We start from the raw sequence: 461,373 nt of genomic DNA on the forward strand, positions 1-461,373 counted from the left end.
CGTTTTGTGCCACCGCTTAATGTGAGCATTGAAGAAATTGATGATGCAGTGACGATGCTTGATGAAGTATTTGCATCGATGTGGAATGCTTGATCGAAAATTGATATAGGTAAGAAAACAGTGGCTTTAATTAAGAGTTTAAGATAAGTTTAAAGTTTTGGGTGGCTAACCCCAGGGAGGAATAGAGATGCAGGCAGCTTTGGTTCTTGAAACCGGACGAATCTTTCTCGGGGAGTCTTTTGGAGCAAAAGGGGAAGCCTGGGGAGAGGTTGTTTTTAATACGGGCATGACTGGATATCAGGAAGTGCTCACCGATCCCTCTTATGCGGGTCAAATGGTCTGTATGACTTACCCGCTTATTGGAAACTATGGAATCAACGATAGCGATTATCAATCGAAGAAAATTCAGGTTCAAGGATTTATTGTTAAAGAGGCGGCGTGTAACCCGAACCATTGGCAGGCAGAGGGAAATCTTGCTCAGGCTCTAGAACAAGAAGGAATTATAGGGATCAAAGGAATTGACACACGAGCCCTGACTCGCCTTATTCGGGAGCATGGGGTTCTGCGAGGCGTGATTACGACAGAGCTGGATCATCTGGAAGAATTGCCAGCACGTCTTCAAGATTGGGAAGTGCCTTCAGATGTTGTAGCACAGGTCAGTACAAAAGAAGTCTATACGCTTAGTTCTTCACTGGAAAAGGCTACTTTATCCAAGCAATCCATTCCTTCGAAACCGTTTAATGTCGTGGTTTTGGATTTCGGAATTAAGGCTAATATTCTTAGAGCGATGCAGGATAAGGGGTTTGCATTGACTGTTGTTCCCTATTCTACCTCGGCGGAGGACATTCTCTCCTATCAACCCGATGGAGTCTTTCTGTCAAATGGCCCAGGAGATCCGAAGGTCGTAACTGTAGGGATCGAGACTATAGGTAAGCTGGTAGGTCAGCTCCCCGTTTTTGGAATTTGCCTGGGGCATCAGCTTTTAACATTGGCTTTAGGTGGGGATACCTATAAGCTGAAATATGGGCATCGCGGGGGAAACCAGCCGGTGCAAGATTTGCAGACTGAGAAAGTGACGATTACATCCCAAAATCATGGTTATGCAGTGGCTGAAGTGAGTTTGTCAGGAACCGAGCTTGAGGTCACCCATCGGAATTTGAATGACCAGACAGTTGAGGGGATGAAGCATACGAGTCTGCCCGTCTTTTCCGTTCAATATCATCCAGAAGCGGGACCAGGTCCGAATGATTCTCTTTATTTATTTGATCAATTTGCAGAATTAATGGCAGAAAGAAGGTCTCAACATGCCTCTTAATCCGGCTTGGAAAAAAATATGTGTCATTGGCTCCGGGCCGATCGTGATCGGGCAAGCGGCAGAATTCGATTATGCCGGAACTCAGGCATGTAAAGCTCTACGCGAGGTCGGTCTAGAAGTCGTGCTGGTGAACAGCAATCCAGCCACGATTATGACAGATGTGCAGATGGCAGATAAGATTTATTTGGAGCCACTCCTTCCGGAACGCTTGGAAGTGATCCTCGCTAAGGAAAAACCCGATGCCCTTCTTCCAACCTTGGGCGGGCAGACGGGATTGAATCTAGCGATGGAACTGGAAAAGCAGGGGATTCTGGAACGTTATGGTGTTGCGCTGATTGGGTGCAATGCGGAAACCATTTATAAAGCTGAGGATAGAGAAGCTTTTAAAGAAACGATGTTAGAAATCGGGCAGCCCGTTGCTGAAAGTGCAATTGTGACAACACTTGAGGAAGGGTTAGCATTTACGGCACGCATTGGTTATCCAGTGATTATACGCCCCGCCTATACGCTTGGGGGTACGGGTGGAGGAATTGCCAAGAATGAACGCCAACTTCATGAAACCTTACAGCTTGGATTACAAGCGAGTCCCATCCATCAATGTCTTCTCGAACGGAGTGTGGCAGGATGGAAAGAGATTGAATATGAAGTGATGCGCGATGGAGCGGACAATTGTATCACAGTCTGTAATATGGAAAACGTTGACCCTGTTGGCATTCATACTGGGGATAGCATTGTTGTTGCACCTTCTCAGACACTCACTGATGTCGAGTATCAGATGCTCAGAGCTTCTTCTTTAAAAATAATTCGCACTTTAGGTGTAAACGGGGGCTGTAATGTTCAATATGCTCTCAATCCTGAGAGCCGAGAGTATGTTGTCATCGAAGTAAATCCTCGAGTGAGTCGTTCAAGTGCCCTTGCCTCTAAAGCAACGGGATATCCCATTGCTAAAATGGCAGCTTTGCTCGCCGTGGGTTACACGTTACCGGAATTGCAAAATCCAGTGACTGGGCATACGAGCGCCTGCTTTGAGCCTGCCCTGGATTATGTCGTCGTTAAATTTCCACGGTGGCCATTTGATAAATTCCCGGCAGCTGATAACCGCTTAGGAACCCAAATGAAAGCCACAGGTGAAGTTATGGCCCTGGAAAGAACGCTTGAAGGCGCTTGGCTTAAAGCCATCCGCTCTTTGGAGATTGGTGCAGTTGGACTCCGAATTCCGGATGCGGCTCGTTGGACAGAAATAGAAATTGAGGATAAGTTATCGGAGGCCGATCATGAGCGCTTTTTCGCTGTGGCCGAAGCCTTTCGTCGGGACTGGACGATTCTTGAAGTGCAAATGCTAACTAAGATTGATCCCTTTTTTCTTCATAAAATCAAGGATTTGGTCTCGTTAGAACAGCGTTTGAGCCAGGAACCTTTAACCCCTGAACTTCTACGCCTAGCTAAAATCCAAGGGTTTTCTGACCGGGAAATTGGACGTTTAACTCGGACAAAAGAAGACGCGATCCGCCAAGAACGTTACAAACTGGGAATTCGTCCTGTCTATAAAACGGTGGATACCTGTGCCGCAGAGTTTGCATCTTCCACTCCATACTACTATTCAAGTTATGAAGAGGAAGATGAAGTTACGGTTCATTCTGGACCAAAAGTTGTTGTTCTGGGTTCTGGCCCGATTCGGATTGGACAGGGCATTGAATTTGACTATTGCTCAGTGCAAGCCCTTTGGGCCTTGCAAGAGGCGAAAGTTGAATCGATCATGATCAACAATAATCCCGAGACCGTTTCTACCGATTTTGATACCGGTGACAAACTTTACTTTGAGCCTTTGACTTTGGAAGATGTTCTTCATGTTGTGGAGAAAGAAGAGGCGGATGGCGTTTTAGTCCAGTTTGGGGGACAGACGGCGATTAACCTTGCTGGACCGCTTAGCCAAGCTGGAGTCAAGATTTTAGGAACACCTGTAGATGCTATTGATGCGGCTGAGGACCGTGAACGTTTTGCCCAGCTTCTCATGGAACTGGGGATTCCTCAATCTGAAGGACGGGCAGCCACTTCTGTCGATCAAGCGAAAGAGATCGCAGAGGAACTGGGATTCCCGGTTCTTGTTCGTCCTTCCTATGTTATCGGGGGACGGGCTATGCAGGTCGTGGATAATCTTAAAGAATTGGAAGAATATTTGACCCGTGCTATCAACCTTTCGTCAGCGCATCCGATTCTTGTCGATAAGTATCTTGAAGGGAAAGAAGTCGAGGTCGATGCGGTCTGTGATGGTGAAATTACAGTGATTCCAGGAATTATGGAACACATTGAACGAGCTGGAGTTCACTCCGGAGATAGTTTTGCTGTATATCCTCCACAACGCTTAACACCTTCCGAGATTCAGCAGATTCAGGATTACACCTGCCGAATTGCTGAAGGATTAGGGGTAAGAGGACTTGTCAATATTCAATTCGTGGTGGTGAGTGGGAAGGTTTATATTATTGAGGTTAATCCACGGGCCAGCCGAACAGTACCGATCATCTCAAAAGTGACCGGAATACCGATGGTGAGTCTAGCAGTTCAAGTTTCTCTTGGTAAAAAACTCACTGATCTGGGCTATAGTCATGGGCTTGCCCCAGAAATTCCCTATGTTGTTGTTAAAGCTCCAGTCTTTTCTTTTGAAAAACTGACCAAAGTCGAAACATCCCTTAGTCCAGAAATGAAATCGACAGGTGAGGTCTTAGGGATGGATCTCAGCTTCGGTCATGCTTTGGCCAAAGCGTTTGCTGCTTCTCACGTACCCCTTCCTGAGCAAGGAAATATTTTAGTGAGTGTTGATGAAAAGGATCGTCCAGAGGCTATTACGTTATCCCGAGAACTCGCTCGCTTAGGCTTCGGGGTCAAGGCGACCGGTGATTCTGCCAAAGCGTTAGCTTTATGCGGAGTTGAAGTGGAAGAAGTAGGAGCAGGAAGTACTGAACTTCAAGAAGCTATTCGTCAACGTGAATTTGCATTTATCTTAAGTACTCCGATCAAAGGAAAGGGAAAAAGTGAAGAACGGATGGGGTATCTGCTTCGTCGTATAGCCGCTGAGCATCGTGTTCCCTGTCTCACGTCGATGGACACAGCTCGGGCTGTAGTGCACGCCCTTAAAGAGATTCGGGGGAATACACCATCTCAGACTTTAACATTGCAGGAATATCGGGCGATCGGAAAAAATTGAAGATGAAATGAGAGACAGTCTCACGAAAGAGAGCTCCTTCAGTCTGTAAACTGTTGGAGCTCTTTATTTATTTCGTGATAAAAGTGATTTAATAAAACTTCCTCAAATTCCCATATATGTGACAAACCCAATGGACTAAACATAAAATGTACTATCTCTAGAACAAAGGAGGGTACCCCGATGGCAGATGGTATAGGTCATGGCACTAATCTATTACAAGGTATTGCAATAGTAGTTGTTATCATTCTTCTGCTTATCGCAATGGGGATTGTTTTTTAATCAAAAAATATAACTTGGGAAGGAGGATATAATATGTACGGATATTGCCATTATCCACACATTTCACCTGTTGGTGCTCCACCACACGTTGGACCTGTGGGATGTTGTTATCCACCTGTAGGCGTTGGCGCTGGCGTAGGAATCATTGCTATTGCAATTTTAATCCTTCTTGCTTTAGGCGTAATCGTTTAGGGGTTTAAATAAAATGGGCTGTCGCAAAACAGCCCATTTTTCGGTGTTCAAAATAATTATCGACTATTGCAAACTACACGACCATAAGTTTTGCGACGGCCTTTTATTATTTTCCAAGATCATTCCAATGCTCATAAGCCTCATTGAGTTCCTGGAGGCCACCTGATTTATCTTGTGCCTGAATGGCACCCCTCAGCCTGGCTAAACTGATTGAGAAATCATTAATTTCATTGCGTTCAGAACTGTATTGAACTCTTTTGACGATTTTATCCCAGGCTTTACTTAGGTCTTCTGTATCTTTTTGGGCTGCTCCCCAATTCTCCTTATTGACATCCTGAATTACCGTATCAATTGAGAGAGTAATATTGTCATCGCTACCAAACGATTTTTTTAAGACATCACCGCTAAGCATGAGTAGAATAAAGACAATGAGCGTAACGATTGGGATCGCTCTAACCAGGAATGTTCTCATTTAATCATCTCCTTAGTACGGTCCTTTATAATCTCCGATGTCGGTAATCTTCTTCAGATGATCCTCATATCGGTCAACATACAAACTTCCTGCCGGGTTGAGCGTGACTAAAAAGACTTCAGATATATCGTTGATTCCCTGTTTCTTAAGCTCATCAAGGAGCCATTGCTTGTCTTTGTTGAGCGGCTTAAGATTTTCTTCGATAATAATTCCGTCATAGACTAATTCACTACTAATACCTGATGGGGAAGTTTTAACATTTAAATCCTTAGGAGTTAGAGGTAAGTATTCAGGTTTTAATAAGACGGAAATCTGCCCATTAGGTTCAATGATAGCAAAATCAACTTGGTTTAAGTCAAATACACCTTTGTTTCTGAGAAGCTCTAAAACTTCGGATGCTCTATACTTCATTTTCCTCAAAACATTCTCCATGATCTTGCCATTCATGATAACAATTGCGGGTTCTCCTTCTAAATATTTAGCAGCATATCTCCATTTCGAGGATATTAATTCCATTAAAAGTCCTAATACAACCCAGGTTAAAAGTCCGACCCAATGGGGCCACGCCCTGCTGGATAAATCGGTTGTTAAGGAAGCTGCGATTGACCCAATCGTAATACCTAGTACATAATCAAAAAAGTTAAGTTGACTGATTTGTTCTTTCCCAATGATCCTTGCAAAAATGAGTAAAGAAAAGAAGCCAACAAATGCGCGAACAATGACGACTAGCCCCTCATTCATTTCACAACACCTTCCAAATTGTTTGATGCTTCAGGATATTATTTACCAATAAGTACGTTTAATACTCCTTCAGCTGAATATTGAAAGTACATCAAGGCCCTTCTTCCTATTTTTGGGAGAAGGGCCTTGAAATAAGACGTATATATTTGATACTAAAAGCTTCCAGCATATGCTCCAGAATTGGAACCCTGAATCGTTTTGATAATCGCCTGGACTAACAGATCTTCTTTAGCTAACGCCTTAACCTTTTTTCGTGCATCTTTTCGTTCCTCTTTATCAAAAATAGTATTTGTGAGGCCGCAGGCATGCACGAGAGCAATGAGTCGAGCGGTTCGTGGACTAGGGGTTTCTTCACGCAGAATGACGAGGCGGACGCGGTCGCGAATTTCTCTTTTAAGCAAGGTATCGCGCAAGGGATAGGCAGTGGAGGGGAAAATCCAAAAGATCTGCCGCTCTTCTTCACGCAAAATGCCTTGGTTGACGAGTTGTTCGAGATATTCGTGGCGAAGATGTTTAAAGGTTCCTTTAGATTTTGTAATCCAATAACTCGGGGATCGAACCTTCTTCGAATGATCAATAAGATTGAGAAGCGTGTCGAGTCGAGAATTTCCTGTAGAGGTTCGATTGATGACCTGCAGGGTCTTTTTATCTGCTTTTACACGGTTCATCAGTTCGAGTTCGATGAGGAGAGCCCCAGCAAGGCAAAAATCAATTTTGTTGGAGGCATCAAAGGGAATGCTTCCTTTTTCTTCATGAACAGCAAGGAGTAATAACTCTTCGGAAAGATCTAACATGAATAATCACTCCCCAAGTTAAGCCCTAACGGCTTATTCATCATTTTTCAAAATCGGATTATGCTCTTCTTCTGCGGAGTCCTCAATCTTGAGACGACTTGCACGATGCACAGCTTCGCGGAGTAGAAACTCAATATGAGCATTAACACTTCGGAATTCGTCAGCTGACCATTTTTCGAGAGCATTATACAGTTTAGGATCGAGGCGAAGTGCAAATTGTTTCTTGACCATATTGTATCAACACCTGTCTAATCTAGTAAGTCTAGTAAGTCTAATAAAGAGAGCCAGTATTGATCACAGGCTGGGCCGAACGATCCGAGACGATCGCGACGAGCAAGTTGTTGATCATCGCAGCTTTGCGCTCTTCATCCAATTGGACGACATTCTCCTTTTCGAGACGTTCGATAGCCAATTGTACCATCCCATTGCACCTTCGACGATGATTTGGCGAGCTGCGAGAATAGCATTTGCCTGTTGTCGTTGAAGCATTGCACCGGCTATTTCAGTAGAATAAGCGAGGTGAGTTAAACGTGCTTCGCTGACTTCTACGCCAGCGAGTGTAAGGCGTTTTTGAAGCTCTTGTGTGAGTTCATGAGCGATTTCCTCGCCATTTCCACGCAAGGAATAGCCGGATCCGGTGTGTTCAAAGGTGTCATAGGGATAGCGACTGGCGACATGCCGAAGTACGGTTTCACTTTGAATTTCTACGAACTGCTCATATTTATCAACATCAAAAATAGCTTTAGCCGTATCGACGACTCGGAAAACAATAACAGCGGCAATTTCAATCGGGTTGCCTTCAGTATCATTGACTTTTAAAGTTTTACTATTAAAATTACGAACTCTAAGGGATACAGCCTTGCGAATCGAAAAAGGAAGGGTGAACCAGAACCCAGGTTCGCGAAGTGTTCCAATATAACTACCAAAAAACGTCACAGCAAAGGCACGGTTGGGTTGGACAACTTGAATCCCTGTTAGCAAAATGATCCCGACGATCAGAAGGATGATTCCAAATAAATGAAGATTGATGAGTAAGGCTGTTCCTGTCCCCAGCAAAGCAAGGATCAAGATTAGAACAAAATAACCGTTAAGAGTCCACGCATTTTTTTCTTTCATTTTATAAGCCTCCTTTTAGTATTGAGAAAAACTGAAACTATTTCGATATTATTATGATATCACTGTTAATAATATATGTAAACAGTTTGTCTAAAAGAACGCCTCCCGAATAATTAATTCAGGAGGCGGAGATTATGAATAAGAGTTTACAGTTGAGTACCACACTGGGCACAATAATTTGCCCCGGGGCGGGTTTTCTGTCCACAGGTAGGGCAATAGTTCACAGAATCAGAGAGAACTTGAGCAGCAGGGGGAATCTCTGATTCTTGGTTTGCTGGAGAAGCTGGGGTCATGGGTGCTTCGGAGGCCGAGGGAGAAACTGGAGCTGAAGGAGAAGATGCAGATGCATCTGAAGTAGATTCTTGCGGGAGAGTGAGTGTTGATTCTGAATCCGAGGGAGATGCCAAAGTAAGACGTTGCTGGTTCTCCTCTTCTTCTAGAGACAAAACCCAAACAATCGGGAGAATTGCTGTGAAAGGTCCGGCAAGCAGGGCCACTATGAATCCGAGCGATGTAGATGCTTGATTGATGAAAGATATAAGGATTTGAATTCCAATCATTGTGATAAAGTAAATCCAGAGGGATCCCATATTTCTTTGATAGAAATTCCAGCTCCCTTTGAGCGAATGCGTGAAGTTTAAGTCACGATGGTTAAGCATATAAAAAGCAGAGGTTGAAAACCAAGGCATTAAAAAGAGAGCAAGTGAAACCATCAGAAGAACATAGAGGCCTCCAAAGAGGGGAAGAGCATAGGACATTCCCCGAAGCGCAAAAGCACCGAAAATTCCAGCGAGAATCACGAGAAAACTGACTAGGGTCAGGATTCCATACCAACCAAGAACACGCGGGATTCCAGAAAAGCGAAAATCTCGAAAACGAACGGCTTCATGAAATGCTTTCTGAGTTAGATTAAACATCCCCGTCATGAAAGCAGAACTTCCAAGCCAAGAGAGTAGGAGAATGAAAAGGAAGAAAAGAAGAAAATAAGGAGCTTGTGCTAAATAAGGGGATGATAAGTAAGGAGCAAGCATATCGCCAAAAGGGGATAACCCACCGGAACTAACCCCTGGGGGCATTGGTGGATTGGGGTTAGGAAAGGGTCCAGAAAAGGAACGAGTTCCCCTGTTCAGCATGGGGAGTAAAAAGGGCAATAATCCGGTAATCAATATTCCCAATCCTGCGAAGGCGAAGATGAAATACCAACCGTATATTGGGAGAGCAACACGTTTAAAGGTTTCAAAGGCAAGCTTAATTCGCTCAGACCAGCGCAATTGAACCCCTCCATTTCTTTCAATTCGACTATTTTTGAGTGAATATGACTAATCTTATCTATATTCTTCGTGACTACAAATTTTTCCTTTAAAGTTTCAATTTCTAAGGTAAGCTTATGCTTCTCTTTGGGGCGATATACAAAGAAAATTTCGGAAACCTATTGAATTATTATGCATTAAAAAGTATAATAATTCATATCGAAGGAGGCTAACCATGATGATTCTACCTAATAAAAAGGAATTTCAAGGACGGGATTATATTTCCCTTAAAGATTTTACTCCAGATGAAATCTTATATATGTTACATGTGGCGAAGGGTTTAAAAGAGGAAACTAAAGCAGGAGTTTCCCATCCCATTCTTCAGGGCAAGAATTTAGCGATGATTTTTACAAAATCTTCGACTCGTACGCGTGTTTCCTTTGAAGTTGGAATGGAGCAACTGGGCGGGCATGCTTTGTTTTTAAGTGATCGGGATATTCAAATTGGTCGTGGTGAACCGATTAAAGATACAGCTCGGGTGCTGTCCCGAATGGTTGATGGGATAATGATTCGGACATATAGTCATCAGGATGTTATTGATCTGGCTGAGTACTCTGATGTCCCTGTTATTAATGGGTTAACCGATACGTTTCATCCTACGCAAGTTTTAGCCGATTTGCTCACGATCCAAGAGCATAAACATCAGATAGCAGGATTGAAACTCGGCTTTATTGGGGATGGGAATAACATGGCTCATTCTCTAATGAATATTGCTAAGCTGGGTATGCATATTGTTATTGCAAGCCCAAGCAGTTATCAGCCTGATCCTGGAATCATTGCCGACGCCCAAACTGCGGCTAAAAAAGGTGGAGGATTGATAGAGATCGTTGAGGATCCGATGTTGGCAGCTAAGGGCGCCGATGTTCTTTATACCGATGTTTGGGCCAGCATGGGACAGGAAGAAGAAGCAAAGATACGGGCGAAAGCCTTTGCAGGCTACCAAGTAAATGAACAGACCTTAAAAGCAGCTAATTCAAAGGCTATTGTATTGCATTGTTTACCCGCTCATCGGGGCGAGGAGATTACGGAAGATGTGCTTGAGGGTCCGCAATCAGTAGTCTTTGATGAAGCAGAAAATCGTCTCCATGCTCATAAAGCAATTCTAGCCCTGCTCTTGTAAAATAAATTCAAGATTGTAAAATCAAAATAAGACTTTATATTAAACTATAAAATTATGTTTAAGGAAGGAAGAGAGCTCAATGAAAAAGGTTGTTCTTGCATATTCCGGAGGACTTGACACCTCGATTATTATACCTTGGCTTAAAGAAAACTATGGTTATGAAGTTATTGCGATGGCTGCCGATCTAGGACAAGGGGAGGAACTTGAACCTCTCAATGAGAAAGCCATCAAAACAGGGGCAAGTAAACTCTATATTGAAGATCTGAAAAAGGAATTTGTTACGGATTTCATTTATCCCACGTTAAAAGCAGGTGCAGTGTACGAAGGAAAATATTTGTTAGGTACCTCGTTTGCTCGTCCACTCATTGCGCGTCGCCTTGTTGAAATTGCTGAAAAAGAAGGCGCAGTTGCTATAGCACATGGTGCGACTGGAAAAGGAAATGACCAAGTTCGTTTCGAACTCAGTGTTAAGGCTCTTAATCCAGATTTAGAAATCATTGCACCTTGGCGGTTGTGGGATATTAAGTCCCGTGATGACGCAATGGATTATGCTAAAGAACGGGGAATTCCGGTCCCGGTCACCAAGGATCGCCCGTATAGTATGGATCGTAACCTCTGGCACCTGAGTCATGAAGGTGGAGATTTAGAGGATCCGTGGAATGAGCCGAAGAGAGATCTCTATCTTCTTGGAGTTTCTCCAGAAGATGCTCCTGACAAGCCTGAATATCTTGAATTGGAGTTCGAGCAAGGAATCCCTGTTAGTTTAAATGGAGAAAAACTCGACCCCGTTAAGTTCCTGGAAACCTTAAATGAATTAGGCGGCAAACATGGTATTGGAATTGTCGATATGGTCGAAAATCGCTTGGTCGGAATGAAATCACGCGGCGTATACGAAACACCAGGTGGAACGATTCTCTATACAGCCCATCAAGCTTTAGAACATTTAACTTTGGATCGTTTAACCCTTCATTATAAAGAACAAATCGCTTTGAAATACGCTGAGCTGGTTTATGATGGAGTTTGGTATTCCCCCTTACGTGAAGCTTTAGATGCTTTCGTCGATGTGACCCAGAAAAATGTGACAGGAACCGTTCGCTTAAAGCTTTATAAAGGGAATTGTAGCTTAGCAGGAACGAAATCTCCGTATTCTCTATATAGTGAAGAGTTTGCAACGTTTGGTCGGGATGGGGTATACAATCAAAAGGATGCAGAAGGCTTTATTAACTTATTTGGGCTTCCGTTGAAAGTGAGAGCCTTAATGGAGAAGAAATCCGGACTGAAATAGGATAGTTTAAACAAATCGAGATTCTCAATAGATAAGCGCCCAAATGGGCGCTTTAATCTTATTCTTCAATTTTTTTTTGCAGAGTCTTCAAGAAAAGAGTAAAATAGGAACAAAGTTTTTCCAATATGAGAAAGGATGAAATTTCCATGAAATTATGGGGTGGGCGCTTTGAAAAAACAACTGATGCACTAGTTGAGGATTTTCATTCTTCAATTTCATTTGACCAGCGACTCTATAAGCAGGATGTTCAAGGAAGTATCGCGCATGCCCGGATGCTGGGACAAGTCGGGGTGATATCTCCAGCCGAAGCAGATCAAATCATTCAAGGATTACACGGAATTCTTGAAGATATTCAATCGGGAAAAGTTGAATTTGAGGTGGGTGCTGAAGATATCCATATGAACATTGAGAAACTCCTAACGGAGCGCATCGGTGTTGTTGGAAAAAAAGTACATACTGGAAGAAGCCGTAATGACCAAGTTGCCCTCGATCTTCGCTTGTTCTTAAGAGCAGAAATTGATAAGACGAAGGATCTCATGGCAACGTTGATTCGTACTCTCCTGGATATTGCTCAAGAACATAAGGAAACCTGGATGCCTGGATATACCCATCTGCAAAAGGCTCAGCCAATTACTTTCTCGCATCATGTGCTGGCTTACACCCAAATGTTTTTACGGGATATGGGGAGGTTCAATGATACTCGGAAACGCCTTAATTTCTCGCCTTTGGGTTCGGGTGCGATGGCGGGTACGACCTTTCATTTGGATCGCGAATCTGTGGCGAAAGAGCTGGGTTTTGATGGTGTGACCTTGAATAGTCTTGATGGAGTGAGTGATCGGGATTTTGCCTTAGAATTTTTAGGTGCAACCTCGATTGCGATGATGCATCTAAGCCGTCTGTGTGAGGAATTGGTACTCTGGTCAAGTGGAGAATTCCAGTTTATAACGATGGATGATGGGTATTCAACGGGATCAAGTATCATGCCTCAGAAAAAGAATCCGGATGTAGCGGAACTGGTTAGGGGAAAAACAGGGCGAGTGTATGGAGATCTCATCGCTCTGCTAACGGTGATGAAAGGGCTGCCGCTTGCTTATAATAAGGACATGCAGGAAGATAAAGAGCAGGTGTTTGATGCGATTGATACGATTCAGAAGTCGTTGTTAGTCGTCGAACCGATGTTGCGCACGATGAAAGTCAATCGGGAGGTAATGGCTCGGGGGGCTAAAGGCGGCTTCACAAATGCGACGGATTTGGCGGACTATTTAGCCAAAAAGAACGTCCCCTTCCGTGAAGCTCATGAGATTGTCGGAAGAATCGTTCTTTATTGTACAAAAAAAGGTTGCGGACTTGAAGACCTAAAACTTGAAGAGTTTAAAGAGTTTTCAGACGTATTTTCCGAAGACCTTTTTGAAAGAATTGGGATTGAGTATTGTGTTCGCGAACGAAAGCTCACGGGTGGACCTGCGCCAGAAACAGTATCGAGGGCCATTGAGCTATCAACTCAAGAGCTTGAGAAGTTAATTTAAGAGTAACTTGTTTACAGACAGAGACACAGGGTGGATTGAAAAGAATGTTGTCGAAATATGAGAAAATAAAGAATATGCATAAGATATCTACAGGGGGTACGGGTAATAGGTATATCAGGAGTGAAAAATCCCTGCTAAATTCATAGGTACAAGCAAGGTTATCCACAAAAATGATATTCAGCCTGTGTATAGTGTGGATAACTTTGTGGAAAACCTTCGAATAACTCTAATAATTCCGTGGATAAAGAGGGGATAACTCCTAAAAGCCTGTGCATAACTTAGAAATGAGATATACAGATTGCTACAGATTTCGACAATGGGAGGATGACATGAAAAATCTTGAGTTTTTGACAGATCTTTATCAATTGACAATGATGCAAGGGTATTTACAGCATGGATATGAGGAAAAAGATGCGGTCTTCGATCTTTACTTCCGTAATATCCCCAATGGAGGGGGATACGCGATTGCAGCAGGTCTTGAACAGGTTATCGAGTATATCGAAACTTTGCATTTTACAGATGAGGATATTGACTATTTAAGTGGACTAAACTTGTTTAACACAGAATTTCTTGTGGCTCTTAAGAATTTCCACTTTTCTGGAGATATTGATGCGGTTCCTGAAGGGACTCCTGTGTTTCCCTATGAGCCATTAGTGCGTGTTAAAGCACGAATTTTTGAGGCTCAGCTGGTTGAAACAACACTGCTAAATTTAGTCAATTTTGAAACCTTAATAGCGACGAAAGCCTTCCGAGTAGTTACTGCTGCAGGGGGAGGATCGGTTGCAGAGTTTGGTCTTCGTAGAGCACAGGGACCCGATGCGGGTGTTCTGGGGGCTAGAGCTGCCATTATTGGAGGATGCCAATCGACGTCGAATGTGTTAGCTGGTCAGAAATTCGGAGTACCTGTCTCAGGGACGCAGGCCCACAGCTGGGTCCAGTGTTTTCCGAGTGAGTTAGAATCCTTTAGGGCTTATGCAAAGTCATTTCCAGATCAATGTCTTTTACTAGTCGATACCTATAATGTCTTGAAATCTGGAGTTCCGAATGCGATAAAGGTAGGCCTTGAGCTGGAGGCAGCGGGGCATCACTTTTTAGGAATCCGGATTGATAGTGGCGACCTGACTTATCTTTCCCGTGAAGCTCGGTTAATGCTTGATGAAGCAGGGCTTTACGATGCGAAAATTGTGGGTTCAAACGATCTTGATGAACATACGATTTGGGCAATTCGAGCTCAGGGTGCCCCGATTGATTCTTGGGGAGTGGGGACACACTTAATTACCTCTAAGGATACGCCAGCGCTCGGTGGGGTCTATAAATTGTGTGCTGAAGGGCAAAATGGGGTCTTTGAACCGCGCTTGAAAGTATCTGAAAATACAACAAAGATTACGAATCCTGGGATTAAGAAGATTGTACGGTTCTATGACCGTGGGGGTAAGGCAATGGCTGACTTAATTGCCCTGGAAGATGAATATTTTAAAGAGCCTTTAACCATATTTGATCCTCTTCAGACCTGGAAAAAGAAAACGTTGACCAATTTTACGACCAAGGAAATCTTAAAGCCAATTTTCCGTAGTGGAAAATGCGTCTATAATCTCCCCTCCATACAAGAAATTCAGGCGTATACGCAAAGCGAAATGGCTACGATCTGGGATGAAGTCAAACGCTTAACCAACCCGCACCGCTATATTGTGGATTTATCTCCTAAACTCTATAACTTAAAGCAAGAACTTTTGCAACAGATTAGTGATCAAGTGAATGAAGTGGAAGAGAGTTGCAAGTAAAATAATAACGCTGAGGAGGTACAAGGTATGTGGTCAAACAGGGAACTGGAGAGTCGGATTCAAACAGCGGTTACTTGGATACGTGAGCAAGTCGGTAATGCAAGGGTGCAGGGAGTTGTCGTCGGATTATCCGGTGGGGTTGATTCTGCAGTTGTTGCCGGGCTTTGTAAGAGAGCTTTTCCTGAAAACTCAGTGGGCGTAATTATGCCTTCCCAATCATCTCCAGCGGATCGCGAAGATGCTTTGCTTATAGCTGAAACGTATGGCTTAAAAGTAGTGGAAGTTGATTTGGGAGAAGTCCATCAAGAAATTCTTGAAAAGGTTCAGCAAGGGTTGCAAGAGCAGGGCTTGAACTTTGAAGGACGGCTGAGTCAAGGGAACCTGAAGGCTCGCCTTCGTATGTCAACGCTCTACACTGTTGCGAATGCGCTAAATTATCTCGTGGTTGGCACTGATAATGCTCCTGAGAGTTATACGGGCTATTTCACGAAGTATGGGGATGGCGGTGTCGACATCTTACCTATTTCTTCGTTGACCAAGACAGAAGTTCGTGCCTGGGCAGCTCAACTCGGACTCCCAGATAAAATCGTAAACCGTGTACCGACTGCGGGTTTATGGCCAGGGCAAACCGATGAGAGTGAAATGGGAATCACCTATGATCACATTGATCGTTATCTTCTGGGGGAAGAAATTCCTGTGGAAGAGATAGAAAAGATTGAAAAGCTTCATCGTCAAAGCGAGCATAAGCGGCATCTTCCTCCTGCGTTAGATCTGCCGAAGCTTGAACGGTTATAAACAGATAGGTATAACATAGTTATAAGCACATAGATATAAAACAGATAAGATGTTATAGACAACGTAAACTTAAGGTATAAGGTAAGGAGAGGCTAGACTTTGCGGATTGGTGTTGACATTGACGGGGTGACTTCGGATAGTTATACGGTGTGGCTTAGGGAGCTTAATCAATATTTTAACAAGAATATTTCCATCCTCGAGGATTATGATATACACCTAGTGTATGATGTTTCTTGGGATGAGATGAATGACTTCTTTAAGCAGAATATGGAACACCTCTTTATGTTGCCTCAACCGATGAAAGGGGCAAAGCAAGGGATTGAATCCCTTATTGCACAAGGACATGAGATTATCTATGTTACTGCTCGCTCTGCAGACGAGGAAGAGGTAACATTGCGCTGGATGGATAAATACAAAATTCCGTATGATAATGTTGTGTTCTCTGATTTCAAAAGTAAAGTCGATTTGGCCCGACAATGGCAACTTGAACTCTTCATCGAAGACTATATGAAAAATGCTGAAGCAATTTCTGAATCAGGAATCCCGGTTTTACTGTTGAACGCGAGTTATAACCAAGGAGAGATGACAAAGGGGATCAAGCGGTGCAGAGATTGGATGGAGATTGTTAACGTCCTTAATAGGATATAAAGACAAAAAGGCACATCCTTTAGAAGATCTTATTTCTAAAGGATGTGCCTTTTCTCTATCTTATATTGTAAGTACTTAATTATTCTTCTTCGGGGGATGGGCTTTTTTATCAATAAGATGCTGAATTGCAACGATAGGGTGGTGAAAAAGAATGCGGGGACCGGAATAACGCATGATGCTGATGATCTTCTCCCGCATCTCTATTTTATAGCAATGGACTGTGCAATCTCCACAAACCGTCTTATCCTCTCCAAACTTGCAATGGTCCAGACGTTGCTGAGCGTAATCAAAAAGGATCTGACAATCCCGGCAGAGCTCTTCATGAGGGTGATGTTTATCATGACAGTAAAGCTTAATAAGAAGTCCTACCGTCTGCTTCTCACGTTCAATTCTGGACATTTTGTTCATAAACGTTTCCTCCGTTTTAGCCTGTTCTTCATGCTATTATCAATAGTATAACTTTTCAGATAATGGGTTAATTTGAGCAAGTAAGTAAGAGGAGCTCGCTAATGAGCTCCTCTATCAAAAGATGATTCTACCAACGATGCCAACGACGCCAATGACGTCTTTCCCATCGAACATGACGTCTCCATCTATGCTGCCATCCGGGTTGACCCCATCCTGTGCCCATACCCATACCCCACATAGGACAGACCTCCTCTATTTCCATTATCAATTAGATCTTTTTGAAATGACTTAATCTAATAGTAAAATATGGAAAGATGAGGAGGTCTGTGCTTGTATTAGCTTACGAGTCCTTGACCTACTTTATAGATATCTCCGGCTCCAAGGGTGAGCACTAAATCTTGAGGGGTTAGCGTTTGCTGAAGATAATCTTTGATTTCGTCCAAAGAATTGATAAAACGAACATTGATTCCTTGACTTCGTATCCGATCGGCAAGGACGGAGGAGGAAATCGTATTCAGATTTTTTTCGCGGGCTGAGGCAAATATTTCGGCAATGACCACTTCATCAGCAGCATTAAATGCATGCGAGAAATCATCCAGTAATTTCTCAGTGCGGCTAAAGGTATGAGGCTGGAAGATGGCCCGAATCCGGCGGTCTGGGAAGGAAAGCCGAGCTCCTTCTAAAGTAGAACGAATCTCGGTTGGATGATGGGCATAGTCGTCGACAATCAGGGCACCTTTGTTCATGCCGATATGTTCAAAACGGCGTTTGGTCCCGCTAAATTGACATAAGCTCTCGAGAATTTGAGTTGCGGAAATACCGAGTTCTAAGCATAAAGCGATTGTCGCTAAGGCATTTAAGATATTATGCTTTCCGGCAACATGAAGGTGCATCTCTCCAAGATATTCTCCGAAGGCATAAATCTTCATAGAGCTTCCCTCATCATGAAATTGAATTTCACGCGCTTGGATGTCTGCTTCCTCGGATAATCCGAAGGATGTAATAGGAGCTTGGCTTTTAATATATTTACGATTGGGATCCTCAGCCCAAACGAAGATTCTACCGCTTGCAGGTACTTTTTGAGCCAACTCAACAAAGGCCGAAATAACATCTTGTACATCCTTAAAATAATCTGGATGGTCAAATTCGATATTCGTGATAATTAAATATTCAGGAGAATAATTGAGAAAGTGACGCCGGTATTCACAAGACTCCGCTAGGAAAAACTCACCTTTGCCAGAATGGGCATTTCCGCCGATACTCGGTACATCGCTTCCAACAACGATACTGGGATCAATTCCAGCCTTCAGAAGAGTTAGACCAGCCATCGCTGTTGTTGTCGTCTTTCCATGTGTACCTGAGATTGCAATTCCTCGCTTCTTAGACATTAGCCGACCTAAGTATTGAGGGTAAGTTAAAACGGGGATATTTAATTTGCGGGCCTGTGCAATTTCCGGATGATCTTCACCATAGGCAGCAGAAGCTACGATGAGATCCGCGTTATCGACGTTATGTGCGTCGAAGTTTAAGACGGGGATATGAGCACGTTCTAAGACTGTATCCGTAAAAAAACGTTCGGATACATCTGAACCCGTTATTTCTGCTTTATCAACTTGAGCGCTCACTTGTGCCAAAGCGCTCATGCCTGTTCCTTTAACTCCTACAAAATGAATATGTAATGGCAAGATCCATCTTCCCTTCAAATTCGAAATCTACTCTTCATTATACCCAATATCAAGGTAAAAGGTATCACTTTTACATTAAAATTTTCTTCAAAAAATTTAAAAAATAACAAGAGACGAAGTTAAGCATACGCTCAACTTCGTCTCTTGTTTAGGGTAACGAAGTAGACTTAACGAATCCCTGCGTCCAGGAATTCATCACGCAATGTCAGGGTTTTGGTGCGACTTATCCTCCTGACTATGACAAAATACCATTTATTGTGTCGAACATCAAGAAGTAATTTTATGTTGCAAAGGAAAATATGACCTGATTAGGCGGGTTTTTTAGGGGTTTTGCCTTTTTTCCGCATTAATTTGAGGTTGTTCCGATAAAAAGTTAAGACCATTTTAGAAATTCGATATTCAGGAGTGGAATTCCTTTGGAACCCTCCCCAAGCTTCGCAAATATAATGCAGAGATATAAGATTGGGGGGGAGAGCTCTCTATGCATGTATTTCCGTTTCGTCCGAATTACCGTGAGCTATTTGTAGGACTTGAGGCTTTTGTTCCGCAGGCTAAAGGTGAATCTGCGCCTGCCATTAATTTTGATAATGCGGCAACAACACCTCCATTTAATAAGGTGATGCATGAAATTAACCAGTTTGCACCCTTTTATTCGTCAATTCACCGAGGAACAGGATATAAATCGATTCTTTCATCACAAGTTTACGAAAATGCACGCAAAGTGGTTCTCAGTTTTGTAGGAGGTTTATCGGATCAGAATACCGTAATCTTCGTTAAGAATACCACTGAAGCGATTAACAAACTCGCTTACCGTCTTTGGAACCCGCGAAAAAAGGAAGTTGTTTTAACAACCTGGATGGAGCATCATTCAAATCTTCTTCCCTGGAGGAATAAGTTTCAGGTGGATTATGTGGAACTTAATGAGCAGGGCGGTCTAAATCTGGAGGACCTTGAACGAAAACTCCAACATTATCAAGGAACGGTTAAACTTGTGACCGTTTCGGGTGCTTCCAATGTTACTGGAATCATGAACCCTATTCATCATATTGCCGAAATAGCTCATCGTTACCAGGCTAAGATACTTGTGGATGCAGCCCAGCTGGCTCCTCATGCCGCGATTGATATGCGCCCTAATTCTTCTCCAGAACATATCGATTTTCTCGCTTTTTCCGCGCATAAAATGTACGCTCCCTTTGGGATTGGCGCGTTAATTGGGCCCATGCAGGTTTTTGAACAGGGGAATCCTGAACATAGCGGGGGTGGAACGGTTCAATTTGTAACGAAGGATCGTGTGATCTGGGATGATCCGCCACATAAAGAGGAGGCGGGGACCCCCAATATTTTAGGAATTGTAGCACTTGTCGCAGCTATTGAAACCTTGAATAAAATAGGAATGAAAACGGTTTTTAAGCAGGAAGAACGTTTGCTTCATTATACTCAGAAAAAGTTAGAGAAGATGCCGGGCATTAAGTTATATACATCATTGACAGCGTCCCCGAGAATAGGGGTTATTCCTTTTAACATAGTGGGAATGCATCATGAACAGGTTGCGCAAGCCCTTTCCTGGAAGGGTAGAATTGCGGTCAGGAATGGTTGCTTTTGTGCTCAACCCTATGTTCAAAAGCTTTTACGCATATCCGATAGAGAGATGGAGAAGGTTATTAATAATCCTTTACTACCCCGCCCAGGGATAGTCAGAGTAAGCTTTGGATTATATAATACCATTGAAGAAGTCGATCAGATGCTGGCGGTTCTTCAAGAAATCGCGGGATCAGACCGAACTAGAATGAAATTTTTGTCCATTTCAGAAAAACAAGTGTATACGAGCAAAACATTCTCGTATTATAATAATAATTAATATCAACTGCAAAGGAAGTACAAGGATGCATGAAATAGCTCAGAAGTTAAATGAACAAATTCGTGAGATTAATCCATATATTTATGAACTCTTGTCTGATTTAGGTAAGGAACTTTATTATCCAAAAGGAATTTTGACTCAATCAGCGGAAGCAAGTCAAAAAGCCTTTCGGTTCAATGCTACGATTGGGATTGCAACTGAAGAAGGTCGCCCCATGTACTTACCTGTTATTCAAAAAAATCTGTCTGCATTTGAGCCTTCAGAGCTTTATACATATGCTCCACCTGCAGGGAAAAAAGAACTTAGACAACTTTGGCAGGATAAAATGCAGAAGGAGAATCCTTCTTTACAGGGAAAAAGGGCGAGTCTCCCGTTGGTGACGAATGCCTTGACCCACGGACTGAGTATAGTGGCTGATTTGTTTGTGAACCCAGGAGACCCGCTTGTTTTACCCGATAAAAATTGGGGTAACTATAATATGATTTTTGGGACACGTCGGGGAGCTCGTCAGGTAACTTATCCTTTTTATGCAGAGAATGGAGCACTTAATATTTCGGGTATGAAAGAAGCCTTACTTGCCCAAAAAGAGCATGGCAAGGCGATATTGCTCCTAAACTTCCCGAATAATCCGACGGGTTATACGCCCACTGAAAAAGAGGCTAATGCTATTGTTGAAGCGATTCGAGAGGTTGCTGAAGAAGGAATTAATCTCGTCGTTATTTCAGATGATGCCTATTTTGGTTTGTTTTTTGAGGATTCAATCACAGAATCTTTATTTGGCCGTTTCGCTAACCTACATCCCCGGGTTCTACCGGTGAAAGTGGATGGAGCGACGAAAGAAGAATTCGTTTGGGGATTCCGTGTTGGTTTTATTACGTTTGCTTCGGAATATCCAGAAGTTTTGAGCGCATTAGAAAGTAAGACGATGGGAATTCTTCGGGGGACAATTTCGAATGTTGCTCATCCGTCACAAACCTTTGTCCAGGAGGGATTAGAGTCTCCTGAATTTTGGACACAGAAGCACGAAAAAATTGATATTATCAAGAAGCGAGCCTTAAAGGTAAAAGCGGTCCTTAAAAATGAGCGGTATCATGAAGTATGGGAGGTATATCCTTTCAATTCGGGTTATTTCATGTGTTTAAAATTAAAGCGTGTGAGTGCTGAACCTCTGCGTCAACATCTTCTTGAAAAATATGGAGTTGGGGTTATTGCCTTAGGCCAAACGGATATCCGGATTGCTTTTTCCTGTGTTGAAGAAGATCAGATTGAAGAACTCTTTGAGCTTATATATCAAGGAGCGAAGGATTTAGAAGCTCAATAAACTTAAAGCTTTTTACTTTACAATATAATATCTTGCAGATAACGAAAATCCTCGGTTCGCCGGGGATTATTTTTTTAGATATTAGTGCAAAGTAATAAAAAAAAAGCTAACGTTAGGAGATGACGTATGGATAAAGAAGAACTTATAAACTCTTTAAATTGGTTCTATAGTCTAGAACTTAATCAAGTTGACTTGTATCTTGCTCAGAATAAAAAATTCAAGGATCAATACGGAGGCATAGTTTTAGAACGAGTGGCAGAAATAGAACAGGGTCATGCTGATTCAATTAGCTCTAAAATTCAGGAACTAGGGGGTACTCCCACATTATTAGGAGAAGTCATCTCACCCATCATTGGGACTTCTTTAGGAACCATTCTCTCAATGACCGGATTGGATATGGCCCTAAGGATCAATATTAAGCTAGAGGAAAAGGCAATGAGTGACTATAGCGAACTTATCAACCGCGTCGAAAAAGATGGCGATGGTCCAGAAAGTGAGCTCTGCAAGCTTCTTAAATATAACTATGTTGACGAAGATCTTCATGCAGCACTATTTGCAAAGATTATTGGAGCCCAAGGTGAGTAATATGCTTTTTTTGTACGTGCACAAGGAAATTTTGTCCTCTCATATAATGGAGTATGCTGGTATCAAAGGGAGGATAAACCAAAATGCATCATATAGTACGTCGAGGCGAATCGCTTCATAAAATTGCTAAACATCATCATACCCATATTCACCATTTGCTTCATTTAAATCCGCATATTCGTCATCGGCCTAATCTTATATATCCTGGCGAAAGAATTAGAGTCAGGTAAGAGAATGAAGGAAGCCCTCGGCACTATGAACTGCCGAGGGCTTTAATTCAACCAAGTTTCTCGATTGGGGCTACTTACTTGTCTCAGCCGGAACAACAATGGGAGCGAGGACACTATCTTTAAGAAGCTCAACACACTGTGCCATATATGCACCTACTTTCTCGGAGGGATCTTTTGTAGGAATCTCTAAGGCACGAGCAACTAATTCAGTTAAATCCATCTGTTGTACTTGAGTTCCCATTGCGTGGCAGGTTGAGTTAAACTGAGAACCACATCCTGCACAGTTTGTGACTAGATATTCGGCACCTGTTGTAACCGCTTCTTCCACGCGTTTCATACCACTATGAGCAACGGATGGCAAAGAATCAAAGGCTGAAACTAATCCGCAGCAAAGCCCCTGTTCTTTGATATGTTCCATTTCTCTAAGTTCCACTCCGGGAATTGAGCGAAGGACATTTCGGGGCTCATCATAGTGACCAAACCACCGTCCAACATGGCAAGAATCGTGATAAGTAACGGAATGATTAAAGGGTTCTGTGAATTTGATTTTACCTTCGGCAATCAATTCGCTGAGGTATACTACAATGTGTTTAAAGCGAATATTACATTCGATTCCCAATTCCAGAGCCATTTGCGGATAATTTTCATTGAAGGTTGCATAGCACCCTGGGCATGAAAAAATAATTGTCTCGACTCCAGCTTCATTGAACATTTCCAGATTACGTTTAACTAACGTCTGGAAATCTTTTTTATATCCCCCAAGAGATAGATAAAGGCCACAACATCTTTCTTTCTCTCCAAAGTGAACAAACGGGATATTGAGCTGATGGAGAATACGGGTCGCATTTTGAGCCATGTTGTCCATAATTGTTCCCGCCCAGCACCCAGACCAATAGGCGATTTTCCCATGAGTTTGAGCCGGCACATCTAACCATTTAAGTCGTTCTTCTGCGGGTACTCCCCAGAAGTTACCTGTTGTCAGTACGTTATTGCGGATGATTTCTAAACCTGTATTATGAAGCTTATGCTTATCAAATTCATAGCGGAGATTCATCCAATGATGAGCATTATGAGCTCGAATTTGACAAACGGCATCACATTTTTTACAGGTTGTACAGGGATATAGAGCCTTGCCGACTTCATCGTCTAACGGGAGCTTACCTTTGATATATTGATTCAGAATATAGTATTTTCCACGAGGTGAGTTACTCTCCCATGGAACAGCATCAAAAACTGTGCAGACATTACGACAATAGCCACACATGGCGCAGGAGAATGTGTCATCTGTAAGTTGTTCATCGAGCGGAGAGCTAAAGTTATTGGTTTGCCATTTACTTAAAAGGCGGCCAGCCAAACCGATTAACTCACATCCAGCATTGGCAAATTTCATCGTAGCAGACAACATTTTGGTTGGAGATTGTTTGTCTATCGAAGGGGGAATGATTTTTCCTGGATTCATTAAACCGTCTGGGTCAACAAATTGCTTATAATTCCAGATGGTTTTAAGGCGGTCTTCTCCAAAAAAGGTTTTCGCACGATCCGTAAAGTACATTCCTATTGAAAAAACTTTACCCCCGTGTTTTTCCCCAGCATCAATTACATCTAAGGAACAAGCATAGGCCATTGGGAAGCCTAATTTTCTTTCATCAGCCAGCATAAATCCCAAAATAGAGATTTGGTCATGACCAACCATAGTTCCCTCAAGAGCAAACTCACCTTTAAATTTTCTTTCGATTTCTCTGACAAATTGAGCAACTTCTTTAATGGGAATGACGACTTCACTGGCGACTAAAGTCGGTCCCAGTTTTTTAAAACGCATGGGATAGAACTTATCTGCCCATTCTTCGCTGGCTAACTTATCCCGCATGATTTTCCCATTATAACGGGTTACTAATTTGTTAATTTTATTTTCTACAATTGAACGACGGGGTTTGGGAAAAACCATAGTTATTAAATACTCATCTTCAGGTAAGACATAATGCTCAAGCGCTTTCTGTTTTAATGCGGTGTAGGATGGAGTTGTTAAGCTTACATTCCAAAGGAGTACATTTTCATTATTTAAAGCATTTAAAAAATCTGAGGCACTTGGTAAATCGGGGAAGGCAGCCAGGATGACACTCTCTTCATCTTTTGGGTGTACTTTGACAGTTACTTCAACGATCATCCCTGTAATTCCGCAAAGGCTATATACTTGCTGGAGATTACTCCCTTCAACCTTCTCTAAATGACCATCGGGGAAGACCATGAGAACGGATTCAATATTTTGGAGGCAGTTTCCGTATTCGTAACTTCCATATCCGCTTCCCCCCTGGGCTACCCAACCTGCAACGGTTGAGCTATTCGAACTGGATGGGTATGCCCGAAGTGTTAGCCCTTGTTCACTTAATTTTTTCTCGAGATTACTCCAAATGACACCAGGTTCGACTGTAGCCGTTTGATGACCTATGTTGATATCATTGATTTTGTTCATGCGGACAAAATCAACGACAATACCCCCTTTAGCCGGTACACTCCCACCGAAACCTGCACTTCCTGCGCCTCGAGGAACAAGAGGGATTTTCTCCTCATGGGCTGCTTTAGCCAACAAGGATACCTCCTCAGCCGATATAGGTTGAACGACTCCATCTGGTATGCACTGAATCATGGAGCGGATTTGATCAGGCATAATCCCTTGATCATGGGAATAGACAATTCGTTCGACTTTGTTAAAGCGGACACGATCACCAAAAATCATTTTAAGCTTTTCCATTTGTTGAGTCGTTAGATTATTTTTCATTAGTTTCTCCTTCTTTCTTTAACTTTGAATTTAGACGCTCAATTAGAAGTTGCCGTTTTAGAAATAGCTTGTAGGTCCCCTAACCCTAATGAACACATTCACGACCCCCTGGTTTATTAAATATGTACAAATACTTAAACTTGGTTTAAAAAAATTTGCATTTCAAGGATTGCTGATGTTTGAATTAGGGCACTTTCTGAACCATAGGTTCAAAAAAAGTGAACTGTAATTTAATACCAAATTATTCGACAAAATGATGAATGTTCCTGCATAAGATTTAAAAAAAAAGACGAGTCCAATGGACTCGCTTTTAGTCTGAGACAAACCGTTATTTATCAAGTAGACTTCTATTCCTTCTGAAGAATTGAATATAGTTTAATATGAATTTCAGATCTCCAGCTTCGAGATCTCGAACGGCTCGTAAAACAGCCTGTATGCGAGGATCCCCCAATAAACTCAAGACTTCAGAATTTAATGAAGACATAAGGTTTTCGACATCTTCTTGTTCCAATAAGAAGTAACATACGGAAACGCCGAGTGCTTGAGCTATATTTTCAAGTGTATCTAAGGAAGGTTCCGCCTGATCATTTTCGACTTGACTGACCATCGCTGGAGAAATTCCTGCTTTATCAGCCAATAGAACTCCAGTCAGTCCTTGCTTTTCCCGTTCATGTCGAACCCGGGTCCCGACTGAAAATGTGTCTGCAGACTTTTCTAAAAAATAACGAACGGTAACACTGAGTGCTTCTGCTAATCGATCCAATGTTTCTAAATCGGGTTCTTCTGTACTATTTTCATAAGCTTCAATCTTTTCCACGGGGATTCCGGAAAGTTCACTTAACTCTTCGATGCTTAAACTTCGTCCTCTGCGAATAAATTGAATTTTTTCTCCATAAACCTTTTCCGTTCCTATTCCGAATAAATAAGTTGGAGATATATTTAAAACATTGGATAAGCGTCGAACCATAGCGACTGAAGGCTTTTTTGTTTCACGCTCCACTGCGCTCAGAAATGAACTAGAAATTCCCAATTGATTGGAAAGTTCATTTAAGGTTAATCCTCTTTGCTTACGAAAATCTCGTATTGTCGTACCAATTCCCATTCTGGCTCTTCCTCCTAAATCTCTCTTTAAGTTTTACTATAGCATAAGTTTTAATTTGAGGATATTAATTATGAACAATGGTCTAGAATTATTGATTTAGTTTTGAGTGTAAAACGCATGCATTATATTAAACCCCTATACCCCTGGGGGACACTTCACAAAAAGTTCATGATTTGTTCATATGTTTTTCAAGGTTAGACTTTATACTGAGTGTAAGTTGATTATTTGAAGTAGAGAAGTACTCTAAAGGGGGATTTAAGAATAATGTTTATCGTTTTGCTTATCTTAATTATTGGCGCTGTGTATTTATTTCGTCAACAAGATCAACATACATCTGGAGGCCTTAATAATTCACTAGAAATTCTGCGTCAACGTTATGCTCGTGGAGAAATTGATGAGATGGAATTTAAAGCACGTAAGAACATTCTCGAACAGTAATGGGACAGCGAGAAATGGCACATCGTAAACAAAAAGGAGGAAATTGAAATGATGGGTTGGGGTCACTGGGGCAACATGATGGGTGGATATGGCCCAGGATATTATGGTAACTATGGGACAGGAAACTTCTGGTGGATGGGTTTAATTGGAATGGCTCTTCAAGCCGTTTTCTGGATAGCAGTAATTGTCATCGTTTGGCGTTTAGTTCGGAAAAATGGTTTTCATCATTCTGTAGGTCATTCTAATAGCGAAAATGACAATGCACTCAGTATTCTGCGCGAACGCTATGCAAAGGGCGATATTGATTCCGAAGAATATGCTCGACGGAAAGAAGAGTTATTGCGTTAATTGAATAGTTCCATTGGAATACATGAAGTGAGGTGTTGATCAAACACCTCACTTTTTTTAAATCTTCATAAGAAATTCATCTCCATTTCATCATATTTTATAGCTTAGTTGAGGTATAACTACAGCCTTATTTGTATTAGGCCTTCCAATACACCTATGCCCATGGGGGACATTCATATAAAGTTCACAACTTATTCATTGGTTTTTCAACACTGCCTTTTATACTGAAATTGTAGTTATATTACAAGTCTGTACGAGCTATGGTTAGACTCCATTATTATAATGATTCAATTGAAGTCCTTCGGCAGATATGCATGTGGAGAAATTGATGAACAGAAAATTTTAGGAGTGTAAAGCCATTCTCGAAAAACGCTAGTCATTAAATGTAAATAGTCTTATTAAGAAAGGAGTATAAACTTATGAAAAGAATAAAATGGGTTCTCGGACTCTCACTGGTTGGTGTATTAGCTGTCTCAGGTACTGCATATGCATTGGGTTCTGGGGCATCGGGTATGATGGGGCAAACTCCACAATTTATTAGAACTCAGAATCAAGTTGGTATTTCCAAAATGGGCTACGGCTACGGTATGATGGGTAATTACGCTAGCTCGAATGGAGCAGCAGGTTATGGCGGTAACGGTGGGGGTTGCGGTGGAGTCAATAATGGTGAAAGTTATAGCATGATGGGAGGGCCATATAATGCAGCAAGTCTGGGGATAAACCTAACCGATGGACAGGTGACCACTGATGATCAAGCATTGTCTCTCGCCAAAGCGTATGTTCAAGTGCTTAATCAAGATTTAAGCATCGACGAAATTCATGAATTTAATGATTCCTATGAAGTTGAGCTTAATGAGTCTAAAACAAGCAATAAAGCTTTTGAGTTCTTGATTTATAAAAATGGGGGTTACATCTCCTCGGAGATGGGTCCCAATGCGATGTGGAATACCCAATATGGGCATATGAACGGGAGAAACAGTGGTAATCCCGGTAAACCCACGGTTACAGCTGAACAGGCCAGCAAGACAGCTCAAGATTACGTGAATCAGCAAATGGGGACTGGATATTCTATTGAACAACCTGAAGTGGCACCTGGCTATTACGAATTCATGATTTTAAAAGATGGCAAAGACTTTGCAGAGTTGGATATTAACGGTTACGCAGGTCAAGTATGGTTTGAGAACTGGCATGGCCCGATGATTAAAACAATAAATAATGGAAGTACAACGAAATGATGGGTTGGGGCTTTTCAAAATTAAGATAGCTAGCAGAAAACGAGATCGGAAGAATAATACTTCTGATCTCGTTCTTGTTTTTCAGAGATTAGTTTTAAAGTATTAGGATTGTTTCCAACTTCATTAGAAATTCATAACATTTTCATAGGAAGATCTAATTAATCACTTAAGATTATCAAAGTAAGCTCTAAAAAGAGAAAAACATAAATTGGGGAGGCAAGTATGAACAAGACATTAAAGAAAGGCTTCATGGTTAGTGTGCTGAGTCTAAGCTTAGTTCTGAGTTTAGCGAGTATCTCTCTAGCTATGGAAGGAATGGCCTCTAATATGCCAGGTATGGAGAGTAATAGTCCAAGTGGAGAGGGGCACAGCGGCACTGAAGGAGCCACGGGTGTTAATTGGCCAGTCGTCGGAGGCTTCTCAGCCATCAATCTTCTCGTGATTGGAACTGCAGGTGTACTGAAATTTATTAAACGATCTAAGCTTGAGATGCTAGATTAAAGGGAGGAAAGTAAATGTCTTTAGCTAAAATGCCGGATCAACGTCCGCAAAGTCCGGAACCTCATAAGAAGAATCTTCTGAATAACAAAATTCTAAAATCGATTATGAAAAGCCGTTGGTATCCCGGGATTATTCAGGTCCCTGTTCTTTTCGTTTTTTCCCTAATCGTTTTTGAACTTATAGCGGGACCGAGCGCTGCTCATGATAACTTTGGTACAGCCGGAACTTGGGTTCTGTGGTGGCCAATAATCCCGATTGCTTTCTTATTTTTAGGGCGTTTCTGGTGCGCTATTTGTCCCTTCGGAACCATAAGTGATTGGGTACAAAGGTTTGTCGGGAATAATCGCACGGTGCCTAAATTCCTCAAGAAATATGGTATCTGGATTATTGATATCACCTTTATTTTAATTACATGGTCAGATCATACCTTTGGTGTCGTTGAAAATCCTCGAGGGTCAGGATTTCTACTCTTGCTGTTGACTACAGGGGTTATTGCAAGTGGGGCCTTTTTTGAACGGCGGACCTGGTGCCGCTATGTTTGCTTTTTAGGCGGGCTATCCGGTAACTATTCTCGTTCCGGCTGTCTTGAGCTCCATTCTACGCCTGAAAAGTGTGCTAAATGTACCACTCAATCTTGCTATAAGGGGACTGAAAAAGTCGCGGGTTGCCCGATGTTTGAATTTCCTCGGTCAATGGATAGTATGGCTCGTTGTAACCTCTGCGCCAACTGTATCAAGGCCTGCCCTAACGATTCTATTCAATTATCTCCTCGTATTCCTACGAAAGGATTATGGTTTATTAGAAGACCTAAGTTCGAAGAATCCTTCTTAGCCATTGTCATTATGGGGATCGTTTTTGTCCAAAACATTACTATGCTGGAAGTATGGGGAAACATCCTGACAAAGCTGGAGAATTTTGTAGGTACGACGAATTACTTCGTTACGTTTACGATTACGTTTCTGATTGCGATGGCTATCCCGGTATTCGCTTTATTTGGCAGTAGTTATGCCGCAAAATTAGCTAATAAGAGAAGTATTGTTGAAAATTTCGCTCGCTTTGGTTATGCTCTAATTCCCTTAGATTTAGCGGGGCACATTGCACACAATCTCTTTCACTTATTGGCAGAAGGAAAGTCAGTTATCTTCACTTTCATGGGCTTGTTTGGCATGAATGTGCATGATCAATCTACTGCTCTTGTCAGTGAATCAACAATTCAAATTTTACAATTTGCTCTTATTGCTCTGGGTACGTTTGGTTCGCTCTATACTGCGCATAGAATTGCTAAGGATAACTTCGAAGTTGAAGGCAAGACAAGGGGAAGCTTTCTGCCTTATGCTGTTCTGACTTTGATTTTTGGAGCTCTTAACATTTATTTCTTTACACTGCCAATGGCAATGCGAATGTAATTACAGAAAAAAGAATGAGTTTGAACCGGTGGCTGTTTAGTCACCGGTTCTACTTTCACACGGTTAATCGCGGGTGTAGAATTTCACTTGAATTCTACACAAAAAGAGTGTAAAAGCCTCAAAGTGGAAACCCTAAAATCAGGGTTTTCACTTTTTTGTATTAAGAGCAAAACCTTGTTCTTGTACTCACCGAGCTCCTGATTTTATACCTTTAAATGGTAATTGACAAATTTGAACGGTAAGCATATAATTTCGGTATACCCCATAGGGGTATAGATGCTATTTAATATGTTTACTAAGAAAGGATTTGAAAATATGTCAGTTGAAAAGGCTAGAAATAATTATATCGGTAAAGGCTGTACACGAAAGAACTGTGCTCAGTCTGTTTCAGATGCTTTTAAAGAAACATTTGATTTAGAAAATGAAATGATTGATTCAATGGAAAGCTGTGGTACCGGAAGAGCACCTGGAGGAGTATGCGGTGCATATTACGCGGGAAAACGTATTGCAGAAAGGCAAGATAAGCAAAATGCACTTGAGTTTGAGAAGTATTTTCGTGAACAGGCTGGAGCCCTTGAATGTAAGACGATCAGAGGACTAAGAAAGCTACCCTGTGTTGGCTGTGTTGAAAAAAGCTCGGAATTTCTAGAGAAGATTAGCAAGGACAGAATGGTGGTAGATAATAATCCAGCGAGAGTATTAGAACTTGCTCGAAAGTAAAGGGTACATGCGTATAATAAACTATAAAAATAGCTTAACTGATGGCCCTTCCTTTGTTGTTGCAACGAAGGAAGGGCTTATTTTTATTTACATAAAAACTATGCGCTAAATCACAGTTCTCCTTCAATACTTTTTGTATGATGACATTAGTTAGAAGGGATGATTACTATGAGTAAGATCATTGATTTATCTAAAACAGTTTACGAGATTTGTACCGAGGATTCTAAGGTCATAGATATTATGCGGGAATTAGGTTTTGAAGGAATTACGAATCCTGGAATGTTAAACACAGCAGGGCGTTTTATGACTCTTCCCAAGGGTGCGGCTATGAAAAAGATAAGTTTGGATAAACTTAAAGAAGGTTTTGAAAGTAAAGGGTATCAAGTTAAGGAATAGGCGAGAACCTATAAATTATAGAGGGAGGGAATATCATGAGTGAATTGATTAATAATCATGAGTATCGGCAAAAGATCTTAAAGGAACTGATTATGGAACTCCATCAGGGAAAAAGCGTGGAAGAAGTTAAAGCTCGCTTCGAAAAACTCATTGAAGGGATTTCAGCGCTTGAAATCACAGAGATGGAACAAGCCTTAATCTTGGAAGGAATGCCCGTGGAAGAAATTCAGAACCTCTGTGACGTGCATGCTGCAGTGTTTAAAGGGTCGATCGAAGAAATTCATAGCCCTCAAAAAGCAGAAGATACTCCAGGGCACCCCATCCATACGTTCAAACTTGAGAACCGTGAGCTTGAAAAGCTTATTAAAGACGTAATATTGCCGGTACTAGAAGATCAGAGTTCCTCAAATAACTCGGAAAATATGAATAGACTGATGAAAGAAGCTTTTTCATCTTTAGGGGAAATCGATAAGCATTATAGTCGTAAAGAGAATTTACTGTTCCCGCTGATGGAGAAACATGGAATTACGGCTCCTCCCAAAGTCATGTGGGGAGTTGATGATGAAATACGGGATGCCATCAAGGAAATACGAAAATTTTTAGAGAACGATGTAAGCAGTCTAGAATTAGTTGCAGAAAAGGGTAGGGCAGTGGCTGAGCGAGTTCCAGAAATGATATTTAAGGAGGAGAATATCCTATTTCCGATGATCCTTGAATCTTTCTCCGAGGAAGAATGGGTGGAGATCGCCGAAGCCAGTGATGAGATCGGTTACTGTTTGATAAAACCCCAAGGAATATGGAAACCCGTTCAGGTGAAATTGGAAAAACAGAAAGCCGAAAAGGAGAAGAATAAGGGAGAAGGGTTTATGAAAAGTGGGCAGGTTGAGTTTGATGCGGGTCAACTTTCAACGGAAGAAATCAATGCCTTGTTAAATACCTTGCCAATTGACATAACCTTTGTGGATAAGAATGACACTGTAAAATATTTTACTCAAGGAAAAGAGCGGATCTTCGCACGCGCTAAGACGATCCTCGGGAGGAAAGTCGAGAACTGCCATCCCCCCGCAAGTGTTCACATTGTGGAGAAGATCGTTGAAGATTTAAAATCGGGTAAAAAAGATAATGAAGATTTTTGGCTCAAACTCGGCGACAAGTTTGTCTATATCCGGTACTTTGCGGTGAGGAACGCGAAGGGTGAATTTTTGGGTGTTATGGAAGTGACCCAAGATATTAAGCCTATCCAAGAGATAACGGGTGAGAAGAGACTGATGTCAGACTGAATCCAATCTCTGAAGAGATAGATACAAACAAACAACTTAGGTCATATCGGGCCTAAGTTGTTTTGTTTTAATATTGTAACCCTCGTCGATATAGATTAAAATGGCGAAAGAATAAGCAATTATTTATGAAAAGAAATAAATAAGTAAGAGAGAATTGAGGAGTTCAATTTGTTTACATCACACCTTGGGGAAATAGCGGCATTGACGACTGCTTTCTGTTGGACTGTTTCTTCAACGTCTTTTGAAGTGGCAGGAAAAAAGGTAGGATCTTTATCCGTTAATCTCATCCGCTTAGTTTTCGCCTTTGTATTTATTTCAGGCTATAATTTCTTCACGAGGGGCATGATTTTACCCTTTGATGCATCAAGTTCAACCTGGTTTTGGTTGCTCTTTTCCGGATTGATTGGTTTTGTCCTTGGCGATTTATTCCTATTTCAAGCGTTTGTTGAAGTGGGTTCTCGCATATCCCAGTTGATTATGTCCATCGTTCCACCGATTACCGCTATTTTGGGCTTTTTCCTCCTAGGAGAAAAAATAACGCTGATGGCTGGGCTTGGGATGGTTGTTACTTTAGGCGGGATTGCTCTGGTTATTCTGATGAAAGATCCAGGTGAGAAAAAAGTAAAGGTATCTCATTCAATTAAGGGGTTAATTTTCGCTTTTTTAGGGGCTTGTGGACAAGCCTCTGGCCTAGTTCTGAGCAAGTTTGGCATGGGCACTTTTGACCCCTTTGCCGCGACGCAGATCCGCATTATTGCAGGTATCTTTGGCTTTATCATCGTGATTACGTTCTTGAAGGGTTGGGGGAATTTACATTTAGCGCTTAAGAATAGGCAGGCCATGAAGTGGATCTCGATCGGTTCCGTGTTTGGTCCGTTCCTCGGGGTTTCTCTTTCTTTATTTGCAGTTCAACTTGCACCGACTGGAGTTGTTTCAACCCTAACTTCAATTACCCCCATCTTGCTCATTCCTGTTGCTGTTTTTGGCTTTAAGGAAAAAATACGTCCTCAGGAAATTCTAGGTGCCTTTATCTCTCTGATCGGAGTTTCACTTTTATTTTTGTGAACCGGATGATGATTATTTAACTTCATAGGAAATTCATATTTTGTTCATCAGATATTCCAATTTAATGGATAAAATAGGATGTAGATAAGCACACAAATATATTGTGTGCTTTTTTATAAGCAGAATTAAATTTTGGGAGGCTGCTATGGGAAAAGTGCAAAATCAAAGCAAGCGGGACAAGTTTACACAACCCAGGAAAAAGAATAATACCCCTATTTACGTATTCACAGGGATTGCTGTCGTTGTCTTAGCAGTAGGTGGTTTCTATTTCTTCGGTAATAAAAATTCAGAGGTAGATTCTAAGGCAACGGCTAGCATAGGTCAATCGGTAAACTATAATGCAAATGACAAACTACAACAGACCAAAGTGGCAAACAAAGTTGAAAATGGAAAAGTGACATTGACGACACGGACTGATTTAAAAGAGAAAAAGTTTATCTGGACAGAGTATAAAGCCAATGGGAAAAGAGTTCCCTTAACAGCTATCGCCGAGCCAAGTGGCAAGATTGTTGTTGCGGTGAGCGTATGTGAGCCCTGTAAGGGTGAAAGTTTCCACATAAGTGGGAATACACTCGTCTGTAATGTCTGCGGGACAACTTGGAATCTGGAAAGCTTTAAGGGTCTAAGTGGAGGCTGTCAGGATTATCCGCCTGAAGTTCTCCAATATACGCAAAATGGCGATAACATAGAAGTTGATCAAGCCAAACTCGATGCCTGGAAACCGAGAGTTTAGCCATGAACTTAATTACGATTGAGAAGGTATCGAAAACGTATGTAAGTGGCGAGGGCCCGGTTGAGGTTTTAAAGAATATCGATCTGGAAATTGAGGAAGGTCAGTTTTTAGCGCTCTTAGGTCCCTCTGGGTCAGGAAAAAGCACTCTTCTAAGTATCCTTGGAGCGCTTAATCCTCCGACTTCAGGTCAGGTCTTGATTGATGGAATTTCGATTTATGATCTCGACAGTGAACGGAGAGCGGACTTTAGACATGAATACATAGGATTTGTATTTCAGCAATATCAACTTATCCCTTACTTAACCGCCTTAGAAAATGTGATGTTACCCTTGGCGATTAGTAAACGTTCAGATAAGGAACAACGAGAAATGGCTCAGAACGTATTGAAAAAAGTAGGGTTAGGTCAAAAATCCTCACGTTTACCGAATCAGTTATCCGGCGGGGAACAAAACCGAGTTGCGATTGCACGGGCGATTGTGAATGAACCGGCAATTATCTTCGCAGATGAGCCAACAGGTAGCCTGGATAGTAAGACAGCCCAAGAAATGCTGGACCTTTTTCAAGCTCTAAATAAAGAGGGCTTAACCATTATTATGGTCACTCATAACGTAGAAAATTTGGCTTGGGTATCTCGTTCCATTTCCATTCGGGACGGGCAACTCCGCGCGACCTCTTAAAGTCGAGGGAGGGTAAAATGAGGTTAGTACATATTAGCGTTCAGAACCTCCGACGACGTAAGTCACGGGCTCTTTTGATGATGCTCAGTATAGTTATTGGTATTGCGTCCAGCACTTTCCTCTTTACAACCACTCAGGCGATGGAAAAGGATGTTGCGGATAAACTCGATCAATATGGGTCGAACCTATTAATCTTGCCAGATTCAGGAGAAGCGTTGACCTTCGGCGGGATTACTGTTGGGGTTACAAGGAAACCGCAAGACTTGGATATGACCATTATTGAAAAAATGAAAACAATTGAAAACAAAGAAAGCTTGGCTACTATTTCCCCTAAGCTTTTAGCGGATGTGGAGATTCAAGATCAGAAGGTTTTACTTGTTGGGGTTGATTTCGCTCAAGAATTGAGGCTTAAGAAGTGGTGGAAAATTGAGGGCTTAAATTTTGGAGAGTTGCCTGAGAAGAATGAAATCATCGTGGGGAGTGAGGTAGCTCGGATTTTAGGGCTGAATTGCGGAGAGAACGTAGACATCAAAGGACAACCTTTTTTAATTAAGGGAGTTATCCAGCCGACAGGTTCAGTCGAGGACGATCAAGCGATTTTTATCAATCTTCAAACATTACAAGGAATGGTGAATAAGCCGAATTCTTTAAGCATGGTGGAAGCTGCAGCGCTTTGCTATACCTGCCCAATTGATCAAATCACGCAACAGCTCAGTGAAAAGCTTCCAGGAACACAGGTGACGGCTTTATGGGCGACGCTAGAATCGAGGGATCAGACCGTCAATAAATTCAGCATTTTTTCGATAGCTTCATCCCTCATATTATTGATTACGAGCGCTTTAGTCGTGGCCATCTCGATGATTTCTTCAGTTCGTGAACGGACTCGCGATATTGGAGTATTAGGGGCCATTGGTTTTAGAAAACGCCATATTCTCCAAATCATTTTTCTTGAAGCTGCTTTAGTCAGCTTAATCGGAGGACTAGCGGGTTATTTCCTTGGGATGGGTTTAGCAGAAGCCTATGGCCCGACGGTAGCGGAAATGGCCATTCTCATTCCCTGGCAACCTATTCTCGGAGTATATGCAACCTTTGGAGCAGTAATGATTAGTGTTTTAGCGAGTATATATCCGGCATGGAAGGCCGCAAAACTTGATCCAATTGAGGCTCTTCGGTATTTCTAGGAGGAAGATATGACGCTCACTCAGATTGCTTTACAAAACTTGCGACGACGTTTTGGGAAAACCATTTTTCTCATCTTAACGTTCCTATTGGTTGTTGGAACGATAACCACGTTAAACATCGTTTCTTCAAATATGAAGCAGGATTTACAACAAAGTCTAAGTCAATATGGAGCCAATATTATGATCACGCCAAAGTCGGAACATTTGTCCTTAAGCTATGGAGGACTGGCCGTTTCTGGAGTGGATTATGAAGTCAAAAATCTGGAAGCCGGGATGATCGAGAAGTTAGAACAAGTTGTTGCTCCTGGTGATGTTCTTGCTCCTAAAATTATTGGCAGTGCTAAGGGAAATGAGAAAACGTTTCTTATTGTAGGAGTTGACTTTGCTAAGGAGCTTCAGATGAAACCTTGGTGGAAAATCGAAGGTCAAGTTCCGAAGGCTCAAGAAGTTGTTGTGGGGTTCTCACTTGCAACCGAAAATAACTTCAAAATTGGTGATTCCTTAAACATAGGAAATCTGAAATTAAAAGTTTCCGGGGTGATGCAAGAGACTGGCGGATCTGAAGATAATGCAGTATTCACAGATTTTCAGTTAGCTAGGGATTTGACTGGAATCCAGAGCGAATGGTCCATGATTGAGTTAAATGTTGCAGAACTGCAAAAGATCCTTCCCTTAATTACGGAGAATCTACCTGAGGCTAATATAGCGTCAGTCTCGCAGCTTGTTCAGAGCGCACAAGAAAATGTGGACCGCTTTGCGGACTTCTCAGTGTCTATCTCCATTGCCTTAGTCGTTATCGGTGTATTTGTTATTGTTTCTGCGTTAGCAGGAAATGTCAATGACAGAGTACGGGAATTAGGGATACTTCGGGCGATTGGGTTTCGACAGTCCCATGTTTTGAGCTTACTAGGCCGGGAGGCTTTAATTCTAAGTTTTGTCGGTAGCCTGCTCGGTTATCTTTTAGGTATTTTATTACCTTTTGCCTTGGGACCTCTTCTTTTTCAGAAAACGATACCGTTAGAAGCGCATGTGCTACTGGGAGCCCTTTGTATTTTTGGGGCCATGATCAATGGCCTGATTGCTATGATTTATCCAGCCTGGAGAGTAACCAAGCTTGATCCTCAAGAGGCCTTACGTTTTATGTAAGAGCACCTCTCAAGTGAAATTATTAAAGCGGGCATTATTTGCCCGCTATTTGCGTTCATTAAAGGGTCTGGGTTTCCGTTTTTAAGGGAAGCGTGAGCTTAAATGTTGTACCCTTGCCAACACCACTTTGAACATCGATGGTACCTTTATGAAGAAGTAGAATTTGTTTGACTAAGGCAAGCCCTATGCCTGTGCCACCCGTCTCTCTTGCTCTCGATTTTTCAGCACGATAAAAACGTTCGAAAATGAAGGGCAGCTCGTTCTCAGAAATTCCAATGCCGGTATCACTGACGTTGATGTCCGCTGAATTCGGGCGGACGAAGAGTTCAATTTTAATCTTCCCCTTTTCGCCAGTGTATTTATAGGCATTGTGAATCAGATTATAAAATAAACGGGTAAGGAGCCTCTCATCTGCTATAAGTGTGACAGGCTCTGAGGGTAATTGGGTAGTGAGTTCGATGCCTTTTTTCTGGATGAGAGGGGAAAGATTGCGAATGACTTTTTCTAATACGGAGGTCAGATCAACCGACTGGGATTGAGCTTGAAGTTTCCCAATCTCCGCAATGTTTAAGTCTTTAAGATCACTGGATAAGGAGACGAGCCGATCAATCTCTTCACTTAAGGCGGCTAGGTTTTCCTGATCAGGGGGGAGGACTCCATCTTGAAAGGCTTCAATATAACTGCGTAATGAAGTTAGGGGTGTTCGTAATTCATGGGCAATATCGGCGGTGAATTGTTTACGTAGCATCTCCTGAGATTTGAGGTCGTTTGCCATGGAGTTAAATGCTTGGGCTAGTTCACCCACCTCATCTTGACTCGAAATCAAGACTTTCTCATCTAAGTGACCTTTTCCAACCCTTTTCACGGCTTGGGTCAGATTTCGTAGTGGCTTAACGAGCTGGTTACTTGTCCAAAGACTGAGTAAAAGACCAAGGACTAATGCAAGTGCTCCTGCTAAAAGCAAAGAGCGAAAGACAGCAGTTACGAAGGATAAATCCTTAGGATCAAGAATCTGAGCGTCTGAAGGATAACGAACGTCAGCAGTAGCTAGGATATTATCTTGAGGCCCCTTTATCGTTAGAGTTTGAGTTTTCCAATTGTTAACTGAATAGCTCATCCCCATGCCCATCATGCTCTTTTTCATCATTTCGTCCATTGGGTTGGTCAAGGCAGTAATGATTTTTCCTTGAGTGTCTTTAAGAGTAATTTCAGCCCCTACGGGGAGATCGTGACTTATCTCATAGAGGCTCAAGGTATCCCAATTCCCATGTTGGGTGTAGACAGAGCTTAAGCGATTGGGTAATTGCGCTAGGGAGTCTTCGGTTGTTTTGGCGACATAATCGGTGAACTGGTGTTTAAAGACAAAATTTACGGAGAGCAGGCTAAGAATCAAGGTGACCAATATGATTGCAAAAGTTGATAAAAATAGTTTCCGGCGCATACTAATCCTCCAAATTAGGATTGAATTTATACCCTACTCCATAGACAGTAAGTAAGATTTTAGGCTTATCGGGGGCTTTTTCGATCTTTTGACGTAACTTTTTGATATGGGCATCGATCACTCGGTCATCACCCATAAAATCGTGTCCTTGGACGATTTCAATAAGCTGGTTACGGCTATACACACGTTCTGGATATTGAGCAAGTGCTCCTAAAAGTTTGAATTCCGTGGCTGTAAGTGAGATAAGCCGCTCATTAAGATGAACTTCATGTTTCAGATTATCGATCGTCAAACCATTATTATAGGAAATTAGGTCAGCGAAGGGGAGAGTTTCAGAGCCTGTGCGACGTAATACTGCACGCACACGGGCGATGACCTCTCTCGGGCTAAAGGGCTTTGTGATATAATCATCTGCGCCAAGGGATAATCCTTGGATTTTTTGATCTTCCTCATCTCTAGCCGTTAACATGATAATTGGAGTTGGCGCGATTTTGCGAATTTCTTTACATATTTCTTGGCCAGAAAGGCCGGGTAGCATTAAATCTAAGATAACAAGATCAAATTTATTTTCTTTAAAAATAGTCAATGCTAAAAGTCCATTTGTTGCTGTTGTTACGCTATATCCTTCTTGCTGAAGATACGCCTTAAGAACTTTGAGAATATTTTTTTCATCATCGACTAAGAGAATGCGCATAGCCTGATACTCCTTTTAACGATTATAATCTAACTTAATAATTCTAGGTGTATTATACTTTATTTTTTAGTAACCTACTGTACAATAATTTTCATATATATTTCACATTACCTCAATATTTTCTTAATAATTATCGTCTACAATAATAACAGATCTTTTTTTCAAACTTCCCCTTACTATAAGAACACAACTTTGTGTTCCCCTGCCAGTGATGACAGGGTTTTTTTATTTCATTAAAGGTAAACATCGTATATAATATTCATTGAGGTATAGTTTTCGGAATATTTAAACTACTCTTAAAAAGAGGAGGATTGGAAATGGGATACTGTCAAGTTCATGGGGAGAAGATCTTTTATATTGAAAGCTCCTTGCCAAACTCAAACGATAATGTTGTGCTTTTTATTCATGGTGCTGGGGGTTCAAGCGAGGTTTGGTCCAATCAACTTTCCCCGATTGAGGGGTATCGACTATTCGCTTTGGACTTACCAGGACATGGTCATTCGGAAGGAAAAGCTGCAAGTGATATACAAGAGTATAGTCGTTTTATTGCAGATTTCATAGAAACACTCGATTTGCATTTTGTAATTCTTGTTGGGCATTCCATGGGCGGCGGAATTGTTTTAGAATCTGCTCTAGCTCAACCTCAACTTAGTTGGCTCAAGGGAATAGTTCTAGTAGACACGGGCTCGCGTCTTCGTGTCAATAAGAAAACACTTGAACAACTGGCACAGGGAAAATTGCCCTTCGATATTATTCCTTATCTTTATAGCCAGAATAGTACTCCTGAGATCCTCACACAGGCTTTAGAGGATATGAAGAAGGTCCAGGCAGAAGTTTACTTGGCAGATTTTCAAGCATGTGATGCTTTTGATCGAAGTAATGAGATTCAGACGCTTAAGCTGCCCACGTGTATTATTTGCGGCGAGAATGACCGCATGACTCCGCTGAAATATTCGAATGGACTTCACGAAGCGCTACCCCAGTCTAAACTTGAAATTATCTCTTCAGCAGGGCATATGAGTATGCAAGAAAGTCCTGAAGAGGTAAATAGAGCACTCAGGCAATTTCTAAAGGGTTTAGCATAAAATTTCAGGCAGTTATTGAGCGATTGAGCCCTCCTTTTTGGTTTATTGAACTATTGACTTTCAGAGCTAAATACAGTAAAATAAAGCTCGTCTCAAATGCCGATGTGGCTCAGAGGTAGAGCAGCTCACTCGTAATGAGCAGGTCGTCGGTTCGATTCCGACCATCGGCTCCAGTAGAACGTAAACCCCGCAAGCGATTGCGGGGTTTTTGCTTTTTCTAGGTAAATGCTAAAAAACACGAATCGTCGCCCAAATTAACCAGACACCACAAAACAGGGCAAAAAAAAGAAACCCTCAAGGGAGGATTCCTTTAGTAAATCATGCCAAATCTCGTTTTGGAAAAGCTATAACTTTGCGCTAGTTAGAGTAGGTGCACCAGGCCCCTTGGATGGTTCTGCGTGTTTTAGAGCGTTTTCTACGGCCTTAGTGGCTTCATCTTGCATATTGGCATAACATAGAATGGGCACAAATTATACTAATCTGGCAAATTCTATCCATGAAGAACTATTTTGTTAAGCTAGGACTTCTATGAAAACAAGAGTAAATCAAAGAAAATCATAAGATATTATAGGGAGGAATATTAATTAATTTCTTCAGTTTTATTAAATGAAGAAATTAATATATATCCGAAAATAGTACCACACAAAGAAATCATTGATTCATCCGTCATCATCATTTCTATGAATGGATTATAAGTCATAAAGTATTTAATTTTCCCAACTGGTGTATATGCTATCAAAATAAGACTTAAATTTAATAAAAGTGTTGGAGTACCTATTGCCAAAAGTTTGATCCAATCTAATGACCAATTTCCAGTTTTTTTTAGTCCGTAAAATAGCCTTGGTAATGCTAAAGCTATACCAAACAAAATAGAAAAAAGAGATGTGAATATATAATAATACATGGGATTATAAATCTTACTAGCTTGGAACCTTAATGTAACTTCATATCTAATTCCTAAATATAACAATATTAAGATCAAAACTATAAATATAAAGTATGAAAAAAATTGCTTCCATTTACTCATTCATGCCTCCACCTTTCATACCCAAATGTAACAGTATTGTATCGAAGCAGGGAGTCCTTCTAACAGTCAAATTGCTGTAGCTGATCATGCACTTGGAACTCTCTATGAAGGGAAAATTATTGGGAAGCTTGAAGATTGGTTATAGGGGGGTAATCCTCTGAAAAAAGGTATATAAGCTCCTTTTGCTTCTTTGTTTGAGAAAAAATAGTAATACATTTAGCTAACTCGCTTAATTTCGAGCAGCTTGGATTGAATTAAAGGGGGGGTATTGGTACCTTTAATTATGCTATGCGTTTGTCGATCAGTACGGTGAGAATTTGGCAGGTTTTCCATTCTCCAATGTCCTAAGTGTAAGAGTTGGTGGATCACGGACTGTTATGCTGCTTATTAAGGAGGGTGCTTATGCCGGTCATTGTTCGATGCGAATATCATTGTGAACTGTGTTGCTTTACCGATAAGAATGGGGATAACTGGGGGCTGTGTGATTTTGACGGAAAGTATTGTTGCCAGGATAAGTGTGAATCCTCTAAACGGCAAAAAAGCGAAACGTTAAGTAAGTGGAGGGATTGTTCTGTTTAGACTTGCTAACGATGGGTTTACTGAGGAATTATATAATTTTGCTGTTTTCTGTCTCACCGAAACGATAAAATCTCACTTAGAAGAATATTTTCGTGAGGACTATGAAAATGTAAACGAAGAAACGCTTTATACAAAAGTAAACTTAATTGAAACATATCCTTTTGGAGTTTTAATGAGGTCATCGCTTTATTTGCAGCTGGCCAGCTTAGTGGGTATGGCATACTCAATCCATCTTTACAGATGTGGGTGCAAAATTACCCTATATTCTTAATCGATAAATTACGGGAGGGGGGAGATGCCGTGCAAAGTATAGGAATTTAACCAAATTGTGGCTGCCAAGGCTTCCTTCCTGCGTTGAATTATTAGTGTAGTTCAAATAAAAAACCGGAAAAATACCAATGCGATATCAACCGGTTCATTTCAATACTGTATTCATTTATTGAGCAGCGAGTCTAACTTCTGTATTATCTCTTTATCTATCTCTTTTTTCTTCTTAATATACTTGAGTACAGAAACCATAAAAAAGAGAACAAAAATAAAGGCTAGTAATACAAAGACCTGAATAAATAATATATTTGTTTTCAATTCACTGCCCTCCTTGAAGATCTTTTAATAACTTATTCTATAACTTTTTTAATATACCTTCTAAAAGAAAATCCTATTAAAGGGTTCTTTTTTAGAAGGTTTTTTTAGAATTACGAGAGTGTTGAATAATATGTGTTGTTACCAACGAACAAATTTGTTGAATAAGTTGATCCACCGAGCCCGAGAATACTATATTCCCAACTTAAGTGAGCTCTTGCAGGAGATCCAGAGTAAATTCCTTCGGTGGGTCGGTCAACCGCTAACGTACTGATAGTATATGTCCCACCGACCGCCCAACAACGAGGGTTCCATACTTTAGATATAGAATCAGCGCCTCCCCAAACTATTACAAAATCCGCTGTGAATCCGCCACCAGTAGCATTACCATCTTCTTGAATCCAAATATCGTAATAATAACTTGCCGTATCTGTGTTAATTATCGATTGTGTTTTTAATGATTGTGTAGAAAATTTGCCGCTTGTTTGATTCTTAGTTTGTTTTTCTGCAACTTGAGCAAATAGATCATCGACATCATTTTCATTCCCAATTGCTTCAACCAACTGGGATCTATTTTCAGGAACTATAGCGATTTTTTTGTTTACAGTAAGAGTCCTTTCAAGATATGAACCATCAGGAAATACATATTTTTTATGGGGCGTTTGCTCAGAAATACTTAATTCTTTTGCTACCGCTTTTATTTTCTCTGGGTTTGAGGAATCTGGTAGTTCGCCTCTATTGATTTTATCCACCAGTTGGGGATTGCCATCTAAGAGTCCTTTAGCTTCTAAACTATTCAATAATTGCTTCTTTTGGTCTTGGGTTAAGACGATATTTTTAGTGGTTTTATCCTCTAGGGTAGAAGAAGCAGATGTGGGTGTTTGCTGGAAAAGAGATGTAGAGCTGATTTTAGAAGTAGCCCCTAACGCAGGGAGAACAGAAGTCATAAGCATCGCAGCTGTTAAACCTATTACAAGAATTTTCTTCATTAAAACCTCTCCTTTTTGAATTACTCTATTGGCAAAATTATATATTCATGAGGTATTTATGGGGCGATTTCTCATTACAACACCTCCTTTCAATGCATATAAAAAAACTTAAAAGGAAATATAATTTTACCCACAGTCAATCCCATCCATTAAGGGGGCTGGTGCAGAATTGTTAATACCCGCCGGTATAGCAGGCCCCGAAAGGAATAGTGAAAGAGCCAAGAAACTTACGATAAACAATCTAGACATATAAAACCTCCTCCTTTTAACTAATCATATATTTAACAAGAGCTTGCAAAGGAAGAGGTTTCTTAGCATATTTTGTCTTATTTACTGTAGAAGTTAAAAAGTGCAGAGACCACTGGCCCTGCACTTAAATCTATCTTATTTTACTTTTCATATATTTAATCTCATTGTCATAAAATTCCGCAAGGTAAGGTTCTTTAATAATCTGATAATACTTCTTTAGAAGTGAGCAGCAGGTTATTTGCTCATATGATGGAGGTAATTTACTTAGAATATCGTAGCATCGGGTTAATATTAGAAAACTTTTATTGAGCTCCTTAGTTTTTAAGTGGCGTTTAGCGATAATACAAAAGCTGCTTGCTAAAGCCAGTGAATCATTGTTCTCCGATAGTTCGTTATGGATACTGGCTAATAAGTTGTCTGCTTGACTTATATTATCCTCTAATAGATATACATTAACGAGTTCAGCTAAAGCAAATTGTTTTGTTCTTCTATTTTTAGTCTCTAAATTGATCCTCAAAGATTTCCCTAGCCAATATTTTGATCGTTTTGTTTTACCTAAAAGAGAAAAATAAAGTCCAATGTTACAATATAGAACGTCTTTATCTCGTGGTTTTATTTCTGACTTTGCAGTCCAATAACCTCTAAGTACACATTGCCTCGCCTTATGTAGATCATTTTTATCAAGTGCCACTTGTGCAAGGCTGGAGAAGGCGTTTATTTTTACGTGATTTGGACCGTATTCTATCGCTTTTTCGTACATTTCGCTTGCCCGTTTATATTGATGAGTTCGTCTGAATAGAGTACCCATATTAAGATATACGATAGCAACCTGTTTTCCTGAATCCCAAAGAAATAGGCTGGATCGGAATGATTTCATAGCTTCTTTGTAATTTCCTTTAGCAACTAAGGCTCCGCCAATACTCCCCATAACTTTTGCTTTAAAGCGTTTTTCAACAGACAGACTAGGCTGTAACTGCTTTGCCTGTTCGAAGAGTTTAAGGGCATCTTCAAATTGGTTCTCTAGGGCTAATTGCCATCCTTCATACCATTCCACATACCTCTTCGCAAGGAGAACTGAGCTACTTATTGTGTATAGTAGGTCCGTATAATAGCGAATCTCTCTCTTATTATCTACGTCCAGAGCATCCAAGAGGTTATTTAACCAAAGCAGTCCTTGTTTCTGAGCCTCCTGGCTTTCCGTTCTTTTAAGTCCGTGCGGAATTAGGAAAGTTTTAAAGTCATTGGGCTGGATATTTAAGTTTTCTGAGAGCAATCTTATTATTTCTTCATCAATATTGGTTCTGTGCCCATTAACTATAAGTGAAAGATAGCTGCTACTTATATTACAACTTTTGGCTAAGCTGCTTATTGTTAATGAATTATCTATAAGCTTTTGTTTTAACGGAGTAATTCTCACTAAAAAGCACCTCCTATTGTTTATCATTACTTTTTACACGAACATTCTCAACTCCTTCTATTTGGTATTTTAATCCTTTATTAATCCGGAAATTAATAATGAGCTACTAGAGGCTATCGGGGCGGCGGATCTGGATGTAGATCAAAAAGCCAAGGTTGAGCTTGAACTTCGCAACGATATCCATATTCTGACCAGCAACGAACGGCTCGAGATTATTGCGCAGGACTTCGTGGAACATTACTCCGAACTCTGGACAACAGGAAAAGCCATGTTTTCCCTCTCTTTTGTGTCCCCAAAATGTCCCCGAAAATTACTCTATAAACCTAAAACTCAATACTCAAAACCCGCTTAAAATAAGGAAATTATCAACATCGCCGAAGCTTATATTAAATCATTTTCCTCACACATAGATTGATTTAGTCCGACCTAATTTCGAAGAAATATATAATGATGATTGACAAGTACCCGTCCCTTTCCGAAAGTCCACTTTATACGTCTTTCAAAAATTGATTTGTCCTCCCCATTTTATAGGCAAGTTTAATCATCTCTTGTTCTTCTGCAGTTATTTTTCGGGCATATATTTTTTCGAATTGCTGAAGTAGCTTATCGATATCTATTATTCTTTTTTGATGTTTCTGTCTAATTGCTCTGTGGGATGGGTCATAGGGTTTTGGTTGAATCGAAGAATTATATACTTTTTTAAATATTTCAGCCGTATAAAAAGCATCATGAAGTGCATTGTGAAATGCATATGTTATTGGGATATGGAGTAACTCAACAGCATGTTGAAGACGTAATAAGTTTTTTTGAGAAAAATTGAAATGCGTGGAAACATAGGGTTGTAGGTTGATAACCCTTTTCGGTAAAAACCTGTGGCTTAATTGATGGTGTTCGGCATTTTTGAATAGTTCTGTTATATCAGACATGCCCCAAGCACAAAATATAGAATCGCTCTCATTGATAAACGTTGTATACGCCTCATAAATCTTAGGAAAGGGCTCTTCTGTTAGAAGCTGCTCTGTGGTTATACCGGTCAATTCTGTGACAAATGGATTAATTCTTGTGTAGAAGGTTGGCTTTACGTAACGGTTAAAAGTGTCTACGGTGTTAAATTCCAAATTTAATTTGATGGCACCCATTTGGATAATTTCGAAGGGATAGGGAGATCGTTTTCTATCAAAATTCTGCAAAGAAGAAACGTCTTGATTAAATTCTAAATCAAATATAATGAAAGGCATATTAGAACTCCTTAAACCACCTGATTTCTTTTATTTTTGGCTGGATATAAGGATGCTATCCGCACCCGATTAAAAGGTCTTGGTTTTTCACCAAAAGGACGAGTTCAGAATAGTATACATAAGGTTCGTCATTATATGAAAGGAGATTACAAATGGGATTGAACGTTATCAATAGAGAAAGTTCATCAACTGTTATTGAAGATGTTTTAGGTCCAATTCAAGCTGCAACAATCACGGTTACTAATACCAATGATAGCGGCCCAGGTTCACTTCGTGAAGCTATTGCAACAGCTGCGGCAGGTTCCGCCATTGTCTTTAGTAATGCAATCCTACCAGCTACTATTACTTTAACCAGTGGCCCAATTACGATTAATAAAACCTTAAACATCAACGGTCCTGGTTCGAATCAGTTAATAATCAGTGGTTCTAATAACCGTATTTTTGTTATTAGCGGTGCAACAACTGTAGTAACAATCACGGGTATAACGTTCGAAAATGGTTTTAATTCAGGTTCAGGCGGAGCCATCTTGAATCAAGGTGCAACATTAAATGTGATACGCTGTACGTTCTCCAACAACAGCTCAGATTCATTTGGGGGGGCTATAGCGAATATTGCATCAGGTAATGTCAATATTTCAAATAGTACGTTCTCCCAAAACAATTCAGGAAGTTATGGCGGGGCTATTGCAAATGGGGCTGTAGCAGGTGAAACGGGTACAGTCACGATTACAAGAACTACGTTCATAAATAACCACGGAAGTTTTAGCGGGGCTATAGGGAATGCTTTTGGTACCGTCAATCTTTCAAATAGTATGCTCGAATTAAATAGTGCTGATAATAACGGCGGAGCTTTTGCAAATGATGGTTTAGCTAACATTACGAATACGTTGTTTTCCAATAACAGTACTGGCAATAATGGCGGGGCCTTTGCAAATGATGGCACAGCTAACATTTCGAATACTACGTTCTCTAACAACAGTGCTGGTAATAATGGTGGAGCTATAGCAAATATTGATTCTGGTACAATTACTATTGATAGAAGTACGTTCTCTAACAACGATGCTACTAATAATGGCGGGGCAATAGCGAATATTGATTCTGGTACAGTTACGATTTCAAGAAGTACGTTCTCTAACAACAGTGCTGGTAATAGTGGGGGTGCAATAGCGAATATTGATGCTGGTACAATCACGATTTCAAGAAGTACGTTCACTGGTAACACCGCTCCGAATGGTGAAACTACTGCGAATCTCGATGGTGGTACAATCATTATTACAAGCAGTACCATTGCCTAACAACAACCTGTAGAATGTTAGGGAACAGATTAAAGGGGCCGCGGCTCAACGAACTTTAATTAGTTCGTTTTGCAACGGTCCTTTTTGCATATCTATTTTGCTGCAGCTTGACGATGAGACAGCTTGTTATCTCGGATACCTTCAATGACTTTTCGTAAAACGTCTGTAATATTGTTTGCGAATACCTTAGCCTACATTTTATTTGACTATAAACAATAAAGTTTGCTACTTTAATATAAGGAGCTAAGGAGGAACAATGCGATGAATAAAAACGACGTGGCAAGTATTCGTAAAGAATTTAAGTTAGAGAATACGAAATTAAAAATCAGAGATGTTGTAAGTATTTACGTTAAAGGGGAAACAAAACAAATCATCGGAACAGAAAAAGAGTATTTCGACATGATGGATACAGAGAAACAAGAACTTTATATTAAGAATTTTAAAAAGCTACTCACGGGACAACTTGATTCCAAAGTATTCGAACTTGAATTTTCGGATAATAAGCTAGGGCAAAACCCTACCCAAAGAGCATTGATTGATACCCTACAATCCAGTGATTTTATTGAACAAGCTGAAGAAATTGCTCATAAGATCACCGACAAGTGTGATTATAAAAGCGATTTTATGATTTCCTTTTTACGGGGTGAGGTTTATAAACCCATGAAGAAGGAAAAAGGGGAAGATGAGTCAGGAATGGATGACGAAGTGTTTTCCTTTGAATTTTTTATGGGAAGTGTTAATCCTGTAACGATCCCCAAAACCGAACTTAAATTTGATTTTGAAGGTAAGGCATTTATAGCTGATATTCCAATGGATGTCATTATTAACTTAACTGCTCCGTTAGATGGATTTATGTTTCCTTCATGGGATGATAATTCTGCAGATGTGAATAAAGTGGTTTATTATTCCAATAAAGCGAATACCCCAAACATGGAGTTTTTATCGAAAGTCTTAGAATGCGATATTCAAGCTACTGCTCAAACAGAAAAGGCTCAATTTCTTGAAATCGTACAAGAAGTTGCGGGTAAAGAGATTGAACCTGAGAAGATAGCCAGTATCTATGAGAGCGTGAATTACATTTTAACGAGGAATGAAGAAGAGGAAAGCAGTGAAATTGCCAGTATTGGAATGAAGGATATGGAAAAGATTCTTCAAGCCAGCGGGGTTGAAAATACCCAGGGTTTGGAGACAGCTTTCATGAAAATTACAGGGACCGATAAACATGAGTTTAAAGCAGCAAACATCGTCCCCAACTTTGCAGGGAAATCAATTAAAATCGAAAATAATACAGTGAGCATTTCCGTAAGTCCACAAGATCTGAAAAATATTAAGCAAGTTAAGAAAGATGGACGGCGGTACTTACTTATTGAGATTGAGGAAACAGCTAACCTAGAAGGTTTTGAATTAAGCACTGAAGCGATCTAATAAAGTCATTTTGACTGTTGTAATCCCCGTTATTTTGTTTCCCATAAATGCCCTATTAAGGTATTTGTTATAATTTTTGATGTCTATATTTGTTGAAAACATTGACTTTAGACATGCTACGTGTTACTTTTTTGTAAGAGTCAGGAAGAAAGCAATCTAGTCCAATACAATCTAGACGCTTGGATCTTTCAGACTTGCGCAAAGAATCCCCAGACGTGGGGATTCTTCTATTATATTCACTTCATATAAAGAGTTGAATTTGCGAGTCGATCGCGTCTTCCAAATATTGCTGGGCAGTAATGATTTCGACTTCAGGTAAGAGTTCTTCCTCTTTAAAGCCCATGACTTCGACAGAAAGTTTACATCCGTAGAACTTAACTCCCTTCTTACGTGCTCCGTTCAGGAAATCGGTTAAGGAGGGAGTTTTATCGTCTTCCATCATTTCTAAGAGCATTTTTTTACCTAATCCAGCGAGATTCATTTTGGATAAGGGTAAATCTTCTACGCCTTGAGGAGTGACAAGACCAAACATTTGCTCAAAAAGGGTCTTATCCTCTAAGGTAAGTTTATCGGGATCTCGAACAAGCATGAGCCCCCAGAAGGTAAAGAATAGGGTGACATCCATCCCCATTTCCCGCCCCGTATTGGCAAGAATTAAGGCGGCCAAAGCTTTATCATATTCTCCACTGAAAATCAGTAAATTCATTTTCTTGTTCATTTATTTCTCCTCATTTAATTCTTATTCTATTATTGTCTTCGAAGATTTTGAAAGTATACACAGGACATATTTTTCTTAAAATTAGAAAAACGGTCTTTTAGTCTTTAAAATCTACATAATCGAACACAATAGATTATAATTAGCGGAATTCACGATTTGACAAATTTCGATGAATTACAGATATTATTAGATTAGGAAAGAAATTTTTAGTTATTCGTAGCAAAGTTGAGCTTAAGGAGGTCTAAAGCATGAAAATCACAAAAACAGCACAGGCTGGAGCTGTAGAATCAAGTGATGTACTCGTTACTGTTGCACCGAATCCTGAGGGCGGGATTAAGGTCGAACTTGAGACCAAAAGAGTCATTGAGAAACAATTTGGTCAGCAGATCAAGAAAGTGATTCGAGAAACGGTTGAAGAAATGGATGTTGAAGATGTAATCGTGAAAGCTCAAGATAAAGGGGCTTTAGATTATACTTATCGGGCAAGAGTTAAAGCCGCTCTTGAGAGAGCGACGTTATAGACGCAAGATGAAGTGAAAGGGAGAATTGAAGATGAGTCATAACAGAAGTATGCTGATTATTTCAGGAAATAGTCCTAAGCGACTTCAAGATGCCTCTGTTTTTAATCCAGATTTACTTGTACTGGACATAGCAGATCAGGTGTCGAACGAAGAAAAGGATAGTGCACGCTTGCTGGTTAAAGAAGCGATTAGTTTTATGGACTATGAAAATGTGAAGATCGTTGTGAGGATAAATACGCTTGAATCGGGTTTTGGCGCAAAGGATATTGAAGTTATCGCCAAGGTAAAACCTACGGCCTTAATGGTTCCTCAGGCAAATGCAGACCTGCTTCAAGATGTCGAAAGACTCCTTGATCGGGTTGAAAAAGAAGCAGGGATTGAACAAGGAAAAATCCAACTCTTCCCTGTTGTTGAGACAGCCAAAGCACTTGAAGATGTTTCTTCCATTCTCAGTGCTTCAACGAGAGTAGCAGGTGTCTTCTTCAATGCAGATGGACTGGCTAAAGAACTAGGAATAACACGGACTAAAGAGGGCGAAGAGATCCTTTATGCACGGAGTAAAGTGGCTTTAGCTTGTCATATAGCGGGTTTAGATAGCTTCGATACCCCTTATAATGATGGGAATGATCTTGAGGGCTTGGAACAGGACGCGACTAAAGCTCACAACTTAGGCTTTAGCGGAAAAGCAGCCATCAATGGCCGTCAAATTGATATCATTCATCGCGTATTTGCTTAATTTTAGGGCTAATCATAAATTGAAACGAGGGGAATTGCATGAAGAATAGTGTAGGACGTGAAATTCCAGAATATCTTGAAGGCTATGGTCAAGTGAAGCCTTTTGAAGGGGCTTTTGCTAATTATGGAGATCGTTGTAAAACAACTGTGAAACTGCGTTCCAAAAAACCAGGGGAAAGCAAACTTGTGGATACAATTGATGAGGTTTTAGACAAAGTGGGGATTCGGGATGGCATGACGGTTTCGTTCCATCACCATCTCAGGAACGGTGACTTTGTGCTGAATCAGGTTATGGCAGCGATTGCCAAACGCGGAATTAAGGATATTACGGTTGCCGCGACAGGAATCTTCCCGATTCATGAACCGCTTGTGGCATTGATTAAGGACGGGACGGTTACAGGAATCAATGTCAACTACATTGCTCCAGGTCCGGTCGCTAAAGCGATATCGAAAGGACTATTGAAAAATCCAGCAGTACTGATGAGTCACGGTGGACGTCCTCGAGCTATTGAAAGCGGAGACATCCATATTGATGTGGCCTTTATTGCTGCTCCCACAGCGGACTCTTATGGAAACATGAATGGTGTCTATGGAAATGCAGCTTGCGGAACGTTAGCCTATGCAGTTCCAGATGCTCAGTATGCGGATTGTGTTGTTGCGGTTACAGATAATCTCGTCCCTTATCCGGCTTGCCCGATTGAGATTACTCAAGACTATGTGGATTACGTCGTGAAGGTTGATTCCATCGGTGATCCTAATGGTATCGTCTCAGGGACATTAACGGTGACCAAAGACCCTGTAGGTTTACGTATTGCAAAGCTCGCAGCAGAAGTGATCGAAGCAACGGACTATATCAAAGATGGGATGTCCTTCCAAACTGGTGCGGGGGGAACCTCTTTGGCTGTTGCCGCTGAAGTCCGAAAGTTTATGAAAGAAAAGAATGTGGTCGGGAGCTTCGCCGCTGGCGGAATCACGGGCTACATGGTGGATATGCTCAAAGAAGGGCTTTTCCGCACCCTCTTTGATGTGCAGTGTTTTGACTTTAAAGCGATTGCGTCCTTACGTGATAATGAGACACATCAATGGATGAGCGGTTCGCTTTATGGCAATCCACATAATAGAGGCGCAGTGGTTAATAATTTGGATGTTATGATTTTAGGGGCTACGGAAATTGACACAGACTTCAATGTCAATGTTGTGACGGGGTCTGATGGTGTGATTATTGGGGCTTCGGGCGGTCATAATGATACCGCAGCAGGTTCGAAAATCTCAATTGTTGTGACGAACTTGACCAAAGGGCGTTTACCTGTGGTCAAAGATAAGGTGACGACAGTCACTACTCCTGGAGAAACGGTTGACGTTCTAGTCACCGAACGAGGAATTGCAGTTAATCCACGGCGAACGGATCTTATCGAAAAACTGAAAGAAACCCATTTACCGGTTATGCTGATTGAGGAACTTAAAGACTTGGCAGAACGTTTAACGGGTAAACCTGAACCGATTCAAGTGGGAGATCAAGTTGTTGCCATCGTTGAGTATCGGGATGGGACGGTTATTGACGTTGTGAGAAAAGTGCTGGACTAAGTTAATAACGTGAAATAGTTATTTATTAAGGGGGCATCACTAAAGCAGTAATTTGCTTTGGTGATGCCCCCTTTTCCATTAGAACTGCCGCTGAAATATTGATGCTGATTCTCCTTCAAGTAAGCTGTCTACATCCTCAATTCCTAGTTGGTCAAGAAGTTCCATAACATAGGGGTTATTAACGGGTGTAAGGGCATTAGCGGTTAGACCGTAAGTATTAACATGGATTGTCCCAAGTTCAGGCTTTAGAAGGGCTTTAGGACCTCCTACGCATCCTCCTTTGCAGCCCATTCCCTCGTAAAAGTTAGCAGTAATCTCTCCGCTGCTAATCGCCTGTAAAAGTTCCTTACATTCCTTGGCCCCATTCGCATGAACTGCTTTGATCTTAATCGGCTTGTCGGGTCTTAACTGATCTAAGGTGTCAGAGATTGCTTTGCTTACTCCACCCGTCCGGGCATAAATGCGTCCACCCGTTGAAGAATGTTCACTCGGGATATCTTCCATTTCTGCAGGGTTGATGTCCGTTGCTTCGAAGATTTGCTGGACTTCTTCAAACGTGAGGACGGCGTCAACAGCATCGCGAATGTCGGGTTCTTTAGCCTCCGACTTTTTGGCGATACACGGTCCGATGAAAACGACTTTTGCTTCAGGATGAAGCCGTTTGATCCCTCGGCCACAGGCAACCATGGGGGAGACTGAAGGCAGGATATGAGGGATCAGGGTATGATAAATCCGTTTTACCATAGCCACCCAAACTGGGCAACAGCAACTGGTTAAGACGAAGTCTTCTTGATTATTGACGGCTCTATCAAATTCTAGCGCTTCTTTCAAACTGAGAATATCTGCAAACATGGCAACCTCGATCATGCCAAAAAAGCCAAGATGTTTAAAGGCAGAGCGGAGCTGCCCCATGGTCACGTGCTCACCGAATTGTCCAATGATGGCAGGAGCAACGATTGCGTAAACGGGGACCTCCTTTTTCTTGAGAATGTCAATGAGTGGAATGAATTCTTTTTTGTCAATTAAGTTACTAAAAGAGCACGTATCAATAAATTGACCACATTCAGAACAGTTTCGATCTTGAATTACAACCTTACCTTCCATGTCATACACAATGTCATCAAAGAGGCAAGGTGCTTCCGGATGATGATCTTCCTCTGCGTTAGTATTCTCGTCATCCACTTGAAAGACGACTTTATCCGGGTCGCCGTTTCCTAAGGCATAATAAACATATTTTTGGGTTGCAGCATCTCCGTTGGCCTGAATCTCCTCGATTTCTTGTTCGAGATTTCCGTTATAGGATGCTTTAACTAATCGATTGAAAATTTGTTCATAGGTTGTCTTTCTCATTCATAGTCCCCCTAGTATAATCCTCAATCTTTAGTATGTTCGTTTTTATATGGAAAAATAAGCGCATGATTTAGCATAAACAAGAATATATAAGGTAAGAAAGAAGCCTTAGTTTGAGGAGAAGGGCTAAGAGAATGAGTGACCAATTGAAGGTTAAAGAGATTCTTGGAGAAATAGCGGATAAGCATAGGGCAGAATTTGAGGAATTATATTATTTGCTTGAGCATCTCAATCCGCAAAGTGCAGAAATTTTATTTTTCTATGCTCATAAAATCCAGATTCGAAGTTATGGACGGGAGGTTTACTTAAGAGGACTTATTGAGTTTTCAAACGTTTGCAACCGCAATTGCAGCTATTGTGGAATTCGGAGGAGTAATAAAGAAGTTGAACGCTATCGGTTAACTGAAGAGGAAATTTTGGCGTGCTGTGATGAAGGATATCAGTTGGGGTACAGAACTTTTGTCTTGCAAAGTGGAGAAGATTCGTATTATGACGATTCTCGTTTAGTTTCACTGATTCATGGGATTAAAGAAAGCTACCCCGAGGTCGCTGTGACCTTATCGATTGGGGAGAGAAGTTATGAAAGTTACAAACACCTTTTCCAAGCAGGTGCAGATCGTTATCTTTTGAGGCATGAGACAGCCTCTGAGACGTTATATCAGCAGCTCCATCCAGGAATGAGCTTTCAAAAGCGACGCCAATGTTTGCAATATTTAAAAGAGATAGGATATCAGATCGGAGCCGGATTTATGGTCGGTTTACCCGGTCAGGAAAATGAGGACTTGGTTAAGGACTTGATTTATCTTCAAGAACTTCAGCCTCAGATGGTGGGAATCGGCCCTTTTTTGCCCCATCCTAAAACGCCTTTGGGCGGATTTTTGAGTGGAACAGTTGAAAAAACCTTAGTTCTTATCGCTTTAACCCGATTGCTGTTACCCGAATCCTTAATTCCGGCAACAACTGCCCTGGGTACGTTGGACCCTCGGGGCAGGGAAAAGGCACTTAGAGCGGGAGCTAATGTAGTGATGCCCAATCTTTCACCTACAGAAATAAGAGGAAAGTATGAGCTTTATCCTAATAAAATTTGCACAGGTGACGAGGCTGCCGAATGTAGATTGTGTATCGAACACCGGATCGAAGATTCAGGCTTTCAGGTTAACATGGGAAGAGGAGATCATCTTGAATGGAGGAGGTAAAGAAATATGTTAATTGACCATGAGTATATTTATAAGCTCTTAGAAGACGCCCAAAAAGCAAGTCCTGAGGAAATTCAAAGGATACTGGATAAGGCCAGAGAAGCAAAAGGATTGACCCACCTTGAGCTGGCTCAGCTGATACAGCTTGAAGATAAAACAGCTGCTCTTCGAGAAATATTTGAGATTGCAGGGGAGATAAAACGGAAGATATATGGTAATCGGATTGTGATGTTTGCTCCTCTTTATATTAGTAATTACTGTGTGAATAATTGCACCTATTGTGGCTACCGGCGGGATAATGAATACACTCGGCGGAGGCTTTCACAGGAGGAGATTCAGGAAGAAGTTAAACTCATAGAGAAGATGGGGCATAAACGGTTGGCTTTAGAAGCAGGTGAAGATCCAGTACATTGTGATATTGATTATGTGCTGGAGGCTATCGAGACCATTTATCACACGGAAAACGAGCACGGAAATATCCGGAGAGTGAATGTGAATATTGCCGCGACGACGATCGAGAATTACCGCAAGCTAAAAGAGAAGAATATTGGAACCTATATCCTTTTTCAAGAAACTTATCATGAGCCGACCTATACTCAAGTGCATCAGAAAAGCATCAAAAATGATTATGAATATCATCTGACCTCCTTCGATCGTGCAATGGAAGCGGGGATTAACGATGTGGGAGCAGGGATTCTCCTGGGACTCTATGATTACAAGTTCGAACTATTAAGTTTGATCCTTCATAATGATCATCTTGAAGAGAAATTTGGAGTTGGATTTCATACGGTGTCTGTCCCTCGTATCAGAAAAGCGGAAGGAATGACACTTAAAGATTTCCCACACCTAGTTGATGATGAAACGTTTAAAGAGATTGTTGCGTTGATTCGACTCGCAATTCCCTTTACCGGAATTATTCTCTCCACACGGGAGCCTTCAGAAATTCGTAATGAAGTTATCCATTATGGGGTATCTCAGATTAGTGCGGGCTCTAGTGTAGGTGTCGGGGGGTATAAGGCTCAAACGGAAGGAATCGCCAAGGATCAATTTCAACTGGAGGATCATCGAACGCCTCTGGAAATCCTTAAATCGTTGATGAAGGATGGATTTATTCCTAGTTACTGTACGGCTTGCTATCGGCAAGGACGAACCGGGGATCGATTCATGCCCTTAGCGAAGTCCGGCCAGATTCAAAATGTATGCGCTCCCAATGCATTGATGACGCTCCTCGAGTTTCTTCTAGATTATGGGGACGAAGAAATCCTGAAGCTAGGAGAAGAAGTGATTGCCCGTGAAGTCCACGAGATACCAAGGAAAGAGACAAAGCAACAGTTAATCCACAACCTCGAGCGTATCAGAGGTGGGGAAAGAGACTTGTATTTCTAAAGTAAAAGGAGATAGACATGAGTCAATCCTTAAGCTCTGAATCCAATGCTGAACCGATAACCCAGCGAGCTTTGCTGGCAACTCAGATCCCTACAGCGAACCAGCCCCATATTGCGCTGTTCGGAAAAAGAAATGCGGGAAAATCTTCTCTGCTGAATGCGATCATTGGACAGGACATTTCTTTGGTTTCCTCAATTCGTGGGACAACAACTGATCCGGTTAGTAAGACCATGGAACTTATTCCCTTAGGCCCCGTCGTCTTTATTGATACAGCGGGTTTGGATGATGAGGGAGAGCTTGGAGTTTTGCGTGTTCAGAGAACGCATAAGGTCTTGGAAAAGACGGATTTTGCACTTTATATTTTTGATATTCATGATTTAGACCCGGTTCCTTATCGCGCGATGGTTGATCAGTTTATGAAATTCAAAATACCCTTTCTTCCGGTGATCAATAAAATAGATGATGTACCTGAAGAAAGACTGAAGGAAGCGAGTAAACCTTACCCCGAGGCTTTATTTGTCTCAGCTAGCCAGGGAATAGGAGTCTTTGAGTTAAAGAACGAACTTGTGGAAAGGATTCAGGATAATCATGAAGAATCCCCAATCGTAGGGGACTTGATTCCTCAGAATGGGACCGTTGTTCTCGTTGTCCCGGTTGATTCAGAGGCACCCAAGGGGCGAATCATCCTACCCCAAGTTCAGATCATTCGAGATTGTCTAGATCATGGAATTAAGAGTTGTGTTGTGCGGGACATAGAACTGGAATCGGCTTTACAGGATTTAAAACAGGTGGATTTAGTGATCACCGATTCGCAAGCGTTCAAACGCGTCAATGAAAGAGTGCCTTCGGAGATTAAGATAACCTCCTTTTCTATCCTTTTTGCTCGTCATAAGGGTGATCTTAAGGAATTAGTACGAGGGGTTCATAGCATTCAGAATTTCCCCGATTCTGCTCGCATCCTGATTGCGGAAAGCTGTACCCATAATCATTCGCATGAGGATATTGGACGGTACAAGATTCCGAAGTTAATCGATCAAGTAACCGGTAAAAATTTTAGTTATGATTTTAAAATGGGACATGATTTTCCAACGAACTTAGAAGACTATGCTTTAGTGATTCATTGTGGGTCTTGCATGCTTAATAAGAAGACGATGGAGACTCGAATTCGCTTTTGTCAGGAACGAAACATTCCGATCACTAATTATGGAGTGGTTTTAGCCCATTTTAACGGTATACTGGATCGAACGTTGGAAATATTTTCGCCATAACCGATTTACATTACTTGAATAGAATGAACCCTGATACTGTCAATAAGATGACGATATCAGGGTTCTTGTTTGTGTCAGTAATGTTTATTTTGCTCCAGCGGCCATCCTGCTGTTGCGAAAATAAAGTAAAAGATCAGCACACACCATGACTAGGTTCAGAAGATACAGATAGATCACACCATCATAATGATAGAAAACTTTGTTTAGGATTCCTGCGATATAGCCGACCATGATGACAATCAGGAAAAAGGCACTTTTGCCTTTAATCGAACCCGAAGTATAGGATTTATAAATGGAAAAAGGCCAAGCTGCGCCGAAACAGATTAACATGATGATTTCAAATATGCTCATTTTAAATTACCTCGCTGACTTAAATTAGATGGAGTATTAGCGTGTATTGTAGACAATGCTTCTAGTATACAACTTTTAAAAATGAAAAGGAACAGCAAGAATATTAGCTTTGGTTGGAAGAGCGGCACAAATCTTGTTATAATAGTTATAGGTTATGGAGGCTAAGAAGATGAAAATAGCAGATTACCATTTACATTCTCAATTTTCTAGGGATGGAATGCAGACCATGGATGATGCCTGTAATAAAGCAATCCAACTCGGAATCTCGGAGCTTTGTTTCACAGACCATCTTGAATTTGCGGATAATTATTGGGTAGACTATCCTGAATATAGGCGCTCGATCGAAGTAGCTCAGATGAAATTTCAGAAGGAATTGACAATCAAAGTGGGCTTAGAGATTGGTTTTGATAAAAAAGCTCAACAGCAGATCAAGGAGTATCTCGAGGGAAAAGACTTTGACTTTTTAATTGGATCTCTGCATTGGATTGATGAAGTCGATCTATTTAATGGCGAGTTTTTTAGAGGGAAAAGAGTGCAGGATGCAATCAGAGAATACTTTCAAGCTCTGCAGGAGAGAATTTCACTCTTTGATTTTTCGGTATTAGGTCATATCACGCTGTTCAAACGCTTTTTTGAGCGATTGAAGGTGAGCCCTTCAGATTTCGACTGGAGCAATTATGATGGTCTTCTTCAAGCGATTCTCCAGGATTTAATCGATCAGGGCAAGGGAATTGAATTGAATACGCGTGTTCCACTGATTGATTTGGATTTCCGGATTCTCCGCCTTTATAAGAAATTGGGGGGAGAGATTGTTACGCTCGGGTCGGATGCTCATCATTTTCGATCCATGCATACCATGAAAGAAGGATTTCAAGCCCTTCAGGATGCCGGTTTTCGGTATTATTGTGTTTTTGAACATCGAAAACCTCAATTTATAGTTATCGATGATGAGAGTTAATGATTAAATGAGTATCCAAAGCAAAGGCTTATCCATACGGTTGAATCCGTTGGATAAGCCTTTTAAAATGTCTCTTTTCTCAAAAGCTGCTTTCGTTCAATTCATCTAGCTCCAAGTTAGTTTTTCCAAGGCGATATGGCTACGGTACCAGTCATCCTTTTGCAAAAGGTCCTCAGGAGAGCCTGTATTTTTAATTCTCCCTTTTTCGAGAATAACGACCGTGTCACAGGCAATCATCGAGGATAAACGATGAGATATCGATAAGATGGTGTGAGCTTCGCTGGCTTTTTGTAAGACAGATACGATTTTTTCTTCAGTGATAGAATCAAGGTTCGCGGTGATTTCATCAAGCAGGAGAATAGGCGGGTTGGCTACAATCGCTCTGGCAATGGAGAGCAGCTGCTTTTGCCCTTGGGAAAAAAGATTATCATGACTCACTGGGGTGTCAAGGCCGTTTTCAAGAGAGGCCACATACTCCGTTAGACCGACAAAGTTGAGTGCCTTTTCAACTTGCTCTCGGGTGATGCTCTCGTCCTGTAAACTGATTTGCTCTGCCACCGTGCCTTTGAACAGATGAAAATTTTGGCTTACATAACCGAATAACTTGCGCTTTTCAAGGTTAGGGATAGCATAAACATCAATTCCATTGAGGGTGATACTTCCTGTTGAAGGCTTAATTAAGCCCATTGTTAAATTGAACAAGGTGGATTTTCCAACACCTGTTCTACCGACAAAGGTGACTTTTTCCTGTGAATTAATACGTAGATTGATGTTTTCTAAAACTTCAGTTCCTTTTTCATAATGGAAGGTCACATTATTAAAGGATAATTCAACTTCTTCACGTCTGGGAATAATCGTTTGGGCTTTCAATTCCTTGTTCTTACCGTCATCTTCTGGTTCACGGTAAAATTCATCGACCCGCTGAATACCGGATAAAGATTGCTGAATATTTTGAAGCTCCATTCCAAGATTTTCAATGGGTCTAAATAAGTCAGAGATTAACTCGATCGAGGCGGCAACCATCCCTAACGATATGCCCAAATAATTCAGTTGTTTAGAGGAGAGGATGACGATTGTCGCGATGACAAGCGCACGAATAAGCAGGATAATGGGGGAATATACAGAGTCATAAAAATTGACTTTCTCCACTGTTTTATAATTATCCAGCAAAACCGTTGTATAATTCTTTTCCATATAGTCTTCTTTATTGAAGGATTTGATCATTTGAATGTTATTTAAGCTTTCGGAAATATGGTTGTTGACTTTGCCAACTAAGATGCGGTTCCTAATTTGAGCCTTGAGCATTCTTTTTTGAAAAGTTCGAGTAATCGCATAAATAAGGGGGAGTAACAGAAACGTAATTAGGCCAAGCTTAGTGCTGAACATCCCAATCGAGATGACGATACCCACAATTTTGAAGCAGTCAATGATCAGTCCAACGATACCGTTTGTGAACATGGAGTTAATGGTGTCGACGTCGTTAGTAAAACGCGAGACAACGATGCCCGATTCATTGGAGGAAAAGAAAAGAGAATTCACTTTTTCAAGCTTTTCCATCATTCCACTTCGGATTTCTTTGGTGATTTTTTGACCGACGATGGTCAGTCCAGCATCTCTAATCGAACCAAAGACACCCACAAGGAAGAGTACTCCCAGGTAAGCTAGGGCGGAAATAAGGAGTTTGTCACTGTTTTTCGGGACCAGGTTATAATCGATAATATGCTTTAGAATCTGAGGAGGAATTAAACTTACAATAACTACGCCACAAATTGTAAAAATCAATAGAATATCAATTTGTGGGCTTTTCTTGAGGACGTTAAGAATTGATTTTTTGACTAAACTAGGGCTCAACGTTCTCACCTCCTTCAGTACATTGTAAATTAAAGATGGTTGCGTAAAGTGAAGAGCATTCCATTAGTTCTTGATGAGTACCATAATCAACAGCTTTATCCTCATGAAGTAGCACAATCTGGTTGATTCTATTGAAAATAGCTAAGCGGTGTGAGATAAGGATGATTAAACTCTGCTGATAATGGGCTTTTAAATTCTCAATAATTTTTTCTTCGGTCTTCATATCAACTGCGGAAAAAGGATCATCTAAAATGATGATTTTGTTTTTATTCAACAGCGTCCGGGCGAGGGCAATTCGGGATTGCTGTCCTCCGCTTAATCGAATTCCACCGTTACCAACTAAGGTATTTTCTCCGTCAATCATTGTAGCTAAATCAGTATCAAAACAGACATCCTTTAAAACAGGCATGATGTCCTGGTCTTTGCCTAGAGTAATATTGTTATATACGGTATCCGAAAGTAATTGCGGCTTATGGCCGAGGTAGGAAATCATCTGACTGCGCTCGTATTCAGAGTAAGCCTTCAGCTCCTTATCATCAATTTTGATGCTGCCAAGATAGGGATATAAGCCCAGTAAAGAAAGCCCGAGGGTAGATTTGCCTGAAGCGATAGAACCGGTTACACCGATGATTTCATCTTGTTTCCCTTCAAAAGAGATGTTTTTAAGGAGGGTCTCTTTACTGCTGGGATAAGAAAAGCTGAGATTCTTGATGGAAAGGAGGGTGCTATTGTAATCAATGTTTGATGAGGTATCTTTACGCTTGTATTCTGTGAGATAGGGCGTAATCCGTTGCCAAGATATCTGTGACTTTTGCACAGAATTAAAGAGTTTAGCAGCTCTGCCTGTCTTTGTGGATAGGGCCGTGAACATCGTGAGGTAGGTCGAAAAAACGCCAACCGTCCAATCTCCATTAATTACTTTTGTTCCACCAAGGTAAATGACCATAACGATCCCCAACAGGCCGATTACTTTGTAGAGGGGCATCATCGAACTTTCCAAAAGATTGGCTTTAATGGCCTTGTTTTGTAGATCTTCTAAATCCGTGATATATTTTGCTCTGTTTTGCGCTTCCATGCCGGTGACGCGATAGACAAGGGCGTTTTCAAGGACATCATAGGTTATATCTGCAACTTGACTGCTTTTCCTACGAAATTCAATTGAATATTTATAAATCAGAGTTTTTAATTTCTCGGCCAGAAGCATAGCAACAGGAATAAAGAGGCTGGAGAGCAGCGTAATTTTTACATCGTAAAACATCATCGATATGAGATAGGCGGACATGAGTACACCGGTATCGAAGATCTCGGTGGTCAATTTCCGCATTCCCTCAACACATAGATCGACATCTGAAATGACTCGGGTCATTAAGTTACCGATGTTTTCATTGTTCAGCTCGGCAGTGCTTTTATTCATTATATTGTTATAGATCATGAGTCGCATGGTTGCACTTGTACTGTTAGCGAAGCGCCTTATGTAAAAACGCTTAAAGTAGCGCATAAGTTGAATCATGGCAATGATAGCAACAAAAGTGACGGCCAGCTTAATGACAGCGGATAAATTATCTCCACGGACCAGAGCATCAATCATCTTACCTTGATAAATAGGGCCTAGGATGGTGGCGCTATTAAAGGAAAGGCCAAAGATGATGATACAGGCGACAACGAACTTCTCCTTTTTCCAATAATTTATGATTCGATCCGGATGTTCCATGGGGTCAATTTTCAATTTAGCCATCAGCGCTCACCTTCTTTCTTCTGATTTCTAGCATAATAGATAAGTGGTGTCAATTTCCAGAGAAAAATTTTTAAATTAATGTTGAAAATCAATTTGTGTTATGATATTATATGCAAGTGTCACGGGACAACTGAGACATGCCGATGTAGCTCAATTGGTAGAGCAGCTGATTTGTAATCAGCAGGTTACAGGTTCGAGTCCTGCCATCGGCTCCATATGAATCTTACGCCCGCAAGCGATTGCGGGTTTTTATTTTTACAGGGTTGCATAAAAATGAAACAATTGTTAACCCGAACGCAAAGGACTTGAAGGATATGTAATCTTCGATTATTTCAACATTTAATCTGAACAGAGGACTTAAAGAGCCCTCTCCGGAAACGGAGAGGGCTCTTTGCGTTTAAGAAAATATCGCTTGGTACATTTTCGATTAGTAATTATAAGCTTTAAACCAAACTCCGCCAGTTCCGTCGTAGCTGCGTCCATATGCCAGCGTGGGTGACGTATCACCTACACGCACTTGAAAGGCTACCCACCCTTCACTAGTTGCGCCTTTATAGAGGTTTGCGTCAAGTGCTGGATCAGGGTCAACTACACTTGCGTAGTCATATTCTAATCCATCTGAAGATATAAGATTGAAGTTAAATCCACTAACACTAAGTGCTTTGTCGTTTGCAATGTCTACTAAATTGAAATTTATTTTGGCTAAAATATATTCATAGCCATCCTTGGGGGCATCATTGAACATATTGGCTTCCTTAATCATTGCCCAAGCATCAGCGCCTCTTATAATTTGCTTAACGGCAATTTGTGCAGTGTAATCATCAAAATAATCCTTTACGATTACCGTTTTAGTTGTATTTAGTGGAGCTGGATTAAGCCTGGAGTTTCCGAGTGAATTATCTGCAGGGACAGCGTTGTAAGCCACCCTAGCAAGCACATTCTCAGAGACTACTGTGTTACCGCCAAGAGCGGTTACAATAGCATTACTGGCTAGTTTTGCATAAACATCGGGAGCAGCCGCAGAATCAACAGCATCACACAGAACAATAGGAGCACCTGATTTAGCGGCAAGAGATGATGCAACGAGAGAGTCCACCAGGTGAGCATCAGTGCCATTGGCAACGTAGACTTTATCATAGTTATAACCAAAAGCATTAAGAACAGCCTTATTCGTTGCAAAACGATCTGCTCCGTAATAGCGAGTTGATCCTGCAATGTCGGCCACAAGGGTAGGCCCGCCAATTACGTTAACACTGGCTCCCAAGTAGGCAGCTTCAGAAGCAGGAAGGCTTCCGTCTGGATTAGCCACTAAAATCGAGTAGTTGTTGGCTGCAGCATAGGAAGCTACCGATAAGGCGTCGGCTAGTGCTCCGTAACCTACTACAAAGGATCCCGCAGGGTTGACAAGTTTGGACGCAATAACTGCTGCTGTAGCTGTACGATCTTCACCCTTGAGTGCTATAGCGGTTATGCCACTCATTTTCAGTTGATCTACGACTGTTTGATTGATTGCACCTACTACAAAAACTTTCGTCACGCCTAATCTTTGGAGCTCGGCTTTAGTAGTCGCATTCAGTGTGTCTTTTTCCGTCAATAAAATTGGCGATATCTTTCCAGCCAGTGGCGCTGCTGCCAATGCGTCAACCAAATTAGCGTCTGCCGATGGTGCCAAAATTGCAGTGTCTGTGGTTGTCCAACCTGTGCTTGAAACAGAAACGGCGGTTCCAACTCTGTCCGTACCGAAAAGTCGTGCAGTAGTTACCCCGTTATCCGCGAAGGCATTTAAGGGAACCATAGCCGAGACCATGCCAGCTATCATAAAACTAGCTAAGGCTTTTTTTAATGTGAAGATCTTCATAATTCGGCGCCTCTCTTTCTCAAATTAGTTAAATTGCTCCAGGGTAGTCCACCTTCTTTTTACTGTTGTTAATATACCTGATAAATTCAATCAATCCAATCTGAATTATATGGATGCTTATCCAACTCTTTTCTTAGTTACCGATGATTTACACTCTTTACGTATTTTCAGGTGTAGATTAGTTTACAGACTTTTTAAACGACTGCGAGTTACATCATTAACCCTGCCAATAACCCACTTATTATTCCGACGACCATGACAGAGCCGGTTACTAAGGTCAAGACTTTTAACGGGAAAACTCTTTTAACTATAACCAACGAAGGAATACTTACTGCGGGTAAAGTCATCATTAAGGCAACGCCCGGACCTACTCCGAGACCAAAGGACATCAGAGTTTGGACAATGGGAATTTCTGCGGCCGTTGGAATAATAAAAAGAGTTCCTGTTATCGCCAATCCGATAATTACCAAAAGACTATTTCCCCATTCAGGGCTAATGACCGGAAAGAGCCAAGCTCTAACAGCTCCCAGAACAAAGACAGCGACTAAATAAGCTGGAATAGTATCCAGAACTAGGGGCCATAAAGACTTGATCCAACGCACAAAGAAGTTTTCTGCATCGATTTCCTCTGATCCTCCTAGATCCAATGGACTGATATTTGAAAGTTCTTTTTCGTTTACCATTTTATTGGTCCAATAACTTACCCCTAATACGAGGATGAGCCCCGCAATAATCCGTATGAGGGCAAATTTCCAAGATAAGACAAAGCCCATGAAAATAATTGTGGCAGGATTTAATACTGGGTTACCAAGCCAATAGGCCATTGTGGACCCGGCTGAAGCAGAGCGTTTACGGAGCCCAACGGCAACTGGCGCAGCACAACACGTGCACATCATGGACGGAATAGCTGCCATGCCGGCTAAAGCTGTACTTTTGAAATTCTCTTGACCAAAGAAGCGATTGACCCAAGTGCGTGGGATAAGGACTTGAACTAAAGAACCCAGAAGGAGGCCTAAGATAACAGCTTTCCAAACTGATCTAAAATAGCTAGTCGTATACTCGACCGCTGCTCCCCAGGATGGGCTTGGTGCGACGGCCGCTTTTCCAGTAATAATTGATTCCCCAATCGAGTGTTTGTTAGCAGCTAAAAAAGCTTTAGCGTAATAGGGATTCCATTTAATGTAGAACAGTCCAATGATTGCGACTAATAAAAAAAACAATGCTCCAAAAATTACTTTGCGACGATTTAGATCTTTGCGTGCTCTTGAACTGTTTACTAAGTTTTCTTTTATGGATTGAATTGAATTTTCGTGTGACATAAATAAAATTTCACTCCTTCTATAAATAAATAGTAATATATTGTATAAGAATTTTATTATATATGTTGATATAAGTATATAGCAACAAAATATTTGAAGCCTATCTGTTTTTTAGGGAGTACAAAAGAAAATTAAAGGATTTATTATTAAATTGGAGAATTATACCTTAACAGAGTAATTATGGAGTGGGATGTTCTCGACTTTGAACGTCTGATCCACAAAAGTATAGAGGGACAGTTAATCATAGCTCTAAAACTCTCAAGACTTATTTAGGGCATATTCGTCGTTTCCTTATATACAACCAGAAAGAGATAAACGACCCAAGAAGGAACATAAGCTGCCAGAGGTACTCAGTCAGAAGGAAGCTAACTTAATACTTAATACTTAATACTTAATACTGTACAAAATACTAAGTACAGAACGATCTTGTAATTAACTTATTCATCGGGTCTAAGGGTAAGTGAGGTTGTTAATCTCAGGCATTTTTTTGCCACACATTTACTGGAGGCAGGAACAGATTTAAGATATATCCAAGAACTTTTAGGACATAGGAGTTCAAAAACAACGGAAATCTATAAGGTTTAGTGGTAACTTCAATGCAATTTTGCAAACCGAGGAAATCTATTATCGAGGCACGTTAGTTGGAACACAAGTATCTGCTGGCTATTTGAGAGTATAAGAACGTGCGAACGACATATAACAGAGGGTTCACGACATCGGGTAAGCGCTTCTCATGGGAAAGCCCGACGTCGTGAACCCTCAAAACGTTATATGCAATGCCACAAAATGGCCGCGCGTCCATGCGCGGATTATGGAGAAAAGATTGGTGGTATTTCGTATTCATAGGAAAACGTTCAGGAAAATTCTTCAAGATTTAGGAGGAATGGAATGAGAACCATAGTAATAAAAGAATGTGAAAAAATTATTACAAATTCAAATGTTTATACATTTGATTTAACGCAAACAGTTGTTAATAATTGCACGGGCTGCTGGTCTTGTTGGTGGAAAACACCGGGTAGATGCATCCAAAAAGATTTAGATGAATTTTATCATCAGTATATAACAGCAGATAAAGCTATCTACTTTTCAAAGGTTACAAAGGGATTTGTCAGTGGTAATTTAAAAACTCTTTTTGATAGAATGTTACCTCTCTATCTGCCATATACCACATATAAGACAGGTGAATCCATGCACGTCCCGAGATATGAAAAATATCCTGATATAGAATTTTACTATGATGGCGAATTTAAAACTGCTGTCGGTCGTCAGATTTTTGTAGATTATATTAACCGTGTATTTTATCAGTTTTATTCGAAGAACATCACCGTAAAGCCAATTGAGGAATTTTATGCTGACAGAGGTGACAACGCATGAACACAATAATTCTAATCGGCTCACCTAAAGGGAACTTTAAAAATAGTAATTCCCGAATTTTTGCGGATGAGTTTGTAAGAAACATGAAAAACCCCTGCGAGATAAAATGTATCGCCAGGGAAGATCATAAAGAGCTTGCGCGGTATGTTACAGGTTTTGATACGATAATTATGATATTACCACTTTATATTCATGCTATGCCGGGAATTGTCATGAAGTTCATTGAATGCTTGGAGCCAGCCGTTTCTGAAGGTAAATACATAGGTTTTATTGTTCAAGCAGGATTTATAGAAACTGCACAGCACAAGTTTGTTGAGCCGTATTTTGCAGATTTGGCAAAGCAACTGAATTATAGCTATTTGGGCACGGTTTCCAAAGGTGAGGCTGCAGGTATCTATATGTATCCAAGAATGTTTAAAAAAGTACTCCGATTGCTAAATGATTTAGGTTCAGCATATGAAAAGACTCATGCTTTTGATTCGGACATCGTCAAGAAGCTAGGCAAGCCATATGAACTATCAAATTTTCAGTTGAGTATCTTGAAATTAGTTAAAAAGGTAGGATTAGATAATTTGGGTTGGCATAAAGTATTGAGGTCAAATAACGCTTTTGAAAATAGATTAGACAAACCATTTTTATAATATTGAATGATACGATATTGTTAAAAAAACGAGCATACTATTTATTTTTTCGTTTCGTATCATTCTTATGATGCCTAATTTAACAAGCGGAGGGCTTAAGGGGCCGCGTGTTCATGCGCGGATTACGTTTATAGCGCACTCGTAGGATAATGTGCAATTAATAAAATGCGTAGGACAAAAGAGAGACAAAGAGGAGACTAAAATAGAAAGTATTATTTACTGGTTCCCTTTTTGGGTTGTATTTATTATCTACTATAAGGTTTTTAGAATAGCTGATGATGTTAGGGAGATTAAGAAGATATTAAAAGAACAGAATATAAACGAACGGAATGAATAGTTAACCGAGAATTCTTGCTAATTAATTAAAGGATTATTCTTGGATTCCACTATCAACACCCTAAACGTATTGCACATTCTACTTATACAATAATGAAAGATTAAAATTTTTTGTATAATGTTCAGATAAACAGAAGTTGATAAGTGAGGGATAAAAGATGAATTTTGGTGGATGGTCAACTGGAAGTGTTATAACTTTGGTTATTTGCATTACGATAGCCATTGGTTGCAGTGCTGTAAGCATTAAAAAGAAAAAGAGATAAATTTATTATACAATCTTCTTGTAATGTGAAACAAATCACAAGAATGGCTCAAGGGGCCGCCGTCCATGGCGGCCTCTGGATCTGGGGGCGTACGGCATCGGATAAACAGCGTATTACCGACATTGCCTTTGTCATGGCATTTGCAGTTTGGGGTAACAATTTAGAGTAGCAAATGCCGCGCTAATCCCTATCGGACCGGAAACATCGGTAATACACGGGACGTTATATGACATGTCCATATTGAGTAGTTCTTTTGAGAATTTGGATTATTGCATGCGATGATGCAAGCAGGGGGTATCGCCAATGAAAACAATCTATCTAAAAAACGGAGACACGGTGCAATTAAGAGAGGCTGTAAAAGAGGACGCTACCGAGCTAGTTGCCTACTTACAAAAGATTGGTGGAGAATCGGATTTCCTAACTTTCGGATCTGGTGAATTTTCAGTATCGGTAAGTGATGAGGAAGCTATACTCGTAGAAAGCAGCACTACCGGAAACAAGATTATGTTACTTTCCCTAGTTGAGAACAAGGTAATCGGTTGTTTACATTTCGAAGGTGGAGCTAGGCCTCGGGTACAGCATACGGGCGAGTTCGGAGTTTCAGTCCTCAAAGATTACTGGGATAAGGGAATTGGAACAGAAATGGTGCAGGAATTAATTCAATGGGCTAAAGCATCTAAAATTATTCGCAAACTTAACCTTCGAGTTAGAAGTGATAATGCTCGAGCTATTCGTATATACGAGAGACTTGGATTCATTCGAGAGGGGTTAATTACAAGAGAGTTCTTCATCTCAGGAGAGTTCTATGATTTTATCTACATGGGTCAAAACGTAGACTAAAGAATCATTGAAGAAGTAGGGGCGTAATGGGTTAGGGTGGTCCTTTGAGGTAATGGACACATCATATAACACAGAATTTCCATAACTTTGCCAAGATGAAGAGAACAGGACGCTACGGAAATTCCTAAACGTTATATGACATATGGTGCAAAGGCCGCGCCGTCCTTGGCGCGGGTGAAAATTCTAGGGTATTACTTCGTATAAGTTTCTCATGGTGAAGCAATCCTTTTGTATTCAATTCAATCTAAAGGGAGGATAATAAGAATGAATCAAAAAATCGTTCAATTGCAATCTCATTGGAGGGTAACTTTAGATAATAAATGGATTGAGCAAAATAGTAATATTTTATCTGTTATTCTTCCAGGAGAAAATTATACAAATGAAAAACCGCTAATGTATTACTCGCGCAAAATAGCATTAGAGCTTGGATTAGACGTACTTAGTGTTGATTATGGTTTTCAAATTTCACATGAAGATTTTGAAGCTAATACAGGAATTGACATTATAGTTAAGGAATCAGAACAAATACTAAAAGAATGTTTGAATAAAAACTATAAAAAGATAATTTTTATTGGTAAAAGTTTGGGAACTATTATTCAAAGTAAGTTATCCAAAGAATTCGTTGACTATAAACAAGTTCATGCTTATTTAACACCAGTAGATGAAACATTTAGAACTATGATGAATTATCCATGTTTGATAATAACAGGTACTGAAGACTCAAAAATGAATAATTTAACTATGAGTGCGTTAAAGAACAGCAAGAATATTGAATTAGTTAAAGTAGATGGCGGAAATCATCGCCTTGAATGTTCAGATTCATTGAAAAGTATTGAAATGCTGAGTACGGCAATGGGAATATTGAAGAAATTTATGATTAAACATTCAACGATTTAAAATTAAATATCTACCAAATGCTTGTATTTTATGGCTTAGTGGTTTGATGGGAGATTTAAGGCAGCGCCGTCCATGGCGCTGTCTGAGTCACGGGGCACGATACGTCGTATAACAACACGTTCCCGCCACTTAGAAGAGATGAATACGGTTAGGGCGCAGCGGGAACCTGCGGGACGTTGGACGACATCGTGTTATCAGAGAATGAACTTCGTAATGGTATAGGAAGGAGCGAGAATCATATGCAAATTCCAGTTGAGAGATGGTATGACGCTATTTTTCAGCGTCGATCTAGGCGTCAGTTTAACAATAAACCTGTAGCTCCTGAGGTCTTAACCCAGCTCATTGATATTTCAAAACTACTAAATAAGAAGATTTCCGGTGCTAAGGTGGAAATAGTTAATCACAGTCCAGACGACGTGTTTAAAGGTGCTATCGGTTCTTACGGAAAAATAAAAGATGCACCGGCATATGTTGCTTTCATTGGCAACATCCAAGATTCATATGTTCAAGAAAAGGTTGGCTACATTGGAGAGTGCTTCATTTTAGAGGCTACTTCAATGGGTTTAGCAACCTGTTGGGTTGGGGGCCTTTTTAGGCCTGATGAAGTAAAGCGGCAGATTACCATTACCCAGAATGAGCGAGTATTGGCTGTTTCTCCACTAGGTTATGCTCCAGAACAATACAGTTTACAAGAAAAGCTTATGTCCAGTTTTGCATCTGGACATAAGCGAAAAGATATGGAAGTAATATGTCCCCAAGGGTTCAAAACAGATTGGCCTGCCTGGGTAAAATCGGCTTTAGTGGTAGGTCGATTGGCACCTTCAGCAGTAAATAGACAACCATGGCGATTTTCGGTTGATACCGATGCTATTAAGATTTCTGTCGACAATCTTAAAGATTCGCACCACATTTCAAAACGCTTAGATTGTGGAATAGCGATGATACACATTGAGATAGGGGCTAGTCATGAAGGGATTAGAGGACAATGGGAATATCTCGATCAATCGGATGTTGCTATCTTCAAGGTCCAAAAGAAAATTTAGCAAGTCTCTGGGGAACACGACATCGTCTAACATGGTATTTGCAACACTAGCAGAGACGCAAGCGGTTGGGACGCGTCGCAAACACTCGAAACGTTAGGTGAAATCCGGCTGGGGGAGGATTTTAGGTGTTTGAGATATTACGAGAGGATATTAAGGATTTTCTAAGGCTACAGCTAATTATTGGAACAGTTCCTTTTCGTACCCATCAGGTGAGTTATGAGGACGGGTATACCAGGTATTTGATTTCTTACGAAGGATTAGAATCGGACGATATTTGGGCTTATCTTTTAGTCCCAAAAGGACAAGGGCCTTTTCCGGCAGTCTTGGTTCACCATCAGCATAACGGTGAAAGAAACATCGGTAAGAGCGAAGTTTGTGGTATTGTTGGAGATCCATTTCAAGCCTTTGGTCCAACTTTGGCTAGGGAAGGGATTATTGTTCTAGCTCCAGATTCTATATGCTTCGAGGACCGTCGAAAAAATAAAAATGGGATTCAGACTGATGAGGGAGATTGGTTACAGCATTATAATGAAATGAGCTATCGATTGGTACAAGGGGATACCTTAATGAGAAAGGTAATATCCGATGCAAGTTTAGCAGTATCTATCCTTTGTAATCACCCACTCGTAGAGGATAAGAAAATAGGGGTGCTTGGTCACTCTTATGGCGGTAACACAGTTCTTTTCCAAGCAGCTATGGACCCACGGATTCAGTTTGCTTGTTCAAATGGTGCAGCATGTACTTATAAGAATAAAATTAGGCATCAGACGGGGTTTGAAATGGCTCAAATAATACCTGGTTTTGCTGAACGGTTTGATATTGAGGATTTAGTGAAGTGTATTTTCCCAAGAAAGATTTTGTTGGTGTCTGCCACAGAAGACAAGTATTCAAAGAACGCAGATGCAATAGAAAAAACTATAATAGAAACATGCAATAAATTTAAAATTGGCAATTGGGTTGAACATTTTAGATATGTAGGTGGACATCCACTTACTCAAGAGAGATTTACAGACGTTGTTTCTTGGATTAAATCGTATGCAAAGGGGAACGCGGACTTCACCTAACACAGAATTCCCGCAACTTAGTGGATGATGCATGTGGTTGAGACGCTGTGGGAATTCTCTGAACGTTATGTGACATTGCTAGGTCTTATATTAAGGAGGATGATTTATGGTGGCATTAGGTGCTTTCCTGGGAATTATTCAGATGATTTGGGCCTTGTTATTAATTCCAACCCATCTTGCACTAACGGTAATTGTATATAGAGATGCAAAGAGATTATCACAAACAGCGTTAGGATTGTCACCTTTTCTATGGCTTGGAATTACATTTTCTTTACCTATAATTGGGATGCTTATTTACTGGATTATGAATTATTCATCACTGTCAAGGGACTCCCTTTATAAATTGTAGTAACTTAGCTTGGGGAAACTATTCTATCAAATTATTATTTGGACAATTTGTTACTTTACATTTTGAGAGCTGTCTACAAAACTATTCATTAGCGGTTGTCAAAGCTTTGTAATTCGCGACATCACATAACAAAACATTCCCGCAATTTAGCCATGAAGAATGTGGGAAGGCGCTGCGGGAATCCGAAACGTTAGATGACAGACCATGCGAAAAGCGCCATCCATGGCGTTGAAAAAGAGAAGAAAATGCATTCACGAGGAGAATGTGTATGTTGACTATTCGTGTTTCACAATTAAGTGATATTAAAGGGTGTTTAGAGTGTCTTAAGGATTCATTATTGGCAGATAATTATTTCCAAGATACAGGCAAAGTTGCAAATGGAATTATGAATGCAATAGAAAAAGGTGAGGTCTATGTTGCATCAAATGGAGAAGAAATCATTGGAGTAATGAGTATTGATTATAATGGCATGTTTGGAGAATTTCCGATTTTAAGATTGATTTCAGTTAAAAGGACACATAGGAGTAAAGGAATTGGAAGTTTAATGCTTGAGTATTTTGAAAAAGCAGGTTTTAGTAAGAGTATGAAAATATTTTTGTGTGTAAGTGATTTTAATACAAGAGCAAAATTATTTTATTTGAAAAAAGACTTTATGGAAATTGGTAAGATCCAGAATTTATATAAAGAAGGAATAACTGAATTTATAATGATGAAGGAGAAAAATCAAGAGTAATTTGACTACCATAATATTAAAAAGATAGGAATAGTTTTAGTGAATTTGAAGATGTTTGTTATAGGGCCTCCCATCCATGGTCGGCTCTGAGTTGCGGGGCATGGTCCGTCGTCTAACAGTGAATTCCCAAAATTTGAGAGGATATAAATGTAGTAACCAGACTTCGGGAATTCACGGGACGTTATACGAAACTACTAGGTCAATATTTTATAGGAGAGAGGGTGTATTTGGATGAAAAAGATTGGGATGATCGGTGGATTCGGTCCAGAGTCTACAATTGATTATTATCGCATTATGATTGAGCAGTATCGCTTATTGCAAGGTGATGAAAGTCTTCCCGAGATTTTCATTTATAGCATGGATATTTATAACCTACTTAATATGGTTGGAGAAGAACGATGGGATGACTTAATAGAGTACCTTTTAAAGGGCATTGATACTCTTTATAGAGCTGGTGCTGATTTCGGAATCATTTCAGCAAATACACCACATATTGTGTTTAATAAATTAAAATGCCTGTCACCTATACCTCTTGTAAGCATAATTGAAGAAACAAGTAAGAAAGCCAAAGAAATTGGATTACATAAGGTTGGGTTGCTGGGAACAAGTTTTACGATGAGATCAAGCTTCTATCAAGACGTATTTTCTAACGATAATATCTCCGTCGTTGTGCCTCGAGAGAAGGAACAAGACTATATCCAACATAAATTAATGACAGAGATAGAATTAGGAGAGTTTCATGAAGCAACACGTAAAGGGTTGCTTACGATTGTAAAGAGAATGATCGATGAGGAATCAATCCAGGGATTGGTTCTTGGATGTACAGAATTACCATTGATTTTAACTAAAGACGCGTTTGGCATTCCGTTTCTTAATACCACGAAGATACATGTAGATAGTGCCATTAGGTATTGTTTGTCGTAATCAAATGTAAAAATAATGTTTTGCCGTAGCTTCGTATTACAACACATTCCCGATACTTTGACAATATGCAAGTGGGTTGAGGCGCGTCGGGAATCCAAAACGTTATCCGAAACCGTACGCAAAGGCCGCGCGTCCATGCGCGGATTACGGAATTGGTTTAGTCTAGTGCGCGCTCGAAAGATAATGTGAAATAACCAAGATGTTTCGGTATAGAATTACATTTGCGAACCTATTTCGTAAATAATACCTATATCGGAATTATTATGCAGTCCGGTAATCCTGAGACTTTAGACGACATAGTTTTTTTCAGATAGGCGAGAGATCAAGGTGGAGGTGATAATCGGATGAGGCGTGTGCGATACCAGGTCGCATGTAGCCTGGATGGCTACATCGCGGGACCAAACGATGATTTTGATTGGATTATGCCAGAGCCCTCGTTCAACTTTGAGGCGCTGTATGCGCAATTCGACACGTTGCTGATGGGGCGACGCACGTACGAAATCGTACGCGCAATGGGCGAGAGCCTTCGCGGAAAGCAAGTGATTGTCGCCTCGCGGTCGCTTCGGCCAGTGGATTATCCTGATGTCGAGATCGTGAGCGAGGGCCTTGAAGCACGAGTTCGAGAGCTTCGTGCGCAATCTGGTCGAGATATATGGCTCTACGGCGGAGGGAATCTCTTCTCCCAGCTTCTCGCCTGGAATTTGGTTGATACGGTCGAACCGGCGATCATACCGATCCTTCTGGGAGGTGGGGTGCAGTTGCTCTCCCCGCACGGGGTACGTCGGCGTTTGGCGCTCGTCGGGCACCGCGCCTATCCCAGTGGGATGCTTCTCCTCGAATACGAGGTGCAACAGGCTGCGGAAGGCACGAATGAATTTCTTGGAGGTAAATCCAATGGAGCTGAGTAAGTCTACACTTCATGGAGACATATATGATGATACTTGGGAACTTAAATCATAGTAATGTTGTGACGGGTCAAAAGGACTTAATAGGAGAACAAATTAAGTCCTTTATGGATACAATAAATCCCAGATGGAATTGGGGCTGATTTTCAAAAGTAATTGCTACTACGCATTTTTCTTATGTAGCTTACTTAAATGATACGGAGGTCTCAAGGGGCCGCCGTCCATGGCGGCCTCTGAATTTGGGGGCGTACGACATATTTTCATACTTGTGGATATAACGAACAACAGATTAATTATGATCCACATTGGAGGATAGTTAGAATGAAATATACTTGCACGTTAATTGCAGTAAGAAATATAGAGAAAGCAATGCAGTTTTATCACGACGTTTTAGGGTTAGAGGTTGTAGCTGATTTTGGCGCAAATGTTACTTTAACAGGCGGTATCGCATTGCAGACTATTGATACTTGGAAAGATTTTATTCATAAACAGGATGAAGAAATTGTTTTCAAGAACAATGTATGTGAGTTGTATTTTGAAGAAGATGACATAGAGAGCTTTGCCGAAAAATTAAAAAATATAAAAAGTATCGAATATGTTCATCCACTCTTTGAACATTCGTGGGGCCAGCGGGTAGTTCGTTTCTATGATTTGGATAAGCACGTTATTGAAGTTGGTGAAAACACGATTATGGTTGTTAAGAGATTCATAAATACCGGACTTTCGATAGAAGAAACGGCCATCCGTATGGATGTATCAGTCGATTATGTGAGGTCGTGCTTAGCATAAAAAAGCATAATGCCTAGATGTGGAGGTCTCAAGGGGCCGCCGTCCTTGGCGGCCTCTGAACAAGAAGTGCGGCACTGCATATAACACGAGGATTCCCGCGACGGTGCGGTTAAGTAAACTTTTGGGGTATGCCGCACCACATGTCCTTTGTCACAAGACTTGCAATTGAGAGTTGAATAGAGAGTAGCAAGTCTTACGCCAGCCCTGGTGGGACGGACACGTCGGGAATCCCGGGGACGTTATGCAACATGCTTAACTTAGGGATTTGTTAGAAACGGAGGGACTGCCATGAAGGAATTATTCTTAGTTGAGCCGCAAGAACGGTATAGAGAAGGATTCGAGAAGATGGTTAATGAGTATAGAGTACATGGTGAAAAAGAATATTTTGAGATGTATGAGGAAGCTTTAAGCGATTTTAAAAGATATGTATTGAAATTGCATGATAATGCTAAGGAGATTGGCTTGATTGATGGGTGGGTACCCTCATACACATACTGGTTAAAAAATATAGAAGATAAAATATTAGGAGTTGTAAGAATACGTACATCATTAAATAACGAATTTGTTAGAAAATTTGCTGGACATATAGGCTATGATATTGCCCCCTTATCAAGGAGAAAAGGTTATGGAAATGCGCTATTAAAGCTTGCACTTCAAAAGGCGGCAATGCTTGATTTAGATAGAGTCTTAATAACGTGTGATGCTGACAATATAGGGTCCAAAAGAATTATCGAAAGTAGTGGAGGAATATTTGAATCGGAAGTATTTAAAGAAGAAAAAGACAAGCAACTAAGAAGGTATTGGATAACCTTATGATTTTAGCTTTTCGCGCAATATTAATGAATAAATTGCAGAAGTAGAAGTAGAAGTACATATTGGATGTTAGTACGTCGCATAACAGCGTTTTCCTGTAACTTTGTCAATATGCAAGTTGTAGGGACGCTACAGGAAAACGCAGGACGTTATCTGAAATGACTGGGTCGAAAAATTTTCAAAGGTTAGGTGGAGAGTGAATTACGATCCAGTTTTCTAAAAAGGTAGGTCTCTCAAATGAAAAAGTAAGATAAATGATCAGATGTAAGATGAATTCTTTTATTAAGATACCAGCATAAAGCTTAGGTGAGACTGCTGAAAGGAAAGCTAATAGAATAATATTTAATATAGTCGGAGTACATGGGAGGAGAAGAACGATGAAAGTGACATTGATTCACCCGCCTAGCGGTTCCAAACATATGGATACGATATATATGCATGAGCCTTTAGCGTTAGAGTATTTAGGAGCTGGACTAAAATTGGACAACCATAAGGTTTCAATTATAGATGCTCGTTTAGAACAAGATTATGAGGCAGTATTGAGGTCTGACAAGCCTCAAATTGTTGGCCTAACTGGGTTTACAAATCAACTTTCAATTGTTAAGGAAATGGCTACTAGGATTAAAGGCATTGATCCTAGTATATTTATCATAGTCGGGGGACATCACGCTACAGTAAAACCAGAAGATTTTAATGTTAAGGATATTGATTTAGTTGTTCGTGGAGAAGGGGTTACGGCTTTAAGTGAAATATTACAATGCATTGAGTCTAATAAACCGTTTGATAGTATATTGGGGTTGGGTATTCCTGGTTCCGACATGTATCTAACACCTTCGAGGCCACATCCAAATTTAGATAATTTACCTATACCCGACCGCTCATTGACAATTAAATACAGAAAGAATTATTTTGAGGAATGGATGAAGCCTCTAGCATCCATTCGAACTTCTCTAGGCTGTACTAATCGTTGTACCTACTGTGCCTTGTGGGCACTAACCGGTGGAAAATACTTGGTCCGTAAACCAGAATCAATAATAGAGGAACTACAATCTATCGAAGAGCCTAACGTTTTCTTCTGTGATGATGAATCAATGTGTGATTGGCAACGGATGGATAAACTGGCCGATCTAATTATCGAGAGTGGTATAAAAAAAATATTATCTTTATGCAAGAGTTGATACGATCTTAAAACATCCGAACCTTTTAGCTAAATGGAAAGATATCGGCCTCACGCAGGTATTTATTGGATTCGAAAGTTTTACCAATAAGCATTTAAACGAATTGAAGAAAAACATAACAATAGAGCAACAATATAAGGCAGCAAAAATCCTCCATGATCTTAAAATTGGCATTACGGGGTCTTTCATGGTTGATCCGTCATATACCAGAGAGGACTTCGATGGGCTTATATCTCATATTCGCAGTTTGAAAGTGGATGTAGTTATATGTTCGATCTTGACACCGTTACCAGGAACGCAATTATACGAGAGTAAAAAGGCTCAGCTAATAACCGATAAGCCGGAAACATATGATTTTCTTCACACAGTTTTGCCCACAACATTACCCCTTAAACAATTTTATTCAGAATTTGCCCGACTGTATATAAAAGCGACGCCGCTATTATCTTCCTTAAAGTATATACAAAAATACGAAAAAGGGAGCAAATTGCGGATAGGGTTAGATTCTATGAAAACTATTAAGATTATTAAAGATAATTATCGTTCATATTAAATTTTTATATTCTGATTTAATTTGGCAAAGCTTAATAATTTTCAGATAAAATTCATAAAGACTTTTGGGGTTGTGAATGCTTATATTTGCCGCCGCTTCAGATAACAAGGCATTCCCGACACTTAGAGGATGATGCATGCGGTTAAGACGCGTCGGGAATCCCAGAACGTTATATGAAACCGTACGCAATTTGAAGCTTTCTCACGGGGGAACTTCTGAGGAACAACTTCGTAGTATTAGTGGTGAAAGCTTTATGTAAGAATGCCTAGAATCTGGAGGAGGGAATAAATGATGAAAACCTTGGTAATCTACAAGTCGAAAACAGGTTTTACTAAGAAATACGCGGAATGGATTTCAGAGGAGTTGTCAGCCGATATTTTTCCTGCTTCGAAAGTTTCTGCTAATATGCTATCAGCCTATGACTGTGTGATTTATGGTGGCGGTTTGTATGTAGTGGGTATCAATGGAGTAAAGTTGGTAACGCAAAACATAGACAAACTAAAAGGGAAAAAAGTTATCGTTTTTGCAACGGGGATGTCACCCTCTAGAGAAGGGGGGTCAAGAGAAGTAATCAGCAAGAACTTTACTTTGGAACAGCAAGAAATTATACATTTTTATTATTTGCGGGGTGGGTTTGATTACCGTAAACTTAATCCTTTTGACAAGATGCTTATGACATTGTTAAGACTCTCCATCCAATGGAAGAAAGTAAGGAATAAGAAGCTTAACTCTGACGAAATAGGTATTCTCGAAATCTTTTATAAGCCAACAGATTATACAAAAAGGGCAAAAATAGATAAGTTGGTTGCGTATGCTACTTCATAAAATACCGAAATCAAAGATCGGGAGTCCAAGCGTGGCTTCGGGGGGCGTACGGCTTCATATAACATGGCATTCGCGAAACTGGCAAAGATGAATGTGGTTCGGACGCTTCGTGAATCCCGGGGACGTTATACGCCATGTTCGGTTATTTATTATTAGCAAGATACTATTTGAGGTCAAAGATGCTAGTAGCCATTTTCCATAAAATATGAGGGGTTACGTTGGAAGAAGTTGTCTCATATTTAATCTTACTGCTCATTTGAATGCTAAAACAACTTTGCCCTTATTATTGGACAAATTCGGCTGAAGGGGAAAGTATTTCACGTTGCTCTAGTTGGGATGGTAATGAAAGAATTAGTTTAGTTATTACAGCGTAGGATTACTAGCAGAACAATTTAGAATGTAGCTGCTTAGATTATCTCTGGAAAGCGAGTAATGAAAGATACGGTTGCGATGGTATTTCATTGACCAATAGGGGTGAGAAATATGTTATTTATATTGGCTGTAGTATCATCCATGCTTTTATTTATCAATTGTGTTTTCCTTATGAAAAGGATTAAGGACGATAGAGATATTGCTTTTTATACGGTTGGGGGAGCTGTTTTGTTAGGGATCTTTGTATATGCGGCATTGGGTGTTATTGTGGGATGATTTGTGCATGAGTTCATTTGCCATACGGCGTATAACAGCAGCTTCCCACCACTTAGAATAGATGAATGCGAATGAGGCGCGGCGGGAACCTGCGGGACGTTATCCGAAACCGTACGCAAAGGCCGCGCGTCCGTGCGCGGATTTTTGGCGGTGAATTTGCATATTAGATTCTGACTAATTGATTAGTGGAAGAGGGGGATAATTATGATTTTAATAGTGCTCTCGCTAATAATGGGGTTTATAGGATTGAACATTGGAGGAATTATTGGTGGGGCAGAAATTTATGCGTACTTATTCGGAGTTGTAGGAGTTTTAAGCCCCGGCCTCTTTATATTAGAACAGATATATAAGAGGTCAAAGTTTAATGAAGAGGATAAGTTATTCGCAAAGACAGATGAATTAGATTTGATAAAGTTAAGAGACATAGAAGTGTTGAGTAATGCTCAACTTGAAGATGTTATCGAAATGAATAAGAAGAAAGCTAATAAGAGTGAAAGCGATGAGAAGTTTCAGAAGTATAAGAAATTGTTAGATGAACTAAAGCAAAGTGGCTATTTTTCTGATAATCAATATTTTAGTAGTTTGGACAAACTCGAAAAATATTATGATGTTTATTAGAATTGGGCAGTCTTTTGGTTTTGAGCAATAGTTATAAAACTAAGGGGCCGCCGTCCATGGCGGCACTCTGAATCTGGGGGCGTACGGCATCGGATAACAGAGGGTTTGCGACATCGGGGTAGAACATTTTAGGTAATAACCCGACATCGCAAACCTCAAAACGTTATCCGAAACCTAACGCAGGGCCGCGCGTTCATGCGCGGATTACATTTATGGCGCACTCGTAGGGAAATGTGAAGAAACGGTTTTATGAGAGGTTACTATGAAAACACTTGATTTTGGTATGCCAACGCTTATCGAGACCAACCGCATTGAAGACTGTGTTAAGTTATGTAAAGAACTTGGTTTAGATTTCATCGAACTAAATATGAATTTACCGCAATATCAAATTGAAAATATAGATGTTCAACAACTCAAGACAATTTCTGAAAATGAGGATATTTATTTTACAATTCATCTTGACGAGAATCTTAACGTTTGCGATTTTAACAACGAGATTGCAAACGCATATACGAAAACTGTCTTGGTTATCATTGAGATTGCCAAACAATTGAAAATCCCTGTGCTTAATGTGCATATGTCAAACGGAGTTTACTTCACTTTGCCAACTGAAAAGGTTTTTTTGTTTGATCAATATAAAGATATTTATCTGATAAAGCTAAAAAAGTTTAGGGATACGTGTACAAAAGCCATAGGTGACAGTAATATTAAAATATGTATTGAAAATTGCAGTGGTTTTAAGGAATTTGCAATGGAAGGTATAGAGCTTTTGTTAGAAAGCAATGTGTTTGCATTAACCTTTGATATTGGTCATAGTCATGACGTGAATGGCATTGATGAACCATTTATAAATAAGCATATTGAAAGGCTTCATCACATGCACGCTCACGATGCAAAGGGCAGGGAAAATCATCTTCCTTTAGGAACAGGAGAAATTAATATAAGAGAAAGATTTTCTCTTGCGAGAGAACATAATTGTCGTGTAGTTCTTGAAACAAAGACTATCGAGGGGCTGAAACAGTCTGTAGAAAAGCTGAAAAACTACACATAGAATGAGCAATATCTTTTATAAAGTAATTCGCATCATTCTTATATAGCGTACTCAAATAATGCGGAAGCTTAAGGGGCCGCCGTCCGTGGCGGCCTCTAAATCTGGGGGCGTACGGCATCGGATAACAGAGGGTTTGCGACATCGGGGTAGAACATTTTAGGTAATAACCTGACATCGCAAACCCTCAAAACGTTATCTGAAATGCTGGGTCTTTCTTTAATAATCTGATGTGATCTCATACTGTATTGTTAAGATTTTGTAATGAGAGGTTTTGGGGTGAAGAGATTTTTACTAAACATGATTCCTCTTTTAATAGGAGTCACACTATCTGCAGTACTTGCAACAGTTGATTGGTTCGGTTTTTGGTTTATCTTTGCTCCTATAGGCGCTAGTGTATCGCTCGGCTTTTTTATTAGTGGAAGGATGGGAACTAGGGATAGGGATATAGGAAGAAAAATTAGTATTTCGCTAGTTGCGCTTATTTTATTGATTTTCCTAGGAATTATGCAACATGAGAATTTACAGCTAGAAGAAACTGTTTTTTATTTTACCTATTTTATTAATACAGGGGTATTTTCCAGGGTTTTAATTCATTATGCAATAGCTAAAGTTTTTGGCCCACTTATTTGGGGACGTGGTTATTGCGGATGGGGCTGTTGGACTGCAGCTGTGCTAGAATGGTAAAACAACAAAATTCCAAAGAAGTATACATATCTTAGAATTCTTTTCTTTATTATTTCAATTTTGATTCCATTTTTATTTATTCAAAGCGGTTATGACTATGTAAATAGACATATATACCGACCTTCATACGGATTTGATGATTTACCATTTCAACTTCATAAGTTTGATCAGTTTGTTTGGTTTCTTGTTGGTAACGCTTTATATTATCTAGTTGCCATAATAATGGCGTTTAAATTAAAAAAGAAACGTGCATTTTGCAAAATATGCTGTCCGGTATCACTGGTAATGAAAGCACAGACAAAAATAGCATTAATAAAAACGAAGCCAAGCGGTGTCGAGTGTATTAAATGCGGAAAATGCAATAAGGAGTGCCCAATGGACGTTGATGTAATGGGATATATTAGTGAGAAAAAACCGGTTTCATCATCAGAATGTATTTTATGTGGCAATTGCCAACGAGTTTGTCCTGTTCAAGCCATAAAACTTTAATTATTTCTCCGCACTTCAGATAACTGCGCTTTCCTGTAACTTTGTCAAAATGAATGTAATATGACGCTACAGAAATACGCGGACGTTATAGGAAATAGCCGGAGGGGGAGAGAATATGAGGGTAGTTTTTAAGAGGAGAACTCTAATTACAATCGTACTTCTTATTGCGTTGGGTATTTTGCTTTCATATTCAAGCGGGTATAGGTTTTCACCTTACGAAGCAGCAATGGCTCATTTTGATGTGGACAAATCTGCGACGGAGTTTGGGGATGTTAATTTTCAATTAAGTAGAGTTTATCTGTTTAACACACCAAATGGTCCCCGTACTGTAATTGCAATTAAAGAAGGATTATTGTGGCGAGCTCATGCGGCATCCCGTTTTCCTAAAAGTTCAGACAGATTAAGACAGTTGGGTGGATGAGTTATAACGGTCGACAAGGTCATGTGATGGCGTTTGCTGTAGAAACTGAAGACCCAACTGTAGCGTACATCCAGGCAGGTCCTACTACGGATAGGGTAAAAAAGGAGATAACTGTCAAAGAACCAGTTATCTTTTCATAGAATAAAGAAATAGATATAAATAATCTAAACCCCGTAGCACTATCAAAGGATAGTAAGATTTTATATGAATATAAATATCCTAAAAATACAACATCCGTAAGTAGTGAAGATTTGAAATGGTATCCAGTTGATGGACCTAAATAATTCGTCTTAATAAAATATTGAGAAGTATTATTGGATTCATTCGGGAATTTCTCTGAGTGCTTCATTTTAGAGGCTACTTCCATGGGTTTAGCAACCTGCTGGGTTGGGGGCTTTTTTAGGCCTGATGAAGTAAAGCGGCAGATTACCATTAGCTAGAATGAGCGAGTATTGGCTGTTTCTCCACTAGGTTATGCCCCGGAACAATACAGTTTAGAGGAAAAAATTATGTCCAGTTTTGCATCTGGACATAAGCGAAAAGATATGGAAGTAATATGTCCCCAAGGGTTCAAAACAGATTGGCCTGCCTGGGTAAAATCGGCTTTAGTGGTAGGTCGATTGGCACCTTCAGCAGTAAATAGACAACCATGGCGATTTTCGGTTGATACCGATGCTATTAAGATTTCTGTCGACAATCTTAAAGATTCGCACCACATTTCAAAACGCTTAGATTGTGGAATAGCGATGATACACATTGAGATAGGGGCTAGTCATGAAGGGATTAGAGGACAATGGGAATATCTCGATCAATCGGATGTTGCTATCTTCAAGGTCCAAAAGAAAATTTAGCAAGTCTCTGGGGAACACGACATCGTCTAACATGGTATTTGCAACACTAGCAGAGATGCAAGCGGTTGGGACGCGTCGCAAACACTCGAACAGTTATACGCCATGACTATTCAAGAATTCTAGTGAGAAGGGGAATAAATGAAAGTTCCATCTATAGAAGAGGCTAAGCGGTTATTGTCTGAAGCAGGCAAATTAAATCCTGGGCCTTGGGTGAATCACTCAATATATACGGCAGATGCAGCCCGTAATATAGCTAGCTATCATAGAGAACTTGATCCGGAAATTGCGTACGTTATGGGGTATCTTCACGATATCGGAAGGCGTTATGGGATATCACATCTGCGTCACATCATAGATGGTTATAATTTTATAAGCCAAATGGGTTATGAAGACTGTGCAAAAGTTAGTCTAACCCATTCCTTTCCATTGAAAAACCTTGATTCGTACTCAGGAAATAATGATTGCACTAATGAAGAATTCGATTTTATTAAAGAGTACATAGCTGGTGTCAATTACTCAGCGTATGATGAATTGATTCAACTTTGTGATGCATTGACGACGCCAAGGGGTTTTTGTTTACTCGAGAAACGTTTGGTAGATGTAGCATTAAGATATGGTATTAATGATTTAACGGTTTTGAAATGGAAGGCCACTTTCCGAATTAAAGATAAATTCGAATCTAAGATTGGAATGTCTGTATATGACCTATTGCCAGGAATAAAAGAAACAACTTTTATGGATTAGTTTAATCGGAACGGTCACAGCGTATTACCGACATTGCCCTTGTCATGGCATTTGCAGTTTGGGGTAACAATTTAGAGTAACAAATGCCGCGCCAATCCCTATCGGGCCGGCAACATCGGTAATACACGGGACGTTCTACAACATATCGTGCAAAGGCCGCGCCGTCCATGGCGCGGGTGAAAAACAGGGATACCTACGCAGTCGTAGGATTAAGCGAAGTAAAGGGGTCGGTGTGAAGGTGGAAACAATGGATGAAATTACGAAACATATCTTGCAACTAGAAAATATTTTATTGACATCTGAAATAAGAAGGTCACCCCAAAAAATAGCTGAACTATTAGTATCCGACTTTACAGAGATTACGGCTTCGGGGGTTGAATACCATTATAAAAATGGTGATGTATTTCAAGCTCAAGATGATAATTCTAATTTTGACTGGGAGATAGTTGATTTTATGGTTAGAGAGTTATCTACAGATTGCATATTAGTAATGTACAAGCTAGTTAAACATCGCGAATTAGATGAAAGCAAGAAGAATTCATTCCGAAGTTCCGTATGGAAACATTATGAAAGTAAATGGAAGATAGTTTTCCACCAAGGAACGCCCACATCCCAATGAACTTAAATAGAATTTCCAAAATCTAATCAAGGCTGATAGGCTAATTACTACACATTATTCTTATTTTTATGACGCAGAATTCTGAGGTGATGTTTAAGGTAGCGCCGTCCATGGTACGGTGGAAAGTCTGGGATGGCAGTTGTAGGATTTAGCAAATTGAAAAGAAGAGAATTTTTAATGGTTAAGGAGGAAGAAAGCATATGGAAATTCAAAATGTTCCTTTCGGTACAATTGATTGGAATACAATTGTACCAACAATACATAATGGTGTAACGGGAGAAGCTTATTGGCGTACTTTTGAAATGGGTAATATTCGGGTCCGTATGGTAGAGTATACGCCAGGATACATGGCAGACCATTGGTGTAGTCATGGGCATGTGCTTCTTGTTTTAGAAGGTGAATTAGTTACTGAGCTTGACGATGGAAGAAAATTTGTTCTAACACCTGGGACCAGTTATCAAGTAGCGGACGAAACTAATCCACACCGTTCATACACGGAAAAAGGTGCTAAATTATTTATAGTCGATTAAGTAATTTTATTCTTATTTTATGACCCAGATGTCTTAGGTTATGTTTAAGGCAGCGCCGTCCATGGCGCTGTCTGAATTGGATGCGGAATGGTGCGTCGGGAATACGCGAGACGTTATCTGCGACCCTAGACTTGGTTTTATGCTTAGATATATGAAAGTTTCGATTTGGTCAGGGAATAAATCTCTGGCTTTAGTATTATTTGTGATAATAAAGAGCGTTTTGATAATAAGGAGAAGGAGTTTATCCAACTTCCACGAATTAGGTGCATATATATAATTATACAATTCTGCACGTTATTGGAATGATTTGCATGAATCGGGTATCTCGGAAAAATGCTTCTCTATACTCACAGCCAGTCTGCATGCGTCGGTTTGTTAATGTATTCCCGACGGTCTGCAGATAACAGCAGGTTCCAGCCACTTAGAAAAGATGAATGTGGTTAGGGCGAAGCGGGAACCTGCGGGACGTTATCGGAAATGGCCTTGCATGTAATGTTTTGGGACAAGTAGAGATGCAAGAGATAATTCGGGTAGGGGGTTGCCGGATGGAAGTATTCTTTGATATTGACGGCACTCTGCTTGATTATGAATCAGCTGAAAGAGACGGAGCTCTTCAGTTTTTACATCTGCGGGCGGATATATTAAAGATGGGTGCAGAAGAATTCCTGAAGATATGGACTAATCTCGCTGATCTATATTATCAAAGGTATTTGAACAAAGAGCTTTCGTTTAAAGAGCAGCAAAGGGTAAGGATTCAAAAGTTATATAACTTAGTTGGGCGTAAGTTATCTAATGAGGAAGCCGATCTTGAATTTACTCATTATCTTACATACTACCGGAACTCATGGAAACCTTTCCAAGATGTGAAGCCTTGTTTACTACAACTATGGGAAATGGGTTTGTTTTTAGGTGTTATTAGTAATGGTGATTATCAACATCAAATAGAGAAGTTAGATTCAATTGGAGTTGTTGGTGATCGAATTGAAACGGATGTAGTAGGAAGTACCTTGGCAGGGATGAAGGGTGTCTGGTTAAATCGTAATGGAGAGAGAGACCAGGACCAAAATGAAATTCAAATTGGATCGTTATCCCAGCTCCCAAAGTTACTACAGGAATTTTAAAGGATGTTGATCTGGGGTGGGGGCCACATCCGATAACACGAGGATTCACGCGAGGGTGCGGTTAAGAAAGTTCTTGCGCCAGCCCTTGCGGGACGGACAAGTTTAAGGAGTTAATGACTATGGAAATTAAGTCCGCGTTAGTCATCTTTTTTTCGCCGACTGGCGCAACGAGAAAGGTAGTGTCCTCTTTTGTTCAAGGAATGAATATTGATAACATACAAATCGTAAATTTAAACTTAAGCAAAGAGAGGGCAAAACTAAAACTGACTATCAGCTCGGATATTCTTATCATTGGCTTACCTGTTTATGGAAAACGAATACCTAAATTCTTATATCCGTTCCTTACAAATATTGAAGGAAATAATAAGCCGGTGGTCTTAATTACTGTCTATGGCAATATCAGTCCAGGGTGGGCAATGGAAGAACTATATGTCATAACCAGAAGAAGAAATTTAAGGGCTATTGCTTTGGGGAAATTTATAGGTGAACATTCTTTCAGTGTTTCCGCGCTTCCAATAGCCAAAGGAAGGCCGGATCAGGCCGATTTAAGTGAGGCTAAGATGTTTGGAAAATTAACGGGCGAGAAGTTAATGGCAGCCCAAGGAATCGAAGATGCTGAACTAAAATTAGCCAAACCATTAATTGTTGGAAATATGATCACTTTTCTTCATGCGATTTTCCCTCAGAAAAGCGGAAATATTTTCACGAAGCTCCCGAGCATCAATGTGAATCTATGCCAAATGTGCGGTATTTGCGTTCAAAGCTGCCCGAAGCAAGCGATTGATCGGAATGATCTTAGTATCCGAAGAGATCTTTGTATTCGCTGTTTTAGCTGCGTAAAAAACTGTCCCAGTGGAGCAAGAGAAATAAAATTTAAAAAAAAGATTGTTGTAACCTGGTTTCTTAATAAGCAGGGTAGGTTTTCGAAAAAGCCAGAATATATTTTATGATTGCTTTAATGCTCTTGGTCACAAGCGCCATCCATCGTATAACAAGGCATTCACGAAACTAGCCAAGATGTAGGTGGTATGATGCTTCCTGAAAACGCGGGACGTTATGTGCAATGGCAATATTAGGGCTGTTTATTGGAGGTGAGCTTTTTCTTCGTTCAACTCTATAAGATTTAGAAGGAATAAGGACTTCAATGGCCGGAATAGATTCAATTGGGAGGTGTCTAAATGGAAACTATAATATTTCAAGTAATCGGGGTGTTCGTGTTTGTTATTACTACTTTTATGTCCGGAAAGCTAATTAGAAGGAACACGAATATGGATTTCGTTCAAAAACCTATTAGAGTGGTCCATTTCTGTTACTGGTTTTTCCTAGTTTTACCGGCATGGATAGAGTTCGTATATCCTGGATATACACGTTTGGACGAAGTATTAAATTTAGAAACCTTACCAGGTAAAATTCCTGTATTGGTCTTGGGAATCATACTTTTCTTAATTGGAATGTACTATGGTTTAGCTTCTAGCCAACTGTTGGCTAAAATAGGTCGGGGTGCAATGGCATTTAAGTTTTCTAAGAATGTAGTGGTTAGTGGAGTGTATGATCAGTTAAGAAATCCGATGGCATTGGGGTATTACCTAATGATACTTGGTGTTGGCTTAATGGCGCATTCTACTTATTTTTTCTTCCTTAATTTGTTTATTATAATTCCCTCACATATATTTTATATAAAATATTTCGAGGAGTTTGAAGTAGAGTTAAGGCTTGGAAAGTCGTATATAGAATATAAACAACAAACACCGTTCCTTATTCCAAAGGTATTTGTAAAGCTTACAAATCGGAATAAAACATTGTAGTGATAGGAAAGTTGCCACTGCACATAACATGGCATTCACGAAACTTGCTAAGATGGATGTGGTTAGGACGCTTCATGAACCTGCGAAACGTTATACGAAACCGTACGCAAAGACTGCGCGTCCATGCGCGGATTTTCTACAGAAAAGCATAGAGACTAGTTTGTAAATTAGAAGGGGGAATCTTGATGAAAGCAGAAATCAATCTAATTACAATTTGGACAAACAATATAGAGAAGATGAAGAATTTTTATAATCAAGTTCTTGGATTTAAGATTGAAAGTGACCTTGGAAGTTATGTTGAATTTGAAAATGATGGAGTCCGATTTGCTATTTGTATGAGAGAGGTTATGTATGATTATAGCAACGAATACGATAAAAAGGTAATTGGTCAGGCTTTTGAACTAGCGTTTCCATGTGAAAATCCGAATGATGTTGATGAATCATTTACACAGTTAGTTACAAAGGGAGCAACTCCTATCCACGAACCACAGAATATGCCTTGGAATCAAAGAACAGCATTATTTGCAGACCCAGACGGGAATATACATGAGATTTTTGCGAGATTAAGCAAATCATAATATTCTAATTTAGGTAAAGTATACAGAGGGCTCAAGGGACCGCCGTCCATGGCGGCCTCTGAATTTGGGGGCATACGGCTTAGTATAACAGCGAATTCCCAACACTTAGAGGATGATGAATGTGGTTGGGTCGCGTCGGGAATTCATACAACGTTATGCGATATATCTGATTTTGAGAAGGTGATACTGCTGAATTCTTCTGAATTGAAGGATAGGATTAATAGCCTAAGCATATGGAAAAGAGGAGAAGAAAGAGCTCCTCATAAACCCCTACTTATCTTATTGGCTCTTGGACAGCTACAAAGTAGGAATAAACAATCTTTATACTATGAAGAAGTTAGAGAATTGCTTAAAGAATTGCTAGTTGAATTTGGCCCTAGTAGAAAATCCTATCACCCTGAACAACCCTTTGTTAGATTAGCAAACGATGGAATATGGGAACTCAATACATCTGTTAAGAGAGATGATATTAAGGACAGCTGGTTAATGAAGCATCAAGTTGTCGGCGGCTTTAATGATGAGGTTTATTCTATTCTAAATGGTAACGATGGTTTAATTCGAGAAATAGCAGAAATTGTTTTGAACAATCATTTCCCTGATACAATTCACGAGGATATTTTAACATCAGTAGGTCTTGATTTCGATAAGAAAGTGAGCAAGTTTAGAGATCCGAAGTTCCGAGAAAGAATCCTTAATGCTTATGAATATAGCTGTGCGGTATGTGGTTTTAATGTTAGATTGGGAAATAACCTAATCGCTGTAGAAGCTGCTCATATTAAGTGGCATCAAGCAGGGGGGCCGGATTCGGAGGAAAATGGAATTGCATTATGTGCTATGCATCATAAACTTTTTGACAGGGGTGTCTTTACTATAACTCCATCAAGAATACTTTTAGTTGCGGAAAGGGCGCATGGAACAAGTGGTTTTAATGATTGGTTAATGCAGTTTCACGGAAAAGAATTACGCACACCAATTCGTCCTGAATATTATCCTAGGGATACATTTGTTGAATGGCATGTTCATGAAGTCTTTCATGGACCCGCAAGATATTGCTCGGGTTGATACATCGCATAACAGCACCTTCCCGAAACTTAGTAAAAGATGGATGCAGAATGACGCTTTGGAAGCTGCAAAACGTTATACGATATGCTCGTCCTAATATTCATTTTATGCAATTTACTTAGTGGGAGAGGTTAATTTGGAAAAGAATATTCAATTTAGAGAGGCTCGACCTGAAGAAATCCAAGCTATCACTGATTTGGTTCTTGGAGTGTTTAATAAGTATGTTGGACATGGTTACTCTGAAGAAGGCCAATCCGCTTTTTGTCTGTATTGCAATACAAATGCCATGTTAAAGAGACTAACGGAAGGAATTTCATTTTTCTTAGTAGCGATTTTTGAGCAAAAAATTATCGGAATGATTGAAGTTCGAAATCAGAATCACATTGCTTTATTGTTTGTAGATGATCGCTATCATAAAAAAGGTATAGCAAAGAAGTTAATCTCTTTGGCTATTGAAAGGGCACAGGTGACAGAAATTGATGTAAACTCATCACCATATGCGGTAAATATTTATGCAAGGATAGGATTTCAGCAGGTAGATCATGAACAAGAAAGAGATGGTATTCGATTTATTCCGATGAAAAAGATCGTAAACCAATCAAAGAATTAAATGCTTGGGTAGTAAAGCCGCACATCGTATAACAGCGTATGGCCGACACTTTGGAAAGATGCATGTGGTTGGGGCGCGTCGGCTATACGCGGAACGTTAGCTGAAATCTAGCTAACGGAGTTAAAGCAAGAAACTATATTGCCTTTTTCCATGAAGTATTCCTCTGATTTCTACTACTTCCTCCAAAACTACATAGAAGACAAGGTAGTTATCTATTATTAAAACCCGATAATTTAGATGCATTAACCGTATATCCTTCGGGATAGCTCCTAAATAAGGGAAATAAGCAAGTTTAGAAATGGTTTTATCTACTACATCAAGGAAGTCCATAGCGGCTAAAGGGTCATCCACCTGAATATATTCTACGATACTCGTTAAATCATCTTGAGCTACAGGTAAATATTCTACGCGATATTTCTTATCCATTGATCTTTTCCCTTAGATTTTTCATTAAATCTTTGTGAGAGATTCGCTCTGCACCTGAATTACTTTGAGCTTCAGCTTCTCCCAGCTTTTGATAGAGATCTAACAGTGCTTGTTGTCTTTCGTATAAGGCCATGCTCATCACTACAAGATCACCTTGACCATTCTTAGTTATAAAGACTGGTTCACCATCTTTATGACAGATTTCAGATATTTGATTAAAGTTATTTCTAAGATCGGAAATAGGTTTTATAGTAGGCATTAGCATTCTCCTTTATCATTGTATTTGCTATTATTATATCATAATTGTGATAGATAGATGCAAGCGCCAGACATCAGCTAACAAAATGTTCCCGTACTTTGCCAATATGCAAGCGGGTTAAGGCGCGTCGGGAATCCAAAACGTTATATGACATTTCCGGCAAGACCGCCCGCCGTCCATGGCGGGGATATAGACGCGATTTGGCTGGAAATCATATTTCTTACTTGTAGGATTGCGAGACAAGGAATAGTTTGAAGTTTATATTGACATTTAATTCGAGGATATTCTAACCATTTTTTATATCCTAACAGCACGACGGGAAATTCGAATTTAGAAAGGAGTCTCGGATGAAGAAAAAAGTAATTATTGTGGTAGTAATAATCCTAGCCATATTGATATTGGGAAATGGCTTTGGGAAAAGGCCATTCAAAGACTTAACTAGAGATAATATAGTTAATGTCAGTTTATCGGTAACTCCGCCTGGGAAAACAATCGAGATTCAGGATGAATTTAAAATTCAATCACTCGTAGACACCTTGAATTCTGTTGTTATCTATAAAGAGGATGATACGGGCCGAGAAGGCGATAGACAGTCAGTACAATTCACTCTATCAATAAATGATGGGAGTATAGTTAAAGTCGAGCCATCTGGGACGTTTATGTTTATAAATGATAAATGTTATAAGACGAAAATTGAACCGTGTTTAGAATTATATACATTAGGAAATCGACTAATTAATTATAGTTAAGAAGAATAGCAGTAATTGACCGATAGATAATTCTTAAAGAGTAAAATGCGTTGAATAGAAATTGCTAGGGGCATACCGCCCATGGACTCAGGCTTCGTGGGGCAGGAAACATCATATAACACAGAGTTCCCGTAACTTGTGAATGATGCATGTAGTTGGGACGCCTCGGGAACTCCTAAACGTTATCCGAAAGGGCATGCCGGAAAAGAATATTGAGGTTTTTGGGTTCGTTTGGCGAATTTTCGGGAGTTAGGGGGAGAATGAATGTATTTGGTTAGCGCTTGTTTGGCGGGCATAAATTGTAGATACGACGGACAGAACACAAGGGTCAGTGGTGTTGAAGAATTAGTTCGGAGTGGAAAGGCTATTGCGGTATGCCCCGAATTACTTGGGGGTTTAGCAATACCGAGAGATAGTTGCGAGATTGTTGAGGTTAGGGATGGAAATGTAAGAGTTGTGAGCAAAGAGGGCAAAGATCTCACTACATTTTTTGAAGACGGAGGACAAAAGACCTTAGAAATTACTAAGACGATCGGAATTACAGTAGCCATATTGAAATCAAAGAGTCCATCCTGTGGATATGGAAAAGTATATGACGGGACATTTACTAGAACCATAAGAGACGGGAATGGTTATACTGGAGGATTATTAGCGGCTAATGGTATAGTGGTTTACACTGAAGAAGAGTTTGACTCTCTATTTGAGTAAGATCATGGGTCAATGAAATTCATATCTTTAGGATGCATCTTGGGATGCCCCTTCACATTCATTTTGGGGATTTGCATTTGCTTTAATTGCAATGTTTAACTATTCATCAGTCGAAGCCTCATATCATTTACTGACACATTCATTGTTAATAGGATTAATATATACTGTAATACTTTGTACTTACATAATCCTTGATAGAATAGAGAAGTAGCTTGCACTTTCTTTATGATCCAAATGCATACGTAGGAAAATGTGTAACAAGAAATATTTAATAGGGGGTATTATTATGATGGGTCTTGGTTATCTAAATATCGTTTTAGGTTCTATGAAAGCTATATTAGAAGTTATGTTGTATATGTCGGTTATTTTTGTATCATTTAAGGCAACGCAAGCATTGAATATTTATATTAATAAGAACTCAAGATAAATATTGCACATTTTATGACGATGAAGTCTCAGGTTATGTTTAAGGCAGCACCGTCCATGGCGCTGTCTGAAACTGGGGGCACAATACGTTGTAGAACAGCAGGTTCTCGCTACTTAGAGGATGATGCGGGGACTTGCATTCGCATATCGGAGCAGGTTTTAGCTGCTTCATTATTTTTAGGGTATATCTTATTAGCTTTGATTGTTTGGGGGATTTTTTATGGTTACTAGGAAGCAGTTGTTTAGTCTTCTTATTTTAGGACGCACAGAGTGTTACGTTAAGAAAAATCCCACTTATAATCCATACGTTCCCGGTGACATTTACGATTGGCATTTTGAACTTGAGCAGGGAAAATATTTGTTTACTGATTCATACCGAGGTTTTAACCCATATAGCGGAGTTGAGTACATTTACACGAAGGATCTGCGGGAACCAATCTGGGCCTGTGATTATGTCGGAAATGTTCGGATGAATTCTTTTGTTTCAGAAAAGGATATTTACGAGTTCTTGAAGAAAGCAAGGGGTATACACTTATTAAATTGTGGTGGAGATTTAGCAACGGAATATTTTTATAAAGATGGCGAATTTGTCTATCAATTAAGATTTAGTGGTAACCTTAATGCAATTTTGCAAACCGAGGAAATTTATTATCGAGGCACGTTAGTTGGCACACAAGTATCTGCTGGCTATTTGAAAGTATAAGAACGTGTGAACGACATATAACAGAGGGTTCACGACATCGGGTAAGCGCTTCTCATGGGAAAGCCCGACGTCGTGAACCCTCAAAACGTTATGCGAAACCGTACGCAAAGGCACCGCGCCTTCATGCGCGGATTGGGGATTAGTTGTGGCCTATTGCGCACTTGTAGCATATTACGTAGTATGAATTCTTATAATTCAGGAGGATTGGGTTGTGGATGAAAAGCAATATAATAAATTAGTTAGAGATAATATTCCGGATATTATTAGAAATGATGGAAATATCCCCGTTACCCGAGTCTTGGGTAACGATGAATATATTGCTTGTTTGCATGAAAAATTACAGGAAGAGGTTGCTGAGTACCTAAAAGATAACAGCCTCGAAGAACTATGTGATGTGTGGGAAGTGCTTGAAGCAATCTCTTCAGTTATGGAGTTTTCAAAGGATGAAATAGAACGGACAAAGCTAGAAAAAGCAGAAAAGAATGGAGTTTTTAAAGACAGAATATTTTTGGAAAAAGTAATTGTGAGTAATTGAGTTTTGCAAAATGGTTTTATCTGCTACATCAAGGAAGTTCATAGCAGCTATAGGATCATCCACCTGAATATATCCTACGATATTCGTTAAATCATCTTGAGCTACAGGAAAATGCGAAACGTTATGCGCCATTTGGGTCATTAAAAGGGGGAGGGAAGAAGATTGAATGGACATGAAATTGGAAGTCTTGCATGTAAAGTTCTCGGAATATTCTTTATTGTGCAAGGGATCAATACATTAGCCAGTATAATATCGTTTATAGCTTCAACGCCAAGTCTGAATGGTAATGAAAGGTTATTAAACATTTGTTTCGCTCTAATTTACATTGTATTTGGAGTTTTGTTATGGTTTCTTTCGGATAAGATTTCAGAAATGATGAACACAGGTAAACGAAATGCTGATAATAAATCAGTTATAGAGATAGGAGATATTCAAAGAGTATCTTTTTCAGTTCTCGGACTCTACTTTATGGGAAGTTCATTACCAAAGTTAGTATCAAATTTAATAAATATGCATTATCTAATAAATGACCCTAATTCTACAACGAGATTAATACTTGGTCTAGGTGGGATGCTTACTCAATTTATTATAGGATTAGGGATTTTTCTCGGCTCACAAGGCTTAGTTAATTTCCTTAAAGTGATGAGAAGTGCGGGTATCAGAAAAGAAAATGATTCGGAGTAAAAGAGATAATAGGGTATTCCTCTGCCAACGGCGCATAACACAGGAGTCCCGTAACTGGAGTCCCGTAACTGGAGGATACGCATTTGTAAGATAATGTGCGGTAAGGGAGGGATAAAATGCCTGATTATTTCTATCTAACGATTCTATGTGTTGGAGTTATTATTCAAATCATTCTACTAATTTACTTGTTTGTTAAGGGAAAATATTATCCATACTTCGGCCGGGATGAGGAAGATAGTCTTAAAAAAAGAATCTTTGATATAGGATTGAATTTAGTAATCGTGGTTTCTGCTACAATACTATCTTTTTCCCGTGAGAATACGGAACTTCTAGTTTTAATTTTTTTCATTCTATTAATAGCAATCGTTCTTTGTGTAAACATATTAAATTATTTATCGTATAGAAAAATGAAAGACCCCAAGATTATTTGGCAAACGGTTACTCTAGATTTATCTATTATTGCTCTTTTTTTAATTATCAAATACATACTTCCATAAACAGTACAAGAAATGTTTAAGGCAGCGCCGTCCATGGCGCTGTCTGGAACCTGCAAAACGTTAATGCCATAGTCGTCCGTGTCAGGGCTTTCTTTGAATACATATAGCAACACGTCGAAGAAGTGAGAAAAGCGAAAATTTATTGGAGTGTATTATGAGCAATAAATATCCTGATGAGATCAAAGCTATAAAGGTTCTTGAACAGGCAGAAGAATTAAATCCTGGATTGAGGAGCCACTGTCTGTGGTGGCTTCTGAGTCAGGGGGGTTACGATAGTTGGGTTAGGGCAAAAGTAAATAGGAAGGGGAGAATGAATTATGAGCAAGGTACAAGAGGCAGTTGTTTGCTTTAACGAGAGTTTCAGTTGTTCCCAAGCAGTGTTTTCGACATACGCCACTCAATTTGGTTTGGATAAGGAAACAGCATTTCGAGTATCCGCCAGTTTTGGCGGTGGCATGGCCAGGATGGGTGATACCTGTGGCGCAGTAACCGGAGCGTTCATGGTAATTGGATTGAAATATGGAAAAACGAGAGCTGAGGATGAAGATTCAAAAGAGCGGACGTTTCAGGTTGTTCAGGAGTTTGTAAGTAGATTCAGAGAATGTAACGGATCAATTATATGTAGAGATTTACTCGGTTGTGACATAAGCACAAAAGATGGCGCGAAAAAGGCAAAAGAACACAATTTGTTCAATACTATTTGCCCGAACTTAGTTAAAAATTCGGCACAGCTACTTGAGGAAATTCTTAACCTTTAACACATTTTTTATTTCGTTGTCGGTTAGGGAGGAATTTGAGTGAAGAGAGTTTTAGTTGTGGTTTTAGCATTCGCACTACTATTAACCGGATGTGCGACGAACTTAAGGTTGACAAAGGGACCGGGTACAGTTCCGTCAATTAGTTCAAGTGAAAAGTCCCTATTCGATATGGATGGATCTCAGTCTGAAACTATCGCAGAGAACGGATTTATTTTCAAATACGGCATAGAAGGCAAAAACGTATTAAATACTTTTGAGGGTACTTTTACTAAGGATTTGATTAGTAAGGGAACAATCACCGTTCCTCTTAAATTGACAGATCAGGAACTATCAACAGTTTACTTTCAGCTAAAGGCAATGAATATTATGGATTATCCAGATACTTTCGATGAAGGCTATTCCATTCCTTACTTAACTTATGATTTAACAGTTAGAATGGATGGTAAAACCAAGAAAATCAAATGGGATGAAGGATTTGGAGGTCTCTCTAAATCCAAAGAAGCAGAGCGATTAAAAGAATTAGTTAACAGTACGAGTAAAATGGTGGAAAACAAAGAGGAGTACAAAAGGCTACCTCCAGCAGTCGGTGGTTATGACTAAAAGGTTAAATATGAAATAATGCATGATTGGTCTCTGCCGCATAACGTAATAACTGCAGGTTTCCGTCACTTGGAGGATGATGCATGAGGTTAGGGCGCGCGGGAACCTGCGAGACGTTATACAAAATCGCACGCATAGCCGCGCGTCCATGCGCGGATTTTCTGGGAGAAAACATCATGATAAAAAAATGAACTTGAAAATAGCAGGAATTATAAGTGTCATGGTAGCGCTTATTACAATTGCAATCCACACTCTTGTTATTTTAAAGATAATGCCCTTTTCATGGATAAACGGTGGAAGGTCTGAGACCTTTGAAATTGCAAAACAGACTTCAACGATAAGTATTATCATATTGATATTCAGCATCATTATTTCAATATATGTAATTTAAGCTATTACGAAGGCTCAAGTGGCTGCCCGTCCGTGGTGGTCTGAATTTGGGGGCGTATGGCTTCCTATAACAAGGAAATCAGAAAAGCAACGCTTTACGATGTAAAAGATATCTGTCGGATTCATGCTTTAGGTGGAAGTCGGCCTATAAGGGAATTATTCCACAAGCATATGAATACATTTGTGAAAATACAAGGAAAACAACATGCTGAGATACGGGATATTTATCCTTTTGACAACTTCAGTTGTAGAGATTACAAATATTGAGAACGGAAGGAAATGAAAATGAAAAAGATTGATAAAATGTGGAAATATGTTATTTATACATATCTTTTGTTTTGGTTTATGGTTTTAGGCATTGGCGGAATAGCGATTTTTATGCTGAATGCTTCAGATTTCTCAATGAGATGGGTTATCACTTTATGCAGTTGGTCGCCTACAATCGTGCTTTTACTAATGCTGAAAAAGCTCAACCCTGATACGAGTATTTGGGAATTTTATAAAAAGGCTTTCAAAGAGAAATTGAATTTCAGAGTATTCGCACTTGTCATGTTGGTAATTGTGGGCATATTTTTGCTATCGGTATGGACTTTGTCAGTATTTGAAAAACAAGAAATTTCGGCACAGCTTTCTTTTGTATCGGCTACATTATTTGGCAATATCCTGTTTACTGCCATTCAAGGTGCAAGCGGCGAAGAATCTGGATGGAGGGCATATCTGATGCCGGAAATGGAAAGCAGATACGGATTTGTCAGGGGCAACCTAATCTTAGGCCTGGTTTGGTCATTCTGGCATCTTCCTTTGTGGTTTGTTTCCACGAATTACAACGGACTTTTATTACTGATTTATATTTTTTCATTTATCATTGGTTTAACCTCATTTTCAATGATCATCGGAGTGTGTATGAAAAAATGCAACAACTTGTTTTTAGCTTTTTGGATGCACTTTTTATTTAATTTTGTATTAACATTTTTTACAGGACAGGACATATATTTGCTATCTTCATTAGCCATATTATACGTCCTTGTTGCCACGATCTTTGTGGCTGTTTATTTGAAAAAATCAAATTTATACCGATTAGAAGATAAAAACATTTCGAATATATGAGCATAGCAAACGGCCGATCTTCTAGGGATTTACTATCTACGCTGGAGTTGTAGTGGAAATAGAATTCTTAATATGTGAAACGAGATCATTCGAAGGGCATAAGGAGTGTGGCAGCTGTACATGTTCGGCTCTGGGGAGCGTACCGCATCATAGTAAGATAAGTCTATGGTCCTTAGGAACACTTTCCATATACGGGAAATAGGATAATTTCGATATGGTCTTATCAATTTCATCCAATAAACTTAGGGCTAATGTAACGTTAGGACCTTAATCATAGATGAACCTGCGGGACGTTATCTGAAACCACTAGGTCAAAGATATGAAGTCGTAGAGTAAGAGCCAGAAGGAGAAAAATATGAATGATATAAACATAATAGAATTAAATAGTGAAAACCTATCGCGATACGGTTGCTTTTGCCTTAAGAGCAAGCCTGGTTCAGAAGGCTATAGAAACAAAAATATCTGGATGAAAGAAAGATTAGCTGAAGGCCTTAAGTATTTAATCCTGTCTAAGGATAATGAGACCTCCTGTGGATTTATCGAATACATACCTTCTGAGTACGCTTGGAGAGGAATACAGGCAGAGAACTATCTGGTTATTCATTGTTTATGGACAACTGCTTCTGGACAAGGTTATGGGTCGCGGTTAATTCAAAAATCTATTGAAGATGCAAAAGCGCAGAATAAATATGGAGTGGCCGTTGTTACCAACTCCAAAGATACATGGATTGCAAACAAAGACATATTTATTAAAAACGGTTTTAAATTAGTGAGCGAAACATTAGGCTCCTTTGAATTACTTGTATATAAGTTTGGAGAGTACCTAGATCCATACTTCCCGGACGACTGGGAAGCAAGAGCTAGGAGGCTGGGAGAGGGTTTAACTATCCTACGTTCCTATCAGTGCCCTTATGTCGAGGTTGCAACTAATAACATATTGGAGGGAGCCGAAGGAGCCGGTATCAAGCCTGTAATAATAGATTTAAAGGATAGGAATGAAATGATAAATCTAGCTCCTTCGCCTTATGGAGTGTTCAATGTAGTATATAAAGGAAAACTAGTTGCCTTTCATAGAATAACAGTCCGTGCAGCTAAAAAACTGTTTCAGGATCAATGTTAATCCTTAGGAGCAGTTGCAAGCGGTTGGGACGTGTCGCAAACCTGCGAGACGTTATCTGTAATGCAGATGATGACAATGAGATTGATTAGGAAGGATATTTTACATGCGTAAGAAAGTCGTCATATTCGATTGGGGTGATACGGTAATGAGGGATTTTAGCGAGTTTTCTGGACCAATGGTGGATTGGCCTAGAGTAGAAATAATCGACGGTATTGAGGAATCTTTAGCGTTAATTAGTTCTCAATTTATAACTTGTCTCGCTTCAAATGCTGGGAATTCAAATGCTGAACTCATGGGATTGGCCTTAGAACGAGTCGGTATCAGAGGTTATTTTACTCATTTATTTACATCAAAGGAGCTTGGCTATAATAAGCCGGATTCCAATTTTTTTAAAGAGATTATCTCTAGAATAGGCGTGAATCCTTCGGAATGTATTATGATTGGGAACGATTATGAAAGAGACATCGTTTCGTCAAAGATGGCTGGAATGGAAACGATACTTTACACTGAGAAAAGGATTGAGGAACCAAAGCAATTAGCAGATTTCGTAATTCGATCGATGAATGATCTAATTCATCTACTAAATACCTGGGGAGACTAAAATATGGTTCGGATGGACTTGTCGAGGTGTGGCTCTGGGCTCCGCACTACAGATAACATTACATTCGCGCAAGGGCGCCAGAAGAAAAAATTTTCGGGGATTTGAAGGAGGTGTGATTTTGGGAGCTAAGCTCTTATCCCGTAGATCATTCATCCTGGGTGGGATTGCAACATTATCTTATCTATATTTCGATCTCCAATCGATTGCGGTAAAACGATATACCATTACGATTACTAAATTGCCAATTGAGTTTCAGGGATTCACTATTCTCCATTTGACTGATTTACATAGCAAGGAATACGGAGAAGGTCAAAGGAATTTAATTGAGTTGATTAACAGACAGCATTTTGATGCAGTTACAATAACAGGTGATTTAGTTGATAAGAGTAACCCTAGTATGGAACCGGCAATATCCTTATTGAAAGGGTTGAAATCTAAGCCTGTATTTTTTGTCCCTGGAAATCATGAGTGGTGGACAAATTACCAAATCAAATCTCCATTAGAAGACCAAGGAGTACATATACTGGAAAATAGGTGTTTTAAATATATCATAGGCGATTCTCACATTTGGATAATGGGTGTCGACGATCCCTATCTAGGAAGAGATCAGTTAGATAGGGCATTTGAAGGCGTCTCGGATTCTGAACCAAAGATTTTATTGGCACATGCTCCTAACATATTTTCTAAAGCCATTAAAGGAAATATCGATTTAATTTTAGCGGGACATACACATGGTGGACAAGTCAGGCTTCCATTGCTTGGTGCAGTGGTAGCACCAGGGCAAGGGCTTTTTCCCGAGTTTGATTACGGCAAATTTACTTCCAGTTCTACGAATATGATTATAAATGGTGGCTTAGGAGAAAGCGTATTACCAATAAGGTTTTATAATAGACCGGAAATTGTACTGGTTACATTAGAATCTTCTGGGTAGCATTTGGGGAGGCGCAGGTTGTCTTATGAATATGATTAAAAAACTATTTACCCCAATTAACATATTTAGATTATTAGCGGCTACTAACGTTATCGTTATCTCGTTCTACAGCATCATTATGAGAGATACTATGTCTGAGTTAACAAAAGACCGGTTAAACTCACTGACCCAGTTGTTACTTATTTTGTTTTTTTTAATGGGTGGTGTTGAAGGCTTTAAAGTTGAAGACAAGACAAAAAGGTATTTGTCATATTTCAACTTCTGTGTTGCAATTGTCATGATAATAATAAATATTTTCATTTTCTTAAAACTGTGATTTTAGAACCATAATACAACAAAAGATTTTTGACACTTTGCCAATATGTAAGCGATTTGAGGCGCGTCGGGAATCTGGAGCGTTATCTGCAATCCTAGAGTATATAAGTAGCATTATGTATAAATGAGATGGACTTATGAGAAGGTGAAATATTGAATAAGAAATTAATAAATTTAGGATTCTCAGAGAGATTTCTTCAGGAATCGAAACTTTATGAAGGACTTTTTTTAGGAAGAGTCGTTGCTCAATACAAGGATTTGTATAAGGTCGCAACGGAAAAATCCGAAGTGCTTTCAGAAATATCCGGAAAGCTGCGCTATTCTTCCGACGAGTTGTTGGATTATCCAGCAGTGGGTGATTTTGTTATGATCGATAGGGAGGATGAATTGCATGGTAATGCGATTATCCATAAAATACTGACAAGGAAAAGCATATTTGTTCGTAGAGCTGCAGGTACCTCGCACGATGTTCAAGTTGTGGCTGCAAACATTGATACCGTCTTTATCTGCATGTCGCTGAATAATGACTTCAACCTGCGAAGGTTAGAGCGTTATCTTTCGATTGCGTGGGACAGCGGAGCTACACCAGTAGTTGTACTTACAAAGTCAGATTTGTGCGAGGATCTGTCTGGGAGACTCGCGGAAATCGAAAAGGTTGCTGCAGGAGTTGATATCGTTGTAACCTCAAGCCTGATAGAGGATGGGTATAGCTCAATACTGAAGTATATTTTACCAGGTTGGACGGTTGCATTTATGGGCTCCTCTGGTGTCGGGAAATCAACTTTGATCAACCGGCTTCTTGGAGGAGATGTAGATGTAATTGAAACGAGAGAAATTAGAAAAGATGATAAAGGAAAACATACTACGACAAGACGCGAGCTAATCGTTATTCCTTCTGGTGGAGCAGTCATAGACACACCTGGAATGCGCGAAATCGGGGTGGAAAGCGTGAATCTCGTTAAGACGTTTGCGGATATCGATGAATTTACCGAACGATGCAGATTCAAGGACTGTCAGCATGAGAATGAACCGGGCTGCGCCGTCAAAAAAGCGATAGAAGAGGGCATGATCACCGAAGAACGCCTACAGAGCTATAAAAAACTCAAGAAAGAGGCAAAGTACGAAGGCTTGAATTCTAAGCAAATAGAAAAAGAGAAAATCACTGAAATGTTTGCAGACTTTGGGGGAATGAAAAACGCAAGAGATTATATAAAATCTAAAAGTAAAAAATAAGTCCTGTTATCTCCGCGCGTAAAGTCTTTCAAATGGTTGAACATATATATTGGAATGCGAAGACGTGGGAATTAGATACTATATTGCAGGAGCGAAGGAATTGTTATTTGTATGAAAAGTTAGGTTATAAGAAAACAGAGAAAACTGAAGTTATAAACGATAAAATGACCTTAGTATTTTATGAAAAGCTTGTTCTCAATTAGGCAAAGGGCTAATTAATTTTGTACATATATGTACTTAGATATACGGAGGATTCAAGGGGTCGCCGTCCGTGGCGGCTACAAACGTTAAGAAGGAATATATAAAGATATGGTAAAGAACATTATTTTTGATTTGGAAAACGTATTATTAAATTTCAATCCATTAGAGTATCTTTATGAGAAAATACCTGAAAACAAAGAAGCTCTTCAAATATACAACGAAATATTTAAAAGTACAGAGTGGCTTATGCTTGACAGGGGATTACTTACAGAAGATGAGGCTATAAATAGTATTTGTGCTAGAGACAGTGAAAATAGTCAACTTATCCGGAAGGTGATGGATAACTGGTATCAAATGCTTACACCTATAGAAGGTGTAGTAGACGTTTTAAAAGAATTAAAACTTAATGGATATAAAGTATATTTCTTATCTAATTTTCATTTATTAGCCTTTGAAGATGTTTTAAAGAGATACAATTTTTTAAAAGATTTCGATGGTGGCATTGTTTCTTATAAGAAAAAATTATTGAAGCCCGATAAAGATATTTATAATAAATTGATAACGACCTATGAAATCAGGCCTCATGAATCAATCTTTATAGATGATACAAGGGAAAATATCGAGGGCGCAAAAAAATTGGGGTTTGAAACGATACTTTTCACAACAGCTTTGGAACTGAGGGAAAAGTTGGTTGGATATAACGTTCTCAAAGAATGAAATTGATTCTAAAGCTGAATTGTTCGGGGGCGCGCCGTCCGTGGCGCGCTTCGGTTTCGTGGGGCAGGAAACGTCATATAACTAGGCTTTCCCGACACTTAGATGATGAATGTGGTTGAGACTGTCGGGAATCCCAAAACGTTATTGGACATACTTTTAGAAATGCTATCTAGCAAATTGGAGGGACTTCTTGTGAGAGTGGTTGTTGTTAATGACTATAATTACCAATGGCCAAGTATGTTTAAGGTTGAGGCAGATAAAATATGTGAAGTATTTGGCGAAGAGCTAATTGCAGTGCACCATATTGGGAGTACATCTGTACCTGGGATTAAGGCAAAACCGATCATAGATATTATGCCATTGGTTCGGGACATTGAAGTAGTTGATAAATTCAACGATAGAATGATAGCGCTAGGATATGAACCTATGGGAGAATTCGGAATCCCCAAACGTAGATTTTTTTATAAAGGTGGAGAAGATCGAACACATCACATCCACATTTTTGAGTACGGAAGTATAGGTGCAGAAAGACATCTTGCTTTTCGGGACTTTCTTCGCAAGCATGAAAATGATGCAAAAGAGTACAGCCTTTTAAAAGAATTGCTTGCGAAACGTTTTCCTAATGATATTGAAGGTTATATAGATGGAAAGAACGATTTTGTAAAGAGCCTTGAACAAAAGGCAATAAAGTGGTATAGGGACTAGGTTCTTATCGTTAATAGGAGGCAAGTGTTTAGGGTAAGGTGGAGGGATATATGAAATTCTTTAGGTTTAGTAAAGATACTGGTCAGTCGGTTGAGCGTTATGAATCGCGGTCTGTTATCTATTCGCGGATAGCACAGACTTTTACGCCTGCAAGGATAGGTTTCATGTATGTTGAACCTGAAGGAATAATTGGAATCCATGAGGCCCCAACCCCTCAACTATTTCTAGTCGTTCAAGGTGAAGGATGGATTCGGAGGCAGAGTAATGCAAAAGTTGTGATTACGACGGGTGAAGGTGTGTTCTTTGATAAAGGAGAATTGCATGAATCCGGGAGTGTACTTGGAATGACTTGTATCATAGTACAAAGTGATGAGTTTAACTCACAGATAATAGTTCTGTAAGTAGCACTTACCCGTACATCGCATGAATAGCACATTTTGCCACTTAGTAGAGATGAATGTAGAAGGACGCAGCAGGAATTCCGGGGACGTTATCTGCAATCCTAGAGTATATATAGAAATTGTAATATTTAAGGAAAAGAAGTTATTTTATGGTATAATGTAATTGCATGAGTTTTCCATTATCTTTAACGTGATAATGGATTTTTTATAAGTCGGATTTTGGGCTTCGGATTTATTGCGAAGATGAATGTTTTGGCTTTTGTTCAGGTATTCCCGGCGGCATTTTCCTGTACTTTGTTAATATGAAAGTAATTTGGCGCTATTGGAAAACGCGAGACGTTAGAGGTAATGGACTCGCCATATAAAACATTGCATAAAAGGAGCAACTGAATTGATTGACCTATACACTGATATTTTAGAAGTTTTTGAGAGGCATACGGATATTCTTTTTGGAATTTCTAATATAGATTTCAGTGTATTTAAGACAGATTATAAATGTGCATTGGTTGTTGCTGTTCCTCATAAGGAATTATTGAGTATAAATACTTATGAAGAAGAGAAATTTGAAAGTTTGATTTGTGAAGCACGTGATAATATCGATGTATTACTTGACGAGATTACCACCCTATTTAAGACATATAAAATTCAATATTATATACCACCTGCTACGCAAACAAGTGAAGAAACACTCATTGCACTATTCTCATTTAAATTTGCTTGTGTCAATGCGGGTTTAGGGTGGATAGGGAAGAATGATATTTTGGTTACAGAAGAGTATGGACCACGAGTAAGGCTATCTGCCATATTAATAAATTATGATTTGCCGATAGGATGTCCTATTGACAAGAGTAAATGTCCGCCCATCTGTAATGTATGCGTTAATGCTTGTCCACATAATGCATTAACTGGTCATCAGTGGAATATAAGTACAAAACGTGAAGAATTAATTGATTTTAAATTATGCAACCAGAAAAGAAGCCTTTTTTTAAAAACGCATCATAGAAAAAATTCTTGTGGATTGTGTATGATATCATGCCCTCTTGGTATTGCGAAATTATAGTAATGCCGGTGATTATCCAAGGCCGTGCGTCCATGCGCGGATTCTTGTGAGGCTTGGGTAGATATTATAGATTGTTTAATAAGATATTTACGAGAATATGGAGAGGAAGTGTTTAAATGAATATAAATAATCCTACCTTTTTCGCAGTCCTTGCTACACTGAGTACCGTAATACCATTATTAGCAGGTATCTTTGTAATTTACTTTTTGATAAGTGTAATGAAATTTATGAAGAAAAAGATAAAGTTAGATGAACAAAGAATCGAACAGACAAATCAGTTTCTTGAACTTTATAAAAGCACCAAAGATATAAACTAGTTACCCCTCTATTTCACGAGTAGTGACGCACAAGCAGGATTATAGAATATAGGGGAGGGATATCAGTGAAGAGACAATTACTTAATGTTCTAATATACTTTCTTTTATCGTTTATACTTTCATGTTTTTTGTCATTCGTGATTGTTAGATTATATGGTTTTGGATTTGTTGAAACTCTTTTTTGGATTGCTATAGCAATAGTTGCAGTAGGTGGTATGTCAAGTGTTACAGGTAATGCTACAGGAAGCCAGATGTTTGACGGAAGCCCCGATAGTCAATACCAATCCTTTGCTAATATTGAGTCTCTAATTCAAGAAAGAAAGTCAACTAACTTTTATACGAATTTTAAGAAACATGGAGTGTTTAATCCAAAGGTTAGTTCTCTGGGCATAATATTAGCGGGAATTGTACTAATTTTAATTGTTTACTTAATGGGGTGAAAACGCGTAGGGGGAAGATAGCAAGTGAAAACCTAAATGTTCCCATTGGTATAGTTGTAGATTATTCTTATTTACTAGCTACTGAGGCTGGACAGACCAGACGAAAAGAACGCTTAACAAACAAATAGGAAGCCCATAACTGGGCTTCCTATTTTGTTTGTTTGTATATTTATGTATATTAATTCTCATAGCTTTTCACATTAAATCTGTGAAGTTTTGAACTTGACAAAGAAAGTCGTTCCTTGAGGAGACGTTACAATATCCATTTTTGCATCGTGGCGTTTTATGATATTGTGGCAAATCGCTAGTCCTAAGCCAGTGCCACCTTCTTTAGTGGTGAAAAACGGAACGCCGAGTTTAGCAAGCACATCGGGATCAATGCCGGGACCTTCGTCATGTATGGCTAAGACGACTCGATCCGAATCCATCGAGGTCTTGATTTTTAGGGTTTTACCGGGTTCAGTCGCTTCAATACCATTCCGGACTAAGTTGAGGATGAGTTGACGAATTTCTTTCTCATCAAGTTGGATATCTTCAATTTCTCCTAACTCTTGAATTAGAGTGATGTCCGAGCGCATAGCATCTGCTTGGATTAAGGGGAAAAGGGTTTGGATAATCGTGTTAAGATTTTGAAGATGCATCTCTTGATTTTGAGTTTTGGTCAAAGAGAGAAATTCCGTAATGATTGAGTTGGCTCGCTCCAATTCGGCAATCATGATGTCATAATAATCCTGATATTGCTTTAACTCATTTTTCCATCCAAGCATCTGGAGAAATCCTTTGACGGTGGTAATGGGATTTCGAATCTCATGAGCAATTCCAGCAGCCATTTCGGCAATGAGATTTAAGCGGTCCATACGAGCATAATCATTTGTTACAATTTCTCCCTCAGTGATATCTTCACCGCTCTTACAAATATAAGGTATGCTGTTTTGCCCTACAAAAAGACGCTCGTGAACACGATACACGCGGGAATCAGGGATCTTCATTTCCCAATGAAGGGGATCTGAAGTAGCCCATGTTTTGAAAGAAGGACAGTCTAAACAGGGCTTGTTACTGTTTTTTATAAACTCGTAACACTTTTTTGGCCCGGGATCTCCGAAAACCTCCTGAAAGGCCTGGTTGTAATAAGGGATTGTGAAATCAGGGGCTAGGAGACAGACAAAGTATGGTAATTTGTCGAGTAAGGAGAAGAGGTTTTCTTTATTAAGTTCATATCCGGGATCTTTTAAATTTGATTGGTAACTTAGCAAGATTAGAACCTCCCAAAATACCCTTTTACTACCAACATATTCTATTCGACTTAAATTTATGAAATCCTTTTGAGTTTAGCTAATTAATTGAATATAGTCAGAAAATTTTAAAAATATGCCTAAAGACCTAAAACGTATAGGCTAAAAGTCCTATTATTCATAAACCTATGAAAAATATCCTTTTATAGCTTATTCTTGACAGATGTGAAATAGAATTCGCTAATTCGCTATTCAATATTTTGATTAAGCACAAGAGACAAACTTCTTGAATAAGCTATGTTGAGCTATTTATGGGCTCTTAGTTTCTAAAAGGAGAGGTGGCAGTGGATGCTTTAAGCTCAATCTTTATTTTAGCCGTTGTTGTCGAAAAATTAGTTGAACTTTTTAAGGCCCTAGTATATGCGTTACCTTTTCTTCCTGAGAAGTTCAAGCCAATGACATTGGAACTCATTAGTTTAGGATTGGGATTCCTTCTTGCCTACGAAACCAATATCAACTCGCTTACGCTTATGGGCGTTAAGACTCTTGATCCTCTTGTAGGGGTCGTTATTACAGGGTTAGTAATCGGAAAAGGTTCTAATTTTGCCCATGACTTCTTCCAATATGTGAGTCAAAATAAAAGAGCAGGTGGTTAATACGACTTATCCGGTTGTGCAGCAGATCATAAATAATAATCGTTCCCATGAAGTTTTGCGTCCTCAAGGCTTTGTTATTCATTCGACAGATACTCCAGGTGCAACGGCTCAAAATGAATTCAACTATTTTAATAGTGCTTACAGGGGGGCTTCGGCTCATTATTTTGTGGATTGGATCCAGATCCTTCAAACAATTCCTGAGAACGAAGTGGCTTGGCATGCGGGGTCTACCGCTAATCACAAATTTCTATCGGTTGAAATCTGTGAACCTTTAGGAAATAACGCGTCGCGGTTTGAGGAAGCCTGGAAACGTACAGTCGGGTTGGTAGCGGAGGGTTGCGTGCGTTATGGTTGGACTGTAGCTACCCAAGTTTTTTCACATCAAGAGATATCCAGTATGTATCAGGAGACGAATCATAGCGATCCCATTGATTATTTGGGACGTTACGGACGGACTTGGGATGATCTCTTAGTCGCTGTTGAGCAAGAAGTTCAAAATATTCAGGGACAAAACGGAGGGGATATCCAATTGAAAAATTTAATTCTCGTTGGGCATGGTCCAGATGAGCGAGCAGCAGGTTATCTGGCTGATTTTTTAAAAGCTCCTGTAGCTTATCTGGACGCAATTCAGGCTGATGATCTAAATTCTGCACAGAATATTTATGTCATTGGGGGAAGTGTTAAGCCACTTGAGAGAGCGACGTTGATTTCTGGAGCAACCCGTTACGATACCTGCCAGAAGGTAATTGACTTCATTCATACGGGAAAGCTATAGTTAACGAAGGGATTGATAGGCAGAAAGGGTTAACTCGCCAACTCTTGACCATGAATAATTTTTGCGAATATGCTCACTTAAAGGCTCTGGGGAAAAGTCCAGAGCTTTTTCTAAAGCTAATTTGAGGCTTTCTTCTTGGAAAGGATTCATATAAACAGCCATATCTTTGAAGTATTCCGTTGTCGATCCTTGATCTGTTGTTAAGATAGTAGCTCCACATGCTCCTGCTTCAAGGCTCGAAAGTCCTGGGGTTTCGAACCAACTGGGAAGGGCATGAATTTTTGCTGCAGCATAAGCTGAGGCAAGAAGCTGTCCTTGTAAGGTGCCCAGATAGATGACGTTGGGATACGATTGAACATGTTCGAAATAGGAGCGGTCATTGATCGGTCCAGCCAAAACGAGAGTAAGCCCTAGTTCATAACAGTTCCGAGCAAGTAGGACTTGGTTTTTGCGGGATGTAATACGGGCGATGGAAAGAACGAAGTGTTCAGGCAAGTTGGGGCATTTCTCACGGAAAAGGGTTTCATCAATACCTAGATATTCTTCGGGAAATCCATTGGGGATGACTTGATAAGGGGTTGTAACCTGAAAGTCATCTTGGATCATTTCCATTTCCAATTGACCATTGGGGAGAAGTAGATCACAATCTTGGAGCAATTGTCCTCGCCAAGGTTGATGAGCTTCCCACTGGGTTAGCGCCGTGGAATGAGCATCCTTTTCTAAAAATTTTTGCATATTCCAATAGATCGGAGAGAGGACGACCGGCTTTTTCTGGCGTTTGGCATTTTCAAAATACATAGAAGCATCCGAGACGCGGGTTGCGTTGAAAATATGAACTAAGTCATATTCCTCAAGTTGAATATTTGGATTCGCAGATAGGAAAACTTCGACACCGAGTTTTTGCAGAGCTTGGGCAGTACCTAAAAGTTGGACGGTATCCCCGGCCGGATTCTTACGATAATCAGACCGAACTTGAAAAAGGACTTTCACATTAAAAACCCCTTATTCAGCTAATTTATGGTGTGGATTTCGCATAGATTTTTAAAGCTTTAATTAATGTCTGAGGATTAACGTTGTACTGTTGAGCAACCTGCCCAACACTCATATAGAGTAAATAACGAGAGCTTCAACCCACGACCGGAATCCCATATTTGCGAAAGACGGACTTGAGTTCAGGATGATCTGTTAAGAGTTCTCCTAAATTCATTTTTTCATTGATGCTAGCCATCGTTCCCAAAATCCTTTCTTCCTTATAGGTTGTTGAGCGGCTATTAAGTTGTTTACTTTTTCCTCAAGAGAATGTAGGGCTTGTTGAGTCTCAAGGCTTTGCTGGGTGAAGGATGCGATAGCTTCCGAAACCCCTTGTACACTGAGCGTCAAGGCCTCAATAGCTTTGGGAAGTGGAGCTACTTGTTCCTCGATCAGTGCCTTATGGGATTCGGAAATTTCGCTTATTTTTTCATCGAGTGATTTAAGCAGGGAGACATATACTTTTTCGTTTTCTTGTTCTTCGGGAACAGGAGTATTTGGGTGTTGCGAGGATGTTGGGGGAGATTCTGGAGTTATTGAGGGTTGAGGTAGGGTGACTACCGAGGTTTTGAATACCGGGACCGAATTGGATGCTTCAATTGCAGGGACTTCAATGGCAGGCGCTTCAAGGGTTAAATTCTCGGGGAGGTTAAAAGAAAGCTGAATTTCACTGGAGAATAAAGGGGTAAATAATTCGTCCTGATTAAGTAGCCATTCCGTGTAATTGATGACCGACTCTGTTTTTTGGATAAGGTGGAGTGTTGAATGGTTAGACGATGAATTTGAGATGAAATTCCAGCGTTTTTGGATGAACTGAAAGAGTCTTTCTTGGTCCGTGTTAAGGAGGAGATTGAGTACCCCATCTGAATCGAATGCACCGAAGCTTTTCCAAGGGCCGCTAATATCATTAACGGGATTGGGTTCAATTCTCCAAGCGCTCATAAAGTCACACATATTGGATTGTGTCGCAAATCCGACTTCAAATTTGTCTGTACCCGGTTGTTTTGCACCCCAGAATAGGTATCCTGTATTGCTTGGAGTAATGAGAGCCGCCATATCAACGACTTCTCGTGGAATGCTCAAGGATTCTTGGCGTTTCGCCCATATATGATAACTTCCGTTGAAGAAATTAGATAACAGGACAGAACGATTACCCAGGAAGGTCATCATGAGTAGATGAAGATTCGATTTTGAATCAAGGAGGATGTGATAAAGAGGATGGCGTGGGTGGACGACTTCACCTAATTGGGCCGATTTCCACGTTTGACCATTCCAAAGAAGATGGGTGATGCGCCACACATCAGGAAGAGCTAAATGGGAGGTGGCATAAAAGATATGTATCACCTTATCCACGGGAAGAAGGATAAGCCGATCATAACGGTTGTTTCGGGTATCGAGTTTTCCCAGTGTCGTGTTCTGATGCTCCCCTGTTCTTGAGATGATTGAATAACAGAGTTCGCCTGTCTTTTTAAGATAAGCCAGATGAATTTGATTCGGATCTTCGGCAATTCCTTGGGCGAGTATAATCGGCTCTTTTAGCTGGAAAAGGATCTCCTTATTGGAGTTTGAATATAAAGAAAGTCCTTCATTATTTGTTTCTAGGAAAAAGGATGAGTCTTGATTAATCATTAACGTCGGAGAGGTTGGAGGAAAATGGGGCACCTTATACACCTCCTTGTTATAATCTAGGGCTGTCCTGAGACAGCCCTAGTACGATGACATGACTTTAAGGGGATTAGTTAGAAAGACTATTTAAGACTAGCAAGGACTTGTGGTAATTGAGGTGGGAAGAAATCGGTTGGGAACGGCGTGAGATTTGGATTTAAGAAATCAACGCATGGAGTTTCTGATGGGAATTCTTCGCAGAACGGAGGCTCTGGGCAATAGCCGAAAGCATCAATTGAAAGTTGGACAAAACCAGTGAGTTTAGAGATAACGAAGGAACCAACCGTGATGGTAAGAACGTCGCCTGAAACGAGCGCGGGAACTAAGAGTTCACTACGGGTCTCAACTCTAAGATTAAAGTCGAATTCTGAACGTGTCGGCGGATGGAAAATGACGATGTCTTTGTGGATATCCGGCAAGCAACCGGAAATCGGGATGATGGTGCCAGCAGCATTTCTGACGTTGACGGTGAAGCAGATCCGAACGGTAAATTGAGCGCGAGCAAAGTTCGGACGGCCTGGGATTGGAGTAATAACAATGCTATCGGGAAGAATTACCCCATTGTTGAAGACGATACTGACGAAAGTAAATGGGCCACCATGTTGCGGAAGTTCTACCTCGAAGTCAGGGAAACACTCTCTTTGCTGGCAACTAAAAAATACTTTTTCTACGATGATACAGACTCTTTCTTGATATGGATCGTATGGAAATACATCTGTCATGTGTTTGAATTCCCTCCTTTATCCTAGCTTCGGGGTATCTTATTCAGTATGCGATTTAAGTGTGATTAATTGGACTTGGCGATTAGAAGCAAAATTTTTGGAGGTGTTGTTTGACTTCCTCTGCTCGTTTCCACCAGTCGTTCTCGAAAGCAAATGATTTACGTGCCGTTTCATTGGCTTTTTCGAGATAGGCTTTGCTTAAGGCTTTAGAAAAGTGGTTCGAATCCGAAGCAAGATAAACACCTGAATAAGAAACGTGGCTAAGCTCGGGCAAGGGAGTAGCGACAACGGGTATGCCTGCAGCCGCATATTCGTATAGTTTTATAGGATTACATCCTTTGGTCATGTCGGTGAGTTGAAAAGGGATGAGGCCGATGTTAAATTGTTGTAAATAACCAGGAAGGTTATTGTAGGGTTTTAAGCCGAGATAGCTTAAATTATTGGCCTGTAAGGGAAAACGGGTTAACTTCACAAGGGCACCAAGAAAGATAAAATGGAAATCAGGATTATGGGTGATGACGTCTTGAAGTAAAGGCCAATCAAGCCAGGGAGCAATTGCGCCGCTATAACCGACGAGCGGTTTATCATCAGGAAGGTCAGAGGGCCTTGCTTGAGGAAGCGCGAAATGGCTGGAGTCAACTCCGTTAGGGATAAGTTTAACTAGGGGGTGCTGAAGAGAAAGTTTTTCAAAAAGGGAAGTTGAGGTGGCGAATACGAGGTTGGCTTGCGAAAGCATCTCTGGCCAGTATTCTTCCCAGGCAGAAAATTCATTTTTAGGTTCATCCGAACAGTCAAAAATGACGTAATCAGGCTGGTATCGGGGAATCAAACGGACATGTTGGGGAAAGGTTAACCATAGGATACGTGGACGAGGATGGGGAAGGGTTAAAGGTGAAAGCCCTTGACAGAGGAAAAGGGTATCCGAGAGCGGCTGAAAGTTTGGCTGAGGGAAAGTCCCGATATCTTCATAGAGGATGGTATAACCGAGGAGAGAAAGCTGTTTCAGAAGCTGCTGAGGGCGCTGAACCATCCAATTCCAAGGAAGGGTCGGGGGGTAGATGATCGTAGGCACTTCGATCCCTCCAATGAGCTGCAGTTAATGTTTTTCTTTGTATAGAATATGTTCGAATGTGGAGAGATAGAGTATAACCAAGCTTAATTTTGTTTTAAATATGAAAAAAGCGCAGACTAGCTGCGCTTAGATTAAGTGATTTATCGCTGATATTCTTCTATTGTATTACTTCTATTCTTGTGCAAATTCTTGAACATAGTAGCTTCCGGCACTGCTGTAAACGATACCGACACCGACGTGGGTATAGCCGGCATTAAGGATATTGGCTTTGTGGCCAGAACTACTCATGAACGCTGCCATGGCAGCATCAACCGAGATATTGCGAGCAATATTTTCCCCAGCTGAATAGTATTGGACTCCAGCCATTTTCATCATATCATAGGGGCTGCCATACGTCGGAGAGGTATGACTGAAATAGCCATTGGTTTTCATGTCATTAGCCTTGGTTTGAGCAACACCCACCAGGCGAAGATCCACTTTGAGCGGTGCTAGACCCACATTAGCACGTTCTTTGTTAATTTCGTCAATCATTTGCTGTTCTTGGGCACTGACTGAGGTTGCAGCAGAAATCGTTCCTGTACTTGGAGCTGGAGTTGTCGTTTGCGCAGGAGTTGTAGGAGTTGTTGTAGGTGTTGTTGCAGTTGTAGTTGTAGGTGTAGTCGACGGAGTCGGATAACTATACATATAATTTTTTAAGGAAATAACACTTGAGCCTGTGTTAGTTGGAGTACTTACAGGTGTGGTGACCGTTGAGGTCGGGGTAGTACTCGTAGCAGGAGCAGGTGGAGTTGATGGTGTACTTGTTGGGGTTGAAGTTGAGGCTGGTGCAGGCGCTGCGGAGACGTAGTTACGTAAAGGAATGCTATATCCTCCCGAATAGGAATAATTGTTCGCCGCATAGATAGCTGCTTGTGCGGGAGCTGTCATTCCAAATAAGAAAACTAAAGTTTGTAAGCTGAGAGCAATTTGTGTGAACTTCTTCATTGTTTTTACCTCCTAAAACTTTTTAAAAAAATGAAGTTGTCTGTTCGCGACGTCCTCAGTATAACATTTGCTTTTGGACAAACCTACCGGTACATTGTTCCAATTTTAATATCTTTGAATTTCAGATTTTTTTAGAGATGAAGTATAATATCCTTATATTTAAGGGTTGGAGGATTATATGCTGCCAAAAGTTGTTTTGAAGTATTGTCCGGAATATACAGCTGACGTTGAAGGGATTTTGCGTCAAGGGTTACAAGGGTTGGGCGGAATGTCCGCTTTTGTAAAGCCAGGGCAGAAAGTTCTGCTCAAAGTCAATCTCCTCATGAAAAAAAGACCTGAAGAAGCGGTTACAACGCATCCCAGTGTCGTTGAAGCGGTGGTCCATCTTGTTCAAGAAGCGGGGGGGATTCCGATTATTGGGGATAGCCCTGGTGGTCCTTATACGATTGGTGCTTTACAGGGAATTTACGCTCGTTCAGGATTGAAGGATGTCGCTGAACGCACAGGGGCTCTCCTTAATTTGGATGTGGGGCAAACGGGAGTGGCTCATCCGGAAGGTAAAATTGTAAAGAGTCTTACCGTCACGAAGAGCGTGACGGATGCTGACGTCGTGATTACTCTATCAAAACTCAAAACGCATGGGATGATGACTTTTACGGGTGCTGTCAAGATTTTGTTTGGGGTGATTCCTGGACTTTTAAAAGCGGAATATCATCTCAAGATGCCGGATGTACGGAACTTTGCCGATTTGTTAGTGGATATTGTGACTTGGGTTAAACCCTCTTTAAGTATTATGGATGGAATCGTTGGGATGGAGGGAGACGGCCCTTCGGCTGGAAAACCGCGTTCTGTTGGTGCACTTTTGCTGAGTCAAGATCCGTTCGCCTTAGATGTGGTTGCTTCGCACTTAATCGGACTTAAGCCAGAAAAGGTTCCTACGATTATGGCTGCTCGAGAACGGGGTCTGCCCAGTCGCTTAGAAGAGGTAGATTGGATAGGGGATGCGCGTTCCCTTTGGAAGATTCAGAATTTCGTTCTTCCGAAAACTTCATCCATTAACTTTATCGATAGTGTGCCGTTACCGAAGAAGGCTAAAAGCTTTCTGCTCAATCGGGTTCGTCCTCGGCCATACTTTCAACATGACCTATGTATTGGCTGTAAAGATTGTTTTAAAAATTGCCCTCCCAAGGCCTTAGTCATGAATGAACAGAACCGACCTGTTGTTGATCTTGATGCGTGTATTCGTTGCTTTTGTTGTCAGGAACTTTGTCCTCATCACGCTATAGAAATTCTGCGACCAAGGTTAGGTCGGACGATATTTAAGTGATTTTCCTTAAAATATAAAAAAGGGTATAATAAAGTAGATGTAAATTAAAGAGGAGATTGATCGACGTTGAGTAAAACAGACGATCAAAATGTTCTAGTCATTGATGTGGGTTCTGGTACACAGGATATACTCTTGTACCAACCGGGAAAGAATATAGAAAACTGCCCGAAGTTTATTGTGCCTAGTCGGACGCAAATTGTGGCTTTTCAGATTCGCCAAGCAACAGCGCAGGGTCGCGATCTGTTTTTGCACGGTCATTTAATGGGTGGGGGTGCGTGCGGACTCGCCTTAAGGCAACATTTAAAGGCAGGGTTTAAAGCTTATGCTACGTTAGAAACTGCCTTGACTTTTCATGATGATCTGACTCGAGTTAAAAAAATGGGGGTTATCATTACGCCAGAAGCACCCGCTGGAGCAGAGCGCATCTGGCTGGGTGACCTCGATATTCTAAGCTTACGACAGGCATTAGGAGCTTTCGGTCTTGAGTTGCCGAGCAAATATGCAATAGCCCTTCAAGATCACGGCTATAGTGAGCAGGAAAGCAATCGAACCGTAAGATTTCGTTTGTGGAAGGAATTTATTCTGAATGGTGGAAATCTCGATACGCTTATCTTTAAGGACAAGATCCCAGAAGTTTATACACGGATGCGTGCGCTTCGGGAGATTGAACCGCAGTGCGTGGTTACCGATACGGGTACAGCGGCAATTTTGGGCATATTAACAGATCCCAACGTTCAAGGATATTTGGAACGAGGAATTTTGGCCCTAAATATTGGAAACTCACATACAGTAGGCGCCGCTATTCGAGGTAATCGGGTTTATGGGATTTTCGAGCAACATACGAGTGCCTTTGATCTTGCATCATTACAAGCTCTGGTGCAACGTTTTCAAAATGCAAGTTTAACCCATGAGGAAGTCTTTGAAGCGGGTGGACATGGGGTAGCGATGCACCCTGAAATGAAGGCGGGTTGGGATTTTGTTGCTGTTGCCGGACCTCGTCGAGATATGGTAAAACCACTTCATTGGTATGAAGTGGCTCCCTATGGCGATATGATGTTAACAGGATGTTTTGGTCTGCTTAAGGGACTTCATATTATATAAGGGGCTCGGCGCTTGAAACGTCCTGTTTCTTCGTCCAGCGATTGGAATCGCGAAGGCGGTATTTTTCCATCATCCGTGTAAAAGCATCTTCTAGGTCAATATTTAAGGAATTGGCCATAGAAATAATAACAAACAGGACATCAGCCATTTCAAGTGCGAGATCTCCTTCAGGTTCAGTTGGCTTTTTGGGCTTTTGACCATAGGAGTGGTTGATTTCACGGGCGAGTTCTCCTACTTCTTCAGTGAGACGCAGCATCATCGAGGCAGGTTGCCAATATCCTTCTTCGAATTGTGAGATCCAGTCATCAACCAGTTTTTGCCAATCTTTAATTTCCATAGAGATCCTCCTAAATTCTTTAAAATTAATTTTCGAGACAGGCAAGGGATTTTATGTCTTAATGTAGAAAATGACTATAAGACAAATTTTGAGATTAAACGAAGGAGGTAGACCGTGGCTCAGTTTCTTTCGCAAATCCGAGTACCCCTGGATTGGCGCAGTATCGTAGATATACTTGTTGTCGCGGTCGTACTCTATCAGTTAATTATGCTGATTAAGGGGACGCGTGCCGTTCAACTCATCAAGGGAATTGCCGTCCTCCTCATTATATCGACTATTGCAAAGTTTTTAAATCTAAATACCATTAGCTGGCTTTTAGAAAAAGTCTGGACGATGCTTTTTGTAGCCTTGCCCGTTGTGTTTCAACCGGAGTTGCGAAGGGCACTAGAACAAATCGGACGGGGTCATTTTTTCGTGAGCCATTCTTTATCTTTAGGACCGGAAGCTCTAGATCAAATGATTGAGGAATTAGTGCGCTGCAGCCAAGTGTTATCGAAAAACCGGATCGGGGCACTTATGGCGATTGAACGAGAGACTGGAGTTCAAGAATTTATTGAAACTGGGATTAAAATCGATGGTGTTGTTTCCTCTGAGTTTTTGGTGAATGTCTTTATCCCTAATACACCGCTTCATGATGGCGCCGTGATTATTCGTGGGGATCGAGTGGCGGCGGCGGGTTGCTTCTTGCCCTTATCGGAGAATTCGAATATTCAAAAGGAACTTGGTACTCGGCATCGCGCTGCAATCGGGTTATCTGAGGTCTCAGATGCTTTAATTATTATCGTATCCGAGGAAACAGGTGCAGTTTCTGTCGCATTAGATGGAGTCATCACGCGTTTTCTAGATGAGAAGATGTTAAGAGAATTATTAAAGAGAGAACTGCAAGTGAAAACGAGCAAGAGCTATGTACCTTTTTGGAGGTCTAAAAATGAATGAGGTATGGAAAAGGAATCTAGGTTATAAGATAGTTTCCCTGCTCTTGGCCATTTTATTTTGGCTCTGGGTAACAAATTCACCCTCAACGCAAACCTTGATTGGGGATCAAACGTTGACGGTCCCCTTGGTGACCAAAAATCTCCCCGTAAATTCGATGGTGATGACGAAACTTCCCTCTGTTCGCGTACGGTTACAGGGGACAAATTCAAGCGTAAATGTTAAAGACCTTTATGCCTATGTTGATCTTACGGGAACGACTCCAGGTGAACATCAATACACGATCCAAATGGACGCTATCCCGGGAATCCAAATCGTAGAATTGACTCCACAAACCATTAATCTAACCATTGATACCGTGCAGGAAAAGATGCTTCCGGTTCAGACTAATATTTCAGGCACTCCTGCTGAGGGGATGCAAGTAGGAGAGCCTATTATCAAACCCTCTGTCGTCAATGTCCGAGGACCGGGCTCAGTTCTTGCAGGTCTTGATAAGGTCGTTGTTGAGATGAATGTTGCGGAAGCGACAGATTCAATCACGAAATCTCTTCCTATTTTGTTTAGAGATAAGCAGGGTCAAAGTATCTTTGGTCCGGATCCGAGTATTCAGACCTTGATTGCGAGTCCGAGTAGTGTTGAGGTAATCGTGCCCATTATGGCAAAGGAAACGGCCAGCAAGACAATTCCCTTAACCGTTACAAGTCAAGGGGAACCGGCAGTTGGAATGAGTTTGCGTTCGCTTCAGACTATACCTGATCGGGTTCAGGTCTGGGGAAAACCTGAGGCACTGAAAGATTTTGATGTACTTACCCTAGGAACGGTGAATATCACAGGCTTAGCTGAGGATAAAACCTTCCAAATCCCTTCGGATAAAGTGAGTCTACCTGCAGGTATTTCTTTGAGTCCTGGAACGACTTTCAATGTGCTTGCGAGTATAGGGAAGGCTCCTCAATCAAAAACTATGACGGGTATGACGGTAGACGTTAGAAATATTCCAAGTGCTCTCGTACTTGCGCAAGTTCCGAATAAAGTAGATATTACAATAGAAGCAATCCCTGAAGTGTTAGATACGTTAACGGCGAGCCAAATCTCGCTTTGGGTCGATGCAAGTGGACAAGCTGAAGGAAGCTATGAGAATGTAAAGGCATTTTGGCAACTCCCGTCGGGAGTTAAGATGACTTCTACTCCAAACGTTTCTTACAGTTTAAAAGCAAAGTAGCGAACTTGCTTTGGATGAAGGATTATCCTTCATCGATTCATATAGGAGGTAGTTATTTGGACCTCATTTGGACAAACATACGCGTACCCGTGGAAGAAGAGGAATCTCTTCTTATCTCACGGATGGCCCATAAATTAAGAGTTCCTCCCCAATCCATTTCAGGATTAAGGATTGTGCGTCGTTCGTTAGATGCACGGAAAAAGCCTCAGCTTTTCTTTTCATATACTCTTACTTTTAATCTTGAATTGCCGATAAAGGAAGTTCAACGGATTTTAAGCCGAAATCGAGATTTGAAACCAGAACCTATAGAAGAACCCATTCTGCTGTCTAAACCGGACAAAAGATTAACCCATCGCCCCATTGTGATCGGAGCTGGTCCTGCAGGTTATTTTGCGGCTTTAGCACTTGCCCAAAAAGGATATGCTCCGCTTGTTCTTGAACGGGGAGACGCGGTGATCGAGCGGACACGGAAAGTGAATGAATTCTGGGAATCAGGGAACTTAGATACGGAAAGCAATGTCCAATTTGGCGAGGGTGGCGCAGGTACGTTTTCTGATGGTAAATTAACGACTCGAATTTCCGATCGTCGGATCACAGAAGTGTTGCATGCTTTTGTGAAAGCGGGCGCGCCAACTGAGATTCAATATCTAGCGAAGGCGCATATTGGAACGGATATTCTCAAACAAGTGGTTCAAGGACTCCGCCAAGAAATTATCGCTTTAGGGGGAGAAGTACGCTTTCGAACGAAGCTTACCGGGCTCCAGAAAACAACTGAAAAAATGACGGGAGTCGGAGTCAATGGTAATGAAGAAATCCCAGCTGAAGCTGTGATTCTGGCCATCGGACATAGTGCTCGGGATACGTATGAAATGCTTTTAGACCATGAAATACAGATTGAACAAAAGGCTTTTGCTATAGGGTTAAGAATTGAACATCCCCAAGAATTGATTAACCGTTCTCAATATGGAGTTGAGGAGCACCCGAAGCTTGGCCCTGCAGATTATCAGTTAACCTATCAGGATCAGCTGACAGGAAGGGGAGCCTATGCTTTTTGTATGTGCCCTGGGGGAAAAGTAGTTGCCGCAGCATCGGAAGAAGAACGGTTGGTTACCAACGGCATGAGTGTATATCGACGGGATAGCGGGATTGCGAATAGCGCTTTGGTGGTCACAGTGGGTCAAAACGATTTTGGAAGCAGCCATCCTCTGGCAGGAATTGAGTTTCAACGGCATTGGGAGCATCAAGCCTTTTTGGCAGGTGGAAGAAATTATTATGCACCGGTTCAGTGCGTTCCCGATTTTCTTAAGGGTCAGGAGAGCGATGATTTTTCCTGCCCTTCAAGTTATATTCCCGGGGTGACCGCCGTTGATCTTCATCATGTTTTGCCCAAGCCGGTGAGCGAGGTGTTAGAACGCGCCCTGACTTCCTTCGATCATAAAATTAAAGGCTTTGCCGGGGAGACTGCGACATTGACAGGGGTTGAGACACGGACCAGTGCACCGATCCGGATTACTCGTGATGAAAACGGAGAGGCGTTAGGGATCAAAGGCCTTTTCCCGGCTGGAGAAGGAGCAGGCTATGCTGGAGGGATTATTAGCGCGGCAGTGGATGGAATACGAGCTGCAGAACGCCTAATGGCACAGTATGCCCCAGTTGGGCGCTCTTGAATTTGTAGCGAATGACGGATCGATTTAATGGATTGCGGAAATTTGCAGGTTAAAGTAGAATAGTGAACAGATAAGACATATAAGCATACGGTAGATACGAAATTTTAGATAGGGTACATATACTTAGGAAGGGGCATAACCTTGAGTAGATTATTTGGAACAGATGGAGTTCGTGGAATAGCAAATCAAGAATTGACACCTAACATCGCTTTCCGTTTAGGACAAGCAGGGGCCTATGTATTAAGTAAAGAACATCCTCATCCACGTATTATTATTGGAAAAGATACTCGGATTTCCGGAGATATGCTAGAGGCAGCATTGATTGCAGGAATTTGTTCTGTAGGCGCTGATGTTTTACGCGTAGGCATTTTACCGACACCGGGGATTGCCTTTTTAACCCGAACTTTGGATGTCAGCGCAGGGGTTGTTATCTCCGCTTCTCATAATCCGGTACAGGATAATGGAATCAAATTCTTCGCTTCGACAGGATTTAAGCTGCCGGATGCGATTGAGGATGAGATTGAAGCAATTTATCAAAGTGAGGAAAAACCCTGGGAAGTTCCGATCGGCGGTGAAGTGGGCAGGGTTATTGAGATTCGGGATGCTGAGCGGCGTTATATGGATTTCCTGAAGGCAACGGTGGGACGACTCGATGGACTTAAGGTTGTATTGGATTCGGCTAACGGTGCAGCTTCGCAGGTTGGTCCGAAGCTTTTGGAAGAGTTGGGTGTAGAAGTTATTCCCATTTGTAATCAGCCGGATGGAGTGAATATTAATGCAAGTTGTGGTTCTACTCATCCAGGAGCATTGCAGAAAGCGGTCCTCGAATATAAGGCTGATTTAGGTTTAGCCAATGATGGGGATGCTGATCGCTTAATTGCTGTGGATGAGAACGGTCAAGTTGTCGATGGCGACTTTATTATGCTTATCTGTGCGCTTGCTCAAAAGGCTAAAGGTAAACTCGAAAAAAATGCACTTGTGATTACAGTGATGAGCAACCTTGGCTTGAAGATTGCTCTTAAAAAAGCGGGTATTGAAGTGCTGGAGACCCAAGTTGGAGACCGATACGTTATGGAGGAACTTTTACGCACGGGTGCCAAACTCGGCGGCGAACAATCCGGACATATCATTTTTCTAGAACATAATACGACAGGGGACGGCTTGCTCACCGCGATTCAGCTTCTTACGGTGATTAAGGAAGAGAAGAAATCCTTAAGAACTTTGGCTGCGCAAATGCAACGCCTACCTCAAGTCTTGATTAATACCCGAGTTGAGGATAAAGAAAAATCGATGAATCATCCTGACGTTCTGAAGAAAGTGGAAGAGGTTAAGGCGGTTTTAGGGGATAGTGGGCGTATCCTTGTCCGACCTTCGGGAACGGAACCGCTCGTCCGTGTTATGGTGGAAGGACCGGATCAGGATCACCTTAAATTTTTGGCTCAATCTGTGATTGAGGTTATCCAAAAATTGGTGTAGCTATTTTTGGAAAATCGCGTATAATGGTTCGTGTACTGCTATATCTATAATAATGGCGAGATATATAGTACATGAACCTATTTTTTGAATGAGATTTTGAATGGGGTGATGCTGTTAGCAGAAATAGAAAGTAGAAGGTCAGATTGTGAATTAGAGAAAATTTTGGCAAGTATATGAAGCGCCTGGACCATAATCAAGACTCGAGGTCAAAACTTGGAGATCTTGATTACGGTTGACGAGGAAGAGGGTTATCGAAGATTTCGGCGGGTCCCTCTCGGTGTCTTGACATCGTAAGGCTTATGACAAAACCGCGAAGCAATTTGCGAAACAAAACGTAAGTCTCAAGACAAGGGGAAAGTGTATTTATTTCAGTTCCCTTGGTTAATTGTGGCCAAGATTTTTTCTAAGTCGCCTCGAAGGTGGCTTTTTTGTTTATTACAGATTAAGGTCTAATGTTGAGAGGAGAGAAAAAATTCATGTGTGGAATTGTTGGATATATTGGGAAACAACCGGCTGTACCCGTGTTGTTAGAAGGCTTAAAGAAGTTAGAATATCGAGGATATGACTCAGCTGGAGTGGCTGTTTTAGATGAAACAGGGATTTCAACCTGTAAGACGGTGGGTAAACTAGCAAATTTAGAAGAAAAACTGGGCCAGGATTATTCGAAAACCTGTATTGGGATTGGACATACACGTTGGGCTACCCATGGCCGTCCGTCAGATATCAATTCACATCCCCATCTGGATTCAGAAGAGAAGTTTGCGGTTGTTCATAATGGAATTATTGAGAATTACCTCGAATTGAAAGAGTGGTTAATTGAACAAGGCCATCAATTCATTTCGGAAACCGATACGGAAGTTCTACCTCATTTGGTCAGCTATTATTATGAAGGAGATCTGGTGGAAGCCGTTCGAAAGGTTCTGAAGAAGGTACGGGGTTCTTTTGCCATGGTCGTATTGAGCCGTCAAGATCCAGACAAACTTGTAGCTGCGCGTAAGGACAGTCCAATGGTGCTTGGGCTGGGTGAAGGGGAGTACTTTGTCGCCAGCGATATCCCAGCTATTTTGAACTATACCCGTAAAACGTATATCCTTGAGGACGGGGAAATGGTCGTTTTGACGAAGGATGGGGTTACGGTAACTGACTTTGAAGGTAATCCTAAATCGAAAGAAGTATATGAAGTAAAGTGGGACGCTGTAGCTGCAGAAAAAGGCGGCTATGATCACTTTATGCTTAAAGAAATCTACGAACAACCGAAAGCGCTGCGCGATACGATGGCTAGCCGCTTGGGCGAACAAGAAGTTATACTTCAAGAATTTAAGCTCAGTGCAGAAGAAGTAAAGGATCTCCATAAAGTCTTTATCGTGGCTTGCGGAACGGCCTGGCATGCAGGATTAGTGGGTAAAACCTTGATTGAACGTTGGGCACGAATTCCTGTGGAAGTCGATATCGCTTCCGAATTCCGTTATCGTTCTCCTTTGATCGATAAACACACGATGGTTGTCGTGATCAGTCAGTCTGGAGAAACAGCAGACACCTTGGCAGCGCTTCGTGAAGCTAAAAAACTCGGCGCGCGTGTCGTTGCGGTTACGAATGTAGTCGGAAGTTCCGTTTCTCGCGAAGCTCATGATGTCATCTATACTTGGGCAGGTCCTGAAATCGCAGTGGCTTCAACGAAAGCGTATACCACGCAGTTGGAAGGTATGGTTTTACTCGGTCTCTATTTGGCACAGGCTAGGGGAACAATGTCACCTGAGAAGATTGGGCAAGTCATTACCGCTTTGAAAGAAATTCCTACGCAAGCACAAGAAGTACTTGAGCAAGCGAAGGACATTGAGGATTTTGCGCAATCCTTTGTTGACGTGGAAGATACATTCTTCATTGGGCGGAGTCTCGACTGGAATGTGGCGATGGAAGGCGCTCTTAAGTTGAAAGAAATCTCGTACATTCATGCGGAAGCCTATGCCGCAGGGGAGCTTAAACACGGAACTCTCGCCTTGATTACTGAGCAAACCCCGGTTATTGCAATTGCTACACAAATGGATGTGTATGATAAGACGGTTTCAAATGTTAAAGAGGTTAAAGCTCGGGATGCAAAAGTGATCGGGATTACCTTCCAAGGAAATAAGGATCTGGCTAAATCGGTGGATCATGTGATCTATTTACCTAAAACCGTTGTAGAGCTTGCTCCCATCCTGACGGTTATTCCACTTCAGCTACTCTCTTATTATGTATCTGTAGCTAGAGGGTGTGACGTGGATAAACCGAGGAATTTGGCCAAAAGCGTTACTGTTGAATAAGGAAAAACAACTTAAAAATGCCCTCCTCATTGTTTTCCCCCAATAAACCCTTTCGCTCAATTGAAATCTTTACCGTGAAGAAGAGAAAAGGGAATAGAAAAATAGAACTGAAAAATGCCCGAAACCCTTGAAAACAAAGGGGTAGAGAAGGATTATCGAAAGTAAAATCCTGACTCTACCTCTTTTTGCTTATATTTAGCATTATTTGGACGGTAACACTTTCTAACATTCTCTTTTTTAATGTGAAAAGGTCACTTTTGACAGTTGTTGCATTTTGGTTTGGCTTAAGATAACAATTTAGAATAATAACGACTGATAAAATCTTCTCTATCACATTTGGCAAGTTTATATTTCATATAGAATTGAGTGAATATTACGGAGCAAAATGAGCCATGCTTCCGGACTGTGAGAGCCACAGCTCCGGATTTTTAGAGCCACCCTTCCGGATTGTGAGCCACTTGATGAAACTTCTTATTAGAATGTAGTTATACACCCGAGAGAGGAGTGTAAATACATTCATAGGAGGTCATCAAATGACCAATTATCGAGAGATTCTTCGGCTAATTAGCCAAGGAATCAGTCAACGCAGCATCGCAGTGAGCTGCGAATGCTCACGCAACACTGTTGCCAAGGTGGTGAAACGATCCAACGAGCTTAATATTACTTGGCCGTTAAACCCAGATCGGACGAATGGTGAATTGCACAAGCTTTTCTATCCTGAATCCACATTACCTCCTACCCGAAAGCGCCCGGATAATGAGTACATTCATAAAGAAATGGCGAAAAGCGGAGTAACGCTCAGTCTGCTTTGGAATGAATACTGCGAATCCTGCAGACTCAGCAATGAGATTCCCCTCATGTATACTCAGTTTTGCTACCATTATCAGCAGTATGTGGCGAAGACCAAAGCGACCATGCATATCGGACGAAAGCCTGGCGAACAAATGGAGGTCGACTGGGCAGGCCAAACGGCAAGCCTCGTGGATACGGATACAGGAGAGAGCATTGCTGCCTACATATTTGTAGCTGTTCTACCGTACAGTCAATATGCTTATGTGGAAGCTTTTCTGAATCAAGGCCAAGAATCCTGGATTACAGCTCATGTCAATGCCTACAAGTATTTTGGAGGCGTTACACGGATTCTTGTACCGGATAATCTGAAGACCGGTGTGGAACGCTCCTCATGGTATACGCCTATAATCAACAAGTCTTATCACGAAATGGCCGAGCACTATGGGACCGCTGTTATTCCTGCTCGGGTAAGAAAGCCCAAGGATAAACCCAGTGTTGAAGGGACGGTTGGCACCATTTCCACCTGGATCGTTGCGGCTCTCCGTCGTCAACAATTCTTTTCTCTTCCAGAACTTAACCTGGCGATACGAGAGAAACTGGAGGCCTTCAACAGTAAACCGTTTCAGAAGAAAACGGGAAGCCGTCAGAGCGTATTTCGAGAAGAAGAGAAAGCCCTGTTACTACCTCTTCCCGCAGTACCCTATGAATTAGCAGTTTGGAAGGTTGCCACCGTCCAATTTAACTATCATGTTACTGTAGAGAAAATGCATTACAGCGTCCCTTATGAATACATCAAACACAAAGTCGATGTCCGAATCACCCGTTATGTAGTTGAAGTGTTTTTTAATAATCACCGGATATGTTCCCATCCTCGCTTGCATGGTCGTCCCGGACAATACAGCACAGTTACGGAACATATGCCGGAAGACCATCAAAAGTATACAGCATGGAATGGCGAACGCTTCGTATTTTGGGCAGAAAACGTTGGTAAACATACCGCCGTGGTAGTGAAGGCAATCTTGTCTTCTCACCGTATAGAACAACAAGGCTACAAAAGCTGTATGGGTTTACTCAAACTAGCAGATAAATACTCGGTTAGTCGCTTAGAAGCAGCCTGTGAAAAAGCACTCTCCTACACACCCAACCCCAGCTACAAAAGCATTCAGACCATCATCAAAACGGGACAAGACAAAATCGTCAAGGAAGAGCCGGTTAACCCTGAGAAATCCTCTAACAGCTTTGGTTTTACCCGAGGCGCAGACTACTACAGGAGGAATTCATAATGGTTAACGAAACAACAATCGGCAAGCTTAATGAAATGCGACTCACTGCTATGGCAGAATCATTTCGCCAACAACTTCAAGATCCATCCTATACCGCATTAAATTTTGAAGAACGATTCGGGCTCATGGTGGACACGGAATGGGCAAGGCGTAAGAACAATAAACTCACTCGCCTCATCCGCAAAGCCGATCTTTACTTTAATCAAGCGTGCATTGAGGATATTGAATATCATGCGGATAGGAAATTGGACAAAGCACAAATCGCTCGGTTATCAACATGTACTTACATCCAAGAAAAACACAACATCATTATCCTTGGTGCTTCCGGCGCAGGAAAAACCTATCTCAGCTGTGCCTTCGGTATTGCCGCCTGCCGCAACTTCTATACAGTGAAGTATATTCGGCTTCCCGATTTACTGAATGAACTGGCAGTAGCACGAGGAGAAGGTATCTACAAAAAAGTAATGAAGCAATACAAGCAAGTCAGTCTGCTCATTCTAGATGAATGGTTACTCGTTCCACTGGGTAATAGTGAAGCACGTGATCTTTTAGAAATCGTGGAAGCGAGACACAAAAAGGGATCAACCATTTTCAGTTCTCAATTTTCACCCGCCGGATGGCATGGCAAAATTGGTGAGGATACTTTAGCTGATGCCATCTTGGACAGAATTGTTCATGATTCCTATACAATCTTGATCGATGGCCAAGATTCCATGCGTAAACGCAAAGGAATACAGGAATAACAAAACCTTACTCTAGTTTAGAGAGCTGTGGAGAGTGAGGACAAGCCCTTTTGGGTCTTTCTCAAAAGAACTTGCCCACACTCTCCACAAACTCAAGGAAATTCGGGTGGCTCTCTGTCCGGAGCAGTGGATCATTTTTTCCAGAGAGATGGCTCAGTGACATCTGGAATAGTGGCTCTCTAAAACCGTAATATTCATTGAGGATTGCTAAAATATATTTATAGAGGGAACTAATATCATTTGAACCGCTACCTGGGCGGTTTTTACTTTGTTCTAAAATTGTTGTTTTTCTTAATTTTTAGTTATCATCAAAAGTAAAGAAGGAAACAGAAAATATAAGGAGAAATATATATAAAAATGGTGAATTTAGCCAGAGAATAATATATTAGGAAACATCTACGGTAGGAACACGCGATCACATAATGAGGACAATAATTATAGCAAATCTATCGGATCTATTCCGAGATATTGAAGAAGATCGCAAGAAAGCCAGTTTTGGATGTACGAGTATATATAAAAGAATTATCTTGTCAGGACCTAGGTATAAATTGAGAAAATAAATAATGAAAGAATTCAGCGAAATACCATACAGTGATTTCTTTGGGGGGTGCCTAATTGTTGATACAACACTCTTGCTTAATTGAACATCTAAAAAGGTTAAAAGAATCATCTAAGGAAGCTGTTGAAAACGCTGATTATTTTAGTGCTTTTAATGAATATATGCACGTTAAGCGGCCAGTTGAAGATGAATTACTAGAATTGATCCAAAGAACTAGTCAATCAGATAAACCGCAACTAATATTAGTCTGTGGTGGGGTGGGTGACGGTAAGTCGCATTTAATTGCATATTTGAAAAATACTTATCCTGACTTATTTGATAAATTTGATATTCATAATGATGCTACAGAAAGTTTCGAACCAAACAAGACTTCACTTGATACTTTGAATGAATTTTTAGATGACTTTTCAGATGAAAGAATTAGTATTGAAGGCAATAATTCTAAGTTAATTGTAGCAATAAATCTCGGGTCCTTGAACAATTTTATTGACTCGGAATATCAAGGCCATTTTAAGAAATTGAAAGACTATGTTCTCCAAAAAAATATATTAGAACCTAAAATTATTAAAAGTGAAAGTAAAGAATTTAGCTTTTTTCATTCTATCAATTTTAGTGACTATAATATTTTTAGTTTAACTGATACGGGAGTCAGATCGGCGTATCTTAAGGGCTTGTTCGAAAGAATTACAAATGTAGATGAAAAAAACTATATTTATACCATATATAAGCATAATTGCATCGCATGTTCTTACGAAGGCCGTTGTCCCGTTAAAGTAAATTATGAACTTTTGTCACAATATTCAATGCAAATCCAATTAATCGAAGTTATTGTAGAAGCAATTCTAAAGTATAAATTGATCATTTCTACTCGCTCGTTCTTAAACTTTATCTATGAAATTTTAGTACCTAGTGACTTAGATGTTCTTGTAAAATCTGAGATCGAATCAAGTCTTAACCAAATCGAGCTAATAAAATATCTTAATAGTTTAATGCCAAACCTGATTTATGACCGTAAAGATCGATCGGATTTTTCGCGAGTTTTAGCAACTTTGGATCCCCTGGGTGTAAGAACTTCGGATTTGGACGATTTGCTGATTACTCTTAATACTACACGAGGGTTTGCGAAGCTATTTGCTGAACATGTTGATATTACAGGCTTGACTTGGTTGGAAGATGAGTTTCAAAAAGAAAAATTTTTGGCAGTGACAACTCCATCGGAATTTAAAAAAATTCTTATAAAAACGTTTGTAAGATTATTTAGATTTAAGCCAAAGAGTAATGTTCTATGTTTGGAAGATCCAGTATACAGACGGTTTTTGAAAGATCTGTATTTCTGGAATGCAGGAGATATGCAGGGAATTAAGACGGTATTCACTAATGTTAAAGAATCTGTATTTAAATGGAATGGGGAAGGACAGAATCGTGGGATTAACTTATTGATTGGTAAGAATCAAATCAAATATAAAGTTAGTCAGTTTCTTGAATTATCACCATGTTTGGATGGGCTGCCCTGTACAGCATCAGGGAAACTTGACAAATTTCTTCCTTTTATTACGTTGCTCTTTAAGAATAGGAAAAAGGGAACTCTACCGCTTGAGATTTCTATCGATTACTCACTCTATTATTTATTAGATCAAGTACGGAACGGGTATAGGCCTAATAAGAAAGATAAACAAGATTTCATTAGTTTCATGGAATTTATGAATAAAGTTGTACTATTGGGCGAACAAGACAAAGAACTGAAGTTTGAGCAGAAATTCGGAGGAGATATACTTAAATTCAAACTGTCGTATGACGAGGATTTTGAGGAATATAAGTTTGTGAGGGTTTGACATGAATATTCGTTTGGACTTTGATGGAATTAAGCGAGATTTTAAGTTTAACAATCAAATAGAGGTGGGTGAATTTGGTTTAAGACATAATACTGGGGAGAAAATTAAAATTCTTCCTTACAAAACAAAGGTACCTTCTGTCGATGACTTAACTCAGTTTTCTGGGATTTCGGGGGCCTTTTCGAGATTGTTACTTGATCTAAAGGGAATAAACGATTTTAATGTAAAACAGATCGCCGACAAGATTTTCTTGAAAGTTTATTTTGATCAAGAAGCGGATAAAAGTTGGTTTCTAGATATTTTAGAAGAATTATTTTTATATCGCTCTGAAGTAGAGATTTTTCACCCATTACTCTTTAATTACTTGCCACTCAGAAGCATTCATCAAAGCCAGATCGCAAAGTTTTTATATGATGTACTAGTTGACCCTAAGACAAAAGATAAGGTGAAAGCTGCCTATAGCGGTGAACCGGAAAATGTATTAATGAAACTCATGCTGGATAGTTTGCCAAATTTAGAATCCATGGAGAACACTGAAGTTCAGTATGTCTCGTTTCTTCCCTATATTTCGAACTTGTTTAATGAAGATTTACTGTTTATGATTTCTGACAACTCATTTTTTGTTAGAGATTTTGAGAAATTGCTAGATTATTATTATTTTTTCTATGTTTCACAGTTAGCACTGAGATTTGATAAGATGTTTGAAGTCGAGGTACCTGAGCCTGTGCCCATTTACTTTAATCTTGATTGGGAGAAGACTTCTAAAATTAGGACTAGTTATATCGGAGGTTGGGTTTACTTAAAACCCAAGATCTATTCCCTGTTTTCACATACGATCACTTTGGAATTTTTGAATCATGTTTTTGGATCTGAAAAGAGCTTGACTTATGCTAGTATATATGAAGTCATACATACAATGAGTGATTCAGAAAGAGATAATTTCGAACAGGATGTTAAGTGTTTGTTGGACCTTTATAAAGCACAAGTTCAAGATGTTAATTGGAAGGACTTCTCAGTCTCGAGAAAATATGATGAACCAATATTGAGTGAAATTTTTAACCTTCAGCGGGCAATTGAGTTCCAATTTACGGCCAGTGGTAGAAAAGGGGTTCCATTAAAATATGCCGACTGGTTTGAAAAATACGCGGAGGCTCATTTCCTAAAAAAACGGGGTCCGCTAGGCTATACACTAAATATAACTCAGGACTTCTTGATTTTTTTTATCCGATTGAGTATTAAGGATCAACCTAAAATCAAACTAAAGCAACTTTATGAAGAGTTTGAAAAGCGAGGCTTATTTCTTGATCGTGACTCGAAGGAACATATTATTAAACTATTAGAAAAATTAAATTTATTGGAGAAAAAGAGTGATAGTGGGGATGCACAATATGTTAAGTCCATTTTATAATTTTTTAGCGACAAGGGTTTTAAGATTCTTACAAACAACGGAAATAAAACCTGGAGATAAGTTTCATATTCAATTTGAAAAAAAAGAGCAAGTTACTAGTTTGTACAACGCATTAGCAACAACTCCAAGCGTACAAGCGTTTATATATAAAACGAAATCAAATGAAAACTATCAAACATTTTGCATTAAAACGAATCAAGTGACTGTCATTATAGCGGCTACAAATGAAGAAATTACTCCTGACTTTCTAACTCATTTGAGAAATAAAGTTGGAACCTCCCAAGAAGATTTTGAGAATACAGCCATCATCTTCATTCATGACACTAGTTTAGATAGCCTTATTAAAGGCTCCGTAGGATTTCACCAAGAGGGGATGCCTTTTCATGTAAAATCAATTACCAAAGATTTGAAAAAACAAATTAAGGAATCGAAGCTGTCTCTGGGCGATAGAGAAATACTATATTTAAACATAAAAAAGAAAGATCTAACAGACTTTGAAGATTCGACTTCAATTTTCGAGTATGAAGAAATATTAAGTGCTATTTATAGCCAGCACATCGATCCACTACATTACAGAGATTTTGGTCTTTTCCGCGATAGCCAGTTACCCTTAGAAAATGATCAGAATCAGATTCGACGTCGGTTAGAAGAAAACTTCGAGTTATACAATAAAGTTGATAAAGTGCATAAGTACGGTAACCCTGACCAGGATTTAGAAAAATACTTCGACGAAAAAGGAATTAGCAAGTTAAAAGAACAGACTTGGACAGGAGTAGAATATAAAGTAGTCAAGTTTTCGGCGGATAATCGAAAAGCTGTGAAACCCATTGCCTATATAGAAAGCTCGATCTATGAAACCTCTCAAGGGGTGGTGTATTGGGAAAGGCCTGACGGTACGAGCACTACAAAATCGAGAATTCGACATATCATGGTATTTAATAATAAGTACGCTGAAGAAATTAATCTAACTTTTAGCTTTGACGGTTTTCTGAAGGCAGAGTTCTTGAAGGTGGAACAACATTCTAATGCGTCAGGTACTATTTCTGGAAAGAAGATTAAGCTGAAAATTAAACCGATAAAAGGGCAAACTGATTTTAGTAAAGTTACATATAAAGATGAGTATGCGAAATTTGAATTCAGAGTGTGTATAGTAGCTGTGCAAAAGGAAATTTTTGACGCGATAAAAGGAAACTATACCATTATAAGAAAGCCTAGCTTAGAGGTCATTGCCGTTAACTCTGAAGAGGATCTCGTAATCAACCCTAGTGGCGATAACCAAATATTTGAAGAGATTGTGGTGGAAGGTCAAATAGTCGAACTTGAAAATCTAGAAGAGCAATTGATTCTAAAGATGAATGTTGCTCCTAATGATGAGGACATTTCATTAACGAAGTTTAGTTTGAAAGTGGATAATTCTCTTATTCCCTTGGGGTTTAGAGAAGGCGTTGAAAAACCTAAAATAATTACTGGAGCTAATGTTCGGAAATTGAAGTTTGAATTAAAAGAAAGTTTTCAGTTAAGGGGAGAAAATAAGCTGATTCAAGGAACTACTGAGTATTTCACTCGTGAAGAATTCAGGAGGGATTTGGAAAAAGAACGGACGATCATCGAGAGTGGTGCAGAATTTTTCAAGGATTCTCACTCAGGATTGGAGCCTATTATTCTAGAAATTGACCCAAGAATTAAGTTGAAGTACAACGCTTTGATCAAATACTATCAAATTAATAAACTTTTACCTAGCTTAGCCTACTTGGATAAGGAGTTAAGCCAACTTTGCTTGGAGTATGTTAATACCTATTACGACCTGCTTTGTGACTTGAAAAATGGCTCATCGTTATCTCAACAAGAGAAGAACTTGATTAAAATAGGTACAATTGAGAATATTGATGGAGACCAAGAAATTCTCTTCACGCCTCTTCACCCGATTAATGTCGCTTATCATCTTCTTTTAAACCAAAAGGTTCAAAGTGAAAGATTGACGGAAGACCTTATGAAACGTCTGAATTCCCTGCATCTTATACCTTATATTTATCATGATGACGGTAGTCTGTACAAACCCGTAGAGCAAAGCCATTCACCAGAGTGGGCATATTATGCCAATAACAAAATGCAGCGCTACAAAGGATCAAGGGATTTTGTAGCGAAGTTAGTGTCGGAAAAGATTGAAGAGTTTGTCGATCATTTTTCATATCTCTTTGAATTGGCTAAAAATGCTCCGATTAAAATTAACCTAATTAATCTAGGGGATTGTAAAGAGGTCTTGCAGGGGATATTCGGATATTATCGTAAAAAGATTTATAAATCAAAACGACTGGAGGAGTTATTGCCTATTGAATTACGGATCTACAGCAAGGTAAATATTAGCAATTCCTTCGAGGAATTCTCATTCTATGACGACCCCCATCTGATTAGGGAAACTTTCGGAGTAAATGTAGAGTTATCTGATTCTGATGACTTTGATGAGGTCGATCTACTTAGTATATTTCGTGAGAAGGTCCACTTTTACACAAATAATAGTGAGCAATCTCAATTTGAGTATTGCCATATTTGTTTTTATGAGATGGATCGGTTTATCGAAGTTACCAACAGTAAAATGGCGGATATTGCAACGGGTATTTCCAATGACGGATTGATCTCAGGGACGCCAACAGTGTACGTTGGTAATGCCTATAAAACAGGATTCGGGACTAAGTATATAAATACTGAAAGTAATTTGCTGATCGATCTTGCGGTTCAGATGAATGCGCTTGCGAGAGTGGCTAGATCCCTTGATCTCTATAATGATGAGGAGTGTATCGTTACAGCGATAGCTGAAGAGAATAAAAGTTTTTTAGATGGTGTTTATGATTCTTCGCATTGGGTAACGTTTATAGAGCCACATGTTAGTTTGGACTTCTTTAAGAATGAACTGATTGGAAAGGACTTGCTTATCATTCACTATAGTGATCAATATACATCATCGAGCGGTTATGACGCAATTACTGTGACGAGAAAATCAAAACAGTATCAACAGATTATTGAAGGTTTTCTACTAGAGAAATCAATAAGCAATTCAAAGCAATCTTTGTTTGATATTATTAATTTTTTCAATGCTGTCAATGGTGATTGGCTGCTACGGCTTATTTCCAATATGAGCCAATTCCCGAGAGAGAAAATTAGTATCTTGTCTGCAATAAAGGTTTCCCTTGCCTACTTAGATCACCCGGAGATTATTTGGGTACCAATCTCTTTGGAGGAAATTTTGAGGGTTTCCGGTGGAGCAGGTCTAAAACAAAAAGATGGGCTTTTCTCTGCGAAAAACTTAGGAGAGGAAGGTCAATTTAGCGATGATTTATTGCTGGTTGGCATAGAAGCAGTCAATGAAACGATTAAAGTCCACTACTATCCGATCGAAGTAAAAATTGGCGATAATCCTTCCGGAGTGATTGAGAAGGCTATTGAGCAAGCGAGAAAAACCAGAAAGTTGATACAAGATCATTTGACCAGGGATAATGAAAATGTAGACTTTACTAATACAGTCTATCGAAATTTTATTATGCAAATGGTTTTATTAAGTGCTGAAAAAATGCAATTATACCAGGTCTGGCCTGAACGAAATTGGAATAGGCTAACTGACGTTTTAAGAGAAAAACTTTTGAACGATCATTATGAAATTAGTACTACGCTCGATAAATATATTGGGCTAGGAGCTGTTATATCCTTTAAGAAGAATGTATATTTCAAAAGAACGTTCAAACAGAACGATATACTAATATTAGAACTAACAGAACAAGATGGGTATAATATGTTAACCCAAAATATTGAAGACCTCAAACAGAAGGTCGCCAAGGGTGAGAGCGATTTAGATCAAGATCTATTACTCTCGAAGAACTATATCCAACCTTCATCAAAATTTGAGTATGCTAACCAAGATCAAATAAAAAAGCTGAGCTCGCATCCTAAAATTGCAGAAGTTAAGATCAATAACTTTGAAACTCAAGGTACAATAGATCAGCCCATGGAAATACTATTTGGGCATTTAAAAGACAAAAAACCTGTGTATTGGTATCCAACATCGACGAATAAAGTGATGCACACCAACACGGGAATCATCGGGACAATGGGTACTGGAAAAACACAATTCACCAAAAGCTTAATTATGCAGCTCAATGGAAACTCAATGACAAATGTAAACAAAACCCCAATCGGCATCTTAATCTTTGATTATAAAGGAGATTATGTAAAAGAGGAATTTACAAAAGTAACGGGGGCTAAGGTATATAAACCTTATCATCTTCCATATAATCCATTGGCACTGTGTATGACGGATGCCATGAATCCGTTACTTCCACTTCATACTGCTAATAGCATTAAAGAGACGATTTCGACTGCTTTCGGCCTTGGTGTTAAACAGGAAACACTACTACGGGAAGTTATTATGGAAGCTTATGAGGCAAAGGGAATTCGCAAAGCGGATCCTAGCACATGGAATCTTCCGGCACCAACATTGAGCAATGTCTACAAGGTTTATGCGAATAGGGAGGATATTAAAGAAGATAGTCTTTATGCTGCACTCACTAATCTTTTTGAATTCGAAATATTTGAGCCTGACTCTAGAAATACCAAACCCCTCTTTGACATTATTGAAGGAATAACTGTAATAAATCTTTCTGGATATGATGAAGGTATTCAGAATTTAGTTGTTGCAATTACTCTGGATGTTTTTTATAACCAAATGCAAATACAAGGACATAGTATAATTAATGGTAACTATAGAGAAATCACACGGATGATCTTAGTCGATGAAGCTGATAATTTTTTAACCAAAGATTTTAAGTCTTTAAAGAAGATCCTTAAGGAAGGTCGCGAATTTGGGGTAGGTACAATTTTATCGACCCAATTATTAAGCCACTTTTCGACAGCCGGAAATGATTATGCAAATTATATCTTAACGTGGATCGTTCACAATACATCAGATATTTACTCTAAGGATGTGAAATATATCTTCAATACACAATCTAAGAATGAAGAAGAAAACATATTAACAAAGATAAAGAGTTTGGAGAAACATTATAGTATTCTTAAACAGGGGGGTAATTCTGAACCTATTTTGATGAGAGATATGGCATTTTGGGAACTAGTAAAAGAACTGTAGTGTGAAGCAAACACAATAGGAAAGGAATACTTTGAAGTCACTTATGACAGATGTGTTAGTCATGTAATTAACGGGGATATGAATGAGAATGATTTTGCTAGGAAAAGTAGGTGAGTACTAAATGGAAAATTATACTCTCAAATTTCCTGAGCAAATTATTAAAGAATGTGGAAGACCAATGACAACCTCTGAAATTTGGCAGTATGGTGTCGAACGTGGTTATGAAAAGACTGGGGGCTTTGTTGGAAAGTCTCCTTGGGTAAGTATTGGAAGAAAGCTCATAATTGATATCAAAGATAATCCTAAAAGTAAATTTACGGTCAATGAGCAAGTTCGGCCCAAAGAGTTTTCACTTAAAATTATAGTTGCTTCAAATCTTCAACCAATAAAAAATAAGGCCAAAAATGAACTGGAAAAGTTCGACGAAAAAGACTTTCATAGACATATAACGTATTTTTCCTATACATACCTAAGTAGGGTTTATACTAGAACCATTAATCATCTGAGCTCTGGGAAAAAAGACCGTTTCAGAGAATGGATACATCCAGACCTTGTCGGCGTATCTTTTCCTATTGGATTATGGGACAAAGAATTAATTGAGTTATCAAATGAAAACTAACCTTTAAAGCTTTACTCTTTTGAATTAAAAAGGAAACTTACTTCATCAAACCTCAGAGAATATTTCTTCCAAGCCGTTTCCAATTCATTATGGGCTTAAGAAGGGTATTTGCGACTGCTTTTTTAGAAAAAGATGATGATTTACTCCAAGAACTGAAACGGTTATCAAACTCTTTTGGAATTGGTATTATTAGATTTGACATTACTAATCTTGATGATTCTGAATCATTATTCCTGCAAAACAAAAAGAAACATTGGACTGGGAAACTATCAATAAGTTGTGTAATGTAAATCCAGATTTTAAAGAATTTATAAAAGTGTAAAAGAGTGTTAACTGCTTACAAGCGCAGAACCTGAAATAAGACAAACATACAAATCATCATTTGCAATTTTGTGAGAATAATTCTGGTTTTATGCTAAGAACCCCGTGAACAGATTTATGATTCAATTTAGTTTATTAGGGTGCGTAAATATTACGAGTCTAAACCATAGTCAGTAAAGATAAAGGCGAGATAATACGGCAAATATTTTTGAAACCATATAATATAATATGTAAAAAACATCAGAAGTCAAAAAAGTGACGATTAATGAGGTGTGCACTAACTATGCCAGAATTAGAATTACTTGGCATTATAGCTCCCTTAAGGAAGTTATTGTCGAATACGAATGAAACAATTAATGTTCATGTTGATGGATCTATGCAAGATATATTATCTTTACGGGAAAATCGTGAGTATATAATTCCCGATTTTCAGCGTGAAATTAGATGGGAAAAAGAGAACTTGTCACAGTTGGTTGACGATATAAAATCTGGACCCAAATATCTTGGTAACATTATTCTTACTCAAAAGTTAAATGAAAACAAGTTCCTAATCATAGACGGACAACAGCGAATAACAGTATTAACATTGATACTTTCTTGTTTGAATTATTTCCACAACGGACAAATAGATACAATTTCTCCCTGTAAACTGAGCATTGAGAGTTTTCTGGGGTTTGAGGCTATTCTAGAAGGAAACTTCCCTGACAAAGATAGCTTAGCTGCGGAAATAGTGCAGTCAGATAAATTACATCAAATTGATAAATACTACGAATTATGGAGTCAAATTAAAGTTTTAGATTGTATAGCTAATGGACATGCCGCAAAGGATTTTATACGCAATTTAGGAAAAAGTGACGTGAACATCATTCTAAACAGATCAGACGACGCGAGAGATGGCATTCGCTATTTCATTGATGTAAACTTAAAGGGCAAGCAATTAGATACTGAGGATATATTCAAAGGGTATCTTTTTCGAAATGATCACAATGAAGACATTAGAAATGAGTGGTATAAATTTAAAACTAATGTATGTCGGATTGAAGCCACGAAAAAAATGGACTACCCGTTGTTAAAATTATTAGAACACTATTTCTACTGTGATCTTTATACTAATTCAAAATTCAGAGGACTAGAATTCGGTGAAGATTTCTTATTAAAAAATGAATTTAAGACCCATGAAGATTTCCCTGTAAAGTTTAGAGGACAAACACATCTTATTGAAGTAATAAATGATAATGCCTATATGCTTAGTTCTTTACAAAAACTCAATAACGTCATTGAGATCATGTTGAATGTAGTTGAAAATGATTCAATTAACGCTACATTTACTGCTTTGTTCAGATGCATTTCACCGGACCGCATTGACACTAATGAGTTAAAAATCATACACAATTTTATGGGGAAAGTTCTTAAAGACAATAAAGTTCTTCCTAAAGCTTTAGTAATGAAGTATATCCTTACAGTTCTACATAATCATGAAAATAAAGCAAAAGAAGAATTCAGAAAAATATATGGCACGTATCTTCTGTCAGTATTATTTATAATTTTTGAGAACAAGAAAAGTAAAGATGTTTTTATAGGTGTTTTAAAAGCATCCAACGATAATTGGTATGCAGAAATCATTACCCAGATTAAATCTTATTTCGAACCCAATAAAATAACTGACAGTAAGATTTTGGCACAGTATAAACTCGGGACAAATGAAGATGTAGAAGATTACAAGTTTAGATGTAAATCGCTGGCCACTATTTATAATTTCTTCAAAATTGAAAATGAAAAAGTTATAATATCCGAAAGTTTAGAGAGTGTCAAACGTTTCCTTGGGGATCAATTTACAACTGAACATTTTATAATAAGTGATAATCAACAAAGAAGGATGAAGGTCATCTGTGGCGAGCATGAACATAGGTACGAACATTCAAAAGAGTTTTTCAGTAAATATGTAAATAATCTTTTCAATTTTATTTTTATAAGCAGAGAATTAAATGAATCTCTATCAAATTATTGGCTTCCTCAAAAAATGTATTTAATTAATAATCCGGATATCTTAGAATGCAATTATTCTAAAATGGTTTTAGGTGAACTATTGGAGATAAGCGATAGCATGCAAGACGATGTAGCTGCCGGTAATTTCAAGGATAAATTGGATCTGTTCTTTAGCAGAGATTTTAAAGAGAAATATATAACTTATGCTCGTAATGTGCTTAGTAAGGTCATAGAAAAAATTAAAAGTGAATAAAAGATAATAAAGTAAGTGCCAATAAGTCATATTAGGATTGCACTTAATATAAATATTCCCATGTGGGCTCGAAAGGGATTGGAGTTTATTCCAATCCCTTTCGTTAAACGAGTTCCTTTATTGTACCCATAATTTTTTGAAATGCGGATATGTCAAATCTGCCTTTACCCCAACTAATTCGTATTGCGCTTTCAATACACTCGTCTGAGAGTCCCATGGCGGTGAGAACGTGGCTATGACTATAGTCGTGAGAAGTGCAGGCAGAGCCGTTCGATATACTGCAATATTGTTTTGTAGCAAGCATAAGGGCCTCTGAATCAACGCCGAGGAAACTGATGTTTAGTGTATTAGGCATACTATGTTGAGGATCTCCATTGATCTCAAATTCCACACCCGAGGAAGTTATGGCATCCATAATCTGCTTTTTAGTTGTACGATAGACTTCCAAATTCATAGCCTTTTCCTGTTCGGCAATTTCACATGCTTTACCTAGCCCTAAGATCAGGGCTACAGGCAGCGTTCCTGGCCGGAGGCCACTTTCGTGGTCTCCACCAAACATGATTGGCTTAATTGGGGGTTTTTTGTACTTTTTTGTGCGCAAGACCAAAGCTCCAATACCCTGTGGTCCGTACATTTTATGAGCGGTTAGGGAAAGTAGGTCATATTTTAGAAGCTTGAGCTCATCTACTAATTTCCCACAACTTTGAGCAGCATCGATGTGAAAATAGGTTTCTGTATCACAAAGTGCTTGCCCAATCTCCTGAACCGGCTGGATAATTCCAGTTTCATTATTGGCATGCATCACACTTACAAGCAAAGTATCGGATCGGACTTTACTCAAAAGCTCTTGGGCATCTATCCTTCCACTTTCGTCCGGTGAGATAAAATCTACTTCAAATCCTTGCTCTTTAAGAATCTTGAACGGTTTTAAAATGGCTTTGTGCTCAATAGCTGTGGTAATAATATGTTTTTTGTTCGTATTAATCCCATGTTCAGCAAGACCGAGAACAGCAAGATTATCGCTTTCGGTGGCTCCGCTTGTGAATATCACTTCATTCTTAGCAATTCCCAGAAGCGAAGCAACTTGTTCGCGAGCTTTTTCTACTTGCTTGTGGGCATTAGTGCCGTAATCATGGGTGCGGCTATCTGGATTACCATAGAAGCATTTATAGGCATTGGTCATGGTATCTAATACACGAACATCTACTGGAGTTGAAGCATTATAGTCAAGGTATAGGCTCATTTCAAACCTCCTGGCTTTTCTTTAAAGCAAGGTTTACTAAGTCATCAATAGATTTTATAACATTGGTACCTGACAAATATGCAATCCCGCGGTTTAAATGCAATTTGAAGTACTTTGCTAATGTTTCTTCGTCAGTGGGCAGACCGTCTTTGATACACCAGGCTAAGATCAATGCATTGTATATCTCATGGTTTTCTCCGGCAAATGTATGCCAAGACATTTCCACATTACTATCGGCCGGAAAATCAAGATCAGTAGGTATGGTTTCTTCGCTTAGAGAAAAGCACAATGCCCAGCGACAAAGAACATTCCAGTTTTTTATGCCAGTTTTTCCTTTGAGGCGGGATAGTTTGTCCTTAGATTGATTAGACAACTTAATTTGCTTAACAATCACTTTACCGCACCTCCAAAGTAACCATTTTCTATCAAGGTCTGTTGTGTTTCATCATTGTATTTCAAAGTGAATTCTCGTCCAACATATGGGCGTAACATGTCATAATATTTCCCGCTGATTTCTGAATCTGTTGAAAGAAGAATCGTCTGGTCACTGGCTTCAGGAAGATAGTTTGTAATTAAGGACTCTCGATGAGCACTATCCAAACGAGCGAGTGGAGTATCAATAATAATAGGAAGTTGCTTTTTCGAACAGATGCCTAGAGCCCAAAGCATGGCAATCATCAAAAGTTGTTTTTCTCCAGCAGAAAAAGTAGACCTATTTATCTGTTCTCCATTTTGATTTAAGTAAATAAATTTAAGTGTCTTAGGTTCAATTTGAATATCGCTAATTAGGTTTTGTTTTGAAACAATTTTTTTGAAGCATTGTGTCATGGTTTCGGCTAAAAACCTTGTCTTTGATAGCTGTAAATGGATCTTATACTCCTCAAGTACCTTCAAGGCTCTTCCCGAATAGGTTATGATTCTTCTTGCTTCGTCGATACTTTCCAAATTGGCAACAGCCTTCTCGATAACCTTAAGCTGCTCACGTCTCATGTCATCGTATTGAGCATTTTTAGCATTGTAATCTTCCTGAGCAATGCGAAATTTTTCCTTAATAGTAGCCAATTTTGCTGTCAATTCCAAGATGGTTTTGTATTGAATACCGGTTGAAGTTTCATCGATATCGATTGACAAATAATTTTCCACTTCAGCTAATTGTTTAAGCAAATCCTGTCGTTGGTCCAAAACCTGCAAGACGTCATTTTTCTGACGCCTGGGCAAGGAATCACAAAGCATTTTTAATTGGATATGTCCTGCCTCTGATAAATTGTAAACCGTTTGTACATCCATCGATATGCTATTAATAAAGTGCATGAATTCATCAAAGTCAAGCCTTTTATCCTTTGTTTTATCGAACCTCTCAAAGAGAATTGGTAATTGGGCAATAGCAGCTTTGATTCCTCTTTGTTCACGCTCCTGATTAGAGACGTCAAGAATTTGGTTTAAGAGTGGAAGCATCATTAAAAGTGGGAGATCTTCAGAAACTATGTTAATAAGTTGCTCATTCAGCTTTTCTAGAGACACTTCTAAGGTGTTTTTCTTATTCATTAGATCATTTCGGTTGGAAACTAAATGGCCACCCATGGTCATAAAGTCGTTTTCTGCTTTTTCAAGTTTTTGCGCAAGATTGATTTCTTCAATTTTTAAGTGGCCTAGGGTTTCGGCAGCTGCTTTTGCAAGTAAATCTATATTCTTTATTTTTTCATCATAAAGACCAATTTCTTTTGCGTCATCATCTGACTTAATTGCCTTTTTCTTATTGGTAATGATACGTTGGATATCTGATATAGCTTGATCAATCACATCGATTCCAAGTAAGGTTTTAATTGATTTCAAGAGAAATGTATGGTCATCCGAAACCGCCAACTCAGATATTTTTTCGCCATCAAAGAAAAAAAGTGGGGCGATTGCACTTGGAAGCATTTCTTCGATAAACATATTCCAGTTTTCTGAAAGAACTTGATCGTATCTGTCATCTTTATATACGCTTGTTTTAAGAATGGTATTTGCAGAGTGCAGAGACCATTCCCTTTTAACATTATAATTGTTATTATCTTCACCCGAGGATAATTCAAACAGCAGTTCGATAGATGACGTGTTTGTCCCATCAGCTTTATTTACAAGTTTCTTTAAATAGTTGGGAAATGATGTCTTGCTTTCTGCAAAGGCAAAGGACCGCCTTCCATAAAGAGCTAGAAGGATTGCTTCCAAAATGGTAGTTTTGCCGCGCCCATTCATTCCACCAATAAGAATAATTTGTTTTTCGGTAACAAAATCAAATAGATTAGTGTTTGCATAGATTCCGAAATTGTGGAGGGTCAGGCGTTTAATCTTCATTATATTAATTATCCTCCACTTTGTAAAAATTTAATTGTTCTTCTTCAGATTCAGCATTTTTGTCATAGAAAGCGCCCATGTTTTTTTTGCGCTGAACTTTAGCCACTGTAAAGGCTTTAGCGTCTTCTTCATCGCGAAAAAATCCACGCTTGATTTGGGCTTCAATATCCCCTAAAATACCTTTTCGTTGCTTTATGTCGGAAGACTTTTGTTCGATATCAACGATGCGAGCTGTCATTTCAAAGAGAAGCTTTTCATCCGGATATAAAGCATGACAAACATCAGCAAGAATTTCCCACTCTGCTTTTCCATAAGAAGTTTCTAGGTGGTGGAGGAAAATTACAAAATCTCTTCCAGTAACCTCCTTATAGATATCAGGAAGGGAATCGTCAAACTCATGCTTCTCGTCAAGCCAAATCTGCCTTATAATATTTAGTTCTTCTAAGGTTATTAGCTCAAGATTTCTAAATTCTTCTGGTCCGTTCTGGTTGATTTCGGTTTGGATCGTGAGCAATTTTTTGAGCCAGCCTTCACGTACCGATTTTATATATGGACCGTGAACAAGGCGTCCTTTGAACATATGCGTATTACCTGTCATTCTTCTAAAGTCTCGCCTCGATCTATCGGCTTCAGCATCCCCGATTTCATTTCTGAATTCCAGTAAAGGTGTCATCCATTCTTTTTCGCTGTCATTCATGATCATGGCCGCCATTGACTTATCCTGTTCTACCAGAGTACAAACCCAGCATCCAAAACGACTTTTGCCACAACTGGGGGTATCTGAATTAATAATTAAAGGACACTCACCATCTTCTGTAGCACCTCGATACATTGTTAGTAAATCTTTATTGGAATGACCCCAAGGATTTTTATATTGCATTAAGAACGTCCAGACATCATCATTTGTCCAGTTTTCAAGTGGTGAAAAAACTAGCTCATTTTGCATTGTTTCATTAGGACTTAAAAAGTCACGGACTCGGAGATTTTCATAATGTTGCATTGTTCGAGCACGATTGGCACTCTCGGCCTTTCTTGTACCTAATAGAAGAATAACTTCTCCATATGAAGATACTATGTTTTGAACGAAAGTATTTGCCGGTTTAATTTTTAAGCGATCAGTGCACCATCTAAAGTTGGTGTGAGGGAAGGGGTACCCCCGTCCTAAAAGATTCACCCAAAAAGTGTCATTGTAATCAGGAATTAACCTATGGGGAATAATTGGCATATCCAATGCTTTAGCCCTATTTTTCATTCGTTCTAATGAAATTTCCACCCATTTAGCAACAACAGGAGACTCTACCAAGGTATCAGTGCAAATCACATGTACGGCTTTTCTTTTGCGCAATTCTAGTGGTAATTCCGATAAAGCTAACCATACCAATTGCAGGGTAGCGGTGCTATCCTTTCCTCCAGAATAACCAACTACCCATGGGATATCATCTTCTAGATACAAATTTTTGATGATTTCATACAACTCTTTAATATTTTGTTTTGTTATGCTCATATAGTTACCGTTCCTGACATATTTTCTAATCTAGCTTTTTCAATCAAGTATTCAGTAAAAGCTTTCTGGTTATTACGCGAACAAGATATGCGTCCATTCACCATCACAAGTCCTTGTAGTTCCTTACTATTTTTAGACCAGTTTATGTTCTGTAAAAAAGTTAGTTTGTCATTCCAGTTGTCAGAGGCGTTCCGTTCATTATTCAGAGCATTTCCTAAACCGCCAAGTGCTCGAAGAGTAATAGCGTGGGCACATATATAATCTCTTCGAAATTCAACCGGAGAGATGGTTTTGCTTTTTACACTGACCCAGGGAAGCATATTATGCGAAACTGCGTCCCAGAACGAGACAATGGTTTTCTTGGTTTCATCATCGTTTATCGGAGCTCCTTTAATGAGGTCTCTCGACGCGTGAAAAATAGCACTTAAGGTAAACAGAGCTTTGGAACGATTGGAAATAGTTGATTTTTCATTTTCTACATTACCAAAAAACATAGGTATTTCGTTAATGCATTCTTTGATCAAGACAGAAAATTCATCTCTGTTGTCATATAAAATGTTTAGGGACATTGTGGGGCGCGCTGCATATCGGTTTAGGTCGGTAAACATCTGTTGAGATCGCTTTAGCCCCAAATCGTAGTAAAGAACAATAGAAATATCCTCGTGTCTCAATTCTGGACACTCTTGTAGCGCTGCCTCAATGGCTGCTCTGCGATGCTGACCATCGTTTATAATGATACGTGAATTCATAGCTATTTTCAAATAACCAGAAGAGCTATTTTTATTGGCAACAAACTCTAAATCTCCGTCAATTGATGCGGTAAGTGCAGAAAAGACATAACAATTCTTATTACTCAGTATGTACTCTTTCATTTCTGGAATACGTTGTTTGTTCAAAATCCTTTGTGCCCTCATGTCGGGAGACAACGAACTATCATTATAGCTAAACAGTTTTGTAACTATGTCTAAGGGACACATCACAGAGTAATAAGGCATTCCAGCCTGAATACCTTTTACGGCCGGAAGCTCAAAAAAAGAGTCTTGTTTTCTCACAATGACCTCCAATTAGAAGTGTGCTTTATTTACTTTGGAAATATAATATTATACTATGGAAGTATTATAAATCAACTTCCAAACGTGTTCAATCTATTTCGGTAATTTTGATGCGGATGGGCTAAAAATGAATGAGTTTGCTAAGAGTTTCCTGATTTCCTTGTGCGAATAAAAGAATATTGCGGTTTACTAGAGGTTCATCTGCGTATTCGAGTATTAAGGAATAAAAGGTAATGGATGTTTTTAGCCCTGAGGAGGCTCCCGTTTTAAGTCGGTCTGAACTACGGACGGTTTGATCCTGTGAATATCAACCACTTTTATATTATTATTTACACTCCATGATGCCGGCTAAATCCTGAAACGTAATGTTTGTATTTGCGCTAGCCTTTTTTCTCTATAAGGTCCTTTACATGGATATATAATGGTTCAGCAGCTGTCAGGGACTTTTAACTCTTCACAAATTAAGGGAAAGGATTTTCTGGATTTTGATAGAGCTCAGTTAGAGATACTTTTTACTTATAAGAAAGCATCTGTTAACTCAATTTCATATCATATCTCGAAGAGGTTGGATTGCGGCATAGCCATGGCTCACCTAGAAATCGGTGCGGCCCATGAAGGAGCGACGTGTCAATGGGAACTTCTCACAGGATTAGAGGTGGCTCGGTTCAAACCGGTGTGATTGATTGTCTATCATCGGGTTATATATTTACATAAGCTTTGCAAGAAGTTAGGGGAGCTGAGCTAAAGTGGCTGAGAGGGAAATGAGTTTCCGACCCACTGACCTGAACTAGGTAATGCTAACGGAAGGAATAAATTGTGTGATTCGTAGGCAATTAAAAAAATAACGTGCTGTATTATTCAATTGTACTTAAGTGAATATGCAGCACGTTGTTTTCTATTTATAATATTTCTTTTCAAAGCTATTTGGGCTCAATTAAAATCAGGAATTAGGCAATTCAGAACTAAGGTAAAAAATAAGATAATGATATTTAACTATAAGTGGTGCTTTTGAATATCACCAAATTAACGGAATCAAATGATAACGTGTCTTTAAACAATAGTGTTTGTATCCTGGCAGGTCTCGTAAAAGAGTTTCCTCTTCGATTTTTATCCTAATTACAGTCCATGGTATAGTGAGAAGAAAAGGTATTATCGCCCAATACGAACCAAGGGCCAGAGGGGTAAACAGTGACATTATTAACATCCCTAGGTACATCGGATGGCGAACTATGGCGTAGAGGCCGGTTGTTATAACCTGCTGTTCTTTTTCAACCTGGATGACAGTTGAAGCATAACTATTTTGCTTAAAAACAAGGATAATAAAGATATAACCTAAGAAAACAACAGCATTCGCTGCAATTACAAGCAAAACAGGCACAGCTGACCAATGAAATCGAAAATCAAGACCGGGAATTAAGTAGCCTAGCATAAATAAGTTAAAAAAGGCGGGAGGTTTTCGCGTATTTTCCTGGTCTTTAACCTTCATTCGTCTCGATAAAAGGTCGGGATCCTTTTTCAAAAAGTAAGCCGTAATAAAAAGCGTAAGGGCAGAGATACCTATCCAAAAAATCCATGCCTGCCAAAACCTTAACGAACCTGCCGGAAAAAATAAAACGAGACCCATCACGATCATAATAATTGCGGGTATACGATAAGCTTTTGACGCAGACAGATTAGTCTTTCTTTCCATCGAAACCACTCCTTTCCTTGAGATATTGTTCAACAAGGCGCTTATGTTTCATTCGGGCTGGTGAGAGAACTCCTGCAACCATTCCATCATATAAGTTTTCCATAGCTTTGCTCAGTGACGGATTAACCCCCTCGAACAAAGGTATACTCTTCATGATTTCAGCAGAGTCCTTGGCCAGAGCTTCGACCTCCGGATCATCTGCAGACAGCTGATCCAGCTTGGTCAAACGCTTCGCACTATCCAAAGCCATTTGGTACTTTTCAGGATGATCTTTAAAGTATTCGGCCAATGACAGAAACGTTTCCCGATGATCCTGGCCCCACTGAAAATCATCTAAGATGCCAAATAATTTTTGCTGCTGAGCATATATTTCCGGGCTGGTTTGAATATATTTATCAATCTGCTCATGCCCAAGGATCTCTTTGACCCTTTGGAAAGAAGGAGATTCGAAGGTGTTTTCATCCAGAAATACCGCGTCTTCTGCATCTTCATCTAGCAATTTCTCAATCTTCGCCACTCGTTCTTCAAGAGTCGTTATCTCGTTTAGAAGCTCAGTTCTTAAAGACTGTAATACTTCCCGCATGGTTTTTAAATTGTGCATCTTTCCTAGTATTTCCTTGATGCGTTTTAAGTCCAGTCCCAGGGATTTTAATCGTTTGATTGACTGCATACGTGTTAGTTCAGCTGGTCCGTACAAACGGTATCCCCCCGAAGAACGCTCTGGCTCCTGTAGTAAACCGATCTTGTGGTAATACATAATTGTTTTTAATGTGCTTCCGGTTAATTTGGCAAAATCACTGATTCTTATCCTATTCTCCACCCTAACCCTCCTCCATGATCAGTATAAACCCTACCCCAAGGGTTGGGTCAAGTAAGCAAAGTACCACTTTATGTAAGGTATGGTCATTGCTTCATGAATGTCTTAGAATAAGGATAAAAGGGAACCCTTGGAACTGTGAGCGTGGTTAATAAAGGTTAGATATGAGTAATTGGAGGTTAAATTTTAATGAATATTAAAGGATACTTAAATGGAGTAAAGTGTTCATTTGCGTCCAAGTGCCAAAATTTAACATGACGACGATTGTTAATGCTGCTGAATGTTATCAAATTGCTGAGCAAAAAGCTATCGAATATTTTAAATCACTTTATCAGCAGCTTGCCTTCAAGACCTATTCCTCGACTCTGACAAAGGATATCCTGTCATGGAAACATAATCATATCCATCATCATTCATTTCTTTCTGGCCTTTTTGGCCGGAAGGATAAACCGAACTCTCAGGAGTATCACAAATATATCCATTGGCTGGATTACACCGGTAAATTGGACAATTACCTGGACAGAAGCATCGCCTATATTTTCTTGCGCGATCTGGGCAAAGCTTTGGATTCCCCCGCCACTCAGGCCCGTATCCAGCATGTAGTGGATAGTTTAAAAGAACAGCTGACCCGTTCGGTCACTTTAGATAGGGCAAACGGAACCGAGAAGATAAGCTTTGTCGGGTTGTACCGAAACGCTCAGAAGGAAGGTGTCGGATCCACCTTGCTTTGGGTGTTGGACAAATTAAAGACAATGTCGGATCATCTTCCGAAAGAGCTCGATGCTGTTCATGCCCAGCGAAAAGTGATTAAAATCATTGCCGGTGTGCTCATGCACGAGATCGAAGAAATGAGCAGCAATACCTCGCCAGAAGAACGCTCTCGGAAAATTGATGAAGCTATTCGACTGGGCTATTCTTATGGCCTCACCTATCCGCTCATCGACGATCTGCTTGATTCCAAGGTCTTGTCCCTCGAGGAGAAAAAACGATATTCCGAACTGATTCGTACTACACTCATCACTGGAAATGTACCGGAATTAGGTGAATGGATAGGAATGAACAGTGATCTGGTCAAATATGTTCATTCGGAACTGTCGGATAGCTTTGAGTATATTAAGGTGCATCAGCGACCTGGAGCCCAGAAATCCTTTTTCGAGCTAGCTTATGTATTTTTTAATGCTCAGGATGTTGACCGGGTGAAGGACCTGTCCAATCAAAACTACTCCAATGAAGACCTCTATATTCCAGTTATTTTGAAATCCTCTTTTTCTAGACTAATCGCCCGTTCGGTGATCAGTGCACCTGTGGATATTGGATTTGACAACCGAACTTTCTATTATGGCATCTACAACCAGTTGGCGGATGATTTTTCTGATATGTTTGAGGACTTGAAGGAAGAAAGGGTCACACCCTATACTTATTATATAAAATACCATGTTCAACGGCAGGACTTGATCAACCCCTTTGAATTATATTGGACAGTTATCTCTAATCTAATCCATAACGTGTATCACTCCGACACGAAGACCTGCGAAGTGATTTTGGATCGTGCAATCAACGGGCTGAAACGATTTAAAGAACGGATGGGAACTGAAAGATACGACGAAGTCATGGGGCTATTTGCTTCTGTAAATCCGAAATTTAATGATCTTGTTCAAAAAATGGTCCGAAAGGCGGATGATGTAGATTTCTTGGATAAACTCCTTCGCGATAGGATGATCACGATTCTGAAAAATGAAAAGGCGGAGCAGGAAGCCTTTGTCGATACGATACAAACCGTGGGTAAGCAGATCAGCGGTATCTTAAATATCGCGAAAACTCTGGATAATCCACTTCTGAACCAAACCATTATTGACTCCGCAAATTATAGTCTGGAAGCCGGGGGAAAGAAGGTGCGACCGCTGATGGCCTGGGCCATGGGCGTAAACGGGTACGGATTAGACCCGAAGGCAATTGCACCGCTTCTCCGATCCTTGGAGTATATGCATACTGCATCCTTGATCTACGATGACCTCCCCTCCCAGGATAATGCATATACTCGACGAGGCAGACAAACCCTACATGTGGTGTATAATATCGCTATAGCTGAATTGACGGGTCTCTTTCTAACCCAAAAGGCTATTGAGGAATTGACGTCTCTTGACCCGTTCGATCCCAAAATCGTGTTGAACTTGATTCAGTATGCAACCCGCCTGATAGAGGATATGTGCAAAGGTCAGGCGATGGATTTGGATTCTAAAGGTAAACGATTGACGCTGGAGCAATTGAATATGATGTATTTTTATAAAACAGGGCTAGCTTTCGAAGCTTCACTTGTTATGCCGGCTATTCTCGCACAGGAGAAAGAAGCGCAAATTGAAGCTTTGAAAGAATTCGCCCATCATGCAGGTATCGCCTTTCAGATCAAGGACGACCTGCTTGATGCTGAAGGTGATCCCGTCTTACTAGGAAAACTGACAGGCAAAGATGTTGAAAATAACAATTCAACCTTTGTGACACTCCTCGGATCGGAGGGTGCCAGAAAGGAGATGTGGGATCATTACTGTCAGGCAATGGAGGAGTTGGAATATGTACCGCGAAATACCACTTTTCTAAAGCAGTTACTGAATTACATTGTGAAAAGGGATCATTAACATACGGTTAAACGCAGAATAAGAAAAGGGTGAGGTGTGACTATGAAAATAAAGAAGATCATGAACATAGCAGTAATTTCTTTGTGTTTATGCCTTGCTACTGGTGTTGGAGCCTTTATATATAATGCTGAAGGTTCATATAAAATAAACAACGATTTTGTAAGTGTCCCACTTCAGTTTAACCCGGACGACTCTTCATCAACTTATCAAATGAATAAAGCAGAAGTCACCGTTTATGGAGGTTTTGTTAAGGGAATTCAAAAGGATAAAGATGGTACAGAAAGCCTTGTTATCAGGGCGTTGTCCCCCTTGCCTTCTTTGGAAATTAAAGGAAATACAACGGACAATATTTCGTTGAGACTTGAAAACATAAACCCTGATTTTTATGCAAAGAGTATTGTTACAAACAACTTGCCGAGTGCAAAGGTGACGGTCAACACCTTGCAGTTAAGTGTAGCATTAGATGTCGGGAAAATTATTAATATCGACCCCATACAGCCAGCCGGGACTGATAGTACGGGAAAATATAAATATGTAATACTAGGGGATAATCGGGATGGCTACGATACGTTTGCTCAGATCATTCAGCAGGCGAACGGATTAGATCCGGTATTTGTTATTGACAATGGGGACCTGGTATTCAGTGGAAAACCAAACCAATACAGATTGTTTGATAAGACGGTGGGAAACATCTCTACGACATTTTGCACGACTCTGGGCAATCACGATATTCGCGGGAATGGCCGGGACTCCTATACCACGTTATATGGCCCTGCTTATTATTCTTTTGATTTCGCAAACAGTCATTTTGTGTTTTTGGATTCATCTCCAGGCTGGGCAGAAAAACAAGCGATTTCAGACGAACAATATACCTGGCTAGAAAATGATTTAAAAAAGGCGCAGGGTAAACGTATTTTTGTTATTAGCCATATTCCGCCCCAAGACCCACGAAGTGGTGTAACAAAAAATGAAATTCCAAACTATGTAGACGAAGTTAAAGACAACGGAAATTGGCTGGAACAGAAATTAAACAACTACAGTGAAACCAAAAGCATGAATCATGGTTTCCAGGATTCAGAGGAAGCGGCAAAGTTTGAAAATCTCATGAGTACCTATCATGTAGATACGGTTTACTTATCTCATATCCACAGCTATCTGGAATACACAAAAGATGGTGTGCGTTATCTTATTACGGGTGGTGCAGGAGCAGAGCTTTTGACAGAAAATAGCTATTATCATTATATGATAGCAAAAATGGGTGATGTTAAAACCACCACAATAGTTGAATTGCCATCACCGGCAAATAACTATCTTGCGAGATATGGGGCAACTATACAATTATTTGCTAATGCGATGTATGAAGAAAATCCTGTTGCAGTTGTGTTTCTAATGGCAGGAATTGTTTTACTCTTGCTATTACTAATTATCAAGATTTATCTGTGGAAAAGCCAACCATTCAATAATTTGGGAAGATGGCTGCTTGATACCGGAAAATATGCAGTGAAACGTTTTAAGGAGTTATTTGGGAATAAAGGTTAACCTTCATCTTCTTACCCTTGATGTATACCGTGGCTTCGCCCCAATCGATGTGGATGGCTTCGCCGGGATCATAGGATAAGAGATGAAGGCTTTCGCTTGTTTGCTCTTTACAAATTTGCGTTTATAGCCGTGGAATATTCTGAATGGAACTTAGGGCAGCAGTAGGCAGCTGGCCTTCCTCTTGGACTTCAAGGTTGATTTGACGGGAAACTTCAGTGATATCTGGGTAGAGTGTAAATCTTGTCACGCCATAGCGCTCAAGTTGAGCCAAGATTAAAGGAATGCTTGCAGCATCAACACAGATCTCAAGGAGATAGTTTGAAGCGTCTGGCAAAAGATTTAGCGGGGTAATTTCTTTATCATGGGGGAATACAGTGAAAACACCTTTTTGAGCGACGATATGCGGGTTGTTTAAGGGACCGATGGCTGCGGCAGGTTTCTTGTTGGCAAGGATTTCAGCATTGGGTCCAAAGTAGAGATTGAAAGTTTCTTCATCAACATTGGGGATATAGCCAGGTTTAACAAAACTATGAAAGGAGAACGCTTCATTGAGCCGAACGGGATTAAGAATCCAAACAGCGGCATCGGGTCGACCATCGTTGGCTGTCCGACCGTCCAATGCGAAGAAAAGGCCAGTGAGCGCGTCGCGACTCCAATCCAATATTCGGGTTGGCACCCCATAGTGCTGCATTATAAAGAGCCAGTGCCAATAAGCAGCTGGACCATTCGGTATAGGGAAAGAGGGCAACCCCTGAACAAAAGGAATTGCATAGGACTTGAATTTAGATAGATAGATAACTTCCATGAGGGGATTGCGCGGTTTTCGAGCGATGTTGGGTATTAGATCCCATGGAACTGGTTTTGAGGGTTGGTTTAGTTCGTTTTGACCGCGGTACCATAATTCACATCTCCCCGTAGTGGTGCAGATTCTCTGGAACGCATTATTCACGGCATTTAGATACTCTTCAACACTCTTAATCCGAGCCACACATTGAGTAACCGGACTTGCAGGCTGTACTCCATTAAGCATTTCTCCACCTCCTCTATAAGATATGAAGGTGAATGTTAATGCGGAAGTGATGAAGGTCTAATCTTTAAACGGAATAACAGATATTAAAGAGCTGCCAAAGATGGCAGCTCTCTTTGCTTAACCTGAAATTATAGGATGCAGAAGGATATTTATTCCAATAAGGCGAAGACGAATATATTACCTAACAAAGAATTTTTTGGGTTGGAATGAAACCTTTTGATCTTCCCAATTGTGTTTTAAGTGTAAGGGGTGTTGGTGTGGAAAGTAATCATACGAACGATTCTATAACTAAAGTATTAGAAACATATGCCGATACGGTCTGGAGGTTATGCTTAGTATATATGAGAAATAACGCCGATGCTGAAGACGCATTTCAAAATGTTTTTATGAAGTTGAACCAGCAATGGCCTAAGTTCAATAGCGAGGATCATATAAAAGCTTGGCTGATAAGAGTTACAAAAAATGAATGTAAGAATCAACTTAAGAGCTTTTGGCGTAAACATGTTATTACGATTGATGAGGTTATTTCCCCCATTGAAAATGATCATAACAAAGAGGTAGTAAAGGTTGTGATGCAACTCCCTACAAAATATAGGGATATTTTGTATCTTCACTACTTCGAAGGTTACAAAGTAAACGAAATTGTTACAATTCTTGAATCTAATGAATCTACAATTAAGACACGATTGAAACGCGCACGAGAGCTTTTGAAAAAAGAGCTGGTTGAGGGAGGCTTCCAATATGAATAAAGACCTATTTGAAGGGTTCAATGATTTAGAACCCGATCGGTCTTTGATATTAAAAACTCAAATAAAAATGGAAGAAGAGGTTCATCAAACGTCTAAAAGAGCGGGAGGGAATTATTACATGAGGAAAATCTACATGATTGCAACATTAAGTTTCATACTTATAGCAGGAATGTTCATTTCTAATCAGCAGCAAAAGCCTTCCAGTTTGTTACCTACCGTAGCCTCTTCCAACGTTGAAGAGTTACCGGTTGTCGGTGATGATCAAAACTTAAAGAGATTGCTTTCAGAGGTTGAAAGCAATCAAGCAGGGACTAGACATAGTGTGGGTATGGTAGGCGGCGGTTTACCCGCAGCAGATAGCAGCTCTGCAATAAAATCAGCTGTATCAGCAAGCCAAAATCTTTCTGCAGAATCAGGCGGAGTAGCCTATTCGGGGACCAATCTGCAAGTGGAAGGTGTGGATGAGGCCGACATTGTTAAGACAGACGGGAATTACCTCTATCAAATTTCTAATGACTCGAAAAATGGAAATAATCCTCAAGTCATAATATCTAAAATTAATCCAGCGAGTGACTTGAAGGTAGTAAGCAGATTAGAATTTGATTCACAAGAATTTAAGCCTCTTGAGATGTATGTTGACTCGAAAACACTCGTTGTTATTGGGACGAGTTATGAACGCATGGATTCAGCTGTAGGAGCTATGGGTGGACCTGTCACAGAAATGTTGGTCTATGACCTCAAGGATAAAAATAATCCCCAAAAACTTAGAGAAGTGAAGCTTGATGGAGATTATGTTTCTTCCAGAAAGATTGGCTCAGCTGTATATTTTGTCGTTAATAAATATATCGATTACTACAGAATCCTTAAAGAAGATCAAGCCCCGATAAAGCCAAAATATTATGATTCCCTTTGTCAAGAGAGCTATAAAGAAGTCAATTTCTCTGAGATACACTATTTCCCAGGCACAATTGAGCCTAATTATCTAATGATCGCTGGAATGGATTTAGATCATCCTGACAAAGAAGCAAAAGTATCAACCTATCTTGGGTCAGGACGTAATATCTATGCTTCGACCTCTTCTTTGTATGTGGCAATGCCGCATTATGAATTTGAACAATCCGCATTGACACAGGAACCTGCTGTTGAGGACGCTATTTCCAGAATGCCAGCAAATATAACGACCCAAATCTATAAGTTTGGTTTTAATCAGGGGGAAATTACATATCAAGGAAAAGGGGAAGTTCCTGGTCAGATTCTTAATCAGTTCTCCATGGACGAATATCAAGGTTATTTCCGAATTGCAACCACGAAGGGAGAAATAGGGGCTACTTCGGGTAATGAATCGACTAATAATGTTTATACCCTTGATCAAAACATGCAGGAAAGTGGAAAATTAGAAGGATTAGCGCCCGGTGAAAGAATTTATTCGGTCCGTTTTATGGGAGATCGTGCCTATATGGTAACCTTTAAGCAGGTTGATCCATTGTTTGTAATCGATCTTAAAGATCCTAAGCAGCCAAAAGCATTAGGAGAGTTAAAAATCCCAGGGTATAGCGATTATTTACAACCTTATGATGAAAACCATTTAATTGGGATAGGTAAAGAGACTGTTGAAGCCGCCCTTCCTAGTGGTCCTAATGGGCAACAGCAAACTATGGCCTTCTATCTTGGCATGAAACTCGCTATGTTTGACGTGAGTGATGTGACTCATCCCAAAGAACTATTTAAAGAAACAATCGGAGATCGGGGAACTGACTCTGAGGTACTCAGAAATCATAAGGCTCTATTATTTGACAAAGAAAAGAATCTTCTAGCCTTCCCTGTGGTTGTTTTTGAGACTAAGGGGTCTCAGCAAAAAGAAGTATCCCTCAATACTCCGCCTCAGTACGGAGAAATAACCTTTCAAGGGGCATATGTGTATAACATTGATCTAGAGCAAGGGTTTACACTCAAAGGAAAAATTACTCATGTTAAGGAAACTTCGCAGAAATATCGAATCGACCAAGCCGCTATCCAAAGAATTCTTTTTGTTGGTGAAAACCTTTATACAGTCTCACCAGGGAAGATTAAAGTAAATGATTTAAAAACATTAGATGAGAAGGGTGCTTTAGATCTTCAATAACTATTTTAAGCAGGGTTGTTGCGTTAAATATCTAATCTCTCTTGGTCATTCATTGAATATCCAGCGACTTTAAGATCACTCATTGTCACTGTATCATCTTTTATTACGATGTTCTTAAGCTTTTTAACGGCCCCATAAGCTTCTTTTAAGGAAAGCTTATCACCTCTCGCCGATATAACCCATAACGTTTTATACCCTTTAGGTATTGTGAGAAGTTTTTCTTCACCTTGGCCATCCGTAAAATAGATTAACAAATTAACCTTATTTTGATTCGCATATTCAAAAACGGGGGTAAATTGAGTGCCGCCTCTCATATTGATTCGATCTTTTATGTCCTTTACCGATTTGACTTTATACACACGCCTAATTTCAGTATCACATTCGATAATCATAATTTCATGATTATAATTTTTTACGATAGCGAGGACTTCTTTAATGGCTTGATTAAACTCTTCATCACTAATGCTTCCGCTGATATCAAGTGCAACAAGAATTTTTGCTTTATGACTCCTCAGTTGACCTCTTAAATCGAATCGATCGGGCTGTCTTCTATTCCTTCTGGTTATCGTCTTCTTTTTTTGACTTTCAACAGTTCCCATTAACCTCTTAAGATATAAATTCCAAAGCAATTCACCCTTGTTGTTTTTAAGGGAGGATATCATGCTTTCTAAATAATTGGGGATGTAACCTTTTTGAGCATTATCAGCAAACTTCTCCGTAAATTCTTGAAGCGTTTTTTCATCGATATCACTGGAATCTTCCCAAAGGTCATGGGATTTTTCAGGATCATACTTTGTTTCTATTCTTTCATTTTTATCATTATTACCATCAGCTGCTTCATCCTCGTCTGCTCCATCTTGATCATTATCTTCTTCGGACTCATTATCGACTTCGAGTAAATCGATGGCAGTTTGAATTTCTCCCACATAATATTCAAAAGGTTTAAAGGGCAGGAGTTTTAAAGAATAATTTAAATTTACCCAATCTAAGGTAACAGCATAGGGGGGGAGATAATCTAAATAGGTATTAACGACGATATTCATGGCCATATTGATCGCTAATGGGCTGTAGCCATCCTTAAATTCTTTTGCTCTGATGAAATGCAGAGATACGATATGGAGTATTTCGTGTTTAATGGTGCTTTCCATTTGCTTGAGATTAAGAGTTAAAAAAATGAGGGGATTAAAATAGATAACATATTTAGCCCCTTTGAAATTTACAGCCGTAGGGCTACTGATATCGAATCGTATTTCTCTGGACATTTGGATTAAAAAATAGCCGTAGAAATTGTCTTTGTCTTCCATGAGACTTAGATTCACTTTATCGATAAGGGCGAAAAACTCGTCTCTGAATTCTTTAGGAATAGTTATCCTGAAAGGTTCATTTTTAGGCCTAGATTTGCTATGAGCTTTACTTTTTGCTTTGAAATAATCGACAATAATTATTTCTGCCTTATCACAAAGGTCTTTCACTTGGTGATCAAAAAAAGTTTCCATCAATTTCACCTGATTAAACGATAAGATTCAAAATATGATTCTACAAAGGCTTCATTTTCAATAGCCTGTTTGTATACTTCAGGATAACTGTTCTTAATATCTTTCATGATTCCTATCTTTAAATCGACAGGGTATAGTTTCAAAAACTCAATAAGCCTGTTGATAAAGAAAACCCGGCTTTCACTGAGCCTTAGCGAGGGACGAAAGTCGCTGGTTGCACTTAAGATGTTTGATTCTAGGCTTTTGAGAATATTCTTGGCGGATAGATAAAGTCTTGTATGACTTTCATTTTTTACGCTCTCTATAATCGATTCAGGAAGAGAATCTCCGGAAAAAACATATTCATAAGATATGAGTGGACGATAATCGGATTCAACAAAGCTTACAAACTCTTCTGCAATGACTCTTCCGACATTTCCTTTGATCACATTTAAAAACACGGATCTAGGAATAGAATCTTTTTTCTCTTTGTAGATTTTATAACTGCTGGAAATTCGCTCATAGCTTCTGGGCGTTGCTCGAAGATCATCTTCGTTGATCTTGTGCAAATAATCGGGGAAGGTTGAGATAAACTCGATAACCTTTGGCTCAATTCCTGCCGCTATGGCCCAATCTATCCACTGATTATAATCAGGCTCCATATATAACCAGACAAATCGATTTTCTTGCGCTGCATCCATATCGACAACTTGGTAATCAAAATCCGAACCATATTTACTGGAAGGATTCATAGCAGCACATATTTTTACACCTTCAGGTAACGTATAGCCATTGATTTCTCGATTTAAGATTAAATTCATAAGTTCTTGTTGTACGGTATGTTCACACCGATTGATCTCGTCGATAAATAAAAGAACGGTTTTTCCCTGAGATATTTCTTCATCAATTTCCTTAAGCTTATGATGGACGGCATAGACAGTAGCTTTCTTTTCAACCGGATTTCCTTCAGAATTAACTCTTGGATAAGATTCTATCGTGGGCAGACCGCCTATTTCACCTTCTTTAAGGAGATTCCCATTGATAACAATTAAACTCCAGTGATAATCTTCCGCAATTTTTTTGGCTAACGCTGTTTTTCCGATTCCGCTTTCACCGACGATTAAAGGGACTTCTCCCGTCGATAGGACTAAGTCAACACTTTTTAAGGTGTCTATAAAATTCATTTTCTTGCACTCCTATATCATTTTCAGCTTTTCATCGACTGCGATTTTTTTTGCCTTTTTGCTTCCATATTGATAAATAAACATGATCTTGTCGATTGGCATAATGGGGCTGTTTTTATCGATATTGCTGCAATTTAAAAAATCTCTGACATATTTTTCTTCAACATCTTCATTGGATAAGGATTCCTTTAACACGTTTTCTAATTCATCTTCAGATATTTCTTTGATAACGTATTTAATCACTAAGATATTGACTTTCAAAAATTCTAATATTTTATGTTTATCTAACTCATTGATAAAGGTAATAGCGTTCTCATTATTCTTGATCGCGATAAGCTCTGCATTATGCGTGGGAGATTTTATATATCTCAAGGCATCATAACTCAATTTTACAGCCTCTTCTTGTACACTTGAGTAAGGTTCTTTTATAAACCGTAGTGAATCATAATTTTTTCTTACCGCCAATAATTGCAATTCTTCACTTGGGTTTTTGACATATTGAATAGCCCATCCCGCTTGACTTATGGCTAATTTCATTAACTGATCATTTGGATTTTTAATGTACTCTAAGTTAATCCATCCATCATGGATCGCTTTTATCATCATATCTTCTGTAGGGTTATTTATAAATTGAATCGCTCGAGCATTATTGGCTATCGCTTGTTCTTGCATCTCTGGAGTTGGATTATCAATATATTCTAAGGTCAGGCCATTTTTTCGAATAGCCAATAACTTCATCTCATCGGTAGGTTCATTGATATGTGCAATAGTACTCGGATTATTCTTGATCATTTCAATAAGCTTTGCTTCTTCCATAGGTTCTTTCCTTCTGTCATTATTTTTAGTATTAGTTAGTATAATTAATCTGCTTTTTAAGTCAATCTAATGAGTATGATTATACCACTGTAAAAACGAAGGGGCTATAAATGCTGCTGAAACAAAAAACGAAGTGTATGTCATTGACCCAATTCTAAGCGTTCTGATTGCCTTATACCTAATGTTGACTTTAATTCCTTGTTATGTTAAATTTAAATTTTTACTCTTTAATAGAGTTGGAGGTTTATATGATGGATTTAAAAGTTAGAGCAAGAAAATTAAAGTCAGATATACCTGCTGTATTTATAGCTTTGAAGAAGAAAGAAACACCAGTAATCGCAAAGATTTTGGCTGGAATTACAATTGGATATGCGTTATCACCTATTGATTTTATACCAGATTTTATACCAGTTATAGGTTTTTTAGACGACCTTATTTTACTTCCAATACTTGTTGCAATAACAATAAAATTTATACCAGAAGAAATATTAACTCAATGCAGAATTGAAGCAGAAAACTTATGGAGTAGTGGTAAACCTAAAAGGTGGTATTTTGCAATACCAATAATATTAATTTGGGTGGTATTAATACTGCTAATTTTCAAACATCGTTTATAACGCCTTTCGAACAATATCATAATGGCTAAATGTTTTATACAAAGAAAATCCCGCCTTTATATACATGGATAGAGGTCCATTATAGTGTTGAGCACTCGTTAGTTCCCCCTTCTTTGGATATGCTTCTATATACTTATATCCCTTATTTGAGTAGTCATTACATATTACATTTAGTATTTGGCTGGCTACACCCTTCCTTCTATATTCTGGAGAAATAACAAAGCAAACAATAGAACAGATTTTTTCCTCTGCTCCATCCCATAGCTCTTTATTCAATAGAAGCCTCGAATAATTATTCTTATCGTTTACATTGCACCAACCTACAGGCTCTCCATCAAGGTAAGCTAAATACCCTTTCATTTTATCCTGTTGAATTGATTTAATGGCGGACAGACGATTACTTTTCCCTGTCTGCCGTTTCAATTCATCATCATTTAAATGATAGAAACGACAATAGCAGCCAGCCCACTCTTTGTTATCAGTAAAAGCTACTTTATCAAAAAAATATAAGAAATCGTCTGTAAGTTCTTTAGATATCGGATAGATAGTTAGTTCCACTATTAATCCCCCTCTTATTTAATACGTTATATCATTCCATATAATAGCATAATTCACCTTTTATTGGTTAAAAAACTTGTTCCCTTGACTCTTATACAGCTTAAAAATTAGAGAAATAAAATATTTGCAAAGGGATTTAGGTATAAAGGAAGAATATGAATATATAGGAAAATTATTGTCAGAAGGTGGATGCATGCTCAAAAAGTTACGACGCTTGTTTCTTTTGAGTGGTCTTGTATTAACGCTAATTCTTCTGCTTACGGCATGTGGGACGAAGAATACCCCAGAGCCAGTGGATGAGAAAACCCACACCAATTTTACAGTTGCTGGGTCAGGAAGCAACTTACCGATCACCCAACGTTTAATTGAGGGGTATATGAAAAAATCAGGGCAAACTATAACCTTACCGAAAAGTATAGGTTCGGGTGGAGCGATTAAGGCCCTGAGGAATAACGCCATTGATTTGGGATTACTTTCACGGCCGTTAAAACCTGAGGAAGTGGATCAAGGCCTAAAGCAAATTCCCTATGCTCGTGTCGCGGTGGTCATAGGAGTTCATCCTAGTGTTTTAGAGGAACAAATAACGGGGGATGACCTGGCAGCGATTTTTAAAGGAACAAAAAGCCAGTGGCGTAACGGACAAAATGTTATACTGTTTTCCCGCGAAGAGGGAGATAGTACAAATGAGGTTTTGAAAAAGGAAATACCTGGTTTTAAAGAGGCTTTAACTGAGTCCTTAGAGGCTAAACGGTGGCAGGTTTCTTTTACTGATGAGGAAGAGGCCCAGGCAATAACTCAAACCAAAAATTCAATCGGTTTTACGGACAGTGCGGCATTGGCCGTTGAGAAACATGAAATTAAACCTCTATTATTTGATGGAATCCAACCGACGATTGAAAATGTTGAAAAGGGAACGTATAAGCTGTCCAAGGATATTTATTTTGCGTATAAAGAACCTCTTTCAAAGGAAGCTCAAACCTTTCTAGAGTACGTATGGTCTAATGAAGGACAGGAAATAATCCGTTCAGCACACGGAATTCCACTAGGGAAGTGAGTCCTATGGAAAAAACAATTCATTTTTATCGAGACTTTTCTATTAAAATGCGCCATCTTGCAATCTCGGCAGCTCTTTTGATTTGTCTATCAATGCCTCTCACGTTTTTTGTCCTGAGCTGGTCCAATGATAAAGAACTCGCCAAAGTGGATGCAGACAAAATGGTTGAGGTTTTGATTCCTGTGATTCGAGAAAGCCCAGATTTTTGGAGCTATAATGTTCAAAAGTTTACCCAAGTTCTACATACGCACGAACTAAGTAATATCAGTGCGATCAGAATTTACAATTCGCGCGGAAATCTCCTTTATGAGGAGGTTAATTATACTCCGGCATGGATGGCAAGTTCTCGAATTCCTATTATCTTTAATCAAGGGCTCTATGGTTATGTCGAAATCAGTATCGATGCTTCCCGAACGCTGTATTCTAGTCTGTTGGTTTTCGTCCTGTTTATGGCCATTGGTGGGCTCGCTGGTTTGGCCTTGTATCGGTTTCCTGCGAAAATTGTTCGACAGTCCCAAGAAAAAACCCTGGAGGTCTTTGAAAAGCTTCGTCATCTTTCCTATTATGATAGCTTGACCGACTTACCGAATCGTTTTCATTTTCAGGAGATTTTAGAAAAGTGTATTCAGCAGAATTCAGAAGATAAACCTTGGGCACTTTGCTTTCTCGATCTTGATCGCTTTAAAATTGTTAATGATACATTAGGCCATAATAAAGGCAATCTTCTGTTGCAAGCAGTGAGTCAACGCTTAAAGGAGTGTGTTGATCATCCAGGACTTTTAGCTCGCTTTGGAGGGGATGAATTTACAATTATCCTTCAGGAAATTAAGGATAAAGCGGAGATTGAGCGAGTTGCGGCAAAGATCGTTGAAGATTTTAAACGCCCTTTTTCTATTGCGGGATACGATCTTTATGTGACGGTAAGTTTGGGGATTAGTGTTTATCCTCAGAATGGAAGAAATACTGAGACGTTGATTCGATGTGCAGATATCGCTATGTACCGAGCGAAAGAGGCAGGGAAGAATCAATATGCTTTCTTTGCAGCGGAAATGACCCAAGTGGCCAAGGAACGACTTAAACTTGAAGTGAAATTACGTAAGGCGTTTGAACAGCAGGAGCTTTTCCTGAATTATCAACCGCGAGTTAACATGAAGACTGGAAAGATGGCCGGGATGGAGGCCCTCATGCGATGGCTGGATCTGGACTTGGGAAGCGTGTCTCCTGCAGAGTTTATTCCGCTGGCTGAAGAGACAGGGCTTATCGTGCCGATGGGCAAATGGGCTTTGCAAACAGCTTGCCGTCAGACTCGTGAGTGGCAGCATATGGGACTAAAGAATCTGACGCTGTCCGTTAATATTTCGACACTTCAATTTCAGCAGGCGGATGTTGTTGAGATGATTTTAGGGGTACTACAAGAAACCGGCTTAGATCCGCATTTCTTGGAACTTGAATTAACGGAAAGCCTTTTCATGGTTGAGCGAGTGGAGGCCATTCGTAAGTTGAACTTACTCGTCGAGAAAGGAATTCAGATTTCCATCGATGATTTTGGAACTGGGTATTCCTCCTTAAATTATCTGCGCTATCTTCCCGTTAATGTTATCAAGATTGATAAAGAATTTATGCGCAATATCGGTAAGTTAGCGTATGATGAAGCTCTGGCAGAAGCGATCATCGCGATGGCTCATAGTCTAAACTTGCGAGTTGTCGCCGAGGGGATAGAGACTGAAACCCAGTATCGTTTTATTCGGGCTAAGGGATGTGATGAGATGCAGGGGTATTTCTTTAGCGAGCCAGTCGATGCAATAACCTTTGAAACTTTAGCTTTTCATGTCCAAGCGGACCAGGTTAAAGTTGCTTTGATCTGAAATGCACTCTATCGTTAACATGGGGCTGTTGCACAATAAACTGAATGGTTTGTTTGGGCTACAACGTAAATAGGTACATAAGAAGAGGCTTATCAAAGTATACATAAAAAACATCCGATCAGTGAGAAAACGAAAGTTTAACTCACTGATCGGATGTTTTTTTATTCAACACTCATCGTATAGTCTTTACCCACTTTGCTACCACAAAGCCAGGATTTCCTTCCCTTTTTTCCTCGATAGAAAGGGCTTCAGAGGTTGTTTGAACATTCGGTGGGAAGAAAAGACATTCGCCAATTTCGGCAGAACCACCGATTTGCCAGGAACATATTTCTTCTTTGGTATAAAGAGCAGCACGGGCGAAGACCGAATTGGGCTTGTTGCGAGCTGATTCCGCATAGTACTCACTCCAGGCACTCATGCCGGCGATGAGTCCGATCATTAGGCAACCCCCGGGCTTTAAACGACTAAAAAGTTTTTGCAATACTTTTTCCGGTTCAGGCACAAATTCAAAGGCGGTCATGGAAAAAATTCCATCATAGGTTTCGAGTTGATCAGGAATTTCTGTAATATCAGCATGCCACCAGTGAACACGATTCGTTTTTGAGGTGTTTTCCTCAATCGCCGCTAGTTTCTTTTTGGCCAGAGCCATCATTTCACCGGAAATATCGACTGCAGTGACCTCATAGCCCTCTTGCACAAGCCAGCTCGTATATTGTCCAGTACCACATCCGATCTCAAGAACCTTTGGACCCGGTGTCTTGAACATGGACTGGGCCAGGTGACGTTCAACTTGATCAGATACTGATCCAAGCTCAGTATCATACCAGGAATCATAACGTGCAGCAACGGGGTCAAAAAGTGCTTCGTTCATTCGCAATCACCTCTATTATCTAGTTTCTCTTTCGAGTTTGATTGATCTCGGGGCTCCAAAGTGTAAAGGAACGTGTTCAATTTTAACATCCGTATGTTCGAGCCCAAACCATCTCACCGGAGAAACTGTAATTTCCTTTATATAGAGTCTAAATTGCATGATTAATCGTTCATATAAAGGAAGATCACTATCATAACCCAGTTCTTCACGGACTAAAACAAAACAGAAATCCCCAATGTTACTGTTGACTGCATTTGTAGAATACACTTGCGGTTGTTGTTTTATTTCATCGGCCTCCATCAGATCGGTTACCACTTGCCTTAAATACGTACTCACTTTTTGTTCCATCCTAAATCCCAAACGCAGTTGCACTTTGAAAACAAAATCGGTTCCGAAGTTTTCCACGGAGTAGGCCATCGTCCTGGGTTCATCGGTCACTTCTACGTTTACAAACCAATAAACTTCCGCTCTTTTTGGCCGTTTATCTAAAATCGAATAAATAATTTCATTGTTGACCTTTCCTGGTTTTGATTTGCTGGTTAGATAAACTAAATTCGTGGCATATACCGGAATATGTTCATCTCTTCTAAGATGATCAAGCTTAGTAATATAATCTTCCAATGAAACGGCTTTTGACACAACTTGTTGAAGTTTTGCCGCTTTAAACCATAAAACCATCATGATTAAAATGAGAGAGGCGATAATTATTGTTACAAATCCACCATGGAAAAACTTCGAAGCACTCGAAATGAAAAAAGCAGTTTCCAAAGTTCCAAAAAGGATAACCATTAGAAACGAAAGTACCCTGGATACGTTTTTTTGAAGAAGATAATTAAACAACAAGATTGTGGTCATCAGCATCGTAATAGTAATTGCTAACCCATAAGCTGATTCCATGTGTGCAGAAGTTTGAAAGAAGAGAACCACTCCTATACACGATAACATTAAAAGGATATTAACGATTGGAATGTACATTTGGCCTTTTGACATAGCAGGATAGTAGGTTCTTAATCTCGGTAATAGATCCAACTTAATGGCTTCGGAAACCAGTGTAAAGGATCCGGAAATTAAAGCTTGGGAAGCAATAATCGCGGCTATCGTTGCAAAGGCAACACCAAAGATGCGAAAGTCAGACGGCATCATCTCAAAAAAAGGATTAAATCCTATTATCTTATGAAAGCCCGGATTGTCCTTGATCTGTAATAACCAAGCTCCTTGACCAAAATAGTTAAGCAATAAGCAAATCTTTACAAATGGCCAAGTTGCGTAGATATTTCTTCTCCCGACATGTCCTAAATCCGAATACAACGCTTCTGCTCCCGTTGTAGCTAAGAATACACTACCCAAGATTGCAAATCCGACTTTATTTTCGTCACTAAACAAGAGTTTAATTCCATAGTAGGGAGAAAAAGATTTTAAGATATCAAGGTTTCCGAAAACATGGATAATACCGAAAACACCTAACATGAGAAACCATAAAACCATAATGGGTCCAAATAATCGTCCTATGATCTCAGTTCCCGTTCGTTGGATCAGGAACAGGACACAAAGAATGATAACGGTAATCAAAAGAACAGTGGATTGGTTCGAGCCAAAGTTATTTATATAGCTGGGAATACCTTTTAATCCTTCTACAGCAGTTGTGACAGTAACGGCCGGAGTCAAAACGCCGTCTGCTAAAAGGGCTGCTCCCCCAATCATCGCTGGAACAATCAGCCAGGCACCCCGCTTTCGAATTAGTGAATACAGGGCAAGGATGCCGCCTTCTCCATGATTATCTGCTTTGAGTGCAATTAGAACGTACTTGATCGTGGTAAGTAAGGTAAGAGTCCAGAAAATAAGGGAAAGAGAACCGTATATAAATTCAGGGGTAATTGATCTTAATCCACCGTTACCTTCAACTAATGCCTTCATAACATATAAGGGTGATGTACCAATATCACCATAAACAACACCGATTGTTACGAGCATACCAGCTAAGGTTAAGGGCCGTTCTTTGCAGATATTTAATGCCTTTTCCATTGTTCTATCCCTTCATATCTATTTGTAAGCCTTCTGTATAAACAATTTTACGTAGGTAGTCGCGTATGAAGTTTTCTCGATTAGCTACAAGTTTATTTCATACTGTGATGTTCACAAAAAAGAAAAAACCCCATTTGGGGTTAATGTCTTGCATAACAAACCAAAGGGTATGGTTTGCTTTTTGCCCCCTTTCAACGCTTACGAGGTTAGCTGTCGGGTTCGGATTGAAAGGAATTTACCCGTCACCTTTCGGTGATTCACCCCATTTGGCTAATCGATAGCCGGACTTGGTTCCCCCGCTTCCATAGAATTCAGCGCTGGCTATATTTAACTTAAACTATAATAATCCCTATATATTAGATTGTATAGCACCAAATTTGGGCAGATACTTTTTATATTCTCCAATAAGGCCTATATTTTACTGTAGTTCGTTTGATTATTAACAACATGCGCTATATCTTCATTTTTCTACAAAATCCTCGACTTTTGTGTTAGAGTCTTAAACAATTTGAATACTAAGTTGACAGACAAAATGTGTTGTTGTAGACTGAGCTTAATTATATATTAACCTCACTTTTAATGGTGAGGTAGAGGCGCGGCTTTCAACAGTCTTTAGTAGAGTTTGAGATGCGGAGAAACTAAGGAGAAGGGTAGGTCGCCGAAGTTAATAATATTCTCAGTATTATTAGCTGGGTCTGTAGTTAAGAGCTACAGGACTGTCTCAATAAACTACCCAGTTTATTGAGTTGAGCTATCTCATTTGGGATTAAAAGGGGGAATATAGGGTAACTATACAAATAGAGACCTGAGTTCATCTCAGGTCTTTTTTTAATGGTTTAAAATTAGTAGAATTAAAGGAGAGGGTATTTGTGAGAAAGAAGTTAACGTTATTATTTGTAATTTCCTTATCTCTTATCATGTTGGTATCAGGATGCGGATCAAGCAATAGCACTGAAAGTTCAAAAGCCCCTGCAGCCGCAACAAATGGAACCTTCAAGGTTGGGATGGAAGCGGGATATGCGCCGTTCAACTGGACTCAAAAGGATGCGTCCAATGGTGGGGTTAAAATCGAGGGAACTTCAGAATATGCTGGCGGTTATGACGTAGAAATCGCTAAGAAAATTGCAAAAGGGTTAGGAAAAGATCTCGTTATTGTTAAAACAGAATGGGATGGTCTTGTTCCTGCCTTAACTTCGGGTAAGATTGATGCGATCATCGCAGGGATGTCTCCGACTGAAAAACGTAAGGAAACCATTGATTTCACAAACAACTACTATAAATCTAATTTGGTCATGGTCGTTAAAAACGGCGGAAAATATCAAGGCGCGACTTCGATTCAAGATTTCAAAGGTGCGAAAATCACAGCTCAATTAAACACCTTCCATTATTCAGTGATTGATCAAATTAATGGTGTTGCTAAACAACCCGCGATGGACAATTTCCCAGCAATGAGGGTTGCTCTTGAATCAGGGGTTATTGATGGATATGTTTCAGAACGACCGGAAGCTGTAAGTGCTCAAACTGCGAATTCTAATTTCAAAATGGTTGAATTTAAAGAGGGTTTTGTGACTTCACCGGATGATACGGCAATTGCTGTGGGAATTGCTAAAGGAAGTCAGCTCACTCCTAAAATCAATGAAATCTTAGCGGGAATTTCAGAGCAAGAACAGACAAGTATTATGGATACGGCAATTAAGAATCAACCCGCTACTAAATAAGGTTGGAACATTTTAATATGATTATCAAAACCGGCTACATTATAATGCAGTCGGTTTTATGATGTTTCTATCATAAGGAGGAGAAAAATGAGCTTTCAATGGCTTGTAAGAATTGTTTCAGAAAACGGGCCCATGTTCATTCGTGGCGCTGGATTGACCCTTTATATTTCCTTGATTGGTACAATTATTGGTTCAATAATTGGGCTATTAGTAGGAATTATTCGGACGATCCCCATGCCTGAGCGTGGAGTGAAAAGACAATTTTTAAGAGTAATCAATGCTATTCTATCGATATATATTGAATTCTTCCGCGGAACGCCGATGATTGTTCAGGCTATGGTTATCTATTATGGTTCGGCGCAAGCTTTTGGCTTGGATATCAATCGTACAGTGGCAGCCATCTTTATCGTATCCATTAACACAGGAGCCTATATGTCAGAAATCGTGCGTGGTGGTATTGTATCGATCGAGAAAGGTCAATTCGAAGCGGCTCAGGCGATTGGCATGAATCATATTCAAACGATGATGAATGTCGTTTTACCTCAAGTTATTCGCAACATTTTACCGGCAACAGGGAATGAATTTGTCATTAACATTAAAGATACTTCTGTTCTTAACGTAATTGCAGTATCGGAGTTATATTTCCAAACAAAATCGGTTGCAGGCAACAACTTTAGATATTTTGAATCTTTCTTTGTAGCTTGTGTGCTCTATTTTATTATGACGTTTACGGTTACAAGAATTCTGCGCTATTTTGAAAGAAAATTAGATGGCCCAGACGACTACATTATGATGGGCAATCAAATGCAAGTCGAAACACCAGAAGATATACTTCGCAGAACAAAAAACTAACAGTTGATTTAACGATTCGATAGAGGAGGGGAATTATGGACAAGGTCATTGATATTCAACATCTAAGTAAATCCTTTGGGAGTCATGAAGTGTTGAAGGACATAGATTTTTCTGTTAAATCGGGAGAAGTGGTTTGCATCATTGGGTCATCCGGATCTGGGAAATCAACACTTCTGCGTTGTATAAATCTCCTGGAAAAGCCAAGTGGCGGTCAAATCATTTATCAGGGGGAAAATATTCTTGATGATAAACATGATGTGTATGAATATCGTCAAAAGTTAGGTATGGTATTTCAACAATTTAACTTATTTAATAATCACAATGTCTTAAACAATTGTGTTGTGGGACAAATAAAAGTGCTCAAACGTCCTAAAGAAGAAGCTGAAAAAATTGCCATGAACTATTTAAGAGTTGTGGGTATGGAAAATTATATTAACGCAAAGCCGAGACAATTGTCGGGTGGGCAGAAACAACGGGTTGCGATTGCAAGAGCACTTTCCATGAATCCGGATGTGATGCTGTTTGATGAGCCGACATCGGCGCTTGATCCTGAAATGGTCGGAGAGGTACTCAAAGTCATGAAGGAACTTGCGGGTACAGGTCTTACAATGTTGATCGTTACGCATGAAATGGGATTTGCGAAAGAAGTCGCAGATCGCGTCGTTTTTATGGATAAAGGGGTTATTGCCGAAGAAGGAGCGCCCGAGCAAATCTTCAATAATCCAACCCAAGAACGGACTCGAGAATTCTTAAAACGCACCTTAATCCAGGGATAAGTTGAATTTATATATGTGCTAAACTCTTGAAAAAAAGGTAGAGTGGATCTCACTTTAAACATGAAATCCTGACTCTACCTTTTCTTGTCATTTTTTATTTTGCATTTTATTATTAGTGTCTAATCAAATAAGATTAAGGCGATGAATTCCAAGTCGGATGTTCCTGTATTTTGAATAGAATGTTTTTCGCCATTCCGAGTAATAATCACATCTCCAGGTTTAACGCTTTTGGGGTCACCGTTATCATTGACTAGGCCTTCCCCACTTAGAATGACATAGGTTTCAGTATCTCCAACATGTTCGTGAAGACCAATAGATGTGCCTGGTTTTAAGACATTTTTAGCAAATAGACGGCCTTTACTATTGAATTCATTGCTTTCTACTTCAAGAAAGTGTGTTATCTGTATTTCACCTTTTCCTCCGCGAAATTCAGAAACATTATCTTGTCTTAAATCTTTAAAACATTTAATCATAATATCTTACCTCCTAAAAACTAAATTCTATAAATCTAAGTTCTATAAAAAATTATAGCATAATTCGTTTCAGTAGCCAGTATAGGGGCTATTTAAATTGTTGTTGAAAGGAAGTCAACGACATCCCTCCTGGAATTCGAATGCGCTTAAGCGTCAGAGGGTTATCACCTAAATGAACTCTTCCTGGATTAGTCGTAAAACCAAGCTTATATCCTAGTCTTGGCATCATTTCGAGTGTCTTGGTGTTATAACGACTTGAGGGAAAGCATAAGGCCTCAACATTTCCTCCAAGATGATTTTCAAGATCCTTTTTAGAGAGGACAAGTTCTTTTTCAAGTTGCTGGGAGGAAATTATGGATAAGTCTGGGTGAGTTTGGGTATGACTTGCAATGCTGTTACCCTGGTTTGTAAGCTCAGTTAGTTGTTCCCAGGTCATCATATCGGGACCTACCGAATTTGTGATAATAAAAAAGGTTGCGCTAAAGCCATTTTCATGTAAAATAGGCCAAGCTGACTGATAATTATCAGAATATCCATCATCAAAGGTAATGAGAATAGGCTTTTCAGGGACGGGTTTATTATTAACTAAAGCTTGATAAAAATCCTCAAGTGACAATGTTGTATATTCTTGGGATTTTAACCATTTCATTTCTTCAGCGAATTGTTCTACAGGGACACCCAAGTTATTACCCGGTATCGTGCTGATTGAATGATACATAAGAACGGGTATACCCTCTGCTGGAAATGCACTCAGTTTTACTGAAGTAGGTTTGATTGGGTTAGGTTCTATATTTTGAGATTCCTGTTCCTTTAGCTGTTCCTGTGGAGGTTCTGAACTCGCAGTATTGAACCAGGACCCTTTTGGAGGAGAAAGCAGAGGATGAAAAAATAGAGTAAGAAGAGAAATACCTATAATTAGACCGATGGCATAAATATATCTTTTATGATTCATATTTGTTATCTCCTTTCAGATTGGGTTACATCATGATATTTTTATATAAGCTAAAACTTTTTCTAATTCTAAACGTGTAATAGTTAAAGAGGTAAATGGAATACATCTGACTACAAAATGGTAGTCTAGGGGTTAAGTGGTATAATTCTTGCGACAGTGTTGTTATGTATCTATTTTTATAGGAGATATAAGGCACCTATTATTCACTTTATCATGAAGTACTTAGAAAATGGAATTCAAATATTTCATTCTCTCGGAAAGATAAAAGTGCGTGTATTACCGAAAATTGATTGAGGTGATCGTGAATTGTGGATGAGCACAACTTAATAAAAAGGTGTCAGCAGGGGGATAAAGAGGCATTCCAATTATTGATAAGCCAGTATCATCCTTTTGTCTATAAATTCCTCATTAGAACGACCGATAACGAACAGACAGCAGAGGATTTGACCCAGGAAACGTTTTTAAAGGTCATCCGAAATATCGAGAAGTTTGATACGATGGGACAGGCGAAGTTCTCGACCTACGTCATTACGATTGCTAAAAATGCCTATATTGATTACTTAAGAAAAGAAAAGAAGTTCAGATACAATATTCCTTTTCCTGAAAACTTTAATGTTGAGGATTCTAGTGTTCATGTTGAAGATACAATCGTTGATAAGCTGTATGGGCAAGGTATTCTAACGGACTTGGAAGATTTGCCTGAGGAACAAAGGATCGTTATCAAGTTGAAATATATTGAAGGTCTAACCTTGAAGGAAATTGGCGATCAGCTTGAGCTTGAGCCCAAAACGGTAAAAAGCAGGATTCATAATGGTATCGTTAGGTTAAGGAAATTATTAGACAAAGGTGATGAAAGATGAATATGAAAGAGATTGATCAAAGGGCGACAGCTGTTTTATTAGCTTCATTAGATAGGGATCTTGATCTAAAGTGTATGCAACTGAAAGAAAAGCATAAGGAGACGAAATTACAGAAAACCTTTTTTTTAAGCTGCCTCATTATTTTACTTTCTTTCTTATTGCAAATCGTATTTAAGGTCTTTAACTTGAACTTCTTATTGATCTTTGTAGTTTATCAGGGATTGGCATTATTTCTTTTAACACCTTTCGTGCTTAATTTTAATAAAGGGGGGATATCACAATGAGTAGGCTTGAAGCGTTAATCTATAAGCTAAATTTTAAGAAGGCAACCCTAACCTTTATCGTCATATCTGGGATGCTTTTGCTTCTCTGTTTGTCTAGCATAGCTTATGTATCTCGTGATAAAATTACTATGATTATGGATTACCAAAAAGTTTCCGATACGTTTGAAAGAGAGGGTGTAACGGATAGATTAAAAACGCAATTACAGAAGTTAGCAACGGACTCAAAGGATATCAATAACGTTGTAATATTAGATAAGGATAACACACTTGTTTATAAAGCGAATAATAACCTTATCGGTAATAAGACAAAGCTGCAATTAGTCCCTTATGAAATGAGCAAAGGATACCTTCAAGATAAAGATAATCCAGATCAGCTATATAAGGTTGTAAAACCAGAAAATATGATTTTAAATAAAGATTATATCCAAAATGAACAGCAGGTAAGGCAGGACCTTGAAAATGAATTGTCTTACGAAACGGATTTTACTTCGAAAGAGGCTTATTTACTGAACTATTTAATAGACAGAGGCACCCAAAGCAAAGTTCTTATGATCAGGACGGCTAATCCTATTCCTTATGCGGAAAGAATCCTTGAAATTACCGGTGCATTAATAGGATTAATCGTGGCGTTTTATTGGATTGGGTTAGCGCTTTGGGTCTTCAAAGATGCGGGTAGAAGAAAGTTGAATGCTTCGTTATGGGGATTACTCATCCTTATAACAAATTTGGTTGGCTTCGTGGTTTATCTGATTTATACACAAAATAATCTAACCTGTTATAAGTGCGGGGCTTTGCAGAGTAAGTTGAACATTTTCTGCTGCCATTGTGGGACTGAGATCAATGAATCCTGTGTGAATTGCAAATCGATCGTCAGCAAAGGGGATCAATACTGCAGTCTGTGCGGGAGCAAGATTAACTGATTTTTGGGAGGCACTCTAAAAAATGAATTTTATAAAGTTTGGCATTGATGTTTTACTCCATTTGGATAAGTATTTGAACGTGATTATTCAGAATTATGGTTTCGGAACTTATTTGATTCTATTCTTAATTATCTTTGGCGAAACAGGGTTGGTTGTTACTCCGTTTCTTCCAGGGGACTCGCTCTTATTTGCAGCAGGTGCCTTTGCAGCCATAGGATCGCTTGATATTAAGCTCTTGCTTTTGATCGTAAGTGTAGCCGCAGTGCTTGGAGATACGGTAAACTATAGTATTGGTAAGTCGATTGGTCATAAAATCTATGAGATGGAAAACGTCAAGTTTATTAAAAAGGAACATCTATTAAAAGCTCGTGATTTCTATGAAAAATATGGGGCAGTTACGATCATCATAGCTCGATTTATCCCTATTATTCGTACCTTTGCACCTTTTGTTGCAGGAATAGGGGAAATGCGATATGTAAAATTCCTTTCGTATAATATCGTTGGGGGGCTGACATGGGCGGCTCTGGTTACATTGGTCGGTTTCTATTTTGGGAATCTGCCTGCGGTTAAACATAACTTTTCCTTAGTTATTTTTGCCATCATCTTCATTTCGATTTTGCCAGCCATATTTGGAGTGGTTAAACAAAAATTAACGGTCAGAGAAGACAAGGCATGATCGTCCTATAAACTCATAAAAGCTTAAGAAAAGAGTTTAGGTTTATGCAACCTAACTCTTTTTTTTGCGTGTAATAGATGTAACTTAAAATAATTAAAGGGGCCGATGGAAATGTTTATGAATTTATTTGTATTTAAAGCAATTAACGGGGCTGCCCATATGAATGGAACTCTTGACGAGATGATGATTTTGTTTTCAAACTACAGTCCGCTTCTATTTGTGGCTGCGATTGCAGCATTATATCTTTATGGAGTTTATCGTAAAGATAAGATGTTTAGATATGCAGCAATCGATGCATTTGCAGTAACTGTGATGAGTTTATTTTTAGGCTTCGTAATCGGCATATTTTATTATGAACCAAGACCTTTTGTCACAGATCATGTTAATTTACTCACGCCCCATGCGCCAGATGCGTCTTTTCCTAGTGACCATTCTTTAGGAACGATGAGTATTGCATTGGGGATTAATAACACTTATAGAGTTTTTGGAACAATAATGATAATACTATCCTTATTAGTAGGGGTTTCAAGAGTCTATGTTGGCGTTCATTATCCGATGGATGTGCTCGGTAGCTACCTGATCGTGATGGGTGTAAATTTCATATATAGGCATTTATTACGTGAGAAAATAAGAACTCTTTATTCAAAAATAGAAGAGTATTTATTAAATCGTATTTCTAGGATAAAACATGAAGAGTGTTGATGTTAAGGCGAATTAGTTTGAAATCTCATGGAGGTTAGCTAGATGAGTAGTTTACGGGTATTAGTCATCTCCGCCAAGTTTGGAGCGGGGCACGTAAGAGCTGCTGAGGCGGTTATTGATGTTATTCGGGAGAAAAACCCCCATGCTGAGATTTATCATGAGGATTTTGGAGCGTACCTAAATAAGGTGTTTAATTCAGTATTAAAAACCGCATATATTGATATGATTAAATATACCCCCAAATTATGGGGAAAGTTCTATTACAAAACATCGGAGATTCCCCCCGATTCCTTATTTCAGCGCTTTTTAAATGGGTTGGGTCGCCGTGAATTGCTAACATATATTCACACTTTACAGCCTGATCTAATCGTATGTACGTATCCAACGATATCGGGTGTTCTTGCTCAGCTTAGAAAAAATCAACTCCTTAATATTCCTTTAGCTACGGTAGTGACTGATTATGCCATTCACAACCAATGGGTTCATCAAGGGATTGATTTATACCTTGTGGGTTCGCAAGAAGTATACGAGGGCTTAGTTAAACGGGGAATAGATCCTAATTGCATTAAAATAACAGGAATTCCAGTTAGCCTCAAATTTGAAAGCGAGTTAAACCGCAAAGAGTTGGTCGATAAATTTGGGCTTAATCCAAAACATCCTACGATTTTGGTGATGGGAGGGGCTTACGGAGTTTTAAATGGCGCATCACGTATATGCAAGATGATTGCTGGAAGTGAAATTCCTGTTCAGTTAATCATCGTTTGCGGGAAGGATAAACGGTTATATAATACGATTGAACGTGCAGTGAGAGAATCAAAAAATAAAGTGTTACTTTTTGGGTTTGTGAGAAATGTTGAGGAACTTATGACCGTCTCGGATGTTGTTATAACTAAAGCCGGTGGCTTAACTGTGTCAGAAGCATTAACCAAACAATTACCCCTCGTGATTTACAAACCTATACCGGGTCAAGAAGAAGAAAATGCTAATTTTCTAAAAAGAATAGGCGCAGGAAAGATCGCAACCCATGAGGAGGAACTCGGTCAAATCATGGGTGCTCTTATAGAGAACTTGGATGAGAGAGAGACGATGCGTCAAGCGGCTTCATGTGCAATACCCGGTCGAGCGGCAGAAAAGGCTGCAGATTATATGTTAGAGCTCATTGACGATTGGAACAGCACACAAAAAGCAGGTTAGTTAAACGTGTATTAAAGCATAGATTAAAGGTGGAGAAGACCGGGTATGAACTTTATACAAAGTTTTGATTGGGGATTTTTGAACTTCATTAATAATTTTCATAATCCCTTTATGGATCAGTTGATGATTATTCTGACGTTCTTAGGGAATCTGGGACTGATTTGGATTTTAATAGCCGTAGGGTTATTGTTTTTACCCCAATATAGAAAAGTTGGCTTCATGGTCATTTGCGCATTAATATTAAGTTCAATTTTGGGTGACGAATTATTGAAGAATCTTATACAAAGGCCAAGGCCTTTTGTAGCTGATCCAGCAGCTCAACTCCTCATAACTAAGCCTTTATCCTACTCCTTTCCATCAGGACATACTGCATCTGCGTTTGCTGCGGCAGGAATACTTGCGAAAATGGTGAAGAAATACAGAGGCTATGTAATCGCGCTGGCTTCGCTGATCGCTTTTTCGAGGATGTATCTCTTCGTCCACTATCCTACAGATATAATTGGAGGAATTATCGTAGGTCTTTTTAGTTCAAAAATTGTATTGTACTTCTTTGAACTGGAGAGTCAAAGGTCTAGTCATAAAGATGAAAGCAAAGGAAATATGGGTGTTTAAGTTTATTGAAAAAGATCTCCAATTGTAGAATTCTATATCTACAGTAGGAGATCTTCCTTATAAGTGGAATGAAAAATTTGCTGATTTAGTTCGTAAACAAATAACTTGTCATCGATAAGGAACCCATGGTGCAGGTGTCATTGTAAATGGAAAGATGGTCACTTTCATCTGAAGCACCTAATACATAAAGCAAGGGATCAAAATGCTCCGAAGTAGGAACCGCTAATTCGGCAGATGATCCTGCTTTTTTATAATTTAAAATATCCTTATACTCCCTTTTCATAACTTTACTTTTGATGTAATTATCAAATTCTAGGGCCCAGTCATTGCCACTTTTCATTTCCCACTTGATTTTAGAAAGATTATGCACAACGTTACCGCTGCCCAAAATGAGTACTCCTTTTTCCCTAAGAGCTTTTATCTCTTTTCCTATTTCAAAATGATAGTCCGGATTTTTATCCTGGTTTACACTCATTTGGAAAACAGGGATATCTGCCTTGGGATACATGACTTTTAGAATAGACCATGTGCCATGATCAATTCCCCAGCTATTATCGAGCTGAGTGCTTTGACTTATTAAATCTTTGGTAAAATGGGCGATATCTGGAGCTCCTTCAGGCTGAAAATCTACCTTATACAATTCTTGGGGAAAACCATACATGTCATAAATCGTTTTAGGATGAGGATCATCCATGATTCGGGTTCCCTCTGTGGACCAGTGAGCTGATATGGCTAGGATTGCTTTGGGTTTGGGGATCTTGTCGGCAAGTTTAATCCAATTTTGTGTAAATGGATTGTCCTCAATCGCATTCATAGGAGAACCATGTCCGATAAATACTACAGGCATTTTGTTCATATATAACACCTCGTTAACTGGTTTTGAACATCAGTTTTATTTTATAATTACTTTATGTAAGTATAATACTATATGTAACTTAGATTCGTCAAGAAAATACTTGATAAATAATAAAATAGAAGGCGGCTCTCAGTTGAAACGTCAAATTTCAGCTTAGAACTGCTTTTTTTTATTGTATTTTTAAATTTTTGTGACAATACTTCGGCAAAGTTTTCTGGAAATTTATGAGAGAATATATTGATTGAGATTTACGAGCTAAAAAATATTCCATATGAAGGGGAGGAGTCAATTGGGACATAAACGATTTCTTAATATCATCGTGGCTTGCCTTGTTATTTTGCAATTCAGTGTTTATCCCAAGTCTGCGCTAGGGGCGGACCAAACGATTTCACCAGCGGCTTCCGTATCAGAGAAAGTACTCATTTCAGCAGATCAAGCTTTACAAATTGCGAAGAGTAACTTTCAAATTCCTCAAAAATATACTCAGTTATTTACCAATTTCAATGATTACAATGGACGTACATCCTATTCTCTGAATTGGAATTCGACTGAGCCGCCAGGTGGAAGTTTCAATGTTGAAGTCGATGCAAGCACTGGCAAAATCCTCAGTATGAATAATTGGGATCAACCCGGACAACCCAGTTTTAAGATTCCGACTATTACATCGTCAGAGGCTGAAAAAATAGCCTTAGAGCTTGTTACAAAATTAGCTGGAGACTATCTGCCAGACTTGAAATTAGTCAAGAATGAAGGGCAAGTCGTTACCTTAAATAACTACCAGCCTTTTATGTATAATTTTCGTTGGATGCGTGTTGTTAATGGTATTCCTTTCCCAGGAAATGAAATCAATGTAAGTGTTAGTGGAGAAGATGGGCAGGTCCAAAACTATTATTTTAATTGGAGTAAAGATTTAGCATTTCCTGATGCCTCAAAAGTTATTTCACTTGAAAAAGCGAATCAGGTTTTTACAGATACTTCGATGCTTGAATTGATGTATTACTTATCGCCAGCCATGGACATTAACAATCCAAAACCTCTACGCGTTTTACCGGTATATAGCTTATCAAGCCAGTACTTAAATGGGGCAATTGATGCTCTAAGTGGAAATCCCGTAACTTTGGATCCACAAGTAGGGATATATAAAGCGATGGGAGCAGCAATGGGCGATACCCCTACGGGTGTAAGCCAAGACACAAAAGTTAATGATCCGCAAGTCAGCAGAGATAAAGCCGTAGAAATTGTTAAAAAAATGATTGATATACCTAACGATCTAACTCTTCGCAATTCGAGCTTAAACCCAGATTGGCAAAATCCGAATACACAAGTATGGCAATTAGATTGGAGACCAGAGCCTTTTGGCCCCGGAGATAATCGCTATTTGAATGCTCGGGTCAATGCGAATACAGGGGATCTGATCAGTTTAAATCTGCCCAGTACCATCAATCCGAGTGATTCATCTGAACCCATAACTAGAGAAGAGGCTCAACAAGTCGCGGAAGAATTCCTTAAACGGGCTCAACCTCAACATTTTACAGAGACCAAACTTCAAACACCTTACCCATATGGAGGAAAGATGCCTCCAAATCTTCAGTCTTTTAACTATGTAAGGCAGGTTAATGGGATTCCAGTTTCAAACAATATGATGAATGTTGCCGTGGATACGGTTTCCAAACGTGTCATTCAATATAATATGAACTGGTCAAACGTTGAGTTTCCCGGTCTAGATAATTTGATCTCTCTCAATCAAGCGACAGAAATTTTTTTGAAAGAACGCCCCCTTACCCTGAGTTACACCCTAATCTATCAACAAATAGAACAAAAAGATGTACGTCTTGTATATCAACCCCAAATCAATTATAGCCCTTCAACAGCTCAAATGATTGATGCGAAGACAGGCGACCCTCTGGATTGGTCAGGTAAGCCAAAATCGCAATGGGTGGTCCCCCTTTATTTTAACGATATTCAGGGAAACTTTGCAGAGAAAGAAATTGGCTTAATGGGTCTTACCGGAGCTTTTGGTGAATATGGAGATCAATTTAACCCAAACAAAACGGCCACAGTACTTGAATTACTGAGAGCAATGGCCATAGCTGAGGGAAATGGGCGAGATCGTGTTTTATCTGATGATGAAGTGTTAAAACTAGCAAAGGAACGCGGCTGGATGAAGGGAGATACGTATGTACTTCATGAACTGAATCGGGAATATCTATCGAAAGTTGTAATTCGCTTAATCGGGATGGAAAAAGCTGCTCAAGTCAAGGGAATTTACACGGTTCCCTTTGCCGATGTAGGTTCAATTTCAGGGGACTCAATGGGATATATTGCTTTAACCTGGGGATTGGGTCTTCTGAAAATTGACGATACCCATTTTGCGCCGCAAAAAGGAGTAACAAGAGCCGAAGCCGCTTATGCTTTAGTTCATGCGTATGATGTCTTGAATCGAAAGTGAAAGTCAGTGTTTTAAATCTATATAAATGGAACGGGGAATCTCAAGTTTAGAGATTCCCCGTTCCATTTATATAGCGAATTTTAAAATGTTCAGTCTTTTTGCAATTCAGACAAGAAAAAGTGCAAGTGAGGCACGTTTTCTTGCATCTTTAGCTTATTTTATGCTAAGAGTCGAATTTAATTATAATATAAAGTTGCTCTTAAATTTTATCTAAAATAATACAAAAGGAGATGGGAAAAATGCATGCTCTCTATTTAGTGATTGCAGCTGCGTGTGTTCTAATCATTGGGTACCGCCTTTATGGAACATTCTTAGCTACTAAAGTGCTCGCCATTAATCCGGCGATTCAAACCCCGGCTCATAAGTATGAGGATGGTCACGACTTTGTGCCAACCAATCACTGGGTAACCTTTGGTCACCACTTCGCTGCAATTGCTGCAGCGGGACCGTTAGTTGGTCCAGTTTTAGCCGCTCAATTTGGTTATCTTCCAGGTGCACTCTGGATTCTTATTGGGGGAGTACTTGGAGGCGCTGTTCATGACATGGTTGTCCTCTTTGCTTCGATCCGTCATGATGGTCAATCTTTGGCGCAAATTGCTAAAAAAGAAATCGGACCTGTTACAGGTGTAGCAGCAAGTATTGCGGTCTTATTCGTTCTTTTGATTACTATGGCGGGTCTTTCAATTGTTATTGTTAATGCGTTGAAACATAATCCTTGGGGTACCTTTACAGTATCTATGACGATTCCAATTGCAATATTTATTGGAATTTATATGCGCTTTTTACGTCCTGGTAAATTAGCGGAAGCCTCTATTATCGGGGTTGGCTTGATTCTCCTTGCTGTTGCCCTCGGACCCCTTGTTCAGAATTCGGCATTGGCCCCCTATTTCAATTACAGTGATAAGGTTATCGAACTTGCACTGCCTATTTACGCTTTCTTTGCAGCAGCTTTGCCGGTTTGGTTCCTCCTTGCCCCTCGGGATTACTTGAGCTCCTATTTGAAGCTTGGGACCATCGGAGCACTTGCTTTGGGTATTATTTTCGTAAATCCTATACTTCAAATGCCACCTGTAACCAAATTTGTTAACGGGGGTGGCCCGATTATTGCGGGTAAAGTTTGGCCTTTCGTTTTCATTACAATTGCGTGTGGTGCAATTTCTGGGTTCCATAGTTTGATTGCAGCAGGAACTACACCTAAAATGCTGGATAGTGAAAAAGATATTCAATTGGTTGGTTTCGGCGGCATGCTTATCGAGTCGTTCGTCGCGATGATGGCTTTGATTGCAGCAACCGTTCTTCCCGTTGGAGACTATTTTGCGATCAATACCGCACCTCAAGTTTTTGCCACACTTGGAATGCAAGTGGATAAACTTCCTATGTTGTCTCAACTCATCGGACAAGATGTAGCGGGCCGTCCAGGTGGTGCAGTCTCCTTGGCTGTAGGTATGTCCTATGTGTTTAGCAGTATTCCAGGTTTAACAGGTTTGATTGCTTACTGGTATCAATTTGCGATTATGTTCGAAGCTGTATTCATTCTTACAGCTGTCGATGCCGGTACTCGTTCTGCTCGTTATGTTGTCCAAGATATGATTGGTGTTGTTATTCCAAAGTTTAAGCAAATTAACTGGATGCCTGGAGCGCTTATCTCAGCTGCACTTGTATCCGTTACCTGGGGATATATGCTCTATGGAGGAGATATCTCAACCGTTTGGCCGTTGTTTGGAGTTTCGAATCAGCTACTCGCTTCGTTAGCTATGGTTGTGGGTACGACTCTAATCTTGAAAAACACGGGTCGCATTGCTTATGCATTGACTACTTTTATCCCGTTCGTTTTTCTCTTCATTACAACTCTCGACGCTTCTTATTTTAACCTAACTCATGTTTATATTCCGAAGGCTATGTGGACTAACGTCTTTATTTCGGTTTTACTCGCAGTTCTTTGCTTGCTCATCGTCTTTGACGCTGCACGCAAATGGATTACGATTATCAAGGATCAAAAAGGGATGAATGAAAGACGATTAGAACATGAAAAGGTAGTTCAAGAGCTTGCCGCAAAATAAAAGTGGCCAAAAACTTTAGTGAAAATATTAGTAAAAAAGTGGGTGCCCCAGAATTCTGGGGCACCCACTTTTTAGGGTGCGCACAGAAACCAATCAATTTATATCATCATATAGTGAGGTAAGCTTTGATTTAGGAGGGAAGGTCATGTTTACCTTTAGCAACAGGCTCTTTTATCCAGTTCAGGTAGAACGGCAAGATCCTAAATTTGGACAAATCATGTTCGAACATTATGGAGGAAAGGATAGTGAATTTTCGGCAGTAACTCAATATCAAAATCACAGAGCAAATATGCCCAATCCTTATGTAAGTAAACTCTTAGGAATGATCGCTGCTGAGGAAATGAGCCACATGGAAATGATTTCTGTCGCGATCAAGAGGTTAGGTGGCCCTCCGCTCAGCTATGTAAATTCGCAAGGGACACCTTGGAATATCAATTATGTTGATCAGAGCCTTGATCCAATTGCCATGCTTCAAGCGGATGCTGAAGCTGAGATACGAGCACGAATTTTATATAATCAACATTTTACTATGACTCAGGACCCTGGCCTTAAGCAAATGATTAGCTTTTTGGGGAGCAGGGAAGATGTACACAAACACCTTTTTCAAAGAGCCCAAGGTTTGATTGTACAGGGCGCAGGAGCTGAGCAGTTTAGACAACTGATTTTGGATTATAAAGCCAGCTTACAAATTTAATTCTCTATTTATCAAATATGAGTAAAATAATAAGGTGCCTCAAAAAGAACTTCTTTTTGAGGCACCTTTGCTGCTTATTAGAAGATTACGCCAAGTGCAATAAGAATCAAAATTGCAATCGCAATTATTCCTACGCCTACGCCGCGACCTACAAAACCGCCACCGCAGCCGCATGCGCCATAGCCCATTCCGTATCCACCAACGCCCATTCCGTACATTATTTCATCCTCCTTTTATCAATTTAAAAGATGATGCTAAAAGACATTACTTAGAAGACGATACCCATTGCAATCAGTAGAAGAATGATTACGACTACGATAGCAATACCCGGTAAAAAGTTAGGACCACAACCTGCTACGCCAGCGCCTCCAAATGCCATTTGAAATTCCTCCTTCTCTTAAGATAATACATCATACGCATACGCTACCTTATTTGCCACAATTTGGAAGAAAATAATTCTCTTGGAAGCGGAATTTTATATAAAAAGTTGTTCCGGTTGGTCCGGTTTGAACGTTTATTGTTGCATTATGTCTTTCAATAATACCGTAGCATACAGCCAGTCCCAGTCCGGTCCCGGTATCTTTCGTACTTAAGAAGGGTGTCCCTAATTTATTAAGGATTTCTGGTCTAATCCCGCAACCATGATCGTGGATAGCTAGAATGGCTTCTCCATCCTCGACATAAGTTCTTATAGATAAAATCCCATCAGATGTCATTGCTTCTAATCCATTACGCACAAGGTTCATGATGAGTTGTCTTATTTCTTTTACATTAAGCTTAAGGTTAGGGATGGGGTTTAAATTGAGTTGAATGATTTTATCATTGCTTGATGCATTGGTGACCATTAAAGGATACAGACGCTGTATGATTTCGTTAATGTTATTATCTTCTAATTCAGTCTCAATGGGTTTTGTTTTGGCAAGGGATAAGAATTCAGTGATAATTGCATTAGAATGGTCTAATTCACTGATCATCAGATCAAAATGACTTTTTGCTTGAGCAAATTCTGTTTTAGCACCTAGAAACTGTAAATAACCTCTAACAGTAGTGAGTGGATTACGAATTTCATGACCCAAGCCAGCGGCCATTACTCCAATCAGTTTGAGTCGATCTAACCGAGCCATTTCAGCTTTGAGCTGGGTTAAATCAGTGATGTCTATGCAGGTACATAATATTCCTGGCGAATTAGGTAACTGGAGGGATTGAACGGAAAAGAGACCGTTTCGAATTTCCCCGTTTTTAGTTTCAAATTCAGTTTCAAAATTTTTAATAGGAATGTTTTTTTCCGTTATGCCGTTATTAAGTTCTGTAATCGTTTGATCTTCTGAAAATAGCTTAAAGAAATTGCAATTATGGCCAAGGATTTCCTCTCGCGAGTAACCGACTAACGTCTCAAAACTTTTATTGACTTCAAGGAATGTTCCATCATTACTATTGAGTACATATAAGGGAATTTGGATCTCACTAAATACTTTAGTAAGAATTTCCTTGTATGCCCGCAAGGATTCCTCCGATTTTACCTGTTGTGAAGTTAAAGCGAGTATTATACTCTCAAAGTATTCATTTTTCTTTTGACCTTGTTCTTTCTCATTCTTAATTTTATCTGATAAGGTCCCTAGGGCAAGGGCAACAAGGAATAGAAGCGCGTCAATCATAAAGACCTCAAAAAGGTTATTACGATGATGAGTATTATAGTCTAAAATAAACTCTTTAAGCTCCCAAGAACTAAAAATGAAAATTCCGATAGAAGCGAATAGAAAGCCACCTCTGAGCCCTAGATGGTAGCTAGCACCAATTACAGGAATAAGGTAAAGGAGCCAGAAGAAGTCATGGTGGCGTATGCCCTCAGGAATATCAAGGAAGAGCGGAATCAAATAGAAGATGATCATAATTATGACTAATTTCAAAGATAAAGTGTCACGTTTCAAAGTTATATCCCCATTTCCGAAAAAAATTCACCCTTCAAATTATAACTAGCATTTTAGATGAAAATTGTCGGAAAGAGTAAAGACTGGAAAATTTTTTAATAATTATGTTTCAACCCAAAAGCCTTCTTCTTCAAGAGCTTTGCACGCTTTATCCATCACTTCGACTGACGGTGCTTCCAAGGTATGCAGGTGTAGACCAGAGGTAAGGGAAGAAAGCAAGGTAGCCTCTTTCTGCGTCATTTGGGAAAGAAAGTTTTTCACATCAAGGCGACTTTTTAGGTTCAGCGGACGGAGAATTCTTCCGTAGACGGAATGTTCAATACCGACATCAAGCACTTGAACTCCGAAATCGACGAGCAGGGTCAATTCCCGCTCCGTATCCTGCGCAGAGTGTCGGCTAAAAATAACCCGTCGCACTCCATGAAGTAAAGAATCCTTAAAATAGATATAGCCCTGAGAGGTGGAAAGGACAGGTTCTTCTTTAGCACGAAGCAGTGCCATATCCTGAACAATGACTTGTCGACTGACTTCGGTAATTTTGGCGAGTTGAGCGGCTTTAAGAGGTTCTGAGCTCTTTTTTAACAATTCAATTAAAAATTCGCGGCGTTCTTGACCGGATTTTTCTTTCTTTGCGGACATTTAATCACCTACTTCAATACGATTCTACGGTCAGTAAGGAAAACTGTCAATATTGCTGTCTTGACACATGTAATGACATAGTGGTAAAACAGACGTATAAAAAGAGAGAGCTGGGTTAAAAAGATGCAAACGATTATAATGACTGATTTTCTAATCATTGGTAGCGGAATTGCGGGCTTGTCTGCAGCCTTAGGGGCATCCCCTTATGGAGAGGTAATGGTCATAGCGAAAGATCGGCCTGATATTTGTAATTCGACATTGGCTCAGGGCGGAATTGCAGCTGCTGTAGGAAAGAATGATTCTCCTGAAGAGCATACTCGCGACACTTTAATAGCCGGTGCTGGTGCTTGCCAAGAAAAGACCGTTGAAATCTTAACGCAAGAAGCACCTCAAGTAATAGGTCGTCTAATTGAGCTAGGGACATGCTTTGATCGAACAAATTCTGGTGAGCTAGCTTTAGGAAGAGAAGGGGCACACAGTCTGGCCCGAGTGATTCATCGTGGGGATGATACCGGCGCAGCAGTATGGGAAACGCTGTTCCATAAAGTTCAAGAACAAAAGGTACAGTTTTTAGCGGAAACTCGGGCTGAGGCGCTTCTTGTTAAAGAAGGTCGTTGTTATGGGGCAATTGTGAGAAATATAGAAGGACTTCATCGAATTATCGCCCGAAGTGTTGTTCTCGCAACGGGAGGAATCGGAGAGCTTTATGGAAAAACGACAAATTCGCTTCTTAGTACGGGTGAAGGTTTGGCGCTAGCCTGGAAGGCTGGGGCAGTTTTAAGTGATCTTGAATTTGTTCAATTTCATCCGACCGCTTTGGCTTCAGAGGATAATCCTCTTTTTCTCATTTCTGAAGCGGTTCGAGGTGAAGGAGCAGTACTCGTAACTGAAGAGCGTGAGCGTTTTATGATCCATTATCATCCCCGGGCTGATTTAGCCCCCCGTGATGTAGTAACACGAGCTATCGTTGATGAACAACAAAAGGGGCATCGCGTTTATCTTGATGCTTCAGCTCTAGGCGATCATTTCGAACATCGCTTCCCCAATATCTATGCTAAGGTTCAATCTTTAGGACTTGATCCAAGGAAGGACTTGATCCCGATTACTCCGGCAGCCCACTTTTTCATGGGGGGAATTCAGACGGACAGCTTTGGATGGACAAACATCAAAGGCTTATATGCTTGCGGGGAGTGTGCTTATACAGGCGTTCATGGAGCAAATCGCTTAGCGAGTAATTCCCTATTAGAGGGGTTGGTTTTTGGCAAGCGAGTAGCTCAGGCCTTGCATTCTCAAAGCGTAGATTCTGCTTTGCCTAGTATTGATTTCTCAGAATTCAATTCAGCGATCAGGGAGACTCCCGAAAATATCAAGCCAATCGATTTGAAGGATCCGCGAGTTCAAGCGGTACAGAAACTAATGTGGTCTTCTGTGGGGATTATTCGTGAGGAAGCAGGAATGACGAAAGCTTATCAGGAGCTAAGTCAACTCGAAAATGAAGTGGAATTCAGTGAGGTTGAACTTAAGAATATGCTTCTTGTTGCGAAATTGATTACTTCGTCGGCGCTTCAACGTTTGGAAAGCCGAGGAAGTCATTATCGACTGGATTATCCTGAAGTTGATCCCGCTTGGCAACCCAAACATTTGAGCTTAAGGAGGTATTCCGCATGAATCCCTTATACTATGAGGAGATCGTCAGACAGGCCCTAAGTGAAGATATTGGGTTCCAGGATCTGACGACAGAAGCGATTATTTCAGAAACGCATTGTTCAGTAGCCGAGATAACGGCAAAAGCTGAAGGAATTCTGGCAGGTCTGGATATTGCAAAACGTGCGTTTATGTTACTGGATGAGCAGATGAGCTTCCAAGCAAAAGTTCACGATGGTGAACGTGTTTTCCCAGGGCAAGTTGTAGCCGTGATAAAGGGGAGAACTCGTGCACTATTAGGTGGAGAACGAGTAGCTCTTAATTTACTGCAACGTTTATCAGGAATCGCGACGGAGACGAATCAAGCGGTTGAGTGTATTAAGAATTTTGACTGTCATATTATTGATACCCGTAAGACAATGCCAGGTTTAAGAGGGCTGGATAAGTATGCAGTGAAAATGGGGGGCGGATATAACCACCGTTTTGGATTGTTTGATGCGATCCTCATTAAAGATAATCATATTGCAGCAGCGGGCGGAATTACAGAAGCGGTGAACTTAGTCCGTGAAAAGGTGGGACATATGGTTAAGGTTGAAGTCGAGACAGAAACTTTAGACCAGGTCGATGAAGCGCTCCGTACACCCGTGGATATCATCATGCTTGATAACATGTCCACAGAGCTAATGAAGCAAGCAGTGCAATGCATTGATAAGAAAGTTTTAACCGAAGCCTCAGGTGGGATTACCTTGGATTCCTTAGTTCAGGTCGCCTCAACAGGAGTAGATTTGATCTCTTTGGGTTGGTTAACCCATTCAGTAAAAGCTTTAGACTTGAGTCTGAATATTGTCGGGGAGAAAAGAGATGTTTAAAAGCCAGCAACCGATACCGGATCAATATATCTTAATGAGTGAGAAGGAACGTGATGAACGGATTTGTGCTATTAAAGCGAATCTGGGCTCAAAACTAGTTATTCTCGGTCACCATTATCAACGAGATGATGTTATTCGATATGCTGATTACCGAGGAGATTCTTTAAAATTAGCGCAATTCGCGGCTCAAGAAAAAGATGCAGAGTATATCGTTTTCTGTGGTGTTCATTTCATGGCAGAAACGGCGGATATGTTGACGTCTTCCAAGCAGAAGATTATTTTGCCTGATCTGGGAGCAGGTTGCCCGATGGCTGAAATGGCGGAACTCGAGGATGTAGAAGTGTGCTGGGAAATTCTTAAGGCGAAGTATACCCAAGAATTTATTCCAGTAACGTATGTTAATTCGAATGCTGAGGTCAAAGCGTTTTGCGGACGGAATGGGGGAATGACATGTACTTCTTCAAATGCCCCGAAGATTTTTGAACGATTAATGGGAGAAGGAAAAAGCATTCTATTTTTGCCCGATGAGCATCTCGGTCGTAACACGGGACTCCAATGGGGACTCCGTGACCAGGATATTCTTCTTTGGAATCGGGAAAATCCGGAGGAAGCTGAACTTCCTAAAGATGCTCCAAGACTGATTCTCTGGGATGGCTATTGTACTGTACATCAGAAGTTTGAACCTCAGCAGGTGGATGAAGTTCAAAAAAAATATCCGGGGATACAAGTTATGGTCCATCCAGAATGCAGCCATGCAGTGGTTAAAAAGGCGGATATCAGTGGTTCAACAGACTTTATTATTCGTCAAATTTCCGAAGCTCCGGCGGGAAGTGCCTGGGCGATTGGGACGGAGATCAATTTAGTGCATCGGTTAGCCCAAGAAAATCCAGATAAAAAGATTGTCAGTCTCAATGAAAATACTTGCTTGTGTGTTATGATGAGCCGAATTAGCCAACCGCATCTTCTCTGGGCACTTGATAACCTTAAGGAAGGAAAGGTTGTTAATCAGATTACAGTGGATGATAAGATAGCTGCTGATGCAATAATGGCCTTGAATCGGATGCTAGCGCTGAGTAAATAGGGATTGATCTCGGTAAATTTAACCTCAATTAAATGTAAATGCCAGTAACTCTTTCGCAGAAAGACTATAGAGTTACTGGCATTTGATTATAGACGAAAGGAGCTCTAATCATTTACAATGGACTGAGTTATCAATATTCGGGCGGGGGAATATCAGTGAGTATAATTAACGCAAGTGAACTGCTTGAGGGCCTGTCCTTGGCCTTAGATGTCGCAGAAAACAAAACTTTTGAGCATGCGCAGCGGACAGCTTATATTGCGTTGTGCATTGCAAAAGAATTAAATCTTTCGGAAGAAGAACTTCAAGATATTTTTGCGGCCAGTCTCTTACATGATATTGGGATGACGACCTCTTTAGCAGATTCACACCAAGATATTTCCCTTTTGGTAAAGCACTGTCAGACGGGTGCTCAAATGGTTAAACTCTTGCCTTTGCCGGTCAATGTTGCAGAATATATTAGATGGCATCATGCAAATTGGGATGGAAGTGGTCTCTTCGAACTAGCGGGTTCTTCTATTCCTCTAGGTGCTCAAATAATCTATCTAGCCGATCAATCCGATGTTCTTCTCCAGGAACTGGGTTCAATCTACAATGATCGATCGGGGATTCAAAATGCTCTGCAGAAAAGGTCAGGTATCCACTTTAACCCTTTGCTTGTTGAAGCGTTACTTTCTATTCAGAGCAAAGAAATATTTTGGCTGGATTACAGCTCCACTTACTTGCCAGAAATACTGCGGACGATTCGCCCTAATATCAATTGGGCCATTTGCCCTGATCACTTAGAGCTAATCGCTGAGGTTTTTGCAGGGATTATTGATAACAAATCACCCTTTACTTATGAACATTCTCAAGGGGTCACTCAGGTGGCGGTGCGCTTGGGTGAATATTTTAAGCTGGATCAGAGGACACTGAAAACCCTTAAAATTAGTGCTTTACTCCATGATCTCGGTAAGTTAACGATTCCCAATAGTATATTAGATAAACCCGGGAAGCTAACACCATTGGAATATCAAAGAATAAAAAGTCATGCCTATTATACCAAGCTTATTTTGGCAAAGATTAAAGGCTTAGAAACGATTCGTGATTGGGCAGGTAATCATCATGAAACTTTAGATGGAAAAGGTTATCCGGAAGGGATTCCCGGAGAACGGTTAAGTCTGCCTGAACGAATTATCGCTTTAAGTGATGTCTATCAGGCACTTACGGAGAAGCGTCCGTACAGACAACCCCTTCCACAGTTAAAAGCAATGGAGATTATTCAGGGCCTCGTCAATGAGCACAAGCTTTGTCCTGAAGTCTTTGCTAGTTTTTCAAAAGTCCTAAGTTAATCAATTGGCGAATGTATACAATATTTAGCACATGATTGGGTTGTATTTAAAGCTTCTCCAAGTATAATTATTAGAAGATCGATACAGTTTGCAATCCATTGAGAAGCAAAGGCGCTTCAGGAGGTAAAACTCTTGGGGTGCCTTTTTGTCTTTTTTCAATCAAGAACTAGGGGGGGAATCAGAAATCATGTCGAATCAGAATCAACTCGAGCTCGATGCGTCATTTTTAATGATTGAGCTTAAAGAGGCTAATCAAAAGATGGGAACGGTTATCCATTCTATTCAGGAAATCGCTAAGCATACGAACTTATTATCTCTCAATTCTGCGATTGAAGCGGCAAGGGCAGGGGAGGCTGGTCGAGGCTTCAGCGTTGTGGCCGATGAAATTAAAAAATTGGCAACCCGTAGTTTAGCCTCTACAAAGGAAAGTACACAAATTGTAGAAAATATCCAGTCTAAAGCTAATGAAATTATGGCTGTGCGTACCGCAGATGTAGCTTACGATACGATTGATAAGATTGACCGTAATCTTTTTGAACGTAACTGTGATGCTCAGGCCTGGGCGAGCTTCGATAAAGTGAAAAGTTGTTTCAGTTCAACTGATCCTAAGCGGATTACGGTAGCCAATGATCTTTTAAAGATACTAGTGGATATTTATGAAGTCTATATGGATCTGTTTGTGCTCGATACTGAAGGAAATATTGCCGCTGCAGGGGTCCATCGTGAACTCATTGGCAAAAGCATGGCTAATCGAGAGTGGTTTCAAGAGGCAAAAGCAGTAAACGCAATCTCCGTAAGTGATTTATATTTATCTTCAATTGATAATCTCTATACGGTCGCATATACTTGTCCCATTTATAGTGATGAGGGTGGGATACTCGGGTATTTCTCAACCCGTTTTAATTGGAAGTTCATTTACGATATTATTGATTCAGCCCGAATTGGGAAAAACGGAGATATTTGGATTATCAATAAAGAAGGCTATATTATTGCTAGCCGAAATCGTAAAGGAATTCTCCAGGAGAATCTAAAGCATTTAGAAGCGGCTCAACGCGCCATAAATGGTGAGACGTATGGAGATTTTTTAGAAAATGATGCCAGCGGAAATTCTATAATATATGGATACGCACATACCAGAGGATATAATGCATACAAAGGGAAGAACTGGTCAGCGATTATCCGTGAGACGCTATAATTGGAGTATTGAAGTATACATTGTTTTTTCCTAAAACGTCTAGACAATCGCTCGGAATATAGAGTAGAATGAAACATCATTAGGCAATGGCGCCGTACAACCCCTGGGTTTCCAGGGAATTGTACGGCGTTTTATTTTTAAGGGGGCTTTATTTATGAAAGAACGTAGTGATAATTATGGGGTTAGGCCTTCTTTGGAACGAGAGGCACTCTTCCTTGTTTTAACAGATACTCGAGAAAAAGAAAATGAGGTAAAACAGAAGCTTATAGCTGAGAATCTAAATTGTGCAGTTACTGAAATTGGAGGGACGGTAGCAACACTTCAGCCTACAGGAAAACTCACTCATTCCGTTATCTCGGCTGCCCTGAATACGGGAGTGATCAAAAAAGACCCCAAAGCAATTCATGCAGTAGTCCATGCAACGCTTGAAGCCACTAATAGCATTTTCGTGCATACCAATAGCAATGCCAGTTTTGCCCTAAAGATTGCGATGGTGACTGATAATGATTGGATTGCAATAGCCATATTTGGGCGTACTTCTGTAAATATTCTTTCTGAACATTGTCGGGTGGGGCTAGGGTACATGCATTTGTGAGTATACAGTATTCTTTAGTAGAATGGCTTGCTGTGTTATAGCGTAAATGCTAGATTTAAGCTACTATACTTTAATTTACGTTTATAAGAGGCTAGTAGGAGGAAAGACCAGTGATTGAACTCGAAGGGTTGCATAAACATTTTGGCTCATTACATGTACTAAAAGGGATCGATCTTAAGGTCGGATCGGGAGAAAAGTTAGTGGTGATCGGTCCCAGTGGTTCAGGTAAGAGTACCCTTATACGCTGTATGAATCTATTAGAAAAGCCTAGCTCAGGCAAGGTTACAGTTGATGGGGTGGAAATCACGGCTCATAAAGCTCCGATTGCTAAAATCCGTCAATCTGTGGCTATGGTTTTTCAACAATTTAATCTCTATCCACATAAAACGGTTTTAGAAAATCTTACTCTTGCCCCTACTTTAATTAAAAAAATTCCTAAAGATGAGGCAGAAGAGTCTGGATTGGCCTTTTTGGATCGAGTCGGCTTAAAGCAAAAGGCAGACGCTTATCCATCTCAGCTTTCTGGTGGACAGCAGCAACGGGTCGCAATCGCGAGAGCATTGAATATGCGGCCAAAAATTATGCTCTTTGATGAACCTACCTCTGCTTTGGATCCAGAAATGATCCAAGAGGTCTTGGACGTCATGGTTGATTTAGCTCATGAAGGAATCACCATGGTTGTGGTTACCCATGAAATGGGATTTGCCCGGCAAGTTGCTGACCGCGTGGTGTTCATGGATGATGGACAAATCTTAGAACAGGGGACCCCAGAACATTTCTTTGCAAATCCAACGCATGAACGGACTAAACAATTTTTAAGCCGGATTATTCGTTAGACCCAATTAGAAGAAAGAATAAAGGAGGTTTTTTTATGAAGAAGTTTGGAGTTTTAATGATGAGTGCTTTGTTGGTTGGAAGCCTGTTAGCAGGGTGTGGTTCGAATACTGCAACCCCTTCAGGATCAAGCAGTGCTGATTCCGGGGTTTCATCTGATGTCAAAGCGATCAAGGATAGCGGTGTATTAAAGGTTGGGGTTAAAGTTGATGTACCTAAGTTTGGCTATAAAGATCCCAAAACGAGCAAAATTGAGGGGTTTGAAATCGATCTAGCCCATGAAATGGCTAAGAAAATTGTTGGAGATCCAGAAAAAGTTGAGTTTACGGCAGTTACGGCAAAAACGCGGGGTCCGCTCCTCGATAATGGTAACGTGAATATGGATATCTCGACATTTACGATTACGGAAGAACGTAAAAATAGCTACAACTTCAGTGACCCCTACTATACAGACGGTGTAGGCTTACTCGTTAAAAAGGCTTCTGGGGCCCAAGGGTTGAAAGATCTAGACGGAAAGAAAATTGGGGTGGCTCAGAGCTCAACTAGTAAAAAGGCAGTTCAAGAAGAGGCTGATAAATTAGGAATTAAAATTACGTTCCAAGAATTTGCAACTTATCCGGAAATTAAAGCCGCTTTAGATTCAGGACGGGTAGATGCGTTCTCCGTTGACCGCTCGATTCTCTTTGGTTACCTGGATGATTCTACAGCTCTGTTACCTGATAAGTTTAGCCCCCAAGAATATGGTATTGCGACTAAAAAGGGCAATGATGGACTAGCAAAGATTGTAAATGATACAGTGGGTGAGCTCAAAAAATCCGGTGATATTGATAAACTTATTAAGAAGTGGGGTCTGTAAACGTGGTTGGACCATTTGCCTGGTTTAAATGGCAAGCACTCTTCCAAGATTGGCGTATTTTTGCAGAGGGATTTGGCAATACCCTATTAGCCTCTGTCCTAGCACTCGCTCTAGCTTTGGTTTTAGGCATCGTGTTTGGGGTGTTGGGAACGACGCATAATAAGATTTTCAAGGCCGTAAACCGTGTGTACGTTGAATTTATTCAAAATACTCCTCTGGTCATTCAAGTCTTCTTTGTCTATAACGGATTACCGCATTTGGGAATTATGCTTCCGGTTTTAACGGTCGGGGTATTGGGTGTAGGAATCTATCATGGAGCCTATATTGCGGAAGTAGTAAGAGCCGGCATTGAATCGATTCATCGTGGGCAGATGGAAGCCGCTTTATCCCAAGGGTTTTCTTTTTGGGAAGCGATGCGGTATATCATTTTACCTCAGGCTGCTCAGGTCGTTTTACCTCCTCTCACGAATCAAGCTGTGAGTTTGATTAAGAATACCTCCGTCCTAGCCATGGTTGCTGGAGGAGAATTGATGTATCATGCAGATTCATGGTCTGCGGATAACCTTTATTATGGTCCAGCTTATGTGACGGTAGGATTGCTTTATCTTGCCTTATGCTTCCCCTTAGCCCAATTTGCGCGACATCTGGAGCGTAAGACGGAGGTGTCGATGTAATGCAGGAAGTATTTCAGCCTTATGTCTTCCGCTTTTTAGGGCAAGGGTTAGTTACGACGCTTTACCTAGCGTTCATGACGATTCTGTTTAGCTTTATTTTTGGGACAATCCTAGGTATTGCTCGTTATTCTCAAAAACCTATTATCTCTCAGATTGCTGCTGTCTATGTTGAGATCGTCCGTAACATTCCTTTGCTTTTGTTCATCTTAGTGATGCGCTTTGCGACAACCCTAAAGCCGCTAAATTCTGGAATATTGGCGATGACGATTTTTACTTCAGCTATCATTGCCGAAATTGTACGGGGTGGTTTGAAATCAATCAGTAAGGGCCAGTGGGAAGCCGCTAAATCACAAGGGTTCTCGTATGTACAGACCTTGTTTCACATTGTCTTGCCCCAAGCGCTGAGTAAGATGATTCCTCCATTGGTTTCTCAGTTTATTACGGTAATTAAGGATACTTCTTTTGTCTGGGCTGTAGGCGTAGAGGAGCTGACAGGGAAAGGTTTAATCATTATGGGACAGTTCGGATCAACCGCACAAGTGTTTACCCTGTTCGGAATGATTGCCTTAACTTACTTTGTCATAAACTATGTGTTATCTGTTTTCGCACGAAATCAACAGCGTAAGGCTATCTATCAGAGTTACTAACTATTGATTAATGATTTAATGCTAAAGGTCCTTGAACGACGAGATGTTATTCAAGGACCTTTTTTAACGTTCTTTAGTAGAAAGTAGGACTTGACTATAGTAACTAAGTGATAAAAATATACGTGCTTGAATAAAGTAAGTAGATATAATAAAATAGCCATAAATGATAGAATAGGAAGAGGAGATTAAAAATCATGAATTTTACTAAAGCAAGTGCATTCCAGGCTTTTCGAAAAATGGATAATGCATGTAATCCTGGATGCCAGTGTACACCTCTGTGTCAGTTATATGTTGCCAAGGAGATCATGAGTAAATCAGTAGAAACGGGTCAAAAATCTACTGATGATTTACCTAAGGACATTTTAGAGATGTTCAGGAGTATTCCGATTGTACCGGAGCGGTATAATCAGATGGAGCTCCATGACGCTTTTGAAGCGGTGCAAAATATTTGTGATAATTGTCCTGGTTTTGCCCATAGCCAATATTGTGTTGTTAATGTTGTTCTTACGGCATTAGGGACTTTGGTTTATGGGAAAAGTTTCGTGAGTGAGAAGGATCAGGCTGCTAATGTGTGATAATTTTGTTTATTTAGATTTTTGCGACTTAGTCCGTACCTCTTGCCAGAAGGTAAAGCCTTGATTATAATAGTGAATATCCATTAAGAGAAACGGTTACATGACTGGCGGAAATATTGTAGACTTAACTACGATGAAGTGTAACTGGAGAAATGCCGACCGCCTGGGCGATTATTTACAGGAATGTAAAATAATCGTTCAGGCGGTTTTTTATTTTCCTACACAAAAGCGAAATGTGAAGGGGATGCACAAAGAGATGGAACAAAAGACGATGCAGGAACTGAAAGAAAAGCAACAAAAGAATGAATGGCAGGGTTTCAAAGAGGGTTCATGGCAAACAAAAATTGATGTCCGTGACTTTATTCAAACGAACTATGCACCTTATTTAGGTGATGATCAATTTCTGAGTACTAAAACGGAGAAAACGGCGATTCTCTGGGCACAATGTCTAGAGTATTTGAAAAAAGAAAGAGATAATGGTGGCGTGTTAAGTATCGACACGAACCGGGTGACAGGAATCAATGCTTATGGCCCAGGATATATCCAACAGGAGAATGAAGTTATCGTGGGTCTTCAGACAGAGAAACCGCTAGAACGTTCTGTTAATCCTTTTGGGGGCTTAAGAATGGCCAAACAGTCCTGTGAAGCGTATGGCGTTCATATGGACAAAACACAGGAAGAATTTTTTAGAAAATATCGGAAGACCCATAATGATGGTGTTTTTGATGCGTATACCCCAGAAATGCGTAAAGCGCGAGGCCATGCTATTATCACGGGATTGCCGGATGCCTACGGGCGGGGAAGAATCATAGGGGATTATCGGAGAGTGGCCTTATACGGAGTGAACACTTTAATTGAAGCCAAGGAAGCGGATTTATTGGTCTTGGTCAATGTTCCCATGAATGAGGAAAACATTCGTTTGCGTGAAGAAATCAGAGAACAAATTAAAGCGCTCCATGAGCTTATCGAGATGGGGACAACGTATGGTTTTGATATTACTCGCCCGGCTAAGAATGCTCGAGAAGCTTTTCAATGGGTGTATTTTGCTTATCTTGCTACAATCAAGGCAGAAAATGGCGCAGCGATGTCACTGGGAAGAGTAAGCACTTTCCTTGATATTTATGTAGAACGGGATTTAGCACAGGGGGTTTTAACAGAGAAGGAAGCCCAAGAAATTGTGGATCAATTTATTATTAAGTTAAGGATGGCTCGTGAACTTCGGACTCCTGAATATGAAGAACTTTTTGCGGGAGATCCCATGTGGATTACGGAATCTATTGGGGGGATGGGAGTAGATGGTCGGACCCTAGTCACCAAGAATTCCTATCGTTTTCTGCATACCCTCTATAATTTAGGTCCGGCTCCTGAACCGAACTTGACGGTTTTATGGTCAAAGGATTTGCCTGAGACGTTTAAACAATTTTGCGCAAAGGCTTCAATCGATACCAGTTCTATACAGTATGAAAATGATGATTTGATGCGTGAGTATTTCGAGGATGATTACGGGATTGCCTGCTGTGTCTCCGCAATGAAGATCGGCTATCAAATGCAGTTATTCGGCGCCCGAACAAATCTCGCTAAGATATTACTCCTCGCTATCAATGGCGGTAAAGATGAAAAAACAGGGGAACAATTAACACCGGAAATTCCTGCTATTGAGGATGAGGTGCTCGATTTCGATAAAGTAAAAGAGAACTTTGATTTTCTTCAAGATTGGGTTTCTAAACTTTACATTAACACGCTCAATATTATTCATTACATGCATGACAAATATGCCTATGAAAGAATACAAATGGCCTTGCATGACAGTAACGTGGAACGGGTTATGGCTCTTGGAATTGCTGGCTTTTCAGTGGTTGTAGATTCCTTTAGCGCCATCAAGTATGCTAAAGTCTATCCGATTCGCAATGAACAAGGGATCGCCATCGACTTTAGGATTGAAGGCGATTTCCCGAAATACGGAAATGATGATGATCGTGTCGACCAAATGGGCGTGGATCTCGTGAAAAGTTTTAGTGAAAATTTAAAGAAATACCCTGCTCACCGCCATGCTAAGCATACGCTTTCAGTTTTGACTATTACGTCAAATGTCATGTATGGTAAGAAAACAGGGGCTACACCGGATGGACGTAAAAAAGGAGAACCCTTTGCACCTGGGGCGAACCCGATGCATGGACGCGATACAAATGGCGCTTTAGCAAGCTTGAACTCCGTTGCGAAGCTCCCTTATGAAGCATGTATGGATGGAATTAGTAATACGTTCTCAATCGTACCTAAAGCTTTAGGTAAAGCACCAGAAGAGCGGGAGAAAAACCTAATCCAGCTTTTTGATGGCTACTTTGGTCAACGGGCTCACCACTTAAATGTTAATGTCATGGACCGAGCCTTATTAGAGAAGGCTATGGAAGAACCTGAAAACTATCCTCAGTTAACGGTCAGGGTCTCCGGTTATGCTGTGCATTTTACGAAGCTCAGTAAGGCGCATCAACTTGAGGTTATTAAGAGAACGTTTTTCGAAAGAATGTAAGCAAGACTGTAATCGTAACTCGCTCCGAAGAATTGTTAAACCTTCGAAGAATTACCTTAGTAAAGAAACCCTTAACAGCCGAAGGATTTTGATTTACAGGAGAGAACGGCTTCTAAGCAAGCGGTTACCAGACTGCTCGAAAAGTACGTAGAGGAGACGGGTTGGGAACAGGACGTTTCCAACCGCCAACAGAGCCATGGACGGCGATTTTGGCGGGTACCCGTCGGAGCGCAGGGCTTGAGCGCTAGTCTGGTCCGCGAAGCTTACAGAGTGAACGATGTAAAGCAAATCCTGGAGAGATTAGCTTAAAGTGATATCAAACGAAAGCCACAAGCTCTGACTATAAGCAAAGGAGGATACGTATGAAGGGAAGAATTCATTCGATCGAGAGTTTTGGAACGGTGGACGGACCTGGAATTCGGTGTGTGGTTTTCCTTCAAGGGTGTTCTCTGAGATGTCGGTATTGTCATAATCCGGATACTTGGGATTGTCAGGGTGGACAAGAAATCGATTCTGAGGAGGTCGTTCAAAAAGTACTTCGCTTTAAATCCTATTTTGGGGAAAAGGGAGGAATCACTTTATCAGGGGGTGAGCCTCTACTTCAGCCCGACTTCGCTGCGGCGATTTTAAAGAGATGTAAAGAAGAGGGGATTCATACTGCTGTGGATACTTCAGGTTGGGTGGATATTTCTGCATTGGATAAGGTTCTCCCCTATACTGATCTCTTCCTCTTAGACATTAAGGGTTTAAATGAAGAAAACTATACGTGGATAACGGGCCAGAAGACTCAAAAATTCCATGAGGCTCTTCAGTTGATTAAAGAAAAGAAAACGGATCTTTGGTTACGGTATGTTGTTTTACCTGGGATCAATGATACGGATCAGCATCGAGAAAAGTTAAAAGAGTTTGTTCAGGCTTTATCGCCACAAGTTCAAAATGTTGAGTTGCTTCCTTACCATCCCTTAGGAATTCACAAATGGGAAAAACTTGGTTTGAAGTACACGCTGTATGATCTTGAAATACCAAACCAAGATAAGATCGATCAGTTTTCTCATGATGTATACAGTGTTTTTAAAAGAAATGACTAGTCGGATGCTTAAGTATACGCTATAATAAGGTCATCGAAAGCGAAGTGATATTCACTTCCTGCGAATTCTCAAGAATGGCAAAGGCGCCATATAGTTATCTGGGATGACCAGATAATTATATGGCGCTATTTTTTTTGCTAATTTTACGAGGGGTTTAGTTGAGAAGCGTGTTCAGGTGAAGTTTAGAGTTTTAGAGTTTTAGAGTTTTAGAGTTTTAGAGTTCGAAGTCGAGAGTAAAATCTGTGACCAAGGTCACTTCATATGAGTGGGCACCAAACTATTGTTTGGAGAGTAAAAAGTGATTAAGAGAGCCCTTATCCGTAAGGATAGGTGTGCTCTCTTCTTTTTTAAAAAAATACAGAAGAATCGATCTCAAGTCAAACTGTTAAGGAGGTGATGCCCTACTGAATGGGCAAGAAGACTCACACGTAATTTGGGGGATAAATAAACAAGGGGGTAAAACAATGAAAAAATTATGGACTTTATTAATTGCTCTTATAAGTATGTTAGCGCTTCCTGCATCGGTTTTTGCGGCAGACGGCTCGGTGATTGATACCGGGGATACCAGTTTTATTATTATTTCAACGGCTTTGGTTCTTCTGATGACTCCAGGTTTGGCTCTTTTCTATGGGGGTATGGTCAGAAAGAAAAATGTATTAAGTACGACCATGCATAGTTTTATTATTATGGCTTTAGCCTCAGTTCAATGGGTTGTAATTGGTTTTACGTTAGCCTTTGGTCCAGATCAAAGCGGTTTCATCGGTGCTTTAAACTGGTTGGGCCTTTCCGGAGTAGGTATTGATCCTAATCCTGATTATGCAGCAACGATTCCCTTTATTGTCTTTATGGCTTTTCAAATGATGTTTGCCATCATTACACCCGCTTTAATTACAGGTTCGATTGCGGAACGGATGAGATTTCCCGCTTTCCTGGTCTTTATTCTCTTATGGATGACCTTCGTTTATGACCCCTTGGCTCACTGGGTTTGGGGCGTTGGCGGATTCCTTCGTACGATGGGAGCTCTCGACTTTGCAGGAGGTACAGTTGTTCATATTAGTTCCGGTGTTTCCGGTTTAGTTGCGGCGTTAGTCCTGGGTAAACGTAAGGGATATGGGAAAGAACCGATGGCTCCTCATCAAATTCCAATGACGGTTTTGGGGGCAGGGTTACTTTGGTTCGGCTGGTTTGGTTTTAATGCTGGGAGTGCTCTCGGAGCGAATGGCTTAGCAGGAATCGCTCTTGTCACAACAAATACCTCGGCAGCGATAGGAGCTTTAGCTTGGATGGCTGCAGAATGGCTCCATCGCGGGAAACCAACGGTTCTTGGGGCGGCAAGTGGTGCAGTCGCTGGTTTAGTTGCTATTACACCTGGCGCAGGATTTGTTACTCCAATGGCATCTATCCTAATCGGTTTGGTCGGAGGAATTATCTGCTACTTTGCAGTGAGCGTTCTTAAAGCGAAATTAGGTTATGATGATGCACTCGATGCCTTTGGCTGCCATGGCATTGGCGGAATCTGGGGGGCTTTAGCAACAGGGTTATTTGCGACCAAAACAATCAATCCTGCCGGAGCTGATGGCCTTTTGTATGGCAATCCTACACAATTAGGAATTCAAGCTTTAAGTGTTGTTGTCACGATTGTTCTTGCAGCTGCTGCAACTTTCGTCATTCTAAAAGGGGTTGGAGTATTTATAAAATTACGGGCGACTGATGAAGAAGAGGAGACAGGATTGGATTTGTCCATGCATGGAGAAGAAGCGTATTCAGATTTTATTGGCAATGAAATTTTGTTATCCGTAGTTCCTTCTAAATCAATGGCTTTTAATCCAATTATCAGTAAACAACCGTCTCATTAAAAAGAGATTTTGCTAAAACAGTACAAAACAGTAAAAGAGGGAGTGGAATGACATGAAAAAAATAGAAGCGATTATCCGCCCGGGTAAGTTAGATCATGTTAAAGATGCCTTAGATCAATGTGGGGTGAAAGGACTAACGGTTAGCCAAGTCATCGGAGCGGGAAACCAGAAGGGACATACTCAGGTTTATCGCGGAGTAGAGTATTCGACCTATTTGCTTCCGAAAGTGAAAATCGAAGTCGTTGTATCCAATAACAACTGCGATGAAGTCATAAAAGTTCTTACTGAAGCCGCTAGGACAGGAGAAATTGGAGATGGAAAGATTTTTGTTACCTCAATCGAAAATGTCATAAAAATTAGAACAGGGGAAACTGGAGAACAAGCGCTCTAGTCAGAGCTAAGGTAGGGTAAGGTGAATTAACGAGATAGTATACAGTATTCAAAAGTTCAAACCTATAGACGCCTCTTTGAGCTCGTGCTATAATCAAAATCGCTAAGACATTTATGATTTAGTGAGAGCAATGGGGCTCTAGAAAAGCATTCGCTTTTTTAGAGCCTCTTTTTGTTTTTCTTTTGATTTAGCTCTTATTTTTAAGGAGGTTTTCGGCATGAATTTCAATACTGGAGATATCACTTTTGTGCTCATGAGTACCGCACTTGTTTTTTTAATGACTCCGGGATTGGCCTTTTTCTATGGGGGAATGGTGCGAAAACGCCATGTACTTTCGATCATGATGCAAAGTTTTGTAGCTATCGGGGTAGTCACGGTAATTTGGACTTTGTTCGGATATTCTTTGGCTTTTGGAACGGATCATGGACATTTGCTGGGGAGTTTTGATTGGTTTGCTTTAAAGGGAGTGGGGTTAAACCCAAACCCAGATTATGCTCCAACCATTCCCCATCTACTCTTCTTTCTGTTTCAACTCATGTTCGCCATTATTACGCCAGCTGTTATCAGTGGAGCAATGGCTGAAAGAATGCGCTTCCCTGCCTTCTTACTCTTCACTGCGCTATGGACTATTGTTGTCTATGTTCCACTGTCCCATTGGGTCTGGGGTACAGGGGGATGGTTGCGAAATCTCGGACTGATGGATTTCGCAGGAGGAACTGTTGTTGAAATGGCTTCGGGTGTTTCTGGATTGGTGGCAGCGCTTGTTGTGGGTAGACGGTTAAGAAGTAAAGAAGATTTAGCCATACCCCATAACATGCCAAATGTGCTGTTAGGGGGAGGACTTTTGTGGTTTGGCTGGTTTGGATTTAATGCAGGTGGAGCGATGGGGGCTAATTCGATTGCGGTCCTGGCCTTTGTGACAACTCAGCTAGCAGGAGCAACTGGGTTGATAGGTTGGGCTCTCATCGAGTGGTTTCAGCATCGTAAAGTTACCGTCTTTGGCGTGATCAGCGGCGCCCTTTCAGGGTTGGTCGCCATCACACCCGCCTCGGGCTTTGTCTCTCCAACTAGTGCCCTTTTGATCGGATTTGTTGCCGGAGGACTTTGTTATTTAGGGGTTAGTGTTTTAAAGACGAGATTGGGTTATGATGATGCTCTCGATGTTTTTGGAATTCATGGTATTGGAGGAACTTGGGGGACAATTGCTACAGGGATATTTGCCGATCTCTCCCTCAATCCCCAAGGTAAAAATGGTCTCATCAATGGGGGAGGATTTGAAGCGCTTCTCATTCAACTGCTTGCTGTAGTTGTGACTTATGCGTTTGTCGGAGGAATAACCTGGTTCCTTTTAAAGGTGATTGCGGTCTTTACGCCTTTAAAAGCAACAGATGAAGAGCAAGTCAATGGGCTTGATTTAACCCAGCATGGAGAAAATGCTTACCCCGACTTTGAATATAGCGAGAACTATATCATGTAAAAGGATCTTAGAGCGCTTCTGTTCCGCGTTCGCCCGTGCGAATACGTATAGCCTCTTCAATAGGAGAAATAAATATTTTTCCATCTCCAACTTGACCGGTTCTAGCAGCAGCAATGAGGGTCGTTATGACGTGTTCGAGTTTTTCATCTGAAGTTACAACTTCAAGTTTTACCTTAGGTAAAAGACGGGTCAGGACTTCTTGCCCACGGTAAATTTGGGTGTAACCTTTCTGATTACCACATCCTAAGACATTGCTGATTGTTATGCCATTTATGCCCAATTCGGATAAAGCATTTTTGACCTCATCGAGTTTTCCAGGGCGAATGATTGCTTCAATTTTTTTCATGGCTGCACTCTCCTAAAATTACTTCGTATGATTAACTTAACAAAAAACCACGCATTAATAAAGAAATTTATCAAAGGAGGTGTCGTTATGGAGTCGATTCCCCAAAAACAAGGTGTCTCAGTTAAGGAAATATTGCACCTCCCGATTCTTAAGGATGCAAAAGTCGTGAGCGGGCTGGAAGGTTTAGACCGGATTGTCCGCTCCATTGATAATATGGAAGTACCGGAAATTAAACCATGGCTTAGAGAAGGAGAAATTCTTCTCACGACAACCTCTTTTAGCCATAATGAACCGAATCTTTTAACAAAGTTAGTTGAGGATTTGGCTCAAGCCGGAGCTGCTGCTCTTGTGTTCAAACCGGGGCAATTTATTCAGCAGATTCCCGATGAAATGATAGATCTTAGCAATCGTTATCAATTACCGTTAATTTCCGTTCCTGTGGAGACTTCATTCATTGATATTACGCAGTCGGTGATGGAGTTGGTCCTTAATTGGCAAAGGGTACTTTTAAGTCGAGCAGAAGAAATTGGGACCACGTTAACAAACATGGTACTGGAAAATAAGGGTATCCAGGCTCTTGCCGACAATGTATCCGGTTTATTACATGTTCCAATTTCTATTTTAGACGGCGACGGCAATGTACTTGCCCAAGCGCCCAAGGAGATAATTCCGAATACAACAGGTTGTTTAGAATGGGACATCATGGTGAATAAGCAAGTTGCCGGTAAAGTTATTGTGAATAAGGAATCCTTAGATGCGATGGAACAGGTTTGTGTTGATCAGGCTAGAATCGTATTTTCGTTAGAGCTAATGCGAATGAAGACTGCTGAACAGACAGAAGCAAGGTTGAGAGGGAACTTTATTGATGAACTTCTTTCAGAGTTACCTCCTTCGGAACTCGAGGTTCGGAAAAAGGGGTGTCAGCTGGATATTGATCCAGATAAACTCTGGGAAATTGGAATTGTTGAAGGCATTAATTCCGATTTAGATGGGTCAATTCTTTCTGAATTAAAGGCTTTAGTGATGAGTGAAGGGCAACGGATGAAACTGAAACCCCAAATGGAAAGAAGAGGAACCCAAATTCTCTTTTTATTGCCTTCAATGAAAGATGAAGACACCCCTTGGTTAGATATCCTTAAGTTATGGATTGATCAGTCTTTGGGGGATGCAAAAACGCGAATTCATATCGGAATGGGGACTCAATGTTTCCTCTGGAACATTTATCAAAGTTATCTTGAGGCGAGAAAGGCCTTAGAAATTACGTCGAAGACGTACGCGCAATATGGCTTAGTTCCCTATGAAAAAATAGAAATATACGAAATATTAGCAGATTCCGTGAAGAATAAGGAGCTTTCCGATTTATTTCAAAAAAAACTAGGAAAACTCCTCCGCTATGATCAAGAAACAGGGAGTGAGCTTTTAAAAACCCTATATAGGTATCTTGAATTAGGAAAGAATATGCAGGAGACGGCCAAGCAACTTTATATTCACCGAAACTCGGTAAAATATCGACTGGAGCGAATCGCAGAAATTGCTGAACTTGATCTCAGTTCAGCGCATCAGAGCTTTATCTATCATCTCTTAATAACTTGGTATTTACTCAAGTAATTTGTAAATCAAATAAGAATAAAGGGAAAATTGTATACAGAAGAAAATTACAATTCGTGGTTTACCACGATATATATTAGGCACAAATCTTAAGGATTTGAGTGAAGTAGTGATAAAGAGAGCCATTTCAAAATGAAGGGCTCTTTTTCTTATTATTTAGGGAATTTCAATTCTTGTATCAGATCAGCATCTTGAGCATAAGGTGAATAAAAGTAATCAGAAGTTTTGTTATTACTCAAAGGTTTTTGGTAAAAAGTAAGGTAAGGGCTAGAAAGGAGAGAAATGAGAATGTGGATTTGGATCATATTTGGTGTGCTTTCGGTCATCATATGGAATTTTACTCCTTCGTGGTCAAAGCATTGAAGAGTTTAGTAAGAATGAAGAGTAAAGCCGTGTACTAATTCTTATAAGGGGGTTGTACACGGCTTTATATTGCTTCTATTTATGGGCTCATTGCATTATAATGGCTTTGTAAGAGAGATATATAAGTAGTGGTAATCTGTATGAATGAGGAACATCATGAAAGAAGAAAATTGCATCGTCCTAAAAGATGTCAATAAAGATTTTGGGAAAAAGCATATCTTAAAGGATATCAATCTTCAAATTCCCTCTGGGCATATCTATGGCCTATTGGGTCCTTCAGGCTGTGGAAAAACAACAATGGTTAAAATTATGGCTGGAATTCTTGAACCCACTTCGGGTGAGGCCTATGTCTTAGGGGAACGCATGCCTAAACTTAATTTAATGAAAAAGATTGGATACATGGCTCAGGGTGATGCGCTTTATACAGCATTGACGGCTGCAGAAAATCTGCAGTTTTTTGGTGCGATGTATGGAATGTCAAAAGCACAGATTAAGAAAAGATCAGCAGAAGTCATGGAACTCGTCAATCTTTTGGATCATTTAAATAAGCCTGTACAATCGTATTCAGGTGGAATGAAACGGCGACTTTCGTTAGCCATTGCAATCCTGCATAATCCACCCATTCTTATCTTGGATGAACCTACTGTCGGTATCGATCCTGTACTCAGAAAAAGCATCTGGCAGGAGCTTAACAAACTCGCTGATCAAGGAGTTACAATTCTCGTAACAACCCATGTGATGGATGAGGCGGATAAATGCCACAACTTGGCTATGATGCGTGAGGGGCGCTTGATTGCGAAGGGCACCTCAGTGGAATTACAGGAGAAGATTGGTGTTCATAGCCTTGAAGAAGCGTTTATTTATTATGGAGGAAATCAATATGAAGGTTAGAGCTTTGGCTTTGCGGATTTTAAACCAACTGCGTCATGATAAACGGACTCTAGCCCTAATGTTGATTGCCCCCATCTTTTTGATTACCTTGGTTTATTTTATTTTAGGAGATGCGTCGACTACAGTTAAAGTAGCGGTGATCAATGCTCCTGAAAATTATATACAAAGTCTTGAGAAGAATAACGTTATCGTTACACGGGCTAGCGAAAGTGAAGCACGAGCAGCTTTAGAGCAGAGAAAAGTTGTGGCAACGCTTGAGATGCTCAACGGGAAATCTACAATTGAAGTCGATGGCAGTAATCCGACGAAAGCAAAATTAGCTTTAGCAGCTTTTGAAGGAGCTAAGGCGAGTACTAATGCTAATATGACGACGATACATCCTGATTTGCGCTCTGAGGTAAACTACATCTATGGGACTGACGATTTATCCACCTTTGATAATTTTGGCGCGACACTTATCGGCTTTATTATTTTTTTCTTTGTTTTTTTGGTCGCCGGTATTTCTTTTCTACAGGAAAGAACCTCAGGGACTTTGGAAAAACTCCTGTCAATGCCCCTTCGTCGCTGGGAAATTGTCACGGGCTATGTTCTTGGTTTTGGCCTGTTTACGGTTTTACAGTCTTTAATCTTTTCATGGTATTGTGTTTATATCCTAGACATCATGATGATCGGCTCGTTCCCTTTAGTCATTCTGATCACTTTGCTGGCAGCGGTTGTTGCCCTGACCTTAGGTATTCTAGCCTCCACTGCAGCGAGCAATGAATTTCAAATGATGCAGTTCATCCCGATCGTGATTGTTCCGCAGCTCTTTTTTTCTGGACTGTTTGATCTGCCGTCTTCAATTCAGGCTTTAGGACGAGTGATGCCCCTCTATTATATTGCTGATGCTCTGACTCAAGTGATGCTTAGGGGAAGCGCTTTTTCCGCAATTGCCAGTGATCTGGCTGTATTGCTCGGATTTTCTGTTCTGTTTATGCTGCTGAATACGCAGATGCTTAAGAAATACCGCCGCATTTAAGTTTGGGGGGAATTATTGATGAAACATGTTCTGAAAATCAGCGGTCTGCTTGTTCTTATTTTATCGCTTGCGGGGTGTTCTCCTTTTCAGCAAAGCTCTTCGATCGTGCTCAAGGGTGAGGTGGAAACACAGATTATTGCCCACTACAGCGAGGTCTCTGGGAAGATTGTCAAATTACCGATCGAGCTAGGAAAGCTTGTCAAAGCTGGCGATGTCATTGCTGAAATAGACGATAGCAATGAACAATATGCTTTAGAACAGCTGAAAGCCGGACTTGCCAAAAAACAAGCCGCCTTAGCCGATTTGAAATCAGCAACTGATCCGGCAGAAATCAAGCAAGGAGAAAACAATGTAACCCTTGCCCAAAAAGCAATTGATCGCGCGCAACTTGCCTCCGATCGTGCGCAAAAAGATTATGATACTGCACAGACTTTGTTGAGCAAGGAGGCTATCGCGCAAGCTTCTCTCGATGATGCTAAATATAAAGCAGACCTTGCTCAGCTTGACCTCGCAACGGCTCAAACCCAGTTAGATAATGCGAGTCAAAAATTAGTTTTACTAAATAAGGGAGCAGATCAAGAGAAAATTGCCTCAGCCCAAGCCGATATTGACCTCACGCAAAGTCAAATCCGTCAAGAAGAGGAAAGGTTAACAAAATTTAAGATTAAAGCTCTGGGGGATGGCACAATTATCAGTTCGAATTTTGGATTAGGGGCAATAGTGTCTCCTGGGTCTAATCTGGCAGATATCGCGGTTAAAACGGAGAAATATCTAGTCGCCTATCTTCCAGAGGAGTATTTACCTAAAGTTGACTATGGTCAAGAACTCGTCGTTAGGAATGGAAAAGAGGAATACAAGGGAACGGTCAGCTTTATTGATTTAGAAGCACAGTATACGCCTAAGGACATGCAAACCTCGGCAAATAAAAATAAGGATAGTGTAAAGATCAAAGTACGGCTGGCTGAGGATTCTCCGTTAAAAGTCGGGGAAAGCGCAGAGCTGCTTATCGATAAATAAAGAGGTTGAAAGCGAAGAGTAAGGAATAAGGAGTTCAAGTTAATTTTAGCAGAAGCAAAATTTGAAATATCGATAATATAGGTGGGTAAAAAGCATAAACTACTGAAACTATTAATAGTACCACTGCTGAAAATATAAATCCCAATCCTATTATCTTTATATAATTTAAATAATATTTATTTGTTGGTTTTATATATTTAGGTACATAAAAGCATTTCCATTTAGCCCAATAAAACTCCGCTCCTATTATATTAGGTTTATATATCGAAAGTATGCCTAAAATGGCAAAAAGCATTGCTACAATCATCAACGCTAAAAGTGTACTTACTTTCAAATTTTACTCCTCCTAACAATTTATAATTGATTATTTTTCTTCATGTTATCTAACACATAAAGTTTAATTCACCCTTTCTAAGCCGTTTTCCTGTGCACAGGCATCATACTTTTAGTAATATTTAGACTAGTGAAAGAATATGTTAGTGCTATGCCTTGAACTAATGATTGGTGCTACTTATAATATAATTAAAGTATAGGATTAAAAAATCTTAGGAGGTATTCATATGAAAGGTTGGTTATTTACCCAAACTGGAGTTCCTCTGAAGTTGATTGAAAAAGAAGATCCTCATGCAACTCCCAATCACGTTGTTATTGACGTCAAGGCCACTGGTCTTTGCCACTCGGACGTTGCCGCACTGGAAGATCCGGGCTGGATGCCCTTGTTTCCAAATGGACCGGTTATCATGGGGCATGAGTGTGCCGGTATCGTCACTGAAGTCGGGGAAGGTGTAGTGGATTTAAAAATTGGAGACCGTGTAGGTGTTAATCCTCTCGATCATGAAACACGCGAAGCGACTGGATATAACTACGATGGAGGGTATGCCAACAAAGTGCGAGTCCCAGCCAAACAGTGTGTAAAGATTCCGGATGGTGTATCCTTTGTAGAAGGTGCAGCATCAACGGATGCTGGACTCACCGCCTATCATGCGCTTTTTGCTATTGGCGAAGCTAAATCGGGTACGAAGGTTGGTATTATCGGAATCGGGGGGTTGGGTCAGTTTGCTGCGCAGATGGCGATGATCAAGGGCTGTGAAGTGTATGCAACAGATGTATCACCTGCCGCACGCAAACTCGCAGAAGAACTAGGCTGTAAAAAGGTTTATGAGCAAGTTCTCGATCTGAAAGAAGCTGAATGTGAGTTGATTGTCGATTATGCCGGCTTTGGGCAAACCACGGCAGATGCTCTCGACGCTGTGAAACCGGGTGGAACGGTTGTTATTGTCGGTATGGGTATCCTGCAATCCACGATTAACACCTATTTAATGATTACAAAGCAACTGAAGCTCCTTGGAAGCAATGGAGGAACGGTTGAGGATCTCAAGGGTGTATATGATTGTTTCTCTACAGGGAAAATGAGTCCACAGCTGACAACGATACCCTTTGAAGAAATAGATAAGGGCTTGGAAAAGCTTAAGAATCACGAAGTCAAGGGTCGACTGGTTGCTGTCTTTGAGTGAGCCGGTTGCAGTATGATAGCGAAGGCTTTTAGCTGAAGTTATATAGAAGGGGCTGTTGCATCAAATAAACTGAAAGTTCATTTGTGCAGCAGCCCTGTTTCTATTGTTGCTTCCCTTTTTAATTTGCGGCGTAAAAATGAGCGGAATTATCTCAAGTCGAAATGACCCAATCCTCCTACCTAAGGAATGAGAGTTTTATACATCTCAAGCGGAATTGAGGTTTCCCAATGCCCTGTGATTTTCGCTATGCTAACACTAATAAACCAAACTGCGATAAGGGTTACCCCTAAGGCGAAGGGAGACGGGAATCGATGGAGCTTACGGGGTAATTTAAAGCTCAAAGTCCCTTTAACTGGGCAAACTTCAACACAGCTTAAACACCCTGTACACTCTGGTGAAGAAACACGTAGAGCTTCATCGACTTTGAGCTGATTAGGACAGGCTTTTCGGCATTGACCGCAGCTGATACAGCTGCTACTGTCACGTGTTATCTTCCAAGGACTGATTACGCTGAATAGGCCTAAGAGTGCTCCATAAGGACAGAGATAGCGGCACCAAAATTGCTTAATCAAGAGGGACAACACCACCAAGACAGCGATTACGGTCATGCCAACTGCAGTGATATTTTGAAAGAACGTAAGCATCTTGACGTCAGCGATCATGTTATAGGGCGTTTGAAGAAAGGAATACGCTTCCATCGGGCTCATTCCGAAAAATATGAAGACAACAAAGAAGGTTAAAAGGATATATTTTACCGAGCGGAAAGGATAGTCAAGCCACTTGGGTAAGGTGTAGTTCGTTTTAAACATTTTTTGCCCAAGAAGTGATAGCCCTTCGGATAAGGTACCTATAGGACAAATCCAAGAACAGAATGCTCTTTTTAGAAAAAGTGAAATAAAGATTGCTGTTAAAAAAATCACGAGTGCTGCAGGATGAATGGTGTCAAAAATCCCTAACCCTAACCATGCCCTTAATGAGACAAGAGCACTGATTGGTAGAAACGCTTCGACTCCGGGTGGACGGTTTACAGCGAGTGCAGAGTCAGCGGAGGTTATATAATTCACAAACATAAAGAATTTAATTCCGATAAGGAGTACTACGAGAGCAAATGCGATTTGAACCTTAATCCTAACCTTCTTTCTCATTTTCATCATCCTCCTCTTCAAAAAACACTTTAGGCGGGTTGAATACTCTCTAATTATAGACTTCTTGACGAGGTATATCTAGGATTTATTTTACAAAAAATGGTTATGTAAAAATGCTGAGCCCCTTTTATTAGGGCTCAGCATTTGAACTTCTGGAGCATGGTATGAGGCAATATTATATGTTTGGCCTTATTTTGCGCCTTGTGTTAAATAGGGATCTTTCTCTGAGGATCCAATTATGAAGCGAATGAAGCCGAGAAACACGACGGCCACCATCGAAATGAGATACATCATCCGAATTTCGGGGACGGATGTATCAGTCCCAAGAACAAAGCCATGGATAAATGTCATGAAAAATGTGGGATAGGAAAAGATATGAAGGGTATGCCATACTTTGTTCGGGATTTTATGACGAAAATCAGAGGTAAAGACGAGAAGAAGAAGACCATAGGCCGAAAGGGTGCCTAGACCATTTAAAAACGGAGAGTGCTGAGCCGTAAAGGGAATTAAAATCTCACTCCAGGAAAACGGCATATACGGGTCGATAATGGTGATGACTCCATGTAGGAGTCCTATAACCATTCCGTAATGGGTCATTGATCTGTGAAATTTGATAAGTTTTCCCTTGATCGCGGGCTTGAGTCCAGGCATGCTTGATAAGATACCCGTACAGATACCTATCGCAATTAGGATATAGGCTCCAATCCCTGAAAATCGGATCATTTGCCACAGAGGTAAGTTAAGAATAAAATCGATCATTAGTTTATTTTCACCTCAGGATTATTTATAGAGAACGTGTTGAAAAGAAAGATCTTTCCATACTTTTCCTAAAGAGGACTTATCCCCATAAAAATAGGTTTCTTTTTGCGTTGTAAACATAACAGCTTCATAGCCGCTTGATTTTTGGGACAAGAGTTTAAGACCCTTTTCAAGCCCAAGGATACAGATTGCTTTTGTCCAAATTTCGCACTCAATCACATCAGGGCCAGTGACTGTACACTGGACAACCTCACTTTGACTGGGCTGCATCGTATGGGGATCAATTAAATGATGCATCTGACCCTTAGGGCTAGACCACTGCCTTCCAAGTATACTCGAGGTTGCCACTGAGCCGTTATTAAGGGCGAGAAGTCCAATATCCTGACTGGGTTGCCACGGATTTTCGATTCCGATTAACCAGGGCTCTCCGCTATCAGAGGAACTCCCCCAGACGGTGAGATCCCCCCCAGCGTTAACGAAACCTCTTTCAATTTTTAGCAGGTGTTGGTATTCATGAACTAAGCGCTTGACTGCCCAACTCTTAACAATTCCGCCTAAATCGATCTCAGCTCCTACAGGGAGTTGGATTGTCCTCGTTTCAGAATCCAGAATTAAGGATAAGGAGAACATTTCAGAGCTCAATTCATCCGTAAATTTACCGTAAGTTTGTTTCCTGGAGTTAATGGAGGAATCGAGAAACTGATCTTTAAGTTTCTCGAAGGAATCGTTATAGCCTGCCTTCTTTAAGGCGAATAGAATGAGCGGGTTAAAGACTCCTTCGGTAATTTTAGAATAGTTTTGGGCTAATTGCAGAACTTCAAGCATCAGGGGTGAAATCAATGTGGGTTTTCCGGCAGAGCTGTTTAATTGAGTCAGTTCGCTATCCTCTCGGAAACGGCTAAATTGCTTTTCCACGGTTTGGAACCAAATCCGGGCGAGTTGTGCTAGACCCGGAAATTCTTCGCGTTTGGACCATAGCATAAAATCGATATCGGTATTCATGGCTCGCAGTATGTCGGATTGAAGGGCTGCAGAATTGCAGTTTACTTGATCAAGCATCAGGATCGCCTACTTCGCGTATTAGGAACCCTACTTTGGGATTGATTAGGCGATCGCTTAGGTGATTGACTAAACGAATTTCCGGAATTGGAATTGCTGCTATTAAATTGTGAATTAGAACTATTTGAACTCCCTTGATTTGTGCTGAATGGATCCTTAGCACTGGATTGCTTAGAAGTTTGGGATTGAGTTTGTGGGGAAGCAGAAGCGGCGAGCACGGCTTGATCAAAAGAACGGCTTGCTTTAATGTCATTGAAGCCAATAACGATTGCCAAAGCAACGACAAGGCCTAATCCCCATTGGGTTGATTTTGAATTTATCACGGGTACCTCCAGTTTTGAACTACTTCGAAGCTATTTCGCCGAGCGTGGCTTGAACAACTTGGGTATTGCCATCACGAATGAAAGTAATATTGATCTTATCTCCAACTTTGTATCGATATAGCTCGCGAACTAGATCACCTGAACTTTGCACTGTCGCATCGTTAATCTTGGTGATGACATCACCTTGCTTGATTCCGGCTTTTTCAGCAGGACCCCCAGCAGAGGCTTCGGCAACATAGGCGCCCTTAGGCAAATTATTACTCTGAGCATAAGCATTGTATTGATCGTTCACTGAAACGTAGAGAGCAGGATGGGTTGCAGAACCTGTTTGGATGATTTGTTCAAGGGTAGGCAAAGCGTCTGAGATCGGGATAGAAAAACCCATCCCTTCGAACCCTGTCTGTGCATATTTGGCAGAGTTAATCCCAATCACTTTTCCTTGGTAATCCACAAGGGGGCCACCACTATTGCCAGGGTTGATGGCGGCATCTGTCTGGATGAGACCAAAGCTGGACTCGCCTTGAATATCTAGAGTACGATTAAGAGCTGAAATAACTCCGGTAGTTACAGAACGAGCGAAATCATTACCACCAGGATTACCGATAGCTACAACAGAGGCACCTACTTCTAAACTTGAGGAATCACCTAAAGCAACTGCGGTAAGGTTAGAAGTATCTGAAATCTGTAAAACCGCTAGGTCTGTGCGGGCGTCAGCGCCAACAAGCTTAGCTTCCAGGTTGCGGCCGTCACTTAAACTGACCGTTATTTTTTGTGCGCCGTCGATTACATGATTATTGGTGACAATATATCCTTTGGCAGCATCAATGATAAAACCAGACCCACTTCCCGCTTCTTGGAGCCCTGAAGCGGAGCTGTTATTATTGGACCGAAAATAACCGGAATTAGACTGACGAGTTGATTGGAAATTAGAAACACCAACGACTGCAGGACCGACATTTTTGGCAATTTCAGCAACTGGAAATTGAACGGAATTAGTACTTATTGGAGTAGCGGATAGGGTAGGAGTCGTTGCTGAGGTAGGGATAGAAGTTGTTTGGGCTGCGAACACATTAGGGTAGATTTGAGGCAGAGCGGTAACTGTTGTCAGTCCCCCAATGAAAGCGCTGGCTAAACAAAGGGTAGCGATAGCCGCTATACGTCTTTTGGGTTTAGGAGTAGAGGGGGAAGCGTTCGAGAACGTGTTATCAGATGAAGTAGAAAAGTTTGGATCAGTTTTTCTTTCCAAAATTACAGCATCGATTTCAGTTTGATTCTCGTTTTTCTTTGAGTTAAAGATATCGTTATCCATAGTGGGTAACCTCCTTATAATACGCTGAGCGTTTTGTTTGTTATTGATAGTATAGAACTCCAATCTGAGCAAAAAATGATCATTGGCTGAAAATTTACTGAAATTTTTGTGATGAAGTTGTGTCTTGCCCAATTTCCTTAGAGAAAATTAGGAGAAATTCGGTTACAATGAATTCAGCTAATGTTCAGGTTTTTTTCAGCGTTATTTCAGTAGAATAAATGATAATTAAAATAGATATTTAGCTATTTAGAATGGAAGAGAATTTTTTAAGTTTTTTAAAAGGTCTAGAGGAGGCTGCTTATGCAAAAATTAAAAGGAATTAAGATATTACTCGTCGATGATGAACCCACTATTTTAGAATTTTTAGAAATGGGACTCAGTAACGAAGGGTTCGAGGTTCAGACGGCCCCAGATGGAATGACCGCGGTAACTCTGGCCAGCCAATTTGAGCCCCATATTGTAGTCCTGGATGTTATGATGCCAGGCATGGATGGTTTTGAGGTATGCAGGATGCTGAAAAAACAGGGAAATGTAGCAGTTATCATGCTCACGGCTAAGGATGAAGTGGAGGATCGGGTCAAAGGACTTAATCTGGGAGCAGACGACTATATGGTGAAACCGTTTAGTTTTGAAGAATTACTCGCGCGGATTCAAGCCCGTATTCGTAACCAATTCCCGAATTTGCTGGGGGAAGTTATAAGTGGACCTTTTCGGGTAGATGATCGACGACGGGAGATTATTTATAAGGATCAAGTTCTGGAGCTTTCTCCCACAGAATACGAACTTCTTAAATTTATGATTCTCAATCAAGGTCTGGTCTTAAGTAAAACGATGATTCTGGATAAGGTATGGGGCTACGATTTTGTAGGAGATGAAAATATCGTGGAGGTGTATATTCGTTCCTTACGTGATAAATTAAAGGATAAGGATCATCAATTGATCCGAACATTACGCGGTGCTGGATATAGAATGGATCTTTAATATGAAAATAAAAAACTTAAAATTAAAGTTCAAAGAGTTTGTTGTCCCCAACTCGCTTCGTTTTCAACTGCTCTCCCGTACTTTAGCGATCATGGCCATTTTGCTTGCCGTTATCGGTGTTTTCCAATATGTTTTTATGGAGAAATTTATCTATTTCAATAATGCCTCAAGCCTTCAAAAACAGATATTAGCCATTTCACCAGAGGCTTGGGAGCAAATATCGGTTGGAAATTTATATGCGGATAATCTAAATCATCTATCTTTCAACTTATTACCGGATTCGACAGTAGCGGTTATTGATATGGAGGGGAGATTTACAGTACTTACCAATTCCTCCTCGTTAAATGGGGGAGATGCACCTCAACTGGATGTTAATGATTATGTCGGTGCTCTGCAAGACAAGCGGACCTTAAATTTTCGGATAGTGCGCACTGACGAAGGGAAGGAGCAATTGGTTGTCCTTCAAGGCGTAGAAAACCGAGATCATTGGCACGGGGTTGTTCAAGTTAGCGTAGGTACGAAGTCTCTAACGGAGATGCTGATGAGACAACTTTTAATCTTTATGCTCCTTGCCCTGCTCGCTTTAATTGTGGGGTTACTTGCATTTATCCCTGTACTCCGAAAAATTCTTGTTCCTTTATCCAATATGGTAGATAAAGTGGAAAACATTCACGCTGGAAATCTCGAAGAACGTTTGCCCGTTGAGCAGGGACAGGTTGAGATTAACCGCTTAGCTGTATCCTTTAATGGAATGTTGGAGCGCTTAGAAACCTCGTTCAAGGCTGAACAAGAAGCGAAAGAACAGATGCGTCGTTTTGTAGCGGATGCGTCTCATGAGCTTCGTACGCCCTTAACTTCGATTCACGGGTTTACAGAGGTCCTGCTTCGAGGGGCAATGAATCAGCCGGAGAAGCTTTATCGGTCTTTAAAGAGTATGTATACTGAATCGGAGCGGATGAAAAAGCTGATTGAAGACCTGCTTTTACTGGCGAAGCTGGATCGTTCGCCTAATCTACAGCGTGCTGAACTCGATTTAGATGAGTTGGTTCTCGAGATGGAGACCCAGCTTCGGTTGCTCGCTGGGAATCGAAAGGTGAGTTTTAGCCTTAATTCACCTGCAAAAGGTTGGCTTAATGAGGATAAAATGAAGCAGATTATCCTGAATCTTTTTAATAATGCAGTGCAGCATACAGATCCGGAAAGTGGGAAAATCAAACTTTCTGTGAATCCTGTGGAGGGAGGAATTGAACTGACAGTAAAGGATAATGGGCAAGGGATATCCGAAGAACATCTTTCCCATCTGTTTGAGCGCTTTTATCGGGTTGACTCCTCGCGTACTCGTAAATATGGTGGCGCAGGTCTTGGCTTAGCGATCACTCAATTCCTTGTGGAACTTCATGACGGGAAGATTCGCGTTGAAAGCACCCTTGGGGAGGGAAGCACATTTTATGTATGGCTTCCTAATAATCAATTAAAAATTGAGAGCTAAGAAGGAGACGATTCTTTTGGAGATAAAAAACATTTACTGTGTTGGACGAAACTATCGGTTACATGCCCAGGAATTAAATAACGCAATACCCACGTCCCCTTTTTTGTTTAGTAAGCCTACCCATGCCTTCGTCGAGGCGAAGGGGCAAACTATTCAGCTTCCTGGGGACCAAGGAGCAGTGCATTACGAAACAGAACTCGTTTTTCATATGGCGAGAAATTATGAACCGAATCTTCCTATAGAAGCCCTTATTGATCAAATGACTATCGGCCTTGATTTGACGCTTCGAGATGTTCAGGATGAATTAAAAAAGAAAGCCTATCCCTGGTTATTAGCGAAAGGGTTTCCTAATTCAGCCGTGCTCGCTTCCTGGCTGCCTTTTGAAGGGCTGCAAGACATGACTCATCATGACTTTACGTTAGAGAAAAATGGCCAAGAAGTGCAACGGGGTAATATTAAAGATATGATTTTTGATTTACCGACGCTCCTTGAGTTTTCGGCTAAGCATTTCGGGTTAGAGGCAGGAGATATTATTTTTACGGGAACGCCTGCGGGTGTTGGAGCCCTCGCTGATGAAGATGCTTTAGTGCTCAAATGGAAAGAAAGAATGATCGGCGACTGTAAGATTAGCATAGCTGCAAAGTGATTTTACTTTGCACAAATATTGTATACATGGTATAAAATAGTTGCTAGAATCCCGAATTATAGGTACATTTAAAGCATGTTATGATCTGGAGAAGAATGTTTACAGTATGGAGGGAATTAAATGGTTCGCCTGATCAAGAATGGTGTATATCTTATCAAAGGGCAAACAGTCCTCGAAGCGAAGGACCCGAATACTCTTTGTGAATTAAACGGTTCCGTTGTAGAAAAGCATAATGCTCGTCAGGAAACGATGGCTTATCGAATCCTAAATCAGCATAATACGTCTGGGAATCCCGACCAATTAAAGATTCGCTTCGATGCGATGGCTTCACACGACATCACTTATGTTGGGATTACGCAAACTGCACGTGCCAGCGGATTGAAAGAGTTTCCAATACCCTATGTGCTAACTAATTGCCATAATAGCCTTAACGCGGTCGGCGGAACGATCAATGAAGATGATCACGTCTTTGGACTTTCTGCCGCTCAAAAATATGGTGGAATTTATGTTCCAGCCCATCAAGCGGTCATTCATCAGTATATGCGCGAGATGATGTCAGGCTGTGGAAAGATGATTCTCGGTTCAGATAGTCATACACGCTATGGTGCATTAGGAACGATGGCTGTTGGGGAAGGCGGTCCAGAGTTGGTTAAACAGCTTTTGAACAAAACCTATGATATTCAATATCCTGACGTCATTGCTGTCTATCTTGAAGGTAAACCGCAGGTTGGAGTGGGTCCTCAGGATGTAGCGTTAGCTCTCATTCGTGCTGTTTTTGCCAACGGTTTTGTTAAGAATAAAGTTCTTGAATTTGTGGGTCCTGGAGTCGCTAATTTATCCGTAGATTACCGCATTGGCATCGATGTGATGACAACAGAGACCACCTGCTTGAGCTCGATTTGGACGACTGATGAGAAAGTCAAGGAGTACTTCGGTATTCATGGCCGTTCTGAAGCATACGCTCAACTCGCACCGGGTGAAGTCGCTTATTATGATGGAATGGTCGTCATGGATCTGTCAAAGGTTGTACCGATGATTGCCCTACCTTTCCATCCCAGTAATGTTTATACGATTGAGGAACTGATCCAAAATCCTTATGATATCCTGCATAAAGTGGAAGAAGAAGGAAAGCAGCAAATTAATAATCCTTTCATCTCCTTTAATTTGACGAACCATATCGTTGACGGCAAGATCAGGGTTGATCAAGCGATTGTTGCCGGTTGTGCGGGTGGAACCTTTGAAAACATAATGGATGTTGCTGCTATTGTTAAAGGACAATCCGTTGGAAATCAATATCTCTCCTTTAGTGTTTATCCAGCAAGTCAGCCGATTTATCTTGAATTGATGAGAAATGGAGCGGCGGCTGATTTGATGGCGAGTGGAGCGAATATAAAAACAGCCTTCTGCGGACCTTGCTTTGGAGCGGGAGATGTTCCAGCAAATGGGCAATTCAGCATCCGTCATACGACGCGTAACTTCCCGAATCGAGAGGGCTCGAAACCGGGTGAAGGCCAAATCTCTTCTGTTGCTCTAGTTGATGCAAGATCCGTTGCCGCAACAGTGGCAAATGGGGGATGTTTAACCTCAGCTACAGAGATTGACTATACGGAACCATCGCATCAATATTCTTTCGATGGTGTAGTTTATAAAAATCGCGTTTATAATGGTTTTGGAAATCCTAAGCCGGAAAGTGAGTTAAAATTCGGGCCGAATATCGCGGATTGGCCGGAGATGATCGCTCTGCCAGAAAACATTCTGTTGAAAGTGGCTTCAGTCATCAATGACCCTGTGACAACGACGGATGAGTTGATTCCTTCAGGTGAAACCTCCTCCTATCGTTCGAATCCGCTTCGGTTAGCAGAATTCACTCTTTCCAGAAAAGATCCCCAGTATGTGGGACGGGCGAAGCAAGTTCATGCCTTGGAAAAGGAACGTGAAAGTTTGTTGAAAACATCAGGCTCTCAGCCTTCTGATGCTTTGAAAGAGGCGTTGAAGCAGGTTCTTCAGGTTAAGGCAGCTTTTTCAGCCGACTTTACCGAGATTATGAATAATACCGGAATTGGAACGGTTATTTATGCAGTAAAACCTGGTGATGGTTCTGCCCGGGAGCAAGCTGCTTCTTGTCAAAAGGTCTTAGGAGGCTGGGCTAATATTGCTCAAGAGTACGCCACGAAACGCTATCGTAGCAATCTAATCAACTGGGGAATGTTGCCCTTTACCCTCAGTAGTCCTTTAGAGGTTCCGTTGAGTACCGAGGACTATGTATATGTTCCCGGAATTCGCCAAAGAATTATCAATGGCGAGGAAACGATACCCGCGCAAGTGATCGGACCTAACGGAGTACGTGAGCTAATGCTGGAATTAAAGAATTTAACCCAAGATGAAAAAGATATAATCTTAAAAGGATGCTTAATCAATTACTACAGCATGTAAATAAGTTATAAAGCATTTTGGAGACACAAAAGGGTCTGCGACTCAGCGGAGAAATCCGGGGGTTGCAGACCTTTTGATAAGGGAGGATTCTGTGGATGAAACGACAACGGATTGGCGAAGGAAATCAGCCGTTGATCTGTACCCCGTTAGTGGGTAAACAAAGGGAGTCGATTCGCTTAGAATTACATCATGTTCTGGAGAAGCGTCCAGACCTGATTGAGTGGCGGGTCGATTTTTTCGAAGGAATTGCGAATACAGAAAAAGTCTTAGATCTTGCTCAAGAAATTAAAGAGTCCGCAGGGGATATTCCCCTCATTTTTACTCTTCGTTCAGTTCGTGAGGGGGGGCAGCCCGTATCACTCAATGATCAAGAAGCACTGAAGCTGATCGAAGCGATTTGCCAAAAGACAGAGGTAGAATACGTTGATTTTGAATTAAGTAATTCAGAGGAAGCGTTCAAGGAACTGCGCCAAGTTTCATTAGAAAGTCAGACTCAAATCATTGCTTCCTATCATAACTTTGAGTTCACACCCGAGTCGGAGATTTTGTTAGGGAAAATTGCGGAAGCACAGCGGTTAAGCGCAGATGTAGCTAAGATTGCTGTCATGTCTCAGAATCTTCACGACGTCTTAACGCTGCTTAAGGTGACCTTGAATGCTAAGGAAACTGTGGATATACCCCTCATTAGTTTAGCAATGGGGCAGTATGGCACAATAACTCGGATGATGGGCGGAGTTTTTGGCTCTTCCGTTACCTTTGCCGTAGGGGAAAGCAGTTCAGCACCTGGTCAGATGCCCATCGAAGATTTACGAAGCGTTCTTGGTATCCTACAGAAATCAATAGGCCAGGTATAAATACGTAGATCTTGATTAATATGAAAGGGGCTGTTAATTGCAACAGCCCCTGGTATTTCGGTATTTTTAATGAATCGTTACTGTTTAATTCTTGGAAATATTGAAAAGAAGTAATTAGAAAAGAAGTAATTAGAAAAGAATGTATGCTCCAGGGCCAGTTAATAAGATGCCAACAGCTACTGCAATGATTGCTAAGTTATATTCATAGCCGCCAGCCGTAATCGCAAAACCATTTTTTCCTGTAACGGTAAGCATGGCTACGAGCATGGGTCCAACGATAAGAATTGCGGCAACAGGAAGGAAGATACCCGCTGCTAAGAATAGACCTCCAAGTATTTCACCTATTGCGGCGAGATAAGCCATAGGTACTCCGGGTTTTATCCCAATGGATTCAAAGAAGCCTGCGGTCCCTTTAATACCATGTCCACCGAACCAACCCAAAAGCTTCTCTGAACCGTGACGAGCAAAAGTCAAACCAAAAATAAGACGAATAACTAATAAACCAGCATTTAACATTTCGAAGATCTCCTTTTTTATAAGTCCATTATTATTTCGCGTTGAAAAATCTCAACATGTAAAGGGTATACCTTATTTAGAAAAATATGAAGTACGCACTTTTAAGTAGCATAGTACCTAAAAAGGAACTGTGGAGTCTACGTTAAGAGCAAAATAAGCGCGAAGAGAGCCATAGTTCGGCGAAGAACTATGGCTCTCAATCATTCTGGGACAATCTCGTTAATTAGTTTTCTTTTTCAGTAACGGCATTTAGGTCCTTGACCAGGCTGGGTACGTTGATACCATGTGCTAAAGCCCCTTGTTCAATATTCTCAAAGTGGGCTGCCATGCAACCAAAGCAATGCATGCCGTGACTCAGAAAAACTTCAACTGTTTTTGGGTATTTATTGACGACTTCTGTGATCGTTTCTTTTCCTGTAATCATTTTTTAAAACCTCCTATAAGATTAAAATTGTAACTTACATTACGTAACTAAGTATAATAAAATAACCTTCATTTGTAAACTGTTATTTTTTACGCATCCACAAATAAAGATAGCCGGAAGGTTAAGCTTCCGACTACCTTGAAGCATTAAACTTAAGCTTCAGTAGGAATCGCTTTAGTGGCAACTTTAGCTTTGGAGAGGGGGCACTCATCGGTGTGATTTTCTCCACAGTGGAAGCACATATCTTCCAGGGCATTTACGGCTTTTTGTTTTTTCTCGGCATCAAACATAAATAAAACCTCCTAAAATTTATACGTTTTTGTTTACATCTATTTGACGAAGCTTTTAAGATTTTAGATAGCGATTTCTTTAACTTTTTTAAAGGAAATTAATCAATCCCATGAGGACTGAGTCGAAAAACCCCAATTTTTTGATAAGGCGTGTTACTGCCAAAGGATTTACGGAGAATGGTCCGAGCTTTGTGCAAACGCCATTTGACCAATTCAAGTGAGATATTAAGGATTTGAGCGACTTCTTTTGTTGAACATCTGTTGATTTCTCGTAATGTAAAAACTTCACGTTGTTGCTCAGGAAGTTTGGCAATGGCTTGGAAAAGAATATCTTTCATTGCTTTTACTTGGCAGGAGTGATCAGGATCTTTGGTTTGTTGATCGGAGTAATCTAAAGGTTCAATTTCATCGGACACTTTTTCCATGCGAACGCAACTCTTGCGTTGATAATCTAAGGTAACGTTGACCGCAATCCGGTATAACCACGTGGAGAATTTTGATCGCCCATTAAAGCCGTGTCTGGCTTTGAAAGCCTTAATGAAGGTTTCTTGGGCTAAATCTTGAGAAAGGTGATAGTCCCCAGTCATACCATAGATCAGATTGATGATTTTTGCTTCATTTTCTGATATAACCTGTTCAAATGATTCGAGATTTTCATCCGAGTTCAGTGCATAAAGATTTTGTGGCATAGGCATCGCGATCCTCCTAACAATTACAATTATCTTAAGCTGATCAGATATGCAAAGCGAAACCCGGTAGCTTAATAATGCTGCCGGGTTAAATTGAATAAGGGGTCTTTTAGGACGGTTTAGAAAAGAACATATGCTCCAGGGCCAGTTAACAAGATGCCAATCGCTACAGCGATGATTGCTAAGTTATATTCATAGCCCCCTGCGGTAATAGCAAAACCATTCTTACCCGTAGCTTTGGCGATAGCCACAAGCATGGACCCAACGATGAGAACCGCAGCAACAGGAAGTAAGATACCCGCCGCTAAGAATAGACCTCCAAGTAATTCACCAAGTCCAGCGAGGATAACCATAGGTACGCCAGGTTTTACTCCAATAGATTCAAAATAACCGGCGGTTCCTTTAATTCCATAGCCACCAAACCAACCGAAGAGTTTCTCTGTACCATGACGAGCAAAGGATAAACCAAAAATAAGACGCATGACCAATAAACCTAGATTTAACATTTAAAAACATCTCCTCAAAATATAAGTTCTTTTAGTAACCAATAAAGTAAATTAGTGAATAACTTACTGAAAATGTATTAGTTACTTTATGTAATGATAATACTATATGTAACCTACTTTCGTCAAGGAAAATAATATGTTAAAATATAAATATTAAAGCAAGAAGAAGGGAGGCTGAGGAATGGAAGATTTCCATCTGTGCCCAAAATTTGAATCCGCGAACGAACTCATTGGCAAACGTTGGACGGGCCTCATTGTTCGGGTATTGCTATCGGGACCGAAGCGCTTCAAAGAAATGACTGAAATCATCCCGAATGTTAGTAGTAAAGTATTAACAGAGAGGTTGAAAGAACTCGAGTCGGTTGGAATTGTTACTCGTGAAGTCTATCCTGAAATGCCGGTACGGATTGAATATCGTTTATCGGAAAAGGGTAAGGAGCTACTCCCCGTTTTTGACGAGCTACAAAGGTGGGCGGATAAGTGGGTTAAGTGTTAAGCAAATAGGCAAAGACAAGCAAGAGCCAGCATTCAGTTTCTTGAAATGAATGCTGGCTCTTGCTATAAATAAGGAAATGAGGATAAACTCCATATCACTTAAACTTTAGGATTATCATCAGGATGAGAATTGCGATATTGTTCAGTCGCAAGTGCCCATTGTTCCCTGGTTCGGTTGAGGATAAGTCTGTCTTGGTTACGATCGGGATCATTGACGATTTTTGTAAAGTAGCTAATCGCCTGTTTGAATTCTCCGACCTGGCGATTGAGTTCTCCAAGGATATATAACATTTTAAGCGCGGACCATGATTTTACAAAGTCAGAGTAGAGGTAAGAGGCATCGTATTCTTTGATGGCAAGGTTGAGAAAGCGTTGTTCATCGTCAGGTTGGTTTTCCTGCCGGTAGATCCACGATAAGCGTAGACATAATCCAGCGATGACAAAATGACGTTCTCCTTTTAGGGATGCTGATAAAATAGCGAGCTTATAGGTTTCGATGGCTGTTCTATTGTCTCGGATTGAACCCAAGTCTCGGATTTGCCATTTTTCTGCAATGTTTTTTTGAATCGAATTTTTAGCAACGCTGGTAAAGTCTTTTGAGAATTCGCTGTTAAAGGCAAAACCGCAGGAGGGGCAGACACTGACATGATAATAAAGCGAATTATAAAGATTGTCTTTATAGTGGGGACAAAAGTCAGCATCTGTTTTATACGCTGCTGAAAATTTGGAACGAATTTTTTTCGTCGTGAAACTTTCTCCGCAGAAAAGGCAAGTTATACTCTTTTCGTAAAAGGGCTGCAAATCATTAATCATATTTAATGCCTTCCTCAATCCAATTATTAATCAAGTTTATCTCCATTATAGCTAGAATTCCTTAGAATAGACAATTAAATTGTATCGATATTTTGTCATTTAAACGAGGAATTCCAAGAATATGTATATTTAATAAAGGATTTCCATGATTTGAAGAGAAAATATAGATTTAAGGGCTGAAAATGCGGTACTGTTCAAAAGGCTAATTGCTGTGAGGGATTATGATGATTTATAGGTTAAAGAAAATAAAACCGCATAAACGGGATGAGCTACTCCAATGGATTCAGGTTTTGAATGCCCGTTCCAGAGAGCTGGTTCTCCGTACGCCCAACCGGGCGCTGAGATTGGGAAAATATGCGTATCGATTAGCTCAAAAGTCTTGCTGCGAACAGGGAAGAGCATTTAGCCTGTTAATGATGGGTCATGCCAATAGAGTTCTCTCAAATAATATACAGGTCATTCAAGACGTGCTCATAGCTGAGCAAATTTTTGAAGACTTGGAACATCAAGAGGGGAAAATGAGAGCGCTCAATTTATTGGGTATCAGCTATTTTTACTTTGGAAAATACGAGCAAGCCTTGACCTATTTCAGTAAGGGCTTAGTCATAGCCCGGAATATCGGTGATCAATTCATTGAAGCTACAATTTTGAATAACATAGGTGAAATTCACCGACAGATGGAGCAATATGGGGAGGCCTTAGCCTATTACGAACAAGCGCTTCTCATCAGTGAAAGCTTACATAACTTGACTAATATAGCCGGGATTCTTTTGAACATGGGACATATTTATAATCGCTTAAATCAGGATGCTAAGGCCTTGAGTACTTACCAAGAGAGCATAGAGTATTCTAGAGAGCTTGATGAGATGATCCTTCTTGGTGAAGCATTAAATAGCATAGGACAAATTTATGAAAAATCCCAGGAGGATCAGTCTGCTTTACAGTATTACATGGACAGTCTAAGCGTTCTTAAAGAGTGTGGGAATAAGTTTTATCGGATTGATGTATTGGTAAGTATCGGTAAGCTGTTCATTAATCAAAACCAGGACCAGGGATTAGCTTACCTTCACGAAGCGTTGCTTTTTGCGGAGGAGATTTCTGCTGAGAATGAATGTGCAAAAATTCATTTAGCATTATTCACATATTTCGAAGCCAAGCAAGATTTTGCAAAAGCTTTGGATCATTATAAAAGGGCTAATGCTCTTGAAAAGAAGTTAAGACATGAAAAATTAGAGGAAAAGTTAAATCTATTAGCGACCGAATTTAGAGTTGATCAGATGAGAAAAGAGGCGGAAATTTCCTGGCTTAAAAATATTGAGTTAAAGAAAAAGAATGAAGAAATTGAGAACAATTCTCGCCTTCTTACCATAGCCAATCAAGAATTGTTGAAACTCCATAAACAATTGAAAAAGGCGAACAAGCGGTGGAAACTCCTTTCGACCATTGATGAAGTAACGGGGATCCCTAATCGACGTTGCTTCGATAATAAGCTTAAGAGAGAATGGAATCGCTGTTTGCGTGAAGGAAAATCCCTAACTCTGATTCTTTTGGATATCGATAAATTTAAACTCTATAACGATAATTATGGTCATTTGCAGGGTGACAACTGTTTAAGAAAAGTTGCTAAAACTTTATCCAGTGTATTGAAGAGATCTTCGGATTTTATCGGAAGATTTGGTGGGGAAGAATTCGGTGTAGTTCTGGCGAATTCGGATTATGATAATGCCATGGAAGTTGCTGAACAGTTGAGAAAACATATTGAAATGCTTAAGATTACCCATGAACAGTCATCTCCCATTCCCTATATTACAATCAGCCTCGGCTCCGCTACAATTACGCCAACCTCGAATACTCGCTTAGAGAAATTAATAAACGCAGCTGATCAAAAGTTGTATCAGGCTAAAGACCGGGGGCGTAATCAGGTATGCGCTGTTCGCATGTTTTAAAGTGAATAAGGGACGGAAAATAGGAGAGGGACGATTTGGTTAAAAGGAACTGTGACTTTATAGGGAAATCCCTTACGGATATATCGGAGGCTACGGGTATTAGCCTGAGTTATTTATCCCTTATACTGAGCGGGAAAAGAACAAATGTGAGTTTAGGAGTCTTGACAAGAATTGGAGCAGTACTCAATCTTTCGATTGAAGAAGTTCAGTTTCTCATAAGTCAGCAGATCAAACCGGCTATACCTAAAAAAGAAAAAATGGTTCGCGACAATGCAGAGCAACAAGAAATAATTGAACAAACCTTAATTCTACTTGAACATTTTGATATTGAAAAGCTTAATCTTTTAAAAAGTAAGGTTCAGGAAAAAAGCTCATCAGATTTTCAACTCAAGGAATATTATTTGCTTTGGATAGATGGAATTGTAGCAACGAGGAATAACCTGTATCAAGAAGCTTTTAAATTTCTAGATCGTGCCTGTAATTTTAAAGCGGTAACTTCGAATGAGAAAAGAATGTTAGCCCGGATTTATGGAGGAATAGGGAGTACCTATCTTGCTTTAAGTGAATATAAATTGGCCCTTAAGATGTTTAAAAAGAGCCTTCATATATGGTACAAGGGTAATGAGGCTGCGCTAGTTTATCTCAATTTAGGAACACTTTATAGAAGAACTCGGAAATATTCTAATGCGATCAGGGCGTATACTCTTTCTCTTGATCTGGGAGAGAGCTATTTTAAAACTCTAGCCTATTCAGGTTTAGGTCAAATTTATATGGATTTAAACGATATGCGATCCGCTAGATCAATTCTCCTTAAAGGGTATGCTTATAGTAAAAAAAACACGGATAAATGGGGTTGCCAGGATATCCTTTGTAATTTGGGTCAATATTATAAACTTATAGAACAGTTACATAGAGCTGAATTCACGTTAAATAAAGGGCTAAAATATGCCCAAGAATTAAACGCTGCCCGATCAAAGGATTTTATACGACTTGAAATCGCTGAGGTCCATTTACTCCAAAATAGGGGAGAAAAGGCTGTTCAGATTTTTAATGAGATGAATCGTGAAGTTTCCCAATCGGGGGATTTACTCCTCTTAGGTTCTACTTTTTTATTATGTGCGAAGAAGTATATAACAACATTTCATTACGAGGAAGCTTTACAGTACCTCAATAAAAGTTATATGGCCTTGACAGGCATAGGCGCAACGGTAGAGATATTAGAATGCTGCAAATTATTGTTAGAATGTCATTTGCGAAAGCATAATAGTGCTGAAGTCCAATTTTACAGGGATGAAATACAAAAAATCAAAAATAAGCTAAAGTTAAAAATAATGTCGATTGAGTAAAGTTACTCATTCGACATTATTTTTATTAATCTTAAAGAGAAGTAATCCTTTTATAATATGGATAAAGAAAGGCGGTGAGTTCATTGAAGAAAAGCATACTTTTCATCTTTGCTTTGACCTTGTTTATTGGAACTACGATTGTTCCCCTAATTGATCCTATTCAGGCAGCAGTTCTACACTAAGTTGAATTATTTGGCCGGCTAGGACTTAATAAAGAGAGCCGCTTCAATATAAAACCTTGTAGCATTGAATTGACGAATTTTGTGATATGGGTTTTTGCGTTATTGAGGTGGCTCGATACCACTTTAGCAGACGTTTACGGTTAATCCTGTTGACCTTTCATGTTACGACTGCGTTCTTACAATAAGATGAGGCTTATTTGTAAGTAGATACTAGCGTCAAGAAAACCAATTGAACGTAGAGTTAGCTTATCTTGCTTTTCATTGTTCAAGACTCTTGATGAATTTTGATTTAACAATTTTTCTAGTACATTAGTAGAAACGGTCCAAGAATTAACAAAAAATTGATAGAAATTCTCTCTTAAAATCATCAAATCATCGAGGTTTTGAGAAATAGAAAAGACGTATATAGCAGGAAGGTGCATGAGGGTGGCTCTATTAACATTACATAACTTCAATTCTTATACGATGCTTTTTAACCATGAAGAACTCGCCAAGCCAATAGCGATGGTGAATGACATAATCTTAAAGATCATGAAATCCAGAAATTCAGTATTTATCTATAAAAGTTTTTTTCTATTCGATAATGCAACATTTGTTCACTCCGTGAATGTCTCACTCCTAACTCTACTCATGGCTCGAGAAATGGGATATAAAGAAAAAAGCTTAAAAGAAATTGCTTGGGGTGCGTTTCTTCATGATTTGGGAAAATTAATGGTGCCTGAGTGCATTTTAAATAAACCGGGTAAGTTGACGAAAAATGAATATGAATTGATCAAGAAACATCCTGAATATGGTATGAAGTTGATTGAACCTTTAGGCCTTTCAGTTAATATATGTATGGCGATTGCTCAGCATCACGAACGCTGGGAAGGTACGGGATATCCGCTGGGTCTCAAGGGGAAAGAAATTCATCCGCTTGCTCAGATTGTTGCTGTTGCAGATACGTTTGATGCTCTAATTTCAGATCGCCCTTATCGAAAGGGGATGCCAGTTGAGAAAGCGATTGAAATAGTTAGAGCGGGAAAGGGAACAGATTTCTCACCGAAAGTCGTCGATCAATTACTAAAGTTACTGGCTATGTAAATTTGATCCTTTAACGAGAGAAAGACCAGAAGAATGATCGGGTCTTTCTTTTTAAGTTTCAGGTATTTTTATGTTTGGCTATCGTCACAAGTTGCTTCATCGCTTGAGTCGTCTAAATGAAAAATAAACAAAATACATTAGTATATCCCTCTAAAATTGGAGGTTGCACGAATGGAATTATGGAAATCTAGCGTTAGGTGACATTGACGTGAACAAAATATGCAAGGACAAGTAAATGGCGGTAAAATTTGGACTTTTTGGTAAATTGTTTATGAAAATATGGTATAATTTGATGAAACATGGCGGATATGGAGTGAGGAGTTATGAGCGTTTTTTTGTTACCAGATCGATTTGAGGCGTTAGAAAATCAGCGATCCAACTATGACATCAGTAAGATTATTGTTCCCGTAGACGATGGATTAGAGAAAATACAGGAACTATATGAAGAAATGTCAACTTCTGGCAGGGGTGCATTTTTAATATTAAAGGGAAGATCCGGGTGCGGTAAAACCACATTCCTTAACACGGTAAGTATCTTTATGAAGGACGTTGAAGTTCTTACGATAGATAATACTTCGGATGTTGTGACTACGCTACAATCCCTTCCTCCTTCACGGAATAAATTAAGAATTGTAGTAATTGAGGGACGTGAGTCCTTGCTGGATTTCAACGTGAGCTTTATTGATAAAACGATTCACACAGTCAATTCATTTATTCGGTCCAGAGCTGGAAATAATACTTTGGTCGTATGGCCTTGTAACAATGAAGATATCCTTGAGGTCCTAGTTGAAACTGCAAATAATATCGGCGGCACTTCGCTTTTAGGAATCGAAGACGCCTATTATGAATTTAATGGACCATCTAGATTCCAATATGTTCCTATTGCCAAGCAAACACTGGACTTATTTAACGACGGTAAGACATTGTTGGAATATGGTCTCACTGATGAGTTCGCGGCCGAGCTATTAGAAAGTGCTCCAACAATCGGAGAATATTTAAAACTTTTAAATAGCAAAATTAGAATAAATTTACGAAATGTGGAAAGACTGGCCCGGACCGAGTCTAGTAAATTGTGGATAGTCGTGTTAGCAGGAAATGAGCCGTCTAAGGATGTAGCGGCATTAACTAAAGGGGCCCTATCGGCTGCAGATATAAATCGTTTAATAGTAGCTACAAATGCAAATATCGTTGAAGAATTGAAACAATACCCTCAAGAATTAGGTATTCTAGCGAATTATTTTGATTGTAGAATTATATTTATGCCGATACTAACTACTTTGGCTGTAATACGAGATTTTGCTGATACGAGTTTAAAAGAAATATTGAAGAATAATAGCATAAGTACAACTTCTGATGGAAGAGGAATAGAAAGGTTGCTTAATAGTGAACTTGCAAACATGATTAATTCTGTACCAAATGGTATGGATCGCAAAGGAAAAACTGGCCCTGAGAGCGTAAAAGCTTTTGAAAAACATGCTGAGATTGCTTCTAAGAACGATAAAATCTTGAATGAAACATTTGGTCACGCTTTGGTTAAATCAGGTTTAATTAACGACTTTAGCAAGGAAGCTGACTTTGGCCAGGGGTTAAAAAGAAGGACTGATTTATTGTGCAGAACGAATTTTGGAGATATTAGACTCGAGTTTATGTGGAGAAAAGAGACCACTAGAGCTGAGATTGCAAATTATACATTGACGAAACTCTATAATTATGGAAAGGCAATCGGAGTCTTAAAATAGTTATCAAAAAGGTTTTTATAACTCAGAGGTGTATAAACGGCATCTCTTTTTTTGTAATCTGAAGGGTCGGGGGCAACGTCACCTAAACCAGCTAATTGCTGTCAAGTAAAAGTTTCTCTAAAGTAATTGACAAGAAAAATAGGTATAGCAAAGCTGGCCTACGTGTTGTAAGTTTGTAAAAAGGGTATGTAAATAAAAGGGATATCTAAGTCTATAGAGAATTGCTAATTAGAGATTGAAAAAGGCTGCTGTGAGGATAAAATCCCATAGATCATCCTGAGCATTTTGTTAGCCGTGGCAATAATAGCTACCTTAACCGGTTTACCTTCATTAATTTTCCGAAGGTAAAAGTCTCTAAGAATTGGATTTAAGGGACCGCTAGCCCTGTTACTAATCCCCGCTACAGTGGCTTGATAAATTGCTTTTCTAAGATAGGGTGACCCTCTCTTAGAGATCTTGTTATTACTCGATTTAAACTTTCCCGATTCAAATACAGATGGATCAATGCCTGAAAAGGCGACCAACTGTTTTGCACTGGGGAATCTTTTAATATCACCAATTTCAGCAAGAATGGTGGTGGCTGTAGCCTCTCCTACGCCAGGGATAGAACGGAGAAGAGGATAATCAGAGGAGAAGTTTGCCCAAAAAACCATTTGAGCCCGTATGTCAGTCAGAATGTTTTGTTGGGATAGGAGGAGTTCAATGTACATCCTTAAAACCCGTATATTTGACTGTTGGGCCCGGTTAAAAGGCAAACTTTCCTTAGCAGCCAATATGAGTTCATCGGTCTTTAATTCGTTCCAGTCTCTTGATTTCTTTGCAGGCTTAAGACACTCGATAATTTGCTCCCGTTCTGCGGATAAAATTGCTTTTGGCGATGGAAAGGTAGAAAGAACTCGTAAAGCAGTAGGACTACATAAGTGAGCAAATACGGATTCAAACTTAGGAAAAACAAGATCTAAAACGGAGCGAAACTTAAGTTGGGTTTCAGTATAAAGTGTATTAAAGCTATCATATTGCCGACAGAGGTTCTGCAATTCCAAGATGTGATCCTCAACAGGTTTGGCTTCAATAAATTCATTCAAATAATAAACCTGAGCAATCCGATTCGCATCAATGGGGTCAGTCTTAACCTTGCGGACGGATTTCTTTTTTTCAGCATGAGTTTGGAGAGGATTAAGAACGATCACTTTATAACCCGCATCTTGAAAGTAAGCGGTAATAGGCTTGGAATAGTTACCCGTTGCTTCCATAACTACATGAGGGCGTTTACCAGTTTCACTTTCAAGTTTAATAAGCTTATCTGTTAACCTGGACATATCACTCGGAGAATGCAAGAAAGGAAAAGGTTTGGAAACAGACTCTTGATATCCTTTAAACAAAGCAGCTACACTCTTAGACTTAGAAATATCAATACTTAACACAGGAACATCAATCATGAAAAACCTCCTCTTTTACCGGGTTCCATCTTTAACAACCACCTTTAGGTTCGCGTTGTGATACGGGCTCAAGGCCCAACCAGCTCAATCAAAGTATTGGTGCCAAAGAGGGTGTGAACACTTTATGCGACGGGATCTAGGTCCCAACACGGCATACGTTCTTTACCCAGTTTTTTTTAAGTATAAAGGAAAATAAAAGAAAAATGGTCCATACCCAGATTGAACTGGTTATGAACCTATAATACTAACACGGCATTCACGAAACTGGCTAAGATGAAGGTAGTATGGTGCTTCGTGAATACCCAGAACGTTAAATGAAATTGGTTGCAAAGACCGCACCGTCCTGGCGCGGAAAATAAAAGGGAGTACACTGGTAGGGCATGAAGGCTTAAAAATTGGAGGTTTATAGATGAATAAATTATTGTATTTCCCTTATATCTCTATACCAAATTCACAATGGTTAATCCAAACGTTATTATATTGGGATGAAGTAGCATCTATAGTGCCATTTGAATATGCACGTAGGACAAACTGCCTTGATTCTCATATGCAATTATTAATTAGAGAAGAATTGGTAAAGCAGATCTTTCCTGAACAATATATCTTTAGATTTAATGATTTTACATACAACTTTCTTAAATACGTTGATACTGATCCAGTGATTCGAAGTATTTCTGACTTAGGGAAAAGGGGTTTGATTGGTAAAAATAAATTATTAATAAAAACTGAGAAGGTCCATATGGCAAAACTGAGTGATATCGGTTATGAATTGGTTGAAAGAGGTCTAGCTAAAGATAAAGGTAGATGGTTTGAAATTGAAAGTTATACTGCTAAATCATTTATGACGTATTTAGCATTTCTACTAGGCCAAGAAACCGGCTTTGTACCATCTACAGATACATATAATGGATTTTCAAATTTATTAACTCATAAAGAAAATAGTAGGAAAGCTACAATATCTAATAGAGTTAGAGATGAACTAAGAGCGCAAATTCTTAATAAAATCTTGCCTGTGCCAAGATATATTGAGAATTTTGCGGATATTCTAAGATTTAAGCATAAAAATCATGATGAGTTAGAAAGATATAGAAATTTTATTGAGTCTTTTATTATTGATATTGATGCAGTCAGCGACGAATTAAAGAAAGAGAGAACCAATAGATTTATAGAAGAAGCAGAAGATAAGATCAGATATTTGAAAGAACAAATGAGCTTTTTTGGTGGAATAAAAAATTTTGATTTCGTTACTCTATGCTCACTAAGTTCAACCATATATCCAATTATATCTGGAATTGAAAATAGAAATACCTTTGAATTAATCGGAGCAGTTCCTGGTTTGCTTGGTGCGATATATTCAACAATACGAAGTAATAATATTGATGAACTTAGACGTGAACCATTAGCTTATGCTGCTTTATCAGGTTCAAGAAATACATTTTTCAGAAGAAGAGCTCAGGGCTATGAAGAATTCTAGGGTCGCCGTCCATGGCGACTTCTGAATATGGGGGCGACCAACTTCACTAAACAAGGCGTTCCCGTGACTTTGTCAATATGAATGTGATATGACACTACGGGAAAGCCCGCACGTTAGACGTAATTAGTAATGAAAGCGATGAAGCGGAATTATGTATAAGAATAATGCACTTTATTATTTATACTCCTTAAAGGAAATAGGTTTGATGGACGAGTATTCTGATAAACACTTTATTATACAAGCCATGAATGGTAATTTGGATTTCTTTGAAAGATATCCATATGTGGCTTCTAAGAGTTTAAATATAACCAATGGACTAGACTTAGCAAATACTTTCTTAATGAATTTCTCCGCTAAGCTATTCAATCTTTCACATAAGTTTTCTAAGAGTGATATCGATGAGTTCGTAAGAAATCAGCTAGCTGCTGGTAAAGATAAGTATTCTGAGGAGCAATTTTTTAGAGCAGTTTCAGAAGTAAATGTTTTAAGCTATTTGGTCAATTTTACTGGTAGACTAAGGTCAGCATCTTATGAATATAGACTTACTAAGAATGGTCCAAATCCTGAGGCAAGAATCAACTTGAACGATGATATTATTATTGATGTTGAGGTGAAAACTCCAGGATTTGAGAAAAGTCATAGCTATCCAAAATCTAAACTTGGAATGATAAAACCCAATGTGGTTCTGGATGATAATGGGAAGAAAAAGGTTGGGCAATATTGTAAGAATGCTTCTCTAGAATTGGTAATGCCGAGGGTGCTTAAATTAAAGGATTTTATTGATAGTGCAGCAGAAAAATTCGAAAAACCTTCGAGTCCTAAACATTTCAACTTATTATTTATAAACTGGACCTATACAGATTTTCCTGAGTGTGAGCTAAACGAACCAATTAGTTTATTAGTTAATCCAATTAGCGGAATTCTTTATAATGACGCTGCGTTAAATTTTGTTAAAACGTTCGATAAAGAAAATAAAATTTATAAAAAACTCGAACGAAGAAATCTGGATAAAATTTCAGCTATAATCTTATATCGGGATACTATTGATTCAATTTTAAGCGGCGATTTTAGATATCATTTTGGTCATAATTCCTTTAAATTATTACTTAATGAAAAGAATAATAATGATTTAGACTTTTACTTATTATGTAAAACATTACATATGAACCCTTATAATACGGGGAGCACACTTCAGTGGGTTCCAGCAGATTATGAAATGAAAAGTAATGTTCCAAGAGAAGTAGCGGAAAATGCAGTAAGATTTGTCGATGATGTTCTATGGCAATCGGATGAATTACTATCAGGAGTATTTCCAGATCCTAATCTAATTAGGAAATTAAGAAAGCAAATTTATTTGCAAGAAGATCCGTATTATGTTAAGAAAGTTTAAAAGATAATGTTAGATGAATAGTTTTAGAATTAACTGCGTCGAACAGCGTATTCCCGAAATCTGAGTTGATATGATTGTATTAACCAGACTTCGGAATACGTGGGGCGTTAGCTGACACGCAAAGAATTCTTTATAGGAGGGCATTTTGTGAAAAAGTTAGCGGATAGTTCAATTGTAGAAATTGAAGAAAGATCTGAGGGGATTGTCTTACCTGTTTCGGTAGATACCGTTTGTCCGTACTGTTTAAAGCAGGTGAATTTTAGTATAAAATGGCCCAACTACATAGATACAGAAGTCGCATACGCTCGCTCTAGGTGTTCGGGATGTGGCGAAAATCCAAAATTTATGCTTTTCGATCTACCTATGAGAGACGGGAATGATGATGAAATTGGCGATTTATATATTTCACCAGCTCCAGATATTAAGGATGTTAATAAAGATATTTCCCGTATTGAAGAGTTTTCAGTAGGATTAAAAAAAGCATATTCATCAGCAATTAACGTTTTTAATATAGGCGAGTGGACAGCTACAACAGTTTTATGCAGAAGATTATTAGAAGGGATTATGAAAAAATTACTTCCTGATGAGGAGCAGAATAAATCACTAGCAAAACAACTGGAAATCCTCCCGAAATATGTTGAGTTGCAAAAGCCGATAATTTTGCTTGGAGATGCAATCAGAAAAGGGGGTAACTTAGGAGCGCATTTTGACTTGGAAAAAGAACCTGATAAGTTGACCGCAACTTTAATGTTAGAGTTATTAGACGACTTAATTGACTATTTATTTATTCTTCCGCAGAGAATTAATGAATTAAGACAACAGATTGAAAAAATGCCTAATAGCGAGCAAGCTGATTCTCATTTAGCTTAAATAAGCCACACAAGATTTGCAATTTAAAGTCGGTTTTTGGAGAGGCAAGTCTTGTGCCAGCCCTGAAGGGATGAACACGACGGAAATCCAAAACGTTAAATAAAATTGGTCGTAAGGGCCGCGCCGTTCTGGCGCGGATTGTGCATGCTGTATTTGAAAAAAATTACATAAGTTAAAGTCGACTAGTCAATTTACAATTTGGCAAATTTAAATCAAATAAGAAAGATGGTGCTTTTTCTGTGGAAGGAAAAGATTTTGCTAAAAAATTAGTAAAAAACTTAGTGAAGGGGACTCTACCTACTTCAATTTCCGCGATTTTAGAAGCTATTGAGTAATGTGAATCGGATGAAGAACTTAAACAGAAGTTTGATCAATTAAAAAAATATGCTGAAGAGTATGCAAGTGGGTTGCAGAAAGCTTTACCCCTGATTCCAATATCTGTAGAAACTGAATATGCTACTATCGTAGTTCTCAATTTTCTTTTAAACTAAAGTATATAAATTTTTTGTCAAATCCAGAACAATTGAAAACAGAACTGGGAGAATTAATAGAGGAATCAGAAATTATGGGAGAATATGAAGTCTATTCTGATTGTATTATATTACAATCTCCAGATGATGAAATATCTAAACAAGAATGGCAAGAAAACGACATAAAATTATTTAGAGATATCTTATATTCAGAATATGAGATAAAAATAAAATCAATTCTGTATATATAGTGGTAGTAAACAGCATTAAATCATTTCAGGAGTCGCCGTTCATGGCGACTCCTAAATATGGGGGCGACCAACTTCATTTAAACAGAGTATTCCCGAGACTTAGCATAGATCCAAGTGGTTAGGACGTATTGGGAATCCCCGAAATGTTATACGCCATGCCCCAGCTAGGGCTAAAAATACAAGCCACTATTGCCAAAGTAGATAGGCTTCGGATTTGGGAAGTTTCTTGTAACAACACATAAAGATCTATGTATAACGTTACCCCTTTATGCAAGGAGGGACGAGGTTGTCCCGAATCATTTTGGATTTAATTCGAAAACTTGCTTGCCTTGAGGTGCATTGGAATGAAAGAAGATAGGTCTATATTAAGCATAAGAGAAATCGAAATAACAGATGCAAAGGAGTTATTAGAACTATGCTTAAAGCTTGATAAAGAGACCCAATTTATGATGTTAGAAGAAGGCGAAAGACAACAAGCTGTTGACAAACAACAAGATCAAATTAATCGAGTATTGTCTACTCATAATCAAATAATTTTCATTGCTACGAATGGTGACCAAATTGTTGGTTATCTAGGAGCATACGGTGGAGAATATAGACGGAACGCGCATAGTGCATATATTGTTATCGGAATTCTTAAAGATTATATTGGGCAAGGAATTGGAACCAGGTTATTCCAGACGTTGGAACAATGGGCGTATAAATGTGGAATCCATCGTTTAGAGTTGACCGTAATGGCTCACAATCTACAGGCTTTTGCGTTATACAAGAAAGTCGGTTTTACGATTGAGGGGATAAAAAAACATTCGATTCATATTGATGGTAGTTATGTAGATGAGTATTATATGGTAAAACTGTTGTAGTTAAAAAGGGCTGATTAAGTCTAAATGCAAGCTGGGGGACGGTGTCTAACAAGGTGTTTTCGTAACGTTACCGATATGAATGTAGTATGGCACTACGGGACCCCCCGGGACGTTATACGCCATCGCACTAGGAGTCTAGAGAAATGGGGGATTCAATTGGATAAAACGGAGAGGACCATTGAAACATACAACTTGCATGCTGATTCTTATGAAAAGAAGTTTATGGATTTCGCTAGTTATGCAAAGAGAATAAAGGCTTTTGGCGATATTTTACCGCCGGGGGCAAGTGTACTCGATGTAGGGTGTGGCCCAGGGAATGTTGCCAAGCAATTACTTGAATCTAATCAAGAATTTAAGATTTTAGGAATTGATCTTTCTAGTGAGATGATTAATCACGCAAGAGCAAATGTCGTTTCCCCTCAAGTAGAGTTTAGAGTAGCAGATATTAGGAATATGGGATTGGAGGGAAATACATACGACGCAGTAATTGCGTCGTTTTGTTTACCACACCTAACAAACGAGGAAGCTGAGAAATTAATTCAAGATATCAGTAAAGTATTACATGAAGGTGGACTATTGTATTTAAGTTGCATGGAAGGCACTAAATCGGGCTTTGAAACGACTAGTTTCAGTTCGAATGATTCTATATTCTTTAATTATTATTCGGAAGAGTTTATACAGAAGGTATTACGTAAGAATGGTTTAAAGATTACAGAACTTCAACGTGATGTATACCTTGAAAGTGATGGAAGTAAAACTATCGATATTTTCTTTATCGCTAAGAAGTAGTTCAGAGTAGGCAACGGTGTATAATAAAATGTTCCCGGTGCGTCCTAGCAGGTCACACTTTCTAGCGGGGGAAGATCCAGCCAGGGTAAGGTCTAGCCAACCGCCCTGTATCGGGTCTTGGAAGTATTGTAGTACTGGAATGATTTAAGCGTAGACAGAAAATCAGCAAGGTAGAATTGACGGGATGGAAGCCAGCAGTGAATGTATATTGAGCCTAGCCTAAGCGCTAATAAATTAGCCCTCCTTTTGCTGATTCCAACGAAAGGAGGGCGTTGTGTTGTGTTTGAGATAGCGATTTATTTACGGCAATCAATCATGTTGCATCACCTTATTTAGTTGTGAAATGATCTAAAGGTAATTATTGAGAATTGTAGAATAGGATATAGAGTAAGTATCGATTATTGCCATCTTTAATATTTAAGTTTAGCAATTTTGATTGGTAGGTGAGTAAAAAATGCATTCGGAAATAAACGAGAAAATAGAGCAAACCCAACGAGGCATAGTCCGCCTACATAAACTTGATTCCATTCTGAAACAGTTGGAATTGGAACAGGAGAATCTTAGGCAAAAAGAGAGTGAGTTAAAGGGTATTCTGGAAAAGGAAAGTTATGACGTTGAGAAGCTTGAACATATGAGTATTGCTTCAGTTTTTTATTCAATATTGGGTAATCTGGATGAACATGTGGATAAGGAGCGTAGAGAAGCTCTTGCCGCAAAGCTGAGATATGATCAGGTCGTAAAAGATTTGGAGGATGGTAAATACCAGATTTCAAAACTGATCTTGGAACGCTTGAACTATGTTGATTGCCAAAAAGAATATGATCGCCTTTGTACTCAAAAGAAAGAAGAACTGTTACAAGAAAACGGAGAAACAGCAAAACGGATATTTGAACTGACCGACAAACTAAATCTCTCAAAATTCAATCTTGAAGAAATAAGAGAAGCAACATCTGCAGGCAATGAAGTGCTTGACAGTCTGAACATTGTTCTAAGCAGTCTTGCTAGTGCCGAAGGATGGGGGACTTGGGATCTCTTGGGAGGAGGGTTTATTTCTGATCTGGCAAAACATTCGCATATTGATGATGCCAAGGCAGAGGTAGAGGATACACAGCGGTTAATTCGTAAATTTAAGACAGAGCTGACAGATATAAGAATTAGTTCAGAGATTGTCATGGAAATAGATGGTTTTGCAAAATTTGCGGACTTTTTCTTTGATGGGTTAATCGCCGATTGGTTTATGCAGTCACAAATCAATGAATCTCAGAGAAACGTTGAGAGTGTGAAAAGTCAGGTAGTGAGCATTGTTTCTAAGTTCGAACATATGAAAGATCATGAACTAGCTAATATAGAAAGGCTTGAAGCAGAAATCAATGAGCTTATTGTCAAAGCGTAAATAAGGAGTTACTCAATATAAGAATAATAGTCGGGGGAATGAGACTTAATGAAACAAGTGTATGCACCTGGCTGTGTGCTCTTGATCTATAAGCCGCAGCTTGCTAGAAAAGTATTAGAGTTTTTAAATCAGAATTTAGGGGATATTCCTGAACACCTGATTTGTTGTAGACATGAACCTCATCTTGAAAATGGCACCCAAGTCATTAACACTTGTGCAGGCTGTGATAATCGATATAGGGAGCTTTATGACGGTATTTCTACCCTATCCCTGTGGGAGATTTTAGCTGAAAGCGAAACATTTCCATTCCCTGATTATAAGGGCATGGAAATGTCGATACACGATGCCTGTCCTACACGTACGGAGGAAAGGGTTCATTCCGCAATAAGAAAACTTCTGGAAAGAATGAATATTAAAATTGCTGAACCTAAGCATACTCGTACCCATGCAATCTGTTGTGGGGATAGTTTTTATGGCTCTTTGCCTATAGAAAAGGTTAAGGAGCAGATGAAAAAACGCTCCGATGAAATGCCTTGTGATAACGTCGTGGTTTACTGTGTCTCCTGCATTAAATCTATGTATATAGGGGGCAAGAAGCCACGCTATATGATTGATCTTTTGTTTGGAGAAGATACTGAAATCGGTGCCTTTGAACCTGATGAATGGCATAATGAATTACAAGAATTTATAGATGAGCATTAACAGGGAGAAATAGAAGAAAGATTGGAACGCTCTGAGAAGATGGATAATGATATTAATGCGTCTTAAGTGCTTGACTAATTCGCTCAGAAATCGCCTGATAACCTAAAGAACTCGGATGTAAACTATCTTTGGAGATGTATCGAGTCGAATTATATTTCATGAGATCATAGGTTGGAATATAAAGGGCATTGCCATCGCTTTCGATCATTTGCCGGCTCTGATCGTTCAACTCATTCAAAAGGTGTTGATTTTCGGCACTTATTAATATTTCGTAGGGATTATAAAGCCCGAGCAGGATAATTGCTGAATTCGGGTTGGTCGTCCGCAAAAGCTTAAGGGATTGTTTTAAATTATCAAGATAACTGGCGAATTGTTTTTGGAAGCTGTCTTCTTGCCCCAGCAAATTTGAGGGAAGAGACTTCAGAAGGTCGTTACCCCCGATTGAGATCAGAATAATATCAGCATCGGTTATCTCTGAATTGAGGCGTTTGCTTTGAAGGTGTTCGAGAAGGCCTGTGCTCGTTAATCCATCAATTCCTTCGTTTTTAACGATAATGTCTTTTGAGGTGCTCTGTTTAAGTTCTTCAGATAAATAGCCTGAAAACCCTTTACCCTGCTCGTCACCGGTGCCCTTAGCAATTGAATCTCCTAGAATAAGGACTTTCAAGGGGCTGCCCTTCTCGGATAATTTTTGGGCTAGTTCAAAGGCAGACTGCGAACTCTTAGGTGATGTCACACGAGTTGTTTCAAATATCCTGATTCCCAAGATAATTAGGGTAATGCAAGCGAGTATAAGCAAGGTGTAAGTTATTAGCTTTTTGATCAAGGTCATTACTCCTTAGGCAAAGTTATGTTTGAGCTACTTTTTAATTCGCTAATACCTCCTCTTTTCCTCTTAAACAAAGTTTTAAGCCCTCGCTTCACACATTGCGAGGGCTTATATAATTTGAGTGTTAAGTTATACCGTTTGTTATAAATGTAAATACTTTGGCATATTTTTTTAGGTAAGAAGTCTAGGAGGTGAGGAATTGAGCACAAACAAGATTCTTGTGAAAGAAGTGTGCCATAAAACATCCATCTTAAGTCAATTTGATGGAACAATAACGCCCTGTGTGCCCATACAGGAGATCTATGAGATTCGGCATGAAATCAATACTCCACGAGTCCTCATCGGAGAGAAAATGATTGCATTGCTAGGGAACTTAACGGTCAAAGCATACTGTGTAAAGAAAGAGAATAAAGAGATGTTTTTAGTCGAGAAATCTTTTACATATCGCAACTATATTCCAGGAAACTATAATTTCCATCATCTTAAACCTTGTACTTCGTTAAGGTCTAAAGTTCAAGATATTATTATTGAATCTGTAAAAGATGATGAGATTCGTCTTTCAGGGATTATCCTGACTGACCTTGTTTTTTCCCTTGAGAAAGAATATGAGACAGCGTTACTAGTGGGGCATAAGGAGGATAGACCGGAATATCCTGTTGAGACTAAGGAGTCAAGTTATCAAAGAGTTCAATCAGAAGAAGATTCACCCTCGAGCGAATATAAACTTCCAGAAGAAGAGACTGAAGAAGAGGAAGTTTATGCCGAAGTGATTCAAGGATCAAACCAAGATTTAACAATTATTTTAGAGTAATATCACACCGAACTCCTTGTGGAAATAAACTAATATATAGAATGGATTGACTTTCCACGACTGAAAGGAGTTTTAATATGGACGACAACAGTTCTAAAGTTACGCTTAGCAGCCGGGATTCAGGGGTGTATTATGGGACAACTAAAAAAGATTGTACTGTTTCTAATGAATGTCACCATGACGATCATCACTGCCATCCCAAATGTTCCCCATGCGGAAATCAAGAGTATATCTTATCTGATAGTATTAACGTTCATTTAGAGCCGGGTAAGGAAGTTAATAAGGACATCGTTCTAGCCCCGAATCGGGCTAAAGATTGCGGTACGATTAGCGGTTTTGTAAAAGACAAAGATGGACACCCCATCGAAAATGCTTTAGTTAAGATTTTTGATGGTAACCATCATCCTGTAGCCCATGTTTTTACAAACCATGAAGGCCAGTTCCTTATTTGCCTTGCCCCAGGGAATTATATTGTTAAAGCCGTTCGGTAAACTAAAAACCATTATTCGTTTGAGGGGTGATTAAGCCCCTTTTTTTTATTTTAAATTGATACACACCAAACTTTTTATGGAATAAAATGGAGTATAGAGTGGTACAAGTAAGGGGTACCCTACGAGCCGAAAGGAGTTTGGGCTTATGACAGTGTTAGGTTATCTTTTCCGGAAACTCATGCACTACTTTTACAAGATAGATAATTGCGACCTTCCGGTAAGAGATGCAGATTCGCAAGACACGGCGGGATGTGAACTTCAAGGTTTTCATTTAGGAACTGGGGAAGAAATCCATCGTGATTTCCAATTCACTCATTACCCCGATAAAAATTGGGGTACGTTAAGTGGGATAGTAAAAAACGAAGAAGGTTTCCCCGTTAAAAATGCGCTTGTTCAAGTCTTTGATTCTGGGGATGAACCTGTAACACATGGTTTCACAAATGATGACGGGCAATACCGGTTTTATCTTGAGCATGGAAACTATATTTTAAAGGCGGTTCGTTGAATAGAACAGCCTTTTTCTAACGTTAAAACGGAAACTAATGCATATCTTTAATTAAATACGTTAGGGGGCAGATCCATCCATTAGGGGGCTAGTTTATGAATGATAAATCAGACCAGGAAATTATCTATTCATCGGGAGTTCTGGTTATACCGAGCTTTATGCCGGAATGTTTTAGGATTCTCGAAACAATTTCAATACCCACTCTTCATCGTTATTTGCTCAAGAAAGAGGGAATTGTTATTCAGGGGTTAACGCAGAATACAATAGAATATAGTTATCTTTGCCCCATTGATAACATTGAGGAAAGCAAAAAATTGAAATGTGAAATCCATTTTGCACGATTTATTGAAAACAAAAATCCTAATGCCTATTCAAAAATTAAGTTTAGAGCAGATTTGGACTGGAAAGAATTTTCTTTAATAGATTCAAGACATATTCGTTTTCAACAGATCATCTGTGTAAATTCAATCTTTACGCTTAAAGCATAGCACTAGTGCTGGCGGAAGATATCGAGGCGAAGGAGCAATACGCAGAAGAGTTGGTTGGATTCAAGGCAATCAATTTGAAAGTGTTCGGGAACTACCTCTATACAAATGGAACTATAAATGGGAGGTCCGCCAACCCATTCAGCCAAAACACAGAGTGGCAAATTAGAGATAAAGGCATGAATATCTTGGCTTGGGGAGAAGGTTTCGAATTTTACAAGGATCTCGATATTTCCTTTTATCACCACTTTTCGAATCGGTACTTTACAACAAGGGCTGCAAAGCGGGGTTGAACGGATCTCTGCTTTGTGAATATCAACTGAAAACATGTGATCAAGGATTTGAGAGATTTTGGAATGCTGGGTGGGCAAGGCTAAAGTTTTGTTTATTGTAATGTGCTTAGACGTAAAGCGCGTTGAGTGTTCAGAAAGGGAACAATTTAATGGTTCGCTGCCTTGAGTTCGATAGGGAATTTCTCTTTTTACCCAAAAAAAGAGAGAAATTGTAGTCTCCAAAAGACGAGAACAAATTTTCTCTGTCCAAATCGGTTCTACTATGACTTGAAGGGATAACTGATGTGGGTTGCATTCTTGTTCTTGAGTAATAAGCGTATCGAAGGGAATGTTACTATGTACGATGTGAATCGTTTGCTCGGGCAATTCCGAAGAATACTCGATACTTAAGAATAAAAGACCTCGAATCAGCAACTTCTGGCCTTTAATGGGGTCATGGGTGGTTCTAACGGGAATTGGAGTTATATTTTCAATTTTGACTTCGTGTTTAAGCTGGACAATTTGGTTCACATCGGGCTTTGGTTCGGGGATTGACACTTCAGCACAGACCAATATTTCGTTTGAGCATTCCACTTCTTCAGAGGAAAGAGGGGAGCACTCCGATAATGTAAATGGGAAATTCATTTCAGTCTCAACCCTCCTCTATTTGTCCATGATATCTCGATCGGTAAGAGAGTGGTTAGAGTCAATCTTCTGAAGCCAAATTCTTAAGGCTATCAATGTATCGAAGATGGTTTCCGTCTTACAGGAAATTTCTAGATATTCCGTATAAGTGTAGACCATGTATTCGTTTAAGTTAAAGTCACAGGGAAAGAGTTGATCATTATCACACCAGGATTGCGGCAATACTGCATCAAACGGCTGTTCCCAATTATAACAATAGATTTTCTGTAATGGATCATTAGGAGTTATGTACTCTAAATTAAGATGGACGAGCCCAGTAATGATTAACTTTTTGCCTTTTTTTTGTTTGCCGTCGATGATTTCAATCGAATCAATCTTTTTTGCACATTGAATTTTAAGGGTATGGACGTATAATACAACTTTCTGACATGGCGGGGTTTGGTCAGGAAGAGATATTGAATTTACTAATGTAATTTGGGTTGAACAATACACTGAATCAGATGGATTGGGATGGTGTTCATATCCACTCTTGGGTTGAGTACAAAAGACAAATTTGCCATTCTGTTCATACATTTTTTTACTCATCTCTGCCCACCTTTAATATTGAGTAACGGTTCTCAGGATAATTCTATGCGTACAAGTTACAATAAATGAGAAAGGGGAAATAATCTTAATTCAAGACTCCTTTGAAGTAAGTTACTTCCCCTGAAAATAGCAAAGGTTAGGCAGCAGTATAGATATCGAGGCGCACAACAATGATCTTTGAAACTCGGCGATCATCTTCAAGACAGAAGACAGATTTTTCGACGACGGGTTCAACACAAATGTTTGTACCCTGCGTCGGTCCATCAGGCATCTCGACGAGTGCATTAAAAGGAACATCAAAATGGGCTCCATGGACTTGTTGGTCAGGAACAGCCGCAGCGTACTTAACAATAATATGAGCGATCCCCACAACAAGTGCTTTTCTTAAGAGAACCCCGGTGATTTCCGGTGATTCCAACGGGGTATCGAAAACAACGGCTTTCGTAATTTCAAAATCAATGACACTATCTAATAAACACTCAGCAGGTGGCTTATGATCGGGAATTACTAAGTTATGGTCAATGACAATCTCAGTAAAAAAATTGGTGAAAGTTGGCATTCTCGTTTTCCCTCCAGTCCTCTAAAATCAATTTAAGGTTGTTTCGGTTCGAGCCAAATGAGGACGACCAGCACTTTACTCAATTCGCGTGGGTTAACAACGTGATATTGCTCATGTTCGACACAAATATGAATGTTATAGTCATTAATATTGAAATTAGGAGGAAGCAATCCGCGGTTTGTTGTTGTACAAGGACGTTGCTTAATCATCACTTTAAAAGGAACGCAAAAATGAGCAAAATGGAGTTCCTGAGAGGGAACAGCGGCTGAATATTCAACACCAAGGAATAAAGTACCGGCGATAATGACCTTACGCCCTTGAACTTGACCGAGGGGGACAGCTCCTAAGTTAACATCGAGAACTTCTACATCCTCGATTTTGAAATTTTTGGTGACATTCGTAATGTGTTCTACATCCGGCTTCGGTTCCGGAAGGATTAAGTTGTCGTTAATAACAATTTCTGCGAACGTATATACTCTGGAACCCGGTCCTACCGTAGAAAATTGAGGAGGGCACTCATTGCCGGGGTTAACGGGGGTGTTGCATGTTGGGCAGTTGCAGCTCATCCTTTAATCCTCCTTTGATACGATTAGGGTTGTTTTTGTTCAACCCAAAGCATTAATACAATTTCCTTGCTCAGAGTTCTGCTGTCGATTTGCGTGATCCGTAATTTTTCTACGCAAACATGGGCAACGAAATTATCCGGAAGAATAGGATCGCCTGGTGGAATCAAAAAGACGCTTGTATTTAAGGCACAGTCGCGCATTATGAGCCCATTGAACGGAAGTTCGTAATGCACAACATGGACTTTTTGATCCGGAACGTCTGCAACATATTGGATATAGAGTGTTAGGGTACCGGATACAACAATCTTGAACCCGGCAGGTGTAGTTGATCCTGGAAGTATGACAGGGAGAACTTCAACATCTCGCAGGGCGACTTGATGAGTAACTTTGACAATATGGCTTTTGGGAGGCTTCTGAGGGGGAATTACAAGGTTCCCATTCACAATGATTTGCGTGAAATACCTCGCCGGATTTTCAGGGGATGGGCAAAATTCGGTTACTCCACCATTCAGAGAACCGGTACCTGTGGTGCCACTTGGACAGAAGATCATGCGTTGTTCACTCCTTTATCATTTTTGTGAACATTGGGTTTGGTGTTTTGGTAAAAAATCACCATTCCAAATTACCCTGCTTTAAGTTTATGACTAAAAAGGAAGTACTGTTCAATGTATTTCTATGGTAAATAGTGGTTTTTATTTGGGCAAAATTACTCCGTTTTTGTGAGCATAATATTGCGTACATTGCAAAAAGGCCCGAAAGCGTAGTTTCTCCCCTTCGAGGATAAGTCGACTAAGCCTTGAGTTTCGTTCTTCAACTCAAAGCTAGTCTCCTATAGCCCCTAGAAGTGAACGATTTGTGGAGGGACAATCATCAGAGTGTTAAATTGTTATACATGCGGATAATCATGTGCTTTGCGTAATCTAAGGGTAAACCATGGACTTGGGAAAGAACTTCTTCAGTTGTTACTTGATTATATCCTATGGTGTTTGGTTTACTGTTTGCTTCTAATAACCAGAGTTTGCCATCTTCATCCAAAGCGACATCAAGCCCAACTTCTCCTAAAGTACCAAAGGTTGCTTCTAGAGCAAGTAACATATCGTAAGAAAAATCCCTGATCTTTTGCCAGCTTAATAACGGATGAGGCAGTTCGTCTTCAGGAGCAACGACAATCTCATGGGCTCCGGCCGCAAAATTCGTTACAACGGCACCTTCGGGGGCAATTCTAAAATTGATCGTCGAAATCTCCCACTTGCCATAAAGATTCTTTTGAGCTAAAACTCGCATATCAAAAATCAGATTGTTGAGCTTATTAAGATTTACACCTTTTTGGATAACACAATTATCCCCAAGTTGTTCTGTTAAAAAGGAATAGAGAGAATCTTCATTATCAAAAGACCACGTTTCAACGTTTTCCCCGCCCGTACTACAGCTAAATTGTTCATCTTTCTTTTCCACCCGAAAAACTTCTTTGCCATAACTGCCAAAATTACTTTTTACAAAACAAAATTCATATTGGGTTAGAAAGTTTTTCAAAGTAAGTGGATCAAATTGCTCTGTAAAGGGAACACAATTTTTTCCTTGATCAAAGAAAGTTACGGCGGTATAGGTTTCCCATTTTCCAAAATATCTTTTGGCATTAATCGGTTGTAGATCAGGAATGAGTCGTAATAATTTATTGGCTTCCTTGGCCATCTGTCTCTTCTCAAGGTCAAAAGGATAAGTTGCCATATCATATAAAACTTCCGGGAAGGGTAAAGGTTTACTTTCCCAGGCATTGCTCTGGGGATTAAAGTAAAAGGCTTCAACGCTCTGATTATCCCAGTCAATACGATCTAAGCGGAAACAATAGAAGAAAACACCTTTTTCTAGCGCTAACTGAGCCAACTTTTGCATTTCATACAATTCATTGATGCGCGTAATTGTGTTATCGGACACACTCATACCGACCATTGGACCGAGAACGAGGTTAGTGGGAGAAGTGAAAAGCAAACATAAAGATTCTCCGTGATAATGAGTCAAATCGTTGAAGGCTTTATTGGATAAATACATCGTATTAGAGTTTGAATCGAAGGTTTGTTTCCTAACTTCTACGGAGAATTGTGATGGACCTACCTTCAAGAAGAATCGATGACCCGGATGGACTTTAAACGCTTTTAATTGTTGATCATTTAAATAAATCAATTTCTCATCATTCGAATCTAAAAACGCCTTCAACATATAGTTTTTAGGGGGAAAAGGGGTAACATCTTGATCGAAGGATATGTGAAACCAATCTTGTGCCATACCAAAAAGAATGGGACTGAGATTGATAACCTTGTCGATGACTTTATCTTGCATTTTGAAAAAGCTTACCTTTAAGGGTTTTCCGTTAACCTCAATTAGCCATACTCTACCGCTCTGATCAATCCCAAGGTCCACCCCTAGCTCGCCGAGAGTACCAAATTTATCCTCCATTTTATAACCGACGGTTTTCGAAAAGGAAATGATTTGATGGATAATTTCGTTTTCTCGACCAGGGAAACATTTCGCGAGAACCTCACGAATCCGTAAGACTTTCCCTCCACTGCGTGGACTCGTAATGACACTGCCAACTGGGGCAATGCGAGCATTAATTCCAGTGACCTCCCAGGTAGAGTTCGGTATTTTCTGCAACATCACGCGAACATCAAAGCGGTTACCTAAAAACTTCGCAAGATCGATCTCATTTTGAATCACATAGTTCTGGTCTTCTTTAAAAAGGGTGTTGAGAAAATTAACCGTGCTATCAAAATCTTCGAAAGAGAAAACGTTGTTATTCTCCGGGTCTCGATGCTCGATCACATACTTTTCAACATCTTTGGTGACGCGAAGCACTCCTTCTCCTTTATAAAGTTTATCCGGTTTCAAATAAAGAGAGCCCGTTTGCTCAAAACACCCTCTTAAATTTGGAGGGTTGAAGTTATAAAAGGATGGAATCTGATTCTTAATTTCCTTGTATTTTTTCAAATGGTTATAGGTTTCGTATTTTCCTATTTTGACGACGTTGTTGTAGACTTTTATACCGGAATCTTTAACGAGTTCCCGCAATTTGTAAGCAGCCGCTCTTCCTTCTAACCCAAAACATCGATCATAAATGATTTGCGGCAGGGGATAGAATTCTTCTTCCCATTGTCTATCCGACGTCCAGCGATAGCCTTTAACTTTGGCTTCATACCAATCGATATCTTCGAGGGTGAAGAAATAAACGACCCCACCAAGAGAGGATGCCCAATTTTGAAAACGCCAGTAAACGCTATCCCAACCTCCGTCTTTTAGATTTTCTACTTTATTCTGGCTAATAAAAACACCAAGCATTGGTCCTAGGTGAAATTTTCCATTGCTAACTTTTAGATTCGTTTTGATACCGGCCGGTATGAGAAGGTTTTTTTGAGCACGGGTATTTAGATAAAGGGTTCCTTCATCGGAGGTCCCCCTTCGTATATCAAGTTTATTGAGACTTTTTCTGGTCCCAGCAAAGAACGGATAATTACCTCTTGTTAATGAAGCTAAAGGTGCATTTTTGGGCAATTCTAAAATACATCTTTCACTCGTAGTTGTCTTAATATTGATTAGGTTATACACATCCACTCCTAAAACACCTCCAGGTTTAAGTCTTAAAAAGTCTTGCCAATCCGCATAACTCTCTCCCTAATCATGATTAGGGTAGGGAATCGTTTTGCCTTCCCAGTTTGTAAAAAGAAGGGGATTATCTTCGAAACCGTTGACTAAGACCTGGGGTGCTAAGGCAACCTTTCCTAACCCTCCCGGCAGATTGACGACATAGTGGGGGATTGCTAATCCGGACGTTACCCCACGAAGTGATTTAACCAGATTAACACCCTGCTCTACTGGGGTTCGAAAATGTCTTGTGCCGGCAATATCTTTGGCATGAAAGAGATAATAAGGCTTGATCCCAATTGATAATAAAAGTTGGAAGAGATAACGTAACATCATAGGATTATCGTTGATGTCCTTTAAGAGTACTGTTTGGCTTCCGAGTATAGCACCGGAAAGGAAGAGTTTCCGGCAAGCTTCTTTCATTTCAGGACTTACTTCAAGAGGATGGTTTACATGGAGGTTGATATAGATCGGGGCATATTTACGAAGGATCTTTGTTAGGGCGGGGGTGATTCTCTGGGGAATAACAATGGGCATTCGTGTGCCAATTCGGATCATTTCAACACTAGGGATTTGACGTAACCTTTGTAAGATCTGATCAAGCTGTCGATCAGATAATGTAAGCGGATCTCCCCCGGTTACGAGAATGTCTCGGATTTCGGGATGCTTTGTAATATAGTCGAAAGCAGGTTCTAACTGTTCACTAGGGACATGGAGATCTATGCAACCATGTTCTCGACGCCTTTGGCAAAAACGACAGTAAGAACCGCAGATATTGGTCACTTTAAGAATAACGCGATCAGGATAGCGCTGAGTGACATGGGGTACGGGTGACGTTTTTTCTTCAGCCATCGGGTCCAACTCTCCGAAGTTCTCATTGAGAATTTCCAGGGCTGAGGGTAAAAATTGTTTGGATAGGGGAGTACCACAAGAGGCTAACCGTGTGAGTAAAAAAGGAGAGATTGCCATTCGATGATGGTGGATGCTTTCTTCTATTTCGGCAAGCTCCTCGGTTTTTAAGGGTAAAATTTTGGATAATAAATCTACACTCGTAAAGCGTTTGGATAATTGCCATTTCCAGGAGTCAAAATCCTGTGGAGATGCGTTTAGAAGCGTGAGGATTTTATTCCGATATTCAAGGAAGGCGGCTGCATTGTCCTGAGCTTTATTTAGATGTTCTTTTTCTTTCATAAAAGGTTGAATATATTGAAGGAGTTCCGCCGAACGTTGTAAAGACTCATCCATTATTCCCTATCCTCCTTATATTTCTCCTCACATAAAATATGTTTTTTCCTGGCACATCGTGAGTCATTTTATCCATCGTTTACGGTTTCTTTAATCATATATAAGGAGCTGTGTAGTTTCGCACTATAGAAAACGGGGGCTGTTTTGCGACAGCCCCGTTTTTAAATGGTGCGCCACGCATGGCGATTAACTAGACGGTGAAAGTCCGTTATGGGGGTATGTAGCGACCAACCATTAGCTTAAGGCAAGGGTGTCCATCGTGAGGTGGAATCTGAAGGAAGCCGGCGGCAAAGCTCCGACCCGAGGAACACGAACAGTATCAGGCGCAAAACGTGGGGTAAGGCTGCCATTCAAGCTGAAGCCCAAAAGCTACACGGATACGTTAGCGTAAATGCTGCGGGTACATGGAACGAAAGTGAATCGTCTTACCGTGGGAGGCCTCACGGACAGGTGGAAACAGAGTAAGAAACCTGGTTGAAACAAGATTTATCGTGAGGAGTCAGCTGAAGCCATAGTACAGAGGTGGTCTAGACACCGACGGAAGGGTTGAACCAAAGGAGGTGTGGGTCAATGAAAGTTACTGAAAGTGGTAATTCAAAACACAGACAACTTCGATTCGAAGACTATCTGCAAAGGGTATCTGCGGAACAGAGAGAGTATGCGGAAGTGTGCGCGCCACCTAAGATGACTGAAACCGACAACACCAACACGAACAAGCAGACAGAAGGCTTGCTTAAGCAAATTCTTAGCGTCGAAAACCTAAACCGAGCTTACAAACAGGTGAAGAGAAATAAAGGCGCAGGTGGAATCGATGGTATGCAGGTGGATGAACTTCTACCCTTCCTGAAAGAGCACAAGAATGAACTTTTGCAATCCCTCTGGGACGGTAAATACCGTCCAAAACCCGTACGGAGGGTAGAGATACCCAAAGAGAACGGAAAGACTAGAAAACTGGGAATACCAACAGTCGTAGACCGGTTAATCCAACAAGCGATTACTCAAGTCCTGAGCCCCATCTTTGAAGAGCAGTTCTCAAACAACAGTTTTGGATTCCGACCGAACCGCAGTGCTCATGATGCACTGTTGAAATGCCAGGGTCATATTACAGAAGGATACAAATATGTAGTAGACATGGACTTAGAGAAATACTTTGATACGGTCAACCAGAGCAAACTGATTCAAATTCTGTCTGAGACAATAAAAGACGGGCGAGTCATCTCACTCATCCACAAATTCCTAAGAGCAGGAGTTATGGTGGATGGTTTGTTTGAGGAAAGCCCCGAGGGCGTACCGCAAGGCGGACCCCTTAGTCCCTTACTTGGAAACATTATGCTCAATGAATGTGACCACGAGTTGGAAAAGCGAGGGCATAGATTTGTGCGTTATGCAGACGATATGATGATTTTTTGCAAAAGCAAGAAAGCAGCAAAGCGTGCGCTTGACCATATACTTCCGTTCATCGAAGGGAAGTTATTTCTCAAGGTAAACAGGGAGAAAACTAAGATCTCGCACGTAAACTATGTAAAGTATTTGGGATATAGCTTTTACATCTACAGAGGATTTGGGCGACTGAGAATCCATCCTAAAAGCATCCAGAAACTCAAAGATAAAATCCGAGAAGTGACTGGACGGAGCAACGGGATGGGAATCGAAGAACGGAGAACAAAACTCAACCAGATAGTGCGAGGCTGGACGAACTACTTTAAACTGGCCGACGCTAGAAATCTACTTAAGACACTGGATGAGTGGCTAAGAAGTCGCATACGGATGGTTACCTGGAAGCGATGGAAGAGAACCCGAACGCGATTTGAAAACCTCAAGAAAGTAGGTATACAAGAGGAACAAGCGTGGATGTGGGCAAACACAAGAAAAGGCTATTGGCGTACTGCCCATAGCCCGATTTTGACAAAAGCCTTATCCAATAAGCGTTTCGAACGGATTGGATATCTCAGTTTTAGTGAATGTTATTCTGCGAAGTAACGCGTAAACTTTGGAAGCGCCGTATACCGAACGGTACGTACGGTGCTGTGGGAGGTCGGCTGACCAAATAATGGTCAGCCTCCTACCCGATTGCTTAACAATCGCAGTTCAGGATACCTTCAATTCTTAAGGTTACATTTTTGAAAATCGTCCTCGGGTCGACGACTTGGCTGAAGACATCTTCAATAATGCCTATAACCCTTATATGCTGGCACGTGTTGAAATCTGGGGGGAGTACCAAGAAGGTGCTGAAGGGGACTTCAAAATGCGCCGCATGCACTGACTGTCGTTCATTATCGGCAATATACGTGATTTTTTGGATGAGCTTGCCTTCAACGATCAGTTTCCAACCCGTAAGCTGTTGTCCTTCGTAGGAAGTGACAACCGGGGTTTTTGTAATCGTTGTCGAGGTGATTTCAACATCCACCATGACGCTAAGCAGTGTTTCAATATCCGGTTTTTGCGGCGGAATGGTGAGGTTTTCATCCACGCTAAGCTGTTTAAAGGGTCGTAATCCAACATCAGTTAATACTTCATTGCTCGTAATGCTTCCGGTCACTACCGGACTAGTCGGTTCAAGCCTATAGTTAAAGGGGATAACCGCACTATTGATTAGTTCAGGCGGGCAAGGCATTGAGTCTATTTTTACACAGAATTTTACGGTAAGGGTTTGTTCCGGCTGAATCGTGCCGATGGAAAAACCAACAGCTGGATTTGCTCCGGGCTTTGGCACACCATTGACCGTTACGCTGTTAGCTACCAGTGTTGTTCCCGCGGGGATCTGGTCTTTGAAAATAACGTTTTCAACGGGGACGGTACCCGTATTGGTTACGGCAACGGTATAGCAGAGGGTATCCCCAACTTGAACTGCAGATTTGTCCGCTGTTTTGACCGCAGTTAGCTCGACACGCTCGATTCGAGTAACAACCGGTTCGCTTTCTTGGGTTCTATGACTGATTGGTCCACCAGGGATAATCTGAACATCAAAGTCGATAACGGCCACGTTGACGACTTCAGGGGGTTCAGGGCGTTCTTCAACGACGACGCTGAAGACTACTGTTGCAAATCCTCCAGGGGGAATATCACCGATCGGAATACCTGCTTCAGGGTTTGCACCCGGTTGAGCGACTCCATTGACGAGGACACTGTTTGCCACGAAGGAGGTGCCATTCGGGATCTCATCGGTGAACACAACGTTCATCGCGGTGACCGTTCCCGTGTTGGCAATACTTACGGTATAGGTGAGGGTATCACCGACGACGGCTACAGTTTTGTCAACATCTTTAATCACTTGCAGCTGAACCAGTTCGACATTCGTGGTTACTGGATTACTCGGTTTGGTTCTCGTTTGGGTTGGCCCAGCCGGATTGATTCTAAACTCAAACTGAACATTAGCCGTGTTTGTGATCTGTCCTCCAGGTGGGAGAACATCGACGGTCACTCTGAAGCTAACTGTTTTTGAGCCTCCGGGTGGAATGCTTCCTATATTAACGCCTGCACTTGGATTGGCTCCGGGTTGAACCACGCCATTAACTCTTAAGCTATTTGGGATAAACGTAGTGCCAACCGGTGGGGTATCGGTAAAGATGACATTGTCAACCGTTACCGTGCCTGTATTGGTGACGACGACGGTATAGGTGACTGTATCTCCAACCTCTACGAACTCTTTATCTGCGGTTTTTACGACGTTAATATCTGCAACCTCAACCGTAGTTTCAACAGGGTTGGTTGGCGTTTCTCTGGGAAGGAGTGGACCATTTGGATCAATTCTGACGTCAAATTGAACTAAACCAGTGTTGGTTATGATTTGGTTCGGTGGGAGACTGTCTACCGTTACTACAAAGCTGACCGTCTTGGAGCCTCCCGGGAGGATATTTCCTAAACTTACCCCTGTGAGAGGGTTAGCCCCTGGTTGGGGTACTCCATCGACCAATACACTACCCGGAACAAAGGTGGTCTCCGGTGGAATGGTATCGATAAAGTTAACATTTTGTGCGGTAACAGTCCCCGTATTGGTGACGACGACGGTGTAGGTGACCGTATCCCCAACTTCAATAAATTGTTTATTTGCTGTTTTGACTGCGGTGACTTCGGCGACTTCAACCTGAAACTGTACATTGTTGCTTTCAAAGTTTTTGATCACTGGTGGAAGACCTGGGTTAACCGGGAAAGCTGCCACAAGCGTTGCCATATTATTGGTTGGGTTAGGCACAGGCAGGGAAGTGACTTGAACCTGGAAGGTCACCGTGGTAAACCCGCCTACAGGGATCGTGCCTACAGGGATACCTACTGCAGGATTGCTGCCGCTTGGAACACCATTAATGGTCACACTGCCCGGGACAAAGGTAGTTCCGTTGGGCACGACATCGGTAAGCAAGGCATTGTTGGCTGGGACGGTGCCGGTATTTGTCATGATGACGGTATAGGTGACAATGTCCCCGACCTCAACAAAGGGCTTATCGACACTCTTGGCAACATCTACCGCCGCAGTTTCCACCTTAATGTCTACGGGGTTACTAACAAAGTTTCTTAAAACCGGGGGCTGACCTGGCTCGATTTGGAAACGAGCATCCACAGTGGATAGATTGGTAGCCGGGTTCGGAACAGGGATAAAGGTTACAGTGGCATCAAAGGTTACCGTTACGGATCCACCTACCGGGATATCCGGAACTGGAACGCCTACTGCCGGGTTTCCTCCACTCGGAGCGCCGTTGATTGTTACGCTTCCTGGAACAAAGGCGAAGCCGTTTGGCACAATATCGTTAAACACTACATTCGTTGCAGGAACTGTTCCTGTATTAGAGATAACGGACGTGAAAGTTACAGTATCTCCGACCTCGACGAATTGTGGGTTAGCACTCTTTTGGATATTAAGGGCTGCAATGACGACCTGTGTCGGGGCAGGATTACTTTCGGTGGTTTTCGGTGTCGGGCTCTGAGGATTGACAGGGTACAAAGCCTGGATCACTGAAACATTCTCTGCCGGATTCGGAACCGGAATTGCATCAACGGTTGCCTGGAAGGTTACGGTGGTGCTTCCGCCAACCGGGATATCTGCAAGCGGTATGCCTGCTGCGGGGTTACCGGCCGTTGGGAAACCATTCACTGTGACCGTTCCTGGTACGAAGTTAATGCCGTTTGGTGTAACATCAGTGAACACGACATTGGTTGCAGGGACGGTACCGGGGTTTGTGATGGTTGTGATATAGGTTAAAACGTCCCCGATCTCTGCAACTGCTCTATTCACCGTTTTTACAACATTCACTCCAGCGGTCTCTACCTGAGTGGTCACTGGGTTGCTGGGGAATTCTTTGGTGATAGGGCTCTGAGGGTTAACAGGGTACTGGGCAGTTAGAGTTCCTATATTAACGGCAGGGTTAGGAACCGGTGTGCTTGTCACTTGAGCCTGGAAAGTTACCGTTACTGTTCCGCCAACCGGGATCGTGCCTACGGGTACCCCGACAGCAGGGTTTGCACCGCTTGGAACACCATTAATGGTAACCGTGCCTGGTACGAAGGTTGTTCCATTCGGTACGATGTCGGTAAGCACCGCGTTGTTAGCCGGAACCGTACCCACGTTGGTCATGGTCAGCGTATAGGTCAATATATCTCCCACTTCGGCAAAGGCATTATCTACGCTCTTAACCACATCGACCTGTGCGATTTCCGCCCTTGTAGTAACAGGATTGCTTTCGAAGGACAGGTCAATCGGGTTCTGCGGGTTTACAGGATAATCTGCAGCAAACGTGGCAGTGTTTACAGCCGGGTTAGGTGTCGGGATCGTGTCTAGAGTGACCTGGAAGGTTACGGTGACAGACCCGCCTGGTGGAATATTGGGAAGCGGGATACCTGCATTTGGGTTAGCTCCGCTTGGTGCGCCATCAATGGTAACCGTTCCCGGAATGAAGGTGGTTCCGTTTGGCACGACATCCGTAAGCACACCATTGTTTGCAGGGACTGTACCTGTATTGGTTACGACAACGGTATAGGTTAGGGTTTCCCCAACCTCGGCAAAGGCTTTATCCACACTTTTTATAACTGTTGTTCCGGTCTGCTCAATCGTTACATTAACCGGATTGCTTTCAAAGTTGAGCGTTCTCGGAGGTTCCGTAGGCTCTATGACGAAGGAACCACTCGCGGTTGCGGTATTGGTCGTCGGGTTAGGTGACGGTACGGAAGTTGCAGTAACCTGGAAGGTCACGGTAATGGATGCGCCCGGAGCCATGTTTCCAAGCGGAATACCTACACTTGGGTTGCCCGGGTTCGGATTACCGTTGACTGTAACGCTTCCCGGTACAAAAGCTGTTCCAGGAGGAGGATTATCGGTGAAAATTACGTTGTTCGCCGTTACATCTCCGCTGTTCGTTACGACTGCAGTATAGGTGATGACGTCCCCAATATTGGCGAAAGCGATATCCGAACTCTTGACGATTGTGATTTCTGGATTGACAACCTGAGTTACGACAGGGTTACTTGTGCCGCTTCCTGGAATGTTTGGCTGATCCGCAGGGTTAACACGCCAGAGAAAGGTCGCATTGGCCGTGTTGGTTAGCGTAGGAGGAACCGGGATCGAAGTGACTTGAACTTGGAAGCTTACCGTTGTTACATTGGGGGAATCCGGAGTGGATACGGATAAATCTCCAAGAGGTATGCCAGCAATCGGGCTAGCTCCGGGCTGGTTCACTCCATTGACAAAAACGGTGCCTGGGATAAAGTTTGTTCCTGCAGGCGGGTTATCAAAGAAGGTGGTATTGAAATCTACAGTATTACCGGTATTGGTTACATCGACCGTGTAGGTTATGATATCCCCTACAGCGACAACACTCTTATCCGTGGATTTTACCAGTGTAATCTGACCAATTCTTATCACTGTTGTTACAATATTACTTTGGGCAGTGCCACTAAAGGTCGTACCATCCACGGTATACTGGAAGTTAACAAATGCCTGATTGACCACATCCTGCGGAGTTGCCATCGTATTCACCGTGACCTGGAAGGTGACTACAACCGTACTTCCAGGAGCTGGTGCAGGCGGAATATTAGGCAGTGGGATTCCGACACTCGGATCCCCGGGAACCGGGACTGGAAGTCCAGGAGGAACTACGACGGTCACACTGTTCGGTACGAAGGTTGTTCCGGCAGGGATGGGGTCTACGAAAACGACATTCGTGGCCGTAATGTTACCGTTATTGGTTATAGTGACTGTATAGGTCAGGGTATCTCCATAGGTTGCAAAGTTTTTGTCCACTTCTTTTACTACATTAAGGATTGGTCTTTCCTGAGTTACTACTGTGGCTTTTACGCATTGGTTATTAAGGTTAAAGTTTTCGTTTTGCTCATCTCCGAAGGAGGTCGAAAACGTTGCCAGCTGAACAGTGCCCACTCCTGTCGGTGTATAGTTGGCAGTAAAGGTTAATACCGTTCCCGGAGGCACGTTGCCCAAGGCTGCAGGACTCCAGGTCAGGGTTTGGCCAACGATACTCGTAGGCGGAATCGTTGCATCATTGTTGTAGGTCATCCCCGGTGCAAGGGTTACTGAGAAACCTGTACTGAGTGCCGGACTTGCCCCTTGGTTTACAACTTTAAAGGTGATGGTATTGGGTTGGCCTACAAACAGTTCATTATTGGGGTTAGGTGTTGTAAATTCAAGATACATTAAAGGTTTTCCAACGGCGAAGAACACATCATCAAGCACAAACCGGGTATACATATTTTCCATGCTACCGGTATAAGGGAGACTATTTGTATACTGATGACCTCCCTCATAGACAATCTTGCCTGCACCGGCTCCGTTTTTATAGGGTCCTGCCATGATAAAGTCGTACTGTTTTCCTGTCTTTGTCTCAATGAAGTGGGCAATAATTTGTGTCTGTGAATTATACACCAGCCCCGGAGTATTGTGATAAACGGTCTGGAAGCTTCCGCCGGGAAGTCCCTGTGGAGCAGTGGTGTTTACAGCCTGAACCGTTGGGAAGTCAGGTATATCAACCGTAAAGGTGCCAGTATCCCCCTTATTTGTGTCTGTTTCCGGAATACCAGACTGGGTTAAGAAGGGACCTGCTTCATTTTCGATGGATGGTATCGATGCACACATGGCATGGAGGAAACCACCCTGGCGCAGCCAGTCATTTAATTCTAATTTGAGTCCCGGGTCATCCCATACTCCTGTACCGGTATGAGGGGAGATTAGTATATCATAGGCATTTCTTCTACAGGCAGTCAGGTCAAAGCCAAAGAGTGCTCCGGCGGCAATTTCTGTTTCGGAAAGAACACCGGGCGAAGCAGCACTCCAGAGGTTACCATTGGAATCCGGTATGCCGGCTGCATTCAAATAGGTCGTTACTATGCCGCTGTTAGCTGCTTCTACCGCAATTCTTGGAGCCCTTTGCATCGTAGCTGCAATATCTGCGCTGAAGGGGGCAGTGGCAACGTGTACCTTCACATTGGGGTTTGCTACCTGCCAGGCAGTGATGAAGGGCGCTGCCGCAGCGGCAAAGGCTGAATCGATAATGAAGGGGCCGCCTGAATAGTTATGGCTCGTTATAATCGTTCCCGATTGAAAGTCTGTTGCTGAGGTTGTAAAGTCGGTGCCGTTAAAGGGCTTTCCGGACTGAATAGCCCATTTGACGGGAATTTCGTTGGAAAGTAATCTGTATACTAGCCCGTAGGCCCTATACATGCCTAAATTCTGGTAGGCTGTGTCCATGGGAATAATCAGCGTACCAACGCCAAAATTTTCTATAGCCATTATGACGCTCCTTTCTATCTAGTTTATTTAATTAACAAAAAGTCACATCAATTAACAGGGTAATATTTTTGAAAACAGTTCTCTCATCCCTCTGCATTGCGAAGATATCTTCGATATAGGGGGTAACAACCAGTTTCTTTTGCTTTAACAAGTTCTCAACAGGTGTTCCATTTACTTCTTTAGGAACAATGACAAAAACACTCTTTAAAGTTTTCTCGAAATGGGCTGCATGCGTGCTTTGGCTGGGTTTGTCGGCGACATAGGTTATGATTTCTTTAAGGTTAAGCTCGATAATGAGTTTTTTGCCGCTTAATAGCTGCCCTTCGTAGGACTTAATGCAAGGTGTGTCAATCAGGTGAAAGGCAACAATTTCTGGTTTAACTGTCACGGATACCAATTGCTCCATGTCGGGCTTTTGTTCAGGAATCGTTAATATTTCTGGAATTGAAAATTGGGTGAAATACTGTGGGTTTTCGGGTAATTGTTGAGCTGTGCCGTTCGTTATTACGGTACTAGGCATTCTAGGGCACCTCCTTTTTAGCTAATTTGGGCGACAAGTAAGAGGGTGATGTTTTTGAAGATTTTCCGTGTGCCGATCTGTTCGGCATAAATGTCTTCAATATAGCCCTCTACCGTAAGGCACTGAGTCTCATCAAAATCGGGAGGCAAAACAATAAAGGTACTAAAAGGAACGTTGAAATGAGCGCCATGGATACTTTGACATCGTTCGTCGGCAACATACAGGACCACTTGTCGGAGTTCGCCTTCGACAATTAATTTCCAACCGGTTAGGGTTTGATTTTCCAAGGACTTGCCAATCGGTGTTTTTATCACTTTAGTGCTGAGAATCACCAGTTCTGACTTGACTTTAAGGATTAACTCGATATCTGGTTTAGTAGGTGGGATATCGACTATTTCCTCAACATTAAGCTCCTTGAGGGCTGCTAGTGGATCGGAGAATTTTGGTAGTTGCTGAGCCGTCCCCTCATACTCTATTAAGCCTTTTAAGGTGCTTACCATAATAGAGACCTCCCCTCTATATGCTTTATGCTTTGAAAGAATAAACACTTGTACATTTCATCGTATGCTAGAATTCGATTGATGCCACCAAAATATGGCAACAAAATATTGGCTAAAAAAAGCAGCCCCATTCTCAGACAAGATATGTCGAGAACGGGGCTTGGGGTGTGATGATGGGTTGACCGATTAGAGAGTAGGGAGTTAAATTGAAACAGGAGAATGTTCACTGAGGACTAAATTAGGAGGCAAAATCGTGGAGAGTGCAGAAAGACTTGTAGAGTTACTTAAAAAGTTATCTTTAACCATAACGACCGTAGAGAGTTGCACCGGAGGATCTATCATTTCCGCAATTACAGATGCTGAAGGGGCATCGGATATCACTCCGGGGGGATATGTTACCTACTCGAATCATCAAAAGCGGGCTATCGGTGTTCCTGAAGAGATTATTGAAGAATACGGCGTTTATAGCAGCGAGTGTGCAGAAGCGATGGCCAAAGCAGGTGTGAAGAATACAGGGGCAGATTTAAGCATTGGCGTGACGGGTACTTTTTCCAATGTTGATCCCCATAATAACGACAGCGTCCCCGGGGTTGTCTTTTTTTCAGTCGTATTTCATGCTGAGCAAGCATTAGCGGGTAAAATAAATGTGCCTATTATGGAGAGGCCTCAGCAAAAACAATATGTTGCTGAAATCGTACTAAAAAGAGTGCTGGATGTTGTTGAATCCATATATAAGGCTCTTTTAAATCCGCTTAAATAGAGCAAAGCCTCCGCATCCGGAGGCTTGCACGTTTTAGCAGATGACTTTTAAGAGTTGTTGAGCTGCGCTTTTGATATCGTCCTGAGCTAAAATAGCGGAGACTACAGAAATTCCGTCAATTCCTGAGGACATGGTTTCGCGGGCATTCCATTCGTGGATACCGCCAATAGCCACAACAGGGATATGGACGGATTTTTTGATTTGTTTTAATTCGTCAAAGGTGACGATTTTAGCTTCTGGTTTAGTGGGGGTTGCCACCATCGCACCCACACCAAGATAATCAGCCCCTTGTTTCTCTGCAAGAAGCGATTCTTCTAGGGTACCAGCAGAGACCCCGATGATTTTGTCAGGACCGAATAATTTCCGAGCTAGGGGCATCGGAAGGTCATCCTGGCCGATATGAAGCCCATCAGCATCAATCGCTAAAGCGATATCCAGACGATCATTGATGATCAGGGGAATTCCATGACGGGTTGTGATTCCTTTGACGGCTAGGGCAAGTTCTAGGAATTCCCGAGTGGAAACGGATTTTTCCCGGAGTTGGACGAGCGTTACTCCGCCAAGAATCGCGTGTTCAATGGATTGGCATAAGTCACGACCTTTTAGAGTTTCACGGTCGGTGACAAGATATAAACGATAATCGACATCTGATTTATTCACAGGTCACTTTACACCCTTTCGCTAAACTTTCAGGGGTCAGATTATAGATTTTATCTAAGAGATGGATTTTAAACGTACCAATTCCCTCATCTGGGGTAAGCGATTGCTGAGCAAGCTCACCGGCAAGCCCCATGGAGGCGATTCCGGCAACAGTTGCGGTTAGATAATCTTGATTTGCACCACAGTAAGAACCGATGAGGGAAGTAGACATACAGCCCGTCCCGGAAACATCGGACAACATGCGGTGGCCGTTGTCGATTCGGCAAACTTGCTTACCATTGGATACGATATCTGTTTTACCGGTGATCGCAATAATGCAATTCCATTCAGTAGCCAGTTTCTTCGTAATGATTTCAGCATTTTCTTCACTTGCGACAGAATCAACGCCTTTTGTTTTAACATCAAGACCGGCTAGCACTTTGATTTCTGACATATTACCGCGAATGACGGTGGGTTGTACTTCTTCAATGATTCGTTGCGCTGTCTTTGTGCGCAGAGTCGTAGCTCCAACGCCTACAGGATCAAGAATAATGGGGATGCCCAGCGATTTCGCCTTTTTCCCAGCAGCGAGCATACTTTCGATCGTTCGGGAATTCAAAGTACCTATATTGAGAACCAAGGCAGAAGCAATGCTCACCATTTCCTCTACTTCAGATAGCTCATCCGCCATAACCGGAGAGGCACCAATCGCGATGGTAATGTTAGCGCAGTCATTGACGGTAACATAATTCGTGAGGTGATGGACAAGTGGGCTTTTCTCTTTTACGGCGGATAAAGCAGCCGTTAATTTCTCTTGTATGTTCATGAATAAACCTCCAAGCTAATTCTAATCGTTCAAAAGTCCAGCCTTCTGATACAGGCTATAAAAATGATGCGTTGGTCCGACGCCTTTGCCGATGGCTAACGAATGCTCAATCGCGATCGTAATATACTCCTTCGCTTGGGCAATCGCTTGCTCGATACTCATTCCGCGAGCAAGATTTGAGGCGATTGCGGAAGACAAGGTGCACCCTGTTCCATGCGTATTTTTGGTGTTAATTCGGGCAGATGAGAAAGGAATGAATTCTTTTCCAGTGAAAAGGATATCCGTGGAGTCGTTTTCAAGGTGACCGCCTTTAAGCAAGACGTTTTTAGCACCCATCTGGAAAATCGCTTTTGCAGCATCCTTCATTTCTTCAAGGGTATGAATGGAACGGTGGGACATTACTTCGGCCTCAGGAATATTCGGGGTAACAACTGTAGCGAGGGGTAATAATTCCTGAATTAAAGTTAGCTCAGCGTCGGGATTTAAAAGGTGGTAACCACTTTTGGAGACCATGACTGGATCGACGACGAGTTTTTCCGGAGCATACTCTCTTAACTTTTCCGCGATGATCTTAATGGTGGGAATTTGAGAAACCATCCCAATTTTAACGGCATCGACAGAGATATCATCAAAGATAGCATCGATTTGTTTAGCGATAATATCAGGATCAATATCCTGAACCGCAAACACGCCTTGGGTATTTTGAGCAGTGACAGCAGTGATCACACTCATTCCGAAAACACCATGAGCGGAGAAAGTCTTCAAATCAGCCTGAATTCCGGCACCCCCACTACTATCAGAGCCCGCGATGGTTAAAACGTTTTTCATGACAAAATCCTCCTTAGGGATAAAAACGAATGATTTAAACATATAAAAAGAGCACAACTCCAGGTAGGGCTGCGCTCTTCTTGTTACAGAGTATTGCTCACCTACGCTGGGATTATCCAGATCAGGTTCAAAGGGTCTTAGACTTCATCAGGTCTAAATCTCAGCCGGCCTTTTCCAGCTCCCCTGCCTAACTATGAGGTTAGATATTGGTTAAAAAATAGCACGTAATCCGTTAAAAGTCAAGGTAAGGACTGGAAGCTGGAAAGATCGATAACAGGGAAAAAGATAGGGACATTCGGATGAGAACTTGAACGTTTCCTATAATCGTGCTAATCTTTACTTATTATGAAGTAGTTCTGTAAGAAGAATGTAACTAAATAGAGGGAGCTTAAGGAATTGAGCTGAGAGGGCAGTTGAGACCACTGCCGACCGTGATACCTGATCTGGATAATGCCAGCGGAGGGACAGTAATATTGGAGTAAAAAACCGCTCATTTTCTAATGAACGGTTTTTATTATTAATTTTTAACAGAAGGAAGTAGAATTTGATGAGGGTAGACTCAGAAAAAATGGTTGAAGACATTTTTGACTATATCGAGAAGTTTAAAAATAAAGCGAGTAACTCTCCGGAGATTAGTGACGATTTTAATGCTTTAGCTCTCAAACTTTTTCAATTTCAATATCAATGGAATCCCGTCTATAGAAAATATTGTCAGCTTCGTCGCAAGTTACCCCTAACCGTGAAGAGGTGGCAGGATATTCCCCCGATTTCTTATCAGATGTTCAAGGAGTCTACTTTAGCGTGTGAACCTATCGACGAGACGATTCCTGTTTTCATGACGAGTGGCAGTACCAATCCGGAAAAAAAGGGGCGTAATTATCATCCCACTTTTAAGGTCTGGGATGCATCGATGATTTTTCCTTTTAAAAATTATGTTCTTCCGGATCGGGAGAAAATGAGGATTTTAGTATTGTCCCCGGGCGATGATGTAAATCAAAACTCTTCCTTGTCGCGATATCTATCTCGAGCGTTTAAGGAATTGGGCAGTGAGGGAAGTCAGCTTTTCTTCCATCAAGACATCGGGTTTGATATGCCAACCTTAGTTGCTGCGCTTAAACAAAGCGTCGCAGAGCAGGAACCCGTTTTACTGCTGGGCGCGACTTTTGCTTATGTTCATTTCATCGATTATTGTCAGGAGCAAGGGGAGAAGTTCCAATTGCCGAAAGGAAGTCGGGTGTTTGATACAGGCGGCTTAAAAGGGCAAGCACGTGAAGTGATGACGGATGAATTATATGAATGGTTCAAAGCGTTCTTTGACGTTCCACGGGAGCTCTGTATCAATATGTACGGAATGACGGAGCTCTGTTCACAAATGTATGATCGCACAATTGAAACGTATCTCTCTGGGGGTCAGGTCATTTATGATAAAATCGGGCCAGCCTGGACCCAAATCCAGGTTTTAGATCCGGACACGCTGGAAGCTGTTCCTGATGGTGAAATAGGTTTGCTGGCTCATTATGACTTAGCCAATTGGAATTCGTGTTTAGCTGTTTTAACAGAGGATATGGGATACAAAACTCCAGACGGTTTTGTTTTGCTCGGGAGATCGAAGGGGGCTGAGCCCCGCGGGTGTTCGATTGCGGTTGATCAGTTGATCGCTGAGCAGAGGAAGTGAGGAATATGGAACACCAGTTAATTCCGGCTTATTTTGTCCCTGAAGGCCTTACATTTGACGCTTATCAGGAACGACGGTACGGTGGGTATACGCTTCAATTTCCTGAATTAAATGGAGGAATTGTAGCTGAAGTTTGTGCTGAGGTGATTAAGCATCGTAACGCATATTTAGTCAATTTAACGACGGATCAAATTATTGAACGGATTGATCAAGCAGTTCAACTTTGGCTAAACCCAGATTATCCGTTGCGTAAAATTGCTGAACATGTGCTTCCTCCTCTGACAGGGTATGATGGGGAAACAATTCGCTTAGAATTAAAACGCTACATGCGTGGATTTCGAAAAAAGGATATTTATCGTTTTTTAGATGAAGAGTTCGATAATCCGAGCTTACTGGATGGCTTTCGGCCTCGAAAAACAGGGGGGATGAGCCGGGTATATGGACCAGAGCTGATTTTTCATGTTTTCTCTGGAAATGTCCCGGGTCTGCCCCTTTGGAGCATAATCATGGGGCTTTTGCTTAAATCCGGAGGGATCGGGAAATCTTCTTCGGCGGAACCTTTGTTGCCCGTGCTTTTTGCTCAAAGCTTAGCTCAGGTTGATCGGGAATTGGCGAATTGCTTCGCGATTCTTCCGTGGAAAGGGGGCACGGCTGATTTAGAAGAGCCGGTGCTTAAGTCGGTTGATGCGGTTATTGTTTATGGTTCGAGTGAGACGGTCCAGAAGCTTCGTAAGAAGGTTACTAAGAATATTCCGGTATTGGGTTACGGACATAAGGTGAGTTTTGCCGCGATCGGTAAGGAGGCGTTAACGGCTGATCGCTACCAAGACACGGTTCACCGGTTAGCTCATGATGTGATGGTTTATGATCAGCAAAGCTGTTTATCGCCCCAAGCCGTCTGGGTTGAAGAAGGTGGGGCGATTAGCGTGAGGCAATTTGCTCAGTTACTCGCCGCTGAACTCGAGAATTACGAAAAGCGCCGACCTCGGGCTAAACTGACGGACGAAGAAGCGATTGCCATCCGTTCAGTTCGCAATCGTTATGAAGCACTATCCTTCCAGGATGATGAAATCGAAGTTTATGGAAGTGCAGGAGGAACGGAATGGACGGTGATTTACGAGGGTAAACCTGGGTTTGAGGGATCTCCTCTTAACCGGACCATTCATGTTTATGCGTGTCATGAACTCAAGGAGTGTGTAAGCGACTTACGTCCTTACCGTGACTATTTACAAACGGTTGGACTTGCCGTGAGTCCTAACCGTTTAGAGGATATCTCAGTGCATTTAGCACGCGAAGGGGTAACGCGGATTACGGCTCTCGGTCAAATGACGTTAGGGGTTCCGGGGTGGCATCATGACGGACGCTTTAATTTGTTAGATTTGGTTCGCTTTGTCGATATTGAACGCAGTGTTGAGCAGTTAGCGGAAATCTATGACCCTGATGTGGAAGCCTACTAAATGCTAGTCAGCAGAGAGAAGGGAAGCTATGCAAGATAGAGTTGTTTTAGTCACTGGAGCAAGCCGTGGAATTGGCAAAGCGATTGCCAAGAATTTCGGGAAAAAGCAAGCGATGGTGATCGTTAATTACCTAAAAAGTGAAGATTTAGCAGAACAGGTGGTCAAAGAAATTGAAGATGAGGGTGGACATGCCCTAGCCTTGCAGGCCGATGTGACACAAGCTTCTGAAGTCAACGGTATGGTTAAGGCTATCTTAGATAATTTAGGAACGATTGATGTTGTTGTGAACAATGCGTTGCATCATTATACGTTTAATCCTAAGACGCGCAAGACGGCTTGGGAGTTGGAATGGGAGGATTATCAGGGGCAAATTGACGGTAGCCTTAAAGGAACCTTTAACCTCTGTAAGGCTGTATTGCCCCAGATGAAGCGTCAAGGGTATGGGCGAATCATTAATATGGTCACAAATCTTATGGATTTTCCGGTCGTGCCGTACCATGATTATACGACGGCGAAGGCAGCTGTTTTAGGATATAGCCGTAATTTAGCTAAAGAGCTCGGACCGTTTGGAATTACGGTTAACTGTGTAGCGCCAGGTTTGACTTATCCTACGGACTCAAGTCGGGAGACCCAGGAAGATGTCCGGGAAATTTTGATTCGTTTAACGCCGATGGGCCGGTTGGCCTTGCCGGAGGATATTGCCGGTGCCGTTGCTTTCTTGGCTTCGAAGGAGGCCGGGTTCATTACTGGACAGTGCCTTCGTGTCGATGGCGGACTAACGATGACCTAGATTGAAAATTTTGATCGAAGAAAAAACAGAGGAGGTATAAATTGATGAACGGAAAAGTAAATGATGATTTTTTTCAAAAAAGTGTTTTGCCTTTTACGGGTGAATCAAAATCCGAAGTTATCATTGGACCTCATATGGGGGTAGATGCAGCTATACTTAAAATCGGCGATCAGTATATGGCTGTCGCTGAAGATCCCATCTTTCCCAGCATGACGATGTCGGCAGATGATTTCGCCTACGTCACGGTACATATTGGAGCAAGTGATGTTGCTGTCATGGGGATCGAACCCCGATTTATGACGTATTCATTACTTCTCCCTCCAGAGACTGAAGAAAGTTATGTTGAAGAACTGATTAAAAGCATTAGCAAGTATGCTCATGAATTAGGAATTTCTATCGTGGGTGGACATACGGGTTATTATGGTGCTGTTGTGGTCCCTACCATCGGTGGAATTACCGTTTGGGGACTCGCTGATCAGTATATTTCTCCAATGGGGGCTCAAATTGGGGATGATGTTCTCATCACCAAAGGTGCCGCGATTGAGGCAGGAGCTTTATTGGGTTATGAGCATAAAGATTTTTTGTCTACCGTCGTCGATCCTTTGCTGGTCCAGAAAGCAGCAGCAAGAATTAAAGAAGTGTCAGTGGTTAAAGATGCGCATATCGCTGCAACTGTAGGTGGGGTTCACGCCATGCATGACGCTACTGAAGGCGGCGTGAAGAGAGGCTTATGGGAAATTGCTCAAGCTTCGGGTAAAGGGATGCTCATTGATCAGGATAAGATATTTGTACCTGAAGATATTGCTGCTCTTTGTCAGTATTTGAAGCTTAATCCCTTGGAAATCATCAGTGAAGGGACCTTAGTTTTGACCTGTGCACCGGAGAAAACGGCAGAATTAAGGGCTGCCTTTATGACGCAAGGAATCGAATCGGCTATAGTCGGTAAAGTGACGACTCCAGAAGAAGGCTGTTACATCCTCGATGAAGGTAATAAATATGAGCTTATCCCGCCTGCTATTGATAAATTCTGGGATGTATTCTTTAGTTCACTCTCTGAAGCTCCAACCACGCTGTGCACAGAGCTTGAAACGGCGGTAAACAAACTCTGCCAAGAGAATATCTATAGAATGATACCTGAAATTGGGGCCAACATTGCCTATGCATCGCCTGAGAGCCAATCTCTTGACGAAGTAGCTGGAATTCCCGGAAGAATACTCCGCTATAAAAACACGACTACGACACTCGGCCAGCCTGAACTCGGGGGTTCCGTAAATATGGCTGAAACCTTACTCAGTATTCGTAAATATTTCCCGCTGACACGGTGTCTCATCAATATGAGAAATACCCCAGCGATCCTTAAGGCTTGTCGTGAGGGAGGATTAACCGTAGCCGATATGCCAACAGTCGCTGAGTATCGACAATGTGACGGCGATTTTATCCGGGATCTAGAAGGAATGCTTCAGAAATTCGATCGACTCCCCGATGTGATTACCATCCCGGATCGTATAAATTTGGAGATTCTCATCCTTATTCCCGATGAAACCTTAGATGAATTGATTGAAAAAGTTTTAAAAGTGAATACTTTACTAAAATAAGAACACAAAAAATCTCAAGTTTTCAGCACATTACTAGCACTGGAATCCTCAGATTTTTAGAAGAAAATAGCCACGACTTGGCAAGTCATAAAACGCCAAATCGTGGCTATCCCATTTTACAGGTCATTCATACTCTTATGCGCATTATATGAATATTTGTGCATTAAATTTACTGTAGATTATGCTTAATTTCTACGTTCCTTTTGTGTAGGGTATCTTCTTGAATATGCATAAAGATATTCAGAATCTCATTCTCACCGTGAATAATAAATATAATATAACGGGTAATCCTACGATAGCAGATAGTATTGTGATTGCCGTATGTACTTTTTCCTCATCTCGTAATATAAATAATAAAAACTTATACCCTAAAATACCAATCCATCCACCCAAACAATTTAGAATTATATCATCAATGTCTGATGCTCCAATGCCTAAAAGTCCCTGAATGATTTCAACAAATAAACTTACTATAAATATAAACAACAGATTGGTTTTTACTCTTTTATCATTTTTGAATAATGGCAAATATATACCGAGGGGAATAAAGATAACTATATTGCCAACCACATTACCAAAAGCGAATTTTTTTATAGTGGCAGAGTTGTTAAATATATATTCCATTATACTATGAAAAGGAATGAGATTGATTGATCTAACCAAAGTCCTTTGACTATTAAACAACTCAGAAAGTGAAACTCTTGATAAGAACAATATTTTAATTAACAAAAGTATATAACAAATAAAAATACCATATAAAAAGACTGTTTTAATTCGCTCTCGTTTATTCATAATACCTCCATTTTTCATTTTATTCCTGCTTGTTCTCTGACGTTTAGTTTATAAATAATCGGTAGTTCACATTTTTCTACAAGAGCGCACTATCAATCACACACCGTAATCCGCGAATGGACGCGCGGTTCTTGCGTACGGTATCGGATAACGTCCCGAAGGTTCCCGCTGCATCTTAACCGCATTCATCTGTTCTAAGTGGCGGGAACGTGTTGTTATCCGATGCCGTACGTACCCAGACTCAGAGGCCGCCATGGACGGCGGCCCCTTGAGCTTCGTCCCATTTAGTTCGCTATAAAAGAATGATGTGAATTACTTGTAAACCATTTCGAATTCCTCACACACTACTAACATTTCATCACTAAATTCCACTTTAATCTCTTCTAACTGCCGATTAAAAGCACTTATATGAACCTCTCGCCAAAATTTTAGTGACTTGTCACCTTCCCCTTCAATTTTAGCAAATTCCTCAGTTACCTCGTTGAACGGCATCAAGTTCACCTTTTGGGTTTCAATAACACACTGGGCAATACTTTGCCAATCTGTAATAATACTAAGGTCTCCAGCTTTAGGTAATGTTTCCCCCTCTATTTCATAAAAATAATACAATCCAGTAGTAGCTCTTTTAATGCCATTTTTTACTAATTCTGACAAATCATTGGCGCCTTTTTCATTGTCACAAAAATGCCATGAGGTATATTTTTTATCTGTACCAATAATATCCTCGCCAATAAAATTTATATAATTTACCCACATTTCTTGTATCGATTTATGTTCTTGCATCACGTTCCGACTCCCCTATATATAGTTTTGGTAGTTCGCTTTATCTTACAAATGCGTCTCAGTATAAGAATAACCGGAAGTTTAAAAATTTTTCTCTTATTCGGTTTAGAATACAAATATAGTAACAAATAATGGCTGAAAATCGTGATTAGATTATCGGGCAGTTTAACATAGTTAATTATCGGACCCAGAAGGATATTTATCCCAGTAGGACGAAGACATATAAAGTAAAAATTTGCGAACCTTGTTCGGTAATACCTCCGTATTTGGAGATTATACGAACCTGGTTCATTAATAAAACGTTATATGACAGAATATGCAACCTATGAATGTGTAAATAGGGCCTTAATTTAACTATCATGGAAAATCTTTTTGTCGTTTGGGAGTGTTAAACATGGCTCAAATAGATTCAATAGAAACACAAAGATTAGTGTTAAGAGAGTTATCGTCGGAAGATCTTGAATCTGTTCATAGAGTAAAGGCTAATAAGGAAGTGGTGAAGTTTCTCACCTGGGGACCAAACAATCTAGCCGCAACACGAAATTCTCTCGACAAACAAATTGGAATGCAGGAAGATAACGATAGAAAGATATTTGTGCTGGGCATTGTTCTGAAGGAGTCAAACCAACTCATAGGAAATTGTCTTTTGACTCAGAACGATTTTAGAACCGCAGAGTTCGGATATTTCATTCACCCGGATTATTGGCAGGTTGGTTACGGGACTGAAACTGCAAAAGCACTCATCGGATTCGGGTTTAACACGTTAAAATTACATCGGCTAATCGCTACCTGTGATCCCGAAAACGTAGCTTCTATCAAGGTTCTTAAAAAATCCGGCATGAGGTTGGAAGGACATTTTATTAAAGCTCAATATGTAAAAGGGTTATGGCGGGATAACATGTTATTTGCGATGTTGGTTGAAGAGTATATTTAAGTATGCGTCTGGGGGCATATTCCATCATATAAACCAGCTAATTGCTGTCAAGTAAAAGTTTCTCTAAAGTAATTGACAAGAAAAATAGGTATAGCAAAGCTGGCCTACGTGTTGTAAGTTTGTAAAAAGGGTATGTAAATAAAAGGGATATCTAAGTCTATAGAGAATTGCTAATTAGAGATTGAAAAAGGCTGCTGTGAGGATAAAATCCCATAGATCATCCTGAGCATTTTGTTAGCCGTGGCAATAATAGCTACCTTAACCGGTTTACCTTCATTAATTTTCCGAAGGTAAAAGTCTCTAAGAATTGGATTTAAGGGACCGCTAGCCCTGTTACTAATCCCCGCTACAGTGGCTTGATAAATTGCTTTTCTAAGATAGGGTGACCCTCTCTTAGAGATCTTGTTATTACTCGATTTAAACTTTCCCGATTCAAATACAGATGGATCAATGCCTGAAAAGGCGACCAACTGTTTTGCACTGGGGAATCTTTTAATATCACCAATTTCAGCAAGAATGGTGGTGGCTGTAGCCTCTCCTACGCCAGGGATAGAACGGAGAAGAGGATAATCAGAGGAGAAGTTTGCCCAAAAAACCATTTGAGCCCGTATGTCAGTCAGAATGTTTTGTTGGGATAGGAGGAGTTCAATGTACATCCTTAAAACCCGTATATTTGACTGTTGGGCCCGGTTAAAAGGCAAACTTTCCTTAGCAGCCAATATGAGTTCATCGGTCTTTAATTCGTTCCAGTCTCTTGATTTCTTTGCAGGCTTAAGACACTCGATAATTTGCTCCCGTTCTGCGGATAAAATTGCTTTTGGCGATGGAAAGGTAGAAAGAACTCGTAAAGCAGTAGGACTACATAAGTGAGCAAATACGGATTCAAACTTAGGAAAAACAAGATCTAAAACGGAGCGAAACTTAAGTTGGGTTTCAGTATAAAGTGTATTAAAGCTATCATATTGCCGACAGAGGTTCTGCAATTCCAAGATGTGATCCTCAACAGGTTTGGCTTCAATAAATTCATTCAAATAATAAACCTGAGCAATCCGATTCGCATCAATGGGGTCAGTCTTAACCTTGCGGACGGATTTCTTTTTTTCAGCATGAGTTTGGAGAGGATTAAGAACGATCACTTTATAACCCGCATCTTGAAAGTAAGCGGTAATAGGCTTGGAATAGTTACCCGTTGCTTCCATAACTACATGAGGGCGTTTACCAGTTTCACTTTCAAGTTTAATAAGCTTATCTGTTAACCTGGACATATCACTCGGAGAATGCAAGAAAGGAAAAGGTTTGGAAACAGACTCTTGATATCCTTTAAACAAAGCAGCTACACTCTTAGACTTAGAAATATCAATACTTAACACAGGAACATCAATCATGAAAAACCTCCTCTTTTACCGGGTTCCATCTTTAACAACCACCTTTAGGTTCGCGTTGTGATACGGGCTCAAGGCCCAACCAGCTCAATCAAAGTATTGGTGCCAAAGAGGGTGTGAACACTTTATGCGACGGGATCTAGGTCCCAACACGGCATACGTTCTTTACCCAGTTTTTTTTAAGTATAAAGGAAAATAAAAGAAAAATGGTCCATACCCAGATTGAACTGGTTATGAACCTATAATACGAACACGGCATTCACGAAACTTGTCAAGATGAAAGTAGTATGACGCTTCGTGAATACCCAGAACGTTATACGAAACCGTACGCGAAGACCGCGCGTCCATGCGCGGATTTTTTTGAGCAAGGCGTGTAGTCGTTTGTGTCAGGTTTATATTGCTGTCGAAGGAAGATTAAAGAGGGGTCTTTTATATCGTGGAGCGGAAGACAGTATTTGTCATTGGCGATAGCGTTTCAATACACTATGGCCCATTTTTAAAGGAAATGATAAAAAGTAAATATAATTTCGGCCGGACAAGTGAAATAGTTGATGGAGATTTGGATAAACCTGTTGGTGCTAATGCCGGTGATTCTAAGATGGTCCTCGAATATTTAAGAGACGAATATAACAAGGGAACAACGTACAACATCTTGCTTTTGAATTGCGGCCTACATGATATAAGAATAGACAGGGTTACAAAACAGATTCAAGTCAAGAAATGGGAATATGAGAAAAAATTAAATCTAATATCAGACCTTGCTTTAAAGATGTCTGAGCGAGTAATGTGGATTACAACTACACCTGTACTGGATGTTATACATAATCGTAGAAATGAAGGCTTTTTACGGTATAACGAGGATGTAATTCTCTATAATAGCATAGCAGAGAATATAATGGGCAAGTACCAAATATCATGTGTTGACCTTTATACATTTACAAATAGTTTAGGAGATGATATTTATTCTGATCACGTACATTTTAAAGAATCAGTACGGGCACTACAGGGGGCATTCATTGCAGGACACTTACTTTGCAACCGATGATTATTCTTTCTATATTAACTTTTAAGATCTAATTTAAGTACTTAAGGTTTGATGGAGGTACAAGGGAAGGGGCCGCCGTCCATGGCGGCCTCTGGCTTCGCGGGGCGTACGGCTTCGTATAATAGCCGGTTCCCGCCACTTAGAATAGATGAATGCGGTTAAGGCGCAGCGGGAACCTGCGGGACGTTATAAGAAACCGCTAAGTCTTTTTATTTATTAATTATGCAGGTTTTGTGGGAGGATCAGTTTTGGATTTAGTAGCACCATCAATCTCAAACATTAGGCGTGCTTTACCAGAGGAGGCTGTTTTGCTCACGGAAATTGCATTTCGCTCCAAAGCTCACTGGGGCTATGACTTGTCTTTTATGGAGCAGTGCCGAAATGACTTAACAATATTCTCAGACAATATTACTAATAATTTGGTTTTTGTAATTGAGGCAGATGGGGATATTGTGGGTTTCTATGAACTACGTGGAAAGGTTCCTGAAGCTAACTTGTATTGGCTATTCATGGATCCGAAAGTAATAGGATGTGGATATGGAAAAAGGTTATGGTTACATGCGGCTGAAATCTCCAAAGGCCTCGGGTTCGAGTACATGTTGATCAAGAGCGATCCATATGCGGAAGGATTTTATTTAAGAATGGGAGCCAAGAGAATAGGAAAACTTCCTTCGACCGCAATACAAGGACTGATGTTGCCTTTGCTATGTTATCAGTTATTAGTAAAGGGCTAATTGTTTCTAATTTAAGTTGGCAACAGTGTAATGGTTAAGTGTTTGCATGTTGGTCTTTTCCGCGGCTTCTTATAAACAGCGTATTGCCGACACTTAGAAAAGATGCATGTGGTTAGGTCGCATCGGCAATACGCAAGACGTTATATAAAATCGAGCGCAAGGCCGCCCCGTCCACGGGGCGGAAGGTTCGATTATGGCAAACTTTATAGGCAATTTTATTTTATAAGAAGGGTACTAGATAATACATGAATTCAAAAGATATAATTAGATTTTTAAATATAGCTGAGAAATTGAAATGTGAATTACGCCATTCTTGGACATCTACGATGCGGCAAGAGAGTGTAGCAGAACATAGTTGGAGACTTTGCATTTTTTCTTGGTTGATAAAAGACCAATTACAAGATCAATATGATATGGACAAAGTTATGAAAATGTGTTTGTTTCATGATTTGGGTGAAGCAATCACAAGTGATATACCAAGTTTTTGTAAAAATGAAGAAGATACCAGAAAAGAAGAGGCTGCAGTAAATCAAATAATCAGTATGCTTGATAATGATTTGCGTTCTGAACTAGATAAGTTATTTATTGAAATGAAAGAACAACAGAGTAAGGAAGCTAGATTATTCAAAGCACTTGATAAATTAGAAGCGGTGATTCAGCATAACGAATCTCCGATTGAAACATGGATACCATTAGAATTCGAATTAAATAAAACATATGCAAATGAGGAAGTAAGAGGTATTGCCTTGTTGGAAGGCTTACGAGAAGTAGTAAGGCAAGATACCATAAAAAAGTTAGGTGATAAAGAAAAAGAATTAAGGGCCCGACGTCCTGTCGGTCTCTGAATCTGGGGGCGCGCGACTTTACATAACAAGGTGTTCCCGTAACTTTGTCAATATGAATGTAGAATGACGCTACGGGAACACCCAAAACGTTATAAAAAATATTAAAGAGCTGCCGTTAAGTGAATGGCAGCTCTCTTTACTTAACGTCTTTTATGAGACTTAACTTACAAATAACTCTTAATGAATTGGTTCGTTAAGCTCTATTAATGAACTTCGCGTTATCCTCCCTATAATATCTTGGGATTTACTTTGATTTTCTCTTGTTTTCATAGAATTCCTAACTTACCTAAAAAGCTCATCACGGATAAAATTCGCATAGAATGCATAATTCAGAGAAACTGAGTATGGCAAAGCCAACGTCTGCTATTTTTAATATGTTGGCCGTTGTAAACCCACTATACTCACGGTGGTAAACCTCCCATGTCTAACAGGGTCAAGATTAACACATCTGCCCTAAATTCCTTCGTTCCACCTATCCATGATTGGGTGTCAGTAATGCTACAAAACCGAGTCTTTGCTCTAATGGATAATATGTTGACTGACTACCAGCTCTTTTATCTTGTTAGATTACTATGATTTGGGTACATTCTGTGGTGACGCCTACCAACAGAACTGCTTATTTGCACTTTCTGTTACGCTGCTAAATACTCAACGGGACGATGGATGTCTTTAATTAGCTTTTGCGGGTCGTAGTCTATGCCTTTCGTTAATATTGCATAGAATACCCGAATCAGTTTACAGCTTAAGGCGATTAGCGATTGTTTCTTTTTGAGAGGATTCTTGTTTCTTGTCGTGTAATACTTATGTATCTCTGCAAACTCTGTGTTGTTAGAGACTAGTGGCATCACCGCTTGAAATAGAATTGCCCTCAGTCGCGCTCGCCCCCGTTTGCTGATCGTGGTCTGTCCTTTGTGCTTGCCTGAGCTGCTTTCTCGCAAGGCCAATCCGGCAAGTTTTTGAATCTGCTTCGGAGAATTAAAGCGTCTAATGTCTCCAACCTCAGAGATAAAACCAGCTACTGAAACCAGTCCCACACCTTTAATTTCAAGTAGCTTTGCTACTTCTGGTATTTGACTGCACAAACCATCAATGACCTCTGTGATCGCTTGATATTGTGCTGTTTTATTATGATAGTCTTGGAGTAATAGCTTGATTTCCATTCGGGAACAAAACTCTCCTTCGGTGCAACCAATGCTCTTTTGAGCAGCTTCATACAGGCTCTTAGCCCTTTTCATACCCACTGCCCTCAGTTTGTTGTCCCTCCAAATTTGGTTTATTCCTTCTGCTCCAAGTTTTTCAATATCGCTGGGTAGAGGGGCTTCTTGCAGCACCAGCATGCTACTTGTGGCATCAAATTTAGCAAACACCGTTTCATGCTCGGGAAAGTATATTTTTAGCCACCGCTGGATGCGATTTTTTATGCTATTCATATCCTTTTGTATGCGCATTCTGCAAGCCGTAGCTATTCGCAATTCCGCATAGATCCCTTCCGGAATGTAAGGCTCATTGAATCTGCCCTCGATCACCAGCTTAGCGATTGTTTTAGGATCCTTGGCATCCGTTTTGCTCGGATGATTGTCATCCAGTTCTTTACTACGTTTTACGTGAAATGGATTGACCAGGACTAGCTTAATGCTTTGCTCTTTAAAATATGATGCTAGATTGAACCAGTAATGGCCGGTTGGCTCTGCGCCTACTATTATGGAGTCCTTATGTGTCTGCCTTTTTAGCCGTTCAATCCATGCGTAGCAGTCTTTGAATCCTTCTGCAGTGTTTGCAAACTTGAATACTTTCCCTAGCTCTACTCCTCGCCAGTCGAAAGCTCTGGCATAATGAAGTTCGCTTGCGATGTCCACTCCAATGACAATACTACTTTCTGAAAGTTGATTTAGTTTCTCGTTTTGTGTAAAATTCATCTGGATGACCTCCGGTATTTTTTGATTGGATTCTGTTGGCCAACAGTGTGTCCTCTCAAAGCTTAACGTGAGGTCATCTTTTTTTCAAAGCTCATTTTTTCTTGTTACAGGAATGCTACAAATGCGACTAATTCTATTTAGAGTATACTTAAGATATAGTAGATCATTCCAATTGTAAACTTTATTGGCAATTCCTAATTTCATGCTATTTTTTAGACGGCCCCTTGAAATAAGCGGAATAAAGCAAAACAGCAGACTAGTAAAAGTCCGCTGTTTTTTTGCTAAAATCCATGATATTTTCGGTTTTCACTTTTGGTTTTCTCAATACGTTACTGCTTGACTCCTTTGGCCTTGATAAGAATATGGGTTGTATTAAAGAGTTGAGTCCAGATATCCTCAAAACCCGCTTGTTCTAAGACAAGTACCCATTCTTCAAGGGAACGGCGCTCAGCAAGCAGGGGTCCCATGGGCATTTCTTTCTTTTGCCACTCAATGATCCAGATTTCTCCGTTCGATCGAAGAATTCGCTGAGTATCCCGCAGGTAGGCTACGGGATCATGTAATTCATGGAGAACATTGGCAATGAGGGCAATGTCGACATCTTCATCGGGAAGAGGAATGCTTTCGCCCTGAGCGAGAAATGTCTCAATTTGCTCTGCTTTACATTGTTCTTGAGCGGTCTGCTGCAAGACTTGAAGCCGTTCTTGCGAGAGATCGACGGCTTTTATTTTTCCTTGTGGTCCCACAACTTCAGCTGCTTTGAGAGAAAAATAACCCGAGTCGCAGCCTAAATCGGCTAAAATCTGATTCGATTTTAAACCAAAGCGAGAATAGATCTTTTCTGCAGGGAACATTTTGGCTCTTTGCTCATGATTATGGTGAAAAGAATGATGATTTTGGGCCATTAGTCATTCCTCCTACAAATTTAATTTGCTTATGGATTAGCGGGCTGCTAAACGTTCGGAACGTGCTGCAGGATGGCTTTTCATAAACAGAGCAATAACGCCAGCCACGAGCGGAAGAATAAATGTAATTGTAATGGCAGAGGTAAGACCCCAAATATCTCCGATCCGTCCAATGACAATAACAGCAAGGCCTCCTAAGCCACCGGCAAATCCCATGGTTAGTCCGGAAGCCAGTGCTTTATTATTCGGAATGGCTTCTTGGGCAGCGACAATGGTGACGGAGAAGCTAGACAGTAAGGCGGCTCCAGCCAAAGCTAGAAAAATCGTACTTAATGTACCTTCGGTCAAGAGAAAACCGAAGAATAACGGAGTGGAAAGAAGGAGAGAACCAACAATAAGACGTTTACGTCCGTAATAATCAGAAATGAAGCCACCGATAACCCCGCCGATTGCTCCGGTAGCGAGCATAATGGTGACAAGGTGACTTGCTGCGATATTGGATAAGTTTTGAGATTTTAAATAGAGGGGGAGCAGAGTCAGCATGGAGGTATAGGCCAGAGAACGAACCGCAATAACTCCAATAATGGCTAAAAGTTCCCGGGAAGACGATTTTAGAGAGCTCAATACTTCGGATAGAGGTACAGAATTTCCTTTTAAAACGTTGTTACGTGGGGCGAAGAAGAGTAGCAAAATAGCAACCAAAATACCAGGGATGACGGTTACAAGAGTAGCGTGTAAGCCATACGTTTGAAATAAGGGAACTAAGAGCAGTGGACTTAAGGCGAACCCGAAATTACCAAAAGCGATAAAGCCAGAAAGGAGGACTGCTTTGCGATCCCCACTCAAAACGTTGACCATCGTCGAGGCTTGGGGATGGAAGGCGGCTGTGCCAAGTCCAGCAAGGGCAGCCAGGATTACAAGGACAACATAGTTCTGGACGATCCCTGTTAAGCTCAGCATAATAGCCATCCACAGTGTACCCACATATACAAGCCAGCGTTTGCCTTGACGGTCTAAATAGTAACCAAAGAAAGGTTGAACCATTGAAGAAGTAATGGTAAAAGCGGAAACTAAAATAGCTGCCCGTGTTACTGTGAAATTGGGGCTAAGGATAATGAGAAATGGAACCAATTGGGGCAAGTAATTACTATATAAGTCATTTAACATATGAGCTAAAGAAAGTACGCCAATTTTGGAATATTTAATTTGGGATTGTTCACTCATCTCGATAATCTCCTCTCAACATAAACGGCGATCCTATTTTTATTCTCTATTTGGATCGTTACTCAAGTTCTTATAGTGGGATAGGAAAAACTCAAAATTGGCATGGCGCAGGCGAATGTCTTCAGCTTGTTCCTTAAGCGCTTGCCTTCCTTTGGGTGTAATGGTATACCATTTTCGGGGTTGCCCCGTTTCTTTTGTTTCCCAGCTTGTTATGACTAAACCGCTCTTCTCTAGTTCTTGCAAGCTACGATAAACGTCAGCACTGTCAGAAAAACAATGGGGGAACTCCGTTTGTAATCGGGTTAGAAGCAAAGCTCCATAAGCAGGTGCATCAGCTAATAGAAGAAGTAAAAATGCGGGCGTATGCCGACCATGCTTTTTTTGCATCAATTAAACCTCCTCTCCTTAACTTAACGTAACATAACATATAAACAACAAGGTGCTGTTAGTTACATAATACTGCAAAAAACATAGTACTGTAAATAACAGTACTATGGGATAAAATACCTTAAAAATATTAAGATGTCAAGTAAAATATAAATGTTTTATTTAGAAAAGAAGGGGTTGTCCTTTTAAGGACAACCCCTTTCGATAAAATAAAAATAAGTAAATGTAAATCAAATAAGTAAATCATAGAGTGCTGGATCTTCATTGATAATTGTATATTGAATTCCTTTTTGTTTCATTTTCTTAATTAAAGGTGGGTAATCCTCTTTACGATTAAGTTCGATTCCCAGGAGGATTGGTCCCTTTTCTTTATTATTGGTTTTGGTATATTCGAAGCGGGTGATGTCATCTTGAGGTCCGAGAACATCGACGACAATTTCCTTCAATGCGCCAGGACGTTGAGGTAAGTTGATGAGGAAGTAATGTTTGAGACCTTGATCCAAGAGGGAACGCTCTTTGATTTCAGGGGTTCTCTCAATATCATTATTGCCACCACTAATAATGCAGACCACATTTTTTCCTTTGATTTTATCACGATACGCATCTAAAGCGGCTACGGAAAGAGCACCTGCAGGTTCCGCAACAATTGCAATCTCATTATACATTTCTAAAATCGTCGTACTTACTTTTCCTTCGCTGACAACGACGATGTCATCTATGACTTCCTTACAGATTTCAAAGGGGAGATCGCCGACTCGTTTAACCGCAGTACCATCAACGAAAGTATCGACTTTGTCTAAAGTAATGACTTGATTCTGTTTCAGTGCTTCATGCATTGAACATCCACCTTGGGCTTCCACACCGATGACTTGGGTCGAAGGGCTGAGGTTTTTGAAATAAGTGCCTACACCGGACATTAAGCCACCTCCGCCGATACCTCCCAAAACAAAATCAACCGGGTTTTCCATATCATTAAGAATTTCCATGGCGACCGTACCTTGTCCGGCGATTACATATGGATCATCAAAGGGGTGAACAAAATAGAGGCCGTCTTTTTTGCAACGGGCTTGCGCTTCATTTGAGGAATCATCAAAGGTATCCCCGGTAAGAATAATTTCGATGGCATCTCCCCCAAAACGTTGAACAGCAGAAACTTTTTGTTTTGGCGTAGTTGAGGGCATATAGATCTTTCCAGGAATACCAAGAGCTTTGCAGGAAAAGGCAACGCCTTGGGCATGATTTCCTGCACTAGCACAGACAACCCCTTTACTCAGTCTGTCATGAGGGGTGCTTTTCATGCAATTATAAGCGCCTCTGATCTTGAATGAACGGACGGTTTGAAGATCCTCTCGTTTCAAGAAGACATTACAATCATATCTTTCCGAGAGAATATCGTTTCTTAGTAAAGGGGTTTTATTAATGACTCCTTTGAGTACCTGTCCCGCTTTAATGATCTCTTCTAGATTGAGTTGACTCATCGTTTCTAAACCCCTTTCTCTTTCTTTATAGAAAGTAAACCTTTATGTAAACCTTTATATAGTAAAAAGCCCTCAAGGCCGTTTGCTTTAAGTTATTACTAAAATGATACTCGTACTTTTTCGGATAGTCAACCGAAATATATAGAAACGATCATATTATGCAAACTAATCTAGTACAGAACCATAAGAGGAAAGAGAGTATATTGAGACAAAAAAGTTTCAGTATGCTCTCTTTTTGTTACCCTTGAGTCCCGTTTATATGATGACTGTTAATGTAAACGACTCATAAAGGTATTGAGAATTCGAAGATAATGATTCGCTTCACGGACAACGTGATCCCCGAGAAGGGGTACCATGATAGCCTTAATCTTACAGTGAATTAATCCTTCGGTGCCCGCGACCTTGAAATCTCTTATGCCAATCGTGGCTTGGCGTGTTTGTTGACTCAGCTTGGGCAAAATCGTGGTTTGTTCCGTCATGGTCTTGGCCTGCTTGTAAAGTTCATCAAACTGTTTGCCAAAACGATGGGCTGTTTCAAAGAGTTCTTCTTCTGTAGGATCTAAGAGGCTACGTATGAAATAGGCATGCTCGGCCATTTGGCGATTCCAGAAGACTTCTTGTTCGATGATATCGCGTTTTAGATCTGCAACCTGTCCATTTTGAAGTGTGGTTAACATCTTAAGGTAAAAACGGGCCTCACGCAGGATATGCTCAATCAGCAAAGGATAATTAAAGGTAAAGGTTCGGCAGGCTAAGACATTTTGAAGAAGTTGGGATTTATAGTTGATTATGACTGTAGTGGCGCTGATAGCCCGTTGGTTGAGAGAGGAGATTTGATCAACTAAGGAGGGGTTTAGGGGATTGGGTGAACTTCCCAAGGATAATTCTTGACGCGTGAGATCATTATCCAGGAGAATTCCAGAATAGTAAGTTGAAGCACGCTCAGAATCCAAAGTCATCTGGGTGACTAATTCACCAGAAGATAGGACTTCAGGGCTGATCAGCCCATCAGCTAAACAGAGGGTTTCCGCGAGCAGGGTTTGGAATTCATTTTTGAGTACCTCGGCTTGTTGGGCAAGGGCTTGATCCTTGACGCCAAACGCGGATTCCATGAAAAAAGCATGCTCTTTGAGGATACGCATAAAGAATAAGTTGAGTTCAAGTGATTGTTGAATATAAACTTCGCTGGTCAACATGAATAAAACCTCCCTCTCCTTATCATGGGCGTAATAGTATATGCATGAATGGAAATTTGCGAATCAAAATCAAGATACTTCTCAAAAAAGGAAGGAAATAATTTACAAATGTCGAACATTACTCATAAGAAGAAGCCGATTCATTTAAAAATGAGTACAATTACATCAATGGGAGGAATAAATAATGCTTCATAAGAAGACCGTAATGGTCGCGACAGTATTAATGATCAGTCTTTCTCTGGTGGGCTGTGGAAATACCACAGCAAATAAGGATAATATTCCTGCACCCCAAGCTTCTCAAAATTCGTTAGGCACAGGTGATCTATCCCAAGTTCATCCTTCAGAAACACCAGCCCAAGCGGGAAGTACGACAAGCCAAGCAGACGTGGAGAAGAAAATTAACGACTACCTTACACAAAATTACCCCGGAGATTGGAAGGTTGAAGGGACGACTTTAAGCAAAGGCAGTTATACGGAAAATGGAAACTACAAGATCGTCGATGGACTTGAACAAGTTTTCCCAGAAACGATGGGTGTATCCATTTTCGTGGGAGAAAAAAGAATCTCAACAAGTGTCAAACAAGGAACAGAACGAGTCCTAGAAGGTTACCCGACACCTGCGACAGTGGGTGAGGTGGCGAAGAGCGGAAAAGTGACCAGTACGAACAGTAGCGGTTACTTAAAGGTTTACGTCCCTTTCAAGACTGGGGATAAAACAGTTGCGGTTTTGACCGTATCCGTACCGCAATAGGAAGCGGACGATCTAAAGAAAAGATTAGGATAGTAAAGAGACCTCTGGGTACAGTATAATTGATGTACCCAGAGGTCTTTTTCGACATAAAGGTCGGAATTTCGAAGGGAAATAGTCCTGGGCTGGGAAATATGCAAAGGGTGGAGGACTCATCATGAAGATTCGAAAACCGAAACTAACCCTTGAAAAAACCATTCTCATGCTCATTTCTGTCGTTGTTGTTTTATCGTTATTGGTAACCGATGTTTTAATAAGTCAGGACGTTTCGAATACTACAGAAAAAGACATTGAAGATAAGGCGGTGACCATCGCTCGGATCGTTGCGCATTCATCGGTCGTTATTGAAGGACTAGATGGGCAACGCGATGAAAAGGAGATTCAGTCTTATGCAAATGAAGTCGCGAATTCGTCTGAAGTTAATTTTATTGTCGTCTTGGATATGAAAGGAATTCGCAAATCTCATCCGGATATTACTAAGGTTGGGCAGCCCTTTGTCGGAGGGGATGAGGGACCTGTACTTCAAGGTAAGGAACATATATCTACGGCTGAAGGGACTTTGGGAATGTCTTTGCGTGCATTTACTCCCGTATTTGCCCCGGATGGCAAACAGGTGGGTGCGGTTGCAGTCGGTGTTTTACTCAATACGGTACAGGAAACTGTTGCCCAAAGTCGCGCAAAAATTTATCAAGGAATTGGCCTTGGACTTTTGGCTGGAATCTTTGGCGCAATTCTACTGGCCCGTAAAGTTAAAAAGATTATGTTTGGCTTGGAACCAGCAGAGATTGCTAAACTTCTTCAAGAACGAAATGCAATGCTCGAGTCGGTAAGAGAGGGAATTCTTGCAGTGGACTCGACCGGGAGTGTGACTCTCATAAATGCTGAAGCTGTTCGATTGTTCAATCAGGCCGGGATTAGTGATGTGGTCAGTATTGACATTACGGAATATGTCCCCCAGATAAAAACGGTGTTAGAAGCGGGTCAACCGGCGTTGGATTCTGAATATGATCTTCGAGGAATTACGCTGCTCTCGAATACCGTGCCCTTAAAGGTCAATGGTAAAATAGTCGGTGCGATTTCGACGTTCCGAGATAAGACTGAAATAAAGCAGCTCGCCGATGAGCTTTCCGGGGTTAAAGTCTATGCTGAGGCATTAAGAGCCCAAACCCATGAATTTATGAACAAACTTCATGTTATTTTAGGTTTGGTCCATGTCAAGAATTATGATCAACTTGCAGCCTATGTAAACCAGATCGCGGATCGTTATCAGACTGATGTAGGATCGATTGTCCGCAATATTAAGGAACCTGTTCTCGCTGGATTTATTCTTGGAAAATTGAGCTATGCCCGAGAAATGGGGTGTGAATTAGAACTGGTGGAGGAGTGCTTTTTGCCTCAGCCCGCAGACTTGGAAATCATTCATGACTTAGTTGCGATCATAGGCAATCTTGTCGATAATGCATTAGACGCAGTTATGAACTCTGAAAATAAACAGGTCCTGTTAAACCTGGCGTATGACGAAGGGGAACTCGTAATCGAAGTTTCGGATCACGGACCAGGCATTCCCGAGGAAATAAAAGAGCAGATGTTTAATAAGGGGTATTCTACGAAGGCGAATAATCGGGGTTATGGACTTTTTCTCGTTAAGCGGTGTTTGGAAGAAAGAAATGGGCAAATGGAAATCTATTCACAAGAAGGCCGAGGGACAATATTTAGACTGTATCTGCCGTATGAAATTATGGAGGACAATCAATATGATTAACGTCTTAATTATTGAAGATGATCCGATGGTTGCTGAGTTTAATAAGCGCTATCTCGAACAAGTGGAAGGATTTGCACTGCAGGGGATTGCGGCTTCAGCAGATGAAGCGATAGAGATCCTAAAAAGAGAGGATATTGACTTAATTTTGCTGGATATCTACATGCCCAGACTCAGTGGCTTAGAACTTCTCTCCAAGATTCGTAAAAAGGGAAAAGGGGTGGATGTCATCGTTGTCTCAGCGGCATCGGATAGTTACAGTATCAAGAAGGCCTTACAATATGGGGCAGTCGATTATCTGATTAAACCCTTCGAGTTCGAGCGTTTTAGCGAAGCATTAACGACTTATCGAAAGCGAGCTATGTTGATGCAAGATGATCAAGAGAAACTGAGTCAAGTCGATCTTGATAAGCAGATTTTCCATAAGGATGCTCCCGGCAAACCGGGAGAGTTACCCAAGGGGCTTACACGTGATACGCTAAAGCTAGTCTGGGAACATATCCAAAGGACAGACAATGAGGCTTTTTCAACAGAAGAGATTGCCCAGCGCGTGGGGATTTCGCGGGTTTCTATGCGTAAGTACCTCAGTTTTTTGGGCCAAATCGGAATATTAAAAACGGAAGTCCTTTATGGTTCTGTGGGACGGCCTGTTTATAAACATCGCTATATTTCATCCAAACGTAAGGCTATCCATATCTATCTCGAAGCTGCACGGTAAAATATCGTGATCACTTACTTTAGTTACAAAACAATTTAGATAGTTTCATAATATTTAAGAAATTTCTGAAAAATTGTAATATAGGCACAAGATAGATTTAGGAGGTGCCTATATGGCTACAGTAGAAACCGTAAATAATTCACCGAATGTTTCAGGTTTTTGGTCCGCGCTTGGCAACATTAAAATTGGAACAATTCCATTACCTCTCTACGCAATCCTAGCTGCAGTGATTTTTGCCGCTTCTTTTTACGAAAAGCTTCCTGCAGATATGGTCGGCGGATTTGCAATGATTATGATTATGGGTATGTTTCTTGGTGAAGTCGGGGGCAGAATTCCGATTCTAAGGAACATTGGGGGCCCAGCCATTCTCGCAATTTTTGTTCCATCTATTCTCGTTTTTCTTAATTTATTAAATCCAGCTTCCTTGAAATCAATTACCGCAATTATGAAAACGGATAACTTCCTCTACTTGTATATCTCATCTTTGGTTGTGGGGAGTATTCTCGGAATGAATCGAAAAGTTTTGATTCAAGGTTTTCTAAAGATGTTTGTTCCTTTGATTGTGGGAACGATCGCATCGATTGTCGTGGGTTCCTTGGTGGGAACACTCTTTGGATTCAGTATTAAACACACGTTCTTTTACATTGTAGTTCCGATTATCGGAGGCGGAATTGGCGAAGGCGTTCTCCCCCTTTCATTGGCTTATTCGGAAATTCTTAGAGCCGATCAAGCAACCCTGATTCCTCAGCTCACTACAGCAGCTGTACTTGGGAACGTTGTCGCTATTGTTACTGCCGGTTTCTTAAAACGGTTGGGCGAAAAGAAACAACATTTGACAGGCAATGGATTACTCGTTAAAGGCGGCGACGATGCCGAATTGCTTAAAGAAAGTACCACCATTGATAAACCCATCGAGTTTCCCCTCATGGGAGCAGGACTGCTACTTGCTGTAAGCTTCTATATTTTCGGAAGCCTAGCCAATATGGCCATTGCCATCCCAGGTGCAATTCTAATGATCTTCGCAGCAGCGATTGTTAAAGCTCTCAAAGTTATGCCACCCAAGATGGAGCAAGGTGCTTATCATTGGTACAAATTTGTATCTAACAACTTAACGTTCCCACTTATGGTCGGTATTGGAGTTCTATATACACCTTTAAGTGATGTTGTCAAATTGATCAGCCCAGCTTATATCGTTATCGTTATTTGCACGGTTCTAGCCATGGTGACCTCTGGTTTCTTCGTAGGGAAATTCATGAATATGTATCCGGTTGAATCCGCTTTGGTCACAGCTTGCCACAGTGGGTTAGGTGGAACAGGGGACGTTGCTATTCTCTCTTCCGCTAATCGCATTGAACTTATGCCCTTTGCCCAAATTTCCACCCGGATCGGTGGCGCTTCTATGATCGTTATTGCCACAATCTTAATGCGGATGTTTGGTAACTAAATCAAGATTTTATGAAAGGATGGTCTTGAATAATGACCCTAAGAGATGATGCACTGAAACTGCATGAAGACAATAAAGGAAAAATCGCCGTCGTGAGTAAAGTCCCTGTTCGCAATGGAGAAGACTTAAGTTTAGCTTATTCTCCAGGAGTAGCTGAACCGTGCAGAGAGATTGCCCAAGATCCCAGTTTGGTTAACCGATATACGAATCGGCAAAATCTCATTGCAGTAGTTTCGACAGGTTCGGCGGTTCTGGGCCTAGGCAATATTGGAGCACGGGCGGCTATGCCTGTCATGGAAGGAAAGGGGATTCTTTTCAAAACGTTCGGAGCGGTTGACGCTTTCCCCATCTGTGTAGACACACAAGATAGTGACAAAGTGGTCGAACTCGTTAAATTACTTGAGCCTACCTTTGGCGGGATTAACTTAGAGGATATCAAAGCTCCAGAATGCTTCTATATTGAAGAACAATTAAAGAAAATTTATGATGGCCCGGTATTCCATGATGATCAACATGGAACCGCGGTCATCACGATGGCAGGGCTGATTAATGCTTTAAAAGTTGTCAACAAGGAATTGAGCGAAGTTAAGATTGTTGTTAACGGAGCAGGTGCAGCTGGGATGGCTATTGTGAAGATCCTGATGAGCGCAGGCCTTCAGAATGTGATCATGTGTGATACGAAAGGTACGATTTATGAAGGACGTACCGAAGGAATGAACACGTATAAAGAGGAGATTGCGAAGAGCACGAATCGTGAGCTTCTTAAAGGAACGCTTGCCGATGCCTTAAAAGGAGCGGATATCTTTGTTGGGGTATCTGTCGCTGGGGCTGTAACTCCTGAAATGGTTCAGTCGATGGCTAAGGATCCAATCGTATTTGCCCAAGCAAACCCAGTTCCAGAGATCTCACCTGACGAGGCTAAAGCTGCTGGAGCCGTTGTCGTAGGTACAGGACGTTCCGACTATCCCAATCAGGTCAACAATGTTTTAGCTTTCCCAGGAATTTTCCGTGGAGCGATTGATTCAGGAGCTAAAGCGATCACGGAAGAGATGAAAGTGGCAGCGGCTTATGCTATTGCGAATATCGTTACTTCTGAGGAATTGAATCCTGAGTATGTTCTTCCGAAAGCCTTTGATTTAAGAGTTGGACCAGCTGTAGCGGCGGCTGTTGCTCAAGCAGCCATGGATTCGGGAGTGGCTACCCAAACTGTAGATCCGCAGGAGGTTGCGGAAAACCTACGCAAGTATTACCAGCTTAATCAATAAGGATGGAAATCTTTTCATTTTCCGCCTTCCTTCACTTTACCGGGGTTTTACCCCGGTTTTTTATGTAACTTCAAATTTCGAAAGAGTTAAAGTACAATAAATATAGACATAATCTACTAGGGAGAACAAGAAGATGAACGCTTTTTTGCTTAAGGCTAACCAATGGCTCAATAAAAATATGTTTTTTGTGGTATTGATGGCAATTATGCTAGGGTTCAATGTTGCTTTGGAAAATTCGCCCTTTCTTAGTGCCTTAGCAACAGGCCTGTTTGCTTATATGACCTTCATTAGCGCTTTGCAGACAACCTTTAAAGATTTTTTTGATATTTTAAAGAAGCCCCTAATCCCACTATGGATCTTGTTTTTAATTCATGGTATTGCACCATTGATTGCTTGGGGAGTAGGGATTTGGATGTACCCTGATAACTTTTATATGCGAGTGGGCCTCATGATAGGTTCGGCGATCCCGATAGCGGTCACCTCGATTATGTGGACCACTATCGCCAAAGGAGATATTGCCCTTGCCTTGGTTACGGTAACTTTGGATACGCTGCTTATTCCTGTCTTGATGCCTGTTTTTTTTAAGAGTGTGCTCGGAACAAGCATTGCTATTGACTATGGAAATATGGTGTTGAGACTTTTATTGATGGTTACAATCCCGAGTGTTCTTGGAATGATGGTTAATGAGTTGACCAAAGGGCGTTTAGAGAACTTTTCTCATTCGGTGGGGGGAGTGACCTCAAAGCTTGCGACCTTTATCGTTATTGTCATCAATTCAGCGCTTGTCCTTCCGCAAATTCACTGGGATTTCGCTGCTTTTAAAATGATGATCATCGTTTTAGGATTAGTCTCCCTTAATTATTTCATCGGTTTTTTAGGAAGCTATTGTCTGAAAGATCGTAATCAACAGGTTGTATCCGCGATGATTTTTAATGTTGGAATGCGTAATACAAGTTTTGGTTCGGTCTTAGCTATTGCTTATTTCCCTCCAGCTGTCGCCTTTCCTATTATTTTGACGCTTCTCTACCAGCACCCGATTGCGGCGATTGTTACCCAGCTTTTTGCGGATCAAAATTCAAAATAAGAAAGGGCTTAATTCGCCTTTTAATATCTCTTCAGCGACCTGTACTCTAAATTCACCTGTGTATCTATTCCATATGGAGTCCAAATCCTTTAATTAGAATGTACCTGTAACTAGGCTTTAGATATATGAGACTTTCTTCAGGATGAATAAAAACGCGGATAGATAACATGAGTACCGTGATATGAATCACGGCTTTTCTTTTTTTAATAAGGTATGCTTGTTTAAAAAGAAGGGAGAATTTATTATGAATACTGATTTATTAAAAAATCAACATACAACAATTCGCCAACTTGTCAGTGAAATCGAACTAGGGATTGGCGCAGGTGATGTCACTGGACAGGCTTTTGAATTATCTTTAAAAATCAGCCAACTTTCGGGAACATTAGTTCTCCATTTAAAATCAGAGGATGAATATATTTATCCAACTCTAGGTCGCTCAACCACTGAAAATATCCGAAAGATTGCTGAGCAACTCAATCGGGAAATGGGGTATTTGGCAGCTGATTTTATGGAGTATAAACGTACATATATGCTCGCTTCGAAGATTAAGGCTGATCCTCAAAAGTTCGTAGCTGAATCCAAGACGATAATTGACGCCCTGAAAAATCGTTTAGATAAAGAAGACCGGAATTTATATCCACTTGTATAATATAGAAAGAAACTACATTTTATATAAAAACCATTTACATGTATTGAGTTCGTATTTTAATTCAAAGATCTTAGCAAAACCATTAATCTCGCTTTGACAGCGAAAGAGAAGCATGCGATTTCCGGCGAGCTTTTCTTCAGTTTTAAAAAGAATTTGATCCACCCGAATGACCATAGGTTCTCCTTCAGATGCAATTTGATATTTGACGGGTCGCAGATTACCGTCTGAGGAAAAACGCGCAACCATCTCAACAGGCTGCATAAGAATTTTCATGGGCTAACACCTCCATTAATCAAGAAGAATGAAGCGAGTTTTCTTCATAGAATGCTGGACATCATCGGATAATCCTCCTCTTCGATAACCCCTCCTGTCATGGAGTGAAGTCCAGAATGGAGGTAGGAAGAACGGATGATTGACTGGGAACCGAAACGAGAACGAATGGAATCAACGGCTTGGTCAAGTTTTCTAAGTTTCGTATAATCTTTTTCAAATAGCGATAGCTGAACGAAATCATCTTGACATAAGTCAGAAACCCGAACTCCCATGTGGCGTAAGGGCTGACCTTGCCATAGTTCATCAAAAAGTTGGCAGGCGATTTCCCAGATTTCATTCGTACAGTCGGTGGTATGGCTCAATTTACGCTGATGAGAGTAAGAGAGAAATTCGTTAGTCCGAAAGGAAATGGCAATAAGGCAGGACTGACTATGATCTTGTCTTAAACGGGCTGAAACCGTTTCCACGAGGGAAAGAAGCACAAGATGGGCTTTTTGACGGTCGTCAACATCAAAAGACATTGTTGTGGAATTTCCCATTCCTTTGATATTAATTCGACCTCCGGGCTTAATGGGTGAATTCTCAATTCCATTGGCATAATTCCAAACGAGCCTACCGAAGCTTTTTAGGCTGGGCAGCAACAGACGAACATCACAATGAGCAAGGTCGCCGATCGTTTGGATTCCTCGGCTGCGAAGTTTGCGCGTGGTTGCCCTGCCCACCATGAAAAGTTCTTCAATAGGCAGGGGCCACATCTTGGTAGGAATCTCCTGCGGAAAGAGGGTATGGACTTTATCTGGTTTTTCAAATTCGGAGGCCATTTTTGCCAGAAGTTTGTTGGTTGAGATCCCAATATTTACGGTGAATCCTAACTCCTCTTTGATTCTATTTTTGATACGATAAGCCGTTTTGACAGGATCCCCAAACAGGTTTTTCATTTGAGTGAAATCGAGAAAATACTCGTCAATAGAGAATTGCTGAATTAAGGGAGAGTATTCTTTTAAAATATTACCGAGGGCTTGACTGCATTGACGATAGAGCAGATAATTGGGCTTGGCGATCACCAGTTCTGGATATTTGGAAAGGGCAGAATAGAGCGTTTCTCCTGTTTGAATCTTAAATTTTTTAGCAGGAATGGATTTAGTGAGGACGATTCCATGCCGTGTGGTCGGATCCCCACCGACAACGGAGGGAATCTCGCGTAAATCAACAGGGTTGCCATGCTGTAAACGATACACAGCCTCCCAGGAAAGATAAGCGGAATTTACATCAATATGAAAAATGATTCTCTGACCCATTTCCTTCACCACCGTTTGGAAGTTGTAATTCGTTCGTTCTATACAATATATTATATGCGAATATATGTTCTTTATCAATCTTGAATTAATTTAAATGTGTGTTCGAAATAAAAAATGATTAGAGAATGAAGAAGGCTACCCAGGAAGTACATTTGTACGTCTTGGGTAGCCTTGTAATTTATGGATAACCTAATTTAAGGAGAGGAGTTTAACGTTTGCCAAAGCTTTCAAAGGTTCGACGAACCATTTCGCCACCAACGGATCCGTTTTGGCGAGCAGTCTTGTCCCCGCCTAATTGAACACCGAGTTCACCTGCAATTGTGTTTTTGTCCACTGGTAAATTGTATTTCGCCATGAATGTAACCTCCTTATGTTCTCGTTAGTTCGAAACTGTTCTGAGACCTTTTCGATTGTGAGAGACATTTGATTCTGAGGCATTGATTCGCGAATATATGAAGAGATTAGTGTTTGCCAAAGCTTTCAAAGGTTCGACGAACCATTTCGCCACCAACAGAGCCGTTTTGACGAGCGGTTTTGTCTCCACCTAATTGAACACCGAGTTCGCTTGCAATTGTGTTTTTGTCCACTGGTAAATTGTATTTCGCCATGATCGTAACCTCCTTATGTTCTCGTAAAGTTCGAAACTGTTCTGAAACTTTTCGATTGTGAGAGAGCATTTGAATTCTGAGGCATTGATTCGCGAATCAGTAATACTAATTTGTCCTTTTTGAGCATAGATATACTGGAAAGTTTTAGGAAGCGAAATGGATAAGTATTTGTTAACAAAGATAAATGGACGAAGGGGTAACTCATTAAAAATTGAGTTATATGGCTCCTAAAGTGTGATGAACCGCTTTCAAGTAATCTCGAATTTTAAGATGCTGCGGGCAGGCTTCTTCACAGTTACCACACTCGATACACGCAGAGGCACGTTCTTCTTCTTTAAAAAACTGTTGATATGACCGACGCGAAGTAGCGAGATCATCATAGATATAAGCATCATTATATACTGTAAAATTACTAGGAATATCTACTCCCGAAGGGCAGGGCTGGCAATAGCCACAAGCGGTGCAGTCGACTTTTGTGAGAGAACGATATCTTTCTTTTACCTTTTGAATAAGAGCTAATTCTTCAGAGATTAAGGAGCCGGGCAAAGATTGTGAAGCGGTGTTGAGATTTTCTTGAACCTGATCCAGAGTGCTCATTCCACTTAAAACAATGGTGACTTCGGGGTGATTCCAGACCCAGCGCAAAGCCCATTCAGCAGGTGTGCGGTTGATGGGAGAGCGATCCCAGAGTTCTTGAATAACATCAGGCGGGATTTTAGCAAGTTTACCGCCTTTAATGGGCTCCATGATAATGATGGCGAGTCCTTTTGCAGCAGCATACTTCAATCCAGCTGTCCCTGCTTGATAGGCAGAGTCCATGTAGTTATATTGAATTTGGCAGAAAGTCCAAGAATAAGCATCAACGATTTCTTGGAATACGGAGTAGTCATCATGGAAGGAGAAACCAGCATAACGAATTCGACCATCGGCTAAAGCTTGGTCTAAAAAGCGCAAAACACCTAATTTGCGCGATTTATCCCAGGATTCGCGATCAAGCCCATGGAGAAGATAAAAATCGATATGGTCGGTAGAGAGTTTACTCAGTTGTTCGTTAAGCAGACGGTCAAAATCTTCATAACTTTCGGCGCGCCCAATCGGAAGTTTTGTGGCGAGCTTCACTTTTTCACGATACCCCTCTTGAAGAGCTTTGCCTACAAGAAATTCACTTTGCCCTTTATGGTAGAAATAGGCGGTGTCTATGTAATTAATGCCTTGATCAATCGCATAACGAATCATGCGAATTGCTTCATCTTCGTTGATCTTGCCTGCATCCCCATCGAATATGGGAAGACGCATACAGCCAAAGCCTAGTATAGAGGCTTCAAAATCTAATTTGCCAAATTTGCGATAGAGCATCAGTGTCATTTCCTTTCTAGTTCAGTCTCCTTATAGTATAGGCGGTGAAGAAGGGTGAGAGCAAGATCAATCAGGAAAAGTCATATATGGAATAAAGTACATGTTTAATTAGAGTATACATGTGATAGTATACTCTTTCTTTTTTTGTAGAAATGGATATACTAAATTAAAGATACACGTATCATGAAGCGCCTTTTTAGGTGCTTTTGTCATTAGAGCGACTTTTTAGATTAAACACTCTTTTTAGGAAAGAAGGGGTCCACATGAGTAAGTGTTTGAATATGACGTTATGCGAAGAAACCATCAACCTTCTTGATGCTATTTTTGGAGATATTCCTATTTCCGTGGTTATCACCGATGCAGAAGGCTATGTTTTGATGCTTAATGATCGTTATTCGCAGTTTCTCAAATTGGATAAGTCACAAGTTATAGGACGGAAGGTTGACGATGTGGTACCTAATACTCGGATTCCGATCGTCCTGGCTACGGGTAAACCGGAGATTTCCAAGCAGCATGTTTATGGAAACGGTCTCAAATCCATTGTTCATCGGATCCCTCTTTTCAATGAGGAAGGGAAGGTTGAAGGATGTCTTGGTATTGTAGTGTTCGATTCGATGGAGGATTTAAAGCAATTAGCTCAAGTCAATCAAGTCCTCCACCACAAACTCTCGGAATATCAAAATGAAATTCGTAGTATATTTAAGGCTAAATATTCTTTTGACCAGATCATGGGGCAAAGCGCTATTATCAAACGGACTAAAGAGTTGGCAAAACGATTGGCCCATAGTAAAGCAAACATTTTAATTATCGGGGAAAGCGGCTCAGGGAAGGAACTCTGGGCCCATGCCATTCATCAGGAGAGTGATCGAGCGGACAATGCGTTTGTGAGTATTAATTGCGGGGCAATTCCAGAAAATTTATTGGAAAGTGAACTGTTTGGTTACGAGGAGGGAGCTTTTACTGGCGCAAAAAAAGGTGGAAAGCTCGGAAAGTTTCAACTCGCCAATGGTGGGACTTTGTTTTTGGATGAGATTGGAGATATGCCTCTGATGATGCAGGTAAAAATCCTTAGAGTTTTACAGGAACGTGAGGTTGAGCGAGTCGGAGGTCGGGAAGCTGAGAAAGTGGATGTTCGGATTATTGCTGCAACTCACCGCAACCTAGAGCAGATGGTTAAAGACGGGACGTTCCGCGAGGATCTTTATTATCGACTTAATGTGTTAGCCCTTCAATTACCGGCACTTAGGGAGCATGCCGAGGACATTTTACTTTTGATTCAGCACTTTGTCACAGAATACTGTAATCATGCTGAAATAGTTAAACGGTTTGCTCCGGAGGCAATTGAGGCATTATGCAATTATTCTTGGCCAGGCAATATCCGTGAACTAAGTGCCTTGGTTGAACGTTTGCTGGTTAGTGTGGATTCAGAAGAGGTGTCCGTGAAGGATTTGCCTGCAAATATTTATTTAATTGGGAAACCAAAGCATCAGGATAGTACGTGTACGTTAGACCGAGCGCTTGAAGAAGTGGAGCTTGATCTCATTAAGAAAGCGTTGTTTATTGCTCATCACAGTAAAACTGAGGCAGCTCGAATCCTGGGGATTCCTCGGACACGGCTCTATCGTAAAATCGAACAATATGGACTGGAAAACTTAGCGAGTAAGAAGTAGCGAAATAGGACAGTGTAATGAAATAGAACAGAGGACAATCAATGGGCTCATATTGTGAATGTGAGAGCTTTACCAAAAAGATTTGTAGTGATATGCTACAAATCTTTTTGGCTTATACGATAAAATTCGTTCTTGTTTGGCGAAGCAGTGAGAAAAGTTTGACCTCTCTCTAAACCTGAGAAACCTTGCGTGGTAAGGAGTCTAAAGATTTTATTAAAAAATGTGAAAAAAAGTATTAGCATAGAGACGATTTGGCACGGGACTTGCTTTTATATAAGTCGAAAATCAAAAAAACTTGTCGAAAAGGAGGAATAGACGTGGCAAAGGTAGTTACTGCAGCTGAGGCGGTAAAAATGATACCGAATGGAGTATGCGTTGGCATCACAGGATTTGCTGGCTCAGGACATGCGGAAGTCATTACCTCAGAACTTGAAAACCAATTTTTAAGTGAAGGACATCCTCGAGAACTAACCCTCTTTCATTGTGCAGGAGTAGGAGATGGAAAAACCAAGGGGGTAGGACATTTCGGGCACGAAGGACTTATTAAGCGGGTTATTGGAGGACATTACAATTTAGCCCCTCGGGTGGTGAAACTTGCTGTTGAGAACAAAATTGAAGCGTATAACTTTCCTCAAGGAACCTTGGCCCAGTTAACACGAGATATGGCGGCGGGTAAACCAGGTACAGTCACTCGAGTAGGACTAAAAACCTTTGTGGATCCCCGAGTTGAAGGTGGAAAACTTAATACTAAAACTCAGGAAGACCTGGTAGAGGTCATTGAGCTTCTAGGGCAAGAGTGCCTGTTCTTTAAAGGGTTTAATGTGGATGTCGCAATTATTCGAGCAACGTCTGCCGATGAACGCGGAAACTTAAGTATTGAAAAAGAGGCTGTTTCACTCGAAATTTTTTCAATGGCGCAAGCAGCGAAACGCTTTGGCGGAATTGTTATCGCCCAAGTCGAACGAATCGTTTCAGCGGGTTCGTTGAATCCTAAACTCGTAAAAGTCCCTGGTATTCTTGTGGACTATATCGTAGTAGCTCCTTCTGGTGAGCAATGGCAAACGGGTGGCGAACTCTATAACCCAGCATATTCCGGTGAAGCTCGGATTCCGGTAGGACAACTGGAAGCGATGTCACTGGATGAGCGTAAGATAATTGCGCGAAGAGCTGCGATGGAACTTGTTCCTAATGCCGCGGTTAACCTTGGAATTGGAATGCCTGAAGGAATTGCCATGATCGCAAATGAAGAAGGCATTGGCAATCTAATGACGTTGACCGTTGAAGCAGGTGGAATAGGTGGAATTCCTGCAGGCGGAGCAAATTTTGGAGCCTCTACAAACGTCGAAGCCCTGCTCGATCAACCTTATCAGTTCGATTTTTATGATGGTGGAGGATTAGACATTGCTTTTCTCGGACTTGCTCAGATGGACAAGAAAGGAAACATCAACGTCAGTAAATTTGGACCTAAAATTGCGGGTTGCGGCGGTTTCATCAATATCACCCAAAATGCAAAGAAGGTTGTCTTCTGTGGCACAATGACCGCAGGTGGCTTGAAAACTCAAGTGAACAACGGACAGCTTGAAATTCTTCAGGATGGGAAAATCAATAAATTGATTGACAGCGTAGAGCAAATTACCTTCTCGGGAGAATATGCTCAGAGTGTCAATCAGCCAGTCCTCTACATTACGGAGCGTGCTGTATTCGAACTTACTTCTCAAGGGGTGATGCTCACAGAAATTGCCCCAGGGATTGATCTAGAAAACGATGTGCTCGCTCACTTAGAATTTACACCCTTGATCTCTTCAAACCTTAAGACAATGGATCTGCGGATCTTTCAAAATGGACCGATGAATATTAACGTGCCTCAAGCAGCCAAATAAGTTAGGGGGATTGCCATGTTAGGTGTTATTGGAATTTTACTAGGCCTCGGTCTTCTCATGTTTATGGCGTATAAAGGTTACTCTGTTATTTTCTTCGCACCGGTATTTGCTTTATTAGCCGCGGTCTTATCCGGGTTGTCCCTGCTACCCACGTACACTGAAGTTTTCTTACCGAACCTTGCTAACTATGTTAAAGTGTATTTCCCATTTTTCCTCTTGGGAGCGGTATTTGGTAAAGCCATGGAGGAATCGGGTGCAGCGGCTTCGATTGCCAAAGCTATCGTCAAGAAGCTGGGTACTAAACGAGCAATTCTGTCCGTTGTTCTCTCCTGTGCCATCCTAACTTATGGTGGTGTGAGCCTCTTTGTTGTGGCTTTTGCAGTCTATCCATTTGCAGCAAACATTTTTAAAGAAGCAGATATTCCTAAACGCTTAATCCCTGCAACCATCGCCCTTGGTGCTTTTACGTTCACGATGGATGCACTTCCAGGAACTCCCCAGATTCAGAACTCGATTCCTATGAAATTTTTTAATACAGATCTTTATGCTGCTCCGGTTACCGGTATCCTCGGTACGCTCATGATCTTCGGCTCAGGTATGCTCTATCTTGAATGGCGGAGACGTAAAGCTCAGGCTTCTGGAGAAGGTTATGGTATTCATTCCTCTCAAGAACCCGAACTGATCGATGACAGTACCTTACCAAATCCATTCTTGGCTACGATTCCCCTGATTTCGGTATTAGTCATGACCTTGATTCTTCAAAAGGCCGTATTCCCTCATTGGAATATTGTGGACTGGGCGGTTCAGGCTCCTTACAAAATGGATAAAGCGGGTATCGTTGGAACGATGAATAACTGGGCACTTATGATTGGTTTGGTCGTTGGTATTCTGCTTGCCTTCATTATCAATCCCAAGAAAATGAAAGGAAATGTGGCAAAAGCGATTAACGCAGGTGCTATCGGTTCCTTACTCGCTGTCATGAATACGGGCTCCGAAGTCGGTTTCGGAAACGTCATCAAATCTCTTCCTGGGTTCCAGTCAATTGCCCATGCCCTAATGAATATTCGTGGCGGTGGTAGCCCGCTTCTATCTGAAGCGGTGACGGTTAATGTTTTGGCTGGTGTAACCGGTTCTGCTTCTGGGGGTATGAGCATCGCACTTGATGCGTTTGGCAAAGACTATCTTTCTATGGCTCAAAAAATTGGCTTAAGCCCCGAACTATTACACCGAATTGCTTCTATGTCTTCTGGCGGTATGGATACACTCCCTCATAATGGTGCAGTTATTACGTTACTCGCCATCACAGGTATGACGCACAAGCAAGCTTATAAAGATATCTTCGCCTTGACCTTGATGAAAATAGTCACTCCACTTATTCTAATTGGCTTGTCTTCGATCTTCCACTTTGTCTAATGAAATAATTATATCTTTACAGCAATAGAAAAACTGAGGAGGCAATATTTTATGAAATTCGAACTTACTGAAATCCAAAGCTTAATCCAAATTACGGTTAAAGAATTTGCTCAAACGGCTGTCGCTCCGATCGCGGCTGAAATCGATAGAGCGCATCGCTTTCCCGAAGAGTTGATCCCTCAATTGGCTGAACTGAACTTACTTGGTGTTCCTTATCCGGAAGAAGTCGGTGGCGCTGGAGCGGATAATCTTAGTTATGTTCTTGTGATTGAAGAGCTCGCCCGTGTTTGTGCCAGTACTGCGGTTGTTGTATCTGCCCATACTTCTCTGGGAACATGGCCAATCTACCAATTCGGTACGGAAGCCCAAAAAGAGAAATACCTAAGCAAACTGGCCAGTGGTGAGTGGCTTGGCGCTTTTGCCTTAACAGAACCCGGTGCTGGTACAGATGCGGCGGCAGGAAAGACAACCGCTGTTCTTGAGGGAGATGAGTGGGTCCTCAATGGTTCCAAAATCTTTATCACTAACGGTGGCTATGCCGATGTCTATGTCGTGACAGCGATGACTGATCCGAGCCAGGGGACTAAAGGCATCAGTGCCTTCATCGTAGATAAAGATGCACCAGGTTTCTCCGTCGGAGAAAAAGAACACAAATTGGGAATTAAAGCATCCAGTACCACACCGCTTTATTTCAGCGATTGCCGTATACCGAAAGAGGCTATCCTAGGTGAGCCTGGTAAAGGTTTCAAGATTGCGATGCAAACCCTTGATGGCGGACGGATCGGGATTGCCGCTCAAGCTCTTGGAATTGCCCAAGGCGCTTTGGATGCTGCAGTAAAATATGCTAAAGAACGAGTGCAATTTGGCAAACCCATTGCTAACCAACAAGCGATTCAATGGATGATTGCTGATATGGCGACGCAAATCGAAGCAGCCCGCTTCCTCGTTTATCGTGCGGCGTGGAATAAGGATAATGGTCTTCCTTACAGCAAAGAAGCGGCTATGGCTAAACTTTATGCAGCCGAAGCAGCCAGCTTTGTTGCCAATAAAGCCATTCAAATTCATGGAGGCTATGGTTACACGGAGAATTACTCGGTTGAAAGATCCCTGCGCGATGCTAAAATTACGGAAATCTATGAAGGAACCTCTGAAGTACAACGGATGGTTATTGCTGGAAGCGTTCTCCGATAGTTTTTAAGATTAAATTAAAACAAGTTCATTTTTAAAGTCTCATAAAAAGGTCAAAGTAAAGGGGGGACAGGCCATAGGTCTGCGCTCCCCGCGAAAGGGGAAACTAACGAATGAAAGTGATTGCCTGTTATAAGTGGGTTCTTGATGAGGCTGATTTGAAAGTTGATGCCAAATCCCGCGCCTTGCTTACGGATCGGGCCAAGAATAAAATCAGTGAATATGACCGTAATGCGATTGAATGTGGGGTACAACTCACCGAACAAGTCGGAGGAGAGGTTGTGGCTCTCACTGCTGGAACCGCCAGTGCCAAAAACTCTCTGAAGGATGCCTTATCCAGAGGACCGGCTCAGGCAGTCTGGGTGAAAGATGAGTCAATGAGTCAAGCTGATTCTTCGGCTACTGCCAAGATCCTGGCTGGAGCTGTTCGTAAAATTGGGGAATATGATCTCATCGTTTGCGGAGAAGGATCAAGTGACGAATATGCCCAGCAAGTCGGAATCCGTATGGGTCAGTTGCTCGATGTTCCAGTAGTTACATTTGTTAACAAAGTTGAAGTCAAAGATGGAGTACTTCGGGCTGAACGTAAACTGGAGGAAGGAATTGAAGTTGTTGAAGTTAAGCTTCCTGCCTTAATTACTGTTCTTCCTGATATGAATACGCCAAGAATTCCAAGTTTAAAACAAATTCTTGGTGCGGCTAAAAAGCCTGCTCAAGAATTATCCATTTCTGATTGCGGTGTTAACGTGATCGAATCGAAAACTCGCCGTCAAAGTGTTCTTGGTGCAGTTATGGAACGCAAACAAATCCGAGTTCAGGGCGAAGTCACTGAAATGGTTCAACAAATGGTCAACGTACTTAAAAAAGAAGGCTTATGTTAGGGCTAGGAGGAGGAAAAGTCATGTCACAAATCTGGGTTATTTCCGAAACACAAACTGCACTGCTTGAGTTGGTAGCTCATGCCAAAGGAGTGGCTCAAGGAGACAGTATTGTAGCCTGGGCTTTCTCAACCGAAGCTGCGCAAGCCGTTTCTAAACAAGGTGCGGACCAGGTTATTGAACTTACAGGGGCAAAACGTCCTGAGGATTATGTTCCGACGATGATTGACCGGGCTGGGGCCGAAACGCCAGTGGCTATCCTTTGGGGAAGCACGAAGCGTTCGAAAGAAATGGCGGCACGGTTAGCAGCTGCTTTAGATGTACCATTAATTAATGAAGCTTTTAATTTACAACGCAACGGTCAGTCCTTTGAAGCGGAACGTTACATTTACGGGGGACTCTGTGTTGCCCATGAAGTTATAGATTCCGCTCCTTTTATGGCTGTTATGGTTGCGAAGACAGCTGAAGCTCTTGCTGAAGGGGCTGCTTGTTCAATTGAAACCTTAGCGGCTTCAGAATCTAAGGTTCAATTGATTGAGCTTAGACCTAATCAATCCACTTCCAACCTTGGGGATGCGAACGTTGTTGTTTGTATCGGTCGCGGCGTTGCCAATCAAGAAGATATTGAACTAGCCCGCCGCTTAACAAGCAAACTGGGAGGAGAGTTAGGCTGTACTCGTCCAGTAGCCGAAGATCTGCATTGGATGGCAGAAGAGAATTATATCGGAATCTCTGGGCAAGTGGTTAAACCTACCGTGTATATCGGCATCGGGGTATCCGGTCAGATTCAACATGTGTCCGGTATCCGCGATTCAAAAACGATTATTGCTATTGAAAAGAATGAAAATGCTCCGATCATTGAGTCATCTGATTATGCTCTTGTTGGCGACTTGTATCAGATACTTCCTGCCCTGCTCAATGCTCTTGGAGCGTAATTAAGGAGGCTATTATGTCAGAAGAATGCTTTGATGCCATTGTGGTTGGCGCAGGCCCTGCGGGCAGTGTAGCCGCCTACTGTATGGCAAAGGCTGGTTTAGAGGTTTTACTGATTGAGCGCGGAAGTACGCCGGGAGAGAAAAATATGACCGGAGGACGGCTTTACGGCCATTCCCTGCATAAAATTATCCCCAACTTCTGGGAAGAAGCACCCATTGAGCGCCAAGTGGTTCGTGAAACCGTGACTTTTATGACGGATGAAACTGCGGTTTCACTCGATGTCAAAAGTCAAAAGTGGAATGAAACACCGTCCTTTACCGTTCTTCGCTCAGAGTTTGATGCATGGCTGGCTTCCAAGGCTGAAGAAGCAGGGGCAATGTTAGCCTCTGGATGCAAAGTTGATGAGCTCATTGTAGAAGATGGCAAAGTTATTGGTGTTCGTTGTGATGAAGACGAAATGCTAGCAAAAGTTGTCATTGCCGCTGATGGAGTTAACTCATTGCTTGTTCAAAAAGCGGGTATTCGGGGAGAAATTTTACCGAAACATGTGGCAACTGGAGCGAAAGAAGTTATTGAATTACCTCGTAAAGTTATCGAGGACCGCTTCAACCTGTCAGGCGATAACGGGGCTGCTCAGCTCTATGTGGGAGAGTGCACCCAAGGACTGCAGGGTGGGGGATTTATATACACCAATAAAAACACGGTCTCCCTTGGACTCGTCATCACCGCTGAGGAGTTCGCTCATACAGAACATCGTATTATCGACTTGATCGAGGAGTTTAAAATGCACCCGGCTATCCAGCCTTTAATTGAAGGCGGCAAAGTGGTCGAATACTCCGGCCATTTAGTTCCGGAAGGCGGGCTTGACATGATGCCTCCTTTGGTCCATGACGGGCTTCTCATCGTGGGTGATGCTGCGGGTTTAGTCTTAAATATTGGCTATATGGTCCGTGGTATGGATTTGGCGATTGCTTCCGGTGAAGCTGCAGCTAACGCTGTGATTACAGCTAAAGAGAAAGAAGACTATAGCAAACAAGGCTTAGCTTCTTATCAAAAAGATTTAGAAAATAGTTTTGTTCTTCAGGATCTTAAGACCTACTCGAAGTTCCCAACATTCATGGAAAATAAACGAATTTTTGGACATTATCCTTCGTTTGTTGAAGAAATGATGGTTAATCTGTTTAAAGTTGGACAAACTCCAGCTAAGCCGATTGTGAAATCAACATTAAGCAACATTAAAAAATACGGCGGTTTAGTACAACTTGCTAAGGATGCCTGGAAGGGGGTTTCAGCTCTGTGAAAAAGCTAAGTATTGAAGAACGTCTTGGGACGAATAAGTTTATTGTCGATGAGGATGTCCCGCATATTGTTCTCGATAAAAGTATTTGTTCAAACTGTAAATCAAAACCTTGTGTTAAGGCTTGTCCAGCAGGTCTGTATCAAGTCCAAGGGGACAGCGTCAGTTTTGACTATGCAGGTTGTCTAGAGTGTGGGACTTGCCGGGTCATCTGTGTATCAAAAGGTCTTACATGGGTTTATCCCAGAGGAACCTTTGGGGTGGAGTTTCGGTACGGTTAAAGAAATATTTTGGGCAAAAACAAATTACCGAGTATAAAAATAAAGGAGTGTAAGATAATATGAAAGAACTCGCCTATGCAGATATGAATGTGGGAGACAGTGCCTCCTTATCAAAAACGGTAACAGAATCAGATATTCTCAGTTTTGCCGGACTAACTATGGATTTCAACCCTGTCCATGTCAATGCAGAATACGCCAAAGAATCCATTTTTAAAGAGCGCATTGCTCATGGCATGCTCTCTGCCGGCTTTATTTCGGCTGTTTTAGGTACCACACTACCTGGGCCGAACGCCATTTATCTTGGACAAGAACTCAAATTTACTGCTCCTGTAAAAATTGGGGATACTGTTACAGCTACTGCAACAATCATAGAGAAAAAGGACGAGAAACGCATTTTAAAATTAAAAACCGTTGTAACAAATCAACGGGGTGAAGTTGTCGTAGACGGAAATGCTGTAATTAAAAAAATTGGGTTATAAAAAATAAGGGTGGCCTTGCGCCTCCCTTATCTTTCAATAATTTAGTTAAAGGGGTGTACTTAAATGGCTGTTGAGTGTGTAGTTGAAAATGGGATTGCAAAAATTATAATTGATCGTCCAAAGGCATTGAATGCCCTCAATTCTGAGGTTTTGCAGGAACTGAAAAAAGCAATTGCCGAAATACAAACCCGTACGGATATCCGTGTCCTGCTTATCCAAGGGGGTGGAGAAAAGAGCTTTGTTGCTGGCGCTGACATTGCTCAGATGTCCGATCTAAATCCGCTAGAAGGTAGCGAATTTGGCCGTTTGGGACAAGAAGTCTTTAGCTCACTTTCTGAACTTCCTTTTCCTACAATCGCTGTAATTCAAGGCTTTGCCCTTGGTGGAGGATGTGAGATAGCTCTTGCTTGCGATATTCGGATCGCCAGTGAAAAAGCTAAGTTCGGTCAACCGGAAGTAGGCTTAGGTATCATTCCTGGTTTTGGAGGAACTCAACGATTAGCTCGCCTCGTTGGACCGGGTCAAGCGAAGAAACTTATTTACAGCGCAGACATAATTTCTGCAGCCCAAGCTCTGGCAATCGGCCTGGTGGAACAGGTTGTTGCTCCAGAACAACTGAATGAAGCTGCTTTAAAATTGGCTCAAATGATTGCAGCCAAATCTCCTAACGCTGTCCGCCTTGCTAAAATTGCAATCAACCAAGGTCTCGAAGGTTCGCTTGAAGAAGGAATGAGATTAGAAGCCAGTATATTTGGACTTTGTTTTGCATCTCCAGAACAAAAAGAAGGAATGACAGCCTTTCTTGAAAAACGACCTGCTAAATTTTAGTTAGTTTAAGATTGTTGAAGGAAAGGAACCTGGACGGTTTAATTGACCGAAATCTTGTATCTCAGCGAGGGCAAAGCACTTCCAAGCCAATACCTCGTTTTGATAATAGAACGTATAACCATCCGTTGTACAACAATTATAGGCGTCCAGGGTTCTTCCATCCTTTAGCGTAAAACTTCCGACTTTTTTGGGCTGAATATTCATTCTATCGCCTCCTTTCACCCTCATTATAGGCAGATCAATCTGGAGTTACAATGAATTAATAGGGATGAGACCCAGATAATTCAAAATATAGAAGGCGCTGTTGCTAATAACAAACTGAATAGTTGAAGGCAACAGCCTTTTTGTTCCCTAAAGCTATTAATTCGTTTTGTAACAGCTGGTGCAATAAGATAAACTAGAAGGGCTTGTTGTCGCTTTTTGCAGACAACAAGCCCTTCTGACCGTTTGATATGTGAAAGAATATATTTACTCAAGAGACATGCCAACAAAATCATTTGAGTTTATTGTTCTAAAAATTGTTCGGGTATAGGCAAGCTTTTTTAATTCAGGGATGCTTTTAATAAACTCGGCAGATTCTCGGGCTAGAATTTCGATCTGTGGGTCATTTTCGGATAGCTGGGATAGTTTGGCCAGACGCACTCCATAATCTAAGGAAATTTCATATTGCTTAGGGTGAGAGGAATTTAAATCATAGAATACGGAATAAACAGAGGGGGAAGACCAAGATTATACGGTCTTCCCCCCTGGGGTTTCTGTACTTTTTGAATAGGAAATTTCGGCGGTTTTTCTTAGTATTAAAGTGCTTAAAGTCCAATTTTCTTGATGACTGCATTTCCATCTACGACCACTTCACCCCGTTGATTGGTTACAATGGTTTTTAATTTTAAAAGGCGTTTCTCGTCCTTTTTCTCTGTGATTGTTGCGGTAGCCGTAACCGTATCTCCAATTTTAACGGGAGCGGTAAATTTGAGTTCTTGACCAAGATAAATAGAGTTTGGGCCAGGCAATGTAGTCCCTAGAACAGCGGAAATAAATCCGGCAGAGAGCATTCCGTGAGCAATACGTTCTTTAAAAATAGATTCCTTAGCATATTCAGCGTTCACGTGAACAGGATTAAAATCCATGGTCAGGCCGGCATAACTTAGAATATCCGATTCCGTTACCGTTTTTGATAAGGAGGCACTGTCTCCCACATTCATATCTGCATAGGCGAGTTCTTTCATAACATCTTACACTCCTTTGATTTTTACTTGAAAAGGTCTTATTGGGTTACCCATAACGGAAGGATATGCCAAAGGTCCCCCTGGGGTAATCCCACTTAAGACCTCTTTTTAAGCAGACGACTCTGCAGGTTCCGCATTCTAAGCAGCCGGCGTAGTCAAACCGTACGGCCTTATCCTCTTGAACATATAAGCCAGCGGGGCAGGCTTTGACACAAGCTTTATCTTCACACTTAGCGCAGATATCTTTATCAAGGGTAATATGAGGCATCCCCTCATCAACGGCAAATTTATTGGTTCCCAATCGCTCCTCAATACTAAGCCGTTTTTTCATAGGGCCCTCACTCCCTTCCATAGATCTTTAGCGATATCTACCATGCCGCCCTGACGTTTGACCGTCTGGAGCATGGATTTGCGCAGAGGTTGAGCGGGTTCACCCCGAACACCAAACAGATTGATCATCATTTCCTCAACCAATTCAGGATATAAGCCGAAGATACGAGGGTTTTCCATAAATTCTGGAGCTTTTTGATAAGTTTTTAAATCTTGAAGTACAAAACTGTTTTCAAGATCCTTTTGATAAGAGGCGAGGCCAGCCTTTGTATAATCTTCTGCTTTCTTAGCCTGGATGATAGCATTAGCAGCTGCTTCACCAGAAGCAATTGCAAAATCCATTCCTCGAACCATCCAACCCGTGTTTAAGACCAAACCTGCTGCATCTCCAACGATGAGAAGACCATCATTAACGAGAGGAGGCATCATACCCAGTCCGCCTTCAGGTACAAGGTGTCCCGAATACTCAACCAGCTTTCCACCTTCAATAAGAGGCTGGACGGCTGGATGCATTCTAAAATCCTCCATCAAATCGGCCATCCGGTGCTCTGTATGGAGAAATTGTTCTGCTGTGACGACTAATCCTAAGGATAGACTGTTTTTATTCGTGTATAAGAAGCCTCCACCTTGAAGGCCCTTTGTACACTCACCAACGAATAATTGAGTGGCTCCGGTTTCATCATTTAGATTAAAACGATCTTGAATCACCGATTGGGGGAGTTCAATGATGGCTTTGGCACCAGTTGCTACATGTTTCGGCTTGAGTTCTTCGACTAGTCCTGCTTTGCGAACCATTAAGGAATTAACCCCATCCGCGGCAATGACGACGTTAGCATACATCTCATCTTCGTCGCTGAGAACACCGACACATTTTCCGTTCTCCATCAAGAGCTTGTCTACACGAACACCAGTCGCTACCATTGCACCGGCTTCCTCAGCCTTGCCTGCCAACCAAGCATCAAACTGGGCTCTAAGAATCGTGAAGGAGGGATAGTCATTGAACTTTTCGCTTTTTACATCTAATGAAATTGCACTTTTTCCCGTCATAAACGTGACAATTTCGCGGTTGACCCGCCGTTCAACTGGGGCTTCTTCCCAAAAGTTAGGGATTACTTTATGAAGGGCATGCCCATATAGCCTTCCTCCAGTCATGTTCTTAGCGCCCGAAGTTGAACCCCGTTCGATGAGCAAAACTTCTAATCCTGCTTTTGCCAGACAGTAAGCAGCCGTGCTTCCTGCTGGGCCTGCACCAACGATGATGGCATCAAAACGTTCTTCAGACATATTATCCTCCTTTAGGCACTTAGCGCTTTTAGTAAGGCAGGTAATATTTCGTATAAATCACCGAGTAAAATGTAGTCAGCTGCTTCAAGGATAGGTGCATTTTCGTTTTTTTCGATGGCAATAACCACCTTGGAATCTCGAATTCCTGAAACGTGTTGAATCTGACCAGAAACACCAATGCCAAAGTATAGACTCGGTTTAACGGTTTGCCCGGAAATACCGATATAATACTCCTCGGGCATCCAATCCAGATCTTCTGCAACAGGACGAGTACAGCCGACTTCACCCTTCAAGGCTTTCGCCAGTCTTCTGGCCAGTTCAATATCTTCTTTTTTGCTAATGCCTCTGCCGACGCAGACAACAACCCCTGCTTCACCTAAGTTTGAGCTGGCCTGGCTCTGACGGAGTTCCTTCACTTGATAAACTTCATTGGCCCCAGCTAAAACTGCAATATTTGCTTTGAATCCCTCGGGCAATGCTTCAATGGTTTTAGCGGAAACAGTAGCCATAAAGGGTTGACTCGATGAGGCTTCCGTAGATACGCACAGTCCACCGTAAATATAGCGTTCACCTATAAATTCCTCAGTGCGTTCAAGATTGAAGCATTCTGAGATCAAACCTGTATTCAGGGCAGCGGATACTCTTGCCGCCATTTCTTTGGCACGTTTGCTTGTACCCCATAAAATTGCTGCTGGTTTAGCTGAATTGGCTAGCTCGATAATCTTGTCGACCCATGCTTCTGGACGACCTTCACCTTGGAGGTGGATCACTTTATCCGCTCCGTGAGAAGCAACCGTCTCAGCCTCTTCAGGAGAAAAAGCAAAGGCGACAATCTGCTCATCTTTTACTAGAACCTTGGCATGGGCAACGAGTTCCAACAAGGTTGCTGTCTTTTCCGAAATGGCCCAAATCTCTGACATTTTGTTACCTCCCTTAAATGACGCCTTCTTTTTTGAGAATTTCTAAAGCTTGAGTTGCAACGCTCTCGGGATCACCTTCAACACGAACCCGTTTTCTCTCTACGACAGCTCCCAAGATACTCTTTCTGACGACCTTGGGTTGAACATCTGGGGCTTGAATACCGAGTTGTTGAAAATTCGCTTCTTTTACCGGCTTTTTGGCTGCGGCTAAGATTTGTTTCAGGCTGGGAATTCTTGGCTGATTCACATCCGGTAAAACGGTAACGAGAGCAGGGAGGTTTACTTCAACAACTTCAATTCCTTCATCCAACTTACGCTCGGCTACGAGGACATTGCCATTAACTTCAACCTTATTTACAAAAGTAATCACAGGAATTCCTAACAATTGGGCCAAACGAATTCCGACTTGCTGCGAATATCCGTCGCTTGATCCTTCACCGCATACGATCAGGTCATATGGATTGATTTGATTGACAGCAGCTGCCAGTACTTTAGCAGTTACATATGTATCAGCTTGAGCCATAGCAGGATCGTTAACAAACATAACCTCTGCAGGTCCTCTCGATAAAACATCCTTTAGGGAAGTTTTGGCATCTGGAGTTCCAGCAGTTAAAGCGATAACCTCGCCGCCTGCTGCTTCGACAAGCTGAACCCCGCATTCAATCGCATTCCGGTCATATTCACTGATTTTACTTTTGGCCCTCTCAGAGATTAAAGCACGAGATTTTGGATCTATCTTTAGGTCAGCTTCATCGAGAACCCATTTATAACAGGCAATTACTTTCATTCGTTAGTTTCCCCTTTCACGGGGGGTGCAGGCTCATGGTGACCTGTACCCCATCAGCTTATGACTTTTTTCTGAGATTTTGAAAACATACTTAAATTTCAACTTAATCCTAAGAGCTAACGGAGAACACTTCCAGCAATGACCATGCGTTGCACCTCCGAGGTTCCTTCATAGATTTCCGTAATTTTAGCATCCCTAAATGCTCTTTCCACAGGATAATTTTCCGTATACCCATAACCACCGTGAATTTGTATCGCCTTAGTTGCCACTCTACCGGAGGTTTCCGCTGCAAAGAGCTTAGCCATAGCAGCTTCCTTGCTGTATGGTAGCCCCTGATCCTTGTTCCAGGCTGCTCGATAAACAAGTAACCGAGAAGCATCGATCTCCACAGACATATCGGCAATCATCCACTGAATGGCTTGCTGGGCAGAAATGGGCTTGTCAAATTGTACTCGTTCTTTAGAGTATTTTACTGCCGCCTCAAATGCCCCCTGGGCAATCCCCAATGCTTGAGCGGCAACCCCGATTCTTCCGCCGTCTAACGTTTGCATAGCGATCTTAAATCCCTCACCCGCTTTACCTAAGAGATTTTCTTTGGGAATTCGACAATTACTGAAGTACAGGGGGGTGGTGCTGGATGCCTTGATACCCAGTTTATGCTCCTTCTCACCTACGGAAAAACCGGGACTGTCTTTGTCAACAATAAAAGCGCTGATTCCTTTTGTGCCCTTGGTTGGGTCGGTCATAGCTGTTACGATATATACATCCGCATAACCGCCATTCGTAATAAAGATTTTTGACCCGTTCAGTATCCACTCATCACCTTCAAGGACTGCAGTAGTTTTACCAGCAGCAGCGTCTGTACCTGCACCAGGTTCGGTTAGGGCAAATGCCGCTAACATTTCACCGGTGACTAGCTTTCGTAGATATTTTTCTTTCTGTTCAGGAGTACCGAATTTGTAGATTGGCCAAGTACCCAGAGAAGTATGGGCTGAGACAATAACCCCGACACTAGCATCGACACGAGATAATTCTTCGACCACAATGGCATAACTGATATTATCAGCCCCTGCTCCACCATACTCTTCGGGAAAAGGAACCCCCAACAAATTCAATTCCGCCATTTTTGGTATTAGATCCTCGGGGAAACGATGAAGTCTGTCATTTTCTGCAGCGACGGGCGCAACTTCCTTTTCGGCAAACTCTTTAACCATAGCTTGAATTAATCGTTGCTCTTCAGTAAGTTCGAATTTCATAAATAATCCTCCTACTATAATTAGATATTCAGATAGGATAGGAATCTAAGATTGGTTCTAAACAAAGTGGAAGATTGAACTTAAACCAATCAAAACAAATACAGTTGCAGATTTAATCAGGGTAATGGCGAAGATATCTTTATAGGACTGTTTATGGGTCAGACCGCTAATTGCAAGTAAGGTAATAACCGCGCCGTTGTGAGGCAGGGTATCCATTCCTCCTGAGGCCATAGAAGCAACTCTATGGAGCAACTGTGGGTTCAAGCCAATTTGATTAGCCCAGGCTAAGTAATCTTTTCCGAACGTTTCTAAGGCAATACTCATACCACCTGAGGCAGATCCAGTAACACCCGCTAATACGTTGACCGTAACAGCTTCTGACAACAGCGGGCTGCCACCGCCTTTGATGTTCATCATGGCTTGAGCAATCGTGTGAAAACCCGGTAAGGTCTTGATCACATTACCAAAGCCTACTTCAGAGGCAGTATTCATAACGGCTAGCAATGAACCGATAGCTCCGGCATTAATCGCTTTGGCAACATTTCCTTTTATCCGTCCCGGATTGATTAACAGAGCAATGATTACACCGGTTAACAGAGCGATCATTAAAGCCCAGTTATTCATCGTCCCGACGATTCCAGTCTTGTCCATCTTATAAGGAGCCTGAACGGCCCAAGGGGAAATGTCCCAATAGGGGAAGACAAACTTTTGCAGAATCAAAGTGACGGCCAATACAGTGATCAAGGGAACAACAGATAAAAGGGGGCTGGGCAAATTTGAATCTTCAACGATCTCCGGCTCTTGAAGAGTGTGGTTACCATACCCTTCTCCATTAGCTTGTGCCTGGCGCTTCCGCCATTCCAGGTATAACAGCCCGACGGCTAAGACGATAATGGCTCCAAGAGTACCGAATACCGGAGCGGCATAGAGATCTGTATTAAAATATTTCATCGGAATTGTATTTTGAATTTGGGGAGTACCGGGTAAGGCATCCATGGTAAAGGTAAAGGCTCCTAACGCTATCGTTCCCGGTAAAAGACGTTTGGGAATGTTCGCTTCCTTAAATAAAGATGCTCCAAAGGGATAGACCGCAAAGGCTACGACAAACAGGCTTACCCCACCGTAGGTTAGAACAGCACAGGATAAAACAACGGCCAACATCGCTTGTTTAGCACCCAATCTTTTCACGATGGTCTTAGCAATGGATTTGGCTGCTCCCGATTCTTCCATCGCTTTACCAAATACTGCCCCTAAAAGAAAGAAGGGGAAATATATTTTGACGTAGTTTGCTAAATTGGGCAAAAATATTTCGGTGTACGTCGGCAGCAGGGCCATTCCTGAGAAAACGGCTGCCAATAAGGCAAATACAGGGGCGAAGAATATTACGGAGTAACCTTTGTAAGCGAGAAACATGAGGAGAGCCAAACTAATCAGAATTCCAAGTACGCCAAACATAGAAAACCTCCTCCAGCTAATTATTTTGCGGCGAGCAGCTGATGCATGTTCATGACTTCAGGACTGAAGATTCTTAAATCCATAACGCGTAAACTTTGAGATACCCGGGGCTTAAAATCCATCTGGGCTAAAACATCTTTTTCCAGATTGATTCCGGGGGCAATTTCGGTGAGTGTGATGCCTTGAGGTGTTAGTTCAAAAACTGCACGTTCTGTGATATATAAGACGGGTTGCCGGGTGCTTTGGGCATATTCCCCTGAGAAGGTAATTTGCTCGACTTCTTTGACCAGTTTCTTAACCTTACCTTCCTGTTCAATTTTAAGCATTCCGCCACTGATCGATGTTTTCAGACCACCGGCGGTAAAAGTACCACAGAAAACGACCTTTTTTGCGTTTTGGGTGATGTTAATAAACCCGCCGCATCCGGCGATTTTTGGGCCGAATTTACTAACGTTGATATTTCCTCGTTCATCCATTTGGGCTAATCCTAAAAAGGCTAGATCCAATCCTCCACCATCGTAAAAGTCAAATTGGTAAGGCTGATCCAGGAGGGCTTCTACATTAGTAGATGCTCCAAAGTTTATTCCCCCTGCAGGTATTCCCCCTACGCCTCCAGCCTCAACAGTTAGGGTCATCTGATCGGCAAAATCTTCTTCATTCGCAACAACGGCCACACCTTCCGGCATTCCAATGCCCAGATTCACCACGGCGTTAGGAATGAGTTCCAGAGCAGCGCGTCGGGCTATTATTTTTCGTTCGTCTAAAGGCAGCGGTTTTAAACTCGCCAGCGGAACTCTAACTTCTCCGCTGAAAGCAGGGTTATAGGGTTCGACAAAGGTTTGCCACTGGACCTCAGGGGATACAACGACAATTGCATCAACCAATATCCCGGGGACCTTAACCAATTTAGGATCTATACTTCCCGAAGAGACCACGCGCTCAACTTGGGCAATAACAATTCCACCAGAGTTCTTTGCAGCTTGAGCCATGGAAAGTGTTTCAACCATGACCGCTTCCTTCTCCATACTTAGGTTCCCTTTTTCGTCAGCTGAGGTTGCTCTGATAATGGCTACATCAATGGCTAAACCTTTGTAGAATAGCATTTCTTCTCCGGCAACGTTGATGACTTCTACTAAGTCTTCCTGAGTTTTGGAATTGAGTTTACCCCCCTGAACTCGAGGATCGACAAACGTCTTGAGACCTACCTTGCTGATGGTACCCGGCTTGCCGGCAGCTATATCTCTGACCAGTTGTGCCAACGTACCCTGGGGAAAGTTATAGGCTTCAATTTTATTTTCAACAGCGAGTTTTACAAGCTTGGGGGCGAGATTCCAGTGACCGCCGATAACCCTGCGCACGAGACCTTCATGACCAAAGTGGCCTGTTCCTTTACTCTGTCCGTCACCAATACCCGCACTATAAATTAAGGTCAAATTCTGGGGGTGACCCTCATTTAAAAAATTCTCTTCCAGTTTCGACGTAAGTACTTCGGCGTGTGCTGCACCCGCGAATCCCGTAACCCCAACAGATACTCCATCACGAATCATTTTTATGGCCTCTGATGCTGTTACAAATTTGGTCAAAGATATTCCCCCTTATCAATAAATTGGCGTTTTTACTACCGAGTTTATAATTCCCAATGAAGGATAAATAATTCTTAAAAAGATTGTTTATCATGGCGATAAATTAGAGCTTTTTTGGAGAAAATAGATTGTAATTTAATCGCTAAGGAGTGATTTTCTTGGATACATCGAATTATGACGCTCAAATCATGGATGAAGAAAAATCGGAAAATCAAGACCCTCAAAACACTGTAAACCAGGTCGTTAACGCAGCTCCAGAATATACGAAGAATTATGGGCGAACTGTCGGAAATCACCATGACAACCCAGAGAGTAATCTTCAAAGCAATGCTTACATTGATCACGTTTCTGAACCAGTAAATAACACCTATATATAAGAAGAATGTAAAGAAGAAAAAAAGAAACTCCTATATCCAAATCATGGACATAGGAGTTTCTAGTTATAAATTGAGGGGAATTGATCTTGAGATGAATAAATAGCGTTGTATTTTTAAAAGTTGCTGGTATTATAAGAATAGGTCTTAAGGGTTTGTTTTATCAGAGCCTTGTTATTGGCTCTATTTATTTTGCATTTTTTCGTAGAAAGCGATTGAGTTAATGAAACAACATATCGAAGAAATAGATGTTCTAAGGGTTATCGGTTTTATATTTGTGGTATCTCAACATGTTTTTGGCGGGTTCGCTTGGCGGGAAGGAGCAAGCTTTGCAGATTCGCTTGTCTTAAGTTTCCTTTATGTATTAGCTAAGCCCGCGGTGCCGATTTTTGTAACGATTGGCGCAATGATGATGATTTATACTCATACTGAACCCAGCAATTGGGCGAGATTCTATAAGAAACGACTCATATATACCGTTATCCCTTATGTGATTTGGACAATCTTAAATATTTGGGATGCCAAGCATTATGGAACGGCTTCTTATAGCCATTTACTTGGACAGCTTGCAGCGGGAACCGGACGATATCACTTATGGTACATGTCGATGATGATTAGGATCTATCTTTATTTCCCATTTATTTTAATCCTAACGAAAGCACTCTCACGGCGAGGTCTGGTTTTTAAAGCAAATTTCCTTCTCTTTTTTGGCTTATTTTACGTGTTTCTTTTGGAACATAATAACGTTACGAACTGGGTTGGTCAGTTGCTTTTTGCCTATCCCACGGAAAACGAACAGCGATTTCTTGATCGTACACCCCTTCTGTGGTCGATATATATTGTTCTTGGAGTCTACATGATTTCTGGATATTCGCAATTAAAGACGTGGCTCAAGCATTATCGTAAGCTGATATTTACAGCTTATGTCCCTTTATTGTTGTATAACTACTATGTTGAAGTCTGTAATAAGATTCCGGGAAAAGCTGTTGATACAGGGTATTTCTACGAACTTTCCTTTGTTTTATTTATGGTCTTTTCAATCTTTGTTTTCTATGATCTTGCATGTCATATTTCGAGTTGGAAATCAAAATTATATGTTACGCTAAGGGAAATCTCGAACTACTCTTATGCAGCTTATCTTGCCCATGTTATTGTTCTACAGGCGGTATATAAATACTATACACATTACTTTCCGGTCAATAGTTATTTAGAAGTGGGAATAATTGTCTTCCTTTTAACGATTTTGTTAACGATTACGTCAATGAGACTTCTCAGTCTTCTGCCCTTTTCAGAGTATCTTTTAGGAACAAAAAAGAAATATCAAATGAAATGGATTCGCAAAAAGCAACATTTTTTTCCGGTGTAACCCTAATTCAATAGTGTATTTAAAAGCTCCCTGTTTTTCTTTTCATTAAAACAGGGAGCTTTTTTGCCTATATCGGGGAATTGCATTGATAATATCAATGTAGACATTAAAATATTTAATATTTATATTGACATTATTAACAAATGTAATTATGATCTTAATTAAAGAGACGTTTTAAGCTAATTTGATATCGAGGTGAAAGGACCATGGATTATAAAATGCCGCATCGCTGTCCTGTATGTGATCATGAAATGCGGATTACAAAACTATCCTGTACACATTGCCCAACGAAAATTGAAGGAGAATTTAGTACCTGTAAATTTTGCCAGCTTCCCGTGGAACAGTTAATTTTCGTTGAGGCATTTATCAAATGTCGAGGTAATATTAAAGAAGTGGAAAAAGAGTTGGGTATTTCTTATCCCACAGTACGCAGCCGTTTAGACAGTGTTATTGAATCGTTGGGGTATCGAGTCGAAGAGAATATTGAACGTCAAGACACACAAGAGGAAACTCAGCGCCGGCAAGAGATTCTTGAAGCACTTGAGCGGGGCGAGATTACAGTACAGGAAGCAACACGACAAATACGAAAATTGGGCAAGTAAAGAAAGGAGCAAGGATAATGGGTGACGAGAAAATGAAGATTCTAGAAATGATTCAGGAAGGAAGAATAACTGCAGCAGAAGGAATGGATCTGTTAAAGGCTATTGAGGACGGGGATGGGGATAAAGAACTTTCACAACAGGTTAATTCGTCTATGGATCGTTTCTTACATGTTCGTGTTGTCGGAGAAAAGACGTTAAAGGTTAATGTCAATGTGCCGTTTAGCTTGCTGCGCTCTGCTTCCAAACTTATCGTCTATGCGCTAAGTTTCGTTCCCGAAGATAAACGTTCTGAATTCGAACGTAAGGGTATTGATTTACAAGCCTTAGATGTTGAAGGACTTATTCGTTTAGTCGAAGAAAGCGTGGATGGGAAGATCGTTGACGTCGAGACTGCAGATCCGCAAGAGGGAAGAATTAAGGTGGAAGTGTATGTGGAGTAACTCTGCACATTTTCTGACCGTTCGGGTAAAAGTACAAAGCCGCTGGGGTTTTACCTTCCCGGTATCTTTACGAGTTCTTAATGAATGGTTTGAAGCATTAAGCGATATAGCACGGGTTGGAGAAACGGTAATGAAATTTGTTCCCCTTCCTCAGGAAGGCGGGGCTAGAAGAAAGTTGAGCTGGTTTAAAACGCTTCTTCCAAGCAGAATGATTTCCTATACTCATATCCTTATAAAGGATATAAGCAACCATAAGGGATTTGATCTAGTCGATGTGGAAACCGGGGATGTTCAGGTTAAAGTAAGCTTAAGATAGTGAGGGGATAACATGAAAAAGTTGGTTTGTCGCGTTTTCATTAACACACTCGCTTTCTTGCTTGCGGCACAATTTTTGCCCATTGCGGCAGCAACGCCCATTCACTTCTTGGGCGCTGGTATAATTCTTGGACTTGTTAATCTGTTGTTTCGCCCAATTCTTATTCTTTTAGCTATCCCGCTCAACCTCTTAACCCTAGGCGTTTTCACTCTCATCATTAATACATGGATGATCCAGCTAACCAGCGGGCTTCTTCCCGGGTTTTACGTTCAAGGTTTTGGGGCTGCTTTGCTTACGTCCATCATTGTTTCCTTAGGGAATTATTTAGGGGATAAAGGGGTAAAAAGCCATTAAAAGTGTATTGATTTTTTTAATTCTTAATGTTATTGTATTAGTACACCAATGATGGGGAAGTAAAACCGGAGAACGACCTTAAAGAGAGCCGAGATGGGTGGAAACTCGGTAGGAACGGATCGGACAAGTGGACCCCTGAGGGCAAAGCGAAAAGGCTTAATGGCTTGAGTAGCTATTGACGCAAAGCCAGCGTTATAGGGCTAAGGGTGTGATGGCACTCTGCAAGTGAATGCATTTAGATGCATTAATTAAGGTGGTACCGCAGGTATAATTACGCCTGTCCTTTTATCTAAGGACAGGCGTTTTTTATTGGGGTACGAGCTTGGTTTCTATTCATAACCGCGGATGAATAGAATTGCAGAGAAGAACCCGAACAAATATATTTTGTAAAGGGAGGATTCTTCAATGAAAAAGAAATTGTCCAAGATTATGGCGGTCATGGTATCTCTGTTCTTAATGTTGTCTTTGACAGCCTGTTCCTCAAGTACCACCCAGACAACGTCAAAGGCTCAAACCCTGAAAAAAGTGGGTATTTTACAGGTGGTTGAACATCCCTCGCTGAATGAAATCAGGGAAGCGATAGTTAAAGAGTTAGGTGATAAAGGATTTAAAGATGGTGAAAACATTACGATTGATTATCAGAATGCTCAGGGTGATCAATCCAACCTAAAAACGATGGCGCAGAAGTTTGTTAATGGTAAGTACGATTTGATTATCGCGATAGCAACACCTTCAGCTCAAGCGGTGGTTAGTGAAACAAAGGAGATCCCGATTGTATTCTCAGCCGTTCTTGATCCGATTGGCGCAGGGGTTATCCAGAATTTCGAAAAACCAGGCGGCAATGTAACCGGTACGTCTAATGCCGTATCTGCAGAAAAAGTTATGGAACTTGCCAGTCAAATTACTCCAGGCATCAAAAAAATCGGGACGGTTTATAATCCAGGCGAATCTAATGCAGCATGGGTTATCAATAGTCTGAAGGAATATACAGCGAAGAATAATATAAACCTTGTTGAAGCAACCGTTACCAATTCTTCTGAAGTTCAACAAGCGGCCAATTCACTCGTGGGAAAAGTGGATGCGATTTTTATCCCCAATGATAATACAGTAGCTACTGCTATGCCGGTTGTATCTCAAATAGCTATTAAAGCAAAACTGCCGGTTTATGTTACAGCAGATTCCTTGGTCCGAGACGGAGGCTTAGCCACAAATGGCATAAACTATACAACATTGGGTCAAGAAACAGCTGACATGGCCGTTGAAGTTTTAAACGGTAAAAAGCCGGGTGATATTTCGGCAAAGACGATGAGTAAGATGAATGTCTACTTGAATAAAGATACCGCTAACGCGTTAGGGATCACTTTCCCTGAAGAGTTATTAAAGCAAGCTGTTCAAGTTGTTGAAAAGAAATAATATAAACGGATACCATTATAAAAGATGGCTAAATGCGAGAATGAAAATCGCACAAGCCATCTTTCCTTATGTACCCAGGTCTAATAAGGGGTACTTGATTTACTATAAAAAAGTTCTTTTTTATAAATGTATTATTGAACGCCAATCATTACTGAGCTGGCTTTGACAATAGCAACTGCATCGTCTCCAACTTTTAGGCCCAAAGAATCTGCTGATGTTGAAGTTATACTTGCAACAACAGACTGTCCGTTTATGTCTAAAACTACTTCAGTTGAAACAGGACCTTTTTTGATGTCTTTAATTTTACCTTTTAACTGATTTCTGGCTGATAATTGCATTAATTAATGCCTCCTATTTAATTATTCTAAAATAGTATGTACACAGTGGAGACAAATTATACAATAGTTGCACATTTTTCTGATATTGTGAAGCAATAACCGTCTTCGCATTATCCTCGTCGGTTTTCAAGTAATAGTTTCTTGTTAGGGGAGGAGATTCTTCGCTTGGCTCAGAATGACACGTCGGCTTTTCCCCGAATGATCACTTTATACGTTTTTTAAAAATTGATTTGTTCTCCCCATTTTATAGGCAAGTTTAATCATCTCTTGTTCTTCTTCGGTTATTTTTCGGGCATATATTTTTTCGAATTGCTGAAGAAGTTTATCGATGTCTATCACTCTTTTTCGTTGTTTTGGTCTAATTGCCCTATGGGATGGGTCATAGGGTTTTGGTTGAATCGAAGAATTATATACTTTTTTAAATATTTCAGCTGTATAAAAAGCATCATGAAGTGCATTGTGAAATGCATATGTTATTGGGATATGGAGTAACTCAACAGCATGTTGAAGACGTAATAAGTTTTTTTGAGAAAGATTGAAATGTGTGGAAACATAGGGTTGTAGGTTGATAACCCTTTTCGGTAAAAACCTGTGGCTTAATTGATGGTCATCGATATTTCTGAATAGTTCTGTTATATCAGACATGCCCCAAGTACAAAATATAGAATCGCTTTCGTTGATAAACGTTGTATACGCCTTATAAATCTTAGGAAAGGGTTCTTCTGTTAGAAGCTGCTGTGTGGTAATACCGGTCAATTCTGTGACAAATGGATTAATTCTTGTATAGAAGGTTGGCTTTACGTAACGGTTAAAAGTGCCTACGGTGTTAAATTCCAAATCTAATTTGATGGCACCCATTTGGATAATTTCGAAGGGATAGGGAGATCGTTTTCTATCAAAATTCTGTAAAGAAGAAACGTCTTGATTAAATTCTAAATCAAATATAATGAAAGGCATATTAGAACTCCTTAAACTACCTGATTTCTATTATTTTTGGCCGGATATAAGGATGCTATCCGCACCCGATTAAAAGGTCTTCCGGAACAACGGCTCTCTCGAACCGTAATATTCACCCCGCATCCTGAAGCTTGGACTCGGTGTTCATATTGCCAAGTCAGCGGAAGGCATGGAGTGTCAATAGATGAGTTGGTTGAATTCGGTAAGACCCTTACTATTTGTAGAGACTTTTTTATATAAGACTGATTTCCCCTTATTTTGCAAGTGCGATGTGAGATGATTAAGTTATCTTGAGATATATTAGAAAGGGGTAGACAATGATAAAAATGGAGTGCTTAGTAAATGAGTGTAAAACGGAGCTACAAAGAGTTCAGCTATTTCGCTTGAAACATAATTTTTTTGTGGTCGGATAGACACCTTAATCACGCGTCAGTAGGCTAAATGCCTGAAAATGGTGTTTATGCTTCGGGGTGATTTATCATAGTGCCTTTATAGGGCTCAGAAATTATTCCAACAAGGCGAATGTCATATAAATGTAAAATAGACGAAATAGGTGCGCAAATCCCTCTGAATTTTGAGAATTTGCGAAAAGAATTTACGGAAATTCGGTAGTTGAACAAAACCGCTAACGCGGTGGCTCTTAAGAAGGGGCCTTTTTTAGTTTTTAGAACTTATTGGGATACATTCATCTCTTACAGGTAAAAATATCCAAAAACCTGTAGAGGAGAATTAATTATGAGTGAATTAAGACGTAAGATGAAGGCAGATATGGAACTCAAGGGATATAGTCCAAGGACTCTTAGTTCCTACATTAAGAGGGTCGCAGGATTTGCCAATTACTTTGGGAAATCTCCGAATGACTTGGGCGAAGATGAGATAAAAGAATATCTTCATCATCTGATAACTCTCCCAAGAAGTGATTCCTATATCAACGGTGCTTATAGTGCCTTGAAGTTTTTGTATCAGGTAACATTGCAGAGAGAATGGAGCAGTCTTAGGATTCCAAGAACAAAGATGCGTAAGAGACTTCCGGAGGTACTCGCTACTTCTGAAATAAAAGAACTTTTAAAAGCCACATCGAACCTAAAGCATCGTACACTGTTAATGACAATTTATGCGGCTGGACTAAGAGTAAGTGAAGCTGCAAATCTCAAAGTGAATGATATAGATAGTAGACGTATGGTTATTAGAGTAAGACAAGGGAAAGGTAATAAAGATCGCTATACCCTCTTGTCTGAAGTAAATCTATCCTTACTTCGGACCTATTGGAAAGCATATCAACCCCAAATATGGCTATTTCCTGGAGTTACATCAGATAAACCCATTACAACACGAACGATTCAAAAAGTATTTCAAACGAGCAAAGAAAAAGCCAAGATCACGAAGAATGTTTCCGTACATTCCTTAAGGCATAGTTTTGCCACCCATCTATTAGAGTCTGGGACAGACATCTACCATATCCAAAGACTGATGGGACATAGTTCAACAAAAACAACCTCCATATATATTCACCTTAAACAAGAGAATATGCTCAAGATAAAAAGTCCAATTGATATTTGGAATTTCCAATGACCGAAGTGGCCGATATATTTAGAGAGTTCGGACCCAAGTATCGAAAAGCCCATAAACTGACCCAGCATACACATAAGGTTATGAATGCAATTGAACGTTGTCGAACATCCGCTATGGGTGGTCATGTTGAAGAGTGCGATACGTGTGGACACATTAAAATCTCATATAATTCATGCCGTAATAGACATTGCCCAAAATGTCAGGGGTTAGCACGTGAAAAATGGCTATTAGCCAGAGAAAGAGACTTGCTCCCCGTTGGCTACTTTCATATCGTCTTTACCGTTCCTAACGATTTAAATGCTTTTGCCTTAAGAAACCAGAAGGAGATTTATACGCTTCTTTTTAAAGCATCATCAGAAACACTCATGGAATTAGGAAAGGACTCCAAATATTTAGGGGCAGAAATCGGTCATATTTCAATACTACACACCTGGGGTCAAAACCTGATGGATCACCCTCATGTGCATTGTATTGTACCGGCAGGCGGGCTGTCCTTAGACGGAGAAAGATGGATTCATTCACGAAAGAATTTCTTCATTCCGATTAAAGTAATTTCGCGGGTTTACCGTGGAAAATTCATGGCGTATTTTAAAGAAGCTTGCCAAAAAGGGAAGATTAAATTTGAGGGTGAACTTCAAAGATTTGTGAATACAGAAGAACTTAAAGTTCTAGTAAACGCGCTATACCAGAAGGAATGGATTGTTTATTGTAAAGAACCGTTTAGTAACCCAATGAAGGTCATGGAATATCTAGGGCGCTATACTCATCGCGTCGCTATATCCAATGAGAGAATCATAGGAATTAAGAAGGGTCGAGTAAGCTTTAAGTGGAAGGACTATGCAGATCAGAATAAACATAAAACGATGGAGTTAGAGGGTGAGGAATTTATACGTCGATTTTTATTGCACGTATTACCGCTTAAATTTGTTAAGATCAGGCATTATGGAATTCTCAGTAATCGAAGTAGAAATATAAAACTAACAAGATGTCAGGATATATTTGAAATTAAAAAAGAGAAGCGAGCAGAGACAAAGCATACCTGGGAAGAGTTACTTCTGCAGATTAAGGGTATAGATGTTCGAAGTTGCCCAATCTGTCATAAGGGTAAAATGATTAAAAAGGAACTTATATTGCCTAAGGCCTATTCTCCACCAACAAAGTCTATTGCTTAAACTTGACACAACTAACCTAAAATAAGTCTGCTCTTTTTAGAAAATAGGGTGAATTGAAGGTAATTAGCTAGACAGTAGCGAAATATTCTACAGGATATTCCAGGTTGGGTAGATTTAAACAGTTTTATAACAGTCAAGAGCAAGTCTCATCTTTTTTTAAACGAGGGGTCTCCAAGATTGAAATCCCATAGAGCGCTGTGGCGGCATCGTTCAACAAGATTGTATCTGAAATTGAGAATGGGGCTAAATTATTGATCTATGCTAAAACTTGCTCAATTTCAGATACAATCCTATGACGTTCTACGACATATCGTGCAAGGCCGCGCCGTCCATGGCGCGGGTGAAAATTATGGGGTACTGCTTCGCAGTTGTAGTATTAAGCTCAAAAACTGAACATTAAGTTATAATGGACACTGACTTATTTTAAAGGTAGATAAATTTCAAAACTTAATAACAAAATGCTGTATAGCAATGAAAGGAGTATGAATTCCTTGAATGAATCCAGACAATCCCCTTCTTTGACGAAGAATCTTCAACATTTTATGCGTCAGTATCCCCTATTCTCTTTCTTTTTTATGGCATACGCTTTTTCATGGATTATACTTATTCCATATATCTTATCTCAGTGGAATATTTTACCTAATAAAAATATTTTTATGGTTTTCTTTGCTCTCAATGCATTCGTTGGGCCATACCTTTCAGCCTATATTATGGGTCGCATAACTGAGGGAAGAGACAGTTGGCTTAATATGAAAAAACGTTTTCGCAGGTTTAAAGTTAGTTGGCCTTGGTATGCTTTCATCTTATTTGGAATTCCTCTGGTGATGATGCTCGGGATTAGTATCCTTCCCGGAGCCCTGGCCAGTTTTCAGGGGTTTCCGCCTGGATTTCCTGCTAAATATATCATTTACTTTGTGATTGTTTTCTTTGGTGGCGGGCCGCTGGGTGAAGAAATTGGTTGGCGAGGATTTGCTCTGCCACGAATGCAAGCTCGATATGGCGCTCTGCGGGCGACGCTTCTCCTCGGAGTTCTGTGGACTTTTTGGCATCTGCCTCATTTTCTTACAACGGCCCAAAGGGGTGGCCCGGGTTCCAGTCTGTCCCTTCTTTATGTTAATTTGCCTATTTTCCTGCTACTGGTCATGTCCATCGCTGTAATTATGACCTGGGTTTTCAACCATACAAAGGGGAGTCTATTCATTGCTATGTTATTGCATACCAGTATAAATACGTTTAGCCTGATTCTGGCACTTTTTTCTGCTCCGATTGTAACAAGAACTGATTTACCGGTAGCGATCGGATTGGGTATTCTGGCAATCGCAATTCTCATTTTTACGGGAGGTAAACTTGGCTACCAGACAGATAAGGAACAGATTCAACCCACTATTGGAAATAATAAATTTACTTCTTAAATCTCATATCCAACTATTTGGTTTAAATCTAACTTATCAATTGTTTGAGAGAATGCGCTGCTTCATTGAACATACTTTTCTTATTTTGTAGAAGTTTTTACAGATTATGTTTAAGGAAGCGCCGTCCATGGCGCTGTCTGAGTCACGGGGCACGATACGTCGTAGAAACCAGCTAATTGCTGTCAAGGAAAAGTTTCTTTAGACTAACGTTGAGAAAAATAGGGTATAGCAAAGCTGGCCTACATAATGTAAGCTCAAAAAAACATGTAAATAAAAGGGATTTCTAAGTCTGCAGAGAATTGTTATTTAGAACCAGAAAAAGGCCGTTGTGAGGATAGAATCCCATAGATCATCCTTAGCATTTTGTTAGCCGTGGCTATTATGGCGACCTTAGCCGGTTTACCTTCGTTTAATTTACGAACATAAAAGTCTCTGAGAATTGGGTTTAAGGGGCCGCCTGTTCTATTGCTGATCCCAGCCACAGTGGCCTGGTAGAGCGCTTTTCTAAGATAGGGTGACCCTCTCTTGGATATCTTGTTATGACTCGATTTAAACTTTCCCGATTGAAAGACAGAAGGGTCAATGCCTGCAAAAGCGACCAGCTGTTTTGAGCTCGGGAATCTCTTAATATCACCAATTTCAGCGAGAATGGTGGTGGCTGTAGCCTCTCCTACGCCAGGAATTGAACGGAGAAGAGGATAATCCGGGGAAAAGTTTGCCCAATAGACCATTTGAGCCCGTATATCGGTCAGAACGTTTTGTTGGGATACGAGGAGGTTAATATACATCCTTAAAACCCGTATGTTAGACTGTTGGGCGCGGTTAGAAGGCAAACTTTCCTGGGCAGCTAATATAAGTTCATCCGTTTTAAGCTCGTACCAGCTTTTAGACTTCTTCGCAGGTTTAAGACATTCGATAATCTGGTCTCGGCTAGCCGATAAAATAGCTGTTGGTGAAGGAAAAGAAGAAAGAATGCTTAAAGCAGTAGGGCTACATAAGTGAGCAAACACCGATTCAAACTTCGGAAACAGAAGGTCTAAAACAGATTGGAACCGAAGCTGAGTTTCAGTATATAACGTATTGAAACCATCATATTGGCGGCAAAGGTTCTGTAACTCTAGGATATGCTCTTCAAGAGGTTTGGCCTCGGTAAACTGATTTAAATAGTAAACCTGGGCAATCCGATTCGTATCAATAGGGTCAGTCTTAACCTTGCGAACGGATTTCTTTTTCTCAGCGTGAGTTTGGAGAGGATTTAGAACAACAACCTTATAACCCGCATCTTGAAAGTAAGCCGAAATCGGCTTGGAGTAGTTACCCGTGGCTTCCATAACCACGTGAGGACGTTTACCGGTTTCACATTCTAGTTTAATTAGCCTCTCAGTTAATCGAGACATATCACGAGGTGAATGGGAGAAAGAAAAGGGTTTGGTCAGTGATTCCTGATAACGTTTAAATAAAGTAGCCACACTCTTAGACTTAGAAACATCAATGCTTAGAACAGGAACATCAATCATGGAAAACCTCCCTTTTTACCGGGTTCCGTCTTTAAACAACCACCCTTAGGTTCGCATTGTGATACGGGCTCAAGGCCCAACCAGCTCAATCAAGGTATTGGAGTTAAAGAAGGCTTGAACAGTTTATACGACGGGATCAAGGTCCCAACAGCGCGTACGTTCTTTACCCAGTTTTCTTCAGTATAAAGGAACACAAAAGAAAAAAGTCCATACCCAGATTGAACTGGTTATGAACCTATAATACGAACAGCAGGTTCCCGCCACTTAGAACAAGATGGATGTGGTTAGGACGCAGCGGGAACCTGCGGAACGTTATCGGACATTTCCTGCAGGACCGCCCGCCGTCCATGGCGGGGTTAAGTAGGAGAAGAAGTATAAATCGAGTTACTATTTGGAGGAATTTTGATTGATAAGGGAAATACAGAAAAAGGATTCAGTAGATTTTCTAAATATGTTGTTGCATTTAGATAAGGAAACAAAAACAATGATGTTTGAGCCGGATGAAAGACCTAAAGACGTTAAACAAATAGAAGATATGATAGAACAATATAGTCAAACTCATTCATTGCTGTTGATTGCCAGCGAAGACGATAAAGTTGCTGGTTTCCTTTCGGCTGAAAAAGGTTGTTACAACAGAATAAGGCATACGGCATATATAGTTGTAGGAATATTACCTGAATATCAAGGAAAAGGAATAGGAACAAGCTTTTTTAATATGTTAGAAGAGTGGGCAATTAAAAACAAACTGACTAGATTGGAACTAACCGTAATGACTCATAATCAGGGAGCCATCCACCTTTATGAAAAGAATGGATTTCAAATTGAAGGGTTAAGATCGAAATCTATGATTGTAGATGGTCAATATATAGATGAATATTATATGGCTCGGCTTTTGGAAAGGCATAGTTCGAAATAATTATTATAAAAAGATCAATCGGCTGAGAAAAGTGTCTAGGGGCGCGCCGTCCATGGCGCTCTGGCTTCGTGGGGCAGGAAACGTCAGATAACAGAGGATTACCGTAACTTTGCCAAGATGAATGTGGCAATGGCGCTACGGTAATCCTCGGGACGTTATATGTCATTACGCTATCGGAGTGGAATTTGGGGAGGTTTATTTTTTGGGAGCTAAGCTCATGTCCCGAAGAGCATTTATCGTAGGTGGGATTGCAACATTATCCTATCTATATTTCGATCTTCATTCTATTGCAGTAAAACGATATACCATTGCGGTTTCTAGACTACCAAGTGATTTTCGGGGGTTCACTATTCTCCATTTAACTGATTTGCATAATAAGGAATACGGAGAGGGTCAAAGGCATCTACTAGAGTTGATTAACCGACTGCACTTTGATGCAGTTGCAATTACAGGTGATTTAGTCGATAAGAGTAGCCCTAATATTGAACCAGCAATAGCATTGGTTAAAGGGTTACAATCTAAACCTATATTTTTTGTTCCGGGAAATCATGAGTGGTGGACAAACTTCCAAATCAAATCACCATTGGAGGACCATGGCGTACGAATATTGGAAAATGGGAGTTTCAAATATGCTAGGGGCAATTTTCATCTATGGATAATTGGTGTTGACGACCCTTATCTCGGAAGAGATAAGTTAGATAAGGCGCTTTCAGGAATCGTGGATTCTGTACCCAAGGTTTTATTAGCGCATGCACCAAACATTTTTTCCAAAGCCGTTGAAAGTAATCTCGATTTAATTTTGGTGGGGCATACGCACGGTGGACAAGTTAGACTTCCATTAGTTGGTGCAGTGATTGCACCCGGGCAAGGGCTTTTTCCTAAATTAGATTATGGCCAATTTACTTCTGGTACTACAAATATGATTATCAATGGTGGTTTAGGGGAAAGCGTTTTACCAATAAGATTTTACAATAGACCGGAAATTGTTTTAGTGACGTTAGTTACCTCTAGCTAGCCTTGTGGGAGGCGTAACGACATATAACACAGTGTTCCCGCAACTAGAGGATGATGCATGCGGTTGGGACACTGCGGGAACACAAAAACGTTATACGAAACCGTACGCAAGGCCGCGCGTCCATGCGCGGACGTCCATGAATCTCCATTTAGTCGTACTTCGCGTTAACATAAATTATGCGAAACGATGATTACAAGATGAACACGAAGGAGTGGTACAATGAATATTATATCGATCAAAGAAAACCCAAAATATAAGGACAAAGCAATTCAATATTTTCAAAGCAAGTGGGCTAATGAAGGTAGTTTAATGGTATATGAGGACTGTATTACTAATTGCATAACAACAACTAATCCTTTGCCACAGTGGTATTTGTTAGAGCATGATGGAGATATTATTGGCTGTGCAGGACTTATTACCAATGATTTCATTAGTAGAATGGATCTGTATCCTTGGGTTTGTGCTGTATTTATTGAAGAAAAATATCGTGGCAATGCTTTTGGATCATTGTTACTGGATAAGGCAAAGAAAGATGCAAAGCAGGGTGGTTTTTCCCATTTGTATCTTTGCACCGACCATATTGGATATTATGAAAAATATGGTTTTAGCTATATTGGACAAGGCTACCACCCTTGGGGAGAAAGTTCCCGGATTTATGTAGCAGATTTATAGGATTTGGTTCTAAGCAGTTAGGTCTTTCAAGTGATCCAGGGGGCCGCCGTCCATGGCGGCCTCTGCATTCGGGGGCGTACGGCATCGGATAACAGCTAATTAACGACATTGCCTTTGTCACGGCATTTGCAGTTTCAAGAAGGATTCAGAGGCAAATGCCGCGCCAATCCCTACGGGCCGGCAACGTCGGTAATTCGCAGGACGTTATCCGAAACCGAACGCAGGGACGCGCGTCCATGCGCGGATTTTTGGGGAATGGCTTTGTAGCTATTTCATATTAGTATTTTATTGAGTATAAATGGGATAGGGTATAAAAAGAAAGTTTAAAAGTATTGGGGATGGGTTTAAATGAATTTAAAGCCAATTGGCATTTCCGCATTACTGATATTAATAATTTTCTTGCTATATAATACTGTGGGAGTTGGTATAGCTACACTTATATTTGCAATAATCTTTTTGGTTCAGGCTATCTTATTTAGCATTAAACCAGACTACTACGATAAGTTTTTAAGCTTTATGAATCCAGGATTATATAGTGCATACAGTGAAAAAGGTAGTGACTTCATCAAGAAAAAGCGAAGGATGAATATAATAGGTTATTACGTCCTTTCTGCTATCACAGGATTTAATGCATTCCTGCAAATAAGGTTAATGACAAGAATAGATACAAGACCTTTATTTAATATGAGGGAACTTTTACTCTTTGCACTAGTAATTTTGGGCTTAATTTTTTTAACAAATTATATTTCCATTTTAACAATGAAGAAGGCCAAAACTGCTAATGAGGATTTAGCGTGGAATATTATTTTAGGAATTGCATTTGCTATTATTTTGCTTGGCTTTATAAGTTTTTATATTTTACGACCAATAATCTGAGATTCGCTACCAGTTTTGGCGTAATAGTTAGTCGGGATATTCTCATGTTATACAGTTTGCTTCAAAGGGCCGCCGTCCATGGCGACCTCTGAATCTGGGGGCGTACGGCATCGGAACAGAGTATTCCCTACATTGCCTTTGTCACGGCATTTGCAATTATGGCCGGGGAAGTAAGTGGCAAATGCCGCGCCAACCCTACGGGACGGCAACGTCGGGAATACTCAGGACGTTATACGAAACCGTACGCAAGGTCGCGCGTCCATGCGCGGATTTATTGAGAAAAGACGTTGTAGTAATATACTAATACTAAGGTTAACCTCAGCAGAGAAATCCTAAAAGAAATATTTTTTATGAATAGAGGTAAGCGGAATGTCAGTAACAGATTTTCGAGCGGCTCAAAAATGGTCAAAACTATCCCAGGATTTAAAGCATAGGCTTCTAGGAAATGTATTTTGTTCGAGTTGCGGAGTGACCACTATCGTTGATTACACTTTACACGATGATAAATCTGGCATCCTAATTAAGGGTAAATGCAATAAATGTGGTATGGATGTAGCTAGGCTTGTTGAGGATGAATAAACCAAGAAAACTTATGCTTAATAAGAATTACATACCATCGATAACTAGCGAAGATGATGAAATTTTTTAAAATGGAATTTTTAAATTTAACATTTCAAGGATAATGGAGCATATCATCACTGGAAAGTTAGATGCGGAAAAAGAATTAGTTAATATTCCCGAATGGTTCGAGATGCATAACTACAATGTTGTTAATGAGGATCACTTACCATCAGCTGATATAACAAAGCCCGTTATACAAGCAGAAATTCGACCAGGCATTTTTCAAATAATTGATGGAAACCACCGGGTAGAAAAGGCGTACCGTGATAAAGTTGACTATATAAAATCATATAAACTTAAAGGTGAGCAGCTTATAGCATATTTTATTGATGTCCGAGGATGTAAAGCATTTATAGAGTATTGGAATTCAAAACTTTAATTCCCGTAATCGGCATAAGGGGCCGCCGTCCATGGCGGTCTCTGGCTTCGTGGGGCGCACGGCATCGTATAACACAGCATTCCCGACACTTGACAATATGAAAGTAGAATGACGCGTCGGGAATGCTTAAACGTTATCCGAAACCGTACGCAAAGACCGCGCGTCCATGCGCGGAGCATTGGAAGTTAAGATAAGTATGTTGACTTCATAATCTAACATGAGAAGTGTTTTGGTATTGGATTATAGGGAGGATAAGATGGAAACTGAAGCATTAATTCTAGAAAAACTTCATCAACTAGAAGAACGCTTACTGCGACCAGAAATTCGTAGTTCTAAGGAAGAGCTAATGATTCTTCTTGCAGATGACTTTGTTGAGTTCGGAAGTTCGGGACGTATATTTTACAAACAACAGATTACTGAAGCATTAACACATAGCTTAACGGAACATATGAAATTAATGGATTTCCAAGTAAAAATTTTGGCATCGGATGTAGTATTAACAACTTTTCGTGTAGTAAAGCCTAATGAACCAAGAGAAGCAATGAGAAATTCATTACGAAGCTCGATCTGGAAGTTTTTCGATGATAGATGGCAAATGGTTTTTCATCAAGGAACGCCCCAACAATGGAACACATTATGTAAATTTAGTAATTATACGTAATCAACCTATTACGGAGGTTCAAGGGGCCGCCTTCCATGGCGGCTTCTGAATCTGGGGCGTAAGGCATCGGATAAACCAGCTAATTGCTGTCAAGGAAAAGTTTCTTTAGACTAACGTTGAGAAAAATAGGGTATAGCAAAGCTGGCCTACATAATGTAAGCTCAAAAAAACATGTAAATAAAAGGGATTTCTAAGTCTGCAGAGAATTGTTATTTAGAACCAGAAAAAGGCCGTTGTGAGGATAGAATCCCATAGATCATCCTTAGCATTTTGTTAGCCGTGGCTATTATGGCGACCTTAGCCGGTTTACCTTCGTTTAATTTACGAACATAAAAGTCTCTGAGAATTGGGTTTAAGGGGCCGCCTGTTCTATTGCTGATCCCAGCCACAGTGGCCTGGTAGAGCGCTTTTCTAAGATAGGGTGACCCTCTCTTGGATATCTTGTTATGACTCGATTTAAACTTTCCCGATTGAAAGACAGAAGGGTCAATGCCTGCAAAAGCGACCAGCTGTTTTGAGCTCGGGAATCTCTTAATATCACCAATTTCAGCGAGAATGGTGGTGGCTGTAGCCTCTCCTACGCCAGGAATTGAACGGAGAAGAGGATAATCCGGGGAAAAGTTTGCCCAATAGACCATTTGAGCCCGTATATCGGTCAGAACGTTTTGTTGGGATACGAGGAGGTTAATATACATCCTTAAAACCCGTATGTTAGACTGTTGGGCGCGGTTAGAAGGCAAACTTTCCTGGGCAGCTAATATAAGTTCATCCGTTTTAAGCTCGTACCAGCTTTTAGACTTCTTCGCAGGTTTAAGACATTCGATAATCTGGTCTCGGCTAGCCGATAAAATAGCTGTTGGTGAAGGAAAAGAAGAAAGAATGCTTAAAGCAGTAGGGCTACATAAGTGAGCAAACACCGATTCAAACTTCGGAAACAGAAGGTCTAAAACAGATTGGAACCGAAGCTGAGTTTCAGTATATAACGTATTGAAACCATCATATTGGCGGCAAAGGTTCTGTAACTCTAGGATATGCTCTTCAAGAGGTTTGGCCTCGGTAAACTGATTTAAATAGTAAACCTGGGCAATCCGATTCGTATCAATAGGGTCAGTCTTAACCTTGCGAACGGATTTCTTTTTCTCAGCGTGAGTTTGGAGAGGATTTAGAACAACAACCTTATAACCCGCATCTTGAAAGTAAGCCGAAATCGGCTTGGAGTAGTTACCCGTGGCTTCCATAACCACGTGAGGACGTTTACCGGTTTCACATTCTAGTTTAATTAGCCTCTCAGTTAATCGAGACATATCACGAGGTGAATGGGAGAAAGAAAAGGGTTTGGTCAGTGATTCCTGATAACGTTTAAATAAAGTAGCCACACTCTTAGACTTAGAAACATCAATGCTTAGAACAGGAACATCAATCATGGAAAACCTCCCTTTTTACCGGGTTCCGTCTTTAAACAACCACCCTTAGGTTCGCATTGTGATACGGGCTCAAGGCCCAACCAGCTCAATCAAGGTATTGGAGTTAAAGAAGGCTTGAACAGTTTATACGACGGGATCAAGGTCCCAACAGCGCGTACGTTCTTTACCCAGTTTTCTTCAGTATAAAGGAACACAAAAGAAAAAAGTCCATACCCAGATTGAACTGGTTATGAACCTATAATACGAACAGCAAGTTCCCGCCACTTAGAGGATGATGCAAGTAGTCAGGGTGCAGCGGGAACCTGCGAAACGTTCTACGACATATCGTGCAAGGCCGCGCCGTCAATGGCGCGGGTGAATATTATGGGGTATTGCTTCGCAGTTGTAGGAAAATGTGCAACAACCATATTAACTTGAAATATTATAATTATGGGAGGATTAAATCCATATCAACTGATTATTCCAAAGACAAAATAGAATATAAATTTAGTTTATATTAAGGCAATCAGTGAGTATGGTAAAAGGAGGGATTTTTATGTATAAGTTAGGAGAAGTGTTATTATTAATATCAGTAGCAATATTTATACTTAGTGGTGGCGGTATTATCGTTAATATTATCCCTAAAAACAGTCCAATAATTGCCCCATTATGTGTAATAGCATTAATTTTGCTTGGAGCAGGAGCAATTTTAAAGAAGAAGTACAAATAGTGCTAATTTGTATTTAATTACATTATCCTAAAAGTATTCATTTCCCGATAAATGAGTTAGTGAATACTTTTCTGATGTTGCGACTTAACATTTAATAGCACTAGCGTTCTTATTGAAAGAATGCCGGTGCTATTTTAATAATCTTCTTTATAGGATGTAATTCTCTATTAAAAAGACAATCCCCGGTTTGTGGAGAAAGTCTAAGCTATTTAAATGTAAAAACTATTTTATATTATCTCTTAATAAGCATATACTAAAATGTAAAGGATATTTTACATTTTAGAAGGAGATGCTGTTATGAAAGGTTTTAGAAAAATGGATGAAATGGAGAAATACATTTCATTCAAATGCGTATTTTGGACTTATGGTTATATGGTAGCTTTTCTTGTAGTTTGGGTGGCTATTGACCTATTTAACAAAGTATCAGCTAGTGTACCATTATTTTTGTTTGTAACACAAATGTTGGTTCAGAATGTTATTCGATTTACTTTAGAAAGACAAATGGATGGAAAGAATGAATAACAGAATTAGGGAATTGAGAAAAACAAAAAATATGACACAAGAGGAACTAGCCAAAATATCAGGTGTTACACGTCAAACAATAAATGCAATAGAAAATAGCAAGTATAATCCAACTCTTGAACTAGCTATTAAATTAGCAAGGTTACTTGGTGTCCATATTGACGAGCTATTCATATTGGAGGGCTAAAATCAGATGTAACGCATTGGTACTATAAAAGCACAAGTAAACAATCCAGATAAATGGATTGGATGCTTGTGCTTATTTACTTATAATAAGGGAAAATGGCCTGGCGTATTGCGCATTTGGATTTCGCATCCGTAGAAAAATCAGCCAGCCATCCCCTTGTTATGAGCATTCGGTTAAGCAGGTTGAAACCAGTGAGGCTTTCGTGTAACTAACCAATATGAATGGGTAATAAGCGAGGATGGATGCCAAACACAAATATTTGGAGGAGTAGGATGATCAGCGTAGGGATTGATGTTTCAAAGGGGAAAAGTACAGTTTGTTTTATGAAGCCATATGGAGAGACGTTGCATAGGCCATTTGAAGTGAAACATACGGAAAGTGACTTGAAACACCTGGTAAATCAGATTAAAACTCTAACAGAGGAAGCCCGTGTTGTCATGGAATCGACTGGAGCCTATCACTTTCCGGTATTAACCTATCTGAAAGAACATGGTATTTTTGTCACTGTTGTTAATCCGTTAGTCATGCACAAGTATGTAAATGTGGCCATTCGTAAAGGTAAGACAGATAAACTAGATGCCATTAAGATAGCGAATTTTGGTTTGGATCACTGGTTTCATCTTGTAGACTACACGCCAACGGCAGATGTGTATGATGAATTAAAAACGCTTAATCGACAATACTTAAACTACTTGTCTATGCGTATCCAGGCGAAACTAACGCTGACAAATCTTCTGGATCGAACAATGTCGGGGATTAAAACTCTCCTTTGGAATCGCTCTGATGCACCGGAACGGGATAAGTTATGTCACTTTGTTAATGAATATTGGCATTTTGACAGCATTACGTGTATGCCCGAGGATCAATTTATCGACAACTATAATGAATGGGCAAAAAGTAAAGGATACCGAGCCAGTACGAAGAAAGCGAAGAAAATCTACGCTCTTGCACTGGATGGCATCCCCACTTTGTCTTCCAATACGCCATCGACCAAAATGCTCGTAAAGGAAGCCGTTAAGGTCTTGCAAATGATAGACACGACCCTTGTCAGTATTCTAGCACGCATGAGAGAATTGGCAAAGTCTTTGAAGGAATATGAGGTCGTCATGTCAATGCCCGGAGTGGGTGAGATACTTGGCCCAAGGCTTATTGCAGAAATAGGAGATGTTCGACGTTTTCATAGTGCCGGAGCATTGATTGCTTTTGCCGGTCTCGATGCACCACCGTTTCAGTCAGGCAACTTCACTGGTACAAAGCGAAGTATATCTAAACGTGGTTCGTCTTCCTTACGTAAAACGGGATATGAAATAATGACCTATATAAAGATTCATAAGCCGTCTGAAGATAATGCAGTTTACCTTTATATGCTCAAGAAAGAAACCGAAGGGAAACCTAAAAAAGTTGCTAAAATCGCTGCGTTAAATAAGTTTCTACGGATTTACTATGCCAGAGTGAAGGAGATATACGCGGAAACATAATTCCTTATATAAGTACCGGCGAGCAGTTGAAATCGGCCAGCCTGTGCCTTTAGGTCTGGTCTATTTTGTTATACCCGTTCAACTATGAGAGGTTAACTAAAGTATAAAACCTGAACATCAAAGCAAGACTTGACATGGGGGCGATGGATGCTACCCTAGATTAAAGGGATGGGGCTTACTTGAGAGGAATTTTTTAAAATAAGGGTTGATTTTTATTAGCAGGATTTTTCTTATTTTGCGACACTACAATACGCTAATTGGTAACCAATTAACCTCCCTTTTAGTATATTAAGTGAGTATAAAATGCAGTGAAATTTACCAATAATAAATATAAACTATAATAGGGAGGGCATTTTAATGAATTGGTTATCAAAAACAGCCTTAATACTGGTAATTATCGGAGCTATAAATTGGCTGTTGGTCGGTGTCTTTCAATGGGACCTTGTGACTGCTCTTTTCGGCGGAGACACATTTAGAGCCTCATCTGGATTAAGTAGGATAATTTATACACTAGTTGGTATAGCAGGTCTTTACTCTATTTCTTTCCTTTTTACTGATAATGAAGTTAGGTAAATAAATAGATACATTATTTCGGAGTGGTCACCTTCAGATACCTTGTTTCTTTACTCATATTAGGAACAGTTTCATATTACTGTGGTTTCGATAACGTTAACTCGTATTTTCATACATTAAACTCTCATTAAGTAAAGGCACTCTAACGGGTGCCTTTACTTAATGAGAGTTTAATTTTTCTGGGTTCCTCTTTGAAGTTTTTGAATACAACAACGGAACCCCTTATTCTTGAAAGAACGATCCTCTTATATTTTTTCAGAAGGAATTAAGCCATGAAGAGAGAAACATCTTATCAACCGGCAGATTTAAAAAATAGAGATAAGCAATAGAAAATAAAAGAAGGATTAAAGCGCGTAAAGAAAAGGAGAATTCTAAAATGAAAGATCAATCTCATTCGGTTGAAGAGATCTTAAAAAAACGGGTATCTATGCGTCAGTATGCAGAGCGGGACTTAAGTGAAGAGGATATAGAGTGGATCATTGAAGGAGCAAGGCGAGCTCCAACCGCTGGGGGCATGATGCTCTATTCAATTATCGCCGTAAAAGATCCAGCGAAAAAGCTAATTCTGAGTGAAACGTGTGATCATCAACCCTTTATTGCTAAAGCACCGTTAGTCATGATTTTCGTTGCGGATTATCAGCGCTGGTTTGATTATTTTCAACTCTCCGGGGTTGAGGAATATTGTCAAAAAACGGGACGGAAATTTAAGGAACCCAGTGAAGGCGATTTATTCCTCGCCTGTTCCGATGCGCTTATTGCCGCCCAAAATTCGGTTATTGCTGCTGAAGCTCGCGGCATTGCGTCCTGCTACATTGGTGATATTATGGAAAATTACGAAAAACATCGTGAACTTTTGAATTTACCACCCTGGGCCTTTCCAATCGCTATGCTTTGTTTTGGCTATTATCCAGAAACTAAACGCCCAGATCCTCGATCCCGCTTCGATCCAAAATATTTTGTGTATAATGAGGCGTATCAAAGGCTGAGCCCTGATGAGCTGAGAGAGATGTTCCAAGAGGAGGAAAACTCTTTTCCCAAGAATAATCCTTTCAAGGCTGAGAATGCTGCCCAATGGATCTATGCTCGGAAAGCCGGGAGTGATTTTGCAGCGGAAATGACGCGGTCAATTCGTGAAGCTTTAAAGAGTTGGCAAGAGAAGAATAATTACAAAAGTGAATAACACGGTTGTAAATCTTAGGAAGGAATTATATAATATATAAAACGTTAAAATTGGAATGACGGGTATCTTGTCGAGTGAGCCTTTATTAGGGCTAAGTTGGGTGGTAACACGCGAGGATAACTTCTCGTCCCTGCAGGGATGAGAAGTTTTTGTTTTGCTTACACTACAAATGCCAAAAGACTAAATTGGGTAGATTTAATAGATTTGATAGATGAAGAGTGGTCAGGATAAAAGGAGGACACAAGGATGAATTTACCTTTAGTTGGTTTGAAAGATGAAAGAACGCAAGTTAAGGTAAAAAACATAGTGTTTGGTGGAAATGAAGTGATACTGATGGGCGGTCCCTGCGCAGTAGAGTCGGAATCACAAATGCATGAAGCGGCGAAGGCAGTGAAAGCCGCGGGGGGAAAAGTCCTAAGGGGAGGAGCCTTCAAGCCTCGTACCTCTCCATATAGTTTCCAAGGACTTGGGAAAGAAGGACTTTATTATTTAGAGGAGGCTGCCGCTGAACAGGGCTTGTTGACTATTTCGGAAGTCGTGGATGAGAAAAGTTTAGAACTCATGGTGGATCGAGTCGATATTTTCCAGATTGGTTCGCGGAATATGCAAAATTTCCAGCTTTTAAAATTGATGGGTGAGTTACGGAGGCCAGTCGTTTTAAAACGGGGTTTATCAGCAACGATAGAGGAGTGGCTCAATGCAGCAGAATATATTTTAGCGGGTGGAAATTCCCAAGTTATTCTTTGTGAACGGGGAATTCGGACGTATGAACCCAGTACTAGAAATACTTTGGACTTAAGTGCAGTAGGTCTGGTAAAGGAACTTACGCATTTGCCCATTATCATTGATCCCAGCCATGCTGCAGGGAGAAGAGATTTAATTCCCTATTTGGCGAAGGGGGCAATTGCGGGAGGTGCGGATGGATTACTGATTGAAATGCATCCGCATCCCGAAGCGGCGAAAAGTGATGGGGACCAATCTTTGACCCCAGATCAATTTAATCAACTTTCTGAAGAACTTGTACCGATTGCTAAAGCCGTAAATCGCAAGCTGATTCGTTCTAACGATTTAGAGGGGCTCGATGATTTGCAGATTTTAAGAAACAGAATAGATAAGATTGATCGAGATATCGCCGAACTGCTTGCGGAAAGAATGAATACTACTCGAGAAATGGGTAAGCATAAAAGCCCAGGTCATATTCGAGATGGGATAAGGGAACATGAAGTGATGGAGCAACTACAGGAGTGGGCGAATAAAGTAGGATGTCCTGTGGAGGTTGTGTTGAAGGGTAAAAAGGCTCAGAAAGCGGAAAAGGCAATTTAAGAATAGGAAGAGTAATTGAAACTAATATTGCAATGATTTAAATTGTATACTATAATATGCGTATACCCCGTAAGGGTACATGAGCATAAAAAATCTTATGCATGTTGATATTATAAGAATAGGTATGAGGGTAGGAACGAAAGGAGATTTTTGAATGGCTATTGTAAAATCAATCTCAGAACAAGAGGCTGAAGGCGAAGTTAAAGCAGTATACGAACAAGTAAAGCCAATGTCGGGAGGAGTTGTGCCCCCTACTTTTCAGGCTATGGCAAATCATCCAGAGTATATGAAACTCGTTTTGCAGAAAATGCAAACAGTCATGGGTTCACCTGAATTAGATAAGAAAACAAAACTTGCGATTGCTTTTGCTATCTCAATCTTGAATAATTGCGAAATGTGCATTACGATGTATTCAAAACAGCTAACGGATGCTGGTTTTACGGACAAACAAAAGGTCGAGATCCTCTCCGTTATTGATTTGGTTGGATCCATGAACCACTTTAATAATGGGATGCTGATTAAACCTGGGAAATAATGAATTCAAGGTTTTTTAGAGTAGATATTTCGGTTGGAAGAATTTCTTCCAACCGATTTTTTGTACTTTCAGAATTTGGGGTGCTATAATAAATTATTAATGTTATGAGCAAGGGGTATAAAATGCACAATTCACAGCAGCCGTTAAAGCATAGAAAAACAAAAGTGAATCAAACTTCTTTTAAAGTTACAGAACCGACGGAATTGATGCCATTTCTTTCTCAACAATTGCCGGATCAAGGAAGAAACAATATTAAGTCGCTTTTAGCACATCATCAGATTCTTGTAGATGATGAAATGGTATCTCAATATAATCATCCTCTTGTAATCGGTCAGCAGGTGTCGGTGATTTGGGGCAAAGTGCGCAAAGAAAATCAACCTCGTGGATTAGAAATCCTGTTTGAAGATGATTATCTTATTGTTGTCGTTAAAGAGGCGGGGCTACTATCCATTGCTACAGCTAAAGAAAGAGAACAAACGGCATATAGCATCTTGAGTGACCATGTTAAAAAGAAAGATGCTAAAAATCGAATTTTTATCGTTCATCGACTGGATCGAGATACGTCGGGGATTATGCTCTTTGCCAAAAGTGAAAAAGTTAAAAAGTTGTTGCAAGAGAGCTGGAAGGATGCCGTTGAAGAGCGGAGATATATCGCGATTACGGAAGGACCCGTTACGAAACCCGAAGAGACAATCACGTCTTGGCTTAAGGAGAGCAAGGCGTATATCATGTATTCAAGCCCAACCCCGAATGGGGGACAAAAGGCGGTTACCCACTACAAGGTTCTGAAGAAAAACAAAAATTACTCGATGCTTGAAGTCGAATTGGAAACGGGTCGGAAGAATCAGATCCGTGTTCATATGCAAGATCTCGGACATCCTATTATTGGCGATAAGAAGTATGGCTCATTGAAGAATCCCATACGACGTTTAGGGCTTCATGCTCGAGTGCTGGCTTTTCGACATCCGATAACGGGTGAGGATGTTCGCTTTGAGACAGAGATCCCGAAAGAATTCTTAAGTCTATTTAACTAGAAGAGATACCTCAAAATCACAGTATTGTGATTTTGAGGTATTCACATTTTTAGGAAGGATTATTTTTCCTTTAAAACGAATATGAAATAGTAGATTATGCTTTAAGCTAAAGGAGAATATGGATGGCCCAGTTAGAGTATCGTTTGCTGGACGAAGAAAATGGATTTCCCGCACTATATGGGTATGAGCAGATCCAGAAGGAAGAGATCATTGCAAGATGCTTATGCGATTATTTCATCAAAGAAGGTATTGTTTATGAACTCACTTCATCTGCCAAAGAAGAATCTCTGCAAGTTATCTATGTCAAGAAAGTGGAGGATAAACCCCATCCTCAGACACCAGGGCAAATCAAGGGCATGGGATTTATTCTTTTAGAGCTTCGGGAGTTCCAAGAGGAAGCAGACTCTTACCCCATTATGAAGACTCTTGAATTTGGAAATATGCAGGATCTTCTTCTTTACGCGGTTAGCCTATATATTAATTTTCAGGACAGTGAATGGGAAAAAACCTCATTTGAAATCGATGAGGATCGAGAAATTTTCTGCTTGTATCTTAAGCAATCAGTGAAGGAAGAAGGGGTAAAGTGACCAAGACACAACGAATGGTCGGGATTTTTTTGTCAACAGCTCTTGTGGTCGGCGTCGTCGGTTATGGATCGAAGCAGATAGCACAAGGTGAACCTGAATCCGAAGCACAAGTGAGTAATGGGGAAAATAACGATTATCAAGGTGGAGGCGGATTTTTCTCAAGCTTTTTTGGTCCGTTTGGACCGTTTGGACCGTTTGGTCCCTTCGGGTTTTTTAGCGGTCGTTCTTCAGGCTATTACTCCGGTTACAATTCGGGAGTATCCTCGGGAACCGCGGGTAGTGTGAAAAATCCAGCAACGGATTCCGCTACAGGAACCTCAGATACGAGTGCTAAAACTCAATCGAATAATGCGGGGATAGCGGGGACCTCTCCGTGGGGAAAGTCAGGTTCTACAAGTTCTAACAGCTCGTCCTCGACATCTTCAAGTTCTAAAAGCGGGATTTCGAGTGGCAGCCATGGTGGAATTGGAAGCAGTGGAGGAACGAGTGTAAGCTAAAAATGAAGGGGAGTTAAGCTGTGAACAGGGGGAATTACCCGGAGGTCCGTGAACAATTTTATGGTTCGATTCGCGAGGTTTTCTCATGGGACTGGATTGATGGAAATGAGTATGGCTTAGCTGAAATGCACTACATCACCCCTGAGTTTCGAAAGGAAGTCGCCTATGCAACAGAAGAACTGGGGAAGATCTATGCTAAAACGGTATTGAGGGTTCAACAAAGCCCAGATAATCTACTCGAAATGCTAGGTATTCCTATAGAAGCTTTCGCGGCAATCAGACTTCCGATTATGCCAGACATTCCGACGCTGATTGGTCGCTTTGATTTTGCGAATACCCCTCAGGGGATTAAAATGCTTGAGTTTAATGCGGATACTCCAACGAGTGTGGTTGAAGCATTTTATGTTAATGGGAAGGCTTGTGAATTTTTTGGCGCAGGAGATCCTAATGAAGGTCAGGAACAAGAAATCACAAGGGCATTCCAGAAAATCCTGAAGCGTTATCACGACTTCGGGTATGAAACTGAAAATATTATTTTTAGTTCTTTGGACTGGCATGAGGAAGATAGGGGAACAGTACACTATTTATTGAAAGTGTCTGGAGTTTCAGGCTATTTTGTTCCTTTGGAAAATCTCCGAGTCGTTGAGGATGAACTTCATGCCTTAATTGAAGGTGAATATCGGAAAGTTGATGTTTGGTACCGGTTGCATGCCCTTGAAAAGTTAGCTGAAGAGAAGGATGAAGATGAATATCCTACCGGAGCTCATGTACTGGATATGATCTCTCGTGGAAAATTAGCAATTATCAATCCTCCTTCAGCATTTATTGCCCAGACAAAGGCCTTGCAGGCTTTGATCTGGGGGCTACATGAAGCGAAAGAGTTCTATACAGATTCTGAGCAAACCATAATTGAGCGTTATATGCTCCCGACTTATATGGAAAATCCTTTCTTAGGGCAAGAAGCATTTGTCGCCAAGCCCATTTATGGACGCGAAGGGGGAGCAGTCAGTATTTTTCAGGCTGACGGTTCGGTTTTGGAAAAAGACCAAGATGAGTTTTATTGGGAACAACCGATGATCTATCAAAAGTTCGTGGAAATGGAAGAGGTTGAAAGTATGACTGTATCCGGACCCTATAAGGGACGGTTACTTTGGGGTTCTTTCCTTATTGGAGGGAAAGCTTCTGCTCTTAGCGCACGAATTGGGGAACGAATTACCGGGAATTTATCGTACTTTCTACCTTCCGGATATTATAGAAGACTTGGCTACTGACAAGCGTTAGCAAAATAAGAAAGGGGAAAACGTATGCTTTTAGTTAATTTTTTAAAATATTTAGGGGTGACTCTACCTCTTATGGCTTTTGCTATCTTCCTTTTCACCTTAACCACACCCTACCAGGAATTTAAAATTATGTTTGATGGGGATGTTTTGGAAGATCCGCTAAAGGTGGCTTCAGCTAAAGCAGTATCGTTGGATTTGGGCGGAAAAATCCTTGGAATTGCCTTCTTGATGGCATCAGCGATCTACCATGCTGTGAGCTTCTGGGATCTTGTCGTATGGGCTCTAACAGGTACAATCTTTTTAATCGCGGTATATTATCTCTTTGAACTTTTGACTCCAGGAATATCGATTCGTAAAGAGATTCCTCAGGGTAATGTCGGTGTTGCGATTTTTTCCTTTTGCTTAAGTTTAACCTCAGGAATTTTAATGGCAGCGCTGATTAGTTATTAGAGTTACAAAATAGAAAGGGATGAAGTCGACCTCGCGGTTGACTTCATCCCTTTTGATGTTTTTTTCGAGTTAGGAGATTTTCACAACTTGATCAAATTCAGTTTCAATTTCTGGAGAGGGTTTAGCTGTTAAAAGACTGACAACAACGATGGTGATTAAACTGAGAATAAATCCGGGGATGATTTCGTAGAGAGAGTAAAAGGAGGCTTTAAGATTAGGAATTTGGGTCCAAGCAATAACTGTAGTTGCTCCGACGATCATTCCTGCTAATGCCCCTGATTTAGTCATGCGCTTCCAGTAGAGGCTCAAGAAAATCGCGGGCCCAAAGGAGGCACCAAACCCAGCCCAAGCATAACCGACAAGGTTAAGAATTGTATCATTTTGAGTCCAGGCGAGAGCTGCCGCAATTAAGGAAACGAGCAGGACAGATAAGCGACTGACCACAAGCAGTTCTTTGTCACTAGCGGAGCGGTGAAGGAGAATTTTATATAAGTCTTGAGTTAGGGAACTAGAGGTTACGAGGAGCTGAGAAGAAATAGTGCTCATAATCGCGGCTAAAATAGCGGCAAGCAAGAATCCAGTGATGATGGGGTGAAAAAGAAGCTTTCCAAGTTCGATAAAAACGGTTTCTGGATTAGCTAAGGTCATCCCGTGCTGAGCGAAATAGGCGATTCCAATCAACCCCGTAAACATCGCACCGACGACCGAGAAGACCATCCAAGTCATGCCAATTTTACGTGCTTTCTTTGTTTCTTGAACCGAGGAAATAGCCATAAAACGAATAATAATATGAGGCTGACCAAAGTAACCCAATCCCCAAGCGAAAAGAGAGATAATTCCAGCAACACTTGTCCCGGTGAAAATATTAAGGAGTGCGGGGTTAATGGATTGAATTGTATTAAAGGAGGCAAAAAGTCCGCCACTGTTTATAATGGCTATGGTAGGAACCAAAATGAGAGCTAAGACCATGATCAAACCCTGAACAAAGTCAGTGAGGCTAACTGCCAGAAAGCCTCCGAAAAGGGTGTAGGTAACGACTACAGCGGTGATTAGGAATAAACCCGTATGGTAGCTTATCCCAAAGGTTGTTTGAAAGAGGATACCTCCTGAGACTATTCCTGAAGAAACGTAAAATGTAAAGAAAATAATAATAACAAGTGCGGAAACCAAGCGGAGAATGTGAGATTGATCATGAAAACGATTGCCAAGATACTCAGGGACAGTAATCGAGTTACTAGCAATTTCTGTATAAGCACGTAAACGCGGGGCGACATAAAGCCAGTTGGCGTAAGCTCCTAGTGTCAGACCCAGGACAATCCAGCCTGAACTTAACCCTTGAATAAACATAGCTCCTGGTAAGCCCATCATCAGCCAGCCGCTCATATCGGAAGCACCTGCACTTAAGGCGGTGACTGCTGGACCTAAGCTTCGTCCGCCAATCATGTAACCGGAGAGGTCGGTGGTTTTCTTATAGGAATAATACCCGATGAGTAACATGCCAATCATATAAAGGATAATTGAAAAAGCAATCACTAATGTATTCCCCCCTGAATTAATATTTTGTCTATTATAATACTGTTCGTAACCTTTAAAACTATAGTAGCATAACCTCTTCTCTTTCTAAATAAGAAAATGAATAAGTATACAAGATACTTATAAAATATTCATAATCTAATTTTCAGAAGTGAACATACATAATTATTCATGGGGGTGCGCACCCTTTATAAGGTGTGTAGATATTTATAAAGGGGTGACGCTTTCACATGTCCGAAACCATCTTAGAAAAAACTGAAGGCCGAGTGAGTTATCATGATTCCGTCGAGGAGATGTTGGTTCGAATCCGCGAGGATGGGATGTCAAATGTCTTTGATCGCTATGCAGCTCAAGAGAAAATACGCTGCAAATTCTGTCTGCAAGGGTTAAGCTGTCAACAATGTTCCCAAGGGCCTTGTCGCATTAATGAAAAAGGGGAACAAGATAAGGGCGTTTGCGGGATTGGGCCTGATGCTATGGCGATGCGCAAACTCTTGCTTCAAAATATTATGGGAGCAGGCACCTATAGCCATCATGCCTATGAAGCCTACCGAACGTTGAAAGCAACGGGTGAAGGAAAAACCCCGTTTAAGATTAAGGATGTCGCTAAGCTCAAATGGATGTGCGAAAAGTTGGGTATCGACGCCAATCAAGAGGTTAATCAGATGGCGATCCAATTAGCGGATCTTCTCGAAAATCAACAACGCGTTGGTGTGGAAGAGCCCAACCTTATGGTCGAAGCTTTTGCTCCCAAAAAACGCAAGGAAGTTTGGAGAAATACAAATCTTTATCCTGCCGGAACGATGCATGAAGAACAAAATTGCGTCGCCAGTTGTTTAACTAACGTAGATGGGAATTACGCTTCCTTGGCGATTAAGGCGTTGCGCTTGGGTTTAGCCACGATCTATAATTCCCAAATTGGCTTAGAAATGGTTCAGGATATCCTCTTTGGGACACCGCAACCTCATGAAGTCGATGTTGACCTAGGAATTATGGATCCAGACTATGTCAATATTGTTTTTAATGGACACCAACCATGGGCTGGAGCTGCGTTGATTGAAAAAGCCCAAGCTTCAGAGGTACAGCAGCAGGCCAAAGCAGCTGGGGCTAAGGGGTTAAGAGTCGTCGGCTCCATCGAGACCGGTCAAGAACTTTTGCAGCGTTTTAAAATGGATGGGGTCTTTGTTGGATTGATGGGAAATTGGCTGGCGATCGAGCCTTTGCTGGCAACGGGAACGGTTGATGTCATTGCCATGGAAGAAAACTGTTCCCCGCCTGCAATTGATATGTATGCTGAAAAGTATCAAGCAACCCTTGTTGCAATCAGTACGATTATTGATATTCCAGGACTTCAGCATAAAATACCCTATGATCCCTCTGAAGTCGATAAAATGGTGGATACGTTGATCGAACTGGGAATAGAGAACTTTAAAAAGAGACATGGCAAAATTAAACCGATGGTTCCACAAAAGACCACAAAGGCGATTGCTGGTTTTTCAACGGAGGCTGTTTTAGGAGCTTTGGGCAATAAACTCGATCCCTTGGTTGAAGTTATTGTTGCTGGCAAGATTAAGGGAGTTGTTGCCTTAGCAAATTGTTCAACGCTGCGCAATGGCCCCCATGATTGGAATACGGTCAATCTTACAAAAGAACTGATTAAGAAGGACATCTTGGTGGTTGCTGGCGGTTGTGGAAATCACGGTTTAGAGGTAGCCGGACTTTGTAACCTTGATGCCATTAACATAGCGGGGCCTGGCTTAAAAGAAGTATGCGGTGCCTTGAAGATTCCACCTGTTCTCAGTTTTGGAACGTGCACCGATACAGGGAGAATTTCCATGTTGGTATCGGCCCTTGCTGATCATCTTGATGTCGATGTGCCGCAACTTCCGATTGCTGTTACAGCTCCAGAGTGGATGGAGCAGAAGGCCACGATTGATGGCGTTTTTGCAGTTGCTTATGGTGCCTATACGCACTTGTCACCAACCCCTTTTGTGACGGGAGGACTGCAACTTGTTAAACTCCTGACTGAAGATGTTGAAGGAATAACGGGTGGGAAGATTGCGCTTGGGGATGATCCGGTCGAAGTGGCCAATAATATTGAGGCTCATATTAATTTAAAACGTAAAGGGTTAGGATTAAACTAAAGAAGAAGGAAAGAGTTGTTGCATAATCTGTGGTCGTGTAGCTTGTCGCATATCCGCTCACTCAGGCGCTCCGTGGCTGGTACACTTTGTTTCCGTAGCAGCTTCGCCAAACCTCAGGGTAATACCTGAAGTAAACCATGGGCTCCGCTATGCTACGAAAGCTTCGTTCACCTGCACGCCCCTGCGCGAATCGTTCACTTCTATGCGGCAAGCTACGCTATCGGGCCTTTTTAGGAATTTCAGAATCGTAACTTCGCATAATGGGCGTAAAAACAAGGGACTGTTGTAAAACAGCCCCTTTACCTTTCCTTGCCAGTGCATAATGAGTTAGGAAATCTGATTTTTGCTTGTCTTGCTTAAGAAATAGCTAATTCCCCAAACGGTGAGAATAGCAACACCACCGACAGCTAACCAGATCCAGGTCGATTGGGCTACTCCGATGTATACGAGAGCGGTTCCTATGTAGTAGGGAATGATCGATAAAGCGGCAGTCCATGTATAAGGCCAAAGTTTAACTGAGGGTATCGCCCCAGCGATATAGTTGACGGCAAAGGCGGGAATCGGGAGAAGGCGCGCGATAAGCAAACCTGAAGAACCTTTCTTCTGAATCCAATGATCCACCGTTTCAAAACGTTGGGGAGTAAGCAATTTTTGAAAGAAACTCTTTCCAAGATAGCGAGTAATATAGAAAATTGCTATTGAGCTTAAGATTGAACCTAGCCAGGAGTATAGTATCCCCCCATAGACCCCGTATATTTTTAGTAAAAGGATAACAAGACCTTCAGAAGGTATGGGCGTCATACAAAGTGCTGCCATGAGTAAGATGCCGAGAAAAATACCCCCTATTCCCCAGGTTTGAATGAAGTAGGAGATATTATTTTGACGATCTAAATAAAAAAAGAGGACAATCAACAGAACGGAAATGACGAGAATTAAGGTGAGCCAGCCATAATTCTTGTCTTCAATTTTATGACTTTCCAAGTTAGTTACCTCACTTATCGTATACATCATAAAGAAAACGCTTTTTCTTTTTAATTTTGATCATATCATAATTTGTGTAATGCAAACAGTTCTTAAACAAAAAGTGAATTAAAGTTAAATTGTTGATAAAATGTTACAATTAAAGAAGTCTTTTTATGAACGAAGAACGAGGAGGAAGCCCATGTTTAGCCTCAGCAAGTTATTTCTTCCCTATCAGGGGATGCCCAAAGAGATTTACGTGATCTTCGCAGCTCGTATCGTTAATGCGTTAGGGTGTTTTGTCATGCCGTTGATGACGATCATTCTGACCCAAAGTATCGGGCTATCGAAAGAAAGTGCTGGAATATATCTCAGCTTAACGGGTTTGCTTTATCTACCCGCTTCCCTTCTGGGAGGAAAACTTGCAGATCATATCGGTCGTAAACGGGTCATCCTATTTTTTGATGGGTTAGGCATCATCTTATATCTCCTGGCGAGTTCTATACAGCCTTCGCTCGATTTAGTGCACGTAATGATGTTGGCTGGTGCGTCCATGACAGTATCGGGTCCGGCCTATAATTCACTTATCGCCGATTTGACAAGTCCAGAGAATAGGTCAGGAGCTTATGCTTTATCATACTTAGGTTGGAATATGGGATTTGCTATTGGACCGGTACTTGGCGGAGTGCTGTATCAACATCATTTGCCTTGGGTATTTATGGGAGATGCTGTGACCGCAATGATCGCATTGAGTCTAATTGCTTTGTTCATACCGGAAACGATTCAGAAGACAAGGCTTGAGGTTACGGAAGGAACACGTAAATTGGAGAGGCGGGAGGAAGGGTCTATATTTAGTGTCCTGGCAAAACGCCCGATTATGTTGTATTTCGCCGTCATCATGTTTGGCTATAATTTTGCTTATTCTCAATGGGCGTTCATGTTGCCGATTCAAACGATGCAGCTTTTTCCGGAAACGGGTGCCCGATATTTTGGCTATCTCGCGGGATTTAATGGTTTGATCGTAATGGTATTTACCCCTATTGTGACAAAGCTTGCTGAGAAAACACCCGTGATGCGCCGCATGGTTTATGGTGGCTTGTTCTATGCTGTAGGGTTTGGCATGTTGGGTGTGCTCAATTCTCTTTTCTTTGTTTTCCTTTGGTCATTTACCTTTACTTTAGGAGAAATTATTTTAGCAATCAGCGTTACGCCATTTATTGCAGATCATTCTCCTTCTTCACATCGTGGCCGAATGAACGCGGTTGTTCCCCTTCTTTTTAATCTGGGAAATACCTTAGGCCCTTTTGGAATGGGCAAAGTTCTTAATTACATAAGTATTGAATCGGGTTGGAAAGGGCTTGGTGTTTCGACGTTTATTTTTACATTGTTGATGTTTGGGTTGGAGTTCTATGAAAAACGAGATCAAAGGGTAGATATGAACTCTGAAGTGGAGTCGATCTAATAATATAATAGATTACGAGTTAATAACAAAAAAGTGCAGTTATCACTTAGGTGAGGATAACTGCACTTTTTTTTCTCAATTCCGGGAATGTCTTTTTACCCTTAAGATTGTTCTAAAGTATTCGGGTCATTTTTTTTCTTCTGCTCTTGTTTATCGCTTACGCTTCTGGATTCATACTTCGCACTATCGGGCCCCTTGGGTTTTCTTTGGATTTCACCCGTCCTTTTCATCTTCTCACATCCTCAGTTTTTAATATCCTAAAAGGATTGGAAATCGAAATCGCTTGCTACAGTATAGTATGGAAAAGAAAATGGAGCTTCATGTAAGGTTGATGAAATTATTCTATTTTCCGTATTTATGAATAAAAATGTCGGTACTAAATACTAGACCTTTAGGAACCATTTGACAAAGTTCAGGAAGGATTTCTTCGATCTTTTCCGCTGAATCCACAACCTCTAGAACAATCGGTAGATCAGCGGACAGTTCCAAAAGCCGAGTGGTATGAACCACTTTATCCTGACCATAGCCTTCAATTCCACGGTTAATTGTGACCCCGGCGATTCCTTTTTCACGAAGCCATTTTATTAAGTATTGGTAGAGAGGTTTGTTTCTGTAGCGCTCACTTTCGCCAACATAGACTTTAAGAAGTTTCCCTTTGCCTTGCATATTAAAACCTCCAGTTAGATAATACGAGCTAAACCAATACCCAACGCGACGCCCGCAAATCCTATAAGAATACTTAACAAAGTGTATGTAGCAGCGGTAATATAGCTTCCCCCTTCAAGTAGGGTAATCACTTCAAAACCGAAGGTGGAAAAAGTCGTATAGGCCCCGAGAAAACCAACGCCGATTCCTAGACGCCAGAGTGGGCTAATGGTCATTCGCTCTAGGAAAAGTATATTCAGGAAGCCTAATAAAAAGGCCCCAGTAATGTTGATTAGAAAAGTATGGAGAGGAAAACCTTGATTCCATTTATTGGATATCCATAGACCTAACTCATATCGAGTTAAAGCTCCTAAGGCACCCCCTAGTGCTATGACCCAAAGTTCACGAATTTTAATCACATCCTAATTCGTAGTCTGTTTAAGTTATAGTTTAGCTTATTTCTGGGTTTTCCGTCAAACACGAGAAAGGAAAGAGTGTTATAGGAGAATTAAGGGCATATAGTTTAGAGGTGGGGTTAAGAGGAGGGGTGATGGTGAGAATTTTATTGATTAACAGAAGAAGGGCGACAAGGATTCTTCTTCTGTGCGCTTTTATTGTATTAGGAATAAGTTTGGCCAGTCGCAATATACCCGTTCCTTCGCTTGTACGTACACCAGGTACCTATTATATGGTGAATACTCAAGAAAAGGTAGTTGCGTTGACATTCGATGATGGGCCTGATCCAAATTATACAGGACTCGTTCTTGACGTTCTGCAAGAAGAAAACGTCAAGGCAACCTTTTTTGTACTTGGAGAAAATGCTAAACAGAATCCAGAGTTACTCCTTCAAATCAATAAAGCAGGACATGAGATAGGGAATCATGGTTATACCCATAGCTATAATTCAAATCAGTTTGTTCGAGAATTAGTAAAGACGGATCAAGTCATTTTTGACTTGCTTCAGCAACATACGTATTTTTATAGACCTCCTGGAGGATTTGTATCCAAAGATGTTGTTCAGGGAGTAAAGGCAAAGGGGCATCTTCTTACTTTGTGGAGTATTGATAGTAAGGATTGGCGAAATCCTGGGCCAAATCGGATTGTGCAAAATGTATTGGAGAGCCGTTTACCAGGAGCTATTATTTTGCTTCATGATGGAGGAGAAAAACGGGAGCAGACGGCGGAAGCCCTGAAAGTCATTATTGATCGTTTAAGAAAAGACGGTTATCGCTTTGTGACCTTGTCGGAGCTAAAACGTTTCGAAGAAGAAAACAGCCAAATTCCTACCTCTGCAAGATAGAAACACTGGAAATTAGAGTATTTGGAGTAGTTCCTCTATTTTATAATAGGGGGATTTTTCTTTTGAGTTGATTATTTTAAAATTATCGAATAAAATACATATGAACACATATTCATATGAAGAGGTGAACATGAGTGGGGGATAAAGAAATTCTAGAGACAGATAATAATTCTGCAGCGGATAATCTGCTTTGTGAGGTGGATTGCGTTCATCCGGAAGTTATTGAAAGATTTTCGACTCAGGTCATTGATGTGAATCAAGCCAATGATTTAGCAGACCTCTTTAAGACACTGGGAGATCCCACACGGGTGAGGATAATGGATGCTTTGGCATTAGCCAAAGGCGAATTTTGTGTGTGCGATTTAGCAGAAGTCCTGGGCCTAAGCCAATCCGCTACATCTCACCAATTGCGCGTGCTTCGTAACAGCAAACTTGTGAAATATCATCGTGAGGGAAAAATGGTCTATTATTCTTTGGATGATAATCATGTTTTAGGATTATACCGGCAAGGGTTAGAGCATATTTCAGAGAAATAGAAAAGAGAGGGTGGAGAAAGATGAGGGAGGATAGAACTGAATCAGTACAGCAACCTTCTGATAAGGTGAAATATCGAATTAAAGGGGAATTTTGTGCCAATTGTTCAGCTAAGATGGAAAGAGCATTAAGTGGTACTGAGGGATATGGGGAAACGACGATTAATTATATAACTAAGACCGTATATCTTCCTCCATCTAAACGTCAGGAAGCTCAAGATATTATGGAAAAGATTGAGCCTGGAGTGAAGCTGGTCGAGTTATTAGGAGGAAAAAAGGGAAGTCGTAGCTCCGAGGAGGAAGAGACTGAGAAGGATTTATCAAAGCAACTTTTAAGAATCGGTATCGCTTCGGTACTGTTTGTTGTGGGTTTGATTTTTGCGTCAAGATGGCATAACACCTCTTATCATTTTTTAGAGTATTTGGTTTTTATCAGTGCTTATATATGGGTCGGATACGAGGTTTTAACCAAGGCGATTCGAAATATTATTCGAGGAGCGGTCTTTGATGAGAACTTCCTTATGGCATTGGCGACGATTGGAGCGATCGTGATTCATCAATTACCTGAAGCTGTGGGCGTGATGCTTTTTTATGCTGTGGGTGAATATATTGAGGATCGGGCGGTTGACCGTTCACGTCATTCCATTCAAGCGTTGCTCGATATTCGACCGGATTCGGCCAATCTTATTCATCAACTCCAAATCATTAAAGTGGCTCCTGAGGATGTTCAAGTGGGGCAACAGATTGTCGTGCGTCCGGGGGAGAAAGTACCTCTTGATGGAGTCGTGGTCAATGGCAGTTCTTATCTTGATACATCCGCTTTAACGGGAGAATCGGTCCCGCGTAAAGCGGAGAAGGATGACACGGTTTTGGCAGGGATGATCAATACTTCTGGTGCGCTGACAGTTCGTGTAGTTCGAGAATACGCAGATTCCTCTGTACAGAAAATCCTTGATTTAGTTGAAAATGCGAGTGCGAGGAAAGCTAAAGTTGAGAAATTCATCACGACTTTTGCTCGGTATTATACACCAGGTGTTGTGATCGTTGCTTTAGGAATTGCTATTCTTCCTCCGTTAATGGGAATGGGGAGTTTTAGTCAATGGCTCTATCGGGCACTCACCATTCTGGTTATTTCTTGTCCGTGTGCTTTAGTGATTTCGGTACCTTTAGGTTACTTCGGTGGAATCGGGGGTGCATCGCGTCATGGTATTCTAGTTAAGGGTGCAAACTATTTAGAGGCTTTGACTCAATTAAAAACGGTTGTTTTTGATAAGACGGGAACATTAACCCAAGGGGTATTTGAGGTGATCCAGGTTCAGCCTACAGAAGGGTTTAAGGAGGAGCGTCTTCTTGAAATTGCGGCCAAGGCTGAAGTTCATTCTAATCATCCGATTGCGCAGTCGATTCGAAAGAAGTTTAACGCTGAAATTGATGCTTCTCTGATCGAAGACTATGAGGAAATCTCGGGAAAAGGAGTTCTCGCTAAAGTAGGTGGTCTTTCCGTTATTGCGGGAAGGAAGAGTTTGCTGGAGGAGCGAGGAATTCAGCTTTCCCCTGAGCAGGTAGAGCAAGGAACGCAGGTTTATTTAGCGATAGATGGAAGCTATGCGGGGTTCATTGTCATTTCAGATCAGGTCCGAGTTGGAGCTCGGGAAACGGTTCACTATCTTAATCAAGCCGGAATTAAAACGGTCATGTTAACGGGGGATCATCCCTCTGTGGCTCAAAGTATGGCTATGAGACTAGGAATTCAGGAGTTCCATGCTGAGCTTTTGCCGGAAGATAAAGTGTCGTGGCTAGAAAAACTCTTGAAGGAGCAAGAAACCCCTCAGGGTAAAGTGGCGTTCGTAGGGGATGGAATTAATGATGCACCTGTTTTGACCCGTGCGGACATCGGGATTGCGATGGGGGGGTTAGGCTCAGATGCGGCAATTGAAGCTGCCGATGTTGTTCTCATGGAGGATCAGCCAACAAAGCTTATTAATGCGTTAGAAATTTCGCAGTTTACGAAGATGATAATTTGGCAGAACATTGCCTTTGCACTCTTGATTAAACTCGGCTTTATCCTTCTAGGAATGTTCGGGTTAGCGAATATGTGGGAAGCTGTGTTTGCGGATGTTGGAGTAGCGCTTCTCGCAATTCTTAATGCAACTCGGGTTCGGCGTTATTCTAGTCCAGGAATACGTCTTGGTGAAAAGAGTGTTCAGGCTGAACGCAATCTTGGAGAAGTTACCGCGAAATAAAAGGAAAGGAGAATTTATATGATTGCAGTAGGAGAGGTCGCTCCCGATTTTACAGCGCAAGGGAGCCAGGGAGAACAGATCACATTATCAACTTTGCGGGGGAAAAAGGTGATCTTATATTTTTATCCTAAGGATATGACTTCAGGTTGCACAACCGAAGCTTGTGACTTCCGTGATCATCATGCTGAATTTCTGATCGCGGATACTGTTATTATAGGTATAAGCAAAGATTCAATGGGAAGCCACCATAAATTTATTGAAAAATATCAGCTTCCTTTTGTTTTAGTCTCAGATCCAGAGTTAGCTATTATTCAGGCCTATGGCGTTTGGAAAGAGAAAAATATGTATGGCAAGAAAACGATGGGGATTGAACGGACGACGATCGTTATCGATGAACAGGGTTTCATTCGGAAAATTTACTCGAAAGTTAAAGTAAAAGGACATGTAGAGCAGGTTCTTCAGGACTTAAAGTAATAATAAAAATGCTGTCAAAAAAACATAACCGTTATTCTTGAAAACAGAATAACGGTTATTTACGTTCCAATTTGATTTTACTCGAATTCTTTCATCGAGAACAGGATAGAACATAAAGGAATAATATGGAATAAAATAATGCAACGAAGGGGGTGAAAGGATGAATCAATGGGACGAAATGAGTAGACAGCATCCACCACACATTTGGTATCCTCCGCTTCCTTATCCTACAGATTCCACTTTCTTAGGTGTCAAAGAAGAGGCAATAATAACTCAAAGACCTTACTCAATACCCGAGCATGGAGTTACTGAACGAGCTGTAGCTACAGCAAATATCTGGCCTTTGATGCCGGCCATCGTTGGAACTGGGACCTCCTTTTTACTCCTGTTAATGCTGAACCATAAAACATGGAGAAGTAAGGAAGATACAACAAGGAGTGACGAAGAGTGTCCCATGACTCGGAAGGCTTCCTTAGGATCGGCCGTAGTGGTTCTTAATTCTTTATTAGCGACTGCAGGTATTTCCTATTATGTGTTTAGTGTGTTGACAGCTTCTGATGGGCCGATCATTACAGCATTTTTGCCAGTATCTGCAGGGATTTCTATTTTAATTTTATATTTTGCATCTGCATTTGCACTGCAAGATCATCTGGATCCAGGCAGCTTTTCGGGTGAAAATATAGGAGATGATATCGTATCAAGATTAAATACGTTTGTTTATTTTAGTATTACGACTTTTTCTACTGCAGGTGGGGATTTGGCCCCTGTAAACAATGCATCAAGAATACTGGTTGCAATTGAAGTTCTGTTTTTTGTTTTCATATTTACAATGGGTATTGTGTTCTTTCCAAAAACTTAGGATAACCAGCGTTTTATAAAGGCATCTTTACTGACCCAAATGAGCTTAGGCTCTCCTAAGCGAGTCATTGAATGAGCCTTGCCCATGGGGTGATAGATGCGCATAATCATGCGTTGGAGCGTACCCACCCAACGAACAAAGGGACTGACAGGGACTTCCTGAACATTAAAGCCTAAGCCTTTCGCACCGCGGTTAAGCAAGGTGAGACCGACAAAAACACGAATCTCCCGATATTCTGGATTTTGTGCAATATAGTCAGCAAGGACAGGGAGAGAGGTTCGTACTTTGCGTAAGGCTTCAATTGCAATTTTATGGGAATCGGTTTGGCGTATTTGTAACCGAGTATTATCTAAGTGAAGTTCGCCGACTAGATCACCTTCATGAGCAAGGATTATCCCTTGGTCATCGCAAAGATCGGGACCGTGGTATTTGATTTTTCCTAACCGAAAAAGGCTGGTCGAGTTAATTCGGCTGATATGGTTATGGCGGGCATAAAAGTTTTCCCACTTTTCCCAGAGTCGATAGCTTATGCGGCGATACATCGGCCAGTCGGGGAGATCAAGGGGAATTATAGGCAGCTTTTTTTCCGTGGGGATTTTTTGCATTAGAAGCTCAACTGCTTGTAAGGTGTTTTCAGGTGCGCCTGCATCTCCCCCACTATCATGCATAACAATGATTCCACCCTCTTGGACTTTATTTAAAATACGTTCTGCAATTTGTGCGGGGGTTCTCCGAGCATCCCAGTCATGGCCCTCAGCAGTCCAAAGAATGGCGTTGAGTTTGTGGTGTTTGAACCAGAGAAAAGTGAAGAGATTAAAGGTTCCCCACGGAGGACGAATCCAATGGACGGGCGATCCCGTTATGCGTTCTAGAGTTGAAAGTCCTTCAGTCCATACCCGCCAGGTTTTCCAGGGACTAATCAACCAGGCATATTGATGAATTTGACAGTGGAGGCCGATTTGGTGGCCGCGTGCAACAATTTCCTGGACAAGTTCTGGATGTTGGGCTGCTCTTTCCCCAACCATGAAAAAGGTTGCTTTAACTTGATAGCGGTCGAGAAGATCAAGAAGATGGGGAGTATAAGTGGGATCTGGACCATCGTCAAAGGTTAAGGCAACTCCAGGTTGATAATGCCTTTTCCAGGCGCCGATTCCCAATCGGTGGGGGAAAACGTCGGGGATTGCGGTATAAATTAAGAGAAGCGTGAGAACCAAGAGAAGGCTGATCCACAAAATAACTCCACCCATTATAGGATTCCTTCTTTCATTTTAAGTATTTATAATATTATACTGCCCCATTTTAAGCTATACCAGAAACTTTGCTTTACCTTTACGCTTAATGATGGAACGCTGTATACTATAGATGAATAAATATGCAGGAGGCTATCGATCTTGAAAGTTGTACTTGAATGTATTCCTTGTTATATGAAACAAGTCATCAATGCGGTCGCGCAAACGGAATGTTCAGAAGAAAAGGCTCGTCAGATTATGTATCAGATTTTACCGATGATTCCAGAGCTTGATTCGGAGGAAACTCCTGCTGTGAATTCTACGTTTGTTCTTCGCAAGATTAATGAGTTACTTGAAATTGAGGATCCGTTTAAGGACGCGAAAAGGAAATCGAATGAACTCGCCTTATCTCTTGTTCCTCAACTTAGAGAACGTATTAACCAGAGCGAGGATCCATTATATACAGCTTGTCAGATTTCGGTTGCGGGTAATATTATCGATTTAGGTATATTTTCGGATTATGACCTTGAAGCAACACTTCAGGAATCTTTAGCTAAGCGATTTTTCCGAGATGACTCAGAGGAGTTTAAGGAAAGGTTATGTAGTGCCCATGAAGTCCTAATTCTAGGAGATAATTCGGGGGAGATTGCCTTCGATAAGCTTTTAGCAGAAGAACTCAGAAGAAGAGGAGTACGGGTTAGGTTTGTTGTCAAAGGTCAATCCATCTTAAATGATGCGACACTAGAAGATGCGGCCCTGGTTGGCATGGGAGAAGTGGCCGAAGTAATGACCAATGGGAACGGATATCTTGGAACTGTTGTTCAAGCACGTTCACAGGAGTTAATCGAAGCGATGGAGCAGGCGGATTTAATCATTAGTAAGGGTCAGGCCAATTATGAGTCGTTAGAATCGACACAAGAAGCAGGTGATAAGACCTATTTCTTATTGCGTGCTAAATGTGAAATTGTGGCGAAAAATCTTGGGGTTGATTTAGGAAGCATGGTCTTTGCTCGGAATCGGAACGAGTAACCCTTCTTCAGATAGAGAGCAATCGGCATTTTTTTCGAAAATTGAGCTTATATATTGACGGGTTACAGAGAATAGACATATAATTAATCAGAATCGAAAATTCTCAGTTAGGTGAGGTTCCTGCATAAACATAGGCCACTGCCCCGAAATGTCGAGAGACGCCAAGGGGTAGAACAGGTATTACCGGCATAAGGTTTTACTTAAGGTGGCTGAGGTTACTCTACGTTATGCAGTGCTAAAGCTCAACGAGTTAGAGAAGGTTAAAAATGGCGCTATTTTATTTGCGTGCTAAGGCCTTCTATTTAGAGGGCTTTTTTATTTTGTTTTTATAATTTGCTTGCCTATAAATGGGAAGAATTAAAGGAGGTGGTTATGATGGATTCTGGCCCTAGTCCGGAGATATTTATGAGTTATAAGATGAGAATCAATATTCAATTACAGGGAGTTGCTTCCGGGTACGAGGAGGTCAGACTCCAGAGCTAAGGGGGAGGAAAATGAGTGAAGTTAAGATCCTTGGTGAATTTTATTTTAGCCAGATCCTGAATAAACCCATCTTAGACGCTCAAGGGCGAAGGGTGGGGCGGGTTAGAGATATGGTCATGCGCTGGGATAGTTTGGCCCCTCACGTGACAGGGATTAAGACAGCCAAAGGGGCTCAAGCGGTGATTCCGATTGAGTTGGTGTCTTTTATGAATCATCGAGAAATCAGACTGTCCGTCGATTTCAGCTCTAACATTACGGTTCCGCTTCAAGAAGATGAAACGTTTATTGGAAAATGGCTATTAGATAAGCAAATTATTGATTTGGAGGGGTCTAAACTTGTTCGTGTGAATGATTTGACCCTGTCTTGGATTACTCGAAATCATAAACAAATCATGGTTTTAGTTGCAGTTGATATTGGTTTGAGGGGCGTATTCAGACGTTTAGGGGTCGAGTTTCTTGTGCGGAGGGTGAAAAACAATTTCCTCGGGTGGCAATATATTAAGCCTCTTGAAAGCCGGTCTTCTGCATTACAGATTACTCGGGAGAAGGAGCAACTCAGAGAACTTCATCCTGCTGATATTGCGGATTTGTTGGAAACCATGGGATATTAAGGAAAGAACGGATTTAATTCATACTTTAGATTCGCAACAGGCCATTGATGCCTTGGCTGAAATGGAACTTGAAGCCCAGGTCGAAGTGATTAATCAATTGGATGAAGATACCGCTTCCGATCTCTTGGAAGATATGCCGCCTGATGAGGCTGCGGATATCTTAGGAGAACTTTCAACTGAGAAATCAGAGATACTCTTAGGCTTGATGGAGTCAGAGGATGCGGAAGATGTCCGTGAGTTGATGAAGTATGAGGAAAATACGGCAGGAGCGCTGATGACGACGGAATATATTGGCTTTCCGCTTTATCTCACCGCAGAAGAAGCCATTAATAAACTCCGTGAGCTGGCGCCAGAGGCAGAAACGATTTATTATTTGTTTGTTGTCGATGAGGAAGAAACTCTCGAGGGAGTACTTTCTTTGCGTGAACTTATTATTGCGCAACCGTCAACTCAACTGAAGGATATAATGCATAAGAAAGTTGTTAAGATCCATCCCTTAGAGAATACAGAAATAGCTGCGGATATTATTAATAAATATGGTCTGCTAGCTCTGCCAGTTGTGGATGAAAATGAGAAGATGCTTGGTATTATCACGGTGGATGATGTTCTGGAGCTTCTTATTCCAGAACGCGGGAAAAGCGAGCTTGATTCCTGGCTCGTTGTCCGCAAGAGACAAGCGAAAAGGGGGCAGGCCGAATGACCTTGAAAAGCAGGTTTGCCCTCTTCTTATCGGTAATGGGGCCGGGAATTGTGACAGCTTTTGCCGATAATGATGCCGGTGGAATTGCAACTTATGCTTCTGCAGGGGCTAATTATGGCTATGCGCTGATTTTTACAATGATTGTAAGCACCGTTTTTTTAGCGATTGCTCAAGAAATTTCAGCCCGAACTGGAGCAGCAACCGGTCGTGGTCTAGCTGACTTGATTCGTGAGCAATATGGTGTCCGGTGGACCTTGTTTGCTATGGCTGTTTTAATGGTTGCTAATTTAGGAACGACGGTTTCTGAGTTTTCAGGGATTGCCACAGCATTTGAAATATTTGGCGTCAGTAAATACATCTCAGTTCCTTTAGTTGCCTTCATTATTTGGTGGCTGGTTATTAAGACAGATTACGAAAAGATTGAGAAGATTTTTCTTCTACTTTGTCTTACCTTTTTTAGCTATGTTATTTCTGGGGTGATGGTCCATCCACCGTGGCATGAGGTTATGATTCAATCTATTACTCCAAATTTTTCGGGTTCACCGGCTTTTCTGTTGATGGCTATCGGCGTGATTGGAACAACCATTACGCCCTGGGGTCAGTTTTATGTTCAGGCCTCAGTTGTCGATAAAGGGATTACCTCTAAAAACTATCGGTATACGCGCTGGGATGTTCTCATTGGTTCTTTCTTCACAGGATTTATTGCTTTTTTTATCATCGTAGCCACAGCGGCAACGCTTTTTGTTAATCATATTCCGATTGAAACGGCTAAAGATGTAGCCATCGCCTTGAAACCCTTAGCTGGGGAATATGCGAGCTTGCTCTTCGGCTTTGGTTTGCTCGGTGCGTCTGTATTAGCTGCTTTTGTGCTTCCTCTCAGTACGTCCTATGCCGTTTGTGAAGCATTTGGGTTTGAACATGGTATCAGTAAATCTAATCGAGAAGCACCTGTCTTTTTTGGGCTGTATACGGTAATCATTATTTTAGGGGCTGCCATTGTGCTTTGGCCTGGGCTCTCCCTCTATCATGTCATGCTTTTCACGCAGGTGATCAACGGAATGTTGCTCCCGCCGATTCTTATTTTTATGGTGCTTATCGCGAGTAAGAAAAGTATTATGGGCGAGTATGCAAATACGCCTTTTTTCAACGGGGTGGCTTGGTTTTTTAACGGGATTCTTATTGTTTTGACTTTGCTTTTGTTGCTTTCAACACTGTTTCCAGGGCTAACAGCCAGGCTGTTTGGCTGAGCAACAGGAATGGCCATTTATTTTAATGAAGGGAGTTCCTTAATTTATAATGCAGCAGGATTGGCTTCAAATCCTGGAACAGGAGACAGAAGTTAAATTAAATGATGTGCAGAAGCAAGCGGTTCTTCAAACGGAAGGGCCGGTGCTTCTTTTAGCAACTCCAGGTGCAGGAAAAACAACAGTCTTAAATTTCCGAATCGCCTATCTTATCCTGGAAAAAGGAGTTTCTCCAAGCCATATTCTAGCTTTAACCTTTAGCCGCGCAGCGGCTCAAGATATGGGGGAACGTTTTCATACTTTATTTGGACGGCGCATACCTGAATGGGTGCGCTTTTCAACCATTCATAGCTTATGCTACCGGATTGTCCGCACATGGTTTCAGAGGGTTAATCAATCCTATCGCCTCATTGAACAGGAACAAGGGGCTTTCAGTAAAAGTGCCGTCCTGCGTCAGCTGTATGAGTCAATCAATCATACGATGTTAACTGAAGATAAGCTTGAAGAGTTGTCACAAGCCATTGGGTATATTAAAAATAGTTTGATGTCCCGTTCCGAGATGGGCGAGCTTGAGGTTAAAGTAAAGAATTTAGAGGAGATTTATCTGGCCTATGAAGAGTACAAATGCAAGGCACATGCTCCTATTATTCTTCTCGACTTTGATGATATGCTCACCGTTGCATATGACATTTTACGAAAACAGCCTGATTTGATTAAGGCGTATCAACAGCATTATCGCTATATTTTGATGGATGAAAGTCAAGATACTTCGCTTGTCCAAAATAAAATCGTCGAACTTCTGGCTCAACCGCAAAACAATCTATTTCTTGTCGGAGATGACGATCAAAGCATCTTCTCGTTCCGGGCAGCAGATCCTCAATATCTCCTCAATTTTCACGCGATCTATCCTCAAGCTCAGATTCTTACTATGGATCAGAATTATCGAGCGACTCAAAAGTTGGTGGCTTCTGCTAATGAATTGATTCAGGCAAATCAAAAGCGATATCCCAAGAATATGTTTTCAAAACAAGCTTCTGGTGAACCGCCGCGGATTCGCCAGTTTGGAACAAATGAAGAAGAGTTGGAGTATCTGGTTAAGTCCTTGAAGATGAGACCTCTTTCCCAGAACGTGAATTCGGTCGCGGTACTGTATCGAAATAATCTTTCAGCCGTACTTTTAATGGACCGTTTAGAGCGAGCTGGGATTCCTTTTTATATGAAGGATTTTCGCGACCGCTTTTTTAAGCATTGGGTGGTTGAAGATGTTTTGAACTTTTTGCGATTTTCATATAGCGATAAGAATGTAACGCTTCTCGAAAAGATCTTCACGAAGTTTGACTCGTATATCTCAAGAAAACAGATTGAATGGCTTAAATCCTGCCCCTCTAAGGAGTCTGTATTCGATCGTTTAGCGGAAATTCCAGAGACCAAGGAGTTTCGAAAGAAACGGTTGCTTCAATTTAAACGGGATTTTAAACGCTTAAATCATATGTACCCCATTCCGGCACTTCATTTTATTCGTGAGGACTTTAAATATGAAGAGAAAGTAAAAGATTTCGCAGATCGCTTGGGGTATTCCATGGAAGTGGTAAGGGAGATGCTCGATATTCTGGAGACCCTTGCAGAAGATCAGCAAGATCTGACAGCCTTCGCTAACCGTTTGAAGTCGCTCGAAGAAGCAGCAATAAACTCAGCTCAAAATAGAGGAAAACCAGTGGTTACGCTGTCCACTTTACATGCTGCTAAGGGTTTAGAGTTTGACGAGATATACTTAATGGATTTAGCTGAAGGAATTCTTCCTGCTGCAGATGCGATTAAAGCAGTCGAACAAAAACAAGGTGCAGCGATGGAGGAAGAGAGACGTCTTTTCTATGTAGGGATAACTCGGGCGAAACGCAAATTGGAACTCTTAAGTGTCCAATTTCAAAACCATCAGGAAGTTTTACCTTCACGATTTGTAGTCGAGTTAAGCCAAATTCTTAGAGTTAAAGAACAACCTGGGGAGGTTAGACCTGTTAAAGAAATTGCAGATTCTTCACTAACACGTCTTATTATCAAGAAAGGTGCTCTCGTTCGGCATAAGAAGTTTGGAATTGGTGAAATTACAAAAGTAGAGGGCGATATAATTTTTGTTCAATTTAAGGAAGGATTAAAACAACTTTCTGTAGAATTGTGTTTGTCAGAGCAAATTATAAAATCAATAATTGAATGATCAAGGAGGCGTTGTTTAATGAGTTTTAAGATTAACGACCACATTACATATGTAGGGAAAATCGATTGGGAATTACGGAAATTTCACGGTGAGGAGTATTCAACGCAAAAGGGGTCATCTTATAATTCTTATTTGATTAGGGATGAAAAAACGGTTCTTATTGATACCGTTTGGAAACCTTTTGGTAAAGAATTCGTGGAAAATCTTAAACAAGAAATTGATTTGACCAAAATTGATTTTATTATTATGCAGCATTCAGAAGTGGATCACAGCGGAGCTCTTCCTTATTTGATGCAAGAGATTCCGAATACGCCTATTTATTGTACAGCAAGCGGGAAGAAGATTATCCAGGGACATTATCATCAAAATTGGAACTTCGTTGAAGTTAAAACGGGGGATAAATTGAATCTCGGTCAGCGAGAAATTACTTTTATAGAAGCAAAAATGCTGCATTGGCCGGATACCATGTTCTCGTATCTCTCAGGAGATAATATTCTGTTCAGCAACGACGGTTTTGGGCAACATTACGCTTCAGAACATATGTATAATGATTTGGTTAACCAGGATGAAATTGCTACAGAAGCAATGAAGTATTATGCGAATATCTTGGCTCCTTTTAGCAAAATGGTGGTTGGAAAAATTAACGAGCTTGAAAAATTATCATTACCCATCGAGATGATTTGTCCAAGTCATGGTATCCTCTGGCGTGATAATCCGATGCAAATCGTCAAAAAGTACATGGAGTGGGCCACAGATTATCAGGAAAACCAAGTGACCATTATTTATGATACGATGTGGAATAGCACGCGGAGAATGGCTGAGGAAATTGCATTAGGGCTTCGGGAGGCAGATCCCAATTTGACGGTTAAGCTCTTTAATTCAGCGCGTTCAGATAAGACGGAAATTATTGCGGAGGTTTTCCGCTCGAAAGGAATTCTGGTGGGGTCACCGACGGTCAATAATGGATATCTTTCGTCGGTTGCAGGAATTTTAGAAGAAATTAAAGGAATGAAGTTTAAGCAGAAAAAAGCAAGTTCCTTCGGAAGTTATGGATGGAGCGGCGAAAGTGCAAAATTGATTTCTGAGGAACTCCAAAAAGCCGGTTTTGAAGTGGTTGATTCAGGACTTCGTTTGCTCTGGGTTCCTGATGAAGAAGCTTTAAATCAATGCAAAGAGTTTGGAAAACGGGTCGGGGAAGCATTTTAAGATAACGTACTAAATCATAAGGCTTGAATGTCGTATATTGCGCATTCAAGCCTTAATTTGTGTCCTTAATATATTTCTTAATAGAAGGAAGCTATAGCATGAATGAGATTGAAAAGCGTCGAAGTATAAGAAAGTATATCAATAAACCAGTTGAAGATGAAAAAATAAATAATCTAATTGAGAGTGCAAGGCAATTTGAAGCCTGCACTTTGGCTATGCTTACTTGTTTTTTGGCGATAATATAGCTGTTTTAACATGGGAAAAGTCGACTTTATTGTAGGGAACATCGCACACTATGGTTGCGTCAACGAAGATAGTTGTAGCTGCTTCGAGAGCCTATAAGCGGTCGGGAGGTCGCTGTCGCTGCCGACCAAAACGCGACCAATAATAAGCACCGAATTATTTGGCGAAGAAATCTGTGACACCCCCTGCGGCACGGCCCCTTGCCAACCGGGACCGCAGATGAGGTAGGCTCCAGCCTCTGTTCCTGTGGTACGTTTACCGACGTAGGCAAAGGTAGTATTTTTCGATGGATCGGTGAACTGCACACTGTAATAGCGACCGACCATGTCCGGCACATGCAAGATTTGCGGCCCTTTGCTGAGGTCTAACCAGCCGATCGTGATGAGTGTGTCACGGTTCACGCCAGTAGTTGTTAAGTGCGAGCCTGATGAATGGAGGGGGTCTGCAAATTGCGCTTGAGGTTGCGTATAGAGCGTGTTAATTGGGACAGGGCCCTCACCAAACCCTTTAACAAGGATCGCTCTCTTAAACACGGACAAAAGCATACGCGGCAAAAAGTAGATGACAATGAACCATGCAGCGACCATGAATGAACCAAAAATCAGCAAATGCTCGTATCTCACATGTTCCATCATTTCACCTCCACAATTGGCGGTACGTTGTATTTTCCGTCTAGAATTGTCGCACCAGGCATATATACGCGTAACCAAAGAATGAATTTACCCGAGGGCGCGGGCAGCCAGTTGGATTCACAACCTGCCGGAGCGGTGTTCTGAATGTAAATATCAACAGAGCCGTCGGCGTTTGGTACGAGTCCCGACCGATCACTCACGCTATACCGATTGATTGAATTCGCCACAAAGCGATTCATCGCATCACCCATGGTCAGTGACCAGAACGCATCATTCGGCGGGAGTCCACCCGTAGGAAAGCGCATGATGTAGTCGTGCTCTCCGGAGAGATCATGACTCGCGCCATCTACGGATGTGGTCCAGTACATCGCCTCTTGCGGTATGTTTACTGGGCCAGGAAAGGCTAGGACACACGCAGCGCGCATGAACATGCCATTGTCAGGTACGCTTAATCTAAACATGGTGGTCCATCCGTTGACCTTTGTGGCCTTCAGTTTCGCGGTAATTTGGGCCGTGACAAGCGACAGCCCGAAGCCGACGAGAATGCCTTGAATCACGTCAGTTCTCACAGGTCTTGTTTGGATAAAGAAGAACGATTTTATCATGACATAACCGCAGATCACACCGCTGATCATCAATAGATAATTATACGCTTTTTTGGTCATTTAGTTATTCCCTCCTAGTTCTGCCCGTAGTGGGGATCGTTACATTTGCCGGGAACCCCTTACAAAAATTAAAGTTATTGCCTTTCCTGAAATAACTCTTAAAGAGATAACCGACAAGTTAAATATACTGACAAACAACTGGGCATATCCAACTTCAGGTATTATAATTCTTGCAATTTTAGGATTCGCGACTTTTCATGCATTATTCAAGTGAGTTAACGACACAAGTGCTTCGCATAATTCTTATCCGCGAACCAATTGTAGGATTATGTGCAGTTCAGGCCGGACGGATCTATCACACTTTTTAAGATTTAAAGAGGAAGAAGCCCACTTTTTAATTAAAGTGGGCTTCTTCCCTTATCCCACTTTAAACGCGGCTACGCTTCCTTTAGAGGTTGGCGTAACTTCAAGGCGGGCGTCAATTCTCTCTTTTAGCTCGGGAACGTGGGAGATGATTCCGACTAAGCGGCCTCCCTGCTGTAGATCGAGCAGGGCTTTAATCGCAAAATCGAGAGACTCAGGATCTAAGGTTCCAAAGCCTTCATCGACAAAAAGGGTATCGAGGTGAATTCCTCCCGCATAGGACTGGACAACATCGACTAAGCCTAAGGCTAAGGAGAGAGAAGCGAGAAAGGTTTCACCACCGGATAGGGTTCCGACTCCTCGGGCGAAGCCGGTGTAGTTATCAAATACTTCTAAGTCGAGACCGCCAGCTGTATTTTTACGCGCACGATCCATCGTCCGTTGCAGATAATAACGGCCTCGGCTCATTGTTTTCAGCCGCTCATTCGCGGCGAGTGCGACATCATCGAGTAATGCTCCAAGGACAAAGCGTTGAAGCGTGAGGCGGTAATCATTTTGGCCGTTGGCAACTTCAGAAAGCCGTCCAATGACCGCATATCGGGAAGAAAGCGTCTCGGCTTTTTGCTTAATTTCGTTCAATCGGTCATACCAGCGTTTTTTGGATTCTAACGTATGGAGAAGTTCAGAATGATGACGCAAAGCAGTTTCGTACTCTTGCTGAAGCGTTGCAGCAACCTGATGAAGTCTTTCTAAATCGGGACGGGCGAGAGCTTCTGTCCTTTCTTTGCTTCGTTGGACGCGCTGTTTAGAGGCACTTAAGTTGAGTTCAAAGTCTTTAATATGTTCCTGGACTTTCATAATTCGTTCAGGCGGCCACTTCGATTGGGCATATTGCTCAACGGTTAGGAATCCAGAGGTTTCGAGGCGGGCGTTAAATTCAGCCTGAATTTGGATTAAGCGTTCTTGAGTTCGGCTTAGGTTGGCTAAGGTATTATCAAAGTCGGCTTGAAGTTTGGTGAGGTTTTGAAGCGAGAGTTGCTCGTTTTTCTGCGCTTCTTCCCAGTCGAAGTTCAGCCGGGATTGAAGCGTTTGAGTTTCTTGCAGGGCTTTTTGCAGGGATTGGGGATCTTGAAGCTCAGTGGGAACGTTCCCTTGACGTTCTTCTAAAATAGCTTGGGCTTTTTGAACTGCTATATTAGCTAACTCCCAAGCTTTTTCTGATTCTACCTGTTCACTCTCTAATTGGGTTCGTTGATCCGCCCAGGTGGCTACTTCGTTGCGCAGCGTTTCAAGTTGTTGGGTAGCTCTTAGGGCTTCCTGGTAGGTGGAACGGGCATGTTCGAGTTCAGAAGTTAGGGTGACGAGTTCCATTTGAGCATAGTTTCCGAGTTCCTCACTTAAGCTTTGAACTTTTTGAGCGGATAGGTCGCGTTCGTTTGATTCCTGATGATAGGATGTTTGGAGGAGTTTGACGTTGTTTTCTGCTTGCTCGAGTTCTGTATGTTTTCGTTTGAGGGTGTTTTCATCCGGCGTATCTGAAACGAAGGCTGCAGGTTGAGGATGATGAGTGGAACCGCAAACGGGGCAAGATGTTCCCTCAGCGAGTTGAGAGGCCATAACTCCGGCTTGACCATTGAGCCAGGCTTGTTGAAGTGCGGAATAAACTAGCTTTAACTCCTTGAGCTGGTCCTCAGACTGCTCTAGCTTGCGCAAGCTTGAAGATAATTGGCGCTCAGCGGTGAGGCATTTTTTCTTTTCACCTTCTAGATTTTGCCGCTTATCAAGGAAGGATTGAAGCTTTTCCAATTCCATGCGACGTGACGGGGCTTCAGTGGACAGGAGGAGGAGAACTTGGACTTGTTCAGCTTTTGATTGCTGAGTTTTCTGGGCTTCTTCGAGTTGAAGTTGGAAATGATTTTTACGTTCTAGAGCTGAATGGAGTGCTTTCTGTGTTTCAAGTGCTTCCTTACGTGATAAGGCAAGCGCTTGCACTGTCCCTGAAAGTTGCTGGAGACGATGAATTTCGGCAACTGCTTTTTCGCGTTCCGGAGCTTTATTTTCTTGAGCCTTTAAGGTCTGTTGGGAAAGTTCAAACTGTTGCTTCCCGGACTGCAGAGCTTTTTCCTGAACTTCCTGGTGAGCCTGCAGTGTTTTGACATCTTGGGTTTGTTGGTTGAGTAGCGTTTCAGTATCGGCTATAGTGGCTGCAGCGAGGGCTTTAGTAAGGTCTTGGCGAAATTGATCCACAACGGAGATCTTCGTAATGAGTTTATTGAGCTCATCTTCAGCGGTCTCGCGTTCCTTCCATTGATCTTCAGCCTGGGTGGCTGTCGTAATTTCAGCTTGGGCGTTCTTTAGCTGTTGCTCCAATTCGCCAACCTGTTTATTGAATTGAATTTCATCTTGGCGCTTTTGCTCGAGTTCCGTTTCCAAATCACTTAAATTTGCAACGGAAGCTTCTTGGAGAATGAGTTCTTGATCATGAAGCAGTTCTTTATGGAGTTGGGTTAGTTCTTTAGCCTTGGCTTTGAGTTTGTCTTCTATTAAACGATATAAATCGGTTTTAAACAGGGTTTGCATAATCGCTTCTCGTTCGTCTGAAGAGGCGGTTAAGAGTTTGCGGAAGTCTCCCTGAGGCAAGAGGACAACTTGGCGGAATTGTTCACTCTTGAAGCCGAGGAGGGCTTCCACTTTTTCGGTGACTTCCCGCCACGAACTGGCCAGCAATTCATAGTTACCGTATTCTGTATGGAGATAAAGTTCAGCTTTGGCTGGGGCAATGGTTGTCCCTCCGCCGCGCTTGCTGGGACGTTCTTGCTCTGGCCAACGATTGACTTTATAGTGTTTTTCGCCGATTGCAAATTCAAATTCGACCTCTGTTTGAATGGAAACATCGGCATGATCGCTGCGCATGGATTTGCCCGTGCGTGAGCTCCCGCTAGTCGTTCCATACAGCGCAAAGCAAATTGCATCCAAAATTGAGGTTTTTCCTGAACCCGTTGGTCCATTAATCAGAAAGAAGGAGCGCCCCTTTAATTCCGCAAAATCTAAAATTTGTTGATAGGCGTATGGTCCAAAGGCGTACATTTTTAAAACTAAAGGTTTCATACGGATACCTCCCGTGCATCGCGGAAGACTTCCTCGAGTACACCTGCTAATTCACCCTCTTGCTCTGGGTTTAAGGCTTGTCCAGACATTTGCTCAAAAAAGGAGGCGAAAAGTTCTTTCTCCGTCAACTTACGATGATCATCTTTTAATCCCAGTAAGTTTCCTGTATTTGTGATGTAAGGTCGTTCAATCGCTAAGACATTGGGGAAAACGTTACGAAGTTGTCCGATTGGATCAAGAATAGGATCGGTATCTTTGAGCACGATCTGTAGATAATCCTCAGAATTGCCTAGAGTGTCAGCATGTTCGAGAATTTCCTTAAAGTAACCTTCAAGGATTCGGACATCCCGGCGGGGAGATAAAGGAATGCTTTCGATATGAGCATCACCTTGAGCATCTAGCTCAACGAGGTTGATTCCTTTCGTTTGATGCGCCTCAGAAAAGGAATATTTAAACAGAGATCCGGGATAGCGGATGGAGTCATTTCCTACTTTTTGAGAATGATGCAAGTGGCCTAAGGCAGTGTAATTAAAGGGCTTAAACAGATCTGCACTGACCATACCGCTTCCTCCGACGGAAAGGGGTCTTTCCGAATCAGTAACAGATCCGCCACTGAGGAAAGCGTGAGCGATAGCTACTTTACGTGAGGAGTCCGGAATTTGTTTTAAAGCATGCTGAATCATAAAATTTAAAGCGTGCTCATGATCCAAGGCTTCTGGTTCTTGAAGACGTTCCCTCACCACCGATGGTTCTGCGTAAGTAAGGGGAACAAAATGAACTGGGCCGTATTCATCTTCTAAAATAATGGTTCTAGGTTTACCCGTGAGTGGGCCGAAGACATGAAGTCCTTGTCGTGTAAGAAGTTGATTCCCAAAGCCGAGTCGTTCGGGGCTATCATGGTTTCCCGCAATCAAAATGACGGGCGTTTGGTAATCTAAGATGATTTGGGAGAGTGTCTCATTTAAAAGTTCCACAGCTTCGGTGGGAGGCACAGCACGATCATAGATATCTCCAGCAATCACCACAGCTTGGGGTTTGCTGTCGCGAATTAAATCCAAAAATTGGTCGAGTAAGTAAGCTTGATCTTCGGTCAAATGGATGCCATGAAAAATTCGGCCAAGATGCCAGTCTGAGGTATGAAGAAAGCGCAAGGGGGGAACCTCCTTTAGTCAGATTTCCTGATTATACTCTAGCATAACAATTCGTCAAAAATTTGTTATCCCCTCTGAAACTTTTTGAGAACATGAATCGTATATCAAGTGTAGAAACAAAGAACAAAGAGAACAAAGTACAGAATTTAATCAGGAGGAAAGAAATATGACAGACAAATTATATCGTTCAGGCGTCGATAAAAAACTCGGCGGAGTATGTGGGGGTCTCGCAGATTACTTTGATATTGATGCAACGCTGATCCGACTGATTGTTTTGATCACCTTTTTTATGGGGGGGATGGGCTTTCTCGCTTATATTCTCGCATGGGTGATCATTCCTTTGAATCCAGAGGATCAGTTGGGAGTGCATCCACAAAATGTTAGAGATGAAATCCGCTCCAGTGTTCAGGATTTTTCAAGTAGCGCTCAGGGTTTTGCAGAAGATCTCAAGGCTACGCATCCGGAGCGTCGCAAGAGATATGTGGGAATTGCGTTGATTGTCTTAGGAATTCTATTTTTATTAGAACAATGGATGCCGTTTTTCTTTGATTGGGGTAAGATGTGGCCGATCTTTCTCATTATCATTGGGGTTGGAGTAATTTGGAGGAGGGACAGATAATGCGCCACGCAGTCGATTCAGTAAGTCGGGGGTTACTCTTTATCGCTTTGGGGATTGTCTTTTTCCTCAATACGTATGGAATTTTGCCTTGGGGCTTTTGGGTTAATGTCGCAGATCTTTGGCCACTTCTCTTCATCTTAGGCGGGATCGCTCTTTTATTGAATAAACGGGTTCCTTTCAGTACAGTTCTGCTTGTTTTTTTGATTGCCCTAGTGGGATATTCCTTTGTGCCTGGTAATAATCACCTGAAGTATCAAGGCCCTTATCATACGGGATCAGGTGGAAGTATGGATTTTGCGGTTCCGCTCGAAGAAGGAATTAATAAAGCAAATGTTGCCCTTAATTTAGGGGGGGCGGACATCAATCTTAATACAGTAGCGCCAAAGACTAATTCTAAAAATATACTTGAGGGACAATATGAGTGGACGGCAAATGTTAATCCTTCTTCAGATCAATCGCCTAAGCTATCCCAGAATAGAAATGGGGATACCTTAAACATCGAATTTGATGCCGAAAAAAGAATAGGTAATGGAGAAAGTAAGCTAGACTTTACGCTTAATCCGCAGATTGACTATGGAAACATGGAAGTTAATGCAGGAGCGTTCAATGGAACTTTGGACTTAAGTCAATTGCGGATGAGTAATCTCGATATTAATAGTGGGGCAAGCCAGCTGGAATTACGTTTTGGAGACACAGGAACGAAGACTCAAGCAGAGGTTAATGCGGGAGCCTCAAAAGTTACGTTAGTCGTTCCCGAGCAAGTGGGGCTTAAAATTAAAATTAGTGGTTTTACAAACAGTACTAATTTTGCTGGGGATGGGCTATTTTTACAGGATAAAGAATGGGTGAGTCCTAACTATGATTCAGCAAAGTCGAAGATAGATCTATCAATGTCGGTAGCGGCTGGAAAAATTGATTTAGTAAGGCCTGACACTCCAAGCGCTAGCTCTGATAAAATTTACTAAAGTATCATATAAGATGAGATAAAGCATGAATAATCCCGTAACAAAATAAAATGTTACGGGATTATTTGGTATACATATTAAGTGGTATAGATACGGCATGAATTAAAGGTTATTTTCCGACGATGGGAATAGGCTCATCAGAAACCTCATCCAATCGGTCTTCCCAGAGATATTTCTTTGTTTCAGATACGATGATGGGGCTTAAGAGAAGTAATGCGACAAGGTTCGGAATGGCCATCAAGGCGTTGAACGCGTCTGCCATATCCCATACTAAAGGAAGGCTCATAATGGAGCCAAGGAAAACTGCAATAACCCAAAAAAGACGGTAGGGCGTAATGGCAATTTTACCAAATAGGTATTCAATTGCTCTTTCACCATAGTAAGACCAACCGAGGATGGTTGAAAATACGAAAGTGAGTAGACCAACGGTAAGTACAATCGGACCAATTACGGGGATTTGCTCAAAAGCCATGTTGGTCAGAGCAGCTCCTTTTAAGCCTTCCGCTGCTGCAGGGTTACTTATGATGCTACTGACAACAACAAGTCCGGTCATTGCACAGACTACGACTGTATCCCAGAAAGTTCCGGTAGAAGACACCAGAGCTTGGCGGACAGGATTTCTCGTTTGAGCTGCAGCTGCTACGATTGGAGCAGAACCTAAGCCAGACTCATTGGAGAAGAGACCTCGAGCAATACCGTATCGAGCAGCCATCATAACGCTAGCTCCAATGAAGCCGCCACCAGCTGCATGAGGGGTAAAAGCAGATTGGAAGATTAAAGAGATGGCGGGTGCTACAAATTCAGAATTCATGGCTAAGATAATGATACATCCTAAGACATAGAAAATGGCCATAAAAGGAACAAGCATCTCAGTGACTCGAGCGATGGATTTGATTCCACCAAGAATAACGGCAGCTGTGAGGATCGCCATGATTGCCCCGCTGATATAGGGAGAGATATGAAAGGTTTCATTCACCATAGCTGAAATGGAATTCGCTTGAACGGTGTTACCGATCCCAAAGGCGGCGATCGATGTAAAGATAGCGAACAATATGGCAAGCCATTTTTGACCCAGCCCGTTTTCGAGAGCATACATTGGACCACCAAGCATTGTTCCATCAGACGTTTTAACCCGGTATTTAACGGATAAAAGGGCTTCCGAGTATTTTGTTGCAATACCGAATACTCCCGTCAACCAGCACCAAAGCACAGCACCAGGACCACCAAGTGCAACTGCCGTCGATACTCCAACAATATTACCGGTACCAATGGTAGCAGCCAAAGCTGTAGTGAGGGCACCGAATTGACTGACATCCCCCTCAGCGGATGTATCCTTAGTTACCGAAAGTTTAATCGCTTTGAAGGTGTACTTTTGAATAAAGCGGGTGCGAAAAGTTAGGAATAAGTGCGTACCGAAAAGTAGAATCAGCATCGGGGGACCCCAGAGGTATGTGTTTAACCAGAGAATAAAATTGTGAAATGCATCCATGTTTTGTCTCCTCCTTGTTTTCTCAATCTGTTTTTATTTAGCTTGAGGACTAATCCTTATATAAAAAGAGCCAAATCAGGAAAGATTTGACTCTGGAGTGCTAGCGTAAGTCTAAGAGAGATCGCGTTTTAGAGCTATCTCCTAGATAAACTAATACTCTGTCCTTTTGCCTGAGAGATTTAAAAATAATCTTATGTTGCCCCTTCGGCGCCCAATTTGGGTCTCTCCAGAGTGCTGTCAATTTACGGTCTAAACTTGAAATCAAGTACCTGAAAGTTTAACTTCTTCGGCGGGCAATAGCCACTCTCCCGTAAATATCATCCAGTAATATGCAGTTGTTTTAAAGCTAATTATCTAATATTATAATTTTTTAGATTATTATATTCAAGGGATATATTAGGATAAAGTGACAGAAAGCCTCATGAATTATGTATACTTTACAGGATATCAAGATGAAAGCGATTTATTTCGAGTTTGAGGTTTTGCGCTAATTCGGTAAGGTTAAGATTCGCTACTTTTAAGTCCTCAAGCGACGCGTTTTGTTCCTCGATTCCAGCATAAACAGTTTGGGCTTGAGCAGCCGTCTCACGGCTAACCTCATCAACATCGCGAACCGCGGCTGTGACGGTTTGACTCGAGGAAGAGATGCTGTAGATCGACTGTGTGACTTCTTGAATTTCACTCATAACGTTTTGAATGAGCTCAGTGATGCTGTCGAATCCTTCTCCAGCATGATTAACGACTTCAATTCCTTCATTGACTAAACTTGCGTCATTTTGCATCGATTGAATGGCATCTTGTAAATTATTTTCGTTGTCTTGAATTAAGACCACGATTTCGCGGGTTGCTCCAGCGGTCTGCTCGGCGAGCTTTCTGACTTCTGCGGCAACAACGGAAAAACCGCGTCCGTTTTCACCTGCTCGAGCCGCTTCAATGGCTGCATTAAGGGCGAGCAGATTGGTTTGATCAGCGATTCCGGAAATGACTTCGGTGATGTCAGAAATTTGGCGTGAACTCTGAGACAATTTCTGAATCGCCGCTTGAACACTCTTTGTTCCCTGACCAATATAAGACATTTGAGTCATCGCTTGAACAACGGCTTTTTGACCTCCCTGAGCTGTATTCTCTGTTTTTTCAACGAGTCTCGTGACACTAGAACTGTGTGTAGCAATAGACTTTACTGTAGAAGAAATTTCTTCGATACCGTTTAAGGTGCTATCAAGGGAAGAGGATTGTTTGGCTGTTCCTGCAGCAACATGATCGATTGAGGCGGCTATTTGATCTGAGGTGAGGGCTGTTTGTTCTGTTACGAAGAGAAGCTGGTTTGAGGAATCAGCTACATGTTGTGCGGAAATTTGGATATGTTTTACAAGATGCTGAAGATTTTCTAACATCTTGTTTACTCCAGTTGCAAGCCGCCCTGCCTCATCGCGGGCTTGACCCGTCAGCGGCTGTACATCTAAATTTCCGTCCGCAATTTTTTCAACTGTCTGAAGGATGAGCTTTAAGGGCTTGGAAATTAACCGGGACAGCCATAAACCGATAAGTAAAGCGATAAGGCCTGCTGCAAGAGGAAGTCCAAATAGAATTTTTTCGGCTCTGGCAAAATTAAGATTATCTCTTGCGAGAGTTGCTTCCGCTTCTTGAGTGTTAAATTCCAGAAGCTCAGTATAAATCGTATTACTTTCAAATAAGCTTTGTGCAGTTTTGGTTTGATATTCTTGATAGATCTGAGCTGGGTTTTCGGTGTCCATGCGGGTGAGGATTTTTTGACGCTCAGTGTTTGTTGCTGCGATCAGTTCTTGCAACCGGGTTAGACGCTGTTCTTCATAAGGTTCAAGCGGCAGAGCCTGATATTTTTCTAGCGCTTCAGCGCCAAGTGCTGCTGAGATATTGGCTTCAGTTATAAGCGTTCGTTGGGTACCTGATTCAGTTGCGGCGAGGAGAGCTTGGGTAGTGAAGAGCTCTGAATTTTTTGACCGGCTTGCCGCATCGCTTAAAAGTTCGATTGAAAGGGTTGAATTGGAGTAAATCGAATTCATAGCCTGTTCGGCTTGAAGATAATAAGAATAACCAGTGTAACTTAAGACTCCCATAAAGAGAATCATGAGCAAAACTAAGGAAATGATTTTAGAAGCGGTTTTCCAATGTCGAAATCCAATCATCAAATGCCAGTCCCTTCATTTTTTTGAATCCGAAGCGGTTCAATTCGATAAGCATTTCCCGGGATAGTTTTCGTTTCTTTTTTGAGATGTGCAGCATGTTGGGCAATCTCAGCGGGGGTTAAGGCATCATTTTCCGGTAGGATGAGGGCAGCAAGCGCAACACTGAGATGATTTGCTCCAACCATGTGCTCGGTTTTTATTTTGAACTCAGCGATGATTGCTTCACAGAGTTCTTCGAGTTGGGTTCTCTCAGTGATGAATAAAAAGTCGTCCCCGCCGATGTGACCGACAAAGGCGGATTCGTGGTCGAAGCCGCCAGCTCTGAGTAATATCTCGCCCAATAGCTTGATGACCATATCTCCTCTTTGAAATCCAAAGGAGTCATTATAATATTTGAAGTGATTGAAGTCTGCATAAATGAGGGTAAATGATTTCCTATTAGTAATCCTTTTTTGAATCTCTTGTTCGATCGCAATATTGCCCGGTAATCCGGTCAACGGATTAGCTCCTCGAGCAATCTTGATTTGCGTAGCCGCCATTGCTTTGATGAGAGAAGCGACTTTAACCATGCCAACGGCTGTTTGCTGGTGTATGACGACGAGCCCGTCATACAGTTGGGCATCAGAACGAGACATGGCAAGGGTCGAAGCGATCTCAATCGGTGTATTATCTTCAAGCATAAGCAGGTTTGAGTCCATAAGCAGGGTGATGGGGCGTTCCATATAGAGACTTACTCCGTAGCGGGTCCCAAGCGAAGAATAGAATTTATCGCGGTGAATAACCCCGTTAACTCGTTTATGTTCAGCGATTCCTATGAACCAGATGTTAGGATGAGTTCGAAAATACTCGTCAACAACGTGAACGGAGTCGTCAGGGTTAAAAAGGGGAAGCGGTTCGACCAGGGAAAGAATGGTATTGCTATCCTGGACATTCACGTTGTGTCTGTTTTTAACTAACTCAAGACTCCGGGGATTGATCACGGCACGCTCAAAAGAAGGGTGGGCAACAAAATAGCCTTGAACGTAATCTACACCTAATTGAACAACGGTCCGCATTTCGGCTTCGGTTTCAACTCCCTCGGCGAGAAGACGGCAGCCAATGCGGCGGGAAAAGGTGCTGAAAGTTTCGAGCAAGGCCCATTTCGTCGGATCGGTATGAATAGATTGGATCAGTGAGCGGTCAATTTTTAGAAAATCAGGCTGAAGTTCGGCGATGGATTGTAAAGAGGAATAGCCTGCTCCAACATCGTCCAGGGCTATGAGATAGCCTTGGCTTTTGTAGTGCTCCAAGGCTTCACGGAAGGTGGAAAAATCCTGAATAGCGCTGCGTTCTGTAATTTCAAGGACGACGTCAGAAGGCTTTAGATTTTTTTGAGCAAGAAGTTTACGCGTTTGGCCTGAAGCAAAATCTGGATCAGTTAAAATCTGGGGATTAACATTAAGAAATAATAGCTCTTGAGGCTTGAGGACTTTAGAAGAACTTGAGATTGCACTTCGCCGGCATAATGTTTCAATTGGATAAAGCTCTCCAATCTTTTCAGCAAAGGGAAAAAGCTCAGCAATATTAGAAAAACAAGTGGGGGCTTTCATTCTGGCTAAAGCTTCAAAGCCAAAGATTTCGCCTCGTTTAACATCAAGGATGGGTTGATAAGCAGAGGTTAAATGGTTTTCCTGATGAGTTAATAATCGATGAATCTCATCCTTGCGTTCATCATATTGAGGATCGGGTTCAGATTTATTTAAGCGGAAAGCTTCCTTCACTGCGTTATAGAGCAAATAATCGGCACTTCTTGAGGCTTGAGGTTTACATTCAACAAATCCTGTTCGTATATGGATGTTTTCCAATACAAACTCTTGAATTCGAGTATTGATTTTGCTTTGAAGTGAAGGAAGCCAGGGAGTAATGAACGTTTGAAAATCAAAAGAGACCTGAGTGTGAGGTACAAAGTAGATTACAAAGTCATCACCGCCTCTGCATTCAAGCAGCGTTGTTTTAAAGAGATGAGCATGCTGCTTAAGGTTATGATTAATTTCTTTTTCTACTTCTTCGAGAATTCGGTTACAGGTTTTATAGCCGCGACGGAACTCAACTTCGTGAAATTTAACGATATCGAGATAGAGGACCCAGATGGAACGCCCATCGCGCAGAATTTGGTAGAGTTGACGTTCATGAGGTTGGTTATATTGCGCACTGTTGTTCATAATTCATTCCCCTTTAGTACAACGGATAACTATTGAAGTCTTAAGGTAACACCTTGTTACTGGCGTTTCATAAAATTCAAATACCCTGCGGTAGTATTTCCTCTGCTCATTCTCACACCTCGTTAATTTATTCTTCATGTTTATTACAAGTTTAAAAGTTAATCGTTAATTTTATATTAGAAAGATAGAAGGAATTATTAAGATCTGTTAAATTTTATGTAAAGTATACATAAGCGTTAACAGGAATTTAACTAATTCTTCACTATGAGTTAACATGAAAAGTATAAAATGAATTCAATACTTAATATTTGAACCGGTGGGAGGGGCGTCTAATGTCTAAGGTTTTGTTAATTGAAGATGAAAAAGAGATTCAAGAATTGGTGAGTTATAATCTGAAAAGGGAAGGGTATGACGTTAGAATAGCCGGCGATGGGAAAAGCGGATTGAAGATGGTGTATGCCGAGCATCCGGATTTAGTCCTGTTAGATGTTATGTTACCTGAGCTGGATGGCTACGAAGTGTGTAAAGCGATTCGAGCAAATCCTGAAAGCGCAAATCTACCTATAATAATCTTGAGTGCCAGAGATGAAGTAGCGGACAAAGTCATCGGGCTTGAATTAGGAGCAGATGATTACGTGACCAAGCCCTTTAGTCCTCGAGAATTACTTGCGCGGGTCAAAGCCAGATTCCGTGAGGGTAAGCGTAATAATGATCTTGAGAAGGAAAAGACGATCAGCTGGGGAGATTTAGAACTCAGGACGGATAGCTATATCGCTACTGTGGCAGGGGAGAACATGAACCTAACGGCTAAGGAGTTTGAACTGTTGCATATTTTTCTTAATCGACCCAATCAAGTTTTTAGCCGAGAATATCTCATGCAAAAGGTATGGGGGTATCAAACAAGTGGTGATACGCGAACGGTCGATGTTCATATCAGTAATTTAAGGAGTAAGCTCAAATCTCTGGGCCCAATCATTGAATCCGTACGAGGTATTGGATATCGCTTCGCCTCAAATCAATTAACGAAAAATTAACAAGTCCTTTACGATTAATTCATAGTCAATTAACAAACATTATCTATAATGCAGTTGTGAAAGCGTTTCATATAGTTTTTAAAACCGAAATTGAGGGAGGAAATTAAAACATGTTTAAGAAGAAGTCTAGAATTGCTATTGTGAGCACTGCGTTAGTTGCCCTATTGGCATTGGCAGGTTGTGGACAAGCTGCCGCTCCTCAAGGAGGAAACACAACAGCTGATAAGAAAACAATCACGGCAGCAGGTTCGACCGCTCTCCAACCATTAGCACAAGCAGCGGCTAAAGATTTCATGAGCAAGAATGCTGGCGTTCAAGTGAACATCAGCGGCGGCGGATCCTTCACCGGACTTAACAACGTAGCAAGCGGCTCTTCTGATATCGGTAACTCTGACGTCAGTGTCGATGGAAATGCTGATTACAAAGACAAAGGCTTAGTCGATCATCAAGTTGCTGTTGAACCGTTCTTAGTTATTACTAATAAAGATGTTACCGTTGATGATTTGTCCAAAGCTCAATTAACGGATATCTTTACAGGTAAAATCACCAACTGGAAGGATGTTGGCGGAAAAGACGCTAAAATTACGATTATTGGCCGTGCTGCTTCGTCTGGTTCACGGGCAACTATTAGCAAAATTGTGTTAGATGGAAAAGACTTCACTTCTGCTGCAACAGCTCAAGATTCCACAGGTAACTTGATTACTGCTGTAGGACAAACTCCTGGATCTATTGGTTATATCGATGCTGCTTATTTAAAAGATACTGTTAAAGCTCTGAAATACAATGGTGTTGCTTATAGTGCTGATGCAGTGATCAATGGACAATATCCTATCTTTGCATACGGCCACATGTATACGAAGGGTGAAGCTACGGGAACTGTGAAAGCATATCTCGATTACATCATGAGTGCAGATTTCCAAAATACTAATGTTGAGAAAGCTGGCTTTATCCCTGTCAGCAAAATGAAGAAATAATCGGTTATCCTGCTGGAAATAGTAATCAATAAAGAATTAAAAATCCTAACCCCTGTTAAGATGTTGAATTTTAATAGAAGGTTAGGATTTTTAACATAGATTTAACAATTGTTTAATTCGGGCTTAACAGAGGCAAGCTAAAGTAAGTATGTCATGTATACAGTGGGGGGTGGGAATTTTGCCTCGGAGTAGGTCTATGGTTTATTTTAACGATCGTCTGTTTCGCTATCTTTTTATTGCCAGTGCAGTTCTGGTTTCATTGATTATCGTTTCGATTATCTGGTTTGTAGGGAATCAAGGGCTAGCGACTTTTCATGATGCTAGTTTGATTGAATTTTTTACGAGTAGTATTTGGAACCCGAGTAATGGAAATTACGGGGCATTGTCCTTTATTACAGGATCCCTTGTTTCAACCTTGATTGCCATTCTTATCGGAGGACCTCTCGGTTTAGCTGGTGCAGTATTTATGGCAAAAATTGCCCCGCCTTGGTTAAGGCGAATTATGCGCCCGGCTACCGATCTTTTTGCGGGTATTCCTTCAGTCGTCTATGGTTATGTTGGAATTACGGTTCTCGTTAATTTTATACGCGAAACAACAGGTTCACCTACAGGGTTTGGATTGCTTGCTAGTGGCATTGTCTTATCGATTATGATTTTGCCGACGGTTATTAGCATTACAGAAGATACTCTACGTTCCTTGCCTGCTACTTATGAAGAAGCATCATTAGCACTGGGTGCTACTCGTTGGCAAACCATCTGGAGAGTGTTAGTTCCGGCTGCCTCACCAGGAATCCTAACCGCACTGATTTTAGCGATGGCACGTGCTATCGGAGAAACCATGGCAGTGCAAATGGTCATCGGCAATTCTTCACAATTTCCGAATTCATTGATAAGCCCATCGTCAACTTTAACGAGTAATATTGTTATGGAGATGGGAAATACTCCGTTTGGTTCAACTTGGAATAATGCTTTATTTATGATGGCCTTAATTCTCTTACTTATTTCCCTTGTCCTCATTATTCTTGTAAGGGTAGCGGCTAAAAAGGGGGCTGAATAATGAGCGCTAAAAAAATGGATAAATTGGCGACGGGAGTGCTCTGGTTTGCTGCATTGTTTATCCTTGGCCTACTTATCTGGTTTTTGGTATACATCTTAGGTCGCGGATTACATTACCTCAATCTTGAGTTTTTTATCGGCCCGGATGGTATAGGGGCTCAACTCTTTAACTCGTTTTATATCCTCTTTCTCTCGCTACTCTTTTCCTTACCGATCGGGATTGGAGCGGGTATTTATTTAGCGGAATATGCACCTCAGAATAAGCTGACCGATTTAATCCGTTTGAGTGTGGAATGCTTGGCAAGTGTACCTTCAATTGTGTTTGGTTTATTTGGTATGATTATCTTTGTTAATGTATTGGGACTAGGGTACACCATTGTGGGTGGTGCCGCCACTTTAGCCCTCTTGAATTTACCTATCCTTGTGCGTGTCACGGAAGATTCCTTAAGGGGAGTTCCCGCAAGTTATCGTGAAGCAAGCCTTGCTCTAGGTGCAACGATGTGGCAAACTATACGTAAGGTTGTTCTGCCGACTGCGTTCCCGGGAATTCTGACTGGAATAACGCTCGTTGCTGGACGCGCTCTAGGGGAAACAGCGATTTTGATCTTTACAGCAGGAATGAATGTCTCCCGATATTTATTTGATACTAATCCAATGGCAGCTGGTGAAACTTTAGCCGTTCATTTATATGCTGTGAAGGCTAATCCGTTGCCAGGGACAAATGCTGATGCCATAGCAGATGGTACAGCGGCATTGTTGATTATTGTTGTATTGATTTTTAATCTCGTATTATCTTTGCCAAGCCGCTTGATGGAAAGACGACTAAACAGCAAAAACGAATAAAGGAGACTAGTGATGAGGGATAAAATCGTTGTTGAGAACCTAGATCTCTTCTACGGTGACCATAAGGCTTTAAATAATATTAGTCTGAAGATGGCTGAGAAGAGCGTTACAGCGCTGATTGGACCGTCAGGCTGCGGAAAGTCAACCTTTATCCGAAGTCTGAATCGAATGCATGATCTCTTGCCAGATGTTAAAATTTTGGGTAAGATCAAGATTGATGATGAAGATATTTACGCGTCAGATACTGATATTGCCCTTTTGCGGAAACGGGTCGGCATGGTTTTCCAAAGGCCAAATCCTTTTCCAAAATCGGTTTATGAGAATATTGCTTATGGACCGCGAATCCATGGCGAAAATTCGAAAGCACGTTTGGATGAAATTGTCGAGTCCAGCCTGCGGGGAGCCGTTTTATGGGATGAAGTGAAGGACCGCTTGCACAAGAGCGCTCTCGGACTTTCGGGGGGACAGCAGCAGCGGCTATGTATTGCTCGCCTCTTAGCGGTGGAACCGGAAGTTCTGCTCATGGATGAACCAACCTCTGCACTTGACCCGATTTCAACAATGAAGATCGAAGAGTTGATTAGTCAATTAAAAGCAAAGTATACAATTGTTATTGTCACACATAATATGCATCAAGCCTCGCGGATTTCTGATCAAACCGCCTTTTTCTTAAACGGAGTACTTGTTGAAGCGGATGAAACAGGGGTTTTATTTACTCGACCTGCAGATCAGAGAACAGAGGATTACATTTCTGGCCGTTTTGGTTAATAAGGGGGTATTCAGAGTGGCAACTCGACATTTATTTGATCAAGCCTTAGAGGACTTGAATGAGGAAATATTTCGCTTAGGGGAAATGGTGAACAGCCAGATTAAAGACGCAATGACCGCCCTTGATAAACAAGATTTAGAGTTAGCCAACCATGTGATTACTGGGGATCTTAAGGTTAACGAATTGCAAGCGAAAATTGAAGAGAAATGTACACTTCTCATTGCTACACAACAGCCTTTTGCAAAAGACTTGCGTAAAATCGTGGCTTATTTCAAAATTTCAATCAATCTCGAGCGCATGGGTGATTTAGCAGTTGACCTTGCTAAAATTTCGTTACGCATTGGTGGCGAAAAGTTGATTAAACCTCTTATTGATTTACCCCGTATGGCAGAGCTTGTTCGGGAGATGTCCTTACAAGGTATCACGGCGTGTAAGGATGAAAATGCTGAAGAAGCACAAGCTATGGCTGCAAAAGATGACATTGTTGATCATCTTTATAATCAGATTTTCAGTGAATTAATGCTCTTGATGATTGAGGACCCGAAGAAAATCAATCAAGCCGCTTATCTTTTATTTGCGGGACGACACTTGGAACGCATCGGTGACTATTGTACCAATATCTCGGAAGAAGTCCTTTATGTTGTCACAGGTAAACGGACCGATTTAAATTAAATAAGGCAAATTTGGAAGCTGGAGTATCAAGACTTTGAATCGGTCGATTCAAGGTCTTTTTTATAGACTTGAAGACAGGTATAGTTATTGAATTATAGGCAAATGGTATTATATTATGTATTATAATATTAGGAAGTCTTTTTTTAGTCATAGAGTGTAAGATAAAGGGGATAAATCGTGGAAGATCAAATTACGAAAATAAAAAGTGACTTTTTTAAAGCGCTTGCTCATCCAACTCGGGTAGCAATTCTTGAACGTATTGCGGATCAAGAAGTATGTGTTTGCGAGATTATTGAGGATTTGGGCCTAGAACAATCTAATGTTTCTCAACATCTTGCGATTTTACGCAAACAGAATATTATTACCTCGACAAAAGCGGGGCTACAAGTTCATTATCAGATCAAATATCCTGAAGTTTTGGAGATTTTAAAAACGGTTGAAAGTATTATGACCAAACAACTCAATGAAACTCAAGAGTTAATTCGTCATTTGGGAGGACGGTGAGAAAGGAATAACTAATAGCGGTATATTTGTGGACATATTTGACCTCCATGTTAATCACAGTTTGTTTCTTAGGAAAAAAGCAACTCCGATTGGAGTTGCTTTTATGTTACTTCTCGCTGAAACAGTCGTTTTTTCAGTACCTATTTATTGGTAGACGTAGGATTTGGCATAGGTTGAGGTGGGGCTTGGAAAAGCTTTCCGTTAAAACTTCCAGCGAGGGTTCGTACAAAGGATAAGATCCATTGCACAGTGAGCAAAGCTGTGAGAAGAGCGGTGTATCCAAGGACTAGGCTGGATTGGTAATACACCCCTAATTTAAAACTGGCCATCGTATAGGCAGCAAGGGGGAAGATGAAGGCCCACCAGGATAGGGTAAAAGGGATGCCTCCATGCTTTTGGTAATGACGTGAGATCAAGAGGGTAATTAAGATGGCCCATAAGCCGAGTCCCCAAATGATGTTTGCCAGGAGATAAAGCGTTTCTACACCGGGAAGAACCCCTAGGAGCTTAGCTGAATCGGCTAAACCCATTAATGATACAGTTCCCACGCCGATTGGCCCGAGAATAATCCAAAAGGTGGGTGCCATCGGATTTGGAGGTAACGAATGTTGAGCAAATCGTGTGAAGACTATAGCCCCGATGAAAAGAAAGAGGAAAAAGCCAAGTCCCCAAAAACTGAAATTGATGAGAAGTGCCGTTTTAGCCCAAGAAGCATTCATGGAATGTAACATTGTTGTTAAAGGGTTTCCGATTAGGGGAACAGCAATACTCGCAACCGGTGAAATTAACCAAGCAAAGTTGATCATTTGAGGCGGCGTTTGTTCAGAACGCATCATGTTGTAAGAAGCTTGCGTTCCGAAAATTAACGCACCCAGCACCCCAATCAACCAAGAGAGCAAGGCGAGGGAAGATAAAAAAGAGGGACTAAAAAATTTTTGACCCATTAGTGCAGCATTCGAAGCAAGAATGATTAACCCGATAGGCATGGTCACAAAGAAGTTTCCCATAATGGGGTGCATTAAATCTTTTTTGATATTGTCAAAGTGCGAAAACCAGCGAAGTAACCAGGGGATAAAGATTAAAATAAAAAGTAGTGCATTTAGCCAGGCTAGACCGATTCCTAGGCTGCGAGAGGGTGCCCAAATGTTACCCCATAGATAGAGTACATTAGCAAATCCACCCGTGCCCATGACGGCAGCAAACCAAGCCGGAGAAAAGTTTTTAACGATTCCTTTCTCTCGTGACATCTAAAATCCTCCTCTTTACTATATTATGAATTACGAATATAGTATATATCTGTAGGAGGTATCAATCAAGGGAAATGTATAAATATGTTATCACGAAGAACAAAACTTCTAAGTTTAGTTGTTAACATCAAAAATATTTGATATGATGAAGCTATGATAGATACAATTAGAATTTCAAATGCTTTAAGTGATCCCATTCGTCATCGTATTCTACTGATGTTAGCTAAAAATGAAAGGGGTGAAACTCAAGGGTGCTGTAATTCCCCATATGAGGGGGTATGCAATTGTGATATCGTATCCGCATTAGGATTGATCCAATCGAGAGTTTCCTATCATATGAAAGAACTCGCAGATGCCAAGCTTATCACCGAAGAATCTAAAGGGAAATGGAAATATTATTACCTTAATCAAGAAACGCTAAGGAGGTATATTGAACAAGTCGAATTGGACTTTAAACTATAACCTCTATTTTTTTATTCTACATATCAAGAAAATTTGATGTGCCTTAAATTTCTACTCAATACTGTAAAAAGGGAGGAAACTGAAATGGAAGATATACGTGAAACGGTAAGAGAGAAGTACGCTTTTGCCATTACGAATCAGAATCAAGGATGTTGTGGAAGCAGCGGGTGCTGTGGTAGTTCCTTAAGTGATGCGAAAGACCCGATTACAGCTAATCTTTATGATGAAGCGGATTTACAAGGCTTAGATTCAGATCTAGTCGCCAATTCCTTCGGATGTGGAAATCCTACAGCTTTGGCAACCTTAAATCCGGGTGAGGCTGTATTGGATTTGGGAAGTGGTTCCGGACTAGATGTTCTTCTCTCAGCTAAAAGGGTGGGACCGACAGGGAAAGCATATGGACTCGATATGACGGAGGAAATGCTTGCAGTTGCAAGGGAGAATCAAAGAAAGAGCGGAGTGGAGAATGTAGAGTTCTTGAAAGGGCACATTGAAGAAATTCCCTTACCTGATAATACAGTCGATGTGATTATTTCAAACTGTGTTATAAACCTTTCAGGGGATAAAGATCAAGTACTGAAAGAAGCATTCCGTGTATTGAAACCCCAGGGAAGATTCGCTGTCTCGGATATTGTATTAAAGAAATCTCTCCCGGAAAGGATCCGGGAGAATATGTTAGCTTGGGCAGGGTGTATCGCTGGGGCATTGTTGGAAGAAGAATATCGTGAAAAGCTCGCTTTATCAGGGTTTGAAAATATCGAACTTCAAGTGACCCGCGAGTATGATCTTACAGACCCAAGTTTGAGAGGTATGCTGGAGGAATTCTCAGAGGAGGAAATCGAGAAATTCCAAGGGTCAATTGTGAGTGCCTTTATTCGGGCGAATAAGCCAGTCTAGAAAAAATTGAAGATTGAACGTGAATCTATGAGAAATTCAAGAAACGAGACTGTCGCAAAACCTATGGTCGTGTAGTTTCGCGCCTATCCGTTCACTCTAGCGCTCTGGGACTGGTTCACTTCGCCTTCGTAGCAGCTCCGCCAAACCTCTAGGCAATACCTGATGTGAACCTCTGGCTGCGCTAGGCTACGAAGGCTTTGTTCACCTGCACGTCACTCCGCGAATCGTTCTCTCCTATGCGCGAAACTACGCTTTCGGGTCTTTTGCAATAGTTCATAATTATTTTGAGCATCGAAAACGGGGCTGTTTTGCGACAGCCCCGTTTTTTCTAGGTAATACTATTGATCGCATTACAATATAAGTATATAATTATATTATAAATCGCACCTGCGAATAAATTAAGGAGATAGACCTATGAACAAAAAGACGATCTATTTCATTTGTACTGGAAATTCCTGCCGTAGTCAAATCGGCGAAGGATTCGGTAAGAAATACCTGGACCATGAATATAATGTGTATAGTGCTGGGATCGAGGCTCATGGTTTGAATCCCTTGGCAGTTAAGGTCATGGCCGAAGTGGGGGTAGATATTTCGGGACAGACTTCGGACGTGATTAACTTAGAACAACTTAATCAAGCGGATTATGTAATCACCCTGTGTGGAGATGCCCATGATCGATGTCCAATGACTCCTCCACATGTCAAAAGAGATCATTGGGGATTCGAAGACCCGGCAAGAGCAGAAGGCTCCGATGAGGAGCGATTACAGGTTTTTAGGCGAGTTCGTGATGAGATCGAAGAACGGATCAAGCAATTTGCTTTAAATGGGGAGTAATTGAATTAAATAAAAATGAAAGTAAAAATGCTCGAGGGAATATGAAGAAGAAGGAGGGAATCAGTTGCACGAAATGGAAGGTCTGGAACACCTTGTGGAGGAATTTAAGACTTTAGGCGATAAGACACGTCTACGGATTCTGGGACTTCTCCGAAAACGGGAATTATGTGTGTGTGATCTACAAGAAGTTTTAGCAATTAGCCAACCGGGTGTATCACAACATATGCGAAGGCTGCGTTTGAATGGATTGGTAAAAGAACGACGTGAAGGGCAGTGGACTTATTATTCTTTGAACGAGGAGAATCCCTTATTAGAAATGATCCTCCCGATGATTCCCACGATTGAAGAAGATGAGAAACGATTAAACCATGCTCCAGGGTGTAAAACCCAAAAATAGGAGGTCTTTTGATGAGTGTTGATTTGCCAGTCAGTCGAAAGCTTTCGACATTAGACCGTTATCTCACTTTATGGATTTTTTTAGCGATGGCGATAGGGGTAGGAATCGGATATGTGTTCCCAGGAGTTGCAGGTTGGTTAAATTCCTTATCGATTGGGGCGACTTCAATTCCGATTGCCATAGGACTCATTGTCATGATGTACCCTCCCTTGGCCAAGGTCAAATATGAAGAGATGGGTCTGGTTATCAAAAATAAAAAGGTCATGACCTTGTCTATTGTTCAAAACTGGATTGTTGGACCTATCATTATGTTTGTGCTTGCAGTGGTCTTTCTTCACAATTATCCTGAATATATGGCTGGACTGATCTTAATCGGTTTAGCTCGTTGTATTGCGATGGTCATTCTTTGGAACAGCTTGGCCAAAGGAGATTCTGAGTATGCTGCTGCTATTGTCGCACTGAACTCTATTTTTCAAGTTGTTTTCTATTCTGTATTCGCGTATTTCTTTATTACAGTTTTTCCACAATGGTTGGGCTTATCCAAGGGCATGGAAGTCCATATTAGTATGTGGGAAGTTGCGAAAAGCGTTTTAACCTATTTGGGAATTCCTTTTTTGGCGGGATTGCTTACTCGTATGTTTTTGGTGCCTCGGAAGGGAAAAGAATGGTATGAGAAAAAGTTTGTCCCCAAAATTAGTCCACTCGCTTTAATTGCGCTCCTTTACACGATTGTAATTATGTTCTCTCTTAAAGGGCAGTATATTGTGGCTCTCCCTATGGATGTCGTGCGGATTGCGATTCCACTCGTGCTCTATTTCCTTTTGATGTTCTTTGTCTCATTTTATATGAGTTATAAAATGAAAATTTCATACCAACAAACCGTGACTCTATCATTTACGGCAGCAAGCAACAATTTTGAACTGGCTATTGCGGTAGCGGTGGCAGTCTTTGGCATCAATTCTGGCCAAGCATTTGCTGCAGTCATAGGTCCACTGATTGAGGTACCCGTGATGATTGCGTTAGTAAATGTGGCGCTTAGACTTGGGAGAAAGTATTTTGATGTGGGTAAAACGACAACTTAACATGAGGCATTCTTACCTGTTCACCTATAGGGTATTGTATTAGATATGGGACTGATATTAGACGTCTAATTTAGATGTGAATGGTATAATAAGAATTAAAGAGAAAGGCGAAATTGATATAGGGGATAAGGTGGGATTCAGATGGATTTGGAAAACAAAGTGGTCTTGATTACTGGGGCTTCGAGCGGGATTGGTAAAGAGCTGGCTAAGAAGCTTGCTCACAAAAAAACGAAGCTCATTTTGGTCGCAAGACGTGAAGAAAGGCTGAAAGAAGTTGCTGAGGGCCTAGGAGATTCAGTCCAAGTGATCATTGTGAGAGCGAATGTAACCCAAAGGGATGAAGTGGATCAGGCTGTTCAGAGTGGTATTGAACGATTTGGAAAGTTAGATATTCTAATTAATGTTGCTGGACAGGGATATTTTGGCCCTATAGCGTCTATGGATATGAAAGCTTTCGATCAAGTTGTAAAAACGAATGTATATGGACTTCTGAACATGGTGCAAGCCTCTGTTCCTTTCCTCAAAAAAACTCAAGGTATGGTTGTCAATATATCCTCAGGTTTAAGTAAACGGGCTTTACCTTTTTTGACTGCTTATGCGAGTAGTAAAAGCATGGTTGATGCTCTTTCCGATGGAATGCGCCTAGAGCTTAGAAAGTATGGAATTGATGTGCTTAACTTTTGTCCGCCGGAAACAGAGACAGAGTTTTTCGAGAAGACTTTGCACGATCCGAAAATGAATCCGAATGCTCATCCCAGAAAAATGGCTAAATCTGAAGATGTAGCAGGAAGGATTGTAGAAGCAATGATCGCTGAAAAGCGCGAAGTTGTGGAAGGTCGCTTTTTACAAATCATGAACTTCTTTGCTCCCAAACTCCTGGATAAGATGTTTTATAAGGGTATGGTACTCAAGTTGGGAGGGGATGAATAGCCTGGAATAAAAAATAGTTTAAAAATCCCACGTATTAAATGCGTGGGATTTTTATTTGTCCTATAGGTGTCATTAAATAAAAAAGTAACATTACATATAAATTATGAAGGTGATAACCAATATGTTATAGAATATTATCTAAAGGTATAACTAAGAATTTTTTAGGGGGATGGATTGTGTGGAAAATCATGAGTTATGGAAACTTCTCAATGTCGATTTAGAGAAACATGATGAATTTTTAGCCCCTCTACCACAGGGCATTACGGAGTTGTTTTTAAACCGACCGAACCGTCCTAAGGCCATGGCGTATTTCGATATGGTCGTGGGAGATGTGCATGGCATTCGTGTGAAAGAACTCTATGATAAGAAACAGCAAGGGGCCAAAGTATTTGCAACTTTTTGTGTCTATGTTCCTGAGGAAATTATTGTTGCATCAGGAAGTGTTTGTATTGGCCTCTGTGCTGGGGCACAGTACACTGTACCAACTGGGGAGAAAGTCTTACCCCGCAATCTTTGTCCTCTCATTAAATCGACTCTAGGTTTCAAACTGGATCGAATCTGCCCGTATTTTCAGGTTTCGGACTGGGTAATCGGAGAAACAACGTGTGATGGTAAGAAAAAGGCCTGGGAAATTCTTAATGAACATATTCCTACCTATGTTATGGAGCTCCCTCAGAAAAAAGCGGAAAAAGATATCCGTCTATGGGAAGAAGAAGTGCGTGAATTTGCTACATTTATTGAAAAGGAGACTGGGGTTGAATTAACCACCGAAGCCATAAAAGATAGTGTCCAAAAAATAAATCATAAGCGTAAGGCGTTACAACGTCTTGCCGATTTAAGAAAACATAACCCTTCACCCATTCAGGGATTGGATGTTCTTTTAATCAATCAGTTATCCTTCTTTGATGATCCTGAACGCTTTGCGGCACAGGTTAATGCTCTGTGTGATGAGCTTGAAGAGCGCGTGCAACAAGGAATAGGGGTCGCGCCAATTGATGCCCCTCGCATTTTACTTACTGGTACACCACAACCCCTGCCTAACTGGAAAATCCATGCTCTTATTGAGCAAGCCGGTGCGGTTATTGTTGGCGAAGAGACGTGTACAGGAGAACGCTACTTTAAAGATTTAACTCGAGAAGCAGATACCCTAGATGAAATGCTTGCCAATATTGCAAAGCGTCCGATGCAAGTGAATTGTGCATGCTTTACGCCCAATACGGGTCGATTGGAAGATATTATTCAGATGAAGGAAAATCTAAAAGCGGATGCGGTTATCGATTTTAATCTTCAGTTTTGTCAACCCTATGGAGTCGAAAGTCATGCTGTGAGTAAAGAGTTGGAGAAACGGGAGATTCCTTATTTACACTTGGAAAGTGACTTTTCAGATGAAGATCAAGGTCAGCTCTCGACGCGGATCGAAGCGTTGTTGGAGATGGTTCGTTCGTGATCAAAATAGGGCTTGATCTTGGCTCCGTGAACACGAAATTGGTGGTTTTTGACGGTGAAGAGAGAATTTATAGCCAAGTTGTTCCTTCCCGATTCGACTCAGTTGGGGCTGGAAAAAAATTATTAGCAACTTGGAAAGAGCCTCTGGAACAAGAAGTAGCCTTTGATCTGGTTGTCACAGGCTATGGGCGAGTTAGTTTTCCTGAGGGCAAGGTTTTAACAGAGATTACCTGTCAAGCTCGAGGCTGTCATGAGTATTTTCCCGAGGTTCCGTTCATCCTAGATGTAGGTGGGCAGGATGCAAAGGTGATTCGCAAGAATGGGCTGGGAAAAGTTACGCAGTTTGTGATGAATGATAAATGCGCTGCAGGGACAGGGCGTTTTCTCGACGTTATCCTTAAAGGGCTTGAGCTTACTCCGGAAGAACTAGCGATGGCTACTCATGCTAAGCCCATGCCCATCAATTCGATGTGTACTGTTTTTGCTGAATCTGAAGTGATTACTTTGCTTGCTAAAGGTGCCCCTAAACCAGAGGTTGTGGCTGGGATTTTCCGAAGCACAGCAAAACGCCTCGCCCGATTTGTAGAATCTCTCGCGCAACCGCAACCGGATTGCTTGATTTTCGCGGGTGGAGGAGCACACTATGCGCTCTTGGTTCACTTTTTAGAGCAGGAACTCAAGGCAAAGATTGTGATTCCATCAGAACCAGAACTTACTGTGGCCTTAGGAGCAGCCTTACTGGCTTAGGTAAGATATAATTTTACAGGTTAAATAAGGGAGGTTTTTATTTATGCCTAATTTCGTTTATTATATTTCCTCTGATAAAATGGGGAGTCAGGATCCTGAACTGGGGAAGAAACTTATGGGGAACTTCTTTCGCAAACTTTTTGAAGCCGATCAAAAACCCACACACGTTCTTTTAGTGGAAAGTGGAGTTAAGCTACTTCTTCCTGAATTTGATGCGTTTGGAGTGTTAAGAGAATTGGAAGCAGAAGGCGTGAAATTTCTTGCTTGTGTCACTTGCCTTGAATATTACGGCATCAAAGAAAAGATTGGGCTGGGGGAAGTTTCGAACATGCCAACTATCATAAAAACGATGCATGAGGCAGATAAAGTCATTTCTCTCTAATCAAATGAAATAGAAAAGGATGCTGCGGCTAAAATCTCCGTAGCATCCTTTTCTATTTAAGATTAGCGTTTAATCGCCAGTCTCCAGTCTTTTCCTTCTGGGGTGATATCGCATTGATATCCTTGGGTGTTCAAATACGCTTTAATATTTTTCGCCGATTGTTCTCGCTCGGTAAGGATTTTGAAGTCTAAGCTGGGTCTTTCATTACGAGCCTGTTTGAATAGATGCATTGCATCAGGAACTGGAAGCCCACGTAATGGATTAATTTCTTGACCTCGTGTATCCAAAGTATTTCCTTGCCATTTTAGTGGGATTTTATATTCATGCATGACTTTTCCTTCAGCTTTCTTAAAGTCAGCTTCTGAATAATCCTCCCGTCCGAATAACCCACAATGACAGGTTCCGTGCGTTGCAATATCTTCAGCGGCAAAGTTACATGGGCAGATTAGTTTTTTATCAAGGGAAGGGTCGCCACTTGCTTCAAAACATGGACAAATCTGCTGGCCGTAAAGATGTTTGTTTTCTTCAAGCCAGATTGATAGCTGTGTTAGATACATACGATGAGGGTTGATTTTAAACCCTTGCTTTTGGACATAACGGTTCATCCACTGGCGATCTTTCTTGATCTCTTTACGATATTTCCATGCCCCTTTAAAGAAATCAAGATACATTTGAGTATTTTTTGACATATAGGCTCCTCCTACTCCCCGTGGGTATCATCTACTCTTAATGATATCATCTAATTATTATGCAGTAAATAATAAAAACATTATAGCAGCGAGGATAACCCCATTGCGCTGGAATTGGCCTTCGTTATGATTATAAAAATGCCTTGCGGGCTATTCCGCAAGGCATTTTTTGCACGATTATCATATTGAATAATTTTAGCGTTTATTTCCTTAATGTTGCTTTAAGACGGGTGGTTTCTAAGAGTAAACCTAAGGCATCCTCTATGCTATGAACCACAATATCAGCGGCTAAAAGGGTGTGAGAGGAGGCTCCTTCAAATCCGATCACAGCAATTCCTAAATCGGCTTTTTTAAGCATGAGTTCATCGTTTACACCATTTCCAACTGCAACGATTTGCCGCTCGCCAAACTGAACCAAGAAATTTTCTTTTTCATGGATGTGGTCTGAGCTTTCTAGGACCTTTACGTGAATAGGCAAATCTTCACATTGTTTGACCACTGTACCAAAGGTATCTGAGGTAATAACATGTATTCCTAAATGAGGGGATAAACGAATGAGACTCTCTTTAACTGACTCAAGCATTTGCCCGTCTAAAGCGAGCGTCCCGTTATAATCGAGAACCAATACCTCTAGGTTCAGGGTTTCCTGACCCGGAATAACAACTTGAATCATAGATTCAATCTCCTTTTGATGTTAGTTTTTAACAAGCGAACAATCCGAAATTTATATTCTCGATTAGTATATTGTTTTCCTTTAATTATCTTTTTTCTGTTATTAAGCATAACGGAAAAGAAATTGACATTATTTTGAATTAAGCGCATAATACTCATATGCGCATATGAGTATATGAGTATTATATAAATGGAGGAAGCTCATGAATAACCTTACCGATTTTTTTAAACTCCTATCGGATGAAACCCGTTTGAGGATTTTAATCTTACTTTTTCATCAAGAATACTGTGTCTGTCAAATTTGCGGAATCTTAGGAGAGTCACAGCCCAAGGTTTCTAAGCATCTTGCCAAATTGCGGGATCTAGGCTTGGTTAAAGATGTTAGGAAAGAGCAGTTCATGTATTATTCTATAACGCTTGAGCCATTGTTTTATGAGATCATACAAAAAATTGTTGCTAGCGCCGATTTATATCCCGTTATTCGTGACGATATTCAGAAGCGGGAAGAAGCACAAAGCTATCTTGAATCATGCTCCACTATAACGCCAAAATCTTAAGATTTACTTACTTATAGAAAGGAAATGGGGGTAAAATGGGTAATATTACACAGATATTTAGCATGCTTAATGATCAACTTCTAAAAATGAATTGGCTTTCTGATCTTATTAAGTTGTTGGTCGAAAACGTCTTTGGGTTATCGATAAGCGATCAAATCGGGGGGAGTCTCCACTTTTTTATCTATGATACGATAAAGATCTTCATTCTTTTGTCGGTCTTAATCTTCGTTATTTCGTATATTCAAAGTTACTTCCCTCCAGAAAGAACCAAGAAGATTCTTGGTGGAATCAAAGGGATAAAAGGAAATATTTTAGGAGCATTGCTTGGGACGATCACTCCGTTTTGCAGTTGTTCAAGTATCCCGATTTTTATCGGTTTTACCGCAGCAGGGCTTCCCTTAGGAATCACATTTTCATTTCTAATCTCCTCACCCATGGTTGATATTGCTTCATTATTGATTCTAATGTCCTTTTTTGGAGCTAAAATTGCTATTGCTTATGTCGTTTTCGGGTTGCTGTTAGCTGTTGTAGGAGGAACATTAATCGATAAACTTGGACTTGAAGATCAAGTTCAAGGATATGTTCGACAGATTGAAAATACGGAGAGCGTCGAACTTGAGATGACTCGCCAAGAGAGAATTTCATTTGCTAAAGAGCAGGTTGTAGATATTATTCATCGGGTATGGCTTTATATTCTCATCGGTGTGGGAATTGGGGCGGCTATTCACAACTGGATTCCTCAATCGGTGATTGAAACAGTCATCGGAAACAATAACCCCTTTGCTGTTCTTTTGGCGACTGCTGTAGGGATTCCCATGTATGCAGATATTTTTGGAACGATCCCGATTGCTGAAGCTCTTATTGGTAAGGGAGTGGGTATCGGAACGGTACTTTCCTTCATGATGGCTGTTACGGTTCTGTCACTTCCGTCGTTAATTATGCTGAGTAAAGTGATCAAACCCAAGTTATTGGGAATTTTTGTGGCGATTGTATCCACTGGGATTATTTTAATTGGATACTTATTTAATGCATCTCAGGGTTTCTTTGTGTAATCATTATAAATTGTGGAGTCTAAATGAAAGGGGATAGGAAAATGAAAGTGAAGATTTTAGGGACGGGTTGTTCGAAATGTAAAAAGCTTGAAGAAATAGCGCGTGAGGCAGTTGCAGATCTTGGGATTGACGCAGAGGTTGAAAAAGTAGAAGATATCGCAAAAATCATGTCCTATGGGGTTATGAGTACTCCTGCTTTAGTGATTAACGAAAAGGTAAAATTAGCCGGGAAGGTTCCTAATAAACAACAAGTAATTGAGCTCTTACAAACCGAACTAAGTTGAGGAAAGCGGAAGGGTTAAATGATTTAAGCTTTCCTTCCAATACCCCAGCGAAAGATATCATGTCCGAATGTTCCGGATTGCTCCATGATAAGGCCTGAAGCTTCAATAAGCTTATGCGGTTCGCGTGTTAATTGACATCCACTGGCGATTTTAGGCCAGACGGTATTCGTTGCTTTGAACAGAGTAGCCATACTTTTTTCTTCTGGCAGTACATGATCCATGAAAATAAAGAGGCCGCCTGGCTTTAGCACGCGTAGTACTTCATTTATGGCTTTGTCAAGGTTTTTCACACTGCAGAATACCAGAGTTTCAACTACAGTATCAAAAGATTCAGGAGCAAAGGGAAGATTCTCCGCCTGCCCTTCAAAAAATTCTAAAGGCAGGCCAGTTTTTATTTTAATCGGAGAAGTTTTCGTATCTAAAGCAGAAATATGTTGAACAGTAGACAGGTTATAATAGGGGAAGTTCACTCCAGTTCCATAACCGATTTCAAGTACATCTCCAAAAGCCTGAGGGATAATATTTTTCCTGATTTTTGTCAGCCCGCTTTTCTCAAAGGGCGACATAAAGATATCATATATGTTCATCAGAAACACTCCAATCTAGACTAAACAATGCTTTAGGCATAATAATTCGAATTATAACACTTTTGAGTGAGGATAGTTGACAGATTGAAGTTTACTTGCTATTCTTAGAATAAAATTTTTTAATTTAGAGTTATTTTAAAGTGTTCTAGAAAATTTAATAAACTCTTATCCGGAGTGGTGGAGGGACTGGCCCGATGAAACCCGGCAACCAGCTTGTAGTACCCTGTAACAGGGACATTTGAGTATGGTGCTAATTCCTGCAGAAGATATCTTCTGACAGATAAGAGGAGTTACAATATGATTTTGTAAGCCTCTTCGCTATTGGAAGGGGCTTTTTTCATATCAGTGAAGTATCAGAGAATCTGAATAGATATTTTGAAGCAATGAAATGAGGAGTAACGATGATGACACGATTTGAAGAAGAGTTAGGTAAACGTATTTTGATTATCGATGGTGCGATGGGAACGATGTTGCAACGGGCAAACCTCACAGTTAAAGATTTTGGCGGAGAGGAATATGAGGGATGTAACGAAATCCTGACGTTAACTCGGCCGGAGGTGATCCGTTCCGTTCATGAAGCTTATCTCGAAGCCGGAGCGGATTTAATCGAAACGAATACGTTTGGGGCAACAACTGTTGTCTTAGCTGAGTATAACCTTGCTGACCGGGATCAGGAGCTTAATCGGGAGTCCGCGAAAATAGCTCGTGAGGCGGCAGATCGTTATTCCACCCCTCAAAAGCCGCGTTTTGTGGCAGGTTCCATGGGACCGACGACAAAGAGCCTTTCCTTAACTGGCGGCGTAACCTTTGAGGAATTAGAAGAAGCCTACTATCGTCAGGCTGTGATTCTAATTGAAGGGGGAGTCGATGTCCTTTTAGTCGAGACAGCACAAGACACCCTTAATGTCAAAGCGGCGGGGTCGGGGATCCAAAGAGCTTTTGCTGATCAGGGATTGGAGCTTCCCGTCATGGTTTCGGGTACGATTGAACCGATGGGGACGACTTTGGCGGGACAAAATATTGAAGCTTTTTATGTTTCCATTGCTCACTTGCATCCAATCTCTGTGGGGCTTAACTGCGCTACAGGTCCGGAGTTTATGCGGGATCATATTCGGTCACTTGCGCAGATTGCGGACTGCGGCGTGAGTTGTTATCCGAATGCTGGTTTACCCGATGAAGATGGACATTATCATGAGGAACCGGAAGGTTTAGCCCATAAGATGGTCGGATTCGCAGAAAAGGGGTGGTTGAATATTGCAGGGGGGTGTTGTGGCACAACGCCCGAACATGTCCGTGCTTTGACTAAGGCTTTGCAGGGATATTCACCTCGCCCCATTGAAGCCCATCATCTTAGTGCTGTTTCGGGTTTGGAGCCGGTCTATGCCGAAGACGAAAATCGGCCACTCATCGTGGGTGAACGGACAAATGTAATCGGTTCGAAAAAGTTCAGGGATCTAATCGCTGACGGTCATTTTGAAGAAGCCTCGGAGATCGCTCGGGCCCAGGTTAAGAAGAATGCTCAAGTTATTGACGTTTGCTTGGCGAATCCGGATCGAGATGAGTATGCGGACATGGCGGAATTTCTTCCATATGTAGTCAAGAAAGTGAAAGCGCCCTTGATGATCGATTCCACGGATCCGAAGGTGATTGAGTTAGGACTTAAGCGTTCCCAAGGTAAAGCCATTATCAACTCAATCAATCTCGAAGAGGGGTTGACCCGCTTTAATGAAGTCGTTCCTCTTTTAAGGACTTACGGGGCAGCGGTTGTCGTCGGTACGATTGATGAGCAGGGGATGGCCATTACGAAGGAAAAGAAATTAGAAGTGGCTAAACGATCTTACGACGTTTTAACCGAGAAGGGTGTCCCAGCAGAAGATATTATTTTTGATCCGCTAACGTTTCCGGTCGCGACAGGCGATGAAACGTATATTGGCTCGGCACGCGAAACCGTCGAAGGGATTCGGCTAATCAAGCAAGCGTTTCCCCAATGCAAAACAATCCTTGGTGTAAGTAATGTTTCCTTTGGTTTACCGGCAGCTGGTCGGGAAGTCTTAAATGCTGTTTTCTTATATCATACGACGAAGGCGGGCTTGGATTACGCCATTGTGAATGCTGAAAAGCTGGTTCGTTTTGCTTCCCTTTCAGAGGAGGAAAAGAAACTTGCCGATGATCTTCTTTTTGAGACGAATGAAGAAACGGTCAGCCGTTTCGCTGAATTTTATAGGAACAAAACGGTTCAATCCAAGGTGACGGAACAAAAAAACTTAAGCTTAGAGGAACGTCTTGGACAATACGTTATTGAAGGGTCAAAAGAGGGGCTTTTTAAGGACTTGGAAGAAGGACTTCAAAAATACGGGGCTTTGGAACTCATCAATGGACCATTGATGAAAGGAATGGGGGAAGTCGGTCGTCTCTTTAACGCGAATCAACTGATTGTCGCTGAAGTCTTACAAAGCGCAGAGGTGATGAAAGCCGCTGTAACCTATCTCGAACCTTACCTCGAGAAAAAGGATGCAGCAGTTAAGGGCAAGATCCTTTTGGCCACAGTTAAAGGGGATGTCCATGATATTGGCAAAAATCTTTTGGAAATTATTTTATCCAACAACGGATTTGACGTCGTCAATTTAGGAATTAAGGTTTCACCAGAGCAAATTATTGCCGCCTGCGAAAAGGAAAAGCCGGATGCTATTGGACTCTCGGGACTATTGGTGAAGTCTGCTCAGCAGATGATTGTAACGGCACAGGATTTGAAGAATGCGGGGATCAGTCTCCCGCTCTTAACCGGTGGGGCAGCGCTGACAGCACGCTTTGTCGAAAATAGAATTGCTCCGGAGTATGATGGCCCGGTGCTTTATGCAGGGGATGCTATGAAGGGGTTAGAGCTTGCCAATCAATACGTGAAAGCAGGCTCTGTTATCAGTGGAAAGAGTGGAGTAAGGACTGAAAGTAATTTATCTCAGGATGAAAAGAAAGCAAATTCTGATGAGCCAAAACAAGGTGCTGAATTACTTGAAAACCATCGCTCCTCCATTTCACTTGTATCTCCAGTCATCCCTCCTGATATCGAACGTCATGTTCTACGGGATTATCCAATAGGACAACTTTGGCCTTACATCAATCAGAAAATGCTCTTAGGTAAACATCTCGGGATTAAAGGGGATGTTGAACAGCGGCTAGCTGAAGGTGATTCGCAGGTTGTTAAAGTTTACGAGACGGTAGAAAAGATCATTAAGGAAGCTAAGGAAACGGGGAAGATCAAGGCGCAGGGTATTTATCAATTTTTTCCGGCTCAAGCGGCGGGTGATGAGATTCTCATTTATGATGCCTTGGATCAAAGCAAAGTCATCAAGCGTTTTCACTTTCCCCGTCAAGTTAAAGAACCGTATCTTTGCCTCGCTGATTTCCTCCAACCCGTATCAAGCGGAAAAATGGATTATCTGGGGATGTTTGTAGTGACAGCAGGACAAGGGGTTCGGGAGGAAGCGCAACAGCTTAAGGAACAAGGAGCCTATCTGGAATCTTATGCTCTGCAAGCTCTCGCCTTGGAATTAGCTGAAGGTTTCGCTGAACGGATCCACCATATGATGCGGGATGCTTGGGGAATCTCCGATCCGGTTGAGATGATGATGAAAGAACGGCTAGCGGCGCGATACAGAGGCCTGCGTGTTTCCTTCGGATACCCTGCATGTCCAGCCCTTGAGGATCAGAAAAAATTATTTGGATTGATTAAGCCTGAGGATATTGGAATTGAACTGACCGAAGGATTGATGATGGAGCCTGAAGCATCCGTTAGCGCACTTGTTTTTGCTCACCCTGAGGCTAAATATTTTGCAGTGTAAGGAGACGCAAACCGGATATGACTTTTAATAATTTAAGAGAGCACCTGCAACAGCATGTCGTCATCGGCGATGGTGCAATGGCGACCCTCCTTTATCAGTTTGGTGTACCTGTGGGAAGCTGTTATGAAGAACTCAACCTAACCCATCCAGCCTTAATTCGTTCTGTTCATGAAGCCTATATTCGAGCGGGTGCTCAGTTGATCGAGACCAATACTTTTCGGGTTAATCGTGAGGTTTTGACCCGCTTTGGCTTAGAACAAAAAGTTGGCGAAATTAACCGGACCGCTGTTAAGGTCGCTCAAGAGGCTGTTGCAGTTGCAGAGAAAAATGCGTTTATTATCGGAAGCATGGGATCAATACTCGCCGGACGTGTCAGAACTGAGCCACTTGTCTCGTACCGTTCTCTGTATGAGGAGCAAGCGTCCGCTCTTCTCGAGAGTGGCGTGGATGGGATTATGCTGGAGACGTTCGAGGATTTAGAGGAGCTTTTGCTCGTTTTAGAGCTGATGCTATCCCTCACGGATCGTCCAATATTAGCTCACTTGGCGACCCCTCAGGTTGGAAGAACACGGGATGGGTATACAGTTACCCGGAGTTTTGAGCTTATGCGAAAGGCTGGGGCGGACGTTATTGGACTGAATTGCCGCTTAGGACCGACAGAAATGCTGCGGACCTTGGAGCAAACGCAAGTTCCTGAAGGTGCTCTTCTTTCTATTTTTCCAAACGCTGGACGTTCAGGGTTTGTGGAAGGGAAGCTTTCTTTTAAGTCTTCGCCAGAATACTTTGCAGATTATGCATTACGGCTTCGAGATGAAGGTGTCAGGCTTATCGGTGGATGCTGCGGAACAACGCCAGATCATATTCGGGCTATTGCGCAAGCGCTGCAGGAGCTATCTCCTATACAACGCGTAAATCCTGATCTTAAGGAGAACAATCAAGATAAGGAAAAAGATCAGGTTCGTTTCCATATTCAACCCCAAGCCCATGTTAAGGCCTATACTAAAGATCAAAGAACAATCATAGAAAGAGCTCAAGAAGAGCATACGGTGATTGTAGAATTTGACTCACCTAAAGGATTAAATACCGAGGATTTCTTTAATGGATGTCAGGCTTTAGATTCTGCGGGAGCGGCCGCAATTACTTTAGCCGATAATTCGTTAGCAAATGTACGGATGAGTAATCTCGCTTTAGGCGCGCTATTAAAGGAACGCTATGATATCGAGCCCTTGCTCCATGTCGCATGTCGGGATAGAAACTTAATTGGACAACAATCGCATTTGATGGGGTTACATGCCTTGGGTATTCATCAGATTTTGGTGATTACTGGTGATCCCTCACGTTATGGTGACTTACCTGGAGCAAGCTCTGTTTTCGATTCAAATTCTTTTGAACTTATTCGGATGACGAAACAATTGAATGAAGGTCTTTCTTTCTCAGGTCAGGCAATGAATCATTCGGCACAATTTATTGTAGGGACGGCATTTAATCCTTATGTCCGCAATTTTGAAACGGCTATTCAACGCTTGGAGCGTAAAATAGAGGCTGGAGCAGACTTTGTTATGACTCAACCCGTCTATGATGGTGAGACACTTCAAAAGATTTATGAGGGGACAAAACATCTTCCAATTCCAGTATTTGTTGGGATTATGCCCTTAACTAGCCAGCGTAACGCTGAATTCTTACACAATGAGGTTCCTGGTATTTCACTTACCGAAGAGGCCTTACAGCGGATGAGTGGACTTAAAGGGGAAAAGGCCCGTCAAGAAGGAATTGCAATGAGCAAAGAACTACTTGATCAGGCCGTGAAGGTTTTTAACGGAATTTATTTGATTACGCCCTTTAACTATTATAAGATGACAGCGGAGCTGACGGAGTATGTACTGAATATTTGCGGTAATTCGAATGGAGAGAAGGTAGAATTTTATGACTCAGCCTGTCCAAACAAAAATCGTTCTTTCTGACTCGTTTGACCCTTGGCATAATCTCGCACTCGAAGAGTTTCTTTTTCGCAATGTGGAGAAAAATCAGGTGATTCTTTATCTCTGGCAAAATCAAAATACGGTTGTGATCGGAAGAAACCAGAATGCATGGAAGGAATGTCGCTGTACAAAGCTGGAGGATGACGGGGGGAAACTCGCGCGTAGGCTTTCTGGTGGCGGAGCTGTCTTTCATGATTTAGGAAACCTAAATTTTACGTTTATTTTGGATCGCGCTCTGTACGATCTGAAGAAACAACTGCAGGTTATTCTTGAAGCGGTGAAGAAACTGGGAATTCATGCTGAATTTACAGGACGAAATGACTTAACCGTAGATGGGAAAAAGTTTTCGGGAAATGCTTTCTATTTTGAAGGGGATAAGGCTTATCATCATGGGACGATTATGATCGATGTTGATGTGCAGAAGGTCTCCGCTTATCTTCAAGTCTCTAAAGAAAAAATGGCTTCCAAAGGGGTTGATTCGGTTCGGTCTCGAGTCACGAATCTCCACAATTATCGCCCGGAATTGACCATTGATGAAATGAAAGAGACGTTAAAACAAAGCTTTCAGGAACTTTATGGGGAAAGCCCGGAACCTGTCCTTATTAAAGAAAATGATCATGACTTAAAAGAGCTTTATGCAAAATATTCTTCTTGGGATTGGCTCTATGGAAAGACGCCGCAATTTGATGTGGTCTTCGAAACCCGTTTCCCCTGGGGCGGGATTGATTTGGGGTTAACTCTGAATAAGGGGATAGTCACTGAGTCAAAGATTTATTCAGATGCAATGAACGCAAATCTCATTGAGCAGATTGCCTCATCTTTGATTGAACGTCCTCTTAAAAGTGAAAGCATAGGAAAAGGATTGGATGTTCTAGAAGTCAATGAAGAAGATAAACCCATTATTGAGGATATGAAAACTTGGCTTCAAACAAAAATAGCAGAAATTTGATTGGGCGATATAAATCGCCCTAAGTACTAATCAACCCTGCTTCGGAAAAGGTTTTGAACTTTTTCTGAAGCAGGGCTTTCTTATATAAAAATTTTCCTAATGCTTGACCCGTGAAACGGCTTCCCGCCATCCTAGGTAAAATTGATGGCTGTTTTCCTCAGCCATCTGAGGCTGGAAGTGGCGATCTATGGAGTAGCGTTTGATGAGTTCTTCCGCGTTTGGCCAGAAGCCTGTTGCGAGTCCGGCGAGGTAAGCAGCTCCTAGGGCTGTCGTTTCAATACATTGAGGACGTTCCACCTTGACACCTAAAATATCGGATTGGAATTGCATTAAAAGATTATTAGCAACAGCTCCACCGTCAACTTTGAGAAGTTTGAGTTTGAGGCTAGAATCAGCTTCCATCGCGGTTAGGACATCTTTGGTTTGATAGGCCATGGATTCGAGGGCAGCTCGTATGATGTGATTTTTGTTGCTGCCACGAGTAAGACCTAAAATTGCACCACGAGCTCGCATGTCCCAGTGTGGAGCCCCAAGTCCGGTAAAAGCGGGGACGACATAGACTCCTCCATTATCGGGAACTTTAGAAGCGAAGTACTCGGAGTCAGCAGCTGTTTCAATGAGTTTTAACTCATCCCGGAGCCACTGGATAACAGCTCCGGCAATGAAAATACTCCCTTCAAGGGCATAGGTGACCTGTCCATCAATTCCCCATGCAATCGTGGTTAGAAGACCGGATTGGGATTCGATCACGCGATTGCCTGTGTTCATCAACATGAAGCATCCCGTTCCGTAGGTGTTCTTCGCCATTCCAGGTTCAAAGCAGGTCTGTCCGAAAAGAGCGGCTTGTTGGTCCCCAGCGATGCCGGCGATGGGAATTTCATGCCCGAAGAAGCTTCCGGGAGCGGTTTTCCTATAAAGATAGCTAGAAGGTTTAACGTCAGGGAGCATGGCTAAGGGGACTTGAAGTTCATGAAGGAGTTCTTCATCCCATTGAAGCTCGCGGATGTTATAAAGCAAAGTACGGGAGGCATTGGAATAATCGGTAACATGGACTCGGCCTTGGGTGAGCTTCCAGACCAGCCAGGTGTCCATCGTACCAAAGAGGAGCTCGCCACGTTCGGCTTTTTCGCGGGAACCTGGAACGTGATCGAGGATCCATTTGATCTTCGTCCCAGAAAAGTAGGCATCAATAACTAAGCCGGTTTTAGTCTTAAATTTCGATTCGAGGCCCCGAGCTTTGAGGTTATCACAAATCTCGGTCGTTCGCCGACATTGCCAGACGATGGCGGGGTGGATGGGTTTGCCTGTTTGTTTATCCCAAACGACGGTCGTTTCTCTTTGGTTGGTAATTCCGATGCCAGCGATTTCGTCAAGATTGACTTGAGTTCTGGCCAGAAGTTCGGCAATGACTCCATACTGGGTGCTCCAGATTTCTTCAGCATCATGTTCGACCCAGCCTGGTTGGGGGTAATACTGAGTAAATTCCTTTTGGGAAATGCCCACAATTTGGCTGTCATAGTCAAAGAGAATGGCGCGACAGCTGGTTGTACCTTGATCAAGGGCGAGTATATATTTTTTACTCACATCCATCTCTCCTTAACTCAAACGATAATAAGGATTTCATGAAGCCTTTTTTATATCTCTTCATCAAGTTCAATTCCTGCCATTTTAATAAGATAGAGAGCGTTTCTCGTCGTCGAAATTCCCGGTCGTAACTTATAATCAAAGTGGATCTCTTGATCCTGATAAAATTCACGGAAATTATAGTTCTTCACTCGACCGTGGCTTTCTTTTTCGAGTTCTCCAAGCTCTAAATCATGGGTCGAAATAAGTCCAATTTCGCCATCTTTTTGCAATTGGTTAATAAGGGCCTTAGCACCATAATGTCGATCATGGGAGTTCGTTCCTTTGAAGATTTCATCGAGGAGGAAGAAAACAGGTTTGTCCGTTTTGGCAGCTTCGACAATTTGCTTGATTCGAAGAATTTCTGCATAAAAAGAGGAGATACTTTGTTCCAAATTATCACTGACACGCATACAGGTCCAAATATTCATCAGGGAACAGCTGAATGTCTTGGCACAGACGGGTGCGCCCGTATAAGCGAGAACGAGATTACTTCCTACTGTTCGCAGAAAGGTACTTTTCCCTGACATATTCGATCCTGTAATCAAAATAACACCTGAGGGTGATTTCATTTCAAAATCATTCGTCACTTTTTTCTGAGTGAGTAAAGGATGGCCCATTTTCTGAGCAGCTAGGCCATTTGATGAGAGTATTTCAGGCATGGCCCAGTCTGGATTGTCGAAGCGGATATTGGCAAGGCTGGAAAGAGCTTCGATCTCGGCAAGAACTTCTAGCCACTTTATTAATAGCTTTCCGGATTCTTTTTTCCACTCTTCCAGGGCAATCATACACTGATAATCCCAGAGAGTTAGAATATTAACGATCAAGAAAATCGCATTTTCCCGATTGGAAATCCAATCCGCAATTTTGGAGAGTTTTTGAATTTGTTGATAAGCCGGTTGTCCTGATTTGTTACGGAGAATCTCTTGACGAACTTTAAGCCAAGGACTTGTGTAATTCTGGTCTTCGAGATGTTTTAGCATCTTTGTATAGGTTTTTATACTCGCTTCGTAACGGTAAACCGTCGATAGAACTTGAGCGCGTTCTGTTCCATAGACCTTAAGCAGAATATATTGAACAACGACTAACAGAGTGGGTATTTGCCAAGGTATCGCGAGCTGTAAGCCATAGAGTATGATCATGAGAACGGTTACGAGGGGGAGAATTCGCATTCCCAATTTGACTAAAGGCTGTAGATAGGATTCATCAGACTCTTCTGCCCAGCGGATAAGCGCTTCAGTTGATTTCAGTTGATCGGAGATGAGTATGCCTTCTGACTCGAACCGTTGCCGCCAAGATAACTTCTGAGCTAACTCAATTATGGCTTTTTGTCTTGTTGTAATTTCCGAAGGATCTTTAAGCGGTTCTTTGAGCACCTTGGCGAGTGTTTCACGACCACGAGGTGTTCGTGCTGAGTTGATCCACTGAAAGATTGAACCTTGGCCGAATAAATCTAGATCGGAACCATAGGGATGGTTCACATCCTTGAATTCAACACCAGAATCTTTAAATTTGACCCAATCGCCTGTTAAGCGGTCTTTGCCTTTACGATTGAGTTCGATTAAAATTTCCGAATACTTAAGCTGTATACGGACGCGTTTGTGTTGAATCGCAAGATAGATGAAAAGGATTATCGTGAGAAATCCCATGGCTATGCTCATAAAAGAATTAAAAGTTCGATAGAAAAAGAAAGCCAGAGCGAAGCCTAAGATAATAGTGATTAAACGATAGTTACTTAAACGATTGGCTGTCTGTTGTTGCTTCTTATGAAGTTTCTCGAAAGATTGTTTTCTACGTGCATAGATTTTTTGGGGCTCTTTCATCTTTTACCTCCAGATTAATCTCACTGAGTTTAATTTTATGGCATTAATAGCCAAAAGGGAAGTCGTAGATGTGACAAACTTCTTGGTGTAGGAATATTAAATTAAAAAGCGCAGGATAATTCTTATATGAATTATCCTGTGCTTTCTCGAATGGAGCCATAAGTTATCTACAAGAATCATGTGTTTGAGAATCAAAATAGAGTGTTCTACTGGGAAAGGCTAGTGAAACTTCTTCCTCTTCGATGATCTCCATAATCTTGAAGTTGATATCTTCCTTTACCCTTAGATATTCTTCGTAAACCGTTGTTTTAGTGAAGAAATTGAGGAAAATGTCTAAGCTGCTCTCATTGTATTGATCAAAAGCAACGATAATTGTTTCCGGGTGAATATCCTCATGATTTTTTAATAAATCATTGATCTTTCGGACGATTCGTTCTAATTTGTTTTTAGGGGTATCATAGGTTACACCTAACCTGAAGGAGATTTGTCGTTTTCCCATTTTACTCCAGTTTGTGATAGCTTGATTCGCTAAAGTGGCATTAGGAACGGTTACGAGGGCTTGAGCCGATGTCCTTACCTTGGTGCTTCGAAAGTTTATGTCTTCAACTGTTCCATCAACACTTGGAGTCATAATCCAATCCCCAATCGAAAAGGGCTTTTCGGAGATAATCACAATTCCTCCGAATAAATTCGCAAGTGCGTCCTTTGCCGCTAAGGCGAAAGCAAGACCTCCCAGACCAAGACCGGCAACAAAACCATTAACATCGTAATCAAATTCTTTAGCGATTATACTAATGCTAATGGCAATTATAATAGCTTGAAGCGCTTTAGAAAGGAAAGGGATGAGGATTTGGTCGATTTTAAGGTCAAAGCGTTCATTCAATTTTGTAAAGATATGAGAAGAAACTGAAGACAGGTTAAAAAGTCCCCAAGAAATAAGAGCAATGATCGAAGATCTGATCAATTTTAAAATAATCGGGTCGGATTGATTAATAAAGGGGAAATAACCGAGGGCCACGTAGAGCCCGATTATTACAAAGAGCCAGCGGGCAGGATGTTCAAAGGCAAGGCAGACGTAAGATAAAAAATCAGTTGGCGTTTTCTTGCTTAATTTTAAGATGAGTTCAAAAATATCTTTAATAAAGATTTTCTTGAAAAATAGGAACAACAGGAAAATCCCTATAGAAATCCCTAGATTTTTGAGGGTTTCGTAAGAAGTAATATATTCCCAAGACATTCAACGTTTCTCCTTTAATTACTCTGTTTCTTTTCATAATAACATAGATTATATGAAAAATAATAATGCTCTATTTTCCTCAAAAATAATTGAGAGTGAGATGGTAATTATGGCAAACAGATTATTCAAAAATAAGGGATTGAGAAGGGTGATTGCTGGTTTGGTATTAAGTCTTCTTATCGGGTGTTCCCCATTCAGTTCGCCATCTCCAAATCCATCCTCAGAAACGGACTCGACTTCTCAATTATCCCAATCTCTATTACTCAATATGAGAAAATCAGCCGAACAAGGAAAAGTCATAAATAGCGATTTTGCGGTTAAGACAGCCGTACTTGAGGATGTTAAAAAGAAATGGGGCGAGCCAGACAAAACCGATTGGGTTCCGGCCGCTAAAGGGACTTATGTAACGTATTCAGATCAAGCCCTTGTCGTTGGTTTCAACAAAGGCATGCAAATCTTTGAAGTACGCTCCTTCGATCAGAAACTACAAAAGGTTTCTCTTGCTAAAACGAAAGAAGTTTATGGAGCTCCCGCTTACGATGTTAAATTGAACGGGGAAGAAATCATTGGGTATACTGCAGGTCAGGAATTTAAGATTGAGTTGGTATTTCCTGAACCGACCCATAATAATCCCAATCCACTACTGGATCACTATCTCGTTCTCTATCCGCAAGGGACGGTTAACTCGATGGCAAACGATCCGGGACGGCAATGGTGATGGTCTTAACTCATTTCTCCTTAAACAGCACAAATTAAATTCAAGACGGCGCACCTGAAATTGAGGTTATAATATGGGATAAAAGAAAATATCAAGATAGTTCGTAATTGTAGGATAATGGGAACAATGTATCGCCACATTTTTATTACACTACACAAGAAAAGTATGCATTAACGTTCTGGATATTTACGAAACATTTCAATTACGCACGTTATAGGGCTTCTTAAACTTGCCTTGACTTAATATCGTTAAACCATTCAATCGTCTTTTTTGAATGTTCCTCAGGAATCTTATTCTTTACTTGCTCATGTAACCATCCTAAAGTCTTATTCTGTAGGTACTGTCTCATCTGGTCTTCTGCTTCTAGCATTACAACTTTTATCAAACAAGGACATTTTGTGTGTGTATCAGGTAAATTATCCTTATCTAATAAGAGCTCATTTTGCCTAATTTCCTTGCATTGAAACAATGGGGAACTACCCTCTACTGCTTCAACTATATCCCAAAATGTAATGTTTTCAGGATTACGAGCTAACGCATATCCTCCACTTACTCCTGAAATTGACTTGACAATGCCTGATTTTCTTAATTTTGTATATACTTTTGATAGATAACTTTCTGACACTCCTTGATATGTGGCTAAATCCTTAATTCCGATAGATTTTCCTGACGGCATATCTACCATATATAATAAACAATGCAATGCGTACTCAACACCGATAGAAAACTGCAATGAAAACCAACCTCCCCAAAATGATTTATAGAAATAATAATATCAATTTAAATACCTATTTGGCAATATTATAGATATTATTTATCTATAATATACTTTTGATATTGACTTTTAAAAAGATTAAGGTATAATCGATCGTAGATAATAGTTATCTATGATATACTTAAAAACATAATTTCTTTGCCCGAAGTCTTGAATAGATAACGTGTATCATTTAATACAAGGAGGATATTTAGAAATGCTTACGGAAAAATTTCATGATGTATTAAAGCATGAAGGCGTAGTTACCGTCGTATCATGGGGAGATTCACCTGAACCACACGTTGCTAACACCTGGAATACGTATTTAGTCGTTACTGATGACGAAAGGATATTAATTCCAGCGTATGGATTCCGCAAAACAGAAAAAAATGTAAATGCCAATAATAAGATTAAGATGACTTTAGGTAGCAAAGAAGTATTAGGCTACAAAGATTATCAAGGAACAGGCTTTGTTGTAGAAGGAACTGCTAAATATCTGGAATCTGGTCTAGAGTATGATATGATGAAAGAAAAATTCTCATTTTTAAGCAGAGTATTAGAGATTACCGTTACATCTGCAAAACAAGGCATTTAAATTATTAATTAAGTCCCTGCCAAATGGTAGGGACTTTCGCTATACAATTTATAATTATTTCTCTGTCTTTTCTTCTTAATGAGCGTTATCCTCCCTATAATATCTTGGGATTTACTTTGATTTTCTCTTGTTTTCATAGAATTCCTAACTTACCTAAAAAGCTCATCACGGATAAAATTCGCATAGAATGCATAATTCAGAGAAACTGAGTATGGCAAAGCCAACGTCTGCTATTTTTAATATGTTGGCCGTTGTAAACCCACTATACTCACGGTGGTAAACCTCCCATGTCTAACAGGGTCAAGATTAACACATCTGCCCTAAATTCCTTCGTTCCACCTATCCATGATTGGGTGTCAGTAATGCTACAAAACCGAGTCTTTGCTCTAATGGATAATATGTTGACTGACTACCAGCTCTTTTATCTTGTTAGATTACTATGATTTGGGTACATTCTGTGGTGACGCCTACCAACAGAACTGCTTATTTGCACTTTCTGTTACGCTGCTAAATACTCAACGGGACGATGGATGTCTTTAATTAGCTTTTGCGGGTCGTAGTCTATGCCTTTCGTTAATATTGCATAGAATACCCGAATCAGTTTACAGCTTAAGGCGATTAGCGATTGTTTCTTTTTGAGAGGATTCTTGTTTCTTGTCGTGTAATACTTATGTATCTCTGCAAACTCTGTGTTGTTAGAGACTAGTGGCATCACCGCTTGAAATAGAATTGCCCTCAGTCGCGCTCGCCCCCGTTTGCTGATCGTGGTCTGTCCTTTGTGCTTGCCTGAGCTGCTTTCTCGCAAGGCCAATCCGGCAAGTTTTTGAATCTGCTTCGGAGAATTAAAGCGTCTAATGTCTCCAACCTCAGAGATAAAACCAGCTACTGAAACCAGTCCCACACCTTTAATTTCAAGTAGCTTTGCTACTTCTGGTATTTGACTGCACAAACCATCAATGACCTCTGTGATCGCTTGATATTGTGCTGTTTTATTATGATAGTCTTGGAGTAATAGCTTGATTTCCATTCGGGAACAAAACTCTCCTTCGGTGCAACCAATGCTCTTTTGAGCAGCTTCATACAGGCTCTTAGCCCTTTTCATACCCACTGCCCTCAGTTTGTTGTCCCTCCAAATTTGGTTTATTCCTTCTGCTCCAAGTTTTTCAATATCGCTGGGTAGAGGGGCTTCTTGCAGCACCAGCATGCTACTTGTGGCATCAAATTTAGCAAACACCGTTTCATGCTCGGGAAAGTATATTTTTAGCCACCGCTGGATGCGATTTTTTATGCTATTCATATCCTTTTGTATGCGCATTCTGCAAGCCGTAGCTATTCGCAATTCCGCATAGATCCCTTCCGGAATGTAAGGCTCATTGAATCTGCCCTCGATCACCAGCTTAGCGATTGTTTTAGGATCCTTGGCATCCGTTTTGCTCGGATGATTGTCATCCAGTTCTTTACTACGTTTTACGTGAAATGGATTGACCAGGACTAGCTTAATGCTTTGCTCTTTAAAATATGATGCTAGATTGAACCAGTAATGGCCGGTTGGCTCTGCGCCTACTATTATGGAGTCCTTATGTGTCTGCCTTTTTAGCCGTTCAATCCATGCGTAGCAGTCTTTGAATCCTTCTGCAGTGTTTGCAAACTTGAATACTTTCCCTAGCTCTACTCCTCGCCAGTCGAAAGCTCTGGCATAATGAAGTTCGCTTGCGATGTCCACTCCAATGACAATACTACTTTCTGAAAGTTGATTTAGTTTCTCGTTTTGTGTAAAATTCATCTGGATGACCTCCGGTATTTTTTGATTGGATTCTGTTGGCCAACAGTGTGTCCTCTCAAAGCTTAACGTGAGGTCATCTTTTTTTCAAAGCTCATTTTTTCTTGTTACAGGAATGCTACAAATGCGTCATAACATGTGAACGCTCAAAAGGGATTGTAACTTTATAGGCATACGCGCCCTGTATCCACTTCCAGTTATTCTTATAATCTTGATTATTATTGCAATACGACAGTATGTATTATTAAAGGGCCAGGTGAATAGCCTAGCCCTTAATTTATTAAAACCTTCTGCGGAAGCCAAAAAACGGGAAGAAAAATGGGTTAAAAAATGGAAGACCAAAAAACGGGAAGAATCCAAAACGCCTAAATCCAAACATAAGCTTATTTCCTTTCTTTGATTTAGAAGATTACTCCTAAAGCAATAAGAATCAAAATAGCAACAGCGATTATTCCTACACCTACGCCTGCACCAACCCCAGCACCAACTGGAGCAACTGTGGGGCAACATCCCATGCCATAGCCCATACCGTACATGATATTACCTCCTTCCAGAGTTCTTTGACTTGCTTAGATTAGAAGACGATTCCCATTGCAATAAGCAGAAGAATGATTACAACTACGATTGCAATTCCTTCTAAAAAACGAGGGCGACAAGCTCCATCAACTACTCCAGCACCGAATGCCATTTCAATTCCTCCTTTGCCTTAATGTAGTACATCCTATGCTTTGTCTATATAAATTGCCATAATATGGAAAGCTATAGATTAGCTAGTACAAAGTATTATCAGGGCAAGCTCTTTGTCTTGGTAGGGCAAGGACCTCAAGGGGACTATAACGGCGGACGCGTCATGGGAAAATACCAATCCAATGATAAAGGAAAGACCTGGACCTTTGTTGAACAGGTAGACCCACGTATTCAAACAAATGGATAAAGAGTTCGTGCGAAGAGGATAAATCCAGCTTTAGTGATTCCCATTATTCTTATACGGTCTGGTTTGTAGGATAATGCGAATCAAGTAGATTAAGGCCTATTTTGGTCTTAATTATGTTGTTATTAAATTGTGAATTTGTGGGTAATTTAAAGAAAAAATATAACCATGGATATGAATAAATCTTAAAAATAAGGGGGGTATAAGAGATGAAATATAGAGTGGTGACTAAAATTGGTGATAAGATATCGGCAATCGGATTTGGGTGTATGAGATTAGTAACAACTAATCTTGGTAGAATTGATGAAACTAAAGCAGAAGAGCAGATTAGGTATGCCATCGAACAGGGTGTTAATTATTTTGATACGGCATATTTTTATCATAATGGAGAAAGTGAAAGGTTCCTTGGCAGGGTCTTTAAAGATAGGAATTTAAGAGAAAAAGTTAACATAGCGACTAAACTTCCATCATTGCTCGTTCATAAGAGAGAAGACATGGATAAAATATTGGCAGAACAACTGAAGAAAATGCAGTTGGATGTAATAGACTATTATCTTGTTCATGCTATCATTGACCAAGACCAATGGCATAGATTAAAGACACTCGGTATATTAGAATTTCTTGATGATGCAAAAGAAAAGGGCTATATCAAACATGTTGGATTTTCTGCTCATTGTGATATTCAAACATTTAAAAATGTTGTAGATGATTATGACTGGGATATGTGTCAGATTCAGTACAATTTTCTAGATGAATATAACCAAGCTGGAACCGAAGGTTTAAAATATGCTACAGAAAAGAACCTTGCAGTAGTTGTAATGGAGCCACTTAGAGGTGGCAATCTTTCAAAAAAGGTTCCAAAACAAGTGCAGCAATTATGGGATACGGCGGAAGTAAAGAGAAGTCCAGCAGAATGGGCTTTAAAATGGATATGGAACCATAAGGAAGTTACATGTATTTTATCAGGAATGAATAGAGACGAGCATATTAGGGAGAACATCAATGTCGCAAATACTACTGAACCGAACAGTCTCACCAAAGAGGAAGTTGAATTGGTTGAAAAAGTAAGGGATAAGTATAAAGAGCTAACGAAAGTTCCATGTACCGCATGTGGATACTGTATGCCATGTCCGTCAGGCGTAAATATTCCAGAGTGTTTCAGTAAATATAATGATATATATATGTTTAATAAAATGAGTGCTAGGTTAATGTATACATTAATATTAGGGGGTAATGGTGGTAAGCCAGCAAAGGCATCTGAATGTACTAATTGTGGTAAATGTGAGAAGAGTTGTCCTCAGCATATACAAATCAGGAAAGAACTTAAGAATGTTTCCTCTGAATTCGATGATTTCTTCGGAAAGATATTTAATTGGGTAGTAAAAAAGGTCATGAGGCAAGGTGAGAAATAAAGACGTTTAAACGTGAATTCGTTGTGATAATTATTGTAAAAACCTTATTGGTTCTTAATTCTGCACCTCTGAAGTAGACTTGTTGGTAGGCCTTTTTGGCATATCGGGGCTAAACTCTATTTCCCATTATTCTTATAACGATTAGTAGGATAATGGGAAGTATTATCACTTTCTTAAATGAGATACTTCAACCCAGAGTTGAGTTCTCAAGAATATCAAATATTAAGTTATTGAAACGCTCTTTCCTAAACAATAAAATAGGGGTGTAAAAAGGAGCGTGAAAAGATGAGAGACGATTTAGCTAAAAATATATGTAGATATCGTAAAGAAAAAGGGCTTACCCAAGAGGAGCTAGCTAAAAAACTTGGAGTAACCTTTCAAGCTGTTTCAAAATGGGAAACGGCTCAGAGCCTACCAGATATAGCTTTACTACCAAGATTATCACAAGTATTTGATATTAGTATTGATAAGTTACTGGGTTATGCTTCTTACGATAAGCCAATAACTATTTATGAAGAAGAATATAAAACACCTGAATATTATTGGGGTGTCGAGCCATCAAAAATATGCTTACGGATACTTGAATTATTGCCACCATCTTCGCACCTAAAACTACTCGATGTTGGTTGTGGCGAAGGTAAGGATGCAGTATTTTTTGCGAGAAATGGATATGACGTAACGGCGTTTGACATCTCTGATGCTGGTCTTGAAAAAACAAAAAGACTTGCTGAGCAAGTGGGTGTGCAAGTCAAAACTTTTAAAGCCGATATTTTAGATTTTCGCTTAGATACACATTTCGATGTAATCTTTTCGAGCGGTGTCTTTCACTACATTAAACCTCAATTACGCCAAGATATTTTAAGCAATTACAAACAATTTACCAAGCCTAACGGGTTGCACGTCTTTAATGTATTTGTAAATAAACCATTTATAGCTCAAGCCCCTGAGAAGGAGCCTACTGCTTGTAATTGGACTTCTGGTGAGTTATTTATGTATTATCACGATTGGTTAATCCAAGAATGTTCAGAAGTAATTTTTGACTGTAATTCCTCTGGTATACCTCATCAACATGCAATGAATAAGATTATTGCTCAGAAATATAAATAGGATGGCTTCAGGTCATAACGTTTATTGGCGGAAACTGTAATGTCAGTTTATTTAAAAGCATGAGTATGACTTCTTCTGGCTAATTTCCAATTATTCTTATACGGTCTGGTTTGTAGGATAAGGCGAACCATGCACACGGAGGTAGTGGAATGGACTTATATAAACACAAAGATACCATAGCTGCGGGTCGTTGTCATACCGTTGGTCTGAAATCTGACGGAACGGTGACTGCTGTGGGTGATAATAATTATGGCCAATGTAATGTAAGCGATTGGTGCGATATTGTGGCAGTCACGGCTGGTAATGTTCATATGGCGACGAACACGGGTAATGCTCATACAATCGGACTTAAATCTGACGGTACAGTGGCGGCTGTGGGTTGGAATAAGCATTGCCAATGCGATGTAAACGACTGGCGCGATATTATAGCGGTTGCGGCGGGTTGGCGTCGTACCATTGGGCTTAAATCGGATGGCACGGTGGTGGCTGTGGGTCGAAATAATGAAGGTGAATGCAATGTAAGCAGCTGGCATGATATTATGGCGGTCGCTGCAGGTGACTGGCATACCATCGGTCTTAAATTGGACGGCACGGTGACGGCTGTGGGTAATAATCGGTATCAACAATGCAATGTAAGCGGCTGGCACAATATTGTGGCGCTTGTGGCGGGTTACCTTCATACCGTTGGGCTTAAATCGGACGGCACGGTGGTGGCTGTTGGTCGCAATAAAGAAGGAGAATGCGATGTAAGCGACTGGCGAGGTATTGTTGCGATAACGGTGGGTAGTAGTCATACCATCGGTCTTAAACCTGATGGTACTGTGGTGGCTAAGGGCTGGAATGAGTATGGTCAATGCAATGTAAGTGACTGGTGCGATATTGTAGCAGTTGCGGCGGGTTGCGCTCATACCATCGGTCTTAAATCTGACGGAACGGTGCTTGCAGTGGGTGATAATGATTATGGCCAATGCGATGTAAGCGGTTGGCGTGGCATTCAACTGACCGGCAATATAAAAGTTAAGTAAATGCATTATAGTAGGGTCTGGATAGCGAAACCTTAATTTGTATTGGTACTATACAAACAATGGCTCTAGCCCTTTATCTTCCAGTTACTCTTATTCGCTATAGTGAAATCCAAGAAAATGAACTTCCGCTAATCCATATACCCGTTAGGCTAATAATTGGAAGTTCAGACAAACCTAGTTTAAGTACAAAAAGTAGGATAATGGGAATAATGTACTTCATGAGTTTGTTGCGCTACATGAGAATAATGTACCCTAACTTCAATTACTAATTATGTATATAATCACATAGATAAATTGAAATGTGTTGCTCTATTTAAAATTCGCTAAAAGTATTAGGCTTAAATATATTTTTCTCCATTCCTTCATCCAGCTTCACATAGATAAATTCCTATTTATCTGTACTTCACAACATCCTACTTTTACGACGTATTATGTGAATATAAAAGCTTACCGGACCCTGAGTTGCCAAAAGGCCACGGCGCTGGCTGCAGCAACGTTCAGAGAGTCCACGTTATGGGACATGGGGATGCACGCGGTGTAATCGCAGTCAGCTATCGTGCAGGGCGCCAGTCCATTACCTTCTGAACCCAATACGATAGCAAGCTTTTCTTCTGCCATGAGCTGCGGATCGTCGATGCTGACATCGTTATCATTTAAAGCCATGGCAACGGTCTTAAAGCCTAGCTTGCGCAGACTCTTCATGCCCTGCTGCGGCCACTGCGAGGGCTCGCTGCCAATACGGGCCCATGGCACTTGGAAGATGGTACCCATGCTCACCCTCACCGCACGCCGGCACAGTGGGTCACAGCATGAGGGGGTAAGCAACACGGTATCGATGCCTAGCGCTGCAGCCGAGCGAAAAATGGCACCGACGTTGGTAGAGTCCGCAATACCTTCAAGCACAGCCACTCGACTTGCACCGGCACACGCCTCCTCAACGCTGGGTAGATGAGGACGCCGCATGGCACACAGCACACCGCGGGTCAGCTGAAAGCCAGTCAGCCCTGCTAGCAGGTTGCTATCGGCAGTATAGACGGGGATATCTCCGCAGCGGGTGATTATACCGTGCGCCTGCCCTGCAATGTATTTGCGCTCCATCAAAAGTGAAATAGGCTCGCATCCAGCGTCGAGGGCAAGTCCAATTACCTTGGTACTCTCCGCAATAAAGATGCCCATCTCCGGCTCCAACCGGTTGCGCAGCTGCGTTTCCGTCAGGCGAGCAAAGACATCCAAATTGGGCGATGAAAAATCGCTTATCTCAATGATATTTGACATCTTATCTCCTTATGTTCGAGGTTAGTTGAAACATATCAAACCTTGATTTTTTTGCAACATAAAATCCTTTTTTACCGTAAGTAAGAATTACACCACCATTAATATAGTATAATATTAACTAGACTATATTGCTCATAAGACACATCTTTCTACCACTACGAAATAATATACAAATAATGTTCATTAAATAAATGTTATATTTAATCGAGAACATGTTTTCCGCTTGTTCCATCTTCGTTGATGTAATAACCATCTATTATTTCATTTATTCCACCACAAAATAAACTTTTATTGCACATAATCCTATTAATGCGTCACATTGGTCTGCGTCAATTATACCCCATAATATTATCTAAGTGTATTGTGGCTTGTGATCGAAAAGGGGTCGACTCTTGCCTAGATCCTATGATACTAAGACTTCCCTTAATTCTTATAACGGTAAGTAGGATAATGGGAAGTTTATTAAAATTTATTTAATTAAAGAATCTCGTTCAAGGACGGGATTCTTTAGTTTCAGGTTTAATCTCAATCACAATCATTGCGGTTTCGGAAAATTGCAACGGTTCATTTTGATTGTCTCTTGCGGCCTCTAATATACTCATGTGGAAATAAACTGTTTAAAGAAATACATAATTTACTAAATGAAATACAAACTTAGTTCCTGTAATATAAAGGAGACTAATTTATCCTTAGTTCTATTTTCTTTCGATAAGAGGAGGCTTATCTTGTTTAAAATCAGAAATAGACTTATTGCAACCATAACAATTTCGACCATAATACTAGTTAGTTTATCAGTCAATATTGTCCAAGCATCAACATCAGCTCAACGTATTGCTGGGGTAGATCGGTATGATACATCGATAAAGATTTCCCAGGAAGGTTGGAAAAATGGAACATCACAGAACGTGGTGCTGGCAACAGGTGAAGATTTTCCAGACGCATTATCAGCAGCTCCATTAGCCAAAAAATTAGCAGCTCCAATATTGTTAACCCAAAAAGACACTATATCAAATGAACTTATGACTGAGTTTAAGCGGCTAGGAGTTCAAAATATCTATATCGTAGGTGGAGAAGGGGTAATTTCAAAAACAATTGAAGATCAACTAAATAAGGCAAACTTTAGAATTATTCGTTTAGCAGGAACTGATCGATATGATACTTCACATAACGTAGCAGACTTCATCTTCGCTCAGTCCCAATCGATTCCTGAAGCAGTAGTCGCTACAGGAGAAAATTTTCCTGATGCTTTATCTATCGCCCCGATTGCAGCAAGTAACGGAATGCCCATTCTCTTATCGCCCAAAGATTCTTTGCCCGATAGTATACTATCCTATTTCAAAGAACATCAGGTAACAAAAACCTATGTAATCGGCGGGTCAGGTGTTATTAGCGAAACAATTATGAAGCAATTACCCGGTGCACAAAGATTATCAGGCAACGATAGATATGAAACAAACAATGCAATACTAAAGAATTTCAGTAACGAACTTAATTTCGCTAAGGTCTATGCTGCTACCGGAGAGAACTATCCAGATGCCTTAGCTGGTTCTGCCCTTGCTGCTCTTTCAAATTCACCTCTCATTCTTGCAACTAACAACAAAGCGGGGATTACCAACGAAGAGGATAATAGTAAAATCGGAAGCATACTAATTTTGGGAGGGGAGGGAGTTATCTCGTCCGAAGTTGTTGATATGCTTGTTGCTTTATCGAACAACCAAGTACCTATCCTTGGATCAAATGAGATTGTTTATCCGAAAAATGGGGATACAATAGATTCAGGGAATTTAACGATTAAATGGAGTAGTATACGCGGTTTTACGAATTATCAAGTGAACGTCACTAAAGTTGGAACTGCACTGGGGTGGCACTTTGATACAAGAGAAACAAGTTTAACAGTGGGTCCTCTTGAACCAGATAGTACGTATCAAATTCAGATTACTGCATTTCCGGAGGAAGGTACTCAGATTTGGAATTTGCCAAGTGTTGTAGTTAATACAAAATCGAGTGGTAATAATTTTCTCGCTTCCCCTATTAATAATGAAATCTACCTAAAGGGTTCACCTGTTATAGTAACTTATTCAATTCCTAGTAGTGATAAGATAGATTGGCATTGGTATTCCGAGATACAACTTTCTGGGCCCAGTGGAAACTGGAGCTTTTCAGCTAACTCTGGGTCAAATATTCCTGAATATATGTTAACACCTGGAAAGTATTCTTTACTCGTAATCCTACGGAATAGTGATACTGGAGAAACAGACTATAGTAACAAAATCGGATTTACTATTTCCAATTAGGAAAAAGCCGTCACATTTGTGTGACGGCTTTATAATGCATCCCAATAGAAAAATATATAATAATTTCTGGTTCGCAATATCCTACTATGGTCCATTAAAACGGAATGCTAATTTTGGTTCATACGTTATCTACTTCTTCATTCCCGTGTAGATAAAGACGGCGTCTCTTAAAAATTCGGCGGCGCCGGGTTGTTTCTCATCGTAGTGTGCAGTAAACCTTGGATCATCCACATACATTTGAGCAAGCCCTGCATGGGCTTCTTTGGAATAGCTTTCCCAATAATAACAGAGCCACTGACGGTGGAGATCCGCTGCTTTTTGAGCGAGTTCACCTGCAGGGTCACCCGTTTTAAAGGCAGCATAAAGGGTTTCGAGGACATCTTCAGCTAGTTTTGTGACCTTTTCATATTGCTCTGGGGACATCCCTAACACCTGTTGATTAGATGCATTAACCGTGTTATCACCATATTTCTCACGGATTTCTTGGCCGTACTTAGCTTCGTTGTCCTCTACAAGTTTTTGTTTAAAGCCTTCAAACTTTTCTTTATCGGACATAATAATTCTCCCTTCCGATTGTGCAATGGTTTTGTCAACATTGGCAATTAAGACATCTAATTGCTTCCTTTTTTCAAGAAGCTTCTCACGGTGTTCTACCAGCGCCTTTGTGCTGTCAAAGGAAGGTGCGGTTACGATATTTTTGATGTTGTCTAAATTCACACCCAGCTCTCGATAAAATAGGACCTGTTGTAATCGATTGATTTCAGCTTGGCCATAAATGCGATACCCTGACGAGCTGATTCTTGCCGGTTTGAGAATTCCAATTTCATCATAATACCGTAAGGTACGAGTGCTGATACCTGCTATCTGTGCTAACTTTTGTACTGTGTATTCCATGTGATGACCTCCTGACAAGATGACTATACACCTTCACGCTGCGTCAAGGTAAAGAGGAAAATAATTGCCTAAATAAAATATTCATTTCCATAAGAACAACTAGGACTTATGCCAGTCGGAAGCTTAGCATTGTCCTAGTTTTTACGAGTTGAAATTTAGCTTTCTAATGAGTTTAACGAATTTAGAGTACTTTACTTTGGAATAACCTTGAAGATTCCTCGTTCCCTGTATAAGACCCGTAATGGTGTGAATGATAATGATCGATACTCGTACATCCATTCATAGAATGAACGTGCCCGCCCCCAGGGTAAGGTATACTTGGTCCGGTACAGCCTCTAAAGCAGTGGACATGACCCTGATCGAAGGAAGTTATTCCATCGTAGTAATGAACATGAGAAGGACCCATTGAAACACTAGGCCCAGTTACTCCGCACATCCAGTGAATATGACCGTTAGCACAGGATGTGCGTGCTCCAAAAGAATGAATATGATAGTCAGACGAAACCATTAGATTCACCTCGCCTTCATATTCATAGCTTATGCATATTTAAGTACAAGGGTGAAACTTGGCAGATCTTTTAAATATCGTGAAGGAAGATGGAGTAAATTTGCCGAACTTCTCCTAAAATAATAGAGTATAAAATAAGAAAGAGACTTATTCTTTAGAGGAAGGCGGAAGGAAGAGTTTGAGTCATAAAGATAAGGATTCTCATGAATGGCGGATGGGGTATACCACAGGAAGCTGTGCTGCCGGTGCGGCAAAGGCTGCTTGCCTTCAACTTAAAAATGAACTAAAACAAATAACTGTTGAAATCCCGTTGCCGAGTGGAGAACGCTTAAATCTTCCTCTTAAATGGGTGGAAAAAGAAAGTGTTTGGGGTAATGCTGGGATTATAAAAGATGCTGGGGATGATCCTGATGTAACCCATGGCTTAGAGATTCAAGCTAAAGTACGGGTTCTGTCTAATCAAGGAGAAATTCACATTCGTGGGGGTAAAGGAGTCGGCATTGTTACTAAAAAAGGGCTCCAAGTACCAACTGGCGAAAGTGCGATCAATCCGGTTCCTCAACAGATGATTCGAAAAGCCATCCGTGAGGTATTTCCTGAAGAAGAAATTGAAGTGATTATCGAAGCGCCTGAGGGTGAGCGCATAGCTCAGCATACCTTAAATCCAAGACTAGGTATTGTTGGGGGAATCTCTATTTTAGGAACTACGGGAATTGTTCGGCCTATGTCAGAAGAGGCTTTTAAGAATTCGATTTTACCGGAACTGGATCAAGCGATCGCTTATGGACATCAAACGATCATTTTGACACCGGGTCATTATGGATTTAGGACAGCAACTGAGAAATTAAAAATACCAGCAGAAGCTGTAATTCAGATGAGTAATTTCGTCGGCTTTATTTTGGAGGAAGCTGCTTATCGCAAAATTAAGAATGTGATTTTATTAGGCCATATCGGGAAGCTTTTAAAAGTTGCGGGAGGAATTTTTCATACTCATAACCATGTCGCAGATGCACGAATGGAGATTTTAGTGGCTCATGCTGCACTTCATGGGATCTCTTTGGAGCAGTTAAGGAGTATCGCTGAATTTCCTACAGCAGAAGGAGCGGCAACAGAGCTAATTTCCTTGGGTGAACAAGATCTAATCCATGAAATTGCCGCTTTAGTGAGCCGGCGTGCAATGGAACATGTTCAGGAAAAGGTGAAGGTGGGAACGGTGCTTACTTTATTAGATGGAAGTTTCATTGGATGGGACGATACAGCCCAACAATGGATTCAGTCAAAATGGCAGTGGCCCCACGAATATGAATTTTAATTTTAAGCTTTTTAATCTAATTAAAGGGATTTTGGCAATATCTCTAGAATTATCAGAGACAAGAATGAAATGAATAATTAGAAATCAAGGTTCCTCTTCGGAGGATGAAAAGGGAAGCCGGTGTAATTCCGGCGCGGTCCCGCCACTGTGAAACAAGGAGTTCCTTTCGATATACCCACTGGGAAACTGGGAAGGGGAAGGGAGCATCGACTTGAAGCCAGGAGACCTGCCTTGAGCATTTACTTAACCTACGAGCGATAGGGGATGAGTTTAGTATGCGCAAGCAAATAAACCATGATGAGTCGGTCGAGACTCATCTTTTTTATTTTACATTATGTTAGAATATTCAGATATAGGGAAGAATTTACAACATAGCGGAGGTTGTGGAATGATAAAAGTCATTGGGATCGGACCGGGGAGCAGGGAATGGTTACCGCCTGTAATTGACCAAATTGTTGCATCCTGCGAAGTATTATTTGGAGGAAAGCGTGCACTCGAACTTTTTCCTAATTTCCCGGGTGATTGCATCATTTTGTCTGGAAAATTGAGTGAGACTATCCAAGAAATACGCTTGGCTTTAACTGAAAAGAAGCAAGTGGGTGTTTTGGTGTCAGGAGATCCTGGATTTTATAGCTTTCTTCCAATGTTAAAGCGTGAGTTTCCCAAAACGGAGATTAGCGTTTATCCCGGAATAAGCTCCATGCAGTTTGCCTTTGCACGAGCTGGTTTGCCATGGCAAGAAGCTGAATTACACAGCGTTCATGGTAGGCCACTGAACCGTTTGCCATTAACGTTTCAAAAGCCTTTAGCCATATTAACAGGTGGAGAAAATACCCCTCAGAAAGTTGCTGCCTATTATGATGGATATGGGATAAATTTAAAAATATCATTGGGAAATCTTCTAAGTTATCCAGAAGAGGAATGGGTTACCACTGACGCACAAATGCTGGCACAAGAGAAAAAAACGTATAATCATGCAATCGTCCTTCTCTATCCTCCTTCATTAAAAGAAGGAGACAATCTAGAGAACACTCAAACTTTGGAAAATGCGGGCTTGGGAATTCCTGATGAAGAGTTTATTCGTGGTAAAGTACCTTTAACAAAAGAGGAAATTCGGGTTCAGGTTCTTGCTAAAGCTAAGATTCAGGAGAATGATAAGGTCTTAGATGTGGGAGCAGGGACGGGTAGTTTAAGTATTGAGGCAGCTCAGTTAGCACGGCGAGGATGGGTTTTTGCCGTAGAAGAAGATAATGAAGCTCAAGAACTTATTTTGTTAAATCAAACGAAATTTGGGATTCCCAACTTACAACTCGTCCGGGGTACAGCTCCTCAGGCCTTTGAAAAAGTTCCTCAAGTTGACGTGTGTTTGATTGGAGGAAGTCATGGCCAACTCAAAGAAATTTTAGAAAAGGCGCCACTGCGATCTGGTGGAAGAGTTGTTTTAACGGCAGTTACCCTGGAGACTGTGGGGCGGGGGTTGGAGCTACTCCAACAGCAGGATTTTGAGGAGATTGATGTGATCTCAATTCAGGCAGTCCGCTGGAAGGGGATTAAGGATTTTCATATGGCTCAAGCCATGAATCCTGTCTTTATTTTGAACGCAAGGAAAAGGCAATTAGAGTAAGCAAGCGTATGGCTGAACGTCTCTAAGATATCTCAGCATGTAACAAATGGAAGGAGAGAAATATATGACAATAGAAGGTAAATTTTACGGAATTGGAGTTGGACCAGGCGATCCTCAACTGATCACGGTAAAAGCGGTTGAAGTGCTTAAACAGGTTGACGTTGTTGCTGTGCCAAAATCCCGGATGGATCGGGAGAGTGTGGCCTGGGAGATTGCTAAAGGGCACTGTCCGTCGGATATTCAACTGATGGAATTAGAAATGCCAATGACGTCAGATGAAGCAATTCTCCAGGTAGCTTGGCGAAATGCGGCTACACAAATTTTATATGCTCTGCATTCTGGAAAATCGGTTGCTTTTTTGACTTTAGGGGACCCCTCTTTCTATAGTACATACACCTACCTTTTAAACCTTTTAAAAGAAGAACTGCCTTCAGAGCAAATTGAAACTGTTCCGGGAATCATGGCTATGGCTGCTGCAGCGGCTAAAGTGAATCAGCCGCTAGCTACCGGAGATGAACCGCTTCTTGTTTTGCCAGGGATTGAAGGGGTTGATAAATATCCCGAAATTCCGAATCTGGTGGTAATGAAGGTTTCACGCAATCTGCCAGAGGTCCTGAAGGATCTCCACGAAAGTGGGGGAAAGGCAGTTTTGGCAACTCGAGTAGGACAAGCTGGTGAAGAAATTCGTGAACTCACTGAGCAGGAGGAAGCAGGAAAAGTCGATTATTTAAGTCTTGTGTTGATTAACAGGTCAGTGTGATATCCAGAAAATTTGCATTGGAGGGGATAGTGTGGTTGAGCGTAATAAAGGTCAAGTCATTTTTGTAGGAGCAGGACCTGGTGATCCTGAACTGCTAACGCTTAAAGGCAAGAGAGTTCTTGAAACAGCGGATCGGGTAATCTATGCAGGCTCTCTCGTCAATCCAGTGATTTTGAATTATTGTCGGGAAGGAATTCCGTTATACGATAGTGCAGGCTTAACTTTAGAAGATACCCTGCGCATCATGATTGAAGGAGTAGAGCACGGAGAAACCGTGGTAAGACTTCATACGGGGGATCCGAGTGTTTACGGAGCGATTCAGGAGCAGATGGAACCTCTTGAGCAACGGGGAATTTCTTATTCCGTGATTCCTGGAGTGAGCTCAGTTTTCGCAGCAGCAGCTTCGGTAAAAAGAGAGTTTACGCTTCCTGAAGTCAGTCAGACCGTGATACTCACCCGTTTGGCGGGGCGCACGCCTGTACCCGAAAAAGAAAGCTTAGCAGAGCTTGCTAAACATCAGGCAAGTATGGCGATTTTCCTCAGTGTGCAAGATATGAGCCGTGTGGTTCAGGAATTATTAACAGGCTATGCTCCCGAAACACCTGTTGCAGTAGTTTACCGGGCAAGCTGGGAGGATGAACAAAAAGTTATTGGAACCTTGGCAACGATCGAAGAGAAAGTTAAGCAAGCAGGAATTCGAAAACAGGCTCAAATTTTGGTGGGAGACTTCCTTAATTCTCACCAAGGCTTGAGATCCAAACTCTATGACCCAGAATTCAGCCATGAATACCGGCTTGGTCAGAAGTCATGAAGCTCGGTGAAAACTTGAGGGGTCCAATTGCTGTGATTGTCCTTACGAATCAGGCATGGACTATGGGCGAGAAAATTATGAGGAGTTTTCAGGAATATGAGGTTAGCCCGGAGATGATGGAATTATGGATTCATCAGAAATGCCTAACTTCTAAACCGGATTGCCTTCTAGAAGCTGAAGAGCCCCACACGTTTGAACGACTGGCAGATATTTTACCGGAATTATGGAAGAAATCGGTTTTGCTGATTTTTGTTATGGCAACGGGAATTGTGGTTCGGCAGATTGCGCCTTTAATCCAAAGCAAAGATCGTGATCCAGCAGTCCTTGTCCTGGACGAGAAGGGCCAGTTTGTGATTTCTTTGCTCTCTGGTCATCTTGGAGGGGCTAATGCTTGGGCCAAAGCGCTTGCTGATCAGATTAAGGCGAAACCGGTGATTACGACAGCAACTGATGTTCAGGGCTTGATTGCCCCTGATGAATATGCACGGAGACTGGGATGGGCGGTTAAGCCTGTAAGCGGCTTGAAACATGCTAATCGTTGCCTTTTAGATACAGGATGTCTTAAGGTTTGGTTAGAGATCGGTTTGTCATTAGAGCATACGTTAAAGAAGGATGAACATTATATTTTTGTCGATGAAGATGAAAAAGAGAGTGCTCAGATTTGGGTTACTCCCTTTCATAAATCTCATTCAAACGGTAATCTACCATGGATTACTTTTGTTCCCAAAGCGCTAAGCGTAGGGGTGGGAAGTCGTCGAGGAATTAGTAAAGAAAATGTTTTAGAGGCTATACAGGAATCATTATCTATAATTGGTGCTTCTGAGCAGAGCGTCTCAGGGATATTTAGTATTGATCTTAAACAACAGGAAGCCGGGATAATTGAAGCGGCTTACGAGATGGGCGTTCCGTTTCAAACGTTTTCGGCTACTGAGATTCAGACCCTTGTGGAACAACGGAGATTGTCTCAATCAGAGTTTGTAAAAGAGAAGATTGGAGTGGATGGAGTATGCGAAGCAGCCAGTCTATTGGGGACGAGACATGGAGAATTGATTCTTCCCAAGCAGAAACAAAGCGGAGTCACGGTCGCGATCAGTATGGAAAGATTTTTGTCGTAGGAATCGGACCAGGGAGTTCTGAACATATGACGGTACGTGCCCAAAAAGTCTGGGAGGAAGTCGATACCGTTGCCGGTTATATTACCTACATAAACCTTGTGCGCCCATTAATTGGGGATAAAACTGTTGTATCTACTGGCATGCGTCAGGAAATTGATCGATGCCGGGAAGTTGTGAAATTAGCCCTAGATGGACATTCCGTCGCACTGGTCAGTAGTGGTGATGCGGGGATATACGGGATGGCTGGAATTTTGATTGAATGTTTGCAAGAAGCAGGGTGTTTAGATCTGCCTCTAGAGATAATTCCAGGGGTGACAGCGGCTAATGCTGCGGCTTCCCAATTGGGAGCGCCTTTGATGCATGATTTTGCAGTGATCAGCTTAAGTGACCTACTCACCCCTTTGGAGGTCATTCTTAAGCGGGCTCGCTTGGCGGCTGAAGGCGATTTTGTGCTAGCCATCTATAACCCCAAAAGTAAGGGGCGGCAAGGCCAGATTGAAGAGATTCGCAAACTCCTTTTGGAGATTCGCTCACCTGAGACTCCCGTGGGGATCGTTCGCGAGGCATTGCGGGGAGAGTTACCCCAAGTCACGATTTCTACTTTAGAGGAGTTTACACGTTTGCCGATTGATATGCTGACTACGGTGATCATTGGAAGCTCCCAAACGCGGGTAATCGGTTCCTATATGGTCACTCCGCGAGGGTATATTCTATGAACCTCCTCGTTCTTGCCGGGACAGAGGATGGTCGGGGCTTGGCAAGCGAGCTCGAGTCTCGTGGTCATCAGGTTTGGGTTTCAACGCTTACGGAATATGGGGCAGAGATTGCAGAATCCCAAGGTTTACAGACACGCTTTGGGGCCTTGGATGAAGAAGAACTTTTTAGTCTTTTAAAGCAAAATTTAATTATGGCCTTGATTGATGCAACCCATCCTTATGCAGAGAAGATGCATGAGCTTGCGCAGAAGGTGTGCGAGCAAGCCGGAATTCCTTATCTCCGGTGGGAGAGGCCAAGAATCCATACAGGTGATTCCCCACTTATTCATTGGGCTGATGGCTTAGAGGAAGCAGGTAAGTTAGCTTCCCGCCTAGGGCGCCGAATTTTCTTAAGTACAGGAAGCAAGAATTTAAAAGATTGGCTTCAAGTCCCAGGATTTATAGAGCAAGAAATCTTCATTCGAGTCTTGCCGAGCAGTGAAGTGTTACTCCATTGTGAGGCTCTCGGGTTTAAACCGTACCAGATTATTGCTGCCCAGGGACCGTATACGCAACGCTTTAATGAAGCGCTTTGGGAGCAGCTTAAAATTGAGGTCGTCATTACCAAGGAAAGCGGGCAGGTTGGAGGAACGGAAGAGAAAATCAAGGCCTGTCTTGAATTAGAAATTCCCATTATTGTTTTAAAACGCCCTCAAAGGGAGGGACCCGGACGTGTAGAAACAATCAATGAATTTTTGAAAAGGGTGGAGGAGCTTAAATGACAACAGAAATTATCCTTCTCGGGCATGGAAGCCGTCGGAAGGAAGCAAATGATAGTTTAATAGAAGTTGCTAAGAAAGTCGAAGATATTTTGGGCCATGAGGTTACTCCAGCGTTTATGGGAAATTGGGAACCGAGATTGCCTGAAGCGGTTAAAGCGAAAGTGGAGGCGGGAGCTCAAAAAATTATTATTATGCCTTTATTCCTTTTTCGAGGTATGCATGTCACTGTAGATATTCGTAATGAAGTTCAAGAAATTCAGGAGACACACCCGGAAGTAGAGATTGTTTTTACGCCTGAGTTGGGTGCAGATGACTCAATTGCCATCTTAGCGAGTTCGAGAATTAAGGAGGCCTTAAGGGTATGAACAATTTCTTAACCGATCCAGCTCAAATTGAACGCGATAGTATGTCCTTTATCCATCAGAATCTGCAACGGGTATGGAACGCGCAAGAGCTTAAGGTCGTTGAGCGGTTGATTCATACGAGCGGAGATTTGGGATTGGAGCCGGTAATAGCAATTCATAAACGTGCTATAGAGGAAGGACTCCACGCTTTAAAACAGGGAGCTTCTGTAATTACGGATGTGGAAATGGTACGCGCAGGGATCGCCAAAAAAGCGTTAGCCCAACTCGGAGGGACCGCGGAATGCTTTTTGGGAGATCTTCGTATTCCGGAGAAAGCGGCTGAATGGGGGCTTACTCGGACGATGACGGCGCTCCGATTGAACAAAGAGCGTTTAAAGGGATCTATTGTCGCTGTGGGTAATGCGCCAACGGCTTTGATTGAAGTGTTAGAGCTTGCTCGAAACCCAGAGTATCGCCCAGCCCTGATTGTGGGGATTCCTGTCGGGTTTGTAGGAGCGAAGGAATCGAAGGATCTGCTTTGGCAGAAACAAGAGTATCCCTCGATTACGGTTTTAGGAACTCGTGGAGGAAGTCCAATGGCAGCAACGGTCATCAATGCGTTGATTTACCTTGCCATTGGTAGGACACTATAATTTAGCGCTCTTGGGCTGGCAACGCTTTTTCCCATCCATGAAGGCGTTTGCACTTTTCAGAAAAGCTTCGAAGCGAGTTGCGATTACAGTAAGCGAGGACTAATAGCGAGTAGTCACCAAGCTTGGGCGGAACTGCTCCTGCAACTTCCATCCAGCAGTTATGTCCTTAGCTTGGTCTACGAGCGCCCGTCCGAACGTCTGTAACGTAACTCTGCATTCAAAAATCAAAGATAAAACCTACTGATATTCTTGGAGGTGATTATAAGTGAGCAATAAAGCAGCACGCCTAATGGTCCAAGGAACATCTTCTAATGTGGGTAAAAGCGTTTTAGCCGCGGCTTTCTGTCGGATTTTTTATCAGGAAGGGTATAAGGTTTGCCCGTTTAAAGCTCAGAACATGGCTCTCAACTCTTTTATCACGACTTCCGGAGGAGAAATGGGCAGAGCTCAGGTTGTTCAAGCACAGGCCGCCGGGGTAGAACCTGAGGTGCGAATGAATCCGATTCTGCTCAAACCGACAGGCCATACAGGTTCTCAGATTGTGATTATGGGAAAGGCCCAGGGGACGATGTCTGCGCGTGATTACCATGGAGAATATCAGAGACAGACTTGGCCTATCGTACAAGAGGCTTTACATGTTTTGCTTGAGGAAAACGAAGTTGTTATCATCGAAGGTGCGGGAAGTCCAGCAGAAGTTAATCTTAAACAAAACGATATTGTCAATATGAGGGTTGCTCTTGAGGGGCAAGTTCCGGTACTCCTTGTCGCAGATATTGATCGAGGAGGGGCCCTCGCTTCCGTCGTAGGTACCTTGGAATTAGTAGAACCGGAAGAACGAGCAATGGTTCGCGGAATTATTTTGAACAAGTTCCGTGGGGATATAGCACTTCTCCAGCCAGCCCTTGACTTTTTAGAAGAAAAGACGGGGATCCCTGTGGTCGGAGTCGTTCCCTATTTTGATCACTTCAGGATCCCTGAAGAAGATTCAGTGGTGCTTGAGGAAAGGGGAATGGATTCCACACTCTTCCCTCAGAATTGTTTAGATATTGCGGTTATTCGTTTGCCGTATCTTTCAAATTTTACAGATTTTGATCCCTTAATGGACGAACCTGATGTGACGCTCCGGTATGTGAAAAATATAGAAGAATGGGGCAATCCTGATCTGGTCATTGTTCCGGGGAGTAAAAATACGTTAGCAGATCTTCGTTTCCTTTGGGAGAGTGGGTTAGGGGAAAAGCTCCAAGCTTATTGGAAAGAAGAATCTCCTCTGATCGGGATTTGTGGAGGGTATCAAATGTTAGGGCGGGTTGTCCGAGATCCACTGCATACTGAATCAGATCTTGAAGAAATTAAAGGGTTGGGAATTTTACCCATAGAGACGGAGTTTGCTTTGGAGAAGCATACTGTGCAAAGCAGAGGAACTGTGATCGCTGACGCTCTCTTTCTGCAAAAATGTAAGGGGGAAGCGATTCAAGGCTACGAAATTCATATGGGACGTTCCTCTTCAGAAGGTGCTCCCCTGTTCGAGATTCAGGGGCAAGATACACTATATGGGGATGGAGTTCAGGCTGGAAGTGCTTTAGGTACCTATTTACATGGGCTTTTCGATAATGATGCTTTACGGACAGCCCTTATTGAGTGGCTTTGGGAAAGACGTGGGGAAAAACGCGCTTTAACACGTTCTCCTTCTCAAGCGGCAATTCGGGAACAAGCCTTTAATGAGCTTGCCGAGCTCGTTCGTAATAGTGTTGACTTGAAAAAAATTCGGAAGATCATGGGACTTGAAAGTGAGTGGTCTATGTGATCACGATAACTTCTTGGGCTTTTCTGTCGGGATTTTTATTGGATCAAATTATAGGAGATCCTCGGGGATGGCCTCATCCTGTTGTAGGGATGGGAAAGGTTATTTCCTGGGTCGAGAAGAAACTAAATTGTGGAACGCGTCAGTCTCGGAAACTGAACGGGGCCCTGCTTACGCTTTTCCTCGTGAGTGGCAGCTTTATCATTACCGCGGCAATTATCGCCGGGGCAACCTGGATTCATCCTTGGCTAGGAAAGATGTTGGAAATTTTATTTTTAAGTTCAACTCTTGCGGGAAAGTCTTTATTAGAGGCTGGAAAAACCGTTTTGAAGCCCTTACAGCACGGAAATCTTCTGGAGGCTCGGGAGAAGTTAGGCTGGTTTGTCAGCCGGGATACGAGTAATCTATCTGAGGCCGAAATTGCTCGTGGGACGGTAGAGACGTTAGCGGAGAATTTCGTAGATGGGATTCTGTCGCCGCTTTTTTATATGGTCATTGGCGGAGCTCCTCTCGCGATGGCCTTTAAGGCAGTCAGCACCTTGGATTCGATGATCGGTTACAAGAATGAACGCTATCTGGATTTTGGCTGGTTTGCTGCGCGTACGGATGATTGGGCGAATTACATTCCAGCCCGATTGGCGGTTATTCTTCTCCTTTTGGCGGGAGGGTTGAAAAAGCTACCCGTTTTGCACGCTTATCAAATCTGGAGACGGGATGCAAAAGCTCATCCGAGTCCGAACGGGGGGAATCCAGAAAGTGTAGTTGCAGGTTTGCTGGGAGTTCGTCTAGGGGGAATCAATGTTTATTATGGCGAAACCCATCATCGAGCGGAAATGGGGGACCCTGTACATGTGCTGACTTGGAGAGATATTATGGCGTGCGAGCAGCTTATTCATTTGGCAACGTGGTTATCTTTTTGCGTTTTACTTGCAGTATTTATCGTGTTCAACGCATTAGGAGTTAAAGTTATTTGAATTCTCGCGGAGAGGAGGGGTGGAATATGAATATTCCTCGTGTAGTGATTGCTGGAACGCATAGCGGAGTGGGTAAGACGACGCTTGCGACGGGAATAATGTCTGTCTTGACTCAGCGAAGACGACCTATACAAGGCTATAAAATTGGACCGGATTATATTGATCCCTCTTTTCATGCTTTAGCAACAGGACGCCCCTCGAGAAATCTTGATCGTTGGCTGCTCGGAGAACACCTCGCTTCTGTTTTTGCTAGAACTGCATCAGATCAGTGGGCTGTTATTGAAGGCGTAATGGGACTTTTTGATGGGATATCGGGAACACCTGGCGTTGGCAGTACAGCCGATATAGCAAAACAACTGAAGGCTCCCGTTATCCTCGTTGTTGATGCGATCAACATGTCTCGTAGTGTTGCAGCTCTGGTTCATGGCTTTTGTACCTTTGATCCAGAGGTGAAAATTCAAGGGGTTATTTTGAATCGGGTTAAATCCAAGGCTCAGGAAACCTTGTTAAGAGAAGCATTGGCTGAGCTAGAAATTCCTGTCCTAGGGGCAATCCCGAAAGAAGAGTCTTTAAAGTTGCCTGAAAGACATTTAGGCTTAGTCCCCTCTCAGGAGCGAAAATTCCAAGACTCTTTTTGGAAAGATCTTAGTCAAGTGATCACAACGTATATTGATTTAGAGAAACTTGAGCAGATCATGCTGAAGGCGGAGGATTTCACTGAACCTGTGCCTGAGCTTTTAATTGATTTAGCTGCAGCAAAACAATATCTTGGGGCAGAAATAAAGAGTTCTCGGCCTAGGTTGGGGATTGCCAGAGATGAAGCTTTCACGTTTTATTATGAAGATGCCTTAGAACAGATTGAAGAGCTGGGTTTTATTCTCGTGCCATTCAGCCCTTTACACGATTCAGTTCTGCCCGAGGATTTAGATGGGATTTTCCTAGGCGGGGGGTTTCCGGAACTGCATCTCGAAGAGTTAAGCCAAAATCATTCTTTCTTGCATTCTCTTGCTAAGTTTTCGCAAACAGGCAAAGGAATCTATGCAGAATGTGGCGGCTATATGTACCTTGGTCAAGCGATTACCGACTTCGAAGGCCGACGCTTTACGATGGCTTCTTTAATTCCTATGGAAGCTGAGATGATGCCCCGATTGCAAGGTATGGGTTATCGAGCAGGGGTTATGACCTGCGATAATTTCTTGGGTCCAAAGGGGACAACCCTTCATGGACATGAATTCCATTATTCGCGGGTTCAATTTAAGGAGATGGTGGAGGAAGAAGAGCATTCTGCCTTGCAGTTATTTAAAGCAGGACAATTTGTTCGGCTGGAAGGTTATACTTGCAAAAATATCTTTGGCTCCTATCTCCATTTAAACTTTGCAGGTCATCCTGAACTCTTGAAGCATTGGACGAACTGGATTCTAGAAAAAGGAGACGAACAATGATTCAGGTGTATACAGGAGATGGAAAAGGCAAGACAACTTCTGCTTTGGGAACAGCGATAACAGCCTATTCAACAGGCACAAAAGTTCTTATTGTTCAATTCCTCAAAGGAAGCACCTACATGGGGGAACTTTATAGTTTAAACAGGCTGGGAATCCCAATCATTCAATTCGGGTTGGGGTGTAGGTGGTCAAGTATGATTCGCACAGGCCTCAGACATTGCACAGGGTGTGGAGAATGTTTTCGACAGAATCGCGATCCTAAGCTAGCACTTCCTCTTGTGAACGAGGGACTATCTTTTTTGGAGGAGCAAGTGCACACTTCACAATATGGGATGATTATTTTAGATGAAGTAAGTCATGCGTTGAACCGTGGCTTTGTCCCTACGGATAGGCTTTTAAGCATACTTCATTCCGCCCCTTCGATCGATTGGGTTTTAACAGGTCGGAATTTCCCTAAGGCGTGGTTAGAAGAGGTTGATGAATGGTGGGAGTTAAAAGCAGTAAAACATCCCTTTCAGGAAGGTATTCAGAGCCGGAGGGGGATTGAATATTAATGAGTGCATATTATGGTTGGGCCCGTTGCCCGGGTACTTGTGGAGAGTGGATTCAGGGAGCAAAAAATGGAACGCCTTTTTTAATCGATTGCCCTGTTAATCGCTATGTTGAGGTTGAAACACGTGCTGTTAAGCATCAGGAACGAGTAGATTCAGGCGAAGGTTCGGAAGATGGTCCTGAGTATATCGCTTTTGAAACCAGGGGAAGAAGCCCCTGGCAACTTTCAGACCAAAAAACAAAAACGGAAAAAGCGTTAACCCTTTTGGCGAAGCAATTTGACTTTGAATGCAGGGGAAAGGTGAATTTCCACTCGGAGCTTCCGGTTGGCAAAGGAATGGCAAGTTCCACTGCTGACCTTTCTGCAGTGATGGCTGCGGTACTTACTTCTCTTAAAACTCCTTGGAAACCTGAAGATATTGCCCATATTGCATTAGCAATTGAACCTTCTGATCCAGTGATGTTTCCCGGTGTTACGGAATTCGCCCATCAGGATGGGAAATATATACGGGAACTGGGACCTAATGTTCCGGCACTGCTGCTCGTTCTCGATGGGGGTGGAACGCTGGATACGCAGAGGTTTAATGCGCGTTCTGATCTAAATGGTCACTATCGAAAGTATGAATCTTTGATCCAAAAAGCGTTAGCCATTTTTTATGAAGGGATAGCTCATGGTGATTTAGAAAAAATGGCTTATGCGAGTACGATCAGCGCTCAGTGCAATCAAGAGATCAATCCAAAGCCTTATGATGATGAATTTACTCACTTTGTTCAAAGTATAGGGGGATTAGGAATGATATCAGCACACAGTGGAACGATACTTGCGGGCGTCTTTCCCCCCGAAATATCGCCAGTTAAAAAAGCAGAGATCCTAGAAAACACTCGCTTTCGATTTAATCCAGTTCATCTTGAATGGATGGAAACGTGTGATGGTGGAATTCAAAGCGCAGCACTTGAGGAAAAATTGAATAATTTAGGTTGATGTTTGAAAGGAGGAGTCGACATGCATGGAGGAAACTTGCGCGAGGCTCGGGAGAAATACGGTAGAGAAGACTTTATTGATTTATCAGCCAATATTAATCCTTTTGGGCCACCGAGCGGTGTTTGGCAGCATCTAATAGAATCTCTTCCTGAAATTACGCATTACCCTGATCCTGAATATAAGCGCCTGACTCAAAAATTAGGTCAGCGTTTTGATCTATCACCTGAGCAAATCTTAATGGGCAATGGGGCAGGAGAACTTCTTTTTAGCTTAACCTTGGCGTTGCACCCCAAAAGGGTACTCATACCCGTTCCGGGTTTTAGTGAATATGAACGTGCAGCTCAGGCTGTTAAAGCGGAAATTTTCCATTTAACATTAGGGGTGGACGGATGGGATAGTTTACCGCATGTCGATTCACCTGAAGGCCGACAAAAGTTTATCGATCTGTGGCAAAAGGCGTTAACCGGTTGTGAGCTGGTCTACCTTAATTCGCCTCATAATCCCACAGGAAGCGTATTAGCATTTGAACAATTGCAATTGATTCTTGAGATTGCCAAATCGTTAAACTGTTGGGTTTTGTTTGATGAATCTTTTTATGATTTTCTGAATGAGGAACGGCGCTGCAGTGCTAATATTTTTCTTAAGGAGAACCCAAAGCTCATCGTACTCTATTCCATGACTAAGTTTTTTTCCTTACCTGGGATTCGGTTGGGAGCACTTTTTGCTCAAGCTGAAGTCTTGGCTTGCGTACGAAAATTTAGAGATCCCTGGTCCGTAAATGTCTTAGCTGAAGAAGCAGGATTGGAAGTTTTAGACGATATGGATTATCCTGATGAAGTTCGTCAGGAGTTAGATGAGAGTAGGGACTTTTTCTATACTCAATTTAAAAATGCCCATTTTGAATCGTTAATCTTACATTCCACCCATGTCAATTTTGCGTTAATCGAAGTGAAGGAGCGGACTGCAATTGAAGTGGTGGAAGCACTCGGAAGGCTTGGAGTTCTGGTCAGGAATTGTGATAACTTTCAAGGAATGGAGGGTCAATATATTCGAGTGGCCATCAAAGATAAAGAGAGCATGAAGCATTTGCTGGAAAGGTTGCGGGTTATGGTTGGGTAGAAATCGAATGAATCTTCAAAATATGATGATGTTTGTCTAGATAAAGCGCATCTTAGAGGTTAAAATAGAATTAAAGAAGTCATGGGATGGAGAAAAGGAGTTGATTCCATGATCCATGAGAATATCAACCGAATTAAGGGTGGAATTCTTGGAGTGATCGTGGGGGATGCGCTTGGACTACCTGTTCAATTTCTCACACGAGAAGAAATTCTGAAAAAACCAGTAACCGGGATGCGCGGTTATGGGACTTTTAATTATCCTATGGGAACCTGGTCAGATGATGGTTCACTCACCTTATGCACTGTTGTGAGTTTATCCTTAGCTGGATACAATCTCAGAGATATGAGTGAGAGATTCTTGAAATGGTTTGATAGTGGCTATTTGACGCCTTACGAAGAAGCCTTTGATATAGGACGGACAACGGCTGAGGCAATGGTTCAGTTGAAACAAGGAGTTCAGCCCTTAGAGGCGGGACCGAAGGATGAACATAGTAATGGCAATGGATCTCTGATGCGGATTTTACCTGCCGCTCTTTATTCCTCTGAGTTGCCAGATGAGGAATTTATTCGGAAACTGACTGAGATCTCACGAGTGACGCATGGGCATCCGCGAAGTCAGCTTGGTTGTGCTCTTTATGGTCTGTTAGTTAAGGCCTTACTTGAGGGAGAAAGCCCTGTCAGGGCTTATAAAATCCTTAAAGAAAAGTCACTAACCGTCTTTAAAGGAACTCCATTAGAAAAAGAAATGAAGGCGTATCAGAGGATTCTTGATGGTTCTCTCATCGCTTTGCCTGAAGAAAAAATAGTTTCAAGCGGTTATGTCGTGGATACACTTGAAGCAAGCATTTGGTGTTTACTTCAGGCGGTTAGTCTTAAGGAGACACTACTCAAAGCAGTAAATCTCGGTGAGGACACAGATACGATTGGGGCAGTGACGGGAGGCTTGGCTGGACTCTATTATGGGTATACAGATATTCCAACTGAATGGTTGAACGAATTAATAAAGAAAGATCAAATTCTAGAGCAAATTGATCGTTTTGTTAAGGTGTGTTCAAAGAAGGAGCAAAGGTTTTGATAAACTATAACGGTCAAGATCTTTGCTTTTTTGCAATTCTAAAAATCTTTAGCGAAAAATTCTTAACAAAAACTTGTGAAAAGATTGACAATTAGAATTAAAATAAATAGAATGTAAATGTAATACTAAATACCAATTTAAAATAATTATCCGTGGAAAGAGGCGATGATATGAATTCGTTTTTCTCACTTTGATCCCTCTATCTAGAGGTGAGATTCTCAAAATATTACTATTTTATGCCTAATTTTAAGAAGGAGGCCATCGGATGAGTGCATTGATATTATCTAGATTGCAATTTGCAGTGACGACGTCGTATCACTTTCTTTTTGTACCACTCACACTCGGATTATCCGTTCTGGTTGCAATAATGGAAACGCTTTATGTCCGAACGGGGAATGAAGTCTATAAAAAGATGACGAAGTTCTGGGGGAAACTTTTCCTCATTAATTTTGCGGTCGGAGTAGTAACTGGTTTGGTACAGGAATTTCAGTTTGGAATGAACTGGTCTGAGTATTCTCGTTTTATGGGTGACATTTTTGGAGCACCTCTGGCAATTGAAGCTCTAGCAGCTTTCTTTTTGGAATCAACTTTTCTTGGCCTATGGGTTTTCGGTTGGGAAAAACTATCCAAGAAAGTTCACCTTTTAACGATTTGGCTCGTTGCTATTGCAAGTAACTTGTCTGCTTTATGGATTTTAATTGCAAACTCCTTTATGCAAGAACCCGTCGGTTACGTTTTGAGAAATGGCCGTGCCGAGATGGAAAGCTTTCTTGCTTTAATTACAAATCCACACGTCTTTTACCAATTTCCCCATACTGTTCTGAGTGGTTTTACTACAGCAGCCTTTTTTGTCCTTGGAGTCAGTGGTTATCATCTCCTTAAAAAGACTTCTCCAGAAGTTTTTCGTCGGTCTTTTAAAATTGCAATTATTTTTGGCGTAATTAGTGTTTTTGGCGTTACCGGAATAGGACATCTACAAGGCGTCCATTTGGTAGAGGCTCAGCCGATGAAAATGGCAGCGGTTGAAGCACACTGGGAAACAGAGCAACCAGCTGGTTTTAATGTAATTGCGTCAATTGATCAAGCAAATCAAAAAAATAATTTTGAACTTAAGATTCCTGGTGTATTAAGTTTCCTTTCGACTAACAGTTTCACGGCAGAAGTTAAAGGAATTAATGAGCTTCAATCATCTGATGAACAAAAATATGGCACTGGGAATTATATACCTCCTGTAGCCCCTCTCTTCTGGAGCTTCCGGATTATGGTGGCTATAGGAAGCTTAATGGTCCTTATTGTTCTACTTGGACTTTATTTCTTGAGAAATCAACAGTATGAACAGAAAAATTGGTATTTAAAAGCGCTACTCTGGTCAATTCCCTTACCTTATATCGCGAATACAACAGGTTGGTTTATTGCTGAGACGGGAAGGCAACCCTGGATTGTTTACGGATTACAAAAAACAGCAGCAGGTGTTTCAACAGTCGTTCCCGCAGGCCAGGTTCTGACGACACTGATCGGCTTTACTCTAATTTATGGCGTTGTAGCCGTAGCAGATGTTTATCTTCTTGTAAAATATATAAAAAAAGGCCCAGATGAAACGGCAGCAGAGTCGGCTGAGAATGTGGCGAAGGGGGCATCCTTATGGACTTAAACATTCTGTGGTTTATATTAATTACGGTGCTTTTTGCTGGATTCTTTTTTCTTGAAGGATTCGACTTTGGAGTGGGAATATTGCTTCCTTTCCTCGGCAAAAATGATACAGAACGTCGTGTTTTAATCAATACGATTGGCCCCGTATGGGATGGCAATGAAGTTTGGATGATCACAGCAGGTGGCGCCTTATTCGCCGCTTTTCCAAACTGGTATGCCACTTTGTTTAGTGGATTTTATCTTGCTCTTTTCTTGATTCTTGTTGCTTTGATTGTCCGCGGAGTCGCCTTTGAGTTTAGAAGTTCGGACAGAAGTCCTCAGTGGCGAAATCTTTGGGATTGGATGATCTTTATTGGCAGTGCTTTATCAGCCATCCTTTGGGGTGTAGCTTGTGCAGATTTGATTCGCGGAGTTCCGATTGATGCGAAGATGCAATTTGCCGGGAATTTCTTTGATCTCGTTTCACCCTATGCTATTTTAGGTGGAGTATCAACTTTCCTTATATTCACACTTCATGGAGCTCTTTACTTAAGTCTTAAAACTGAAGGAGAAATACTCCACAGAGTTCAAAGTGGAGCTAAGAAAATTGGAGTTGTAACTGTGCTGGTCGTTGTGGCTTTTGCAGTGATGACTGCCTTTGAAACCGATCTGTTTGCAAGCACAGGTGCCACGATTGCACTGCTTGTGTGCGCTTTAGCTCTAGTTTTGGCTAATGTTATGACTCGTAGCGGAAAAAGCGGTTGGGCATTTATTTCGAGTGCGTTGACCATCATATTCTTAACGGTTTCTATTTTCTGGGGACTTTTCCCTCGGGTCATGGTTTCAAGCTTAAAACCGGAATGGAGTTTAACTATTTATAATGCATCGTCAAGTCCCTATACGCTGAAAATCATGACGATTGTCGCCTTGAGCATGGTTCCGATTGTTCTCGCTTACCAAGCTTGGACTTACTGGGTATTTAGAAAAAGAGTGACCGAAAAAGAACTCCATTATTAAGAAATAAAAAAAGTTAATCAAGTTAGGGCAAGTATAACTAGGAATAACTTGCCCTTTTTTGGTACTAACAGAAAGTATACGTCTAGGGCAGATAAACTCTAAGTACAACTGTGTAGAATAAGCAGGGTAGACAGGGGATGAAGAGATGATCGATAAACGGCTTCTGCGCGAATCGCGTCGCGTTTCAGGTTTCCTCATTATAACTATCGTACTAGGAATTGGAGTTGCAGGGTTGGCGATTGCTCAGTCCCGTGTTTTTTCTCACGTTGTGGCTGAGGTTTTTCTTGAGGGGGCGACGTTATCTAGCGTTTGGGTCCCTCTTCTGTGGATCCTCGGAATTTTGCTGCTGCGAGGTGGCGTTCAGTGGTTGAGCGAAATGGCAGCACATGAAGCGGCGATTCGGGTTAAAGAGAATCTAAGAGGACAATTTTTGAGAACCTTGATCCAATTAGGTCCGCTCCATGCTCGGGGGGAACGGGCAGGAGAATTAGTGAATACTGCGATTGAGGGGATCGAATCTTTAGAGGATTATTTTGCACGTTATCTACCTCAACTGGCATTAGCTGGGTTGATTCCGTTGTTTATGCTTCTTTATATTTTCCCTAGAGATTTACAAACGGGGATTATTATGCTCCTAACAGGTCCCCTGATTCCGGTATTTATGATGTTGATCGGTAAACTTGCAGAGAAAAAGTCGTTGCAACAGTGGCGCGCCTTAAGTTGGATGAGTGCTCATTTCCTAGACATGCTGCAAGGATTAACAACGCTGAAAGTCTTTGGACGCAGTAAGGATCAGGCTCGAGTTATTGGGAGGGTGAGTGATTCTTTTCGTGAGACAACTCTTAGTGTTTTGCGGATTGCTTTTTTATCCGCTCTTGTTTTGGAATTCATGGCCACGATCAGTACGGCACTCGTAGCAGTGGCACTAGGTTTAAGATTGGTTTATGGACAGATTTTATTTGAAGAGGCTCTATTTCTTTTAGTTATTGCTCCAGAATTTTATCAGCCCTTACGAAATTTAGGTTTGCAGTTTCATGCAAGCATGTCAGGTATAAACGCGGCAAATCGTATCTTTGAGGTTCTGGATGAAGTTAAGAATTTAACTGAAAATGATGAAAATCTTAAAAACAAGGAATTGCAGGCAAAGATTCCTATAAACTTTGACTTGGCCTTTAGAAATATATCTCTTGTTTACGAAAGAGATGGAGCAGCGGCTCTCAATGGGGTTGATTTTGAAGTTCAGCCTGGTGAGCGCATTGCGCTGGTTGGGCCGAGCGGAGCCGGAAAAAGTTCACTCTTTTCTTTAATCATGTGTTTTATTAAACCAACAAAGGGAGAAATTTTAATCTCGGGAACTCCACTCAATCAATTCACGCTGATTCAATGGCGCTCCCAGATTACTTATTTATCCCAACAGCCGTATCTTTTCTCAGGTACGATCGAGGAGAATATTCGGCTGGCACGCCCTGAGGCTTTGGATTTTGAGGTAAGGGAGGCAGCGCAGAAGGCAGCCGCTCATGACTTTATTGTAAGCCTCCCTCAAGGGTATCAGACTCTGGTGGGTGAAGGGGGAGCCCGGTTGAGCGGTGGGCAGGCTCAACGGATCGCGATTGCTCGGGCATTCCTAAAAGATGCCTCTCTCTTACTTTTGGATGAGGCGACAGAAGGATTAGATGCTGAAAGTGAACACGTTATTCAGGACTCCTTATCCGAGTTGATGGAAGGGCGGACCGTGTTGATGATAGCTCATCGTTTAAATACAGTTTGTCAGGCAGATCGAATTCTGGTCCTTGATCAAGGGCAAATTGTGGAAACAGGGTCTCATCAAGAATTGTTACAGCAACAAGGACTCTATGCACGTTTTGTCAGGGAATACAGAGGTGAGACAGCATGAAAGGACTCATGTATTTGATTCGACAGATGGTTCCTTATCGAGGACGTATTCTGCTGGCACTTTTGTTAAGCGCGTTAACGATTTCTAGTCATATTGGCTTGATGGCAACTGCAGCGTATCTTTTGGCCAGAGCCGCTCTTCACCCTCCCGTCATGGATTTGATGGTGACCATCGTAGGTGTACGTTTTTTCGGAATTTCCCGAGCTGTTCTCCGCTATTTAGAGCGTTATGTTTCCCATGATGTGACTTTTCGTATCCTAAGCCGGATTAGAGTCAGCGTCTATGAAGCGATTGAGCCTCTAGCCCCAGCGCGACTGATCTATTTTAAAAGTGGCGATTTACTCAGCCGAATTGTCAGTGATGTGGAAATTCAAAAAGATCTGTATTTACGGGTACTCGCTCCCCCCTTGGTTGCGGTTCTCGTATTATTAGGGTTTGGATTATTCTTAGCCCCCTTTGATCAGAGGTTACCTTTTATCCTTGCCGCATTCTTTCTTCTTGGTGGGGCCGGGATTCCTTTGGGTATTAAAGCGCTTGGTCAAAGTTCAGGAGAGCGTAAGGTTAAAGAAAAAGCACGGCTTCAGGTTCAGGCGCTGGATCTTATCATAGGAATGACTGAATTGATCTCTTTTGGACAAGAAGAGGTATATCTTGAAAAAATTAAAACAACTCAGAAAGGATATAGTTCAGCGCAAAGAAGTTATGCTCGTTTATCAGGACTATCTGGAGCGACTTTGGGAGTGGTCTCTAATTTAGGGATGTGGATGGTTCTTGTTTTGGGAATTACCCTTGTCGGACAAGGAAAACTTGGAGGTATCTATCTTGGAATGCTAGCGTTAGGCGTTCTCAGCAGCTTTGAATCGATTGAGGCACTTCCCATGTCCTTACAAAAGCTTGAGGAAAATCGAGCAGCAGCGGATCGTTTGTGGGAGTTAAAGGAATCAAAGCCAGAAGTTGAGGAGACATCTAAGTCTTCGGTTGCTTCAGTTCGTTCGGAGGAGATTCCCTTTCCTTTACTAGCTTCACCCGCTTTGGAAATTTCTCATCTTAGTTTCCAGTATGAACAAAGTGAAACTTATGGTTTAAAGGATATTTCCTTTGAAGTACCTCTGAGGGGAAAAGTCGGAATCGTGGGTCCCAGTGGAGCAGGAAAGAGCAGTCTCGTTCATCTTTTCCTGAGATTTTGGGATTATCATGAGGGGAGTATTAAACTGGGAGGTAAAGAACTTCACTCCCTGAATTCGGAGGAAGTGCGTCAGTTTTTTGGGGTAGTGACTCAGAAAACACATCTTTTCAATGCTACAGTTAAGGAAAACCTATTGTTAGCTAAGCCTCAGTCAACGGATGAAGAATTATTTGAAGCCTGTCGGAGGGCAAAGATTCACGACTTCATTCTTTCCTTGCCGCAAGGGTATGAAAGCCAAATTGGAGAAGAAGGTCTTAAACTCTCAGGTGGGCAGCGTCAACGGCTGGCCATAGCTCGAGTTATTTTAAAAAACGCCCCAATTCTGATTTTAGATGAAGCCACAACAGGGCTTGATCCAGTAACAGAACGGGACGTCATACAAGAAATCTTTGACTTAATGAAGGACCGGACAGTCTTAGTCATTTCACATCATTTACCCATCATGCAAAATCTGGATAAAGTTCTGGTATTTAATGAAGGAAGAATTCTGGAACGGGGAAGCCATCAGGAACTTTTGAGCGCAGGAACGCTTTACACACAATTATGGGAAAGAGCCGATATATTTAGATCTTTTTACGGTTTTAGGAAATAACCGCACATATGATAGCATTTTAGGATATAAAAAGGGCGCTAACTTCTTTATATTGAAGTAAAGCGCCTTTTCCCATAATTCACCTAAAGCAGTTTCCTTAGATCTAGAAATTCTACAGGTTGTTCGGAAAGAATAGCATTGATTTTCCAATGATTTTCTGTTTTACGAAGATCGAGCTTCGTGCTATAGCGATTTTCTGTGGTTTGGCCATTGGTGGTGGTCTGAGCTTTGAAGGTAAGCTGAACATTTGCCTGGTTCGTGGATAGTTTGTCAACCTCGAGCATCTGTACAGATTCCACCTTGGATTTTGCATTTACAGCTTGTGCAGCAAGAAAGCCATCCTTTGTTATTTTTTCAAAGGTATCTCGATATTCTGGAGTTAACAGGGGAATTAGCTCTGTATTAACTTCAGTGTAGTTTTCTAAAGTATAGGTGTAATATTTTTGAGCAAATAGCAGGGCAAGATCCTCAATTTCTTTACGATCGATTGGGGTTAGGGGTTCGATTGCTACACTGGAAGTTTGAACAGCTTGAAGGCGATGAGAAGAAGTCAGTGCTGAGGTTGAAGGAGAGCATCCTGCTAAAAATAATAAACTGACAAGGACAGAAACAAGCCAAAGAGGATGTGCCATTGTTCCTCACTCCTAAAAAATTAGTAAAATCCTTAAAGAATTTCGGCACAAAAACAGAAAAACCTGCAAGTTCCAACAAAATATTTAGAAAATTTTACACTTATATAAACTTATCTAATTTATTCAAGTATTTTGATCTTTAATGCTCATTCGACTCGGGTGGGTCTTAACTCGAGCAGAAGGTGCATATGCATTAATGAAGACATTAAAGGGTAATGGAGTGGATAAATAGATGTGCGCAAATCTCTTTATTGCGCATACGCTGTGTCAGAAATACTTTATGAGCAGGCATGTACGAAAGGAGTAAACGTTATGAGCACCATGCCAATTACGGGTGATTTCGTTCGAGAATCATTAGAACTTCATCTTTTCTGGGCTCGGATTATGAAAGAACATGCTATTTTTGATGAAGATGGTTTCGAGTGCAAAGATGTTGCCTTAATTCAGGAGGCGGAGAATTACAAATGCCAATTTGAGGAAGTCCTATATGAGGCAATTTGTTTGGCTCAAGGCCGAGTTGATGCTGAAGTCCTACAATCTGGGGAACTCTTTACGGATAAAACCCTAATGGCTGAACAGAAAACGATGGAACTTAGTGGAATCGAAATCAATATGCAATTAACAGTAGAAGAAATGAACTTACAACCGGGTATGATGAGCGGAATGGTTAGTGTGGGTCCCGAAATTGTTGAGAGTATTTGTGCTCTCAACGCGAAAGCTCTTGCTTGTGCACAGGCCATGTCAGGATTCTTGCACCGTGTTTATGAAGATGTAACAAAGAGGTGTTGTCTCTTTACACACACGTTGCCCTCTATCTTTCATCATCAGCTGGATGAAACGAAGTTATATATCAAACAGATTTTGCGTTTACAGAGTGGGCAAATGGTTGATCCCACATTCTACTGTGTTGAGATGATGATGTTCTGGAATTCTCATATGAAAGAGCATGCGGAAGTGATTCGTCAGCTCCTTGATCCTTCTGAAAATCTTCTTATTGAGAAAGCAAATTCATATGCTAAGGAATTTGCAAAGCTTGAGAAAAAGTTTGAGGATGGGACACAGCCCAAAGCAAGCCTCAAGCAAATCACTCGCGAAAGCTATGAGGCAACTCTAAGCTTTAAAGACTTTAAAGCAGCAGCTACGGAGATGATCCTCGCTTGTCAAGTTAAATCGACGATATCAGCATTATTGGGTGATCATGTTTTACGCGAAGCGTATCATTACTTGAGAATTCTGGGAATGCCCTTGCCGGAGTTTAAGGGAGGAAGAGGGTAGTATTTCTAGTAAAAATTTGAGGGGTCATAAGGTATGAACTTCTATTTATAGAGCAGGCATGAAGCGGCCTGCTCTTATTTTTGAAATAAATGCAATATATAATTGACATTTAGTATGATATATATAATAATATGTAATGTAAGGTGGACATTTATGAAAAATAAACGAATGAAGATTGCCCGGATTGAATGCGATATGAAACAAGAAGATTTAGCAAAAGCAGTGGGGGTTACACGCCAAACGATTGGAATGATTGAATCGGGCAATTATAATCCTTCATTAAATCTGTGTATTTCAATATGTAGAGTGCTGGGAAAAACATTAGATGAATTGTTTTGGGAGGTAACGCCATGAGGGAAAAGAAGAAAACCATATAGAGTAGACCGAAAAGCTCTTTGATATGATGAATGACTTCGAAATTTCAATATATTGGGGGTAGTATAATTATGAATGATGAAAGAGTTGAACAGGCGAAAAATAAAATATGGAGTGAACTCGCAATAATAATTTTTTGTGGTGTAGCTCTATCATTTTTAGTTAAAACTTTAGTCTTTAATATGAATCTAACAGAATGTATTACGGAATATTTAATTTTGATATTTTCCCCACTATATCAGTTTATCAGAATGCATATGATGAAGATAAGTATTTACAGTACGCATGTGAATAGGCAATCGCTAAAGAACCTGATTATAGCAATTGTAATCGTTTTGGTTGCCTCAGCGGTGTCTATTTTTAAAAAGATGAAGGAATCAGCAGTCTATGACTGGCAGAGGCCAGCGGTTTTTTTGTTTATATTTTTGGTATCATTTATATCACTCTCTTTTATCACCAATAAATATAACCGGAATAGAGGTCATGAGTACGAAAAAGAGTTTGATGATGATATATAAAGTACACCCCAGTTTTCCCAATATCACAAAATAAAAGGAACAATATCCTAAAATCTAGGATGTTGTTCCTTTACCCTATTTTTCGATGCTAATCGCACCTACGGGGCAATTATTACAGGCTTCTTGTACCGATTCCGTATCAGTTTCTGGTACTGGATTCATAAAGACACTTGCCAATCCGTCATCATTCATTTGAAAAACACTGGGGCAAATGGATGAACAGAGTCCACAACCAATACATACCCCTTTATCCACTTTTGCTGTCATTACGAGAACCTCCTTTAAGCGTTTTGCTCTTTTACTAAATTCATTATAATTTATTTTTTAGAGTAATTCCTTGATTAAAATCACACTTTAAATATGATGTGGAAACTCTATTCCTTTATCAACATGCAAGAAGGAATCTTGCTTCACTTTGTCTAATTTAATGATGATATAGAGTCGTTATCAAAGTCTTAATTCTAAGTTTAGGAGTGAAGGGAATGGCAATATCACCGAACACCGTGATTGGTTTTGTTGGAACTGGAGTTATGGGCAGAAGCATGGCGAAAAACTTGATGAAAGCGGGATATCGTCTGAATGTCTATAACCGAACAAAATCGAGCGCTCAAGAACTGATTGAGCTTGGCGCAATTTGGAAAAATACAGTGGCTGAGCTTGCTGAAGCAAGTCAACTTGTGATTAGTATGGTAGGCTATCCTAAGGATGTTGAAGAAGTTTATTTTGGTGAAGGTGGGTTACTCGCTCATGCTAAAGAGGGAAGCTATTTAGTCGATATGACAACATCCAGTCCGGTGTTAGCTAAGGAACTCTCCATAGAAGGAAAGAAAAAAAGCATTCATGTTTTAGATGCACCCGTTTCAGGCGGAGATATCGGAGCAAGAGATGCCAAACTCGTGATTATGGTCGGTGGAGAAGCGGAAGATTTTAACGCAGTTAAACCTGTTTTTGAAGTGATAGGAAATAATATCATTCTGCAAGGAACTGCAGGCTCTGGTCAATATACGAAGATGTGTAACCAAATTACGATTGCTTCGAACATGATTGGTGTTGCAGAAGCAATGGCTTATGCTCAAAAATCGGGGCTCGATCCGATGCGCGTTTTAGAAAGTATCGGTGGAGGTGCAGCCGGCAGTTGGTCTCTATCTAATCTGGGTCCTAAGATGATAGCTGGGAATTATGCTCCAGGGTTCTACGTTAAACATATTATTAAAGACATTAAGATCGCCATAGATTCAGCCCAAGAAATGGGTCTAAAGACACCGGGACTTGACTTAGCCAAGTCACTTTATGAAAAACTTGCGGCTGAAGGAGAAGAAGATAGCGGGACGCAAGTTTTGATTAAGTTGTATCAGTAAATCGTAAATTGGGACATATAGTATAGGACGGTTCAACAAGAAAGGTTATTACACTTTACAGATGTAGAGTGTGATAACCTTTTTGTCTTTGGTTACATCTATAATCCAATACGGTGAAGTAAGAAAATGCCGAACTTTTTAGCCAAAGGCAGAGCTACTCTTTTAGCTAGAGGAAGTCCGACTTTTTTAGCTAGGGGAAGCGCAACGTTTTGGACTAAAGGGGGGCCTATGCGACGGACGAGCGGAGGACCAATACGGCGTGCGATGGGGGGACCAAATTCCTTCATCAACGCAGGGCCGACCTCACGAAAGAGGAGATAACTTTGCTCTTTTAAGGAGCTCGAGCCTTCCGTCAGAGGAAGTGCTTTTTTTGTGGGAAGTAGTGATGATTGAGGATTTAATAAGGACTCATCTTTTGAAGAAGATCCAGACAAAGCGCTTTGAGATGTGGATAAGGTCGGATTCGAGGGTGTTGGTTGTAGTGATTGAGAAGTTGGAAGGTTAGTCTTAGTTGAGGGAAGTTGCTGAGTTATAGGGGAAATAGATGAAGGGACTAAAGGGGGCTTTGAGTAGGGTGAGGAATTGAGCGGTCGAGAGTAATTCCGCGGTTGGGTGAAAGAATTTGTATTTGAACGGTAAGGTGCCGGAAAGGGTCGCATTGGAATTCCCTCCTTTTTTAGGAAGACCTTTAATGCACAATATTCAAATGTCATGGAATATGTTACCAACTCGAATAACCCGAGTAGCCCTAGTTATCCCAGCAATACCAGTAATATACTAATGAAAGCATGTCTTGGATGCTATATGATTAACATGTTGATTGCATTTTAGCAATCCGCTAATACATATCAAGGGGAGAAATACTTAGATGTACAAATTAAAAACCAGAATGTTCACTGGTGTTCTTGCAGCGTCCTTAACCTTAGGAACAGTTTTTCCATACGCTGTTCTCGCTTCCGACCCGACAGTCCCTGCACTTGGAACTTCGGTTGAACGCTTATTTGGAGCGACTCGGTATGAAACTGCAGCCCAAGTTGCTTTACAAGGATGGAAAAGTGGGGATACCGATACAGCTATTTTAGCCCCGGGCATGGAGGAAAACTTAGTGGATGCTTTAACAGCAGCACCCTTAGCAAAATCCCTTAATGCGCCTATTCTCCTTACGGAAGGAAATCTAATTCCTGAGGCAACTGTGAAAACTTTAGAAGATTTAAAAATTAAAAAGGTTTATACAGTCAGTGGTGTGATTGGTGAAGGTGTTAAAAATCAACTTGCTAAAATCAATGACGGAATCGAAGTTGTAGCTGAACTGGGTGGAGTAGATCGTTTTGCTACAGCAACGAATATTGCGAAGCAACTTAAGAACGTTTCAGGTATCATGATGACGACTGCTTACACTTATGCTGATGCACTTTCAGTGGCCTCCATTGCAGCCACAAAAAATATGCCGATTCTTCTGGCTGATGGGGATACCATTTCTACAGTTGAAGCCAATTATTTAGAAGATGTAAAGGATCAAATCACGGAGAGTTATGTTCTTGGGGGTAAAACCGTAGTGGGTTCAAGTATTCTTGAAAACCTTCCGGGTACCGTAAAGGAGCGAATTGCAGGAAGTGATCGTTTCGAGACAAACCGCGATGTCCTTGAGAAGTTTAGTGATTTGCAATATAACAAAGTGTATATTGCTAATGGACAAGATGAGCACTTAGTGGATGCTTTAGTGGCTGCGCCTCTAGCCGCTAAATCTAATTCTCCAATCGTTCTTGCAGATTCCACGCTGAATGCAGCTACGGAAGCTTTTCTGCAACCCAAAATGACCGGGGGTAACCTGATCGCTCTAGGCGGACAAACCGTTGTTAAGGATGAAGTTTTGAGCTACAATTATGTCTTACCACAGGATTTTGGGGTTATGACAACCTCTGGGGTTAACGGCTATAGCGTAGGCTTTGGTTTTAATGGGTTTAAAACAAGCGATGTTAAAAATATCGAAGTAAGCCTCTATAAGGGCGATACCCTTTTGGCTACGAATACAAGCACCAATCAACTTTTTGCAAATCTCCCTGAAGAAACTCAACTTTCCACGCCTTTTAACATAGATGGTAACTTTACAAATGATGGTTATTGGAATTATGGGACCTGGAATGGTACAATCCTTGATGTTCCTACCAAAGCAGTGATTAAGGTCACAACTGAGGACAATGATGTTTATACTGTAACCAATGCCAACTTAAGTGGTGATCCTTCAACTCTGAATGCTGAGGCGCTTAACCATGTTAAACCCGAAGACTTCGGAGTGATGCAATTATCAGGAGTGAATGGCTATAATGTTGGATTTTCCTTAGTTGATGGTAAAAAAGCTTACGATGTCAAGACCATTAAAGTCAGCCTTTACAAAACGACCGATGGCGAAGATACGCTTTTAGCAACCAATACTTCAACTGAAAAACTCTTACGTCTAAATACAAATCAACTTTCTAGCCCTTTTAACATCAATGGAACCTTTGATAGCGAAAGTGATGGGTACTGGAATTATAGTGGGTTTGCTGGGAGCATCGGGGATGTTCCGAGTAAGGCGGTCATTAAAGTTACGTATAATGATGGTAAGACGTATACAGTTCAAAATGCGGAATTATCCGGTGATCCTGAGCTCCTTGCTGCACCGAGTATTGTCACTGACTTAAGCGATAAAGCAACAACCGGTGTAACCCAAGATTTCAGCGTAACGACTTCACCTAATAGCTATGCTGCTAACCTCGAAGCAGATAAAAAACCCGTTATTGTTAAAGTCACTTTAACAGAGGGTTCTAAGGACAATGTTGCCCTTCAGTATTACGATACTACGGGAAAAGCCTTTATCGACTGGGCACTTAACGAAGACCAAGCTGCGTTTTACGGTCCGGAAGCAGGGTTCCCTTTTGCTGCAGCAACCAGTGACTTCAAAGTGACTTTCAACAAAGCAGGCAATTATAGCTACAAATTGGAAGTCTTGACGGTAAAAACTGATGCAGAAGATAGCCAAGTCTTAGCTTCTTATGAAGGACAAGTTGTCGTTACCGATCCTGCTGTAGAGTAAAATCTAAAATTATCAAGTGAAAAAAACGGGTGCATTTTCGTTTAAGCAATTTGACGAGGTGCACCCGTTTCTTTTGGATAGCAAGGAGGTTGTCTTCAAATCGAAGACACCTCTTTCGCGTTTTAGCTTGTTTAGTTTAATTTAATTAGTTCTAGTTCGTTTTAACTTGATAGGATTAGAAGTAGTTTGTTATACTGGTGTAAGGTTAGGCTGAATTAGGGGTTGATTCTGAATATTTGAGGAGAGGATGATTCATATTTTATTAAAAAGAGTACATTTAATATCCTTACTTACGGTATTGCTTTGTTTCATAGGAGCTTCAACTGTCATAGCTGGAGATGGAAATGGAACAGGAACTGGAAGTGGGGGTGGAAACCAAAACCCTTTAACTTTGGAGTCTTCAGAGCCAGCCGACGGTCAAAAAGATGTAAATTTGCCTGCTGAAATTAAATTAACATTTAGTAAAAATGTTGTTAACATGACGGTAAAGGATAAGAATGAAAAAGCCTTTACACTTAGCTCCTCTGAGGGGAGTAAGATACCTATTGAGGTTATCATGGCAGATGACCAGATAGAACCCGAGAAGAACCAAGAAGTAATCTTAAAACCTTTGCAGGATTTAAAGCCCGGAACAGCTTACAAAGTGACGATAGCGCCTGAGCTGAAATCCAAGAGCGGAGTTTCTCTAGAAAAAGAAACGATTATCAATTTCGTGACGATGGGTACAAATCCATCCCCTGGAGAGAAGACAAATCAGGGTAATTCTTCTCAAGGAATTCTTATTGGAATTGTTGTGATTCTAGGCCTAGCCATCGGTTTTACTTTATATAAAAGAAAACATTAAGAGGAGTTACGGGCATGAAGAGAAAGATCATCACCACTGTATTACTCATCGTTTGTCCTTTAGGCTTTGTATTTCTTTCTCTTTTTATAGGCAGGTACCCCATATCGTTTGTCTCCGTGATTAACCTTTTATGGTCGAAGCTCATCTCTGCGCCAAGTCATTTACCGGATATTTATAATACCGTTGTTTGGGAGATTCGCATGCCAAGGGCTATCTTAGGAGCATTAGTCGGCGGGGCTTTAGCTATGAGCGGGACAGCTTTTCAGGGACTGTTTCGCAATCCTCTCGTGAGTTCAGGAATTTTAGGGGTGAGTTCAGGCGCCGGATTTGGAGCGGCTTTGGCGATTTTACTCTTCAATACACGTGGTACGATTTACTTTTTTGCGCTTAGCTTTGCTTTGTTGGCTGTACTTCTAAGCTATTTAATCGGAAGAGCTTACAAAACAGCGCCGACCATTATGTTGGTACTCGGTGGCACCATTGTTTCCTCAGCTTTTTCAGCTTTAATCTCATTCATAAAATATGTTGCCGATCCTTATGATAAGCTCCCAGCTATTGTGTTTTGGTTGATGGGAAGCTTAGCCTCTGCCAATCTTCAGGACGTTTGGATTTCGGGAATTCCCATGTTGATTGGGATGGCTGGCTTATGGGCCCTCCGGTGGCGTATTAATGTCCTTTCAATGGGAGATCGGGAAGCCCGTTCACTTGGAATTAATATAACTCTGAATAAAGGATTGGTCGTTATATTTGCTACACTTGCGACTGCGGGAGCCGTTTCAGTGAGTGGGACAATCGGTTGGGTGGGTCTAATTATCCCTCATATTGGACGGATGCTAGTGGGTAACGATAACTCGGTATTAATGCCCGCAAGTTTCTCGCTCGGGGCGAGTTTTTTAATTTTGATTGACTTAACGGGGAGAATGCTAACGGGTTCAGAAATCCCGCTGAGTATTTTAACCGCCTTAATAGGTGCTCCTTTCTTTGTTTACTTATTAAAAATGACCAAAGGAAAGGGGTGGTGAGGGAAATGTCCTTGATTGAGGTAAGAAATATCTCTTTTGGGTATGATCATCAGGCTCTTTTTCAAAACGTAGGCTTTCAGGTTGATTCAGGAGAGATTCTCTGTCTTATCGGGCCCAATGGTTGTGGGAAGACGACACTACTCGATTGCCTTCTGGGAACGATAAAACCCCGAACCGGTCAGATTTTTTTTAGAGGAGAAGAGATCAATACATTTCGCCCTAGTGATATTGCTAAGCATATCGCCTATGTTCCTCAAGATCATGAGAAAAGCTTCCCCTATTCGGTACTGGACATTGTACTTATGGGAAGGACTCCTTATACCGGGATGTTCTCTTCTCCATCCTTAGAAGATAGGCGTATTGCTGAAGAGGCTCTCGATTTGTTAGGCCTAAAAAGATTTAAAGATAGGCCCTATACTCAATTAAGTGGCGGTGAGGGGCAACTTGTGATGCTTGCTCGAGCCCTAGCACAGAAGACTCCGGTTATTATCATGGATGAGCCAACAGCACACTTGGATTTTAAGCATGAACTGCTGATCATGGAAACCCTTGTTCGCTTAGTCCGGGAGACCGGATTGTCGATCATTATGGCGACCCACTTTCCTAACCATGCTTTCTATTTCGAAAACAATAATATAGCCACCTCTGTGGCTTTGATGAATGAAAAAACGTTAACGGCTGTAGGCCCACCTCGAGATATTCTATCTGAAGAAAATATTAAAGCAGTTTATAATATCAATGCCAAAATTGTTTCTTGTGCGATTGGGGATAACGATCTTAAACAAATCATTCCACTCAATACATTGAGCTAGACGTGCTTACGTCTGGGAAAGGTAGTTTCGTTGTGGATAAAGAGAAAAAACGCGCGCTGGTTATCAGTCTTCTTATCCTGGCTGTCGTTAGTCTTTTTCTCGGATTATGGAGAATGAAGACAATAGATGGAAAATCAGAACAAGCCAAGGTAACTCAGGAGACTATTACTGTTACTGATTCCATAGGTAGGCAGGTTGTCATACCCGCTAAGGTGGAGAGAATTGCCTGTTTGTATGCCTTTTCAGGACATGTGCTAACGATGTTGGGAAAAAGTTCAGAAATCGTGGCTGTTGTTGATGGGTTAAAGCGAGATGTATTACTCACTGATCTAGCTCCAGATATAAAGAACGCCCGAGTCCCTGTTTCCTCAGGTGCGATTAATATTGAAGAACTATTGAATACTCGGCCAGATATTGTTTTTATTAGTAGCGATACTGCTCAGAATGAAGGGGAAATCGAGAAACTGCGCAAAAGTAAAATCCCCTATCTTGTGGTCGATTATCGAAATATTTCTGAGCAACAATTCGCAATTCGTATGATTGGTCAGGCTGTGGGGGCAGAGGATAGAGCGCTAAGCTACAATGAGTATTATCAATCCTGTGTCGAGCGTGTTCAAGAGAAGGTCAAAGATATCCCTCAGAAAGATCGAGTAAAAGTGTATCACTCAATTAATGAAGCGACGAGAACTGATGTCGTGGATACTTTACCCGCAGATTGGCTAAATATCGTTGGGGCGAACAATGTTTCAGTAGGTGAAAGCCTCAGAGTTGTCGAAGGCAATAAATATATTGCGAGTCTTGAACAAATTTTGTTATGGAATCCTCAGGTTATTCTTGTTAATGAGGCAGGTGTCGATGACTATATCAGGGAAAATCCGCAATGGTCCAATATCAATGCGGTGAGCAACGGAAAGGTTTATCAAATGCCCAATGGTGTTTCACGGTGGGGCCATCCGGGGTCACTAGAAACGCCTTTAGCAATTTTATGGACGGCAAAGACACTCTATCCAGAGAGATTCTCTGACTTGAACCTGGAAAAAGAAGTGCGTGAATTTTATAAGGAATTCTTTAATTATCCACTGACAGATGAAACCGTTACCCAAGTATTGAATGGAAAAGGGATGAGGATACCTAAGTAAAATATTAATTAAGTTTAGGGGATAATTGTTAAAATTCGAATAGAAAAAGGGGTCGGTAAGATGAAAATCCTGGTATGCATTGACGATACAGACAATCTTGAGAGTCGGGGAACAGGTGAGTTAGCCACAATATTGGGACAGGAAATTGAAGAACAAGGTTGGGGCAAGACCTTTGGAGTGACACGCCACCAGTTATTCGTTCATGAAGATATTCCTTACACCTCCCATAATAGTTCAATGTGTTTCGTGGCTGAAATGAAGGAGGAATATCTGAATCGCTTCATCGATTTTGCGACTGATTTTTTAGTTCGTGAAAGTGCTGAAGGGTCTGATCCTGGGCTTTGTGTCCTTATTCCTGAGCGACTCACTCAAGGAGACGAGCTCATTGCCTTTGGACAAAAAGCGAAGAGAGCTATTTTAACGAAACAGGATGCTTATGAACTTGCTCAACATTTAGGGATACATCTTTCGGAACATGGTGGTACAGGGCAGGGAGTCATTGGTGCACTTGCTGGAGCAGCCCTTCGCCTTAGTGGCAATGATGGGCGTTTTAAAGGGAAACTTAAAATTAAAAGTGACACCGATGTTATTGCTGTTAGGGATATTCTAGAGCAGACAATTGTCGATATGGTGAAAAGCTTAGAGGGAACGATTTTAGAAGCGGATGATTTAGTCAAGTTAGGAGACACCCTTAAAGCAATATTGCTTGAAGGAAAATGTGTCCTGCCAGTTACGCTTATAGAGGCGCCAGCAAGGGAAGGGGTGAGGTGGCAAACCTGCACAAAACAGCAGGTTAAAAAATTCTAAGGAGGAGATAAGAAGTGTGGACGTTGAACTCAAAGGGAGAAAAAGAGTTCGTAGGTGGTAAAGAGGATTGGGAAGGAGCAGCAAAGGCTGCAGCAAACTGTCTTGTATTTAAAGAAGACGTAGAAGAGGAGCTAGTAGCGGATGAACTGCGGTCTTGTTATAATTGTCGTAACAGGCGTTGGACCAGCATGTCCTTTGTATGTTATGGTTCAAAATAAGCGAGGAGGCTATCCCGATTTTTACGGGATAGCCTCCTCGCATTTGGCTAAAAGTTTATCTTAAAGTTTAAAGAGCATTTCTGAATACGTTGGGAAAGGCCAAAGATTAGCATCAACAATTTCTTCAAGTTGATCAGCGACCTGACGAAGTTCTCCCATCATAGTGAAGACGCTATCACGATAGTAGACCGCTTGTTCATATGCATCTGTTAAATCTTTAGCTTGAGTAGTAACGCTTTGTAAGTCGTTAATTTTTTGCTTAAGACCAGCCAGTAGGGAAGATGAATCTTTGAGAAGCTCAGTCTGAGCAGAAACTTCCGCTTCGGCGTAAGCCGTTTTTACCGTATTGATGGATTTTGCTAAAGTGGTTACATATTTAATCGCAGCTGGAAGAATTTGCTTTTGTGCCATATCAATCATGGTCAGTGCTTCAATATTGATCGATTTCGAATATTGCTCAAGATAGATTTCATAACGAGAATGTAATTCGGTACGATCTAATACCCCATGTTTCTCATAGATTGCAATATTTTTCTCAAGGAGTAGAGCTGGAACAGCGTCAACTGTAGAACGGAAATGAGGTAACCCACGGCGTTCAGCTTCTTCTACCCATTCCTCCGAATAACCGTTGCCATCGAAAAGAACTCGTGAGTGGTTAGTGGCAATTTCTTTTAGAAGTTTCCGCAATTCACCATGAAAATCTTCAGCTTTCTCTAAACGATCGGCGATCAAGGATAGCGTTTCAGCAACAATTAAATTTAAGACCACGTTTGGACCGGATATCGAGAGCGAAGAGGGAACCATCCGGAATTCAAATTTATTACCTGTGAAGGCAAAGGGGGAGGTACGGTTACGGTCTGTAGAATCTTTGGGGAGAGAGGGCAGGGTGTTGACTCCAATTTCAAGCTGTCCGCCTTGAATCGAGCTCTTAGGTCCCCCATTTTGTAATTGCTTCAGAATATCGGAGAGTTGGTCACCTAGAAACATGGAGATAATGGCTGGAGGAGCTTCATTAGCGCCGAGACGGTGGTCATTTCCTGTGTTTGAGGCAGAAAGTCGAAGCAAATCAGCATGTTCGTCGACTGCTTTAATAATGGCACAGAGGAAGGTCAGGAACTGGGCGTTTTGATGGGGGGTGCGGCCAGGTTCTAAAAGATTAATGCCATCATCAGTGCTCATCGACCAGTTATTGTGTTTGCCTGAGCCATTGACCCCGGCAAACGGTTTTTCATGGAGTAAACAAACTAAATCATGACGAGTTGCAACTTTTTGCAGAGTTTCCATAACTTGCTGATTATGATCTGTAGCGATATTCGTGGATTCAAAAATCGGAGCAATTTCATATTGGCCTGGTGCGACTTCTTTGTGTTGTGTTTTGGCGGGAATCCCGAGTTTCCATAACTCAACATTGACGTCTTGCATGTAAGCGGTAACCCGTTCATTGATACTCCCAAAATAATGATCTTCCATCTCTTGGCCTTTAGGAGGCATGGCGCCGAATAGCGTACGTCCCGTGAGCAATAAGTCCGTTCTTTGCATATAGAACTTTTTATCAATCAAAAAGTATTCTTGCTCTGCTCCAACAGTTGCAATGACACGCTTACTCTCTGTGTTACCAAAAAGCTGTAGGATTCGAAGCGCCTGTTTGTTGAGGGTCTCCATAGAACGTAATAAAGGCGTTTTTCGGTCGAGGGCTTCGCCAGTGTAGGAACAAAAGGCGGTCGGAATACAAAGGGTGACGACGCCAGCATCTTCATGCAAGAAGGCAGGAGAAGTACAATCCCAAGCAGTGTAACCTCGTGCTTCGAAGGTTGAACGAATTCCGCCATTAGGGAAAGAAGATGCATCAGGCTCACCTTTAATGAGTTCTTTTCCGGAAAACTCCATAATAACATTGCCGTCAGCTGTAGGAGAAATAAAGGCATCATGCTTTTCTGCGGTGACCCCAGTCATCGGTTGAAACCAGTGCGTAAAGTGGGTTGCACCTTTCTCAAGGGCCCAATCTTTCATGGCATTGGCGACGACATCAGCAACTGCCGGCTCCAAAGGAGTTCCTTCATCAATTGTTTTCCTTAATGCTCTGTACGTATTTTTAGGCAGGCGTTCTTTCATTACTGAGTTGTTAAAAACATTAGCTCCGAAGATATCCATTTCTTATCCCTTCCTTTATGCATATTTTAATTATTTACTATAAAGTTATAAAAACAGAAAAAGACACCCTTATAGACTTCTCAACTTTCGAAAAGTCTTCTAAGAGCGCCTTTGCTCTAACCATTGTTAATATTAAATTAGCATATTTTCTAGTGAATTTCAAGGCAAATGAAAATGTATACAGAATTACGCTCAAAACTTAATTCTGTTTATGTTGGGTATTTGAGACTTCAGTTGCTTTTCTTTGAATTCTAAGCAACTTACTGGCAATAAAAGATAAAAATACAGATCCAGCACTAAAGAGTGCACCCATTTTAGCAGCTCCTTGAAGACTTGGATCAGTAAAGGCTACACCAGCTACAAATAAGGCAACGGTAAGTCCCATTGATGCGACCAGCCCAGCAACAAAAAGGTCTTTATGATTCATTCCTTTAGGTAGCGGAAAACCGATTAAAGCGGAAAGTGAACCCATTGTGAAGACCCCTAATGTTTTGCCAATGACTAAGGCAAAAAATACTAACCAAGTCACTGTACTGATTCCCGAGAACTGAACACCTGCATTCGTCAAACCAAATAATAAGAGCCCAAAATCGACGAAGATTTTCCAATCGTGTTCAAATTCCTTTAAAGTTGAAGGGTCTGGATCTTCGGGATCGTCTTCAAACAGACCGGCCTGCTCTTTTGTAGGATGCGGCAAAAATGGAACAATAAAGACTAAGGCAAGCGATGAATGGATACCGGTTAAATAAAGACCGATCCAACTCAATGTTCCTCCGAAGATAATATATGGCCAGTAGTTTTTAACATTCTTTTTTCTCAAAAAGTAAGCAATTAACATTCCAGTAAGCGTAAACAATAGCCACACAGGAGCTATTGGATTTAACGGATCAGGATAAAAGAGGGTAATGATTAAAAGACCAATTCCATCATCTGCGATCGCTAATAATAATAAAAAGGAAACAGCCGGATGATATGCTCCGAAGACAAGTCTGGCAACTAGCCAGGCTAAAGCGATGTCAGTCGCAGTAGGAATTCCCCACCCTTTGAGAAAATCGGGGCTACCCATAAAGTGATTAAGAACTAGATAAATAACGACTGGACCAATAACTCCACCAAAGGTTGCCATAATAGGGCTGATAGCCCGTTTAAGGGGATTTAAGTCCCCACCGGGTAATAGACTTTGGGTGATTTCCACTGTCGCCATAGCGAAAAAGAAGACCATAAAAATATCATTGACAAAAAAGTGAAGTGAGAAATTACCGAATAATTTATTGTGAACAAAGTGATTGTAGCTTTCAGGTGTTAAATTGGCCCAGATTAAAGCCATTATTACGCCTGCAATAAGGGGAATCGAAAATTCTTGTAAGAAATTAATCCTTTTCCTTGTTTGATCTGTCACAGTTAATTCCCTCCTTAAAAAATAAAAGGAGAGCAGTCCTAAAAAGGAACCGCTCTCCCCTGAGAAGTTCAAAAAACTTGTAGCTTGGCGATCTTAGCTGATGTTTGCTCATGTAATCAACCGTAGACCCATAGCTTTAGCGTCCTTCGCTTTCACGAAGTTTACCCCAACACAATAAAAGATTATACAATTATTAGTATTCTACAATAATCAGATTGCAGATGCAATTCTTTTTGGATAGTATTTGATTTTTCTACAGAAAATAAGCATGATTGTATTTTAACTTCGAGAAGGAGGGTTTCGCGTTGTTCAAACATATCAAAGATATGGAATATACCGTTCATGTGGATCAGCCTGATCCGAGATTCGCGAATCTATTGCTCGAGCAATTTGGTGGGCCCCATGGTGAGCTTAAAGCCGCAATGCAATACATGACGCAAAGTGTAGCGTGTAATGATTCCAAAATACGGGATATGCTTCAAGATATTGCTGCGGAAGAAATGAGCCACTTAGAAATGGTCGGCGAGTGCATTTCGCTGCTTCTTGGACCAACAGACAATATTTCTCGCGATTTTCCGGCACTCCATATGGCACTCTTGGCAGGGGGACCTCCCTTGATGAATTCGATGGGAATTCCTTGGACAGGGGCATATATTGAATCCACTGGGGACCTGTATACCGATCTCTCTTCTAATTCAACAGCGGAGCTTAGGGCTAAATTGATTTATGAACGGTTGCTCCAACAAACAGATGACGCTGGAGTTAAAGACATGGTTCGTTTCCTACTTAGTCGGGAAGAGTCTCATAACTTTTCCTTCATGCAAGCTATTAATACTTTGGCAGGGACAGGCGTGAATAAGAATTTCCGTGATTCAGAGTTCTCGAAAAAGTATATGAACCTGTCTACGGGAATGGGAGATGCTCGGGGACCTTGGAATCAAGGGAATGGGATTCAATATGAAGAAAATCCTAACGAGAAATATGGTGGACCCGCTCAATACGGTAAGGATCGCGGACCTGATAGCCCGGGTGAGATAGGGCCAGGATATACGGATCGTACTCGCAACAATCCACAATTTGCTCAACCGCAGTCCCCTAATCCTTCACCAGTGACAAAGCCTCAATCTCCTTCTCCACTGCATTAAATCAAATTACCTCCGCATCATGATACGGAGGTAATTTTTTATCTTTTTATTTTTGAGAGGTTTTTTTTGAAGTTACTCGCAGGCTTCTTGAAAGCTTAGGCGAAGAAGGAACATGGGTATGATGCGCCTGTTTATGACTGTGTTCCTGGTTGTGGACATGAGTATGCTCATGCTCATGCTCATGCTGAAGGCCTAACATATGTGCAACTAAATGATCTTTATCCTGAAGCTGATCAAACCAGCCATCATTAGCATCTGATTTGAGGTCAATTGCACGAATATAGGGTTTGAGATCTAGTAACGGGGTGCCATTATAGACATCAATTCCAGAAATCAGAATTTCGTTTCCTTCAATCCCCTTTAACTCGACGATGCTTAAGCCGATTGGGTTGGGACGTTTGGGGGAACGACTGGCGAAGATGCCAACTTCTATTTCCGGTGCCCAGGAAGGATGAATATGAAGATTAATGTTTTCTTTAATTTGGTCTAAATAAAAGAAAACATAAAGATAGCGGTAAGTTAGTAGTTGATCGAGGCCTGCTTGATACTCTGGATCAAGTGTTATCCAGAATTCACCAGGGGCGTTTTCTGGGGGTTGATGAGGGATTGGAAGTCCTGGAAGATAAGGAGAATGAATAGTACCAATGGATTGTAATTGAATCTTCACTGAAAATACCTGCCTTTCGTTCATCCATGTTAA

444 protein-coding genes, 2 tRNA genes, 4 pseudogenes, 10 riboswitches and 1 other annotated feature (1 of these 461 running past the window's edge) are annotated in these 461,373 nt (G+C 41.0%); of the genes and pseudogenes, 307 read left to right on the plus strand and 143 right to left on the minus strand.

Annotated elements, in window-relative coordinates; genetic code table 11:
* The 4 genes from DESME_RS01690 to DESME_RS15985 all read left to right on the plus strand — a co-directional run.
* Nucleotides 1-93 carry the 3' portion of an acetylornithine transaminase gene (locus DESME_RS01690; protein WP_006716396.1) on the plus strand. 1,113 nt of this gene lie to the left of the window's left edge, so only the last 93 of its 1,206 coding nucleotides appear in the window; the start codon falls outside the window, past its left edge; the stop codon is at nucleotides 91-93.
* A gap of 94 nt (nucleotides 94-187) precedes the next feature.
* Entirely contained in the window at nucleotides 188-1,315 is a 1,128-nt protein-coding gene (gene carA / locus DESME_RS01695) for a glutamine-hydrolyzing carbamoyl-phosphate synthase small subunit (protein WP_006716397.1), read from the plus strand.
* Nucleotides 1,305-4,517: a carbamoyl-phosphate synthase large subunit gene (gene carB, locus DESME_RS01700; protein ID WP_006716398.1), complete on the plus strand. Its 3,213-nt coding sequence runs from the start codon at nucleotides 1,305-1,307 to the stop codon at nucleotides 4,515-4,517. The genes carA and carB overlap by 11 nt, the downstream gene beginning before the upstream one ends.
* Before the next feature lie 312 nt (nucleotides 4,518-4,829).
* Nucleotides 4,830-4,988, plus strand: a complete 159-nt coding sequence (locus DESME_RS15985) for a hypothetical protein (RefSeq protein ID WP_006716400.1) — start codon at nucleotides 4,830-4,832, stop codon at nucleotides 4,986-4,988.
* Nucleotides 4,989-5,094: 106 nt separating this feature from the next.
* Here DESME_RS15985 and DESME_RS01705 read toward each other — a convergent pair whose 3' ends face one another.
* From DESME_RS01705 to DESME_RS01730, 6 genes and pseudogenes are all read right to left on the minus strand, one after another.
* The gene (locus tag DESME_RS01705) at nucleotides 5,095-5,460 is read right to left on the minus strand and encodes a DUF4363 family protein (RefSeq protein ID WP_006716401.1); all 366 of its coding nucleotides are present in this window, start codon (nucleotides 5,458-5,460) and stop codon (nucleotides 5,095-5,097) included.
* A gap of 12 nt (nucleotides 5,461-5,472) precedes the next feature.
* A complete protein-coding gene (locus tag DESME_RS01710; RefSeq protein WP_006716402.1) occupies nucleotides 5,473-6,201 on the minus strand; it encodes a YetF domain-containing protein in 729 nt (242 codons plus the stop codon).
* 152 nt (nucleotides 6,202-6,353) lie between these two features.
* Nucleotides 6,354-6,995, minus strand: coding sequence for a GOLPH3/VPS74 family protein (locus tag DESME_RS01715; protein WP_006716403.1), 642 nt, complete (start codon nucleotides 6,993-6,995; stop codon nucleotides 6,354-6,356).
* A 33-nt stretch (nucleotides 6,996-7,028) separates the two neighbouring features.
* Nucleotides 7,029-7,226: a type II toxin-antitoxin system antitoxin gene (locus tag DESME_RS01720; RefSeq protein WP_006716404.1), complete on the minus strand. Its 198-nt coding sequence runs from the start codon at nucleotides 7,224-7,226 to the stop codon at nucleotides 7,029-7,031.
* Nucleotides 7,227-7,266: 40 nt separating this feature from the next.
* Nucleotides 7,267-8,111 (minus strand): annotated as a pseudogene (locus DESME_RS01725) (SPFH domain-containing protein).
* 146 nt (nucleotides 8,112-8,257) lie between these two features.
* Entirely contained in the window at nucleotides 8,258-9,382 is a 1,125-nt protein-coding gene (locus DESME_RS01730) for a zinc ribbon domain-containing protein (RefSeq protein ID WP_006716406.1), read from the minus strand.
* A gap of 217 nt (nucleotides 9,383-9,599) precedes the next feature.
* Here DESME_RS01730 and argF point away from each other — a divergent pair, with 217 nt between their 5' ends.
* From argF to DESME_RS01760, 6 genes are all read left to right on the plus strand, one after another.
* A complete protein-coding gene (gene argF / locus DESME_RS01735; protein WP_006716407.1) occupies nucleotides 9,600-10,541 on the plus strand; it encodes an ornithine carbamoyltransferase in 942 nt (313 codons plus the stop codon).
* A 79-nt stretch (nucleotides 10,542-10,620) separates the two neighbouring features.
* Nucleotides 10,621-11,826, plus strand: coding sequence for an argininosuccinate synthase (locus DESME_RS01740; RefSeq protein ID WP_006716408.1), 1,206 nt, complete (start codon nucleotides 10,621-10,623; stop codon nucleotides 11,824-11,826).
* Nucleotides 11,827-11,972: 146 nt separating this feature from the next.
* The gene (argH, locus tag DESME_RS01745; RefSeq protein ID WP_006716409.1) at nucleotides 11,973-13,352 is read left to right on the plus strand and encodes an argininosuccinate lyase; all 1,380 of its coding nucleotides are present in this window, start codon (nucleotides 11,973-11,975) and stop codon (nucleotides 13,350-13,352) included.
* Nucleotides 13,353-13,681: 329 nt separating this feature from the next.
* On the plus strand, nucleotides 13,682-15,133 hold the full coding sequence (locus DESME_RS01750) for a nicotinate phosphoribosyltransferase (RefSeq protein ID WP_006716410.1): 1,452 nt from the start codon (nucleotides 13,682-13,684) through the stop codon (nucleotides 15,131-15,133).
* 27 nt (nucleotides 15,134-15,160) lie between these two features.
* Nucleotides 15,161-15,928, plus strand: coding sequence for an NAD(+) synthase (gene nadE, locus DESME_RS01755; protein ID WP_006716411.1), 768 nt, complete (start codon nucleotides 15,161-15,163; stop codon nucleotides 15,926-15,928).
* Nucleotides 15,929-16,027: 99 nt separating this feature from the next.
* Entirely contained in the window at nucleotides 16,028-16,576 is a 549-nt protein-coding gene (locus DESME_RS01760; RefSeq protein ID WP_006716412.1) for a 5' nucleotidase, NT5C type, read from the plus strand.
* Between the two features lie 75 nt (nucleotides 16,577-16,651).
* Here the strand turns inward: DESME_RS01760 and DESME_RS01765 are convergent, their stop codons facing one another.
* A complete protein-coding gene (locus DESME_RS01765; RefSeq protein WP_006716413.1) occupies nucleotides 16,652-16,984 on the minus strand; it encodes a nitrous oxide-stimulated promoter family protein in 333 nt (110 codons plus the stop codon).
* 335 nt (nucleotides 16,985-17,319) lie between these two features.
* Entirely contained in the window at nucleotides 17,320-18,669 is a 1,350-nt protein-coding gene (murC, locus tag DESME_RS01770; RefSeq protein WP_006716414.1) for a UDP-N-acetylmuramate--L-alanine ligase, read from the minus strand.
* A gap of 481 nt (nucleotides 18,670-19,150) precedes the next feature.
* Here murC and DESME_RS01775 point away from each other — a divergent pair, with 481 nt between their 5' ends.
* From DESME_RS01775 to DESME_RS15525, 4 genes are all read left to right on the plus strand, one after another.
* Nucleotides 19,151-20,527, plus strand: a complete 1,377-nt coding sequence (locus DESME_RS01775; RefSeq protein WP_006716415.1) for an aminotransferase class V-fold PLP-dependent enzyme — start codon at nucleotides 19,151-19,153, stop codon at nucleotides 20,525-20,527.
* A gap of 25 nt (nucleotides 20,528-20,552) precedes the next feature.
* Nucleotides 20,553-21,848 (plus strand): aminotransferase class I/II-fold pyridoxal phosphate-dependent enzyme, encoded by a 1,296-nt coding sequence (locus DESME_RS01780; protein ID WP_006716416.1) that lies wholly within the window; start codon nucleotides 20,553-20,555, stop codon nucleotides 21,846-21,848.
* Nucleotides 21,849-21,974: 126 nt separating this feature from the next.
* Entirely contained in the window at nucleotides 21,975-22,433 is a 459-nt protein-coding gene (locus DESME_RS01785) for a demethoxyubiquinone hydroxylase family protein (RefSeq protein WP_006716417.1), read from the plus strand.
* An 83-nt stretch (nucleotides 22,434-22,516) separates the two neighbouring features.
* The gene (locus DESME_RS15525; RefSeq protein WP_006716418.1) at nucleotides 22,517-22,663 is read left to right on the plus strand and encodes a LysM peptidoglycan-binding domain-containing protein; all 147 of its coding nucleotides are present in this window, start codon (nucleotides 22,517-22,519) and stop codon (nucleotides 22,661-22,663) included.
* Nucleotides 22,664-22,733: 70 nt separating this feature from the next.
* On the opposite strand, the gene DESME_RS01790 is transcribed toward DESME_RS15525, so the two are convergent.
* Nucleotides 22,734-25,439 (minus strand): FAD-binding and (Fe-S)-binding domain-containing protein, encoded by a 2,706-nt coding sequence (locus tag DESME_RS01790; RefSeq protein ID WP_006716419.1) that lies wholly within the window; start codon nucleotides 25,437-25,439, stop codon nucleotides 22,734-22,736.
* Nucleotides 25,440-25,767: 328 nt separating this feature from the next.
* Nucleotides 25,768-26,541 (minus strand): helix-turn-helix domain-containing protein, encoded by a 774-nt coding sequence (locus tag DESME_RS01795; protein ID WP_006716420.1) that lies wholly within the window; start codon nucleotides 26,539-26,541, stop codon nucleotides 25,768-25,770.
* A gap of 264 nt (nucleotides 26,542-26,805) precedes the next feature.
* On the opposite strand from DESME_RS01795, the gene DESME_RS15530 reads away from it, so the two are divergent.
* The 13 genes from DESME_RS15530 (at nucleotide 26,806) to DESME_RS01855 (ending at nucleotide 37,667) form a co-directional block, all read left to right on the plus strand.
* Complete coding sequence (locus DESME_RS15530; RefSeq protein WP_006716421.1) at nucleotides 26,806-26,979, plus strand: SHOCT domain-containing protein; 174 nt, start codon at nucleotides 26,806-26,808, stop codon at nucleotides 26,977-26,979.
* Between the two features lie 48 nt (nucleotides 26,980-27,027).
* Complete coding sequence (locus tag DESME_RS01800; RefSeq protein ID WP_006716422.1) at nucleotides 27,028-27,327, plus strand: SHOCT domain-containing protein; 300 nt, start codon at nucleotides 27,028-27,030, stop codon at nucleotides 27,325-27,327.
* 419 nt (nucleotides 27,328-27,746) lie between these two features.
* Nucleotides 27,747-28,562: a hypothetical protein gene (locus DESME_RS01805; RefSeq protein WP_006716423.1), complete on the plus strand. Its 816-nt coding sequence runs from the start codon at nucleotides 27,747-27,749 to the stop codon at nucleotides 28,560-28,562.
* 222 nt (nucleotides 28,563-28,784) lie between these two features.
* The gene (locus DESME_RS01810) at nucleotides 28,785-29,063 is read left to right on the plus strand and encodes a hypothetical protein (protein ID WP_006716424.1); all 279 of its coding nucleotides are present in this window, start codon (nucleotides 28,785-28,787) and stop codon (nucleotides 29,061-29,063) included.
* A 14-nt stretch (nucleotides 29,064-29,077) separates the two neighbouring features.
* The gene (locus DESME_RS01815) at nucleotides 29,078-30,469 is read left to right on the plus strand and encodes a 4Fe-4S binding protein (RefSeq protein ID WP_006716425.1); all 1,392 of its coding nucleotides are present in this window, start codon (nucleotides 29,078-29,080) and stop codon (nucleotides 30,467-30,469) included.
* A gap of 288 nt (nucleotides 30,470-30,757) precedes the next feature.
* Nucleotides 30,758-31,189 carry a C-GCAxxG-C-C family protein gene (locus tag DESME_RS01820; protein WP_242837411.1) on the plus strand — a complete coding sequence of 144 codons (432 nt, stop codon included), beginning with the start codon at nucleotides 30,758-30,760 and terminating at the stop codon, nucleotides 31,187-31,189.
* A gap of 168 nt (nucleotides 31,190-31,357) precedes the next feature.
* Nucleotides 31,358-31,585 carry a DUF1858 domain-containing protein gene (locus DESME_RS01825; RefSeq protein ID WP_006716427.1) on the plus strand — a complete coding sequence of 76 codons (228 nt, stop codon included), beginning with the start codon at nucleotides 31,358-31,360 and terminating at the stop codon, nucleotides 31,583-31,585.
* Nucleotides 31,586-31,620: 35 nt separating this feature from the next.
* Nucleotides 31,621-32,865 carry a DUF438 domain-containing protein gene (locus tag DESME_RS01830; RefSeq protein WP_006716428.1) on the plus strand — a complete coding sequence of 415 codons (1,245 nt, stop codon included), beginning with the start codon at nucleotides 31,621-31,623 and terminating at the stop codon, nucleotides 32,863-32,865.
* 168 nt (nucleotides 32,866-33,033) lie between these two features.
* Entirely contained in the window at nucleotides 33,034-33,930 is an 897-nt protein-coding gene (locus tag DESME_RS01835) for a DMT family transporter (RefSeq protein WP_006716429.1), read from the plus strand.
* Nucleotides 33,931-34,075: 145 nt separating this feature from the next.
* On the plus strand, nucleotides 34,076-34,663 hold the full coding sequence (locus DESME_RS01840) for a DUF2318 domain-containing protein (RefSeq protein WP_006716430.1): 588 nt from the start codon (nucleotides 34,076-34,078) through the stop codon (nucleotides 34,661-34,663).
* A gap of 2 nt (nucleotides 34,664-34,665) precedes the next feature.
* On the plus strand, nucleotides 34,666-35,340 hold the full coding sequence (locus DESME_RS01845; protein WP_006716431.1) for an ABC transporter ATP-binding protein: 675 nt from the start codon (nucleotides 34,666-34,668) through the stop codon (nucleotides 35,338-35,340).
* A 17-nt stretch (nucleotides 35,341-35,357) separates the two neighbouring features.
* Nucleotides 35,358-36,521, plus strand: a complete 1,164-nt coding sequence (locus DESME_RS01850; protein WP_006716432.1) for an ABC transporter permease — start codon at nucleotides 35,358-35,360, stop codon at nucleotides 36,519-36,521.
* Nucleotides 36,522-36,530: 9 nt separating this feature from the next.
* Nucleotides 36,531-37,667: an ABC transporter permease gene (locus tag DESME_RS01855; protein ID WP_006716433.1), complete on the plus strand. Its 1,137-nt coding sequence runs from the start codon at nucleotides 36,531-36,533 to the stop codon at nucleotides 37,665-37,667.
* Between the two features lie 58 nt (nucleotides 37,668-37,725).
* On the opposite strand, the gene DESME_RS01860 is transcribed toward DESME_RS01855, so the two are convergent.
* The gene (locus DESME_RS01860; protein ID WP_006716434.1) at nucleotides 37,726-39,108 is read right to left on the minus strand and encodes a sensor histidine kinase; all 1,383 of its coding nucleotides are present in this window, start codon (nucleotides 39,106-39,108) and stop codon (nucleotides 37,726-37,728) included.
* A 1-nt stretch (nucleotide 39,109) separates the two neighbouring features.
* Complete coding sequence (locus DESME_RS01865) at nucleotides 39,110-39,802, minus strand: response regulator transcription factor (RefSeq protein ID WP_006716435.1); 693 nt, start codon at nucleotides 39,800-39,802, stop codon at nucleotides 39,110-39,112.
* Between the two features lie 317 nt (nucleotides 39,803-40,119).
* Between DESME_RS01865 and DESME_RS01870 the strand changes: the two genes are divergently transcribed.
* Nucleotides 40,120-40,887 (plus strand): alpha/beta fold hydrolase, encoded by a 768-nt coding sequence (locus tag DESME_RS01870; protein ID WP_006716436.1) that lies wholly within the window; start codon nucleotides 40,120-40,122, stop codon nucleotides 40,885-40,887.
* Nucleotides 40,888-40,985: 98 nt separating this feature from the next.
* Nucleotides 40,986-41,060, plus strand: a tRNA-Thr gene (locus DESME_RS01875).
* 407 nt (nucleotides 41,061-41,467) lie between these two features.
* On the opposite strand, the gene DESME_RS01880 is transcribed toward DESME_RS01875, so the two are convergent.
* Nucleotides 41,468-41,914: a hypothetical protein gene (locus tag DESME_RS01880; RefSeq protein ID WP_006716437.1), complete on the minus strand. Its 447-nt coding sequence runs from the start codon at nucleotides 41,912-41,914 to the stop codon at nucleotides 41,468-41,470.
* Nucleotides 41,915-42,326: 412 nt separating this feature from the next.
* Here DESME_RS01880 and DESME_RS15825 point away from each other — a divergent pair, with 412 nt between their 5' ends.
* Entirely contained in the window at nucleotides 42,327-42,467 is a 141-nt protein-coding gene (locus DESME_RS15825) for a hypothetical protein (protein WP_167998819.1), read from the plus strand.
* A 721-nt stretch (nucleotides 42,468-43,188) separates the two neighbouring features.
* Here DESME_RS15825 and DESME_RS01885 read toward each other — a convergent pair.
* From DESME_RS01885 to DESME_RS01895, 5 genes are all read right to left on the minus strand, one after another.
* Nucleotides 43,189-44,064: a hypothetical protein gene (locus DESME_RS01885; protein ID WP_006716439.1), complete on the minus strand. Its 876-nt coding sequence runs from the start codon at nucleotides 44,062-44,064 to the stop codon at nucleotides 43,189-43,191.
* Nucleotides 44,065-44,190: 126 nt separating this feature from the next.
* Nucleotides 44,191-44,313, minus strand: a complete 123-nt coding sequence (locus DESME_RS16345; protein ID WP_006716440.1) for a hypothetical protein — start codon at nucleotides 44,311-44,313, stop codon at nucleotides 44,191-44,193.
* 130 nt (nucleotides 44,314-44,443) lie between these two features.
* The gene (locus DESME_RS01890) at nucleotides 44,444-45,730 is read right to left on the minus strand and encodes a tetratricopeptide repeat protein (protein WP_006716441.1); all 1,287 of its coding nucleotides are present in this window, start codon (nucleotides 45,728-45,730) and stop codon (nucleotides 44,444-44,446) included.
* Between the two features lie 106 nt (nucleotides 45,731-45,836).
* Nucleotides 45,837-45,968, minus strand: a complete 132-nt coding sequence (locus DESME_RS16350; RefSeq protein WP_282432823.1) for a hypothetical protein — start codon at nucleotides 45,966-45,968, stop codon at nucleotides 45,837-45,839.
* A gap of 250 nt (nucleotides 45,969-46,218) precedes the next feature.
* Complete coding sequence (locus tag DESME_RS01895) at nucleotides 46,219-46,968, minus strand: 3'-5' exonuclease (protein ID WP_025248605.1); 750 nt, start codon at nucleotides 46,966-46,968, stop codon at nucleotides 46,219-46,221.
* A gap of 152 nt (nucleotides 46,969-47,120) precedes the next feature.
* Between DESME_RS01895 and DESME_RS01900 the strand changes: the two genes are divergently transcribed.
* Together DESME_RS01900 and DESME_RS01905 are read left to right on the plus strand one after the other, a co-directional pair.
* Nucleotides 47,121-48,263 carry a hypothetical protein gene (locus DESME_RS01900; RefSeq protein ID WP_006716443.1) on the plus strand — a complete coding sequence of 381 codons (1,143 nt, stop codon included), beginning with the start codon at nucleotides 47,121-47,123 and terminating at the stop codon, nucleotides 48,261-48,263.
* A 261-nt stretch (nucleotides 48,264-48,524) separates the two neighbouring features.
* Nucleotides 48,525-49,688: a DUF4317 domain-containing protein gene (locus tag DESME_RS01905; RefSeq protein WP_006716444.1), complete on the plus strand. Its 1,164-nt coding sequence runs from the start codon at nucleotides 48,525-48,527 to the stop codon at nucleotides 49,686-49,688.
* A 241-nt stretch (nucleotides 49,689-49,929) separates the two neighbouring features.
* On the opposite strand, the gene DESME_RS01910 is transcribed toward DESME_RS01905, so the two are convergent.
* Nucleotides 49,930-50,406: a DsrE/DsrF/DrsH-like family protein gene (locus DESME_RS01910; protein ID WP_006716445.1), complete on the minus strand. Its 477-nt coding sequence runs from the start codon at nucleotides 50,404-50,406 to the stop codon at nucleotides 49,930-49,932.
* Nucleotides 50,407-50,654: 248 nt separating this feature from the next.
* Between DESME_RS01910 and citD the strand changes: the two genes are divergently transcribed.
* From citD to citF, 3 genes are read left to right on the plus strand one after another with little or no spacing between them, the layout of a single operon-like run.
* Nucleotides 50,655-50,927 carry a citrate lyase acyl carrier protein gene (citD, locus tag DESME_RS01915; RefSeq protein ID WP_006716446.1) on the plus strand — a complete coding sequence of 91 codons (273 nt, stop codon included), beginning with the start codon at nucleotides 50,655-50,657 and terminating at the stop codon, nucleotides 50,925-50,927.
* A gap of 31 nt (nucleotides 50,928-50,958) precedes the next feature.
* Complete coding sequence (locus tag DESME_RS01920) at nucleotides 50,959-51,663, plus strand: HpcH/HpaI aldolase/citrate lyase family protein (RefSeq protein ID WP_006716447.1); 705 nt, start codon at nucleotides 50,959-50,961, stop codon at nucleotides 51,661-51,663.
* A gap of 38 nt (nucleotides 51,664-51,701) precedes the next feature.
* Nucleotides 51,702-53,246: a citrate lyase subunit alpha gene (citF, locus tag DESME_RS01925; RefSeq protein ID WP_006716448.1), complete on the plus strand. Its 1,545-nt coding sequence runs from the start codon at nucleotides 51,702-51,704 to the stop codon at nucleotides 53,244-53,246.
* A gap of 78 nt (nucleotides 53,247-53,324) precedes the next feature.
* Here citF and DESME_RS01930 read toward each other — a convergent pair whose 3' ends face one another.
* On the minus strand, nucleotides 53,325-54,596 hold the full coding sequence (locus tag DESME_RS01930) for a [Fe-Fe] hydrogenase large subunit C-terminal domain-containing protein (RefSeq protein ID WP_006716449.1): 1,272 nt from the start codon (nucleotides 54,594-54,596) through the stop codon (nucleotides 53,325-53,327).
* Nucleotides 54,597-54,730: 134 nt separating this feature from the next.
* Here DESME_RS01930 and hydE point away from each other — a divergent pair, with 134 nt between their 5' ends.
* The 3 genes from hydE to hydF are packed head-to-tail and all read left to right on the plus strand — an operon-like array spanning nucleotide 54,731 to nucleotide 58,446.
* Nucleotides 54,731-55,792, plus strand: coding sequence for a [FeFe] hydrogenase H-cluster radical SAM maturase HydE (gene hydE / locus DESME_RS01935; protein WP_006716450.1), 1,062 nt, complete (start codon nucleotides 54,731-54,733; stop codon nucleotides 55,790-55,792).
* A gap of 6 nt (nucleotides 55,793-55,798) precedes the next feature.
* Nucleotides 55,799-57,178, plus strand: a complete 1,380-nt coding sequence (gene hydG, locus DESME_RS01940; RefSeq protein WP_006716451.1) for a [FeFe] hydrogenase H-cluster radical SAM maturase HydG — start codon at nucleotides 55,799-55,801, stop codon at nucleotides 57,176-57,178.
* 17 nt (nucleotides 57,179-57,195) lie between these two features.
* Entirely contained in the window at nucleotides 57,196-58,446 is a 1,251-nt protein-coding gene (gene hydF, locus DESME_RS01945) for a [FeFe] hydrogenase H-cluster maturation GTPase HydF (protein ID WP_006716452.1), read from the plus strand.
* An 84-nt stretch (nucleotides 58,447-58,530) separates the two neighbouring features.
* On the opposite strand, the gene DESME_RS01950 is transcribed toward hydF, so the two are convergent.
* A complete protein-coding gene (locus DESME_RS01950; RefSeq protein ID WP_006716453.1) occupies nucleotides 58,531-58,797 on the minus strand; it encodes a hypothetical protein in 267 nt (88 codons plus the stop codon).
* A 169-nt stretch (nucleotides 58,798-58,966) separates the two neighbouring features.
* Here DESME_RS01950 and DESME_RS01955 point away from each other — a divergent pair, with 169 nt between their 5' ends.
* Nucleotides 58,967-59,755: a histidinol-phosphatase HisJ family protein gene (locus DESME_RS01955; RefSeq protein ID WP_006716454.1), complete on the plus strand. Its 789-nt coding sequence runs from the start codon at nucleotides 58,967-58,969 to the stop codon at nucleotides 59,753-59,755.
* A 105-nt stretch (nucleotides 59,756-59,860) separates the two neighbouring features.
* Here DESME_RS01955 and DESME_RS01960 read toward each other — a convergent pair whose 3' ends face one another.
* A complete protein-coding gene (locus DESME_RS01960; RefSeq protein WP_006716455.1) occupies nucleotides 59,861-61,606 on the minus strand; it encodes an ABC transporter ATP-binding protein in 1,746 nt (581 codons plus the stop codon).
* Nucleotides 61,596-63,341, minus strand: coding sequence for an ABC transporter ATP-binding protein (locus tag DESME_RS01965; protein WP_006716456.1), 1,746 nt, complete (start codon nucleotides 63,339-63,341; stop codon nucleotides 61,596-61,598). Before DESME_RS01965 ends, DESME_RS01960 begins: the two co-directional genes overlap by 11 nt.
* A gap of 139 nt (nucleotides 63,342-63,480) precedes the next feature.
* Between DESME_RS01965 and DESME_RS01970 the strand changes: the two genes are divergently transcribed.
* A tRNA-Thr gene (locus DESME_RS01970) sits at nucleotides 63,481-63,556 on the plus strand.
* A gap of 212 nt (nucleotides 63,557-63,768) precedes the next feature.
* On the opposite strand, the gene DESME_RS01975 is transcribed toward DESME_RS01970, so the two are convergent.
* Nucleotides 63,769-65,199 carry a cell wall-binding repeat-containing protein gene (locus DESME_RS01975; protein ID WP_006716457.1) on the minus strand — a complete coding sequence of 477 codons (1,431 nt, stop codon included), beginning with the start codon at nucleotides 65,197-65,199 and terminating at the stop codon, nucleotides 63,769-63,771.
* Nucleotides 65,200-65,408: 209 nt separating this feature from the next.
* Nucleotides 65,409-66,518, minus strand: a complete 1,110-nt coding sequence (locus tag DESME_RS01980; protein WP_006716458.1) for a permease — start codon at nucleotides 66,516-66,518, stop codon at nucleotides 65,409-65,411.
* Nucleotides 66,519-66,983: 465 nt separating this feature from the next.
* Between DESME_RS01980 and DESME_RS15830 the strand changes: the two are divergent.
* The 22 genes and pseudogenes from DESME_RS15830 to DESME_RS16205 all read left to right on the plus strand — a co-directional run.
* Nucleotides 66,984-67,103 (plus strand): annotated as a pseudogene (locus tag DESME_RS15830) (tyrosine-type recombinase/integrase); the annotation flags it as partial.
* Between the two features lie 303 nt (nucleotides 67,104-67,406).
* Entirely contained in the window at nucleotides 67,407-67,892 is a 486-nt protein-coding gene (locus DESME_RS01985) for a flavodoxin family protein (RefSeq protein ID WP_006716459.1), read from the plus strand.
* Nucleotides 67,889-68,533, plus strand: a complete 645-nt coding sequence (locus DESME_RS01990; RefSeq protein WP_006716460.1) for an NADPH-dependent FMN reductase family protein — start codon at nucleotides 67,889-67,891, stop codon at nucleotides 68,531-68,533. The genes DESME_RS01985 and DESME_RS01990 overlap by 4 nt, the downstream gene beginning before the upstream one ends.
* A 902-nt stretch (nucleotides 68,534-69,435) precedes the next feature.
* A complete protein-coding gene (locus DESME_RS02000) occupies nucleotides 69,436-69,972 on the plus strand; it encodes a GNAT family N-acetyltransferase (protein ID WP_006716462.1) in 537 nt (178 codons plus the stop codon).
* 264 nt (nucleotides 69,973-70,236) lie between these two features.
* Nucleotides 70,237-70,869 (plus strand): alpha/beta hydrolase, encoded by a 633-nt coding sequence (locus DESME_RS02005; protein ID WP_006716463.1) that lies wholly within the window; start codon nucleotides 70,237-70,239, stop codon nucleotides 70,867-70,869.
* A 239-nt stretch (nucleotides 70,870-71,108) separates the two neighbouring features.
* Nucleotides 71,109-71,912, plus strand: coding sequence for a nitroreductase family protein (locus DESME_RS02010; protein ID WP_006716464.1), 804 nt, complete (start codon nucleotides 71,109-71,111; stop codon nucleotides 71,910-71,912).
* A 125-nt stretch (nucleotides 71,913-72,037) separates the two neighbouring features.
* Nucleotides 72,038-72,976, plus strand: coding sequence for an acetylxylan esterase (locus tag DESME_RS02015; RefSeq protein WP_006719083.1), 939 nt, complete (start codon nucleotides 72,038-72,040; stop codon nucleotides 72,974-72,976).
* 106 nt (nucleotides 72,977-73,082) lie between these two features.
* Nucleotides 73,083-73,325: a hypothetical protein gene (locus DESME_RS02020; protein WP_006719081.1), complete on the plus strand. Its 243-nt coding sequence runs from the start codon at nucleotides 73,083-73,085 to the stop codon at nucleotides 73,323-73,325.
* Between the two features lie 268 nt (nucleotides 73,326-73,593).
* Nucleotides 73,594-74,058 carry a GNAT family N-acetyltransferase gene (locus DESME_RS02025; RefSeq protein WP_006719079.1) on the plus strand — a complete coding sequence of 155 codons (465 nt, stop codon included), beginning with the start codon at nucleotides 73,594-73,596 and terminating at the stop codon, nucleotides 74,056-74,058.
* Between the two features lie 231 nt (nucleotides 74,059-74,289).
* Nucleotides 74,290-74,982 (plus strand): aspartate/glutamate racemase family protein, encoded by a 693-nt coding sequence (locus tag DESME_RS02030; RefSeq protein ID WP_006719077.1) that lies wholly within the window; start codon nucleotides 74,290-74,292, stop codon nucleotides 74,980-74,982.
* A gap of 344 nt (nucleotides 74,983-75,326) precedes the next feature.
* On the plus strand, nucleotides 75,327-75,890 hold the full coding sequence (locus DESME_RS02035; RefSeq protein ID WP_006719075.1) for a dihydrofolate reductase family protein: 564 nt from the start codon (nucleotides 75,327-75,329) through the stop codon (nucleotides 75,888-75,890).
* A gap of 318 nt (nucleotides 75,891-76,208) precedes the next feature.
* Nucleotides 76,209-76,676: a VOC family protein gene (locus tag DESME_RS02040; protein WP_006719072.1), complete on the plus strand. Its 468-nt coding sequence runs from the start codon at nucleotides 76,209-76,211 to the stop codon at nucleotides 76,674-76,676.
* Between the two features lie 288 nt (nucleotides 76,677-76,964).
* A complete protein-coding gene (locus tag DESME_RS02045) occupies nucleotides 76,965-77,492 on the plus strand; it encodes a GNAT family N-acetyltransferase (protein ID WP_006719070.1) in 528 nt (175 codons plus the stop codon).
* Between the two features lie 374 nt (nucleotides 77,493-77,866).
* A complete protein-coding gene (locus DESME_RS15835; protein ID WP_006719068.1) occupies nucleotides 77,867-78,667 on the plus strand; it encodes a B12-binding domain-containing radical SAM protein in 801 nt (266 codons plus the stop codon).
* A gap of 64 nt (nucleotides 78,668-78,731) precedes the next feature.
* A complete protein-coding gene (locus DESME_RS15990) occupies nucleotides 78,732-79,220 on the plus strand; it encodes a radical SAM protein (RefSeq protein WP_345787500.1) in 489 nt (162 codons plus the stop codon).
* Nucleotides 79,221-79,511: 291 nt separating this feature from the next.
* A complete protein-coding gene (locus DESME_RS02060; RefSeq protein ID WP_006719066.1) occupies nucleotides 79,512-80,045 on the plus strand; it encodes a flavodoxin domain-containing protein in 534 nt (177 codons plus the stop codon).
* Nucleotides 80,046-80,528: 483 nt separating this feature from the next.
* Entirely contained in the window at nucleotides 80,529-80,693 is a 165-nt protein-coding gene (locus tag DESME_RS15840) for a hypothetical protein (protein WP_006719064.1), read from the plus strand.
* 204 nt (nucleotides 80,694-80,897) lie between these two features.
* Nucleotides 80,898-81,311, plus strand: a complete 414-nt coding sequence (locus DESME_RS02065; RefSeq protein ID WP_006719062.1) for a hypothetical protein — start codon at nucleotides 80,898-80,900, stop codon at nucleotides 81,309-81,311.
* A gap of 262 nt (nucleotides 81,312-81,573) precedes the next feature.
* Nucleotides 81,574-82,362 carry a sugar phosphate isomerase/epimerase family protein gene (locus tag DESME_RS02070; RefSeq protein WP_006719060.1) on the plus strand — a complete coding sequence of 263 codons (789 nt, stop codon included), beginning with the start codon at nucleotides 81,574-81,576 and terminating at the stop codon, nucleotides 82,360-82,362.
* 276 nt (nucleotides 82,363-82,638) lie between these two features.
* A complete protein-coding gene (locus DESME_RS16170) occupies nucleotides 82,639-83,046 on the plus strand; it encodes a hypothetical protein (protein ID WP_006719058.1) in 408 nt (135 codons plus the stop codon).
* A gap of 60 nt (nucleotides 83,047-83,106) precedes the next feature.
* Nucleotides 83,107-83,535 carry a 4Fe-4S binding protein gene (locus tag DESME_RS16175; RefSeq protein ID WP_202962883.1) on the plus strand — a complete coding sequence of 143 codons (429 nt, stop codon included), beginning with the start codon at nucleotides 83,107-83,109 and terminating at the stop codon, nucleotides 83,533-83,535.
* Nucleotides 83,536-83,650: 115 nt separating this feature from the next.
* The gene (locus tag DESME_RS16205; RefSeq protein WP_006719053.1) at nucleotides 83,651-83,956 is read left to right on the plus strand and encodes a hypothetical protein; all 306 of its coding nucleotides are present in this window, start codon (nucleotides 83,651-83,653) and stop codon (nucleotides 83,954-83,956) included.
* 19 nt (nucleotides 83,957-83,975) lie between these two features.
* Here DESME_RS16205 and DESME_RS16210 read toward each other — a convergent pair whose 3' ends face one another.
* Complete coding sequence (locus DESME_RS16210; RefSeq protein WP_006719052.1) at nucleotides 83,976-84,323, minus strand: hypothetical protein; 348 nt, start codon at nucleotides 84,321-84,323, stop codon at nucleotides 83,976-83,978.
* On the opposite strand from DESME_RS16210, the pseudogene DESME_RS02085 reads away from it, so the two are divergent.
* The 11 genes and pseudogenes from DESME_RS02085 (at nucleotide 84,322) to DESME_RS02130 (ending at nucleotide 91,876) form a co-directional block, all read left to right on the plus strand.
* Nucleotides 84,322-84,807: pseudogene (locus DESME_RS02085) on the plus strand (nitroreductase family protein). The gene DESME_RS16210 and the pseudogene DESME_RS02085 overlap by 2 nt on opposite strands.
* Before the next feature lie 138 nt (nucleotides 84,808-84,945).
* Nucleotides 84,946-85,551 carry an HD domain-containing protein gene (locus DESME_RS02090; protein WP_006716465.1) on the plus strand — a complete coding sequence of 202 codons (606 nt, stop codon included), beginning with the start codon at nucleotides 84,946-84,948 and terminating at the stop codon, nucleotides 85,549-85,551.
* Nucleotides 85,552-85,798: 247 nt separating this feature from the next.
* Nucleotides 85,799-86,170, plus strand: coding sequence for a nuclear transport factor 2 family protein (locus DESME_RS02095; protein ID WP_006716466.1), 372 nt, complete (start codon nucleotides 85,799-85,801; stop codon nucleotides 86,168-86,170).
* 200 nt (nucleotides 86,171-86,370) lie between these two features.
* A complete protein-coding gene (locus DESME_RS02100; RefSeq protein ID WP_006716467.1) occupies nucleotides 86,371-86,700 on the plus strand; it encodes a DHCW motif cupin fold protein in 330 nt (109 codons plus the stop codon).
* 434 nt (nucleotides 86,701-87,134) lie between these two features.
* On the plus strand, nucleotides 87,135-87,821 hold the full coding sequence (locus DESME_RS02105; RefSeq protein WP_156922748.1) for an HAD family hydrolase: 687 nt from the start codon (nucleotides 87,135-87,137) through the stop codon (nucleotides 87,819-87,821).
* A gap of 119 nt (nucleotides 87,822-87,940) precedes the next feature.
* Entirely contained in the window at nucleotides 87,941-88,771 is an 831-nt protein-coding gene (locus DESME_RS02110) for an EFR1 family ferrodoxin (RefSeq protein ID WP_006716469.1), read from the plus strand.
* Between the two features lie 318 nt (nucleotides 88,772-89,089).
* Entirely contained in the window at nucleotides 89,090-89,626 is a 537-nt protein-coding gene (locus tag DESME_RS02115; protein ID WP_167998821.1) for a methyltransferase family protein, read from the plus strand.
* 28 nt (nucleotides 89,627-89,654) lie between these two features.
* Entirely contained in the window at nucleotides 89,655-89,792 is a 138-nt protein-coding gene (locus tag DESME_RS15995) for a hypothetical protein (protein WP_167998822.1), read from the plus strand.
* Nucleotides 89,793-89,811: 19 nt separating this feature from the next.
* On the plus strand, nucleotides 89,812-90,204 hold the full coding sequence (locus DESME_RS02120) for a VOC family protein (protein ID WP_006716471.1): 393 nt from the start codon (nucleotides 89,812-89,814) through the stop codon (nucleotides 90,202-90,204).
* 204 nt (nucleotides 90,205-90,408) lie between these two features.
* On the plus strand, nucleotides 90,409-91,266 hold the full coding sequence (locus DESME_RS02125; RefSeq protein ID WP_242837413.1) for a phosphorothioated DNA-binding restriction endonuclease: 858 nt from the start codon (nucleotides 90,409-90,411) through the stop codon (nucleotides 91,264-91,266).
* Between the two features lie 136 nt (nucleotides 91,267-91,402).
* Nucleotides 91,403-91,876, plus strand: coding sequence for a GNAT family N-acetyltransferase (locus DESME_RS02130; protein ID WP_006716473.1), 474 nt, complete (start codon nucleotides 91,403-91,405; stop codon nucleotides 91,874-91,876).
* A gap of 120 nt (nucleotides 91,877-91,996) precedes the next feature.
* Here the strand turns inward: DESME_RS02130 and DESME_RS02135 are convergent, their stop codons facing one another.
* Nucleotides 91,997-92,302 carry a type II toxin-antitoxin system RelE/ParE family toxin gene (locus tag DESME_RS02135; protein ID WP_006716474.1) on the minus strand — a complete coding sequence of 102 codons (306 nt, stop codon included), beginning with the start codon at nucleotides 92,300-92,302 and terminating at the stop codon, nucleotides 91,997-91,999.
* Nucleotides 92,295-92,561: a type II toxin-antitoxin system prevent-host-death family antitoxin gene (locus tag DESME_RS02140; RefSeq protein ID WP_006716475.1), complete on the minus strand. Its 267-nt coding sequence runs from the start codon at nucleotides 92,559-92,561 to the stop codon at nucleotides 92,295-92,297. The genes DESME_RS02135 and DESME_RS02140 overlap by 8 nt, the downstream gene beginning before the upstream one ends.
* Before the next feature lie 347 nt (nucleotides 92,562-92,908).
* On the opposite strand from DESME_RS02140, the gene DESME_RS02145 reads away from it, so the two are divergent.
* The 20 genes from DESME_RS02145 (at nucleotide 92,909) to DESME_RS02260 (ending at nucleotide 107,759) form a co-directional block, all read left to right on the plus strand.
* Nucleotides 92,909-93,310 (plus strand): hypothetical protein, encoded by a 402-nt coding sequence (locus DESME_RS02145; protein ID WP_006716476.1) that lies wholly within the window; start codon nucleotides 92,909-92,911, stop codon nucleotides 93,308-93,310.
* A gap of 264 nt (nucleotides 93,311-93,574) precedes the next feature.
* Nucleotides 93,575-94,018: a 2-thiouracil desulfurase family protein gene (locus tag DESME_RS02150; RefSeq protein WP_006716477.1), complete on the plus strand. Its 444-nt coding sequence runs from the start codon at nucleotides 93,575-93,577 to the stop codon at nucleotides 94,016-94,018.
* Nucleotides 94,019-94,304: 286 nt separating this feature from the next.
* Nucleotides 94,305-94,445 carry a hypothetical protein gene (locus DESME_RS16000; RefSeq protein WP_006716478.1) on the plus strand — a complete coding sequence of 47 codons (141 nt, stop codon included), beginning with the start codon at nucleotides 94,305-94,307 and terminating at the stop codon, nucleotides 94,443-94,445.
* 14 nt (nucleotides 94,446-94,459) lie between these two features.
* Nucleotides 94,460-94,675 (plus strand): hypothetical protein, encoded by a 216-nt coding sequence (locus DESME_RS16005; protein ID WP_167998823.1) that lies wholly within the window; start codon nucleotides 94,460-94,462, stop codon nucleotides 94,673-94,675.
* Nucleotides 94,665-95,147 (plus strand): DUF5680 domain-containing protein, encoded by a 483-nt coding sequence (locus DESME_RS02160; RefSeq protein WP_006716479.1) that lies wholly within the window; start codon nucleotides 94,665-94,667, stop codon nucleotides 95,145-95,147. Before DESME_RS16005 ends, DESME_RS02160 begins: the two co-directional genes overlap by 11 nt.
* A 211-nt stretch (nucleotides 95,148-95,358) precedes the next feature.
* Entirely contained in the window at nucleotides 95,359-95,682 is a 324-nt protein-coding gene (locus DESME_RS02165; RefSeq protein ID WP_006716480.1) for a nucleoside triphosphate pyrophosphohydrolase, read from the plus strand.
* Between the two features lie 162 nt (nucleotides 95,683-95,844).
* Nucleotides 95,845-96,366, plus strand: coding sequence for a hypothetical protein (locus DESME_RS02170; RefSeq protein ID WP_006716481.1), 522 nt, complete (start codon nucleotides 95,845-95,847; stop codon nucleotides 96,364-96,366).
* A 116-nt stretch (nucleotides 96,367-96,482) separates the two neighbouring features.
* Nucleotides 96,483-96,863 (plus strand): hypothetical protein, encoded by a 381-nt coding sequence (locus tag DESME_RS02175; RefSeq protein WP_006716482.1) that lies wholly within the window; start codon nucleotides 96,483-96,485, stop codon nucleotides 96,861-96,863.
* A gap of 317 nt (nucleotides 96,864-97,180) precedes the next feature.
* Entirely contained in the window at nucleotides 97,181-97,621 is a 441-nt protein-coding gene (locus DESME_RS02180; RefSeq protein WP_006716484.1) for a C-GCAxxG-C-C family protein, read from the plus strand.
* Between the two features lie 39 nt (nucleotides 97,622-97,660).
* On the plus strand, nucleotides 97,661-98,221 hold the full coding sequence (locus tag DESME_RS02185; protein ID WP_006716485.1) for a hypothetical protein: 561 nt from the start codon (nucleotides 97,661-97,663) through the stop codon (nucleotides 98,219-98,221).
* A 675-nt stretch (nucleotides 98,222-98,896) separates the two neighbouring features.
* Nucleotides 98,897-99,718 (plus strand): CPBP family intramembrane glutamic endopeptidase, encoded by an 822-nt coding sequence (locus tag DESME_RS02200; protein ID WP_006716486.1) that lies wholly within the window; start codon nucleotides 98,897-98,899, stop codon nucleotides 99,716-99,718.
* A gap of 355 nt (nucleotides 99,719-100,073) precedes the next feature.
* A complete protein-coding gene (locus DESME_RS02205; protein ID WP_006716487.1) occupies nucleotides 100,074-100,838 on the plus strand; it encodes a GNAT family N-acetyltransferase in 765 nt (254 codons plus the stop codon).
* 103 nt (nucleotides 100,839-100,941) lie between these two features.
* Nucleotides 100,942-101,439 (plus strand): HAD family hydrolase, encoded by a 498-nt coding sequence (locus DESME_RS02210; RefSeq protein WP_006716488.1) that lies wholly within the window; start codon nucleotides 100,942-100,944, stop codon nucleotides 101,437-101,439.
* A gap of 118 nt (nucleotides 101,440-101,557) precedes the next feature.
* A complete protein-coding gene (locus tag DESME_RS02215) occupies nucleotides 101,558-102,370 on the plus strand; it encodes a metallophosphoesterase (protein WP_006716489.1) in 813 nt (270 codons plus the stop codon).
* 468 nt (nucleotides 102,371-102,838) lie between these two features.
* Nucleotides 102,839-103,918: a ribosome small subunit-dependent GTPase A gene (gene rsgA / locus DESME_RS02225; RefSeq protein WP_006716491.1), complete on the plus strand. Its 1,080-nt coding sequence runs from the start codon at nucleotides 102,839-102,841 to the stop codon at nucleotides 103,916-103,918.
* 309 nt (nucleotides 103,919-104,227) lie between these two features.
* Nucleotides 104,228-104,836, plus strand: a complete 609-nt coding sequence (locus DESME_RS02235) for an HAD family hydrolase (RefSeq protein ID WP_006716492.1) — start codon at nucleotides 104,228-104,230, stop codon at nucleotides 104,834-104,836.
* A gap of 162 nt (nucleotides 104,837-104,998) precedes the next feature.
* Nucleotides 104,999-105,541 (plus strand): GrpB family protein, encoded by a 543-nt coding sequence (locus DESME_RS02240; protein ID WP_051413994.1) that lies wholly within the window; start codon nucleotides 104,999-105,001, stop codon nucleotides 105,539-105,541.
* A gap of 50 nt (nucleotides 105,542-105,591) precedes the next feature.
* Nucleotides 105,592-105,942 carry a cupin domain-containing protein gene (locus DESME_RS02245; RefSeq protein ID WP_006716494.1) on the plus strand — a complete coding sequence of 117 codons (351 nt, stop codon included), beginning with the start codon at nucleotides 105,592-105,594 and terminating at the stop codon, nucleotides 105,940-105,942.
* A 391-nt stretch (nucleotides 105,943-106,333) separates the two neighbouring features.
* A complete protein-coding gene (locus DESME_RS02250; RefSeq protein WP_006716495.1) occupies nucleotides 106,334-107,002 on the plus strand; it encodes an epoxyqueuosine reductase in 669 nt (222 codons plus the stop codon).
* Nucleotides 107,003-107,384: 382 nt separating this feature from the next.
* Complete coding sequence (locus tag DESME_RS02260) at nucleotides 107,385-107,759, plus strand: hypothetical protein (RefSeq protein WP_006716497.1); 375 nt, start codon at nucleotides 107,385-107,387, stop codon at nucleotides 107,757-107,759.
* 200 nt (nucleotides 107,760-107,959) lie between these two features.
* Here DESME_RS02260 and DESME_RS02265 read toward each other — a convergent pair whose 3' ends face one another.
* The gene (locus tag DESME_RS02265) at nucleotides 107,960-109,012 is read right to left on the minus strand and encodes a sensor histidine kinase (protein WP_006716499.1); all 1,053 of its coding nucleotides are present in this window, start codon (nucleotides 109,010-109,012) and stop codon (nucleotides 107,960-107,962) included.
* Nucleotides 109,013-109,335: 323 nt separating this feature from the next.
* Between DESME_RS02265 and DESME_RS02270 the strand changes: the two genes are divergently transcribed.
* On the plus strand, nucleotides 109,336-109,647 hold the full coding sequence (locus tag DESME_RS02270) for a hypothetical protein (RefSeq protein WP_006716500.1): 312 nt from the start codon (nucleotides 109,336-109,338) through the stop codon (nucleotides 109,645-109,647).
* Nucleotides 109,648-109,663: 16 nt separating this feature from the next.
* Nucleotides 109,664-110,422, plus strand: a complete 759-nt coding sequence (locus DESME_RS02275) for a peptidoglycan recognition protein family protein (RefSeq protein ID WP_242837414.1) — start codon at nucleotides 109,664-109,666, stop codon at nucleotides 110,420-110,422.
* Here the strand turns inward: DESME_RS02275 and DESME_RS02280 are convergent, their stop codons facing one another.
* The 5 genes from DESME_RS02280 to DESME_RS02300 all read right to left on the minus strand — a co-directional run bounded on the left by DESME_RS02280 (nucleotide 110,423) and on the right by DESME_RS02300 (nucleotide 115,894).
* Entirely contained in the window at nucleotides 110,423-111,412 is a 990-nt protein-coding gene (locus DESME_RS02280) for a glycosyltransferase family 4 protein (RefSeq protein ID WP_006716502.1), read from the minus strand. It abuts the gene before it with no gap.
* A 213-nt stretch (nucleotides 111,413-111,625) separates the two neighbouring features.
* The gene (locus DESME_RS02285; protein WP_006716504.1) at nucleotides 111,626-113,113 is read right to left on the minus strand and encodes a hypothetical protein; all 1,488 of its coding nucleotides are present in this window, start codon (nucleotides 113,111-113,113) and stop codon (nucleotides 111,626-111,628) included.
* 86 nt (nucleotides 113,114-113,199) lie between these two features.
* A complete protein-coding gene (locus DESME_RS02290; protein WP_006716505.1) occupies nucleotides 113,200-113,838 on the minus strand; it encodes a hypothetical protein in 639 nt (212 codons plus the stop codon).
* Between the two features lie 82 nt (nucleotides 113,839-113,920).
* Nucleotides 113,921-114,910 carry a glycosyltransferase gene (locus tag DESME_RS02295; RefSeq protein WP_006716506.1) on the minus strand — a complete coding sequence of 330 codons (990 nt, stop codon included), beginning with the start codon at nucleotides 114,908-114,910 and terminating at the stop codon, nucleotides 113,921-113,923.
* A 171-nt stretch (nucleotides 114,911-115,081) separates the two neighbouring features.
* On the minus strand, nucleotides 115,082-115,894 hold the full coding sequence (locus tag DESME_RS02300; RefSeq protein WP_006716507.1) for a CAP domain-containing protein: 813 nt from the start codon (nucleotides 115,892-115,894) through the stop codon (nucleotides 115,082-115,084).
* 178 nt (nucleotides 115,895-116,072) lie between these two features.
* Between DESME_RS02300 and DESME_RS02305 the strand changes: the two genes are divergently transcribed.
* Both DESME_RS02305 and DESME_RS02310 read left to right on the plus strand, forming a co-directional pair.
* Nucleotides 116,073-117,221, plus strand: coding sequence for a DUF362 domain-containing protein (locus DESME_RS02305; protein ID WP_006716508.1), 1,149 nt, complete (start codon nucleotides 116,073-116,075; stop codon nucleotides 117,219-117,221).
* A 66-nt stretch (nucleotides 117,222-117,287) separates the two neighbouring features.
* Nucleotides 117,288-118,322 (plus strand): DUF1786 domain-containing protein, encoded by a 1,035-nt coding sequence (locus tag DESME_RS02310; protein ID WP_006716509.1) that lies wholly within the window; start codon nucleotides 117,288-117,290, stop codon nucleotides 118,320-118,322.
* On the opposite strand, the gene DESME_RS02315 is transcribed toward DESME_RS02310, so the two are convergent.
* On the minus strand, nucleotides 118,315-118,659 hold the full coding sequence (locus DESME_RS02315) for a nucleotide pyrophosphohydrolase (protein WP_006716510.1): 345 nt from the start codon (nucleotides 118,657-118,659) through the stop codon (nucleotides 118,315-118,317). The genes DESME_RS02310 and DESME_RS02315 overlap by 8 nt on opposite strands.
* Before the next feature lie 114 nt (nucleotides 118,660-118,773).
* Between DESME_RS02315 and cdaA the strand changes: the two genes are divergently transcribed.
* From cdaA to DESME_RS02375, 13 genes are all read left to right on the plus strand, one after another.
* The gene (cdaA, locus tag DESME_RS02320) at nucleotides 118,774-119,595 is read left to right on the plus strand and encodes a diadenylate cyclase CdaA (RefSeq protein WP_006716511.1); all 822 of its coding nucleotides are present in this window, start codon (nucleotides 118,774-118,776) and stop codon (nucleotides 119,593-119,595) included.
* Complete coding sequence (locus DESME_RS02325) at nucleotides 119,588-120,811, plus strand: CdaR family protein (protein WP_006716512.1); 1,224 nt, start codon at nucleotides 119,588-119,590, stop codon at nucleotides 120,809-120,811. The genes cdaA and DESME_RS02325 overlap by 8 nt, the downstream gene beginning before the upstream one ends.
* 56 nt (nucleotides 120,812-120,867) lie before the next feature.
* A complete protein-coding gene (locus DESME_RS02330; RefSeq protein ID WP_006716513.1) occupies nucleotides 120,868-122,478 on the plus strand; it encodes an NAD(P)/FAD-dependent oxidoreductase in 1,611 nt (536 codons plus the stop codon).
* Between the two features lie 141 nt (nucleotides 122,479-122,619).
* On the plus strand, nucleotides 122,620-123,954 hold the full coding sequence (gene glmM, locus DESME_RS02335; RefSeq protein ID WP_006716514.1) for a phosphoglucosamine mutase: 1,335 nt from the start codon (nucleotides 122,620-122,622) through the stop codon (nucleotides 123,952-123,954).
* A 476-nt stretch (nucleotides 123,955-124,430) separates the two neighbouring features.
* Nucleotides 124,431-126,254 carry a glutamine--fructose-6-phosphate transaminase (isomerizing) gene (gene glmS, locus DESME_RS02340; RefSeq protein WP_006716515.1) on the plus strand — a complete coding sequence of 608 codons (1,824 nt, stop codon included), beginning with the start codon at nucleotides 124,431-124,433 and terminating at the stop codon, nucleotides 126,252-126,254.
* 533 nt (nucleotides 126,255-126,787) lie between these two features.
* Entirely contained in the window at nucleotides 126,788-128,329 is a 1,542-nt protein-coding gene (gene istA / locus DESME_RS02345; RefSeq protein ID WP_006716270.1) for an IS21 family transposase, read from the plus strand.
* Entirely contained in the window at nucleotides 128,329-129,072 is a 744-nt protein-coding gene (gene istB / locus DESME_RS02350; protein ID WP_006716269.1) for an IS21-like element helper ATPase IstB, read from the plus strand. Before istA ends, istB begins: the two co-directional genes overlap by 1 nt.
* A gap of 615 nt (nucleotides 129,073-129,687) precedes the next feature.
* Nucleotides 129,688-131,463, plus strand: a complete 1,776-nt coding sequence (gene dptF / locus DESME_RS02355) for a DNA phosphorothioation-dependent restriction protein DptF (protein WP_025248613.1) — start codon at nucleotides 129,688-129,690, stop codon at nucleotides 131,461-131,463.
* A 1-nt stretch (nucleotide 131,464) separates the two neighbouring features.
* Entirely contained in the window at nucleotides 131,465-132,871 is a 1,407-nt protein-coding gene (dptG, locus tag DESME_RS02360; RefSeq protein ID WP_006717297.1) for a DNA phosphorothioation-dependent restriction protein DptG, read from the plus strand.
* The gene (dptH, locus tag DESME_RS02365; RefSeq protein ID WP_025248614.1) at nucleotides 132,852-138,005 is read left to right on the plus strand and encodes a DNA phosphorothioation-dependent restriction protein DptH; all 5,154 of its coding nucleotides are present in this window, start codon (nucleotides 132,852-132,854) and stop codon (nucleotides 138,003-138,005) included. The genes dptG and dptH overlap by 20 nt, the downstream gene beginning before the upstream one ends.
* A gap of 121 nt (nucleotides 138,006-138,126) precedes the next feature.
* Nucleotides 138,127-138,624 carry an HTH domain-containing protein gene (locus DESME_RS02370; protein WP_006717301.1) on the plus strand — a complete coding sequence of 166 codons (498 nt, stop codon included), beginning with the start codon at nucleotides 138,127-138,129 and terminating at the stop codon, nucleotides 138,622-138,624.
* A gap of 89 nt (nucleotides 138,625-138,713) precedes the next feature.
* Nucleotides 138,714-138,914: a hypothetical protein gene (locus DESME_RS16010; protein ID WP_167998811.1), complete on the plus strand. Its 201-nt coding sequence runs from the start codon at nucleotides 138,714-138,716 to the stop codon at nucleotides 138,912-138,914.
* 314 nt (nucleotides 138,915-139,228) lie between these two features.
* Entirely contained in the window at nucleotides 139,229-141,184 is a 1,956-nt protein-coding gene (locus DESME_RS02375) for a DUF262 domain-containing protein (protein ID WP_006717302.1), read from the plus strand.
* Between the two features lie 103 nt (nucleotides 141,185-141,287).
* Here the strand turns inward: DESME_RS02375 and DESME_RS02380 are convergent, their stop codons facing one another.
* The 7 genes from DESME_RS02380 to DESME_RS02415 all read right to left on the minus strand — a co-directional run bounded on the left by DESME_RS02380 (nucleotide 141,288) and on the right by DESME_RS02415 (nucleotide 149,827).
* On the minus strand, nucleotides 141,288-142,427 hold the full coding sequence (locus DESME_RS02380; RefSeq protein WP_006717304.1) for a cysteine desulfurase family protein: 1,140 nt from the start codon (nucleotides 142,425-142,427) through the stop codon (nucleotides 141,288-141,290).
* A gap of 1 nt (nucleotide 142,428) precedes the next feature.
* Nucleotides 142,429-142,821, minus strand: a complete 393-nt coding sequence (gene dndE / locus DESME_RS02385; protein WP_006717306.1) for a DNA sulfur modification protein DndE — start codon at nucleotides 142,819-142,821, stop codon at nucleotides 142,429-142,431.
* The gene (dndD, locus tag DESME_RS02390; RefSeq protein ID WP_006717307.1) at nucleotides 142,818-144,761 is read right to left on the minus strand and encodes a DNA sulfur modification protein DndD; all 1,944 of its coding nucleotides are present in this window, start codon (nucleotides 144,759-144,761) and stop codon (nucleotides 142,818-142,820) included. The genes dndE and dndD overlap by 4 nt, the downstream gene beginning before the upstream one ends.
* A gap of 4 nt (nucleotides 144,762-144,765) precedes the next feature.
* Nucleotides 144,766-146,265 carry a DNA phosphorothioation system sulfurtransferase DndC gene (gene dndC / locus DESME_RS02395; RefSeq protein WP_006717309.1) on the minus strand — a complete coding sequence of 500 codons (1,500 nt, stop codon included), beginning with the start codon at nucleotides 146,263-146,265 and terminating at the stop codon, nucleotides 144,766-144,768.
* A complete protein-coding gene (gene dndB / locus DESME_RS02400) occupies nucleotides 146,262-147,317 on the minus strand; it encodes a DNA sulfur modification protein DndB (protein ID WP_006717311.1) in 1,056 nt (351 codons plus the stop codon). Before dndB ends, dndC begins: the two co-directional genes overlap by 4 nt.
* Before the next feature lie 1,015 nt (nucleotides 147,318-148,332).
* On the minus strand, nucleotides 148,333-149,007 hold the full coding sequence (locus DESME_RS02410) for a methyltransferase family protein (protein ID WP_006717314.1): 675 nt from the start codon (nucleotides 149,005-149,007) through the stop codon (nucleotides 148,333-148,335).
* The gene (locus DESME_RS02415) at nucleotides 148,991-149,827 is read right to left on the minus strand and encodes a MerR family transcriptional regulator (RefSeq protein ID WP_006717315.1); all 837 of its coding nucleotides are present in this window, start codon (nucleotides 149,825-149,827) and stop codon (nucleotides 148,991-148,993) included. Before DESME_RS02415 ends, DESME_RS02410 begins: the two co-directional genes overlap by 17 nt.
* Before the next feature lie 236 nt (nucleotides 149,828-150,063).
* Between DESME_RS02415 and DESME_RS02420 the strand changes: the two genes are divergently transcribed.
* Nucleotides 150,064-152,457, plus strand: coding sequence for a polyprenyl synthetase family protein (locus tag DESME_RS02420; RefSeq protein ID WP_242837415.1), 2,394 nt, complete (start codon nucleotides 150,064-150,066; stop codon nucleotides 152,455-152,457).
* 42 nt (nucleotides 152,458-152,499) lie between these two features.
* Complete coding sequence (locus DESME_RS15550; RefSeq protein ID WP_006717320.1) at nucleotides 152,500-153,996, plus strand: metallophosphoesterase family protein; 1,497 nt, start codon at nucleotides 152,500-152,502, stop codon at nucleotides 153,994-153,996.
* 121 nt (nucleotides 153,997-154,117) lie between these two features.
* Here the strand turns inward: DESME_RS15550 and DESME_RS02430 are convergent, their stop codons facing one another.
* Entirely contained in the window at nucleotides 154,118-155,026 is a 909-nt protein-coding gene (locus DESME_RS02430; protein WP_006717323.1) for an FRG domain-containing protein, read from the minus strand.
* A 206-nt stretch (nucleotides 155,027-155,232) separates the two neighbouring features.
* Here DESME_RS02430 and DESME_RS02435 point away from each other — a divergent pair, with 206 nt between their 5' ends.
* Nucleotides 155,233-155,775, plus strand: a complete 543-nt coding sequence (locus tag DESME_RS02435; RefSeq protein ID WP_006717324.1) for an RNA polymerase sigma factor — start codon at nucleotides 155,233-155,235, stop codon at nucleotides 155,773-155,775.
* Nucleotides 155,768-157,897 carry a beta-propeller domain-containing protein gene (locus tag DESME_RS02440; RefSeq protein WP_006717326.1) on the plus strand — a complete coding sequence of 710 codons (2,130 nt, stop codon included), beginning with the start codon at nucleotides 155,768-155,770 and terminating at the stop codon, nucleotides 157,895-157,897. The genes DESME_RS02435 and DESME_RS02440 overlap by 8 nt, the downstream gene beginning before the upstream one ends.
* 23 nt (nucleotides 157,898-157,920) lie before the next feature.
* On the opposite strand, the gene DESME_RS02445 is transcribed toward DESME_RS02440, so the two are convergent.
* From DESME_RS02445 to DESME_RS02455, 3 genes are read right to left on the minus strand one after another with little or no spacing between them, the layout of a single operon-like run.
* The gene (locus tag DESME_RS02445) at nucleotides 157,921-159,393 is read right to left on the minus strand and encodes a vWA domain-containing protein (RefSeq protein ID WP_006717328.1); all 1,473 of its coding nucleotides are present in this window, start codon (nucleotides 159,391-159,393) and stop codon (nucleotides 157,921-157,923) included.
* A 5-nt stretch (nucleotides 159,394-159,398) separates the two neighbouring features.
* Nucleotides 159,399-160,556, minus strand: coding sequence for an ATP-binding protein (locus DESME_RS02450; RefSeq protein WP_006717330.1), 1,158 nt, complete (start codon nucleotides 160,554-160,556; stop codon nucleotides 159,399-159,401).
* A gap of 12 nt (nucleotides 160,557-160,568) precedes the next feature.
* Nucleotides 160,569-161,372, minus strand: a complete 804-nt coding sequence (locus DESME_RS02455) for a hypothetical protein (RefSeq protein WP_006717332.1) — start codon at nucleotides 161,370-161,372, stop codon at nucleotides 160,569-160,571.
* Between the two features lie 251 nt (nucleotides 161,373-161,623).
* Between DESME_RS02455 and DESME_RS02460 the strand changes: the two genes are divergently transcribed.
* Nucleotides 161,624-161,989, plus strand: coding sequence for a YkvA family protein (locus DESME_RS02460; RefSeq protein ID WP_025248617.1), 366 nt, complete (start codon nucleotides 161,624-161,626; stop codon nucleotides 161,987-161,989).
* On the opposite strand, the gene DESME_RS02465 is transcribed toward DESME_RS02460, so the two are convergent.
* The gene (locus DESME_RS02465) at nucleotides 161,984-162,547 is read right to left on the minus strand and encodes a GNAT family N-acetyltransferase (protein WP_006717335.1); all 564 of its coding nucleotides are present in this window, start codon (nucleotides 162,545-162,547) and stop codon (nucleotides 161,984-161,986) included. The two genes, DESME_RS02460 and DESME_RS02465, sit on opposite strands and share 6 nt — an antisense overlap.
* A 193-nt stretch (nucleotides 162,548-162,740) precedes the next feature.
* Between DESME_RS02465 and DESME_RS02470 the strand changes: the two genes are divergently transcribed.
* Both DESME_RS02470 and DESME_RS02475 read left to right on the plus strand, forming a co-directional pair.
* The gene (locus tag DESME_RS02470) at nucleotides 162,741-163,601 is read left to right on the plus strand and encodes a PstS family phosphate ABC transporter substrate-binding protein (protein WP_006717338.1); all 861 of its coding nucleotides are present in this window, start codon (nucleotides 162,741-162,743) and stop codon (nucleotides 163,599-163,601) included.
* Nucleotides 163,602-163,606: 5 nt separating this feature from the next.
* Complete coding sequence (locus tag DESME_RS02475) at nucleotides 163,607-165,466, plus strand: putative bifunctional diguanylate cyclase/phosphodiesterase (protein WP_006717340.1); 1,860 nt, start codon at nucleotides 163,607-163,609, stop codon at nucleotides 165,464-165,466.
* A gap of 172 nt (nucleotides 165,467-165,638) precedes the next feature.
* Here the strand turns inward: DESME_RS02475 and DESME_RS02480 are convergent, their stop codons facing one another.
* Nucleotides 165,639-166,337: a class I SAM-dependent methyltransferase gene (locus DESME_RS02480; RefSeq protein WP_006717343.1), complete on the minus strand. Its 699-nt coding sequence runs from the start codon at nucleotides 166,335-166,337 to the stop codon at nucleotides 165,639-165,641.
* A gap of 15 nt (nucleotides 166,338-166,352) precedes the next feature.
* On the minus strand, nucleotides 166,353-168,359 hold the full coding sequence (locus DESME_RS02485) for a KUP/HAK/KT family potassium transporter (RefSeq protein ID WP_006717346.1): 2,007 nt from the start codon (nucleotides 168,357-168,359) through the stop codon (nucleotides 166,353-166,355).
* Nucleotides 168,360-168,539: 180 nt separating this feature from the next.
* Nucleotides 168,540-168,686, minus strand: a riboswitch (cyclic di-AMP (ydaO/yuaA leader).
* Between the two features lie 253 nt (nucleotides 168,687-168,939).
* Nucleotides 168,940-169,121, plus strand: a riboswitch (Lysine riboswitch).
* A 107-nt stretch (nucleotides 169,122-169,228) separates the two neighbouring features.
* On the opposite strand from DESME_RS02485, the gene DESME_RS02490 reads away from it, so the two are divergent.
* From DESME_RS02490 to DESME_RS02500, 3 genes are all read left to right on the plus strand, one after another.
* On the plus strand, nucleotides 169,229-170,077 hold the full coding sequence (locus DESME_RS02490; protein ID WP_006717348.1) for a transporter substrate-binding domain-containing protein: 849 nt from the start codon (nucleotides 169,229-169,231) through the stop codon (nucleotides 170,075-170,077).
* Nucleotides 170,078-170,164: 87 nt separating this feature from the next.
* On the plus strand, nucleotides 170,165-170,929 hold the full coding sequence (locus DESME_RS02495; protein WP_006717350.1) for an amino acid ABC transporter permease: 765 nt from the start codon (nucleotides 170,165-170,167) through the stop codon (nucleotides 170,927-170,929).
* Between the two features lie 35 nt (nucleotides 170,930-170,964).
* Nucleotides 170,965-171,705 carry an amino acid ABC transporter ATP-binding protein gene (locus DESME_RS02500; RefSeq protein ID WP_006717352.1) on the plus strand — a complete coding sequence of 247 codons (741 nt, stop codon included), beginning with the start codon at nucleotides 170,965-170,967 and terminating at the stop codon, nucleotides 171,703-171,705.
* A gap of 119 nt (nucleotides 171,706-171,824) precedes the next feature.
* On the opposite strand, the gene DESME_RS02505 is transcribed toward DESME_RS02500, so the two are convergent.
* Entirely contained in the window at nucleotides 171,825-172,178 is a 354-nt protein-coding gene (locus DESME_RS02505) for a cupin domain-containing protein (protein WP_006717355.1), read from the minus strand.
* 88 nt (nucleotides 172,179-172,266) lie between these two features.
* Nucleotides 172,267-173,130 (minus strand): polysaccharide deacetylase family protein, encoded by an 864-nt coding sequence (locus DESME_RS02510; protein WP_006717358.1) that lies wholly within the window; start codon nucleotides 173,128-173,130, stop codon nucleotides 172,267-172,269.
* Between the two features lie 308 nt (nucleotides 173,131-173,438).
* Between DESME_RS02510 and DESME_RS02515 the strand changes: the two genes are divergently transcribed.
* The 7 genes from DESME_RS02515 to DESME_RS02545 all read left to right on the plus strand — a co-directional run bounded on the left by DESME_RS02515 (nucleotide 173,439) and on the right by DESME_RS02545 (nucleotide 178,378).
* The gene (locus DESME_RS02515) at nucleotides 173,439-173,990 is read left to right on the plus strand and encodes an RNA polymerase sigma factor (RefSeq protein ID WP_006717361.1); all 552 of its coding nucleotides are present in this window, start codon (nucleotides 173,439-173,441) and stop codon (nucleotides 173,988-173,990) included.
* On the plus strand, nucleotides 173,987-174,274 hold the full coding sequence (locus DESME_RS02520; protein ID WP_006717363.1) for a hypothetical protein: 288 nt from the start codon (nucleotides 173,987-173,989) through the stop codon (nucleotides 174,272-174,274). Before DESME_RS02515 ends, DESME_RS02520 begins: the two co-directional genes overlap by 4 nt.
* A complete protein-coding gene (locus tag DESME_RS02525; RefSeq protein WP_006717365.1) occupies nucleotides 174,271-175,194 on the plus strand; it encodes a hypothetical protein in 924 nt (307 codons plus the stop codon). The genes DESME_RS02520 and DESME_RS02525 overlap by 4 nt, the downstream gene beginning before the upstream one ends.
* 22 nt (nucleotides 175,195-175,216) lie before the next feature.
* Nucleotides 175,217-175,870: a DedA family protein gene (locus DESME_RS02530; RefSeq protein ID WP_006717367.1), complete on the plus strand. Its 654-nt coding sequence runs from the start codon at nucleotides 175,217-175,219 to the stop codon at nucleotides 175,868-175,870.
* Nucleotides 175,871-175,981: 111 nt separating this feature from the next.
* Nucleotides 175,982-176,572, plus strand: a complete 591-nt coding sequence (locus DESME_RS02535) for an undecaprenyl-diphosphatase (RefSeq protein ID WP_242837416.1) — start codon at nucleotides 175,982-175,984, stop codon at nucleotides 176,570-176,572.
* 42 nt (nucleotides 176,573-176,614) lie between these two features.
* Entirely contained in the window at nucleotides 176,615-177,766 is a 1,152-nt protein-coding gene (locus tag DESME_RS02540) for an MGDG synthase family glycosyltransferase (RefSeq protein ID WP_006717371.1), read from the plus strand.
* A 45-nt stretch (nucleotides 177,767-177,811) separates the two neighbouring features.
* Entirely contained in the window at nucleotides 177,812-178,378 is a 567-nt protein-coding gene (locus tag DESME_RS02545; protein WP_006717373.1) for a phosphatase PAP2 family protein, read from the plus strand.
* A gap of 85 nt (nucleotides 178,379-178,463) precedes the next feature.
* Here DESME_RS02545 and ygiD read toward each other — a convergent pair whose 3' ends face one another.
* Complete coding sequence (gene ygiD, locus DESME_RS02550) at nucleotides 178,464-179,234, minus strand: 4,5-DOPA-extradiol-dioxygenase (protein WP_006717375.1); 771 nt, start codon at nucleotides 179,232-179,234, stop codon at nucleotides 178,464-178,466.
* Nucleotides 179,235-179,523: 289 nt separating this feature from the next.
* On the opposite strand from ygiD, the gene DESME_RS02555 reads away from it, so the two are divergent.
* The 3 genes from DESME_RS02555 to DESME_RS02565 all read left to right on the plus strand — a co-directional run bounded on the left by DESME_RS02555 (nucleotide 179,524) and on the right by DESME_RS02565 (nucleotide 184,437).
* Nucleotides 179,524-181,683, plus strand: a complete 2,160-nt coding sequence (locus tag DESME_RS02555) for a PepSY domain-containing protein (protein WP_006717377.1) — start codon at nucleotides 179,524-179,526, stop codon at nucleotides 181,681-181,683.
* Nucleotides 181,684-181,922: 239 nt separating this feature from the next.
* Nucleotides 181,923-183,743 (plus strand): carbon starvation CstA family protein, encoded by a 1,821-nt coding sequence (locus DESME_RS02560; protein WP_006717379.1) that lies wholly within the window; start codon nucleotides 181,923-181,925, stop codon nucleotides 183,741-183,743.
* A gap of 145 nt (nucleotides 183,744-183,888) precedes the next feature.
* Nucleotides 183,889-184,437 (plus strand): manganese catalase family protein, encoded by a 549-nt coding sequence (locus tag DESME_RS02565; RefSeq protein ID WP_006717382.1) that lies wholly within the window; start codon nucleotides 183,889-183,891, stop codon nucleotides 184,435-184,437.
* Nucleotides 184,438-184,514: 77 nt separating this feature from the next.
* Here DESME_RS02565 and DESME_RS16020 read toward each other — a convergent pair whose 3' ends face one another.
* The 3 genes from DESME_RS16020 to DESME_RS02580 all read right to left on the minus strand — a co-directional run bounded on the left by DESME_RS16020 (nucleotide 184,515) and on the right by DESME_RS02580 (nucleotide 187,004).
* Nucleotides 184,515-184,655 (minus strand): hypothetical protein, encoded by a 141-nt coding sequence (locus tag DESME_RS16020; RefSeq protein ID WP_006717384.1) that lies wholly within the window; start codon nucleotides 184,653-184,655, stop codon nucleotides 184,515-184,517.
* 210 nt (nucleotides 184,656-184,865) lie between these two features.
* Nucleotides 184,866-186,365 carry a two-component system sensor histidine kinase NtrB gene (locus tag DESME_RS02575; protein WP_006717388.1) on the minus strand — a complete coding sequence of 500 codons (1,500 nt, stop codon included), beginning with the start codon at nucleotides 186,363-186,365 and terminating at the stop codon, nucleotides 184,866-184,868.
* A gap of 102 nt (nucleotides 186,366-186,467) precedes the next feature.
* A complete protein-coding gene (locus DESME_RS02580; protein WP_006717390.1) occupies nucleotides 186,468-187,004 on the minus strand; it encodes a transcription repressor NadR in 537 nt (178 codons plus the stop codon).
* 123 nt (nucleotides 187,005-187,127) lie between these two features.
* Here DESME_RS02580 and DESME_RS02585 point away from each other — a divergent pair, with 123 nt between their 5' ends.
* The 16 genes from DESME_RS02585 to DESME_RS02660 all read left to right on the plus strand — a co-directional run bounded on the left by DESME_RS02585 (nucleotide 187,128) and on the right by DESME_RS02660 (nucleotide 204,641).
* Nucleotides 187,128-188,672: an L-aspartate oxidase gene (locus DESME_RS02585; RefSeq protein ID WP_006717392.1), complete on the plus strand. Its 1,545-nt coding sequence runs from the start codon at nucleotides 187,128-187,130 to the stop codon at nucleotides 188,670-188,672.
* Complete coding sequence (gene nadC / locus DESME_RS02590; protein ID WP_006717393.1) at nucleotides 188,669-189,517, plus strand: carboxylating nicotinate-nucleotide diphosphorylase; 849 nt, start codon at nucleotides 188,669-188,671, stop codon at nucleotides 189,515-189,517. The genes DESME_RS02585 and nadC overlap by 4 nt, the downstream gene beginning before the upstream one ends.
* Nucleotides 189,510-190,598: a quinolinate synthase NadA gene (gene nadA, locus DESME_RS02595; RefSeq protein WP_006717395.1), complete on the plus strand. Its 1,089-nt coding sequence runs from the start codon at nucleotides 189,510-189,512 to the stop codon at nucleotides 190,596-190,598. Before nadC ends, nadA begins: the two co-directional genes overlap by 8 nt.
* Nucleotides 190,599-190,753: 155 nt before the next feature.
* On the plus strand, nucleotides 190,754-191,926 hold the full coding sequence (locus tag DESME_RS02600) for an HD-GYP domain-containing protein (protein ID WP_006717397.1): 1,173 nt from the start codon (nucleotides 190,754-190,756) through the stop codon (nucleotides 191,924-191,926).
* Between the two features lie 187 nt (nucleotides 191,927-192,113).
* A complete protein-coding gene (locus DESME_RS02605) occupies nucleotides 192,114-193,121 on the plus strand; it encodes a methyl-accepting chemotaxis protein (RefSeq protein WP_006717399.1) in 1,008 nt (335 codons plus the stop codon).
* Between the two features lie 154 nt (nucleotides 193,122-193,275).
* Nucleotides 193,276-193,716: a HutP family protein gene (locus DESME_RS02610; protein WP_006717401.1), complete on the plus strand. Its 441-nt coding sequence runs from the start codon at nucleotides 193,276-193,278 to the stop codon at nucleotides 193,714-193,716.
* A 110-nt stretch (nucleotides 193,717-193,826) separates the two neighbouring features.
* The gene (locus DESME_RS02615; RefSeq protein WP_006717402.1) at nucleotides 193,827-194,552 is read left to right on the plus strand and encodes an amino acid ABC transporter ATP-binding protein; all 726 of its coding nucleotides are present in this window, start codon (nucleotides 193,827-193,829) and stop codon (nucleotides 194,550-194,552) included.
* A 35-nt stretch (nucleotides 194,553-194,587) separates the two neighbouring features.
* Nucleotides 194,588-195,406, plus strand: coding sequence for a transporter substrate-binding domain-containing protein (locus tag DESME_RS02620; protein WP_006717404.1), 819 nt, complete (start codon nucleotides 194,588-194,590; stop codon nucleotides 195,404-195,406).
* Between the two features lie 2 nt (nucleotides 195,407-195,408).
* Nucleotides 195,409-196,080 carry an amino acid ABC transporter permease gene (locus DESME_RS02625; protein WP_006717406.1) on the plus strand — a complete coding sequence of 224 codons (672 nt, stop codon included), beginning with the start codon at nucleotides 195,409-195,411 and terminating at the stop codon, nucleotides 196,078-196,080.
* Nucleotides 196,080-196,727: an amino acid ABC transporter permease gene (locus DESME_RS02630; protein WP_006717408.1), complete on the plus strand. Its 648-nt coding sequence runs from the start codon at nucleotides 196,080-196,082 to the stop codon at nucleotides 196,725-196,727. Before DESME_RS02625 ends, DESME_RS02630 begins: the two co-directional genes overlap by 1 nt.
* A gap of 194 nt (nucleotides 196,728-196,921) precedes the next feature.
* Nucleotides 196,922-197,302, plus strand: a complete 381-nt coding sequence (locus tag DESME_RS02635) for a hypothetical protein (RefSeq protein WP_006717410.1) — start codon at nucleotides 196,922-196,924, stop codon at nucleotides 197,300-197,302.
* Nucleotides 197,303-197,392: 90 nt separating this feature from the next.
* Nucleotides 197,393-197,478, plus strand: a riboswitch (ZMP/ZTP riboswitch).
* An 80-nt stretch (nucleotides 197,479-197,558) separates the two neighbouring features.
* Entirely contained in the window at nucleotides 197,559-199,829 is a 2,271-nt protein-coding gene (gene pflB, locus DESME_RS02640; protein WP_025248621.1) for a formate C-acetyltransferase, read from the plus strand.
* A gap of 362 nt (nucleotides 199,830-200,191) precedes the next feature.
* The gene (pflA, locus tag DESME_RS02645) at nucleotides 200,192-200,917 is read left to right on the plus strand and encodes a pyruvate formate-lyase-activating protein (protein WP_006717414.1); all 726 of its coding nucleotides are present in this window, start codon (nucleotides 200,192-200,194) and stop codon (nucleotides 200,915-200,917) included.
* 464 nt (nucleotides 200,918-201,381) lie between these two features.
* Nucleotides 201,382-202,773 (plus strand): ammonium transporter, encoded by a 1,392-nt coding sequence (locus tag DESME_RS02650; protein WP_006717416.1) that lies wholly within the window; start codon nucleotides 201,382-201,384, stop codon nucleotides 202,771-202,773.
* Between the two features lie 52 nt (nucleotides 202,774-202,825).
* Nucleotides 202,826-203,164 carry a P-II family nitrogen regulator gene (locus DESME_RS02655; RefSeq protein WP_006717418.1) on the plus strand — a complete coding sequence of 113 codons (339 nt, stop codon included), beginning with the start codon at nucleotides 202,826-202,828 and terminating at the stop codon, nucleotides 203,162-203,164.
* Between the two features lie 217 nt (nucleotides 203,165-203,381).
* Nucleotides 203,382-204,641, plus strand: coding sequence for an ammonium transporter (locus tag DESME_RS02660; RefSeq protein WP_006717419.1), 1,260 nt, complete (start codon nucleotides 203,382-203,384; stop codon nucleotides 204,639-204,641).
* A gap of 7 nt (nucleotides 204,642-204,648) precedes the next feature.
* On the opposite strand, the gene DESME_RS02665 is transcribed toward DESME_RS02660, so the two are convergent.
* Nucleotides 204,649-204,987: a P-II family nitrogen regulator gene (locus tag DESME_RS02665; RefSeq protein ID WP_006717422.1), complete on the minus strand. Its 339-nt coding sequence runs from the start codon at nucleotides 204,985-204,987 to the stop codon at nucleotides 204,649-204,651.
* Between the two features lie 87 nt (nucleotides 204,988-205,074).
* Here DESME_RS02665 and DESME_RS02670 point away from each other — a divergent pair, with 87 nt between their 5' ends.
* From DESME_RS02670 to DESME_RS02685, 4 genes are all read left to right on the plus strand, one after another.
* Nucleotides 205,075-206,595, plus strand: coding sequence for a PucR family transcriptional regulator (locus DESME_RS02670; RefSeq protein WP_006717424.1), 1,521 nt, complete (start codon nucleotides 205,075-205,077; stop codon nucleotides 206,593-206,595).
* A gap of 519 nt (nucleotides 206,596-207,114) precedes the next feature.
* Complete coding sequence (locus DESME_RS02675; protein WP_006717429.1) at nucleotides 207,115-207,849, plus strand: ABC transporter ATP-binding protein; 735 nt, start codon at nucleotides 207,115-207,117, stop codon at nucleotides 207,847-207,849.
* A complete protein-coding gene (locus DESME_RS02680; protein ID WP_006717431.1) occupies nucleotides 207,839-208,867 on the plus strand; it encodes an ABC transporter permease in 1,029 nt (342 codons plus the stop codon). The genes DESME_RS02675 and DESME_RS02680 overlap by 11 nt, the downstream gene beginning before the upstream one ends.
* A gap of 18 nt (nucleotides 208,868-208,885) precedes the next feature.
* Entirely contained in the window at nucleotides 208,886-209,884 is a 999-nt protein-coding gene (locus DESME_RS02685; protein WP_006717434.1) for an HlyD family secretion protein, read from the plus strand.
* Between the two features lie 34 nt (nucleotides 209,885-209,918).
* Here DESME_RS02685 and DESME_RS02690 read toward each other — a convergent pair whose 3' ends face one another.
* Nucleotides 209,919-210,218, minus strand: coding sequence for a hypothetical protein (locus DESME_RS02690; RefSeq protein WP_006717436.1), 300 nt, complete (start codon nucleotides 210,216-210,218; stop codon nucleotides 209,919-209,921).
* Between the two features lie 226 nt (nucleotides 210,219-210,444).
* Here DESME_RS02690 and DESME_RS02695 point away from each other — a divergent pair, with 226 nt between their 5' ends.
* A complete protein-coding gene (locus DESME_RS02695) occupies nucleotides 210,445-211,398 on the plus strand; it encodes a zinc-binding dehydrogenase (RefSeq protein WP_006717438.1) in 954 nt (317 codons plus the stop codon).
* Nucleotides 211,399-211,577: 179 nt separating this feature from the next.
* Here DESME_RS02695 and DESME_RS02700 read toward each other — a convergent pair whose 3' ends face one another.
* From DESME_RS02700 to DESME_RS02720, 5 genes are all read right to left on the minus strand, one after another.
* The gene (locus DESME_RS02700) at nucleotides 211,578-212,543 is read right to left on the minus strand and encodes a 4Fe-4S binding protein (protein ID WP_006717441.1); all 966 of its coding nucleotides are present in this window, start codon (nucleotides 212,541-212,543) and stop codon (nucleotides 211,578-211,580) included.
* A 189-nt stretch (nucleotides 212,544-212,732) separates the two neighbouring features.
* On the minus strand, nucleotides 212,733-213,302 hold the full coding sequence (locus DESME_RS02705) for a ferric reductase-like transmembrane domain-containing protein (RefSeq protein ID WP_006717444.1): 570 nt from the start codon (nucleotides 213,300-213,302) through the stop codon (nucleotides 212,733-212,735).
* 21 nt (nucleotides 213,303-213,323) lie between these two features.
* Entirely contained in the window at nucleotides 213,324-214,361 is a 1,038-nt protein-coding gene (locus DESME_RS02710) for an FAD:protein FMN transferase (protein WP_006717445.1), read from the minus strand.
* Nucleotides 214,361-214,684, minus strand: a complete 324-nt coding sequence (locus DESME_RS02715; RefSeq protein WP_006717447.1) for a hypothetical protein — start codon at nucleotides 214,682-214,684, stop codon at nucleotides 214,361-214,363. The genes DESME_RS02710 and DESME_RS02715 overlap by 1 nt, the downstream gene beginning before the upstream one ends.
* A 19-nt stretch (nucleotides 214,685-214,703) precedes the next feature.
* Nucleotides 214,704-215,993, minus strand: a complete 1,290-nt coding sequence (locus DESME_RS02720; protein WP_006717449.1) for a S1C family serine protease — start codon at nucleotides 215,991-215,993, stop codon at nucleotides 214,704-214,706.
* Between the two features lie 300 nt (nucleotides 215,994-216,293).
* Between DESME_RS02720 and DESME_RS02725 the strand changes: the two genes are divergently transcribed.
* The 5 genes from DESME_RS02725 to aroD all read left to right on the plus strand — a co-directional run bounded on the left by DESME_RS02725 (nucleotide 216,294) and on the right by aroD (nucleotide 222,396).
* A complete protein-coding gene (locus tag DESME_RS02725) occupies nucleotides 216,294-216,974 on the plus strand; it encodes a response regulator transcription factor (protein ID WP_006717451.1) in 681 nt (226 codons plus the stop codon).
* 1 nt (nucleotide 216,975) lies between these two features.
* Nucleotides 216,976-218,463: a sensor histidine kinase gene (locus DESME_RS02730; protein WP_006717452.1), complete on the plus strand. Its 1,488-nt coding sequence runs from the start codon at nucleotides 216,976-216,978 to the stop codon at nucleotides 218,461-218,463.
* Between the two features lie 16 nt (nucleotides 218,464-218,479).
* The gene (locus DESME_RS02735) at nucleotides 218,480-219,109 is read left to right on the plus strand and encodes a fumarylacetoacetate hydrolase family protein (RefSeq protein ID WP_006717454.1); all 630 of its coding nucleotides are present in this window, start codon (nucleotides 218,480-218,482) and stop codon (nucleotides 219,107-219,109) included.
* Between the two features lie 120 nt (nucleotides 219,110-219,229).
* The gene (locus tag DESME_RS02740; RefSeq protein WP_006717457.1) at nucleotides 219,230-221,542 is read left to right on the plus strand and encodes a hydratase; all 2,313 of its coding nucleotides are present in this window, start codon (nucleotides 219,230-219,232) and stop codon (nucleotides 221,540-221,542) included.
* Between the two features lie 95 nt (nucleotides 221,543-221,637).
* Nucleotides 221,638-222,396 (plus strand): type I 3-dehydroquinate dehydratase, encoded by a 759-nt coding sequence (aroD, locus tag DESME_RS02745; protein WP_006717459.1) that lies wholly within the window; start codon nucleotides 221,638-221,640, stop codon nucleotides 222,394-222,396.
* Nucleotides 222,397-222,525: 129 nt separating this feature from the next.
* On the opposite strand, the gene DESME_RS02750 is transcribed toward aroD, so the two are convergent.
* From DESME_RS02750 to DESME_RS02765, 5 genes are all read right to left on the minus strand, one after another.
* Nucleotides 222,526-222,912, minus strand: coding sequence for a DoxX family protein (locus DESME_RS02750; RefSeq protein ID WP_006717460.1), 387 nt, complete (start codon nucleotides 222,910-222,912; stop codon nucleotides 222,526-222,528).
* 223 nt (nucleotides 222,913-223,135) lie between these two features.
* Nucleotides 223,136-223,336 (minus strand): DUF1858 domain-containing protein, encoded by a 201-nt coding sequence (locus DESME_RS02755; RefSeq protein ID WP_006717463.1) that lies wholly within the window; start codon nucleotides 223,334-223,336, stop codon nucleotides 223,136-223,138.
* A gap of 152 nt (nucleotides 223,337-223,488) precedes the next feature.
* Nucleotides 223,489-223,626: a hypothetical protein gene (locus tag DESME_RS16025; RefSeq protein WP_006717465.1), complete on the minus strand. Its 138-nt coding sequence runs from the start codon at nucleotides 223,624-223,626 to the stop codon at nucleotides 223,489-223,491.
* A 98-nt stretch (nucleotides 223,627-223,724) separates the two neighbouring features.
* Nucleotides 223,725-224,321 (minus strand): RNA polymerase sigma factor, encoded by a 597-nt coding sequence (locus tag DESME_RS02760; protein WP_006717466.1) that lies wholly within the window; start codon nucleotides 224,319-224,321, stop codon nucleotides 223,725-223,727.
* 113 nt (nucleotides 224,322-224,434) lie between these two features.
* Nucleotides 224,435-224,821: a DoxX family protein gene (locus DESME_RS02765; RefSeq protein ID WP_006717468.1), complete on the minus strand. Its 387-nt coding sequence runs from the start codon at nucleotides 224,819-224,821 to the stop codon at nucleotides 224,435-224,437.
* Between the two features lie 181 nt (nucleotides 224,822-225,002).
* Here DESME_RS02765 and DESME_RS02770 point away from each other — a divergent pair, with 181 nt between their 5' ends.
* Nucleotides 225,003-225,317 (plus strand): winged helix-turn-helix transcriptional regulator, encoded by a 315-nt coding sequence (locus tag DESME_RS02770; RefSeq protein WP_006717471.1) that lies wholly within the window; start codon nucleotides 225,003-225,005, stop codon nucleotides 225,315-225,317.
* Between the two features lie 98 nt (nucleotides 225,318-225,415).
* On the opposite strand, the gene DESME_RS02775 is transcribed toward DESME_RS02770, so the two are convergent.
* Complete coding sequence (locus tag DESME_RS02775; protein WP_006717473.1) at nucleotides 225,416-226,129, minus strand: DUF2225 domain-containing protein; 714 nt, start codon at nucleotides 226,127-226,129, stop codon at nucleotides 225,416-225,418.
* 221 nt (nucleotides 226,130-226,350) lie between these two features.
* Between DESME_RS02775 and DESME_RS02780 the strand changes: the two genes are divergently transcribed.
* From DESME_RS02780 to DESME_RS02795, 4 genes are all read left to right on the plus strand, one after another.
* On the plus strand, nucleotides 226,351-228,075 hold the full coding sequence (locus tag DESME_RS02780; RefSeq protein WP_242837417.1) for a diguanylate cyclase domain-containing protein: 1,725 nt from the start codon (nucleotides 226,351-226,353) through the stop codon (nucleotides 228,073-228,075).
* Between the two features lie 35 nt (nucleotides 228,076-228,110).
* Nucleotides 228,111-229,421 carry a tetratricopeptide repeat protein gene (locus tag DESME_RS02785; protein ID WP_006717476.1) on the plus strand — a complete coding sequence of 437 codons (1,311 nt, stop codon included), beginning with the start codon at nucleotides 228,111-228,113 and terminating at the stop codon, nucleotides 229,419-229,421.
* 608 nt (nucleotides 229,422-230,029) lie between these two features.
* The gene (locus tag DESME_RS02790; RefSeq protein ID WP_025248624.1) at nucleotides 230,030-230,686 is read left to right on the plus strand and encodes an HD-GYP domain-containing protein; all 657 of its coding nucleotides are present in this window, start codon (nucleotides 230,030-230,032) and stop codon (nucleotides 230,684-230,686) included.
* A gap of 323 nt (nucleotides 230,687-231,009) precedes the next feature.
* Nucleotides 231,010-232,425 carry a P-loop NTPase family protein gene (locus DESME_RS02795; RefSeq protein ID WP_006717480.1) on the plus strand — a complete coding sequence of 472 codons (1,416 nt, stop codon included), beginning with the start codon at nucleotides 231,010-231,012 and terminating at the stop codon, nucleotides 232,423-232,425.
* Between the two features lie 224 nt (nucleotides 232,426-232,649).
* On the opposite strand, the gene DESME_RS02800 is transcribed toward DESME_RS02795, so the two are convergent.
* A complete protein-coding gene (locus DESME_RS02800) occupies nucleotides 232,650-233,864 on the minus strand; it encodes an IS110 family RNA-guided transposase (protein ID WP_006717482.1) in 1,215 nt (404 codons plus the stop codon).
* A 409-nt stretch (nucleotides 233,865-234,273) separates the two neighbouring features.
* Here DESME_RS02800 and DESME_RS02805 point away from each other — a divergent pair, with 409 nt between their 5' ends.
* The 8 genes from DESME_RS02805 (at nucleotide 234,274) to DESME_RS02835 (ending at nucleotide 242,066) form a co-directional block, all read left to right on the plus strand.
* Nucleotides 234,274-235,338, plus strand: a complete 1,065-nt coding sequence (locus DESME_RS02805; RefSeq protein WP_006717484.1) for a hypothetical protein — start codon at nucleotides 234,274-234,276, stop codon at nucleotides 235,336-235,338.
* Nucleotides 235,339-235,543: 205 nt separating this feature from the next.
* On the plus strand, nucleotides 235,544-236,728 hold the full coding sequence (locus DESME_RS02810; protein ID WP_006717486.1) for a hypothetical protein: 1,185 nt from the start codon (nucleotides 235,544-235,546) through the stop codon (nucleotides 236,726-236,728).
* A 147-nt stretch (nucleotides 236,729-236,875) separates the two neighbouring features.
* A complete protein-coding gene (locus tag DESME_RS02815; RefSeq protein ID WP_006717488.1) occupies nucleotides 236,876-237,598 on the plus strand; it encodes a DUF4145 domain-containing protein in 723 nt (240 codons plus the stop codon).
* 523 nt (nucleotides 237,599-238,121) lie between these two features.
* Entirely contained in the window at nucleotides 238,122-238,319 is a 198-nt protein-coding gene (locus DESME_RS15845; RefSeq protein ID WP_167998824.1) for a hypothetical protein, read from the plus strand.
* A gap of 344 nt (nucleotides 238,320-238,663) precedes the next feature.
* A complete protein-coding gene (locus tag DESME_RS02820; protein WP_006717493.1) occupies nucleotides 238,664-239,182 on the plus strand; it encodes a GNAT family N-acetyltransferase in 519 nt (172 codons plus the stop codon).
* A gap of 156 nt (nucleotides 239,183-239,338) precedes the next feature.
* Nucleotides 239,339-239,971, plus strand: coding sequence for a class I SAM-dependent DNA methyltransferase (locus tag DESME_RS02825; RefSeq protein ID WP_025248627.1), 633 nt, complete (start codon nucleotides 239,339-239,341; stop codon nucleotides 239,969-239,971).
* A gap of 454 nt (nucleotides 239,972-240,425) precedes the next feature.
* Nucleotides 240,426-241,364 (plus strand): hypothetical protein, encoded by a 939-nt coding sequence (locus DESME_RS02830; protein WP_006717496.1) that lies wholly within the window; start codon nucleotides 240,426-240,428, stop codon nucleotides 241,362-241,364.
* Between the two features lie 48 nt (nucleotides 241,365-241,412).
* Nucleotides 241,413-242,066, plus strand: coding sequence for a (Fe-S)-binding protein (locus DESME_RS02835; RefSeq protein WP_006717499.1), 654 nt, complete (start codon nucleotides 241,413-241,415; stop codon nucleotides 242,064-242,066).
* Between the two features lie 52 nt (nucleotides 242,067-242,118).
* On the opposite strand, the gene DESME_RS02840 is transcribed toward DESME_RS02835, so the two are convergent.
* Complete coding sequence (locus DESME_RS02840) at nucleotides 242,119-242,892, minus strand: GDSL-type esterase/lipase family protein (protein ID WP_006717501.1); 774 nt, start codon at nucleotides 242,890-242,892, stop codon at nucleotides 242,119-242,121.
* Nucleotides 242,893-243,094: 202 nt separating this feature from the next.
* Between DESME_RS02840 and DESME_RS02845 the strand changes: the two genes are divergently transcribed.
* The 4 genes from DESME_RS02845 to DESME_RS02860 all read left to right on the plus strand — a co-directional run bounded on the left by DESME_RS02845 (nucleotide 243,095) and on the right by DESME_RS02860 (nucleotide 245,190).
* Nucleotides 243,095-243,706 carry a hypothetical protein gene (locus DESME_RS02845; protein WP_006717503.1) on the plus strand — a complete coding sequence of 204 codons (612 nt, stop codon included), beginning with the start codon at nucleotides 243,095-243,097 and terminating at the stop codon, nucleotides 243,704-243,706.
* 77 nt (nucleotides 243,707-243,783) lie between these two features.
* A complete protein-coding gene (locus DESME_RS02850; protein WP_006717506.1) occupies nucleotides 243,784-244,197 on the plus strand; it encodes a carboxypeptidase-like regulatory domain-containing protein in 414 nt (137 codons plus the stop codon).
* Between the two features lie 145 nt (nucleotides 244,198-244,342).
* Complete coding sequence (locus DESME_RS02855) at nucleotides 244,343-244,702, plus strand: carboxypeptidase-like regulatory domain-containing protein (RefSeq protein WP_006717507.1); 360 nt, start codon at nucleotides 244,343-244,345, stop codon at nucleotides 244,700-244,702.
* 95 nt (nucleotides 244,703-244,797) lie between these two features.
* The gene (locus DESME_RS02860; RefSeq protein ID WP_006717509.1) at nucleotides 244,798-245,190 is read left to right on the plus strand and encodes a hypothetical protein; all 393 of its coding nucleotides are present in this window, start codon (nucleotides 244,798-244,800) and stop codon (nucleotides 245,188-245,190) included.
* Between the two features lie 2 nt (nucleotides 245,191-245,192).
* Here the strand turns inward: DESME_RS02860 and DESME_RS02865 are convergent, their stop codons facing one another.
* From DESME_RS02865 to DESME_RS02895, 7 genes are all read right to left on the minus strand, one after another.
* The gene (locus DESME_RS02865) at nucleotides 245,193-246,104 is read right to left on the minus strand and encodes a DUF3794 domain-containing protein (protein WP_006717511.1); all 912 of its coding nucleotides are present in this window, start codon (nucleotides 246,102-246,104) and stop codon (nucleotides 245,193-245,195) included.
* Nucleotides 246,105-246,122: 18 nt separating this feature from the next.
* Entirely contained in the window at nucleotides 246,123-246,689 is a 567-nt protein-coding gene (locus DESME_RS02870; RefSeq protein WP_006717513.1) for a DUF3794 domain-containing protein, read from the minus strand.
* 136 nt (nucleotides 246,690-246,825) lie between these two features.
* Nucleotides 246,826-247,248 (minus strand): DUF3794 domain-containing protein, encoded by a 423-nt coding sequence (locus DESME_RS02875; protein WP_006717516.1) that lies wholly within the window; start codon nucleotides 247,246-247,248, stop codon nucleotides 246,826-246,828.
* Between the two features lie 32 nt (nucleotides 247,249-247,280).
* Nucleotides 247,281-247,814 carry an SPOCS domain-containing protein gene (locus tag DESME_RS02880; RefSeq protein WP_006717518.1) on the minus strand — a complete coding sequence of 178 codons (534 nt, stop codon included), beginning with the start codon at nucleotides 247,812-247,814 and terminating at the stop codon, nucleotides 247,281-247,283.
* Nucleotides 247,815-247,837: 23 nt separating this feature from the next.
* On the minus strand, nucleotides 247,838-248,365 hold the full coding sequence (locus DESME_RS15300) for an SPOCS domain-containing protein (RefSeq protein WP_006717520.1): 528 nt from the start codon (nucleotides 248,363-248,365) through the stop codon (nucleotides 247,838-247,840).
* A 319-nt stretch (nucleotides 248,366-248,684) separates the two neighbouring features.
* Entirely contained in the window at nucleotides 248,685-251,420 is a 2,736-nt protein-coding gene (locus DESME_RS02890) for a YheC/YheD family endospore coat-associated protein (RefSeq protein WP_006717523.1), read from the minus strand.
* Nucleotides 251,421-251,480: 60 nt separating this feature from the next.
* Nucleotides 251,481-252,695: a KamA family radical SAM protein gene (locus DESME_RS02895; protein WP_006717525.1), complete on the minus strand. Its 1,215-nt coding sequence runs from the start codon at nucleotides 252,693-252,695 to the stop codon at nucleotides 251,481-251,483.
* 570 nt (nucleotides 252,696-253,265) lie between these two features.
* On the opposite strand from DESME_RS02895, the gene ltrA reads away from it, so the two are divergent.
* Nucleotides 253,266-254,675, plus strand: a complete 1,410-nt coding sequence (gene ltrA / locus DESME_RS02900; RefSeq protein WP_025248628.1) for a group II intron reverse transcriptase/maturase — start codon at nucleotides 253,266-253,268, stop codon at nucleotides 254,673-254,675.
* 94 nt (nucleotides 254,676-254,769) lie between these two features.
* Here the strand turns inward: ltrA and DESME_RS02905 are convergent, their stop codons facing one another.
* From DESME_RS02905 to DESME_RS15305, 3 genes are read right to left on the minus strand one after another with little or no spacing between them, the layout of a single operon-like run.
* Nucleotides 254,770-261,423, minus strand: coding sequence for a DUF7507 domain-containing protein (locus DESME_RS02905; protein ID WP_006719050.1), 6,654 nt, complete (start codon nucleotides 261,421-261,423; stop codon nucleotides 254,770-254,772).
* A gap of 31 nt (nucleotides 261,424-261,454) precedes the next feature.
* Nucleotides 261,455-261,943 carry a hypothetical protein gene (locus DESME_RS02910; protein ID WP_006719049.1) on the minus strand — a complete coding sequence of 163 codons (489 nt, stop codon included), beginning with the start codon at nucleotides 261,941-261,943 and terminating at the stop codon, nucleotides 261,455-261,457.
* A gap of 17 nt (nucleotides 261,944-261,960) precedes the next feature.
* Nucleotides 261,961-262,443, minus strand: coding sequence for a DUF3794 domain-containing protein (locus DESME_RS15305; RefSeq protein WP_006719048.1), 483 nt, complete (start codon nucleotides 262,441-262,443; stop codon nucleotides 261,961-261,963).
* A 253-nt stretch (nucleotides 262,444-262,696) separates the two neighbouring features.
* On the opposite strand from DESME_RS15305, the gene DESME_RS02920 reads away from it, so the two are divergent.
* Nucleotides 262,697-263,203, plus strand: coding sequence for a CinA family protein (locus DESME_RS02920; RefSeq protein WP_006719047.1), 507 nt, complete (start codon nucleotides 262,697-262,699; stop codon nucleotides 263,201-263,203).
* 33 nt (nucleotides 263,204-263,236) lie between these two features.
* On the opposite strand, the gene thiE is transcribed toward DESME_RS02920, so the two are convergent.
* Genes thiE through thiD form a run of 3 tightly spaced genes read right to left on the minus strand, consistent with a single transcriptional unit; the run spans nucleotide 263,237 to nucleotide 265,496 of the window.
* Nucleotides 263,237-263,863 (minus strand): thiamine phosphate synthase, encoded by a 627-nt coding sequence (thiE, locus tag DESME_RS02925; RefSeq protein WP_006719046.1) that lies wholly within the window; start codon nucleotides 263,861-263,863, stop codon nucleotides 263,237-263,239.
* Nucleotides 263,856-264,668, minus strand: a complete 813-nt coding sequence (thiM, locus tag DESME_RS02930; protein ID WP_006719045.1) for a hydroxyethylthiazole kinase — start codon at nucleotides 264,666-264,668, stop codon at nucleotides 263,856-263,858. The genes thiE and thiM overlap by 8 nt, the downstream gene beginning before the upstream one ends.
* Nucleotides 264,669-264,689: 21 nt before the next feature.
* On the minus strand, nucleotides 264,690-265,496 hold the full coding sequence (thiD, locus tag DESME_RS02935) for a bifunctional hydroxymethylpyrimidine kinase/phosphomethylpyrimidine kinase (RefSeq protein ID WP_006719044.1): 807 nt from the start codon (nucleotides 265,494-265,496) through the stop codon (nucleotides 264,690-264,692).
* A gap of 81 nt (nucleotides 265,497-265,577) precedes the next feature.
* Nucleotides 265,578-265,691: riboswitch (TPP riboswitch) on the minus strand.
* Between the two features lie 175 nt (nucleotides 265,692-265,866).
* Nucleotides 265,867-265,978: riboswitch (TPP riboswitch) on the plus strand.
* Nucleotides 265,979-266,043: 65 nt separating this feature from the next.
* On the opposite strand from thiD, the gene DESME_RS02940 reads away from it, so the two are divergent.
* Genes DESME_RS02940 through DESME_RS02955 form a run of 4 tightly spaced genes read left to right on the plus strand, consistent with a single transcriptional unit; the run spans nucleotide 266,044 to nucleotide 271,013 of the window.
* Complete coding sequence (locus DESME_RS02940; RefSeq protein ID WP_006719043.1) at nucleotides 266,044-267,171, plus strand: LuxE/PaaK family acyltransferase; 1,128 nt, start codon at nucleotides 266,044-266,046, stop codon at nucleotides 267,169-267,171.
* A gap of 5 nt (nucleotides 267,172-267,176) precedes the next feature.
* The gene (locus DESME_RS02945; protein WP_006719041.1) at nucleotides 267,177-268,628 is read left to right on the plus strand and encodes an acyl-CoA reductase; all 1,452 of its coding nucleotides are present in this window, start codon (nucleotides 267,177-267,179) and stop codon (nucleotides 268,626-268,628) included.
* 28 nt (nucleotides 268,629-268,656) lie between these two features.
* Nucleotides 268,657-269,418 carry a 3-oxoacyl-ACP reductase gene (locus tag DESME_RS02950; RefSeq protein WP_006719038.1) on the plus strand — a complete coding sequence of 254 codons (762 nt, stop codon included), beginning with the start codon at nucleotides 268,657-268,659 and terminating at the stop codon, nucleotides 269,416-269,418.
* Nucleotides 269,419-269,462: 44 nt separating this feature from the next.
* Entirely contained in the window at nucleotides 269,463-271,013 is a 1,551-nt protein-coding gene (locus DESME_RS02955; RefSeq protein WP_006719037.1) for a thiamine-phosphate synthase family protein, read from the plus strand.
* 240 nt (nucleotides 271,014-271,253) lie between these two features.
* Here DESME_RS02955 and DESME_RS02960 read toward each other — a convergent pair whose 3' ends face one another.
* Both DESME_RS02960 and DESME_RS02965 read right to left on the minus strand, forming a co-directional pair.
* The gene (locus DESME_RS02960; protein WP_025248629.1) at nucleotides 271,254-271,805 is read right to left on the minus strand and encodes a VanZ family protein; all 552 of its coding nucleotides are present in this window, start codon (nucleotides 271,803-271,805) and stop codon (nucleotides 271,254-271,256) included.
* 312 nt (nucleotides 271,806-272,117) lie between these two features.
* Nucleotides 272,118-272,588, minus strand: coding sequence for an ASCH domain-containing protein (locus tag DESME_RS02965; protein WP_006719033.1), 471 nt, complete (start codon nucleotides 272,586-272,588; stop codon nucleotides 272,118-272,120).
* Nucleotides 272,589-272,982: 394 nt separating this feature from the next.
* Here DESME_RS02965 and DESME_RS02970 point away from each other — a divergent pair, with 394 nt between their 5' ends.
* Complete coding sequence (locus DESME_RS02970) at nucleotides 272,983-273,522, plus strand: GNAT family N-acetyltransferase (RefSeq protein WP_006719031.1); 540 nt, start codon at nucleotides 272,983-272,985, stop codon at nucleotides 273,520-273,522.
* 170 nt (nucleotides 273,523-273,692) lie between these two features.
* On the opposite strand, the gene DESME_RS02975 is transcribed toward DESME_RS02970, so the two are convergent.
* On the minus strand, nucleotides 273,693-274,907 hold the full coding sequence (locus DESME_RS02975; RefSeq protein WP_006717482.1) for an IS110 family RNA-guided transposase: 1,215 nt from the start codon (nucleotides 274,905-274,907) through the stop codon (nucleotides 273,693-273,695).
* A 433-nt stretch (nucleotides 274,908-275,340) separates the two neighbouring features.
* Between DESME_RS02975 and DESME_RS02980 the strand changes: the two genes are divergently transcribed.
* The 3 genes from DESME_RS02980 to DESME_RS02990 all read left to right on the plus strand — a co-directional run bounded on the left by DESME_RS02980 (nucleotide 275,341) and on the right by DESME_RS02990 (nucleotide 277,528).
* The gene (locus DESME_RS02980) at nucleotides 275,341-275,949 is read left to right on the plus strand and encodes an SGNH/GDSL hydrolase family protein (RefSeq protein WP_006715346.1); all 609 of its coding nucleotides are present in this window, start codon (nucleotides 275,341-275,343) and stop codon (nucleotides 275,947-275,949) included.
* Between the two features lie 248 nt (nucleotides 275,950-276,197).
* On the plus strand, nucleotides 276,198-276,683 hold the full coding sequence (locus tag DESME_RS02985; protein WP_006715345.1) for a GNAT family N-acetyltransferase: 486 nt from the start codon (nucleotides 276,198-276,200) through the stop codon (nucleotides 276,681-276,683).
* A gap of 245 nt (nucleotides 276,684-276,928) precedes the next feature.
* On the plus strand, nucleotides 276,929-277,528 hold the full coding sequence (locus tag DESME_RS02990) for an HD domain-containing protein (RefSeq protein ID WP_006715344.1): 600 nt from the start codon (nucleotides 276,929-276,931) through the stop codon (nucleotides 277,526-277,528).
* A gap of 632 nt (nucleotides 277,529-278,160) precedes the next feature.
* On the opposite strand, the gene DESME_RS02995 is transcribed toward DESME_RS02990, so the two are convergent.
* The 6 genes from DESME_RS02995 to DESME_RS03020 form a co-directional block, all read right to left on the minus strand.
* Complete coding sequence (locus tag DESME_RS02995; protein ID WP_006715219.1) at nucleotides 278,161-279,444, minus strand: IS110 family RNA-guided transposase; 1,284 nt, start codon at nucleotides 279,442-279,444, stop codon at nucleotides 278,161-278,163.
* Nucleotides 279,445-279,773: 329 nt separating this feature from the next.
* Nucleotides 279,774-280,349, minus strand: coding sequence for a class I SAM-dependent methyltransferase (locus tag DESME_RS03000; RefSeq protein ID WP_006715343.1), 576 nt, complete (start codon nucleotides 280,347-280,349; stop codon nucleotides 279,774-279,776).
* Nucleotides 280,350-280,385: 36 nt separating this feature from the next.
* The gene (locus DESME_RS03005; RefSeq protein ID WP_006715342.1) at nucleotides 280,386-281,573 is read right to left on the minus strand and encodes an MFS transporter; all 1,188 of its coding nucleotides are present in this window, start codon (nucleotides 281,571-281,573) and stop codon (nucleotides 280,386-280,388) included.
* 39 nt (nucleotides 281,574-281,612) lie between these two features.
* A complete protein-coding gene (locus DESME_RS03010) occupies nucleotides 281,613-281,960 on the minus strand; it encodes a PadR family transcriptional regulator (protein ID WP_006715341.1) in 348 nt (115 codons plus the stop codon).
* 230 nt (nucleotides 281,961-282,190) lie between these two features.
* Nucleotides 282,191-283,438 (minus strand): threonine ammonia-lyase IlvA, encoded by a 1,248-nt coding sequence (gene ilvA, locus DESME_RS03015; RefSeq protein WP_006715340.1) that lies wholly within the window; start codon nucleotides 283,436-283,438, stop codon nucleotides 282,191-282,193.
* A 269-nt stretch (nucleotides 283,439-283,707) separates the two neighbouring features.
* Complete coding sequence (locus DESME_RS03020; protein WP_006715339.1) at nucleotides 283,708-284,634, minus strand: DUF2935 domain-containing protein; 927 nt, start codon at nucleotides 284,632-284,634, stop codon at nucleotides 283,708-283,710.
* 184 nt (nucleotides 284,635-284,818) lie between these two features.
* On the opposite strand from DESME_RS03020, the gene DESME_RS03025 reads away from it, so the two are divergent.
* The 7 genes from DESME_RS03025 to DESME_RS03055 all read left to right on the plus strand — a co-directional run bounded on the left by DESME_RS03025 (nucleotide 284,819) and on the right by DESME_RS03055 (nucleotide 292,301).
* Complete coding sequence (locus DESME_RS03025) at nucleotides 284,819-285,385, plus strand: cache domain-containing protein (RefSeq protein WP_006715338.1); 567 nt, start codon at nucleotides 284,819-284,821, stop codon at nucleotides 285,383-285,385.
* Nucleotides 285,386-285,539: 154 nt separating this feature from the next.
* Complete coding sequence (gene dcuS / locus DESME_RS03030) at nucleotides 285,540-287,144, plus strand: DcuS/MalK family sensor histidine kinase (protein ID WP_006715337.1); 1,605 nt, start codon at nucleotides 285,540-285,542, stop codon at nucleotides 287,142-287,144.
* A complete protein-coding gene (locus tag DESME_RS03035; RefSeq protein ID WP_006715336.1) occupies nucleotides 287,137-287,859 on the plus strand; it encodes a response regulator in 723 nt (240 codons plus the stop codon). The genes dcuS and DESME_RS03035 overlap by 8 nt, the downstream gene beginning before the upstream one ends.
* A 112-nt stretch (nucleotides 287,860-287,971) precedes the next feature.
* Nucleotides 287,972-289,303, plus strand: coding sequence for a 2-hydroxycarboxylate transporter family protein (locus DESME_RS03040; RefSeq protein WP_006715335.1), 1,332 nt, complete (start codon nucleotides 287,972-287,974; stop codon nucleotides 289,301-289,303).
* A gap of 32 nt (nucleotides 289,304-289,335) precedes the next feature.
* The gene (locus DESME_RS03045; RefSeq protein ID WP_006715334.1) at nucleotides 289,336-290,568 is read left to right on the plus strand and encodes an NAD(P)-dependent malic enzyme; all 1,233 of its coding nucleotides are present in this window, start codon (nucleotides 289,336-289,338) and stop codon (nucleotides 290,566-290,568) included.
* 133 nt (nucleotides 290,569-290,701) lie between these two features.
* Nucleotides 290,702-291,652 carry a bile acid:sodium symporter family protein gene (locus tag DESME_RS03050; RefSeq protein WP_006715333.1) on the plus strand — a complete coding sequence of 317 codons (951 nt, stop codon included), beginning with the start codon at nucleotides 290,702-290,704 and terminating at the stop codon, nucleotides 291,650-291,652.
* 244 nt (nucleotides 291,653-291,896) lie between these two features.
* Nucleotides 291,897-292,301: a hemerythrin domain-containing protein gene (locus DESME_RS03055; RefSeq protein ID WP_006715332.1), complete on the plus strand. Its 405-nt coding sequence runs from the start codon at nucleotides 291,897-291,899 to the stop codon at nucleotides 292,299-292,301.
* Between the two features lie 12 nt (nucleotides 292,302-292,313).
* On the opposite strand, the gene DESME_RS03060 is transcribed toward DESME_RS03055, so the two are convergent.
* From DESME_RS03060 to DESME_RS03080, 5 genes are all read right to left on the minus strand, one after another.
* Nucleotides 292,314-292,574 (minus strand): hypothetical protein, encoded by a 261-nt coding sequence (locus tag DESME_RS03060; protein WP_006715331.1) that lies wholly within the window; start codon nucleotides 292,572-292,574, stop codon nucleotides 292,314-292,316.
* Between the two features lie 44 nt (nucleotides 292,575-292,618).
* Entirely contained in the window at nucleotides 292,619-293,872 is a 1,254-nt protein-coding gene (locus DESME_RS03065; RefSeq protein WP_006715330.1) for a Y-family DNA polymerase, read from the minus strand.
* A gap of 208 nt (nucleotides 293,873-294,080) precedes the next feature.
* Complete coding sequence (locus tag DESME_RS03070) at nucleotides 294,081-294,227, minus strand: small, acid-soluble spore protein, alpha/beta type (RefSeq protein ID WP_006715329.1); 147 nt, start codon at nucleotides 294,225-294,227, stop codon at nucleotides 294,081-294,083.
* A 106-nt stretch (nucleotides 294,228-294,333) separates the two neighbouring features.
* A complete protein-coding gene (locus DESME_RS03075) occupies nucleotides 294,334-294,480 on the minus strand; it encodes an alpha/beta-type small acid-soluble spore protein (protein ID WP_006715328.1) in 147 nt (48 codons plus the stop codon).
* 216 nt (nucleotides 294,481-294,696) lie between these two features.
* Nucleotides 294,697-295,836 (minus strand): aldo/keto reductase, encoded by a 1,140-nt coding sequence (locus DESME_RS03080; protein WP_006715327.1) that lies wholly within the window; start codon nucleotides 295,834-295,836, stop codon nucleotides 294,697-294,699.
* Nucleotides 295,837-296,099: 263 nt separating this feature from the next.
* Here DESME_RS03080 and DESME_RS03085 point away from each other — a divergent pair, with 263 nt between their 5' ends.
* The 10 genes from DESME_RS03085 to DESME_RS03130 all read left to right on the plus strand — a co-directional run bounded on the left by DESME_RS03085 (nucleotide 296,100) and on the right by DESME_RS03130 (nucleotide 306,686).
* The gene (locus tag DESME_RS03085; protein WP_006715326.1) at nucleotides 296,100-297,506 is read left to right on the plus strand and encodes a sigma-54 interaction domain-containing protein; all 1,407 of its coding nucleotides are present in this window, start codon (nucleotides 296,100-296,102) and stop codon (nucleotides 297,504-297,506) included.
* 317 nt (nucleotides 297,507-297,823) lie between these two features.
* A complete protein-coding gene (locus DESME_RS03090) occupies nucleotides 297,824-299,386 on the plus strand; it encodes an acyl CoA:acetate/3-ketoacid CoA transferase (RefSeq protein WP_006715324.1) in 1,563 nt (520 codons plus the stop codon).
* 15 nt (nucleotides 299,387-299,401) lie between these two features.
* A complete protein-coding gene (locus DESME_RS03095) occupies nucleotides 299,402-300,799 on the plus strand; it encodes a GntP family permease (RefSeq protein WP_006715323.1) in 1,398 nt (465 codons plus the stop codon).
* Between the two features lie 51 nt (nucleotides 300,800-300,850).
* Nucleotides 300,851-301,990, plus strand: coding sequence for an acyl-CoA dehydrogenase (locus DESME_RS03100; RefSeq protein WP_006715322.1), 1,140 nt, complete (start codon nucleotides 300,851-300,853; stop codon nucleotides 301,988-301,990).
* A gap of 110 nt (nucleotides 301,991-302,100) precedes the next feature.
* Nucleotides 302,101-302,868: an electron transfer flavoprotein subunit beta/FixA family protein gene (locus DESME_RS03105; protein ID WP_006715321.1), complete on the plus strand. Its 768-nt coding sequence runs from the start codon at nucleotides 302,101-302,103 to the stop codon at nucleotides 302,866-302,868.
* Nucleotides 302,869-302,888: 20 nt separating this feature from the next.
* Nucleotides 302,889-303,800 (plus strand): electron transfer flavoprotein subunit alpha/FixB family protein, encoded by a 912-nt coding sequence (locus DESME_RS03110; RefSeq protein ID WP_006715320.1) that lies wholly within the window; start codon nucleotides 302,889-302,891, stop codon nucleotides 303,798-303,800.
* Nucleotides 303,801-303,814: 14 nt separating this feature from the next.
* The gene (locus DESME_RS03115) at nucleotides 303,815-305,101 is read left to right on the plus strand and encodes an FAD-dependent oxidoreductase (RefSeq protein WP_006715319.1); all 1,287 of its coding nucleotides are present in this window, start codon (nucleotides 303,815-303,817) and stop codon (nucleotides 305,099-305,101) included.
* Nucleotides 305,098-305,379, plus strand: a complete 282-nt coding sequence (locus DESME_RS03120) for a ferredoxin family protein (protein WP_006715318.1) — start codon at nucleotides 305,098-305,100, stop codon at nucleotides 305,377-305,379. The genes DESME_RS03115 and DESME_RS03120 overlap by 4 nt, the downstream gene beginning before the upstream one ends.
* A gap of 59 nt (nucleotides 305,380-305,438) precedes the next feature.
* The gene (locus tag DESME_RS03125; protein WP_006715317.1) at nucleotides 305,439-305,858 is read left to right on the plus strand and encodes a MaoC family dehydratase; all 420 of its coding nucleotides are present in this window, start codon (nucleotides 305,439-305,441) and stop codon (nucleotides 305,856-305,858) included.
* Between the two features lie 63 nt (nucleotides 305,859-305,921).
* Nucleotides 305,922-306,686, plus strand: a complete 765-nt coding sequence (locus DESME_RS03130; RefSeq protein ID WP_006715316.1) for an enoyl-CoA hydratase-related protein — start codon at nucleotides 305,922-305,924, stop codon at nucleotides 306,684-306,686.
* Here the strand turns inward: DESME_RS03130 and DESME_RS03135 are convergent, their stop codons facing one another.
* The 10 genes from DESME_RS03135 to DESME_RS03175 all read right to left on the minus strand — a co-directional run bounded on the left by DESME_RS03135 (nucleotide 306,687) and on the right by DESME_RS03175 (nucleotide 315,527).
* Entirely contained in the window at nucleotides 306,687-306,890 is a 204-nt protein-coding gene (locus tag DESME_RS03135; protein ID WP_006715315.1) for a hypothetical protein, read from the minus strand. It abuts the gene before it with no gap.
* A gap of 264 nt (nucleotides 306,891-307,154) precedes the next feature.
* Nucleotides 307,155-307,328, minus strand: coding sequence for a hypothetical protein (locus DESME_RS16030; protein WP_167998825.1), 174 nt, complete (start codon nucleotides 307,326-307,328; stop codon nucleotides 307,155-307,157).
* A gap of 164 nt (nucleotides 307,329-307,492) precedes the next feature.
* Nucleotides 307,493-307,912, minus strand: coding sequence for a MaoC family dehydratase (locus DESME_RS03140; protein WP_006715314.1), 420 nt, complete (start codon nucleotides 307,910-307,912; stop codon nucleotides 307,493-307,495).
* A 46-nt stretch (nucleotides 307,913-307,958) separates the two neighbouring features.
* The gene (locus DESME_RS03145; protein WP_006715313.1) at nucleotides 307,959-308,243 is read right to left on the minus strand and encodes a 4Fe-4S dicluster domain-containing protein; all 285 of its coding nucleotides are present in this window, start codon (nucleotides 308,241-308,243) and stop codon (nucleotides 307,959-307,961) included.
* Nucleotides 308,240-309,526: an FAD-dependent oxidoreductase gene (locus DESME_RS03150; protein ID WP_006715312.1), complete on the minus strand. Its 1,287-nt coding sequence runs from the start codon at nucleotides 309,524-309,526 to the stop codon at nucleotides 308,240-308,242. Before DESME_RS03150 ends, DESME_RS03145 begins: the two co-directional genes overlap by 4 nt.
* An 11-nt stretch (nucleotides 309,527-309,537) precedes the next feature.
* Nucleotides 309,538-310,446 (minus strand): electron transfer flavoprotein subunit alpha/FixB family protein, encoded by a 909-nt coding sequence (locus DESME_RS03155; RefSeq protein WP_006715311.1) that lies wholly within the window; start codon nucleotides 310,444-310,446, stop codon nucleotides 309,538-309,540.
* Between the two features lie 13 nt (nucleotides 310,447-310,459).
* Complete coding sequence (locus tag DESME_RS03160) at nucleotides 310,460-311,233, minus strand: electron transfer flavoprotein subunit beta/FixA family protein (RefSeq protein ID WP_006715310.1); 774 nt, start codon at nucleotides 311,231-311,233, stop codon at nucleotides 310,460-310,462.
* Between the two features lie 116 nt (nucleotides 311,234-311,349).
* On the minus strand, nucleotides 311,350-312,489 hold the full coding sequence (locus DESME_RS03165; RefSeq protein WP_006715309.1) for an acyl-CoA dehydrogenase: 1,140 nt from the start codon (nucleotides 312,487-312,489) through the stop codon (nucleotides 311,350-311,352).
* Nucleotides 312,490-312,546: 57 nt separating this feature from the next.
* Nucleotides 312,547-313,944, minus strand: coding sequence for a GntP family permease (locus DESME_RS03170; RefSeq protein WP_006715308.1), 1,398 nt, complete (start codon nucleotides 313,942-313,944; stop codon nucleotides 312,547-312,549).
* A gap of 20 nt (nucleotides 313,945-313,964) precedes the next feature.
* A complete protein-coding gene (locus DESME_RS03175) occupies nucleotides 313,965-315,527 on the minus strand; it encodes an acyl CoA:acetate/3-ketoacid CoA transferase (RefSeq protein ID WP_006715307.1) in 1,563 nt (520 codons plus the stop codon).
* A gap of 158 nt (nucleotides 315,528-315,685) precedes the next feature.
* On the opposite strand from DESME_RS03175, the gene DESME_RS03180 reads away from it, so the two are divergent.
* The 7 genes from DESME_RS03180 to DESME_RS03210 all read left to right on the plus strand — a co-directional run bounded on the left by DESME_RS03180 (nucleotide 315,686) and on the right by DESME_RS03210 (nucleotide 320,392).
* Entirely contained in the window at nucleotides 315,686-315,904 is a 219-nt protein-coding gene (locus DESME_RS03180; protein ID WP_006715306.1) for a hypothetical protein, read from the plus strand.
* A 220-nt stretch (nucleotides 315,905-316,124) separates the two neighbouring features.
* Nucleotides 316,125-317,267, plus strand: a complete 1,143-nt coding sequence (locus DESME_RS03185; protein ID WP_006715305.1) for an acyltransferase — start codon at nucleotides 316,125-316,127, stop codon at nucleotides 317,265-317,267.
* Between the two features lie 206 nt (nucleotides 317,268-317,473).
* Nucleotides 317,474-317,869 carry a DUF2089 domain-containing protein gene (locus DESME_RS03190; protein ID WP_006715304.1) on the plus strand — a complete coding sequence of 132 codons (396 nt, stop codon included), beginning with the start codon at nucleotides 317,474-317,476 and terminating at the stop codon, nucleotides 317,867-317,869.
* A 17-nt stretch (nucleotides 317,870-317,886) separates the two neighbouring features.
* Nucleotides 317,887-318,309: an SHOCT-like domain-containing protein gene (locus DESME_RS03195; protein ID WP_006715303.1), complete on the plus strand. Its 423-nt coding sequence runs from the start codon at nucleotides 317,887-317,889 to the stop codon at nucleotides 318,307-318,309.
* The gene (locus tag DESME_RS03200) at nucleotides 318,299-318,625 is read left to right on the plus strand and encodes a hypothetical protein (protein WP_006715302.1); all 327 of its coding nucleotides are present in this window, start codon (nucleotides 318,299-318,301) and stop codon (nucleotides 318,623-318,625) included. Before DESME_RS03195 ends, DESME_RS03200 begins: the two co-directional genes overlap by 11 nt.
* A gap of 12 nt (nucleotides 318,626-318,637) precedes the next feature.
* Nucleotides 318,638-318,979 carry a phage holin family protein gene (locus tag DESME_RS03205; RefSeq protein ID WP_006715301.1) on the plus strand — a complete coding sequence of 114 codons (342 nt, stop codon included), beginning with the start codon at nucleotides 318,638-318,640 and terminating at the stop codon, nucleotides 318,977-318,979.
* A 39-nt stretch (nucleotides 318,980-319,018) separates the two neighbouring features.
* Nucleotides 319,019-319,267, plus strand: a binding site (T-box leader).
* A 117-nt stretch (nucleotides 319,268-319,384) separates the two neighbouring features.
* Nucleotides 319,385-320,392, plus strand: coding sequence for an ABC transporter substrate-binding protein (locus DESME_RS03210; RefSeq protein WP_006715300.1), 1,008 nt, complete (start codon nucleotides 319,385-319,387; stop codon nucleotides 320,390-320,392).
* 131 nt (nucleotides 320,393-320,523) lie between these two features.
* Here the strand turns inward: DESME_RS03210 and DESME_RS03215 are convergent, their stop codons facing one another.
* The gene (locus tag DESME_RS03215; RefSeq protein ID WP_006715299.1) at nucleotides 320,524-320,730 is read right to left on the minus strand and encodes a TOBE domain-containing protein; all 207 of its coding nucleotides are present in this window, start codon (nucleotides 320,728-320,730) and stop codon (nucleotides 320,524-320,526) included.
* Nucleotides 320,731-320,937: 207 nt separating this feature from the next.
* Complete coding sequence (locus DESME_RS03220) at nucleotides 320,938-321,687, minus strand: 3'-5' exonuclease (RefSeq protein WP_006715298.1); 750 nt, start codon at nucleotides 321,685-321,687, stop codon at nucleotides 320,938-320,940.
* 735 nt (nucleotides 321,688-322,422) lie between these two features.
* Here DESME_RS03220 and DESME_RS03225 point away from each other — a divergent pair.
* The 3 genes from DESME_RS03225 (at nucleotide 322,423) to DESME_RS03235 (ending at nucleotide 325,843) form a co-directional block, all read left to right on the plus strand.
* Nucleotides 322,423-323,259 (plus strand): tyrosine-type recombinase/integrase, encoded by an 837-nt coding sequence (locus DESME_RS03225; protein WP_006715297.1) that lies wholly within the window; start codon nucleotides 322,423-322,425, stop codon nucleotides 323,257-323,259.
* Nucleotides 323,256-324,431, plus strand: coding sequence for an IS91 family transposase (locus DESME_RS03230; protein ID WP_006715296.1), 1,176 nt, complete (start codon nucleotides 323,256-323,258; stop codon nucleotides 324,429-324,431). The genes DESME_RS03225 and DESME_RS03230 overlap by 4 nt, the downstream gene beginning before the upstream one ends.
* A gap of 749 nt (nucleotides 324,432-325,180) precedes the next feature.
* Complete coding sequence (locus DESME_RS03235; protein ID WP_202962884.1) at nucleotides 325,181-325,843, plus strand: CPBP family intramembrane glutamic endopeptidase; 663 nt, start codon at nucleotides 325,181-325,183, stop codon at nucleotides 325,841-325,843.
* 302 nt (nucleotides 325,844-326,145) lie between these two features.
* Here the strand turns inward: DESME_RS03235 and DESME_RS03240 are convergent, their stop codons facing one another.
* A complete protein-coding gene (locus DESME_RS03240; RefSeq protein ID WP_006715294.1) occupies nucleotides 326,146-327,360 on the minus strand; it encodes an IS110 family RNA-guided transposase in 1,215 nt (404 codons plus the stop codon).
* A gap of 406 nt (nucleotides 327,361-327,766) precedes the next feature.
* On the opposite strand from DESME_RS03240, the gene DESME_RS03245 reads away from it, so the two are divergent.
* The 7 genes from DESME_RS03245 to DESME_RS03275 all read left to right on the plus strand — a co-directional run bounded on the left by DESME_RS03245 (nucleotide 327,767) and on the right by DESME_RS03275 (nucleotide 332,500).
* Nucleotides 327,767-328,276 carry a GNAT family N-acetyltransferase gene (locus DESME_RS03245; RefSeq protein ID WP_006719166.1) on the plus strand — a complete coding sequence of 170 codons (510 nt, stop codon included), beginning with the start codon at nucleotides 327,767-327,769 and terminating at the stop codon, nucleotides 328,274-328,276.
* A 217-nt stretch (nucleotides 328,277-328,493) separates the two neighbouring features.
* Entirely contained in the window at nucleotides 328,494-329,291 is a 798-nt protein-coding gene (locus DESME_RS03250; RefSeq protein ID WP_006719167.1) for a metallophosphoesterase, read from the plus strand.
* Nucleotides 329,292-329,510: 219 nt separating this feature from the next.
* Nucleotides 329,511-329,963, plus strand: a complete 453-nt coding sequence (locus DESME_RS03255; protein WP_006719168.1) for a GNAT family N-acetyltransferase — start codon at nucleotides 329,511-329,513, stop codon at nucleotides 329,961-329,963.
* Nucleotides 329,964-330,311: 348 nt separating this feature from the next.
* Nucleotides 330,312-330,839, plus strand: coding sequence for a hypothetical protein (locus DESME_RS03260; protein WP_006719169.1), 528 nt, complete (start codon nucleotides 330,312-330,314; stop codon nucleotides 330,837-330,839).
* Between the two features lie 369 nt (nucleotides 330,840-331,208).
* Entirely contained in the window at nucleotides 331,209-331,418 is a 210-nt protein-coding gene (locus DESME_RS03265; RefSeq protein ID WP_006719170.1) for a hypothetical protein, read from the plus strand.
* 103 nt (nucleotides 331,419-331,521) lie between these two features.
* Entirely contained in the window at nucleotides 331,522-331,839 is a 318-nt protein-coding gene (locus DESME_RS03270) for a hypothetical protein (protein WP_006719171.1), read from the plus strand.
* Between the two features lie 256 nt (nucleotides 331,840-332,095).
* Nucleotides 332,096-332,500, plus strand: coding sequence for a nuclear transport factor 2 family protein (locus DESME_RS03275; protein WP_006719172.1), 405 nt, complete (start codon nucleotides 332,096-332,098; stop codon nucleotides 332,498-332,500).
* Between the two features lie 209 nt (nucleotides 332,501-332,709).
* Here the strand turns inward: DESME_RS03275 and DESME_RS03280 are convergent, their stop codons facing one another.
* Nucleotides 332,710-333,924: an IS110 family RNA-guided transposase gene (locus DESME_RS03280; protein WP_006715294.1), complete on the minus strand. Its 1,215-nt coding sequence runs from the start codon at nucleotides 333,922-333,924 to the stop codon at nucleotides 332,710-332,712.
* Between the two features lie 535 nt (nucleotides 333,925-334,459).
* Here DESME_RS03280 and DESME_RS15850 point away from each other — a divergent pair.
* The 13 genes from DESME_RS15850 to DESME_RS03340 all read left to right on the plus strand — a co-directional run bounded on the left by DESME_RS15850 (nucleotide 334,460) and on the right by DESME_RS03340 (nucleotide 344,279).
* Complete coding sequence (locus DESME_RS15850; protein ID WP_006715293.1) at nucleotides 334,460-334,633, plus strand: hypothetical protein; 174 nt, start codon at nucleotides 334,460-334,462, stop codon at nucleotides 334,631-334,633.
* Between the two features lie 297 nt (nucleotides 334,634-334,930).
* Nucleotides 334,931-335,155 carry a hypothetical protein gene (locus tag DESME_RS03285; RefSeq protein WP_006715292.1) on the plus strand — a complete coding sequence of 75 codons (225 nt, stop codon included), beginning with the start codon at nucleotides 334,931-334,933 and terminating at the stop codon, nucleotides 335,153-335,155.
* The gene (locus DESME_RS03290) at nucleotides 335,148-335,342 is read left to right on the plus strand and encodes a helix-turn-helix transcriptional regulator (RefSeq protein ID WP_006715291.1); all 195 of its coding nucleotides are present in this window, start codon (nucleotides 335,148-335,150) and stop codon (nucleotides 335,340-335,342) included. Before DESME_RS03285 ends, DESME_RS03290 begins: the two co-directional genes overlap by 8 nt.
* Before the next feature lie 272 nt (nucleotides 335,343-335,614).
* Nucleotides 335,615-336,820 carry an IS110 family RNA-guided transposase gene (locus tag DESME_RS03295; RefSeq protein ID WP_006715290.1) on the plus strand — a complete coding sequence of 402 codons (1,206 nt, stop codon included), beginning with the start codon at nucleotides 335,615-335,617 and terminating at the stop codon, nucleotides 336,818-336,820.
* Nucleotides 336,821-337,177: 357 nt separating this feature from the next.
* Entirely contained in the window at nucleotides 337,178-337,393 is a 216-nt protein-coding gene (locus tag DESME_RS03300) for a DUF378 domain-containing protein (protein ID WP_006715289.1), read from the plus strand.
* A gap of 376 nt (nucleotides 337,394-337,769) precedes the next feature.
* Complete coding sequence (locus DESME_RS03305) at nucleotides 337,770-338,573, plus strand: nitroreductase family protein (RefSeq protein WP_006715288.1); 804 nt, start codon at nucleotides 337,770-337,772, stop codon at nucleotides 338,571-338,573.
* 246 nt (nucleotides 338,574-338,819) lie between these two features.
* Complete coding sequence (locus DESME_RS03310) at nucleotides 338,820-339,896, plus strand: bifunctional 3-deoxy-7-phosphoheptulonate synthase/chorismate mutase (RefSeq protein ID WP_006715287.1); 1,077 nt, start codon at nucleotides 338,820-338,822, stop codon at nucleotides 339,894-339,896.
* 154 nt (nucleotides 339,897-340,050) lie between these two features.
* The gene (locus tag DESME_RS03315; RefSeq protein ID WP_006715286.1) at nucleotides 340,051-340,431 is read left to right on the plus strand and encodes a carboxymuconolactone decarboxylase family protein; all 381 of its coding nucleotides are present in this window, start codon (nucleotides 340,051-340,053) and stop codon (nucleotides 340,429-340,431) included.
* Nucleotides 340,432-340,553: 122 nt separating this feature from the next.
* Nucleotides 340,554-341,465 carry an RluA family pseudouridine synthase gene (locus DESME_RS03320; protein WP_006715285.1) on the plus strand — a complete coding sequence of 304 codons (912 nt, stop codon included), beginning with the start codon at nucleotides 340,554-340,556 and terminating at the stop codon, nucleotides 341,463-341,465.
* A 122-nt stretch (nucleotides 341,466-341,587) separates the two neighbouring features.
* Entirely contained in the window at nucleotides 341,588-342,052 is a 465-nt protein-coding gene (locus DESME_RS03325) for a hypothetical protein (RefSeq protein ID WP_006715284.1), read from the plus strand.
* On the plus strand, nucleotides 342,049-342,549 hold the full coding sequence (locus DESME_RS03330; protein ID WP_006715283.1) for a hypothetical protein: 501 nt from the start codon (nucleotides 342,049-342,051) through the stop codon (nucleotides 342,547-342,549). The genes DESME_RS03325 and DESME_RS03330 overlap by 4 nt, the downstream gene beginning before the upstream one ends.
* Before the next feature lie 20 nt (nucleotides 342,550-342,569).
* The gene (locus DESME_RS03335; RefSeq protein ID WP_006715282.1) at nucleotides 342,570-343,820 is read left to right on the plus strand and encodes a glutathionylspermidine synthase family protein; all 1,251 of its coding nucleotides are present in this window, start codon (nucleotides 342,570-342,572) and stop codon (nucleotides 343,818-343,820) included.
* 33 nt (nucleotides 343,821-343,853) lie between these two features.
* Nucleotides 343,854-344,279: a DUF350 domain-containing protein gene (locus DESME_RS03340; RefSeq protein ID WP_006715281.1), complete on the plus strand. Its 426-nt coding sequence runs from the start codon at nucleotides 343,854-343,856 to the stop codon at nucleotides 344,277-344,279.
* Nucleotides 344,280-344,348: 69 nt separating this feature from the next.
* Here DESME_RS03340 and putP read toward each other — a convergent pair whose 3' ends face one another.
* On the minus strand, nucleotides 344,349-345,812 hold the full coding sequence (gene putP / locus DESME_RS03345; protein ID WP_006715280.1) for a sodium/proline symporter PutP: 1,464 nt from the start codon (nucleotides 345,810-345,812) through the stop codon (nucleotides 344,349-344,351).
* A gap of 230 nt (nucleotides 345,813-346,042) precedes the next feature.
* Between putP and cooS the strand changes: the two genes are divergently transcribed.
* Nucleotides 346,043-347,956 (plus strand): anaerobic carbon-monoxide dehydrogenase catalytic subunit, encoded by a 1,914-nt coding sequence (gene cooS, locus DESME_RS03350; RefSeq protein WP_006715279.1) that lies wholly within the window; start codon nucleotides 346,043-346,045, stop codon nucleotides 347,954-347,956.
* Nucleotides 347,957-348,283: 327 nt separating this feature from the next.
* Here the strand turns inward: cooS and DESME_RS03355 are convergent, their stop codons facing one another.
* A complete protein-coding gene (locus DESME_RS03355) occupies nucleotides 348,284-348,937 on the minus strand; it encodes a TVP38/TMEM64 family protein (RefSeq protein WP_006715278.1) in 654 nt (217 codons plus the stop codon).
* A gap of 181 nt (nucleotides 348,938-349,118) precedes the next feature.
* Here DESME_RS03355 and DESME_RS03360 point away from each other — a divergent pair, with 181 nt between their 5' ends.
* On the plus strand, nucleotides 349,119-350,378 hold the full coding sequence (locus tag DESME_RS03360) for an MFS transporter (RefSeq protein ID WP_006715277.1): 1,260 nt from the start codon (nucleotides 349,119-349,121) through the stop codon (nucleotides 350,376-350,378).
* 101 nt (nucleotides 350,379-350,479) lie between these two features.
* On the opposite strand, the gene DESME_RS16355 is transcribed toward DESME_RS03360, so the two are convergent.
* The 3 genes from DESME_RS16355 to crcB all read right to left on the minus strand — a co-directional run bounded on the left by DESME_RS16355 (nucleotide 350,480) and on the right by crcB (nucleotide 351,442).
* Complete coding sequence (locus tag DESME_RS16355; protein ID WP_006715276.1) at nucleotides 350,480-350,608, minus strand: hypothetical protein; 129 nt, start codon at nucleotides 350,606-350,608, stop codon at nucleotides 350,480-350,482.
* Between the two features lie 112 nt (nucleotides 350,609-350,720).
* A complete protein-coding gene (locus tag DESME_RS03365; protein WP_006715275.1) occupies nucleotides 350,721-351,044 on the minus strand; it encodes a DUF190 domain-containing protein in 324 nt (107 codons plus the stop codon).
* A 14-nt stretch (nucleotides 351,045-351,058) separates the two neighbouring features.
* Nucleotides 351,059-351,442: a fluoride efflux transporter CrcB gene (gene crcB, locus DESME_RS03370; protein WP_006715274.1), complete on the minus strand. Its 384-nt coding sequence runs from the start codon at nucleotides 351,440-351,442 to the stop codon at nucleotides 351,059-351,061.
* A 131-nt stretch (nucleotides 351,443-351,573) separates the two neighbouring features.
* Here crcB and DESME_RS03375 point away from each other — a divergent pair, with 131 nt between their 5' ends.
* The 5 genes from DESME_RS03375 to DESME_RS03395 all read left to right on the plus strand — a co-directional run bounded on the left by DESME_RS03375 (nucleotide 351,574) and on the right by DESME_RS03395 (nucleotide 356,432).
* Complete coding sequence (locus DESME_RS03375; protein WP_006715273.1) at nucleotides 351,574-352,323, plus strand: polysaccharide deacetylase family protein; 750 nt, start codon at nucleotides 351,574-351,576, stop codon at nucleotides 352,321-352,323.
* 134 nt (nucleotides 352,324-352,457) lie between these two features.
* Nucleotides 352,458-352,859, plus strand: coding sequence for an ArsR/SmtB family transcription factor (locus DESME_RS03380; RefSeq protein WP_006715272.1), 402 nt, complete (start codon nucleotides 352,458-352,460; stop codon nucleotides 352,857-352,859).
* 20 nt (nucleotides 352,860-352,879) lie between these two features.
* Nucleotides 352,880-355,099, plus strand: coding sequence for a heavy metal translocating P-type ATPase (locus DESME_RS03385; RefSeq protein WP_006715271.1), 2,220 nt, complete (start codon nucleotides 352,880-352,882; stop codon nucleotides 355,097-355,099).
* Between the two features lie 18 nt (nucleotides 355,100-355,117).
* A complete protein-coding gene (gene bcp, locus DESME_RS03390; RefSeq protein ID WP_006715270.1) occupies nucleotides 355,118-355,573 on the plus strand; it encodes a thioredoxin-dependent thiol peroxidase in 456 nt (151 codons plus the stop codon).
* 160 nt (nucleotides 355,574-355,733) lie between these two features.
* The gene (locus DESME_RS03395) at nucleotides 355,734-356,432 is read left to right on the plus strand and encodes an ion channel (protein ID WP_006715269.1); all 699 of its coding nucleotides are present in this window, start codon (nucleotides 355,734-355,736) and stop codon (nucleotides 356,430-356,432) included.
* Here DESME_RS03395 and DESME_RS03400 read toward each other — a convergent pair.
* Complete coding sequence (locus DESME_RS03400) at nucleotides 356,429-357,679, minus strand: polysaccharide deacetylase family protein (protein ID WP_006715268.1); 1,251 nt, start codon at nucleotides 357,677-357,679, stop codon at nucleotides 356,429-356,431. The genes DESME_RS03395 and DESME_RS03400 overlap by 4 nt on opposite strands.
* Nucleotides 357,680-357,823: 144 nt before the next feature.
* On the opposite strand from DESME_RS03400, the gene DESME_RS03405 reads away from it, so the two are divergent.
* The 7 genes and pseudogenes from DESME_RS03405 to DESME_RS15855 all read left to right on the plus strand — a co-directional run.
* Nucleotides 357,824-358,690: a damage-control phosphatase ARMT1 family protein gene (locus tag DESME_RS03405; RefSeq protein ID WP_006715267.1), complete on the plus strand. Its 867-nt coding sequence runs from the start codon at nucleotides 357,824-357,826 to the stop codon at nucleotides 358,688-358,690.
* Nucleotides 358,691-358,786: 96 nt separating this feature from the next.
* Nucleotides 358,787-358,952, plus strand: a riboswitch (M-box (ykoK) riboswitch).
* Nucleotides 358,953-359,184: 232 nt separating this feature from the next.
* Nucleotides 359,185-359,784: a PRC-barrel domain-containing protein gene (locus DESME_RS16220; protein ID WP_006715266.1), complete on the plus strand. Its 600-nt coding sequence runs from the start codon at nucleotides 359,185-359,187 to the stop codon at nucleotides 359,782-359,784.
* Complete coding sequence (locus tag DESME_RS16225; protein ID WP_006715265.1) at nucleotides 359,753-360,484, plus strand: magnesium transporter; 732 nt, start codon at nucleotides 359,753-359,755, stop codon at nucleotides 360,482-360,484. The genes DESME_RS16220 and DESME_RS16225 overlap by 32 nt, the downstream gene beginning before the upstream one ends.
* Nucleotides 360,481-361,731: an Nramp family divalent metal transporter gene (locus tag DESME_RS03415; RefSeq protein ID WP_006715264.1), complete on the plus strand. Its 1,251-nt coding sequence runs from the start codon at nucleotides 360,481-360,483 to the stop codon at nucleotides 361,729-361,731. The genes DESME_RS16225 and DESME_RS03415 overlap by 4 nt, the downstream gene beginning before the upstream one ends.
* A gap of 49 nt (nucleotides 361,732-361,780) precedes the next feature.
* Nucleotides 361,781-363,940: an ATP-dependent helicase gene (locus tag DESME_RS03420; RefSeq protein WP_006715263.1), complete on the plus strand. Its 2,160-nt coding sequence runs from the start codon at nucleotides 361,781-361,783 to the stop codon at nucleotides 363,938-363,940.
* An 18-nt stretch (nucleotides 363,941-363,958) separates the two neighbouring features.
* Nucleotides 363,959-365,146 carry an anaerobic nitric oxide reductase flavorubredoxin gene (locus DESME_RS03425; protein ID WP_006715262.1) on the plus strand — a complete coding sequence of 396 codons (1,188 nt, stop codon included), beginning with the start codon at nucleotides 363,959-363,961 and terminating at the stop codon, nucleotides 365,144-365,146.
* 98 nt (nucleotides 365,147-365,244) lie between these two features.
* Nucleotides 365,245-365,337: pseudogene (locus DESME_RS15855) on the plus strand (nitroreductase family protein); the annotation flags it as partial.
* 102 nt (nucleotides 365,338-365,439) lie between these two features.
* Here the strand turns inward: DESME_RS15855 and DESME_RS03430 are convergent.
* The 4 genes from DESME_RS03430 to DESME_RS03445 all read right to left on the minus strand — a co-directional run bounded on the left by DESME_RS03430 (nucleotide 365,440) and on the right by DESME_RS03445 (nucleotide 371,248).
* Complete coding sequence (locus DESME_RS03430; protein ID WP_006715260.1) at nucleotides 365,440-366,021, minus strand: DUF1254 domain-containing protein; 582 nt, start codon at nucleotides 366,019-366,021, stop codon at nucleotides 365,440-365,442.
* Nucleotides 366,021-366,686 (minus strand): DUF1214 domain-containing protein, encoded by a 666-nt coding sequence (locus DESME_RS03435; RefSeq protein WP_006715259.1) that lies wholly within the window; start codon nucleotides 366,684-366,686, stop codon nucleotides 366,021-366,023. Before DESME_RS03435 ends, DESME_RS03430 begins: the two co-directional genes overlap by 1 nt.
* Nucleotides 366,687-367,043: 357 nt before the next feature.
* Complete coding sequence (locus DESME_RS03440; protein WP_006715258.1) at nucleotides 367,044-370,097, minus strand: AAA family ATPase; 3,054 nt, start codon at nucleotides 370,095-370,097, stop codon at nucleotides 367,044-367,046.
* The gene (locus DESME_RS03445; protein ID WP_006715257.1) at nucleotides 370,094-371,248 is read right to left on the minus strand and encodes an exonuclease SbcCD subunit D; all 1,155 of its coding nucleotides are present in this window, start codon (nucleotides 371,246-371,248) and stop codon (nucleotides 370,094-370,096) included. The genes DESME_RS03440 and DESME_RS03445 overlap by 4 nt, the downstream gene beginning before the upstream one ends.
* 166 nt (nucleotides 371,249-371,414) lie before the next feature.
* Here DESME_RS03445 and DESME_RS03450 point away from each other — a divergent pair, with 166 nt between their 5' ends.
* The gene (locus tag DESME_RS03450) at nucleotides 371,415-371,867 is read left to right on the plus strand and encodes a PspC domain-containing protein (RefSeq protein ID WP_006715256.1); all 453 of its coding nucleotides are present in this window, start codon (nucleotides 371,415-371,417) and stop codon (nucleotides 371,865-371,867) included.
* Nucleotides 371,867-372,832, plus strand: coding sequence for a LiaF transmembrane domain-containing protein (locus DESME_RS03455; protein WP_006715255.1), 966 nt, complete (start codon nucleotides 371,867-371,869; stop codon nucleotides 372,830-372,832). The genes DESME_RS03450 and DESME_RS03455 overlap by 1 nt, the downstream gene beginning before the upstream one ends.
* A 109-nt stretch (nucleotides 372,833-372,941) precedes the next feature.
* On the opposite strand, the gene DESME_RS03460 is transcribed toward DESME_RS03455, so the two are convergent.
* From DESME_RS03460 to DESME_RS03470, 3 genes are all read right to left on the minus strand, one after another.
* Complete coding sequence (locus DESME_RS03460; RefSeq protein ID WP_006715254.1) at nucleotides 372,942-374,321, minus strand: alanine/glycine:cation symporter family protein; 1,380 nt, start codon at nucleotides 374,319-374,321, stop codon at nucleotides 372,942-372,944.
* A gap of 148 nt (nucleotides 374,322-374,469) precedes the next feature.
* Nucleotides 374,470-374,561, minus strand: a riboswitch (glycine riboswitch).
* A 197-nt stretch (nucleotides 374,562-374,758) separates the two neighbouring features.
* Nucleotides 374,759-376,486, minus strand: coding sequence for a methyl-accepting chemotaxis protein (locus tag DESME_RS03465; protein ID WP_006715253.1), 1,728 nt, complete (start codon nucleotides 376,484-376,486; stop codon nucleotides 374,759-374,761).
* Nucleotides 376,486-378,687: a GGDEF domain-containing protein gene (locus DESME_RS03470; RefSeq protein ID WP_006715252.1), complete on the minus strand. Its 2,202-nt coding sequence runs from the start codon at nucleotides 378,685-378,687 to the stop codon at nucleotides 376,486-376,488. Before DESME_RS03470 ends, DESME_RS03465 begins: the two co-directional genes overlap by 1 nt.
* Before the next feature lie 332 nt (nucleotides 378,688-379,019).
* Here DESME_RS03470 and DESME_RS03475 point away from each other — a divergent pair, with 332 nt between their 5' ends.
* From DESME_RS03475 to DESME_RS03505, 7 genes are all read left to right on the plus strand, one after another.
* Nucleotides 379,020-379,721, plus strand: a complete 702-nt coding sequence (locus DESME_RS03475) for a response regulator transcription factor (RefSeq protein ID WP_006715251.1) — start codon at nucleotides 379,020-379,022, stop codon at nucleotides 379,719-379,721.
* 110 nt (nucleotides 379,722-379,831) lie between these two features.
* Entirely contained in the window at nucleotides 379,832-380,695 is an 864-nt protein-coding gene (locus DESME_RS03480) for a phosphate ABC transporter substrate-binding protein (protein WP_006715250.1), read from the plus strand.
* Nucleotides 380,696-380,891: 196 nt separating this feature from the next.
* The gene (gene pstC, locus DESME_RS03485) at nucleotides 380,892-381,752 is read left to right on the plus strand and encodes a phosphate ABC transporter permease subunit PstC (RefSeq protein ID WP_006715249.1); all 861 of its coding nucleotides are present in this window, start codon (nucleotides 380,892-380,894) and stop codon (nucleotides 381,750-381,752) included.
* Nucleotides 381,752-382,594, plus strand: a complete 843-nt coding sequence (gene pstA / locus DESME_RS03490; RefSeq protein ID WP_006715248.1) for a phosphate ABC transporter permease PstA — start codon at nucleotides 381,752-381,754, stop codon at nucleotides 382,592-382,594. The genes pstC and pstA overlap by 1 nt, the downstream gene beginning before the upstream one ends.
* Nucleotides 382,595-382,606: 12 nt before the next feature.
* On the plus strand, nucleotides 382,607-383,362 hold the full coding sequence (pstB, locus tag DESME_RS03495) for a phosphate ABC transporter ATP-binding protein PstB (protein WP_006715247.1): 756 nt from the start codon (nucleotides 382,607-382,609) through the stop codon (nucleotides 383,360-383,362).
* Between the two features lie 16 nt (nucleotides 383,363-383,378).
* On the plus strand, nucleotides 383,379-384,035 hold the full coding sequence (phoU, locus tag DESME_RS03500; protein WP_006715246.1) for a phosphate signaling complex protein PhoU: 657 nt from the start codon (nucleotides 383,379-383,381) through the stop codon (nucleotides 384,033-384,035).
* A 177-nt stretch (nucleotides 384,036-384,212) separates the two neighbouring features.
* Nucleotides 384,213-384,539, plus strand: a complete 327-nt coding sequence (locus tag DESME_RS03505) for an ArsR/SmtB family transcription factor (RefSeq protein ID WP_006715245.1) — start codon at nucleotides 384,213-384,215, stop codon at nucleotides 384,537-384,539.
* A 140-nt stretch (nucleotides 384,540-384,679) separates the two neighbouring features.
* Here the strand turns inward: DESME_RS03505 and DESME_RS03510 are convergent, their stop codons facing one another.
* A complete protein-coding gene (locus tag DESME_RS03510) occupies nucleotides 384,680-385,786 on the minus strand; it encodes a TDT family transporter (protein WP_006715244.1) in 1,107 nt (368 codons plus the stop codon).
* 153 nt (nucleotides 385,787-385,939) lie between these two features.
* On the opposite strand from DESME_RS03510, the gene DESME_RS03515 reads away from it, so the two are divergent.
* The 9 genes from DESME_RS03515 (at nucleotide 385,940) to yedF (ending at nucleotide 392,963) form a co-directional block, all read left to right on the plus strand.
* Nucleotides 385,940-386,248: an ArsR/SmtB family transcription factor gene (locus DESME_RS03515; protein ID WP_006715243.1), complete on the plus strand. Its 309-nt coding sequence runs from the start codon at nucleotides 385,940-385,942 to the stop codon at nucleotides 386,246-386,248.
* 84 nt (nucleotides 386,249-386,332) lie between these two features.
* Nucleotides 386,333-387,145, plus strand: a complete 813-nt coding sequence (locus DESME_RS03520) for an arsenite methyltransferase (protein ID WP_006715242.1) — start codon at nucleotides 386,333-386,335, stop codon at nucleotides 387,143-387,145.
* Between the two features lie 414 nt (nucleotides 387,146-387,559).
* Nucleotides 387,560-387,979 (plus strand): arsenate reductase (thioredoxin), encoded by a 420-nt coding sequence (gene arsC, locus DESME_RS03525; protein ID WP_006715241.1) that lies wholly within the window; start codon nucleotides 387,560-387,562, stop codon nucleotides 387,977-387,979.
* 73 nt (nucleotides 387,980-388,052) lie between these two features.
* Entirely contained in the window at nucleotides 388,053-388,376 is a 324-nt protein-coding gene (locus DESME_RS03530) for an ArsR/SmtB family transcription factor (RefSeq protein WP_025248637.1), read from the plus strand.
* An 11-nt stretch (nucleotides 388,377-388,387) separates the two neighbouring features.
* Entirely contained in the window at nucleotides 388,388-389,458 is a 1,071-nt protein-coding gene (gene arsB, locus DESME_RS03535) for an ACR3 family arsenite efflux transporter (RefSeq protein ID WP_006715239.1), read from the plus strand.
* A 141-nt stretch (nucleotides 389,459-389,599) separates the two neighbouring features.
* Nucleotides 389,600-390,388: an SDR family NAD(P)-dependent oxidoreductase gene (locus DESME_RS03540; protein WP_006715238.1), complete on the plus strand. Its 789-nt coding sequence runs from the start codon at nucleotides 389,600-389,602 to the stop codon at nucleotides 390,386-390,388.
* Between the two features lie 178 nt (nucleotides 390,389-390,566).
* The gene (locus DESME_RS03545; RefSeq protein ID WP_006715237.1) at nucleotides 390,567-391,835 is read left to right on the plus strand and encodes a double-cubane-cluster-containing anaerobic reductase; all 1,269 of its coding nucleotides are present in this window, start codon (nucleotides 390,567-390,569) and stop codon (nucleotides 391,833-391,835) included.
* Nucleotides 391,832-392,581 (plus strand): acyl-CoA dehydratase activase, encoded by a 750-nt coding sequence (locus DESME_RS03550; RefSeq protein WP_006715236.1) that lies wholly within the window; start codon nucleotides 391,832-391,834, stop codon nucleotides 392,579-392,581. The genes DESME_RS03545 and DESME_RS03550 overlap by 4 nt, the downstream gene beginning before the upstream one ends.
* 43 nt (nucleotides 392,582-392,624) lie before the next feature.
* On the plus strand, nucleotides 392,625-392,963 hold the full coding sequence (yedF, locus tag DESME_RS03555) for a sulfurtransferase-like selenium metabolism protein YedF (RefSeq protein ID WP_006715235.1): 339 nt from the start codon (nucleotides 392,625-392,627) through the stop codon (nucleotides 392,961-392,963).
* A gap of 62 nt (nucleotides 392,964-393,025) precedes the next feature.
* On the opposite strand, the gene DESME_RS03560 is transcribed toward yedF, so the two are convergent.
* Nucleotides 393,026-393,652: a ferredoxin-thioredoxin reductase catalytic domain-containing protein gene (locus DESME_RS03560; RefSeq protein ID WP_006715234.1), complete on the minus strand. Its 627-nt coding sequence runs from the start codon at nucleotides 393,650-393,652 to the stop codon at nucleotides 393,026-393,028.
* A gap of 202 nt (nucleotides 393,653-393,854) precedes the next feature.
* Nucleotides 393,855-394,325 (minus strand): HAD family hydrolase, encoded by a 471-nt coding sequence (locus DESME_RS03565; RefSeq protein WP_006715233.1) that lies wholly within the window; start codon nucleotides 394,323-394,325, stop codon nucleotides 393,855-393,857.
* A gap of 202 nt (nucleotides 394,326-394,527) precedes the next feature.
* Here DESME_RS03565 and DESME_RS03570 point away from each other — a divergent pair, with 202 nt between their 5' ends.
* From DESME_RS03570 to DESME_RS03580, 3 genes are read left to right on the plus strand one after another with little or no spacing between them, the layout of a single operon-like run.
* Nucleotides 394,528-394,881, plus strand: coding sequence for an ArsR/SmtB family transcription factor (locus DESME_RS03570; RefSeq protein ID WP_006715232.1), 354 nt, complete (start codon nucleotides 394,528-394,530; stop codon nucleotides 394,879-394,881).
* Between the two features lie 35 nt (nucleotides 394,882-394,916).
* On the plus strand, nucleotides 394,917-395,933 hold the full coding sequence (locus DESME_RS03575) for a permease (protein WP_006715231.1): 1,017 nt from the start codon (nucleotides 394,917-394,919) through the stop codon (nucleotides 395,931-395,933).
* Between the two features lie 41 nt (nucleotides 395,934-395,974).
* Nucleotides 395,975-396,217: a thioredoxin family protein gene (locus tag DESME_RS03580; RefSeq protein WP_025248638.1), complete on the plus strand. Its 243-nt coding sequence runs from the start codon at nucleotides 395,975-395,977 to the stop codon at nucleotides 396,215-396,217.
* Nucleotides 396,218-396,240: 23 nt separating this feature from the next.
* On the opposite strand, the gene DESME_RS03585 is transcribed toward DESME_RS03580, so the two are convergent.
* Nucleotides 396,241-396,804, minus strand: a complete 564-nt coding sequence (locus DESME_RS03585) for a class I SAM-dependent methyltransferase (protein ID WP_006715229.1) — start codon at nucleotides 396,802-396,804, stop codon at nucleotides 396,241-396,243.
* Between the two features lie 162 nt (nucleotides 396,805-396,966).
* Nucleotides 396,967-397,091: riboswitch (SAM riboswitch) on the plus strand.
* 117 nt (nucleotides 397,092-397,208) lie between these two features.
* Here DESME_RS03585 and metH point away from each other — a divergent pair.
* Genes metH through lplA form a run of 3 tightly spaced genes read left to right on the plus strand, consistent with a single transcriptional unit; the run spans nucleotide 397,209 to nucleotide 403,571 of the window.
* Entirely contained in the window at nucleotides 397,209-400,643 is a 3,435-nt protein-coding gene (gene metH / locus DESME_RS03590) for a methionine synthase (RefSeq protein ID WP_156922786.1), read from the plus strand.
* A 17-nt stretch (nucleotides 400,644-400,660) separates the two neighbouring features.
* Nucleotides 400,661-402,604 carry a bifunctional homocysteine S-methyltransferase/methylenetetrahydrofolate reductase gene (locus DESME_RS03595; RefSeq protein WP_006715227.1) on the plus strand — a complete coding sequence of 648 codons (1,944 nt, stop codon included), beginning with the start codon at nucleotides 400,661-400,663 and terminating at the stop codon, nucleotides 402,602-402,604.
* Entirely contained in the window at nucleotides 402,567-403,571 is a 1,005-nt protein-coding gene (gene lplA, locus DESME_RS03600; protein WP_006715226.1) for a lipoate--protein ligase, read from the plus strand. The genes DESME_RS03595 and lplA overlap by 38 nt, the downstream gene beginning before the upstream one ends.
* Nucleotides 403,572-403,667: 96 nt before the next feature.
* On the opposite strand, the gene glpK is transcribed toward lplA, so the two are convergent.
* From glpK to DESME_RS03615, 3 genes are all read right to left on the minus strand, one after another.
* Complete coding sequence (glpK, locus tag DESME_RS03605; RefSeq protein WP_041483956.1) at nucleotides 403,668-405,161, minus strand: glycerol kinase GlpK; 1,494 nt, start codon at nucleotides 405,159-405,161, stop codon at nucleotides 403,668-403,670.
* A gap of 44 nt (nucleotides 405,162-405,205) precedes the next feature.
* Complete coding sequence (locus tag DESME_RS03610; RefSeq protein WP_006715224.1) at nucleotides 405,206-407,017, minus strand: MutS-related protein; 1,812 nt, start codon at nucleotides 407,015-407,017, stop codon at nucleotides 405,206-405,208.
* 163 nt (nucleotides 407,018-407,180) lie between these two features.
* A complete protein-coding gene (locus DESME_RS03615) occupies nucleotides 407,181-408,254 on the minus strand; it encodes a mechanosensitive ion channel family protein (protein WP_006715223.1) in 1,074 nt (357 codons plus the stop codon).
* Between the two features lie 100 nt (nucleotides 408,255-408,354).
* Here DESME_RS03615 and DESME_RS03620 point away from each other — a divergent pair, with 100 nt between their 5' ends.
* Nucleotides 408,355-408,972 carry a YjgB family protein gene (locus tag DESME_RS03620; protein ID WP_006715222.1) on the plus strand — a complete coding sequence of 206 codons (618 nt, stop codon included), beginning with the start codon at nucleotides 408,355-408,357 and terminating at the stop codon, nucleotides 408,970-408,972.
* Nucleotides 408,973-409,195: 223 nt separating this feature from the next.
* Here the strand turns inward: DESME_RS03620 and DESME_RS03625 are convergent, their stop codons facing one another.
* Nucleotides 409,196-409,705 carry an RrF2 family transcriptional regulator gene (locus tag DESME_RS03625; RefSeq protein ID WP_006715221.1) on the minus strand — a complete coding sequence of 170 codons (510 nt, stop codon included), beginning with the start codon at nucleotides 409,703-409,705 and terminating at the stop codon, nucleotides 409,196-409,198.
* Nucleotides 409,706-409,943: 238 nt separating this feature from the next.
* On the opposite strand from DESME_RS03625, the gene DESME_RS03630 reads away from it, so the two are divergent.
* On the plus strand, nucleotides 409,944-410,321 hold the full coding sequence (locus tag DESME_RS03630; RefSeq protein WP_006715220.1) for a pyridoxamine 5'-phosphate oxidase family protein: 378 nt from the start codon (nucleotides 409,944-409,946) through the stop codon (nucleotides 410,319-410,321).
* Between the two features lie 499 nt (nucleotides 410,322-410,820).
* Here the strand turns inward: DESME_RS03630 and DESME_RS03635 are convergent, their stop codons facing one another.
* Complete coding sequence (locus tag DESME_RS03635) at nucleotides 410,821-412,104, minus strand: IS110 family RNA-guided transposase (protein ID WP_006715219.1); 1,284 nt, start codon at nucleotides 412,102-412,104, stop codon at nucleotides 410,821-410,823.
* A gap of 398 nt (nucleotides 412,105-412,502) precedes the next feature.
* Nucleotides 412,503-412,637, minus strand: a complete 135-nt coding sequence (locus tag DESME_RS16360) for a hypothetical protein (RefSeq protein WP_006715218.1) — start codon at nucleotides 412,635-412,637, stop codon at nucleotides 412,503-412,505.
* A 215-nt stretch (nucleotides 412,638-412,852) separates the two neighbouring features.
* Here DESME_RS16360 and DESME_RS03645 point away from each other — a divergent pair, with 215 nt between their 5' ends.
* From DESME_RS03645 to DESME_RS03660, 4 genes are all read left to right on the plus strand, one after another.
* Nucleotides 412,853-413,035: a hypothetical protein gene (locus tag DESME_RS03645; protein ID WP_025248640.1), complete on the plus strand. Its 183-nt coding sequence runs from the start codon at nucleotides 412,853-412,855 to the stop codon at nucleotides 413,033-413,035.
* Nucleotides 413,036-413,241: 206 nt separating this feature from the next.
* The gene (locus tag DESME_RS03650; RefSeq protein ID WP_006715216.1) at nucleotides 413,242-414,444 is read left to right on the plus strand and encodes an aldo/keto reductase; all 1,203 of its coding nucleotides are present in this window, start codon (nucleotides 413,242-413,244) and stop codon (nucleotides 414,442-414,444) included.
* Nucleotides 414,445-414,729: 285 nt separating this feature from the next.
* Nucleotides 414,730-415,551 carry a methyltransferase domain-containing protein gene (locus tag DESME_RS03655; protein WP_006715215.1) on the plus strand — a complete coding sequence of 274 codons (822 nt, stop codon included), beginning with the start codon at nucleotides 414,730-414,732 and terminating at the stop codon, nucleotides 415,549-415,551.
* Nucleotides 415,552-415,700: 149 nt separating this feature from the next.
* Nucleotides 415,701-416,576 (plus strand): RCC1 domain-containing protein, encoded by an 876-nt coding sequence (locus DESME_RS03660; RefSeq protein ID WP_006715214.1) that lies wholly within the window; start codon nucleotides 415,701-415,703, stop codon nucleotides 416,574-416,576.
* 447 nt (nucleotides 416,577-417,023) lie between these two features.
* On the opposite strand, the gene DESME_RS03665 is transcribed toward DESME_RS03660, so the two are convergent.
* The gene (locus tag DESME_RS03665) at nucleotides 417,024-417,851 is read right to left on the minus strand and encodes a TrmH family RNA methyltransferase (protein WP_006715213.1); all 828 of its coding nucleotides are present in this window, start codon (nucleotides 417,849-417,851) and stop codon (nucleotides 417,024-417,026) included.
* 725 nt (nucleotides 417,852-418,576) lie between these two features.
* On the opposite strand from DESME_RS03665, the gene DESME_RS15310 reads away from it, so the two are divergent.
* Nucleotides 418,577-420,145, plus strand: coding sequence for a cell wall-binding repeat-containing protein (locus DESME_RS15310; RefSeq protein ID WP_006715212.1), 1,569 nt, complete (start codon nucleotides 418,577-418,579; stop codon nucleotides 420,143-420,145).
* Nucleotides 420,146-420,274: 129 nt separating this feature from the next.
* Here the strand turns inward: DESME_RS15310 and DESME_RS03675 are convergent, their stop codons facing one another.
* Both DESME_RS03675 and DESME_RS15565 read right to left on the minus strand, forming a co-directional pair.
* Nucleotides 420,275-421,039, minus strand: coding sequence for a MerR family transcriptional regulator (locus DESME_RS03675; RefSeq protein ID WP_006715211.1), 765 nt, complete (start codon nucleotides 421,037-421,039; stop codon nucleotides 420,275-420,277).
* Between the two features lie 181 nt (nucleotides 421,040-421,220).
* Nucleotides 421,221-421,547 carry a YmaF family protein gene (locus DESME_RS15565; RefSeq protein WP_006715210.1) on the minus strand — a complete coding sequence of 109 codons (327 nt, stop codon included), beginning with the start codon at nucleotides 421,545-421,547 and terminating at the stop codon, nucleotides 421,221-421,223.
* Nucleotides 421,548-421,761: 214 nt separating this feature from the next.
* Here DESME_RS15565 and cbiD point away from each other — a divergent pair, with 214 nt between their 5' ends.
* The 20 genes from cbiD (at nucleotide 421,762) to cydC (ending at nucleotide 443,905) form a co-directional block, all read left to right on the plus strand.
* The gene (gene cbiD / locus DESME_RS03680) at nucleotides 421,762-422,859 is read left to right on the plus strand and encodes a cobalt-precorrin-5B (C(1))-methyltransferase CbiD (protein WP_041484068.1); all 1,098 of its coding nucleotides are present in this window, start codon (nucleotides 421,762-421,764) and stop codon (nucleotides 422,857-422,859) included.
* A 70-nt stretch (nucleotides 422,860-422,929) separates the two neighbouring features.
* Nucleotides 422,930-423,107: riboswitch (cobalamin riboswitch) on the plus strand.
* 140 nt (nucleotides 423,108-423,247) lie between these two features.
* Nucleotides 423,248-424,483 carry a bifunctional cobalt-precorrin-7 (C(5))-methyltransferase/cobalt-precorrin-6B (C(15))-methyltransferase gene (locus tag DESME_RS03685; RefSeq protein ID WP_006715208.1) on the plus strand — a complete coding sequence of 412 codons (1,236 nt, stop codon included), beginning with the start codon at nucleotides 423,248-423,250 and terminating at the stop codon, nucleotides 424,481-424,483.
* A gap of 64 nt (nucleotides 424,484-424,547) precedes the next feature.
* Nucleotides 424,548-425,243 carry a precorrin-2 C(20)-methyltransferase gene (gene cobI / locus DESME_RS03690; RefSeq protein WP_006715207.1) on the plus strand — a complete coding sequence of 232 codons (696 nt, stop codon included), beginning with the start codon at nucleotides 424,548-424,550 and terminating at the stop codon, nucleotides 425,241-425,243.
* 31 nt (nucleotides 425,244-425,274) lie between these two features.
* Nucleotides 425,275-426,054, plus strand: coding sequence for a precorrin-4 C(11)-methyltransferase (gene cobM, locus DESME_RS03695; protein ID WP_006715206.1), 780 nt, complete (start codon nucleotides 425,275-425,277; stop codon nucleotides 426,052-426,054).
* On the plus strand, nucleotides 426,051-427,169 hold the full coding sequence (locus tag DESME_RS03700) for a cobalt-precorrin 5A hydrolase (protein WP_006715205.1): 1,119 nt from the start codon (nucleotides 426,051-426,053) through the stop codon (nucleotides 427,167-427,169). The genes cobM and DESME_RS03700 overlap by 4 nt, the downstream gene beginning before the upstream one ends.
* A 26-nt stretch (nucleotides 427,170-427,195) precedes the next feature.
* Nucleotides 427,196-427,885, plus strand: a complete 690-nt coding sequence (gene cobJ, locus DESME_RS03705) for a precorrin-3B C(17)-methyltransferase (RefSeq protein ID WP_006715204.1) — start codon at nucleotides 427,196-427,198, stop codon at nucleotides 427,883-427,885.
* Entirely contained in the window at nucleotides 427,882-428,646 is a 765-nt protein-coding gene (gene cobK / locus DESME_RS03710) for a precorrin-6A reductase (protein ID WP_006715203.1), read from the plus strand. The genes cobJ and cobK overlap by 4 nt, the downstream gene beginning before the upstream one ends.
* The gene (locus tag DESME_RS03715; RefSeq protein ID WP_006715202.1) at nucleotides 428,643-429,011 is read left to right on the plus strand and encodes a sirohydrochlorin chelatase; all 369 of its coding nucleotides are present in this window, start codon (nucleotides 428,643-428,645) and stop codon (nucleotides 429,009-429,011) included. Before cobK ends, DESME_RS03715 begins: the two co-directional genes overlap by 4 nt.
* Nucleotides 429,008-429,643 carry a precorrin-8X methylmutase gene (locus tag DESME_RS03720; protein ID WP_006715201.1) on the plus strand — a complete coding sequence of 212 codons (636 nt, stop codon included), beginning with the start codon at nucleotides 429,008-429,010 and terminating at the stop codon, nucleotides 429,641-429,643. The genes DESME_RS03715 and DESME_RS03720 overlap by 4 nt, the downstream gene beginning before the upstream one ends.
* A 289-nt stretch (nucleotides 429,644-429,932) precedes the next feature.
* On the plus strand, nucleotides 429,933-431,447 hold the full coding sequence (locus DESME_RS03725; RefSeq protein WP_084553210.1) for a cobyric acid synthase: 1,515 nt from the start codon (nucleotides 429,933-429,935) through the stop codon (nucleotides 431,445-431,447).
* The gene (cbiB, locus tag DESME_RS03730; RefSeq protein ID WP_006715199.1) at nucleotides 431,444-432,418 is read left to right on the plus strand and encodes an adenosylcobinamide-phosphate synthase CbiB; all 975 of its coding nucleotides are present in this window, start codon (nucleotides 431,444-431,446) and stop codon (nucleotides 432,416-432,418) included. Before DESME_RS03725 ends, cbiB begins: the two co-directional genes overlap by 4 nt.
* Nucleotides 432,419-432,444: 26 nt before the next feature.
* Nucleotides 432,445-433,860 carry a cobyrinic acid a,c-diamide synthase CobB gene (locus tag DESME_RS03735; RefSeq protein ID WP_006715198.1) on the plus strand — a complete coding sequence of 472 codons (1,416 nt, stop codon included), beginning with the start codon at nucleotides 432,445-432,447 and terminating at the stop codon, nucleotides 433,858-433,860.
* On the plus strand, nucleotides 433,857-434,414 hold the full coding sequence (locus tag DESME_RS03740; protein ID WP_006715197.1) for a cob(I)yrinic acid a,c-diamide adenosyltransferase: 558 nt from the start codon (nucleotides 433,857-433,859) through the stop codon (nucleotides 434,412-434,414). The genes DESME_RS03735 and DESME_RS03740 overlap by 4 nt, the downstream gene beginning before the upstream one ends.
* Nucleotides 434,414-435,394 (plus strand): GHMP family kinase ATP-binding protein, encoded by a 981-nt coding sequence (locus tag DESME_RS03745; RefSeq protein ID WP_006715196.1) that lies wholly within the window; start codon nucleotides 434,414-434,416, stop codon nucleotides 435,392-435,394. The genes DESME_RS03740 and DESME_RS03745 overlap by 1 nt, the downstream gene beginning before the upstream one ends.
* 21 nt (nucleotides 435,395-435,415) lie before the next feature.
* A complete protein-coding gene (locus DESME_RS03750) occupies nucleotides 435,416-436,513 on the plus strand; it encodes a pyridoxal phosphate-dependent aminotransferase (RefSeq protein WP_006715195.1) in 1,098 nt (365 codons plus the stop codon).
* Between the two features lie 108 nt (nucleotides 436,514-436,621).
* Nucleotides 436,622-437,587, plus strand: coding sequence for an ADP-ribosylglycohydrolase family protein (locus DESME_RS03755; RefSeq protein ID WP_006715194.1), 966 nt, complete (start codon nucleotides 436,622-436,624; stop codon nucleotides 437,585-437,587).
* Between the two features lie 265 nt (nucleotides 437,588-437,852).
* On the plus strand, nucleotides 437,853-439,238 hold the full coding sequence (locus tag DESME_RS03760; RefSeq protein WP_006715193.1) for a cytochrome ubiquinol oxidase subunit I: 1,386 nt from the start codon (nucleotides 437,853-437,855) through the stop codon (nucleotides 439,236-439,238).
* Nucleotides 439,229-440,233: a cytochrome d ubiquinol oxidase subunit II gene (cydB, locus tag DESME_RS03765; RefSeq protein ID WP_006715192.1), complete on the plus strand. Its 1,005-nt coding sequence runs from the start codon at nucleotides 439,229-439,231 to the stop codon at nucleotides 440,231-440,233. Before DESME_RS03760 ends, cydB begins: the two co-directional genes overlap by 10 nt.
* A 145-nt stretch (nucleotides 440,234-440,378) precedes the next feature.
* The gene (cydD, locus tag DESME_RS03770) at nucleotides 440,379-442,127 is read left to right on the plus strand and encodes a thiol reductant ABC exporter subunit CydD (RefSeq protein ID WP_006715191.1); all 1,749 of its coding nucleotides are present in this window, start codon (nucleotides 440,379-440,381) and stop codon (nucleotides 442,125-442,127) included.
* Nucleotides 442,124-443,905, plus strand: coding sequence for a thiol reductant ABC exporter subunit CydC (gene cydC, locus DESME_RS03775; RefSeq protein ID WP_006715190.1), 1,782 nt, complete (start codon nucleotides 442,124-442,126; stop codon nucleotides 443,903-443,905). Before cydD ends, cydC begins: the two co-directional genes overlap by 4 nt.
* A gap of 83 nt (nucleotides 443,906-443,988) precedes the next feature.
* Here cydC and DESME_RS03780 read toward each other — a convergent pair whose 3' ends face one another.
* Entirely contained in the window at nucleotides 443,989-444,537 is a 549-nt protein-coding gene (locus tag DESME_RS03780; protein WP_006715189.1) for a hypothetical protein, read from the minus strand.
* 312 nt (nucleotides 444,538-444,849) lie between these two features.
* Between DESME_RS03780 and DESME_RS03785 the strand changes: the two genes are divergently transcribed.
* The 3 genes from DESME_RS03785 (at nucleotide 444,850) to DESME_RS03795 (ending at nucleotide 446,705) form a co-directional block, all read left to right on the plus strand.
* Nucleotides 444,850-445,812 (plus strand): DUF2935 domain-containing protein, encoded by a 963-nt coding sequence (locus DESME_RS03785; protein WP_006715188.1) that lies wholly within the window; start codon nucleotides 444,850-444,852, stop codon nucleotides 445,810-445,812.
* Nucleotides 445,813-445,965: 153 nt separating this feature from the next.
* A complete protein-coding gene (locus DESME_RS03790) occupies nucleotides 445,966-446,166 on the plus strand; it encodes a helix-turn-helix transcriptional regulator (RefSeq protein ID WP_006715187.1) in 201 nt (66 codons plus the stop codon).
* Nucleotides 446,167-446,258: 92 nt separating this feature from the next.
* Nucleotides 446,259-446,705: a DUF6773 family protein gene (locus DESME_RS03795; protein WP_006715186.1), complete on the plus strand. Its 447-nt coding sequence runs from the start codon at nucleotides 446,259-446,261 to the stop codon at nucleotides 446,703-446,705.
* 75 nt (nucleotides 446,706-446,780) lie between these two features.
* On the opposite strand, the gene DESME_RS03800 is transcribed toward DESME_RS03795, so the two are convergent.
* Entirely contained in the window at nucleotides 446,781-446,972 is a 192-nt protein-coding gene (locus DESME_RS03800) for a ferredoxin (protein ID WP_006715185.1), read from the minus strand.
* 215 nt (nucleotides 446,973-447,187) lie between these two features.
* Here DESME_RS03800 and DESME_RS03805 point away from each other — a divergent pair, with 215 nt between their 5' ends.
* On the plus strand, nucleotides 447,188-448,063 hold the full coding sequence (locus DESME_RS03805) for an NAD(P)-dependent oxidoreductase (protein WP_006715184.1): 876 nt from the start codon (nucleotides 447,188-447,190) through the stop codon (nucleotides 448,061-448,063).
* Nucleotides 448,064-448,161: 98 nt separating this feature from the next.
* Here the strand turns inward: DESME_RS03805 and DESME_RS03810 are convergent, their stop codons facing one another.
* On the minus strand, nucleotides 448,162-448,722 hold the full coding sequence (locus DESME_RS03810) for a hypothetical protein (protein ID WP_006715183.1): 561 nt from the start codon (nucleotides 448,720-448,722) through the stop codon (nucleotides 448,162-448,164).
* 209 nt (nucleotides 448,723-448,931) lie between these two features.
* On the opposite strand from DESME_RS03810, the gene DESME_RS03815 reads away from it, so the two are divergent.
* From DESME_RS03815 to DESME_RS03845, 7 genes are all read left to right on the plus strand, one after another.
* Complete coding sequence (locus tag DESME_RS03815) at nucleotides 448,932-451,136, plus strand: cell wall-binding repeat-containing protein (protein WP_006715182.1); 2,205 nt, start codon at nucleotides 448,932-448,934, stop codon at nucleotides 451,134-451,136.
* Nucleotides 451,137-451,383: 247 nt separating this feature from the next.
* Nucleotides 451,384-451,980, plus strand: coding sequence for an Ig-like domain-containing domain (locus DESME_RS03820; RefSeq protein ID WP_006715181.1), 597 nt, complete (start codon nucleotides 451,384-451,386; stop codon nucleotides 451,978-451,980).
* Nucleotides 451,981-451,994: 14 nt separating this feature from the next.
* Nucleotides 451,995-453,002: a FecCD family ABC transporter permease gene (locus tag DESME_RS03825; RefSeq protein WP_006715180.1), complete on the plus strand. Its 1,008-nt coding sequence runs from the start codon at nucleotides 451,995-451,997 to the stop codon at nucleotides 453,000-453,002.
* A 5-nt stretch (nucleotides 453,003-453,007) separates the two neighbouring features.
* Nucleotides 453,008-453,814: an ABC transporter ATP-binding protein gene (locus tag DESME_RS03830; RefSeq protein WP_006715179.1), complete on the plus strand. Its 807-nt coding sequence runs from the start codon at nucleotides 453,008-453,010 to the stop codon at nucleotides 453,812-453,814.
* A 32-nt stretch (nucleotides 453,815-453,846) separates the two neighbouring features.
* Complete coding sequence (locus DESME_RS03835) at nucleotides 453,847-454,953, plus strand: ABC transporter substrate-binding protein (protein ID WP_025248644.1); 1,107 nt, start codon at nucleotides 453,847-453,849, stop codon at nucleotides 454,951-454,953.
* A gap of 60 nt (nucleotides 454,954-455,013) precedes the next feature.
* Nucleotides 455,014-455,760, plus strand: coding sequence for a hypothetical protein (locus DESME_RS03840; protein WP_006715177.1), 747 nt, complete (start codon nucleotides 455,014-455,016; stop codon nucleotides 455,758-455,760).
* A 14-nt stretch (nucleotides 455,761-455,774) separates the two neighbouring features.
* Nucleotides 455,775-455,978: a hypothetical protein gene (locus DESME_RS03845; protein WP_006715176.1), complete on the plus strand. Its 204-nt coding sequence runs from the start codon at nucleotides 455,775-455,777 to the stop codon at nucleotides 455,976-455,978.
* 60 nt (nucleotides 455,979-456,038) lie between these two features.
* On the opposite strand, the gene DESME_RS03850 is transcribed toward DESME_RS03845, so the two are convergent.
* Nucleotides 456,039-458,129, minus strand: a complete 2,091-nt coding sequence (locus tag DESME_RS03850) for a glutamine synthetase III family protein (protein ID WP_006715175.1) — start codon at nucleotides 458,127-458,129, stop codon at nucleotides 456,039-456,041.
* A gap of 199 nt (nucleotides 458,130-458,328) precedes the next feature.
* Nucleotides 458,329-459,528: a Na+/H+ antiporter NhaA gene (locus tag DESME_RS03855; protein ID WP_006715174.1), complete on the minus strand. Its 1,200-nt coding sequence runs from the start codon at nucleotides 459,526-459,528 to the stop codon at nucleotides 458,329-458,331.
* 75 nt (nucleotides 459,529-459,603) lie between these two features.
* A riboswitch (cyclic di-GMP riboswitch) is annotated at nucleotides 459,604-459,704 on the minus strand.
* 129 nt (nucleotides 459,705-459,833) lie between these two features.
* Here DESME_RS03855 and DESME_RS03860 point away from each other — a divergent pair.
* Nucleotides 459,834-460,673, plus strand: a complete 840-nt coding sequence (locus DESME_RS03860) for a manganese catalase family protein (protein WP_006715173.1) — start codon at nucleotides 459,834-459,836, stop codon at nucleotides 460,671-460,673.
* Nucleotides 460,674-460,719: 46 nt separating this feature from the next.
* Here the strand turns inward: DESME_RS03860 and tsaA are convergent, their stop codons facing one another.
* Nucleotides 460,720-461,340 (minus strand): tRNA (N6-threonylcarbamoyladenosine(37)-N6)-methyltransferase TrmO, encoded by a 621-nt coding sequence (gene tsaA / locus DESME_RS03865; RefSeq protein WP_006715172.1) that lies wholly within the window; start codon nucleotides 461,338-461,340, stop codon nucleotides 460,720-460,722.
* Nucleotides 461,341-461,373: the final 33 nt, after the last annotated feature.

Origin of the sequence: Desulfitobacterium metallireducens DSM 15288 (assembly GCF_000231405.2) — a bacterium.
In the GTDB taxonomy this organism is placed as follows: Bacteria; Bacillota; Desulfitobacteriia; order Desulfitobacteriales; family Desulfitobacteriaceae; genus Desulfitobacterium_A; species Desulfitobacterium_A metallireducens.

Excerpts from the sequence above, each read along its gene's own strand:
- DESME_RS15300 (WP_006717520.1), bottom strand. The coding sequence starts at position 248,365 with ATGATCTTCTGTCCAAGTGGCACCACAGGTACCGGTTCTCTGAATGGT.
- DESME_RS02880 (WP_006717518.1), bottom strand. The coding sequence starts at position 247,814 with ATGAGCTGCAACTGCCCAACATGCAACACCCCCGTTAACCCCGGCAAT.
- DESME_RS15565 (WP_006715210.1), bottom strand. The coding sequence starts at position 421,547 with ATGGTTTCGTCTGACTATCATATTCATTCTTTTGGAGCACGCACATCC.
- DESME_RS15985 (WP_006716400.1), top strand. The coding sequence starts at position 4,830 with ATGTACGGATATTGCCATTATCCACACATTTCACCTGTTGGTGCTCCA.
- DESME_RS03565 (WP_006715233.1), bottom strand. The coding sequence starts at position 394,325 with ATGATTCAAGTTGTTATTCCGGGTCAGGAAACCCTGAACCTAGAGGTA.
- DESME_RS02485 (WP_006717346.1), bottom strand. The coding sequence starts at position 168,359 with ATGGAAAAGGCATTAAATATCTGCAAAGAACGGCCCTTAACCTTAGCT.
- DESME_RS01795 (WP_006716420.1), bottom strand. The coding sequence starts at position 26,541 with ATGGGAATTGGTACGACAATACGAGATTTTCGTAAGCAAAGAGGATTA.
- DESME_RS02440 (WP_006717326.1), top strand. The coding sequence starts at position 155,768 with ATGAATAAAGACCTATTTGAAGGGTTCAATGATTTAGAACCCGATCGG.
- DESME_RS02450 (WP_006717330.1), bottom strand. The coding sequence starts at position 160,556 with ATGAATTTTATAGACACCTTAAAAAGTGTTGACTTAGTCCTATCGACG.
- DESME_RS03010 (WP_006715341.1), bottom strand. The coding sequence starts at position 281,960 with ATGCAAAAAAAGCATGGTCGGCATACGCCCGCATTTTTACTTCTTCTA.
- DESME_RS03275 (WP_006719172.1), top strand. The coding sequence starts at position 332,096 with ATGGAAACTGAAGCATTAATTCTAGAAAAACTTCATCAACTAGAAGAA.
- DESME_RS02750 (WP_006717460.1), bottom strand. The coding sequence starts at position 222,912 with ATGTTAAATGCTGGTTTATTAGTTATTCGTCTTATTTTTGGTTTGACT.
- DESME_RS03260 (WP_006719169.1), top strand. The coding sequence starts at position 330,312 with ATGAATTTAAAGCCAATTGGCATTTCCGCATTACTGATATTAATAATT.
- DESME_RS02520 (WP_006717363.1), top strand. The coding sequence starts at position 173,987 with ATGAATATGAAAGAGATTGATCAAAGGGCGACAGCTGTTTTATTAGCT.
- DESME_RS02970 (WP_006719031.1), top strand. The coding sequence starts at position 272,983 with ATGGCTCAAATAGATTCAATAGAAACACAAAGATTAGTGTTAAGAGAG.
- DESME_RS02650 (WP_006717416.1), top strand. The coding sequence starts at position 201,382 with ATGAAAAAATTATGGACTTTATTAATTGCTCTTATAAGTATGTTAGCG.
- DESME_RS01750 (WP_006716410.1), top strand. The coding sequence starts at position 13,682 with ATGAAAAATCTTGAGTTTTTGACAGATCTTTATCAATTGACAATGATG.
- DESME_RS01740 (WP_006716408.1), top strand. The coding sequence starts at position 10,621 with ATGAAAAAGGTTGTTCTTGCATATTCCGGAGGACTTGACACCTCGATT.
- arsC (WP_006715241.1), top strand. The coding sequence starts at position 387,560 with ATGAACAAAAAGACGATCTATTTCATTTGTACTGGAAATTCCTGCCGT.
- DESME_RS02325 (WP_006716512.1), top strand. The coding sequence starts at position 119,588 with ATGAATGAGGTATGGAAAAGGAATCTAGGTTATAAGATAGTTTCCCTG.
- DESME_RS03465 (WP_006715253.1), bottom strand. The coding sequence starts at position 376,486 with ATGATTGGATTTCGACATTGGAAAACCGCTTCTAAAATCATTTCCTTA.
- DESME_RS03655 (WP_006715215.1), top strand. The coding sequence starts at position 414,730 with ATGAGAGACGATTTAGCTAAAAATATATGTAGATATCGTAAAGAAAAA.
- DESME_RS02090 (WP_006716465.1), top strand. The coding sequence starts at position 84,946 with ATGAAAGTTCCATCTATAGAAGAGGCTAAGCGGTTATTGTCTGAAGCA.
- DESME_RS03340 (WP_006715281.1), top strand. The coding sequence starts at position 343,854 with ATGCTTTTAGTTAATTTTTTAAAATATTTAGGGGTGACTCTACCTCTT.
- aroD (WP_006717459.1), top strand. The coding sequence starts at position 221,638 with ATGAAACGACAACGGATTGGCGAAGGAAATCAGCCGTTGATCTGTACC.
- DESME_RS03740 (WP_006715197.1), top strand. The coding sequence starts at position 433,857 with ATGATTCAGGTGTATACAGGAGATGGAAAAGGCAAGACAACTTCTGCT.
- DESME_RS02585 (WP_006717392.1), top strand. The coding sequence starts at position 187,128 with ATGCAAACGATTATAATGACTGATTTTCTAATCATTGGTAGCGGAATT.
- hydF (WP_006716452.1), top strand. The coding sequence starts at position 57,196 with ATGAGTCAATCCTTAAGCTCTGAATCCAATGCTGAACCGATAACCCAG.
- DESME_RS03645 (WP_025248640.1), top strand. The coding sequence starts at position 412,853 with ATGGAAAGCTATAGATTAGCTAGTACAAAGTATTATCAGGGCAAGCTC.
- DESME_RS03700 (WP_006715205.1), top strand. The coding sequence starts at position 426,051 with ATGAAGCTCGGTGAAAACTTGAGGGGTCCAATTGCTGTGATTGTCCTT.
- pstA (WP_006715248.1), top strand. The coding sequence starts at position 381,752 with ATGAGCGCTAAAAAAATGGATAAATTGGCGACGGGAGTGCTCTGGTTT.
- DESME_RS02810 (WP_006717486.1), top strand. The coding sequence starts at position 235,544 with ATGGACGAGTATTCTGATAAACACTTTATTATACAAGCCATGAATGGT.
- DESME_RS01975 (WP_006716457.1), bottom strand. The coding sequence starts at position 65,199 with ATGAAGATCTTCACATTAAAAAAAGCCTTAGCTAGTTTTATGATAGCT.
- DESME_RS03635 (WP_006715219.1), bottom strand. The coding sequence starts at position 412,104 with ATGAATTTTACACAAAACGAGAAACTAAATCAACTTTCAGAAAGTAGT.
- DESME_RS01880 (WP_006716437.1), bottom strand. The coding sequence starts at position 41,914 with ATGAGTAAATGGAAGCAATTTTTTTCATACTTTATATTTATAGTTTTG.
- DESME_RS02670 (WP_006717424.1), top strand. The coding sequence starts at position 205,075 with ATGGAGTCGATTCCCCAAAAACAAGGTGTCTCAGTTAAGGAAATATTG.
- DESME_RS01855 (WP_006716433.1), top strand. The coding sequence starts at position 36,531 with ATGACGCTCACTCAGATTGCTTTACAAAACTTGCGACGACGTTTTGGG.
- DESME_RS03280 (WP_006715294.1), bottom strand. The coding sequence starts at position 333,924 with ATGATTGATGTTCCTGTTCTAAGCATTGATGTTTCTAAGTCTAAGAGT.
- DESME_RS02995 (WP_006715219.1), bottom strand. The coding sequence starts at position 279,444 with ATGAATTTTACACAAAACGAGAAACTAAATCAACTTTCAGAAAGTAGT.
- DESME_RS02210 (WP_006716488.1), top strand. The coding sequence starts at position 100,942 with ATGCGTAAGAAAGTCGTCATATTCGATTGGGGTGATACGGTAATGAGG.
- DESME_RS03805 (WP_006715184.1), top strand. The coding sequence starts at position 447,188 with ATGGCAATATCACCGAACACCGTGATTGGTTTTGTTGGAACTGGAGTT.
- DESME_RS02910 (WP_006719049.1), bottom strand. The coding sequence starts at position 261,943 with ATGCCTAGTACCGTAATAACGAACGGCACAGCTCAACAATTACCCGAA.
- thiM (WP_006719045.1), bottom strand. The coding sequence starts at position 264,668 with ATGAACATACAAGAGAAATTAACGGCTGCTTTATCCGCCGTAAAAGAG.
- pflB (WP_025248621.1), top strand. The coding sequence starts at position 197,559 with ATGGAACAAAAGACGATGCAGGAACTGAAAGAAAAGCAACAAAAGAAT.
- DESME_RS02030 (WP_006719077.1), top strand. The coding sequence starts at position 74,290 with ATGAAAAAGATTGGGATGATCGGTGGATTCGGTCCAGAGTCTACAATT.
- DESME_RS01980 (WP_006716458.1), bottom strand. The coding sequence starts at position 66,518 with ATGTCACACGAAAATTCAATTCAATCCATAAAAGAAAACTTAGTAAAC.
- DESME_RS01860 (WP_006716434.1), bottom strand. The coding sequence starts at position 39,108 with ATGCGCCGGAAACTATTTTTATCAACTTTTGCAATCATATTGGTCACC.
- DESME_RS02070 (WP_006719060.1), top strand. The coding sequence starts at position 81,574 with ATGAAAACACTTGATTTTGGTATGCCAACGCTTATCGAGACCAACCGC.
- glpK (WP_041483956.1), bottom strand. The coding sequence starts at position 405,161 with ATGGATGTGAGTAAAAAATATATACTCGCCCTTGATCAAGGTACAACC.
- DESME_RS03040 (WP_006715335.1), top strand. The coding sequence starts at position 287,972 with ATGGCTACAGTAGAAACCGTAAATAATTCACCGAATGTTTCAGGTTTT.
- argH (WP_006716409.1), top strand. The coding sequence starts at position 11,973 with ATGAAATTATGGGGTGGGCGCTTTGAAAAAACAACTGATGCACTAGTT.
- yedF (WP_006715235.1), top strand. The coding sequence starts at position 392,625 with ATGCCTAATTTCGTTTATTATATTTCCTCTGATAAAATGGGGAGTCAG.
- DESME_RS03480 (WP_006715250.1), top strand. The coding sequence starts at position 379,832 with ATGTTTAAGAAGAAGTCTAGAATTGCTATTGTGAGCACTGCGTTAGTT.
- DESME_RS03630 (WP_006715220.1), top strand. The coding sequence starts at position 409,944 with ATGCTTACGGAAAAATTTCATGATGTATTAAAGCATGAAGGCGTAGTT.
- DESME_RS03375 (WP_006715273.1), top strand. The coding sequence starts at position 351,574 with ATGGTGAGAATTTTATTGATTAACAGAAGAAGGGCGACAAGGATTCTT.
- DESME_RS01950 (WP_006716453.1), bottom strand. The coding sequence starts at position 58,797 with ATGAGCATATTTGAAATCATCATGTTAATCTGTTTCGGCGCAGCTTGG.
- DESME_RS01885 (WP_006716439.1), bottom strand. The coding sequence starts at position 44,064 with ATGAAGAAAATTCTTGTAATAGGTTTAACAGCTGCGATGCTTATGACT.
- istB (WP_006716269.1), top strand. The coding sequence starts at position 128,329 with ATGGTTAACGAAACAACAATCGGCAAGCTTAATGAAATGCGACTCACT.
- DESME_RS01870 (WP_006716436.1), top strand. The coding sequence starts at position 40,120 with ATGGGATACTGTCAAGTTCATGGGGAGAAGATCTTTTATATTGAAAGC.
- DESME_RS03170 (WP_006715308.1), bottom strand. The coding sequence starts at position 313,944 with ATGTTTGGCGTACTTGGAATTCTGATTAGTTTGGCTCTCCTCATGTTT.
- DESME_RS03425 (WP_006715262.1), top strand. The coding sequence starts at position 363,959 with ATGAGTTTTAAGATTAACGACCACATTACATATGTAGGGAAAATCGAT.
- DESME_RS01805 (WP_006716423.1), top strand. The coding sequence starts at position 27,747 with ATGAAAAGAATAAAATGGGTTCTCGGACTCTCACTGGTTGGTGTATTA.
- DESME_RS02800 (WP_006717482.1), bottom strand. The coding sequence starts at position 233,864 with ATGATTGATGTTCCTGTGTTAAGTATTGATATTTCTAAGTCTAAGAGT.
- DESME_RS03190 (WP_006715304.1), top strand. The coding sequence starts at position 317,474 with ATGGATTATAAAATGCCGCATCGCTGTCCTGTATGTGATCATGAAATG.
- DESME_RS03820 (WP_006715181.1), top strand. The coding sequence starts at position 451,384 with ATGATTCATATTTTATTAAAAAGAGTACATTTAATATCCTTACTTACG.
- DESME_RS02430 (WP_006717323.1), bottom strand. The coding sequence starts at position 155,026 with ATGCTTAATGGAGTACAGCCTGCAAGTCCGGTTACTCAATGTGTGGCT.
- DESME_RS01705 (WP_006716401.1), bottom strand. The coding sequence starts at position 5,460 with ATGAGAACATTCCTGGTTAGAGCGATCCCAATCGTTACGCTCATTGTC.
- DESME_RS03750 (WP_006715195.1), top strand. The coding sequence starts at position 435,416 with ATGCATGGAGGAAACTTGCGCGAGGCTCGGGAGAAATACGGTAGAGAA.
- DESME_RS16360 (WP_006715218.1), bottom strand. The coding sequence starts at position 412,637 with ATGTACGGTATGGGCTATGGCATGGGATGTTGCCCCACAGTTGCTCCA.
- DESME_RS02760 (WP_006717466.1), bottom strand. The coding sequence starts at position 224,321 with ATGCCTATGCCACAAAATCTTTATGCACTGAACTCGGATGAAAATCTC.
- pstB (WP_006715247.1), top strand. The coding sequence starts at position 382,607 with ATGAGGGATAAAATCGTTGTTGAGAACCTAGATCTCTTCTACGGTGAC.
- DESME_RS02940 (WP_006719043.1), top strand. The coding sequence starts at position 266,044 with ATGAGGGTAGACTCAGAAAAAATGGTTGAAGACATTTTTGACTATATC.
- DESME_RS03720 (WP_006715201.1), top strand. The coding sequence starts at position 429,008 with ATGAACAATTTCTTAACCGATCCAGCTCAAATTGAACGCGATAGTATG.
- DESME_RS02065 (WP_006719062.1), top strand. The coding sequence starts at position 80,898 with ATGATTTTAATAGTGCTCTCGCTAATAATGGGGTTTATAGGATTGAAC.
- DESME_RS03585 (WP_006715229.1), bottom strand. The coding sequence starts at position 396,804 with ATGAACATATATGATATCTTTATGTCGCCCTTTGAGAAAAGCGGGCTG.
- DESME_RS02610 (WP_006717401.1), top strand. The coding sequence starts at position 193,276 with ATGAAAGAACGTAGTGATAATTATGGGGTTAGGCCTTCTTTGGAACGA.
- DESME_RS01780 (WP_006716416.1), top strand. The coding sequence starts at position 20,553 with ATGCATGAAATAGCTCAGAAGTTAAATGAACAAATTCGTGAGATTAAT.
- DESME_RS02870 (WP_006717513.1), bottom strand. The coding sequence starts at position 246,689 with ATGAGTAAAAAAATGTATGAACAGAATGGCAAATTTGTCTTTTGTACT.
- DESME_RS01920 (WP_006716447.1), top strand. The coding sequence starts at position 50,959 with ATGAGTCATAACAGAAGTATGCTGATTATTTCAGGAAATAGTCCTAAG.
- DESME_RS03080 (WP_006715327.1), bottom strand. The coding sequence starts at position 295,836 with ATGCTCTATCGCAAATTTGGCAAATTAGATTTTGAAGCCTCTATACTA.
- DESME_RS03595 (WP_006715227.1), top strand. The coding sequence starts at position 400,661 with ATGACTTTTAATAATTTAAGAGAGCACCTGCAACAGCATGTCGTCATC.
- DESME_RS03035 (WP_006715336.1), top strand. The coding sequence starts at position 287,137 with ATGATTAACGTCTTAATTATTGAAGATGATCCGATGGTTGCTGAGTTT.
- ilvA (WP_006715340.1), bottom strand. The coding sequence starts at position 283,438 with ATGAGTCAACTCAATCTAGAAGAGATCATTAAAGCGGGACAGGTACTC.
- DESME_RS02950 (WP_006719038.1), top strand. The coding sequence starts at position 268,657 with ATGCAAGATAGAGTTGTTTTAGTCACTGGAGCAAGCCGTGGAATTGGC.
- DESME_RS02655 (WP_006717418.1), top strand. The coding sequence starts at position 202,826 with ATGAAAAAAATAGAAGCGATTATCCGCCCGGGTAAGTTAGATCATGTT.
- DESME_RS02445 (WP_006717328.1), bottom strand. The coding sequence starts at position 159,393 with ATGGAAACTTTTTTTGATCACCAAGTGAAAGACCTTTGTGATAAGGCA.
- DESME_RS03580 (WP_025248638.1), top strand. The coding sequence starts at position 395,975 with ATGAAAGTGAAGATTTTAGGGACGGGTTGTTCGAAATGTAAAAAGCTT.
- DESME_RS15850 (WP_006715293.1), top strand. The coding sequence starts at position 334,460 with ATGTATAAGTTAGGAGAAGTGTTATTATTAATATCAGTAGCAATATTT.
- carB (WP_006716398.1), top strand. The coding sequence starts at position 1,305 with ATGCCTCTTAATCCGGCTTGGAAAAAAATATGTGTCATTGGCTCCGGG.
- DESME_RS03760 (WP_006715193.1), top strand. The coding sequence starts at position 437,853 with ATGAGTGCATTGATATTATCTAGATTGCAATTTGCAGTGACGACGTCG.
- DESME_RS02315 (WP_006716510.1), bottom strand. The coding sequence starts at position 118,659 with ATGGAAATTAAAGATTGGCAAAAACTGGTTGATGACTGGATCTCACAA.
- DESME_RS03675 (WP_006715211.1), bottom strand. The coding sequence starts at position 421,039 with ATGGAATACACAGTACAAAAGTTAGCACAGATAGCAGGTATCAGCACT.
- DESME_RS02580 (WP_006717390.1), bottom strand. The coding sequence starts at position 187,004 with ATGTCCGCAAAGAAAGAAAAATCCGGTCAAGAACGCCGCGAATTTTTA.
- DESME_RS03620 (WP_006715222.1), top strand. The coding sequence starts at position 408,355 with ATGGTAATTATGGCAAACAGATTATTCAAAAATAAGGGATTGAGAAGG.
- DESME_RS03685 (WP_006715208.1), top strand. The coding sequence starts at position 423,248 with ATGATAAAAGTCATTGGGATCGGACCGGGGAGCAGGGAATGGTTACCG.
- ygiD (WP_006717375.1), bottom strand. The coding sequence starts at position 179,234 with ATGAACAAAATGCCTGTAGTATTTATCGGACATGGTTCTCCTATGAAT.
- DESME_RS15840 (WP_006719064.1), top strand. The coding sequence starts at position 80,529 with ATGTTATTTATATTGGCTGTAGTATCATCCATGCTTTTATTTATCAAT.
- DESME_RS02035 (WP_006719075.1), top strand. The coding sequence starts at position 75,327 with ATGAGGCGTGTGCGATACCAGGTCGCATGTAGCCTGGATGGCTACATC.
- DESME_RS02040 (WP_006719072.1), top strand. The coding sequence starts at position 76,209 with ATGAAATATACTTGCACGTTAATTGCAGTAAGAAATATAGAGAAAGCA.
- DESME_RS02160 (WP_006716479.1), top strand. The coding sequence starts at position 94,665 with ATGGTTACTAGGAAGCAGTTGTTTAGTCTTCTTATTTTAGGACGCACA.
- DESME_RS02045 (WP_006719070.1), top strand. The coding sequence starts at position 76,965 with ATGAAGGAATTATTCTTAGTTGAGCCGCAAGAACGGTATAGAGAAGGA.
- DESME_RS02470 (WP_006717338.1), top strand. The coding sequence starts at position 162,741 with ATGCTCAAAAAGTTACGACGCTTGTTTCTTTTGAGTGGTCTTGTATTA.
- DESME_RS02455 (WP_006717332.1), bottom strand. The coding sequence starts at position 161,372 with ATGGAAGAAGCAAAGCTTATTGAAATGATCAAGAATAATCCGAGTACT.
- DESME_RS03795 (WP_006715186.1), top strand. The coding sequence starts at position 446,259 with ATGAATGATGAAAGAGTTGAACAGGCGAAAAATAAAATATGGAGTGAA.
- DESME_RS02175 (WP_006716482.1), top strand. The coding sequence starts at position 96,483 with ATGCCTGATTATTTCTATCTAACGATTCTATGTGTTGGAGTTATTATT.
- DESME_RS03265 (WP_006719170.1), top strand. The coding sequence starts at position 331,209 with ATGTCAGTAACAGATTTTCGAGCGGCTCAAAAATGGTCAAAACTATCC.
- DESME_RS02795 (WP_006717480.1), top strand. The coding sequence starts at position 231,010 with ATGAGCGTTTTTTTGTTACCAGATCGATTTGAGGCGTTAGAAAATCAG.
- DESME_RS03135 (WP_006715315.1), bottom strand. The coding sequence starts at position 306,890 with ATGAATATTCAGCCCAAAAAAGTCGGAAGTTTTACGCTAAAGGATGGA.
- DESME_RS02620 (WP_006717404.1), top strand. The coding sequence starts at position 194,588 with ATGAAGAAGTTTGGAGTTTTAATGATGAGTGCTTTGTTGGTTGGAAGC.
- DESME_RS03825 (WP_006715180.1), top strand. The coding sequence starts at position 451,995 with ATGAAGAGAAAGATCATCACCACTGTATTACTCATCGTTTGTCCTTTA.
- DESME_RS03800 (WP_006715185.1), bottom strand. The coding sequence starts at position 446,972 with ATGACAGCAAAAGTGGATAAAGGGGTATGTATTGGTTGTGGACTCTGT.
- DESME_RS02675 (WP_006717429.1), top strand. The coding sequence starts at position 207,115 with ATGAAAGAAGAAAATTGCATCGTCCTAAAAGATGTCAATAAAGATTTT.
- DESME_RS01710 (WP_006716402.1), bottom strand. The coding sequence starts at position 6,201 with ATGAATGAGGGGCTAGTCGTCATTGTTCGCGCATTTGTTGGCTTCTTT.
- nadC (WP_006717393.1), top strand. The coding sequence starts at position 188,669 with ATGAATCCCTTATACTATGAGGAGATCGTCAGACAGGCCCTAAGTGAA.
- DESME_RS03325 (WP_006715284.1), top strand. The coding sequence starts at position 341,588 with ATGGCCCAGTTAGAGTATCGTTTGCTGGACGAAGAAAATGGATTTCCC.
- DESME_RS02895 (WP_006717525.1), bottom strand. The coding sequence starts at position 252,695 with ATGGATGAGTCTTTACAACGTTCGGCGGAACTCCTTCAATATATTCAA.
- DESME_RS03830 (WP_006715179.1), top strand. The coding sequence starts at position 453,008 with ATGTCCTTGATTGAGGTAAGAAATATCTCTTTTGGGTATGATCATCAG.
- DESME_RS03165 (WP_006715309.1), bottom strand. The coding sequence starts at position 312,489 with ATGAAATTCGAACTTACTGAAGAGCAACGATTAATTCAAGCTATGGTT.
- DESME_RS03045 (WP_006715334.1), top strand. The coding sequence starts at position 289,336 with ATGACCCTAAGAGATGATGCACTGAAACTGCATGAAGACAATAAAGGA.
- DESME_RS02730 (WP_006717452.1), top strand. The coding sequence starts at position 216,976 with ATGAAAATAAAAAACTTAAAATTAAAGTTCAAAGAGTTTGTTGTCCCC.
- DESME_RS16005 (WP_167998823.1), top strand. The coding sequence starts at position 94,460 with ATGACGATGAAGTCTCAGGTTATGTTTAAGGCAGCACCGTCCATGGCG.
- DESME_RS02945 (WP_006719041.1), top strand. The coding sequence starts at position 267,177 with ATGGAACACCAGTTAATTCCGGCTTATTTTGTCCCTGAAGGCCTTACA.
- DESME_RS03440 (WP_006715258.1), bottom strand. The coding sequence starts at position 370,097 with ATGAAACCTTTAGTTTTAAAAATGTACGCCTTTGGACCATACGCCTAT.
- DESME_RS02705 (WP_006717444.1), bottom strand. The coding sequence starts at position 213,302 with ATGATCGATTTTATTCTTAACTTACCTCTGTGGCAAATGATCCGATTT.
- DESME_RS02855 (WP_006717507.1), top strand. The coding sequence starts at position 244,343 with ATGACAGTGTTAGGTTATCTTTTCCGGAAACTCATGCACTACTTTTAC.
- DESME_RS01910 (WP_006716445.1), bottom strand. The coding sequence starts at position 50,406 with ATGAACAAGAAAATGAATTTACTGATTTTCAGTGGAGAATATGATAAA.
- DESME_RS03650 (WP_006715216.1), top strand. The coding sequence starts at position 413,242 with ATGAAATATAGAGTGGTGACTAAAATTGGTGATAAGATATCGGCAATC.
- DESME_RS03075 (WP_006715328.1), bottom strand. The coding sequence starts at position 294,480 with ATGGCGAAATACAATTTACCAGTGGACAAAAACACAATTGCAAGCGAA.
- DESME_RS01865 (WP_006716435.1), bottom strand. The coding sequence starts at position 39,802 with ATGCGCATTCTCTTAGTCGATGATGAAAAAAATATTCTCAAAGTTCTT.
- cobK (WP_006715203.1), top strand. The coding sequence starts at position 427,882 with ATGAACCTCCTCGTTCTTGCCGGGACAGAGGATGGTCGGGGCTTGGCA.
- DESME_RS16000 (WP_006716478.1), top strand. The coding sequence starts at position 94,305 with ATGATGGGTCTTGGTTATCTAAATATCGTTTTAGGTTCTATGAAAGCT.
- nadE (WP_006716411.1), top strand. The coding sequence starts at position 15,161 with ATGTGGTCAAACAGGGAACTGGAGAGTCGGATTCAAACAGCGGTTACT.
- DESME_RS03780 (WP_006715189.1), bottom strand. The coding sequence starts at position 444,537 with ATGGCACATCCTCTTTGGCTTGTTTCTGTCCTTGTCAGTTTATTATTT.
- DESME_RS01955 (WP_006716454.1), top strand. The coding sequence starts at position 58,967 with ATGAAAATAGCAGATTACCATTTACATTCTCAATTTTCTAGGGATGGA.
- DESME_RS02875 (WP_006717516.1), bottom strand. The coding sequence starts at position 247,248 with ATGCCAACTTTCACCAATTTTTTTACTGAGATTGTCATTGACCATAAC.
- DESME_RS03360 (WP_006715277.1), top strand. The coding sequence starts at position 349,119 with ATGTTTAGCCTCAGCAAGTTATTTCTTCCCTATCAGGGGATGCCCAAA.
- carA (WP_006716397.1), top strand. The coding sequence starts at position 188 with ATGCAGGCAGCTTTGGTTCTTGAAACCGGACGAATCTTTCTCGGGGAG.
- DESME_RS01810 (WP_006716424.1), top strand. The coding sequence starts at position 28,785 with ATGAACAAGACATTAAAGAAAGGCTTCATGGTTAGTGTGCTGAGTCTA.
- dndD (WP_006717307.1), bottom strand. The coding sequence starts at position 144,761 with ATGAAGATTAAACGCCTGACCCTCCACAATTTCGGAATCTATGCAAAC.
- DESME_RS01845 (WP_006716431.1), top strand. The coding sequence starts at position 34,666 with ATGAACTTAATTACGATTGAGAAGGTATCGAAAACGTATGTAAGTGGC.
- DESME_RS01840 (WP_006716430.1), top strand. The coding sequence starts at position 34,076 with ATGGGAAAAGTGCAAAATCAAAGCAAGCGGGACAAGTTTACACAACCC.
- DESME_RS02140 (WP_006716475.1), bottom strand. The coding sequence starts at position 92,561 with ATGCCTACTATAAAACCTATTTCCGATCTTAGAAATAACTTTAATCAA.
- thiD (WP_006719044.1), bottom strand. The coding sequence starts at position 265,496 with ATGAAAAACGTTTTAACCATCGCGGGCTCTGATAGTAGTGGGGGTGCC.
- DESME_RS03240 (WP_006715294.1), bottom strand. The coding sequence starts at position 327,360 with ATGATTGATGTTCCTGTTCTAAGCATTGATGTTTCTAAGTCTAAGAGT.
- DESME_RS02370 (WP_006717301.1), top strand. The coding sequence starts at position 138,127 with ATGGAAAATTATACTCTCAAATTTCCTGAGCAAATTATTAAAGAATGT.
- DESME_RS03235 (WP_202962884.1), top strand. The coding sequence starts at position 325,181 with ATGAAAAAACGTTTTCGCAGGTTTAAAGTTAGTTGGCCTTGGTATGCT.
- arsB (WP_006715239.1), top strand. The coding sequence starts at position 388,388 with ATGAGTGTTGATTTGCCAGTCAGTCGAAAGCTTTCGACATTAGACCGT.
- DESME_RS03575 (WP_006715231.1), top strand. The coding sequence starts at position 394,917 with ATGGGTAATATTACACAGATATTTAGCATGCTTAATGATCAACTTCTA.
- DESME_RS02990 (WP_006715344.1), top strand. The coding sequence starts at position 276,929 with ATGAATTCAAAAGATATAATTAGATTTTTAAATATAGCTGAGAAATTG.
- DESME_RS01720 (WP_006716404.1), bottom strand. The coding sequence starts at position 7,226 with ATGGTCAAGAAACAATTTGCACTTCGCCTCGATCCTAAACTGTATAAT.
- DESME_RS02060 (WP_006719066.1), top strand. The coding sequence starts at position 79,512 with ATGAAAACCTTGGTAATCTACAAGTCGAAAACAGGTTTTACTAAGAAA.
- DESME_RS03785 (WP_006715188.1), top strand. The coding sequence starts at position 444,850 with ATGAGCACCATGCCAATTACGGGTGATTTCGTTCGAGAATCATTAGAA.
- DESME_RS03270 (WP_006719171.1), top strand. The coding sequence starts at position 331,522 with ATGGAGCATATCATCACTGGAAAGTTAGATGCGGAAAAAGAATTAGTT.
- DESME_RS16355 (WP_006715276.1), bottom strand. The coding sequence starts at position 350,608 with ATGAAAAGGACGGGTGAAATCCAAAGAAAACCCAAGGGGCCCGATAGT.
- DESME_RS02830 (WP_006717496.1), top strand. The coding sequence starts at position 240,426 with ATGCATTCGGAAATAAACGAGAAAATAGAGCAAACCCAACGAGGCATA.
- DESME_RS02005 (WP_006716463.1), top strand. The coding sequence starts at position 70,237 with ATGAATCAAAAAATCGTTCAATTGCAATCTCATTGGAGGGTAACTTTA.
- DESME_RS03220 (WP_006715298.1), bottom strand. The coding sequence starts at position 321,687 with ATGCCTTTCATTATATTTGATTTAGAATTTAATCAAGACGTTTCTTCT.
- DESME_RS03130 (WP_006715316.1), top strand. The coding sequence starts at position 305,922 with ATGGCTGTTGAGTGTGTAGTTGAAAATGGGATTGCAAAAATTATAATT.
- pstC (WP_006715249.1), top strand. The coding sequence starts at position 380,892 with ATGGTTTATTTTAACGATCGTCTGTTTCGCTATCTTTTTATTGCCAGT.
- DESME_RS03290 (WP_006715291.1), top strand. The coding sequence starts at position 335,148 with ATGAATAACAGAATTAGGGAATTGAGAAAAACAAAAAATATGACACAA.
- DESME_RS02660 (WP_006717419.1), top strand. The coding sequence starts at position 203,382 with ATGAATTTCAATACTGGAGATATCACTTTTGTGCTCATGAGTACCGCA.
- cydD (WP_006715191.1), top strand. The coding sequence starts at position 440,379 with ATGATCGATAAACGGCTTCTGCGCGAATCGCGTCGCGTTTCAGGTTTC.
- DESME_RS01965 (WP_006716456.1), bottom strand. The coding sequence starts at position 63,341 with ATGGCTAAATTGAAAATTGACCCCATGGAACATCCGGATCGAATCATA.
- DESME_RS03660 (WP_006715214.1), top strand. The coding sequence starts at position 415,701 with ATGGACTTATATAAACACAAAGATACCATAGCTGCGGGTCGTTGTCAT.
- DESME_RS02725 (WP_006717451.1), top strand. The coding sequence starts at position 216,294 with ATGCAAAAATTAAAAGGAATTAAGATATTACTCGTCGATGATGAACCC.
- DESME_RS02300 (WP_006716507.1), bottom strand. The coding sequence starts at position 115,894 with ATGAAGAAGTTCACACAAATTGCTCTCAGCTTACAAACTTTAGTTTTC.
- DESME_RS03285 (WP_006715292.1), top strand. The coding sequence starts at position 334,931 with ATGAAAGGTTTTAGAAAAATGGATGAAATGGAGAAATACATTTCATTC.
- DESME_RS02695 (WP_006717438.1), top strand. The coding sequence starts at position 210,445 with ATGAAAGGTTGGTTATTTACCCAAACTGGAGTTCCTCTGAAGTTGATT.
- DESME_RS02135 (WP_006716474.1), bottom strand. The coding sequence starts at position 92,302 with ATGGATAAGAAATATCGCGTAGAATATTTACCTGTAGCTCAAGATGAT.
- DESME_RS03365 (WP_006715275.1), bottom strand. The coding sequence starts at position 351,044 with ATGCAAGGCAAAGGGAAACTTCTTAAAGTCTATGTTGGCGAAAGTGAG.
- DESME_RS03005 (WP_006715342.1), bottom strand. The coding sequence starts at position 281,573 with ATGAGTGAACAATCCCAAATTAAATATTCCAAAATTGGCGTACTTTCT.
- DESME_RS03455 (WP_006715255.1), top strand. The coding sequence starts at position 371,867 with ATGCGCCACGCAGTCGATTCAGTAAGTCGGGGGTTACTCTTTATCGCT.
- nadA (WP_006717395.1), top strand. The coding sequence starts at position 189,510 with ATGTTTAAAAGCCAGCAACCGATACCGGATCAATATATCTTAATGAGT.
- DESME_RS02235 (WP_006716492.1), top strand. The coding sequence starts at position 104,228 with ATGGTAAAGAACATTATTTTTGATTTGGAAAACGTATTATTAAATTTC.
- DESME_RS01825 (WP_006716427.1), top strand. The coding sequence starts at position 31,358 with ATGAGTAAGATCATTGATTTATCTAAAACAGTTTACGAGATTTGTACC.
- glmS (WP_006716515.1), top strand. The coding sequence starts at position 124,431 with ATGTGTGGAATTGTTGGATATATTGGGAAACAACCGGCTGTACCCGTG.
- ltrA (WP_025248628.1), top strand. The coding sequence starts at position 253,266 with ATGAAAGTTACTGAAAGTGGTAATTCAAAACACAGACAACTTCGATTC.
- DESME_RS02020 (WP_006719081.1), top strand. The coding sequence starts at position 73,083 with ATGGTGGCATTAGGTGCTTTCCTGGGAATTATTCAGATGATTTGGGCC.
- DESME_RS15530 (WP_006716421.1), top strand. The coding sequence starts at position 26,806 with ATGTTTATCGTTTTGCTTATCTTAATTATTGGCGCTGTGTATTTATTT.
- DESME_RS02765 (WP_006717468.1), bottom strand. The coding sequence starts at position 224,821 with ATGTTAAATCTAGGTTTATTGGTCATGCGTCTTATTTTTGGTTTATCC.
- DESME_RS02115 (WP_167998821.1), top strand. The coding sequence starts at position 89,090 with ATGGATTTCGTTCAAAAACCTATTAGAGTGGTCCATTTCTGTTACTGG.
- DESME_RS02805 (WP_006717484.1), top strand. The coding sequence starts at position 234,274 with ATGAATAAATTATTGTATTTCCCTTATATCTCTATACCAAATTCACAA.
- DESME_RS03070 (WP_006715329.1), bottom strand. The coding sequence starts at position 294,227 with ATGGCGAAATACAATTTACCAGTGGACAAAAACACAATTGCAGGTGAA.
- DESME_RS01990 (WP_006716460.1), top strand. The coding sequence starts at position 67,889 with ATGAACACAATAATTCTAATCGGCTCACCTAAAGGGAACTTTAAAAAT.
- DESME_RS03665 (WP_006715213.1), bottom strand. The coding sequence starts at position 417,851 with ATGTCAAATATCATTGAGATAAGCGATTTTTCATCGCCCAATTTGGAT.
- DESME_RS02545 (WP_006717373.1), top strand. The coding sequence starts at position 177,812 with ATGAACTTTATACAAAGTTTTGATTGGGGATTTTTGAACTTCATTAAT.
- DESME_RS02120 (WP_006716471.1), top strand. The coding sequence starts at position 89,812 with ATGAAAGCAGAAATCAATCTAATTACAATTTGGACAAACAATATAGAG.
- pflA (WP_006717414.1), top strand. The coding sequence starts at position 200,192 with ATGAAGGGAAGAATTCATTCGATCGAGAGTTTTGGAACGGTGGACGGA.
- DESME_RS03435 (WP_006715259.1), bottom strand. The coding sequence starts at position 366,686 with ATGACCAAAAAAGCGTATAATTATCTATTGATGATCAGCGGTGTGATC.
- DESME_RS02110 (WP_006716469.1), top strand. The coding sequence starts at position 87,941 with ATGGAAATTAAGTCCGCGTTAGTCATCTTTTTTTCGCCGACTGGCGCA.
- DESME_RS03295 (WP_006715290.1), top strand. The coding sequence starts at position 335,615 with ATGATCAGCGTAGGGATTGATGTTTCAAAGGGGAAAAGTACAGTTTGT.
- DESME_RS03150 (WP_006715312.1), bottom strand. The coding sequence starts at position 309,526 with ATGTCTGAAGAACGTTTTGATGCCATCATCGTTGGTGCAGGCCCAGCA.
- DESME_RS03570 (WP_006715232.1), top strand. The coding sequence starts at position 394,528 with ATGAATAACCTTACCGATTTTTTTAAACTCCTATCGGATGAAACCCGT.
- DESME_RS02860 (WP_006717509.1), top strand. The coding sequence starts at position 244,798 with ATGAATGATAAATCAGACCAGGAAATTATCTATTCATCGGGAGTTCTG.
- DESME_RS02500 (WP_006717352.1), top strand. The coding sequence starts at position 170,965 with ATGGACAAGGTCATTGATATTCAACATCTAAGTAAATCCTTTGGGAGT.
- DESME_RS03840 (WP_006715177.1), top strand. The coding sequence starts at position 455,014 with ATGAAAATCCTGGTATGCATTGACGATACAGACAATCTTGAGAGTCGG.
- DESME_RS16220 (WP_006715266.1), top strand. The coding sequence starts at position 359,185 with ATGAGTGAAGTTAAGATCCTTGGTGAATTTTATTTTAGCCAGATCCTG.
- DESME_RS02180 (WP_006716484.1), top strand. The coding sequence starts at position 97,181 with ATGAGCAAGGTACAAGAGGCAGTTGTTTGCTTTAACGAGAGTTTCAGT.
- DESME_RS03415 (WP_006715264.1), top strand. The coding sequence starts at position 360,481 with ATGACCTTGAAAAGCAGGTTTGCCCTCTTCTTATCGGTAATGGGGCCG.
- DESME_RS01815 (WP_006716425.1), top strand. The coding sequence starts at position 29,078 with ATGTCTTTAGCTAAAATGCCGGATCAACGTCCGCAAAGTCCGGAACCT.
- DESME_RS02480 (WP_006717343.1), bottom strand. The coding sequence starts at position 166,337 with ATGAACGAAGCACTTTTTGACCCCGTTGCTGCACGTTATGATTCCTGG.
- DESME_RS03850 (WP_006715175.1), bottom strand. The coding sequence starts at position 458,129 with ATGGATATCTTCGGAGCTAATGTTTTTAACAACTCAGTAATGAAAGAA.
- DESME_RS16025 (WP_006717465.1), bottom strand. The coding sequence starts at position 223,626 with ATGTTTGATGCCGAGAAAAAACAAAAAGCCGTAAATGCCCTGGAAGAT.
- DESME_RS02560 (WP_006717379.1), top strand. The coding sequence starts at position 181,923 with ATGCATGCTCTCTATTTAGTGATTGCAGCTGCGTGTGTTCTAATCATT.
- DESME_RS03105 (WP_006715321.1), top strand. The coding sequence starts at position 302,101 with ATGAAAGTGATTGCCTGTTATAAGTGGGTTCTTGATGAGGCTGATTTG.
- DESME_RS01830 (WP_006716428.1), top strand. The coding sequence starts at position 31,621 with ATGAGTGAATTGATTAATAATCATGAGTATCGGCAAAAGATCTTAAAG.
- DESME_RS16010 (WP_167998811.1), top strand. The coding sequence starts at position 138,714 with ATGGGCTTAAGAAGGGTATTTGCGACTGCTTTTTTAGAAAAAGATGAT.
- DESME_RS01790 (WP_006716419.1), bottom strand. The coding sequence starts at position 25,439 with ATGAAAAATAATCTAACGACTCAACAAATGGAAAAGCTTAAAATGATT.
- cooS (WP_006715279.1), top strand. The coding sequence starts at position 346,043 with ATGTCCGAAACCATCTTAGAAAAAACTGAAGGCCGAGTGAGTTATCAT.
- DESME_RS02240 (WP_051413994.1), top strand. The coding sequence starts at position 104,999 with ATGCTATCTAGCAAATTGGAGGGACTTCTTGTGAGAGTGGTTGTTGTT.
- DESME_RS02530 (WP_006717367.1), top strand. The coding sequence starts at position 175,217 with ATGAATTTTATAAAGTTTGGCATTGATGTTTTACTCCATTTGGATAAG.
- DESME_RS02850 (WP_006717506.1), top strand. The coding sequence starts at position 243,784 with ATGGACGACAACAGTTCTAAAGTTACGCTTAGCAGCCGGGATTCAGGG.
- DESME_RS01905 (WP_006716444.1), top strand. The coding sequence starts at position 48,525 with ATGAATAAAAACGACGTGGCAAGTATTCGTAAAGAATTTAAGTTAGAG.
- DESME_RS01850 (WP_006716432.1), top strand. The coding sequence starts at position 35,358 with ATGAGGTTAGTACATATTAGCGTTCAGAACCTCCGACGACGTAAGTCA.
- DESME_RS03755 (WP_006715194.1), top strand. The coding sequence starts at position 436,622 with ATGATCCATGAGAATATCAACCGAATTAAGGGTGGAATTCTTGGAGTG.
- DESME_RS03095 (WP_006715323.1), top strand. The coding sequence starts at position 299,402 with ATGTTAGGTGTTATTGGAATTTTACTAGGCCTCGGTCTTCTCATGTTT.
- DESME_RS03520 (WP_006715242.1), top strand. The coding sequence starts at position 386,333 with ATGGAAGATATACGTGAAACGGTAAGAGAGAAGTACGCTTTTGCCATT.
- cobJ (WP_006715204.1), top strand. The coding sequence starts at position 427,196 with ATGACGGTACGTGCCCAAAAAGTCTGGGAGGAAGTCGATACCGTTGCC.
- DESME_RS15995 (WP_167998822.1), top strand. The coding sequence starts at position 89,655 with ATGGCATTCACGAAACTTGCTAAGATGGATGTGGTTAGGACGCTTCAT.
- dptH (WP_025248614.1), top strand. The coding sequence starts at position 132,852 with ATGTTAAGTCCATTTTATAATTTTTTAGCGACAAGGGTTTTAAGATTC.
- DESME_RS03400 (WP_006715268.1), bottom strand. The coding sequence starts at position 357,679 with ATGGGTGGAGTTATTTTGTGGATCAGCCTTCTCTTGGTTCTCACGCTT.
- DESME_RS02495 (WP_006717350.1), top strand. The coding sequence starts at position 170,165 with ATGAGCTTTCAATGGCTTGTAAGAATTGTTTCAGAAAACGGGCCCATG.
- DESME_RS03305 (WP_006715288.1), top strand. The coding sequence starts at position 337,770 with ATGAAAGATCAATCTCATTCGGTTGAAGAGATCTTAAAAAAACGGGTA.
- DESME_RS16350 (WP_282432823.1), bottom strand. The coding sequence starts at position 45,968 with ATGTTCCACGAAGTCCTGCGCAATAATCTCGAGCCGTTCGTTGCTGGT.
- DESME_RS16205 (WP_006719053.1), top strand. The coding sequence starts at position 83,651 with ATGAGGGTAGTTTTTAAGAGGAGAACTCTAATTACAATCGTACTTCTT.
- DESME_RS16210 (WP_006719052.1), bottom strand. The coding sequence starts at position 84,323 with ATGGAAGTAGCCTCTAAAATGAAGCACTCAGAGAAATTCCCGAATGAA.
- DESME_RS03200 (WP_006715302.1), top strand. The coding sequence starts at position 318,299 with ATGTGGAGTAACTCTGCACATTTTCTGACCGTTCGGGTAAAAGTACAA.
- metH (WP_156922786.1), top strand. The coding sequence starts at position 397,209 with ATGACACGATTTGAAGAAGAGTTAGGTAAACGTATTTTGATTATCGAT.
- cydB (WP_006715192.1), top strand. The coding sequence starts at position 439,229 with ATGGACTTAAACATTCTGTGGTTTATATTAATTACGGTGCTTTTTGCT.
- DESME_RS02145 (WP_006716476.1), top strand. The coding sequence starts at position 92,909 with ATGAAGAAAAAAGTAATTATTGTGGTAGTAATAATCCTAGCCATATTG.
- istA (WP_006716270.1), top strand. The coding sequence starts at position 126,788 with ATGACCAATTATCGAGAGATTCTTCGGCTAATTAGCCAAGGAATCAGT.
- DESME_RS03055 (WP_006715332.1), top strand. The coding sequence starts at position 291,897 with ATGAATACTGATTTATTAAAAAATCAACATACAACAATTCGCCAACTT.
- DESME_RS02460 (WP_025248617.1), top strand. The coding sequence starts at position 161,624 with ATGGATTTAAAAGTTAGAGCAAGAAAATTAAAGTCAGATATACCTGCT.
- DESME_RS03300 (WP_006715289.1), top strand. The coding sequence starts at position 337,178 with ATGAATTGGTTATCAAAAACAGCCTTAATACTGGTAATTATCGGAGCT.
- DESME_RS03515 (WP_006715243.1), top strand. The coding sequence starts at position 385,940 with ATGATAGATACAATTAGAATTTCAAATGCTTTAAGTGATCCCATTCGT.
- DESME_RS01715 (WP_006716403.1), bottom strand. The coding sequence starts at position 6,995 with ATGTTAGATCTTTCCGAAGAGTTATTACTCCTTGCTGTTCATGAAGAA.
- DESME_RS03145 (WP_006715313.1), bottom strand. The coding sequence starts at position 308,243 with ATGAAAAAACGGCTTAGTATTGAGGAGCGATTGGGAACCAATAAATTT.
- DESME_RS02505 (WP_006717355.1), bottom strand. The coding sequence starts at position 172,178 with ATGATTAAATGTTTTAAAGATTTAAGACAAGATAATGTTTCTGAATTT.
- DESME_RS02410 (WP_006717314.1), bottom strand. The coding sequence starts at position 149,007 with ATGGAAAGAAAGACTAATCTGTCTGCGTCAAAAGCTTATCGTATACCC.
- DESME_RS03125 (WP_006715317.1), top strand. The coding sequence starts at position 305,439 with ATGAAAGAACTCGCCTATGCAGATATGAATGTGGGAGACAGTGCCTCC.
- DESME_RS03810 (WP_006715183.1), bottom strand. The coding sequence starts at position 448,722 with ATGCGACCCTTTCCGGCACCTTACCGTTCAAATACAAATTCTTTCACC.
- DESME_RS03205 (WP_006715301.1), top strand. The coding sequence starts at position 318,638 with ATGAAAAAGTTGGTTTGTCGCGTTTTCATTAACACACTCGCTTTCTTG.
- DESME_RS03735 (WP_006715198.1), top strand. The coding sequence starts at position 432,445 with ATGAATATTCCTCGTGTAGTGATTGCTGGAACGCATAGCGGAGTGGGT.
- DESME_RS03085 (WP_006715326.1), top strand. The coding sequence starts at position 296,100 with ATGAGTAAGTGTTTGAATATGACGTTATGCGAAGAAACCATCAACCTT.
- cydC (WP_006715190.1), top strand. The coding sequence starts at position 442,124 with ATGAAAGGACTCATGTATTTGATTCGACAGATGGTTCCTTATCGAGGA.
- DESME_RS01930 (WP_006716449.1), bottom strand. The coding sequence starts at position 54,596 with ATGAGAAAGACAACCTATGAACAAATTTTCAATCGATTAGTTAAAGCA.
- dcuS (WP_006715337.1), top strand. The coding sequence starts at position 285,540 with ATGAAGATTCGAAAACCGAAACTAACCCTTGAAAAAACCATTCTCATG.
- DESME_RS03160 (WP_006715310.1), bottom strand. The coding sequence starts at position 311,233 with ATGAAAGTAATTGCCTGTTATAAATGGGTTCTCGATGAAGCTGACCTA.
- DESME_RS01820 (WP_242837411.1), top strand. The coding sequence starts at position 30,758 with ATGTTTACTAAGAAAGGATTTGAAAATATGTCAGTTGAAAAGGCTAGA.
- DESME_RS02780 (WP_242837417.1), top strand. The coding sequence starts at position 226,351 with ATGATGATTTATAGGTTAAAGAAAATAAAACCGCATAAACGGGATGAG.
- DESME_RS01985 (WP_006716459.1), top strand. The coding sequence starts at position 67,407 with ATGAGAACCATAGTAATAAAAGAATGTGAAAAAATTATTACAAATTCA.
- DESME_RS03225 (WP_006715297.1), top strand. The coding sequence starts at position 322,423 with ATGAGTGAATTAAGACGTAAGATGAAGGCAGATATGGAACTCAAGGGA.
- DESME_RS02100 (WP_006716467.1), top strand. The coding sequence starts at position 86,371 with ATGGAAATTCAAAATGTTCCTTTCGGTACAATTGATTGGAATACAATT.
- DESME_RS02665 (WP_006717422.1), bottom strand. The coding sequence starts at position 204,987 with ATGAAAAAAATTGAAGCAATCATTCGCCCTGGAAAACTCGATGAGGTC.
- DESME_RS03140 (WP_006715314.1), bottom strand. The coding sequence starts at position 307,912 with ATGAAAGAACTCGCCTATGCAGATATGAATGTGGGAGACAGTGCCTCC.
- DESME_RS03310 (WP_006715287.1), top strand. The coding sequence starts at position 338,820 with ATGAATTTACCTTTAGTTGGTTTGAAAGATGAAAGAACGCAAGTTAAG.
- citF (WP_006716448.1), top strand. The coding sequence starts at position 51,702 with ATGAAGAATAGTGTAGGACGTGAAATTCCAGAATATCTTGAAGGCTAT.
- DESME_RS02375 (WP_006717302.1), top strand. The coding sequence starts at position 139,229 with ATGCCAGAATTAGAATTACTTGGCATTATAGCTCCCTTAAGGAAGTTA.
- dndC (WP_006717309.1), bottom strand. The coding sequence starts at position 146,265 with ATGAGCATAACAAAACAAAATATTAAAGAGTTGTATGAAATCATCAAA.
- DESME_RS15525 (WP_006716418.1), top strand. The coding sequence starts at position 22,517 with ATGCATCATATAGTACGTCGAGGCGAATCGCTTCATAAAATTGCTAAA.
- DESME_RS02200 (WP_006716486.1), top strand. The coding sequence starts at position 98,897 with ATGAAAAAGATTGATAAAATGTGGAAATATGTTATTTATACATATCTT.
- DESME_RS02010 (WP_006716464.1), top strand. The coding sequence starts at position 71,109 with ATGCAAATTCCAGTTGAGAGATGGTATGACGCTATTTTTCAGCGTCGA.
- DESME_RS02955 (WP_006719037.1), top strand. The coding sequence starts at position 269,463 with ATGAACGGAAAAGTAAATGATGATTTTTTTCAAAAAAGTGTTTTGCCT.
- DESME_RS02290 (WP_006716505.1), bottom strand. The coding sequence starts at position 113,838 with ATGACAGATGTATTTCCATACGATCCATATCAAGAAAGAGTCTGTATC.
- DESME_RS02755 (WP_006717463.1), bottom strand. The coding sequence starts at position 223,336 with ATGATTACAGGAAAAGAAACGATCACAGAAGTCGTCAATAAATACCCA.
- cobI (WP_006715207.1), top strand. The coding sequence starts at position 424,548 with ATGACAATAGAAGGTAAATTTTACGGAATTGGAGTTGGACCAGGCGAT.
- DESME_RS02905 (WP_006719050.1), bottom strand. The coding sequence starts at position 261,423 with ATGGCTATAGAAAATTTTGGCGTTGGTACGCTGATTATTCCCATGGAC.
- bcp (WP_006715270.1), top strand. The coding sequence starts at position 355,118 with ATGATTGCAGTAGGAGAGGTCGCTCCCGATTTTACAGCGCAAGGGAGC.
- DESME_RS02095 (WP_006716466.1), top strand. The coding sequence starts at position 85,799 with ATGGATGAAATTACGAAACATATCTTGCAACTAGAAAATATTTTATTG.
- DESME_RS03725 (WP_084553210.1), top strand. The coding sequence starts at position 429,933 with ATGGTCCAAGGAACATCTTCTAATGTGGGTAAAAGCGTTTTAGCCGCG.
- DESME_RS02865 (WP_006717511.1), bottom strand. The coding sequence starts at position 246,104 with ATGAATTTCCCATTTACATTATCGGAGTGCTCCCCTCTTTCCTCTGAA.
- dptG (WP_006717297.1), top strand. The coding sequence starts at position 131,465 with ATGAATATTCGTTTGGACTTTGATGGAATTAAGCGAGATTTTAAGTTT.
- DESME_RS02105 (WP_156922748.1), top strand. The coding sequence starts at position 87,135 with ATGTGGTTAGGGCGAAGCGGGAACCTGCGGGACGTTATCGGAAATGGC.
- DESME_RS03000 (WP_006715343.1), bottom strand. The coding sequence starts at position 280,349 with ATGGCCCAAAATCATCATTCTTTTCACCATAATCATGAGCAAAGAGCC.
- DESME_RS02635 (WP_006717410.1), top strand. The coding sequence starts at position 196,922 with ATGAATTTTACTAAAGCAAGTGCATTCCAGGCTTTTCGAAAAATGGAT.
- DESME_RS01900 (WP_006716443.1), top strand. The coding sequence starts at position 47,121 with ATGGGATTGAACGTTATCAATAGAGAAAGTTCATCAACTGTTATTGAA.
- DESME_RS02775 (WP_006717473.1), bottom strand. The coding sequence starts at position 226,129 with ATGATTAATGATTTGCAGCCCTTTTACGAAAAGAGTATAACTTGCCTT.
- DESME_RS03450 (WP_006715256.1), top strand. The coding sequence starts at position 371,415 with ATGACAGACAAATTATATCGTTCAGGCGTCGATAAAAAACTCGGCGGA.
- citD (WP_006716446.1), top strand. The coding sequence starts at position 50,655 with ATGAAAATCACAAAAACAGCACAGGCTGGAGCTGTAGAATCAAGTGAT.
- DESME_RS01785 (WP_006716417.1), top strand. The coding sequence starts at position 21,975 with ATGGATAAAGAAGAACTTATAAACTCTTTAAATTGGTTCTATAGTCTA.
- DESME_RS03100 (WP_006715322.1), top strand. The coding sequence starts at position 300,851 with ATGAAATTCGAACTTACTGAAATCCAAAGCTTAATCCAAATTACGGTT.
- DESME_RS02510 (WP_006717358.1), bottom strand. The coding sequence starts at position 173,130 with ATGAATCATAAAAGATATATTTATGCCATCGGTCTAATTATAGGTATT.
- DESME_RS03395 (WP_006715269.1), top strand. The coding sequence starts at position 355,734 with ATGAATCAATGGGACGAAATGAGTAGACAGCATCCACCACACATTTGG.
- DESME_RS03715 (WP_006715202.1), top strand. The coding sequence starts at position 428,643 with ATGACAACAGAAATTATCCTTCTCGGGCATGGAAGCCGTCGGAAGGAA.
- DESME_RS03215 (WP_006715299.1), bottom strand. The coding sequence starts at position 320,730 with ATGCAATTATCAGCCAGAAATCAGTTAAAAGGTAAAATTAAAGACATC.
- DESME_RS03610 (WP_006715224.1), bottom strand. The coding sequence starts at position 407,017 with ATGAAAGAGCCCCAAAAAATCTATGCACGTAGAAAACAATCTTTCGAG.
- DESME_RS02685 (WP_006717434.1), top strand. The coding sequence starts at position 208,886 with ATGAAACATGTTCTGAAAATCAGCGGTCTGCTTGTTCTTATTTTATCG.
- DESME_RS03815 (WP_006715182.1), top strand. The coding sequence starts at position 448,932 with ATGTACAAATTAAAAACCAGAATGTTCACTGGTGTTCTTGCAGCGTCC.
- hydE (WP_006716450.1), top strand. The coding sequence starts at position 54,731 with ATGAGTGACCAATTGAAGGTTAAAGAGATTCTTGGAGAAATAGCGGAT.
- DESME_RS03615 (WP_006715223.1), bottom strand. The coding sequence starts at position 408,254 with ATGTCTTGGGAATATATTACTTCTTACGAAACCCTCAAAAATCTAGGG.
- DESME_RS03315 (WP_006715286.1), top strand. The coding sequence starts at position 340,051 with ATGGCTATTGTAAAATCAATCTCAGAACAAGAGGCTGAAGGCGAAGTT.
- DESME_RS16345 (WP_006716440.1), bottom strand. The coding sequence starts at position 44,313 with ATGTCTAGATTGTTTATCGTAAGTTTCTTGGCTCTTTCACTATTCCTT.
- DESME_RS02700 (WP_006717441.1), bottom strand. The coding sequence starts at position 212,543 with ATGAGAAAGAAGGTTAGGATTAAGGTTCAAATCGCATTTGCTCTCGTA.
- DESME_RS02770 (WP_006717471.1), top strand. The coding sequence starts at position 225,003 with ATGGAAGATTTCCATCTGTGCCCAAAATTTGAATCCGCGAACGAACTC.
- DESME_RS02720 (WP_006717449.1), bottom strand. The coding sequence starts at position 215,993 with ATGGATAACGATATCTTTAACTCAAAGAAAAACGAGAATCAAACTGAA.
- DESME_RS03025 (WP_006715338.1), top strand. The coding sequence starts at position 284,819 with ATGCTTCATAAGAAGACCGTAATGGTCGCGACAGTATTAATGATCAGT.
- DESME_RS03230 (WP_006715296.1), top strand. The coding sequence starts at position 323,256 with ATGACCGAAGTGGCCGATATATTTAGAGAGTTCGGACCCAAGTATCGA.
- DESME_RS02475 (WP_006717340.1), top strand. The coding sequence starts at position 163,607 with ATGGAAAAAACAATTCATTTTTATCGAGACTTTTCTATTAAAATGCGC.
- DESME_RS02965 (WP_006719033.1), bottom strand. The coding sequence starts at position 272,588 with ATGCAAGAACATAAATCGATACAAGAAATGTGGGTAAATTATATAAAT.
- DESME_RS02380 (WP_006717304.1), bottom strand. The coding sequence starts at position 142,427 with ATGAGCCTATACCTTGACTATAATGCTTCAACTCCAGTAGATGTTCGT.
- hydG (WP_006716451.1), top strand. The coding sequence starts at position 55,799 with ATGTTAATTGACCATGAGTATATTTATAAGCTCTTAGAAGACGCCCAA.
- DESME_RS15835 (WP_006719068.1), top strand. The coding sequence starts at position 77,867 with ATGAAAGTGACATTGATTCACCCGCCTAGCGGTTCCAAACATATGGAT.
- DESME_RS01895 (WP_025248605.1), bottom strand. The coding sequence starts at position 46,968 with ATGCCTTTCATTATATTTGATTTAGAATTTAATCAAGACGTTTCTTCT.
- DESME_RS03470 (WP_006715252.1), bottom strand. The coding sequence starts at position 378,687 with ATGAACAACAGTGCGCAATATAACCAACCTCATGAACGTCAACTCTAC.
- DESME_RS03155 (WP_006715311.1), bottom strand. The coding sequence starts at position 310,446 with ATGTCAGAGATTTGGGCCATTTCGGAAAAGACAGCAACCTTGTTGGAA.
- DESME_RS03540 (WP_006715238.1), top strand. The coding sequence starts at position 389,600 with ATGGATTTGGAAAACAAAGTGGTCTTGATTACTGGGGCTTCGAGCGGG.
- DESME_RS02150 (WP_006716477.1), top strand. The coding sequence starts at position 93,575 with ATGTATTTGGTTAGCGCTTGTTTGGCGGGCATAAATTGTAGATACGAC.
- DESME_RS02820 (WP_006717493.1), top strand. The coding sequence starts at position 238,664 with ATGAAAGAAGATAGGTCTATATTAAGCATAAGAGAAATCGAAATAACA.
- DESME_RS02435 (WP_006717324.1), top strand. The coding sequence starts at position 155,233 with ATGAAACCTTTTGATCTTCCCAATTGTGTTTTAAGTGTAAGGGGTGTT.
- DESME_RS03020 (WP_006715339.1), bottom strand. The coding sequence starts at position 284,634 with ATGTTGACCAGCGAAGTTTATATTCAACAATCACTTGAACTCAACTTA.
- lplA (WP_006715226.1), top strand. The coding sequence starts at position 402,567 with ATGACTCAGCCTGTCCAAACAAAAATCGTTCTTTCTGACTCGTTTGAC.
- DESME_RS02245 (WP_006716494.1), top strand. The coding sequence starts at position 105,592 with ATGAAATTCTTTAGGTTTAGTAAAGATACTGGTCAGTCGGTTGAGCGT.
- DESME_RS02835 (WP_006717499.1), top strand. The coding sequence starts at position 241,413 with ATGAAACAAGTGTATGCACCTGGCTGTGTGCTCTTGATCTATAAGCCG.
- DESME_RS02605 (WP_006717399.1), top strand. The coding sequence starts at position 192,114 with ATGTCGAATCAGAATCAACTCGAGCTCGATGCGTCATTTTTAATGATT.
- DESME_RS03460 (WP_006715254.1), bottom strand. The coding sequence starts at position 374,321 with ATGGATGCATTTCACAATTTTATTCTCTGGTTAAACACATACCTCTGG.
- DESME_RS03050 (WP_006715333.1), top strand. The coding sequence starts at position 290,702 with ATGAACGCTTTTTTGCTTAAGGCTAACCAATGGCTCAATAAAAATATG.
- DESME_RS03060 (WP_006715331.1), bottom strand. The coding sequence starts at position 292,574 with ATGAAAATTCTTATGCAGCCTGTTGAGATGGTTGCGCGTTTTTCCTCA.
- DESME_RS01765 (WP_006716413.1), bottom strand. The coding sequence starts at position 16,984 with ATGAACAAAATGTCCAGAATTGAACGTGAGAAGCAGACGGTAGGACTT.
- DESME_RS03745 (WP_006715196.1), top strand. The coding sequence starts at position 434,414 with ATGAGTGCATATTATGGTTGGGCCCGTTGCCCGGGTACTTGTGGAGAG.
- DESME_RS02630 (WP_006717408.1), top strand. The coding sequence starts at position 196,080 with ATGCAGGAAGTATTTCAGCCTTATGTCTTCCGCTTTTTAGGGCAAGGG.
- DESME_RS16020 (WP_006717384.1), bottom strand. The coding sequence starts at position 184,655 with ATGTACGGAATGGGCGTTGGTGGATACGGAATGGGCTATGGCGCATGC.
- DESME_RS03430 (WP_006715260.1), bottom strand. The coding sequence starts at position 366,021 with ATGGAACATGTGAGATACGAGCATTTGCTGATTTTTGGTTCATTCATG.
- DESME_RS03065 (WP_006715330.1), bottom strand. The coding sequence starts at position 293,872 with ATGGGTCAGAGAATCATTTTTCATATTGATGTAAATTCCGCTTATCTT.
- DESME_RS03320 (WP_006715285.1), top strand. The coding sequence starts at position 340,554 with ATGCACAATTCACAGCAGCCGTTAAAGCATAGAAAAACAAAAGTGAAT.
- DESME_RS03530 (WP_025248637.1), top strand. The coding sequence starts at position 388,053 with ATGGAAGGTCTGGAACACCTTGTGGAGGAATTTAAGACTTTAGGCGAT.
- DESME_RS02205 (WP_006716487.1), top strand. The coding sequence starts at position 100,074 with ATGAATGATATAAACATAATAGAATTAAATAGTGAAAACCTATCGCGA.
- DESME_RS02680 (WP_006717431.1), top strand. The coding sequence starts at position 207,839 with ATGAAGGTTAGAGCTTTGGCTTTGCGGATTTTAAACCAACTGCGTCAT.
- DESME_RS02710 (WP_006717445.1), bottom strand. The coding sequence starts at position 214,361 with ATGCTTGATCAAGTAAACTGCAATTCTGCAGCCCTTCAATCCGACATA.
- DESME_RS01800 (WP_006716422.1), top strand. The coding sequence starts at position 27,028 with ATGATGGGTTGGGGTCACTGGGGCAACATGATGGGTGGATATGGCCCA.
- DESME_RS15550 (WP_006717320.1), top strand. The coding sequence starts at position 152,500 with ATGAAAATAAAGAAGATCATGAACATAGCAGTAATTTCTTTGTGTTTA.
- DESME_RS03110 (WP_006715320.1), top strand. The coding sequence starts at position 302,889 with ATGTCACAAATCTGGGTTATTTCCGAAACACAAACTGCACTGCTTGAG.
- DESME_RS03195 (WP_006715303.1), top strand. The coding sequence starts at position 317,887 with ATGGGTGACGAGAAAATGAAGATTCTAGAAATGATTCAGGAAGGAAGA.
- cbiD (WP_041484068.1), top strand. The coding sequence starts at position 421,762 with ATGGGGTATACCACAGGAAGCTGTGCTGCCGGTGCGGCAAAGGCTGCT.
- DESME_RS02535 (WP_242837416.1), top strand. The coding sequence starts at position 175,982 with ATGTTTATGAATTTATTTGTATTTAAAGCAATTAACGGGGCTGCCCAT.
- DESME_RS02960 (WP_025248629.1), bottom strand. The coding sequence starts at position 271,805 with ATGAATAAACGAGAGCGAATTAAAACAGTCTTTTTATATGGTATTTTT.
- DESME_RS02305 (WP_006716508.1), top strand. The coding sequence starts at position 116,073 with ATGCTGCCAAAAGTTGTTTTGAAGTATTGTCCGGAATATACAGCTGAC.
- DESME_RS03385 (WP_006715271.1), top strand. The coding sequence starts at position 352,880 with ATGAGGGAGGATAGAACTGAATCAGTACAGCAACCTTCTGATAAGGTG.
- DESME_RS03210 (WP_006715300.1), top strand. The coding sequence starts at position 319,385 with ATGAAAAAGAAATTGTCCAAGATTATGGCGGTCATGGTATCTCTGTTC.
- DESME_RS03255 (WP_006719168.1), top strand. The coding sequence starts at position 329,511 with ATGAATATTATATCGATCAAAGAAAACCCAAAATATAAGGACAAAGCA.
- DESME_RS03420 (WP_006715263.1), top strand. The coding sequence starts at position 361,781 with ATGCAGCAGGATTGGCTTCAAATCCTGGAACAGGAGACAGAAGTTAAA.
- DESME_RS03185 (WP_006715305.1), top strand. The coding sequence starts at position 316,125 with ATGAAACAACATATCGAAGAAATAGATGTTCTAAGGGTTATCGGTTTT.
- argF (WP_006716407.1), top strand. The coding sequence starts at position 9,600 with ATGATTCTACCTAATAAAAAGGAATTTCAAGGACGGGATTATATTTCC.
- DESME_RS03510 (WP_006715244.1), bottom strand. The coding sequence starts at position 385,786 with ATGTCACGAGAGAAAGGAATCGTTAAAAACTTTTCTCCGGCTTGGTTT.
- DESME_RS02025 (WP_006719079.1), top strand. The coding sequence starts at position 73,594 with ATGTTGACTATTCGTGTTTCACAATTAAGTGATATTAAAGGGTGTTTA.
- DESME_RS15305 (WP_006719048.1), bottom strand. The coding sequence starts at position 262,443 with ATGGTAAGCACCTTAAAAGGCTTAATAGAGTATGAGGGGACGGCTCAG.
- DESME_RS02565 (WP_006717382.1), top strand. The coding sequence starts at position 183,889 with ATGTTTACCTTTAGCAACAGGCTCTTTTATCCAGTTCAGGTAGAACGG.
- DESME_RS02540 (WP_006717371.1), top strand. The coding sequence starts at position 176,615 with ATGAGTAGTTTACGGGTATTAGTCATCTCCGCCAAGTTTGGAGCGGGG.
- DESME_RS03475 (WP_006715251.1), top strand. The coding sequence starts at position 379,020 with ATGTCTAAGGTTTTGTTAATTGAAGATGAAAAAGAGATTCAAGAATTG.
- DESME_RS02740 (WP_006717457.1), top strand. The coding sequence starts at position 219,230 with ATGGTTCGCCTGATCAAGAATGGTGTATATCTTATCAAAGGGCAAACA.
- DESME_RS03115 (WP_006715319.1), top strand. The coding sequence starts at position 303,815 with ATGTCAGAAGAATGCTTTGATGCCATTGTGGTTGGCGCAGGCCCTGCG.
- DESME_RS02000 (WP_006716462.1), top strand. The coding sequence starts at position 69,436 with ATGAAAACAATCTATCTAAAAAACGGAGACACGGTGCAATTAAGAGAG.
- DESME_RS03560 (WP_006715234.1), bottom strand. The coding sequence starts at position 393,652 with ATGTCAAAAAATACTCAAATGTATCTTGATTTCTTTAAAGGGGCATGG.
- DESME_RS02525 (WP_006717365.1), top strand. The coding sequence starts at position 174,271 with ATGAGTAGGCTTGAAGCGTTAATCTATAAGCTAAATTTTAAGAAGGCA.
- DESME_RS02975 (WP_006717482.1), bottom strand. The coding sequence starts at position 274,907 with ATGATTGATGTTCCTGTGTTAAGTATTGATATTTCTAAGTCTAAGAGT.
- DESME_RS01775 (WP_006716415.1), top strand. The coding sequence starts at position 19,151 with ATGCATGTATTTCCGTTTCGTCCGAATTACCGTGAGCTATTTGTAGGA.
- DESME_RS03790 (WP_006715187.1), top strand. The coding sequence starts at position 445,966 with ATGAAAAATAAACGAATGAAGATTGCCCGGATTGAATGCGATATGAAA.
- DESME_RS03250 (WP_006719167.1), top strand. The coding sequence starts at position 328,494 with ATGTCCCGAAGAGCATTTATCGTAGGTGGGATTGCAACATTATCCTAT.